Source organism: Achromobacter seleniivolatilans, assembly GCF_030864005.1.
GTDB lineage: Bacteria > Pseudomonadota > Gammaproteobacteria > Burkholderiales > Burkholderiaceae_B > Achromobacter > Achromobacter seleniivolatilans.
In genome coordinates this window covers 1833700-2295072 of sequence record NZ_CP132976.1, presented here as the reverse complement: position 1 = coordinate 2295072, position 461373 = coordinate 1833700, and the positions used below count along the sequence as shown (strand labels likewise).

414 protein-coding genes and 3 pseudogenes (1 of these 417 only partly in view) are annotated in these 461373 nt (G+C 61.6%); 235 read left to right on the top strand and 182 right to left on the bottom strand.

The genetic code is table 11. The annotated features are described in order from the left end of the window. Positions 1-96: 96 nt before the first annotated feature. The 7 genes from RAS12_RS10140 (at position 97) to lpdA (RAS12_RS10110) (ending at position 6811) form a co-directional block, all read left to right on the top strand. Complete coding sequence (locus tag RAS12_RS10140) at positions 97-342, top strand: hypothetical protein (RefSeq protein ID WP_306947891.1); 246 nt, start codon at positions 97-99, stop codon at positions 340-342. Between the two features lie 104 nt (positions 343-446). Continuing rightward, positions 447-881, top strand: coding sequence for a Cd(II)/Pb(II)-responsive transcriptional regulator (cadR, locus tag RAS12_RS10135; protein ID WP_306947889.1), 435 nt, complete (start codon positions 447-449; stop codon positions 879-881). Positions 882-993: 112 nt separating this feature from the next. Further along, complete coding sequence (locus RAS12_RS10130) at positions 994-1587, top strand: nitroreductase family protein (RefSeq protein WP_306947887.1); 594 nt, start codon at positions 994-996, stop codon at positions 1585-1587. Positions 1588-1772: 185 nt separating this feature from the next. Further along, positions 1773-3005, top strand: a complete 1233-nt coding sequence (locus RAS12_RS10125) for a 3-methyl-2-oxobutanoate dehydrogenase (2-methylpropanoyl-transferring) subunit alpha (RefSeq protein WP_306947885.1) — start codon at positions 1773-1775, stop codon at positions 3003-3005. Positions 3006-3007: 2 nt separating this feature from the next. Then, the gene (locus tag RAS12_RS10120; RefSeq protein WP_046804595.1) at positions 3008-4051 is read left to right on the top strand and encodes an alpha-ketoacid dehydrogenase subunit beta; all 1044 of its coding nucleotides are present in this window, start codon (positions 3008-3010) and stop codon (positions 4049-4051) included. 1 nt (position 4052) lies between these two features. Continuing rightward, positions 4053-5405 carry a dihydrolipoamide acetyltransferase family protein gene (locus RAS12_RS10115; RefSeq protein ID WP_306947880.1) on the top strand — a complete coding sequence of 451 codons (1353 nt, stop codon included), beginning with the start codon at positions 4053-4055 and terminating at the stop codon, positions 5403-5405. Positions 5406-5407: 2 nt separating this feature from the next. After that, on the top strand, positions 5408-6811 hold the full coding sequence (gene lpdA, locus RAS12_RS10110; RefSeq protein WP_306947878.1) for a dihydrolipoyl dehydrogenase: 1404 nt from the start codon (positions 5408-5410) through the stop codon (positions 6809-6811). A gap of 38 nt (positions 6812-6849) precedes the next feature. Here the strand turns inward: lpdA (RAS12_RS10110) and RAS12_RS10105 are convergent, their stop codons facing one another. The 4 genes from RAS12_RS10105 to RAS12_RS10090 all read right to left on the bottom strand — a co-directional run bounded on the left by RAS12_RS10105 (position 6850) and on the right by RAS12_RS10090 (position 13452). Next, positions 6850-8856, bottom strand: a complete 2007-nt coding sequence (locus RAS12_RS10105; protein ID WP_306947876.1) for a PEP/pyruvate-binding domain-containing protein — start codon at positions 8854-8856, stop codon at positions 6850-6852. Between the two features lie 368 nt (positions 8857-9224). Next, on the bottom strand, positions 9225-11738 hold the full coding sequence (locus RAS12_RS10100; RefSeq protein WP_306947874.1) for a TonB-dependent siderophore receptor: 2514 nt from the start codon (positions 11736-11738) through the stop codon (positions 9225-9227). 207 nt (positions 11739-11945) lie between these two features. Further along, on the bottom strand, positions 11946-12932 hold the full coding sequence (locus RAS12_RS10095) for a FecR family protein (RefSeq protein WP_306947872.1): 987 nt from the start codon (positions 12930-12932) through the stop codon (positions 11946-11948). A 13-nt stretch (positions 12933-12945) separates the two neighbouring features. Beyond that, positions 12946-13452: an RNA polymerase sigma factor gene (locus tag RAS12_RS10090; RefSeq protein WP_306947870.1), complete on the bottom strand. Its 507-nt coding sequence runs from the start codon at positions 13450-13452 to the stop codon at positions 12946-12948. A 302-nt stretch (positions 13453-13754) separates the two neighbouring features. Between RAS12_RS10090 and RAS12_RS10085 the strand changes: the two genes are divergently transcribed. The 4 genes from RAS12_RS10085 to RAS12_RS10070 are packed head-to-tail and all read left to right on the top strand — an operon-like array spanning position 13755 to position 18031. Next, on the top strand, positions 13755-15305 hold the full coding sequence (locus tag RAS12_RS10085) for an efflux transporter outer membrane subunit (RefSeq protein ID WP_306947868.1): 1551 nt from the start codon (positions 13755-13757) through the stop codon (positions 15303-15305). Continuing rightward, positions 15302-16459 carry an HlyD family secretion protein gene (locus RAS12_RS10080; protein WP_306947866.1) on the top strand — a complete coding sequence of 386 codons (1158 nt, stop codon included), beginning with the start codon at positions 15302-15304 and terminating at the stop codon, positions 16457-16459. Before RAS12_RS10085 ends, RAS12_RS10080 begins: the two co-directional genes overlap by 4 nt. Continuing rightward, complete coding sequence (locus RAS12_RS10075; RefSeq protein ID WP_306947864.1) at positions 16449-17537, top strand: DUF2955 domain-containing protein; 1089 nt, start codon at positions 16449-16451, stop codon at positions 17535-17537. The genes RAS12_RS10080 and RAS12_RS10075 overlap by 11 nt, the downstream gene beginning before the upstream one ends. Further along, on the top strand, positions 17534-18031 hold the full coding sequence (locus RAS12_RS10070) for a transporter suffix domain-containing protein (RefSeq protein WP_306947862.1): 498 nt from the start codon (positions 17534-17536) through the stop codon (positions 18029-18031). Before RAS12_RS10075 ends, RAS12_RS10070 begins: the two co-directional genes overlap by 4 nt. A 95-nt stretch (positions 18032-18126) precedes the next feature. Here the strand turns inward: RAS12_RS10070 and RAS12_RS10065 are convergent, their stop codons facing one another. From RAS12_RS10065 to argH, 3 genes are all read right to left on the bottom strand, one after another. After that, entirely contained in the window at positions 18127-18552 is a 426-nt protein-coding gene (locus RAS12_RS10065; protein WP_306947860.1) for a hypothetical protein, read from the bottom strand. Continuing rightward, positions 18540-19277 (bottom strand): lysozyme family protein, encoded by a 738-nt coding sequence (locus tag RAS12_RS10060; protein WP_306947858.1) that lies wholly within the window; start codon positions 19275-19277, stop codon positions 18540-18542. Before RAS12_RS10060 ends, RAS12_RS10065 begins: the two co-directional genes overlap by 13 nt. 235 nt (positions 19278-19512) lie before the next feature. Further along, positions 19513-20934, bottom strand: coding sequence for an argininosuccinate lyase (gene argH, locus RAS12_RS10055; RefSeq protein ID WP_306947856.1), 1422 nt, complete (start codon positions 20932-20934; stop codon positions 19513-19515). 168 nt (positions 20935-21102) lie between these two features. On the opposite strand from argH, the gene RAS12_RS10050 reads away from it, so the two are divergent. From RAS12_RS10050 to RAS12_RS10040, 3 genes are all read left to right on the top strand, one after another. After that, a complete protein-coding gene (locus RAS12_RS10050) occupies positions 21103-22467 on the top strand; it encodes a mechanosensitive ion channel family protein (RefSeq protein ID WP_306947854.1) in 1365 nt (454 codons plus the stop codon). Between the two features lie 75 nt (positions 22468-22542). Further along, on the top strand, positions 22543-24609 hold the full coding sequence (locus tag RAS12_RS10045; RefSeq protein ID WP_306951396.1) for an NAD(+) synthase: 2067 nt from the start codon (positions 22543-22545) through the stop codon (positions 24607-24609). A gap of 118 nt (positions 24610-24727) precedes the next feature. Beyond that, positions 24728-25066, top strand: coding sequence for a P-II family nitrogen regulator (locus RAS12_RS10040; protein WP_129242010.1), 339 nt, complete (start codon positions 24728-24730; stop codon positions 25064-25066). Between the two features lie 152 nt (positions 25067-25218). Here RAS12_RS10040 and gspF read toward each other — a convergent pair whose 3' ends face one another. After that, entirely contained in the window at positions 25219-26424 is a 1206-nt protein-coding gene (gene gspF / locus RAS12_RS10035; RefSeq protein WP_306947850.1) for a type II secretion system inner membrane protein GspF, read from the bottom strand. 176 nt (positions 26425-26600) lie between these two features. On the opposite strand from gspF, the gene gspD reads away from it, so the two are divergent. Beyond that, positions 26601-28976 carry a type II secretion system secretin GspD gene (gene gspD, locus RAS12_RS10030; RefSeq protein ID WP_306947848.1) on the top strand — a complete coding sequence of 792 codons (2376 nt, stop codon included), beginning with the start codon at positions 26601-26603 and terminating at the stop codon, positions 28974-28976. After that, a complete protein-coding gene (gspE, locus tag RAS12_RS10025) occupies positions 28973-30400 on the top strand; it encodes a type II secretion system ATPase GspE (protein WP_306947846.1) in 1428 nt (475 codons plus the stop codon). Before gspD ends, gspE begins: the two co-directional genes overlap by 4 nt. A gap of 7 nt (positions 30401-30407) precedes the next feature. Here gspE and gspN read toward each other — a convergent pair whose 3' ends face one another. From gspN to RAS12_RS09970, 11 genes are all read right to left on the bottom strand, one after another. After that, positions 30408-31166 carry a type II secretion system protein N gene (gene gspN / locus RAS12_RS10020; RefSeq protein WP_306947843.1) on the bottom strand — a complete coding sequence of 253 codons (759 nt, stop codon included), beginning with the start codon at positions 31164-31166 and terminating at the stop codon, positions 30408-30410. Beyond that, entirely contained in the window at positions 31166-31753 is a 588-nt protein-coding gene (locus RAS12_RS10015; RefSeq protein ID WP_306947842.1) for a type II secretion system protein M, read from the bottom strand. Before RAS12_RS10015 ends, gspN begins: the two co-directional genes overlap by 1 nt. Next, on the bottom strand, positions 31750-32757 hold the full coding sequence (gene gspL / locus RAS12_RS10010) for a type II secretion system protein GspL (RefSeq protein ID WP_306947840.1): 1008 nt from the start codon (positions 32755-32757) through the stop codon (positions 31750-31752). The genes RAS12_RS10015 and gspL overlap by 4 nt, the downstream gene beginning before the upstream one ends. Beyond that, positions 32754-33704 (bottom strand): type II secretion system minor pseudopilin GspK, encoded by a 951-nt coding sequence (gene gspK, locus RAS12_RS10005; RefSeq protein ID WP_306947837.1) that lies wholly within the window; start codon positions 33702-33704, stop codon positions 32754-32756. The genes gspL and gspK overlap by 4 nt, the downstream gene beginning before the upstream one ends. Next, positions 33701-34327: a PulJ/GspJ family protein gene (locus tag RAS12_RS10000; protein WP_306947835.1), complete on the bottom strand. Its 627-nt coding sequence runs from the start codon at positions 34325-34327 to the stop codon at positions 33701-33703. The genes gspK and RAS12_RS10000 overlap by 4 nt, the downstream gene beginning before the upstream one ends. A gap of 2 nt (positions 34328-34329) precedes the next feature. Next, positions 34330-34731 (bottom strand): type II secretion system minor pseudopilin GspI, encoded by a 402-nt coding sequence (gspI, locus tag RAS12_RS09995; RefSeq protein ID WP_306947834.1) that lies wholly within the window; start codon positions 34729-34731, stop codon positions 34330-34332. Next, positions 34718-35206: a type II secretion system minor pseudopilin GspH gene (gspH, locus tag RAS12_RS09990; RefSeq protein ID WP_306947833.1), complete on the bottom strand. Its 489-nt coding sequence runs from the start codon at positions 35204-35206 to the stop codon at positions 34718-34720. Before gspH ends, gspI begins: the two co-directional genes overlap by 14 nt. Next, complete coding sequence (gspG, locus tag RAS12_RS09985) at positions 35178-35606, bottom strand: type II secretion system major pseudopilin GspG (protein WP_306947832.1); 429 nt, start codon at positions 35604-35606, stop codon at positions 35178-35180. The genes gspH and gspG overlap by 29 nt, the downstream gene beginning before the upstream one ends. Before the next feature lie 67 nt (positions 35607-35673). Further along, a complete protein-coding gene (locus tag RAS12_RS09980) occupies positions 35674-35967 on the bottom strand; it encodes a hypothetical protein (protein ID WP_306951394.1) in 294 nt (97 codons plus the stop codon). Positions 35968-36026: 59 nt separating this feature from the next. After that, positions 36027-36698 (bottom strand): SOS response-associated peptidase, encoded by a 672-nt coding sequence (locus tag RAS12_RS09975; RefSeq protein ID WP_306947830.1) that lies wholly within the window; start codon positions 36696-36698, stop codon positions 36027-36029. A gap of 377 nt (positions 36699-37075) precedes the next feature. Next, positions 37076-37519, bottom strand: coding sequence for a hypothetical protein (locus RAS12_RS09970; RefSeq protein WP_306947829.1), 444 nt, complete (start codon positions 37517-37519; stop codon positions 37076-37078). 239 nt (positions 37520-37758) lie between these two features. Between RAS12_RS09970 and RAS12_RS09965 the strand changes: the two genes are divergently transcribed. The 3 genes from RAS12_RS09965 to RAS12_RS09955 are packed head-to-tail and all read left to right on the top strand — an operon-like array spanning position 37759 to position 42182. Further along, entirely contained in the window at positions 37759-39765 is a 2007-nt protein-coding gene (locus RAS12_RS09965) for an alkaline phosphatase family protein (protein WP_306947827.1), read from the top strand. Positions 39766-39786: 21 nt separating this feature from the next. Further along, on the top strand, positions 39787-39975 hold the full coding sequence (locus RAS12_RS09960; RefSeq protein WP_306947826.1) for a hypothetical protein: 189 nt from the start codon (positions 39787-39789) through the stop codon (positions 39973-39975). 35 nt (positions 39976-40010) lie between these two features. Next, positions 40011-42182, top strand: a complete 2172-nt coding sequence (locus tag RAS12_RS09955) for a phosphocholine-specific phospholipase C (RefSeq protein WP_306947825.1) — start codon at positions 40011-40013, stop codon at positions 42180-42182. 4 nt (positions 42183-42186) lie between these two features. Here the strand turns inward: RAS12_RS09955 and RAS12_RS09950 are convergent, their stop codons facing one another. Then, the gene (locus RAS12_RS09950) at positions 42187-43089 is read right to left on the bottom strand and encodes a LysR family transcriptional regulator (RefSeq protein ID WP_306947824.1); all 903 of its coding nucleotides are present in this window, start codon (positions 43087-43089) and stop codon (positions 42187-42189) included. Positions 43090-43182: 93 nt separating this feature from the next. Between RAS12_RS09950 and ggt the strand changes: the two genes are divergently transcribed. Both ggt and RAS12_RS09940 read left to right on the top strand, forming a co-directional pair. Then, the gene (gene ggt / locus RAS12_RS09945; RefSeq protein ID WP_306947823.1) at positions 43183-44811 is read left to right on the top strand and encodes a gamma-glutamyltransferase; all 1629 of its coding nucleotides are present in this window, start codon (positions 43183-43185) and stop codon (positions 44809-44811) included. 36 nt (positions 44812-44847) lie between these two features. Further along, positions 44848-46359 (top strand): ABC transporter substrate-binding protein, encoded by a 1512-nt coding sequence (locus tag RAS12_RS09940; protein WP_306947820.1) that lies wholly within the window; start codon positions 44848-44850, stop codon positions 46357-46359. Here RAS12_RS09940 and RAS12_RS09935 read toward each other — a convergent pair. Next, the gene (locus RAS12_RS09935) at positions 46308-46562 is read right to left on the bottom strand and encodes a hypothetical protein (protein WP_306951733.1); all 255 of its coding nucleotides are present in this window, start codon (positions 46560-46562) and stop codon (positions 46308-46310) included. The two genes, RAS12_RS09940 and RAS12_RS09935, sit on opposite strands and share 52 nt — an antisense overlap. On the opposite strand from RAS12_RS09935, the gene RAS12_RS09930 reads away from it, so the two are divergent. The 3 genes from RAS12_RS09930 to RAS12_RS09920 are packed head-to-tail and all read left to right on the top strand — an operon-like array spanning position 46489 to position 50191. Next, positions 46489-47433 carry an ABC transporter permease gene (locus RAS12_RS09930; RefSeq protein WP_306947819.1) on the top strand — a complete coding sequence of 315 codons (945 nt, stop codon included), beginning with the start codon at positions 46489-46491 and terminating at the stop codon, positions 47431-47433. The two genes, RAS12_RS09935 and RAS12_RS09930, sit on opposite strands and share 74 nt — an antisense overlap. Then, positions 47430-48308: a nickel transporter permease gene (gene nikC, locus RAS12_RS09925; protein ID WP_306947817.1), complete on the top strand. Its 879-nt coding sequence runs from the start codon at positions 47430-47432 to the stop codon at positions 48306-48308. Before RAS12_RS09930 ends, nikC begins: the two co-directional genes overlap by 4 nt. Positions 48309-48322: 14 nt before the next feature. Further along, positions 48323-50191 carry a dipeptide ABC transporter ATP-binding protein gene (locus RAS12_RS09920; RefSeq protein WP_306951392.1) on the top strand — a complete coding sequence of 623 codons (1869 nt, stop codon included), beginning with the start codon at positions 48323-48325 and terminating at the stop codon, positions 50189-50191. Here RAS12_RS09920 and RAS12_RS09915 read toward each other — a convergent pair. Next, the gene (locus RAS12_RS09915) at positions 50188-50865 is read right to left on the bottom strand and encodes a LysE family translocator (RefSeq protein ID WP_306947815.1); all 678 of its coding nucleotides are present in this window, start codon (positions 50863-50865) and stop codon (positions 50188-50190) included. The genes RAS12_RS09920 and RAS12_RS09915 overlap by 4 nt on opposite strands. Before the next feature lie 140 nt (positions 50866-51005). Here RAS12_RS09915 and RAS12_RS09910 point away from each other — a divergent pair, with 140 nt between their 5' ends. From RAS12_RS09910 to RAS12_RS09895, 4 genes are all read left to right on the top strand, one after another. Further along, positions 51006-51542, top strand: a complete 537-nt coding sequence (locus tag RAS12_RS09910; RefSeq protein WP_306951390.1) for a YaeQ family protein — start codon at positions 51006-51008, stop codon at positions 51540-51542. A 104-nt stretch (positions 51543-51646) separates the two neighbouring features. Then, on the top strand, positions 51647-52246 hold the full coding sequence (locus RAS12_RS09905; protein ID WP_306947814.1) for a TetR/AcrR family transcriptional regulator: 600 nt from the start codon (positions 51647-51649) through the stop codon (positions 52244-52246). A 106-nt stretch (positions 52247-52352) separates the two neighbouring features. Next, positions 52353-53057 carry an SDR family oxidoreductase gene (locus tag RAS12_RS09900; protein WP_306947813.1) on the top strand — a complete coding sequence of 235 codons (705 nt, stop codon included), beginning with the start codon at positions 52353-52355 and terminating at the stop codon, positions 53055-53057. A 7-nt stretch (positions 53058-53064) separates the two neighbouring features. After that, positions 53065-54525, top strand: coding sequence for an MFS transporter (locus RAS12_RS09895; protein WP_306947812.1), 1461 nt, complete (start codon positions 53065-53067; stop codon positions 54523-54525). Positions 54526-54577: 52 nt separating this feature from the next. Here the strand turns inward: RAS12_RS09895 and RAS12_RS09890 are convergent, their stop codons facing one another. Together RAS12_RS09890 and RAS12_RS09885 are read right to left on the bottom strand one after the other, a co-directional pair. Beyond that, entirely contained in the window at positions 54578-55708 is a 1131-nt protein-coding gene (locus RAS12_RS09890; RefSeq protein ID WP_306947810.1) for a hypothetical protein, read from the bottom strand. Further along, a complete protein-coding gene (locus tag RAS12_RS09885) occupies positions 55701-56342 on the bottom strand; it encodes a hypothetical protein (RefSeq protein ID WP_306947808.1) in 642 nt (213 codons plus the stop codon). The genes RAS12_RS09890 and RAS12_RS09885 overlap by 8 nt, the downstream gene beginning before the upstream one ends. Before the next feature lie 124 nt (positions 56343-56466). Between RAS12_RS09885 and RAS12_RS09880 the strand changes: the two genes are divergently transcribed. Then, complete coding sequence (locus tag RAS12_RS09880; RefSeq protein ID WP_306947807.1) at positions 56467-58170, top strand: sensor domain-containing diguanylate cyclase; 1704 nt, start codon at positions 56467-56469, stop codon at positions 58168-58170. A gap of 651 nt (positions 58171-58821) precedes the next feature. Then, positions 58822-59319 carry a hypothetical protein gene (locus tag RAS12_RS09875; protein ID WP_306947804.1) on the top strand — a complete coding sequence of 166 codons (498 nt, stop codon included), beginning with the start codon at positions 58822-58824 and terminating at the stop codon, positions 59317-59319. A 14-nt stretch (positions 59320-59333) separates the two neighbouring features. On the opposite strand, the gene RAS12_RS09870 is transcribed toward RAS12_RS09875, so the two are convergent. Continuing rightward, the gene (locus tag RAS12_RS09870) at positions 59334-59954 is read right to left on the bottom strand and encodes a chorismate--pyruvate lyase family protein (protein WP_306947802.1); all 621 of its coding nucleotides are present in this window, start codon (positions 59952-59954) and stop codon (positions 59334-59336) included. An 87-nt stretch (positions 59955-60041) separates the two neighbouring features. On the opposite strand from RAS12_RS09870, the gene RAS12_RS09865 reads away from it, so the two are divergent. Beyond that, complete coding sequence (locus RAS12_RS09865; RefSeq protein WP_306947801.1) at positions 60042-60773, top strand: pseudouridine synthase; 732 nt, start codon at positions 60042-60044, stop codon at positions 60771-60773. A gap of 88 nt (positions 60774-60861) precedes the next feature. Here RAS12_RS09865 and RAS12_RS09860 read toward each other — a convergent pair whose 3' ends face one another. Then, the gene (locus RAS12_RS09860; RefSeq protein ID WP_306951388.1) at positions 60862-61767 is read right to left on the bottom strand and encodes a LysR family transcriptional regulator; all 906 of its coding nucleotides are present in this window, start codon (positions 61765-61767) and stop codon (positions 60862-60864) included. Positions 61768-62025: 258 nt separating this feature from the next. Between RAS12_RS09860 and RAS12_RS09855 the strand changes: the two genes are divergently transcribed. From RAS12_RS09855 to adeC, 3 genes are read left to right on the top strand one after another with little or no spacing between them, the layout of a single operon-like run. Next, positions 62026-63231 (top strand): efflux RND transporter periplasmic adaptor subunit, encoded by a 1206-nt coding sequence (locus tag RAS12_RS09855; RefSeq protein WP_371321266.1) that lies wholly within the window; start codon positions 62026-62028, stop codon positions 63229-63231. 14 nt (positions 63232-63245) lie between these two features. Continuing rightward, positions 63246-66425 carry an efflux RND transporter permease subunit gene (locus RAS12_RS09850; protein WP_306947799.1) on the top strand — a complete coding sequence of 1060 codons (3180 nt, stop codon included), beginning with the start codon at positions 63246-63248 and terminating at the stop codon, positions 66423-66425. Then, positions 66425-67912, top strand: coding sequence for an AdeC/AdeK/OprM family multidrug efflux complex outer membrane factor (gene adeC, locus RAS12_RS09845; RefSeq protein ID WP_306947797.1), 1488 nt, complete (start codon positions 66425-66427; stop codon positions 67910-67912). Before RAS12_RS09850 ends, adeC begins: the two co-directional genes overlap by 1 nt. Positions 67913-68010: 98 nt before the next feature. Here the strand turns inward: adeC and RAS12_RS09840 are convergent, their stop codons facing one another. The 6 genes from RAS12_RS09840 to RAS12_RS09815 form a co-directional block, all read right to left on the bottom strand. Beyond that, positions 68011-68262, bottom strand: coding sequence for a GlsB/YeaQ/YmgE family stress response membrane protein (locus RAS12_RS09840; protein ID WP_306951385.1), 252 nt, complete (start codon positions 68260-68262; stop codon positions 68011-68013). Positions 68263-68401: 139 nt separating this feature from the next. After that, entirely contained in the window at positions 68402-69016 is a 615-nt protein-coding gene (locus tag RAS12_RS09835) for an SCO family protein (RefSeq protein WP_306947795.1), read from the bottom strand. A 256-nt stretch (positions 69017-69272) separates the two neighbouring features. Next, positions 69273-71339 (bottom strand): M3 family metallopeptidase, encoded by a 2067-nt coding sequence (locus RAS12_RS09830; protein ID WP_306947793.1) that lies wholly within the window; start codon positions 71337-71339, stop codon positions 69273-69275. 142 nt (positions 71340-71481) lie between these two features. After that, complete coding sequence (gene folD / locus RAS12_RS09825; protein WP_306947791.1) at positions 71482-72333, bottom strand: bifunctional methylenetetrahydrofolate dehydrogenase/methenyltetrahydrofolate cyclohydrolase FolD; 852 nt, start codon at positions 72331-72333, stop codon at positions 71482-71484. Continuing rightward, complete coding sequence (locus RAS12_RS09820) at positions 72330-72956, bottom strand: response regulator transcription factor (protein WP_306947789.1); 627 nt, start codon at positions 72954-72956, stop codon at positions 72330-72332. Before RAS12_RS09820 ends, folD begins: the two co-directional genes overlap by 4 nt. Further along, on the bottom strand, positions 72953-74707 hold the full coding sequence (locus RAS12_RS09815) for a PAS domain-containing sensor histidine kinase (protein WP_306947787.1): 1755 nt from the start codon (positions 74705-74707) through the stop codon (positions 72953-72955). Before RAS12_RS09815 ends, RAS12_RS09820 begins: the two co-directional genes overlap by 4 nt. Before the next feature lie 353 nt (positions 74708-75060). Here RAS12_RS09815 and aceE point away from each other — a divergent pair, with 353 nt between their 5' ends. The 3 genes from aceE to lpdA (RAS12_RS09800) are packed head-to-tail and all read left to right on the top strand — an operon-like array spanning position 75061 to position 81231. Next, positions 75061-77769, top strand: coding sequence for a pyruvate dehydrogenase (acetyl-transferring), homodimeric type (aceE, locus tag RAS12_RS09810; protein WP_306947785.1), 2709 nt, complete (start codon positions 75061-75063; stop codon positions 77767-77769). Between the two features lie 12 nt (positions 77770-77781). Then, positions 77782-79446, top strand: a complete 1665-nt coding sequence (gene aceF, locus RAS12_RS09805) for a dihydrolipoyllysine-residue acetyltransferase (protein ID WP_306947782.1) — start codon at positions 77782-77784, stop codon at positions 79444-79446. Positions 79447-79458: 12 nt separating this feature from the next. Next, positions 79459-81231, top strand: coding sequence for a dihydrolipoyl dehydrogenase (gene lpdA / locus RAS12_RS09800; protein WP_306947781.1), 1773 nt, complete (start codon positions 79459-79461; stop codon positions 81229-81231). A gap of 163 nt (positions 81232-81394) precedes the next feature. On the opposite strand, the gene RAS12_RS09795 is transcribed toward lpdA (RAS12_RS09800), so the two are convergent. The 5 genes from RAS12_RS09795 to RAS12_RS09775 form a co-directional block, all read right to left on the bottom strand. Then, positions 81395-81589 carry a putative motility protein gene (locus tag RAS12_RS09795; protein ID WP_306947778.1) on the bottom strand — a complete coding sequence of 65 codons (195 nt, stop codon included), beginning with the start codon at positions 81587-81589 and terminating at the stop codon, positions 81395-81397. Positions 81590-81779: 190 nt separating this feature from the next. Next, entirely contained in the window at positions 81780-82640 is an 861-nt protein-coding gene (locus RAS12_RS09790) for a hypothetical protein (protein ID WP_306947775.1), read from the bottom strand. A gap of 361 nt (positions 82641-83001) precedes the next feature. After that, positions 83002-84663, bottom strand: coding sequence for a flagellin N-terminal helical domain-containing protein (locus RAS12_RS09785; RefSeq protein ID WP_306947773.1), 1662 nt, complete (start codon positions 84661-84663; stop codon positions 83002-83004). Positions 84664-84907: 244 nt separating this feature from the next. Continuing rightward, a complete protein-coding gene (locus RAS12_RS09780) occupies positions 84908-86515 on the bottom strand; it encodes a methyltransferase regulatory domain-containing protein (protein ID WP_306947771.1) in 1608 nt (535 codons plus the stop codon). A gap of 118 nt (positions 86516-86633) precedes the next feature. Next, on the bottom strand, positions 86634-87389 hold the full coding sequence (locus tag RAS12_RS09775) for an RNA polymerase sigma factor FliA (RefSeq protein ID WP_306947768.1): 756 nt from the start codon (positions 87387-87389) through the stop codon (positions 86634-86636). A 431-nt stretch (positions 87390-87820) separates the two neighbouring features. Between RAS12_RS09775 and flhD the strand changes: the two genes are divergently transcribed. From flhD to flhF, 16 genes are all read left to right on the top strand, one after another. Beyond that, positions 87821-88144 (top strand): flagellar transcriptional regulator FlhD, encoded by a 324-nt coding sequence (gene flhD, locus RAS12_RS09770; RefSeq protein ID WP_006219025.1) that lies wholly within the window; start codon positions 87821-87823, stop codon positions 88142-88144. Between the two features lie 32 nt (positions 88145-88176). After that, a complete protein-coding gene (gene flhC, locus RAS12_RS09765; protein ID WP_306947696.1) occupies positions 88177-88758 on the top strand; it encodes a flagellar transcriptional regulator FlhC in 582 nt (193 codons plus the stop codon). 118 nt (positions 88759-88876) lie between these two features. After that, the gene (gene motA, locus RAS12_RS09760; protein ID WP_306947695.1) at positions 88877-89746 is read left to right on the top strand and encodes a flagellar motor stator protein MotA; all 870 of its coding nucleotides are present in this window, start codon (positions 88877-88879) and stop codon (positions 89744-89746) included. 11 nt (positions 89747-89757) lie between these two features. Then, a complete protein-coding gene (motB, locus tag RAS12_RS09755; RefSeq protein WP_306947692.1) occupies positions 89758-90747 on the top strand; it encodes a flagellar motor protein MotB in 990 nt (329 codons plus the stop codon). Positions 90748-90749: 2 nt separating this feature from the next. Continuing rightward, positions 90750-91130 carry a response regulator gene (locus tag RAS12_RS09750; protein ID WP_306947690.1) on the top strand — a complete coding sequence of 127 codons (381 nt, stop codon included), beginning with the start codon at positions 90750-90752 and terminating at the stop codon, positions 91128-91130. Between the two features lie 29 nt (positions 91131-91159). Next, entirely contained in the window at positions 91160-93262 is a 2103-nt protein-coding gene (gene cheA, locus RAS12_RS09745) for a chemotaxis protein CheA (RefSeq protein WP_306947688.1), read from the top strand. A 17-nt stretch (positions 93263-93279) separates the two neighbouring features. Beyond that, positions 93280-93780 (top strand): chemotaxis protein CheW, encoded by a 501-nt coding sequence (gene cheW, locus RAS12_RS09740; protein WP_042793268.1) that lies wholly within the window; start codon positions 93280-93282, stop codon positions 93778-93780. Between the two features lie 94 nt (positions 93781-93874). Beyond that, positions 93875-95578, top strand: coding sequence for a methyl-accepting chemotaxis protein (locus tag RAS12_RS09735; protein WP_306947673.1), 1704 nt, complete (start codon positions 93875-93877; stop codon positions 95576-95578). An 8-nt stretch (positions 95579-95586) separates the two neighbouring features. Next, positions 95587-96441, top strand: a complete 855-nt coding sequence (locus RAS12_RS09730) for a CheR family methyltransferase (RefSeq protein WP_306947671.1) — start codon at positions 95587-95589, stop codon at positions 96439-96441. 20 nt (positions 96442-96461) lie between these two features. Beyond that, positions 96462-97520 (top strand): protein-glutamate methylesterase/protein-glutamine glutaminase, encoded by a 1059-nt coding sequence (locus RAS12_RS09725; RefSeq protein WP_306947669.1) that lies wholly within the window; start codon positions 96462-96464, stop codon positions 97518-97520. Between the two features lie 50 nt (positions 97521-97570). Continuing rightward, positions 97571-97960 carry a chemotaxis response regulator CheY gene (cheY, locus tag RAS12_RS09720; RefSeq protein WP_306947666.1) on the top strand — a complete coding sequence of 130 codons (390 nt, stop codon included), beginning with the start codon at positions 97571-97573 and terminating at the stop codon, positions 97958-97960. An 8-nt stretch (positions 97961-97968) separates the two neighbouring features. Next, positions 97969-98601, top strand: coding sequence for a protein phosphatase CheZ (cheZ, locus tag RAS12_RS09715; protein ID WP_306947665.1), 633 nt, complete (start codon positions 97969-97971; stop codon positions 98599-98601). A gap of 287 nt (positions 98602-98888) precedes the next feature. Beyond that, the gene (locus RAS12_RS09710; RefSeq protein WP_306951384.1) at positions 98889-100406 is read left to right on the top strand and encodes a methyl-accepting chemotaxis protein; all 1518 of its coding nucleotides are present in this window, start codon (positions 98889-98891) and stop codon (positions 100404-100406) included. A gap of 185 nt (positions 100407-100591) precedes the next feature. Beyond that, entirely contained in the window at positions 100592-101746 is a 1155-nt protein-coding gene (gene flhB / locus RAS12_RS09705; protein WP_306947663.1) for a flagellar biosynthesis protein FlhB, read from the top strand. Between the two features lie 3 nt (positions 101747-101749). Further along, a complete protein-coding gene (gene flhA, locus RAS12_RS09700; protein ID WP_306947662.1) occupies positions 101750-103870 on the top strand; it encodes a flagellar biosynthesis protein FlhA in 2121 nt (706 codons plus the stop codon). Further along, positions 103867-106785 carry a flagellar biosynthesis GTPase FlhF gene (gene flhF / locus RAS12_RS09695; RefSeq protein ID WP_306947660.1) on the top strand — a complete coding sequence of 973 codons (2919 nt, stop codon included), beginning with the start codon at positions 103867-103869 and terminating at the stop codon, positions 106783-106785. Before flhA ends, flhF begins: the two co-directional genes overlap by 4 nt. Before the next feature lie 81 nt (positions 106786-106866). Here flhF and RAS12_RS09690 read toward each other — a convergent pair whose 3' ends face one another. From RAS12_RS09690 to flgA, 3 genes are all read right to left on the bottom strand, one after another. Next, on the bottom strand, positions 106867-107343 hold the full coding sequence (locus RAS12_RS09690) for a flagella synthesis protein FlgN (RefSeq protein WP_306947658.1): 477 nt from the start codon (positions 107341-107343) through the stop codon (positions 106867-106869). Positions 107344-107382: 39 nt separating this feature from the next. After that, positions 107383-107676: a flagellar biosynthesis anti-sigma factor FlgM gene (gene flgM, locus RAS12_RS09685; RefSeq protein ID WP_306947657.1), complete on the bottom strand. Its 294-nt coding sequence runs from the start codon at positions 107674-107676 to the stop codon at positions 107383-107385. 127 nt (positions 107677-107803) lie between these two features. Then, on the bottom strand, positions 107804-108517 hold the full coding sequence (gene flgA / locus RAS12_RS09680; protein WP_306947655.1) for a flagellar basal body P-ring formation chaperone FlgA: 714 nt from the start codon (positions 108515-108517) through the stop codon (positions 107804-107806). Between the two features lie 177 nt (positions 108518-108694). Here flgA and flgB point away from each other — a divergent pair, with 177 nt between their 5' ends. The 16 genes from flgB to RAS12_RS09600 all read left to right on the top strand — a co-directional run bounded on the left by flgB (position 108695) and on the right by RAS12_RS09600 (position 127592). Then, the gene (flgB, locus tag RAS12_RS09675; RefSeq protein ID WP_306947653.1) at positions 108695-109102 is read left to right on the top strand and encodes a flagellar basal body rod protein FlgB; all 408 of its coding nucleotides are present in this window, start codon (positions 108695-108697) and stop codon (positions 109100-109102) included. A 22-nt stretch (positions 109103-109124) separates the two neighbouring features. Further along, complete coding sequence (flgC, locus tag RAS12_RS09670; RefSeq protein WP_306947651.1) at positions 109125-109544, top strand: flagellar basal body rod protein FlgC; 420 nt, start codon at positions 109125-109127, stop codon at positions 109542-109544. 20 nt (positions 109545-109564) lie between these two features. After that, positions 109565-110263, top strand: a complete 699-nt coding sequence (locus tag RAS12_RS09665) for a flagellar hook capping FlgD N-terminal domain-containing protein (protein WP_306947649.1) — start codon at positions 109565-109567, stop codon at positions 110261-110263. A 70-nt stretch (positions 110264-110333) separates the two neighbouring features. After that, the gene (locus RAS12_RS09660; RefSeq protein ID WP_306947647.1) at positions 110334-111818 is read left to right on the top strand and encodes a flagellar hook-basal body complex protein; all 1485 of its coding nucleotides are present in this window, start codon (positions 110334-110336) and stop codon (positions 111816-111818) included. 38 nt (positions 111819-111856) lie between these two features. Next, entirely contained in the window at positions 111857-112618 is a 762-nt protein-coding gene (locus tag RAS12_RS09655) for a flagellar basal body rod protein FlgF (protein WP_306947645.1), read from the top strand. Positions 112619-112684: 66 nt separating this feature from the next. Next, on the top strand, positions 112685-113470 hold the full coding sequence (gene flgG / locus RAS12_RS09650) for a flagellar basal-body rod protein FlgG (RefSeq protein WP_306947643.1): 786 nt from the start codon (positions 112685-112687) through the stop codon (positions 113468-113470). Continuing rightward, entirely contained in the window at positions 113470-114159 is a 690-nt protein-coding gene (locus RAS12_RS09645) for a flagellar basal body L-ring protein FlgH (protein WP_306947642.1), read from the top strand. The genes flgG and RAS12_RS09645 overlap by 1 nt, the downstream gene beginning before the upstream one ends. A gap of 2 nt (positions 114160-114161) precedes the next feature. Beyond that, positions 114162-115298 (top strand): flagellar basal body P-ring protein FlgI, encoded by a 1137-nt coding sequence (locus RAS12_RS09640; protein WP_306947639.1) that lies wholly within the window; start codon positions 114162-114164, stop codon positions 115296-115298. 5 nt (positions 115299-115303) lie between these two features. Further along, positions 115304-116281: a flagellar assembly peptidoglycan hydrolase FlgJ gene (flgJ, locus tag RAS12_RS09635; RefSeq protein ID WP_306947637.1), complete on the top strand. Its 978-nt coding sequence runs from the start codon at positions 115304-115306 to the stop codon at positions 116279-116281. A gap of 73 nt (positions 116282-116354) precedes the next feature. Then, positions 116355-118028, top strand: coding sequence for a flagellar hook-associated protein FlgK (flgK, locus tag RAS12_RS09630; RefSeq protein WP_306947635.1), 1674 nt, complete (start codon positions 116355-116357; stop codon positions 118026-118028). A gap of 47 nt (positions 118029-118075) precedes the next feature. Further along, positions 118076-119335, top strand: coding sequence for a flagellar hook-associated protein FlgL (gene flgL, locus RAS12_RS09625; RefSeq protein WP_306947633.1), 1260 nt, complete (start codon positions 118076-118078; stop codon positions 119333-119335). 142 nt (positions 119336-119477) lie between these two features. Next, on the top strand, positions 119478-121388 hold the full coding sequence (locus RAS12_RS09620) for a methyl-accepting chemotaxis protein (protein ID WP_306947631.1): 1911 nt from the start codon (positions 119478-119480) through the stop codon (positions 121386-121388). Positions 121389-121494: 106 nt separating this feature from the next. Then, positions 121495-123333 carry a methyl-accepting chemotaxis protein gene (locus tag RAS12_RS09615; RefSeq protein ID WP_306947629.1) on the top strand — a complete coding sequence of 613 codons (1839 nt, stop codon included), beginning with the start codon at positions 121495-121497 and terminating at the stop codon, positions 123331-123333. A gap of 29 nt (positions 123334-123362) precedes the next feature. Beyond that, complete coding sequence (locus tag RAS12_RS09610; RefSeq protein ID WP_306947624.1) at positions 123363-123836, top strand: hypothetical protein; 474 nt, start codon at positions 123363-123365, stop codon at positions 123834-123836. A gap of 138 nt (positions 123837-123974) precedes the next feature. After that, positions 123975-125705 (top strand): methyl-accepting chemotaxis protein, encoded by a 1731-nt coding sequence (locus RAS12_RS09605; RefSeq protein ID WP_306947623.1) that lies wholly within the window; start codon positions 123975-123977, stop codon positions 125703-125705. A 291-nt stretch (positions 125706-125996) separates the two neighbouring features. Beyond that, complete coding sequence (locus tag RAS12_RS09600) at positions 125997-127592, top strand: methyl-accepting chemotaxis protein (RefSeq protein WP_306947621.1); 1596 nt, start codon at positions 125997-125999, stop codon at positions 127590-127592. Between the two features lie 80 nt (positions 127593-127672). Here the strand turns inward: RAS12_RS09600 and fliR are convergent, their stop codons facing one another. The 13 genes from fliR to fliF all read right to left on the bottom strand — a co-directional run bounded on the left by fliR (position 127673) and on the right by fliF (position 139085). Continuing rightward, positions 127673-128461 (bottom strand): flagellar biosynthetic protein FliR, encoded by a 789-nt coding sequence (gene fliR / locus RAS12_RS09595; RefSeq protein WP_306947619.1) that lies wholly within the window; start codon positions 128459-128461, stop codon positions 127673-127675. Positions 128462-128495: 34 nt separating this feature from the next. Then, positions 128496-128765, bottom strand: coding sequence for a flagellar biosynthesis protein FliQ (fliQ, locus tag RAS12_RS09590; protein WP_306947617.1), 270 nt, complete (start codon positions 128763-128765; stop codon positions 128496-128498). Between the two features lie 19 nt (positions 128766-128784). Next, positions 128785-129576 (bottom strand): flagellar type III secretion system pore protein FliP, encoded by a 792-nt coding sequence (fliP, locus tag RAS12_RS09585; RefSeq protein ID WP_306947615.1) that lies wholly within the window; start codon positions 129574-129576, stop codon positions 128785-128787. 27 nt (positions 129577-129603) lie between these two features. After that, a complete protein-coding gene (fliO, locus tag RAS12_RS09580; protein WP_306947613.1) occupies positions 129604-129927 on the bottom strand; it encodes a flagellar biosynthetic protein FliO in 324 nt (107 codons plus the stop codon). Positions 129928-129938: 11 nt separating this feature from the next. Next, positions 129939-130496, bottom strand: a complete 558-nt coding sequence (gene fliN, locus RAS12_RS09575) for a flagellar motor switch protein FliN (RefSeq protein WP_306947612.1) — start codon at positions 130494-130496, stop codon at positions 129939-129941. Continuing rightward, positions 130489-131496: a flagellar motor switch protein FliM gene (fliM, locus tag RAS12_RS09570; protein ID WP_306947611.1), complete on the bottom strand. Its 1008-nt coding sequence runs from the start codon at positions 131494-131496 to the stop codon at positions 130489-130491. The genes fliN and fliM overlap by 8 nt, the downstream gene beginning before the upstream one ends. Positions 131497-131498: 2 nt before the next feature. Further along, a complete protein-coding gene (gene fliL / locus RAS12_RS09565; protein WP_306947609.1) occupies positions 131499-132110 on the bottom strand; it encodes a flagellar basal body-associated protein FliL in 612 nt (203 codons plus the stop codon). A gap of 169 nt (positions 132111-132279) precedes the next feature. Beyond that, positions 132280-133668 (bottom strand): flagellar hook-length control protein FliK, encoded by a 1389-nt coding sequence (locus tag RAS12_RS09560; protein ID WP_306947607.1) that lies wholly within the window; start codon positions 133666-133668, stop codon positions 132280-132282. Between the two features lie 24 nt (positions 133669-133692). Next, positions 133693-134142, bottom strand: coding sequence for a flagellar export protein FliJ (fliJ, locus tag RAS12_RS09555; protein ID WP_306947605.1), 450 nt, complete (start codon positions 134140-134142; stop codon positions 133693-133695). Then, positions 134135-135637, bottom strand: coding sequence for a flagellar protein export ATPase FliI (gene fliI / locus RAS12_RS09550; RefSeq protein WP_306951381.1), 1503 nt, complete (start codon positions 135635-135637; stop codon positions 134135-134137). The genes fliJ and fliI overlap by 8 nt, the downstream gene beginning before the upstream one ends. A gap of 35 nt (positions 135638-135672) precedes the next feature. Further along, complete coding sequence (gene fliH, locus RAS12_RS09545) at positions 135673-136416, bottom strand: flagellar assembly protein FliH (RefSeq protein WP_306947603.1); 744 nt, start codon at positions 136414-136416, stop codon at positions 135673-135675. Next, positions 136409-137419 (bottom strand): flagellar motor switch protein FliG, encoded by a 1011-nt coding sequence (gene fliG, locus RAS12_RS09540; protein WP_306947602.1) that lies wholly within the window; start codon positions 137417-137419, stop codon positions 136409-136411. The genes fliH and fliG overlap by 8 nt, the downstream gene beginning before the upstream one ends. After that, positions 137409-139085: a flagellar basal-body MS-ring/collar protein FliF gene (gene fliF / locus RAS12_RS09535; protein ID WP_306947599.1), complete on the bottom strand. Its 1677-nt coding sequence runs from the start codon at positions 139083-139085 to the stop codon at positions 137409-137411. The genes fliG and fliF overlap by 11 nt, the downstream gene beginning before the upstream one ends. Positions 139086-139405: 320 nt before the next feature. Here fliF and fliE point away from each other — a divergent pair, with 320 nt between their 5' ends. Beyond that, entirely contained in the window at positions 139406-139738 is a 333-nt protein-coding gene (fliE, locus tag RAS12_RS09530) for a flagellar hook-basal body complex protein FliE (RefSeq protein ID WP_306951379.1), read from the top strand. A gap of 49 nt (positions 139739-139787) precedes the next feature. Here the strand turns inward: fliE and RAS12_RS09525 are convergent, their stop codons facing one another. The 7 genes from RAS12_RS09525 to RAS12_RS09495 form a co-directional block, all read right to left on the bottom strand. After that, a complete protein-coding gene (locus RAS12_RS09525) occupies positions 139788-140591 on the bottom strand; it encodes a flagellar brake protein (protein ID WP_306947597.1) in 804 nt (267 codons plus the stop codon). A gap of 11 nt (positions 140592-140602) precedes the next feature. After that, positions 140603-140929, bottom strand: coding sequence for an EscU/YscU/HrcU family type III secretion system export apparatus switch protein (locus RAS12_RS09520; RefSeq protein ID WP_306947594.1), 327 nt, complete (start codon positions 140927-140929; stop codon positions 140603-140605). Further along, positions 140929-142287, bottom strand: a complete 1359-nt coding sequence (fliK, locus tag RAS12_RS09515; protein ID WP_306947592.1) for a flagellar hook-length control protein FliK — start codon at positions 142285-142287, stop codon at positions 140929-140931. The genes RAS12_RS09520 and fliK overlap by 1 nt, the downstream gene beginning before the upstream one ends. After that, positions 142284-142637: a flagellar protein FliT gene (locus RAS12_RS09510; protein WP_306947591.1), complete on the bottom strand. Its 354-nt coding sequence runs from the start codon at positions 142635-142637 to the stop codon at positions 142284-142286. Before RAS12_RS09510 ends, fliK begins: the two co-directional genes overlap by 4 nt. A gap of 47 nt (positions 142638-142684) precedes the next feature. Continuing rightward, on the bottom strand, positions 142685-143113 hold the full coding sequence (gene fliS / locus RAS12_RS09505) for a flagellar export chaperone FliS (RefSeq protein ID WP_306947589.1): 429 nt from the start codon (positions 143111-143113) through the stop codon (positions 142685-142687). Between the two features lie 19 nt (positions 143114-143132). Beyond that, the gene (gene fliD / locus RAS12_RS09500) at positions 143133-144521 is read right to left on the bottom strand and encodes a flagellar filament capping protein FliD (RefSeq protein WP_306947587.1); all 1389 of its coding nucleotides are present in this window, start codon (positions 144519-144521) and stop codon (positions 143133-143135) included. A 144-nt stretch (positions 144522-144665) separates the two neighbouring features. Next, the gene (locus RAS12_RS09495) at positions 144666-145043 is read right to left on the bottom strand and encodes a flagellar protein FlaG (RefSeq protein WP_306947585.1); all 378 of its coding nucleotides are present in this window, start codon (positions 145041-145043) and stop codon (positions 144666-144668) included. A 142-nt stretch (positions 145044-145185) separates the two neighbouring features. Between RAS12_RS09495 and RAS12_RS09490 the strand changes: the two genes are divergently transcribed. Then, the gene (locus RAS12_RS09490) at positions 145186-145923 is read left to right on the top strand and encodes an IclR family transcriptional regulator (protein ID WP_306947583.1); all 738 of its coding nucleotides are present in this window, start codon (positions 145186-145188) and stop codon (positions 145921-145923) included. Positions 145924-145977: 54 nt separating this feature from the next. Here the strand turns inward: RAS12_RS09490 and RAS12_RS09485 are convergent, their stop codons facing one another. The 4 genes from RAS12_RS09485 to RAS12_RS09470 form a co-directional block, all read right to left on the bottom strand. Then, the gene (locus RAS12_RS09485; RefSeq protein WP_306947581.1) at positions 145978-147144 is read right to left on the bottom strand and encodes an acyl-CoA dehydrogenase family protein; all 1167 of its coding nucleotides are present in this window, start codon (positions 147142-147144) and stop codon (positions 145978-145980) included. Then, entirely contained in the window at positions 147144-148376 is a 1233-nt protein-coding gene (locus RAS12_RS09480) for a CaiB/BaiF CoA transferase family protein (protein ID WP_306947579.1), read from the bottom strand. Before RAS12_RS09480 ends, RAS12_RS09485 begins: the two co-directional genes overlap by 1 nt. Next, positions 148373-149344, bottom strand: a complete 972-nt coding sequence (locus tag RAS12_RS09475) for a Bug family tripartite tricarboxylate transporter substrate binding protein (RefSeq protein WP_306947577.1) — start codon at positions 149342-149344, stop codon at positions 148373-148375. The genes RAS12_RS09480 and RAS12_RS09475 overlap by 4 nt, the downstream gene beginning before the upstream one ends. 81 nt (positions 149345-149425) lie before the next feature. Further along, positions 149426-149842 (bottom strand): cupin domain-containing protein, encoded by a 417-nt coding sequence (locus RAS12_RS09470; protein WP_306947575.1) that lies wholly within the window; start codon positions 149840-149842, stop codon positions 149426-149428. Positions 149843-150005: 163 nt separating this feature from the next. On the opposite strand from RAS12_RS09470, the gene folC reads away from it, so the two are divergent. From folC to purF, 4 genes are all read left to right on the top strand, one after another. Beyond that, on the top strand, positions 150006-151316 hold the full coding sequence (gene folC, locus RAS12_RS09465; protein WP_306947573.1) for a bifunctional tetrahydrofolate synthase/dihydrofolate synthase: 1311 nt from the start codon (positions 150006-150008) through the stop codon (positions 151314-151316). Between the two features lie 63 nt (positions 151317-151379). After that, a complete protein-coding gene (locus RAS12_RS09460; RefSeq protein ID WP_306947571.1) occupies positions 151380-152189 on the top strand; it encodes an SPOR domain-containing protein in 810 nt (269 codons plus the stop codon). Then, positions 152189-152677, top strand: coding sequence for a CvpA family protein (locus RAS12_RS09455; RefSeq protein ID WP_306947569.1), 489 nt, complete (start codon positions 152189-152191; stop codon positions 152675-152677). Before RAS12_RS09460 ends, RAS12_RS09455 begins: the two co-directional genes overlap by 1 nt. A 30-nt stretch (positions 152678-152707) precedes the next feature. Next, positions 152708-154228, top strand: coding sequence for an amidophosphoribosyltransferase (gene purF / locus RAS12_RS09450; RefSeq protein WP_306947567.1), 1521 nt, complete (start codon positions 152708-152710; stop codon positions 154226-154228). A gap of 133 nt (positions 154229-154361) precedes the next feature. On the opposite strand, the gene RAS12_RS09445 is transcribed toward purF, so the two are convergent. From RAS12_RS09445 to map, 8 genes are all read right to left on the bottom strand, one after another. Beyond that, positions 154362-155864 carry a tripartite tricarboxylate transporter permease gene (locus RAS12_RS09445; RefSeq protein ID WP_306947566.1) on the bottom strand — a complete coding sequence of 501 codons (1503 nt, stop codon included), beginning with the start codon at positions 155862-155864 and terminating at the stop codon, positions 154362-154364. A 12-nt stretch (positions 155865-155876) separates the two neighbouring features. After that, complete coding sequence (locus RAS12_RS09440; protein WP_306951377.1) at positions 155877-156299, bottom strand: tripartite tricarboxylate transporter TctB family protein; 423 nt, start codon at positions 156297-156299, stop codon at positions 155877-155879. Between the two features lie 543 nt (positions 156300-156842). After that, positions 156843-157364, bottom strand: coding sequence for a YgjP-like metallopeptidase domain-containing protein (locus tag RAS12_RS09435; RefSeq protein WP_306947564.1), 522 nt, complete (start codon positions 157362-157364; stop codon positions 156843-156845). 2 nt (positions 157365-157366) lie between these two features. Continuing rightward, positions 157367-157966: a nucleotidyltransferase family protein gene (locus RAS12_RS09430; RefSeq protein WP_306947563.1), complete on the bottom strand. Its 600-nt coding sequence runs from the start codon at positions 157964-157966 to the stop codon at positions 157367-157369. A gap of 5 nt (positions 157967-157971) precedes the next feature. Then, on the bottom strand, positions 157972-158457 hold the full coding sequence (locus RAS12_RS09425; RefSeq protein ID WP_306947561.1) for a disulfide bond formation protein B: 486 nt from the start codon (positions 158455-158457) through the stop codon (positions 157972-157974). A gap of 35 nt (positions 158458-158492) precedes the next feature. Continuing rightward, a complete protein-coding gene (locus RAS12_RS09420) occupies positions 158493-159206 on the bottom strand; it encodes a MarC family protein (RefSeq protein WP_306947559.1) in 714 nt (237 codons plus the stop codon). Between the two features lie 79 nt (positions 159207-159285). After that, the gene (locus RAS12_RS09415) at positions 159286-161892 is read right to left on the bottom strand and encodes a [protein-PII] uridylyltransferase (protein ID WP_306947557.1); all 2607 of its coding nucleotides are present in this window, start codon (positions 161890-161892) and stop codon (positions 159286-159288) included. A gap of 19 nt (positions 161893-161911) precedes the next feature. Beyond that, positions 161912-162733, bottom strand: coding sequence for a type I methionyl aminopeptidase (gene map / locus RAS12_RS09410; protein ID WP_306947555.1), 822 nt, complete (start codon positions 162731-162733; stop codon positions 161912-161914). Positions 162734-163584: 851 nt separating this feature from the next. Between map and rpsB the strand changes: the two genes are divergently transcribed. The 19 genes from rpsB to RAS12_RS09315 all read left to right on the top strand — a co-directional run bounded on the left by rpsB (position 163585) and on the right by RAS12_RS09315 (position 180885). Beyond that, the gene (gene rpsB, locus RAS12_RS09405; RefSeq protein ID WP_306947553.1) at positions 163585-164334 is read left to right on the top strand and encodes a 30S ribosomal protein S2; all 750 of its coding nucleotides are present in this window, start codon (positions 163585-163587) and stop codon (positions 164332-164334) included. Positions 164335-164515: 181 nt separating this feature from the next. Then, positions 164516-165394: a translation elongation factor Ts gene (gene tsf / locus RAS12_RS09400; RefSeq protein WP_306947550.1), complete on the top strand. Its 879-nt coding sequence runs from the start codon at positions 164516-164518 to the stop codon at positions 165392-165394. Positions 165395-165580: 186 nt separating this feature from the next. Next, on the top strand, positions 165581-166297 hold the full coding sequence (gene pyrH, locus RAS12_RS09395; RefSeq protein WP_006223440.1) for a UMP kinase: 717 nt from the start codon (positions 165581-165583) through the stop codon (positions 166295-166297). A gap of 15 nt (positions 166298-166312) precedes the next feature. Beyond that, complete coding sequence (gene frr / locus RAS12_RS09390) at positions 166313-166873, top strand: ribosome recycling factor (RefSeq protein WP_306947544.1); 561 nt, start codon at positions 166313-166315, stop codon at positions 166871-166873. A gap of 178 nt (positions 166874-167051) precedes the next feature. Beyond that, positions 167052-167816 carry a polyprenyl diphosphate synthase gene (gene uppS / locus RAS12_RS09385; RefSeq protein WP_306947542.1) on the top strand — a complete coding sequence of 255 codons (765 nt, stop codon included), beginning with the start codon at positions 167052-167054 and terminating at the stop codon, positions 167814-167816. Positions 167817-167869: 53 nt separating this feature from the next. After that, entirely contained in the window at positions 167870-168727 is an 858-nt protein-coding gene (locus RAS12_RS09380; RefSeq protein WP_306947539.1) for a phosphatidate cytidylyltransferase, read from the top strand. Further along, positions 168724-169923 (top strand): 1-deoxy-D-xylulose-5-phosphate reductoisomerase, encoded by a 1200-nt coding sequence (locus tag RAS12_RS09375; RefSeq protein ID WP_306947537.1) that lies wholly within the window; start codon positions 168724-168726, stop codon positions 169921-169923. Before RAS12_RS09380 ends, RAS12_RS09375 begins: the two co-directional genes overlap by 4 nt. A gap of 48 nt (positions 169924-169971) precedes the next feature. Further along, complete coding sequence (gene rseP / locus RAS12_RS09370) at positions 169972-171303, top strand: RIP metalloprotease RseP (RefSeq protein ID WP_306947534.1); 1332 nt, start codon at positions 169972-169974, stop codon at positions 171301-171303. Positions 171304-171356: 53 nt separating this feature from the next. After that, entirely contained in the window at positions 171357-173684 is a 2328-nt protein-coding gene (gene bamA / locus RAS12_RS09365) for an outer membrane protein assembly factor BamA (RefSeq protein ID WP_306947532.1), read from the top strand. Between the two features lie 110 nt (positions 173685-173794). Next, the gene (locus RAS12_RS09360) at positions 173795-174355 is read left to right on the top strand and encodes an OmpH/Skp family outer membrane protein (RefSeq protein ID WP_306947530.1); all 561 of its coding nucleotides are present in this window, start codon (positions 173795-173797) and stop codon (positions 174353-174355) included. 18 nt (positions 174356-174373) lie between these two features. Beyond that, the gene (lpxD, locus tag RAS12_RS09355) at positions 174374-175471 is read left to right on the top strand and encodes a UDP-3-O-(3-hydroxymyristoyl)glucosamine N-acyltransferase (RefSeq protein WP_306947528.1); all 1098 of its coding nucleotides are present in this window, start codon (positions 174374-174376) and stop codon (positions 175469-175471) included. 67 nt (positions 175472-175538) lie between these two features. Continuing rightward, entirely contained in the window at positions 175539-175994 is a 456-nt protein-coding gene (gene fabZ / locus RAS12_RS09350; protein ID WP_306947525.1) for a 3-hydroxyacyl-ACP dehydratase FabZ, read from the top strand. Further along, the gene (gene lpxA / locus RAS12_RS09345) at positions 175995-176789 is read left to right on the top strand and encodes an acyl-ACP--UDP-N-acetylglucosamine O-acyltransferase (RefSeq protein ID WP_306947523.1); all 795 of its coding nucleotides are present in this window, start codon (positions 175995-175997) and stop codon (positions 176787-176789) included. It begins immediately after the preceding gene. Beyond that, positions 176786-177982, top strand: a complete 1197-nt coding sequence (lpxB, locus tag RAS12_RS09340; RefSeq protein ID WP_306947522.1) for a lipid-A-disaccharide synthase — start codon at positions 176786-176788, stop codon at positions 177980-177982. The genes lpxA and lpxB overlap by 4 nt, the downstream gene beginning before the upstream one ends. Further along, the gene (rnhB, locus tag RAS12_RS09335) at positions 177969-178577 is read left to right on the top strand and encodes a ribonuclease HII (RefSeq protein ID WP_371321265.1); all 609 of its coding nucleotides are present in this window, start codon (positions 177969-177971) and stop codon (positions 178575-178577) included. Before lpxB ends, rnhB begins: the two co-directional genes overlap by 14 nt. Further along, positions 178574-179362, top strand: coding sequence for a TrmH family RNA methyltransferase (locus tag RAS12_RS09330; RefSeq protein WP_306947520.1), 789 nt, complete (start codon positions 178574-178576; stop codon positions 179360-179362). Before rnhB ends, RAS12_RS09330 begins: the two co-directional genes overlap by 4 nt. Positions 179363-179581: 219 nt before the next feature. Beyond that, complete coding sequence (locus RAS12_RS09325; protein WP_306947518.1) at positions 179582-179914, top strand: hypothetical protein; 333 nt, start codon at positions 179582-179584, stop codon at positions 179912-179914. After that, entirely contained in the window at positions 179911-180381 is a 471-nt protein-coding gene (locus RAS12_RS09320; RefSeq protein ID WP_306947516.1) for a DUF2846 domain-containing protein, read from the top strand. Before RAS12_RS09325 ends, RAS12_RS09320 begins: the two co-directional genes overlap by 4 nt. A 24-nt stretch (positions 180382-180405) precedes the next feature. Beyond that, positions 180406-180885, top strand: a complete 480-nt coding sequence (locus RAS12_RS09315; protein ID WP_306947513.1) for a DUF2846 domain-containing protein — start codon at positions 180406-180408, stop codon at positions 180883-180885. A gap of 59 nt (positions 180886-180944) precedes the next feature. On the opposite strand, the gene ppsR is transcribed toward RAS12_RS09315, so the two are convergent. Beyond that, complete coding sequence (gene ppsR, locus RAS12_RS09310) at positions 180945-181772, bottom strand: posphoenolpyruvate synthetase regulatory kinase/phosphorylase PpsR (RefSeq protein ID WP_306947511.1); 828 nt, start codon at positions 181770-181772, stop codon at positions 180945-180947. Between the two features lie 203 nt (positions 181773-181975). Here ppsR and ppsA point away from each other — a divergent pair, with 203 nt between their 5' ends. After that, the gene (gene ppsA / locus RAS12_RS09305; RefSeq protein WP_306947509.1) at positions 181976-184342 is read left to right on the top strand and encodes a phosphoenolpyruvate synthase; all 2367 of its coding nucleotides are present in this window, start codon (positions 181976-181978) and stop codon (positions 184340-184342) included. Between the two features lie 84 nt (positions 184343-184426). Here ppsA and RAS12_RS09300 read toward each other — a convergent pair whose 3' ends face one another. Beyond that, complete coding sequence (locus RAS12_RS09300; RefSeq protein WP_306947507.1) at positions 184427-185278, bottom strand: bifunctional transcriptional activator/DNA repair enzyme AdaA; 852 nt, start codon at positions 185276-185278, stop codon at positions 184427-184429. Positions 185279-185378: 100 nt separating this feature from the next. After that, on the bottom strand, positions 185379-186116 hold the full coding sequence (locus RAS12_RS09295) for a glutamine amidotransferase (RefSeq protein WP_306947505.1): 738 nt from the start codon (positions 186114-186116) through the stop codon (positions 185379-185381). Positions 186117-186285: 169 nt separating this feature from the next. On the opposite strand from RAS12_RS09295, the gene RAS12_RS09290 reads away from it, so the two are divergent. The 3 genes from RAS12_RS09290 to RAS12_RS09280 all read left to right on the top strand — a co-directional run bounded on the left by RAS12_RS09290 (position 186286) and on the right by RAS12_RS09280 (position 188955). After that, positions 186286-186723 carry an NfeD family protein gene (locus tag RAS12_RS09290; protein WP_306947503.1) on the top strand — a complete coding sequence of 146 codons (438 nt, stop codon included), beginning with the start codon at positions 186286-186288 and terminating at the stop codon, positions 186721-186723. Between the two features lie 92 nt (positions 186724-186815). Continuing rightward, positions 186816-187742, top strand: a complete 927-nt coding sequence (locus tag RAS12_RS09285; RefSeq protein ID WP_306947501.1) for an SPFH domain-containing protein — start codon at positions 186816-186818, stop codon at positions 187740-187742. A 25-nt stretch (positions 187743-187767) separates the two neighbouring features. After that, the gene (locus RAS12_RS09280) at positions 187768-188955 is read left to right on the top strand and encodes a GGDEF domain-containing protein (protein ID WP_306947500.1); all 1188 of its coding nucleotides are present in this window, start codon (positions 187768-187770) and stop codon (positions 188953-188955) included. Between the two features lies 1 nt (position 188956). On the opposite strand, the gene smpB is transcribed toward RAS12_RS09280, so the two are convergent. Continuing rightward, positions 188957-189424 (bottom strand): SsrA-binding protein SmpB, encoded by a 468-nt coding sequence (gene smpB / locus RAS12_RS09275; protein WP_306947498.1) that lies wholly within the window; start codon positions 189422-189424, stop codon positions 188957-188959. A 135-nt stretch (positions 189425-189559) separates the two neighbouring features. On the opposite strand from smpB, the gene RAS12_RS09270 reads away from it, so the two are divergent. The 7 genes from RAS12_RS09270 (at position 189560) to RAS12_RS09240 (ending at position 195037) form a co-directional block, all read left to right on the top strand. Next, positions 189560-189994, top strand: a complete 435-nt coding sequence (locus RAS12_RS09270; protein ID WP_306947496.1) for a type II toxin-antitoxin system RatA family toxin — start codon at positions 189560-189562, stop codon at positions 189992-189994. Beyond that, positions 189984-190331, top strand: a complete 348-nt coding sequence (locus tag RAS12_RS09265; RefSeq protein ID WP_306947494.1) for an RnfH family protein — start codon at positions 189984-189986, stop codon at positions 190329-190331. Before RAS12_RS09270 ends, RAS12_RS09265 begins: the two co-directional genes overlap by 11 nt. A 190-nt stretch (positions 190332-190521) precedes the next feature. Then, positions 190522-191676, top strand: a complete 1155-nt coding sequence (locus RAS12_RS09260) for an acyl-CoA dehydrogenase family protein (RefSeq protein WP_306947492.1) — start codon at positions 190522-190524, stop codon at positions 191674-191676. After that, positions 191673-192848, top strand: a complete 1176-nt coding sequence (locus tag RAS12_RS09255; RefSeq protein ID WP_306947490.1) for an enoyl-CoA hydratase/isomerase family protein — start codon at positions 191673-191675, stop codon at positions 192846-192848. Before RAS12_RS09260 ends, RAS12_RS09255 begins: the two co-directional genes overlap by 4 nt. Positions 192849-192943: 95 nt before the next feature. Then, positions 192944-193834, top strand: coding sequence for a 3-hydroxyisobutyrate dehydrogenase (gene mmsB / locus RAS12_RS09250; protein ID WP_306947488.1), 891 nt, complete (start codon positions 192944-192946; stop codon positions 193832-193834). A gap of 1 nt (position 193835) precedes the next feature. Next, positions 193836-194273 (top strand): PaaI family thioesterase, encoded by a 438-nt coding sequence (locus RAS12_RS09245; protein ID WP_306947486.1) that lies wholly within the window; start codon positions 193836-193838, stop codon positions 194271-194273. A 74-nt stretch (positions 194274-194347) separates the two neighbouring features. Continuing rightward, a complete protein-coding gene (locus tag RAS12_RS09240; RefSeq protein WP_306947484.1) occupies positions 194348-195037 on the top strand; it encodes a VIT1/CCC1 transporter family protein in 690 nt (229 codons plus the stop codon). A gap of 22 nt (positions 195038-195059) precedes the next feature. Here RAS12_RS09240 and ygfZ read toward each other — a convergent pair whose 3' ends face one another. Beyond that, positions 195060-196058, bottom strand: a complete 999-nt coding sequence (ygfZ, locus tag RAS12_RS09235; protein ID WP_306947482.1) for a CAF17-like 4Fe-4S cluster assembly/insertion protein YgfZ — start codon at positions 196056-196058, stop codon at positions 195060-195062. Positions 196059-196211: 153 nt separating this feature from the next. Here ygfZ and mltG point away from each other — a divergent pair, with 153 nt between their 5' ends. The 13 genes from mltG (at position 196212) to RAS12_RS09170 (ending at position 208530) form a co-directional block, all read left to right on the top strand. After that, positions 196212-197375, top strand: coding sequence for an endolytic transglycosylase MltG (gene mltG, locus RAS12_RS09230; protein WP_306947481.1), 1164 nt, complete (start codon positions 196212-196214; stop codon positions 197373-197375). Beyond that, complete coding sequence (gene tmk, locus RAS12_RS09225) at positions 197372-197995, top strand: dTMP kinase (protein WP_306947479.1); 624 nt, start codon at positions 197372-197374, stop codon at positions 197993-197995. The genes mltG and tmk overlap by 4 nt, the downstream gene beginning before the upstream one ends. Further along, positions 197992-199041 carry a DNA polymerase III subunit delta' gene (gene holB, locus RAS12_RS09220; RefSeq protein WP_306947477.1) on the top strand — a complete coding sequence of 350 codons (1050 nt, stop codon included), beginning with the start codon at positions 197992-197994 and terminating at the stop codon, positions 199039-199041. Before tmk ends, holB begins: the two co-directional genes overlap by 4 nt. A gap of 72 nt (positions 199042-199113) precedes the next feature. Then, the gene (locus RAS12_RS09215; protein ID WP_306947475.1) at positions 199114-199884 is read left to right on the top strand and encodes a TatD family hydrolase; all 771 of its coding nucleotides are present in this window, start codon (positions 199114-199116) and stop codon (positions 199882-199884) included. Positions 199885-199922: 38 nt separating this feature from the next. After that, on the top strand, positions 199923-200813 hold the full coding sequence (locus RAS12_RS09210; protein WP_306947473.1) for an ankyrin repeat domain-containing protein: 891 nt from the start codon (positions 199923-199925) through the stop codon (positions 200811-200813). A gap of 182 nt (positions 200814-200995) precedes the next feature. After that, positions 200996-201736, top strand: coding sequence for an IclR family transcriptional regulator (locus RAS12_RS09205; RefSeq protein ID WP_306947471.1), 741 nt, complete (start codon positions 200996-200998; stop codon positions 201734-201736). 112 nt (positions 201737-201848) lie between these two features. Continuing rightward, positions 201849-202592, top strand: a complete 744-nt coding sequence (locus RAS12_RS09200; protein ID WP_306947469.1) for a transporter substrate-binding domain-containing protein — start codon at positions 201849-201851, stop codon at positions 202590-202592. Beyond that, positions 202589-203257, top strand: a complete 669-nt coding sequence (locus RAS12_RS09195; RefSeq protein WP_306947467.1) for an amino acid ABC transporter permease — start codon at positions 202589-202591, stop codon at positions 203255-203257. The genes RAS12_RS09200 and RAS12_RS09195 overlap by 4 nt, the downstream gene beginning before the upstream one ends. Continuing rightward, positions 203254-204042 carry an amino acid ABC transporter ATP-binding protein gene (locus RAS12_RS09190; protein WP_306947465.1) on the top strand — a complete coding sequence of 263 codons (789 nt, stop codon included), beginning with the start codon at positions 203254-203256 and terminating at the stop codon, positions 204040-204042. Before RAS12_RS09195 ends, RAS12_RS09190 begins: the two co-directional genes overlap by 4 nt. Continuing rightward, on the top strand, positions 204039-204986 hold the full coding sequence (gene hutG / locus RAS12_RS09185; protein WP_306947464.1) for a formimidoylglutamase: 948 nt from the start codon (positions 204039-204041) through the stop codon (positions 204984-204986). Before RAS12_RS09190 ends, hutG begins: the two co-directional genes overlap by 4 nt. A gap of 185 nt (positions 204987-205171) precedes the next feature. Continuing rightward, the gene (locus RAS12_RS09180; protein WP_306947463.1) at positions 205172-206461 is read left to right on the top strand and encodes a Glu/Leu/Phe/Val family dehydrogenase; all 1290 of its coding nucleotides are present in this window, start codon (positions 205172-205174) and stop codon (positions 206459-206461) included. 188 nt (positions 206462-206649) lie between these two features. Further along, positions 206650-207129 carry a thioesterase family protein gene (locus RAS12_RS09175; protein WP_306947462.1) on the top strand — a complete coding sequence of 160 codons (480 nt, stop codon included), beginning with the start codon at positions 206650-206652 and terminating at the stop codon, positions 207127-207129. 288 nt (positions 207130-207417) lie between these two features. Then, a complete protein-coding gene (locus RAS12_RS09170) occupies positions 207418-208530 on the top strand; it encodes a porin (RefSeq protein WP_306947461.1) in 1113 nt (370 codons plus the stop codon). A gap of 259 nt (positions 208531-208789) precedes the next feature. On the opposite strand, the gene RAS12_RS09165 is transcribed toward RAS12_RS09170, so the two are convergent. From RAS12_RS09165 to RAS12_RS09140, 6 genes are all read right to left on the bottom strand, one after another. After that, entirely contained in the window at positions 208790-209599 is an 810-nt protein-coding gene (locus RAS12_RS09165; RefSeq protein WP_306947459.1) for an RsiV family protein, read from the bottom strand. A gap of 32 nt (positions 209600-209631) precedes the next feature. Further along, a complete protein-coding gene (locus RAS12_RS09160) occupies positions 209632-210408 on the bottom strand; it encodes a lipoate--protein ligase family protein (RefSeq protein ID WP_306947457.1) in 777 nt (258 codons plus the stop codon). Continuing rightward, positions 210405-210680, bottom strand: coding sequence for a lipoate-protein ligase small subunit (gene lplB / locus RAS12_RS09155; RefSeq protein WP_306947455.1), 276 nt, complete (start codon positions 210678-210680; stop codon positions 210405-210407). The genes RAS12_RS09160 and lplB overlap by 4 nt, the downstream gene beginning before the upstream one ends. Positions 210681-210711: 31 nt before the next feature. Next, positions 210712-211176: a GNAT family N-acetyltransferase gene (locus RAS12_RS09150; protein WP_306947452.1), complete on the bottom strand. Its 465-nt coding sequence runs from the start codon at positions 211174-211176 to the stop codon at positions 210712-210714. Positions 211177-211186: 10 nt separating this feature from the next. Further along, positions 211187-211888 (bottom strand): glutathione S-transferase N-terminal domain-containing protein, encoded by a 702-nt coding sequence (locus RAS12_RS09145; protein ID WP_306951374.1) that lies wholly within the window; start codon positions 211886-211888, stop codon positions 211187-211189. A gap of 135 nt (positions 211889-212023) precedes the next feature. Continuing rightward, a complete protein-coding gene (locus RAS12_RS09140; RefSeq protein ID WP_306947451.1) occupies positions 212024-212935 on the bottom strand; it encodes a DMT family transporter in 912 nt (303 codons plus the stop codon). 125 nt (positions 212936-213060) lie between these two features. Between RAS12_RS09140 and RAS12_RS09135 the strand changes: the two genes are divergently transcribed. Continuing rightward, positions 213061-213528, top strand: a complete 468-nt coding sequence (locus tag RAS12_RS09135) for an Lrp/AsnC family transcriptional regulator (protein ID WP_306947449.1) — start codon at positions 213061-213063, stop codon at positions 213526-213528. Here RAS12_RS09135 and RAS12_RS09130 read toward each other — a convergent pair. After that, positions 213525-214016, bottom strand: a complete 492-nt coding sequence (locus RAS12_RS09130) for a glutathione peroxidase (RefSeq protein WP_306947443.1) — start codon at positions 214014-214016, stop codon at positions 213525-213527. The two genes, RAS12_RS09135 and RAS12_RS09130, sit on opposite strands and share 4 nt — an antisense overlap. A 181-nt stretch (positions 214017-214197) precedes the next feature. Between RAS12_RS09130 and RAS12_RS09125 the strand changes: the two genes are divergently transcribed. Further along, entirely contained in the window at positions 214198-214530 is a 333-nt protein-coding gene (locus tag RAS12_RS09125) for a hypothetical protein (RefSeq protein WP_306947441.1), read from the top strand. A gap of 2 nt (positions 214531-214532) precedes the next feature. Here the strand turns inward: RAS12_RS09125 and RAS12_RS09120 are convergent, their stop codons facing one another. From RAS12_RS09120 to phrB, 3 genes are all read right to left on the bottom strand, one after another. After that, positions 214533-215381, bottom strand: coding sequence for a hypothetical protein (locus tag RAS12_RS09120; RefSeq protein ID WP_306947439.1), 849 nt, complete (start codon positions 215379-215381; stop codon positions 214533-214535). Between the two features lie 49 nt (positions 215382-215430). Continuing rightward, positions 215431-217125, bottom strand: a complete 1695-nt coding sequence (locus RAS12_RS09115; RefSeq protein WP_306947437.1) for a methyl-accepting chemotaxis protein — start codon at positions 217123-217125, stop codon at positions 215431-215433. Positions 217126-217311: 186 nt separating this feature from the next. Next, positions 217312-218739, bottom strand: coding sequence for a deoxyribodipyrimidine photo-lyase (gene phrB, locus RAS12_RS09110; protein ID WP_306947435.1), 1428 nt, complete (start codon positions 218737-218739; stop codon positions 217312-217314). A 368-nt stretch (positions 218740-219107) separates the two neighbouring features. On the opposite strand from phrB, the gene RAS12_RS09105 reads away from it, so the two are divergent. Then, complete coding sequence (locus tag RAS12_RS09105; RefSeq protein ID WP_306947433.1) at positions 219108-220556, top strand: CoA transferase; 1449 nt, start codon at positions 219108-219110, stop codon at positions 220554-220556. 21 nt (positions 220557-220577) lie between these two features. On the opposite strand, the gene RAS12_RS09100 is transcribed toward RAS12_RS09105, so the two are convergent. The 5 genes from RAS12_RS09100 to dbpA all read right to left on the bottom strand — a co-directional run bounded on the left by RAS12_RS09100 (position 220578) and on the right by dbpA (position 225224). Next, positions 220578-221114: a peroxiredoxin gene (locus RAS12_RS09100; protein ID WP_306947431.1), complete on the bottom strand. Its 537-nt coding sequence runs from the start codon at positions 221112-221114 to the stop codon at positions 220578-220580. 80 nt (positions 221115-221194) lie between these two features. Continuing rightward, positions 221195-222778 carry an adenylate cyclase gene (locus RAS12_RS09095; RefSeq protein ID WP_306947429.1) on the bottom strand — a complete coding sequence of 528 codons (1584 nt, stop codon included), beginning with the start codon at positions 222776-222778 and terminating at the stop codon, positions 221195-221197. A gap of 30 nt (positions 222779-222808) precedes the next feature. Next, entirely contained in the window at positions 222809-222973 is a 165-nt protein-coding gene (locus RAS12_RS09090; RefSeq protein WP_306951731.1) for a hypothetical protein, read from the bottom strand. Positions 222974-223220: 247 nt separating this feature from the next. Next, complete coding sequence (locus RAS12_RS09085; RefSeq protein ID WP_306947427.1) at positions 223221-223628, bottom strand: DoxX family protein; 408 nt, start codon at positions 223626-223628, stop codon at positions 223221-223223. A 207-nt stretch (positions 223629-223835) separates the two neighbouring features. Further along, positions 223836-225224, bottom strand: coding sequence for an ATP-dependent RNA helicase DbpA (gene dbpA / locus RAS12_RS09080; RefSeq protein WP_306947425.1), 1389 nt, complete (start codon positions 225222-225224; stop codon positions 223836-223838). Between the two features lie 184 nt (positions 225225-225408). On the opposite strand from dbpA, the gene RAS12_RS09075 reads away from it, so the two are divergent. After that, positions 225409-225876 (top strand): hypothetical protein, encoded by a 468-nt coding sequence (locus tag RAS12_RS09075; protein WP_306947423.1) that lies wholly within the window; start codon positions 225409-225411, stop codon positions 225874-225876. 12 nt (positions 225877-225888) lie between these two features. Here the strand turns inward: RAS12_RS09075 and folE are convergent, their stop codons facing one another. The 3 genes from folE to RAS12_RS09060 form a co-directional block, all read right to left on the bottom strand. Next, the gene (gene folE / locus RAS12_RS09070) at positions 225889-226434 is read right to left on the bottom strand and encodes a GTP cyclohydrolase I FolE (protein ID WP_306947421.1); all 546 of its coding nucleotides are present in this window, start codon (positions 226432-226434) and stop codon (positions 225889-225891) included. A 96-nt stretch (positions 226435-226530) separates the two neighbouring features. Beyond that, positions 226531-227187 carry a response regulator gene (locus tag RAS12_RS09065; protein WP_306947418.1) on the bottom strand — a complete coding sequence of 219 codons (657 nt, stop codon included), beginning with the start codon at positions 227185-227187 and terminating at the stop codon, positions 226531-226533. Beyond that, complete coding sequence (locus RAS12_RS09060; protein WP_306947416.1) at positions 227184-228605, bottom strand: cache domain-containing protein; 1422 nt, start codon at positions 228603-228605, stop codon at positions 227184-227186. Before RAS12_RS09060 ends, RAS12_RS09065 begins: the two co-directional genes overlap by 4 nt. 312 nt (positions 228606-228917) lie before the next feature. Here RAS12_RS09060 and RAS12_RS09055 point away from each other — a divergent pair, with 312 nt between their 5' ends. Then, on the top strand, positions 228918-231005 hold the full coding sequence (locus RAS12_RS09055; RefSeq protein WP_306947414.1) for a carbon starvation CstA family protein: 2088 nt from the start codon (positions 228918-228920) through the stop codon (positions 231003-231005). A 21-nt stretch (positions 231006-231026) separates the two neighbouring features. After that, the gene (locus tag RAS12_RS09050) at positions 231027-231239 is read left to right on the top strand and encodes a YbdD/YjiX family protein (protein WP_371321264.1); all 213 of its coding nucleotides are present in this window, start codon (positions 231027-231029) and stop codon (positions 231237-231239) included. Positions 231240-231300: 61 nt separating this feature from the next. Here the strand turns inward: RAS12_RS09050 and RAS12_RS09045 are convergent, their stop codons facing one another. Continuing rightward, positions 231301-232479, bottom strand: a complete 1179-nt coding sequence (locus tag RAS12_RS09045; protein ID WP_306947411.1) for an MFS transporter — start codon at positions 232477-232479, stop codon at positions 231301-231303. A gap of 148 nt (positions 232480-232627) precedes the next feature. Then, complete coding sequence (locus tag RAS12_RS09040; RefSeq protein WP_306947409.1) at positions 232628-233422, bottom strand: hypothetical protein; 795 nt, start codon at positions 233420-233422, stop codon at positions 232628-232630. Between the two features lie 416 nt (positions 233423-233838). Here RAS12_RS09040 and RAS12_RS09035 point away from each other — a divergent pair, with 416 nt between their 5' ends. After that, the gene (locus RAS12_RS09035; RefSeq protein ID WP_306947407.1) at positions 233839-234207 is read left to right on the top strand and encodes a DUF805 domain-containing protein; all 369 of its coding nucleotides are present in this window, start codon (positions 233839-233841) and stop codon (positions 234205-234207) included. A gap of 90 nt (positions 234208-234297) precedes the next feature. On the opposite strand, the gene RAS12_RS09030 is transcribed toward RAS12_RS09035, so the two are convergent. Beyond that, positions 234298-235125: a 2OG-Fe(II) oxygenase gene (locus tag RAS12_RS09030; RefSeq protein WP_306947405.1), complete on the bottom strand. Its 828-nt coding sequence runs from the start codon at positions 235123-235125 to the stop codon at positions 234298-234300. A 343-nt stretch (positions 235126-235468) separates the two neighbouring features. Between RAS12_RS09030 and RAS12_RS09025 the strand changes: the two genes are divergently transcribed. After that, positions 235469-235999 (top strand): tetratricopeptide repeat protein, encoded by a 531-nt coding sequence (locus RAS12_RS09025; RefSeq protein WP_306947402.1) that lies wholly within the window; start codon positions 235469-235471, stop codon positions 235997-235999. 61 nt (positions 236000-236060) lie between these two features. Here RAS12_RS09025 and RAS12_RS09020 read toward each other — a convergent pair whose 3' ends face one another. Both RAS12_RS09020 and RAS12_RS09015 read right to left on the bottom strand, forming a co-directional pair. Next, positions 236061-236660, bottom strand: coding sequence for a response regulator transcription factor (locus RAS12_RS09020; protein WP_306951370.1), 600 nt, complete (start codon positions 236658-236660; stop codon positions 236061-236063). 70 nt (positions 236661-236730) lie between these two features. Next, positions 236731-238722, bottom strand: coding sequence for a sensor histidine kinase (locus RAS12_RS09015; protein WP_306947400.1), 1992 nt, complete (start codon positions 238720-238722; stop codon positions 236731-236733). Between the two features lie 115 nt (positions 238723-238837). Here RAS12_RS09015 and RAS12_RS09010 point away from each other — a divergent pair, with 115 nt between their 5' ends. The 8 genes from RAS12_RS09010 (at position 238838) to RAS12_RS08975 (ending at position 245710) form a co-directional block, all read left to right on the top strand. Beyond that, positions 238838-239833, top strand: coding sequence for a TRAP transporter substrate-binding protein (locus tag RAS12_RS09010; protein ID WP_306947398.1), 996 nt, complete (start codon positions 238838-238840; stop codon positions 239831-239833). Between the two features lie 95 nt (positions 239834-239928). Then, a complete protein-coding gene (locus RAS12_RS09005; protein WP_306947396.1) occupies positions 239929-240561 on the top strand; it encodes a TRAP transporter small permease in 633 nt (210 codons plus the stop codon). Next, positions 240558-241880 carry a TRAP transporter large permease gene (locus tag RAS12_RS09000; protein WP_306947393.1) on the top strand — a complete coding sequence of 441 codons (1323 nt, stop codon included), beginning with the start codon at positions 240558-240560 and terminating at the stop codon, positions 241878-241880. The genes RAS12_RS09005 and RAS12_RS09000 overlap by 4 nt, the downstream gene beginning before the upstream one ends. Positions 241881-242212: 332 nt before the next feature. Then, positions 242213-242773: a fibrobacter succinogenes major paralogous domain-containing protein gene (locus tag RAS12_RS08995; protein WP_306947391.1), complete on the top strand. Its 561-nt coding sequence runs from the start codon at positions 242213-242215 to the stop codon at positions 242771-242773. A 163-nt stretch (positions 242774-242936) separates the two neighbouring features. After that, entirely contained in the window at positions 242937-243488 is a 552-nt protein-coding gene (locus tag RAS12_RS08990; RefSeq protein ID WP_306947389.1) for a Dps family protein, read from the top strand. Positions 243489-243735: 247 nt separating this feature from the next. After that, positions 243736-244116 (top strand): hypothetical protein, encoded by a 381-nt coding sequence (locus RAS12_RS08985; RefSeq protein ID WP_306947387.1) that lies wholly within the window; start codon positions 243736-243738, stop codon positions 244114-244116. A 107-nt stretch (positions 244117-244223) separates the two neighbouring features. Next, positions 244224-244475, top strand: a complete 252-nt coding sequence (locus RAS12_RS08980; RefSeq protein ID WP_306947386.1) for a hypothetical protein — start codon at positions 244224-244226, stop codon at positions 244473-244475. Positions 244476-244771: 296 nt separating this feature from the next. Further along, complete coding sequence (locus RAS12_RS08975) at positions 244772-245710, top strand: hypothetical protein (protein WP_306951369.1); 939 nt, start codon at positions 244772-244774, stop codon at positions 245708-245710. Positions 245711-245742: 32 nt separating this feature from the next. Here RAS12_RS08975 and RAS12_RS08970 read toward each other — a convergent pair whose 3' ends face one another. Together RAS12_RS08970 and gltS are read right to left on the bottom strand one after the other, a co-directional pair. Beyond that, positions 245743-247239 (bottom strand): TAXI family TRAP transporter solute-binding subunit, encoded by a 1497-nt coding sequence (locus tag RAS12_RS08970; protein ID WP_306947384.1) that lies wholly within the window; start codon positions 247237-247239, stop codon positions 245743-245745. 2 nt (positions 247240-247241) lie between these two features. After that, positions 247242-248450 (bottom strand): sodium/glutamate symporter, encoded by a 1209-nt coding sequence (gene gltS, locus RAS12_RS08965; RefSeq protein WP_306947382.1) that lies wholly within the window; start codon positions 248448-248450, stop codon positions 247242-247244. A gap of 461 nt (positions 248451-248911) precedes the next feature. On the opposite strand from gltS, the gene RAS12_RS08960 reads away from it, so the two are divergent. The 3 genes from RAS12_RS08960 (at position 248912) to RAS12_RS08950 (ending at position 255150) form a co-directional block, all read left to right on the top strand. After that, positions 248912-250567, top strand: a complete 1656-nt coding sequence (locus RAS12_RS08960; RefSeq protein ID WP_306947380.1) for a bifunctional aspartate transaminase/aspartate 4-decarboxylase — start codon at positions 248912-248914, stop codon at positions 250565-250567. A 64-nt stretch (positions 250568-250631) separates the two neighbouring features. Next, complete coding sequence (aspT, locus tag RAS12_RS08955) at positions 250632-252320, top strand: aspartate-alanine antiporter (RefSeq protein WP_306947378.1); 1689 nt, start codon at positions 250632-250634, stop codon at positions 252318-252320. 79 nt (positions 252321-252399) lie between these two features. Continuing rightward, a complete protein-coding gene (locus RAS12_RS08950; protein WP_306947375.1) occupies positions 252400-255150 on the top strand; it encodes a decarboxylase in 2751 nt (916 codons plus the stop codon). Positions 255151-255167: 17 nt separating this feature from the next. On the opposite strand, the gene RAS12_RS08945 is transcribed toward RAS12_RS08950, so the two are convergent. Together RAS12_RS08945 and RAS12_RS08940 are read right to left on the bottom strand one after the other, a co-directional pair. Then, the gene (locus tag RAS12_RS08945; RefSeq protein ID WP_306947373.1) at positions 255168-256109 is read right to left on the bottom strand and encodes a sensor domain-containing diguanylate cyclase; all 942 of its coding nucleotides are present in this window, start codon (positions 256107-256109) and stop codon (positions 255168-255170) included. 161 nt (positions 256110-256270) lie between these two features. Further along, the gene (locus RAS12_RS08940) at positions 256271-256615 is read right to left on the bottom strand and encodes a c-type cytochrome (RefSeq protein WP_306947370.1); all 345 of its coding nucleotides are present in this window, start codon (positions 256613-256615) and stop codon (positions 256271-256273) included. A gap of 455 nt (positions 256616-257070) precedes the next feature. Between RAS12_RS08940 and RAS12_RS08935 the strand changes: the two genes are divergently transcribed. The 10 genes and pseudogenes from RAS12_RS08935 to RAS12_RS31030 all read left to right on the top strand — a co-directional run bounded on the left by RAS12_RS08935 (position 257071) and on the right by RAS12_RS31030 (position 272476). Then, positions 257071-257538, top strand: a complete 468-nt coding sequence (locus tag RAS12_RS08935) for a hypothetical protein (RefSeq protein WP_306947368.1) — start codon at positions 257071-257073, stop codon at positions 257536-257538. A 553-nt stretch (positions 257539-258091) separates the two neighbouring features. Continuing rightward, entirely contained in the window at positions 258092-258523 is a 432-nt protein-coding gene (locus tag RAS12_RS08930; protein WP_306947367.1) for a ShlB/FhaC/HecB family protein, read from the top strand. Between the two features lie 90 nt (positions 258524-258613). Next, positions 258614-269011 (top strand): hemagglutinin repeat-containing protein, encoded by a 10398-nt coding sequence (locus tag RAS12_RS08925; protein ID WP_306947365.1) that lies wholly within the window; start codon positions 258614-258616, stop codon positions 269009-269011. Position 269012: 1 nt separating this feature from the next. Further along, positions 269013-269549, top strand: coding sequence for a DUF2247 family protein (locus RAS12_RS08920; protein ID WP_306947363.1), 537 nt, complete (start codon positions 269013-269015; stop codon positions 269547-269549). Between the two features lie 55 nt (positions 269550-269604). After that, positions 269605-269811, top strand: a pseudogene (locus RAS12_RS08915) (transposase); the annotation flags it as partial. Between the two features lie 536 nt (positions 269812-270347). Beyond that, positions 270348-270638: a deaminase domain-containing protein gene (locus RAS12_RS31035; RefSeq protein ID WP_371321263.1), complete on the top strand. Its 291-nt coding sequence runs from the start codon at positions 270348-270350 to the stop codon at positions 270636-270638. A gap of 2 nt (positions 270639-270640) precedes the next feature. Further along, on the top strand, positions 270641-271006 hold the full coding sequence (locus tag RAS12_RS08910; RefSeq protein WP_306947361.1) for a hypothetical protein: 366 nt from the start codon (positions 270641-270643) through the stop codon (positions 271004-271006). Positions 271007-271641: 635 nt separating this feature from the next. Further along, positions 271642-271827, top strand: coding sequence for a hypothetical protein (locus RAS12_RS08905; RefSeq protein ID WP_306947358.1), 186 nt, complete (start codon positions 271642-271644; stop codon positions 271825-271827). Continuing rightward, entirely contained in the window at positions 271818-272117 is a 300-nt protein-coding gene (locus RAS12_RS08900; protein WP_306947356.1) for a hypothetical protein, read from the top strand. Before RAS12_RS08905 ends, RAS12_RS08900 begins: the two co-directional genes overlap by 10 nt. Before the next feature lie 11 nt (positions 272118-272128). Continuing rightward, a complete protein-coding gene (locus tag RAS12_RS31030; protein WP_371321262.1) occupies positions 272129-272476 on the top strand; it encodes an Imm8 family immunity protein in 348 nt (115 codons plus the stop codon). 873 nt (positions 272477-273349) lie between these two features. Here RAS12_RS31030 and RAS12_RS08895 read toward each other — a convergent pair. From RAS12_RS08895 to RAS12_RS08850, 10 genes are all read right to left on the bottom strand, one after another. Next, the gene (locus tag RAS12_RS08895) at positions 273350-274579 is read right to left on the bottom strand and encodes a PepSY-associated TM helix domain-containing protein (protein WP_306947354.1); all 1230 of its coding nucleotides are present in this window, start codon (positions 274577-274579) and stop codon (positions 273350-273352) included. Then, the gene (locus tag RAS12_RS08890; RefSeq protein WP_306947353.1) at positions 274579-277038 is read right to left on the bottom strand and encodes a TonB-dependent siderophore receptor; all 2460 of its coding nucleotides are present in this window, start codon (positions 277036-277038) and stop codon (positions 274579-274581) included. The genes RAS12_RS08895 and RAS12_RS08890 overlap by 1 nt, the downstream gene beginning before the upstream one ends. A gap of 123 nt (positions 277039-277161) precedes the next feature. Then, positions 277162-278214: a FecR domain-containing protein gene (locus RAS12_RS08885; protein ID WP_306947352.1), complete on the bottom strand. Its 1053-nt coding sequence runs from the start codon at positions 278212-278214 to the stop codon at positions 277162-277164. Next, positions 278211-278726 carry a sigma-70 family RNA polymerase sigma factor gene (locus RAS12_RS08880; protein ID WP_306947350.1) on the bottom strand — a complete coding sequence of 172 codons (516 nt, stop codon included), beginning with the start codon at positions 278724-278726 and terminating at the stop codon, positions 278211-278213. Before RAS12_RS08880 ends, RAS12_RS08885 begins: the two co-directional genes overlap by 4 nt. A 200-nt stretch (positions 278727-278926) precedes the next feature. Continuing rightward, entirely contained in the window at positions 278927-279370 is a 444-nt protein-coding gene (locus tag RAS12_RS08875) for a DUF695 domain-containing protein (protein WP_306947348.1), read from the bottom strand. Between the two features lie 238 nt (positions 279371-279608). After that, positions 279609-280313, bottom strand: a complete 705-nt coding sequence (msrA, locus tag RAS12_RS08870; protein ID WP_306947347.1) for a peptide-methionine (S)-S-oxide reductase MsrA — start codon at positions 280311-280313, stop codon at positions 279609-279611. Positions 280314-280344: 31 nt separating this feature from the next. Further along, a complete protein-coding gene (gene msrB / locus RAS12_RS08865; RefSeq protein WP_306947345.1) occupies positions 280345-280839 on the bottom strand; it encodes a peptide-methionine (R)-S-oxide reductase MsrB in 495 nt (164 codons plus the stop codon). 75 nt (positions 280840-280914) lie between these two features. Continuing rightward, positions 280915-281241, bottom strand: coding sequence for a pentapeptide MXKDX repeat protein (locus tag RAS12_RS08860; RefSeq protein ID WP_306947343.1), 327 nt, complete (start codon positions 281239-281241; stop codon positions 280915-280917). Between the two features lie 41 nt (positions 281242-281282). Further along, on the bottom strand, positions 281283-282074 hold the full coding sequence (locus tag RAS12_RS08855; RefSeq protein ID WP_306947341.1) for a molybdopterin-binding protein: 792 nt from the start codon (positions 282072-282074) through the stop codon (positions 281283-281285). Positions 282075-282085: 11 nt separating this feature from the next. Beyond that, complete coding sequence (locus tag RAS12_RS08850; protein ID WP_306947340.1) at positions 282086-282718, bottom strand: cytochrome b/b6 domain-containing protein; 633 nt, start codon at positions 282716-282718, stop codon at positions 282086-282088. 144 nt (positions 282719-282862) lie between these two features. Between RAS12_RS08850 and RAS12_RS08845 the strand changes: the two genes are divergently transcribed. Both RAS12_RS08845 and RAS12_RS08840 read left to right on the top strand, forming a co-directional pair. Further along, a complete protein-coding gene (locus tag RAS12_RS08845) occupies positions 282863-283591 on the top strand; it encodes a response regulator transcription factor (protein WP_306947338.1) in 729 nt (242 codons plus the stop codon). After that, on the top strand, positions 283588-285060 hold the full coding sequence (locus tag RAS12_RS08840) for a sensor histidine kinase (protein WP_306947335.1): 1473 nt from the start codon (positions 283588-283590) through the stop codon (positions 285058-285060). Before RAS12_RS08845 ends, RAS12_RS08840 begins: the two co-directional genes overlap by 4 nt. 39 nt (positions 285061-285099) lie before the next feature. Here the strand turns inward: RAS12_RS08840 and RAS12_RS08835 are convergent, their stop codons facing one another. From RAS12_RS08835 to RAS12_RS08810, 6 genes are all read right to left on the bottom strand, one after another. Continuing rightward, complete coding sequence (locus RAS12_RS08835) at positions 285100-286266, bottom strand: NAD(P)H-dependent flavin oxidoreductase (protein ID WP_306947334.1); 1167 nt, start codon at positions 286264-286266, stop codon at positions 285100-285102. Positions 286267-286502: 236 nt separating this feature from the next. Beyond that, positions 286503-287273, bottom strand: a complete 771-nt coding sequence (locus RAS12_RS08830) for an anaerobic ribonucleoside-triphosphate reductase activating protein (protein WP_306947332.1) — start codon at positions 287271-287273, stop codon at positions 286503-286505. Next, complete coding sequence (gene nrdD, locus RAS12_RS08825; protein WP_306947329.1) at positions 287242-287421, bottom strand: anaerobic ribonucleoside-triphosphate reductase; 180 nt, start codon at positions 287419-287421, stop codon at positions 287242-287244. The genes RAS12_RS08830 and nrdD overlap by 32 nt, the downstream gene beginning before the upstream one ends. Positions 287422-287470: 49 nt before the next feature. Continuing rightward, positions 287471-289465, bottom strand: a complete 1995-nt coding sequence (locus tag RAS12_RS08820; RefSeq protein ID WP_306947326.1) for a ribonucleoside triphosphate reductase — start codon at positions 289463-289465, stop codon at positions 287471-287473. 145 nt (positions 289466-289610) lie between these two features. After that, positions 289611-289961: a DUF3325 domain-containing protein gene (locus RAS12_RS08815; RefSeq protein WP_306947324.1), complete on the bottom strand. Its 351-nt coding sequence runs from the start codon at positions 289959-289961 to the stop codon at positions 289611-289613. Continuing rightward, on the bottom strand, positions 289958-291568 hold the full coding sequence (locus tag RAS12_RS08810; RefSeq protein ID WP_306947322.1) for a PepSY-associated TM helix domain-containing protein: 1611 nt from the start codon (positions 291566-291568) through the stop codon (positions 289958-289960). Before RAS12_RS08810 ends, RAS12_RS08815 begins: the two co-directional genes overlap by 4 nt. Before the next feature lie 303 nt (positions 291569-291871). On the opposite strand from RAS12_RS08810, the gene RAS12_RS08805 reads away from it, so the two are divergent. Both RAS12_RS08805 and RAS12_RS08800 read left to right on the top strand, forming a co-directional pair. Further along, positions 291872-292486 carry a hypothetical protein gene (locus RAS12_RS08805; RefSeq protein WP_306947320.1) on the top strand — a complete coding sequence of 205 codons (615 nt, stop codon included), beginning with the start codon at positions 291872-291874 and terminating at the stop codon, positions 292484-292486. A gap of 10 nt (positions 292487-292496) precedes the next feature. Then, on the top strand, positions 292497-294887 hold the full coding sequence (locus RAS12_RS08800) for a catalase (protein WP_306947317.1): 2391 nt from the start codon (positions 292497-292499) through the stop codon (positions 294885-294887). A gap of 54 nt (positions 294888-294941) precedes the next feature. On the opposite strand, the gene RAS12_RS08795 is transcribed toward RAS12_RS08800, so the two are convergent. Continuing rightward, a complete protein-coding gene (locus RAS12_RS08795; RefSeq protein WP_306947315.1) occupies positions 294942-295922 on the bottom strand; it encodes a Bug family tripartite tricarboxylate transporter substrate binding protein in 981 nt (326 codons plus the stop codon). A gap of 44 nt (positions 295923-295966) precedes the next feature. Continuing rightward, on the bottom strand, positions 295967-297385 hold the full coding sequence (locus RAS12_RS08790) for a M20 family metallopeptidase (RefSeq protein WP_306947313.1): 1419 nt from the start codon (positions 297383-297385) through the stop codon (positions 295967-295969). Positions 297386-297500: 115 nt separating this feature from the next. Between RAS12_RS08790 and RAS12_RS08785 the strand changes: the two genes are divergently transcribed. Beyond that, a complete protein-coding gene (locus RAS12_RS08785; RefSeq protein ID WP_306947311.1) occupies positions 297501-298409 on the top strand; it encodes a LysR family transcriptional regulator in 909 nt (302 codons plus the stop codon). A gap of 27 nt (positions 298410-298436) precedes the next feature. On the opposite strand, the gene RAS12_RS08780 is transcribed toward RAS12_RS08785, so the two are convergent. From RAS12_RS08780 to RAS12_RS08765, 4 genes are all read right to left on the bottom strand, one after another. Next, positions 298437-301580, bottom strand: coding sequence for a CheR family methyltransferase (locus tag RAS12_RS08780; protein ID WP_306947309.1), 3144 nt, complete (start codon positions 301578-301580; stop codon positions 298437-298439). 288 nt (positions 301581-301868) lie between these two features. Continuing rightward, entirely contained in the window at positions 301869-304943 is a 3075-nt protein-coding gene (locus RAS12_RS08775; RefSeq protein WP_306947307.1) for an efflux RND transporter permease subunit, read from the bottom strand. Then, entirely contained in the window at positions 304940-308023 is a 3084-nt protein-coding gene (locus RAS12_RS08770) for a multidrug efflux RND transporter permease subunit (protein WP_306947306.1), read from the bottom strand. Before RAS12_RS08770 ends, RAS12_RS08775 begins: the two co-directional genes overlap by 4 nt. 7 nt (positions 308024-308030) lie before the next feature. Beyond that, positions 308031-309200: an efflux RND transporter periplasmic adaptor subunit gene (locus tag RAS12_RS08765; RefSeq protein ID WP_306947304.1), complete on the bottom strand. Its 1170-nt coding sequence runs from the start codon at positions 309198-309200 to the stop codon at positions 308031-308033. A 149-nt stretch (positions 309201-309349) separates the two neighbouring features. Here RAS12_RS08765 and RAS12_RS08760 point away from each other — a divergent pair, with 149 nt between their 5' ends. After that, on the top strand, positions 309350-310297 hold the full coding sequence (locus RAS12_RS08760; protein WP_306947302.1) for a molecular chaperone DnaJ: 948 nt from the start codon (positions 309350-309352) through the stop codon (positions 310295-310297). Positions 310298-310320: 23 nt separating this feature from the next. On the opposite strand, the gene RAS12_RS08755 is transcribed toward RAS12_RS08760, so the two are convergent. Beyond that, positions 310321-311562, bottom strand: a complete 1242-nt coding sequence (locus RAS12_RS08755) for an NnrS family protein (RefSeq protein WP_306947300.1) — start codon at positions 311560-311562, stop codon at positions 310321-310323. Positions 311563-311809: 247 nt separating this feature from the next. Between RAS12_RS08755 and RAS12_RS08750 the strand changes: the two genes are divergently transcribed. The 24 genes from RAS12_RS08750 to RAS12_RS08635 all read left to right on the top strand — a co-directional run bounded on the left by RAS12_RS08750 (position 311810) and on the right by RAS12_RS08635 (position 341531). Continuing rightward, the gene (locus RAS12_RS08750; protein WP_306947298.1) at positions 311810-313072 is read left to right on the top strand and encodes an MFS transporter; all 1263 of its coding nucleotides are present in this window, start codon (positions 311810-311812) and stop codon (positions 313070-313072) included. A gap of 32 nt (positions 313073-313104) precedes the next feature. Next, entirely contained in the window at positions 313105-314490 is a 1386-nt protein-coding gene (locus tag RAS12_RS08745; RefSeq protein WP_306947297.1) for a NarK family nitrate/nitrite MFS transporter, read from the top strand. 155 nt (positions 314491-314645) lie between these two features. Then, positions 314646-318407: a nitrate reductase subunit alpha gene (locus RAS12_RS08740; RefSeq protein ID WP_306947295.1), complete on the top strand. Its 3762-nt coding sequence runs from the start codon at positions 314646-314648 to the stop codon at positions 318405-318407. Further along, positions 318404-319972: a nitrate reductase subunit beta gene (narH, locus tag RAS12_RS08735; RefSeq protein WP_306947292.1), complete on the top strand. Its 1569-nt coding sequence runs from the start codon at positions 318404-318406 to the stop codon at positions 319970-319972. Before RAS12_RS08740 ends, narH begins: the two co-directional genes overlap by 4 nt. Before the next feature lie 11 nt (positions 319973-319983). Next, positions 319984-320631 (top strand): nitrate reductase molybdenum cofactor assembly chaperone, encoded by a 648-nt coding sequence (gene narJ, locus RAS12_RS08730; protein ID WP_306947290.1) that lies wholly within the window; start codon positions 319984-319986, stop codon positions 320629-320631. Between the two features lie 18 nt (positions 320632-320649). Then, positions 320650-321333, top strand: a complete 684-nt coding sequence (gene narI, locus RAS12_RS08725; RefSeq protein WP_306947288.1) for a respiratory nitrate reductase subunit gamma — start codon at positions 320650-320652, stop codon at positions 321331-321333. Between the two features lie 24 nt (positions 321334-321357). Then, complete coding sequence (locus RAS12_RS08720) at positions 321358-322116, top strand: peptidylprolyl isomerase (RefSeq protein WP_306947286.1); 759 nt, start codon at positions 321358-321360, stop codon at positions 322114-322116. Then, a complete protein-coding gene (gene moaA, locus RAS12_RS08715; protein WP_306947284.1) occupies positions 322113-323111 on the top strand; it encodes a GTP 3',8-cyclase MoaA in 999 nt (332 codons plus the stop codon). The genes RAS12_RS08720 and moaA overlap by 4 nt, the downstream gene beginning before the upstream one ends. A 1-nt stretch (position 323112) precedes the next feature. Beyond that, positions 323113-323772, top strand: coding sequence for a carbonic anhydrase (locus RAS12_RS08710; protein WP_306947282.1), 660 nt, complete (start codon positions 323113-323115; stop codon positions 323770-323772). Then, positions 323769-324266: a molybdopterin-guanine dinucleotide biosynthesis protein B gene (gene mobB / locus RAS12_RS08705; RefSeq protein ID WP_306947280.1), complete on the top strand. Its 498-nt coding sequence runs from the start codon at positions 323769-323771 to the stop codon at positions 324264-324266. Before RAS12_RS08710 ends, mobB begins: the two co-directional genes overlap by 4 nt. Before the next feature lie 36 nt (positions 324267-324302). Continuing rightward, positions 324303-326240, top strand: a complete 1938-nt coding sequence (locus tag RAS12_RS08700) for a type IV pili methyl-accepting chemotaxis transducer N-terminal domain-containing protein (protein ID WP_306947278.1) — start codon at positions 324303-324305, stop codon at positions 326238-326240. A gap of 14 nt (positions 326241-326254) precedes the next feature. Next, positions 326255-326917, top strand: coding sequence for a response regulator (locus RAS12_RS08695; protein ID WP_306947276.1), 663 nt, complete (start codon positions 326255-326257; stop codon positions 326915-326917). A 117-nt stretch (positions 326918-327034) separates the two neighbouring features. Next, the gene (locus RAS12_RS08690; RefSeq protein ID WP_306947273.1) at positions 327035-328309 is read left to right on the top strand and encodes a PepSY-associated TM helix domain-containing protein; all 1275 of its coding nucleotides are present in this window, start codon (positions 327035-327037) and stop codon (positions 328307-328309) included. Positions 328310-328419: 110 nt separating this feature from the next. After that, entirely contained in the window at positions 328420-328929 is a 510-nt protein-coding gene (locus tag RAS12_RS08685; RefSeq protein ID WP_306947271.1) for a sigma-70 family RNA polymerase sigma factor, read from the top strand. Then, complete coding sequence (locus RAS12_RS08680; RefSeq protein ID WP_306947269.1) at positions 328926-329873, top strand: FecR domain-containing protein; 948 nt, start codon at positions 328926-328928, stop codon at positions 329871-329873. The genes RAS12_RS08685 and RAS12_RS08680 overlap by 4 nt, the downstream gene beginning before the upstream one ends. 169 nt (positions 329874-330042) lie before the next feature. Then, complete coding sequence (locus tag RAS12_RS08675; protein WP_306947267.1) at positions 330043-332433, top strand: TonB-dependent receptor; 2391 nt, start codon at positions 330043-330045, stop codon at positions 332431-332433. Between the two features lie 130 nt (positions 332434-332563). Further along, a complete protein-coding gene (gene ubiU, locus RAS12_RS08670; RefSeq protein ID WP_306947266.1) occupies positions 332564-333580 on the top strand; it encodes a ubiquinone anaerobic biosynthesis protein UbiU in 1017 nt (338 codons plus the stop codon). Further along, positions 333577-334470, top strand: a complete 894-nt coding sequence (locus tag RAS12_RS08665) for a U32 family peptidase (RefSeq protein ID WP_306951367.1) — start codon at positions 333577-333579, stop codon at positions 334468-334470. Before ubiU ends, RAS12_RS08665 begins: the two co-directional genes overlap by 4 nt. Next, positions 334467-334907, top strand: a complete 441-nt coding sequence (gene ubiT, locus RAS12_RS08660) for a ubiquinone anaerobic biosynthesis accessory factor UbiT (protein ID WP_306947265.1) — start codon at positions 334467-334469, stop codon at positions 334905-334907. Before RAS12_RS08665 ends, ubiT begins: the two co-directional genes overlap by 4 nt. Positions 334908-335081: 174 nt before the next feature. Beyond that, positions 335082-336101, top strand: coding sequence for a histone deacetylase family protein (locus tag RAS12_RS08655; protein WP_306947263.1), 1020 nt, complete (start codon positions 335082-335084; stop codon positions 336099-336101). 88 nt (positions 336102-336189) lie between these two features. Continuing rightward, positions 336190-337161 carry a LysR family transcriptional regulator gene (locus tag RAS12_RS08650; RefSeq protein WP_371321297.1) on the top strand — a complete coding sequence of 324 codons (972 nt, stop codon included), beginning with the start codon at positions 336190-336192 and terminating at the stop codon, positions 337159-337161. Between the two features lie 274 nt (positions 337162-337435). Then, positions 337436-337963: a sigma-70 family RNA polymerase sigma factor gene (locus RAS12_RS08645; RefSeq protein WP_306947261.1), complete on the top strand. Its 528-nt coding sequence runs from the start codon at positions 337436-337438 to the stop codon at positions 337961-337963. Next, positions 337960-338991 (top strand): FecR family protein, encoded by a 1032-nt coding sequence (locus RAS12_RS08640; protein WP_306947259.1) that lies wholly within the window; start codon positions 337960-337962, stop codon positions 338989-338991. The genes RAS12_RS08645 and RAS12_RS08640 overlap by 4 nt, the downstream gene beginning before the upstream one ends. 74 nt (positions 338992-339065) lie before the next feature. Next, the gene (locus RAS12_RS08635; RefSeq protein WP_306947257.1) at positions 339066-341531 is read left to right on the top strand and encodes a TonB-dependent siderophore receptor; all 2466 of its coding nucleotides are present in this window, start codon (positions 339066-339068) and stop codon (positions 341529-341531) included. Here RAS12_RS08635 and RAS12_RS08630 read toward each other — a convergent pair. Further along, positions 341528-343687 (bottom strand): ABC transporter permease subunit, encoded by a 2160-nt coding sequence (locus tag RAS12_RS08630; RefSeq protein WP_306947255.1) that lies wholly within the window; start codon positions 343685-343687, stop codon positions 341528-341530. The genes RAS12_RS08635 and RAS12_RS08630 overlap by 4 nt on opposite strands. A gap of 105 nt (positions 343688-343792) precedes the next feature. After that, positions 343793-344815, bottom strand: coding sequence for an amino acid ABC transporter substrate-binding protein (locus RAS12_RS08625; RefSeq protein WP_306947252.1), 1023 nt, complete (start codon positions 344813-344815; stop codon positions 343793-343795). 169 nt (positions 344816-344984) lie between these two features. On the opposite strand from RAS12_RS08625, the gene RAS12_RS08620 reads away from it, so the two are divergent. The 3 genes from RAS12_RS08620 to RAS12_RS08610 are packed head-to-tail and all read left to right on the top strand — an operon-like array spanning position 344985 to position 348280. Then, the gene (locus tag RAS12_RS08620; protein ID WP_306947251.1) at positions 344985-346124 is read left to right on the top strand and encodes an aminotransferase class V-fold PLP-dependent enzyme; all 1140 of its coding nucleotides are present in this window, start codon (positions 344985-344987) and stop codon (positions 346122-346124) included. A gap of 36 nt (positions 346125-346160) precedes the next feature. Continuing rightward, a complete protein-coding gene (locus tag RAS12_RS08615; RefSeq protein ID WP_306947249.1) occupies positions 346161-347456 on the top strand; it encodes an O-acetylhomoserine aminocarboxypropyltransferase/cysteine synthase family protein in 1296 nt (431 codons plus the stop codon). 11 nt (positions 347457-347467) lie between these two features. Further along, complete coding sequence (locus RAS12_RS08610) at positions 347468-348280, top strand: alpha/beta fold hydrolase (protein WP_306947247.1); 813 nt, start codon at positions 347468-347470, stop codon at positions 348278-348280. 4 nt (positions 348281-348284) lie between these two features. Here the strand turns inward: RAS12_RS08610 and RAS12_RS08605 are convergent, their stop codons facing one another. Then, positions 348285-349220 carry an AraC family transcriptional regulator gene (locus RAS12_RS08605; protein ID WP_306947246.1) on the bottom strand — a complete coding sequence of 312 codons (936 nt, stop codon included), beginning with the start codon at positions 349218-349220 and terminating at the stop codon, positions 348285-348287. Positions 349221-349372: 152 nt separating this feature from the next. Here RAS12_RS08605 and RAS12_RS08600 point away from each other — a divergent pair, with 152 nt between their 5' ends. The 5 genes from RAS12_RS08600 to RAS12_RS08580 all read left to right on the top strand — a co-directional run bounded on the left by RAS12_RS08600 (position 349373) and on the right by RAS12_RS08580 (position 353962). Then, a complete protein-coding gene (locus RAS12_RS08600; protein ID WP_306947245.1) occupies positions 349373-349927 on the top strand; it encodes a carboxymuconolactone decarboxylase family protein in 555 nt (184 codons plus the stop codon). Next, positions 349927-351072 (top strand): acyl-CoA dehydrogenase family protein, encoded by a 1146-nt coding sequence (locus RAS12_RS08595; protein WP_306947244.1) that lies wholly within the window; start codon positions 349927-349929, stop codon positions 351070-351072. The genes RAS12_RS08600 and RAS12_RS08595 overlap by 1 nt, the downstream gene beginning before the upstream one ends. Beyond that, complete coding sequence (locus RAS12_RS08590) at positions 351069-351866, top strand: ABC transporter ATP-binding protein (RefSeq protein ID WP_306947242.1); 798 nt, start codon at positions 351069-351071, stop codon at positions 351864-351866. The genes RAS12_RS08595 and RAS12_RS08590 overlap by 4 nt, the downstream gene beginning before the upstream one ends. A 69-nt stretch (positions 351867-351935) precedes the next feature. Continuing rightward, positions 351936-353126: an ABC transporter substrate-binding protein gene (locus RAS12_RS08585; RefSeq protein ID WP_306947240.1), complete on the top strand. Its 1191-nt coding sequence runs from the start codon at positions 351936-351938 to the stop codon at positions 353124-353126. Next, the gene (locus RAS12_RS08580; protein WP_371321261.1) at positions 353123-353962 is read left to right on the top strand and encodes an ABC transporter permease; all 840 of its coding nucleotides are present in this window, start codon (positions 353123-353125) and stop codon (positions 353960-353962) included. Before RAS12_RS08585 ends, RAS12_RS08580 begins: the two co-directional genes overlap by 4 nt. Here the strand turns inward: RAS12_RS08580 and RAS12_RS08575 are convergent. Beyond that, positions 353959-354540 carry a surface-adhesin E family protein gene (locus RAS12_RS08575; RefSeq protein WP_306947236.1) on the bottom strand — a complete coding sequence of 194 codons (582 nt, stop codon included), beginning with the start codon at positions 354538-354540 and terminating at the stop codon, positions 353959-353961. The genes RAS12_RS08580 and RAS12_RS08575 overlap by 4 nt on opposite strands. A 71-nt stretch (positions 354541-354611) precedes the next feature. Continuing rightward, positions 354612-354971, bottom strand: coding sequence for a hypothetical protein (locus tag RAS12_RS31025; RefSeq protein WP_371321260.1), 360 nt, complete (start codon positions 354969-354971; stop codon positions 354612-354614). On the opposite strand from RAS12_RS31025, the gene RAS12_RS08570 reads away from it, so the two are divergent. After that, complete coding sequence (locus RAS12_RS08570; protein ID WP_371321259.1) at positions 354945-356093, top strand: hypothetical protein; 1149 nt, start codon at positions 354945-354947, stop codon at positions 356091-356093. The two genes, RAS12_RS31025 and RAS12_RS08570, sit on opposite strands and share 27 nt — an antisense overlap. 13 nt (positions 356094-356106) lie before the next feature. Here the strand turns inward: RAS12_RS08570 and RAS12_RS08565 are convergent, their stop codons facing one another. Further along, positions 356107-356796 (bottom strand): GntR family transcriptional regulator, encoded by a 690-nt coding sequence (locus tag RAS12_RS08565; protein WP_306947231.1) that lies wholly within the window; start codon positions 356794-356796, stop codon positions 356107-356109. Between the two features lie 124 nt (positions 356797-356920). Between RAS12_RS08565 and araD the strand changes: the two genes are divergently transcribed. The 3 genes from araD to RAS12_RS08550 all read left to right on the top strand — a co-directional run bounded on the left by araD (position 356921) and on the right by RAS12_RS08550 (position 360485). Beyond that, complete coding sequence (gene araD, locus RAS12_RS08560) at positions 356921-358651, top strand: L-arabinonate dehydratase (RefSeq protein ID WP_306947229.1); 1731 nt, start codon at positions 356921-356923, stop codon at positions 358649-358651. A gap of 73 nt (positions 358652-358724) precedes the next feature. After that, complete coding sequence (locus RAS12_RS08555; RefSeq protein ID WP_306951364.1) at positions 358725-359435, top strand: ribonuclease activity regulator RraA; 711 nt, start codon at positions 358725-358727, stop codon at positions 359433-359435. A 60-nt stretch (positions 359436-359495) separates the two neighbouring features. Then, on the top strand, positions 359496-360485 hold the full coding sequence (locus RAS12_RS08550) for a Bug family tripartite tricarboxylate transporter substrate binding protein (protein WP_306947227.1): 990 nt from the start codon (positions 359496-359498) through the stop codon (positions 360483-360485). Positions 360486-360519: 34 nt separating this feature from the next. Here the strand turns inward: RAS12_RS08550 and ppk2 are convergent, their stop codons facing one another. Then, positions 360520-361341 carry a polyphosphate kinase 2 gene (gene ppk2 / locus RAS12_RS08545; RefSeq protein ID WP_306947225.1) on the bottom strand — a complete coding sequence of 274 codons (822 nt, stop codon included), beginning with the start codon at positions 361339-361341 and terminating at the stop codon, positions 360520-360522. A 256-nt stretch (positions 361342-361597) separates the two neighbouring features. Continuing rightward, positions 361598-362599 (bottom strand): quinone oxidoreductase family protein, encoded by a 1002-nt coding sequence (locus RAS12_RS08540; protein ID WP_306947223.1) that lies wholly within the window; start codon positions 362597-362599, stop codon positions 361598-361600. A gap of 148 nt (positions 362600-362747) precedes the next feature. Here RAS12_RS08540 and RAS12_RS08535 point away from each other — a divergent pair, with 148 nt between their 5' ends. After that, entirely contained in the window at positions 362748-363635 is an 888-nt protein-coding gene (locus tag RAS12_RS08535) for a LysR family transcriptional regulator (protein ID WP_306947222.1), read from the top strand. Positions 363636-363710: 75 nt separating this feature from the next. Here RAS12_RS08535 and RAS12_RS08530 read toward each other — a convergent pair whose 3' ends face one another. Further along, entirely contained in the window at positions 363711-364697 is a 987-nt protein-coding gene (locus RAS12_RS08530; RefSeq protein ID WP_306947220.1) for a tripartite tricarboxylate transporter substrate binding protein, read from the bottom strand. An 81-nt stretch (positions 364698-364778) separates the two neighbouring features. Beyond that, on the bottom strand, positions 364779-365903 hold the full coding sequence (locus tag RAS12_RS08525) for a muconate/chloromuconate family cycloisomerase (RefSeq protein WP_306947218.1): 1125 nt from the start codon (positions 365901-365903) through the stop codon (positions 364779-364781). A 106-nt stretch (positions 365904-366009) separates the two neighbouring features. Here RAS12_RS08525 and RAS12_RS08520 point away from each other — a divergent pair, with 106 nt between their 5' ends. Continuing rightward, on the top strand, positions 366010-366897 hold the full coding sequence (locus tag RAS12_RS08520) for a LysR family transcriptional regulator (RefSeq protein ID WP_306947216.1): 888 nt from the start codon (positions 366010-366012) through the stop codon (positions 366895-366897). A 5-nt stretch (positions 366898-366902) separates the two neighbouring features. On the opposite strand, the gene RAS12_RS08515 is transcribed toward RAS12_RS08520, so the two are convergent. From RAS12_RS08515 to RAS12_RS08505, 3 genes are all read right to left on the bottom strand, one after another. Next, complete coding sequence (locus RAS12_RS08515; RefSeq protein ID WP_306947214.1) at positions 366903-367625, bottom strand: glutamine amidotransferase; 723 nt, start codon at positions 367623-367625, stop codon at positions 366903-366905. 109 nt (positions 367626-367734) lie between these two features. After that, positions 367735-369501 carry a hypothetical protein gene (locus RAS12_RS08510; RefSeq protein WP_306947212.1) on the bottom strand — a complete coding sequence of 589 codons (1767 nt, stop codon included), beginning with the start codon at positions 369499-369501 and terminating at the stop codon, positions 367735-367737. Beyond that, positions 369501-369917, bottom strand: coding sequence for a hypothetical protein (locus RAS12_RS08505; protein ID WP_306947210.1), 417 nt, complete (start codon positions 369915-369917; stop codon positions 369501-369503). The genes RAS12_RS08510 and RAS12_RS08505 overlap by 1 nt, the downstream gene beginning before the upstream one ends. A 210-nt stretch (positions 369918-370127) precedes the next feature. On the opposite strand from RAS12_RS08505, the gene RAS12_RS08500 reads away from it, so the two are divergent. Next, positions 370128-371291, top strand: coding sequence for an FUSC family protein (locus RAS12_RS08500; protein WP_306947208.1), 1164 nt, complete (start codon positions 370128-370130; stop codon positions 371289-371291). Between the two features lie 114 nt (positions 371292-371405). Here the strand turns inward: RAS12_RS08500 and RAS12_RS08495 are convergent, their stop codons facing one another. The 4 genes from RAS12_RS08495 to RAS12_RS08480 all read right to left on the bottom strand — a co-directional run bounded on the left by RAS12_RS08495 (position 371406) and on the right by RAS12_RS08480 (position 376691). Continuing rightward, positions 371406-373808 (bottom strand): TonB-dependent siderophore receptor, encoded by a 2403-nt coding sequence (locus RAS12_RS08495; protein ID WP_306947207.1) that lies wholly within the window; start codon positions 373806-373808, stop codon positions 371406-371408. Between the two features lie 230 nt (positions 373809-374038). After that, positions 374039-374986, bottom strand: a complete 948-nt coding sequence (locus tag RAS12_RS08490; RefSeq protein WP_306947206.1) for a FecR family protein — start codon at positions 374984-374986, stop codon at positions 374039-374041. A 136-nt stretch (positions 374987-375122) separates the two neighbouring features. Then, positions 375123-375608, bottom strand: coding sequence for a sigma-70 family RNA polymerase sigma factor (locus tag RAS12_RS08485; RefSeq protein WP_306947204.1), 486 nt, complete (start codon positions 375606-375608; stop codon positions 375123-375125). Positions 375609-375764: 156 nt separating this feature from the next. Continuing rightward, positions 375765-376691, bottom strand: coding sequence for a hypothetical protein (locus tag RAS12_RS08480; RefSeq protein WP_306947202.1), 927 nt, complete (start codon positions 376689-376691; stop codon positions 375765-375767). Between the two features lie 328 nt (positions 376692-377019). On the opposite strand from RAS12_RS08480, the gene RAS12_RS08475 reads away from it, so the two are divergent. Then, a complete protein-coding gene (locus RAS12_RS08475) occupies positions 377020-378189 on the top strand; it encodes a GGDEF domain-containing protein (protein WP_306951361.1) in 1170 nt (389 codons plus the stop codon). 29 nt (positions 378190-378218) lie between these two features. On the opposite strand, the gene RAS12_RS08470 is transcribed toward RAS12_RS08475, so the two are convergent. Together RAS12_RS08470 and RAS12_RS08465 are read right to left on the bottom strand one after the other, a co-directional pair. After that, on the bottom strand, positions 378219-379400 hold the full coding sequence (locus RAS12_RS08470; protein WP_306947200.1) for a TGL-type protein-glutamine gamma-glutamyltransferase: 1182 nt from the start codon (positions 379398-379400) through the stop codon (positions 378219-378221). A gap of 324 nt (positions 379401-379724) precedes the next feature. Beyond that, on the bottom strand, positions 379725-380291 hold the full coding sequence (locus RAS12_RS08465) for a hypothetical protein (RefSeq protein WP_306947199.1): 567 nt from the start codon (positions 380289-380291) through the stop codon (positions 379725-379727). A 324-nt stretch (positions 380292-380615) separates the two neighbouring features. Here RAS12_RS08465 and RAS12_RS08460 point away from each other — a divergent pair, with 324 nt between their 5' ends. Beyond that, positions 380616-381449, top strand: coding sequence for a DUF4189 domain-containing protein (locus tag RAS12_RS08460; RefSeq protein ID WP_306947197.1), 834 nt, complete (start codon positions 380616-380618; stop codon positions 381447-381449). Positions 381450-381472: 23 nt separating this feature from the next. On the opposite strand, the gene RAS12_RS08455 is transcribed toward RAS12_RS08460, so the two are convergent. The 3 genes from RAS12_RS08455 to RAS12_RS08445 form a co-directional block, all read right to left on the bottom strand. Next, positions 381473-382471: a Bug family tripartite tricarboxylate transporter substrate binding protein gene (locus tag RAS12_RS08455; RefSeq protein WP_306947195.1), complete on the bottom strand. Its 999-nt coding sequence runs from the start codon at positions 382469-382471 to the stop codon at positions 381473-381475. A 71-nt stretch (positions 382472-382542) separates the two neighbouring features. After that, on the bottom strand, positions 382543-383580 hold the full coding sequence (locus RAS12_RS08450; protein WP_306947193.1) for a hydroxyacid dehydrogenase: 1038 nt from the start codon (positions 383578-383580) through the stop codon (positions 382543-382545). A 187-nt stretch (positions 383581-383767) separates the two neighbouring features. After that, positions 383768-384667 (bottom strand): LysR family transcriptional regulator, encoded by a 900-nt coding sequence (locus tag RAS12_RS08445; protein ID WP_306947191.1) that lies wholly within the window; start codon positions 384665-384667, stop codon positions 383768-383770. 154 nt (positions 384668-384821) lie between these two features. Between RAS12_RS08445 and RAS12_RS08440 the strand changes: the two genes are divergently transcribed. The 3 genes from RAS12_RS08440 to RAS12_RS08430 all read left to right on the top strand — a co-directional run bounded on the left by RAS12_RS08440 (position 384822) and on the right by RAS12_RS08430 (position 387612). Then, positions 384822-385985 carry an alpha-hydroxy acid oxidase gene (locus tag RAS12_RS08440; protein ID WP_306947189.1) on the top strand — a complete coding sequence of 388 codons (1164 nt, stop codon included), beginning with the start codon at positions 384822-384824 and terminating at the stop codon, positions 385983-385985. A 78-nt stretch (positions 385986-386063) separates the two neighbouring features. Further along, entirely contained in the window at positions 386064-386927 is an 864-nt protein-coding gene (locus RAS12_RS08435) for a hypothetical protein (protein WP_306947187.1), read from the top strand. A gap of 1 nt (position 386928) precedes the next feature. Further along, a complete protein-coding gene (locus RAS12_RS08430) occupies positions 386929-387612 on the top strand; it encodes a hypothetical protein (RefSeq protein WP_306947185.1) in 684 nt (227 codons plus the stop codon). A gap of 3 nt (positions 387613-387615) precedes the next feature. Here the strand turns inward: RAS12_RS08430 and RAS12_RS08425 are convergent, their stop codons facing one another. Beyond that, positions 387616-388542, bottom strand: a complete 927-nt coding sequence (locus tag RAS12_RS08425; RefSeq protein WP_306947183.1) for a LysR family transcriptional regulator — start codon at positions 388540-388542, stop codon at positions 387616-387618. A gap of 92 nt (positions 388543-388634) precedes the next feature. Here RAS12_RS08425 and pcp point away from each other — a divergent pair, with 92 nt between their 5' ends. From pcp to RAS12_RS08325, 20 genes are all read left to right on the top strand, one after another. Then, on the top strand, positions 388635-389282 hold the full coding sequence (gene pcp, locus RAS12_RS08420) for a pyroglutamyl-peptidase I (RefSeq protein ID WP_306947181.1): 648 nt from the start codon (positions 388635-388637) through the stop codon (positions 389280-389282). Positions 389283-389297: 15 nt separating this feature from the next. Next, positions 389298-390200 carry an alpha/beta fold hydrolase gene (locus tag RAS12_RS08415; RefSeq protein ID WP_306947179.1) on the top strand — a complete coding sequence of 301 codons (903 nt, stop codon included), beginning with the start codon at positions 389298-389300 and terminating at the stop codon, positions 390198-390200. A gap of 118 nt (positions 390201-390318) precedes the next feature. Continuing rightward, positions 390319-391248 (top strand): TauD/TfdA dioxygenase family protein, encoded by a 930-nt coding sequence (locus RAS12_RS08410; RefSeq protein ID WP_306947177.1) that lies wholly within the window; start codon positions 390319-390321, stop codon positions 391246-391248. Continuing rightward, the gene (locus tag RAS12_RS08405) at positions 391245-392267 is read left to right on the top strand and encodes a Bug family tripartite tricarboxylate transporter substrate binding protein (RefSeq protein WP_306947175.1); all 1023 of its coding nucleotides are present in this window, start codon (positions 391245-391247) and stop codon (positions 392265-392267) included. Before RAS12_RS08410 ends, RAS12_RS08405 begins: the two co-directional genes overlap by 4 nt. 240 nt (positions 392268-392507) lie before the next feature. Further along, positions 392508-393344: a transporter substrate-binding domain-containing protein gene (locus RAS12_RS08400; protein ID WP_371321258.1), complete on the top strand. Its 837-nt coding sequence runs from the start codon at positions 392508-392510 to the stop codon at positions 393342-393344. Between the two features lie 31 nt (positions 393345-393375). Then, on the top strand, positions 393376-394239 hold the full coding sequence (locus tag RAS12_RS08395) for a transporter substrate-binding domain-containing protein (protein WP_306947173.1): 864 nt from the start codon (positions 393376-393378) through the stop codon (positions 394237-394239). Further along, positions 394236-395660, top strand: coding sequence for an FAD-binding oxidoreductase (locus tag RAS12_RS08390; protein WP_306947172.1), 1425 nt, complete (start codon positions 394236-394238; stop codon positions 395658-395660). Before RAS12_RS08395 ends, RAS12_RS08390 begins: the two co-directional genes overlap by 4 nt. Then, complete coding sequence (locus RAS12_RS08385; RefSeq protein ID WP_306947170.1) at positions 395657-396904, top strand: aminotransferase class I/II-fold pyridoxal phosphate-dependent enzyme; 1248 nt, start codon at positions 395657-395659, stop codon at positions 396902-396904. Before RAS12_RS08390 ends, RAS12_RS08385 begins: the two co-directional genes overlap by 4 nt. Beyond that, a complete protein-coding gene (locus RAS12_RS08380) occupies positions 396901-397638 on the top strand; it encodes an amino acid ABC transporter permease (RefSeq protein WP_306947168.1) in 738 nt (245 codons plus the stop codon). Before RAS12_RS08385 ends, RAS12_RS08380 begins: the two co-directional genes overlap by 4 nt. Beyond that, positions 397628-398455 (top strand): amino acid ABC transporter permease, encoded by an 828-nt coding sequence (locus RAS12_RS08375; RefSeq protein ID WP_306947166.1) that lies wholly within the window; start codon positions 397628-397630, stop codon positions 398453-398455. Before RAS12_RS08380 ends, RAS12_RS08375 begins: the two co-directional genes overlap by 11 nt. Next, complete coding sequence (locus RAS12_RS08370) at positions 398442-399332, top strand: amino acid ABC transporter ATP-binding protein (protein WP_306947164.1); 891 nt, start codon at positions 398442-398444, stop codon at positions 399330-399332. Before RAS12_RS08375 ends, RAS12_RS08370 begins: the two co-directional genes overlap by 14 nt. A gap of 18 nt (positions 399333-399350) precedes the next feature. Further along, the gene (locus tag RAS12_RS08365) at positions 399351-399980 is read left to right on the top strand and encodes a cysteine dioxygenase family protein (protein WP_306947162.1); all 630 of its coding nucleotides are present in this window, start codon (positions 399351-399353) and stop codon (positions 399978-399980) included. Then, complete coding sequence (gene metC, locus RAS12_RS08360) at positions 399977-401191, top strand: cystathionine beta-lyase (RefSeq protein ID WP_306947160.1); 1215 nt, start codon at positions 399977-399979, stop codon at positions 401189-401191. The genes RAS12_RS08365 and metC overlap by 4 nt, the downstream gene beginning before the upstream one ends. Positions 401192-401313: 122 nt before the next feature. Next, entirely contained in the window at positions 401314-401664 is a 351-nt protein-coding gene (locus tag RAS12_RS08355; protein WP_306947158.1) for a VOC family protein, read from the top strand. A gap of 6 nt (positions 401665-401670) precedes the next feature. Further along, positions 401671-402600, top strand: a complete 930-nt coding sequence (locus tag RAS12_RS08350) for a CysB family HTH-type transcriptional regulator (protein ID WP_306947156.1) — start codon at positions 401671-401673, stop codon at positions 402598-402600. Positions 402601-402706: 106 nt separating this feature from the next. Further along, positions 402707-404914: a rhodanese-like domain-containing protein gene (locus RAS12_RS08345; RefSeq protein WP_306947154.1), complete on the top strand. Its 2208-nt coding sequence runs from the start codon at positions 402707-402709 to the stop codon at positions 404912-404914. A gap of 120 nt (positions 404915-405034) precedes the next feature. Further along, entirely contained in the window at positions 405035-405544 is a 510-nt protein-coding gene (locus RAS12_RS08340) for a sigma-70 family RNA polymerase sigma factor (RefSeq protein WP_306947151.1), read from the top strand. Continuing rightward, positions 405537-406577: a FecR domain-containing protein gene (locus tag RAS12_RS08335; RefSeq protein WP_306947148.1), complete on the top strand. Its 1041-nt coding sequence runs from the start codon at positions 405537-405539 to the stop codon at positions 406575-406577. Before RAS12_RS08340 ends, RAS12_RS08335 begins: the two co-directional genes overlap by 8 nt. Before the next feature lie 145 nt (positions 406578-406722). Then, positions 406723-409275: a TonB-dependent siderophore receptor gene (locus RAS12_RS08330; RefSeq protein WP_306947146.1), complete on the top strand. Its 2553-nt coding sequence runs from the start codon at positions 406723-406725 to the stop codon at positions 409273-409275. 161 nt (positions 409276-409436) lie between these two features. After that, positions 409437-410315, top strand: coding sequence for an aldo/keto reductase family oxidoreductase (locus tag RAS12_RS08325; RefSeq protein ID WP_306947144.1), 879 nt, complete (start codon positions 409437-409439; stop codon positions 410313-410315). 141 nt (positions 410316-410456) lie between these two features. Here RAS12_RS08325 and RAS12_RS08320 read toward each other — a convergent pair whose 3' ends face one another. After that, positions 410457-411008: a hypothetical protein gene (locus RAS12_RS08320; protein ID WP_306947142.1), complete on the bottom strand. Its 552-nt coding sequence runs from the start codon at positions 411006-411008 to the stop codon at positions 410457-410459. Further along, positions 410968-411549, bottom strand: a complete 582-nt coding sequence (locus tag RAS12_RS08315; protein ID WP_306947140.1) for a hypothetical protein — start codon at positions 411547-411549, stop codon at positions 410968-410970. The genes RAS12_RS08320 and RAS12_RS08315 overlap by 41 nt, the downstream gene beginning before the upstream one ends. Positions 411550-411984: 435 nt before the next feature. Between RAS12_RS08315 and ku the strand changes: the two genes are divergently transcribed. Together ku and ligD are read left to right on the top strand one after the other, a co-directional pair. Beyond that, positions 411985-412923: a non-homologous end joining protein Ku gene (ku, locus tag RAS12_RS08310; RefSeq protein ID WP_306947138.1), complete on the top strand. Its 939-nt coding sequence runs from the start codon at positions 411985-411987 to the stop codon at positions 412921-412923. Between the two features lie 2 nt (positions 412924-412925). Then, positions 412926-415499: a DNA ligase D gene (gene ligD / locus RAS12_RS08305; RefSeq protein ID WP_306947136.1), complete on the top strand. Its 2574-nt coding sequence runs from the start codon at positions 412926-412928 to the stop codon at positions 415497-415499. Here ligD and RAS12_RS08300 read toward each other — a convergent pair. Next, positions 415421-416833: a 3-deoxy-D-arabino-heptulosonate 7-phosphate synthase gene (locus RAS12_RS08300; RefSeq protein WP_306947134.1), complete on the bottom strand. Its 1413-nt coding sequence runs from the start codon at positions 416831-416833 to the stop codon at positions 415421-415423. The two genes, ligD and RAS12_RS08300, sit on opposite strands and share 79 nt — an antisense overlap. A 184-nt stretch (positions 416834-417017) precedes the next feature. Here RAS12_RS08300 and RAS12_RS08295 point away from each other — a divergent pair, with 184 nt between their 5' ends. Both RAS12_RS08295 and RAS12_RS08290 read left to right on the top strand, forming a co-directional pair. Beyond that, on the top strand, positions 417018-417944 hold the full coding sequence (locus RAS12_RS08295; RefSeq protein WP_306947132.1) for a sulfurtransferase: 927 nt from the start codon (positions 417018-417020) through the stop codon (positions 417942-417944). Continuing rightward, entirely contained in the window at positions 417945-419111 is a 1167-nt protein-coding gene (locus tag RAS12_RS08290; RefSeq protein WP_306947130.1) for a YeeE/YedE family protein, read from the top strand. It abuts the gene before it with no gap. Between the two features lie 7 nt (positions 419112-419118). Here RAS12_RS08290 and RAS12_RS08285 read toward each other — a convergent pair whose 3' ends face one another. From RAS12_RS08285 to RAS12_RS08265, 5 genes are all read right to left on the bottom strand, one after another. After that, the gene (locus RAS12_RS08285; RefSeq protein ID WP_306947127.1) at positions 419119-419607 is read right to left on the bottom strand and encodes a GlcG/HbpS family heme-binding protein; all 489 of its coding nucleotides are present in this window, start codon (positions 419605-419607) and stop codon (positions 419119-419121) included. Positions 419608-419744: 137 nt separating this feature from the next. Next, positions 419745-420374, bottom strand: coding sequence for a response regulator transcription factor (locus RAS12_RS08280; RefSeq protein ID WP_306947125.1), 630 nt, complete (start codon positions 420372-420374; stop codon positions 419745-419747). Beyond that, positions 420371-421807 carry a sensor histidine kinase gene (locus RAS12_RS08275; RefSeq protein ID WP_306947123.1) on the bottom strand — a complete coding sequence of 479 codons (1437 nt, stop codon included), beginning with the start codon at positions 421805-421807 and terminating at the stop codon, positions 420371-420373. The genes RAS12_RS08280 and RAS12_RS08275 overlap by 4 nt, the downstream gene beginning before the upstream one ends. A 67-nt stretch (positions 421808-421874) precedes the next feature. Next, positions 421875-423011, bottom strand: a complete 1137-nt coding sequence (locus RAS12_RS08270) for an HPP family protein (protein ID WP_306947121.1) — start codon at positions 423009-423011, stop codon at positions 421875-421877. Between the two features lie 102 nt (positions 423012-423113). Continuing rightward, positions 423114-423560: a MarR family winged helix-turn-helix transcriptional regulator gene (locus RAS12_RS08265; protein ID WP_306947119.1), complete on the bottom strand. Its 447-nt coding sequence runs from the start codon at positions 423558-423560 to the stop codon at positions 423114-423116. Between the two features lie 85 nt (positions 423561-423645). Between RAS12_RS08265 and RAS12_RS08260 the strand changes: the two genes are divergently transcribed. Next, positions 423646-425466, top strand: a complete 1821-nt coding sequence (locus RAS12_RS08260) for a chloride channel protein (RefSeq protein WP_371321257.1) — start codon at positions 423646-423648, stop codon at positions 425464-425466. A gap of 18 nt (positions 425467-425484) precedes the next feature. Here RAS12_RS08260 and RAS12_RS08255 read toward each other — a convergent pair whose 3' ends face one another. Beyond that, on the bottom strand, positions 425485-426396 hold the full coding sequence (locus RAS12_RS08255; RefSeq protein WP_306947117.1) for a LysR family transcriptional regulator: 912 nt from the start codon (positions 426394-426396) through the stop codon (positions 425485-425487). A gap of 130 nt (positions 426397-426526) precedes the next feature. Here RAS12_RS08255 and argC point away from each other — a divergent pair, with 130 nt between their 5' ends. Then, positions 426527-427459 carry an N-acetyl-gamma-glutamyl-phosphate reductase gene (gene argC / locus RAS12_RS08250; protein ID WP_306947114.1) on the top strand — a complete coding sequence of 311 codons (933 nt, stop codon included), beginning with the start codon at positions 426527-426529 and terminating at the stop codon, positions 427457-427459. A gap of 3 nt (positions 427460-427462) precedes the next feature. On the opposite strand, the gene RAS12_RS08245 is transcribed toward argC, so the two are convergent. The 3 genes from RAS12_RS08245 to RAS12_RS08235 all read right to left on the bottom strand — a co-directional run bounded on the left by RAS12_RS08245 (position 427463) and on the right by RAS12_RS08235 (position 431540). After that, positions 427463-429550 (bottom strand): TerD family protein, encoded by a 2088-nt coding sequence (locus RAS12_RS08245; protein ID WP_306947112.1) that lies wholly within the window; start codon positions 429548-429550, stop codon positions 427463-427465. A gap of 111 nt (positions 429551-429661) precedes the next feature. Next, positions 429662-430555, bottom strand: coding sequence for an MBL fold metallo-hydrolase (locus tag RAS12_RS08240; RefSeq protein ID WP_306947110.1), 894 nt, complete (start codon positions 430553-430555; stop codon positions 429662-429664). Positions 430556-430655: 100 nt separating this feature from the next. Then, positions 430656-431540 (bottom strand): LysR family transcriptional regulator, encoded by an 885-nt coding sequence (locus tag RAS12_RS08235; RefSeq protein WP_306951356.1) that lies wholly within the window; start codon positions 431538-431540, stop codon positions 430656-430658. 157 nt (positions 431541-431697) lie between these two features. On the opposite strand from RAS12_RS08235, the gene RAS12_RS08230 reads away from it, so the two are divergent. Genes RAS12_RS08230 through RAS12_RS08215 form a run of 4 tightly spaced genes read left to right on the top strand, consistent with a single transcriptional unit; the run spans position 431698 to position 436089 of the window. Continuing rightward, positions 431698-433281: an ATP-dependent acyl-CoA ligase gene (locus RAS12_RS08230; RefSeq protein WP_371321256.1), complete on the top strand. Its 1584-nt coding sequence runs from the start codon at positions 431698-431700 to the stop codon at positions 433279-433281. A gap of 38 nt (positions 433282-433319) precedes the next feature. Further along, entirely contained in the window at positions 433320-434633 is a 1314-nt protein-coding gene (locus RAS12_RS08225; protein ID WP_306947107.1) for an MFS transporter, read from the top strand. Beyond that, positions 434630-435775: a thiolase family protein gene (locus RAS12_RS08220; protein ID WP_306947105.1), complete on the top strand. Its 1146-nt coding sequence runs from the start codon at positions 434630-434632 to the stop codon at positions 435773-435775. The genes RAS12_RS08225 and RAS12_RS08220 overlap by 4 nt, the downstream gene beginning before the upstream one ends. Next, positions 435772-436089 (top strand): Zn-ribbon domain-containing OB-fold protein, encoded by a 318-nt coding sequence (locus RAS12_RS08215; RefSeq protein ID WP_306947103.1) that lies wholly within the window; start codon positions 435772-435774, stop codon positions 436087-436089. Before RAS12_RS08220 ends, RAS12_RS08215 begins: the two co-directional genes overlap by 4 nt. 149 nt (positions 436090-436238) lie before the next feature. Here the strand turns inward: RAS12_RS08215 and RAS12_RS31020 are convergent, their stop codons facing one another. The 3 genes from RAS12_RS31020 to RAS12_RS31015 form a co-directional block, all read right to left on the bottom strand. After that, a complete protein-coding gene (locus RAS12_RS31020; RefSeq protein WP_371321255.1) occupies positions 436239-436868 on the bottom strand; it encodes a class I SAM-dependent methyltransferase in 630 nt (209 codons plus the stop codon). Next, a complete protein-coding gene (locus RAS12_RS08210; RefSeq protein WP_306947101.1) occupies positions 436865-437827 on the bottom strand; it encodes a radical SAM/SPASM domain-containing protein in 963 nt (320 codons plus the stop codon). The genes RAS12_RS31020 and RAS12_RS08210 overlap by 4 nt, the downstream gene beginning before the upstream one ends. Positions 437828-438280: 453 nt before the next feature. After that, complete coding sequence (locus tag RAS12_RS31015) at positions 438281-438700, bottom strand: thermonuclease family protein (RefSeq protein WP_371321296.1); 420 nt, start codon at positions 438698-438700, stop codon at positions 438281-438283. An 848-nt stretch (positions 438701-439548) separates the two neighbouring features. Between RAS12_RS31015 and RAS12_RS08205 the strand changes: the two genes are divergently transcribed. After that, positions 439549-440475, top strand: a complete 927-nt coding sequence (locus RAS12_RS08205) for an alpha/beta fold hydrolase (RefSeq protein WP_306947098.1) — start codon at positions 439549-439551, stop codon at positions 440473-440475. Between the two features lie 237 nt (positions 440476-440712). On the opposite strand, the gene RAS12_RS08200 is transcribed toward RAS12_RS08205, so the two are convergent. From RAS12_RS08200 to RAS12_RS08190, 3 genes and pseudogenes are all read right to left on the bottom strand, one after another. After that, positions 440713-441609: an oxidoreductase gene (locus tag RAS12_RS08200; RefSeq protein ID WP_306947096.1), complete on the bottom strand. Its 897-nt coding sequence runs from the start codon at positions 441607-441609 to the stop codon at positions 440713-440715. A gap of 129 nt (positions 441610-441738) precedes the next feature. Further along, positions 441739-441870, bottom strand: a pseudogene (locus tag RAS12_RS08195) (transposase); the annotation flags it as partial. A gap of 64 nt (positions 441871-441934) precedes the next feature. Further along, positions 441935-442927, bottom strand: coding sequence for an AraC family transcriptional regulator (locus RAS12_RS08190; protein ID WP_306947094.1), 993 nt, complete (start codon positions 442925-442927; stop codon positions 441935-441937). Between the two features lie 57 nt (positions 442928-442984). Between RAS12_RS08190 and RAS12_RS08185 the strand changes: the two genes are divergently transcribed. Further along, the gene (locus RAS12_RS08185; RefSeq protein ID WP_306947092.1) at positions 442985-444232 is read left to right on the top strand and encodes an MFS transporter; all 1248 of its coding nucleotides are present in this window, start codon (positions 442985-442987) and stop codon (positions 444230-444232) included. 447 nt (positions 444233-444679) lie between these two features. Here RAS12_RS08185 and RAS12_RS08180 read toward each other — a convergent pair whose 3' ends face one another. The 4 genes and pseudogenes from RAS12_RS08180 to RAS12_RS08165 all read right to left on the bottom strand — a co-directional run bounded on the left by RAS12_RS08180 (position 444680) and on the right by RAS12_RS08165 (position 447188). Further along, positions 444680-445105, bottom strand: a complete 426-nt coding sequence (locus RAS12_RS08180; protein WP_306947091.1) for a hypothetical protein — start codon at positions 445103-445105, stop codon at positions 444680-444682. Positions 445106-445423: 318 nt separating this feature from the next. Then, a pseudogene (locus RAS12_RS08175) lies at positions 445424-445840 on the bottom strand (IS3 family transposase); the annotation flags it as partial. A 132-nt stretch (positions 445841-445972) separates the two neighbouring features. Next, on the bottom strand, positions 445973-446662 hold the full coding sequence (locus RAS12_RS08170; protein ID WP_306947089.1) for a lysozyme inhibitor LprI family protein: 690 nt from the start codon (positions 446660-446662) through the stop codon (positions 445973-445975). A 202-nt stretch (positions 446663-446864) separates the two neighbouring features. Further along, on the bottom strand, positions 446865-447188 hold the full coding sequence (locus RAS12_RS08165) for a hypothetical protein (RefSeq protein WP_306947087.1): 324 nt from the start codon (positions 447186-447188) through the stop codon (positions 446865-446867). Between the two features lie 959 nt (positions 447189-448147). Between RAS12_RS08165 and RAS12_RS08160 the strand changes: the two genes are divergently transcribed. Next, positions 448148-448483 (top strand): hypothetical protein, encoded by a 336-nt coding sequence (locus tag RAS12_RS08160; protein WP_306947085.1) that lies wholly within the window; start codon positions 448148-448150, stop codon positions 448481-448483. 320 nt (positions 448484-448803) lie between these two features. On the opposite strand, the gene RAS12_RS08155 is transcribed toward RAS12_RS08160, so the two are convergent. The 8 genes from RAS12_RS08155 to RAS12_RS08120 are packed head-to-tail and all read right to left on the bottom strand — an operon-like array spanning position 448804 to position 454386. Beyond that, the gene (locus RAS12_RS08155; protein ID WP_306947083.1) at positions 448804-449631 is read right to left on the bottom strand and encodes a TlpA disulfide reductase family protein; all 828 of its coding nucleotides are present in this window, start codon (positions 449629-449631) and stop codon (positions 448804-448806) included. Further along, positions 449631-449957 (bottom strand): hypothetical protein, encoded by a 327-nt coding sequence (locus RAS12_RS08150; protein WP_306947081.1) that lies wholly within the window; start codon positions 449955-449957, stop codon positions 449631-449633. Before RAS12_RS08150 ends, RAS12_RS08155 begins: the two co-directional genes overlap by 1 nt. A 48-nt stretch (positions 449958-450005) precedes the next feature. Next, complete coding sequence (locus RAS12_RS08145; protein WP_306947079.1) at positions 450006-450416, bottom strand: RidA family protein; 411 nt, start codon at positions 450414-450416, stop codon at positions 450006-450008. Positions 450417-450462: 46 nt separating this feature from the next. Then, a complete protein-coding gene (locus tag RAS12_RS08140; protein WP_306951353.1) occupies positions 450463-451188 on the bottom strand; it encodes an amino acid ABC transporter ATP-binding protein in 726 nt (241 codons plus the stop codon). A gap of 14 nt (positions 451189-451202) precedes the next feature. Beyond that, the gene (locus tag RAS12_RS08135) at positions 451203-452162 is read right to left on the bottom strand and encodes an agmatinase (protein ID WP_306947077.1); all 960 of its coding nucleotides are present in this window, start codon (positions 452160-452162) and stop codon (positions 451203-451205) included. 29 nt (positions 452163-452191) lie between these two features. After that, a complete protein-coding gene (locus RAS12_RS08130) occupies positions 452192-452854 on the bottom strand; it encodes an amino acid ABC transporter permease (RefSeq protein ID WP_306947076.1) in 663 nt (220 codons plus the stop codon). Continuing rightward, positions 452844-453524, bottom strand: coding sequence for an amino acid ABC transporter permease (locus tag RAS12_RS08125; protein ID WP_306947075.1), 681 nt, complete (start codon positions 453522-453524; stop codon positions 452844-452846). The genes RAS12_RS08130 and RAS12_RS08125 overlap by 11 nt, the downstream gene beginning before the upstream one ends. Before the next feature lie 10 nt (positions 453525-453534). Then, positions 453535-454386, bottom strand: a complete 852-nt coding sequence (locus RAS12_RS08120) for a transporter substrate-binding domain-containing protein (protein WP_306947074.1) — start codon at positions 454384-454386, stop codon at positions 453535-453537. A 148-nt stretch (positions 454387-454534) separates the two neighbouring features. Here RAS12_RS08120 and RAS12_RS08115 point away from each other — a divergent pair, with 148 nt between their 5' ends. The 5 genes from RAS12_RS08115 to gcvA all read left to right on the top strand — a co-directional run bounded on the left by RAS12_RS08115 (position 454535) and on the right by gcvA (position 459074). After that, positions 454535-455446, top strand: coding sequence for a LysR family transcriptional regulator (locus tag RAS12_RS08115; RefSeq protein ID WP_306947072.1), 912 nt, complete (start codon positions 454535-454537; stop codon positions 455444-455446). Positions 455447-455608: 162 nt separating this feature from the next. Continuing rightward, positions 455609-456400 (top strand): amino acid ABC transporter substrate-binding protein, encoded by a 792-nt coding sequence (locus RAS12_RS08110; RefSeq protein ID WP_306947070.1) that lies wholly within the window; start codon positions 455609-455611, stop codon positions 456398-456400. 131 nt (positions 456401-456531) lie between these two features. Next, a complete protein-coding gene (locus RAS12_RS08105) occupies positions 456532-457185 on the top strand; it encodes an amino acid ABC transporter permease (protein ID WP_306947069.1) in 654 nt (217 codons plus the stop codon). Between the two features lie 40 nt (positions 457186-457225). Continuing rightward, entirely contained in the window at positions 457226-457978 is a 753-nt protein-coding gene (locus RAS12_RS08100; protein ID WP_306951351.1) for an amino acid ABC transporter ATP-binding protein, read from the top strand. Between the two features lie 178 nt (positions 457979-458156). Next, positions 458157-459074, top strand: a complete 918-nt coding sequence (gcvA, locus tag RAS12_RS08095; RefSeq protein ID WP_306947067.1) for a transcriptional regulator GcvA — start codon at positions 458157-458159, stop codon at positions 459072-459074. Here gcvA and RAS12_RS08090 read toward each other — a convergent pair. Together RAS12_RS08090 and RAS12_RS08085 are read right to left on the bottom strand one after the other, a co-directional pair. After that, the gene (locus tag RAS12_RS08090) at positions 459019-460554 is read right to left on the bottom strand and encodes an efflux transporter outer membrane subunit (RefSeq protein ID WP_306947065.1); all 1536 of its coding nucleotides are present in this window, start codon (positions 460552-460554) and stop codon (positions 459019-459021) included. The genes gcvA and RAS12_RS08090 overlap by 56 nt on opposite strands. Before the next feature lies 1 nt (position 460555). Further along, on the bottom strand, positions 460556-461373 hold the final stretch of the coding sequence (locus tag RAS12_RS08085; RefSeq protein WP_306947064.1) for an efflux RND transporter permease subunit. 2269 nt of this gene lie beyond the right edge of the window; only the last 818 of its 3087 coding nucleotides appear in the window; the start codon falls outside the window, past its right edge — the gene reads right to left on this strand; the stop codon is at positions 460556-460558.

The window sequence follows — 461373 nt, the reverse complement described above, 5'->3', positions numbered from 1 at the left end:
TGTCAATGTGCTTGCGGCGGCAGCGCCGCCAGTAAAGGCGAAATTCTGCGTGTCGTGATTTTGGCCGCAGCAGCCGGCGTCCGGTGCCGCGTGGCTGTGAGTGTGATCGTCGCCGTTGGCGCTGACGTGATCGTGAGCGTGGTCATGGCCGTGATCGTGGCCAGCGTGGTCGTGGTCGGCGTGCTCATGTCCTTGACCGTGGTCAGTGTGATCATGTCCAGCGTGGTCATGTTTGACCATGGCCGCGTCGTTTCCCTTTTGGTCATGCGCGTGCCCGTCGCCGTTGCAGCAGGCAGTGCCATGCCCCGAAGGTTGAAGTTCGTGTGGTTTGACCGTAGGTAAAGACATTTCTATCGCCTCCCAATAAGCTATGACCGTATTCCACACCTTGGAGTTACTATAGGGTCAACCCCCTAAATCAATCGGATGCGATCCAGGAGGCAGCAATGCGTATTGGCGAATTGGCCACGGCGGCCGGTACCACGGTCGAAACCGTGAGGTACTACGAGAAAGAAGGGCTGTTGCCCGCCCCGGACCGGGGTTTGAACAATTACCGCAGTTATGGGCAATCCCATCTGGAACGTCTGCGGCTAATACGAAACTGCCGCGCGCTCGATATGACGCAGGACGAAATCCGCGCCATTCTTTCTCTTGCCGACAATCATCAATCTGGTTGCGGCCCCATTAATGAATTGTTCGACGAGCACATCTCACACGTGGATGAGCGCATCGCGGAATTGACGCAATTGAAGACCCAGTTGACCGAGCTGCGTCAGCGCTGCCTGTCTGCGCACCCCGACGCAGAAAACTGCGGCATCCTGCATGGCCTGAGCGAAATGCAGGTCGAAGAACGCCAGGAACGGCACACGCACCTGGGCTGAACAGCGTCAGACCAGGTATGGATGCCCTTGCTGCAGGGCGGGGGATACAGGCCCCGGCTGCGGCAATCGCTTAATATGAGAATCTGTTTCTTTCCCATTTGCGCCCGACTCAATGACCGTATCCACCACTGCTACCCCGTTGCACGCCCTGGCCACACGCCGCTCCGTCAAGTTTCTGCGCGCGCCCGCGCCCAAGCCCGACGAGCTTGAACAGATTCTGCAAGCCGCCATGTCGGCGCCTGATCATGGCGCCTTGCGACCCTGGCGGTTTGTTGTGATCCAGGGCGAGGCTATCGGAAAGCTGGCCGACGTGGCGCTGGAAGCCGTCAAGCGCAGCGGTGATCCGCGCATGACGCCCGAGAAAGAAAAGTCGGTGCGTGAATGGATGTCGGCGGTGCCTTTGTTCATCGGTCTGGCGCAGAAGATTGCGCATGACAACACGAAGATTCCTGAACAGGAACAACTGCTGGCGGCCGGCTGCGCCACGATGAACATCCTGAACGCCGTGCATATGCTGGGCTACGGCGCGTTCTGGAGCACGGGCATGGGCACCTACGTCGAAGACGTGCAAAATGCGCTGGGCCTGGATTCGCTGGACTACCGTTTCCTGGGCTTCCTGGCCGTGGGCACACCTGCTTGCGCGGTGCCGCCGGCCAACCGGCCCAACTTCTCCGACTTTGTGACGGAGTGGACTGGGCCGGTCTGAACAAGCCCGCACCCGAACCCTGATTTGCCTGTCTCCACGACCCGTCCCCTGTGCTAAATTCGTCAACGGCCACGCATATATATCCCTATGCGCGGGCCGACGATGGCAGCGCTTGAGGTCACACGCCTTTGGCAATGTCTTGGTAGGAAAAAAACGCGTGACACGATCAAGCGTGGAGACAAAATATGAGCCAATATGGGCCGTTGAAGTTGCACGTCCCCGAGCCCACAGGGCGTCCGGGTTGCAAGACCGACTTTTCCTATTTGCATCTGTCGCCGCCCGGCGAGGTGCCCAAACCCCCCATTGATGTTGCCGCGGTCGAGACCGGCGGACTGGCTTACAGCCTGGTCCGGGTGATCGACGACGACGGCCGCGCAGTCGGGCCTTGGGCGCCTGAGATCAGCAATGATCTGCTGCGCGCCGGCATGCGGAACATGCTGAAGACGCGCATCTTCGACGGGCGCATGTTGACCGCCCAGCGCAAGAAGAAGATCTCGTTCTACATGCAGAGCCTGGGCGAAGAAGCCATCGGCTCGGCACATGCGCTGGCGCTGGAGCAGGGGGATATGTGTTTCCCAACCTACCGCCAGCAAAGCATTCTGCTGTCGCGCGACGTGTCGCTGGTGACCATGATGTGCCAGCTGATGTCGAACGAACGCGACCCGCTCAAGGGCCGTCAGCTGCCGGTCATGTATTCCGACCGTGAAAACGGTTTCTTCACGATTTCCGGCAACCTGGCCACGCAATTCATTCAGGCCGTGGGCTGGGCGATGGCATCGGCGATCAAGGGCGATACGCGTATTGCGTCGGCCTGGATTGGCGACGGCGCCACGGCCGAGGCCGACTTTCATACGGCATTGACGTTTGCGCACGTGTACCGCGCGCCCGTCATCCTGAATGTGGTCAACAATCAGTGGGCCATCTCCACCTTCCAGGCGATAGCTGGCGGCGAAGGCGCGACCTTCGCGGGCCGCGGCGTGGGCTGCGGCATTGCGTCGCTGCGAGTGGATGGCAATGATTTCCTGGCGGTGTATTCCGCCTCGCGCTGGGCCGCCGAGCGCGCCCGCCGCAATCTGGGGCCGACCCTGATCGAATGGGTGACGTACCGCGCTGGTCCGCACTCGACTTCCGACGATCCCTCCAAGTACCGCCCTGGCGACGACTGGAGCCACTTCCCGTTGGGCGACCCGATCGAGCGCTTTAAAAAGCATTTGATCAGCCTTGGCATCTGGTCCGACGCCGAGCACGACGCTGTCCGCGCCGAGCTCGATGCCGAGATCGTTGCCGCCCAGAAGGAAGCGGAAAGCTACGGCACGCTGGTGGACGGTCACGTCCCCAGCGCCGCCAGCATCTTTGAGGACGTCTACAAAGACATGCCGGAGCATCTGCGCCGGCAGCGCCAGCAGCTCGGAGTCTGATCATGGCAATCGATAACAACGCTGGTCCGGCCTCTGCGCCGATGACCATGATCCAGGCATTGCGTTCGGCCATGGATGTGATGCTGGAACGTGACAACAACGTCGTGGTGTTCGGGCAAGACGTCGGATATTTTGGCGGCGTGTTCCGCTGCACCGAGGGCTTGCAGACAAAATACGGCAGCTCGCGCGTGTTCGACACGCCGATTTCCGAAGGCGGCATCGTGGGCGTCGCGGTAGGCATGGGCGCCTACGGCTTGCGGCCCGTGTGCGAGATCCAGTTTGCCGATTACTTCTATCCGGCCTCGGACCAGATCGTGTCTGAAGCCGCGCGCCTGCGCTACCGCTCGGTAGGCGAATTCATTGCGCCGATGACCATCCGCATGCCTTGCGGCGGCGGTATCTATGGCGGGCAGACGCACAGCCAGAGTCCCGAGGCGATGTTCACGCAGGTTTGCGGTTTGCGCACGGTGATGCCGTCCAATCCGTATGACGCCAAAGGCTTGTTGATCGCGTCCATCGAGAACGATGATCCGGTTATTTTCCTGGAACCCAAGCGGCTATATAACGGCCCGTTCGACGGCCACCATGACCGTCCGGTGACGCCATGGACGGGACGCCCCGGCAGTGTGGTGCCCACGGGGTATTACACCGTGCCGCTGGATACGGCCGCCATTGTGCGGCCGGGCAATGCGCTGACCGTGCTGACCTATGGCACCACCGTGTATGTCTCGTTGACCGCCGCCGAAGAAACCGGCATCGATGCCGAAGTCATAGACCTGCGCAGCCTGTGGCCGCTGGATCTGGAAACCATCGTGAACTCGGTGAAAAAGACCGGCCGCTGCGTGGTGGTGCACGAAGCCACACGTACCTGCGGTTATGGCGCCGAGCTGATTGCCCTGGTGCAAGAGCACTGCTTCCATCACCTGGAGGCGCCTGTTGAGCGCGTGACCGGTTGGGACACTCCCTATCCGCACGCGCAGGAATGGGCGTACTTCCCCGGCCCGCGCCGGGTTGGCGAAGCGTTCAAACGCGCGATGGAGGTTTGAGATGGGCATTCATGTCATCAAGATGCCGGACATCGGCGAAGGCATTGCAGAAGTTGAACTCGTAGGCTGGCACGTCAAGGTGGGCGACACCGTCGCCGAAGACCAGCCGCTGGCGGACGTCATGACCGACAAGGCTACGGTAGAAATTCCGTCGCCGGTCGTTGGCAAGGTAATTGCGCTGGGCGGCGATGTGGGCCAGGTCATGGCCGTGGGCGGTGAACTGATACGCCTGGAAGTGGAAGGCGAAGGCAATCTGAAGGCCGGGGCTGGCGCGGCGCCTGCCGCGGCACAGAAGCCCTCCGCCCCGGCGGCTTCCGAACCCGCCGTAGCGCCCAAAGCCGCCGCAGGCCAGTCTGCATCGGCCGGTGGCGTTGGCGGGCAAATTGCGGCATCCATGGCATCGCCGTCGCCTGCGCCCGCTAAAGCACCGGCTGCGCGCTCTGCGCCGTCAGCACCGGTCGTAGCGCGTCAACCGGGTGACAAGCCGCTCGCGTCTCCGGCCGTGCGCAAGCGCGCCTGGGATTTGGGCGTAGAGCTGCGTTATGTGCAGGGCAGCGGGCCAGCCGGCCGCGTCATGCATGAGGATCTGGACGCGTACTTGCAATCGCAGGGTTCGGGAAGCAGCGCGCGCGCCGCTTCGGCCTATGCCGAACGCAACGATGAAGAGGCGGTGCCTGTCATCGGTCTGCGCAGGAAGATCGCGCAGAAGATGGCGGAATCCAAGCGCCGCATTCCGCATTTCAGCTATGTCGAGGAAATCGATGTGACTGAATTGGAAGACCTGCGCGTGCAGTTGAACCTGAAATGGGGTGAGTCGCGCGGCAAGCTGACCTTGTTGCCGCTGTTGGCCCGTGCCATGGTGGTGGCGCTGCGAGACTTTCCGCAGATCAACGCTCGCTATGACGATGAAGCAGGTGTGGTGACGCGCTATGGCGCCGTTCATATCGGCATCGCCACGCAAAGCGATGGCGGTCTGATGGTGCCGGTGTTGCGCCACGCCGAAGCCCGCGACCTGTGGTCCATTGCCGCCGAAATCGGGCGGCTGGCGCAGGCCGTGCGTAGCGGCAGTGCGGGACGCGACGAGCTGTCTGGTTCCACCATCACCATCACCAGCCTGGGCCCCTTGGGCGGCATCGTCACCACTCCGGTGATCAACCACCCCGAAGTCGGCATTGTGGGCGTGAACCGCATTGTTGAACGGCCCGCCATCCGCAACGGCGCGGTGGTTGCACGCAAGCTGATGAATCTTTCCTCGTCTTTTGACCACCGCGTGGTGGACGGCATGGACGCGGCGCGATTCATTCAGGCGGTGCGTGCGTTGCTGGAACAACCCGCGCTGCTTTTCGTGGAGTAAGCATGAGCCAGATCACAAAAACGACGACTTTGCTGGTGATCGGCGGCGGCCCCGGCGGGTATGTGGCCGCCATCCGCGCTGGTCAACTGGGTGTGCCGACCATATTGGTTGAAGGCGCCCAATTGGGCGGCACCTGCTTGAACGTCGGCTGCATCCCGTCAAAGGCACTGATCCACGCAGCCGAAGAATTCGACAAGACGCGCCACTATGCAGGCAAATCAGCCCTGGGCATTTCGGTGTCCACGCCCGCCATCGACATTGCGCAGACGGTGGCCTGGAAGGACGGCATCGTCGGCAAGCTGACCGGTGGCGTGGGCGCTTTGTTGAAGAAGAATGGCGTAGAAGTGGTGCAGGGCTGGGCCAGCCTGCTGGACGGCAAGACGGTTGAAGTGGCTACGGCCGAAGGCGGCAGCCTTCGCATCCAGTGCGATCACCTGTTGCTGGCGGCCGGGTCCGAGCCCACGCCGCTGGTGTCGATGCCGTTTGGCGGCATGGTGGTGTCGTCCACCGAAGCGTTGTCGCCTACGTCCATCCCCAAGCAGCTTGTGGTGGTCGGCGGCGGATATATCGGCCTGGAATTGGGCACGGTGTATCGCAAGCTGGGTTCTGACGTGGCCGTTGTGGAAGCTCAAGACCGCATCCTGCCGACCTATGACGCCGAGCTCACCAAACCCGTTGCAGCGTCACTGGCCAAGCTGGGCGTGGAGCTGCATCTGGGCCGCAAAGTGTTGGGCTTGAATGGCGCGGGCAACGCGGTGCGCGTGCAGGATGCGTCGGGCGCCGAAACGCTGTTGCCAGCCGACCGCGTGCTGATCGCCGTGGGACGCCGTCCGCGCACGCAAGGCTGGGGGCTGGAAACCCTGCAACTGGATCGCAAGGGCAATGCGCTGCGCATTGACGATCAATGCCGCACTTCCATGCGCGACGTGTGGGCCATTGGTGATATTGCCGGTGAACCCATGCTGGCGCATCGGGCCATGGCGCAAGGCGAGATGGTGGCTGAACTGGTGGCCGGCAAGCGCCGCCATTTCCAGCCAGCTTCGATTCCTGCCGTGTGCTTTACCGACCCGGAAGTCGTGGTGGCGGGCCTTTCGCCTTCCGAGGCGGAAAGCGCGGGGCTGGATTGCCTGGCGGCGTCTTTCCCGTTTGCCGCGAATGGCCGCGCCATGACGCTGGAGTCCACTGACGGCTTTGTGCGCGTGGTGGCCCGGCGCGACAACCATTTGATCGTGGGATGGCAGGCGGTGGGGCGCGGCGTGTCGGAACTGTCGACAGCGTTTGGCCAGTCGCTGGAAATGGGCGCTACGCTGGAAGATGTAGCGGGCACCATTCATGCGCACCCGACATTGGGCGAAGCCGTGCAGGAAGCGGCGCTCAAGGCGTTGGGGCACGCGCTGCACATCTAGTAAAGCGCGTGCGGGTAAGTCCGGGGCGGCGTCTGCCGCTACCGGCTTCCGTCGACGTACGGCCGGGCCTGCAGGATCAGGATCTTGTCCCCCTGCACGGCCCATTCGATATCTTGATCGGCATTGCCCAGGCGCAGTTTGATCTGGCTGCCTACCGTTGCCAGCCGGGCAACCAGCGCATCATTCAATACCTGGCGCGAACCTTCAATGGGCACTTCGCGCACGCCGCCTGCGGCATCTGCCACAAGCTGGGTATCTTCGGCCGACCGGCTCAGCACCTGCACGGCTTTGGACCAGCTGGAATACATGATCTGTTCAGCCTGGCGCTTGCCTTCCACCACTTTGATGCCCAAACCGCGTTTGGCGGAAATGTAGGTGACATACCGGCGCGAGGCATCGAAAGGATCGCGCGTGATCATCACGCCCGAGCTGTCCGACGCGGCGGCTTGCTGCACCAGCACGGCCATCACCACGCCATCCTGGCCGATGCCCGCTGCGCGCCGCGCCTCGTAGGCTTCAAAGTTGTAGACCGACGCCCATACTGTTTTCACCGCTTGCGTAAGCGCGTCGGCCTGCGTCACGTTGGGCACCGTGGTGTAGAGGCCCGCGCCGCTGAAACCGGGCAGATCCTCGGAATTGGACGAGCTGCGTACGAAGACGCCACGGCCCTGCAATTGCTTCTGCCAGCTGTCGTGCCACGCGGCAGCAAGCGCCGGGTCGGGTTTGGCTTGAACGATGTCCTGGCGCAGCGCGGCAAGTTCGGCGCGGCGGACGGTGGCGTCGCTGGCGAAGTCCGGCCGCTGTTCCAGCGCGGCGATGCGTTCGGGCACGTGCAACTGCGCCATGAACGCCGCGTACTGCGCGAATGGGATGCAGAAGCCATCAGGCACGCTGGCCAACGGCGGCAGCGCGGACTTCAGCGCACCCAGGTTTGCCGCCTTGACGCCGCAATGGCGGCTGTCGCGCGTGGACATGCCGGTCAACGGCTTGATTGCCTTGACGCTCAGGTCGGGCTTGGGCAGCGGCAGGGCGGCTGTCTTCACGGGTGTCGCGGACACGTCGGGTTTGGCGATGCGCTGCACCTGGTAGCCGTTGCTGGTCACGGTCAATTCCACCCACTGGCCGTCATGCTCGCGCAGCGCTGCCACGGCGTCGCGCACATAAGCATTGGGGATGCGCCAGCCCTTGGCCAGCAAGTTTACGTGCGATAGCAGCGTGGACGGCCGTTGCGTGACCAGCCCCGCAACCGGCGGCAGGGCGACCGGCACTTCGTCCAGGACCACGATGTCGGTCGGCGCCAGATCGGGCGTGTCTTCCACGGACGCGACGATGCGCATCCGCCCTTGCGCGCGGCCTGTGTTCAGCGGCAAAAAGGTCTGCTCGCGCAACAAGGCTTCCTGCGTTACGTACTCCACACCCGCCCCTTGCGCTGTCTGCTCGTGCATCGTGGAGTTGGCCTTGAAGCGCAAGGGCTCATAGAACGTGGCGCGCAGCCGTTCACCCGTCAGGGCCAGCAATTCGGGGGTCAAGCGGTCGCCTTCCCAGAATTCATACGTGTAGCCGGGCAGGTCGCGCTGCCAACTCAGGGTGCCGAAGAGCAGGCGGCGGTTCGGGTCCTTGTATTGCGCAATCAGCGTGTCCTTGTCCTGGCCGGGCAATAGACGGCGTTCACGGGCAAAGTTCTCGTGCAGCGTGTAGCGCGGCGTATCGATGTAGTAAATGCGGTCGCCGCGTTGCCGGTCGATCACAAACAGCACATGAGGAATTTCCAGCGGCGTGCCGGCGTTATACACGCGGGCCAATTGCTGGAATTCGGCTTGGCTTGTGATCTGGCCAAGAAAGGCCGGACCGGCATGCTTGGCATTTTCTGCCTGCCGCGCTTCGCGCTCGTCAGGGCGCAGCGGCCGCTGATTTTCATAGGGCGAAGGTTTGCGGGCGGTTTGCGCCTGTGCCGCGGGGGCGATGCTGGCGGTCAATAGGCCGAGCGCGGTTAGGACGATCAGGCTAGGGCGGGTAAGACCGCGTGATGCAGGCAAAGGACGCATGAAAGGCTGGCCGGATGCAGAGAGTTGCGATGATATCGGAGCGCTCGGGCGTTGCCGTGGATGTGTGTGTCTGGATGTAGCAAGCTATATATCCAAATCGCTCAAAAAAATACCCAATTTCAGGGATACACAAAAGCCCGCAAATCCCGTGTAATTTGCGCTCGGCTATATGCCGCGCCGGCGATGCGATAGCGCGGCCTTCATGTGCGCATGGACGGCAACGATATTTCGTAGGGCCTTTGTGCAGGGGGAGCATCTGCTGCCTCTGCATTTTTTATTTCTGCCTACGAATGATGGGCCGATATGCGGCAGCGCATGCGGCCCAAGCTAGGGCAGGAGCGCGCAAACGCCCCTAGCCGCAGCTCTTGTCAGTACGTCCCGCGTAAAGTCAGCATGACATTGCGTGGCGCGCCGTACCAGTTGCCGCCGTTCGAGGCGCCGACGCGCTCGTAGTACACCTTGTCGAACAGGTTGTTCACGTTCACCGTCGCGGTCCATTGCGGCGCAAAACGGTATTGCGCCATCAAGTTGACCGTGGCGTAGCCCGCCTGCTGGAACTTGTATGGCGTGGATGTTCCCGAGTCCCGCGAATACGCCGTGCCGGTGACGTAGTTGGCGCTTTGCACCTGTGCGCTGCCGCCAATTCGCCAGCGCGACAGATCGCCCGGCAAGGTGTAGACGGTAGACAGCTTCAGCAGATGCCGCGGCGTGATGCTGCTGTAGACCGAGTCGTCCGTTTTGTCGCGAGTGTTGTTGAAGGTGTAGCCCAGTGCGACTTCCCAGCCCGGCGATACTTCGCCGCCGATCTCCATGTCCACTCCGCGGCTGACCACTTTGCCTTGCGCCAGATAGCAGCAGTTGCCGGCCCAGGCGTCGTAGTCTTCCGGGTAGCGGGGGTCCAGCACGCCGGTGCCGGTGCGCTCGACGTTGAACAGGCTGAAGGTAGCGTTCAGGCGCCCATCCAATAATTCACCCTTGAAGCCCATTTCATAACTCTTGCCTTTGATGGCGGGCAGCGACGAGCCGGGCAGGGGGCCGGACTTCAGCAGGCCTTGAGGTTTATGGATGGTGGCATAGCTGACATAGGCCGACCACGCGTCGCTCAGGTCATAAATGACGCCGCCGTAGGGCGTGGTGGCAGTGGGTTCGCGGTAGGCGGTTTTTGAATAGGGAACCCAGCCGCCATTGCTGGGTTCCGACACGGTCTGGAAGAACTTATAGGAGCTCAAGCGCGCGCCGGCGATCAAATGCAGGCGCTCGGTCGGGTTGATCCGCAATAGGCCGTAAACGCCTTTCTGCTCTTGTCCCCACGGGTCGTAGCGTTCGTTCTCGGGCAGGCTCAGATCGGGATTCCAGGCGTTGCGGTCAAAGACATTGACCGGCACTGTCCATTCATTCAAAGGCTTGGCGACGGACCACGTGCCTTCGCTGCGCTGCCAGTCGGCGCCCAGCAGCGCTTCATGCGTGCCGCCGAACAAATCGAAGCTGCCGGACAGGTTTACGTCCAGCAGGTTCTGGGTGTTGCTCATCGCATAGCGGCCGCCGCCCCAGGTCGCGCCCAGACCCGTGGCGCGATCTACGCCGCCGTTGGCAAACGCGGTGAGCGATTTGCTATCGGTTTCTTCGCGCGTGTAGTTGGCTTTGAAGCGCCAGGTGTCGCCCAGGCGTTGTTCCAGCTGGGCAAAGATCTGCTTGGTGTCGGAATGGACGTAGGCCCAGGGCTGGCTCAGGTTGGTCGAGCGCGACAGGCCGATGTCGCCGCCGTCGGTGTAGCGGGGCAGGCCGCTGCGGCTGCCTTGTTCGCGCAGCCGGCTGAAGCTGCCGCCCACGGTCAGCAATGTGCTGCGCGTAAGGTCTGCCTCAAGTACGCCATAGATCTGCGGGGTCTCGGTGCTGCTGTGCGACATGTACGAGCCCGCGTCGCCATATACGGCCACCGCGCGTCCGCGCAGCCTGCCATCGAATCCCAGTGGACCGGTCGCGTCGATCATGCTGCGGTAGTTGTCCCAACTGCCGGCAGAGGCTTCCACCGTCAGCTGGTTTTCCGCCAGCGGCTTTTTGCGCACCAGGTTGATAATGCCACCGGGGTCGCCCATCCCGCCCAGCAGGCCAGAAGCCCCGCGCATGATTTCGACGCGATCGTAAAACGCCATGTCTTGCGTTGTGCTGTAGGTGTAAGACCCCAGCGTCATCGGCGCGCCGCCATCCACCTGCATGCTCGTGATCTGGAACCCGCGCGAGTAGAAATCCGACGAATTGGAGTTCACGCGGCGTACCGTGATACCGGGCGCGCGGCTCATCGCGTCGGTCACGTTCACCAGATGCTGATCGTCGATCAGTTGGCGGGTCACGACCGAGACCGATTGCGGCACCTCACGAAAGGTCAGATCCGTTTTGGACGCCGTGCTGGTGACCTGGCTGGTGTAGGAACCCGTGCCTTCGGTCGTGCCGTCGGCCGCGCGGCGCGCGATGACGGTCACTGCCGCCATGGTCGTGGCATCCAGGTTGGAGGGTTCCGGTTCGATAACGACGGTATTGCCGCGGATGACGGCGATCAGGCCGCTGCCGGCCAGAATGCGATCCAGAGCTTGCTGCGGCGTGAGGCGGCCCGATACGGGCGGCGCCGTTTTTCCTGCAACGAGTTCCGGTGCGTAAAGCACTTCCAGAGCGGCTTGGCGGCTGATTTCCACCAGCGCGTCATGCAAGGGCTGCCGTGCGGTATTGACGAGAACGGCTGCGTCTTGAGCCTGGGCAGGGGGGGCTTGGGTCAGGCATAGCGCCAGCATCAGCGATAGCGTCAGCGGCAGCGTGCGAATCGCTGTGCGTGGTGCGCGCAGTCGCAACGGCAGGGCGGCGCCGTCGCGGGAAAGTCTACGGTTCACAAGAATAGTTCCAATAATGATTCTCAGCGGCAAATACCGCGCTACCCTTTGGCCAAAGGTCTCCTCGGGCCGGCGCGCTGCGCGGCCGCCCCTCATAGCTAAAGAGTGCGGATGGGGCGGAAACCCTGAAGAAATTCGGAGCCGGATATGAAACCAAATGCAACCAATGGCCGTGGTTGCTGGTTGCCCGGGGGCATCGCGGCGGCGTTAGCGCGGCCTGACTACGTAGCGGTGATCGCCTTCTGATTCGATGCGCACGGGGGCGATACGGGGTAGCAGTTCAAGGAAACTGGCTGGCTGATCAATACTGAGTGCGCCGGCGACTCGCACCTTTTCCAATCCCGCGCCGGACAGCCGGATCGAATAGGGCGCATATCGGTTCATTTCGGCGATCGCGGCTGATAACGGCGTGTTGTTGAAGACGATGCGCCCTTGGTGCCATGCGGTAAGCGTTGCGGTATCGACGGCCTGCGCGGCGCTCAACCCCGAAGCGGAGGCGCTCAGGCCCTGGCCGGGTACCAATTGCTCGCGTTGCCAGAACCTCCAGCCAGATGGCTTGACCTCTACCGAGCCGGACAGCACGGCGACTTCGGTTGCGCCGCTATTGCTGCGCACATTGAAGCGCGTGCCGGTTACCCGGACCTGAGCGTCGCCCGTCCTCACGATGAACGGGCGGTCTGCATCAGGTTTGACAGAAAAGGTGATCTCGCCGGACGCCAGATCTACCTCGCGTCGATCCGGGTAAAAACGCACGCTGGCCTTGGTATCCGTGTTCAGTTCAAGCACGGAATCATCGGACAGGGCGACTTGCCGGCGTTCGCCATGGCCGCTGGATAGTTCCGCGTTGTAGGAAGGGTCGGCGCTGTGCAGCAGCGGAATGGCAGCCAGACCGATCACCAGAGCAGCGCCTCCGGCCATCGCAATGGCCGGCCAGTTTGCAAGACGGCGTCTCGCCGGCGCGGCGGCCGGTTCACGCGCCAGGGCGCGCAGCCGCTCCGCTGGCACTGCCAACGTGTCGCGCCACACGTCATCCAGCAGCGCATATTCGCGGGCATGCAGCGGGGCCTGTTGCAACCAGACGGCAAACGCCTCGCGGTCTGCATCGCTCATCCTGCCCGAGCGTTCACGCGCATACCAGAACGCGGCCGCATCACGCGGGTCGTCAAAGGCCGGAACAGGGCCGGTATCGGTCATGGGGGCAGCGGGCTCAGTCGGGCGCATAGCGGTGCAGGACTTCACGCAAGTGGCGCATGGCGCGCATGATATAGCGTTCGACAGAATTCAGAGACACGCCGAGACGCGTGGCAACTTCCTGCTGAGAATAACCTTCCAGGCGGTGCCAGATATAGGCCTGGCGGCATTTGACCGGCAATTGCAAAAGCGCGGCTTCCACTGCGTCGGCCAACTGCGCGCTGCGAACGCCTGCGCTGCTGTCGGTGTCTTGCGGATGATCTTCTTCGTGGATTTCGTGCAAGGGCAGGGTGGGTAACCGCGCCTGTCTGCGCGCATTGGTGGCCAGACTGTTCACGCTTGCGCGATACAGGTAGGCCTGCGGTTCCAGGATATGGTTGCTGTCCGCCTTCAACAGCCCGACCGCGGCATCTTGCAGGGCATCTTCGGCCTCGTGCGTGTTGCCCACTTTGCGCACCCATCCGCGGATCATGTCTGCATAGCAGCCAAGCCAGCCTTTGTCTTGAGGGTCGCTGCGAGGCATGGACGGGTCGGGGAACTGGGTGGTGGCGAAAGGCGGTAGTGTAAATCATTCTTATTTGTGGTGCGGTGGCATGTTGTTTTCATGCAGCTTGTCTTTCTCAAGCCATCCTTAAGCCCTAGCGGCGCACGAGAGCGGCGTCTGCCATCTACGCATCTGTGCTGATGGCGGTAATGAACGAACCTTAATAGAATCAAGCAGCGATGCTGACATCGCCTGCATGACGGGCGTTCATGCAGCACGCTCTGTATTGCAGAGCGGCTGCGTGGATCGTAGTGGTTAGGCCCTTGCCGACCTGATACCCAATGCCGACGTTGACGTGTTCGAAATGGCTGTTGCTGTTCGGCGCCCTCTGCCTCGGCGGTTGCACGCGTCTGGGGCCGGACTTCGAGCCGCAGCGGGAAGCGTGGACCGCGCAATGGAACACGCCGGCGCTTGCCCTGGCCAGTGAAACCCGCCCGGAGCCGGATGCGCGGCAGTGGTGGCAGGTTTTCAATGACCCAGTGCTTGATGATCTGATTACCCAGGCAGACGCGCATAACGCGGGCGTGCAGATTGCCGGTTTGCAGATCATGGAGGCTCGCGCCCAACTGGGCATTGCCCGCAGCGGCCGATACCCCCAAAGCCAGGTTGCAGGCGCCGACGCGCTGTATCAGCGGCGTTCGTCGCGTTCGGCTGAAGGTAATCAACGGCCCAGCAGTTTCTGGCAATACAGCGCGGGTTTCGACATAGGCTGGGAGCTGGATTTTTGGGGACGTTTCAGCCGCGCCATTGAGTCTGCAGACGCGGCTTACTTTGCTGCCCAGGCCAATCGTGAAGATGTATTGGTGCTGCTGCACGCCCAACTGGCCGATAGCTATTACGCGTTGCGCACTGCCGAAGCGCGCCTGCGTATCGCGCGCGACAACGCGGGCATACAGAAACGCAGTTTCGAGATCACGGAACGCCTGTTCAAAAGCGGCGAAACCGATGAGCTTGATTTGCAGCAGGCAAAAACCCAGTATCTGGGCACCCTGGCCACCATTCCAGAATTCGAAAGCCAGATATTGCGGACCCGCAATGCCTTGGCCGTTCTGATCGGCCGTCCCCCCAATCCGATGCCGGAATTGCCGGACCTGTCGGCCAAAGAAGCAGTCATTCCGCTGATCGATCGTGCAGTGCTGCAAGACGTGCCCGCCAATCTGCTGCTGCGCCGCCCGGATATCCGAGCCGCGGAGTATCGGATTGCCGCGCAGTCGGCCCAGATCGGCGTGGCCGAAGCGGATCTTTACCCTTCTTTGAGATTGCTGGGCAGCATAGTCTGGACTGCGACGTCGCTGGCCGGAACGTCCGGCGCGGCGGCGTTGATCGGGGGGCCGAGCCTGAGCTGGAACATTTTCGATCATGGGCGCTTGAAGAACAATGTGCGCGTGCAAGATGCGCGGCTTCAACAGTTGATCGTGGCGTATCAGGACGATGTGCGCCAGGCGGCTCGCGAGGCCGACGATGCCGCCAGCGGGCTGATCAAAGCGCTGGAACGCGATGGGATTCTGCGGGATGCGGCGTTGGCCGCCAAGCGTTCCCTCACTTTGGCCAATGCCCTTTACCGCGAGGGGTATTCCGACTTTCAGCGCGTGCTGGACGCCCAGCGCGCGTTGGCCGCCCAGCAAGATGCCTATCTGGTGAATCGCGGCAATGCCGTGAGCGATCTGATCGCCTTGTATAAGGCGGTGGGTGGCGGTTGGCATAGCGGCCAGCCGGTGCTCGACCCGGCGACTCGTCAGCAGATGCAGCAGCGCACCGATTGGGGCGACCTGCTGTCCGATTCCGGCCGTCCGGCCACCGCTGCATCCATGCAAAAAGGTGAGATCCGATGAGTGACACCCCGTCTCCCCCGGCCGCTCCACCGCCTGCCACTCCGCCTGCCTCGTCGCCTTCGCCTGCGGCGCCGGCCGCGCCGGCTGACCCCGCCAAGAAAGGGGTCAAGTGGGTCGTGCTGCTGATCGTGGTGAGCCTGGTCTGGTACTTGCTGGCCGACCGCTACACGCCCTACACGCAGCAAGCGCGGGTGGAGGCTTTTATCGTGCCTGTGGCCGCGGAGGTGTCGGGACGCGTGACCAAGGTTTATGTGCGGAACAATCAAGACGTGCAGGCCGGCGCCGTCTTGTTTGATGTTGACCCGGATCATTACCGGATCGCCGTTGACCGGGCCCGCGCGGACCTGGAGTCCACCCGCCGGCAGATTGGCGCTAGTACCGCCGGCATTGATTCTGCGCAGGCGTCGCTGCGGGCCGCGCAAGCCAATGAGCTTAAGGCGCGTCAGGACAACAGCCGATTGGAACGGCTGTACCGCGAAGATTCGGGCACGATTTCCTTGCGCCGTTTGGAAATTGCCAGAGCCAATCTTGAACAAGCCATCAGCCAGGTGGCCGCGGGGCGGGCCGAGGTGCAGCGGGCCCGTGAGCAGGAGGGCGGAAGCGAGGAAGAGAACGCCAAGTTGCGCAGCGCCGCTACGGCCTTGGAAAAAGCCGAACTCGATCTGGCCAACACGCAGGTCCGTGCGCGGTCAGCCGGTTTGATCACGGACCTGCGCACCGATACGGGCCAGTTTGCCGCCGCGGGCAACCCGGTCATGACGCTGATCGCCATCCATGACGTGTGGATCAACGCCGAGATGACGGAGAACAATCTTGGCCATGTCGAAGCGGGCACGCCCGTGGGGATCATTCTGGACTCGCTGCCGGGGCAGATTTTTGAAGGCCGGGTACGCAGCGTGGGCTACGGCGTCAACGTCGGGCCAAGCACGCCGCCCGGCAGCTTGCCAACCGTGCAGAACAGCCGCGACTGGCTGCGTCCCGCCCAGCGCTTTCCGGTGATCGTGGAATTCAATCCGGGAGAGCTGGAGACCTTGCGCGGCGTGCGTGCGGGCGGTCAGGCGGAAGTGATGGCATTTCCCAGCCCGGGCAATCCGTTGAACGTGCTTGGCCGCGTGTATCTGCGTTTGATGAGCTGGCTTTCCTATGCCTACTGATCCGCTTTCGCCCGCACCGCCGGACCCTCGGGGCCAGCGGTCCTTGCGGCTTGGCGTGGGCACGGCGCTTTGCCTGGCCATCAGCTTCGGTTTTGCCTTGCCGATACCCATGATCGCGCCCGTGCTCGGCGCATTTCTGCTGACGTCGCTGAACCGCCCCTTGTCACTCAAGGCCGGGCTGGGATTGATCTTGATGGTGATGTTCACGACCGGCGTGGGGCTGATGCTGATTCCCTTGCTGCGTCACTACGCGTTCAGTGGGGTGCTGCTGATTGGACTGGGTTTGTTCCTGGCTTTTCGTTTTGGCCTGCGTGGCGGCAACGCGCTGGTGTCTCTATTCATGACTATCGGATTGACGATGATCTCTGCTGCGGGCACCGTCGATTTCGGGCTGGCCCTGCTGGTGATCAATGCGCTGGCCAAGGGGCTCCTCGTCGCCGTCCTCGTGTTGAATTTTTGCCATTGGCTGTTTCCCGAGCCGTCACATGCGCCCATGCCCGCTGCACCCCCCGTCGCGCCAGAGGACGTGGCCAGCCGCATGGCATTGCGCGCGGCCTTGATCGTGATGCCCGCCTTTCTGTTGACGCTGACAGATCCGCTGGGCTACCTGCCCATCATCATGAAGGCAGTCAGTCTGGGCCGCCAGACCTGCACGACGGCGGCGCGTGGCGCGGCGCGCGAATTGTTGGGGTCCACCTTGCTGGGCGGCGTGCTGGCCGTCTTGTTCTGGTGCTCGCTGAGTCTGTTTGTGAATCTGTGGATGTTCTTTCTATGGATGCTGCTGGCCGGTCTGCTGATTGGGCGCAAGCTGTACCGGCTGACGCCGTCGCGGCATCCGCCGAGCTTCTGGCTGAATACGCTGGCCACTCTCATCATCCTGCTTGGCCAGTCGGTGCAAGACAGCTATGCCGGCAAGGATGTGTACACGGCCTTTGCCATACGCATGGGGTTGTTCATCGCCGTCACGCTCTATGCCTGCTTGATGATGTATTTGCTTGAACCCCAGCGCCCGCGGCGGCGCAAACCCGGTTTTTTTGCCAACCACGTGTTTGGACGCCTAAAAAGGAGTCAATCATGACATTGCCAGACAATCCAACCCAGCCGGCCCCCGCACGCGGGTGGCGTTTCAAGTGCGGAATCGGGCTTTTCATCATTGCATTCGCGTTGTGGCTGTTGATTCCGATCGCAGCATCCATGGATGTGCCGGGCTCACGCATCGCAGCGCTGACAGGCTCGATATTCATCGCCAACAAAGTCCTGCTGCTGACTTGCATTGCCGTCATGGGCAAGGAAGGGTTTCAGCAGCTCAAGAGCATGGTGTTCGGACATGCCAAGCGCCTGGCTCCGGCAGAAAAAGTCGGTCCTGCCCGCCACGTCATTGGTCTGGTGATGTTCGTGCTGCCGCTGCTGTCGTCAATGCTGGAGCCCTATGTGGACGCATTCTGGCCGGGCCTGCGGCCGAATCTGTGGCAGGTTCAGCTCTTGGGCGACGTCATGCTGATCGCCAGCTTCTTCGTGCTTGGCGGCGACTTCTGGAGCAAGCTGCGCGCCTTGTTTGTGCGGACGGTCTGAGAGTGCGGCAAGGCCCCTTGCGGGCCTTGCCGATCAGCTATCGATGCCCGCCAGGATGACGCGGATGGGCGGATAGTTGGCTTAGTCAGACGCCCTTAATCCTGCTTGATCATCGGGCACGACAACGTCTGTCTTTCGGGCAAGGGGGAGTTGCTCCAGTCAGGCAAATCTTTCTTTTCGAAGCCTTCCAAAGACTGGTAGCCATTCACATTCCAGTTGTAGTCACTGTCATGCTCTACTTCGATCACGGGATAGCGGCACTGACTACCAGGTTTTTTCAAACGAAAAGCAAAGCGTTCGTGTTCGGTGTCGGTGTGGCTTTCGAGGACTTCATATGCCGTAGATTTGCACGTGCTATAGCTTGAATTCCATTCGATTGCGTTGGCGCGGACATGGAGTGCGCCAGAGCAGGCTCTGCCAGTTCCTTGGAAAACGCCTGCAAAAACGCCATCAGCAGCAACCGCTGAACCGGATAGACCTGCGATGGAAACACACACCGCCAAGACCATTAGCGCGCGCATATTGCGGCCTTTCCGTTTCGTATCAACGACAGCGCATAGTCAAGCTTCTTGGCGTAATTTGAATCGCCAACGTTATAGTATGTTGCAATACTTGATGTCGTGATGAGCTTCCAGCTCGTGATGCCCTTCGCAATCGTCGCTTTCCGATATTTCAGCACTTGGCCCGGTTTCAATACGCGCGCGGTGGGGTTGAGCTTTTGCATTATTTCGATGGTGCTGCCTTGTGCCGCGGCGATCTTCGCAATGTTGCCTCCTTTCTCCACAGTCACTTCATAAATCGTCTGGTCTGCGTCTGGAACGGTCTGGATCGCAAAGTTCGCCATGCGCATTAACAGGTAGCCGATGCCCGCGCGGATATTGTGAGCCGGGATAGTGACAGCGCTGCCCAGGGTCAATCGCTTCTTCCACTCCGGAGCAATAATCAGCTCTCCGCCTTCATTAGCCGACAAAAAAGAACGCAGTCCCGGATCGCCAGGATTGCCTATTTGCATCGGATTTGAACCCCACTTTTTGTTTGAGGCGCCTGTCTCGACCCAGGCTATGGCTTTGATAAGTTGCCAATCGAGTTGCCTGTATCCTGCCGAGCCAGAAAGATGGCGGTTGTACTCACTAACTGCCAACTGAATTTCACAATCCCAGGCGTTCCATCTGGCATCGCTTACGGCCTTGTTTATGCCGTCTTGCCATTTCTCGAAGTTTGTCTTTGTTGGTGCTTGAACTGCCATATCAGACCTTCTCGGTTGATTTTTCCATGTGGCCAGCACGCTGGCGAACCGTGGCCAGATGTGTGAGTCATTCTGGCAACCGTTTAATGTGATGAAAAATTCACCGAGAGTCGATCAGCTTTGTCTGATGTGAAGCGCCCAGGACGCGGGCATTCGTCTGTACCCATCAAAAAAATGCCAGTCAGTTAATAACTGACTGGCATTTCCCTTGCGTAGGGCCGGCCTTGCGTGGAAATCAGCTTTGCGCTGTTTCCGCCAGGACGCGGCGGGCTTCTTCAGCCACGCGCTCAGGCGCCGTGCCGCCCACGTGCTTGCGGGCAGCAACCGAGCCTTCCAGGGTCAGCACCTGGTGGACGTCGTCGCCGATCTGGGCGTGGTAGGCCTTCAGTTCGTCGGTGGACAGATCAGCCAGATCGCAGCCGCGCTGTTCGCAATCGCGCACGGCGTGGGCCACCACTTCATGGGCGTCGCGGAAGGGCACACCGCGCTTGACCAGGTAATCGGCCAGATCGGTGGCGGTAGCGAAGCCTTGCAGGGCGGCGGCGCGCATGTTGTCGGCCTTGACCTTGATGCCGCCAGCCATGTCGGCAAAGATGGTCAGCGTGTCGCGCACGGTGTCCACGGTGTCGAACAAGCCTTCCTTGTCTTCCTGGTTGTCCTTGTTGTAGGCCAGGGGCTGGCCTTTCATCAGGGTCAGCAGGGCGACCAGATTGCCGTTCACACGACCGGTCTTGCCACGGGCCAGCTCGGGCACGTCGGGGTTCTTCTTTTGCGGCATGATCGAGCTGCCGGTGCAGAAGCGGTCGGCCAGGTCAATGAAGCCCACGCGCGGACTCATCCAGAGCACCAGCTCTTCGGACAGGCGCGACACGTGCGTCATGATCAGCGCGCCAGCGGCGCAGAATTCGATAGCGAAGTCGCGATCGGACACAGCGTCCAGCGAATTGCGGCACACGCCATCAAAGCCCAGCGTCTTGGCCACGCGTTCGCGGTCGATGGGGAACGAGGTGCCGGCCAGGGCGGCAGCGCCTAGCGGCAGGCGGTTCACGCGGCGGCGGCAGTCGGCCAGGCGCTCGGCATCACGGCCGAACATTTCAGCGTAAGCCAGCAGATGGTGGCCGAAAGTGACGGGCTGGGCGACCTGCAAGTGCGTGAAGCCCGGCATGATGGTGCCGGCGTTGTCCAGGGCGACGGTGGCCAGCGCGAAACGCAACTGGCGCAGCAAGTCTTCGATGACGTCGATTTCATCGCGCAGCCACAGGCGGATGTCGGTGGCGACCTGATCGTTGCGCGAACGGCCGGTGTGCAGGCGCTTGCCCGCATCGCCCACCAATTCCACCAGACGCTTTTCGATATTCAGGTGGACGTCTTCAAGATCCAGCAGCCATTGGAAGCTGCCAGCATCGATTTCGGACAGGATTTGCGTCATGCCGCGCTGGATATCGGCCAGATCCTGGGCGCCGATGATGCCTTGGGCGGCCAGCATGTCCGCATGCGCGAGCGAGCCCTGGATGTCGTGACGCGCCAGGCGCTTGTCGAAATCCACGGACGCCGTATAGCGTTTGACGAGTTCAGAAACCGGTTCCGAGAACCGGGCGGACCAGGCCTGCGCCTTATTGGCGAACTGGTTTTGATCGGAGGAGGGAGTGTTTGCCATGATGGGCGGAATTATAGGGCCTTGCGCCGGCCCGGCCCATGCGGGCGGTTGTTGTCCCCCTGAGTGCCCCTGACCTGGCCCCGGTTTTTGAGCAAGGAACGTCGTCCCGGCGCGACTTGTCGGATAATCCCACGTTAGTTTCATGAACTTAGAGCGAGATCCAACCTTATGCCCCTGGAATGGGAAGAGCTGGTCACTCAACTTGACACCCACATGCCGCACGAACCCTGGGCCCAGACCCTGGTCGGCATTGGCGTCCTGGTCCTGACGGCGCTGTTCGTCCAGTGGGTGGTCGCCCGGATCGTGCTGATTCTGGCCCACCGCCTGCTGGTGGTCAGCGGCCGGGGCGACTGGGACAAGGCGCTGCTGCGCCGTCGCGCCTATCAGAACCTTTGGTATGCCGTGCCGTTTGCGGTGGTGTCGATGGGAATTGACTTGGTGCCGCACGTGGAGCGGGCGGCGGCCGTGGTGGGCAGGCTGGCCCACGCGGGCGCGTGGATTTGCGTGTTTGTGGCGTTTTCGGGGGTATTGAGCGCCTGGCAGGACACCTATTCCGCGACAACACGGGCGCAAACCCGCTCAATCAAGGGTTATGTCCAGATCAGCAAACTGGTCTTGATGGCGGTATGCACGGTTTTGGTGCTGTCGATTCTGATCGACCGGTCGCCCCTGTGGATGATCTCTGGCCTGGGCGCGTTGTCGGCGGTGCTGTTGCTGGTGTTCAAGGACACGCTGCTGTCGCTGGTGGCCAGCACGCAGCTGACCAGCAACGACATGCTGCGCATTGGCGACTGGATCGAAATGCCGCAGTCCAACGCCGATGGCTTCGTGAAAGATATCGCGCTGCATACGGTCAAGGTCCAGAACTGGGACAACACCGTCACCACGGTGCCCACGTACAAGCTGTTCTCGGAAAGCTATCGCAACTATCGCCATATGTTTGAATCCGGCGGCCGCCGGATCAAACGCACCCTGCGCATTGATGCGGCAAGCGTGCGTTTCCTGACGGATGACGAGGCCCAGCGCCTGATGCGCTTTCGTTTGTTGCACGACTATCTGCAAGCCAAGACGCTCGACATTGCCCAGGCCAACCAGACCATGGGCGAACTTGCCAGCGTGCCTGCCAACCGGCGCCGTCTGACCAATATCGGCACGCTGCGGGCCTACGCCGTGGCATTCCTGAAGCAGAATCCGGAAATTCGCCAGGACATGGCAATGATGGTCCGCATGATGGAACCCACGTCCGAAGGCATCCCGGTCGAGGTCTATTGCTTTACGGCAATCACCGCCTGGGTCGAGTACGAGCGTATTCAGGGTGATGTCTTTGACCACCTGCTGGCTATCTTGCCGGAACTGGGCCTGCGCCTGTATCAGCATCCGTCCGGGGCGGATATCGGCGCCATGGGCAGCCAACTGCGCGAAAGCGCCATCCAGACCGCGATGGCGGCAGAGCGTGACTGGCAGGGCGGCTTGCCAGGCGGGCAGGGCATGCCGCCCGAACTCGGCCTGACCGAAGGCAAGATGCCGCGCTAGACGGTGGCGGCACGGGGGCCGTGAGATAATCCAGCGGTTGGAACTCAGTCTTAAATGACCCAGGCGATCACCCCGATGTCGAACCCGTTCTTCAACTTGTATTCCCACGGCTTCGCCCGGGTGGCGGTCGGCGTGCCCGAATGCCGGGTGGCCGATCCGGCTTTCAATGCCGCGCAGACCATCGAACTTGCCCAGCAGGCCGCCCAAGGGGGCGCCGTGCTGGTGGCGTTCCCGGAGCTTGGCCTGTCGGCCTATACCTGCGACGATCTTTTCCACCAGAAGGCGTTGCTGGACGCCTGCGAGGCCGCGCTTGCCCAAGTGGTGGAAGCGACCGCAGAGCTGGACATTGCGGTAATCGTGGGCGCGCCGCTGCGCGTAGCCCACCAATTATTCAATTGCGCGATTGTGGCGGCGGGCGGGCGCGTGCTGGGCGTGGTGCCCAAGAGCTATCTGCCCAACTACGGCGAATTCTACGAAGCGCGCCAGTTCAGCGCCGCCGACTGCGCGGCCGCAACCGATATCCGCCTGCTGGGCCAGACCGTCCCGTTTGGGTCCGAGCTGCTGTTCCAGATCGACAATCTTCCGCTGTTCCAGTTCCACGTCGAAATCTGCGAAGACGTCTGGGTGCCGATTCCCCCGTCATCGTTCGCGGCGCTGGCGGGCGCGACGGTGCTGGTGAATCTGTCGGCGTCCAACATCGTGGTGGGCAAGTCCGAATACCGCCATCAACTGGTCGCGCAGCAATCGGCGCGGTGCCTGTCTGCGTATATGTACACATCGGCTGGCCGGGGCGAGTCGTCAACCGATATGGCCTGGGATGGCCAGGCGCTGATCTACGAAAATGGCGAGCTGCTGGCGGAGTCCGAGCGCTTCCTGGGCCATTCGCATTTGTTGTTCTCGGATGTAGACCTTGAACGCCTGTCGCGCGAGCGCATGCGCCAGACCACGTTTGGCCAGTCCGTCCGGCGCCACCAGGACGAGGTGCGCAAGTTCCGTCCGGTGGTGGTGCCCGTGAATGCGCCCCTGGATGATGCTGACTTGCCGCTTGAGCGGCGCGTGGCGCGCTTTCCCTATGTGCCGGCCGATCCGCAACGCCGCGATATACGCTGCAAAGAGGTCTACAACATCCAGGTGCAGGCGTTGGTCCAGCGCTTGTCGGCCAGCGGCATGTCCAAGGTCATCATCGGCATATCCGGCGGGCTGGACTCCACCCATGCGCTGCTGGTCTGCGCCAAGGCGATGGATACGCTGGGACATCCGCGGTCCAACATCCTGGCGGTCACGATGCCGGGATTCGCCACCAGTACCCGCACGCTGCAACAGGCACGCCAGTTGATGGCAGTGGTGGGCTGCACGGCATCTGAAATCGATATCCGGCCCAGCTGCCTGCAAATGCTGAAGGACCTGGGGCATCCCTATGCGGATGGCAAACCGGTCTACGACATCACGTTTGAAAACGTGCAGGCGGGTGAACGCACCAACCATCTGTTCCGCATTGCGAATTTCAACAATGGCATCGTGATCGGTACGGGTGACCTGAGCGAGCTTGCACTAGGATGGTGCACGTATGGCGTGGGCGATCACATGTCGCACTACAGCGTTAACGCCAGCGTGCCCAAGACACTGATCACGCATCTGGTGCGCTGGGTGGCCGAGTCGGGGCGCCTGGGAGAGGCCGGGGCGCAGGTGCTGCTGGACGTTCTGGGAACGGATGTCAGCCCCGAATTGGTGCCTGGCGGCGCGGACGATAAGCCGGTTCAGAAAAGCGAAGATTCCATCGGCCCGTATGAGTTGCAGGATTTCAACCTGTACTACACGCTGCGCTATGGCTTTGCGCCGACCAAAGTCGCCTTCCTGGCGCTGGCGGCCTGGCGTGACCGCGAGGCTGGCGCGTGGCCCGAAGGCGGCCACGTGGCTCGTAATCAATATGATCTGGCTGCCATCAAGCGCAATCTCAAGATCTTCCTGGACCGCTTTTTCCGGTTGAGTCAGTTCAAGCGCACCTGCGTGCCCAATGCGCCGAAGGTGGGGTCGGGTGGTTCGCTGTCGCCGCGCGGTGATTGGCGCGCGCCCAGCGACTCGGAATCCGTGGTGTGGATGCGTGACGCTGATCGCATTCCGGACGAGGCGCCAAGGGCCTGATACGGGTTCTCCCGCTTTTCCGGCCCTGTGCCGGTGGTATTCTCTTATCCATTGCGCTCTGCCAGCCGCGACGGCGTGGCAGGGCGCCGCAACAGATCAAACACCCAGGACGACCAACGTGAAACAAGTCACCGCCATTATCAAACCCTTCAAGCTAGACGAAGTCCGCGAAGCGCTGGCCGAAGTCGGCGTCAGCGGCTTGACCGTGACCGAGGTCAAGGGTTTTGGCCGTCAGAAAGGCCACACTGAACTCTATCGCGGCGCCGAATACGTGGTCGATTTTCTGCCCAAGATCCGCGTTGAAGTCGTGTTGCCCGACAACCAGGTTGAAGCCGCCATTGAAGCCGTGGTCAAAGCGGCCCGTACCGGCAAGATCGGCGACGGCAAAATTTTTGTCACCCCGGTTGAACAAGCCATCCGCATCCGCACTGGCGAAAGCGACGAAGAAGCCCTGTGATCGCTGCCTGTAGCCGGGTATAGCGTCATCGCCCGCTCAGGCGGGCGTATCGGACACATGCCGGTGGCGGCGCGCGCAGCTTTTGCCGGGCCGTGCCACCGGGGCGCCAAACAGTGGCGTTTGCGCGACCAGCGCCTGATCCGGGACGCGCATCAACGGATAAGCTGATTCATCTCCAGAATCGGCATCATCACCGCCAGCACGATCAGCAAGACAAATCCCCCCATCAGCAGAATCAGCAGAGGCTCCAGCAGCGCGGTCATGGCCATGGCGCGCCGCTCCAGATCGCGGGACAAATTCTGCGCGCCCCGGTCCAGCAGTTCGGGCAGACGGCCTGTCTTTTCGCCGCTGGCGATCAGGTGTATCAGTAGCGACGGAAAGACCTTCTGCGCGGCGAGCGACGAGGACAAGGCCGCGCCTTCACGCACGCGCGCGGCGGCTTCGTCCACTGCCAGGCGCAAGACGTCATTGCCCAAGGTGCGGCGGGCGGCTTCCAATGCGGTCAACAGCGCAACGCCGCTACCGCAAAGAATCGCCAGCGTGGAGGCAAAACGCGCGGCGTTCACGCCCAGCACAAAGCGTCCGGCCAACGGCAGACGCAGCACGCGTGCATGCCATGCCCGACGCGCCGCCGGCGCCCGCAGCGTATAGCGCCACAGCACAACGGCCAGCACCAGCGTCACACCCGTCACCGCGCCCCATTCACGTACGTAGTCGGACAAGGCCAGCATGATGCGGGTCAGCAATGGCAGCTGTTGTTTGGCGTGATTGAAAGCCGATACCACCTGCGGCACCACATACCCCAGCAGAAAGATCACGATGATCACCGAGACGCTGGCGACCACGGCGGGGTAGATGAACGCCGTCATGACTTTGCTGCGCAAGGTGTTGCGTTCTTCGATGTAGTCCGCCAGCTTTTCCATCACCTGTGCCAAGTCGCCGGATTCCTCGCCCGCACCGATCAGCGCGCGGTAAATCTCTGGAAAATCGCGCGGTCTGGCCGCCAATGCGGTGGACAGCCGGTGGCCGGCGCGCACATCGTCGCGCACGCTGCCCAAGGTGGCGGCGATATGTTTTTTTTCTGCCTGTTCCAAGGTGGCAGAAAGCGCGGCGTCCAGCGGCAAGCGCGCGGCCAGCAGGCTGGCCAATTGACGCGTCAGCCACGCCAGATCGGCGTCCGATAAGCGCGTGCGCAATGCTGCGCTCAGGCCTTCAGCGCGAGCGGCCAGCGATGTAGACAGCGGCAACAAGCCCCGGCCGCGCAACTGATTGCGGGCGCCGCGTTCGGAGTCTGCATCGATCGTGCCGCGCACGATTTTTCCTAGCGCGTCGGTGGCTTCGTAACGGAAAGAAGGCATGGTGGCGATGAGGGGCTGCGCGCGAAATGAAACGTGCCAAGCCCCGAATTTAAAGGGTTTCCAGCCCGTCACCTTGCCTTCCAATTATGACCGTAGTGTTGCACTGTCACCCCGTATACTCCGACGCGCTTTCACGTTTTTTCACACGATTTCACGTCTCAGGCATCTATCTCGTCATGCGTCACATCGCGCAATTCAGCCTTGCAATCCTGCTTGCGGCAAGCCAACTCGGACCCGCAGCCAGCACGGCTCATGCTCAACAGGCAGACTCTCGCGTCAGCCTGAATTTCGTCGACACCGATATCCCCGCCGTCTTGCGTGCGCTGTCTCTGTTCACGCAGCGCAACTTCTTGGTGGACCCTCGCGTCAAGGGCAAACTCACGCTGGTGTCGGACCGGCCGGTAGACGGCGGACAGGCGCTGGCCATGCTGACCGGCGCGCTGCGTTTGCAGGGCTTTGCAATCGTCGATGTCGATGGCGTGACGCGGGTGGTGCCTGAAGCCGATGCCAAGCTGCAAGGCAGCGCTGTGGTTGGCAGCTCGCGTGCTCCCGCCAGTACGGCGGTGGGCGGGGCGGCCCGCGGGCCGGTGCCCGTGTCGGCGTTTGCCAAGAGCGGCGGCAGCAGCGGTGAAATGCTGACTCGCGTATTTCCGCTCAAGTACGAGAACGCCGCGAACCTGGTGCCGGTGCTGCGCCCCATGGTGCCGCCGAACAATCCCATCAATGCCTACCCCGGCAACAACACGCTGGTGGTGACCGACTACGCCGATAACCTGGAACGGATTGCGCAAGTCATCGCCCGCATCGATGTGCCCAGCTCCATCGACACAGATGTGGTGCCGGTGCAATCAGGCATTGCCACCGACATCGCCATCCTGGCCTCGCAGTTGCTGGACACGCAAAGCAGCGACCCTACGCAGCGCATCGCTGTCGTGGCCGATCCGCGCAGCAACAGCGTGCTGGTGCGTTCCGGCAGCCCGGCGCGCACGCGGCTGGCGCGTGACCTGATTCAAAAGCTGGATGCGCAGCAGAACCGTGCGGGCAATCTGCACGTGGTGTACATGCGCAATGCGCAAGCCACGCGCATTGCGGAAGTGCTGGGCGGGTTGTTGTCGGGCCAGGCGAATTCCGCGCCGGGCACGAACGCGGGCGCGGGAGCCACCAGTGGCGGTACCTCGCAAAATGGCGGACGTGCGCAGAACTCGTCGGCGAATAATGGCGGCCAGACAGGGCAGGGCATGTCCAGCCAATTGGGCTCATCCAAGGGCGGCTTGTCGGGCGAGCAGGAACGCATTGCTCGTGAAGACAATAATTCGCAGGCCGTGTCGTATTCGGCGGGCGGCGCTACCGTGCAGGCCGATCCGGCGACCAACTCGCTGATTATTTCTGCGCCGGAACCCTTGTATCGAAGCCTGCGCGAAGTGATTGACCAGCTGGATCAGCGCCGTGCGCAGGTGCTGGTCGAAAGCCTGATCGTCGAAGTCAGCGAGGCGAAGGCTGCGGAATTCGGCATCCAGTGGATGACGGGCGCAGGCAATATCAACAGCGGCGGCACGAGCTTCATCGGCGGCACCAACCTTGGCGGCAGCGGCATTACCGGTAATGGGCCTACGTCCATTGATGCCTTGGGCGGCGGCTTGAGTCTGGGCGTGGTCAAGGGCACGGTCGATGTGCTGGGCAATAAGGTCATCAATCTGGGCGTGTTGGCCCGCGCCATGCAGAACACCGGCGAGGCCAATATTCTGTCCACGCCAAATCTGCTGACGCTGGACAACCAGTCAGCCAGCATTCTTGTTGGCAAGACCGTGCCCTTTGTGACGGGTCAGTATGTGACCTCTGGCAGCAACGGCAGCTCGAATCCGTTCCAGACGATTGAACGCGAGGACGTGGGTCTGAAACTGAACATACGTCCGCAGATCTCGGAAGGCGGAGCCGTAAAGCTGGACATCTATCAGGAAGTCAGCAGCATCGACGAAAGCCGCTCCACGCCCACGACGGGCATTGTGACGAACAAGCGTGCCATCGATACCAGTGTGCTGGTCGATGACGGCCAGATCATTGTGCTGGGCGGCTTGATTGAAGACAACGTATCGCTGACCTCCAATAGTGTGCCGGGCCTGGGTTCGCTGCCCGTGATTGGTTCACTGTTCCGTTACGACACGCGCAAACGCACCAAGACCAACCTGATGGTGTTCCTGCGCCCCTACGTTGTGCGTGATGCGCGGCGCAGCGCCAGCGTCACGATGGACCGCTACGACTACATGCGCCGGGCTCAAGGCGTTGCGCAGCCGGGCGAACACTGGGCGTTGCCCGATATGCAGGCGCCCATGCTGCCGCCGCCGGGCTCGGCGCCGTCCGTGTCCAACAATGCCTACGACATGCGGCCGGATCAGCTGGAGGCCACAATGCGCCGCCCGGCGCCCGTCACCGTCGAATCTTTCGCGGTGCGGCAGTATCCGGGCACGCAGCTTGGTCGCGATGTGTCGTCGCCGATACGGGTGAACCAGGCGCTGATGTCGAGCGTGGCGGTGGACCCCGAGTCGCTGCTATGAGCGCGCACCCCTTGCCCTACGCCTGGGCACGCACTCAACGCGCCGTCTTGTCGCTGCGTTCGGGGCAGGCGCAGTTGACGGTCAGCCCGCGCACGCCCGACTGGGCGGTGCGCGAGATCCGCCGCTGCCATGGCGATATTGCGATGGCGCATGTGGACGACGATGCGCTGGAAACGCTGCTGACCGCCGCCTACAGCCATTCCGAGGATGCGGCGTCGGTCATGGGGGTGGCGGAAAACGAGATCGATCTGGATCGTTTGCTGCAAGACATGCCCGAAGTGGCAGACTTGCTGGAAGCGCAGGACGGCGCACCGGTGATCCGCATGATCAATGCGTTGTTTTCGCAAGCGGCGCGTGACGGCGCCAGCGATATCCACATCGAGCCGTTCGAGACGCATTCCGTTGTGCGCTACCGCGTTGACGGCACGCTGCGCGATGTGGTGTCGCCGCGCAAGGCGTTGCACGCCGCGCTGATTTCCCGCATCAAGATCATGGCCCACCTGGACATCGCGGAAAAACGGCTGCCGCAAGACGGGCGTATCGCCTTGCGCGTGGGCGGGCGGCCGATTGACGTGCGGGTATCGACCCTGCCCACGGGGCATGGCGAACGCGCCGTATTGCGTTTGCTGGACAAAGAGGCGGGCCGCTTGCAGCTGGAACGTCTGGGGATGAGCGCTGGCGTGCTCACGCAGCTGGATCGCCTGATTCGTCAACCGCACGGCATCGTGCTGGTGACGGGACCGACCGGTAGCGGCAAGACTACGACGCTGTACGCGGCATTGAGCCGTCTGGATGCGTCCACCTGCAATATCCTGACCGTCGAAGACCCCATTGAATACGACCTGTCTGGCATCAGCCAGACGCAGGTCAACGCCAAGATCGACATGAGTTTTGCGCTGGCCTTGCGAGCGATTCTGCGGCAAGACCCTGACGTGATCATGATCGGCGAAATCCGGGATCTGGAGACCGCGCAGATCGCTGTGCAGGCGTCGCTGACGGGCCATCTGGTGCTGGCCACGCTGCACACCAATGATGCAGTGTCCGCCGTGACGCGTCTGACCGATATGGGCGTGGAGCCTTTCCTGCTGGCATCTTCCTTGCTGGGCGTGTTGGCTCAACGGCTGGTGCGCAAGCTGTGTCCGGAATGCAAGAAGCCGTCCATGCAGGACGGCGTGCGCGTCTTTCATCCTGTCGGTTGCGCCGCCTGCAATCACACCGGCTACAGCGGCCGCTCAGGTATCCACGAACTGTTTACCGTGGACGACGAAGCCCGCAGATTGATTCACGAAGGCCGTGACGAGCGCGAACTACGCCAGGCGGCCACCGCCAGCGGCATGCGGACCATGCGACAGGATGGCCAGCGCTGGGTCGAAGGCGGTCAGACCTCGCCCGAGGAAATCGTGCGGGTCACGCGCGACGCTTAGGCCCGTATTACTTGCCGGTGCCAAAGACCACGGTGTCGTCCGAGCGGCGGCCCAAGGTCGACAACAGTCCGTCCAGTGCCGCACGGTCGGCCACAGTGGCCGCTGGCGCGTAGGTAGCCTGTCCCTGGAAATTCATGCCGCGCGCATTGACGCTGCCTTGGCCCGTGACGGTCAACAAGCCGCTTTCGGTGCTGAGAGTGAGTGTCGCGCCCGGCTTGCCTGTGCCTTGCACCCGCAGCAGATAGGTCCCGATCGGCGCGACCGAAGACAACGCGGTGCTGGCATTGCGCCAGCGCAGATCGGCCACCGGACCAGCCGGAAGATCGCCGCCCAGACGTAACGCCTGCCAGCTGATTTCCAGCATGCCTTCGGGCGCGATCGTATTCCATGGCGCGCCCAGCGCAGGCAGGACCGTTGCAGGCACGCGCAGCGACTGCGCGGGAATCGACAGGCCACCCCATCCCACGCGGGCGCGCAACGGCCCTTGCAGCCAGGGGTGCGAGATATCAAGCGCCATGGCATCCCAGCGCCATTGCCATTGCACGGCTTGCGGCAATACGCGTTGCGCGCCGGGCGGACCCAGCGCGACCCACGCGCTGCCGTGCCAGAGGGTGCCGCTGGCATCCGCCAGCGTGACGGGAGACTTGCCGGGCAACATGACCAGCAGCCAACTTGCGGGCAGCACGCAAACGCCTGCGGCAATGGCACAGAAGACGCCCGCAGTCAGCAGCGCTGCGGATCGCTTGTTGATTCGGAACACAGACATCAGCGGTTTCCCGCCGTGTCCGGCAATGCCAGCGTGACATGACCATTGACCAGTCCGGGCAATGGCCGGCCATTGACGTTCGCGGCGCGCGTCAGTTCCACGCTGCGAATAACCAGTCCCCAGTCGCGGCCTGCTGCGTCCAGCCAGCGCAGCAGCGCGGATGATGCCGCTTGATTCAGCGTCAGTTCAACGCCCGCGCCAGTTTCAGGCTGGCCTAAGCTCCACTGAGCGGCGGGCAAGCCTGCGCGTTCCAGACTGGCGCTGAGTTCTGCGGTTGCGGGCAGCGTGGTGGCTGGGGCGGCAGACCGGTGGCGCATCGCTCGGGCTTGTGCCGTCAGGTCCGCCACGGTTGCGGCTTGGCCGCGCAGCGCCGGTAATTCAGCTTGTGCTTTGCGCATGGCATTCAAAGGCGGTTCGATCAGGCCGAGGAATACGATTGCAGCGCCCAGCAGCAGGGCGGCACCGGTCACCAGCCGGCGTTCGCGCGGGGCCAGGGCCAGGAAGCGCTGACGGGCGCGCGTGAGTGCGGGGTCCAGAGGTTTGCGGACGGAGTGCCAGGCGGCATGCAGACGTTGAAACGGGATCATGGTTGCTTGCGCAGGATGCGCCAGGTGTTATCGGTGTCGCCGCGCTCCAGCTTCAAGCCCAATGCGGCCGCTTGTTGGATCAGCGCGGGGGTTTCGGCGACGCGTTGCGAGTTTTCGCCAGCGTCGGCCAGCTGCAAGGTCAGTGCTTGATCGGCGTAAGTCAGGCGTGCCACCTTGTCGGCGGCAAAGGGCAGCGTCTGGGCAGCGGCGCGCGCCAAAGGCAGAAAATCAGCCGCGTTCGCCGCGCCGCGATTGGCTGCTAGCTCATCCAAGCCCTGTTGCGCCTGACGCACGGGGTCCAGCACCACGGGCAGGTCGGGAAACGCTGTCAACACCTGTTGGCGCATGCCGTTACGCAGCGCGTCGGCTTCGGCCCGCAGTTGCGAGGCATGAATATTCAAGCCCGCTATCCAGACAAGCGCCGCCGCCGTGCCCCAACGCCAGACCGGCCGCCAGCGCGACACGCGGGCGGGCGCAAGCTGGGGCATGGCCAGCGACCATGAAGGCGACGGCGCCTGCCAGCGCGGGTCGGCAGGATCGCGTAATGGGGTTGGTAGTGCTGAAGTGGAGGATTCAGCTGCCAGCGTTTGCGGCGCGATCAACGCATGCACGCGCAGGTTTTGCGCGCTTAACAAGCTCCAGGCGCGGCGCACGGGTTCACGGGGTGACCATGCCAGCGCGACCGAGCCGTCGGGGCGGCGTGGCCCGTGCCCGATGGCCAGCGTGCTCAGATCGCTCAATACCAGGGGTTCCAGCGCACTGTGTACTGCGGCGGCAAAGCGTGCGCGGGCTACGGCGGGAATCTGCACGGTCGTGGCAATGACGTCGGCAGGATGCAATACGGCTTCGCAAGCGGCTTGCGGATAGGCATTGCCCATGGCGCGTAGCGTTAGTTCGCCTTGCTGAGTGCAGCGGCCGCGCCGGTCGAACCAGGCATAGGCCAAGGGCGAATCGGTACTGAATTCGTCCAGCGCAGGAAGCGCGATGCGCAGGGTGTTTTTCAAGGGATTTCTCTAGTCCAGATTGTGTCGGGCGCCGCGGGCGGGGCGCTGCGCACCAGGGCTTGCATGGATACGCGTGCCCGTTCGTAGACGACGGTGCCGCTTGCCAGGAACCAGCCGCTGGCGGTGGTGACAGAGGGCGCGGGGCCTTCCACGCCGGTGCCCGCCAGCCGGTTGGCAAAGTCGCCCGCATTGTTGAACCAGTTGCCGCGGTCGCGTTCGCCCGTGATGGAACGCGCCTGGCTGATCGACAAGCCGGGCACCAGTGCAGCGATGACTTCAGCGGGCGCGGTATTGACGTTGACACTGGTGGCGGCAGGCAACACGGTCATCGTGCGTCGCAGCGCATTTCGCACGGGCGGTTCCAATGCCAGCAATGCAGCAATTTCGTCCACGCCGCGAGGCAGTGGCGCGCGCGCGTCGGGCGTGGCTGCGGGCTGCCCGTTGGGCGCCGCCGGGGCGTCGGCGGGCAGCGCGGGCGGCTGGGCCATGGCGATGATGTCCACGATGCGTATGGCCAGCGTATCTGGCAGTTGCAGCGTGTTCAGCAAACGGCGCAACACGCGCTCTTGTTCAGGTTGCGGCACGCCATTGCGTGCCAGATTGCTCAGGTTGTACTTGCCTTGTTCGTCTTCGACCCGGCCCGAGAACACGGCGACGCGGTCGTCGCCTGGCCGCTCGATACGGGTATCCAGCACCGGTGTGGCCCAGATTTGGTCGCCGCGTGTCGTGGTTTCACGCCGGCCGTGATCGCGCACCACCAGACGCGCCCAGTCGATACCGCCCGCCAGCATCACGCGGGCCTGCACCCGGGCCATTTCATTTTCCACGCGGCGGGTACTCGCGGTCTGACGCTGGAACAGGCTGGTCGTGAGCGCCGCGACGATGGCCACGATGATGAGCGCGCTGATGACCGCAGCGCCCCGTTCCTGATTGCGGGCTTGCGTCATGGCAACTCCAGCACGCGCACGTAGCGCTGCGGCGCGCTGGCAGCGCCGCGTTCCAAGGTGATTTCAATGCCGGTGGGCGTGGCGGCGAAGCTGCTGTTTGCATCTACCCAGCCAATGCCCGGCACCCAGGCGCGCAGCTTCAGTGATCGCACGCCTGCCAGCAGCAGCGCGCCGTCGACGGCGGCGGGCAAAGGGCTCTGCGCAGCCGCGGGTCCGGTGGCGCGCCATAAGCCATCCGCACGCACCTGCCAGTGCACACGCTGCCACAGTCCGTTGCCGTCGGGGTCCGGCCGCAACAGTTCCAATGTTTGGCCGCCGCTTGCCCGGCGCAATAGCCGCAGGCCGCTGGTAAAGGTCAGATCGTCCTTGCCCGCTGCATCAAAGCTGGGGCCGGTATATGACAGCTCCACATCTCGCGCCATCTGGCCCAGGGTGCGGACGATGGCGTCGGTGTCGTCGGCCTGCTGTTCAATCCAGTCGCGCGCGCTGGACACGCTGTCCAGGCCGCGCCAGGCCATCAGACTGACCAGCGCCATCAGCGCCAAGGCCACCAGCACCTCAATCAAGGTGAAGCCGGCTTGGGCACCGGCAGGTGTGGCGGTAGAAGTGGAGCGGCGGCGCATCGTTATCGCAAGGTGGCCAACAGGCCGTCCAGCTGCAACAACACCGCGTCAGGGCGTGCCGAGGCCGAGTCGTGGACGTTCACCGTAACCTGCCGGAAGCTGCGGTTCATTGAATTCGTAAAGACCAATTCGCATTGCAGCGCGCGGCCCCCTTGCGGGCAGGGCACGGTCTGCGTGCCCGCGCGCGGCAGGGTCTGTTCCAGCCGTAATTGCGTCAGCGCGTTTTGCGCAGCGAGCAGCGCCAGCGTCTTGTCTTCCAAAGCGCGGTTGTTGGCCGCCATGACGCCGGTGGCGCGCAGGGCAGCGGCCATCGCCACGGCGATGATGGCCAAGGCCACCAACACTTCGATCAGCGTGAAGCCGCGTTCGCGGTTGGCGGCGCGGGGCGGTTCAATGAAGGTCATAACGGCCCGCGGCATCGCGTTGCAAGGTGACGCTGGTGTCGCCCGCACGCAGGGTCAGCGTGATCGGGCTGGCCACCCATTCCGTGTTGAATATCAGCGGACGATCTGGGTCCAGCCTTAGTTGCACAGGCGCGGCGCGCCAGGCTTGCGGGCGCAATACCTCGTCGCGCTCCAAGCGGTCGGCGGGCACGGGCGCATCGTCTTGCGCGCTGATGCCCGGCAGACGGCCCGGCCGTTCAAACGACCAGCCCTGGTCATTGGCAAGCCAGCGGATGGGCCGCCCGTCGCTGCGTGCTTCGCTTTGCGCCACGGTGAAGGCATCCGCCAGACGTTGCGCGTCGCCGCGCAAACCGTTGTCGCGCTTGCCGATGGACAGGCTGACCATGCTGGCCGCGATAGCCACAATCACCAGCACCACCAGCACCTCAACCAGCGTGAAGCCGCGTTCAGAGTTCCCAGGAACCGATGTCGGCATCACCGTTTTCTCCCCCGGGCTTGTTGTCGGCGCCGAACGAGAACACATCGATATCGCCCTTGACGCCTGGGCTCAGGTATTGATACGGATGACCCCAGGGATCATTGGGCAGCTTGTCCAGATAGCCGCGCCAGTTGGCTGCGCCTTCGGGCTTTTCAGCCAGCGCGCGCAGTCCTTGCGAAGTCGTGGGGTAGCGGCCGTTGTCCAGCCGGTAGAGTTTGAGCGCCTGCATGATGCCCGCGATGTCCTGGCGCGCGGCGACTTGCCGGGCCTGGTCGGGGCGGTCTAGCACGCGGGGCACAATCAGGGCCGCCAGAATCCCCATGATCACAATCACCACCATGATCTCGATCAGGGTGAAACCTTGCTGGCGGGCAAGCCCACGCGGAAACTGACGCACTTTACAACTCCGGTCTTTCTGTAGAAGCCGGGAATTGTGGACATGAAATATGACAGTAATGCTGACGCTAGCGCGGAGCCATCCCCTTTCTGAGCTTGGCGGGGGACTCCATGAGTGCCGCCGTCATGTCATCGCGCTCCAGCACACAGGGTTCAAGACGCAGGCCTTTCATGAAGTCGTCATAGAGTTCCCCTGTGATGCCGGCCGGCCGTTTGAAGTCGCCCGACAACTGATAGGCGCGCAGCAGGACCGAGCGCAGGCGCTTGACCTCCCAGAGCAGGGCGATCACGTCGGGATTCCAGGGCTGGCGCTCGCGGATGATCCGCAGGTCGGCGTGGGTAAGAGGGGCTTTGAACGGCATAGTCGAAAACACTGGTTATGCATCCAGTATAATCGTCAGAAAAATGGGGGCGGCAAGTCTTAGCCGTTTTTTTTGAATGGCGTGGCCAGCAACTTATCTGCCGGGTAGGGCAGCAGAAAGTCGCGGGTGTCCCCGGCTGAAGCCGTCAGCCAGTCTCCATACGCCCCCTCCGGCAACATGACGACCATCCGTTTTTCGTGCCCTGCCTGGTGATATTGGCTAAATAGCGGGTCGTGGTCCGCATTGATGGTCAGCATCGTGAAACTTTCCTGAAGCTGGCCCGCTGCGTCGCGCCAGCGGTCCCACAGGCCAGCGATACCCAGCGGGGCGCCATCGCTTCGGGTAAAGCGCGTAGCAATCGCAACACCTGTCCGCCAGTCCGGTTCAAAGATGGCATCGGCAGCAATGATGCAGTGCTGCGCCCGCCGCCAGGCGTTGCCAAAGGTGAATGATTTGGCCGCCGTTTCGCTGCGAGCATTGAATGTCGATAGCTTGCCGGCCTTGTCCAGGCCGCTGGCTGGGGTCGTGGCGCTGATCAAGCCCCACCGGCCTGTCACGGCTTCGCGTGGGGGCACGGCCTCATCGCCCGCATCGTGCTCTACGGGCTGCCGGATGAAAACCCCCTGGTATCGCGGCCACATGTCGGTCTTGCCGGACAGGGATTGCGTGCGCACGCCAAACTTCTGCAACAGCAGCTCGGCATCTTTAAGCGTCTGGTAGTGGGAGCACATCGAAAGACCCCGGCGGAGTGTCCAGTTGCCCTTCCAGAGCCGTGTGTACGGACCCGTTGGCGGCCCGAATCGATCACAGACTGGAAGTGAGGAACCATTGCACGAATATACGGCTTCCGGCCAGCAAAACGCTGGCCTGCTACCATGGCCCATCTACAAGGAGTGGTAATGGCTACAAAAGAGAAGTCTTCGACTGGGTTGGCAGCGTTGGTGGAAAAGGCGCTTCAACAAAAGAAGTTGGCTGCCGCCACCCAGAAACCGGCAGGGTCGTCCCTGTCGAATTTGGCAGGCCGTAAGCAAATGGGCCGGCCAGCAGGACGCAAGCGCTGACCGGCGGGCGCTAGAAAAGGAGCGCCGCCAGACTCACCCGCACGTCTTCAAGGTACCTGTGTAATGCCCCCCGGCGCGTCCAACGCCGCGGGCGTTGCCAGCCGATTCAATCTTCCCCCCTGTTCCACCGTCACGGCGTCTGCGGCGATTTCGCGCAGCACGATGCCGGGTGCAACTTCACCGCCCGCGCGATACGCCAGGGGCGGGCCGCCGTCCACACTAAGCACGGCGGCGCCATCGGGACCGGCCGCAATCAGGCCCAGCACCGAAATCTGCGTGCGCATCACCTCATCCTTGCCAAACCACAATGCCACCGGCGTGTTGTCGGCTGCGCGCGGCGCGGCTGCTGAGACAGCAGGCGGCAGCGCGCCCGGACGCGGCGCCAGCAGCACCGAAGCCCACACGCCCAGTCCGGCCGCAAGCCCCAATACGGCAATAACGCGAAACACCGCAGGCGCGGCGGGCAGAGCAGGGCGGAAGGACAAGGGCATGGCGTCAATGGTTAAGGCAGATTGCAACGCGCCCGACTATAGAGGCGTTTCATGACAAGCCCGCGATCAGCGATCACGGCGCCTTAGCCGACGGCGATTTTCCCCTGCACGCCATACGCGACGCAAAAGAATCTTGATCTGTCGATCAACGTTTCTGTTCCTCGTTTCACGGGTCCTTCACGTTGGGCCTCCACTATGTGCGCAGCGTAAAAACCTGTTCATGAAACGAGAAGACAAACATGCAAGCATTGAGTTGGAGAAGATGGTGCGCCATGTTGCTGGCTACCAGCGCATTGGCGGGCTGTGGGGGAAGTGATGATGACGAGGCTGACACCCCGGCGCCGCCGCCGCAACCGCCCGTGACCCAGCCTGGCCAAGCCAGCGTCGACAAGGTGCTTTTCATTGGTGTCGACGGTTTGACCTACGACGCGTTGCGCCGTGGCATGGCCGACAAGAGTCTGGCCAACATCGGTCAACTGAACGTCACTCGCGCCTGGACGGGCGGGGTGACTGGCAACGTAACTCAGCAACCCACGCTTGAGGCGCCGGGCTGGGCCACCTTGTTGACGGGGCAGTGGGCCGATACGCATGGCGTGCGTTCCAACGCGCAAGGGCAGGCAGCAAAGTCGCCGACCTTGTTCCAGCGCGTCAAGACTGCGCATCCCGAGGCGCGCACCGCAGGCGCTTTCAATTCGCCGGTGCTGGCCAGCTTGGTCGGCAATGACCGTGATGCCGGTTACCTGCAAACCCTGACCGATTGCGCGGGCGTTGATGATTGTGTGGCGACGCAAGCGCGCGACCGCATTACGGAAGGCTACGACGTTGTCGTGGCGCAGTTTGGCGCGCCCGAACGCGCCGCGGCCGAAAGCGGCTTTGGCGCGAACTATCAAGCGGTCATTCACCAGACGGATGCCGCCGTGGGCGTCCTGGCCAAGCAGATTGCTGACCGCCGCGCGGATCATCCCAACGAGAACTGGCTGCTGGTGGTGGCTTCCAGCCATGGCCTGGGCAAGACCGGGGTGGGCGACGGGTTGCCCCTGTCGGCCAACAAGACCATCTGGCTGGCCAGCAATCAGCCGGCACAGTTGGGCGGCAGTGCGGATGACGCGTCGTTTGACGGCGTGTGGGACGCCAATTGGTATGCGCTGCCCAGCGCTGCTGATGTGACACCGACGCTGCTGTCGCACTTGCAAGCGCTGCCGGCAACGGGTCAATACGACATGGCCGGCACGTCGCTGGCCGAGCCCTTGGCGTTGCGCCGGCTGTCGGCCCGCACATCCATGGATAACAAGACCGTGACCTTGAACTGGGTGCGCGTGGGCGAACCGGATGGCGACATCGTGGTCAGCCGCGATGGCGCCGAAGTGGCGCGTGTGCCAGGCACAGCGGCGGAATACACGGACACCGGTTTCACGTTTGACGCGGAAGGCGTGCATGCCCTGAACTACAGCGTGTCCGCGGGCCACGCCACCAGCGCCACGCGCGCCACGGTGGTTTACGCCAAGCCCGTGCCGTTGCTGGCTTCGTTGCGCACGGGTCTGACGATGTTGTTCCCGTTTGAAGGCAACACCAACGATCTGGCTGCGGGCGGGGGCGTGATCACCCCGTATGACGGCGCGCAGGTTCCGGCTTACGCGAACGCGGGCGTGTTCGGCAAGATGTTCAAGAACGACCGCAGCGCGGACCCCATGGGCGCGTTCAAGCTGGATTACCCGGCGGGCCTGCTGGATTCCGTCCAGGCCTTCACCATCGGCTTCTGGTTCCAGTCGGACGGCACGGCCAATGACCGTTCCATCCTGGGCAACAAGGACTACAACTCGGGCGCAAATCCTGGCATCACCATCGCCCAGTGGGCCGGCCCCGAGCTGCGCTTCAACCTGGCGGGCGGCACGCGCGTCGATATCAATGGCGTGAAATTCACGCCCAACAAACCGGTCTACGTGGCCATGACCGTCAACAAGACGGCTAAGACCATGGCGGCCTATGTCTACGACCCCGAGTTGGGTTTTATCAGCCGCTCCGTTCCCACCGCCGCCGTCGATCTGACCAAGGTGGCCGGTCTGTTCGGGCCGCACCTGGGCTTGAACGAAGACGGCAAGGGCACCTACGGCGTCTGCTGCGCCGGCACCAAGGGCCCGTACACGATGTATTTCGATGACCTGGCCTTTTGGTCGCGGGCGTTGACCGAGGCGGAAGTGAAGTCCCTGGCCATGTCCGGCAAGTCCGTTTCCGACCTGTTTCCCTGAAGTTTCTAGGATAGATAAACCATGAGTAAGTCCATGATCTTGCGCGGTTTCCTGCGCCTGGGCGCGGTGTTGATGTTGAGCGTGACGCTGGCAGCCTGCGGCGGCGATGACGGCGATGACAGCCCGCCGCCGGATAACGGCGGTCAGCCGGAAACGCCGACCCCTGTGCCGCCCACGCCGGCCAAGCCCGAACTGCGTTGCGCGCCTTAAGCCGCGTTCCCTACAGAGTCATAGGAAAAAAATCCGTGAAGTCCGAAAAAGACCCGATCCACGCCGGCAAACGCCGCTTCCTGCGTAACGCGGCAGCCTCTACTGCTGGTCTGACCGCGCTGTCGATGTTCCCGCCGTCCATTCGCCGTGCGCTGGCCATTCCGGCCAATAACCGCACTGGCACGATCAACGACGTTGAACACGTGGTCATCCTGATGCAGGAAAACCGCTCGTTCGACATGTACTTCGGCACGTTTAAAGGCGTGCGCGGTTTTGGTGATCGCATCACCATTCCGTTGCTGCAAAACCGCTCGGTCTGGGAGCAGACCAACGGTACCCGCGTGGTGATGCCGTATCACTTGGACAGCACGCAAGGCAATGCGCAGCGTGTGTCCGGCACGCCGCATGACTACATGGATGCGCAGATGGCCTGGGACGGCGGCCGCATGTATCAGTGGCCGCGCTACAAGCAGAACCAGTCGATGGGTTACTACCGCAAGAAAGAGGTGGAGTTCCAGTTCGCGCTGGCTGAAGCCTTCACCCTGTGCGATGCCTACCACTGTTCCACCCACGGCGGCACCAACACCAACCGCCTGTTCCACTGGACCGGCACCAACGATCCGCTGGCGCAAGGCAACGGCCCGTCCACCCGCAACCAATGGGACAGCCTGGGCGCGTCGACTACCGGCTGGACCTGGAAGACCTATCCTGAACGCTTGCAGGAAAGTGGCGTGACCTGGAAGGTCTATCAAAACCTGCCCGAGAACTTTGGCGACAACCCGCTGGCGGGTTTCCAGCAGTACCGGCGCGCCAACGAGCAGGCGGGCAACACCGCCAGCGGTTCGCCGTACCCGGCCTGGACTCCCAGCGCGGACGCCGCCAATCCGCTGTACAAGGGCACGGCCAACACAATGCCTGATGGCGGTTTCCTGCAAGCGCTGCGCGACGACGTCAACAACGGAACCTTGCCGCAGGTGTCGTGGATTGTGGCGCCCGCCACTTACTCCGAGCATCCCGGACCGTCCAGCCCCGTCCAAGGCGCCTGGTATATCCAGGAAACGCTGGACGCGCTGACGTCCAATCCTGATGTGTGGAGCAAGACCGTCCTGTTGATCAATTTTGATGAAAACGACGGCTACTTCGACCACGTGCCACCGCCCGCCGCGCCGTCCTTGAATGCGGACAACTCGATGGCGGGCGCGTCCACGGTCAACACCGATCTGGAACGTCACACTCGCGCCTCGGCCCAGGACGTGGCCGATAACCGGGTTTACGGTCCGGGCCCGCGTGTGCCCATGTACGTGGTGTCGCCGTGGAGCCGTGGCGGCTGGGTCAACTCCCAGGCGTTCGATCACACATCTGTGCTGCGTTTTCTGGAAGCGCGATTCGGCGTGCCGGAAAAGAACATCAGCCCGTGGCGCCGCGCCGTGCTGGGCGATCTGACGTCCGCCTTCAACTTCGCAACGCCCAACAGCGAAAAACTGCCTGATCTGAATCTGCTCACGCGTACGGGTTCGGACCAGTTGCGCGCCGCGCAGGAAGCGCTGACCGCCGTGCCGCTGCCGGACACGACGACGCAGGCCAAGCCCGTGCAAGAAAAGGGCTATCGCTACTCGCGCGCCTTGCCGTACGAATTGCACACCAGCGGCCGCAGCCAGCCCAGCATGGGCAATATGTGGCTGCTGTTCTCCAACACGGGCAAGCAGGCAGCGGTGTTCCACGTCTACGACCGCCTGCATCTGGACCGTCTGCCGCGCCGTTATACGGTGGAGCCCGACAAGCAATTGGAAGGCAGCTGGGACACGGCGGCCGACGGCGGCAAGTACGACCTGTGGGTATTGGGTCCGAACGGCTATCACCGTCACTTTGCAGGCGATCTGGCTTTGGCCCGCACCTCGCAGATCGACGCCGAGATCCGCGTCTGCTACGACATCGCCAACGGCGACGTGTATGTCAGCTTCATCAACAGCGGCAAGGACGCCTGCACGTTCAACGTCACGCCGAACGCCTACTACACCAACAACGAGCGCTGGAGCTTCACGGTGCCCGCAGGCAGCAAGGTGGAACAGCACTGGGCCTTGGCCGGCAGCGGCAGCTGGTATGACTTCACGGTGCACCTGGCGGAAGATCCCGCCTACGTGCGCCGCTTTGCCGGCCGCGTCGAAACCGGCAAATCGTCGGTGACCGATCCGGCAATGGCCACGTAAGGCGTTAAGCGGCGGTTTGCGGTTCGCGCGTCCGGAAGGCCGTGGCGCACGCTTCGCAGATCGCCGCTGTAATGCTCTGGCGCGCATGCTCGCGCCGTTCCAGCATGCCAATGGCCCGCGAAAGCGGGCCTAAGTCTTCCGGCAGCATCAGAATCCGCAATTCCGGGCTGTGCTGCCAATTGGATCCATTGATGAGCGGCAGCAGGGTGACGCCCACTTCCTGACGCACCAGCTCCACCAGCGTTTCAATGGCGTTGAGTTCCAGGAACTCATTGAGCGGCACCGCCAGGCGCCGCAGCAGCCGGTCAATTTGCAATCCTGTGCGCTGGGTGCGGTCAAAACGCAGAAAGGGATTGCTGGCCAACACCTGACGCGCGTCCTTACCCGCGGCCGAGGCAGGCGCAATCACTACAAGCTGCTCTTCATATAGAGGGGTCCAGCGCGTGCTGGCCATTTTGCGGCCCGCTTCCACCAGGAAGGCTGCGTCCAGCTCGCCGTCCTCGACCTTGCCCGCCAACTCGCTGGCTTTGCCGGACAGAATGCGCACATCCAGCTTGGGATGGGCCTTTTTCAGCCCCGATACCACCTTGGATAGCGTGCCCATGCACGACACGATGCTGCCGACGGATACCGCGCCAGCCAATTCGCCGGGGATCGTGCGCGGCCGCCGCATTCGGTCGTATAAATCCAGTAAATGCTTGATTTCAGGTAGTAATTCGCGCCCGGCTGCGTTAAGAATGGCAAGACGGCCGCTACGGTCGAACAGCTCGCGGCCGAGCTCGGCTTCCAAGGAGCGCATCTGGAAGCTGACGGCAGCTTGGGTCAGGGCGACTTGCTCCGCAGCTTCGGAAAACGAGCCATGGTGAGCCACTGCCAGGAAAGTGCGTAAAAAACGGATCGTACTCATAAAATTTTCTTTTATGACGGAACAAAAAATCAAATTGATTTAATTAGACCACGGGAGTAACTTCGCCCGCTTAACCGTTATGAGACTAGCCACATGAAATCGTTTGACTGGGGCAACCCGTATCCTTCTGTTCGCATTCCGCTGTTTGCCCGCAACGTGGTGTCCACGTCGCATCCGCTGGCGGCTCAAGCAGGGCTGCGCATGATGCTCAAGGGCGGCAACGCCGTGGATGCCGCCATCGCGGCCGCCGCGACGATTGTCCTGGTCGAACCGGTGTCTTGCGGTCTGGGCGGCGACTGTTTCGCCATTGTCTGGGACGGCAAGGAATTGCATGGCCTGAATTCGTCCGGCGTGGCGCCCGCCGCGTGGAACACCGAATACTTCAAGCGCAAGTACGGCGTGGGCGCCGATGGCTTGGCCATTCAGCCCAAGCGCGGCTGGGACGCTGTGACGGTGCCGGGCGTGGTCGCTGGTTGGGCGGCGCTGCATGAAAAACTGGGCAAGCTGCCGTTTGAGCAATTGTTTGAACCCGCCATCGAAATCGCCGAGCGCGGTTATGCCGTGCCGCCGGTCGTGGCGCACAAGTGGAACGCTGCCGCAGAAGAGCTGAAGTCGCAGCCCGGCTATGCACAAGCCTTCATGCCCGAGGGCCGCGCGCCCAAGGTCGGCGAACACTTCCGTTTCCCGGACGCCGCCAACACGCTGCGCCGCATCGCAGCATCCAAGGGCCGCGACTTCTACGAAGGCGAACTGGCTGACCGTATCGCCGCCTTCAGCAAGGAATGCGGCGGCGCGATGACGCTGGAAGATCTGCGCAACTACCGTCCGGAATGGGTCAAGCCCATCTCCAAGTCGTACCGTGGGTACGAGCTGCACGAGATTCCGCCCAACGGCCAAGGCATTGCCGCGCTGATTGCGCTGGGTATCGTCGAACGCTTTGATATGTCCGATATTCCGGTCGACTCGGTGCAATCGCAGCACATTCAGATCGAAGCCATGAAACTGGCTTTTGCCGACCTGTACAAGTACGTGGCCGACCCGCGCGCGATGCAGGTGACGCCTGAGCAAATGTTGTCGGATGCCTATCTGGACAGCCGCGCCAAGCTGATTCGCCTGGATCAGGCCACGCATTTCGAAGCCGGCCGCCCGCACGCCGGCGGCACCATCTACCTGACCGCTGCCGACGAGAACGGCATGATGATCTCGTTCATCCAGTCCAACTACATGGGCTTTGGATCGGGCGTGGTTGTGCCGGGCACCGGCATCAGCATGCAGAACCGCGGCGTGGGTTTCTCGATGGACCCCAAGTCGGCCAACGTGGTCGAAGGCGGCAAGCGTCCGTTCCACACCATCATCCCGGGTTTCCTGACGCGCGGCGGCAAGCCGGTCATGAGCTTTGGCGTGATGGGCGGCGACATGCAGCCGCAAGGCCACATGCAGACCGTCGTCCGCATGATCGACTATCACCAGAACCCGCAGGCCGCATGCTGCGCGCCGCGCTGGAAGGTCAACCGCGACTTCACGCTGGACATCGAAACCAACATGAAGGCTTCCACCATTGCGGGTCTGAAAGACCTCGGGCATGCTTTGAAGTCCGTTGACGATCCCTATATGGACTTCGGCGCCGGCCAGTTCATCTGGCGCATGTCCGAGAACGACAACGAACTGGGTTATGTCGCCGCCAGCGACAGCCGCCGCGATGGCCAGGCGGTCGGCTTCTAATCGTTAAGCACGCAAGCAACAAGGGGAAACCACATAATGAAACGCTTGACCATGACCTTCGGCGCCAGCTTGCTGGCGCTGGCCGCGGGCGCGGCTACCGCCCAGAACATCCGGATCGGCCTGCAGGAAGATCCGGACGTGCTGGACCCGCATCGCGCCCGCACCTATGTTGGCCGGATTGTGTTCACGTCGCTGTGCGACAAGCTGGTGGACATTGATCCCAAGCTGCACTTTGTGCCGCAACTGGCCACTTCGTGGTCGTTCAGCCCCGACAACAAGGTGCTGACTTTCAAGCTGCGTGAAGACGCGTTGTTCCATGACGGCAGCAAGTTCGACGCCGCCGCGGCCAAGGCCAACCTGGAACGCGCCATGACTCTGCCGGACAGCCTGCGCAAGGGCGAACTGGCATCGGTTGAAAAGGTAGAAGCGCCGGACGCCACGACGCTGGTGCTGACCTTGAAAAAGCCGGACGCCACTTTGCTGGCCCAGCTGTCCGACCGCGCCGGCATGATGCTGTCGCCCAAGACCTTCACGGATGACGCCGCCGCCGTGGGCCGCAAGCCGGTCTGCTCCGGGCCGTACAAGTTCGTTGAACGAATCCAGAACGATCGCGTCGTGCTGGAAAAGTTTGATCAGTACTACGATGCCAAGGACTACGCCTTCAAGCGCGTGACGTTCCTGCCCATACCGGACACGACGGTGCGCCTGTCCAACCTGCGCGCTGGCGACCTGGACATGCTGGAACGCCTGAACCCGTCCGATGCGCCCCAAGTCAAGAACGACCCCAGCGTGACGTTCGCGCCGGTGGCCGGCCTGGGTTTCCAGCAGTTCATGTTCAACGTGGGCAACGGCAAACGCGCTGAAGACAACCCGTTCAAGAACAAGCTGGTGCGCCAGGCGTTCCAGTACGCCATCGACCGAAATGCCATCAATGAAGTGGCCGGCGGCGGCATTTTTGAACCGGCCCAACAGCCGTTCCCGCCTGCCAGCCCCTATCACAGCGACAAGTTTCCGGTCACCAAGCGTGACGTGGCCAAGTCCCGCGCTTTGCTGAAGGAAGCGGGCTTTGAGCGCGTGAAGGCAGAGCTGGTGTTCGGCAACAACACCACGACCTCGTCTGTGGCCGAGATCGTGCAGGCCATGGCGACCGAAGCCGGTTTCGACCTGTCTTTGCGCCCCACGGAATACGCGGCCCTGCAAAAAGAATCGTCGGGCGGTAATTTCCAGGTCGTGATGCTGGGCTGGTCCGGCCGGGTTGATCCCGACGGCAACATCCACTCCTTTGTCACCTGCAAGGGCGCGTTGAACGATGGCCACTACTGCAATCCGGAAGTGGACAAGCTGTTGAACGAAGCCCGCACCGTGCCGGACGAGGCCAAGCGCAAGGCCATCTATGACCAGGCGCAAGCCATCATCCAGGACGAATTGCCAGGGGTGTATAACTACTACCAGCCGTGGCCGTTCGCGCTGGCCAAGAAGGTCAAGGGCTTCACGCCTTACCCCGACGGCATGATCCGCCTGAAGGGTGTGACGTTCGCACAGAAGTGATCGTGGCGCGGCGGTTTTCCGCTGCGCTGGCCGGACGCGCTTTGCGCGTCCGGTTGTTCTTTGCGGCGGGCGCGCACCGCGCCAAGTCCGCCCGGCACCGTCCGTTGTTTTTGTTTTACGGTTTCCCACATGCTTAAACTTATCTTGCGCCGCGTGATCGTCGCGATACCGACACTGATACTGGTGTCGATGATCGTCTTCATGCTGCAAAAAATCCTGCCCGGCGACCCCGTGCTGACCCTGGCCGGAGAAGAGCGCGACCCGGCCGTCCTGGACTATCTGCGTGACAAATACCGCTTGAACGACCCGCTGCCGATGCAATATGCGGCCTGGGCCGGTCAGGTTCTGCAAGGCGATCTGGGCAAGTCCCTGCGCACCGACGTGCCCGTCACGACGCTGATTGCGCAAAAGTTGCCTGTGACGCTGCAACTGGCCGCCATGGCCATGTTCTTTGCGCTGCTGGTGGGTATCCCAATGGGTATCATCGCCGCGGTGCGCAAAGGCAAACCCATTGAGATGGGGGCGAACATCGCGGCGCTGTCCGGCATGTCGATTCCCAATTTCTGGCTGGGCATCATCCTGATCATGGTGGTGTCGGTGCAATGGAAGCTGCTGCCGGCTTCAGGTTATGTGTCGCCAGCGGAAGACTTCTGGCTGTCGATCAAGACCATGCTGATGCCGTCGCTGGTGCTGTCGACGGCAATCGCTGCCTATCTGATGCGCCACACGCGTTCGTCCATGCTGGAAGCGCTGTCCGCTGACTACGTGCGCACCGCGCGCGCCAAGGGCGTGTCGCCGCGCAAAGTGGTGTTGCGCCACGCCTTGCGCAACGCGCTGATGCCTATCGTCACGCTCGTGACCTTGCTGTTTGGTGAACTCCTGGCTGGCGCCGTGCTGACCGAGCAGGTCTTCACGATTCCCGGTTTTGGCAAGCTGGTGGTGGATGCGGTGTTCACGCGTGACTACGCGGTGGTGCAGGGCGTTGTGCTCTGCGTGGCGGTGGGCTTCATTTTGATGAACCTGCTGGCCGACATTCTTTACATCCTGGTCAATCCCCGCCTGAGGCACTCATGAGCGCACTTCCTGCAACGGCCGCAGCCGTCCCGCCGCCCCGCAGCCGCAATCGCGCCTGGGGGAAATTCAAACGCAACCACATTGCCATGCTCGGGCTTGGCATTGTGGCGTTCTTTGTTCTGCTGGCCATTCTGGCGCCGTTCATCGCCAACCATGATCCCTTGCAGACCAGCTTCACCACCATCCGCAAAGCGCCGTCGGCGTCGTACTGGCTGGGCACGGATGAACTTGGCCGCGATATTTTCAGCCGCATGGTCTATGGCGCCCGCGCCTCGTTGATGGCGGGCCTGGTATCAGTGCTGATCGCGCTGGTCGTCGGTGTGCCGTTTGGTCTGGCCGCCGGTTATTTCGGCGGCTGGACTGACAGCATCATCTCGCGCGCCACCGAAGCGCTGCTGGCGATTCCGTTCCTGATCCTGGCGATCGCGCTGGCTGCCTTTTTAGGACCCAGCCTGACCAATGCCATGATCGCCATCGGCGTGTCCGCCGCGCCAAAATTCGTGCGTCTGACGCGCGGGCAGGTGCTGGCGGTCAAGAACGAAGACTATGTGCAGAGCGCGCGCGCCCTGGGCGCGTCTGACCTGCGCATCATCGGCCGGCATGTGTTTCCCAACGTCATGCCGCCGTTGATCGTGCAAGCCACCATCACCATCGCCACGGCCATCATTGCCGAAGCCAGCCTGTCGTTCCTGGGTCTGGGTCTGCAACCGCCGACGCCGTCGTGGGGCTCGATGCTGAATACGGCCAAGAACTTCATGACCCAGGCGCCCTGGATGTCTATTTTCCCCGGATCGGCCATTTTCCTGGTGGTGCTGGGCTTCAATCTGCTGGGCGACGGGCTGCGCGATGCGCTCGATCCGCGTCAGGAAAAGTAATCACTATGGCAACTATGGACCCCAAACGCGTCGTTCAGGTCAATGACCTGACCGTGCGCTTCAAGACGCCTGACCGTACGGTGGAAGCCGTGCGCAATGTCTCGTTCCACGTCGATCGCGGCGAAACCCTGGCCATCGTGGGCGAGTCCGGTTCGGGCAAGTCCGTCACGTCGCTGGCGCTGATGCGCCTGGTGGAATACGGCGGCGGCAAGATCGTCAATGGCGGCATGCTGCTGCGCCGCCGCAGCGGCGATGTGCTGGATCTGGCCAATGCGTCGGACACCACGCTGCAACGCGTGCGCGGCGCTGACGTGGCGATGATCTTCCAAGAACCCATGACCTCGCTGAACCCCAGCTTCACGGCTGGCAATCAGATTGCCGAAGCGCTGCAACTGCATCAGGGCTTGGACGCGGCGGGTGCGCGCGCTGAAACCTTGCGCATGCTGGAACGTGTGCGCATTCCTGAAGCGCGCGCCATTCTGGACCGTTATCCGCACCAGTTGTCGGGCGGCATGCGTCAGCGCGTGATGATCGCCATGGCGCTGTCCTGCAAGCCTCAGCTGCTCATTGCGGACGAACCCACGACCGCGCTGGACGTCACCATCCAGGCCCAGATCCTGCAACTGATCCGTCAGCTGCAAGAAGAAATGGACATGGGCGTGATTTTCATCACGCACGATATGGGCGTGGTGGCGGAAGTGGCTGATCGCGTGCTGGTCATGTATCGCGGCGACAAGGTCGAAGAGGGCGGTTCGGACGAGATTTTCGCGGCCCCGAAGCACCCCTACACCCGCGCCTTGCTGTCTGCCGTGCCGCGTCTGGGCGCCATGCACGGCACGGACGAACCCGCGCCGTTCCCGCTCCTGAAGGTGGATGAAGCCGCCAGCGTGCCCAACCCGGCGCAGTTGGTGGATTCCCCTGTGGCCGCCCCGTCCACCGTGCGCCGTGAAAACGGTCCGGTGCTGAAGGTGCGCGACCTGACGACCAGCTTTGACATCACGGGCGGCATTCTTGGCAGGGTGCAAAAGCGCGTGCACGCAGTGGAAAAGGTCAGCTTTGATCTCTACCCCGGCGAAACGCTTTCGCTGGTGGGGGAATCCGGTTGCGGCAAGACTACGACGGGCCGTTCGCTGCTGCAACTGGTCAAGAGCAAGAGCGGCACGATCGAGTTCGACGGCCAGAACATCGGCGCCCTGCGCGGCAGCGCCATGCAGACGCTGCGCCAGCACATCCAGTTCATCTTCCAAGATCCTTTTGCGTCACTGGATCCGCGGATGACGGTGGGCTATTCCATCATGGAACCCTTGCTGATCCACAACGTGGCGCGCGGCAAGGCAGCGCAGGACCGCGTGCGCTGGCTGATGGACAAGTGCGGGCTGCTGCCCGAAATGATCGACCGCTATCCGCATGAATTTTCGGGCGGTCAACGCCAGCGCATCTGCATTGCGCGCGCGTTGGCGCTGAATCCCAAGGTGGTGATTGCGGATGAATCCGTGTCAGCGCTGGACGTGTCGATTCAGGCGCAGATCGTGAATCTGCTGCTGGACCTGCAACGTGAACTGGGCGTGTCGTTCCTGTTCATTTCGCACGATATGGCGGTGGTGGAACGGGTGAGCCACCGTGTGGCGGTGATGTACCTGGGCCAGATCGTCGAGATCGGGCCGCGCCGGGCAATCTTCGAAAACCCGCAGCATCCCTATACCAAGAAGCTGATGGCCGCTGTGCCAATTGCCGATCCGCAGCGCCGGCACCGCGAGCGGTCGTTGCTGGTGGACGAGATTCCGAGCCCGATGCGCAAGCTGGGAGACGATCCGCTGGTAGAACCCTTGGTTGCCGTGGGAGACGGGCATTTTGTCGCCCGGCACGCCATCGGGGTTTATTAACGCTTTTCCAGCGCCAGCCGCAATCCAAAAGCAATAAACACCGCCCCGGTCATACGGTCCAGACCCGTCATGACCGCTGGGCGGGATAACCATCTTGCCAATGGCCGGGTCGCGGCAACCAGTAAGGCAAACCAGGCCATTCCCACCATCGCGTGAACGGCAGACAGCAGCAAGCTGAAGCTCAACACGTCTGTGCCGGCGGGGATGAACTGGGGCAGGAAGGTGATGTAGAAGACGCCAACCTTGGGGTTCAACGCGTTGGTCAGGCAGCCGCGCAGAAACCAGCCGGTCGCGCTGGTGTTGCGCGGGGCGGCGTAGGACGCGGCAGGCGCTCGCCCCGCAGACATGCCGGCAGCCGCAACAACCCCGGCAGATTTACGCCCGGGCAGCGTGCGCCAAAGCAGCTTCGCCCCCAGATAGAACAGATAGATCGCCGCGCAGACACGCAGCACGTCGTAAGCCAAGGTGGAAACCGCCAGCAGGGACCCCAGGCCCAGCGCGGCGATGGCGCCCCAGAGCAGGCAGCCGGCGCTGATGCCCAGGCCAGCCATCAGTGCGCGCCGTCCGCCCTCGACGGCAGCAGTGCGTAACACCAAGGCATTGTCCAGGCCGGGCGTAATGGTAAGAATGGCGGCGGCTAGCGTGAAGGCGAGCAGGGCAGCAGTGGCGGTCATGGGTCGGCGCGACGGATCAAGACGATGAGCGGCGGGCAGTGCCGCAGGCGGAGTGTAGCGCCGTTGTGCGCGCCGGGCCGCTGCAAGGCGGTATCATGGCGGCCTTCACGCAATTCGCTTTATCTACCGGATTTTTCGCCATGGCCCTGCGCGCCACTATCTACAAGGCCGAACTCAACGTCGCCGATACCGACCGCCACTATTACGGCAGCCACTCGCTGACGGTCGCCCGCCACCCCTCGGAAACCGACGAACGCCTGATGGTGCGCCTGGTCGCCTTTGCGCTGCATGCGCAGGAAGATCTGGCGTTCACCAAAGGCTTGAGCGACACCGACGAGCCTGATCTGTGGGTCAAGGATCTGACGGGCGCGGTCAAACTGTGGATTGAAGTGGGCCAGCCCGAAGAACGCCGCATTCTGCGCGCCTGTGGCCGTGCCGACGAAGTCATCGTCTATTGCTACGGCGGGTCGGCAAGCAAGATCTGGTGGGACGGGGTGCGCAATAAGCTGGAACGCACCCGCAACCTGAAGATCATCAATCTGCCGTCGGATCAGACCCGCGCGCTGGCCAAGCTGGCCGAGCGCACGATGCAGCTCAATGCCAATATTTCGGACGGCATTGTGTACTTTTCGGCCGACAAGGGCGAAGTCAGCGTCGAACCGGAAGTGTGGCGCTGAAAACGCGCCTGAACTGACCGGTTACAACTCACCCAAAGATTTTTCTTGCACGTGGGTTTTTTCCAGGATTAATATGATCTTCATCATATTTAAGGCATCCGATCATGTGCCCCCCGTCAAACCGCAAAGAGCTGTCTCACGAACGCATCGTTGATGCGGCCGCGCGTGCGATTCGCCGCGAAGGGTACGCGGGGGTGGGCGTCGCAGACGTCATGAAAGAAGCGGGTCTGACCCACGGCGGGTTCTACGCCCATTTTCCATCGCGCGACGCGCTGCTGGCCGCCGCGATGGAACGCGCCGGCCGTGACGGCGCGGCCCGGATGTCCAAGAACATGGCGCAACGCCGTGCCGAAGGCGCAAGCCCGTTGCGTGCCTGGGTGGAAGCCTATCTGGGCGATAGCCATCTCGTGGGTTGCGAAGGCGGGTGCCCCGTGTCGGCCTTGGCCTCGGAGATTCCGCGCCAATCTGCCGAAGTGCGCGAAGTCTCTGCAACACGTGTTCAACGGCTGCTCGAAGCCGTTCAACAAGCGCTGCCCGCCACGGCGGATGAGCATGCCGGCGTGGCGGTCACCAGTACATTGGTGGGCGCCTTGCAACTGGCCCGGGCGTTTGGCGACAACCCGCAAGGACGCGCCGTGCTGGCGTCCGCCCGCAAAGCCATCCTGGATCAATACGACCACGAGGCCGTCAGCACGTCTCAATAAACCGCAATTCCCGAGGCCGCCTTGCGCGGTCTTTTTACCCCCACAAAATATGATGATCATCATATTTGTTTATTCGTAGCAGTCACTTTCATCAGGAATATCCGTCATGGATCTCAAGAATGCAGTCGTACTGATTACCGGCGCCAACCGTGGCCTGGGACTGGCGTTTGCCCGCGAAGCCTTGGCGCGCGGCGCACGCAAGGTCTATGCCGGCGCGCGCAACCCGTCCTCTATTACGTTGGAAGGCGTGGAGCCGATCAAGCTGGATGTGACCAGCCCCGAGGACGTGGCCGCCGCAGCCGCCTACGCCACGGATGTCACCCTGGTGATCAACAACGCGGGCATTGCCGATTTTGGCGGCTTCATGGCGCCCGGCAGCATCGAATCGGCGCAGCGTCACCTGGACACCAATCTGTTCGGTTCATTACGCGTCGCTCAGGCATTTGCGCCGGTGCTGGCCGCCAACGGCGGCGGGGCATTGCTGAACGTGCTGTCGATCGCCAGCTGGATCAATGGTCCGCTGCTGGGCGTCTACGCCATGAGCAAATCTGCCGCGTGGGCCATGACGAATGGCTTGCGCAATGAATTCCGCGCTCAAAAAACCCAGGTGCTGGGTTTGCATATGGGCTTTGTTGATACGGACCTGACGAAGGGTATTGACGGTCCCAAGTCCACGCCGCAAGCCATCGTGAGCCAGGCGTTTGACGGTCTGGAAGCGGGCGCCGAGGAAGTGCTGGCCGATGAGCTGACCCGCCAGGTAAAGCAGGGCTTGTCCGCCGAGCCGGCGGTGTATTTGAAGGCATTGGGATAAGACCATCATGCACGCCACCGCCCGATCCGCGCCAGCGCCGCTATCTGCAAATGCCGCCGCGAATGAGCCAGCGCTTGCGCCTGGCCAACCGCCAGCCCACGCGCCTGCCACGGCGTCTCCATGGCCCATATTCTGGGTGTCCAGCATCGCTGTCTTTCTGGTGTCGTTGGACAGCACCATGTTGTACGCCGCGTTCGGCGCGCTGCGCGCCGGATTTCCCGAGGCAACTGCCGCGGATATGTCCTGGGTGCTTAACGCCTATACCGTCGTCTTCGCGGCAATGCTGATCCCTTCAGGCGGCTTGGCTGACACCCACGGACGCAAGCGGATGTTCATGGTGGGGGTGGTGCTTTTTCTGGCGGCCTCAGCGGCCTGCGGTCTGGCAGGCAGCGTGGCCTGGCTGATCGCCGCTCGTGTGTTGCAGGCGATTGGCGCGGCCTTGTTGACGCCCGCGTCGCTATCGATCGTGCTGGCGGCATTTCCCGTGTCGCAGCGGGCCGTGGCGGTCAGTCTTTGGGGCGCCGTGGGCGGCCTGGCGGCCGCGGTTGGTCCCAGCCTGGGGGCTTTCGTGGTGGATACGGCCGGCTGGCCTTGGGCGTTCTACATCAATCTGCCTTTGGGAGCCTTGTCGCTTTGGTACGGCGCGAGCCTGCTTAAGGAATCCGTGAAGCCCGACGCCCGCCGGCGTGTGGATGGCGTAGGCATGGCGCTGCTGATGGTGGCCGTAGGCGCGATGGCGCTGGCGATCGTGCAGTCTGAATCGCCGTCCTGGAGCCGTCTGGAATTGGGCGTCGTGGCCACGATGGGCGTTGTCGCGCTGGCGGCCTTCGTGGCCTGGGCGCGCGCCACGCCGCATCCCCTGGTGGACTTGGCGTTGTTCAAGCACCGCACTTACCGGTATGTGAACCTGGCTACGTTGAGCTTCGGGATTGCGTTTGCCATGATGTTCTTTGCGTTCTTCTTTTACATGACGGGCGTGTGGCACTACAGCCTGCCGCGGGCCGGTCTGGCGGTAACGCCTGGGCCGCTGCTGGTGATGCCCACGGCTATCTTGACCGGGCGCTTGGCGGCGCGCATGGGGCACCGGCCCTTTCTGGTGGGCGGGTCGCTGATCTACGCGGCCAGCGGCCTGTGGTTTTTGCTGGTGCCGGGCGAACAGCCGGCCTATCTGACGCAATGGCTGCCGGGCTTGCTACTCAGCGGCATAGGCGTGGGCATGGTGTTGCCGTCTTTGTCGGGAGCTGCCGTCAGCCGATTGCCGGCGCAGCACTATGCCGTGGGCAGCGCCGTCAATCAGGCCACGCGCCAGATCGGAGGCGTGCTGGGAGTCGCGATTACGGTGCTGATGCTGGGCCATGGGGAAGCCAGCCATGCGGCGTTTTCACCGTTGTACATGGCGCACGTGGGCCTGGCCTTGCTGACTGCGGTGTTGTGCCTGGCGGTGGATACGCGGCCAAGCAAAAAGTGAAGGGCTCGTCCCGGCGCAAACCGGGGCGCGCAACACGTAGCCGGGCGCGCTTTCAGCCGCCGCAAGCATCCGGCGTCAGGTTCGCCGGATCGCCGCAAGCTTGCCAACGCGCCTGCGTCAGGGCTGGCAGCAGCACAACGCGTCCCATCGGATCGAAATAAAACAGTACCCGGCCCGGATGGGCGTGCATGGCCTGCCAAATCTGCTCTTGGGCCTGTGGCGTCAGCCGCGCCACCCCTTGGGGATCGGTCTCACCCTTGGCCAGCACGATTTGCAGATCGGGGTCCCAGGATGATTGATCTTCTCCGTCCATGGGGACATCGTCCGCAATGCGCACGATGCGCCATTGCATGCCAGGAATTTCGCCCGATAGCGCCGCCAAACTTTCTTTTTGCAGCGGATACGCGCGGTCTTGCTTGGACGGCGGGGCAGGGTAGCCGTAGGTTCCTTGGCCCACGGCTGGCGCTCCACGGGCGGAATGCTGCGTCAAATAACGCTGGCCCGGCTTGCCTTGCGGATCGAACGTCTGAACGGCCAGCGGCTGGCCCGGTGTCAGGGTGTCAATCACGCGAAGCAACTGACCCGCTTCATTGCGCACATAGTGCCGGCTGATGCCCGGCCCTTTGGGATCGCCGCAAAGGTCGTCGATATAAGCCGTCAGCGCGCCTTGCGCGTTGCGGACAAGGCAAGCGTTGCGTGTTGCCGTGTAAGACAGCTGGTCAGAGGTGCCGCCCGAGCCCATGTCGTACTCCGTGGCGTGGGTCAGCGCGCCAGAAGCGTCATACGCCAGCAGGTAGCCGCCAGTCAGCAACGGTTTGCCCCTGGCCTGTGTGTAGCGCTCCACGCGGCACAACCGGCCTTCTGGATCGAAATACAGCTTGGTTGGGGCCGGCCGGACCGACTTGTCCAAGACTTGATAGGCAGGCCAATCGACCTTGTCGGCCCACGTTTGCGGGGTCAGATCGCCAGTATCTTCGGTCCACACCAGTTTGCTGCGCGTCGGAACGCGTTCGCCATGCCGGCCAAGCAACACCCGTTCGTCGCTGAGGTTGACGGAGACAGACATGGCCGGCAATGCCGGCGCAACAGAGAAATCCGAATTCGCAGGGCCGCAGCTCGCCAGTGCGGGTGCGGCGTGTGCGGCGGCTGCCAGCGCGATGGCCATAGGCAGGCGCTTAAGCATATTGGAGCGTGTCCATGAACTTCACCAGATCCCAGAATTCCTTGGATATGCCGCCCAGCCGCAGTTTGCCCTGATGGTCTTCAAACAGCAGGAATGGGTAGGCATCGCGCGCGAACTCGCCTGGGTCTGGCAAGCGGTAGGGTTTGAAGATTTCAGGGTTGCTGAAATAACGTTCCAGCCGCCCGCCGCCGTCCACGTGCATGTAACGGACCCGCAGCGCGTCTTTCTTGTAGCCGGCATGGGTGTCGGGATAGATCCCGCCGTCACCCGCTACCACCGAGCTGGCCAGCGCGGCCATGAACACGCGTTGAATGCCCACGAAGCGGATTTGCCCCTGCGTGCTGCCGCGCGGAGCCTGTGCCAATTCCCTGACTGCCTGGGTAGCTCGTGAGCCGGGCACCAGGGTTTTGGCGAAGAGCGCGTCCACGTCGGCAGTTTTGGGATCGGGCGCCAGCAGCAATTGCTGGAAGTCCTGCTGGAAGTCATGCAGCCATTGCTGATAGCGCTGATTCTCGGCCTGACGGTCAAAGGATTGGGCGCTGCAAACCCCGGCGTACACGGTCACCAGACCCGCCAAGGCCAACAGAAAAAAGGGCCGCAGCCAGAGGGCTGCTGTGTAACGGTATGTACGCATAGGGGAGCGATGATATCTCCCAAAGTACTGCTATTTTGCGTGCGAAAGTGACAAAATGTCATCCGAAGCGGGTAGCATGTGCGCTTGGTTGGACTTATGAATTGCGTATTGATCAGGTCTGGAAATGCCCGCTTCAGGTGATGTTCCCTCTGCTCCTGCGCCAACGGATAGTCCGGATATTTCTTCTGACTGCCTGCTGGATCAGGACGGCCCCTTAGATAGGCTGGCGCGTCTGGCAAGACGTTATTTCGGCGTGGATATCGTGCGGGTCGCTTGCATTGATGCCGATGGCGTGTGGCAGGCTCAAGCGGGCGACCTGGCTATAGACACAGCCGTCACCGCATTTCCCTTTGTGGCCGAGTGTCCGTTGCGCGCCCGCGACGGCCGGCAATTAGGCGCTTTTCGTCTTCTGCACAGTCAAGAGCGGGGCTTTGATGATGGCGACAGGCGGGCGCTCCATGATTTCGCCGCCCTGGCCGCCACGGCCATCGAAAAGCGCCAGGCGATGGCCTTGGACCGGGCAGGCGAAGACGGTTGGCGTGACGAAGCGCGCAAATTGTCCCTGGCAATTGCCGGCAGCGGCACAGGCGTCTGGGACCGCAACGTGGTGACAGGCGAAATCCGCTACTCGCCCGGCTGGAAGGCGCTGCTGGGTTATAGCGAAGACGAACTGTCCACTCGCATCGAAGAAGCCTATTCGCGTTTGCATCCTGATGACGCCGCTTATGTGCGCGAATCAATGCAGGCCCATTTTGACGGCAAGACCGAGAGTTACGAGGTCGAGCACCGCATCCGCTGCAAGGACGGCAGCTACAAATGGATTTGCAGCCGGGGCAAGGTCGTCAGCCGCGATGAATCCGGCCGTGCCTTGCGCATGATGGGCACTACCACCGACATCAGCGCCCTGCGCGCCATGGCGCAACGCGTGCAACAGACGGCCGATCTGGTCGTGAACCTGACTGACGCCGTGCCCGGCCTGGTTTTCCAGTGCATTGCGCTTCCCGAGGGCGGAGCGCGCTTTTCCTACGTCAGCGCGGGCATCTGGGACATGTTCGAACTGACCGCGAACGATGTGCAAGCCAGCACCCTGGCGATTGAACACCGGGTTCACGCCGACGATTTGACGGCCTATCGCGAGTCATTGCGCGTTGCCACCCTGGAACAATCACCCTGGCAGCTGGAGTTTCGCGTCTGCCTGCCCCTGCAAGGCCTGCGCTGGCGCCGTGGCGACGCCAGCCCGCGCCGCGCCGCCGACGGCTCAGTGGTCTGGCATGGCTTTGTCACTGACATTACCGACCGCAAGCGCGCTGATTTCGAACTGCTGGAACTGGCCGTCACCGACGCCTTGACGATGCTGCCCAACCGCCGCCATTTCATGTCGCGCATCGCGGCCGAACTGGCCCGCTTAAAGCGCGAAGGCAATCGCCATTCGGCGGTGCTGATGTGCGATCTTGACCACTTCAAATCCATCAACGACACCTGGGGCCACGCGATAGGCGACGGCGTGCTTCAGCATTTTGCGAACACGCTGCGCGCGCAATTGCGCGAGATCGATCTGGTAGGGCGCATCGGGGGCGAAGAGTTCGCCATCGTGCTGCCGGATGCCGGCATTGAAGACGCCCATCAGTTTGCCCGCGGCGTTCAGCGGCGCATTGCGGATGCGCCATTTTCTGCGGCGGGGCGGCGTATTCCGCTGACCGTCAGCATAGGCATCGCTACGATGCACACGCTGGACGCGGATGCAGAACTGGCGTTGGGCCGCAGCGACCAGGCGCTTTATAACGCCAAGCAACTGGGCCGTAACCGGATCGAATGGCTGATGGCGTAGCTCGCCAGTTCCAGTCGTTTGCCTGCGCAGCAAAGCGCAAATTGTTGGGGGTGGGTGGATTTATTTTTTAATAAAAAGTGGGGGTTGGGTGGGGGGGGGGGGGTTTATAATAAATTTATTTGGGGGGTTGATTAAGGTGGTAGGGATGAAGGAAAGTGAGGATTAGTAAGTTTAGTTAAGTGGTTTGTGAGGGGGTGAATTGAGTTGTAGAGGTATGGGTTTAGGATTTGTGTGGTTGAGGAAGGAGGGGTTGGGGAGGAATAAGTGATTGAGGAATGAAGAGTTATATTGTTGGTCTATGAGAATAGGGTTTTTTATGAGAGTGTGTGGGTTGTAAGATGTTAATTATTGAGTGATAATGATGGACGGAGCGTTGATGAAGATGAAAGGGAGTAGGTGAATGGATTATGGTTTTAGATTAGAGTATGTGTTAGAGTGAAGTAGTATATTGTTGTTGTTTGATAGGAGTATGGAGTGGTGGTGGGAGATTAGGTTGAGGGGGAGGAAGGGGGGTGTGGAGGAAGGGGGTGGGAGGGTGATTTAGGAGGTGAAATTGGGGAATTGAAGGTTGAAGTATTGGTAGTGTATTGGGTAAGGGGTTATAGGATGGGGCTAGGTGGGGGAGTATAGGTTTGGATGGATGAGGTGTAGATGCTGGCGCCAGGATATGCCTTCAGATTGCCGGCGCAGGATGGCATTGGAGATTGCCTGAACTTCATCTTGCTGCCTGGGGATTGGTGGTCGCGGGCTGAGCGTACTTACGGCGTCGAGCGTGTCGCCGAATTTTTCGTGAAGTATGGCTCGCCTGTGGGTGCAGAGCCTGCTGCGGCCGCAACCACCACGGCCGCAACCACCGCGGCGGCAACTGCCACGGTGGCGGCTGAAGCAATTTACCTTCCGCGTGCCCCGCAAGCGGTAATGCCTGCGCCCAGATTGCGCCCAAATCCGTGGGGCGTCGTGCTCGCGGTTGGCCTGCTGGCCATGGTGCTGATGCGGTGCTATCACCACTACGAGGGCATCCAGCAGGAACGGGCCATGCAAACGGCCTGCGCCACAGGCGGGCCGATGTTCGAGGCAGCAACAAAGAAACTGTCTAGCGACGAAAAGGCGAGCTACCTGGTGACGTTCCGCAAGCAAATGGGGTGCTGACCGCAGCCCTGCGCTTAGCGCGCCGTGCGTTGATGCGGCACCAGCGGCGGCACGGGCTGGCCGTTGATCAAGTCCCAGAATCCGGGCAGAAAACACTCAGCTACCAATAGCGGCTGGCCCTGGCGCCAGAAAACCGAGCGGCGCGCCCAGATCCGGCTGCCGTCCTGATCCCTGCGTTCTGCCGGCAAGACACCGTGCGCCGATGCGTGAAACGGCACCGGTGATGCCAGGCGGCGGCACGCGAATGGCGAGCGGATGACGGTGCTGTCGTGATACAGCATGTCGGCCAGCGGCCGCGTCAAGAGGCGGCGCATGCCCTGCCAGGCGCCATGCGAGGCGCGCAACGGCGTCAGGCTACGCGCCGGCACGCTGTCCACGCCGTTCACCGACATCAGCACTTCACGTATCCAGACGGGCGATCCGGGCGCAATGCCCATGGCCTGGGCTTCGTCCAACGGCGCGCCATCGGCGTATTCGGCCAGCACGCGCAGGCGGACGTGGCCAAGCTGGCGCAGGCCAGCGGTCAGCGCGCCCGGCCGGAACAGCCAGTGGCGTTGGGCGGCGGGCAGGATGGCCGGGGCTTGCGCCAGCCAGCCCATGGCAAGGGGAGGGTGATGTGCTGCGGGTTTCATCATGGCTGCGTATTATGCCAAGCCCGGCTGACAGCCCCTATGCGGCGCAGTGCCGCAGGGGCAGCCCGGCATCCGCATACAATACCGCCCATGGAAAAAGTACGAATCTCCAAGCTCATGTCCGAGCGCGGACTCTGTTCGCGCCGCGAGGCCGACAGCTATATCGAACGCGGCTGGGTCCGCGTGGACGGGGTTGTGGTGTCCGAATTGGGCGCCCGGGCCTTTCCCGACCAGGTCATCACGCTTGAGCGCGCCGCGCAGGCGCGCCAGACTTCGCGTGTCACCATTCTGATCAATAAGCCCGTGGGTTATGTGTCCGGCCAGGCCGAAAAAGGCTATACGCCTGCCGTGGCGCTGATCGACGCGCGCTCGCGCTTTGCTGGCGATCGCCATCCTCAACGCTTTGACCGCGGGCATCTGGAAGGGCTGGCCGTGGCCGGCCGCCTGGATATTGATTCCCAAGGCTTGCTGGTGCTGACGCAGGACGGCCGCATAGCCAAGCACCTGATCGGTGAAGACTCAAGCGTCGACAAGGAATACCTGGTGCGCGTACAGGGCGACCTGTCCGACCAGGGGTTGGCGCTGTTGAATCATGGCCTGTCGCTGGACGGCAAGAAGCTCAAGCCCGCAATCGTGCGCTGGCAGAATCACGATCAGCTGCGTTTTGTGCTGCGCGAAGGCAAGAAGCGTCAGATTCGCCGCATGTGCGAACTGGTCGGGTTAAAGGTGGTGGGCTTGAAGCGCGTACGGATCGGCCGCGTATCGCTGGGCGATCTGCCGCTGGGGCAGTGGCGCTATCTGCGCGACGACGAAGCCTTTTGATGGCGATCGCTTGATCGCCAATTGATCGTACAGGCCGACAACTGATGTCGGCCGCCTTCAGATTTTTCAATCTGTTTCTATCCCCGCTTTATTTCATAAAAGCGGGAGTATCCTTCGCCTGCCCGTTGCTGCCCAGGCGCTCCATCAGAAATTCGATGAAGATCCGGGTCTTGGCGGGCAGGAGCCGCGTTTCGGTGACCGCGTAGACCGGAAATGGCCCCAACTGCCAGTCTGGCAGCACGCGCTTTAACTGGCGGGATTGTTGCTCGGCCGTCTGACCTCCCACCAGCACTGCGATGCCTGCGCCCAGCATGGCCAGGCGGCGCGCCATGGCGACTCCATTGACTGAAAACCGGTTACCCGGGGTGAACTCAATGTGCTGGTCACCGTTGCTGAGGGGCCAGCGTGTTACGCGGCCTGCGCCTTCGGCGCGGAACTCAATGCACTCATGGCGGGTCAAGTCGCTGGGGTGCCGGGGTTCGCCGTGTTTCTCCAAGTATTCGTGCGAGGCGTATAGATGGGCTGGCAGCATGCCCAGCAGTCTCGCAATCTGTGTCGAATCGGGCAGGTCGCCGATCTCGATGGAAATGTCGCAGGTCTGGAACACGCGCGAAGCATGGTCCGGGTTGGCCAGATCCAGGAAAAAGGTGACGTCGGGATAGCGGCGGGAGAACTCCATGAATGACTCAGCCAGAAAGTCGGTGCCGAAATCCGCGGGCATATTCACCCGTAGCGGCCCGGCAGGCGTGTCGACCAGCTTTTGCAGCTCTTCATGGGCAATCTGCGCTTCGGCCACGATGCGCTGGCAGCGTTCAAAGTACAGCCGGCCGGCATCGGTCAGTTCCACTTTGCGGGTGGTGCGGCTCAACAGGCGCAACCCCACAGATCGCTCCAATTCGGCCACCTGGCGAGACAAGGTGGATTTCGGGACGCCTAGTGTCGCCGCCGCGCGGCTAAAACTATGCGTTTTGGCGACCTCTACGAAGAGTTCCATGCCTTGTAAGCGTTTCATGGCGAGATTTTGTCACATTGGGCGTGAGAGGATTGTCCCATAAATGGAATGATGTTTTCTCAATGTGCCTCTTTGTTTCCTGGGCGGCATAACTCAAAATGCGAGTTCTGCAATGCAGCAATGCGACAAAGCCCAGCCTGCGTGTTCAACGCGAATCCACCCAGTCGATGCACACCTACCTTGCACTAGCAGGGCACAGGGCGGGCTTCTTTTTTTTGTTGGAAATCGGGAATGCTACTTATGAATAAGAAAAGCGCTATGTGGCGCAGCGCGGCAGTCGTCACGCTGACGGCATCGGCTCTCACCTTGGCCGCTTGCGGCAAGAAGCAAGACGCGCCCCAGGCGGGCAAGCCTCAAGTCACGGTTGTAACCCTGACTACGCAGCCCGTTTCCCTGACCACCGAATTGCCGGGCCGTACGTCGGCCTTCCGCGTGGCCGAGGTGCGTCCCCAGGTCAATGGCATCGTCCAGAAGCGCCTGTTCACCGAAGGCGGTGAGGTCAAGGCGGGCGAACAGCTCTATCAGATTGATCCCGCGCTCTATCAGGCCAGCTTGGACAGCCAGAAGGCAGCCCTGGCCCGCGCTCAGGCGCAACAGAAGACGGCCGCCTTGCTGGCCGAGCGATACAAGCCGCTGGTGTCCACGCGCGCTGTCAGCCAACAGACCTATGACAACGCCGTGGCATCGCGCGACCAGGCTGCCGCCGATGTGATGTCGGCCAAGGCAGCCATGGATACGGCTCGCATCAATCTGGTCTACACCAAGGTGCTGTCGCCGATCGACGGCATCATCGGCCGGTCGGCAGTGACGGAAGGCGCGCTGGTTACGGCCAACCAGACCTCGGCTTTAGCCGCAGTGCAGCAAATCGATCCGATCTATGTGGACGTTACACAGTCCAGCGTCCAACTGCTGCGTTTGCAAGATGCGCTGGCCAGCGGTCAGTTGAAGAAGGCCGACGGCGAACAAGCCGCGCTGGTCACGCTGACGCTGGAAGACGGTTCGCAATACAAGCAAAGCGGCAAGCTCCAGTTCTCGGAAGTCACGGTTGATCCGGGCACGGGTTCGATCACGTTGCGCGCGGTGTTCCCCAATCCGGACCGCCGCCTGTTGCCCGGCATGTTCGTGCGCGCTCGTCTGGCCGATGGCGTCGCCGCCGATGGCCTGCTTGTGCCGCAACGCGGCGTGACGCGCAACCAGCGCGGCGTGCCGACGGCGCTGGTCGTGAATGCGAAGAACCAGGTGGAATTGCGCGAACTGAAGACCGACCGCGCCATTGGCGACAAGTGGCTGGTCACCGACGGTCTGGCCGCAGGCGACAAGGTCATCGTGGAAGGTTTGCAAATGGTGCGTCCGGGCGCTGAGGTGGTTGCCACCGAAGCCGGCGCCAACGCGCAGCAGCCGCAGGCGGGGGCCGCAGCGGCCAATGCCGCCCCGGCCAAGCAGTAATCAGGGAGCCATGAATGGCAAAGTTTTTTATCGATAGGCCGGTTTTCGCCTGGGTGATCGCGATCGTGCTGATGATGGCCGGTGCGCTGTCCATCCTGAAGCTGCCGGTCTCCCAATACCCCAACATCGCGCCGCCCGCCATCGGCATCGCGGTGACCTACCCGGGCGCTTCCGCGCAGACCGTGCAGGACACCGTGGTGCAGGTGATCGAGCAGCAGATGAACGGTCTGGACGGTTTGCAGTACATCTCGTCGGAAAGCAATTCCGACGGCAGCATGTCCATCACGCTGACCTTCACGCAAGGCACCAACCCTGACACCGCGCAGGTCCAGGTGCAGAACAAGCTTGCGCTGGCGCAGCCCTTGTTGCCGCAGGAAGTGCAGCAACAGGGCATACGCGTTACCAAAGCGACCAAGAACTTCCTGATCGTGGCGGGTTTTGTGTCCACCGACGGCACGATGACCAAGGACGACTTGGCCGACTACGTTGCGTCATACGTTCAGGACCCGATCAGCCGGACGCAGGGCGTGGGCGACTTCCAGTTGTTCGGCTCGCAGTACGCGATGCGCATCTGGCTCAACCCAGCCAAGCTCGTCAACTACGGCTTGACCACGGTCGACGTGGTCGCGGCGATCAAAGAGCAGAACGTGCAGGTGTCGTCGGGTCAGCTGGGCGGCTTGCCGTCTGTGCGTGGCCAGCAATTGAACGCCACCATCATCGGACCGTCGCGCCTGGAAAAAGCCGAAGACTTCGGCCGCATTCTGCTCAAAGTGAATCCTGACGGCTCGCAAGTGCGTCTGGGCGATGTCTCCACCATTGAACTCGGCGGTCAGACCTACGCCATCGACAGCTTCTACAACGGCAAGCCCGCGTCTGGTCTTGCGGTCAAGCTGGCGCCGGGCGCCAATGCCCTGGACACGGCACAGGCGGTGCGCGACACCATCAACAACCTGAAGCCGTATTTCCCGCCGGGCATGGACGTCGTCTATCCGTATGACACGACGCCGTTCGTCAGCCTGTCGATTCACGAAGTGTTCAAGACGCTGGTCGAAGCCATCATCCTGGTCTTCCTGGTGATGTATCTGTTCCTGCAGAACTTCCGCGCCACCATCATCCCCACGCTTGCCGTGCCGGTAGTGCTGCTGGGCACCTTTGGCGTGTTGGCCGCGTTTGGTTATTCCATCAACACCTTGACCATGTTCGGCATGGTGCTGGCAATTGGCCTGCTGGTGGACGATGCGATCGTGGTGGTTGAAAACGTCGAGCGGGTCATGTCTGAAGAGGGCCTGACGCCCAAGCAAGCGACCCGCAAGTCCATGAGCCAGATCACCGGCGCGCTGATCGGCATCGCCATGGTGCTGGCCGCCGTGTTTATCCCCATGGCGTTCTTCGGCGGTTCCACGGGTGTGATCTATCGCCAGTTCTCGATCACCATCGTGTCCTCCATGGTGCTGTCGGTGATCGTGGCCATCGTGTTTACGCCGGCCTTGTGCGCAACCTTGCTCAAGCCTATTCCGAAGGGCCATCACGGCTCGAAGACGGGCTTTTTCGGCTGGTTCAACCGCATGTTTGAACGCAGCAGCAATGGTTACGCCAATAGCGTGGCGCGCGGCCTGAACCGCACCAAGCGCCTGATGGTGGTCTATCTGGCGCTGGTCATCGCCATGGCTTGGATGTTCACCCGCATCCCGACAGCGTTCTTGCCGAACGAGGACCAGGGCATTCTGTTCGCTCAGATTCAGACGCCGGCCGGCGCCACCGCCGAAAGCACCAAGGCGGTCATCGACGACGCCACCAAGTATCTGCTGACCGAAGAAAAAGATGCCGTGACCTCGGTGTTTGCGGTCAACGGTTTCAACTTCGGCGGCCGTGGCCAGAACGCGTCCATCCTGTTCATCAAGCTGCGCGATTGGGAAGAACGCGGCGACACCCGCCTGAAGGCTGGCGCCGTGGCCGGGCGCGCGAACGCTCACTTTGCCAAGACCGAGCGCCGTGCTCAGTTGTTCGTGGTGCCGCCGCCGTCCGTGATGGAACTGGGCAACGTCACCGGTTTCGACTTCCAGCTGATGGACCGCGCTGGCGTGGGCCACGAAAAGCTGCTTGCCGCGCGCAACCAGTTGCTGGGTGAAGCGGGCAAGAGTCCGGTCCTGGTGGGTGTGCGTCCGAACGGCATTGAAGACGCGCCGCAGTACCAGCTGGATATCGACCGCGAGAAGGCCCGCGCGCTGGGTGTTGCGATTTCGGACATCAACAGCACCTTGGCAACGGCTTGGGGTTCGTCGTACGTGAACGACTTCATTGACCGCGGCCGCGTCAAGAAGGTGTTTGCGCAAGGCGAAGCGTCTTCACGCATGCTGCCGGAAGACTTGAACAAATGGTATGTGCGCAACAGCGCGGGCGATATGGTGCCATTCTCGGCATTCTCCAAGGCAACCTGGAGCTTTGGTCCGCAAAAGCTGAACCGCTACAACGGTGTGCCGTCCTACAACATTCAGGGCCAGGCAGCACCGGGCTATAGCTCGGGCGCGGCAATGAAAGAAATGGAAAATCTGGCGGCCAAACTGCCAGTCGGCGTAGGCTTTGAATGGACCGGCCTGTCGTTCGAAGAGCGTCTGTCCGGCGCCCAGGCACCCGCGCTCTATGCCATTTCGCTGATTGTGGTGTTCCTGTGCTTGGCGGCGCTGTATGAAAGCTGGACGATTCCGTCCGCCGTCATGCTGGTGGTGCCTCTGGGCATTATCGGGGCCTTGCTGGCGACGTTGATGCGCGGCTTGTCCAATGACGTGTATTTCCAGGTGGGCTTGCTGACAACTATCGGGCTGGCGGCCAAAAACGCCATCCTGATCGTGGAGTTCGCCAAAGAGCATTACGAGTCGGGCGCGAGCCTGACGGAGTCGGCCATCCACGCGGCACGCCAGCGTCTGCGCCCCATTCTGATGACGTCCCTGGCGTTCATTCTGGGCGTGACGCCGCTGGCGATCTCGTCGGGCGCCGGTTCGGGCAGCCAGAACGCCATCGGTACTGGCGTGATCGGCGGCATGTTGACGGGCACTTTCCTGGCGATCTTCTTTGTCCCGGCCTTCTTCGTGATCATGCTGCGTGTGTTCAAGGTGAAACGCATGAGCGAAAACGTCGACAAGCACGACACTAGCGCGAAGGGTCCGCAGGACGTGTCTGCGGAAGGACAACCGTAATGAAACTTCAGATGAGAACCTTGCTGTCTGTTTCCCTGGCGGCAGCCCTGGCGGGCTGCTCGCTGGCCCCGACTTACGAACGGCCGGACGCGCCGGTCAGCGCCGCTTACCCCACGGGCGACGCCTACAAGACCGATGGAGCGCAAGCGCCCTTGGGTATGTCCACCGCCGACATCGGCTGGCGTGATTTCTTTGGCGACCCGCTGCTGCAACAGCTGATCGAGCAGTCGTTGGCGAACAACCGCGACTTGCGCGTGGCGGCATTGAACGTCGAAGCAGCGCGCGCGCAGTACCGCATCCAGCGCGCTGACCTGATGCCCAGCGTTGGTATTGCTGGCAAGGAAACGGCCCAGCGCTCGCCGGCGGATCTGTCAGCCAGCGGGCAGGCGACAACCAGTCACAGCTACCAGGTGGGCGCAGCCATGTCCGCCTGGGAATTGGATTTGTTTGGCCGCATCCGCAGCTTGAGCGATAAGGCGCTGGAGTCCTATCTGGCGCTGGACGAAACGCGCACGGCAACGCAGCTGACGCTGATTGCCGAAGTGGCCAACGCCTATTTGACCCTGCGTGCTGATCAGGAGCTCTTGAGCCTGACGCGCGACACGTTCAAGAGCCAGGACGATTCGTTCAAGCTCACGAAGCAAAGCTACGACCAGGGCCTGTCCACTGCGCTGGATTTGAGCCAGGCCGAAGTGTCGCTGCGCACCGCCCAGCGCAACCTGTCGCAGTACACGCGTCAGGCTGCGCAGGACCGCAACGCGCTGGTATTGCTGGTGGGTCAGCCGCTGTCGCCCGAAATAAGCGCAGCGTTGGACAATGCGGTCCGTCTGGACGACAGCATGTTGCCCACCACGCTGCCCGCTGGCCTGCCTTCGGACTTGCTGGCCCGGCGCCCGGATATCCGGGCGGCCGAGCATCAGTTAAAGGGCGCCAACGCCAACATCGGCGCGGCGCGCGCGGCATTCTTTCCGACCATCAGCCTGACAGGCCAGGCCGGCACGGCAAGCGCCAGCCTGGGTGGTTTGTTTGAAGGCGGTTCGGGTGCGTGGAGCTTCGTGCCGCAGATCACGGTGCCGATCTTTGCGGGCGGTTCGCTGCTTGCGGGTCTGGACTTGGCCAAGGTGCAGAAGAACATCCAGGTCGCTCAATACGAGAAATCGATTCAGGCGGGCTTTCGCGAAGTGGCCGACGCGCTGGCAGGCCGCGGCACCTTGGACGAGCAGATTGAGGCGCAGCGCTTGCTGGTGGCCGCCAATCAGCGCGCCTATGACGTGTCCGACCAGCGTTTCCGTCAAGGCATCGACGACTACCTGAGCGTGCTGGACTCGCAGCGTTCGCTGTACAGCGCGCAACAGACCTTGGTCGATACACGCCTGGCCCGCCTGTCCAACCTCGTGAATCTGTACAAGGTGCTGGGCGGCGGCTGGGCAGAGCGCACCACGACAGCGGCCCAGGCTGTTCCTGCTGGTTCGGGTTCTGGAACGTGATCGCAGATAGGTGATCGGCGGGAAATTCCGCTCGCCATCAACGCAAAACGGGCCGATCTTTCGATCGGCCCGTTTTTTATTGCTTGTTCAGAAAAACGTCAGGCGCGTTTCTTGGTGACCAGACCCACCACGAACAGCACGATGATGGCGCCCACGACCGACGCAATCCAGCCCGCCGGTTCGCCCTCCGCATACCAGCCCATTTTCTGGCCCAGGAAGCCAGCGACCACCGCACCGATGATGCCCAGAATGGTGGTCATGATGATCCCCATGTTCTGGTCTCCCGGCATGATGGCGCGGGCGATCAGGCCCACGATGAAACCGACGATGATCATGACGATGATGCTCAGCATGCGCGTACTCCTTACTTGGGTAAAAGGGGCAATGTGCTCCGATAATACTCACGCCCGGATCGGCCTCGCTGTAACAACTGGTATGTGGCGCAGCGCCGCAACATGCTGCGGCGCATTGTCGTAGCGGCAGCCCGGGTCAGGACGTAATGTCAATCAACTGGCGTACGTCTTTGGTCAGCGCTTCGATGCTGTCGGTGTCGGACGCCAGCAACCGCGCACGCCCGTCTTTGTCGAAAATGTACACGCCGCGGCTGTGGGTGACTTCGTACATATCGGCGTCGTCGCCCGGCCGAGGTTTTTCGATCTGATAGGCCACGCGATAGCGGCGGGCCAGATCGGCAATCTGCTTTTCATCGCCCGTCACGCCGATTGCGCTGTTATTGAACGCGTTCACGTAGGCTTGCAGGATATCGGGCGTATCGCGGTGCGGGTCCACACTGACGAACAGAATGCGCACGTTTTTGGCTTTGTCGCCCAGGTTTTGCAGCACGGCCGTCAACTGCGCCATCGTCGTGGGGCAGATGTCGGGGCAACTGGCATAGCCGAAGAACAGCAACACGGTCTTGCCCTTGAGGTCTTCGCTGCTGACCGTCTTGCCGCCCGCGCCGGGCAAGGAGAACTTCAGGTCGGGCAGGTGCCCCTTCACGTTGTACAGGGTCCAGTCGACGTTCCGGTCGCCGCACGCGGCAAGGAATACGCACAGGGCCAGCAGCAGACCGCGCCAGGCGCGGCCAGTAATCAGGTGTCGCATAAGTCCAGAAGGGCCGAAAGGGGTGGATAGAAAGGAAACCCGGGGACAAACCCGTTGATTCTACCTGCTGGCCTCGGGCGCCTGACGTTGCCCAAGAGCCAGGCAGGGTCGGGCGTGCAGGCTGTTTGTTCTGGCGCAAACATTTGGCGTTGCAAAACGCCTTCTGTTCGGGAAAGCGGGGGCATTGGCGCGGGGAGGGCGCGCAAAGGAAAACGGCCCGCTGCGAGGCGGGCCGTCTATGCCGGGGCAAGTGTGTTCAGTTGCCGCTCATGCCGCTGTGGCGCAGCAAGGCGTCGATACGCGGAGCGCGGCCCCGGAAGGCGGCAAACGACTCCGCCGCCGGACGCGAGCCGCCCACGGCCAGGACTTCGCGGCGAAAGCGCGCGCCCGTTTCCGGGTCCAGCGTGCCCAGCGCATTGCCGGGTTGCTTGGCCGCCGCTTCCTCGAAGGCTTCATAGGCGTCGGCAGACAACACTTCAGCCCACTTGTAGCTGTAATAACCCGCACCGTAGCCGCCCGCAAACAGATGCGAGAAGGCATGCGGCAAACGATGCCAAGCCGGCGGGAACAGCACGGCGACTTCCTGGCGCACCTCTTGCAACAGCGCCAGTACCTCGGTGATGGAGGCGCCCTTGGTCCGATCGTGCATCAGCATGTCGAACAGCGAGAATTCGATCTGGCGCACGGTTTGCATGCCGCTTTGGTAATTGCGGGCCGCAATCATGCGGTCATACAGCGCGCGGGGCAGGGGTTCGCCGGTTTCCACGTGTGCAGACAGCTTTTGCACGACGGCCCATTCCCAGCAGAAATTCTCCATGAACTGCGACGGCAGTTCGATGGCATCCCATTCCACGCTGGCGAATGCCGCGGCGCCCGGCTCGTCCACTTCGGACAGCAGGGCGTGGAGCGCGTGGCCGGTTTCATGGAACAGCGTGATCACGTCGTCGTGCGTAAGCACGGCGGCGCGGTCGCCGTTCGGGCGCGAGAAATTGCAGGTCAGGTAGACAACCGGCGTTTGCACGCGGCCAGCCACCACGCGGCGGGCGCGTTCGCTGTCTACCCAGGCGCCGCTTTGTTTGCCGGCGCGGGCGTACAGATCCAGGTACAGGTAGCCAATCAGATCACCGTTCGGGCTTTCCACGCGGACGCCGCGGGCATCGCTATGCCAGGTCGACACAGGCGTTTCCGACAGCCGGACGTCGAACAGATTTTCAATGACGTCGTACAGGCCGGCCAGCACGCGCGGTTCGGTGAAGTATTGCTTCACTTCGTCTTCGGAGTACGCGTAGCGCGATTCGCGCAGGCGTTCCGATGCGTAGGCCACGTCCCAGGGTTGCAGGCTGTCCAGGCCGAGTTCGCCGGTGGCGTACGCGGTCAGTTCAGCCAGGTCACGTTGGGCATAGGGCTTGGCGCGGGCGGCCAGATCGCGCAGAAAGACGGTGACTTCTTTCGCGTCGCGGGCCATACGGGTTTGCAGGCGCAGGGCGGCATAGGTGCCCAGGCCCAGCAGGCCGGATTCTTCGGCCCGCAGCGCAAGCATTTCTTCGATCAGCGGGGAATTGTCGAACTTGGCGTCGCCTTGTTCAGAGGCAACGGTGCCGTAGCCGCGGTACAGGGCTTCACGCAGCGAACGGTCTTGCGCGTACTGCATCACGGGCAGATAGCACGGCATCTTGAGCGTGAGCTTCCAGCCCGGCTTGCCGTCTTCTTCGGCGGCAGCGCGCGCTGCGGCCAGAACATCAGCCGGAATGCCTGCCAGGCGGGTTTCGTCTTCCACCACCAGCGACCAGGCGTCAATGGAGTCCAGCACGTTTTCCGAGAACTTCTGCGACGCTTGCGCCTCGCGGTCGGAGATGACGGCATAGCGTTCGCGGTCGGCGCCTTGCAGTTCGACGCCGCTCAAGCGGAAGTCACGCAGGGCCATCTCGACAATGCGGCGGCGCACCGGCGTCCACGATGCAAAATCAGGGGCGGCGGCCAGGCGTTGATATTGCTTGTACAGACCTTCGTGCAGGCCAACCCAGGTCGAGAATTCGGTAATCAGCGGCAGGGCGGCGTTATACGCTTCACGCAGTTCCGGCGTGTTGACCACGGCGTTCAAGTGGCCGGCAACAGACCAGGCGCGCCACAGGCGTTCGGAAGCGGTATCCAGCGGTTCCACCACGGCTTCCCAGGTGGGCGCCAGCGCGGTGTCAGCGGCATGGTCCACGGCCTTGCGCGCGATGCCAAGAAGTTCTTCGACGGCCGGGACAATATGCCCGGGCTTGACGGCCGCGTAGTCGACCAGGTCGGAGACGGGAGCGAGCAGAGGGTTCTGGGTCATGATGTTACCGGCGAAAGAGATAGGAATCAGGTAGGGGCGATACGGCCAAATGCAAGGGGCATCAGGGCATGACAGCGCCGCTACCTGCGCATGGTGCAGAAAATGCGCCCGTGCCGCCCGCAGGCGGTGGGCGCGTCTTCAATCAGCCTGCGGCGCGTTCCGCGGCTTCCACCGTGTTGACCAGCAGCATGGCAATGGTCATGGGGCCTACGCCGCCGGGGACGGGCGTGATGGCGCTGGCAACTTGGCTGGCGGACGCAAAGTCCACGTCGCCGCACAGCTTGCCGTCTTCGCCGCGGTTGATGCCCACGTCAATGACGACGGCGCCGGGCTTGATCATCGAACCGTCGATCATGCCGGGTTTGCCCGTGGCAACCACCAGCACGTCGGCACGGCGGGTCTGGGCCGCCAGGTCGCGCGTCTTGGAGTTGCAGATCGTGATGGTGGCGCCGGCCTGCAACAGCAGCATGGCCATCGGCTTGCCCACGATGTTGCTGGCGCCGACGATGACCGCTTCAGCGCCGCGCAAGGTTACGCCTTCCGATTCCAGCATCTTCATCACGCCATAGGGCGTGCAAGGGCGGAACAGCGGCTGGCCAGTCATGAGCAGACCGGCGTTGCTGATGTGGAAACCGTCCACGTCTTTCTCGGCCGCAATGGCTTCGATGACCTTGTGGGAATCCATGTGCTTGGGCAACGGCAGTTGCACCAGAATGCCGTGGATGGACGGGTCCTGGTTCAGCACGGCGATGCGGGCCAGCAGTTCGGCCTCGGTCATCTCAGCCGGATATTGCTCTTTAACGGAATGCAGGCCGGCCTTTTCGCAGGCAGCGACCTTATTGCGCACATACACCTGAGACGCGGGGTCCGCGCCCACCAGCACAACGGCCAGGCCGGGGCGGGTTCCCTTTGCAGCCAGAGCGGCTACGCGCTGGGCGACTTCTTCGCGAATGCGCAGCGACAGTGCTGCGCCATCGATCACTCTTGCGGTCATGCGTGTGCCTCGGGTTTGGCCAAAGCCACTTTCATCAAATCAGCAACGGTAGTCACTTCAAGTTTTTCCATAATGTTGGCGCGGTGCGCCTCGACGGTCTTGATGCTGATGCCCAGATCGTCGGCAATCTGCTTGTTCAAGCGGCCGGCGACAATGCGCTCCAGCACCTGCTGCTCGCGCGCGGTCAGGCGCGCCAGCATGGCTTCGTGATCCTTCTGGGCCTGGTGCTTGCTGACGCGTTGCGTCGCCTGCTCAAGCATGCGCGCAACGATTTCGCGCAAATCGGACTCGTTGAAGGGCTTTTCCAGGAAGTCGATCGCGCCTTTTTTCATGGTCGACACGGCCATGGGCACGTCGCCGTGGCCCGTGATGAACACGATGGGCAGCGGAGCATTGCGGACGATCAGTTGTTCTTGCAGTTCCAGGCCGCTCATGCCGGGCATGCGCACGTCGGCGATCAGGACGCCAATCTGGCTGGCGTCGTAATCTTCCAGGAAGGATTCGCCACTGGCATAGGCGCGAACGCGGTAGCCGTTGGCTTCCAATAGCCAGCGCAGCGAATCGCGGACCGCTTCGTCGTCGTCAACAATAAATACCGTGCTCGACAGGTGGGGCGTGTTCATGCGTGCAACTCCTCGGACTGATCATTCTGGGCCTGCGACTGGGGCGCAGCGCAGGGCAGGGTAAAGCGGAAGATAGTACCGCCGGCGGGGTTTGGGTCCGCCCACAGACGGCCGTGGTGCGATTCAATAATGGTACGGCAGATATTCAGTCCCATGCCCAGGCCCTGGGTCTTGGTGCTGAAGAACGGTTCAAACAGGCGTTCGGGCTCGGCCAGACCATGGCCGCGGTCCACAACCGCCACTTCAATTTGCTGTTCGTGCAGGATGACCGCGACCTTGAGCTCGTCGGACTCGCTGTTTTCCATGGCTTCCAGCCCGTTCTTCAACAGGTTGAGCAGCACTTGTTCGATCAGGATGGGGTCGGCCAGAACGTCCGGCGCGTTCGACGGCACAAAGCTGTCGATGCGGATGCGGCGCTTGCGGGCATCGATTTCGGCAAAGCCGATGGCATTGTCGACAATGCGGCCGATCGCCACGCGCTGGCGGCGCGGTTCGCTGCGCTTCACGAATTCCCGAATGCGGCTGATGATCTTGCCGGCGCGTTCAGCCTGCGCGGCGGCTTTTTCCAGCGCGGGCAGCAGCATGTTGGGGCTGGTGTGGCCAGCCTTGACCAGCGCAACCGCGCCCATGCTGTAGTTGGCGATGGCGGTCAGCGGCTGGTTCAGTTCGTGCGCCAGCGACGAGGCCATTTCGCCCATGGTGGTCAGGCGGCTGGTCAGCTGGATTTTTTCCTGCTGCACGCGAGATGCCTCTTCGTGGCCACGGCGCTCGGTGATGTCGCGCGCAACTTGCATACGCACGCGGCGGCCGTCGGTCCAGGCCAGCATGCGGTGGTGCACTTCAAACCAGCGCTGCACGGACGGCGCAAACACTTCCACCGATTCGTCGGTGAAGCGGCCACGGCGGCCGGCCAGCAGCTCGTCATGGCCGCCCGTCTGGGCGCCGAACACGCGGCGGTAGGTACGGTTGGCAAACAGCAGTTCCAGGCCATCGTGCGTGTCCGCCGTCACCGAGATGGCGTCGTCCAGGCCTTCCAGCACCGTCATGAAGCGTTCGTGCGCGGCGGTCAGCGCCTCGCGGATGCGCTTGGGTTCGGTGATGTCGGTCATGGAGGTCATCCAGCCGATCTGGTTGCCGTTCGGGTCCAGCAGGGGTGACACATACATCCGCGCCGTAAAGCGCGAGCCGTCGCGCCGCTGCGCTTCGACTTCCAGGCCGCTGCTGGGGGTCTTGCCCGACATCAGCACGTCCAGCGTGTGCTGGTGCTGTTCATGACGGCCGGGCACCCAATACGGGAAGGGCGGGCTGCGGCCGATCAGGTCGGCCTCGTTCCAGCCGATCATTCGGCAGAACGCCGGGTTTACATAGGCAATGCGGCCTTCCATATCCAGTACGCGCATGCCGGTGGACATGGAATTTTCCATGGCGCGGCGAAAACCGGTCTCGGCGATCAGTGCGGCTTCGGCGGTAGAGCGAAAGCGCGTGTAGCGCCACAGCATCAGTAAGCTGATGACAATCACGCAGGACAAAGCCAGCACCACCCATATCAGGCGTTGCTGGCGCATTTCCTGGTCGATCGTGACAAACATGACGCTATCGTCATGAATGCGTTGCAGCCAGAAGAACACCCCCATCACACAGATGTACAGAATCAGCACCATGGCAGGCGTGACCCAGTACACGCCGCGGCGGCGGGTGCGGGCATGATCGTGAAACGGCGTAGGTATATTGGACTTGGGCGCGCTGGACATGGAATTCGGGCCAGATAGACCGCGCATTTTAGTGCGTGTTGGCGGGGAATTGCCGGGAATCAAGCCCGGCTTTTGGAGTACAGCCTAAAAAGAGTGCATATAAGCCATTCAGCTGGTATTCAATATTTCATATTATGAAATGCCGTACCGCAACATGAAATTTTGCTTGCGAGCGGTTAATCTTCTTTCTTAGAATGCCGGCTGATAGGGAACCGACCCAAAGCAGGTCTCTAGAAAAAACACCCCGACCCATGCATGCCATGGTAGCCCGGATGATCCCGGCTACCATGCAGTGTCCGCGAGTAGAAAATCAAGCGGGTGTGGTCACGACGAACCCCAACAGGAGACACACGATGTCCTCTTTCGCCCAGGCTGGCGCCCCGCAGGCTGCCAACGACGAAGACACCCTTGAAACCCAGGAGTGGCTCGAAGCCCTGGCGGCAGTCCTTGATCGCGAAGGGCCGCAGCGCGCGCACTACCTGCTGGAACGCCTGATCGACGAAGCCCGTCGCTCTGGCGCCCACATCCCATTCTCGCCGAATACCGCATACGTCAACACGATTCCCCCCGGCCTGGAGCCGGCGCACCCGGGCAACCTGGAGCTGGAAACGCGTATTCGTTCGTACGTGCGCTGGAACGCCATGGCAATGGTCGTCAAGGCCAACAAGCACAACCCGCCGGACGGCGGCGACCTGGGCGGCCACATTGCGTCGTTCGCCTCGCTGGCCACCATGATCGGCTGCGGCCAGAACCACTTCTGGCACGCCGAAGCTGAAGGCCACGGCGGCGACCTGGTCTATTTCCAGGGCCACACGTCCCCCGGTATGTACGGCCGCGCCTATCTTGAAGGCCGCCTGACCGAAGAGCAGCTGAATCACTTCCGCCAGGAAGTGGACGGCAAGGGCCTGTCGTCCTACCCGCACCCGAAGCTGATGCCGGAATTCTGGCAGTTCCCGACGGTGTCGATGGGCCTGGGCCCGCTGATGGCCATCTATCAGGCCCGCTTCCTGAAGTATCTGCACGCCCGCGGCATCGCCGACACCAGCAACCGCAAGGTCTGGGTGTTCTGCGGCGACGGCGAAATGGACGAACCCGAATCGCTGGGCGCAATCGCCTTGGCGGCGCGCGAAAAGCTCGACAACCTGATCTTCGTGGTGAACTGCAACCTGCAGCGCCTGGACGGTCCGGTACGCGGCAACGGCAAGATCATCCAGGAACTGGAAGGCGACTTCCGTGGTTCGGGCTGGAACGTGATCAAGCTGATCTGGGGCGGTTACTGGGACCCGCTGTTGGCGCACGACAAGGAAGGCATCCTGCGCCAGATCATGGAAGACACCGTTGACGGCGAGTACCAAGCGTACAAGGCCAATGACGGCAAGTTCGTCCGTGAACATTTCTTTGGCAAGCACCCCAAGCTGCTGGAAGCCGTGTCGCGCATGAGCGACGAGGACATCTGGCGCCTGAACCGTGGCGGCCACGATCCCCACAAGGTGTACGCTGCGTTTGACGCCGCGACCAGCCACACTGGTCAACCCACCGTCATCCTGGCCAAGACCATCAAGGGTTACGGCATGGGCCACGTGGGTCAGGCCAAGAACCCGACCCACCAGCAAAAGAAGCTGGAACTGGAATCGATCCGCGAATTCCGTGATCGTTTCGGCATCCCGATTCCCGACGATCAACTGGAAGACCTGCCGTACTTCAAGCCGGCCGAAGATTCGCCGGAAATGAAGTACCTGCACGAGCGTCGCGCCGAGCTGGGCGGTTACCTGCCGCGCCGCCGCTCCAAGGCCGACGAAAAGCTGACGGCGCCCGCTTTGGACGCGTTCAAGGCCGTGTTGGAACCCACCGCCGAAGGCCGTGAAATCTCCACCACCCAAGCCTTTGTGCGCATCCTGAATCAAGTGCTGCGCGACAAGGACCTGGGTCCGCGCGTTGTGCCGATTCTGGCCGACGAATCGCGTACGTTCGGTATGGAAGGCCTGTTCCGCCAGATCGGTATCTATGCGCCGGAAGGCCAGAAATACACCCCGGTCGACAAGGACCAGGTGATGTACTACCGCGAAGCGGCCGACGGCCAGCTGCTGCAAGAAGGCATCAACGAAGCGGGCGCGATGAGCTCGTGGATTGCGGCGGCCACGTCGTACTCCTCGAACAACCGCATCATGATTCCGTTCTTCATCTACTACTCGATGTTCGGGTTCCAGCGCATTGGCGATCTGGCCTGGGCAGCGGGCGACATGCAAGCTCGCGGCTTCCTGCTGGGCGGCACTGCCGGCCGCACGACGCTCAACGGCGAAGGCCTGCAGCACGAAGACGGTCACAGCCACATCCTGGCGTCCACCATCCCGAACTGCGTGTCCTACGACCCGACGTTCGGCCATGAGTTGGCCGTCATCATCCAGCATGGCTTGAAGCGCATGGTGGAAGACCAGGAAAATGTCTATTACTACCTGACGGTGATGAACGAAAACTACCCGCAGCCCGGTCTGACCAAGGGCGACGAGGAAGGCATCATCAAGGGCATGTACAAGCTGAAGACGCACGGCAAGGGCAAGAACCGCGTGCAACTGATGGGCTCGGGCACGATCCTGCGCGAAGTCATGGCTGCGCAAGAACTGCTGGACGCCGATTGGGGCGTTGCATCGGATCTGTGGAGCGTCACCAGCTTCACCGAACTGCGCCGCAATGGTCTGGACGCCGAACGCCACAACATGCTGCACCCTGACGAAACCAAGCCGCAAGTCGCTTACGTCACGGAACAGCTGGCCAAGACGGAAGGCCCGATCATCGCGTCGACCGACTACATGAAGCTCTTTGCGGATCAAATCCGTCCGTTCGTGCCCAAGGGCCGCGAATACAAGGTGCTGGGCACCGACGGTTTCGGCCGCTCTGATTTCCGCTCGAAGCTGCGTGAGCACTTCGAAGTGGACCGTCACTTCGTCGTCGTTGCCGCGCTGCGCGCGCTGGCCGACGAGGGCAAGGTGCCGGTTGCCAAGGTGGCTGAAGCCATCAAGAAGTACGGCATCAATCCGAACAAAGCCAACCCGCAATACGCCTGAGGGTAAAGAGACATGAGCAACATCGTGCAAATCAAGGTTCCCGATATCGGCGACTTCAAAGAAGTGGAAGTCATTGAAGTGCTGGTAGCGGTGGGCGACACGATCAAGGCCGAACAGAGCCTGATTACCGTGGAATCCGACAAGGCTTCGATGGAAATCCCCGCGTCGCAAGGCGGCGTGGTGAAGGCCATCAGCGTGAAGGTCGGCGACAAGATCGCCGAAGGCACGGTTGTGTTGGAACTGGAAGCTGCTGCCGCCGCCGCGCCTGCGGCCAAGGAAGAAGCCCCCAAGGCCGCCGCCCAAGAAGCCCCGAAGCAAGCCGCCGCCGCAGCGCCCGCCGCCAAGGCTGAAGCTGCGGCTCCTGCCGCTGCCAGCGGCCCGGTGGACATCCAGGTGCCGGACATCGGCGACTTCAAGGAAGTGGAAGTCATCGAAGTCATGGTTGCCGTGGGCGACACCATCAAGGCCGAGCAGAGCCTGATCACCGTTGAGTCCGACAAGGCCTCGATGGAGATCCCGTCCTCGCAGGGCGGTGTGGTCAAGGAAGTGAAGGTCAAGGTTGGCGACAAGGTAGCCAAGGGCTCGGTCGTGGTTGTGGTGGAAGGCGCTGCGCCTGCCGCTGGCGCCGCACCTGCTGCCAAGACTGAAGCCGCCGCCGCGCCCGCTGCAAAGGCTGAAACCAAGACCCAAGCCGCTCCCGCTGAATCCGCATCCCGTCCGGCTCCCGCCGCCGCGCTGGAAGACGCGAACCTCAAGCCGGGTCAGTTGCCGCACGCATCGCCCTCGGTGCGCAAGTTCGCTCGCGAGCTGGGCGTCAACCTGAGCAAGGTCAAGGGTTCGGGCCCCAAGGAACGCATCACTGCCGAAGACGTGCGTGGTTTCGTCAAGCAGGCGCTGGCCGCTGGCCCCGTAGCTTCCGCCGGCGGTTCTGCCGATGGCGCCGCGCTGGGTCTGTTGCCGTGGCCCAAGATCGACTTCACCAAGTTCGGTCCGATCGAAGCCAAGCCGCTGTCGCGCATCAAGAAGATTTCCGGTGCAAACCTGCACCGCAACTGGGTCATGATCCCGCACGTCACCAACAATGACGAAGCGGACATCACCGACCTGGAAGCGCTGCGCGTCACGCTGAACAAGGAAAACGAGAAGTCCGGCGTCAAAGTCACGATGCTGGCCTTCCTGATCAAGGCCGTGGTTGCGGCCCTGAAGAAGTTCCCCGAGTTCAACGCGTCGCTCGATGGCGACAACCTGGTGCTCAAGCAGTACTACCACATCGGTTTCGCCGCCGATACGCCCAACGGGCTGGTGGTGCCGGTGATCCGTGATGCCGACAAGAAGGGCATCTTGCAGATCGCCCAGGAAATGACGGACCTGTCCAAGAAGGCGCGCGACGGCAAGATCTCGCCCGCCGACATGCAGGGCGGCTGCTTCTCGATCTCGTCCTTGGGCGGTATCGGCGGCACCTCGTTCACGCCGATCATCAACGCGCCTGAAGTGGCCATCCTGGGCGTGTCGCGTTCCGCGCACAAGCCCGTGTGGGACGGCAAGCAGTTCGTGCCGCGCCTGATCGTGCCGCTGTCGCTGTCGTACGACCACCGTGTCATCGACGGCGCCTCCGCTGCCCGCTTCAACGCCTATCTGGGCGCTTTGCTGGCCGACTTCCGCCGCATCGCGCTGTAAACGGGGAGCCCTATGAGCAATACCGTTCAAATCAAAGTGCCGGACATCGGTGACTTCAAGGAAGTGGAAGTCATTGAAGTGCTGGTCGCAGTCGGCGACACGATCAAGGCCGAACAAAGCCTGATCACCGTGGAATCCGATAAGGCATCGATGGAAATCCCCGCGTCGCAAGGCGGCGTGGTGAAGTCCATCGCGGTCAAGGTCGGTGACAAGGTCGCCGAAGGCGCGGTTGTGCTGGAAGTGGAAGCGTCCGCCGCTGCCGCCGCACCGGCCGCAAAGCCTGCTCCGGCAGCAGAAGCGCCCAAGCCAGCCGCAGCGGCGCCAGCCGCCAAGGCTGCCGCGCCTGCTGCGTCCAGCTTCAAGGGTTCCGCCGACGCAGAATGCGACGTGCTGGTTCTGGGCGCCGGCCCCGGCGGATACTCCGCCGCGTTCCGCGCAGCCGATCTGGGCCTGTCCGTGGTCCTGGTCGAACGCTACGAAACGCTGGGCGGCGTCTGCCTGAACGTAGGCTGCATTCCGTCCAAGGCGCTGCTGCACAACGCCGCGATCATCGATGAGGCCCGCGCGCTCGGTGCGCATGGCATCAGCTTTGGCGAGCCCAAGATCGATCTGGACAAGCTGCGTGGCTACAAGGACAGCGTGGTCGCCAAGCTGACCGGCGGCCTGGCTGGCATGGCCAAGGCTCGCAAGGTCACCGTGGTGCACGGCGTGGGCGAATTCGCCGATGCGAACCACCTGTCGGTGAAGGCCGCCGACGGCAAGACCCAGACCATCCGCTTCAAGCAAGCCATCATCGCCGCGGGCAGCCAATCGGTGAAGCTGCCGTTCATGCCCGCCGACGACCGCGTTGTGGACTCCACCGGCGCTTTGCTGCTGCGTGAAGTGCCCAAGAAGATGCTGATCATCGGCGGCGGCATCATCGGCCTGGAAATGGGCACGGTGTACTCGACGCTGGGCGCGCGCCTGGACGTCGTGGAAATGCTGGACGGCCTGATGCAGGGCGCTGACCGCGATCTGGTCAAGGTATGGCAGAAGAAAAACGCCTACCGCTTCGACAACATCATGTTGAAGACCAAGACGGTGGGCGCGGAAGCCAAGAAGGACGGCATCTACGTCACGTTCGAAGGCGAGGGCGCTCCCAAAGAGCCGCAACGCTACGATCTGGTGCTGCAAGCCGTGGGCCGCAGCCCGAATGGCAAGAAGATCGGCGCAGACAAGGCGGGCATCGCCGTGACCGACCGCGGTTTCATCGAGGTCGATCGCCAGATGCGCACCAACGTGCCGCACATCTACGCCATTGGCGACATCGTGGGCCAGCCCATGCTAGCGCACAAGGCCGTGCATGAAGGCCACGTTGCAGCTGAAGCCGCAGCCGGCCAGAAATCGTTCTTCGACGCGCGCGTCATCCCGTCGGTGGCCTACACCGATCCGGAAGTGGCGTGGGTCGGCCTGACTGAAGACGAAGCCAAGAAGCAAGGCATCAACATCCAGAAGGGCGTGTTCCCCTGGGCCGCTTCCGGCCGCGCCATCGCCAACGGCCGCGACGAAGGCTTCACCAAGCTGATTTTCGACGCAGAAACGCATCGCATCCTGGGCGGCAGCATCGTGGGCACCCACGCTGGCGACCTGATCAGCGAACTGGCCCTGGCCGTGGAAATGGGCGCAGACGTCGTGGACATCGCCAAGACCATCCACCCGCACCCGACCTTGGGTGAATCGGTGGGCATGGCGGCCGAAGTGGCCGAAGGCGTGTGCACTGACTTGCCGCCGATGAAGAAGAAGTAAGGCAATAGCGGCATGCCGCTACGTCTGAAAGACAAACGCCGGCTCCCCATCAGGAGCCGGCGTTTTTTTGCGCCACAAAGCATCACCGCATCAGCCCAAACTCGGCCCAAACAAAAAAACCGCCCTCAAAGGGCGGTTCTTCAACGCGTTAGCGCTGACGCGCTTACGCGTGCGTATTGACCCGCGAACCTAGCGTGCCATCAATCGCCAGCACGGGCAGCGATTGCATCAGCGTGGCCACTGCATCAGCTTGCGAATTCAAAGCCTTCTTCAGCACATGGGTCTGCACTTCTTGCGTGAGCTGTGCGTCCTGCATGGCCAAGGCGGTATTGACGGTATTGCTGACGGAGAGTTCCATGTGCGGGATGTCCTGGATAAATAATCGGGCTGTGCCCATCGCGGGTGTTAGCCACAACGCGGCGTGCTCAAAGTAGTCGCATTATTGCGCAGATTTTCGGTTTGATGCAAAGCATTCCATACCCATCATCCGCACCCGCGTATTGTCGCTTCGACTTATGGCGGATACGTGACACTGCGGGAGCGATGCCTTACTGTTCAGCCGGACATTCCTTGATGCTGCCCCAGCCATGATTCGGCGCGCAGAACTGCCTGCGGGCTTCCCAGGCGCAGTTGGGCCGGTCAAAAAATCCCAGTTCTGCGCATCGCGCCAGTTCTGTCTTGAGCGCATCGACCCAGGCCAGCGGATTCTGCGGCGGGATCTCAGTCATGCGCAGCGTCGAATGGGGCGTGGTACCGGAGGCAGGCGGTTCTTCCGCGGTAAGCGGCGGTTGCAGGCCGCTGGAAGGTGCTGGAGACGATGACGGCACTGCCGTGCTTGGCGATGCGTTCTGCGGAGCTTCTGGGGGCGGCGTGGCGGGTGCAGGAGCGGGTGTCACCTCTGTCTCGCCCGCGCCCTTGCCAGGCTCCTGAACGGGCTCCAGAGCGGGCGTACGCGCCGGTTCGGCATCGGGCGTCAGTGGCGGCGCGGGCAGCAACGGTACGCGAACAGGACTGGCCGCGGTAGAGCCCGACAACGTCGAGTTCGGCGAATTCCACGACACGACCAGCAGCACCAGCGCTCCATAGATCGCCAAGGTGTAGAGCACAGTCAACGTGGCAGACCCGACGCTGCGGCGCGTGAGGGGGTTGGACGCATCACGGCCAAGCAGGCTGCGCCAACCAACCAGCGCCGCGCCGGGAGCAGATATCAACCACCAAAATAATCGGCTTAACCAGCTGGGTTGTGGAGCGGAGTGTGTGGCATGCACCTGGGCTGCCAGCAAGTCGCGCAAAGCGCGGTTCTCTTCGCGCAGACGCAAAGTCTGCTCATCATCCACCGGCGCCTGTTGGTCTGGATCCGTGGTGCCGTCGTGCTGCTTAGCGAGTGGATCGGGGGGCGTGGCGGTCATGTCGTGAAAAATATAGATACAAAAGCGTGCGACGGCAATTATGAATGCATCGCTTTGGTATCAAAAATGAGAGAAGGCGGCAAAAAGCCGCCTTCTCTCATTTCTTGAGGCCATTGCGCACAGAACCGGCCGTAATGTCTTTCATGATCACCGCGCGGAGTGCAGGCCTTAGCAACTCCGGGTGGTGCAGATCATGCAGTTGGCCATGTTCGCGGTTTACCGCAGGCAGCAGCGCTGATGGACGCAAAAAAGCCGGCTTGCGCCGGCTTGCGTTGCGACCAGGTGCGAAGGACCCGGTGCGCTGGTGGAAGGTGCAGACCTTTTGGTCTGCGCCTTCCAACCATTATGTCTTGCTGTGTGATTAACGCAGCAGCGACAGAACGGTTTGCGGGACTTGGTTGGCTTGCGCCAGAACCGAGGTACCAGCCTGTTGCAGGATCTGAGCCTTGGACATGTTCGACACTTCCGTGGCGTAGTCAGCGTCTTGAATACGCGAACGAGCGTTGGACAGGTTGTTGACCACGTTGTTCAGGTTCGAGATCGTCGATTCCAGACGGTTCTGCACAGCACCCAGTTCGCCGGTCAGCTTGTCCAGCTTCGTGAAGGCTGCATCCAGCGTCTTCATCGGGTCCGAGGTCTTGTTGCCCTTGCTGGTCGTTTCGGTGGTCAGTTGACCCGACGAATTGACGTTAGCGGTGGCGCCAACCTTGGGAGCGTAGTCGCCCGTGCCCGTGCCGCTCTTGACAGTTGCCTTGCCCGTGTTGGGATCGACGTTGTACACGGTGGTGTACGAAGCGGTGCGGTTGAAGTTGCCGGAGCCGTCAACCCACGTGTCGGACGAGGTGCCGGTGGCGAACGTCAGTGCAGCTGCAGTGATGCCTTGGCCCAGGTTGACCGTACCAGCGGCAGCGGCCTTGAACGTGGCTTGCAGGGCGTCCTTGGACACCGTGTCGGTGTACGACAGTTCGCTGGCGGTGCCGGTGCTGTTGAAGGTCTTGCCGCCGATTGCAACGCTAGCGTCGCCTGCGGCTGCCTTGCTGGCTTCCGTCAGAACGCTGTCCAGCGTGGCTTGCGTAGCTGCGCCAGTCGAATCGTTGGTCGACAGTTCGCCGGTGGCCGACAGGTAAGCTGCCTTGCCGCCGATGGTGACCTTGCCGGTCGAATCAACGTCAAACGAAGCAGCGGCCGAACCCTTGTTCGAGTACGTGCCGGTGGCGGTGCCGGTGGACGGCGTCAGCGACGTGGCCAAGGCGGTAACAGCGGCGGCGTCAGCCGTCTTGTTTTGGAACGTGAAGTTCTTGTTGGTGGCGTCGTACGTGTAGGTCGTGCCGCCGGTGTCGACGGTGTTGCCGTTTTCCAGCTTAGCGAAAGCTTGTTCCGACGTCACGGCAGCGTGCTTCGTGGTGACGGTCCAGTCGTTGCCAGCAGCGACGCCGCCAGCAGCTTGCAGATCGCTCACGGTGGCGGTGCGGTTTTGCGTCACGCCCTTGCCGTTCACGTTGAAGCCATCCAGACCCAGCGTCTTGACGCTGATTTCCGACAGATTCAGGGTGATGGTTTCGCCGTCGTTGGCGCCAACTTGCAGCGTCAGGGGCTTGGCCGAATCCGACAGAACCTTCACGCCGTTGAAGTCGGTTTGTTCCGAGATACGGTCGATGTCCGACAGGCGTTGGTTGATTTCGTCTTGCATCGAATCCAGCTGCTCTTGCGAGTAGCTGCCGTTCGAAGCTTGCACCGACAATTCGCGAACGCGTTGCAGGTGGGTGTTGACTTCGGAGGCTGCGCCTTCCGTCGTCTGGGCCAGCGAGATGCCGTCGTTGGCGTTACGAGCGGCTTGGGTCAGGCCCTTGACGTTCGCGGTGAAACGGTTGGCAATGGCCATACCGGCTGCATCGTCCTTGGCGCTGTTGATGCGCAGGCCCGACGACAGACGCTCAATGGCGGTGCCCAGGGAAGATTGGGACTTGTTCAGGTTGTTCTGAGCAACGAGCGACAAGTAGTTGGTATTGATAACTGCAGCCATGTTTTAGCTCCCAAGGAGAGAAAGGCATCTTCAAACCGGGCAGCTTCGCCGCCCAACTGTGTAACGGGAAAAACCGGCTTTTTAGTCTTGCAAGTTCTTCCGTTGCCAGGATTACGGCATGGCTATATCAATCTTTAGGGCGATTTTGCGAATGTCACGATTCTTTTACGATTTTGGCCCCTTTCGGGGAAATCTCTGAGAATTTCCCGAAAGGAAAACGGCGGGCCCATCGTGCGACATCTGTCTACAGGATCAATCCTTGGACGCGCATGGCAATTAAGGCCCGGTTCAATAAGTCCTGGGCAGTTTGGTCCAGATTCCGTACTCCCTTGGTGGTCAAGCCGTCGGGGTGCTCAAGTTTCCCGGCAAATAGAGCATCCCGCAATTGGGTGCGCAACTCGGCTTGCCCCACTTCGCCCGTCAAGCGGCGAGCGACGAAATGGATGACGGCATCTTTGCCAGGGCGAACCAATTGGTGCCACAGGTTGTAGTGGCCGACCTGCAGGTCGCCGCTATCGGCAGCTTGTAGCAGTGCCATGGCGCCGGGGATCAATTTGGGGGAGCTGGACAGATTCTTTTCATAAGGCAGGGGCTCCAATCGATACCAGAGGGAACCAATATTCAGCAAGGAGACCAGGTGGATCATCACAGTGACGGCCAACGTGTCTTCTGGTTGCTGAGGGGCCAGGGCCTTGGCGTCTTGCATCAGGTCCGCAAATGCAACACTTGCTGGCCATGCTTGGCGCAGCCGCTCAACGATAGCAATGAAGATTGCGTCGCGCGATCCGATGCCGCGACCGTTGTTGGCGCGGTATTGTCGAACACCATGTTCCTTATTGCCGTCCGCCGAATCATCGGGCTTCACTTGAAGACCAAAGTGCATGTCGGCAAAGCAGCCTGCTTCGGGTTGCGCGAGGATGCCTGGCTGACGCGAGGCGTGTGTCAGCAGGCTTTGGCGGAACTGGCGGCCAATGGCGAAATCCAAAAACTGCTCACGCAATTCGCGCGGTGCGTCTTGAGTCAGCGCCCCTACCTGTGCGGCCACGTTGTCGCCGAAGTTGGACGGTATCGACGATTCCGGCTGTGCATCACCAACATAGGCAAGTCCCGCCTCTTGTGCCGTCGCGAGAAATTCCACGAAGTAGCATGGAGAGTTGACCGCCTCCAGGTATTCGTGAAGCAGATAGTGATCCGATTGTTGGCGCAGATACTTCGCCGCAACCTGAAGACCCAATCGCATTGCGTTATCGGATGCCAGCCCCTGTTCCATTAACGTCAGTACGGCTTTTGCACGGCCCAGCTTTTCAGCAGGCGATGGCGTACCGAAGCTATTGAGTTGCATGGCATCGCGCAGCACGTCCAGAGCCTTCCAGCCTGGGTAGGTGTTGTAACTGATGCAGGCCACGCCATTGGGCGACAGGTTTTCCCTGCATATGCGCAGTATTGCCGCTTTGACCTCTACCGGCACCCAGCTGAATACGCCATGGCAAATGATGTAGTCGAATTGCCCGAAAGAGGCGTCGATATCGGTAATGCTGATGGCTCGCAGATCCAGATTGCGCACGCCCATTTTTTCGATAAGAGCCTGGCCTTCCGCGATTTGAATCGGAGACAGGTCGATGCCTACTACGTGAGCTTGTGGATTGGAAATGGCAAATGGCAGAAGATTGCCGCCGGCCGCGCATCCCAGTTCCAGTACGCGCGCTGTTGAAGGCGCCGGTACCTCCAGGCCATACAGGCGGGCGACAGATTGAAGGTGCGCAGGGGCCGTGTGTGCGAACGGATACGACGTGTAAGGCGTCTCGTCGTAAGAATCCGAAATTGCCTGATTCAGGGAGTCGTGAGCGGTCATTGCGTTTCCGTTTCGTATCGGTGGGGGCGTTCGGGCGTGGCCGCGAACAGAGAGTGGGGGCCAGGGGCCAGGCTGCGCAAAACGATGTCCGCGCTAACGTGCGGTACTTGCCGCACGCCTAAATAATCTGCGCGATCTGCCCTTCTTGGGGCAGTGCATGCCAAGCCTGGTCCTTCAGCTTGGCCCGAATCCGTGCTGTCGCCTGCGAACGCAGCTGGCACACACGGGCTTCAGTCACATTCATGATCGCGCCAATTTCTTTCAGATTCAGCCCTTGCTCGTAACACAGCGACAACAGCAGCTTTTCGCGATCCGGAAGTGTGTCGATAGCGTGTATCAATGCAAGGCGGAAATCGCCGGCCAGCAGCGAGTCCAGCGGATTGCCGCCGGCGGAGCCGTGGTTCAGCGTGGCGGACCAGTCTGATTGGCCGGATGCCGAATCAGGCTCGGTCGTGAAATCTTCGTAATGGACGATCTGCACGCCTTGGGCGTCGTGCAGTAACGATTGGTATTCGTTTAGCGGTATTTCAAGTTGTTGCGCGATTTCCGCTTCTGTAGGCGCACGCATCAGACGTTGTTCTAACTGCTGAATCGCCTGGTCAATCTTACGAGCCTTGGTGCGAACGCTGCGCGGCAACCAATCCTGGCCGCGGAGTTCGTCCAGCATCGCGCCACGGATACGGGTCGTGGCGTAGGTTTCAAATTGGGCGTCGGCGGTTTCCTGATAGCGCCTTACGGCGTCCAGCAGACCGATCATGCCGGCCTGTATCAGGTCGTCAAGCTCAACGCTGGCGGGAAGCCGGGCGAGCAATTGCAGGGCCAGCTTCCGCACTAGCGGGGCATATTCGACCAAGCTGTCTTCTGCGTGGGGCATTGCGGGAATGTCAGGCGGTGTCCATCGTGACGCGTCGTCGATTGTTGTCAATTTGCGACATTGTCGACAAACGCGCGGCTGCGCTAAAGCTACCAAGATTACGTGATCGGCAAGGTGACATTGTCGGGACAAGCCAATATTTCATTCCGTTAAGCACGCATTGTTTTGAATGCCTATTTGGCAAATTGCCTTCGATTGGTCCAGCGGTTTATATGTCAAGGTGTGTCTGTTTTCGTAAGTTGCGCAATATCAACAAAGATTTGTCATATAAGTCATAGAAAATGACATCACCTGTGGTAAATTTTACTTAAATTGCGAACAAATGATACATTTCGCATTAAAACAGGATGCAGCGGGCAGTCTGGAAACATTAGTTACAGGCGCCTTTGGTTTTCAAGCCCCTTGGGTGGGATAGGGATAGGGAGTAGGGCGTGCAACAAGTCGAAAATTCATTGCTGGCAGATATCCGCGAGGTAAATCTGTCATACCTGTTACTTGCGCAACGAATGTTGCGTGATGACTACGCTGCATCGATGTTCCGTTTGGGGTTCAGCAACGAAGTTGCTGACATTTTGATGCGTTTGTCGCCAGCACAGCTGGTCAAGCTGGCTAGCTCCAGTTCGCTGCTTTGCCGGTTCCGCTTTGACGATTACAGCCTGCTGTCTGCGTTGACCCATGATGTATTGGGTGGTGCGCTGCAACAAGCGCACGCAACGATCCTGCTGGCCAAGCAACCTGTAGAAGAACTGGCCTGACGGCCGCTCGATCCCCCACTCGGACACGTGTAATGGCCACCAAGAGCGTATCGCAGGAAGCGGATGACATCCTGCTCGCCAGCTCCATGATTACATTAGGAGCGCGGCTGCAAGTGTTAGAGGCTGAAACCAGTCTCAGTCACGACCGGCTGGCACGCCTGTACCGCGAAATACGCGGTTGCTCGCCACCCAAGGGCATGCTGCCTTTTTCGGTTGACTGGTTCATGACCTGGCTGCCGAATATCCATTCCTCGTTGTTTTATAACGTGTACTCATTTCTGAATACGCGGACGAGTAGTAAGGGTATACGCGCAATTATCGACGCCTATCGCCTGTATTTAGAAAATGCTGGTTTGGATGGTGTGGAAAATACCGAGCCCGTCCTGAGTTTTACGCGGGCCTGGATGCTGGTGCGCTTCTTCGATAGCGGCATGCTGCAACTCTCTGCGTGCCGCCAGTGTGGCGGTCATTTCATCGCCCACGCCCACGATCCGCAATCGGACTTCGTGTGCGCGATTTGCCGGCCGCCACCCCGCGCCGGCAAGACCCGCGCTGCGGCTAAAGCACGCGCGGGCACCCGCCCTGCGCCTGCTATTGATGCTGCCCGGTCTTGACCGGCGGCGTTCAAATACATCAAAAGCCCTAAGAAACTCCCCGTAACCCGCCTTTTTGGGTTGTGGGGAATGAGGGATCATTGACGCCGGTTTTAGACTTCGTTGGCAGGGGCCTGATGTGTTGATTGTTATCGGTTTTCTCGTGGTGATCGTGTCGGTCGTCGGCAGCTTCATAGCGCTGGGCGGCCACTTGGGCGCGCTTTACCAACCCTTTGAGCTCACGCTGATCTTCGGCTCGGCTTTTGGGGCTTTTCTTGCGGGCAACAGCAAGAAGTCGCTGATGCTGGTCAAGAAGGCGCTGCCCGACGCGCTGAAAAGTTCTAACTATGGCAAGGATGTGTACATGGAGCTGATGGCGCTCCTGTATGTATTGCTGAACAAAGCGCGCCGAGAAGGCCTGATGGCCATCGAATCGCACATTGAGGACCCGGCATCCAGCCCGATCTTCAGCGAATATCCCCGTATCGCCAAAGACGCGAAGCTCATGGAGTTCATTACGGACTACCTGCGCATCATGATCAGCGGCAACATGAGCTCGTTCGAAATCGAAACGCTCATGGATGAGGAAATCGAGACCTACCGCCACGAGCGCGAAGTGCCGGCGCATGCCTTGCAACAGATGGCTGACGGTTTGCCCGCTTTCGGTATCGTGGCCGCGGTGCTGGGCGTGATCAAGGCCTTGGCAGCAGTGGATCAGCCCCCGGCAATTCTGGGCGACCTGATCTCCAAGGCCATGGTCGGCACGTTCCTGGGTATCTTGCTGGCGTACGGCTTTGTGGGGCCGCTGGCCTCGCGCGTCGAGCGCCGCAACGACGAAGCCATGAAAGTGCTGGAATGCATCAAGACCACGTTGCTGGCCAGCATGAACGGCTACCCGCCGCAACTGGCGGTGGAATTTGGCCGCAAGGTGCTGTTCTCGTCGGTGCGTCCGACCTTCGGTGAGCTGGAAGAGCACGTCCGGCAAACCAAGTCGACCGCTAAGGGCTGACGGAGCGGGCCATGAGCACGGTAAACAATCACCGTGTGGTGATCCGCCGCAAGAAGGTCAAGGGCGGCGGGCACCACGGCGGAAGCTGGAAAATCGCATACGCCGACTTCATCACGGCGATGATGGCGTTCTTCCTGGTCATGTGGCTGGTCAGCATCGTGCCGCGCGAAGAACTCAAGGGCATCGCGGAATACTTCCGTATGCCTTTGCGCGTGGCAATCACGGGCGGACCCAGCAGCTCGGCGGAAACCAGCGCGGTGCCTGGCGGCGGACGCGACCCCTTGCGCAGCGAGGGCGATGTGCGGCGCGGCCAGGGTAATCGTGTTGAATCCCAGCCTATGGGCGACGCCGAGCGGCGCGAACAGCACCGCCTGGAAAACCTGAAAAAACGCCTTGAAAACGTCATCGAAACCAGTCCTGTCCTGAAGAGTTTCAGGCCGCAGCTGCTGATCGATCTGACGACGGAAGGGCTGCGCATCCAGATCATCGACAACCAGAATCGCCCAATGTTCGCTACTGGCCGCGCGGAAGTGCAGCCGTATATGCGCGACATTCTGCGCGAACTGGGGCCGGTGTTGAACGAATTGCCCAACCGGGTCAGCATTTCTGGCCACACCGACGCGTCGCAGTACGCACGCGGCGAGCGGGCCTACAGTAATTGGGAGCTCTCGGCCGACCGTGCAAACGCGTCGCGTCAGGAGTTGGTGGCGGGCGGCATGACCGAAAGCAAGGTCATGCGCATCCAAGGTCTGTCTTCCAGCATGAGTCTGGTTAAAGATGATCCGTATGCCGCCGTTAATAGACGCATCAGCCTAGTGGTGCTCAACCAGAGCACCCAGCGGCGCATCGAAAGCGAGAACGCCGCTGCTGCGGACGTTAGCGCCAAGGATGCCCGTGAGGTGGGAACGGCCGTGGAGGCGGTGCAAGCCGCAACCCAGGCCGCGACGGCAACCAAACAAGGCGAAGCGGCCAATACGCCGCCCGCTGAAGGGGTTCGATAGCAATGGCGGCAACAATTCTGGTGGCGGACGACTCAGCGACGATGCGCATGATCGTGCAGGCGACGCTGACGGGCGCAGGATGGAAGGTATTGACGGCCGGCAATGGCCAGGAAGCGCTGGAGGTGGCCAAAAACCACACAGTGGACCTGGTCGTCAGCGACTGGAACATGCCGATCATGGGCGGGCTGGAATTGATTCAGGGCTTGCGCGAACAGGATCAATACCTGGATGTGCCAGTGCTGGTGCTGACCACGGAAGATGATGTGGATAGCAAGATGGCCGCTCGGGACCTGGGCGTTTGTGGCTGGCTGTCCAAGCCGGTCGACCCTGATGTGCTGGTGGAATTGGCGACCGAGCTGCTCGATGAGCAAGCCGGCGCGTAAGCAGGTTCATTTATGAAGGCGTACGGGTCATGAGTTCTGGTTTGGACCTCAGTCAGTTTTACGAGACCTTTTTCGACGAGGCAGATGAGCTGCTCGCGCAAATGGAGCAGCTGCTGCTGGAACTTGATGTGGGCGCGCCCGACATCGAGCAGCTGAACGCCATCTTCCGCGCAGCGCACTCGATCAAGGGCGGAGCCGCGACGTTCGGCTGTTTTACGCAGCTGGCGGGCACTACCCACCTGCTTGAAAACCTTCTTGACGCAATCCGTCGCGGCGAAATGGCGCTGCGTACGGACATGATTGATATTTTCTTGGAAACGAAAGACGTGCTCAAAAGCCAACTGGATGCCTATCGGGCCTCCGAAGAGCCCGATGATGCCGTGTTTGAGCGTATCTGCGCCGTATTGAGGCAGCTGGCGCTGGAGCAACAAGACCCCGCCGCGGCTGCCGCGCCGGCGCCTGCTCCGGCTCCCGCTCCGGCTCCGGTTGTAGCCGCGCCTGCTCCCGTGCCGCTCGCTCCCGCCGCTCCGGCAACTGATGCCGGCAACCTGCCGTTGAAGGTTCGGATCACCAAAGTGTCAGACAAGGACGCCGCGTCCTTGCTTGAAGAAATGGGTAATCTGGGCAACGTCCGCGCAAGCGAACGCGCCGATGGCGTGCTGACCGTCTGGGTGGACAGCACCTGCACGCCGGACGACATCGAAGCCGTGTGCTGCTTCATCGTTGACGGCGACCAACTGAACATCACCCGCGAAGCTGCTCCGGCTGCTGGCGCTGTGGCACCTGAGGCCCAGCCCGCAGTCGTGGCTGCGGAAGCTCCTGCGGCCGCCGCGCCTGTGGCGGCGCCCGTTGTTGCGGAAACCGCAGCAGCCGCCGAAGCGATCACGCAAGCGGCAGCCAAGGCTACCCGCCCAGCTGCGCCGGCGCATGCTGACAAGGAATCGACGTCGATACGCGTGGGTGTGGAAAAAGTTGACCAGGTGATCAACCTGGTGGGCGAACTGGTCATTACGCAAGCCATGCTGGCGCAAACGGCCTCCACGCTGGACCCGGTGCTGCATGATCGCCTGCTTAACGGCATGGAGCAGCTGGAACGCAACGCCCGCGATTTGCAAGAAGCGGTCATGTCGATCCGCATGATGCCGATGGACTACGTGTTCAGCCGCTTCCCGCGTCTGGTGCGTGATATTGCCGGCAAGATGGGCAAGCAGATCGAACTGCAAACATATGGCCGCGCGACCGAGCTGGACAAGAGCCTGATCGAACGCATCATCGACCCGTTGACCCACTTGGTGCGCAACAGTCTGGATCACGGTATCGAGACGCCTGAAAAGCGTGTCGCTTCCGGCAAAGATCCCGTGGGGCAACTGGTGTTGTCGGCGCAACACAATGGCGGAAACATCGTCATTGAAGTCAGCGACGACGGCGCCGGTCTGAACCGCGAGAAGATTCTGAAGAAGGCCATGGCCCAAGGCCTGCCCGTCAACGAAAACTCGCCTGACGACGAAATCTGGCAGCTGATTTTTGCGCCGGGTTTCTCCACGGCCGAAAAGGTCACGGACATTTCCGGCCGTGGCGTCGGCATGGACGTGGTGCGCCGAAACATTCAGGACATGGGCGGCCACGTGCAGCTGTCTTGCGAGCCGGGCAACGGCACCACGACGCGTATCGTGCTGCCGCTGACCTTGGCGATCCTGGACGGCATGTCGGTGCGCGTGGGTGAAGAAACCTTCATCTTGCCGCTGAACCATGTGACCGAGTCGCTGCAACCCACGAATGACCAGATCTATTCGGTGGCTGGCAACGAACGTGTGATGCATGTGCGTGGTGAATACCTGCCGCTGGTCGAGATGCACCGTGTGTTCTCCGTGGGCGAAGCCCAATCGGACCCCACGCAGGCCATCGCGGTCATCATGCAAGCTGAAGAACGCCGCTTTGCGCTGTTGGTGGATCACCTGATCGGCCAGCACCAGGTGGTGGTCAAGAATCTAGAGTCGAACTACCGCAAGGTTCCCGGCATCTCCGCCGCCACCATCCTGGGCGATGGCAGCGTAGCGCTGATTGTCGATGTATTTGCGCTTGCGCGCGCCAACCGTGAACGTTGGTCGCAGCCCGAAGCCATTTTGAATTGATGGAGCATTAAAAAATCATGGCAGCCAAACCGCAAGCGCAATCCGCGCGTAATGAAGATGTCGGCAGCGAGTTCCTGGTCTTCACGCTGGGCGATGAAGAGTACGGCATCGACATCCTGAAGGTGCAGGAAATCCGTGGCTACGACGCCGACACGGTTACCCGCATCGCAAACGTTCCGCCTTTCATCAAGGGCGTGACCAATCTGCGCGGGATCATCGTCCCGATCGTGGATCTGCGCATCAAGTTCAACCTGGGCCGCGTTGATTACAACGAGCAGACCGTTGTCATCATCCTCAACCTGGACCGCCGTGTTGTCGGCATCGTGGTTGATGGTGTGTCTGACGTGCTGATGCTCAATTCCGGCCAGATTCGTCCGGCTCCGGAGTTCGGCGCCACGCTGTCCACGGAATACCTGACGGGACTGGGCACGGTCGACGAGCGCATGTTGATCCTGGTTGACATCGAAAAGATGATGACCAGCGACGAAATGGCTTTGGTGGAGAAGGTCGCCTCCTGATCGGAGTTTGGCCTGAATTGCGGGGTAAGGGCGCCATATTGAATCCGATGTGGCGCTTTCCTTTAACGATTGCAGTCAAGGGGTGGTTCTTGTGATGCGCAAGTTTTTCGCGAACATGACGATACGCAGCAGCCTTTTGTGGGTGCTGGCGTTCTTCTCATTCATGTTGGTGATCGGAGCGGCGCTTGGCGTGCTGTCTCTGCGCATCAGTAATGGGACGTTGGCTGAAATCAAGCAATCACAAGAGCTGGACGATGCGGTCGGCCGCGTCGTGTCCAGCTACAAGGACACCCTGGGCGGCTTGAGCCGCGCAGCCTCGGCCAACTACGCAGACATCGTGGGCAGCGTGGGCCAGGCCACCTTGCTGACGCAAGGTCTGTCGTCGGAAGCCAGCGGGCTGCTGGACCGCGCCAAGGCTTCCTTGAACAAAGGCCAGGCAGAATTCGAGTATTACAAGACCCTGCCGCAGCCCGCGGAAGCGGTTGAATCGCTGAAAGAAATTGAAGCCGCCTATGGCGCGTTGCAGCAGCAGGGTTTGAACCCGCTGGTCGCCGCGCTGGAAAAGGCAGACATGCCGGCCTACCAGAAGCAGATCCAGACGGTGCAAGATGCGCTGGAAGGGCGCTTTGCCCGGGCTGTGGAGGGTTTTGATTTCTGGCGCGCCAGCAAGATGCTTGACGCGCATGAAGTGGCGCAGGTGCGCTATCAATTCGTTTTGATTGCTGTCAGCGCTGGCGGCGTGATCGCCGCGTTGCTCGTGTTTGCCACCTATGTCTTCCTGCGCCGCCGCGTGTTGCAGCCGCTGAAAGAGGCCGGCCATCATTTTGACCGTATCGCTGGCGGTGACCTGACCGCCCGAGTCGATGCGCGCAATACCAATGAAATCGGCCAGCTCTTCGCGGCGCTCAAGCGCATGCAGGAAAGCCTGACCCGAACGGTGGCGACGGTGCGCCGTGGCGTAGACGAAATCAATGTTGGCTCGCATGAAATCGCGGCCGGCAATACGGATCTGTCCAGCCGTACCGAACAGCAGGCCGCGTCGCTTGAAGAAACCGCGGCGTCGATGGAGCAACTGGCTTCTACCGTGAAGCAGAACGCTGACAATGCTCGCCAAGCCAATCAGCTTGCAGCAAGCGCGTCTGACGTAGCCGAGCGCGGCGGTTCCGCGGTGTCGGAAGTGGTCAATACCATGCACGACATTTCGGCCAGTTCGCGCAAGATTTCCGAAATCGTGTCGGTGATTGATGGCATTGCCTTCCAGACCAACATCCTGGCGTTGAACGCCGCCGTGGAAGCCGCAAGAGCGGGCGAGCAGGGCAAGGGCTTCGCAGTGGTGGCGGGCGAAGTGCGCTCGCTGGCGCAGCGCAGCGCGCAAGCGGCCAAGGAAATCAAGGGTCTGATCGAAGACTCGGTGACCAAGGTGGGCGCGGGTTCGCAGCAAGTGGAACGCGCCGGCGCGACCATGCAAGAGATCGTGGCCTCGGTCAAGCGCGTGACGAACATCATGGGCGAGATCTCGGCAGCATCCGAAGAGCAGTCCAGCGGTATTGATCAAGTCAATCGCGCGGTTTCGCAGATGGACGAAGTGACGCAACAGAATGCGGCGCTGGTGGAAGAAGCCGCCGCGGCGGCCGGCTCGTTGCAAGAGCAGGCGCAACGCCTGGCCGAAGCCGTTGCGGTGTTCAAAATCAATGCAGGCGAAGTCATTGAAGTGCCGGCACACCGCCTGTCTTCGATGCGTTCGTCCGATGACGACTCAAGATTGCAAGCGCCTGACGCGTTTGCGCTTGGGCACTGAGGACACTAGTGGCAACTGCAGCAACCTCGGCGCCGTCCGCTTCGGTGGAACGCCAATTCGATTTTCGCGACGCGGACTTTTCCCGCGTCCGCAAGATGATTCACGCTCGCGCCGGTATTTCACTGGGTACGCACAAGCGTGAAATGGTCTACAGCCGGCTGGCAAGGCGTTTGCGCGCTCTTGGCCGGCAGGACTTCGGCAGCTATCTGGATCAGCTGGAAGATGAGCCCGATGCGGCTGAGTGGGAAGACTTTGTCAACGCGCTCACGACGAACCTGACGGCATTCTTCCGCGAATCGCACCATTTCCCGATACTGGCCGACTTTGCCAAGAAGCGCGGCGGTCCGGTATCCGTGTGGTGCTGCGCGGCCTCCACGGGCGAAGAGCCGTATTCCATTGCGATCACGCTGGTTGAGGCGCTCGGTCCGCGTGGCGGCTCGTCCTCGGTGCTGGCCACCGATATCGACACCAATGTGTTGAATCGGGCCCGCGCGGCGGTCTATCCGGCCGAACGGGTCGCCAAGATGGAAGACGAGCGCTTGCGCCGCTTCTTCTTGAAAGGCCGTGGCGCGAACGAAGGGCAAGTGCGGGTGCGCCCGGAAATTGCGGACATGGTGCGGTACGAGACCTTGAACCTGTTGGCGCCTTCCTGGCCGATCAACGAAAAGTTCGACGTGATCTTTTGCCGCAACGTCATGATTTATTTCGACAAGCCTACGCAGGCGAAGATTCTGGAGCGGTTTGCGCCGTTGCTCAAGCCGGGTGGCTTGCTGTTTGCGGGCCACTCCGAGAACTTCACCTACATCAGCCGGGATTTTCGTCTGCGCGGGCAGACAGTCTACGAATGCGCGGGTAAGGCCTGAACGGCCCAAGGCAGCAAGCTATGAAAAAAATATCTGTTTTGTGTGTGGATGACTCGGCGCTGGTGCGGGGCTTGATGACGGAGATCATCAATAGCCAGCCGGATATGGAAGTGGTTGCGACCGCGCCGGACCCGCTGGTGGCGCGCGACCTGATCAAGCGTCACAACCCTGACGTGCTGACGTTGGACGTGGAAATGCCCCGCATGGACGGGCTGGATTTCCTGGAAAAACTGATGCGTCTGCGGCCGATGCCGGTGGTGATGGTGTCATCACTGACCGAGCGCGGCGGCGAAATCACCTTGCGCGCGCTGGAACTCGGCGCCATTGATTTCGTGACCAAGCCCAAACTGGGCATACGCGACGGCTTGCTTGAGTACACCGAAATCATCGCGGACAAGATTCGCGCAGCCGCACGCGCCAAGCTGCGCGCGCCGACGCCGCACGCGGCGCAAGCTGCACCCGCGCCGATGCTGCGCCGTCCGCTGGCCAGCTCGGAAAAGCTGGTGATTGTGGGCGCATCCACGGGCGGGACCGAAGCCATTCGCGAAGTTCTGCAACCGTTGCCGCCGGATAGCCCGGCCATCCTGATCACCCAGCACATGCCCGCCGGATTCACGCGTTCGTTCGCGCAGCGTCTGGACGCGCTGTGCGCAGTGACGGTGCGCGAAGCCGTGCATGGCGACCGGGTGCTGCCGGGTCACGTTTATTTGGCGCCGGGCGGCGACACTCACATGCGTTTGGGCCGCAGCGGCGCCAACTATGTGATTGAACTGGAAGCCAGCGAACCCGTTAACCGCCACCGTCCTTCCGTGGACGTATTGTTTAATTCTGCCGCTGTCGCTGCGGGCAAGAACGCCATTGGCGTTATCTTGACCGGCATGGGCAAGGATGGAGCCGCCGGCATGCTGGCCATGCACCGCGCGGGCGCGCACACGATTGCGCAGGACGAAGCCAGTTGCGTGGTCTTCGGCATGCCCCGCGAAGCCATCGCCATTGGCGCCGCGGATGAAGTGGTTGCGCTGTCGGCGATTAGCGAACGCATTCTGACTCGCCTGGGCGACCGTGGACACCGCGTTTGACGCGGATGATTCCACGATCGTTCTCAAGCAAATTTTTTCTGGAGTGAAAGATGGTAGATAAGGGCCTGAAGATTCTGGTGGTGGATGACTTCCCCACTATGCGACGGATCATCCGCAACCTGCTCAAAGAGCTGGGTTTCGAGAACGTCGATGAGGCCGAGGACGGCGCGATCGGTCTGGAAAAGCTGCGCAATGGCGGCTTCCAGTTCGTCGTCTCGGACTGGAACATGCCCAATCTCGACGGCTTGGAAATGCTTAAGCAGATCCGCGCCGATCCGTCGCTGGCGTCGTTGCCCGTGTTGATGGTGACGGCTGAGGCCAAGAAGGAAAACATCGTTGCGGCGGCTCAGGCCGGCGCTAACGGATATGTGGTCAAGCCTTTCACGGCGGCAACGCTGGAAGAAAAGCTGACCAAGATCTTCGAGAAAATTGCTGGCTGAGGTGTGCAATGAGCACAACGGAAAATCTTGAACCAGCGGAAAATCCTGATCTGATTCACCGGATCGCATCGCTCACGCGCATGTTGCGCGACAGCATGCGTGAACTGGGTCTGGACCAGGCAATCAAAGACGCAGCTAATGCCATCCCCGATGCCCGTGATCGTCTGCGCTATGTCGCGCAAATGACCGAGCAGGCGGCCAACCGCGTGCTGAATGCCACCGAGGCCGCAGGTCCCATCCAGGACAATATGTCGCGTTCGGCACAGGCGCTGGATACCCGCTGGCAACAGTGGTACGACCAGCCTCTGGAAATGCCGGAAGCGCGCGAACTGGTGAAGGATACGCGGGCCTTCCTAGAGGATGTGCCGAAGCAGACGCAACAGACACAGTCCAAGTTGATGGAAATCATCATGGCGCAGGATTTCCAGGACCTGACGGGCCAGGTCATCATGCGCATGATGGACGTGGTGGGCGCGATCGAGCGTGAATTGCTGCAAGTGCTGCTGGACAACGTGCCGCAAGAGCGCCGCGACGAGGCCAACAGCCTGCTTAACGGTCCGCAAATCAGCCCGCAGGGCAAGACGGATGTCGTGACCAGTCAGGATCAGGTCGACGACCTGCTAGCCAGCCTGGGCTTCTAAGCTTAAAACCATCCCACGCCGCCGGACATGACCTCCGGCGGCGTTTCTATTTGAGTGCGCGGTGCGCAGCAGCCGGTCCTGCTGAAGTGCCGGATGCCGTTCATGAACGTATTCCCTAAGAGCGCAAACGCCGCCTGATGGATAGACTTGCCGCCATAAGAAAAATCGGGGCCTAGCAGTCAGCGATACGGCGCGCCATGCGCGCCCGGCAACGGATGCCCATAGAAGGCGATCCGGGCCAGCACAAGGAGCTTATCTTGGCCAGATCCGTATTCCGCTTGGGCGGCATGTGGGGTTTGTTGCGCCGGCTTAATCGTGGCGACGCGATGTTGTCGGACCGCACCCTGTCCATCAGTCCGGCCGTCTGGCCGCTGCATCGGTTTCTAGCCCAGATCCGGCGGCGGATCATGACCGTCAGACAATCCAGTATCGAGATCGCCCTGAACGCGGCGCGTACGCAGTTTCAGGCGGGGCGCTGTTCCAGCCTGGCGCAAGAGCAGGCGCGCGCTGCTGGCGCGTTGGCCGCAAGCGGCGCGCAAATTGCGGCTTTGTCCACGTCCACATCCAGCCATGCGCGCGAGATCGCGGACGTTTCCGGCCAGAATCTGCGCTCGGCCGAGCAGGCGCTGGCCGAGCTATCTGACGTTCAAGCACGCGTTGAGCGCATGACGCGCGAGATGGCGGCATTTACTGACGTCGTCGGGCAGTTGACGACCCGTGCGCGTTCGGTGGGCGACATCAGCAAGCTGATCAAAGACATCGCGTTGCAGACCCAGTTGCTTGCGTTGAACGCGGGGGTCGAGGCGGCGCGGGCAGGGGATGCAGGCCGCGGTTTCGCGGTGGTGGCCAGTGAAGTCGGCCGCTTGGCCGAGCGCGTGAATGCCGCCACCAGTGACATTGGACGGCATACGGGCGAAATGCTGGACCTGGTGGACACGACCCAGCGCCAAACGGGCACATTGCGCGAGGACGTCAATGCGTCGGGCGTGGTGTTGGACCGGACCTGCTTGGATTTCGAGCGATTTGTGCGGGACTTCGGCAACATGAACCGCCAGGTGGGCGAGGTGGTGCAGGCAATTGGCGAGGTGGATGCCACCAATCACAGCATGAGCCAGGAAGTGGGCCGTATTGCCGCGTTAAGCGCCGACGTGCTCGAACGCGTGGGCAGCATGTCGGGCGAAATCGACCGTATCAGGCGGCAGACGGAGAGCGTGCAGGAGGTGCTGGCGGACATGCGCACCGGCAACACCGCGTTTGATCGGTTGTCGGACGTGGTGGAAGACTTTCGCGAGGCCGCAGCGGGCTTGCTGGAAGACGCCCGCAGGCGCGGCGTCGATGTATTTGACCGGCACTATGCGCGCATTCCGGGCAGCGAGCCGCCGCGTTATCACACGCTCTACGATCGGGCGATCGATGAGCCGCTGACCCGTCTGCTGGATAGCGTGCTGGACGCGGTGCCCGGCGGTATCTATACCATCCTCGTAGACAGCCGGGGCTACGCGCCAGCCCACAACAGCCGCTTTTCGCACGCGCCCTCGGGAGACTCCAAGCAGGATATTGCCCGGGTGCGCCACAAGCGCATCTTTGATGATCCGGTCGGCGCCCGATTGGCGGCCAACACGGGGGCCCTGTTGTTTCAGACGTATTCCCGGGATACCGGTGAAATCGTCAATGACATTTCCATTCCGCTTTATTTGGGGCCGGAACACTGGGGCGCGGTCAGGATCGGGCTGGATTACGTGCGTTTCCAGGCAGCGCTAGAGGGCGCGGCGCCCAGCCGCCGCCCGGTAGCAGAGGCAGGCTGAGGCTGCGTGGACGGAGCCGCGCCCGGGCTGCGGGGGCAGGGCGGGCGGTCCCGCCGGCAGCGCATCCGGGAATAGCGCCGCTTTCCCCCCGTTTCTTGGCTTATCGCCCGAGTCCCAGGCCTCCTAGAATCTCGGCGGGCAGCTCGTAATCCCAGAATCCGCGAGCAGCAACGACACCGCAGAGCATGGCCGAAGAAAGCGACCTCGAAAAATCCGAAGCCGCCTCTCCCAGGCGCCTGGAAAAGGCGCGCGAGGAGGGGCAGATTGCGCGTTCCCGCGAGTTGGGCACGTTCATGATGCTGGCCGCGGGTGTCGCGGCAATCTGGATGGGCGGCGGTTCGATCTATCAAGGCTTGAGCGGCGTGCTGCGCAACGGCTTGGCATTTGACCAGCGTGTCGTCATGGACCCGGGTGTCATGGTGGAACAGGCCGTCAATGGTTTTGGCCACGCACTGCTGGTGATTTTGCCGGTCTTCGGTGTATTGGCGGTTGTCGCGGTGTTGTCCAGCGTGCTTTTGGGGGGCATCGTCATATCCGGCAAGCCCCTGCAAGCGAATTTCTCCAAGCTCAGCCTGTTTGCGGGCTTGAAGCGGATGTTCTCGTCGCAGACAGTAGTGGAGCTGATCAAGGCGCTGGCCAAGGCTTTGCTGGTGGGCGGTGTGGCCATCTGGGTCATCTGGCGTTACCACGATGACATGATGGGCCTGATGCACGTGGCGCCGTCTGCCGCATTGATCAAGGCGCTGTCGCTTGTGGCGATGTGCTGCGCGTTCATTGTGGCGTCTTTGCTGGTCATCGTGATGCTGGACGTGCCCTGGCAGATTTGGAGCCACTTGAAGAAATTGCGGATGTCCAAAGAGGACGTGCGTCAGGAACATAAGGAAAGCGAAGGCGATCCGCATACCAAGGCGCGTATCCGCCAGCAGCAGCGGCAGGCCGCAAGGCGCCGCATGATGTCGGAAGTGCCGAAAGCGGATGTGGTGGTGACCAACCCCACGCATTACGCCGTGGCGCTCAAGTACGACGAAGAAAAGGGCGGAGCCCCGCGTGTGCTGGCCAAGGGCACAGGCCTGATTGCGGCAAAGATCCGCGAATTGGCAGCGGAACACCGCATCCCCACATTGGAAGCGCCGCCTCTGGCGCGCGCATTGCATCAACACGTCGAGCTGGGGCATGAAATCCCGGCCGAGCTATACACCGCGGTAGCGGAAGTGCTGGCGTGGGTCTTCCAGTTGCGTTCATGGCGCTCAGGTTGGGGGGCCGAACCGACGGCACCTACTAAACTGGTCGTGCCCGCCGCACTGGACCCGCAGACAAAAACCGCAGCACAAGGAGTTTAAGGAATGAGCGCTTTGCTCACCATGTTGAAGAATAGCGGGGCCGGCCACGCGCGGCTCCTGGCAGGTCCAGTCCTGATCGTGATGGTTCTGGGCATGATGGTGCTGCCCCTGCCCACCTTCCTGCTGGATTTGCTGTTCACCTTCAACATTGCGTTGTCCGTGATGATCCTGCTGGTGGCCATGTTCACGCGCAAGCCGCTGGACTTTGCCGCGTTCCCTGCTGTGCTGCTGTTTGCCACCTTGTTGCGTCTGTCGCTGAACGTGGCGTCCACCCGCGTGGTGCTGCTGCACGGCCATACCGGCCCTGACGCGGCGGGTAAGGTCATTGAAGCCTTCGGCCACTTCCTGGTGGGCGGCAACTTTGCCGTGGGGATCATCGTTTTCGTGATCCTGACCATCATCAACTTTATTGTGATTACCAAGGGTGCAGGGCGTATCGCCGAAGTGGGCGCGCGTTTCACACTGGACGCAATGCCCGGCAAGCAGATGGCGATCGACGCCGACTTGAATGCCGGCCTGATTGGCGAAGACGAGGCGCGCCGCCGCCGTGCAGAGGTCTCGCAGGAGTCGGACTTCTTCGGCTCGATGGACGGTGCCAGCAAGTTCGTGCGCGGCGATGCCATCGCCGGCCTGTTGATCATGGCGATCAACATCATCGGCGGCCTGATCGTGGGCGTTGCCCAGCACGATATGTCGATGAGCGATTCGGCGCGTGTCTACACGCTGCTGACCATCGGTGACGGCCTGGTTGCGCAGATCCCGGCGCTGGTGATCTCCACCGCTGCCGGTGTGGTGGTGTCGCGCGTGTCTACCGACCAGGACATCGGCCAGCAGATCATCAGCCAGCTGTTCTCGAACCCCGCCGTGCTGTTCTTGACGGCAGGCATTATTGGCATCATGGGTTTGATTCCCAATATGCCGCACATTGCTTTCCTGAGCCTGGCCGGCGCGCTGGGATGGGGCGGCTGGATGTTGACCAAACGGCAAAGGGCTGCGGCGGTAGCCGCGGAAGAGGTGCCGCCGCAGGCGATCACGCAAGCGCAGGCGGCCGCGGCCGAGGCCAGTTGGGACGATGTGTCTATGGTGGATCAGTTGGGCCTTGAAGTGGGTTACCGGCTGATTCCGCTGGTGGACCACGCCCAGAATGGCGAGCTCTTGCATCGCATCCGCAGCCTGCGCAAGAAATTTGCGCAAGACGTGGGCTTTTTGCCGCCAGTCGTTCATATTCGCGACAACCTGGAGCTCAAGCCCAACGACTACCGCATCTTGCTGTCGGGCGTTGAAGTGGGCCATGGTGTGGCGATGCCTGGCCAATGGCTGGCCATTGATCCGGGCGGCGTCACCGTGCAGATCAAGGGCACGCCCACCACCGATCCGGCCTTTGGTTTGCCGGCGTTGTGGATCGACGGCGGCCTGCGCGATCAGGCGCAAGTGGCGGGCTACACCGTGGTGGATGCCGGCACCGTTGTCGCGACCCACCTGAATCACCTGATGCACCGCCACGGTTCCAATCTGCTGGGCCGCCAGGAAGTGCAACAACTGCTGGACCGTATTGGCCGCGATGCGCCCAAGCTGGTCGAAGATCTGGTTCCGAAGACGCTGTCGTTGACCGCACTGCAAAAGGTGCTACAGGGTCTGCTCTCCGAAGAGGTGCCGATTCGCGACATGCGCACCATTATCGATACGCTGTCCGAGCACGGCCCGCGCCTGGCGGCGCAAGCGGCTGGCTCCGGCGGGCAGCCGGATATCAACGAACTGATCGCGTTGACTCGCCGTTCCTTGGGCCGCGCCATTACGCAGCAGTGGTTCCCGGGTGAAGGCGAATTGCGCGTCATCGGCCTGGACGTGAAGCTGGAGCGTGTGCTGTCGCAGGCCATGACGACCAGCGGCGGCCTGGAGCCGGGCTTGGCCGATACGCTGCTGCGCGAAACGCAGGCGGCGGTCGAGCGCCAGGAACAGCAGGGCAACGCGCCGGTGTTGATCGTATCGCCGGTCTTGCGCGCGCCGCTTTCGCGCTTCTTGCGGCACCACTTGCCGCAGTTGGGCGTCTTGTCGAATACTGAAATACCCGATGAGCGCATGGTCCGCGTGACCGCGCTGATTGGCGGGAGTAATGGGGCATGAAGATAAGCCGGTTTTTTGGGGCGAATAGCCGTGAAGTGATGCGCCAGGTGCGTCAGGTCTTGGGGCCTGACGCACTTATTGTGTCGAATCGCAGCATTGACGGCGGCGTGGAAGTGCTGGCTACGGTGGAGGGCGCGTTTGACGACGTTGCAGCACAGACGCCGCAACAAGCGCCAGCTTCGCAGCCGGCCGCTACACATTCAGCAGCTTCGCAGCCGGCAGCTTCTCAGCCCGGGACCCCAAATTCCGGCGCGTCATATTTTGCGGCGCCCGCCGCGCAACCTCGCCCGGCAGTGCCGGCCAGTTCGCCATTTGGTGCGGCAGGCCCTGCTGAACGTTCGTACGCGCCGTCACCAGCTGCTGTAGCGCAGCCTGGTTCCCACAGCGGGTACATTGCGCCGTCGCGTTCGATTGCCGCCTATCAATCCGCCTTCGCATCGTCGACAGGGCCGGAGGAAGAGGTTGCGCAAGAGCCTGTCAGCCGCGCAGCGCCTCAAACGATTTCCCCGCCGCCGCCCGTGCCGGTTGCGCCTGCGCCGGTGCGTGTTGAAATGCCCGCGTTGCCACCCGCCCGCCCGCCGATGGCAGTTCCGCCAGCTGCGCCCGCGACGCCCGCTGCGCCGACGCCTGCGCCCGCGGCCTACGCGACGCCGGCTATGCCCGCAGCGCCCGCGCCCGCCGCTCCCGTTCATGCTCCCCCTCCGGCCGTTTCCACGCCTCCCGCGCCGTCGATGGCCCGCACGCCGGATGCGCCCCTGCGGCACCCGACGCTGACGCCTCAGCCGGCGGCGCCCATCGATACCACTGCGGGTTTGCAGGATGCGATCAGCGCCTTGCGCGGTGCGATGGAAAGCCGCATGGACGGTCTGCTCTGGGGCGGACGCCAAGGCCAAGGCCGCGAGCCCGCCGCCGCCGCACTGTTCCGCAGCCTGCTGGATGCGGGGTTCAGCACGAAGCTGGTCCGCACGCTTGTCGAGCGTTTGCCGCAAGGCATGACGTCCGAAGCGGCGCTTGCCTGGGCCCGCAACGAGCTGGTGACCCATCTGCCCGTGGTCCGTTCCGAAGATGAATTCCTGGCTGGCGGCGTGTATGCCCTGGTCGGCCCCACTGGCGTGGGCAAGACCACAACGCTGGCCAAGCTGGCCGCTCGCTGCGTGGCTCGCGAAGGCCGGGATCAGGTGGCGATGCTCACCACCGACCTTTTCCGGATCGGCGCGCTGGAGCAATTGCAGATTTATGGCCGCCTGATGGGCGTGCCGGCGCATTCGGTGCGTGATGCTGGCGAATTGCGCCGCCTCCTGGCTGAATTGGGGAATCGCAAGATTGTCCTGATCGATACCACCGGCATCAGTCAGCGCGACCGTCTGGTCGCCGAGCAGGCTTCAATGTTGTGCAATGCAGGCAAGCCCGTGCGCCGGCTGCTTGTGCTGAACGCCGCCAGCCAGGGCGATACCCTGGACGAAGTGGCCCACGCATACCGCAATGGCGTGGGCGAGGACGTGGCAGGTTGCATCATCACCAAGCTGGATGAGGCCACCCGCCTGGGCGCTGCGCTGGATACGGCTATCCGCCATCGCTTGCCGATTCACTATATGTCGGTCGGGCAGAAAGTGCCCGAACACATGGAGCTGGCCCGCGCTGATGTATTGATTGACCGCGCATTCACAATGGTCGAGCGTGCGCGTGCGCTGTATACCCCGAGCGAGGCTGATCTGGCGTCCTTGGTGCCGCCTGCGCGCGACGCAGAAGCTGCCGATCCGGCACGGCGCCGCCAATTGCTGGCTTCGGCCATTTTGCGTCCTCAAGGCGGATCGGCGTCGATCACAGCTGCCCAAAACCTGGATGACACGATTGCCTGGCTGGATAGTGATCCGGCCTGCGTGCAGGCGCGCGCCTCTTGGCGCCAGTATGTTGGCGATAGCGCAGGCGCGAGCCTGGCCGCGTTGAACGAAGAACCCGTGGCCATGCTGCGGCGTGAATTCTCCGCGACCTGCAATCGGAACCTGCTGGTCGTTCACGGCAAGACCACGATGAAGGGCGAGGGCTTGCCGGGGGGCACCCTGATGAGCGCATTGCTGATGAGCGATCGCGGCGCCGCACTGGCCGCGCCAGCGCAACAATTGGCGCTGGCTCACGGCATGTTGTCGTCGTTCGCTCCGGCCGCGCCGTCCCAGCCAGATCCGGCCCTTGCGCTTACCGCGCGGGTTACCTGGCTGGCTGAACAACTGGCCCGCGTACCGGCAGTGCACATGCTTGAAGCGGGCATGTCTGCCTTGTGGCAACCGTTAAGCCAGCAGGGCGTGTCTTGGGTGGCCCGCAGTCCTGGCGGTTTGCGCGTGATTCAGGATGAATGCCCCACTAATTTGAACGCTGTGGGCAAAAGCGTTGGTTACCTGCCCGTGGGTCAACCTGGCGACATGCCCGGACTGATGAGCGAAAAGTCTGGCAAGGCCGTGCCGTTGGCGTTGTGGGCGTCGGGCACCGAAGTGGCTTTGGCAGGGCGGGGTGAAAGCGCGCCTATCCGGCTGGTTTGCGCACGCTTGATTGATACCGCCAACGGTGAAGTCGTGGGTCAATTATTCGGCCTGACCAACCTGCCTTCGTCACAAGCCGACGCGGCGACGGTGGCACGCTGGCTGGTGCTGCAAGAGGAAGCCCGGGCGGGATTCCGTTATATGGCCAATGCCTGGCAGGCCTTGCCGGCAGTTGACGGCGCCCATGCGCTTGCGCGCCAATCCCTGATGGCCGGCCAGTTGGGCGCAGCCTGCTGGCAGATGGCGCATTCGCCAGCCGCAGATGTGGTGCGCGGGCCGTTGTCGGGCATCATGGGGTCAGAGCGCAAATTGCCGGGACGACTGTTGCCGGTAGCGATCCTGAAGATGTTCGCCATGCTGGAAATGACGGGCGGAGCCTAAGCCGTTGCGGCAGGCGCAGGTAAAAAAATGGCGGCGCAATCAGCGCCGCCATTTTTTTGGCCTGCCAGGGCAGGGCGGCGATCAGCCAGCCACGATGGGCTTACGGCCAGGGGCGCTGCGGGCGCCGCGGCCTTGAGAGTCATACGTCGACGAGCCGCCGATGCCGCCAATATTACGCAGCGCATCGAGCGATTGCTGGGTATAGCGCAGATGCACATCAATCAATGCGCCATTGCGCATGTTGATTTCATTGGCCGACGCCGACTTGGTCAACAAGGCCTGCCAGATACCGGACAACTGCGGGTGCAGCACGGCAGCTTGTTCAGTGCCTGCATGGCCAATGGGCAGACCGATTTCGGTCAGCAAGCCATCCCGCGTTTCGCTCAAGTCAACCAATTGCTGGGCCACACGGCCCTTGCGTTCGGTGATGTCATGCAGCGCGCCAACATTCCCCGGGCCCACCAGCACTTCGGTCTCTTCTTCCAAAATGGCGGAGAACTCGGTGATCAGGGCGTCTTCCTGCCGCATGCAGGATTGCAGGGAATCGACGTGGCTCATTGTCATGCTTCGAACGCTCAAGAGTCGTTAAGGGTAGGGTTACTTCAACAGGTCGCGGGCGCTGGCGATCAGGCTGTCAGCGATACGGCCGGTGTCGATCTTCAATTGGCCGGAGGCAATCGCGGCGCGAATGGCAGCCACGCGCTCGACATTGATGTCGTTCGAGCCGTCTTGCAGGGCCAACATCTTGCGCGACGCGGAACTCAGCGCCACCTGCGAGCTGCTGGAGCCGCCGCCGCTCGTGCCGCCATAGGCCTGAGCAACGGCGGATTCAGCCCGTGTGCCAACGGCATCGGCCGAAATGGGCCGGTTAGTGGTCGAATTGATTTTCAAGGTTTTCTCCGCAGGGCGTCCTGGGTCGGTTTGCGACGGATCCGCCTACTTATGTCTCTGTAACGACAGGGCCAGTAGGAACTTTAGGGTAGCTTGCCCGATGGCGCCACGCGATATGTAACAGTATCTAGAGTTGTATTTCCACCAAGCCGGCGTTGCGCACGACGCCGCTGACCACCTGGCCGCCAGCGGTGCGCACCTGGACGGTAGCGCCCGGCGCTGCATTGTCCAGCGCTTGGCCTTCGCTGCTGACCACAAAACCGTTGCCGCGCGCATTGATTCGGACATTTGACCCGCGGACCACCGACTGCGCATTGCGCAACGACGAACCCCTGACCGGTTGTCCGGCATTGATCCGGTAGGCGGCCGTCATGCCGACGACCGTTTGCGGATCGGTGATGGCGCCCGGCGGAAGCGATACCAAGTCGCCGTCGCGAGGGGCAAGGTCATCTGGCGTCAGCGCCTGACCGGCGGCGATCATGCGTGAAGCGACGTAATAATAACCGGGGACGCTGACCGTGGCTTGCACATAGGTGGTCCACGGTTTGGGAGCGTTGCAGCGCACGCCGACGGTCATGCGGGAGCGCAGTTTCATGCCGGACGGCATAAATGGGGACATTGCGTCGCACGGAGCCAGGCGTTCGGCGCGCGGCGAGTCAATCGAGATACTTGGCTGGCCGGGCAGGGCGGCCAGTTGTTCCTGCAAATAATTGTGCGCTGCGCTGACGATTGCCTCGGCGGGCTGGCTCGCGTCCTGAGCCTGCGCCGCGCCCAAAGCGGCCAGCGCCAAAGTGGCCACGCAGGTAGCGCGCGCGAGGAGATGTCGTGCAGAGATTTTCATGATGGATGAATTGTAGGAGTCTGCGGCGCTGGGCAATAGGCGAATTGGATGAGAAATGGCAGGTTATTTGGCTGATTGTGTTCTGCCGCCGCCACCTATGATGCCGTCATCCAATGGGATAACGGTGTGTCCGAAATCCCGTGCTCTATCCGTATTGCAACGCAGGAAGGCGCCACGATGCTAGACAGGCTTAACGAAGATTTCCGGTTCTACCAGCAGTCCTTGGGGCTGCGCGCGCAGCGCCAGGAAGTGCTGTCGTCGAATATCGCCAACGCCGATACGCCTAACTACAAGGCTCGCGATTTTGACTTCAAGGCCGCGATGGAAACCGCCATGGAAGGGTCCAAGCGCCTGGCCGACACGTCGCTCACGCTGACGTCGGCGCGCCATATCCCCGCCAAGGCGGTATCGCAAGGCCCGACCGAATTGCTGTATCGCCTGCCGTACCAGCCCAGCATGGATGGCAACACGGTGGATATGGATATCGAGCGCGTGCAGTTCGCCGATAACACCTTGCACTACCAAAGCACCATGCAGATGGTGTCCGGCCGCATCCGGACCATGCTGTCCGCCATTCAGGATTGATCCATAAAGGGAGCGACAGGCAATGTCCTTGTTGAGCATTTTTGATATCGCCGGTTCGGCACTCAGCGCGCAATCGCAGCGCATGAACGTGGCCGCCAGCAACATGGCCAACGCCGACAGCGTCGTGGGTCCGGATGGCCAGCCTTATCGCGCCCGCCAAGTGGTGTTCCAGGTCAACCCGGCTGCTGGCCAGGCCTTGGGTCAGGAAATTGGCGGTGTGCGCGTGGCGGGTGTCATCCAGGATCAGTCGCCCCTCAAGCAGGTCTATGACCCCAAGCACCCGCTGGCGGATGCCCAGGGCTACATCAGCATGCCCAACGTCGATCCCGTCGCCGAAACAGTCAACATGATCGCCGCTTCCCGTTCTTATCAGGCGAACGTCGAAGTGCTGAACACCGCCAAGTCCTTGATGCAGAAGACGTTGACCATCGGTCAATCCTAATTTTTTGACAGAGTGAATCCATGACCACCGTCGACCAAAACACGAGCACCGCCGGCCTGGGCCTTGCCCAAACCGGGGCCAGCGGCAGCAGCACGGCGCAAGGCTTGCAGGATCAGTTCCTGAAGCTGCTGGTGACGCAACTGCAAAACCAGGACCCCCTGAACCCGATGCAGAACGCTGAGCTGACCTCGCAGTTGGCGCAGATTTCCACCGTGGAAGGCATCAACAATCTGAAGAACACCATGCTGGCCATCAGCGGCCAGATCGACGTGTCGCAGTCGATGAATGCCGTGTCCATGATCGGCAAGGGCGTGCTGATTCCTGGCGCCAAGGTCAAGGTGGGCGTGGATGGCGAGAATCCGGCCGAGCGCGTCGTGACGCCTTACGGTCTGGATCTGCAAGCCGATGCCCAAAAGGTTCAGATCCGTATTTCGGACTCGAACGGCGCGGTGATTCGCACGATCGAAATGGGTGAGCAAAAGACCGGTGTCTACACGCTGGCATGGGACGGCAAGAACGACAGCGGCGTGGCGATGGAAGCGGGCGCCTACACCGTGTCCGTCCTGGCGACCGACGCCGATAGCAAGAAGGTGAATGCGGAAGTGCTGAGCTACGGCCTGGTCAAGAGCGTGGCGTATTCCACTAACGGCCTGCGCCTGGATCTGGGCCTTGACGGCCAGACCAGCATGCTGGACGTGCGCAAGGTAATCGGCGCCTGAACCAGGCGTATTTGAATCGGTGCCGGCGCACAGCGGCGGCTTCACTAGATAAAGATTAGCGAGAAAAAATATGGGTTTCGGACAAGGATTGAGCGGCTTGAACGCCGCGGCGCAGAACCTGGATGTCATTGGCAATAACATCGCCAACTCCGGTACTGTCGGCTTCAAATCGTCGACCGCGTCGTTCGCGGACGTCTACGCCAGCTCGCGCGTCGGTCTGGGCGTCAAGGTCGCAGCAATCTCGCAGCGCTTCACGGTCGGTACCGTGAACGGCGGCGGCGGTGAATATGACATCGCCATCGACGGCGCCAAGGGCATGTTCCGCGTTACCGACCAAAGCGGCGCGGTGATGTACACCCGCAACGGCGAATTCCTGGTCGACAAGAACAACTTCATCGTGAACGCGCAGGGCTACCGCATGACGGGCTATCCCCCCGGCGCGGTTGGCGCGAACCCGGTGGAACTGCAACTGCCGACCGCGAACGTGGCCCCGCTGGCAACGTCCACGGGCACCACAGTTGCCAACCTTGACGCAAACGCCAAGGTTATCTACCTGACCGACACGATTACGTCGCCGGCCGTCAATGGCTCGGTCACGATGACCGGCACCACGCCGCCTTCGCCGGCCACTCAGTACAACTTCACGCGCGACCCGGCTGGCGCCATCGTCTGGGTAAACCAGCCGCCCGCTGGCACCTACGGCGCAGCCCCCAACCTGATCACTGTTGACGCCGCAGGCGCCGTGACCACGGGCGATGTCTCGCAGGTCCCCGGCTATGTGAATTACACCGCCGCCGTCACGGAAATCGCCAAGCCGTTCGATCCCAAGATCGCCGGCAGCTACACCAATGCGTCGCCCATGACGGTATTCGACTCCCTGGGCAACTCGCACCAGGTGATGCAGTACTTCGTGAAGCGTCCGGCCGATGCCACGGGCAGCGTCTATGACGTGTACTACACGATGGACGGCCAAGCCATGGCGCCGACGACGGAAGCCGGCGGCGTGTGGGGCAACCCGCAGAAGTTCACGTTCAACAACGCCGGCACGATGACCAGCCAGCCGACCGTGACGCTGAGCTTTGCGCAGCCTGGTGGCGCCACCACTCCGGCTGACCCGCTGAACATTGCGATCAACTACACCGGCACCACCCAGTACGGCAGCAACTACAAGCTGGTGGCCAAGCCCAACGGTTATACCTCGGGTGAATTCAGCGGCATCAACATCAGTGGCGACGGCAGCCTGGTTGCCAGCTACACCAACGGCGAAACGCAAGTTGTCGGCACCATCGTGCTGGCTGACTTTGCCAACCTGCAAGGCTTGCAGCCCGTGGGCAACAACGCCTGGAAGGAAACGTCCGCGTCCGGCCAGCCGATCCTGGGTCAGCCCGGCAGCAACGGCATGTCCCGCGTGGTGGGTCAGGCGACGGAAGCTTCCAACGTCGACATGAGCAAGGAACTGGTCAACATGATCATTGCCCAGCGTACGTATCAGGCCAACTCGCAAACCATCAAGACTCAGGACGAAATCATGCAAGTCCTGATGAACCTGAAGTAAAGCCAGACAGGCTAGCGACGACACCGACGGAATAGGCAATGGATAGAATCATCTACACCGCCATGAATGGCGCAGCGCGTATCACTGAGCATCAGGCCGCGCTCTCCAATAACATGGCCAACGTGAATACGACCGGGTTCCGCGAGCAGATCGCGTTGTACCGGTCTGTTCCGGTGACGGACGGGGTGAGTCTGCCAACGCGTGTTTCGACGGTGGCGTCTACGCCTGGCAACAGCTTTCAAATGGGCAATATGCAAACCACGGGCCGTGACCTGGACGTGGCGCTTTCCAGCGAGAATGGCTGGATTGCGGTGCAGACCCCCCAGGGCGAAGCGTATACGCGTGTTGGCAGCCTGCAAGTTGGCATCAACGGCTTGCTGCAAACGTCGCTGGGCCAGCCGGTGATGTCCGATCAGGGCGGCCCCATCGATGTGCCGGATCAGGCGTCGCTGACGATCACGTCAGACGGCACCATCACCGCCATCGGCGCGGGCGACGGCCCGAACAACATCTTGAACCTGGGCCGGATCAAACTGGCCAATCCGAACAACGCGCAACTGGTGCATGGCGACGACGGTGTGTTCCGCCTGGCGCCAGTCAACGGTCAGCCGGCGCCTCCGGCCCCCGCTGATCCCAGCCTGCGTGTGTTGTCCGGCGTGCTGGAAGGCAGCAACACCAATCCCATGAAGTCGATGGTCGGCATGATTGAAAACGCCCGTCGCTTCGAGCAGCAGATGCAGGTGATTCAGCAGGCCGACCGCAACGCCGAGCGTGCGAACGGCATTCTGTCCGTATCTTGATTGTTCGGCTGATCTAAATAAAATTTTCGCGCGCGGGGCACCCCGCGGCACCAGGAGTACTTCATCATGATGCGTTCGTTGTGGATTGCCAAAACGGGCCTGGAAGGTCAACAGACCTCCATGGACGTGATTTCCAACAACTTGGCCAACGTTTCCACCAACGGGTTCAAGCGCGGCCGCGCCGTGTTCCAGGACCTGATGTATCAGACCCTGCGCCAACCCGGCGCCCAGGTGGGCGACGCCACGCAACTGCCGTCCGGCCTGCAATTGGGTACGGGTGCGCGCGTGGCAGCAACCGAGCGTATCCACACGGAAGGCAACCTGAACAACACCGGCGGCGAGATGGATATCGCCATCCAGGGCCGCGGGTTTCTGCAAGTTGAATTGCCTGACGGCACCCAGGGTTACACCCGTGACGGCGCGCTGCAACGCGACCAGAACGGTCAGCTCACGACCGTCAGCGGCTACGTCATTCAGCCGCCCATGAATATTCCCGACAACGCGCTGTCGATTTCCATCGGCAAAGACGGCATCGTCTCGGTGACGCAGCCGGGCGCCGCTGGCGTGAACGTGCAAGTCGGTCAATTGCAGATCGCCACGTTCATCAACCCCACGGGCCTGCAAAGCATTGGCGAAAACCTGTATCTGGAAACGGATGCTTCCGGTCCCGCCAACCTGCTGCAACCGGGTGTGGATGGCGCGGGCGCCATCTTGCAGAACTACGTTGAAACCTCCAACGTGAACGTCGCCGAAGAGCTGGTCAACATGATCACCACGCAGCGCGCTTACGAAATGAACAGCAAGGCCGTCAAGACTTCCGACGAGATGCTGGCCCGCCTGACTCAACTGTGATGCCCATGTCTGTCCTGCGCCTGGTATTGAGTGCGGCCCTGGCAATGCTAGTGGCTGGTTGCGCCATGATTCCGCCCGAGCCCATCGTGACCGGGCCGACGACGGCGACGCCTCCGCCTCCGCCGATGCCCATGGCGCAGCCCTCGGGTTCGATTTATCAGCCCACGACCTACGGCAACTACCCGTTGTTCGAAGATCGCCGGCCGCGCAATGTGGGCGATATTGTTACGGTCGTGCTGAACGAGCGTACCAACGCATCCAAGAACGTCGCGACCAACACGAACCGTACCGGTTCAGCAAACTTGGGTATTGCCGCCGCGCCGTCCTTCATGGACAGCTGGGCAAATGCGAACCTGAACCTGGATGCCAAGGGCGGCAACGTCTCGCAGGGCAAGGGCGACAGCACGGCGAACAACGCGTTCACGGGCACCATCACCACGACCGTCGTGGGCGTGATGTCCAACGGCAACTTGCAAGTGGCCGGTGAGAAGCAGATTGCCATCAACCGCGGTAGCGAATATGTACGCTTTGCCGGTGTGGTGGACCCGCGTTCTATTACCGGCACGAACACCGTATCGTCCACCCAGGTGGCAGACGCCCGCATCGAGTATCGCAGCAAGGGCGTCATGGACGAGGTCCAGACCATGGGCTGGCTGCAACGCTTCTTCCTGATCGCTTCGCCGTTCTAAACATGAAACAACCGACTCCGATATCCGCCTTGCTGTCCCTGTTGGCGCGCGTCTGCGTAGCGGTCGGACTCGCGGCCGGCGCTGGCGCGGCGCAGGCCGAACGGCTCAAGGATATGGCTTCTATCCAGGGCGTGCGGGGCAATCAGCTGATCGGCTATGGCTTGGTCGTGGGCCTGGACGGCAGTGGCGACCAGGTGCGCCAGACTCCGTTTACCCAGCAAAGCCTGACCAATATGCTGTCGCAACTGGGCATCACGGTGCCCGCCGGCAGCAACATGCAGCTGAAGAACGTGGCGGCAGTCATGGTCACGACCACCTTGCCGGCATTTGCCCGGCCCGGCCAGACGCTGGACGTGGTGGTGTCTTCCATGGGTAACGCCAAGAGTCTGCGCGGCGGCACCTTGCTGATGACGCCGCTAAAAGGCGCCGACAGTCAGGTCTATGCCATTGCTCAAGGCAACATCCTGGTGGGTGGCGCAGGCGCTTCCGCCGGTGGCTCCAGCGTGCAGATCAACCAATTGAACGGCGGCCGCATCAGTGCGGGCGCCATCGTCGAGCGCGGCGTGCCCACCACGTTCTCGCGCGACGGCTACATCCATGTCGAGCTGAACAATACGGACTTCGGCACGGCGCAGAACGTGGCAACCGCACTGAACCGCAAGTTCGGCCAGGGCACCGCGACCGCGCTGGATGGCCGTGTGGTGCAGGTGCGCACCCCCATGGAGCAGTCTTCGCAGGCTCGATTCCTGTCGCAGGTTGAAGACCTGCAAGTGGCGCGCGCGCCCACGGTGGCCAAGGTCATCATCAATGCGCGGACCGGTTCGGTCGTGATGAACCGTACCGTCATGATCGAAGAGGCTGCGGTGGCGCACGGCAACTTGTCGGTCATCATCAATCGCCAGAATCAGGTGTCGCAGCCGGATACGCCTTTCACGGAAGGCCAGACGGTTGTGGTGCCCAATACCCAGATCGAAGTTCGCCAGGACAATGGTTCGCTGCAGCGCGTGAGCACCAGCGCCAATCTGGCAGATGTGGTCAAGGGTCTGAACGCCCTGGGCGCCACGCCGCAGGATTTGCTGGCCATTCTTCAGGCAATGAAGACCGCTGGCGCCTTGCGCGCTGAACTGGAAATCATCTGACGGCCATGGCATATACCAATGACGCGGCTCGCGGCGGCGCCCGCCAGGATTCTGTTTTTGACATGGGCCGCTTGTCGGACTTGAAGCGCGACGTCAAGAAGGACCCTGAAGGCACCGAGCAGCAAAAGCAGGTGGCCAAACAGTTCGAGGCCCTGTTCTTGCAGATGATGGTCAAGCGCATGCGCGAGGCGACGCCGAAAGAAGGGCTGTTCGACTCGCAGCAGACGCAGATGCTGCAATCCATGGCGGATGAGCAGCTTGCGCTGCACCTGGCCACGCCCGGTATCGGCTTGTCGCAGTCCATCCTGGCCCAAATGCAGCAGGGCAAGCCCGCTGACGTGTCGGACGACGCCGTCCGCGCAATCGGGCAGGGCGGCGACCTGGATTTTCGCACTGGCGGTTCGCGGGAAGTGTCCGCGTTGCTCAATGTCATGCGCAACAACCGTGCAAGCGACCGGGCATTGGCTGCTGCGGAAGGCGCGCCGGAGCACGTGGTCAGTTTCGTGTCGAAGATGTCGCGCGCAGCCAATCTGGCGTCGCAGCAAAGCGGCGTGCCTGCCCGTCTGATCATGGGTCAGGCGGCATTGGAATCGGGTTGGGGCCAGCGCGAAATCAAGCACGCCGACGGTAGCACCAGCTACAACCTGTTCGGTATCAAGGCGGGTTCCAGCTGGAAGGGCAAGGTCGTCAATGTGATGACTACCGAGTACGAAGATGGCGTCGCGAAAAAGGTGACGCAACCTTTCCGTGCCTATGCGTCCTACGAAGAATCGTTTGCAGACTACGCCCGCTTGATTGGGAACAGCCCTCGGTACGAGGCGGTTACGACGGCGCGCAATGAAGTCGACGCAGCACGCAAGATTCAGGATGCAGGTTATGCGACAGATCCGCGTTACGCCCAAAAACTGATCGGCATCATGGGTCAGCTGCGCGGCGCGGCATCCAACGTGGAAATTTCTCGCCAGATGTTGGAAGGACTCTAAATTTGGATGATCTCCTGCCGTTAAAGGAGTATCCAGAAATATCAGTTGCGGTTACATACGGGGCATTGTCAGCATGAATTTGTATAAAACAGCATTGGGCGGGCTGAACGCCGCTCAAGCAGGTTTGGCCACCACCAGCCACAACATCAACAATGCCACCACGGTGGGCTACAACCGCCAGCGCGTCATGACGTCCACCGCGGGCGCGCAAGCCACCAGCAACGGATACATCGGCCGCGGCGTGCAAGTCGACACCGTCGAGCGCAGTTACGACAGCTTTCTGTACAAGCAGCTGGTCGGCGCGCAAGGCAGTGGCGCCCAGTTGCAAGCACAGCTGGACCAGGTTTCCCAGATCAATAATCTGTTCGCCGACCGCACGGTGGGCATCGCTCCGGGCCTGACCAATTTCTTCACCAGCATGAACACGGTGGCAAGCAAGCCCGCCGACCCCGCTGCACGCCAGGATTTGCTGGGCAAGGCCAATAGCCTGGCCACCCAGATCCGTTCGGCCTACACGGAAATGCAAAACCAGCGTGAAGGTCTGAACACCCAGATCTCGACGACGGTGGATCAGGTCAACAGCTATCTGGGCCGGATCGACGATCTGAACCAACAGATTTCGCTGGCCACCGGCAAGGCCGGCGGCAGCCCCCCGAACGACCTGCTGGATCAACGCGACCAGGCCGTGATGGAACTGAACCAGCTCGTGGGCATTACGACCTACGAGCAGGGCGACAAGATCAATATCTCGCTGACCAAGGGCGGCCAATCGCTGCTGTCCGGCTCGACCATCTATCCGCTGCAAGCGGTGTCTTCGTCGTCGGACACGAGCCGCACGGTTCTGGCCTACACGCTGCCGGCAGGCTCCGGCAAGACGATCGCGGTCGAAATGAATGACGCGGACGTGACCGGCGGCAAGCTGGGCGGCCTGCTGCAATTCCGCGCGTCTTCGCTGGACACCATGCAGAATCAGCTCGGCCAAATGGCGGTCGGCCTGGCGATGTCGTTCAATGAACAGCACAAGCTGGGTTTGGATCAAAGCGGCGTTCCGGGCACGGATTTCTTCAGCGTCACCACGCCCCAAGGCGTGCCGAACGCACAGAACAAGAGCAACGCGCAGATTTCCGGTGAATTCACCACCTTGGCCAATATCAATGCCAAGGACTACGACATCACCTTTGACGGCACGAACTACCAAGTGGTTCGTATGCCCGAAGGCCAGCAGGTCTATAACGGCCCGGCAACCGGCACTCCGCCCAACGCGACGCTGAACATGGACGCGGAAATGGGCGTGACGCTGACGATCAACGCGCCGCCGCAAGCCGGCGACAAATGGTCGCTGTCACCCACCCGCAATGCTGCGCGTGACATCAATGTTCTGATTTCGGACCCGGCCAAGATTGCCGCCGCCGACGCTGACGGCGGCGACGCCAACGGCAAGAACGCATTGAAGCTTGCGCAACTGCAAAACGCCAAGGTGCTGGGTCACGGCACGATGAGCACCACGGACATGTTCGCGCAGGTCGTGAACACCGTGGGCGTACAGACGGCCCAGGTCAAATCGGCTGCCACCGCGCAGGTCAACCTGATCAAACAGACGGCGGCAGCCCAGCAGTCGGTGTCGGGCGTCAACCTGAACGAAGAATACGTAAGTCTGTCGCTGTACCAAGAACAGTACCAGGCCAGCGCCCGCATCATTGATGTGGCCAGCACCATCTTTGACACGCTGTTGGGCCTGCGCGGCTGATCAGACCGTTGAACTGTGATTACTAAAAAGAATTTCGGAGTTGCACCATGCGCCTGAGCACCACGATGATGTACTCGAACGGCCTGAGCGGCGTTCTCTCTCAGGAATCGGACATGAACCGCCTGGTCGAACAGGTCGGTAGCGGACGCAAGTTCCTGACGCCGGCTGATGACCCCTTGTCGGCTTCGTTGTCGATCGGCGTGGCGCAGACGCAGAGCATGAACTCCACGTACGGCTTGAACCGGAATACGGCCAAGACCAATCTGGGTCAGGAAAGCAACGTGCTGGATTCGATCACGACCGCGCTGCAAGACGTGCGCACCCGCGTCATTCAAGCGGGTAACGGCACGTTCGCGGATAGCGACCGCCAAGCCCTGTCGACCGCGCTCAAAAGCGCTCGCGACGCGCTGCTGGGTCTGGCCAACAGCACGGACGGCAACGGTCAATACCTGTTTTCGGGTTACCAGGGCGGTGTGGTGCCTTATTCCCAGGACACCACCGGCAAGATCGTCTACAGCGGTGCCACTGGTGAGCGCACCGTGCAGGTGGATCAGTCGCGTCAGCTGTCCACCAGCGACATCGGCAGCGACGTATTCGGCCGCGCCAACCCCGGCTCGCAAGCCTATGTCAGCACCGCTGCGTCGGCCAATAAGGGCACTGCCCAGTTCGGCACGGTCTCGGTGACTCCGGGCAGCCCGAACATCGGCAAGAATTTCAGCCTGCAATTCGAAACGGACACGGCGACCGGCAACATGGGTTACCGCGTGATCACGACGGAACCGAACGCGAATCCGCCGGTGCCACCCGTTATCAATCCCGCGCCGCCTGCCACGCCGACAGCCTATACGCCGGATGCAGCCATTGACTTCGGCGGTATCTCCGTCGTGGTCAAGGGCACGCCGCAGAACGGTGACGTGATCAACGTCGAGAACATCCAGACGGCCGATGTCGACATGTTCAACACGCTGGACAGCCTGATCAAGGTGCTGGATTCGCCGATCGCCGGCGACGAAGTTGCGATGGCCAAGCTGACCAATGAACTGGCCACGGCCAATAAGAAGCTGGCAAGCACCTACGACAACATCTTGACGGTGTCGGCATCGGTGGGCGCCCGCATGAATGAACTGGAAGCGCTGGACGCGACGGGTTCGCAGAAGGGGCTGTCGTACTCCAAGTCGTTGTCTGACCTGGAAGATCTGGATTACTACGCCGGCGCAAGCCAGCTCGCGCTGCGCCAAGTGGCGCTGCAAGCTGCGTCAGCAGCCTTCATGACCATTCAAGGATCCAGTCTGTTCAGCCGCAAGTAACGCGGAAGGACTGAAAGGGCGCGCCGGATAAGGCGCGTAGTTTTGCGAAATTGCGGACGCTGCTGGCTAATGGCCAGGGCGTCCGTGGTTGCGTGCAGGGTAGGAAATTGTCGATTCACGTTGCTTAACGCCCGGATATTTCATGCTTGTCAATTTGAAAGTTCGCACCTGTATCGTTCTGGTGCTGTTGCTCTTCACGGGCGCCATGTTCATTTCGAACGGTGTGGCCTGGATGGGGTTGAACTCCAGCAACAATAAACTGGAGCAGGTCAACGCCGCCTACTCCGATCAAGCAACAATATTGAACCGCGCCTACAACCTGATGTTGCGCGGGCGTTTGTTGTTGGCGACCTCGCTGATGGATATGCAGCAGGGCAAGACCGAACAAGCTACGGCGCAGGCCAAGCGTGCTGGCGAGTTGATGCAAGAGGGCGGCAAGGCGCTGGATGCTTTCCGCAAGACTCCGAAGCTGGAAGGCATGGAAGCGCTCAACGGCAAGCTGGAAGCCGCATACAAGCAATTCGACGATTTGGTAAAGCGTCAGTCTGCCGCACTGTCGAACATGGCGATTCAGGAATACCTGGATCTGAACGATGCCGGCAGCGCCGCCAACACGGCGTTCCGCGATTCCGTGGACGGCATTTTGGACTTTGTCGATAAGCGTACCGACGAGCTGGTCGTACAAGCGGAGACCGACCACCGCATTTCTCGTACGGTGACCATTGCCTTGCTGGCGATTGCTCTGCTGCTGGCCTTGGGGTGCTGGATTTTTATCAACCGCACGGTGCTGCGTCCGCTGCATCAGGCTGGTGACCATTTTGAAAAGATTTCGGCAGGGGACTTTACCGGCCGAATCGAGGTGCGCAGCACCAACGAAATCGGCCAATTGTTCGGCGCGATCAAGCGCATGCAGGAAAGCCTCACGCGCACGGTGGCGATGGTTCGCCGTGGCGTGGATGAGATCAATGTGGGCTCGCGTGAAATTTCCGCGGGCAACACGGACTTGTCCAGCCGCACCGAGCAACAGGCGGCTTCGCTTGAAGAAACCGCGGCATCGATGGAACAGCTGGCCTCGACCGTGAAGCAAAACGCGGACAACGCGCGCCAGGCCAATCAGTTGGCTGCCAGCGCGTCAGACGTCGCGGAACGCGGCGGCTCGGCGGTGTCGGAAGTGGTCAGCACGATGCAGGGCATTTCGGCCAGCTCGCGCAAGATTTCTGAAATCGTGTCGGTGATCGACGGCATCGCCTTCCAGACCAACATCCTGGCCTTGAACGCCGCCGTGGAAGCAGCGCGTGCAGGCGAGCAGGGCAAGGGTTTTGCAGTGGTGGCGGGTGAGGTGCGCTCGCTGGCACAGCGCAGCGCGCAAGCGGCCAAGGAAATCAAGGGTCTGATCGAAGACTCGGTGACCAAGGTGGGCGCAGGTTCGCAGCAAGTGGAACGCGCCGGCGCGACCATGCAAGAGATTGTGTCCTCGGTCAAGCGCGTCACTGACATCATGGGCGAGATTTCGGCAGCGTCCGAAGAGCAGTCCAGTGGCATTGATCAGGTGAACCGCGCCGTCTCACAGATGGACGAAGTGACGCAGCAGAATGCTGCGCTGGTGGAAGAAGCTGCAGCCGCTGCCGGCTCGTTGCAAGAGCAGGCGCAGCGTCTGGCTGAGGCTGTTGCAGTCTTCAAGATCAATGCAGGCGAAGTGATTGAAGTGCCGGCCCGCCAATTGGCGCAGCAGCGCACGGCCCCGCGCGTTTCGCCGCCTGCTGCTAGTCCTGCGCCGAAGGCCCCGGCCCACAAGGCGCAGATCGCTGCGTCGGCGTCCTCAGCGCCCGAAACGAAAACTGCCGAACCGGCGGGCCACGTAGAACCGGCCAAGCCAGCGCCTGCCCCGCGTGTAACGCAGGTAGCCCGGCCGAAACCCGCTGCCAGCGCGGCGTCGACGGTGCGCCCGTTGCGCCGTCCCGCCACCCGCGCGGACAGTGCAGCGGACACGGCGCCAGCAGCGTCAACGGCCAGCCGTCGCCCGCCCGCGGACGATGATTGGGAGTCTTTCTGACGGGTTATCCGTTAGCGCATTGAACAGGCAGTAGAAGACAGTACTTCCCCTTTACGATCCGGCGGCCACAGAATTCCGCCGGAGCGATTACCGGAAATCACGGAACATGTTTAGCAATCTGAAGGTGCGCACGGGCTTGATGCTCGCCCAGTTGGCAGTTGCCCTGGCCGCGCTGGTTGCCATTGGCTTGGGCTGGAACAGCATGCGTTCCAACACCGAGACGATCAACGCTTTGGATACCTTAAGCGTCCAACAGAGCAATTTGTTGAAAGATGCTTATACGCAGATGCTGCGCGCCACCGTGCGTGCAGACATCGCTGCGGCGCAGCGCGCTGCTGGCGATACGAATGGTGCGAGTGAGAATTCGCGCACAGTTCAGCAACTGATTAGCGATGCCAAGAAGAAGATGGACGCCTTCAAGCTGATTCCGAAGACGACCGAGATCGGTAAGACGGCCGAAGGCAATCTTGTCAGCGCGTTTGGCGGTTTTGCCGACGCCCTGCAATCCATGATGGGCGCGTTGGACAAGGGCGACTCGGCCGGCTACCTGACATTGAAGAACACCAAGGCTGGCGCCGCCAGTGGCGCGTTTGCCAAGCAATTGACGGAGTTTGCTGACAGCATCAATGCTTACAGTGAACAGAAGGTGCAGGAAGCGCGTGCACAGGCGTCGGTGATGGCCTATGTGTACCTGGCATTGGCCGTGCTGATTCTGGCGGTATCGCTGGGCGCCTTCATGTTCATGAATCGCGTCATTCTGCGTCCGTTGCGCGCTGTGAGCGAAAGCTTTGACAAGATCGCGGGTGGTGATCTGACCGTTCGCGTAGAGGCCAATTCGTCGAACGAAATCGGCATGTTGATGGCCGCCGTCAAGCGCATGCAGGAAAGCCTGGCGCGCACCGTGGCAACGGTGCGCCGTGGCGTGGACGAAATCAACGTGGGCTCGCGTGAAATCTCCGCGGGCAACACGGACCTGTCCAGCCGCACCGAGCAACAGGCGGCTTCGCTTGAAGAAACTGCGGCATCGATGGAACAGCTGGCCTCGACCGTGAAGCAAAACGCGGACAACGCGCGCCAAGCCAATCAATTGGCCGCCAGCGCCTCGGACGTCGCGGAACGCGGCGGCTCGGCCGTGTCGGAAGTGGTCAACACGATGCAAGGCATTTCGGCCAGCTCGCGCAAGATTTCTGAGATCGTGTCGGTGATTGATGGCATCGCCTTCCAGACCAACATCCTGGCGTTGAACGCCGCCGTGGAAGCGGCGCGTGCAGGCGAGCAGGGCAAGGGCTTTGCAGTGGTGGCGGGCGAAGTGCGCTCGCTGGCCCAGCGCAGCGCGCAAGCGGCCAAGGAAATCAAGGGCCTGATCGAAGACTCAGTGACCAAGGTGGGTGCAGGTTCGCAGCAAGTGGAACGCGCCGGCTCGACCATGCAAGAGATCGTGGCCTCGGTCAAGCGCGTGACCGACATCATGGGCGAAATCTCGGCGGCATCCGACGAGCAGTCCAGCGGTATCGATCAGGTGAACCGCGCGGTATCGCAGATGGACGAAGTGACGCAGCAAAACGCAGCGTTGGTGGAAGAAGCAGCAGCGGCCGCCGGTTCCTTGCAGGATCAGGCCGTGCGCTTGTCCGAAGCGGTAGCGGTGTTCAAGATTAATGCGGGTGAAGTGATCGAAGTGCCGGCCCGTCAATTGGCGCAGCAACGTCCCGCACCGCGTGTCGCGGCCCCAGTGGCGCCTGCTGCATCGGTCAAGGCGAAGCCCGCAGTGCGGCTGACGCATACGGCACGGCCCAAACCCGCACAGGCCGCAGCAGCGGAAGGCGCCACGGCAGCGCGTCCGGTGCGCCGCCCGGCAGCGCGCCCTGAAGCTGCCGCTGAAGTGAAGCCGGCGCCGGCCGCAAGCCGCCGCCAAGCGCCTTCGGACGACGATTGGGAATCTTTCTGATACCGGCATTGCCGGTGAATGGGTAGGGTATGCGAGGCTATATAAAACTTTTGGCGACGGCGGCAATTGCAGTGCTGCTTGCCGGTTGCTCGGCTACGGGTCATAACTTTGATCCGGGCAAGCTGTCGACCCTGACGCCGGGGCAGACAACGCTGGAAGAGGCCTCGCGAGCGCTGACCGCTCCGCCCGACAAGTTCTACAAACAGACCGATGGCACTTTTCTGGCTCTCTGGTCCTTCAAGATCACGTTTATCGCCGACGGCCTGTACAGCCGCAAAGAGGCACTGCTGCAGTTCGGACCAGACGGCCGGCTGATGCGCCTTGTCGATAGCACCAATATTCTGCTGGAACCTTGGGAACGCCAAAAGCTGCTCGGACCCGCGCCTGCTCCTGACCTGCGTCAGGACTGGCCGGCACCGGCGCCGGCGGCGGAACCCGAAGTGCAAACCATCTACATACCCGGGCCGGGCGAGCCGACCGGATTGGCGCCTAAGGGCAAATAAGCCCTGTAGTTCAGCGGAGAGCATTGCGGCGCAAGCCGCAATGTACGTCGCCCTGAGAATACCCCCTGTGTAACAGGGCGTGTCCGCAGGGTGGTTTTTCATTTGGTCAGAGCAGGTCCTGAAGGATGGGGAAATAATATGGAAGCGAGTCTCGAATCCGGCGCAAAGGCCGGCAAAGCCGGCAAGAAAAAAGCGGCCCGCGGACCCAAAGTGAAGCGAAAGTTGCGGCTGCGTGATGCGCGCGTCGGGACGATGCTGCTGTGGGTGATGGCGTTCTTTGCGATTTTGATTGCGGCAGTTGGCGGTTTGGCTGCGTACTTCTTGCAGAACAACTACGAGTCCATTCGCGAAGTCAACGCGTTGACGGAACGTGCCAAGCAAGTTGAAGTGATCAACAGCGACATGCTGCGCGCCCGCGTGAGCCTGATGGTGGCCGCGCGTCACCTCCAGGAATCCGGCTGGGGCAGCGGCGAGAACTCGGCCCGTGATGCGGCGGCTTCCTTGAAGGGGGCAACGGATCTGTTGACGGGCGTGCGCAGCCGCTTTGCCGACTTCCAGAAAAACATGCTTCAGGACGACACCGGCCGTCAGTTGTCCATGAACCTGGTGCGCCGCTATCGTTCCTATATTGACGATGGCGTGGATACCATGGTCGAAGCCCTGCGTAGCGAAGACTATTCGACGTTCTATATGGTGAACAACGAATACGGTACTCCGCGCAGCGCTGCCTTCATTGAGGCGCTCGGTGAGTTCGGCAAGTACATCAATGACCAGCAGCAGGCCACGATCGACCAGGCTGAAACGAACTTCAATCGCGCCATGGTCGCTGTGGGCATCGCCGTGGGTCTGGCGCTGTTGCTGATGATTTTCTGCCGCATTTTGTTTGGCCGTTTGGTTGTGCGCCCGCTGGTGGAAGCTGGCCAGCACTTCGACAAGATTGCGGGTGGCGACCTGACCAGCCGCGTTGAAGTGCGTTCGCACAATGAGATCGGCCAACTGTTCGCAGCGCTCAAGCGCATGCAGGAAAGCCTGACCCGCACCGTGTCGACCGTACGCCGTGGCGTGGACGAGATCACCGTGGGTTCGCGAGAGATCGCGGCCGGCAATACGGATCTGTCCAGCCGTACCGAAGAGCAGGCAGCGTCGCTTGAAGAAACCGCCGCATCGATGGAAGAGCTGGCGTCGACCGTGAAGCAAAACGCCGACAACGCACGCCAGGCTAATCAATTGGCCGCCAGCGCGTCGGACGTCGCGGAACGCGGCGGCTCGGCGGTGTCGGAAGTGGTCAGCACGATGCAGGGCATTTCGGCCAGCTCGCGCAAGATTTCTGAAATCGTGTCGGTGATTGATGGCATTGCCTTCCAGACCAACATCCTGGCCTTGAATGCTGCCGTGGAAGCGGCGCGTGCAGGCGAGCAGGGCAAGGGTTTTGCGGTGGTGGCGGGCGAAGTGCGTTCGCTGGCCCAGCGCAGCGCGCAAGCGGCCAAGGAAATCAAGGGTCTGATCGAAGACTCGGTGACCAAGGTGGGCGCAGGTTCGCAGCAAGTGGAACGCGCCGGCGCGACGATGCAAGAGATCGTGGCCTCGGTCAAGCGCGTCACGGACATCATGGGCGAGATCTCGGCGGCTTCCGAAGAGCAATCCAGCGGCATCGATCAGGTGAATCGCGCGGTGTCGCAGATGGACGAAGTGACCCAGCAAAACGCGGCGCTGGTGGAAGAAGCGGCGGCGGCGGCTGGATCTTTGCAGGATCAGGCGCATCGCCTGGCCGAAGCGGTAGCCGTGTTCAAGATCAATGCAGGCGAAGTAATTGAAGTGCCCGCGCATCAACTGGGCGGTTACTCGGCCCCGACATTGTCGCAGGGTTAAATCGCGGCGTTACGCTACTGGAAGTACAGGGACGGCCGCACTTACACGCGGCCGTTTGCTATTTTTTGGGCGATGGCTTTACCCATCGTAAGCACGTTAAGTTTTCGAAAATATTACCGTTAATCAAAATAACGCCTGAAAAGGGCGGTGAACAGTGTTTGAAGGTTATGAGCGCTCTCGCGGGGGCCGTGGCCACACAAACCAGGCGGAAACAGGTCGGTGCGGGACATCTTGTCCGGTTTGCTCACTGCTACTCATTCGCTGCTCAACTGATGTAACTGGAGACAAGCTGTGCGCGTGAACTTACCCGTCCATGATGTGGAAACCAAGCTGCGCGAAGATCAATATCTGATCTCGCGCACCGATACCAAGGGCCGCATCGTTTACGCGAATCCGGCTTTTATCGAAGTCAGCGGCTTTTCCCGCGAAGAACTTATCGGAAAGCCGCACAACATCGTGCGTCACCCGGATATGCCGCCCGAGGCCTACGAGGATCTCTGGGAAACGCTGCAGGCAGGCGAATCGTGGCTGGGGCTGGTCAAGAACCGGCGCAAGGACGGCGGCTACTACTGGGTGCTGGCAAATGCCACGCCCATTATCGAGAACGATGAAGTCGTGGCTTATTCATCGGTACGGGTGCGCCCGTCGGATGAGCAGGTCGAGATGGCCGAAGAACTGTACGCCCGTATCCGAGAAGGTAGCGCGCGGGGCGTACGCATCTTGCGCGGACGTCCGGTGCGAGCCGGCTGGCGCCGCAGCCTGGACGTGTTTGCGTATCCGTTCAAGCGCAGCGTGCGTGCCCGCATGCTGCGCCAAGCGTCGCTGTCCTCCGGCATCATGGTGGCCGCGGGTGCTTACGGTCTGCATGCCAATTGGTCGAGCCTGGACACGATGGGCGCAGGACTGGGATGCGGCCTGCTTGCATTGGGCGTGCTTGCCATCTTTGGTTCGGGATGGCGCTTGTCGCAGTCGCTGCTCGATCCGATGGTGGACGCCGCCAATATGGCGCGTCAGGTCGCAGCCGGAAATCTGACCACGCAGATCGTGGCGGACTCCGATGATGAAATCGGCAGCCTGAAGTTCTCGCTAGAAGTGATGCGCAAGAGCCTTATCGGTATTGCCCAGGACGTCTATCGCGGTATCGAGGGCACGACCCACGCTGCCGTCCATATTGCACGAGGCAACCAGGAACTGGCTGGCCGTACGGAAGGGCAGGCGTCATCCTTGCAGCAAACGGCAGCCAGCATGGAGCAACTGACCTCCACGGTCAGGCAAAACGCCGACAACGCCCGCCAGGCCAATCAATTGGCCGCCAGCAGTATGGATGTCGCGCGGCGAGGCGGCGTGGCGGTGGGCCAGGTGGTCAATACCATGCACGGCATTTCGGATAGCTCGCGCAAGATCGTGGAGATCGTCAGCATCATCGAAGGCATTGCCTTCCAGACGAACATTCTGGCGTTGAACGCGGCGGTGGAAGCTGCCCGCGCTGGCGAATCCGGCAAGGGGTTTGCCGTGGTGGCGGGTGAGGTCCGCAGTCTTGCGCAAAAGAGCGCGCAGGCTGCAAAAGAGATCAAGGGTTTGATCGAAGATTCGGTTGACCGCGTTACGGAAGGCTCGGCGCAAGCTGAACAGGCGGGTTCGACGATGGAAGAAATCGTGGCTGCCGTGCACCGCGTGACGGATATCATCGGTGAAATTTCGCAGGCATCGCAGGAGCAATCCAGCGGCATCGAACAAGTAGATAGCGCTGTATCGCAAATGGATGTGATGACAGTTCAGAACACGGCGCTGGTTCAGGAACTGGGCGGGGCGGTGTTGCAGTTGGGCAATCAGTCCGGGGCGTTGCGCGAGACGATTCGCGTGTTCCGCCTGACTGGACAGCCGTAGCCTGCAAGACATCACGCATGATGTAGACGACCGCTGACGCGGTCGTTTTTTTATCGCCTTCGGAAAAGAGAGGCTGCCGTCTAGCGTCCCGCTAGCGCATCCACGACACGGCTCATTGCGCCCAGCCCCGATTCGAACAGCATTTCAAGAAATGGGCCTGCGTGTGGAAGCACGACGGTCAGCACCGTGACGCCGACGATAAGCGTGACCGGAAAACCGACCGAGAACACGGACAACTGCTGTGCGGCGCGGTTCAGGATGCCCATGGCCAGGTTGATGGTCAGCAGGGCGCAAATCAGCGGCAGGGCGAGCAGCAAGCCGGAAACGAAAATGGTCTTGCCCCATTCAACCACGACGCCCCAACCGTTCTGGTGCAACTGGATCATGGAGACGGGCAGGGTGTCAAAGGACCGCACCAGCGCGGCCAGCACCAGTAAATGGCCGTCCAGCGCCAGGAAGGTCAGCATTGCAATCACGTTGAACAGGCGTGACAGCACGGCGGTGTTGGCGCCTGCGCCGGGGTCGAAGAACGACGCGAAGGACAAGCCCATTTGCAGGCCGACGAACTCACCGGCGGTCAGCACGGCGGCAAACGCAACCCGCATTGTGAAACCCATGGCGATGCCGATCAGCACCTGTTGCATCACCATCCACAGGCCCGCGAATGAACCCGGAGCGATCGGCGGCATGGGGTCCAGGGCGGGGCTGATGGCAACTGCCAGCACAAACGACAGGCCTATTTTGACCTTTACGGGGACGCTGGATTCAGAAAAGACGGGCGCGGTGCCTACCAGTGCCAGAATACGCACGAAAGGCCAGAGAAACTGGCCGATCCAGCCGTTGAGCTGTTCGAGCGTAAAGGCGATCATGGGGGAACGTCCGGGGTCCGGCGGCGCTGGCCGCTCAGGACACCAGCATCGGAATCTGACCGATCAGCTGCCGGATGTAATCGACCATCACGCCGATCAGCCAGGGGCCCAGCAGCACCAGCACTCCGCACATGGCCAACAGCTTCGGAATGAACGACAGCGTCATTTCGTTGATCTGCGTGGCGGCCTGGAAAATACTGATGACCAGACCGACGACCAGTACAACGAGCAACAAAGGACCCGCCAGCGCCAGAACGATTTTCATCGCCTGGTAGGCCATGGTCATGACGGTTTCGGCTGTCATGGCTATTCTCCTTCCGGCGCTATTGGTAGAAGCTCTGGGCGAGCGAGCCCATGAGCAGGTTCCAGCCATCGGCCAGTACGAACAGCATCAGCTTGAACGGCAGCGCCACGGTGACGGGCGGCACCATCATCATGCCCAAGGCCATCAGCACGCTGGCCACCACCAGGTCGATGATCAGGAAGGGGATGAAAATCGTGAAGCCGATCTGAAAGGCGGTTTTCAGTTCGCTCGTGATGAATGCGGGAACCAGAATACGCAGCGGGACTTGTGAGGGATCTTCCAGCGCGGGTTGCTTGGCCAGGTTGGCAAACAACGACAAATCGTTTTCACGGGTCTGGTGCAGCATGAACGTGCGCAGCGGCGCAGCGGCGCGCTCTACCGCGGTTTCAAACTGGATGGACCCTTCGGATAGCGGTTTGTAGGCGTCGGAGTAAATCTTGTCGAACACCGGCGACATCGTATAGAAGGTCAGGAACAGCGCCAGGCCAATCAGCACATGGTTGGGCGGCGACATTGCCGTGCCCATCGCGGTGCGCAACAAGCCCAATACGATGATGATCCGCGTGAAGCCCGTCATCATCAGCAAGGCGGCGGGCAGAAACGAGAGCGACGTCATCAGCAGCAGCGTTTGCATGCTGAGAGAGTACGTTTCTGAGCCGTTGGGGCCTGGTGTGGCGGTCAGGGCGGGCAGCGTGGCCTGGGCAACGACACCAGCCGGAAAGAAAGCCAGACCCAGTACAGCTGCTGCCGCCAGAAGGGGCAGCGCGCGCGGGGCAAGGCGGGTGGATGTCGTGCTGGTGAGCAAACTCATGGGTATCGCTTGGATCGCGCGGTGGCGCTAGCGGCGCTTGAGCGCCTGGCCCAGCTTGGCCGCGAATGCTGCGGCGGGCAAGGGCGAACCCTCTGGCAACTGGCCAGCGGGCAGGGTGTGCAGGGTAGTGAGCTGGTTCGGGCCGACGCCCACCACCAGCCAGGTGTTTTCGATCTCGACGACGATGATGCTCTGGCGTGCTCCGACAGGCAGGCTTGCGACCTGCTTGAGCACACTGCCGCCGCCACGCTGCGTCAGGCCGGCGCGCCGGGCCAGCCAGGCAGCTGCCAGGATAGCTGCCACCACCAGCACCAAGCCGATGATGACGCGCAACAAGCCGGACTCAGTCATGGCGCCAGGCGTCAGCGACGGTTGTTCAAGCGGTTGATCCGCTCGGACGGGGTGATGATGTCGGTCAAGCGAATGCCGTACTTGTCTTCGACCACGACGACTTCGCCCTGAGCGATCAGGTAGCCGTTGACGAAAATGTCCATCGGTTCACCAGCCAGCCCGTCAAGTTCCACAACAGAGCCTTGGCCCAGTTGAAGCAGGTTCTTGATGGTCAGGCGGGTGCGTCCCAGTTCGACCGTCAGTTGGACGGGCACGTCCATGATCAGGTCGATGTCGGTGCCGGCGCCGGTGGTGGTGCCAGCCAAAGGCTTGAACACCGACTGTGCAGCCGATTGCGCGGGCGGTGCAGCGGGCGCTGCGGCGGCGGGAGCCGGGGCGGGCGCAGGCGCAGGCGCGGCGGCAGCCGGCGGGGCAGCAGCGGTTTGTTCAGCCATCGCGGCCGCCCAGTCATCCTGCGGCTTCAGGCCGTCGGCTTGCGTGGGCGGGTTGGCGCGGGATTGTTCGGCGAGCGCGTCGGCCCAGTCGTCGGCCGGGGACGAGCCAGTGCCAGGCTCGTTCTTGTCAGTCATGGTCGGGGGCCTCGTGTGATTCGGTATCGTAGGTAAACATGTTTTGTACGCGGAGCGCGTACTGGCCATTGAAAACGCCGTATCCGCATTCCATCAGCGGTACGCCATCGACGTTGGCAATAATGGTTTCGGGCACATCCATGGGCAGAACGTCGCCCACTTTCAGGCTCATCAGCTCGCGGATCGAGGACGGAATGCGGGCGAACTCGGCGACGACGTCGATGTCGGCGCTGCGAACCTGGCGCGACAGCTGCTGCGACCAGCGCTGGTCCACTTCTTCAAGCGTCGTTTCCTGTAGCGGGCGCGTCAGCAGATCGCGCACCGGCTCGATCATGGAGTAGGGCAGGCAGATGTTCAGGTCGCCGCCGGTCGCGCCGAATTCGATATGGAACGAGGTGACAACCACCACTTCATTGTTGCCGGTGATGCTGGCAAACTTGGTGTGCATCTCCGAGCGCACGTACTCGAATTCGATCGGATAGACGGGGTCCCAGGACTTGCCGTAGCTTTCCAGGGTCAAATTGAGCAGGCGCCGGATGATGCGCTGTTCGGTAGTGGTGAAATCCCGGCCTTCAACGCGCGTATGGTAGCGGCCATCGCCGCCGAACAGGCTGTCGATGACCAGGAACACCAGGTTCGGGTCATACGTGAAGAGCGCCGTGCCGCGCAGCGGCTTCATCTGAATCATGTTCAGATTGCTGGGCACGGGCAGATTGCGTTCAAAGTCAGCGTACTTCTGGATCTTGATCGAACCAACCGTGATGTCCGCGCTGCGGCGCATGAAGTTCAGCAATACGTTGCGCATGTGGCGCGCAAAACGCTCGTTGATGAGCTCCAGCGTTTGCATGCGCCGGCGCACGACACGCTCGGGCGAGCTCAGGTCGTAGGCGCGGGCGCCTGCTTCCTGGCCAGACGTTTCTTTTTTACTATCGCTCTCGCCAGTAACGCCGGCTAGCAGCGCATCGACTTCGTCCTGCGAAAGAAATGCCTCGTAGGCCATGCTTATTGCACCACGAACGCCGTGAACAGTACGTCGGTGACATACTGGCCGTCCGGCAGGGGCGAGAAGGGGCGGTTGACCGCCTGCTTGATCGCGTTGGCCATGTCGGTCTTGCCTTGCTGCGTCTGCACACCGGTGGGCGATTGCGACGACAGCACCATCAAGATGCGGCTGCGGACTTCAGGCATGTACTTTTCAAGGCGCGTGCGGGTCTGCTCGTCGCTGACGCGCAGAGTCAGGCCTACGTGCATGATGCGTTCCGTGTCCGGATTCTGCAGCGTGACAGTAAAGGCTTCGATCGGCACGAAGATCGGCGCGGGCACGGCAACCGGGGCAGCGGGCGGCGCGACGAAGGTGGTCGGGGTGGCTTGCGGGCCTTGGACCGGTTGGCCGGGCGCGCCGGGCTGGCCAGCCTGAGCGCCGCCGGGCGCCACGCCCAGTTGCACAGGCGCGCCAGGAACGGGCTGCATGCGTTGAGTGAAGAACCACGTGGCGCCGGCGCTTGCGGCGGCGACGATGAGCAGGACCACTAAGGCTAGCAGCAGGCGAACAATGCCCAGGCCGCCGGATTTCTTCGCGCCTATGGGCGCGGATATGGGTTTGGTAGTCGCCATCTCGGTTTCGATGCGTGTTGTGCCGCTGGTGAAAACGGATTTTCAGTTGATGAAAGCATTCTGCCGCAAATCCCGCCTCGGCTTGGAGGCGAAAAACAGGGCGAAAGCCGCGTATCTCAAGCTATTGCTGCACTGCCCGCGCGCGTTGCCGCATGCGGGCTGCTGTTTATTACGCGAAGGTGTCGACCAAGGCGTTGACGTTGCGCGACACCGTCACTGTAGGTTGCGCCGTGTCGGCCGCGCCATCGGCTACGGCCGAACCGTTGCCAGACTGGCGTTGTGATCCATTGCCGTTTTGCTGCGCAAACTCTTGCTGTGCGGATTGCTCACCCACGCTGGTCTGGCCTAGCGAGATACCTGCCTGAGCCAAAGCTTGTTGCAGTTGCGGAATCGCGGCTTCGATGGCTTGGCGTACGGACGCATGGGCCGAAACGAACGAGGCGCTGGCCACGCCGTCCGACATATTCAGACTGACGCGCAGCGGGCCCAGATCAGGCGGATCCAAACGCAATTCGGCGGTCTGCATGCCTTGGCGCGCGTTGGTGCTCATCATGACCACCTGTTGGCCCAGTTCGGTACCCCAATGCGTGCCGCCCACCGGTGTGGCGACCTGCATTACCACCGGCACGACCGGCACGGATACCGCAGCCTGGTTCACGACGGGGGCTGCTTGACGCTGGGTAGCGGCGGCAAGCGCCTGTGCCAGATTGTCTTGGGCAGATGAACCGTGTTGCGCCGGAGCCTGCACCTGTTGCGTGGTGCTGTTCAGGGCGGCAGTCAATTCTTCTTCGGTATGGGCCGGCAGCGTGGCAGTGGTGTGCTCGGCGGCCGGACGCATGTCGCGGGCGACGCGCGGCAGAGAGACTTCCGGCGTCAAGCGCGGTGTAGCGGCTTGGGCGGCAGGCTTGGCATTCACGGGAGCTTCAACCGCAGCGGCGACGGCGCTGCCCGGCTTGACCGCGGCAGTCACGACCGGCAAGGCAGCCTGGGCATCACGCGTGGCGAGCGCAAGCGCGGCTTCGGCCTGTTCTGCGGTGGCCGCGACCGGCGCGCGCGCGGCATCTGCTGCCGGCGCTGCAGTGTTGGCGCTGTTCAGGGCGGCGGTCAGCACAGCGGCGCCACTGCTCATGGCGGTGGCGGCGGCTTGGGCGTTGCCACGGGCAAGTTGCACTTGTTCGGCAGCTTGCGCGGCAATTTCCAGCGCCTGCTGGGGCAGGACGACCGGCGTGACCGTCTGCTGCGCGGCGGCAACGGCCAGCGCGCCAGCCTCGGCTTGTGCGGCGGTCTGCACGGCGTCGTCAATGGCGCCTGCGGCGGCGCCTTCAGCCTTGCTGGCGGGGTCGTTGCTGGACTGGCTATTGCCTGATGTCTTGGCGCCGCTGTTGGCCGGACGCGAATCGGCGGCCTGGTTCGGGCGTTGAGCAGGACGTTGTTGAGCCAGCACGTCGGAAAAACTGGGGCCTTTCTTGTTCGCGGACGCGGACTTTGCGCCGAGCGAGTCGGCGATCGAAGTCGGCGCGACGGGCGCGATCGTGGGCAAGGGCAGGGGAGCGGTCATCTGGGGCTTCCTGAAAGGTATTGCTTAATGCATGCCGCTCTGGCGCTGGACCAGGCGGGCTGAATATTCGTCGTTTGCGCGTTGCTCGCGGCGGTTCTCGACAACGGCCTGCGCGCGCACCTGGCGCTGCGCCAGGGCGTCATAGGAATTGAGTTTGCGCTTTTCCTGCTGCCAATACAGACGGCCTTTTGCCAGGTTGTCATCTGCTTGCTGGAGCACGCCTTGCTGCTGGCCGATCGCGTCGTCCAGGGTACCAATGAAACGTTGATAGTTATGGCAGTCGCTGGCGGACATTCCTGTCGTCATGGCCTGCTGCAAACGTTCCAGATAGTCGTGCCGGTAGTCATTCAACATGCCAAGCTGGCGCTCGGCATTGGTGCGTTCGGCGCTGAGCCGGCCCAGCAGACGCGCGGCTTCATCCGTGCTTTCGCGGGCCAGATTGATCAGCATGTCCAAAGGCAATTGACTAGGCATAGGTGTCCCTTAACTCAAAACTGGCGCGCAACTGGCTGACGGCCTCGTCATAGCCGATGTTCTCGCCGATGTCTTGCTGCAAGAACGCTTCCAGGCGCGGGTAGCGGGCGATGGCATCGTCCAACTGTGGATCGTTGCCGGCGGCATAGGCGCCAACGGCGATGAGGTCGCGATTGCGCTGATAGCGCGACAAGCTTTGCTTGAAGCGGCGCACGATAGCGAACTGCTGCTGCGTGATCAGCGAGGTCATTGCGCGCGAAATTGACGCCTCGATGTCGATGGCGGGGTAGTGCCCGGCTTCGGCCAGATGGCGTGACAGAACCACGTGGCCGTCCAGAATGGCGCGCGCGGAGTCGGCGATCGGGTCCTGCTGGTCATCGCCTTCGGCCAGCACGGTATAGAAAGCGGTAATGGAACCGGCTTTGCCTGACGGACCCGGCGAGCCCATCCCCGCGCGTTCGACCAGCATCGGCAGTTTGGCAAACACCGACGGCGGATACCCTTTGGTGGCAGGCGGTTCGCCGATAGCCAGCGCGATTTCGCGTTGCGCCATTGCGTAGCGGGTCAGCGAATCCATAATCAGCAACACATCTTGGCCCTGGTCGCGGAAGTGTTCCGCCAGGCGCGTGGCGTACGCCGCGCCTTGCAGCCGCAGCAGGGCCGACACGTCGGCGGGCGCAGCCACGACGACCGAGCGCGCCAAGCCTTCCGGGCCGAGGTTGTGCTCAATGAATTCTTTGACTTCACGGCCCCGTTCGCCGATCAGCCCGACGACGATGACGTCGGCCTTCGTGTAGCGGGCCATCATGCCAAGCAGCACGCTTTTGCCGACGCCTGAGCCTGCGAACAGGCCCATGCGCTGGCCGCGGCCAACGGTCAGCAAACCATTGATCGCTCGCACGCCGGTGTCCAGCACGGTATCGATCGGTGCGCGTGACAAGGGGTTGATGGGTTGGGCGGACAAGGGCGCCAGTTCAGCGCCCGTCAGCGGGCCCAACCCGTCCAGCGGGCGGCCGGCGCCATCCAGTACGCGGCCCAGCAGCGCGTTACCGACGGGCAGGTGGCGGCCCAGCTGCGGCTTGGCGTTACCGTTCAGTTCGGCCTTGAGCGGCAGGGGAATCTTGCGTTGCAACGGCGGTTCACCGGGCACCACGCGGGCGCCGGGCGGCAGGCCGGAAATATCGGCTTGCGGCATCAAGTACAGCGTGTGCCCGTCAAAACCCACGACTTCGGCGTCGGCCCAATGGTTGTGGCCACGCGCGATTTCGATACGGGCGGCAGCGCCCACGGGCAGACGCAGCCCGGTCGCATGCAGCACCAGACCGGTCGCGCGTGTGATTTTGCCGCTGACCAGCCAAGGGTCGGTGGATGCGGCGCGAATCGAGCCGATCTGTAGCTGGGTCTGCCAGCGGTCAATCACCGGAACGACGGGTTTGGAAGCTGGCTGAGGCGTGACCGGCGCAGGCGCACCCGTGGCTGGCTGAGTGGCCGCCATCGGATCTTGCTGCGCGGAAGACGCCGGATGACCGTTCACGCCGGGTTCTCCCAGGTCGCGTCGCGGCCCAGCGAGGCTGCGACGCGGCGCCAGCGAGTTTGCAACGTAGCGTCGATGTCGCCAAAGGGCGTTTCGGCGCGGCAACCGCCGCGGGCGATGGACTCATCGGCCAACACCCGCCAATGGCCTTCTTTCAACTCATCGGCCAGGTGCAGACGGATCAGTTCGATGTCGTCCGGGTTGGCCCACAGGCGCATCTGGCCGCCTGCGGTGGGGTTGATATGCAGCACATCGCGCACGGCGCTGGCTACGGTATCGGGTTGTTCGGACAGCGTAGTGCGCACGACTTGCTGCGCAATGTCCAATGCCAGGGTCAGCAGGCCCTGGCCCATTTTTTCTTCCAGCGCGCCAAGCGATGCTGCGCAAGACTCGACCAGCGCGTGCAGGCGCTGCGCTTCGGCCGCGCCTTGTTCGCGAGCCTGCGCCAGACCCTCGGCGTAACCCGCTTCGCGGCCCGCAGCAAAACCGGCTTCGTGGCCTGCCTGCTGGCCGGCTTCGACGCCCGTTGCGTGGCCTTGCGCGTAGCCAGCTTCCTGGCCCTCGGCAATGGCTTGGGCGCGCAGTTGCGCCATGACCACTGCGGGGTCCGGGCCTGGATCGGGTTCGGGTTCGGGCTCGACTTCGACGGGCGCCGGCTCGTCGAACGACAGCATCTGCCAGCGCCGCCATGCGGCACTGCGCGAGATGAGCGTCGTCGTGCCGTTGTCCGCTTCAGACATATGCGTCGTCTCCGGAATTGCCCAGTACGATCTGGCCGCTTTCGGCCAAACGGCGGGCAATCTGCAGAATCTTCTTCTGTTCGCCCTCGACCTTCGACATGCGGATCGGGCCTTGCGCTTCCAAGTCTTCGCGCAGCATTTCCGCGGCACGGCTGGACATGTTGCGCAGGAACTTGGCACGCAGTTCTTCTTGGGCGCCCTTGAGTGCGACCATAAGCGTGTCGTTGTCGATTTCCTTGAGGATGAGCTGGATGGCGCGGTCTTCGACGTCGAGCAGGTTGTCGAAAACGAACATCTCGTCGATGATCTTTTGAGCCAGGTCGTTGTCGCGCTCGCGCAGGCTGGCAACGACCGTTTCCTCTTCGGCCGAATTCATCATGTTCAGGATCTCGGCCGCAGTGCGCACGCCACCCATCTTGCTGCGCTTGGCGCCCTGGCCAGCCAGCACGGAATTGAGCACTTCGGTCAATTCGGACAAGGCTGCCGGCTGTACGCCGCCAAAGGTGGCAATACGCAGCATCACGTCGTTGCGCAGGCGATCCGTCAACAATGCCAACACACCGGCCGCGCGGTCGCGCTCCAGGTGGACAAGGATGGTCGCAATGATTTGCGGGTGTTCGTCGCCGATCAATTCGGCCACGGTATTGGGATCGAGCCAGTTCAGCGCGTCGATGCCGCTGCCGCCGTCGCCAGCTTCCAGAATGTCTTCGATCAGGCCGGCCGCGCGGTCGCTGCCCAGAGCCTTGGTCAGCACGCTGCGGATGTAGTCGTCCGAGCCCAGCGTGACGGCCATGAACTGGTCGGCTTCCTGGCGGAATTCTTCCAGCACCACGGCAACGTCATTACGGGTGACTTGCTTCAAGCTCGCCATAGCGGCGCCAACCTGCTGTACTTCGCGGGCGCTGAGGAATTTAAAGACCTCGGCTGCGGCGTCCTCGCCCAACGACATCATCAGGACGGCGCTGCGCGTCATGCCGTCCATCGGAGTGGAATCATTTTTCATCTTTGCTCATCCAGGTACGCAGAACCATCGCGACGGCGCGCGGATCCTTGTTAGCCATCGTGCGGGCACGTTCCAGGTTGTCTTCGTAACGGTTGACTTCCTTGGTGCGGGCCACGTCCTGGGCTTCACGTGCGGCTTCAGCGCGCTCGGCTTCGGCCATTTCCGGATCAACCGGCGGGTACAGGTATTCGGAAACCGAACGGCGAACCTTGCGATACAGCCAAAACGCCACCACCAGACCCACCAGCCAAGCCAGAATGGTCTTGAACAGGGCGATCATTTCCGGGTCGCGCCACATCGGCACCGGCGGCGGGCCATCGTTGAACTGGCTGTTGACCAGGTTCAGCGAGTCACCGCGCGATTCGGAATAGCCCATGGCTTCGCGCACCAGATTCGTGAGCTTGTTCAGCTCTTCGGGCGGCAGGGCCTGCGGCTCGCCATCCTTGTCGCGGATGTAGTTCACCACCACGGCGACCGACAGACGCTTCAGGTTGCCCACCGGTTGCTTGATGTGGCTGATCGTGCGGTCCACTTCATAGTTGGTGGTCGCATCGCGGCGTTCGTTCAGGCTGCCGCCAGCGGCCGCAGCGCCGGTTTGTTGTTGTTGCTGTTGCTGCTGGGCATTGGCCGGCTGAGGCGGCTGGCCCGGGCGAGGCGGCTGTTGTGCGGGCGGGTTGGTGATCGGGGCCTGAGCATTCGTCGGCGCCTGATTCGACAGCGCGCCGGGCACGCCTTGGGCAGGATTGATGCCGCGCTGGGTGGAATCGCTGGTCTGCTGGCTGCGGACAGCCGATTGACCCGGTTCCTGATTGGGGCGATAGACTTCCGACGTTTCTTCGCGGCGGGCGAAATCCATGTCCGCGCTGGCTTGGGCGTGCACATTGCCCGGGCCAACCAGCGGATTCAGAATGGTCAGGATGCGTTCGACCGTGCGCTGTTCCATCTCGCGCACATAGCGCATCTGGTCCGCGTCCATGCCGCGGCCTTCGCCCAGCGGCGCCGACAGCAGGCGGCCATTCTGATCAACGATCGACACGCTTTCGGCGGTCAGTTCGGGCACGCTGGAAGCCACCAGCCAGGAAATCGCGGAAACCTGCGAATCGCTGAGGCTGCGGCCGGGATGCAAATTCAGCAGCACCGAGGCGGTAGGCGCCTGGCGCTCGCGCACGAACAGAGACTGGCGCGGCATGGCCAGGTGAACGCGGGCATGCTGCACCGTGTGCATGGCTTCGATCGAACGAGCCAGCTCGCCTTCCAGGCCACGCTGGTAATTGATCTGTTCGGCGAATTGGCTGGCGCCGAAGCGGGCATTGTCCATCAGCTCAAAGCCGACCGAACCGCCGCGCGGCAGACCTTGCGAAGCCAGTTGCAACCGGGCGTCGTAGACGCGGTCGGCCGGAACGAGCAGGGCGGTGCCCGTCTCGTTGTAACGGTAGGGCACGTTCATGGTGCCCAGCGCCGTCACAATGGCGCCGCCATCGCGATCGTCCAGATTCGAGAACAGCACCTTGTATTTAGGTTCGCTGCTCCACATCACCGCTGCAACAATCAGCGCGACGACGGCGGCAGCCGCGCCAAGCAGAATGGGCTTGGGCAGCGCGCGAATCTTTTCCAGCGCGGGGAACTTCGCCAGCAACGACGAACTCAGAGTGGCCTGCTGATTCATCGACGGCTCCCGCTGGCTACGCGGAGCTGGGAAAATGACTTCATGTCTGGGTAGGGCAGATTACACATGCAACGTGCTTCTGGTCTGGGGAGAGCGTGGATTATTGCCCTTGAGACGACAATCCCAATCGTCGAAAACAGCCGGTTTTTGGCGTTACTTGTCCCCTATGTCTATACGAAGTCCGGATGCGCGGCCTGCGAGCGGCTGCATTGCGCGAAATGTCGGGGTTTTTGGCGGCTTATGTCGGCTATGGACAAGCGTCTTCAGCGGTACGCTCTGTGCAACATTGGCGTAAAGCCCCACCAGCAAGGAATCAGGTAATGGCTGTAACAGGCTTGTCCGGCATCGAAAGCATGCTCCAGCAGATGCGCACGGTCGTGAGCAAAGCGGAAACCGGTAATCTCGCCGCAGGTGAGATGGCGGGTCAACCCGATGGCTTCGCGGCTGAATTGCAGCGTTCGATTCGCCGCGTAACGGCGGCGCAGAATGCCTCTTCCGCTCAGGCCAAGGCCTTTGAGATGGGCGCGCCCGATATTTCGCTTAACGACGTGATGATTGACATGCAGAAAGCCAGCATTGGCTTTCAGACGGCGGTGCAGGTTCGTAACAAGCTGGTCGCCGCCTACAAAGAAATTTCCTCGATGGCCGTTTAAGGCACATAAGGAATGCGGGGCCTTTCTGATGGAAAGGCCCCGTTTTCAATCAGTTGCGCTGCGCGCCTTTCTCCAGGCGCCACACTACTTGCTGCAGCCAGTTTTCCTGGCGCGCATCCAAATTCAGGAATACGGCGCCCAAGTGGCTCATCGGCGGTTCGCCGGTCAGGGACAGGTGCTTGGGCGCTGCGTCTTCAGGGCTGTTGGCCTGGATCATCGGCTGGCCCGAAATCGGATAGACGTTGCGCACTTCCAGATTGGCGCTCAGTTTGCCCAGCTCGCCAAAATCCAATTGCACGTCTTCCATCACCGCTCCGCGTTCCGGCAGCGACGGCACGGCAAGCTCTACGCGCAATCCCACGCCATCCACCGAAAGGTCGCGCACGCTGAACGTAAGCGGCTTTTCCTTGGGCTCGGCTTGCCACGTTGCCTGACAGCGGTTGGCGGCGCTGACCAGCGAGGCGCGGAACATCTTGCGCCGCTGAATGCGTGCCAAACGATCAGGGAACGGCGACATCAACGCGGCGCTGCCATCGTCGAAATGAATCACTTCGGGCCGCTGGACACGAAACCGTATCTGCACGCCGCCGTAGGCGGTGGCATTGAAATAGAAGGTGGCACCGCTTAACAGCCCCATGCTGTCGGACTGTTCAAAGTCCGCGCCGGCATAGTCGCGGGGCCGCCAGAAGAACTGGCGGGTTTGCTTGTCCGCGCCCAAAATGAGCACGGCCATCTCACGGTCCGCGGCATCGCGCACGAGGATGTGGCTGTCGGGGTGCGTCAGCTCAAACAAGGCAGAGCGCATGTCTTCCGGCCGGGTCAGCAGAAATTCCGGGTCGCTGGCATCCAACACGTTGGTAGTCCTTAGGTAGTGAGATCAGGCGGCGCGGCTATGGGAAGCTCGCGCGATTCCAGGCGGTAGAGCCAGGCCAGCAATTCTGCCACTGCAACGTAGAGTTGGGGTGGAATATGTGCGTCCAGGTCCACCTGCATCAGCAGGCCGACCAACTCGCGGGATTCGTGCACATACAGGCCGTTTTCTTCGGCGGCACGGACAATCGTGTCCGCCAACTGCCCGTAGCCCTTGGCGACGACGCGGGGGGCGCCATCCTTTTCGTCATAGGAAATGGCGACCGCGGCATTGCGGTTCGCATTGGGGCCATTGTCCTCGGAGTAGGGGATGATGCTCATTAGATATCGGTGGGCATGACGGGGCGCGGATCTACCACGCTGACCGCCAGGTTGCTCAGTGTCAGGCCAGCGGCCAGCAGGCGTGCGCGCAGTTGGTCCGACGAATCATTGATCTCGGCAGCGCTGTGCGGGGCGACCAGTTGCAGCACGATCTGGTCGCCGGCCAGATTCAAACGGGCGTCAACCAGACCCAGCCTGGGCAGGTCCAATTTGAGGCGAGTGGCCCAGGTAGGCACCGCCGAGTCGGGATCGCCGCCGTAGGGCTCGCGTTCCACTTCCCATTCCATGGGGGTGCCAGGCCAAGCTTCGCCTTGCCAAGTCAGGGCCTGATTGGCAAGCACGTCCAATTGTTGGCGGACCAGCACAGTCAGGTCTTGGTGAATACCCGCCACGGGCGTGCCCGGAGCTGGGGTCCCTGACGAACCCGAGCCGGACGGCGCGTCGGCGCCGCCTGCGCGGCTGGGCGCGGACGAGTCCGCCCGGCCACGCGAGGGCGCGGCATTCTGTTGTGCGGCGGCGTCTTTGCTGAGTTTGGCCTGTGGCTCGTTTTGCAGCATGGACGGATTGGTCCGGCCAAAGACCATGTCGGTCAGATGGGACTCATAGAACAAACCGCTGGTTTGCAGGGCTTGGCGCAGGGCTTGGCCCAGTGTGCGTGCGGCCGGGCCGCCAGCAGCAAGCGCAGCATGCGCGGTGGCCTCCGCGCCGCGAGCGGCGTTTGCGTCGGTTTGTCCGGCGGGGCGTGCCGGCTTGGCGCCTGCGGTCTGCGCATCGGTGCCGGCCGCGAGTGCGGCAGCAGCAGCCGTGGAAGCGGGCAGAGCGGCCGGTGTGGCGGGAGGTTGTCCGGCCGGGTTCTGCTGGCCGGCCGCTGCGGGCTGGCCGGGTTGGCCGGATGGCGCCTGTCCCGCCTGTCCGGCAGGTTGGCCGGGCGTTTGGCCGGTTGCGGCGTCGCCGCTCCAGAGCGGCGCGCGTCCTTGGACAGCGGGCGCGGCTTCGGGGTATTGGGCCAGCAGGGAAAGAATGGTTCGGGCAGTCGTACCCAGCGTGGTCGGCGCCGAGGCGGTCGTGTCGCTACTGGTGACCAGACCGCGCGCGGCAAGCGCCAAGGCGGCCGCCGTCTTGGCGTCCACCACGGTATTCTGGCGGTCGCCTCGGGCGCCGCCAGTTTGTATGCCTTGCCGGGGATCACGGGCTGAACCGTCGGATGCGCCGGGTTTTTCAGGGCTGCCGGGCTGGCTGACGGCGTCTGGCCGCGCCCCTGAAACGAGATTGGCGTTGGCGGCGGACATCGTCGTGCCAAGCACGGCGTCCAGCCGCTGCACCAGGACGTTGCCGAGTGCGGCGGGACCTACGCTCATTCTTCAGGCGCCTGATAACCGTAGGCCGACAGCAGCGTCTGCTGGCGCTTCATCCGCCCCAGCAGTTCGCCCAGGCGGGCCAGTTGCGGAATGGCCAGGTCGCGCGTCAGCGCATCGTTTTCCAGGATGCGGACGAGCAGGTCGTATTTCATTGCGCGGCCGGCTTCGTCCAGCGGAGTCTTCCGCTCTGTTTGGCGCAGGTTTTCAACGCGCTCACAATACTGCTGTCCATGAATCATGGCCGTGTCCCAGTCGCCCGCTTGGGCGGCCGTCAGCATTTCCCCGGTAATGGAAGCAATTTCCTGGTAGTGATCCAGGATGGAGGGGGGGTACTGAGTCAGGGACGTCATGGAAATCTCGGGCGTTCTCGGGCTGGCAAGGGGCATGTTCAGGGCCATTACGGCTCCACGCCGCCAGCCGGCCGGTCGATGGAAGTTTGCCACGCCTCGGCCAGATCGGTCAGCAGGCGATCGGCGATATCAAGCTGTTCGACATCCGTCTTGAGGTTCGCCGTCAGCAGCGTGCGAATGATGTAGTCGTAGAGCAGGGCGAGGTTTACGGCGATGTCGCCGCCAGCCTCCATATTTAGCCCGGTCTTCAAGCCTTCATCAACAATTTTGATCGCTTTCGAGATGGCCGCGCCGCGTTCAGCGATACGGCCTTCCTTCATATGAAGGCGCGCCTGCCCGATAGCTGCCCGGGCACCCATGTACAACAGGGTGATCAGCCGCTCCGGGCTTGCGCCAAGAACTTGCGTTTCCAGGCCGATATCGGCGTAGGAACGGACAGAGTGAGACCCTGTGGGTCTTCGGGCGGCATACGTCATTTAATACATCTTCTAGAGGTTATTTGGTCGACTTGTTCAGCGCCTCGAACTGCTGGGTCAGATAGTTGCCGGTGCTCTGCATCTTCATGTAGAACGTGTCCAGTGCCACAAAACGCGTGCGCATCTGTTCAAGTTCGGTATCGCTTGCAGATTTCACGCGGGCTTTCTGCGCATCAACAGCGGTCATCGACTTGGCCAGGCCATCCTGGCGGGTCTTCAGAGAGCCGCCTGTGCCCAGCACGTCTTTCAGTGCGGCATCGATATTCTTGGCCAGGCCGTTCTTGCCCGTCAGCAATTCTGCGACGTCGGCGGGGTTTTCGGTCAACGCCTTGGTCAGCTTGGTCGTATCCAGCTTCAGTTCGCGCGCCGTGGCATCGGTGGTGATGCCCATGTCAGCCAGCGAACGGATGGTGCCGCTGCCCAGCACGCTTTGCAGTGCGCCCGACAGTGATGATTGGATCGAACGCGTCGTGCCGTCGCCTGTCAGCGGCTGATTGGTCGACGCCTTGGCATCAAACGCCGTCAGATTCTTGATGGTCGTTTGCAGCGCTTTGTACTTCGCAACGAAATCCGTCACCGCCTTGGTGGCTACCGACGGATCGGATTCCAGCTTCAGGGTGATGGGCTTGCCGGCTTCGGTTTTTTCGGCCAGGTTCAGCGTGATGCCGTCGATGGCGGTCGAAATGTTGTTCGAGCCGCTTGTGACGGCGATGCCGTTGATGGTGATTTTGGCATCCACAGCCTTGTCGGCCTTCATGCCCGTGGTGGTGCCGTCAGCGGCCGTGCTGAAGCTCAACACGTCCTTGAGCGACTGGTCGCCGTTCACGGTGATGGACTTCACCGCGGCTTTTTCGCCCGTGTTGGAGGCCGTCAGCATCAGGTAGTTATTGCCGTTGCCGTCGTTGATGACGGTGGCGCGCACGCCGGCCTTGTCGTCGGCGTTGATCGCCTTGACGATGCCGTTGAGCGATGTGTCGTCCTTCAGGTCGATGGTGCGCTTGGTGCCGTCGGCCAATTCGATTTCAAACGTGCCGGTGGCACCGTTTTTGGCAGTGCGGTCGGCAACGGAGCCCGATTGCAGGCTTTGCGCCTTGGCTAGGTTATTCACTTCAATGGTGTACTGGCCCGCGACGGCGCCCTCGGCGGCCACAGTGGCCGTCAAGGCGGAACCGCCGGTGACGCTGCCCTTGATGGCAGCCATCGTCTCGGTTTTGCCCAGCAGCGCGGCGGCGCTTTGCATAGCCTCCAGGGCGCTGGTCAGCTGCGAATAGGCGTCGATCTGGGTCTTGTAGCTGGCTGAGCGAGCGGTAAATACCGACAGTTTTTTCTCTTCGGCAGCCGCCAAATCCGACAGGATTTTTTCCAGCGGCAAGCCGGAAACCGAGCCGAGATTAGTAATAGAAGCCATGTGAAATTCCTTCCTAGCGATACGATTCTGTCAAAAATATGGTGCCGGCGATTGGCCGGGTAAAGGCATAAGGCGGGCCTAATTCGGTGATTCGCTCACTGATTGGCGCCAAAACAGCATGTGGACCCCATTTTTTGGGTCACCTCAAGCTGTTGTTTTGATGCCATTGCCTTGCATGTTCACGATCATTTTGGCGATTTTGAGTACGGTTTCGCTGGGGATCGTGCGAATTACATCACCCGATTCCGCGTCGACGACCGACACCACTACCTGATGCACGTTGGGATCTATCTCAAACTGGAGCTGCGTGGACCAGGCTTTCATCTGGTCGTTGATTTCATCCAGTGCCTTGTCCAAAGGCAGCTTCTGCGAGTTGGATTGGTCCGACGTGGCACTGTCGGAGGCGCCGCTATTGGTTGCGGCCACCGTGGGCGTTACGGACACTGCCGGATCGGCAATGACCGGAGCAGCCGCAACCGGCGTTGGTGCGTACGAAGCAGGTACTAGTGGGGTTACGGCCATGAACACTCCTGCGGCGATGTGGGCGTCTTGGAGGAACGCGCTGTTTTCAGGGAATTCTCAGCTACCATAACGGCATATCCGCAGGGAACTTTAGCCTCCGGCGGGACAGATGTTTCACGTGCTAAATAGTTCGGATCGGGCAATGAGTGTCAAGACGGCGCTGCGAGTTATCGAAATCATCGAAACCTATGCTCGCGAAAAACGCGCGCTGCCTCTGTCGGAACTGGCCCGGTTGCTGGATGTGCCTGTTTCCAGCTGTCTGGCGCTGATCCGTACGCTGACCGGTCTGGGTTATCTGTATGAAACCGGGCGGCGGCAGGGGTATTACCCCACCGGCCGTCTGCTGGCCATGGCGCAGCGCATAGCGCGCGCCGATCCCGTACTGGATCGGGTTTATCCCAGCCTGGTTGAATTAAGGGACGCAACCCGCGAAACAATCGTGTTCGCCAAGCTAGCCCAAGACCGCCGGGTTGTCTACCTGGACGTCCTGGATTCGCCACATACGATCCGTTATGCGCCTGTTGCCGGCGAGTTCAAAGACGTACACGCAAATTCGCTCGGAAAGGCATTGATGTCGCTAATGAGCGACGCGGCGCGCGATGAGACGCTCGCGGGCATGACACTGACCCGCTACAACGAGCGCACCCTGATCACGCCACAGGCAGTACTCGCCGACATTGAGTTATCCCGCCAACGGGGATGGTTCATGAATAGCGGGGAATCCATCGCTGACGTGGGCGCTATCGCCTGGCCCGTCACGTTGTCGGGTGAGCACTACGCGATCTCGGTAGGGGGGCCGATCTACCGTATCGAACCCCAGCAGGAAACGTACGCGCGTATCCTGCGGGCGGCTTGCACCGCCCTGGAGCAACAGGCCTGAAGAGCACGCCTGAAAAGCCGGGCGGCGACCCGCAATGCCGGGTCCGCCCCTGATTTAGTAGGATTTCGGCAGGCCTAATACCTTTTCCGCGATAAAGCACATGATCAACTGCGGACTGACGGGTGCGATGCGCGGAATGAAGCTCTCGCGAAGCAGCCGTTCCACGTGGTATTCCTTCGCATAGCCCATGCCGCCCAAGGTCATGACCGCAGTCTGGCAGGCGTTGTAACCGGCCTCGGCCGCCAGGTATTTGGCGGTATTGGCGTAAGGGCCGCAAGGCTGGCCGGCGTCATACAGGCTCGCGGCTTTGAATACCATCAGATCGGCGGCTTCCAATTGCATCCAAGCCTGGGCCAGCGGGTGCTGAATTCCCTGGTTCTGACCGATAGGCCGGCCGAATACGGTGCGTTCGCCCGCGTACTTTACCGCCCGGTCCAGTGCCGCGCGGCCAATGCCAACGGCTTCTGCGGCAATCAGGATGCGCTCTGGATTTAAGCCATGCAGGATGTATTCAAAGCCTCGGCCTTCTTCGCCGATGCGGTCAGCCACAGGAATGCGAAGTCCGTCGATGAATAACATGTTCGAGTCCACGGACTTGCGGCCCATTTTCTCAATTTCCCGCACTTCGATCTTTTCGCGGTCAAGGTCGGTGTAGAACAGGGACAGGCCCTGCGTGGGTTTGTCGACCTCCGCCAGTGGGGTCGTGCGTGCCAGCAACAGCATTTTATTGGCGACCTGAGCCGTCGATATCCAGATCTTGCGGCCATGCACCACATACTCGTCGCCTTCGCGTATGGCTCGGGTGCTCAACTTTGTGGTGTCCAGCCCTGCATCCGGTTCGGTCACGGCGAAGCAGGCTTTTTCCCGGCCGGCGATCAATGGCTCCAGCCAGCGCGTCCGTTGCTCATCGTTGCCAAACACCACGACCGGGTTCAGGCCAAAGATATTCATATGGACGGCCGATGCGCCGGTAAACCCCGCGCCCGACGCCGAGATGGTTTGCATCATCAGTGCGGCTTCGGTCATGCCCAAGCCGGCGCCGCCGTATTCCTGCGGCATGGCGATGCCCAGCCAGCCGTCGCGTGCCAGGTCGGCGTGCAGCGATTCAGGAAACCCGCCTTCGCGGTCGCGTTCCAGCCAGTATTCGTCAGGATAGCGGTCGCAGATGCGGGACACGGCGTCGCGCAACGCCAATTGTTCGGGAGTGAAGGCAAAGTCCATTATTCGTTTCCATCTTGAGTAATGCCACGGGCGACCAGGGCGTCGATCCGGGTGGCGTCGTAGCCGGCTTCGGTCAATACCTCGCGGCTGTGCTCGCCCAGTCGGGGGGCTGGCCGGCGTATAGAAGTCGGTGTGCCTTGATAGCGCCCTAATGGGGCAGTGGTGCGCATTTGGCCTTCCGAGGGGTGCTCCATGTGGTGGATAAAGCCGGTGGCAGCCAGGTGTTTGTCTTGCAATAACCCATCCACCGTATAGAGCTGGGAGGCGGGAATGTCCGCACGCGTCAGATCTTCCAGCCACGCCTGGCTGGGCCGTGCGCTGATGACTTCCGCCACAAAGGCGTAGACCTCGCTAATGTGCGCGGCGCGCGCGCCATGCGTGCAAAAGCGCGGGTCCTGCGCAAGCTCGGGCTGGCCGATCAGGTCAAAGAAGTTGCGCCAGTGCTTGTCGTTGTAGATGAGCAGGCAGATATAGCCGTCAGCGGTGGCGTATGGGCGGCGATGCGGCGCCAAAAGGCGTGCGTATCCGGTCGGGCCCAGCGGCGGTTCGAAGGTGGCGCCGCCCAAGTGGTCGCCCAACACCAGATGGGCCATCCCTTCAAACATGGGGATTTCAACCTGCTGCCCGCGCCCGCTGGTCTTGGCGTGCAAGACGGCAGAAACCAGCGCAATTCCCACATGCAGGCCCACCGCGCGGTCGGCCAGGGTCAGGGGCGCATAGCGCGGCACGTCTCCGCTGTGCTGGGCGGACAACGCGGCAATTCCCGTCTGCCCTTGGATCAGATCGTCATAGGCCGGTCGGCCTGCATACGGGCCGGCTTCTCCAAAACCGTAGGCGCCCAGATAAACGATTCGTGGGTTGCGCTCGGCGACGGCTTCATACGACAGCCCCAGGCGAGCCATGGCTTGCGGCCGGATGTTATAGAGCAGGGCGTCGCAGCTTTCCGCCAGCTTCAGGCAGGCGGCTAGTCCTTCGGGCGTTTTCAGGTCCAGCACGATGGACCGCTTGTTGCGGTTCAGGTGCAGATACAAATGTCCCATGCCGGGATTGCGCATGGGACCCACGGCTCGCATGTTGTCGCCCGAGGGCGATTCGACTTTGATGACGTCCGCGCCCAGGTCCGCCAGAACCTGCGTGGCATAGGGGCCCATCACGACCGAACTCAGGTCCAGGATGCGCACGCCGCTCAGGGGGCCGGCGGCAGGGGCGTCGGGCAAAGGTTGTTCCGTCATTGCTGTTCGATTCCCGCGTCACGGATCAGCTTGCCCCACAGGTCGCGCTGTTCACTGACGAACTGAGCAAAAGCGTCAGGCGTGCTCGAAAATGCGTCAAAGCCCAGTCCGGCCAGGCGCGTCTTCACCTCGGGTTTAGCCACCACCTGATTGATCGCGGCATTCAGTTTGACAACGACCTCAGGCGGCAAGCCTGCGGGGCCGAAATAGCCATTCCAGGAATTCAGGTCAAAGTCCTTCACGCCCGATTCGGCCATGGACGGCAGATCCGGCACGATGGCGCTACGTTCGGCGGTGGAGACGGCCAGGGCGCGCAGTTGGCCCGACTGTACAAAGGCCAGGCCGGATGCCAGGTCGGTAAACATAAAGTCCACTTGTCCGCCGACCACGTCGGTCAGGCCTTGTGGCGTACCTTTATAGGGCACGTGAAGGATGTCGATTTTGGCGCGGTCCGCCAGGGTGGCGCCGGCGACGATGCCGGTGCTGTTGCCGCTGGCGTAAGTAATGCGGCCCGGATTCTTGCGGGCGTCGGCCACCAGGTCCCCCACGGTCTTCCACGGACGCTTGGGGTTCACGACCAGAATGAAGGGCAGATTGCCGCCACGCGCGATGGGGGTGAAGTCCTTGACGGGGTCGTATGACACGTTCTTCATCAACCACGGGGCCGCGGAATGCGAGGTGTTGGTGGTGACGAAAAGCGTATAGCCGTCAGGCTTGGCACGCGCGACGTAGCTGGCGGCAATGGTGGCGTTGGCGCCTGGCTTGTTTTCCACCACGATCTGCTGGCCCAGAATGGCCGACAGTTCCTGTCCGAAAATTCGGCCGACCGCATCGGTGCCGGAACCGGCTGGGAACGGCACGACCAGGGTGATGGGTTTATTGGGGTAGTCGGCAGCGAGTGCTGCGGGGGCGGCCATCAGGGCCGCACTGCCGACGATCGCTGCGCCTAGCAGGCGAAATGTTTGCATGGTTTGTCTCCAGATTTTTTGGGGTAAGGCGCGGCTTCTGTGGCCGCTGCCTGTTGTGTCGCTGCCTGTTGTGCCGCTGTGTTACGCGGCGGGGGGTGCCGCCGGGAAGTCGCGAATGACGCGGTCGGGGGATTCCTCATAGGGAGGCGTGTAGATCACCAGCAGGCGGGCGGGCTCGTCGCTGGTCACGGTGAACACATGGGGTATATCCGGCGGGAAATAGCAGCAGTCGCCCGGCCCCATGTCGGCCCATTCATCTTGCACCTGGGCTCGCGCAGTCCCCGAAAGCAGGTAGCAGACCTGCTCGATGCCGGGGTGCGCATGCGGCAGCGCGCCTTTGCCCTTGTCGATCACGCCCAGCAGCACCTCCACGCCGCGCGCGCCCACCGTATCGGGACTGATCAGGCGCCGGTTCAGCGTGCCGGTGTGATTGGCGGGGTGGTAGCCGGGTACGTCGGCTTCACGGACCAGCCAGCCGGGAGTTTTTGTCTGCGTCATGTTCATCCACTAAATTTGCATACGTAAATTTATTTTCACGTATGAAAAAAACATGGGCAAGTTATTTTTCGGAGCAGATACTGGGTCGCTCCCTAGGGGATTAGGGAAAACACCGTGCGCAGACTGCTAAAATCCAAGGCTGATCTCATTTAGCGACTTCGCCATGTCTTCTGTTCGACCGCCCGACGCGTCCGCCACCCTGTCCGATTGGCTCCAGTACCTGGAATCCATCCACGCCACCGCGATCGACATGGGGCTGGATCGGGTTCGTGAAGTCGCCACGCGCATGGGCCTTGAACTGTCGGGCGTGAAGTTCGTGGTTGGCGGCACCAATGGCAAGGGTTCCACCTGTGCCATGCTTGAAGCCATCTTGCTGGCCGCGGGCTACAAAGTCGGGCTGTATACGTCTCCGCACCTGATCGATTTCAACGAGCGCGCCCGCGTCAATGGGCAAATCGCATCGGACGAATCGCTGATCGCCCAGTTTCAGGCAGTCGAGGCCGCTCGCGGCGAGGTCTCACTGACCTACTTTGAATTCACGACGCTGGCCATCCTGCGCATGTTCTCGCAGACGCGTCTGGACGCCATCGTGCTGGAAGTCGGGTTGGGCGGCCGTCTGGACGCCGTCAATATTGTCGATGCCGACTGCTCCATCGTTACCAGCGTCGATCTGGACCATACCGACTGGCTGGGCGATACCCGCGAAAAGATCGGCTTCGAAAAAGCCCATATCTATCGCAGCGGCCGCCCGGCAATTTGCAGTGACCCGGTGCCCCCGCAATCTTTGCTGGATTACGTCGAAAAGATCGGCGCTGATCTGTGGCTGTTCGGCCGCGACTACAACTATTCGGGTGATCGCCAGCAGTGGGCGTTTGGCGGCCGCGAGCAGCGCCGCAGCGCGTTGGCCTACCCGGCGCTGCGAGGCGCCAATCAGTTGTTGAATGCGTCAGCTGCGTTGGCCGCGCTGGAATCCGTGCGCGACCGCTTGCCGGTGCAGCAGCAGGCCGTGCGCCTGGGGTTGTTGCAGGCCTCGTTGCCGGGCCGTTTCCAGATTCTGCCTGGGCAACCCTCAGTCATCCTGGATGTGGCCCACAATCCGCATGCAGCCGCTGTGCTGGCCCAGAATCTGGACAATATGGGTTTCCACCCTTACACCCATGTGGTGTTTGGCATGTTGAACGACAAGGATCTGGAGGGCGTCGTCGCCAAGCTGGGCACCCGTGCCGATCACTGGTATTGCGCGGGCCTGCCCGGTCCGCGTGGCACCACTGGCCAGGCGCTGGCGGACCGGGTGGCCGCTGCGTTGCCGCCGTCGCCTGCGGGGGCGGAAAGCCCCACCATTGCCGCTTACGCGAATCCTGCTCAAGCCTTCGCTGCAGCGCGCGAGCGGGCAGGGGAGAATGATAGAATCGTTGTGTTCGGGTCGTTTCTCACCGTGGCCTCGGTTTTGCAGGCACTGGGTCGCAAGGCGTAGGCAAATCGGGTCTTGGCGGCCCACCGCCTCATTGCCGCAAGGCGCCGCAAGGAATTCTCTTCCATGGGTTTTTTCAAACGCAAAGATCCTGCCGATCAGGCGCAGTCCTCCAAACGGGCGGCAGTGCCTAGCGAGGTTCAGGCTGCGGAGCTGCGCGGCCGCGCGCGGCGCAGGCTGGCTGGCGCCGTAGCACTCGTGCTGGCGGCGGTCATCATTCTGCCCATGGTGCTGGACTCGCAACCCGTGCCGGTTGCGGACATCCCCATCAGGGTGCCGGAACGCAATACGCCGTTCCAGCCGCAAGTCACCGAACCGCAGGCCGCCGCGCCGACGACGCCCGCTACCTCAGTACCAGGTGCAGCGCCGACCGATCCGTCAGCGATACCGACGCCGCCGCCCATGACGCCGTCCACGCCGCATGTGGCCGTAACGCCCACGACTCCGCCAGCCGTGCAGCCGGTCACGCCGCCGCCAGTCACGCCGCCCAAGCCTGAGGTCAAGCCCAAACCTGATCCCAAGCCGGCCACGCCGGCAAAGCCTGATACACGCTCGGATGACGGCGCCCGCGCGCTGGCCTTGCTGGAAGGCCGCTCGGCGCCCGCTGCTGCCGCGCCAGCGCCCAAGCCTGCCGCCGCCAAGGGTAATTTCGTGTTGCAGATCGCGGCCTACACCACGCAGGAAGACGCGCAGTCGCGCCGTACCAAGTTGCATCAGGCTGGTGTTACCAACGCATTTGTGGAACAAGCCTCCATCGGAGGCAAACAGCAGTACCGTTTGCGTGTGGGGCCATTCCCCTCGCGCGAAGCGGCGCAGGCGGCCCAGGCGCGGTTGCGCACCTTGGGTTATGACAATGGTTTTATTGCCGCCCAATAGTGACCGGTTTCGACTTCGTCGTGCTGGCCATCCTGGCGGTCTCGGGTGTGCTGGGCTTGGTTCGCGGCCTGCTCAAAGAGGTGCTGTCGCTGGTCGCCTATTTGCTGGCGTTTGTCGCCGCAATATGGTGGGGTCCCACGGTCTATACGTGGTTGGAGCCCTATATTGAAACGACGCTGCTGCGCATGGGAGTCTCATACGCCGTGGTGTTCATCATCGTGCTGCTCGGTGTGGGTTTGGTCAACATGACGCTAGCCGCCTTGATCCGCAGTACCGGACTCAGCCCCGCCGATCACGGCTTGGGCGGGATGTTCGGACTGGCCCGTGGTCTGTTGATCGTGCTGGCGCTGGTCGCCGCTGCCGGCTATACGCCGTTGCCCCAAGAGCCGTGGTGGAAGGACGCCATGTTTTCGCATTCGGCCATCGAGGCCATCAAACATATCAAAACGTGGCTGCCGCCGTCTTTGGCGACTTGGCTGCCGTATTGATTAGCTTCAAATCAACCAGGAAATCTCACCATGTGTGGAATCGTAGGGGTCATCGGGCGCGGGCCGGTCAACCAGCTGCTCTATGACAGCTTGCTGCTGTTGCAGCATCGCGGGCAGGACGCCGCGGGCATCGCGACGTCGCAAGGCAACCAATTCAATATGTACAAGGCTCACGGCCTGGTGCGCGACGTTTTCCGTACGCGCAACATGCGCTCGTTGCCGGGTACGTCTGGCGTCGGCCAGGTCCGCTATCCCACCGCGGGCTCGAGCGCCAGCGAGGAAGAGGCCCAGCCGTTCTACGTCAACGCGCCGTTTGGCATCATGTTTGCCCACAACGGCAACCTGACCAACTGGCGTGAACTGCGCGAATCGCTCTACCGGGTCGATCGCCGCCACATCAATACCAACTCTGACTCGGAAGTGCTGCTGAACGTGCTTGCGCACGAATTGCAGTCGTCGGCCAATGGCGTGTCGCTTGACGACGACGCCATCTTCCGCGCCGTGTCGGCGGTGCACAAGCGCGTGCGTGGCGCCTACGCCGTTGTGGCTCAGATTTCCGGCTACGGCCTGCTGGCGTTCCGTGACCCCAATGGTATCCGTCCGCTGTGTATCGGCCGCATGGAAACCGAAGAGGGCGTTGAATGGATGGTGGCCTCGGAATCCGTGGCGCTCGAAGGCAGCGGTTTTGTTTTCGTCCGTGACGTTGATCCGGGCGAAGCTGTGTTCGTTGACCTGGACGGCCGCTTCGTCAGCCGCCAGTGCGCTGACAATCCGCAATTGGTGCCCTGCATTTTCGAATACGTGTATTTTGCCCGTCCGGACTCGCTGATCGACGGCGTGTCGGTGTACGACGCGCGTCTGCGCATGGGTGAATATCTGGCCGACAAAGTGGCGCGCAATATGCGCTTGGGCGATATCGATGTTGTCATGCCGATTCCGGATTCCTCGCGTCCTGCTGCGATGCAATTGGCCGCGCGCTTGAATCTGGATTATCGCGAAGGGCTTATCAAGAACCGCTACGTGGGCCGCACCTTCATCATGCCCGGCCAGGCTGTCCGCCGTAAATCCGTGCGCCAAAAGCTCAATGCCATCGGTATGGAGTTCAAGGGCAAGAACGTGCTGCTGGTTGATGACTCCATCGTGCGCGGTACGACCAGCCGCGAGATCGTGGACATGGCGCGCGCTGCTGGCGCCAACAAGGTTTACTTCGCCTCGGCCGCGCCTCCGGTGCGTTTCCCGAACGTGTACGGCATCGACATGCCGACGCAATCGGAACTGATCGCCACCGGCCGCAACGACGAAGAAATCGCTCGCGCGATCGGCGCTGACTCCCTGATCTATCAGGACCTGCATGACATGCAGCAGTCGGTGCGCGACCTGAATCCCAAGATGTCGCGTTTCGAAGCGTCGTGCTTCGACGGTGAATACGTCACCGGCGACATTACCGCCGAATACCTGGCCCGCCTGGGCCAGTCGCGCGCGGAGCCGGGTCAGGACGAAGGCGCCAGCGGGCTGAAGTTCAATATGGGCTACGCTGCAAACGAAGCCTGATTGTTCTTCGCAGCTGCTTCATGAAAAATGCCGTCACGATGTGACGGCATTTTTTTCGCCTATGACCGGGGCAAACGCTGGCCCCCTCGGAAGAGGGGGCCACTGCGATGTGTACCGCGGCCTGGAAACGGCGTCAGGCTGCCGCGTTTGCCAATCTGGCTCGGCGGGTGTCGCGAACGAACACGACGAACTTCCAGACGAGAACCAAGCTGATCATCCCAAGCAAGGTGCCGCTGATCGGACGTGTCACAAACACGCTGAACGAGCCTCTGCTGAGCAGCATTGCGCGGCGGAAATTCTCTTCAAGCATCGGGCCCAGAATGAAGCCAAGCATCAGCGGCGCAGCCCCCATGCCCAATCGCAAGAAGGCATATCCGATCAAGCCAAACACTGCCGTGATGTAGATGTCATCCAGGCTGTTATTGATGCTGAATGTGCCGACAATGCAGAAGAACAAGATCGAGGGGAACAGCACGGTATAGGGAATCTTGAATACCGTAAGCCAGTAGCGCACGAGCGGCACATTCAGCAGCAGCAGGAAGCAGTTGCCGATCCACATGCTGGCGACCAGCCCCCAGAACAAATCAGGGTGGCTGCCAATCATGTTGGGGCCGGGCTGGATGCCTTTGATGACAAAGGCAGCCAGCATCAAAGCCATCACGGCGTTCTCAGGGATGCCGATGGCCATCAGCGGAATGAAGCTGGTGCGGGCGGCGGCTTCGTCAGCAGCAGCTTGTCCGGCCACGCCCTCAATCGCGCCATTGCCCATTTCGTGACGATACTTGCTAAAGCGCTTGTCAGCGGCATAGGCAGCGAACTGGGCAATCGTCGGACCGCCGCCAGGCAGAATGCCCAAGACAGAGCCAATCACGCTGCCTCGCAAGGCACTGGGGATGATCCGTTTGAACTCAGCCCAGGTCGGCATGAGTTTAATCTTGCCGTTAAAGGGGGTAAGCACGTTCCGGTTGTCCAGGTTCTTGACGATTTCTGCAATCCCAAAGCAACCCAGCGCAATACTGATCAGGCCAATTCCGTCCTGCAGGAAGGCGAAGTCCATCGTGAAGCGGGCAGTCCCGCTATTCACATCCGTGCCAATCGAGGCCAACAGCACGCCAACGACAGCCATCGCCAAACCCGTCAACATATTGCCGCTGCTGACAAAACTGACGCAAAAGAAGCCCATCAGCATAAGCGCGGCATAATCCGCCGGCCCAAACAGGAAGGCTGCTTCACCCAGTATGGGTGTCATCGTCGACAGCACCACGATAGCGACGGTTCCGCCAATAAAACTGGAAACGCCAGCAGTGAACAAGGCCAGACCTGTCTTGCCATTCAAGTTCATCTGATATCCGTCTATGCAAGCGACAATACTACTTGCGTGCGGAATCTTCATGGTAATGGCACTGACGCTATCTCCGTATTGGGCGCCATAATAAATACCGGCAAGCATGATCAGCGCGCCGCCGGTGGGAATGGAATACGTCAGCGGAAGCAGCAAGCTGATGGTGGACAGAGGCCCGAGTCCAGGCAGCAGGCCGACCAGCGTCCCAATGACGCAACCCGCCGCACAATAAAGAAGGTTTTGCCAGGTTAAAGCATGCTCGAATCCGAGCGCCAGATTATTTAGGATTTCCATCGCAGGCTCTGGTTAGAGTAAGGGCAGGTTAAGACCAAGCAACGTCTTGAAGCCGAAAGCCACGGCAATCAGTCCCACGCAGATCTTTACGTTGCGCAGCGTTGAATAGGACGTGGCAGCGAGCGAAGAGCAGAAAACCAGAAAGATAATGCCTGCGATCATATTGATAAGACCGGATATCACCGCGCATCCCACCAGGCTCAACATGATGATGGAAATGTTCTTGATGCTATGGCTCATCGGAATCGGCTTGATGAAAAACGCCGTTATTGTCGTGATGACGCCGATCACAAACAATACTGAGCTTGCCATTAAAGGGAATAACCCAGGTCCACCTCTTGAGAATGTGCCGACGGGGTAACGCAATGATGCCAGCCCAAACAAAAGGGCGAACGCCATGATGAAAACACCCTTAATAAAATTCTGGTTATTCATTTGGCTATGAATTCCCCCGCCACGCACATTGCCGCTCTGATTTGGCATTTGCTGCCCTCCCTGTTATTAGTGACGTCAACGAATTACGCCGCGTCAGCTTCCTTACAAAAGTCTGAGAAGTCTAATAAGCAGTTCTTTCAGTTCGCTTTCTCTTTTTGCTTCAGTTTTTACTTTTCCATAATCGCAAACCCTAGTTTTGTAAATGTTTGCACTGATGGGCAGCCGATATTCAGCATTAATTAAGAATGCAGTCAGCATGCGGTCAGCCATCATTCAGATGTTCGTCAGAAAATGGAAATGAGTCCGTCAGCGTTGCGGCGGAGTTGTCAGCTTTGTGTGGATTGTTTTCAGCCGTTTCGCGTCGGGCGGCTGCTATGCAAAAAACCAATAGGGATATTGGCCGAGGTATTGAGGGGAGTAGATAACCCCGATGGCGCAAACAGTATTTATTATTTATTGATCTGTTTGATTCGCGCATCGACATGTTTGCGCGAGGGGTTCGCGTTACATGGAATCTGGCAAGCCTTGCCGCGAACGGGCCTTTTACGCCTTGGGGCTCCACAACGCTTCGCGCGTCGCGTCTAAATGCGTCAGATAAAGACGCAGATCAAATTCGTATTGGTGATAGTGCGGCTCCATGCGCAGGCACATGTTGTAGAACGCCTTGTTGTGATCCTTTTCTTTCAGGTGCGCCAGTTCGTGCACCGTGATCATCTTCAGGAATTCGGCCGGCACGGTCTTGAACAATGTGGCCACGCGGATCTCGTGCTTGGCTCGCAGCTTGCCGCCTTGTACGCGGGAGATGTAGGTGTGCTGGCCCAACGCATGCTGGATCACATGAATCTTGCTGTCGTAGGCCACCTTGTTGATCAGATCGCCATTGCGCATGTAGCTGTTTTTTAAGTCAGTCACATACTGATAGAGCGCGCGGTCGGTGCGGACGTCGTGCACGCCCTCTGGGTATCGGGCAAGCAGCGCAGCGCCTAGCTTGCCTTGGTCGAGCAGCTTTTGCGTCTGCATCAGCAGGGATTCGGGGTAGCCGGTCAGATATTTCAGGGTAGACACGATCAGTTGGGGGCAGGTGAAGCAATGGTCAGGCGTGGCCAGATTTCGGCGAAGCGCTTGGAGGCTAACCGTTGGGCATAAGCCTGGATATCTGCGGCCGGGCTGGGGCGCAGCACCAGACCGAACAAATCGGCCAGGCCGTGCGGTGCAATGATGCGTAGCTGTTCATCTGGCATCAGCGCCACGCCTACGCAGGTTGCCGTTTCTGGCCAGCGGGCGATACCGGCGGCAAGCGAAAGCGCCGGGGGCGGGGCGCCTCCAAGGCTGTTCCGGTGCCAGAGGTGCACGCGAGCCTGATTCACCACTTCCCAGGGCGCATCCGGCGCGGCTGCGCGCAGACGCCGGGCAATGCCGGCCTCTTGCGTCGCGTTCAGGTCCGAAGAATCGAAATAAACATAGTCGACATCCGCTGGCGCATGGCTGCCAGCCGGATAGCCATGCAGGTGGTTCCACACCAGCGAGCGCACTGCACCCGCGCCGATGCATCCGCCGGCCGGCGCGTGGTCGCGCGCGGCCCGCAACCAGCGCATCAAGGGCGGGTGGGCCAGGACCAGCGCGCGCAATGCAGCGGCATGTGGGTCCTGGGTAACAGGACGCGCCACGTTATTTAGCGGGTTGCGCCGCGCCTGAAGACGACGGGCAGGGCCATGAAGAACAAGACCGCAAAGAGCGCCAGGCTCCACAAGGCGTACTCGACGCCCAGTACCGGCACCTTGGCATCCATGCAAGTGGCGAAGATGCCGAACAGCCACGGCACTGCGCCGTCCAGGCCGGCGCCAGTCATGAAGCGGTCGGCAAAGGTTTGGTCGCAGGAAAGCATGTTGGCGGCGACGCTGTATTGATACCAGGCGGCGGCAACGCCGACGAGTGATAACAACGCGGCCAGGGCGCCGCACGGGCGGGTCAGCGCACGGCCGCCGCCAAAACCGCCAATCAGGGCGACGATGCCGATCACCAGATAAATCAGGCGCTGCATGACGCACCAGGCGCAGGGCGGCATGTCGAAGACGTGTTGGGACAGCAGGGCGATGCCCACGGCGCCAAAGCAAAAAAGCGCAATCAGGCGGAGCAGGCGTTCAGAGCGGGTAGTCATTGTTGTTCTGAGTCGTGGAGTTGATAGGGCCACACTTAGGCCTTGGGAATCGGAATTGGTTGCATGACCTGGGTCAAAACACCCAGCAGCAATTCACGCGCGCCTTCCCAGAAAATCTGCACCCCCAGGCACAGCATGATGAAGGCGGACAGCCGCATGAACACGGCGGTGCCGTTGTCACCCAGGCGATGCAGCATCTGCGCGGCAAACCGCAGGCAGACATACAGCGTCAAAGACACCGCGATAATTCCCGGAATCGAGCCGCCCAGTCGCACCAGGCTCAGCACATGATTTTGATCTCTCAGCGACACGCCCACGGTGATCGCGGCGGCGATCGATCCCGGGCCGCAGCTGATGGGAAAAGTCAGCGGGTAGAAAGCACGCGCTTTAGCCATTTCGGTGGTGAAGGACTCGGCCATGCGCGCCACGCGCTCGGTGTCGGCATCGGGCGAATTCACCAGCCGCCAGGCGCTGGCGATCACCAGCATGCCGCCGCCCACTCGCACGATCGACAGCGAGATGCCAAAAAAGCTGAGAAGCACGTTGCCGGCCACCATGGCGACGATCAGCATCAGGCACACGTTGATGGCGACACGCTTGGCCAGCACCATACGCGTGGATGATGACGCGCCTTCGGTCAATGACAGGAAAATTGGCGCGATGGCAGGCGGGTTCAAAAACGGTAGCAGTGTGGCTAGCGCAAATAGAAAGCTGCCACCGAAAACACGCAGATAGTCATTGAGCAGCATGGTAGCGGGTGTCGCCTGACCGAAAACCCGGATTGTATTCGGTCCGGGTACGGTCTGGCGATGTCTTGCGAGGCCGGCGTCAGGCGACCCGTTGCAGGGCTTCTTCGCCTGCCAACGCGTCCAGAACGTCGCGTTCAAACTGCATTTGGCTGCGCGGGCGAGTCAGCGCCGTGCCGTCCACGATAAATACGTCTTCCACGCGGTCGCCCAGCGTCATGATCTTGGCCATCAGCAGATTGACTTCGTGGCGGGCAAAGACGCGCGCCAAGGCGTGCAGCAGGCCCGGGCGATCCGTGGCAGTGACAGAAAGACGCCAGGATGTGCTGCGTTCGTCGGGTTGCAGTTCGGCCTGCGGCATAACGGGAAAGACTCGCGACACGCGTGACTGCCGGCCACGGCCGAAATAGCTGCCGCGGCTGGTTTGCGCCTGGGCGGCTGCCTGCGGATCTTTCAGGCGTTCAGCCAGTTCGTGCTCTACCAGCGTGGCTTGCGCCCGCAGGTCGCTCGCCCCTTCGGGCAGCAGCACGATGAAACTGTCCAGCGCCCAGCCGTGGCGGGTCGTGTGGATGCGCGCATCCTGAATGGACAGCGACTTGGCGTCGAAGAAGCCGCAGATGGCAACGAACAGGTCGGGCGCGTCGCGCGTGTAGACCATGATCTGCAAACCTTCGCCTTGCTCGGTGGGGCGGGCTTTGACCACAGCCTGGGTGGGGGCGACCTGGTGGTACAGGTGGCGGGTGTGCCAGGCGATGTCGGAAGCGTCGTGACGCAGAAAATAGGCAACGTCCAGCTGATTCCAGAACGCTTCACGAGCGTCATCGCGCAGGCCTGCCAGCCGGGTTAGGCGGGCGGCTTCTTCCTTGCGTTCGGTCAGCACGGTGTGCGCATCGGCGTGGGCGCCGCCCAATGCCGCCAGCGTCAGTTTGTACAGATCTTCAAGCAGCTTGCCCTTCCAGGCGTTCCAGACCTTGGGGCTGGTGCCGCGGATGTCGGCCACTGTCAGCAGGTATAGCGCCGTCAAATGGCGCTCGTCTTTGACGGTAGCGGCGAATTCCTGGACGACGGCCGGGTCGGATAAATCACGTTTCTGCGCCACGGCGGACATCAGAAGGTGCTGGCGCACCAGGAATTCCACCAATTTGGTGTCTTCCGGCTCCATGCCGTGTTCCTGCGCGAACTTGCGCACTTCGCGGGCGCCAAGTTCGGAGTGATCGCCGCCGCGTCCCTTTGCGATGTCATGAAAAAGCGCAGCGACGTACAGCAGCCAGTGCCGGTCCAGGCCCGCAATCAACTGACTGGCCAGCGGATATTCCTGGGCGTGTTCGGGCATGGTGAAGCGGCGCAGGTTGCGCACCACGGCCAGCGTGTGCTGGTCCACCGTATAGGCATGGAATAGATCGTGCTGCATCTGGCCCACGATCCGGCGGAATACCGGCAGGTAGCGGGGCAGAATATTCAGCATGGTCATGCGCCGCAGCTCGTGCACAATGCCGCGGGGCTGTTGCAGGATTTGCAGGAACAGCTTGCGGTTGACCGGGTTGCGGCGGAACTGGGCATCGATGCGGTGCCGAGAATGCCAGATGGCGCGCAAAGTGCGTGCAGACATGCCGGTGAGTTCCGGGTGCTGCTGCATCAGAAGAAAGGCGCGCAGCAGCAGTGTGGGATTGCGCTCGAAACCGTCGTCGCGAATGATATCCAGACGGTCGCGCAGGTTGCGGAAATCGTCGTCGATGTCGCGTGCGTCGCTGTCGGGCCGCGGGAACAACCGTTCTTCGATGTTCTGAACCAGAATCCCGTTGAGCTGCGTGACGAGCCGCGCTGCCCAGTAATAACGCTGCATCAATAGTTCACTGCCACGGCGAGTGGCCGTGGCATGGATGCCGTAAACCTCGGCCAGCGCCGGTTGCAGGTCAAACAGAACGCGGTCTTCGCGGCGGTTTGACAGCAAATGCAATTCGATGCGCAGGCGCTTGAAGGCTTGCTCGGCCTTGCGCAGGTCGCGCGCTTCGGACGATGTCAAAAGGCCCGCTTGCGCCACCGAGCGCCAGCTGTCTCCGAATCCGGCGGCTCGCGCCATCCACATAATGACTTGCAGGTCGCGCAGTCCGCCGGGTGATTCCTTGCAGTTCGGTTCCAGCGCGTAGGGGGTATCGTGGTACCGCGCATGGCGCTGCTGCATTTCCACGCGTTTGGCGCGGAAGAAAGCGCGGGGGTCCAGGCGCGATTTGGTGGCGGCGTCGAATTTCTTCATCAGCGACCGGCTGCCCGCCAGCCAGCGGGATTCCAGCAACGCGGTTTCCACCGTGATGTCAGCGTCGGCCTCGCGCTCGCAGTCTTCAATGGTGCGCACGCTATGGCCGGGCTCCAGCCCCAGGTCCCACAGCGACGCCACCAGTTGCTCGATGGCGGTCTCGTCTTCGCGGCTGGGGACCTGCGGCAGCAGAATCAGCAGATCAACGTCGGAGTGCGGGTAGAGTTCGCCTCGGCCATAACCGCCAACTGCTGCGAGCGTGGCGCCGGCCGGAAGCGGGTAATGCTTGACCAGATCGCGCAGAGCGGCGTCGACGATACGGCGTAATTCAGACAGCAGGGTGTCCGGGCGTTCGTGCTCTCGGAACTGGGCCACCGCGGCCCGCCGGGATTGCTGAATGCGTTCGCGCAGGGAGCTGAGGTATTCGGCGGTCATGGTGGCGTGCGGCAGGGCCTCAGACGGCGGGGATGATGATGGGTTCGGTGATGAAAGCCGGCGGCGGGGGCATGCCGGGCGACAGGGTCAGCACTTCGTAACCGGTTTCGGTTACACAGACAGCATGCTCCCATTGCGCGGACAGGCTGTGGTCGCGCGTAACAACCGTCCAGCCATCGGACAATTGGCGGATTTCGCGGCGCCCGGCATTGATCATGGGTTCAATCGTGAACAGCATCCCTGTCACCAATTTCACGCCGGTGCCGGGCTTGCCATAATGCAGCACTTGCGGGTCTTCATGGAAGCGCTGGCCAATACCGTGCCCACAGAACTCGCGCACCACTGAAAAACCGTTGGATTCCGCGTGTTTCTGGATGGCGTTGCCGATGTCGCCCAACGTAGCGCCGTTCTTTACCTGCTGGATGCCTTTCCACATGCACTCAAAGGTGATGTCGGTCAGGCGGCGGGCCAAGATGGACTGTTCGCCCACGGCGTACATGCGGCTGGTGTCGCCAAACCAGCCATCCTTGATAATGGTGACGTCAATATTCAGTGAGTCACCGTTCTTCAGCACCTTGTCGCCCGGGATGCCGTGGCACACTTGATGATTCACGGACGTACAGATGGCGCCCGTGAAGGGCGGGTAGCCGGGCGGGGCGTAGCCCACGGTGGCCGACTTCACGTGCAGCACATCGGTCAGGTATTCCAGGCAGAGCCGATCCAGCTCTCCGGTGGTCACACCCGGCTTGACGTAGGGGGTAATGAAGTCGAGAACCTTGGCGGCATCCTGGCAGGCTGCGCGCATCTTGGCCAGGTCGGCCGGATTGGTAATTGTGCCCATGGAGTAACTTGACGATCTCTCGCTTGAATGTCTGCTTGAAAGAATAGTAGAATTATAGGCTTCCCTAAAAATTTGGGGAGCAATCGGGTTACGGCAAGAGCCGATTCCGGTGGCGGGTTGGGCTTTTGATCCCTTTCCTTCCTTGGTAAGTGTTTAGCGCCAATGGCCGCGCTCAAGATAGTGCCAACGATCCTTTCATGAGATCGGCAGCAAGCCCTGAAGTTTCACCGCAAGCGAAGGTTGTGGAGCGAAATCGGGCAGGTTGCCAGCGTCTGGTAGTAGGACTGTTGGGGCAAATTTGGGAGCAATTGTTGGGGCAACGCTCGCCAAAGTCAGGCAGGTGTCATGGGTCTTACTCAAAGCTGGGGCACGGCGTGCTTGTAAGCCCGGTCATGTTTTTGAGCGGCGATGCAGGTTCGGTATGGATGTCGGATTAAGTTCTTGAAAACACTTGTGTTTTCTTAAGAAATGCCCCGATTGTCTGATGCGCGCGGGGCTGTAAGGCCACTGCGCGAAGAGCTGGATTTCGCTGCCAACAAAACAGGTCCGGGTGCGCTTGGTGAGTCGCAGCATGGTTAACCGTGCTGCCAACTGCGGGGAAACCCGCCAGAAACTTCCAGGAAATTCCTGGAGTGTCTGACACTAAGCGCCGTGCAAGCGAGCAGTGCAGGGCTCTAGTCGTGGCGGCCGTCTGGGTTTATCGCAGCAGCATCATTGCGGCAGTGATCGGTCGGCCCGGTTAAAATTTTGTCCATCCCGCATGTTGCGGGAAATCGCGCGCAACACCACCCAGGGTGTCAGCCAGATGCTGATGCAGGTGCGGCGCAAGAAATCAACCCTTGGAGAATTACATGTCTTTGATGCGCGAAATGCTGGAAGCGGGTGTCCACTTTGGTCACCAAACCCGTTACTGGAACCCCAAGATGGCTCAGTACATCTTCGGTCACCGCAACAAGATTCACATCATCAACCTGGAAAAGACGGTTGATAAGTACCAGGAAGCCACCAAGTTCGTGAAGCAGCTGGCTGCTCGCGGCGGCAACATCCTGTTCGTTGGCACCAAGCGCGCTGCGCGTGATCTGGTTGCCTCCGAAGCCGCCCGTTGCGGCATGCCCTTCGTCGACGCCCGCTGGCTCGGCGGCATGCTGACCAACTTCAAGACGGTCAAGACCTCGGTCAAGCGCCTGAAAGACATGGAAGTCATCGTTGCCGAAGGCGGCGCTGAACGCATGATCAAGAAGGAAGGCCTGTTGTTCCAGCGCGAGCTGGACAAGCTGAACAAGGCCATCGGCGGCATCAAGGACATGAACGGTCTGCCCGACGCCATGTTCGTCATCGACGTCGGCTATCACAAGATTGCCATCGCCGAAGCCAAGACGCTGGGTATCCCCGTCGTCGCTGTGGTTGACACCAACCACTCGCCGGATGGCATCGACTACGTCATCCCGGGTAACGATGACTCGGCCAAGGCCATCGCGCTGTACGCCAAGGGCATCGCTGACGCCGTGCTGGAAGGCCGCGAACAGAACATGAATGGTCTGGTCGAAGAGCTGGGTGAAGGTCAGGAAGAGTTCGTCGAAGTGCAGGACAACCAGGCCTAAGCCTGCTGTCATGTCCGGCGGTGAGTAACAGGGAGCGGCTGGAATATCCGTCCGCTCCCGCCTCGCCGGCACTGCGAAGGTGGGCTCCCATCTTCCTGGCCCGCTAATTGCGGGCGTCCCATCGAATCAAATCACTGCCCCGGTCCGCCCGGGGCGTGTCTTAGCAAAAATTGGAGCAAACATGGCTGAAATTACCGCTGCCCTGGTCAAGGAACTGCGCGAAAAGACTGACGCGCCCATGATGGAGTGCAAGAAGGCCCTGACGGAAGCCGACGGCGATCTGGTCCGCGCCGAAGAAATCCTGCGCGTCAAGCTGGGCAACAAGGCCAGCAAGGCTGCTGCCCGCGTTACCGCTGAAGGCCTGGTTGGTCTGTTCATCTCCGCCGACGCCAAGCAAGGCGCCGTCATCGAAATCAACTGCGAAACCGACTTCGTCGCCAAGAACGACGACTTCGTCGGCTTCGTGAACAAGCTGGCTGAACTGGTTGCCACGCAGAACCCGGCCGATGTGGCCGCTCTGTCGGCACTGCCTTTCGGTGAAGGCACTGTTGAATCGACCCGTACCGCCCTGATCGGCAAGATCGGCGAAAACGTCTCGATCCGCCGTTTCGAGCGCATCGAAACGCCGAACGCGCTGGCCAGCTACGTGCACGGCGGCAAGATTGGCGTGCTGGTGGAATACACTGGCGCCGAAGAAGTGGGCAAGGATCTGGCAATGCACATTGCCGCCACCAAGCCCAAGGCACTGAACGCCGACGGCGTGAACCCCGCCGACATCGCCGCCGAACGCTCGGTCGCCGAACAGAAGGCTGCCGAATCGGGCAAGCCGGCTGAAATCGTCGCCAAGATGGTCGAAGGTTCGGTTGTCAAGTTCCTGAAGGAAGTGACGCTGATGTCGCAGCCGTTCGTCAAGAGCGACAAGCACACGGTCGAACAACACCTGAAGGAAAAGGGCGCTTCGGTCAGCAAGTTCGTGCTGTTCGTTGTCGGCGAAGGTATCGAGAAGAAGACCAGCGACTTCGCCGCTGAGGTTGCCGCAGCCGCCGCCGGCCGCGCCTAACCCCAGGGTATAGTGCCAAAAGGCCGGCGCTAGATTAAATTCTAGTCCGGCCTTTTCGCCGCAGGGCCAGCCCAAGGTGAACCCCCACTCTGGGCAGGCCTCTAACTCGCGTAGCGGGTGCGGCGATGGGGAGTTCCCCCATTCTTGTCTTACACTTTCGTCGGATTGTTCCTCGGGATATCACCTATGAGCAGCAGAGCATACAAACGGGTTCTTCTCAAACTTTCCGGCGAGGCGCTGATGGGCGATGATGCATTTGGCATCAATCGCGCCACCATCGTCCGCATGACTGATGAGATCGCCGAAGTCGCCGCCACAGGCGTCGAATTGGCCATTGTCATCGGCGGAGGCAACATCTTCCGTGGCGTCGCCCCGGGTGCGCAGGGCATGGACCGCGCAACCGCCGACTACATGGGCATGATGGCCACCATCATGAACGCGCTTGCCTTGCAAGACGCGCTCAAGCACAAGGGTATCGACACCCGCGTACAATCGGCCCTGAATATCGATCAGGTCGTCGAACCCTACATCCGCCCGAAGGCCCTGCGTTACCTCGAAGAGGGCAAGGTTGTGATCTTCGCCGCGGGTACTGGCAACCCCTTCTTCACGACCGATACCGCCGCCGCCCTGCGCGGCGCTGAAATCGGTGCGGAGATCGTGTTGAAAGCCACCAAGGTGGACGGCATCTATAGCGCGGACCCCAATAAGGACCCCACCGCTACGCGCTATGCGCGCATCAGCTTCGACGAAGCGATTGTCCGCCGTCTGGAAGTCATGGACGCCACCGCGTTCGCGCTGTGCCGTGACCAGAAACTGCCGATCAAAGTGTTTTCGATCAATAAGTCCGGCGCACTCAAGCGAGTCGTCAGTGGCGAAGACGAAGGCACGTTGGTACACGTCTAAAGAAAAGGAAATTTCATGAGCGCCGCAGAAATCCGCAAATCCGCCGAGGCCAGAATGGCCAAGTCGCTTGAAACGCTCAAGATCAACCTGGGCAAGATCCGTACGGGCCGTGCCCACACGGGTATCCTGGATCACGTTCAGGTCGACTACTACGGTTCGCCCGTGCCCGTTGGTCAAGTTGCCAACGTGAACCTCGTGGACGCTCGCACCATCAGCGTGCAACCCTACGAGAAGCAAATGGCCGGCCCCATCGAAAAGGCGATTCGCGAATCCGATCTGGGCTTGAATCCCATTTCGATGGGCGACACCATCCGCGTTCCGATGCCCGCTTTGACCGAAGAGCGCCGCCGCGATCTGACCAAAGTGGTCCGTAGCGAAGGCGAAGATGCCAAGGTGGCTGTGCGCAATCTGCGCCGTGAAGCCAACGAAGCATTGAAGAAGCTGGTCAAGGACAAGGAAATCTCCGAAGACGACGAGCGTCGTTCGCAGGATGACGTCCAGAAGCTGACGGATCGCAGCGTGGTTGACATCGATAAGATGGTCACCCAGAAAGAAGCGGAAATCATGACCGTATAATTTCCGGATGGGCTGGGGCGGGCGGCTGTGCCGCTACGCTCTGGTTTTCAGTCCATTCTTGCCTAAGCGCCGTCATATCCATTGCCTCGCAGCACCCCTACGTAGCGATGGAACGACGGCGCAGGTTTTTCTCCGTATTCCCGTTTTGCGCCGCGCAGCCGCGCACAGTCCCAAACACATGGCAACCAGTTCGACCCAGGCAGTACCCGACACTCGCGACATCCCCGAGCACGTCGCCATCATCATGGATGGCAACGGCAGGTGGGCGACGCGGCGGCTGCTGCCACGTACGGCTGGGCACGCCAAGGGCGTTCAGGCGGTAAGGCGCGTCGTCGAGGCCTGTGGCCGCGCCGGCGTTCGTTATCTGACCTTGTTCGCTTTCAGTTCCGAGAACTGGCGCCGTCCCGCCGAAGAGGTGTCGCTGTTGATGCGTCTGTTTGTGCAGGCGCTGGAACGCGAAATCGGCAAGCTGGACGAGCAGGGCGTCCGGCTGCACGTGATCGGCGACCTGAGCGCGTTTGAACCGCGCTTGCAGGAGCTGATTGTTGCCGCCCAGGAGCGCACCGCGCACAACGACCGTCTGCATCTGACTGTTGCCGCAAACTATGGCGGGCGCTGGGACATTCTTCAGGCCACCCGCGCCATGCTGGCGGCAGACCCCCTGATTGCAAGCCAGCCGCAGATGGTGAATGAAGAGCGCTTGGCCAAGCATCTGTCCATGTCTTGGGCTCCCGAGCCCGACCTGTTTATCCGCACGGGCGGGGAACAACGCATTTCCAATTTTTTGATCTGGCAAATGGCCTACGCGGAGTTCTACTTCACGGATCGCTACTGGCCGGATTTTGGCGCGGCAGAGCTGCAAGCTGCCTTTGACTGGTATCGCACGCGTGAGCGCCGCTTTGGCCGCACCAGCGCCCAAGTCAATGAAATCGGTGCGAAGTAAGTAGACGGCGACAAGCGCGTCTTTCCCATAGCAGCACCCGAGGAGACCGTCATATGTTGGGCCAGCGTATCGTTACCGCCGTCATTCTGTTGGCCATTCTGGCCGCAGCCATGATCAGCGCCAACCCCTGGTGGTTTGTTGCCCTGCTGGCGCTGGCCGCCGCTTGCGCCAACTGGGAGTGGCTCCGCCTGACATTGCCGCAACCGCCTTCCCCCCTAATTTCCGTTGGTATCGCCGCGCTGTTGTTTGGCGGGATGCTGGCGCTGACGTCCGCCTGGCTGACGGGTGATGGCACGGTTGTGGCCGATCCCGCCTGGGTGCTGTATTACGTTGTGCCTGCCGTTGCCGCCGTGTGGCTGTTTGGCGGCGTGACTGCCGTGGTCCGCGGGAATTCCAGCGCGGCGCCAGCCAGTCTGGGCTGGTCGCTCTTCTCCGTGCCCGCAGCGTTTGCGGCCTGGGCTGTATTGGCGCAGATGTTCATGGCGCGTGGGGCAGGGTTCGTAGTGTCGCTGCTGGCGCTGGTCTGGGTGGCAGATATTGCCGCGTACTTTGCCGGTCGCGCATTCGGCAAGCGTAAACTGGCCCCGAGGGTCAGCCCTGGAAAGACGATTGAAGGTGCGATTGCCGGCGTTCTGGGCGCCGTGGTGTGGATCGGCCTGTCCAGTTTGTGGGCGGGCTCGTTTGGCCATGCGCTGGTGGAGCGCTGGACGTTTTGGCTAGCCTTGCCTATCGCGGCGTTGCTGGGCGTGTTGTCCATTGTTGGAGATCTGTTCGAGTCGCTGCTCAAGCGCAGGGCGGGGCGCAAGGACTCCAGCACGCTGCTGCCCGGTCATGGCGGCGTTTATGACCGCATCGACGCAATCCTTCCGGTTGCGCCGTTTGCGCTACTTTTGTCTGGAGTGCTGTTTTGAGGGCTTTTCAACGCGTCGTCGTGCTGGGGTCGACCGGTTCGGTCGGTGAAAGCACTCTGGATGTGATTGCGCGACACCCTGAACGGTTGGCCGTATACGGGCTGTCCGCGTATAGCCGGATGGAGCGTTTGGCCGAGCAGGCCCTGGCCTGCCGAGCGGCTGTCGTGGTGGTGCCTGATGCGGCCGCCCGCAAGAAATTCATTGCCGCCTGGACGGGCGCCCAGCCTATGCCGGAGATCCGCGTCGGCGCGCAGGCGCTGGCCGATACCGCAGCAGACCCGCAGTGTGACTCTGTTATGGCGGCAATTGTGGGGGCTGCGGGCTTGCCCGCCGCGCTGGCAGCAGCCCGCAGCGGTAAGCGCGTGTTGTTGGCAAATAAGGAAGCCTTGGTCGCGGCTGGCTCCCTTTTCATGCAGGCAATTCGCGACAACGGCGCTGAACTTCTTCCAATTGATAGCGAACATAACGCCATTTTCCAGTGCATGCCGCACGGGGGCAAGGCCGGGGCGCCCGAGGCGCCCGCGCCAGGGGTACGCCGTCTGCTTCTGACAGCATCCGGCGGTCCGTTCCGTGGCCGGGACCTGAAAGACCTGCAAGACGTGACGCCTGCGCAGGCTTGCGCCCATCCAAACTGGAGCATGGGCCGCAAGATTTCCGTCGATTCCGCCACCATGCTCAACAAGGGCTTGGAAGTCATCGAGGCGCATTGGTTGTTTGCCATGCCAGCTGATCGCATCGAAGTGGTGGTGCATCCGCAAAGCGTGGTGCATTCGATGGTGGAATATGACGATGGATCGGTGCTGGCGCAGTTGGGGCAGCCCGATATGCGCACACCGATTGCCTACGGACTGGGTTTTCCAGACCGCCTGCAAAGCGGCGTGGGGCTGCTGGATCTGACGCGTGTGGGGCGGCTGGACTTTGAAAAGCCCGATCTGGCGCGCTTCCCCTGTCTGGACCTGTCTTTTGCAGCGTTGCGGGCAGGGCAGAGCGCCTGCGTGGCCTTGAATGCAGCCAATGAAGTTGCCGTCGATGCGTTTTTGAGCGGCCGTCTGGCGTATACCTGGATTCCGCGCGTCATTGAGGCATCCCTGGAGTGGCAGGGGCGGCAAGCTTCTGTTACGCTCAACAGTCTTGACGATGTGCTTGCGCTTGACGCGGAAGCCCGCATCTTTGCAGGTAACCTAGGGCTGGCCTGATTGGCCGGCCGCTATTGCTGCTGATTTTCCTAGATTCTTCCTATCCCGATGCTTTTCACCCTGCTGGCCTTTGCCGTCGCGCTTGGCTCCCTGATCATTTTTCATGAGCTGGGACACTATTGGGTAGCCCGACTTTGCGGCGTGAAGGTTTTGCGTTTCTCCGTGGGATTTGGCAAGGTCATCCTGCGCCGCACGGACCGCAATGGCACAGAATGGGCGGTTTCAGCCTTGCCCTTGGGCGGCTACGTCAAGATGCAGGACGATGCGCCTGCCGGTGCCACTGCCGCAGAAGCGGCAGGCGCCTTCAACAACAAATCCGTCGGCAAACGCATTGCCATCGTGGCTGCGGGGCCTATTTTCAACCTGATTCTTGCGGTCTTCCTGTATGCCGGCCTGAATATGGCCGGCACGGAAGAGCCGCAAGCGATCCTCGCGCAGCCTGCGGCGGAATCGCCTGCGGCGCGTGCCGGGCTGCTTTCCGGTGATCGCATTCTGGCCATAGACGGTGAAGAAGTCGGATCGTGGTCGGACGCGCGTTGGCGCCTGATGGACGTGATGGCCACTGGCGGCCGTGCCCAAATTGAAGTCAGCACCCCCGCAGGCGGTGTGCAGCAGCGAGAGCTGAACCTGCCGGCCAATACCATGGACCCGTCCAGCGGGGACCCCTTGGCTGCGGCGGGCATACGCCTGGCTCAACCTAAACCTGCCGTGCGCGCCGTGAACGATGGCGGAGAAGGGCAGGCTGCTGGTTTGCGTCAGGGCGACCTGATCGTGGCCGTCAATGGCCAGCCCACCCCGGACACGGGCGCGCTGGTCAAGCAGATTCAGGAAAGCGCGGGCAAGCCGCTGGCACTGACGTTGCTGCGCGATGGCGCCACCATATCTCTGAATGTCACGCCGCGGGCGGAAACGGTCAACGGCGTTGAAATCGGCCGCCTCGGCGTTCAGCTGGGCGGCGATATCCCGATGGTCACTGTGCGTTATGGCGTCTTTGACAGCCTGTGGCGCGGTGCTGTCCGCACTTGGGACACCGCTTGGTTCTCGCTGCGCATGATGGGCCGTATGGTGACTGGCGAGGTGTCTTGGCGTAATGTCAGCGGCCCTGTGACCATCGCGGACTACGCTGGCCAGACCGCCAGAATCGGGATTGTTGCGTATATCGCCTATATTGCGTTGATCAGTATCAGCCTGGGCGTATTAAATTTGCTGCCCATTCCTATGCTGGATGGTGGTCATCTGCTGTACTATCTCGTCGAAATTGTGCGGGGTAGCCCGCCGCCAGCGAGGTGGATCGATATCGGACAACGCGCCGGCATAGGTTTATTGGCAGGCCTTATGGGGCTTGCGCTGTTCAACGATTTCACGCGTTTATTCACTTAAACGCGATTTAGCATAAAATCCCCCGCCATTTGCACGACCGAGGATACTCAAGGATGTCTTTTCGCCGGATGTTTCATCACAAAAAGGGTGTACTGCCGGGTCTTATCGCCGCGTTGCTGTTACCGGCTATGGCCCAAGCCTTTGACCCTTTTGTCGTGCGGGATATCCGCGTAGAGGGTATTCAACGCACTGACGCTGGCACCGTCTTCGGATATCTCCCCGTCAAGGTGGGCGAGAAATTCACCGAAGAAGAAGCGACCGAAGCCATTCGCCGTCTTTACGGCACTGGCTTTTTCACCGACGTGCAGATCCAGACTGACAACAACGTTGTCGTCGTGGTCGTGCAGGAACGTCCGACGATCGCTTCCGTCAATTTCAACGGCATGCGCGAGTTCGACTCCAAGGCCATCACCACGTCCCTCGGGCAGGTGGGTTTTGCCGAGGGCCGCATTTTCGACCGCTCGATGCTTGAGCGCGCCGAGTACGAACTGAAGCAGCAGTACCTGTCCAAGGGCAAGTATGGCGTTGAGGTGACGTCCACCGTGACGCCGCTGCCGCGCAACCGCGTGGGCGTGAGCTTCGACGTGTTCGAAGGCGCCGTGGCCCGCATTCAGGAAATCCGCTTCGTCGGCAACAAGGCCTTTTCGGAAAGCGATCTGCTTGATGAATTCAAGCTGACGACGCCGGGCTGGCTGACCTGGTACACGGATACCGACAAGTACTCGCGCGAAAAGCTCGAAGGCGATCTGGAACGTCTGCGTTCGTTCTACCTGGACAAGGGTTACCTGGAGTTTTCGGTGGAACCCCCGCAGGTCACGATTTCTCCGGACCGCAAAGACATCCGCATCACGATCACCGTTCACGAAGGCGAGCCCTACAAGGTGCGCAGCGTGAAGCTGGCTGGCAACTTGCTCGGCCTGGACAAAGAGATCAATGCGCTGTTGCAAGTCAAGGCGGACGAGACCTTCTCGGCCGCCAAGGCTAACGATTCGGCCAAGGCGATTACCGACTATCTGGGCGAATTGGGCTACGCGTTTGCGAACGTCAACCCGAACCCGCAACTGGACCGCGCCAAACACGAAGCCGATCTGACGTTCTACGTTGATCCGAGCCGCCGTGTGTATGTGCGCCGCATCCAGATCGGTGGCAATACCCGTACCCGTGACGAAGTCGTGCGCCGCGAAATGCGCCAGCAGGAAGCAGCCTGGTACGACGCCAAAGATATCAAGACCTCGCGCGACCGTGTGGATCGCCTGGGCTATTTCAGCGACGTCAATGTGAAGACTGATCCGGTTCCGGGTTCGCCCGACCAGGTTGACGTCAACGTTGACGTGAAAGAAAAGCCCACGGGCATGATCAACCTGGGCGTGGGTTACGGCTCGTCTGAAAAGGCCATTCTGTCGGCCGGTATCAGTGAAGACAACGTCTTCGGCAGCGGCACCAACCTGACGCTGCAATTGAATACCAGCAAGACAAACCGCGCGGTCGTGTTGTCGCATACCGATCCGTACTGGACCAAGGACGGCATCAGCCGCACCACGTCTGCGTACTACCGCGTGACCGAGCCCTGGAATAACAACGACGGTGATTACCGCGTCAAGGCCATTGGCCTGGGCATGAACTTCGGCATTCCGATTTCGGAATACGACCGGATTTTCATGGGCGCCAATCTCGAGCATAACCAGATCGATTTGTTCGACAACTCGCCTGCTGCTTACGACAAGTTCGTTAAGGACTACGGCGATTCGACCAATTCGGTGATCTTCAATACCGGCTGGTCGAACGACACCCGCGATAGCGCTCTGGCGCCGACCAAGGGTTCGTACACGCGCTTGAAGGCTGACGTGTCGACGGTTGATCTGAAGTACACGCTGCTGACTGCGCAACAACAGTACTTTGTTCCGTTGGGCGGCTCTTACACGCTGGCGCTTAACGGCATGGCGGATTGGGGCAGAAGTTACGGTGGCAAGGACTACCCGGTCATCAAGAACGTCTATGCCGGCGGTATTGGTACCGTTCGCGGTTACGAAGGGTCGTCGTTGGGTCCGCGTGACACGAAGACGGGCGATTATCTGGGTGGCACGCGCCGTATTGTGGCCAATGCCCAGTTGTATCTGCCGTTCCCGGGTGCCTCGAAGGACCGGACCTTGCGTTGGTTTATCTTCAGCGATGCCGGTCAGGTTTCGTCCGATCTGGGTTGCGCGGCTGGCAAGCCGGGTTCCGAGGTGGAAGATCCTTGCGGCTGGCGTTTCTCGGCAGGTATCGGTCTGTCGTGGCAGTCGCCGATGGGTCCGCTGCAACTGTCTTACGCTCGCCCGCTTAATTCCAAGGCTGGCGACGACAAGCAAAGCTTCCAGTTCCAGATCGGGACCGGTTTCTAAGCAGCTGCGTTACGCTTGAAAACAAGGGAGGGGCCGTTTGGCCCGGCTCCCTTACTGTTTAGTGGCACAATACACACTTTGGCTTTGCCTTACTTGAAGGTGAGATTTTCATGATGTCTGATTTCGCACTTAAATCATCGAATACGCCGGGCGCCAAGCGCCGTGGCAAGCTGGGCGGCTCCATTGCCCTGGTGGGTGCGCTCATTCTCGGTTCGGCTGCTGCGCTTCCCGCACAAGCTCAAAACACCAAGATCGGTTTCGTTAATACCGAGCGGATTCTGCGTGAATCGGGTCCGGCCAAGACTGCGCAAAGCAAGATCGAAGCCGAATTCAAGAAGCGCGACGATGAGCTCCAACGCCTGAACAACAGCCTGCGTTCGCAAGCCGAAAAATTCGACAAGGATGCTCCCGTCCTGTCGGAATCGGATCGCGTCAAGCGTCAGCGCGACTTGTCCAATCTGGATACCGACCTGCAACGCAAGCGTCGTGAATTCCAGGAAGACTTCAACCGCCGCCGCAACGAAGAGTTCTCGGGCATTGTCACGAAGGCTAACGAAGCCATCAAGCGCATCGCCGAGCAAGAAAGCTACGACCTGATCATTCAGGACGCCGTGACGGTCAACCCGCGCATCGATATCACCGACAAGGTGATTCAGAGCCTGGGCAAGTAAGCCGTACCCGTCGAAGCTATGCCGGTTTTACTGGATCTTGCCCGCGCGCCGACACTTGAAGCACTGTTGAGCGCTGCCAACACCCAGGGAATGGACTGGCGTATCAGCGCGGTTCCGGGCGCGGACCCCTTGCGGGTCTGCGGCATCGGGACTCTGTCTTCGGCTGGGGGCCAGGAAATTGCTTTCCTGGCTAATCCCCGCTACCAGAGCCAACTTGGCGCCACGCAGGCTGGGGCGGTCATCGTCTCTCCCGATGTCGCCGAGGCCCTGGAAGCCGAGGGCTCGGCCCGCCCGCCTTTTGCGCTGGTCGTCTGCAAACATCCCTATCTGCTTTATGCGCGTGTTGCGCAGTGGTTCGACGCCGCGCGCCGGCCCGTGCTGCCTGCGTCCACGCATCCTTCCGCTGTGGTCGCGCCTGACGCGATCATTGAAGAAGGCGTGCGTATCGGCCCCAATTGTGTTGTCGAATCCGGTGCTCGCATCGGCCGCGATACGGTGTTGGGACCCGGTTGCGTGATCGGCGCCGGTTCGTCTGTTGGACCTGGCGGCCGCTTGTTTGCGCACGTGACCCTGTACGACGGCGTGAAGATCGGCGCCCGAGCCATCATCCATAGCGGTGTTGTGCTGGGCGCAGACGGTTTTGGCTTTGCGCCGGACCCGTCGCTGGGTAAGGGCGCTTGGGGCAAGATTCCGCAGCTGGGTGGCGTGTCCATCGGTAACGATGTCGAAATCGGCGCCAACACCACGGTGGACCGCGGCGCGCTGGAAGACACGCTGGTGTCGGATGGCGTCAAGCTGGACAACCAGATTATGGTGGCGCATAACGTGCGCATCGGCGCGCATACTGCGGTAGCGGCGTGCGTGGGCATTGCAGGGTCCACCACCATTGGTGAACGTTGCACGATCGGCGGCGCGGCCATGTTGTCAGGACACCTGACTTTGGTTGACGACGTCCACATTTCGGGCGGCACTGCGGTGACGTCCAATATTTCGAAGCCTGGCCGCTATACCGGAGTATTCCCGTATGCGGAACATGGTGAATGGCAGCGCAACGCGGCCGTGATACAGCAGTTGGCGCAACTGCGCCGCCGCGTGCGGACGCTGGAAAAAGACTAGGGCGTGCTGTCGCCGCCCTGGCGCGCACGCGCCAAGATTATTTCATTTCGCAGGAAAGAATAGAAAAATGGAACTCGACATCAAGGGGATCATGGAAAGGCTGCCGCATCGTTACCCGATGCTGCTGATTGATCGCGTCGTTGAAATGGTGCCCGGCAAATCCATTGTCGCTATCAAGAACGTCTCGATCAACGAACCGTTTTTCAACGGTCACTTTCCTCACCATCCGGTGATGCCGGGCGTGCTCATCGTGGAAGCCATGGCGCAAGCCTCGGCGTTGTTTTCGTTCACGGACGAGAACGGCGGCTTGAAATGCGAAGGTTCGAAAACGGCGTACTACCTGGTGGGTATCGATGACGCCCGTTTCCGCCGCCCGGTCGTGCCGGGTGACCAGCTGCGTATCGAAGTTGAAGCCCTGCGTTTGAGCCGCAGCATCTGTAAGTACCAAGCGCGCGCAACGGTGGACGGTCAGGAAGTGGCGTCGGCCAAGCTGATGTGCGCGATTCGCAGCCTGGAAGAGTAAATGGCAGGAAACATCCATCCTACCGCTGTCGTTGATCCGGCGGCCAACATTGATCCGACCGCCGTGATCGGACCGTTCGCGGTGGTTGGGCCGAATGTGACCATCGGTGCGGGCACGGAGATCGGTCCGTACTGCATGGTCGATGGCGTTACAACCATTGGGCGCGACAACCGCTTCTACCGCTACTGCTCCATCGGCGGCATGCCGCAGGATAAGAAGTACGCGGGCGAGCTCACGGGTCTGACGATTGGCGACCGCAACACCGTCCGTGAATTTGTCACGCTGAATACGGGCACGGTGCAGGATGGCGGCGTGACCACGCTGGGCGATGACAACTGGATCATGGCCTACGTTCACGTGGCGCATGACTGCCATATCGGAAGTAACACGATTCTGGCCAATTCGGTACAACTGGGCGGCCACGTCCACGTTGGCGACTGGGCCATTATTGGCGGTCTGACCGGGGTGCATCAGTTCTCGCGCGTCGGCGCGCACACCATGACGGGCGGCAACAGTTCGCTGATGCAAGACACGCCGCCGTTTGTGCTGGCGGCTGGCAACCCTTGTCGTCCGGTGGGCATTAACGTTGAAGGCCTGAAGCGTCGCGGATTTACGCCGGTGATGGTTTCGGCTCTGCGTGAAGCCTACAAAATCATTTACCGCCGCGGTTTGCCGCTGGATGCCGCGCGCGCCGAGTTGCGCGAGCGTCAACAGTCCATCCCCGAAGCGGCCGAGCACCTGCAAACGCTGCTCGATTTCCTGGACGTCGCTTCCCGCGGCATCATCCGTCCATGAGCACGCGGATCGGCATGGTGGCCGGCGAGCCTTCGGGCGATCTGCTGGCCGGCCGGATCATTGCCGGTCTGCAAGCGCGCGATTCAGGCATTCACTGCGAAGGTATCGGCGGGCCGCAAATGCAGGCCCGCGATTTCGACGTCTGGCATCCCATGCATGCCCTGACGGTCTTTGGTTATGTCGATGCGCTAAAGCGATTGCCCAGCTTGTTGGGCACTTATCGCGACGTCAAGCGCCGCTGGCTGGCCGAGCCGCCATCCGTGTTTGTGGGCATCGACGCACCCGATTTCAATCTGCGGCTGGAACACCAGTTGCGTCTGGCTGGCACGCCAACCGTGCATTTTGTCGGGCCCTCCATCTGGGCGTGGCGCTACGAGCGCATCCACAAAATCCGCGAGTCTGTGTCGCACATGCTGGTGCTGTTCCCGTTCGAGGAAGAGATCTACCGCAAGGAAGGCATTCCCGTTACCTACGTGGGGCATCCGCTGGCGGGTGCTATCCCAATGGAACCGGATCGCGCCGCCGCGCGCGAACGCCTTGGTATAGATCAGAACGCACGCGTGTTGGCCATCTTGCCGGGTAGCCGTTCATCTGAAATCCGGCTGTTGGCGCCACGATTTCTGCAAGCCGCGCAATTGCTGCTAAAGAAAGACCCGGCGTTGCAATGCGTTGTACCCATGGTCAACGATCAGCGGCGCGCGGAATTTCAGGCCATTCTGGCTCAGTACCCGGTGCCGGGCCTGCGTTGCATCACCGCTGATGACCTGCACGGGGCGGGCGGTGACCGCAAGGCGCCGGTGGCGTGGTCCGTTATGGAAGCCGCTACGGCGGTGTTGGTGGCCAGCGGTACAGCAACGCTTGAGACCGCGCTATACAAGCGACCGATGGTGATTTCGTACGTGCTGTCGCCATGGATGCGCCGCATCATGACGTGGAAGTCCGGACAACAGCGGCCCTATTTGCCGTGGGTTGGCCTGCCGAATGTGCTGTTGCGCGATTTTGCCGTGCCCGAGCTGCTGCAAGACGACGCCACGCCCGAAAAGCTGGCCGAGGCGACCTGGGCATCGCTGACCGATGACGCCCTGATCGCGCGTGTCGAGGCTCGCTTTACGGCCATGCACCAGGAGTTGCAGCGAGACACGCCAGCCCTGGCTGCCCAGGCCATCCTGGAGGTGGCGGGTGGAGCAGCCTGATCTGTTTGCGGCGCCCGTGCAGCCCGCCATGTTGACGGCAGGTGTTGACGAGGCCGGACGGGGTCCATTGGCGGGTGCTGTCTATGCCGCAGCCGTCATTCTTGACCCGGAACGCCCGATCGACGGGTTGGCCGATTCCAAGGTGTTAAAAGCGGCCAAGCGCGAAGCGCTGGCGCTCTTGATTCAAGAGCGCGCGCTAGCTTGGTGCATTGCCAGCGCCAGCGTGGATGAGATTGATACGATGAACATTCTGCGCGCCACCATGCTGGCGATGCAGCGGGCGGTGCAGGGCTTGTCTACCCCAGCCCAACTGGCATTGGTGGACGGTAATCAGGCGCCTAAGCTTGGCTGCACCGTGCAAACTGTCATTAAGGGCGACGCCCTGGTGCCCGCGATTTCTGCCGCATCGATTTTGGCGAAGACAGCGCGAGACGCGGATCTGCTTCGACTGCACGCGCTCTACCCGCAGTACGCATTCGACCAGCACAAAGGCTATGGCACGGCGCTGCACTTGCAGATGCTGCGCGAACACGGTCCCTGCGCCGAACACCGGCGCAGCTTTGCTCCCATCAAGGCCTTCGGCCTGTCGTCATGAAGCACATCAGTTCCCGCGATAATCCCGCGGTCAAAGCGTTGGCCAAGCTGGCGTGCACCGCAGGCAAGCGCGGCGCGCCGGTGCTGCTTGACGGCGTGCATCTGTGCCAAGCCTGGTTGCAGCACTACGGTGCGCCTGATCAGGCGATTTTCGACGTTGAACGGCTGTCTCAGCCGGATATTGCGGCCTTGGCGGCCGCAGTGCCAGAGGCGAGCAGTTTGGCGCTGGACGCCCGTTTGATGCAGTCGCTGGCCAGTGTGGAAAGCGGGCAGGGCGTTGCATTTCTGGTGACACCGCAGGTTTTGCCTGTGCCGCCGGTAGTCGATGAGAATTGCGTGTTGTTCGACCGCATTCAGGACCCGGGCAATGTTGGCACCCTGCTGCGCACCTGCGCGGCGGCGGGTATCAAGCGTGTGTTCCTGGCCACAGGCACAGCGGCGGCGTGGTCCCCCAAAGTATTGCGCAGCGGCCAAGGCGCGCACTTTGCGTTGGCCATTCACGAGCATGCCGATCTGACGGCCTTGCTGCCGCGATTGCAGGTACCGCTGGTAGCGACTTCGCTGGACGGTGCGCGGGATTTGTATGAAGGCCGTTTGCCAGAACGTTGTGCATGGGTTTTCGGCCACGAAGGTCAGGGCGTTGCGGCTGAGTTGTTGGCGGCCGCGAAGCTCAAAGTACTGATCCCGCACGACGCCGTTGCAGTGGAATCGCTGAATGTGGGCGCTGCGGCGGCCATATGCCTGTTTGAGCAACGCCGCCAGGCATTGCATGGCTCGAGGCGCTGAAGCGCATTATTCCTTCGTTAAATTCGGCAAAATAAATCCCGATTGGTAACGCCGCTGGCACGCGTTTTGTAAAATCCGGTCGCACTCATATACTTCACGTTTTGTTTCGTCGAGGTAGTTATGACGTTGTCGCGGGTTCATAAGCTTGAAGATCGTTCTGCGCGAGCGGTTAAAGCGTTGCTGCTGGCGGCTTTATGCGCATTTGCACTAGGCGGCTGCATGTCGATCAGCACGCAAAAAATCAGCATGGTGCCCGTGGCTCCTGCAGATCCTGTTTACACCATTCAATTGTCGCGAGCGGTTATTGCGGCGCTTCCCAACGACACTAGCGTGACCTTGCCGGCGGCATCGCAATGGCGGCGCGTCGGGGCATTGCCGCAAGGCGATGTGTATCGCTCGACGGGCGGTTTGTTCACCATCCAGACTCGCCGTCAGGGCGAAGCCTACATCGTGGCGTCGTCTGGAAAATTGCTTGGTTTTTACATGGTCGGCGAAAGCGCATACATGCCGCTTGTCCGTCCCGTTGCGCTGCCCGTGGAGATGCGTCAATGAATGCCTGGTTGAGAATCGTGGCAGCGGCTGCAATCGCCGTCATGCTGGCGGGTTGCGCCGGTCCCAAATATGAAACGCTGGATGGCAGAATCCCGCCAATTGCGCAGGGTAATGGCCGGATCTATTTCTACCAGCCTCAACCGACGAATATCTCGTCGGCGCAGCAGAAACTGCGTGTAAATAATGAAGTTGTTGGCCGCAATAAGCCGGGCAGTTTCTTCTTTGTGGATCGCCCGGCGGGCAGCTATGTCGTGACTAATCTGTATTGGACCGGTGATGGCGTGAGCTTCATGCTGGACCCCGGGCAGACGCGCTACGTGCGCATCATGGCGGAATCGCTGGGAAGTACGGGCACGGTAGGTAAATTGTCGATGCAATTGGTCGACCCGGCCGAATTGGCCGAGAACGAAATGCGCGCCTTGCGGTATTGGGGAGCAGCGACGCCGGAGCAGGTCCGGGGCATGTAGTCAGCACGACCAGGAAAATAAAAAATGAAAAGCAGTATTAAATGGATCGCGGGTGCCGCACTGGGCGCACTGTTATTGGCAGGTTGCGGCGGGCCTCGGTACAAGGAAGTGGCCGGCGTGATTCCGGTCATGGTGCCGGAGACGGGGCGTATTTACTTCTATCAGCCGCCTGCGCCTACCGGTGTGGTATCCAGTCAACCGTACTTGCGCATAAATGAGCGCAAGGTTGGCCGTTCCAAACCGGGCAGCTTTTTCTTTGTGAACCGGCCAGCCGGCAGCTATAAGGTGGACACGCTGCGGGACGATGAAGCCCTATCGTTCACGTTGGCGCCTGGGCAGACGCGTTACGTGCGTTTGAGCATTGATGGCGTTTCTGGCAATTCTTCCAGCATGGGACAGCAGACGATGCGTCTTGAAGAGTCCGAGGAAGTAGCGCAGCAGGAAATGTCTTCGCTGCGTTATTGGGGGGCGGGTTCGCGCGAGCGCGTGAAGCTGCGTCCCTAGGCAAGCCGCAGTTCCTGATAGTCCAACAAGGGCGCGCCGATGGCGCGCCCTTGTTGTATTCAGCCTCGATCCAGCCCTACTTCCTGCAGCACCGTGGTCGCGATCTCTTCGATCGATTTGGTGGTGCTGGACAGCCAGGAAATGCCTTCACGGCGCATCATGCGTTCGGCTTCGGCAACTTCGTAACGGCACTGTTCCAACTGCGCATAACGGCTGTTGGGGCGGCGTTCGTTGCGGACCTCGGCCAGGCGTTCGGGCTGAATGGACAGGCCGAACAGCTTGCCGCGATGCGGCGCGATGGTGGAGGGCAGGGTGCCGCGCTCGAAGTCATCGGGAGTCAGCGGGAAATTGGCCGCCTTGATGGCGTACTGCATTGCCAGGTAGAGGCTGGTCGGTGTTTTGCCGCAGCGGGAGACGCCCACCAGAATGACGTCCGCCTGATCCAGCTGGTTTACAAACTGGCCGTCGTCGTGCGCCAGGCTGAAGTTGATGGCGTCGATCCGGTTGCGGTATTTTTCCGAATTGGCCTGCATGTGCGAGCGGCCAATGGAGTGGCTGGACTTCAGGCCAAGCGCCTGCTCTATGTGGCTGACGAATGTGCCAAACAAATCCAGGAAAATTCCGTTCGCCTGTCGAACGCGAGCCAGGATTTCGGGGTTGACCAGGGTGCTGAAGACGATCGGCGGGACACCGGCGTCCAGCGCGCTGCGGTTAATGCGCATCGCGACTTCGGCCGCTTTCTCAAGTGTGTCGACAAAAGGCAGCCGGATGGGCTTGAAATCGACCTCTTCGAACTGAGAAAGCACTGACTGGCTGAAGGTCTCGGCAGTGATGCCGGTACTGTCGGAAACGATGTATACCGTGCGTACGATCGGGGTAGGTGTCATGTGTAAAAAATTCCAACCAGGCAGAGGGCCTAGCGTACTCCACCGAGTACAATCAGGCCCCTATAAGTCACCCCAAGGGCGGTCCAAGGCCAGTTTGGTCAGCGTCTGAATCAGCGGGGTTTCTGCCGGCGGCGCCGGTTGAAATCCGCCAGATTCATGCTTTGACCAAACTCGCTTTCATTCCATTGTAAAAGGTGACTTCAATGTCGTACGTTGTTTTGTTCGAGCAGCTCCGCATGACGGACGTGGACTCGGTAGGAGGCAAGAACGCATCACTAGGCGAAATGATCAGCCAGCTGTCTGGTGCGGGTGTCCGCGTTCCGGGCGGCTTTGCCACGACCGCTGATGCCTTCCGCGACTTTCTGAGCGCGTCTGGCCTGGATAAGCGCATTGCTGAACGCCTGACCACGCTGAACCCCGAAGACGTGCGCGAACTGGCCAACGCCGGTGCGCAGATCCGTCAATGGATCGTCGAGGCCCCGTTCTCGTCCGAATTCGAATCGAGTATCCGCGAAGCCTTTGCCAAGCTTGACGCTGACGGCAAGGGCTCGTTTGCCGTGCGCTCGTCCGCCACGGCGGAAGATCTGCCCGACGCTTCGTTCGCCGGCCAGCAGGAAACCTTCCTGAACGTCGTTGGCATCGATGACGTGCTGGACAAGATCCGCCACGTGTTCGCCTCGTTGTACAACGACCGCGCCATTTCCTATCGCGTCCACAAGGGTTATGCCCACGCCGATGTCGCCTTGTCGGCTGGCATCCAGCGCATGGTGCGTTCCGATAAGGGCAGCGCCGGCGTGATGTTCACCATCGACACCGAGTCGGGTTTTGAAGACGTCGTGTTCATCACGTCGTCTTATGGCCTGGGCGAAACGGTCGTCCAAGGCGCCGTCAACCCGGACGAGTTCTACGTTTTCAAGCCCACGCTGGCCCAAGGCAAATTCCCGATCGTTGGCCGCCGCATCGGCTCCAAGCTGATCAAGATGGAATTTGATCCCGAGCGTCCGGAAGGCCGTGCCGTGCGCACCGTCGACGTGCCGGTGTCGGAGCGCAATCGCTATTCGCTGACCGACGACGAGGTCAACGAGTTGGCCCGTTACGCCGTCATCATCGAAAAGCACTACCAGCGTCCGATGGACATTGAGTGGGGCCGCGATGGCGTCGATGGCAAGATTTACATCCTGCAAGCGCGTCCGGAAACCGTGAAGTCGCAGCAGGGCGCAAACGACGTTCAGCAACGCTATCGCCTGAAGGCCACCGGCCAGGTTCTGATTACCGGCCGCGCAATTGGCCAGAAGATCGGCGCCGGCCCCGTCCGTGTCGTGGGCGACATTTCTGACATGGACCAGGTCCAGCCGGGCGATGTGCTGGTGACCGACATGACGGACCCCAACTGGGAACCCGTGATGAAGCGCGCCTCGGCCATCGTGACCAATCGTGGCGGCCGTACCTGCCATGCGGCAATCATTGCGCGTGAACTGGGTATCCCGGCAGTGGTGGGTTGCGGCAACGCCACCGACCTGCTCAAGGATGGCCAGGCCGTGACCGTTTCTTGCGCGGAAGGCGACGAAGGCCGTATCTATGACGGCCTGATCGAAACCGAAGTGGAAGAAGTGCGCCGTGGCGACATGCCCGCCATCGATCTGAAGATCATGATGAACGTCGGCAACCCGCAACTGGCATTCGATTTTGCGCAGATTCCGAACTCGGGCGTGGGCTTGGCGCGTCTGGAATTCATCATCAACAACAACATCGGTATCCACCCCAAGGCGGTGTTGGACTATCCGAATGTGGATGGCGAACTGAAGAAGGCCGTGGAATCGGCTGCTCGCGGCCACGCCAGCCCGCGCGCGTTCTTCGTTGAGAAAATGGCTGAAGGCATGGCGACGATTGCCGCTGCTTTCTATCCGAAGCCCGTGATTGTGCGTATGTCCGACTTCAAGTCGAACGAGTACCGCAAGCTGGTTGGCGGTTCGCGCTACGAGCCCGAGGAAGAGAACCCCATGCTGGGCTTCCGCGGCGCATCGCGTTACATCGCCGAAGACTTCGCCGAGTGCTTCCGCATGGAATGCGAAGCGCTGAAGAAGGTGCGCGACGACATGGGTCTGACCAACGTCGAGATCATGGTGCCGTTCGTGCGTACCGTGAGCCAGGCGGAAAAGGTCGTCAACCTGCTGGCCAAGCATGGCTTGGCTCGCGGCGAAAATGGGCTGCGCCTGATCATGATGTGCGAAGTGCCGTCCAACGCCATTCTGGCCGATGAATTCCTGCAATTCTTCGACGGCTTCTCGATCGGTTCGAACGACATGACCCAGCTGACGCTGGGCCTGGATCGTGATTCGGGCATGGAACTGTTGGCCGCCGATTTCGACGAACGCGACGAAGCCGTGAAGTTCATGCTGCGCCGCGCGATCAAGGCTTGCCTTGCCGCCAACAAGTACGTGGGTATCTGCGGCCAAGGCCCCAGCGACCATCCGGACTTTGCGCAGTGGCTGAAGGATGAGGGCATTTTGTCGATGTCGCTCAACCCGGACACGGTGGTTGATACGTGGCAGCGTCTGGCCAAGAACTGATCGTTCTTGCGCAAGAAAAGAAAACCCGCACCGGTAGACGGTGCGGGTTTTTTTTGACGTTTTGGTGGCGGGTGAGGGGGCGTGCTACGGATGCTGGGCGGCGGCTTCGCGTTCCAGGAGTTCGCGCTTGCGGTCGATACCCCAGCGGTAGCCCGCCATCGAGCCGTCCGTGCGCACCACGCGGTGGCAGGGAATGGCCAGGGCGATATTGTTGGTGGCGCAGGCGCGGGCAACGGCCCGCACGGCGCGGGGGGAGCCGATGCGTTCGGCCACTTGCGTATAGGTGGCAGTGGTGCCCACGGGGATGTCGCGCAGCGCCTCCCAGACGCGCCGCTGGAACGCTGTGCCGCGCACATCCAGCGGCAGGTCCAATCCGCGTGACGGGTCTTCGACAAAGCCGACGACGGCTGCGACCCAGTCTTCAAAGCCGGCGTCGGCGCCGATCAGGCGGGCGGCCTTGAAGCGGTCTTGCAGGTTGCGCACCAGAGGCTCAGGGTCCGCGTCCAAAGCGATCTCGCAGATGCCGGTGTCGGTGGCGGCTACCAGCAACGCGCCCAGCGAACATTGAGCCACCGCGAAGCGGATATCCACGCCTTCCCCATTTTTGCGAAAGGCCGTGGGCGTCATGCCCAGGATTGCAGGCGCGGCCTCGTAGAAGCGGCCGCTGGAGTTGAAACCGGCGTCATACATGGCATCGGTCACGCTGGGGCTTTGCTTGAGCTGGTGCCTGGCACGGCTGGCGCGCAGCGCGTTGGCATAGGCCTTGGGGGTGATGCCCGTGGCCGCCTTGAAAATGCGATGGAAGTGGAAGCGGCTCATGCCGGCCTGTTCGGCTAGTGTGGACAAATCAGGCGGCTGTTCGGCCTCCAGCGCGCGGCAGGCGCGTTCGACTGCGGCGGCGTGCTGTTTGCTCAAGGTGGCTGCTGCGGGGCTCATTCGGGACTCCTTGTGCGTGTGGCTGATATCACGCTATGGGGTCATCGTCGCAAAAACCGCCCGGCGCCGCACTCCGCTTGTTGCGGGGCGGCCAGGATCGTCAGGCGGGGGCGTAGGCATCCAGAAAGCGGCGTATCAGTCCGCCGGCCACCGGCGTTGCACGCACGTTTGCGGTCAATCCGGGCACATCCAGGTTTTCGGCGGCGTACCGGCGACCAAAGCGTTCAAGGTGGGCGCGGACGAATTCCGGGCCGAATTCAGGATGGAATTGCGTCGAAAATATGTTGCGGCCGATGCGGATCATCTGGTGCTGGTCCAGGTCCGAGCGCGCCAGGATCGCCGCGCCGGATGGCGGTTGCAAGACAGTTTGCGCATGCAGCATCTGCGCCGGAAAGGTGGACGGCAGTCCAGCCATGAGTTTGTCGCCCGCAGCGGGCGGCAGCAGTTCGACGGTTTGGGTGCCGACTTCGCGGCCAGCCGGGTTGTAGCCGACCTTGCCGCCCAGCGCATGCGCGAGCAATTGGTGCCCGTAGCAGACGCCGAACATGGGAAGCTCTTGTGCGGCGGCCTCCCGCAGCCAGGCGGCGGTCTCTTCGCTCCAGGGCTCCAGGTCGGTCACCATGGCCGGCGACCCCGTTATGAGGGCGGCGCGGTAGTGCGACGGGGCTTTCGGGCGCTGGCCATCGTTCACGCGTACCAGCTCAAAATCGCCCGGGGCCAGACCTGCCGCTTGCGTCAGTTGTTCGGCATAACCGCCGAACTGGCTTTTCAGGACGTCGTCCGGATCGCCTGTGCGCAGGATCAGGACGGGAAGGGCAAAAGGAGTTGCAGCGGTCATGGAGGCTTGTGTTGTAAAGAGGCAGACGCAGGAACCTGGAGGGGATAACCCGCATCAAGCGCACATCATAATCCAGCGGTATGGTTACTGGAGAAGTGCCCTTAACCGCTCTGTCCCGGAAATACGTACAATCCGCTCAGGATTCATCCTTTCAGGCGAACTTAAGACTATGTGGATATGGCTGGGATTGGCCGCGCTGGCCCTTATCGGGGAAGTGACGACGGGAACCTTCTATTTGCTGCTGGTGGCGCTCGGGCTGGCAGCAGGTGGCGTCGCCGCCTGGTTCACAGCAGGACTTGAGTGGCAGTTGGTTGCGTGCGGCGTCGTGTTGCTGCTTGGGCTGCTGGTCTTGCGCAAGACGCGTGTGCTGAAAAAACGCGAGATCAATTCAGCACGCAACGCCGACGTCAACCTGGATATCGGCCAAACTGTGCAGGTCGAAGCCTGGTCCGAGCACGGTGCGACTCGCGTTTTTTATCGCGGCGCGCATTGGCAGGCTGAGCTGGCGGCAGGGCAGGCGCCCCGGTCTGGCGAACATATCATTACCGAATTGCGTGGCTCGACGCTGGTGCTGACCCCCAAGGGCGCATCGGTTCCGGCACGGTAGAACCGGCTAGCCCCACGGGCAGCCAGCGGCAGGCGCCCAAGCCGCTACGGCTAGGATTTGCCACCGCATTCACTTAAGAAGAGGCTCTAATCATGATCGACACTTCCACTATCGTCCTGCTCGTAGTTGTAGCGCTGGCGATCCTGATCGTCATCAGGGCGATTGCCATCGTTCCGCAGCAGCACGCCTGGGTGGTTGAGCGGTTGGGTAAATTCGACCGCGTGCTGTCGCCTGGCGCAGGATTTGTCATTCCTTTCATTGAACGCGTTGCCTACAAGCATTCGCTCAAGGAAATCCCCCTGGACGTGCCTAGCCAGGTTTGCATCACGCGTGACAACACGCAGTTGCAAGTCGACGGCGTGTTGTATTTCCAGGTGACGGACCCCATGCGCGCATCGTATGGTTCGTCGAACTACATTTCAGCCATCACGCAGTTGTCGCAGACCACATTGCGTTCCGTCATCGGCAAAATGGAACTGGACCGCACGTTCGAAGAGCGCGATTCGATCAACAGCAATATTGTGTCTTCGCTGGACGAAGCGGCGCTGAACTGGGGCGTGAAGGTATTGCGCTACGAAATCAAGGATTTGACGCCGCCTAACGAGATTCTGCGTTCGATGCAGGCGCAGATCACGGCAGAGCGCGAAAAGCGCGCCCTGATCGCCGCGTCCGAAGGCCGCCGCCAGGAACAGATCAACATCGCGACCGGCGAACGCGAAGCCGCTATCGCCCGTTCGGAAGGCGAAAAGCAAGCCCAGATCAACCAAGCCCAGGGCGAGGCCGCGGCGGTGCTGGCCATTGCCGAAGCGACAGCCAAGGCCATCACGCAGGTGGCCGACGCGGTGCGTCAACCGGGCGGCATGGAAGCCGTGAACTTGAAGGTCGCCGAGCGCTACGTCGAGGCCTTCAGCAACGTGGCCAAGGAAGGCAACACGCTGATCCTGCCGGCCAATTTGGCTGACGTAGGCGGCATGATTGCCTCGGCCATGACGATTGTGAAGTCCACACGCAACACCTGATATCGCGCCTTGCGGCGCGCCGGCCATGATCGCTCCCGTTAATTTGCTTTTGATAGCAGCACTGGCGGGAGTGCTTTCCCTTTGTGTGCTGGGATCGCTGGCGCGTAGCGGCATGGCGGGAATCAAAGAAACCATAGGCGCCAACCTGCTTACGCTGTTGGCGTTTTTTGCATTTGGGCTGCAAAACACGTCCGCGCCGCTGTGGTTGACGATACTGGTGCCCAATATGGCTATTGCGTTGGCCCTGTGTGCGTACTACGCCGGGGTGCGACGGCTGATGGGCCTGGGTGTGCCGCGGCATTTGATGATGATTGGATGCGGGGTGGCGCTGACGGTACTGGTGGTCTACACCTACGTGGACTGGCAGGTGGGGCCGCGCATTATCGCGATGTCTTTTTTGCAGATGGGCTTCATGATGGCCGTGGCGCACACCATTCAGCGCAACATGCCTGTGCACCGGTCGCGCTACAGCTACCGTTTCGTATGGGTGGTGGCCCTGATCTCAAGCGTGGTGTGCGTGGCGCGCGCAGGGATTTATCTGGCCGATATCGCCGTACCCGAAGGCATTCTGGAGCCGACGTTCTGGAACGTCGCGTTCCTGACGCTGGGCGTGCTGGTGATGCCTTGTCTGACGCTGGGCACGATCATGATCATTCACGACCGCATGCTGGCTGACCGTGAACAAGAGGCCAATACAGACTTCCTGACAGGGTTGATGTCGCGTAAAGCGTGGTGGATGCAGGCAGAGCGTTATTGCGCGCAGGCTTTGCGCACGAGGCGGCCTCTGACGCTGCTGCTTTTGGATATTGATTACTTCAAGCGCATCAACGACACGCATGGCCACATGGCGGGCGATGCGGTGCTGCGTCATTTCGGCTTGCTGGCTACCGCTACGCTGCGCACAGGGGATCACGTCGGCCGCGTGGGCGGCGAGGAATTCGGCGTGTTGTTTCCCGATATGCGCGGCGATGCGGTCATGGACGTGGCGGCCCGATTGCTGGACTCCGTGCGGCGCACGCCGTGTTCGCATGGCGGCAGCACGATTTCCTACACGTTCAGCGCGGGCGTTGCCGAGTGGGTGCCCGGAGAAAATCTGCAAGTGTTCTTCGAGCGGGCCGACCGGAAGCTGTATGCGGCCAAAGCGGCCGGGCGAAATCGCATCGTGGGGCCAGGGCTGGACGCCGAGCGCCCGCAATTGCCCGTGGCCGCCTGAATCAGCTTTCTTTGCGCGGGGCGCGCGTGTCGTGCTTCATGATGCGTTCTTTTTCGCGCGCCCAGTCTTTTTCGCGAGCCGTGTCGCGCTTGTCGAACAGCTTCTTGCCGCGGCCTAAAGCGAAGTCCAGCTTGATGCGGCCGTTCTTGTAGTGCAGGTTCAGCGGCACCAGCGTGTAGCCGCGCTGCTCGACCTTGCCGATCAGCTTGCTGATTTCTTCGGCCTTGAGCAGCAGCTTGCGCGTGCGCATGGCGTCGGGATGAATGTGGGTCGAGGCCGTAGGCAGCGGGCTGACGTGCATGCCCAGCAGGTACAGTTCGCCATCGCGCACAATGACGTAGCTTTCCTTGAGTTGCACGCGCCCATCGCGGATCGCCTTGACTTCCCAGCCTTGCAGGACAAGGCCGGCTTCATAGCGGTCTTCGATGAAATAGTCGTGCGAGGCCTTGCGATTGTCGATAATGCTCATAACGCCTTTTTTGCCTGGGTTTCGCTTGGGTTTTTCTGAGTTTTGCTGGGTTTTGCCCAGACGGTGCCCGGGGCCACGCGGTCAGGGGGTAAAGTGCCGGTAAAATCTTGCCATTCTAGCCATTTGCGATAGTCGATGCACAAAGTACAACGATCCGTCCTGGTGCCATACAGCGCCGCCCAGATGTTCGACCTGGTTGCCGACGTGGAGAAGTACCCGGAGTTTATGCCGTGGTGCGGCGGCGCCGAGGTGCAGACCCGTACTGAACACGGCATGCAGGCGTCTGTCCTGATCAGTTTCGCGGGGATGAAGCAGCGCTTCACCACGCGTAATACCCACGTCTATCCTGACCGGATCGACCTGGAGCTGGTGGACGGCCCTTTTTCCAGTCTGGTCGGACATTGGGAGTTTCAACCACTGGCCGAGGACGCTTGCAAAGTCTTGTTCACCATGGAGTACGCGTTTTCGAACCGGGCTCTGGAAATGGTGGTGGGGCCCGTGTTCAACCGTATCGCTACCAGCTTCATTGATTCCTTCACCAAGCGTGCGCAGGCCAAATATGGTGAATGAGCCGTCCGCGGCGCCGCAATTGAGCGTCTGTGTCTGCTATGCCTTGCCCGGCCATGTGTGGCTGCGCGAGGTGATGCTGCCCGTGGACGCTACGGTGGCCGATGCCTTGGCGGCCAGCGGCTTTGCCCAGGCGTTTCCCGTGGTCAAGCCTTGGGAGCGCGGTGTGGGTATCTTTGGCCGCGCCACCGAGCCGCAAGCGCGGCTGGCTGATGGCGACCGTGTCGAGATCTATCGCGGACTGAGTTTCGATCCCAAGGAATCGCGCCGCCGCCGCGCAGATCACCGCCGCTCCAAGACGGCCCGAAACGGCCGCGTGCGCCCAGCCGGACTGTTCTAGGGCCGAGCCAGACGGCGCCTGCGCCGTCACCACATTGTCGCTATCAAGACAAATTACGCCGACGCATCAGGCGTAACATAAACATAGTTTCGCACTTACGTTTACGTTAACGTCATGCCAAAATCAAGGCGCTGACGTTCACGAGACGGCAGTCATGCCAGCAGAAAATACTCAAAACAGGAGACAGGCTGTGGACTTGGAACTGACTGACGAGCAGCGCGCGTTTGCCGAGGCCGCGCGCGATTACGCCCAGGGAGAGCTGGCGCCTCATGCGGCGCGCTGGGATGCCGAAGGCATTTTCCCGCGCGAGGCGTTTGCCCGGGCGGGCGAGATGGGTTTTTGCGCCATCTACGCCAGCGAAGATATCGGTGGCCTGGGTCTGCCGCGTCTGGACGCCACCTTGGTATTCGAGGAAATGGCAGCCGTGGACCCGTCGACCACGGCGTTCCTGACGATCCACAATATGGCGACGTGGATGGTGGGGAAGTGGGGGCAGCCGGGCCTGCGCGAGGCTTGGGGCCCGTTGTTGGCAAGCGGCGAAAAACTGGCATCTTATTGTTTGACTGAACCCGGTGCGGGGTCCGACGCGGCCTCCTTGGCTACGCGAGCGCAGCGCGAGGGTGACGATTACATACTGAATGGCGCCAAGGCCTTCATTTCCGGGGGGGGCGATACCGACCTGCTGGTCGTGATGGCGCGCACCGGCGGCGAGGGCGCGGGCGGCATCAGCGCGTTTGCGGTGCCCGCCGACAGTGCTGGCATCAGCTACGGCCGCAAAGAAGAGAAGATGGGCTGGAACAGCCAGTCCACCCGCCCGATCACATTCGAGAACGTGCGCGTGCCGGCCGCGAATCGTCTGGGAGAAGAGGGCGAGGGATTCAAGATCGCCATGAAAGGGCTGGATGGCGGCCGGATCAATATCGGCACCTGCTCGGTGGGGGCGGCCCAGGGCGCCCTGGATGCCGCCCGGCGTTACATGGACGAGCGCCGGCAGTTTGGCCGCAGGCTGGCCGAATTCCAGGCCCTGCAATTCAAGCTGGCCGACATGGCCACGCACCTGGTGGCGGCGCGTCAAATGGTGCGTCTGGCGGCTTGCAAGCTGGACTCTGGTTCACCGGATGCGGCCACCTATTGCGCAATGGCCAAGCGCTTTGCCACCGATATGGGTTTTCAGATTTGCCTGGATGCCCAACAGATACATGGCGGTTACGGTTACCTGCGGGACTATCCCTTGGAGCGTCTGGTGCGCGATACTCGCGTTCATCAGATTCTGGAGGGCACCAACGAGATCATGCGCGTGATCATTGCCCGCCAATTGTTGGAAAAAGGAGCCGACGTAAGATGAATGCCCCGGTGTTGTTCGAAGAAAGAACCGCTGCCAATGGAATGCGATTTGGTATTGCGACGCTGAATGCGCCGCAAACGCTCAATGGTTTGTCGCTGGAAATGGTGGACCTGCTGGCGGCGCAGCTGGATGTGTGGGCGCGCGACGCAGGCGTGGCGCTGGTGGTCTTGCAAGGCGCTGGCGAAAAGGCGTTCTGCGCGGGTGGGGATTTGCACGGCTTGTACCGCAGCATGGGTGAAAACCAAGGCAAGAGCGGTTGGACCAACGCTTATGCGCGCCGGTTCTTCGAGCACGAGTACCGCTTGGATTACCGCATTCACACGTATCCAAAGCCCGTGCTTTGCTGGGGCCACGGGATTGTCATGGGCGGCGGAATTGGCCTGATGATGGGCGCAAGCCACCGTGTGGTCAGCGAGAGTTCACGCCTGGCGATGCCCGAGGTGTCGATCGGTCTGTTCCCGGATGTGGGCGGCAGTTGGCTGCTAAACCGCATGCCGGGCCGGATCGGCCTGTTCCTGGCCCTGACGGGCGCGCATATGAATACGGCGGACGCGTTTTTTGCTGGCTTGGCGGATTTCCGCCTGAACCACGCAGACTGGCCCAAGCTGCTCGCGTCGCTGGAAGAACAACCGTGGGCTGGCCAGGCTCAGGGTGGCTCAAGCGAGGCCATCGCTCCGCGTTCTCTCAATGACGGGCTGTTGCGCCGTGCGCTGACTGCCCTGGAACCGCAGGCGCCGCTGGAAGGCGGCAATCTGCGTCAGCATTCCTTCTTGATCAACAACCTGTGCACGGGCAACCGTCTGGACGAGATCTATGAAGAGCTGTCGTTTTTGAAAAACCACGATGATCCCTGGCTGGCGCGCGCGGCAGCCACGATGCTGGCGGGTTCGCCAGGGTCGGTGCGTCTGGCGTTTGCCTTGCAGCAACGCACGCGGCTGCGCTCGCTGGATGATGTGTTCCGCACGGAGTACATCGCAGCGCTTGCGTGTACTGCGCACGGAGATTTCGCCGAAGGCATACGCGCCTTGCTGATCGACAAAGACAAAAATCCGCGCTGGAACCCCGCTGTTCTGGATGTGGCGACCGACGCCTGGGTGCAAAAGTTCTTTGACGAACCCTGGCCCGAAGGCGAACCGCATCCGCTGGACGACCTGGGCAAGGAAGGGCGCTAGTCCGTCAGCCCGCTGGCCCGGTTGGGCCAGCCGCCCCGCATTACGCATCTCGATGATTCCATACCTACAGCAATAGCAAGAGGAGACAAAACATCATGAGCAGTATCGCGTTTATCGGTTTGGGCAACATGGGCGCGCCCATGGCATTGAATCTGGTCAAGGCCGGGCACACGCTGACGGTCTTTGACCTGATGCCGGCCGCCGTCAAAGGGCTGACTGACGCCGGGGCTCGCGCCGCAGCGTCGGCGTCAGAGGCGGTCAAGGGCGCGGACGTCGTTATTTCGATGCTGCCGGCCAGCAAGCATGTGGAAGGGCTGTACCTGGGTGAAGATCTGTTGGGCAAGATCCCGTCCAGCGCGCTGGTGATCGAGTGCAGCACCATTGCGCCCGATTCGGCGCGCAAGGTCGCGCAGGCAGCCGAGGTGCGTGGCATCACGATGATTGATGCGCCGGTCTCGGGCGGCACCGGGGGCGCGGCTGCGGGCACGCTGACCTTCATCGTGGGCGGCCAGGCTGCGGCGCTGGAACGCGCGCGTCCCGTGCTGGAAAAGATGGGCAAGAACATCTTCCACGCCGGACCCGCCGGCGCCGGCCAGGTAGCCAAGATCTGCAACAACATGCTGTTGGGCATTTTGATGGCAGGCACGTCAGAAGCGTTGGCGTTGGGCGTGGCCAATGGTCTGGACCCGAAGGTGCTGTCCGACATCATCGCCAAGAGTTCGGGCCGCAACTGGGCAACCGAACTCTACAACCCATGGCCGGGCGTGATGGAGCATGCGCCGGCATCAAAAGGCTATGCGGGCGGTTTCGGCGTCGACCTGATGTTGAAGGACTTGGGTCTGGCGGCGGAGTCGGCCTTGTCGGCACGCGCCTCCATTCCGCTGGGAGAACTGGCGCGCAATCTGTATTCGCTGCATAGCTCTGGCGGGTCAGGCAAGCTGGACTTCTCCAGCATCGTCAACCTGGTCAAGCGCGAGCAAGACTGACATGGCCGAGCATTCGTCGTCTTCCGATCCTGCTGCCCGGGTCAAGGCCAGCTTTGACCAGCAGAGCATCATGAAGCTGCTGGGTGCGAAGCTGGACGTGGTGGAGCCGGGCAGGGTGGACATCGTGCTGCCTTACCGCGCCGACCTGTGCCAGCAGAACGGTTTTCTGCATGCGGGTATTTCCACGACGATCGCCGACAGCGCGGGCGGCTATGCGGCCTTTACGCTGTTTGGGCCGGGCGAGGACGTTCTGACGTCGGAGTTCAAGATGAACTTCCTGGCGCCCGCCAAGGGCGACCGCTTCGTGGGCAGCGGCCGGGTTGTCAAACCCGGCAAGCGTTTGTCGATCTGTCAGGTTGAACTCCATGCGTACGAGGGCGAACAGGCCACGCTGTGCGTGATAGGCTTGCTCACCGCGGTGCGCGTGACGCCGCGCTGAATCCTGCTCGTAGCGCGCCTGTCCTGTTGGGACAGCGTGCTGCGCGCTTGTCGCGCATCGCATGGGTCTAGGCAATGCCTGCAAAAGAACATCATCGAATTTTTCGCAGCAACTGGCTGCGCGCCGCTGTGTTGGGCGCAAATGACGGCATCGTGTCCACGGCCAGCCTGATTACGGGCGTGGCGGCAGCCCAGGCCTCGCACGGCGCGATTCTTACATCCGGTCTGGCGGGCCTGGTGGCGGGCGCCTTGTCGATGGCGGCAGGGGAATACGTGTCGGTACGGTCGCAAGCCGATACCGAGGCTGCCGATCTGCGCATGGAGCAACGTTCACTGACGGGCAATTCTGCGGAAGAACTGACCGAGCTGATCGACATTTATGTAGCGCGCGGGTTGACTCGCGACTTGGCGGCGCAGGTGGCGCGTGCACTGACTCGCCATGATGCGCTGGATGCGCATGCCCGCGACGAGCTAGGCATATCTCTGCATAATCGGGCGCGGCCCGTGCAAGCCGCAGTGGCATCCGCCGCATCGTTTGCGGGCGGGGCGGCTTTGCCGCTGGTCGTGGCCATTACCGCGCCCTTGCCCAGCCTGATCCCTTGGGTGATCGGGGCATCGGTGGTCTGTCTGGCTGCTTTGGGGGCGTTGGCTGCCGGGGCAGGCGGGGCGCCCAAAGGGCCTGCGGCGCTGCGCGTGACCGTATTGGGCGCGTTGGCGATGGCGGCGACAGCCGCTGTGGGTGCGCTGTTCGGCGTGGCGGTCTAGAACCGCCGCCGCCGTCACGGGGTCAGGGGTTGATCGAATAGGGCAGCGGCGTTGCCTTGATGCTGGGGCCATCCACCGCGCCCAGCCGCAGATCGCCTTCTGGCAGGGCAGCCAGCGTGGTTTCGAACAGCACCGAAGCAATGCCTGCATCGCGGGCAGCGTCTACCACGCGGCCTATCGGTTCGCCTGGCTGCGTGGCGTCGAAAACATCCACGCCAGCCAGTGCGGCGTTGTCCAGGCTGGCATCTTCGAGCGTGCCAAATGCCATGCGCCGTTTGACCGTACCCCGGTAGTGACTGCGAGCCACGACTTCCTGGCCGGGGTAGCAGCCCTTGGTGAAGCTCACGCCCTGAATCAGATCCAGGTTGACCGTCTGCGGGATGAACACGTCTTGGGTGGCCGTGGCGATCCAGGGGATGCCAGCGGCCAGATCGCCGGCTGTCCAGTGCGCCGCAGGCGCCAGACTCAGGATGGCGACGAGCGCAGCCGAATGTTCCAATTGTTCGTCGGAGGCAATCCACCACCAGCGCAGCCGTTCGTTGGCGGAGGGGGCGGCGATCCAGGTGCCGGACGGCAGATCCACGCGTTGCCACGCGGCACGGGGCAGCGCGCCAGTGGCGGCTTCCAGCGCGGCAGCTTGTTCCGGGGTGGCTTGCACGCCAGCCACGTTCAGCGCCGTTGCGGCCAGCTTGACCTTGGCCCGCAGCACGAACATCGACAAGCGTTTGAGCAGCGCTTGAGACAGATCCTGGCGGACCAAACCATACAACTGCGGCTCATCGTCTGCTCCCGTGGCGGCGCGCCACATGACGAGCGTGGCCAACAGGCGGCCCTTGGCGGTGCAGTAGCCCGCCAGGCGGGCAGCGTCCGTGGGCAGGCCGGTAACGTCTTGGGTCAGTTGCCCGTGCAGAAAGGTGAGGGCGTCAGCGCCGGCCGCACTGAAGACCAGAAAATCTTCCAGGGGCGCGCACGACGCGCAACCTTCTGCGCGGACAGGAATCGAAGAATAGAAAGCGTGCATGGCGGCAGTGTTATTGCGTCATCAAAGTGCAGATGATAGCCGCGTTCCCCTGTGCGCAGGGCCATGCCCCCGACGGGCAAAGGGCCGTGTTGAGCACTCTGGCCCCTCTTTTGCTGCGTCAGGTCCGCCTGATCAATTAAACTTCTGGGACTTATGAAGAAGCGACTCCGTTTTTACGTCTTGTGGTCTTTCCTGCTTATTGTGCTGGCCGCCGCCGCAGCAGTGGGCGCTGCCTGGAGCTGGATGCACCGGCCCATGCATTTGCCGGCCGACAGGATCGATTTTGTAGTGGACCCGGGCAGCAGCCCGCGCACCGTTGCGCGCGCGCTGAACGCCGTGGGCGTTCCCGTATGGGAACCGGGTTTTGTCTGGATGGCGCGCCTGACAGAGCAAGACAAGCTGATCAAGGCTGGCGGGTATCAGGCGATCAATGGCGACACGCCTTGGCTCCTGCTGGAGCGTATGGCGCGAGGCGACATGACGCAGCGCCAGGTCACTTTCCTGGAAGGCTGGACCTACCGGCAAATTCGCCAGGTGCTGCGCGAGAACCCGGACGTCAAGCAGACGCTGGGCGAAGTCACCGACGAAGAATTGATGGAACGGCTGGGTTCGGACATCAAGCATCCCGAAGGGCTGTTTTTCCCGGACACCTATATCTTTACGCCAGGCAGCACGGACTACGATCTGCTGCGCCGCGCCTATCAGGAAGGCCAACGCATCTTGCAGGACACCTGGGCCAAGCGCCAGCCGGACCTGCCGGTGGCAACTCCCTATGAAGCCTTGGTGCTGGCATCCATCATTGAAAAGGAAACCGGCCACGGTCCGGAACGGCGGCGTGTGGCGGGCGTATTTACCAATCGCTTGAAGATCGGCATGTTGCTGCAGACCGATCCCACCGTGATCTACGGCATGGGAGATGCGTATCAAGGCCGCATCCGCAAGCGCGACCTGCAGACCGACACGCCCTGGAATACGTATACGCGTCCCGGCCTGCCGCCTACACCGATTGCGGCGCCTGGCCGTGCGGCGTTGCTGGCGGCTGTGCAGCCCGAGCAGCACAAATTCCTGTTTTTTGTCTCTCGCGGCAACGGAACCAGTGAGTTTTCGGTCAATCTGTCCGAGCACAACCGCAACGTTTCCCGCTACATCCTGGGGCAGGGGCAGAGAACTGCCCCGAGCCCGGCGCCGGCTTCCGCTGGCCCATCGACGGCCGTCACCGCCCCGGCGGCGGCGCCTGATGGTCCAGCCGCCGGCGGGGCAACTCCCTCCACGGCCCAGACCCCGGACCCCGAATCAGCACAAGGACAAGATCAATGACCTCACGCGGACGCTTCATTACGCTGGAGGGCGTGGACGGCGCGGGCAAGAGCACGCACACCGTCTGGATTGCCGACTACCTGCGCGCGCAAGGGCTTGAGGTCGTGTCAACGCGCGAACCGGGCGGCACGCCGCTGGGTGAAAAACTGCGCGCCCTGGTCTTGACCGATCAGATGGGCTTGGATACAGAGACCTTGCTGATGTTTGCCGCACGCTGCGAACATGCGCGGCAAGTCATTGAACCCGCGCTAGAGCGCGGCGCCTGGGTCGTCTGCGACCGCTACACCGACGCGACCTACGCCTATCAAGGCGGCGGCCGTGGGCTGGGCGCAGAGCGGATCGCCGTGCTTGAGCAATGGATGCGGGCAGGGCAGCCTGACCGCACGTGGCTGTTTGACGTGCCGCTGGACGTGGCCCGTGCGCGCTTGGCCGATGCGCGGGAGCCTGACCGCTTTGAGCGTGAAGGCGCCGCGTTCTTCGAACGCACGCGCGAGGCCTATCATGCTCGTGCGGCCGCGGACCCGGGCCGCATCCGCATTATTGATTCGACGCGGTCCATCGCCCAGATCCGCACGGATCTGGAAGCGGGCTTGCGTGATTTGATTGCCCAGCCGGCATGAGCGCACCCCAATTCCTGCCATGGCAGATGGAGACGGCCCGGTCCTGGCTGGGCAACCGTGACCGCTTTGCCCACGCGTGGCTGGTTCATGGATTGGCTGGGATCGGCAAGCTGGACTTTGCGATTGCCGCCGCGGCCAGCCTGTTGTGCGAAACCCCCGAAAATGGCCTGGCCTGCGGTCATTGCGCGGCCTGTGCCTGGTTTGCCAGCGGGAATCACCCTGACCTGCGCCGCATTCGTCCCGAGGCGGTAGCTGTGGAAGAGGGGGCTGATGCCGCCGAACCCGCGGAAGACGCGGAGCCTGCCGCCGGTACGGCCAAGCGCGCTCCGTCCAAGGAGATTCGCATCGACCAGATTCGGTCGCTGGAATCATGGTTCAACACGGCGACGCACCGGGGCGGTTGGCGTGTGGCCTTGCTGTATCCCGCGCATGCCTTGAATGTGGTGTCTTCCAACGCCTTGCTTAAAGTGCTGGAAGAGCCGCCGCCCCACACGGTGTTTCTGTTGGTGGCTGACGCGCCGGATCGCCTGCTGCCGACCCTGGTGTCCCGGTGCCGGCGCTTGCCGCTGCCGGCCCCAGACCCGGACACCGCGCTGCAATGGCTGCGCGACCAGAACGTGGAACCCGCGCGCGAATGGTTGGCCGCCGCAGGGGGGGCGCCATTGGCTGCGCTGCGTTTGGCGCAGGCAGGCGACACCGCTTGCCCGCCCTGGCTCGCGCAACTGATTGGTCCGCTGTCCAAGGGGCAGGCGCCCGATGTCGGCACCCTGGCCGAGAGCCTGGAAAAGGTGCCGGCCATCGAGTGGATCGATGCGCTGCAACGGATTTACACGGACCTGATGCTGGCCAGCGCTGGCGCGCCGGTCCGGTATTTTCCGGCTCTGGCCACGGGTGTTGCCCAGGTTGCTGCTCGCATGAACACCGCTCGCGTTGCCGAAGCCGCGCGCTGGTTGACCCGGCAGCGCGGCCTGGCCACGCACCCGCTTAACGCCAAGCTTTTTGCTCACGCCACGCTGCAACGCGTGGTGCTATCCTGCCAGGCGTAAGTCATTGTTCCCGCAGCATTTTCCCGAAGATCGGGGCGCTGCGGAACGGCTCGCTTTACTTTCAGACTGAATATGTACGTTGATTCCCACTGTCATTTGAATTTTCCGGAGCTGGCGGCTGATCTGCCGGGCATTCTTGACCGGATGGCCGCCAATCAGGTGACCCACGCGCTGGTGGTCAGCGTCAACATGCCCGAATGGCCCGGCCTGATGTCGCTGGTTGAACCGCAGCCGAACTTGTGGGCGTCGGTCGGGGTGCATCCCGACTACGAAGACACGCCCGACCCGGCTCCCGAAGAACTGGTCCGGCTGTCCGCGCATCCCAAGGTGGTGGCCATTGGCGAGACCGGCTTGGACTACTACCGCCTGTCTGAGCCCTTGGATTGGCAACGTGAGCGGTTTCGCCGCCATATTCGTGCCGCGCGCGATACGGGCCTGCCGCTGATTGTGCATACGCGATCCTCAGCTGAAGACACGGTGCGCATGTTGCGGGAAGAAGGGGCGGCCGAAGTCGGCGGCGTGATGCACTGTTTTACCGAGAATTGGGAAGTGGCGCAGGCGGCGCTGGACCAGAATTTCTACATCTCGTTGTCGGGTATTGTCACGTTCAAGAATGCCCAGGTGGTGCACGAAGTGGCCGCCAAGGTGCCGCTGGATCGTCTGCTGATTGAAACGGATTCTCCGTATCTGGCTCCGGTGCCATACCGGGGCAAGGTCAATGACCCGTCCAAGGTCATTCACGTTGCTGAGAAAATTGCTGAGCTAAGGGGCATTACCGTTGCTGAAGTGGCACGGGCATCAACCGATAATTTCTTTAATCTTTTCAGTAAGATAAAGAAGTAATTTAATCTAATTTATTTAAAGTAAATTATAGGATAGCCATGGCTACGAGTCGCTTGACCTCGAATAACGTCCTGTTATCACGTTGCCGTGGCGCGCTGCTCGCGCTGGCCATCGGTCTGGCGGCGCCTATGGCGCATGCCGCAGCAAACCCGGGCGACTGGTGGGTTTATGTGGCCAATGACTATCCCGATGATGTCAAAGATCTGCTGGTTCATGGAGCAGATCCCAACGTGCGCTACAAGAATGGCCAGCCGGCGCTGATGCGGGCCGTGGTCGATGGCGCATGGAAGGTGTTTGACGTGATCGCCGCGGATAAACGGACGGACGTGAATGCCGAGAACCCCGCAGGCGAAACCCCGCTGATGTATTTGGCGATCGCGGGGCAAACCGAGCGCGCAAAAAAGCTGATTGCACGCGGCGCGCAGGTCAACCGCCTGGGCTGGACGCCATTGCACTATGCGGCGTCCAAGGGGCAGATGGAAATGGCGCGGATGCTGCTCGGCAAGAAGGCCATGGTCAACGCGCCGGCGCCCGGGGGCGAGACGCCCTTGATGATGGCCGCGCTGGGCGGCAACAAAGACATGGTGGATTTGCTGCTGAAGTCTGGCGCCGACCTGACGACTCGTGACCTGAAAGGGCAGAGCGCGGCGGATTGGGCGGCCAATGGCAAGTCGTCTTCACTAGCGGAAGAATTGAAGGTCATGGTGGCCCGGCAAGACGACGCCAAGCGCGCACGCCGCGCGGCAAGCCCAGTTCCAGCGGAGGCAGGCGTGGCGCCAGTGCAAGACGCGGCTGCGCCGGCCGTGACGACGGCGCCTTCAACACCGGCGCCAGCCGCAGGCAAAACCGCTGCGCCGGCAGGCTCCTCCAGTGTGGGTGGGGTATCGGGTGTGCAATTAAACAATTACGACAAACCGTCCCCGCCCTGATAGTTGCGACCTGACATCCGAGCCCCATTTTTTTGGGGCCAAATCAAAAAAACCGCGCCTGCGGTTTTTTTTACGTCCGTACTTCGGGGTTTTCCCGGGTAATTCTCAATATTCGGGAATAACTTAATGGAATATCACCGTAAGTTGATAATCTCAGTCCCATTGGATTGGAGTTGAATGTCATGTCGGATACCTCGGTTGGGGCAGGCGCGGATCGCGTCTTATACGTGTTGGCCACGCTGGCCAGGCACGACGGCCCGATCAGCATTGCCGCGCTGGCCGAACAAACCGGCCTGGCGCAAAGCACGCTTTACCGCCAGGTGGCGTTGCTCAAGCGTTGGGGATTCGTTGCCGAACACGATGGCGAATATGGACCGGGACCGCTATGCGTGCAACTGGCCTGGGGCTTTGACCAATCGTCATTCCTGATCCACGAAGCGCAACCCGACATGGCCGCTTTGGCCGCAGCGTCCGGCGAAACCATCGGCCTGTTGGTGGCCGTTAAAGATCAGGCCGTCTGTTTGGATATGGTTGAAAGCCAGCACCCGCTGCGCTGCTCCTTCACCAAGGGGCGCGGCTTGCCGTTGGCGCGCGGCGCTTCGGCCAAATCCTTGCTGGCCTTTATGCCTATCGCGCGGTTACAGGCCGCCCTGACGTACCTCGCTTCCGAAGCAGGCGTGGACGCGGCCCGCTTGGCCGGCGAACTGGAAGTGATCCGCGACCAGGGCTTTGCCGTTACGGACAGCGAAGTCGATGCCGGGGTCTGGGGCGTGAGCGTGCCAATCTTTCAGCGTCCCAATCAGGCCGTCGCCTCGATCACCTTGATGGCGCCATCCACTCGCGCCGCACAACGCCCCGACGCGTTGATCGCGATGACCATCGCCGCGGCCCGCAAAATTTCTGAACGCTTGAAGGTCATCTGACGGGCCACGCCGTTGGCCCGCCCGCCTGTTATCTGAATTCCACGCTGCACCGTATTCCCTGCCGCACCTAACCGCCGTATTTACTGATCGCCCCTTTCCCATAGGACTGACCATGACCACTCGCCGCACCCTGCTGACCGCCGCTTTGACCTTGGGCCTGGCCTGGAGCGCAGGCTCCGCGCATGCCCAGGAAACCATCCGCGCTGTCACCGACGCTACCTTCCCGCCCATGGAGTTTGTCAAAGACGGCAAGCGCACTGGCTTTGACATCGAGCTGGTTGAAGCTCTGGCAGGCGCCATGGGCAAAAAGGTTGAATGGATTGATATCGACTTCAAAGGCCTGATTCCTGCCTTGCAGGCAGGCCGAGCGGACATCGCCGTGTCCGCCATTTACATCACGCCGGAACGCAGCAAGGTCGTGGACTTTACCGATCCGTACTACACGGGCGGTCTGGTGGTGCTGACCAAGACTGACGGCCCTATCAAGACGCTGAAAGATCTGGACGGCCGCAAGGTGTCGGTGCAAGTGGGCACGAAGTCGGTCAATTATCTGAAGGACCACTTCCCGGCCGTGCAGCGCGTGGAAGTCGAGAAGAACCAGGAGATGTTCAACCTGGTGCAAATCGGCCGTGCTGATGCCGCGGTGACAGGCAAGCCTGCCGCCAAGCTGTTTGCGCAGAGCACCACGGGTCTGACCGTGCTGAATGAGCAAGTGACGACCGAGGAATACGGCATTGCCGTGCCCAAGAACAAGCCCGAGCTGACCCGCGAGATGAATGCGGCGCTGCAGAAGCTGAAGGCCGATGGCAGCTACCAAGCCATCGTGGCAAAGTGGTTTGAGGCGCCCGCGAAATGAACTTGGATTTTGCTCCCGTCTTTGCCGATTACGACGCACTGCTGCGCGGCGCTTTGGTTACCGTCGAGGTAACCGCTGGCTCCTTGCTGCTGGGCTGCGTGATCGGCCTGCTGGTCGGCGTTGGCCGGCTGAATCCGCAACGCCGCGTCATTTATCACTTGTGCAGCACGTATCTGCTGTTCTTTCGCGGCACGCCTTTGCTGGTGCAGTTGTTCATCTGGTTCTTCGGGCTGCCGCAATTCGGCATAACGCTGCCGGCGTTTGCCTGCGGAGTGCTGGGTCTGGGGATGTACTCGGGCGCCTACGTGTCGGAAATCGTCCGCGGCGCGATTCAGTCTGTGGATCGCGGCCAGTCAGAGGCGGCGCGTTCGCTGGGTATGTCGTCCGGCCAGGCCATGCGCGTCATCATCCTGCCGCAGGCGGTGGTGCGCATGATTCCGCCGCTGGGTAACGAGTTTATTGCCCTGATCAAGAACTCGGCCCTGGTGTCGCTGCTGACGATTCATGACCTGATGCACGAAGGGCAGAAGATCATCAGCGTGTCGTACCGATCGCTGGAAACGTACCTGGTGGTGGCATTTATTTATCTGGTGCTGACCACGGTCGCCATGGTGATTTTGCGCAAAGTGGAACAACACTTGCGCGCCGGAGGGATGGTGCAATGAGCCAGTTCAACAATCAGCAGGAAATGATCCGCATCCGCGGTCTGCACAAGTCTTATGGCGAGCACGCCGTTCTGCGCGGCATCGATTTTGATGTGCTGCCGTCTCAGGTGGTGGTGGTGATCGGGCCCAGCGGTTCGGGCAAGAGCACCTTGCTGCGTTGCTGCAATGGCCTGGAGGTGGCCCAGGCCGGCACCGTGGATATCTGCGGCAAGACCTTGCAGGCCAACGGCGCGTTGTTGCCGGAAGCCGCATTGAACCAGCTGCGCATGCAGGTGGGCATGGTGTTCCAGAGCTTTAACCTGTTTCCACACCTGTCGGTGCTGGAAAACGTGACCGTGGGTCCGCGCAAGCTGCGCGGCATGGGCCGCGACGAAGCGAATGCCTTGGCCGAAGACCTGCTGAAAAAGGTCGGGTTGTCGCAAAAGACTGCGGCGATGCCGGCCAGTTTGTCGGGCGGCCAAAAGCAGCGCGTGGCGATTGCCCGCGCACTCGCCATGCAACCCAAGGTCATGCTGTTTGACGAGCCGACATCGGCGCTGGACCCGGAGCTGGTGGGCGAAGTGCTGCAAGTCATGAAGCTGCTGGCCCGGGAAGGCATGACGATGATGGTCGTGACCCATGAAATGGGTTTTGCTCGTGATGTGGCCGATGTGGTGGCAGTGATGGACGGTGGCGTGATCCTGGAGTCCGGCTCGCCGGAGGTGATCTTCAGCCAGCCGCGTGAGCCTCGTACCCGTGAATTCCTGCAAGCAGTTTTGAATGCGGGGCAGGGGGCAGCGGCATGAGCGCGGCGCAAATAGACAAAAGCCTGTGGAAAGCGCGTGACGATAGCGCTGAAATCGGGGATACGCGCCGGCTGGCGCATATCGTCGAGCCGGAGGCCGGGCAGATGGAGCCCGGTGAACCTGTGCTGCTGGGTTTTGCCTGCGACGCTGGCGTTGCGCGGAATCAGGGCCGCACCGGCGCCGCTGAAGGCCCTGCCGGCATTCGCAAGTTCATGGCGGGCCTGCCCGCGCATGGTCTGACCCGTCTGTTGGATGCGGGGGATGTGACCTGCGTGGGGGATCAGCTGGAAGACGCTCAGGAGCGTCTGGGCCTGCGCGTGGCGGAATTGCTGGAGCAGGGCGCGCGGCCGCTGGTGCTGGGCGGCGGGCATGAAATCGCCTGGGGCAGTTTTCAGGGTTTGGCCCGGTGGCTGGAAGCGCGGGATGATTCCGGCCCCGTGCTGGTGCTGAATCTGGACGCGCACTTTGACCTGCGCACGGGGCGTCCGGGCAGTTCGGGCACGCCGTTCGACCAGATTGCCCGCTACTGCGAAGAGCGCGGGCAAGCGCTGCAATACGCCTGCCTGGGCGTGTCGCGCTTGGGCAATACCCCTGCGCTGTATGCCCGCGCCGCGGAAGTGGGCGCCGTCTGGGTGGAAGACCGCGATATGCAGGAACGCCACCTTGAGGCCCGGCTGGCCAACGTGGATGCCTTGCTGGCGCGGGTTCGCCATGTGTATCTGACGATCGATCTGGACGTGCTGCCCGCAGCAGTCATGCCCGGGGTTTCGGCTCCGGCCCCGTATGGCGTGCCGATGTCCGTGGTCGAGGAAATCGTGCTGCGGGTTAAGGCCAGCGGCAAGCTCAGGCTGGCTGATATGGCGGAGTTCAGTCCACGTTTCGATGTGGACGGACATGGCGCTCGCGCAGCTGCCCGGCTGGCGTGGCATTTGATGACTATGTAACTGCCGGCTGGCAGGGTGGACGCTTCCAGTCCGGCGGCTTAGGATAGGGCAGTTTCAGAGCCGGGCTTGTGACCCGTACGATATCCGCTACAGTTATACGCCCCCATTTAAAATATTTTATATTTAAATGGGGACGCTATTACTTCCGTGGATAAAATGGCGCAACTTTGTCTGGAGATCAGCTCATGTCTCAAACGCCTAAGCATGTCTTGCCGTCTTATCTGAATGCCGAAGACCTCGGCCCCTGGGGTAATTACCTGCAACAAGTCGATCGGGTCACTCCGTATCTGGGCACTTTGGGGCGATGGGTCGAAACCCTGAAACGTCCGAAGCGCTCGCTGATCGTCGATGTGCCGATCGAGCTGGACAACGGCACGATCGCCCACTTCGAAGGCTATCGTGTGCAGCACAACGTATCGCGCGGTCCCGGTAAGGGCGGCGTGCGTTTCCACCAAGACGTGACGCTGTCCGAAGTGATGGCTCTGGCCGCGTGGATGTCGGTCAAGAACGCGGCAGTGAACCTGCCTTACGGTGGCGCCAAGGGCGGCATCCGTGTTGATCCGCGCACGCTGTCGGCTTCCGAACTCGAGCGCATGACGCGCCGTTACACGACGGAAATCGGCCTCATCATCGGACCGTCCAAGGACATCCCCGCGCCTGACGTGGGCACCAACGCCCAGACCATGGCCTGGATGATGGACACGTACTCCATGAATGAAGGCGCCACCGCGACTGGCGTCGTGACCGGCAAGCCGATTGCGCTGGGCGGCAGCCTGGGCCGCGTTGAGGCGACTGGCCGCGGCGTGTTCGTGGTTGCGTGCGAAGCCGCGCGCGACCTCAACATCGATATCTCGAAGTCCCGCGTTGTGGTGCAGGGCTTTGGCAACGTGGGTGGCACGGCCGCCCGTCTGTTCCATGAAGCCGGCGCCAAGGTCATTGCCGCGCAAGACCATACCGGCACCGTGCACAACGCCGAAGGTCTGGACGTACACAAGTTGCTGTCGCACGTGTCGCAACACGGCGGCGTGGGTGGCTTCTCGGGCGGTCAGGCTCTGGACAAGGACGAGTTCTGGACGCTGGAAACCGAATTCCTGATCCCTGCGGCTCTGGAAAGCCAGATCACCGCGAAAAACGCCGCCAAGGTGCGCGCGAAGATTGTGGTGGAAGGCGCCAACGGCCCGACCACGCCGGAAGCGGACGATATCCTGGCCGAACACGGTATCTACGTGGTGCCGGACGTGCTGGCCAACGCTGGCGGCGTGACGGTGTCCTATTTTGAATGGGTGCAGGACTTCTCCAGCTTCTTCTGGAGCGAAGACGAGATCAACCAACGCCTGGAACGCATCATGCGCGAAGCCTACGGTTCGGTGTCGCAAGTGGCCAAGGAACACAAGGTTACGTTGCGCACCGCAGCGTTCATCGTGGCTTGCACCCGGATCTTGCAAGCGCGTCAAGTGCGCGGCCTGTATCCGTAAAGACTGAATCATCGGTGCGGCTCAGGCCGCGCCGATGAGGAGGCAGAGGAAGACAAAACAGAAATCGCCCCGAAAGGGGCGATTTCTATTGGGCGTCGCCCTCGCGCGGGCGACGGAACCTTTATAGAATGGTCCGGCGATTGCGGCGGGCGTCCCATGGCCTGCCGGCGCTTTCTCTAGAGGAAATCATGCCGCAGCTGCTTCCGTCCACAACACTGACCGTGGACCCCGCTTGGATCGACGCGTACGGGCACTTGAATGCCGCTCACTATGTGGGCATCTTCGACCGTGTCGGGTTTGAGTTGTTGGCCCAGGTTGGGGTTGGCCTGGACTATACGAAGGCGACGCGCTGCGGCATCTATACGATGAACGTCCACGTCGCCTATCTGCGCGAAGTGTTGGCGGATGATCCGCTGATGTTGCGCGTCCGGGTCCTTGAAGCCGACGACAAGCGGCTGTTGTGCCTGATGGAGCTGACGCAGACCCGCGACGGGTATCTGGCGGCGACGATGGAGCAGTTGTCTTTGCACGTGGATCTGGAAACCCGGCGCGCCAAGCCCTTTCCGCCGGACCTGGCTCGGCGTTTGGCGGATACGGCCGCCGAGCATGCCGCCAAGCCCATGCCGGTGGGGTATCGGCGCCTGCTGCCGCTAAAAGGGCCGCGCTGATTGGTGTTGTATGAATGCAGCGCGTGTTCTTGCCGTGTTGATTGCTCCGCGCTACGCTAGTTGACACCGCACGCGCCATCTATCACACCAGCTTTACAAGCGTGCGTGCTGGTTTTACACAGTACGGATATGTGGGCCAGCCCCAACATTCGGCAGTTTTTTTGAAATCGCAGCCCAGGGTTTACGCGTATTTCGAAAACTGAAATATTGCGTCCCTAGAATTTGTTCCTGCCATGCGCCGCGCGCCAAGCACGCTGCGCATGTATGTTCAATCAATGGGAATATGCAATGAAAAAGACTCTGCTCGTCAGCGCGCTCTTCGCCGCTTTGTCCGGCGTGGCTCACGCTGAAACGTCGGTGACGCTGTACGGCTTGATCGATACTGGTATCGGCTTCCAGCAAATCAAGGGTAATAACGACTACAAAGAATCGAAGTTCGGCATGGTCAACGGCGTGTCGAGCGGTTCGCGTTGGGGCCTGCGTGGCGCCGAAGATCTGGGTGATGGCCTGAGCGCCGTGTTCACGCTGGAAAGCGGCTTTAACTCCGCCAACGGCTCGTCGGGCCAAAACAGCCGTCTGTTCGGCCGCCAAGCCACCGTCGGTCTGAAGAGCGATTCGTGGGGCCTGCTGGAATTCGGCCGTCAAACCAACATCGCGTCCAAGTACCTGGCTGCGATCGATCCGTTTGCCGGCAGCTACGGCCAAGCCAACGTTGGCGTGGCGTTCAGCGCCGCCAACACGGTCCGCTACGACAACATGGTGCAGTACTCGACCCCGTCGTTCAGCGGTTTCCAATTTGGCGTGGGCTACTCGTTCAACGCGTCTGACACGACCGCCGCTCAAACCGGCTTCAAGACTGCCGACAACACGCGCGCCATCACGACCGGCCTGCGCTATGTCAATGGCCCCGTCAACGTTGCACTGACCTATGACCAGCTGAACCCGGCCAGCCAGTTGAACAACGACGCGACGCCCAAGTCCTGGACGATTGGCGGTGCGTATGACTTTGAAGTGGTCAAGCTCGCGCTGGCTTTTGGTCAGACGCGTGATGGCTGGTTCACTGGCCAAAGCATTAACTCGTTCGGTAGCGGCAGCCCGTCGGCCAGCAGCTTTGGCTCGAACGTCGCCGTCTCCGGCTTCAAGGCCAACTCGTACCTGGTCGGTGTGACCGTGCCCTTGGGCGCCAGCAGCATCCTGGCCTCGTGGCAGCGTGCTGACCCCAACGGCAACCCGCTGACGGCCGGCAACGACTCGACGATGAACGTCTACAGCATCGGCTACACGTACAACCTGTCCAAGCGCACCAATCTGTACGCGCTGGGTTCGTACGCCACCGACTTCGCGTTTGTTGACGGCGTGAAGAGCACTGTGGGTATCGTGGGTGTCCGTCACCGCTTCTAAGCGCGTGATGTGAGCTAGCGGCGCGTGCGCAGTGCGCGCGCCGCTGGCCCCTTCATGCCGCGGTTGTATTGAGCGGACTGGGCGTCTTACCCGGCCACAGACGCGAAAAAAGCGGCCACCTCCCTAGCTCCACCCTCAGTCCGCTCACCCGAACCCCGGTCTCGAAGAGACCTCGCGCGCCATGGCGCGTGTAAACGCCGGCAACAGACTTCAAGTCCGATGCCGGCGTTTGCGTTTGCGGGGGGAAAGCCGATACCGGTCAGGACTTCGGCAATAGTTCCGGTTTGAGAATGCCGCGCAGATCCGTGTAAGGGATGCTCAACTCTGGCTCGCCATGAGAGTAGGGCGCGATTGAGTACGCGTCGAATTTGACGACGATGCCGTCCTTCGTCAACGCATAGTTCTCGCTTTCCTGGAACGGCCACATCTTGTTGTAGGACGCCGGGTCGCGCTTGGCGTCAGGATTGCTGGTCAACCATTTGGCATGTGCGCGTTGCAGCGCGGCGATGTACTCCGCGCGCCTGCCAGGGATCAGCGCGTCGTCCAGGCTCATGACGCGGGCGCGGCTGCGCTCCCAATTCAGGTACTGGGTCGCTGGGATGCCGTGCGCCGCGCCGGTCAGGAACTGTTCGGTGTGCAGTTCAATCGACACGACGTCGCCCACAGTGTCCTTCACGCGTGCCTTGAAGTAGGTGGAATCGCGCGGTCTTGCAGTGGACCAGAAGTACTTCGTGTATTCGGACAGTGTGTTGTACGGTCCGCGGCGGTTGGCGTCAGTGCCGGTCATGTAGGCCAGCACATGGTCAACCAATTCCGTCAGTTTCGGAATGCCCGGAAACGCCACGCTGTCGATCTCGATATGGGGGCAATCGCCCTCGCATCCAGGCTTGTTCGACGACCACTTGATGCGTTCGGTGGACAGGTCGCCCACCTTCTCGGGCGTGGAGCTGGTAGGCACCGCCAAAGTGATGTTGGCAGGCGGCGAACTGCCGCAGCCAGCCAGCGCCAAAAGGATGGCGCTTAGGAAGAGACCGCGTTTCGCGCCTTGCGGCGAGAATGTGCGACGCATTGAACTACCTCCGCAAAATCAAGGCTGTGCCGTCACGGCACCACGCCCGTCCACTCGGGGGTGGAAAACTTTTCTTCGGCCTGAGCCTGGGCACGGGCCAGCGTGTCGCTGCCGATCTGCCCGGGAGTCAGACGATGCAGCCCGGCAAAGGTTTCCACCATGCGGTCGATGATGACTTCTCGCGCCAGCCCCGTTTGGGTACGCAGCGGGTCGACGCGCTTCTTGGCGCTGGTGGTGCCTTTGTCCGACAGTTTTTCGCGGCCGATACGCAGCACTTCGACCATTTTATCGGCGTCGATGTCATAGGACATGGTGACGTGATGCAGCACGGCGCCAGCGCGGCGGGCTTGAGCTGCGCCGCCGATCTTGCCGATGTCCGAAGCAATGTCGTTTAGCGGCTGATACCAGGCCTTGATGCCCAGGCCCTGCAGCGCGGTCAGCACCCAGGCGTCCAGGAATTCATAGGATTCTTGAAAGCTCATGCCATGCACCAGAGCTTGCGGCGCGCTGAGCGAGTAGGTGATGGAGTTGCCGGGTTCGATGAACATGGCGCCGCCGCCGCTGACGCGGCGCACGACTTCGATGCCGTGACGCTGGGCGCCTTCGGGATCGACTTCGTTCTTCAAGGATTGGAAACGGCCGATTACGACGGCGGGGGCAGCCCACTCCCAGATGCGCAGCGTGGGCGGACGTACGCCTGCGCCAACTTCATCCGTAATGACAGCATCCAGCGCCATATGCAGCGCTGGAGCCTGCGGGCCTTCATGAATCAATTGCCAGTCGTAGTCGTTCCAGTCAGTGCGCGTCATGCAAGCGCCCTCCGCAACACCACGGCGACGGCTTCAGCTGAAAAGCCGAACATCTCGGCGTCGGCCGGCAGGGCCGATTGCACGGCAACCGCCAGTTCAAGTTCGCCAGAGTCTGCGGGCATGCCATTCAAACCGCTGTTGATGGCCTCCAGAGCCTCGGGCGGTTCAAGAAAAAAGTCACCGCTGATGCGCACGTCGGCCAGACGGCCGTCGCGCACTTCCAGATCCGCGACGACCAGTTTGCCGCCGGGGACTTTGTATTCGCCGTGCATGGGCGCTCCTTGCAAAATCAATCACTAAAAACTAAAGGCTGAGTTTCATACCATCGTGGCTGGCCTTGAAACCCAGGCTTTCATAGAACCGCCTTGCGTCGGGACGGGCGCGATCGGTGGTCAGTTGAACCAAACCGCATCCTTGGATGCGGCATTGCTCGATTGCCCACTCGAACATCGTGCGCCCCAGGCCCTGGCCGCGGCACGAGGAAGCGATGCGCACGCTCTCGATCTGGCCACGCCATTGCCCCAAGCGCGACAGGCCGGGTATGAACGATAACTGTAAACAGCCCACCACGTGTGAATCCTGCTCAACCACCGCAAAGAATTGATTGGAATCTTGCTCAATGGCGGCAAAGGCGGCGGTATAGCGCGGGTTGGGGGGCGAGGAAGGGTCTTCGCGGGTGGCGCCAAGCGAGTCGTCGGCCAGCAGGGCGATGATCTGCGGCAAATCCGCCGCACGTGCGCGGCGGAAAACCAATAGCGGTTCGGACATGCGAGTTCCTTTAGCGGATGGTGTTTTGCGCGGTTTGGCCGAACAGGATGCGGCGCGATTCGTCGTCGCTGATGGAAGGGGTAGTGTTGATGGTGTCGGCCAAGGCGTAGGCGCGCTGCGTTGCAGGGCGCGCGGCGATGGCGTTGAACCAGCGCAACAAGTGCGGGAACTCGTTCAAGTCCTGGCCTTGCTTGGCGTGGGGCACGATCCAGGGATAGGCCGCCATATCGGCGATGGAGTAGTCGCCCGCCACGAACTCGCGGTCGGCCAGCCGCTTGTTGAGCACGCCGTACAGGCGGTTGGTTTCGCGGACGTAACGGTCGATAGCGTAAGCGATGCGTTCTTGCGCATACCCGGAAAAGTGGTGGTTCTGGCCAGCCATGGGGCCCAGTCCGCCCATCTGCCAGAACAGCCATTGCGACACTTCGGCGCGGCCGCGGACGTCGGCAGGCAGGAATTTCCCGGTTTTTTCCGCCAGATAGAGCAGGATGGCGCCGGATTCGAACAGCGAAATGGGGGCGCCGTTGTCGGCCGGGGCCTGGTCCACAATTGCCGGAATGCGGTTGTTGGGCGCAATGCTCAGGAATTCAGGTTTGAACTGATCGCCGCGGCCAATATTCACCGGGTGGATCTTATAGGGCAGGCCGGTTTCTTCAAGGAACAGCGTGATCTTGTGGCCGTTGGGCGTGGTCCAGTAATAGAGATCGATCATGAGTGCATCCAGGGAATCATGGCGGCGCCGGCGGGTGCCGACGGAGGGAAGGGCCATGATAGCGGCGCGGCCTTTACGGCTGCCCGAATAACCGGGGCGAGGGTGCGGTTTTGCGCCCCGGCGGGCTGCCTGCGGTCAGACGGCGCCCGCGCCGGGATGCGGCCGGCCCGGCAGGCGCCACGTCCAGTTCAGGCTGACACCGGCTGCGGCCAGGAAGATCAAGGCTACCCCAACGATTTGCAGGGCTTCCATGCGGTGTCCGTAAACCACGAAATCCAGCAGAATTGCCACGGCCGGATAGATGAAACTGAGCGCGGCGGTAGACGTGGTGGGCAGTTTCTGAATAGCCGAGTACATCAGGATGTACATCAGGCAGGTGTGGATCAAACCCAGCGCGACCAGATACCCCCATTGCAAGGGAGCAGCCGGCAGTGCATTGAAATCCGCCATGGGTAGCAGCATGATGGCGCCAAGCGTCACTTGCACCAGCGCCAACACCTGCGGGGGAATGGCCTTGAGCCGCTTGACGATGATGGCGGTGACGCCGTAGAGCGCCGCGGCGGATAGTCCCAGCGCCAAGCCCATCAGATAGTCGCTGTTGCCCGTGCCGCCAGTATCGGAGAGCCGCAGCACCAGCAGCAATCCGGCAAAGGCTACGACCGACCAGGCGAGCTTGCCCCGTGACGGGCGTTCGCCCAGAAAGAGCACACCCAACCCGATCAGGAAGAAAGGCTGTACGTTGTAGACGGCCGTGGCCAGCGAGATGGACGCCAGGCGGTAGGCCGAAAATAGCAGCACCCAGTTCAGCACCAGCGCAGCGCCCGCGGCGAGCGCCAGCGCGAGGGTTCTGGGCGTGAACAGGCCGGGTTTGAGCAGGCCGCGGGCCCAGCAATAGAGAAATAGCGATAGGGCGCCGAAGACGCAGCGGAAGAAGACCACGTTCCACGCGCTTTGACCGGACTCCAGAACAAACACGCCCAACGTGCCGGACAACATCATCGCAGCGGCCATTTGCGCCAGGCCCAGGCGTTCAGATGAAGGGTTCATGATGAGTTCTCCGATGGGCCAAGCGGCCGCGATGTGCAATGGAGAAATTATCCCAGGCAGAACCCGGCGGTTATATGATGTTCATGTGGTGGTTCAAGTGAATGGCCTTCATTTAGGTGAAATTTATGCACAATGACCTAAAGAATGAAAACCCCGTGTTGGATGGCATTGATCGGCGCCTGGTCGAGACCCTGACCGCCAATGCCCGCACCACGACGGCGGATCTGGCGCGGCAGGTTGGCATGTCGGCGCCTAGCGTGGCCGACCGCTTGCGGCGGCTGGAAGAATCGGGCGTCATTCGCGCCTACACGCTCGACGTTGATCCTGTGGCGCTGGGCTACACGCTGGAAGCGATCGTGCGCATCCGGCCTCTGCCCGGGCAATTGCGGCACGTCGAGGGGCTGATTCAGGAAATTCCGGAATTCGTGGAATGCGACAAGGTGACGGGCGACGATTGCTTCATCGCCCGAGTGGTGCTGCGATCAATCTCGCATCTGGACGGCATCCTGGAGCGCGTGACCGAATACGCCGAAACCAATACGGCCATCGTCAAGGCGCATACCGTCCGCAGGCGTTTGCCGCCACTACGTTAAACCGGCGCGGACAACGCCTTTTCGATATCGTCTTTCAAGCCCGCCGGCGTGTCGGTGGGCGCATAGCGCTTGATGACCTGGCCATCGCGGCCCACCAGGAACTTGGTGAAATTCCACTTGATGCCTTCCGTGCCGAAGACGCCGGGCTTTTCGCCCTTGAGCCAACGGTACAGCGGATGCGCGTCATCGCCATTGACGTGGATCTTGGCGTAGAGCGGAAAGGTAATGTCGTATTGCGTCGAGCAGAAATTCTGGATGGCTGCTTCGTCGCCGGGTTCCTGATGGCCGAACTGATCACACGGAAAACCCAGCACGGTCAGACCGTCGCTGTGCAGCGAGCGGTAGAGTTCTTCCAGGCCGGAATACTGCGGCGTGAAGCCGCACTTGGACGCCACGTTCACCACCAGCAGCACGCGGCCGCGGTAGGTGGCAAGGGACTGTTCCGCGCCGTTGATGTCGCGGGCAGAGAAATCATAGATGGTGCTCATGCGGGCTCCTGATTCCAGCGCCTGGACGCGAGGGCGCCAGCGCGGCGGATTACCTATGGAGTGTAGCGCCTGCGATGCGGGAAATTCCTGGCACGCGGCGGGGCCATTGGTATTGGCGCGGCGTGCGCGTCCTATCATGAGCGCTTGAACGTATTGGTTACCGCCGGACAGGAGCCTGGGCATGGAAGGAATGATAGAACGCCTGGAGGCCATGCTGGCCAAGGGCACCGACAACATGCTGTTGCGGTTTTCCTTGGGCAAGGCCTACGCCGAACAGGACTGCTTCCAGGAAGCCTGCGAGCATCTGCGCGCAGCACTGGTATTTGATCCAGCCTATTCCGTCGCGTGGAAATGGCTGGGCAAGGCCTGCCTGGGCCTTGGCGACAAGGACGGCGCGCGCGAAGCCTGGAACAGCGGCCTGCAAGCCGCGCAGGCGCGTGGCGACAAGCAGGTGGAAAAGGAATTGCAGGTGTTCATCAAGCGGCTGGACAAGCAGGCTGCGGCCGGCGCCTGAGATCAGCCCTGCGCCAGATATGGACTGAAATAGCGCGCGGCAGTTGTCGCGCAGTAACCATCTTCACCGCGCCAGTCGTTGACGAAGTTCCAATCGCTTTTGCCATGAGCAGGGCGGTTATGCGATAGCGGCCGCATGACGCCTATGCACGCCAGAATTTCGATCAGCGTGCGGCGTTCATCTTTGGAAGACGCAAGCAGCGGTTTGAGCTTGGGCTCTAACGTGCTGGCGCGGTCTCCGGCCTGGCTGGCCGCGATGGTAGACAGAATGGCGTTCAAGATAGCGATGTCCTCGGCCGTCGGTTCGGGGATTTCCTCGCCTGACAACTGCCGAAGATCAAACCAGGTGTAGTCCAGCCTGCCATGCCGCACGCCGCCCCATTTCAGCCTTTCGAAACTCAGTACGTTCAGATCCACGTCCTGGTAATTGGCGCTGCCGATGTTGCCGTCTTTCGCGTCGCGGCAAACGCTGCAGGTATAGCCCACACGGGTGACTTGGCCGCCGGGGCCATAGCTGCGGCTGCTTTCAACGGGTGTGTAGGGGTGCGCGGCCAGCGATTGCGCCACGGCGTAGGATGCCAGTCCTGAACGCCAGTCCAGCCGCCGGGAAGACAGGCTGCTGACGAAGGCGCGGCCAGCTTGTAGCGCAGACAGGCTGTCGCGCATCGCCAGAATTTCCGCCAGGCACTGGTCGTGCGAGAAACTTACCGGGTCGAACATCAGCCCCTGGGCTTTCGCGTAGGCGTAGTCGTCAGGCGGCGTGTGCTGGACGCGGGGGTCTATCCAGCCTGCTGCGCTCCAAAAGGTTTTGAAGAGAATGTTCTTGGCTTTTTTGTCGATGGGATGGGGCATGGGTGCGGCTCCTAGCCCGGCATCCTACGACAATTGCCAGCCTGGCGTGTCACCGTGGTGACGGCAGGCGTTCTAGCCGGGGCCCCGCGCCGGACCCGCCGATCAGCGCCGCTGGCACGGGCGCGGCTGCGAGTTTGGGCAGTACGGTCTGACCGCCCGCCACCCGGAACACCTCGATAGCGTGACGCAACTGAGCGCCGCGTGTGCGCAGGTTGTCCACCGCCATCGCCGCTTGTTCGACCCGCGCCGCGTTGAGCTGCGCGGCGGTGTCGGTCTCTGAAATGGTGCGGCTGACGTTGTCGATGCCAGCATGTTGTTCGGTAGACGTGGCAGCGATTTCGTTCATGATCTGCGTCACTTGCTGCACGGAATCCACGATGTCCAGCATGGCTTCGCCCGCGCGTTCGACGTGGCGCACGCCATCATTGACCCGTTCGTTGGAGGCTTCGATCAATGCCTTGATCTCACGGGCAGCGGTAGCGCTCTTTTGCGCCAGGCTGCGCACTTCGGTCGCGACGACCGCAAAGCCTCTTCCGGACTCACCGGCGCGCGCGGCTTCGACGGCGGCATTTAACGCCAGGATGTTGGTCTGGAACGCGATGCCGTCGATGATGCCGACGACTTCCGAAATGCGTGAAGAGCTTTGCACGATGCCGTGCATGGCGGCGACGGCTTCACTGACGACCTGGCCGCCACGCTTGGCCACGTCTGAGGCCTGATTGGCCATCTGGTCGGCGCCGTGGGCATTCGACGCGTTTTGCTTAACCGTCGATGCCAGCTGTTCCATGCTGGCCGCAGCCTCTTCCAGCGAGGCGGCCTGACGTTGCGTATGCGCGGACAGATCTTCGTTGCCGTCGGCGATTTCAGTAGCGGAATGCAGCGCGCTTTCAATGCCGTCATGCACATCGCGCGTGATGCTCACCAGGCTCTTGCGCATCACTTCCAGCGAGAACTTCAGCGCGCCGATTTCGTCGCGAAAGCTAGCGGGCGGCAGGGGCGTGCTGAGGTTGCCCGCGGCGATCTGCCGTGTGAAGTCAGTGGCCGTCACGAGCAGCCCCGAGATCGACCGCGCAAAAGCCCAGCCCGATGCAAAGATCAGGATGACGCCGCCAGCCAGAACCCCAGCCGCGATAGCCAGCTCTTCGGTGTGCATGCGGTCGAGCATGCCGTATAGAGCTACGCCTGCCGCCCCTAGAAATAGCGTGGATGCCAGCATGGCCCACGCCAGCATGCGCGAGCGCACACCGGTCAGGCGCCACAGCTTCAAGCACGCCAGCAGACCGCGCACGCCGGTGCGCCGGACTTGGCCGCGATCAAGGCGGAGGGCGCGTGCCGTGCCATTGCGCAGACGCGTATAGACGTCATCAGCGGCGTCGATTTGCGCTTGCGTGGGCTTGACGCGCACCGACGCATAACAGACCGTCTCGCCGCGTTCGATGATGGGCGTGACGTTGGCCAGCACCCAGTAGTGGCCGCCGTCTTTGCGGCGATTCTTGACCACGCCTGTCCACGACTCGCCGCGCTCAATGGTGCGCCATAGATCTTCAAATGCCTCTTCGGGCATGTCCGGGTGGCGCACGATGTTGTGGGCGGCGCCCACCAGTTCTTCCCGCGAAAATCCGCTGACTTCTACAAACGCGGGATTGGCATAGATGATCCGGCCACGCGCATCGGTGCGCGAGATCAGGTATTGCTCATCTTGAAGCGTGTATTCCTTGTCGTACACCGGCTGATTGTTGCGCATGCGTCTGTCGTCCTGTGATGGGCGTGGCGTGGGGCAAGCCGGGGATCATCGGGGAGGGACGGGTGCGCAGCGTTGATCTACATCAAGATATTCGAATGTTATGCAAAACGTAAATCTGTGCGAAACAGCCTGAACGTGTTGTGATCATTGGCTTTGGGCGCGATCTGCAGAACGCGCGCTAATGAATTATTCAGCGGTTAAGGCGGGCAGATTGCCAAAGGCTTCCAGTGCACGCAGTCGGCTTTGAGCCAGGTCGACAATCGGCATTGGATAACCCGCCGCCGCGCGCTCCATGGGGCTGGGGTCGTGGATTGCCTTGTCATCCAGATGCGCCAGTTCCGGCAGCCATTCGCGCAAGAACACACCGCGCTCGTCAAAGCGGCGCGATTGCGACAAGGGATTGAACACACGGAAGTAGGGCACGGCATCGGCGCCGGTGGACGCGCTCCATTGCCAGCCGCCGTTATTGGCCGCCAAGTCGCCATCCACCAGTTGCGCCATGAACCAGGCTTCGCCAAGCCGCCAATCGATCAGCAGGTTCTTGGACAGGAACATGGCGGCCACCATACGCAGGCGGTTGTGCATCCATCCCAACGCGAGCAGTTGGCGCATGGCGGCGTCCACGATCGGAATCCCGGTCTGGCCCTGCTGCCAGGCTTGCAGGTCGTCAGGGGCATCGCGCCATGGCACGGCGGCGGTTTCAGGCTTCATTGGCTGGTGCATCGATAAAGATGGGTAAGCGGCCAGCAAATGTTGGTAGAACTCGCGCCACAGCAATTCGTTGATCCAGGTCGCGGCGCCCGCTTTGCCGCTGTCCAGCTCACCATGATTGGCGGTCAGCGCTGCCCGCAACGCTTGGCCCGGCGACAGCACGCCTGCCGCCAGATAAGGCGACAGGCAGCTCGTGGCGGGAAGCGATGGGAAATCGCGCTCGTCTTTGTAGGCGTCGATGACGCCGTCGGCAAAGGATGCCAGCCGGTCACTGGCCGCGGACTCGCCTGCGGGCCACAGGGCGCGCACGGCCTCGCTGGGTGTGTCAAAGCCATCGAAGGCGTCGGGCAGCGGGTCTGGGCCCCAAGCGGGAGCAGCCTGGGCGCGTGGTGCGGGCACGGCGCGGATTGGTGCGGTGCGCAAGCGCTCGCGGCAGGTGCGCGCATAGGGCGTATAGACCCGATAGCACTCGCCTTTTCCTGTCAGTACCGAACCGGGCAGCAGCAGGGAAGCGCCGTGGTGCAGCGTCCAATTCACGCCGATATCTTGCACGGCTTCTGCTACCGCTGCATCGCGGCGGCGCTCATTGATCGCCCATTCGGTATTGGCATGCACGCTGGTAATGGCGTGCATTTTGCAAAAGCGGGCAATGGCGTCAGGGGCGTGGCTCCAGTCCGGCACGGTCAGCAGTTTTAGCGGAATGCCGAGCTGGGCCAGGTCTTGCGAGAGCTCACGCAGGTTGCGCAACCAGAAGTCCACTTTTGCCGGTGCGTCGCCGTGCTGCCGCCATTGTCCGGGCGACGCGAGAAACAGCGCGGTGACGGTGCCGGCCTCGGCGGCAGCGGCCAAAGCGGGGTTGTCGTGCAGGCGCAGATCAGTGCGTAGCCAGAGCAGCGTATTCATGGCGGCGGTCCAGGGCAGGGGATCGGCCGAGGAAGCTGGCCGGAAACGTGGGGCAGGAGTGCCCGTTGCATAAGGATGGGATTCTATCGTGCCGCCAGGGCTTGGAAGACGATGTAAAAACTACGAGTAGATGTGTCCAGGCCTTGGCGGCTGAAGGGGGTTGCGGGCACGTCTTGGCGCGCTGCGGCCAGTGTGCAAGCCTGCCCGCAGACCGGGGTGGGCAACATGTCCAGCCAGCGGACGCAAAGCCTGATTCGCTGGGCGCAGGGCCAGTCAAACCATGAAACACGCTGTGGCTTCGTACGTATTGACGCGCCTGGGGTCGCAGCCATGTAATCGAGTACACGACTAGAGCAAAGTTGAACGCTATGGGAAATCTGATGGATTTACGCCCGTCCTTTCTAAGGGCACGCACACCGGCCGGCAAGACGTCCCGTGACGCCTTGCGAAAACTCTGGGGTTCAGTGGATCTGCCTGATGAGTCGCTGGAGCATGTGTTGCTGACCGGCGCGGATGCAGTGCTTCCTTCTTCGTTTGCGGTCGGTGCGGCAGCGCAGACCAGTATGGCGGCTGCGGCGTTAGCGGCCGCCGAGCTTTGGCACTTGCGCGGAGGCGCCCGGCAACAGGTCAGCGTTGACATGCAGCATGCCGCGCAAGAGTGCCGCAGTCATTTCATGATCAATGGCACGACACCCAACCCGTGGGACCCCGTCAGCGGCGTCTATCGATGCGGTGATGGCGGCTGGGTGCGCATCCATGCCAATTTTGCGCATCACCGAGATGGCGCGCTGGCGTTGCTGGGTTGTCCCACGGGCGAAGGCACTACGCGAGAAACAGTCGAGCGGGCACTGAGCCGGTGGAATGCCACGGATTTCGAGCAGGTCGCTGCCGACGCAGGCATGGTGGTGTCAGCCATGCGCAGTTTTGAGGAATGGGACCGTCACGCGCAAGGCCAGGCGATTGCTGCGCAGCCTTTGCTGACGATTGAACGGATTGGCGAAGCCGACCCGCGCCCCTTGCCCAAGTATGGGCACGACGCCCGGCCGCTCAAGGATATTCGCGTTTTGGATCTGACGCGCATCATTGCAGGTCCGGTTTGCGGCAGGGCGCTGGCCGCTTATGGCGCCGATGTAATGCTGGTGAATTCGCCGCAGCTGCCCAATATAGACAACATTATCGATACCAGCCGCGGCAAGCTGTCCGTGCTGGCAGACCTGGATACCGCCGACGGCCGCATAGCTCTGGGTAATCTGTTGCGCAGCGCCCATGTGTTCGTCCAGGGATACCGGCCCGGCGGCTTGGCCGCCTTGGGTTTTGGTCCGCAAGATGCCGCTCGCATCCGCCCGGGAATCGTGTATGTGTCGCTCTCCGCGTACGGAACCTCGGGCCCCTGGGCGAATCGCCGTGGATTTGATTCGCTGGTGCAGACGGCCACGGGGTTTAACCATGCCGAAGCCTTGGCCGCTGGCCAAGAAGCCCCCAAGGCGCTGCCGATGCAGATTCTGGATCATGCGTCAGGCTATTTGATGGCGTTTGGCGCGCAAGTGGCGCTGGCGCGGCAGGCAACCGAAGGCGGCAGCTGGCATGTGCGCGTGTCGCTGGCGCAGACCGCGCATTGGCTGCGCGGTTTGGGCAGGGTGGACGGCGGCCTTAGCTGTCAGATGCCGGGCTTTGATGGCTTGTTGGAGACCGAACCGTCGGGCTTTGGCGAGCTGACGGCCGTGCGCCACGCCGCCCGGTTCTCTGACACGCCTGCGCGGTGGGCGCGTCCGTCCAGCCCGCCCGGCACGCATCCCCCCGTCTGGCCGTTCAACTAGGCCAGCGCGCCTGCCGGCGCTTTACTGTTTGGCCTTCCAGTCGCGCAACGCCTTCATGGTGTTGGCGACATGCGCGTCGGGGTTCATATCCGTGAATTCATACAGGATTTTGCCCTGCGGCGAGATCACGTAAGACACGCGCTGCGCGAACTCGGGACGCTTGTCGTGGACGGCGTCATAGGCCTTCATGATGTTGCCGTCGCCATCGGCCGCCACGGCAAATTTGCTGCGGCATTCGCTGACGGAGAATTTGTTCAGGGTGTCGATATTGTCTGTCGACACGCCAATGACGGTCGCGCCAAGCGTTTTATATTCATCGGTGGCTTCGGCAAAGTTGTGCGCTTCGATCGTGCAGCCTTTAGAGAACGCCGCCGGGAAAAAATACAGCACCACCGGCCCTTGCTTGAGGGCCTCGGTCAGCTTGAAGGAAAAGACATTGCCGCCCAACGAGGCTTGCGTGCTGAAGTCGGGGGCAGGCGCGCCCACGTTCAACGCAGCTTGGGCCGAGGTCCCGGCCAACAAACCGCATAGCATTAAGCAGGAGACAAGACGCTTCATGGAGACTCCAAAAATAAGGTGCTTGGCGGCAGGTCCGCAGCAGTCGCCTACTGTAGTCCTGCCGCTCGCCCGGGTCTAGTTCAGTCGCGGTTTTGGCCGCCCTTGCCGTCGCCGCGAGCTTGATCGCCCCGGCCCCGGCCTTCACCGCCACCTTGCTGCTGCGGGCGGCTGGTTTGCTGCTGCGCTTGCGGCGCTTGCTGCCGTTGTTGCTGATGCTGTTCACGGGCCTGTTGTTGTTGAGCGTCCCGGTTCTGCTGCTGACGTGCTTGCTGCTGTTGCTGCTGCTGATCGCGCGCCTGGTTTTGACGAGCCTGCTGCTGTTGCTCACGGGCTTGCTGCTGCTGTTGCTGCTGCTGCTGCTGCTGCTGCTGCTGCTGCTGCTGCTGGCGTTGCTGCTGTTCGCGGGCCTGTTGTTGCTGTTGCTGTTGCTGCTGTTGGTCCCGAGCTTGTTGTTGCTCCCGGTTCTGCCGGGTCTGCTGATCTCTGGCCTGTTGGTCTCTGGCTTGTTGCTGACGCGATTGTTGATCGCGCGTTTGCTGGTCGCGGGCCTGCTGCTGTTGCGCCTGCTGTTGCGCTTGTTGCTGCGCCTGCTGGTCCCGTCCGGGTTGCACTTGAGGCGCAGGGCGCGCCGTGCTGGTGACGGTCTGCCCTGGATTCTGTTGCGGTCCGCGTGGCGGAGCGTTGTCCGCCGGGCGTGCACCTGGGCCGGGCCGGACATTCGGGTTGCCATTCTGAACGGGGTTCGGCGCGCCAGTGAGGTTTGATCCGGGGGCCGCATTGCCCGGACCCGGGCGGCTACCCGGGCCGCCATCGCGTCCATTATCCGGTCGGCCATTGCCCCCGGGGCGAGCCCCATCGCCCGGGCGTCCATTACCAGGATGGTCCACATAGGCTTGCGGCGGCCGTCCTTTGTTCTGGTCATAGAACTGGGCGCGGTTGCTTCCGGCATCGCGCACGAAGTTGCGCTGCATGTCCGTGGGCGGTGCATGGCGGTCATTGCGCGCGGCGATTTCGCGCGGGTCTGCCTGACGGCTGATGCCCGATGGCCCGCCGTGGTAGCTGACACGCCGGTTGTCGCTGTTGTTAATAATGACCGTGCGGTTGTAGACGTTCGTCACCCGTGTCACGTTGACGTTGGTGACTGACCGGTTGTAGTAGAAGCGGTCGCGATTCCAGTAGCCGCCGACATAACCCAGACCGGCGTAACCAAAGCCATAGTTGATGCCTCCGTAGAAACCGACGTGTGGCCCCCAGTAACCGGCATTCCAGATATAAAGCCCGTTGACGAAACCCCAGTACCCGGGAGTCCAAAGCGCACCGGTGTAGGGCGCCAGCACCCAGGCTCCCGGTACCCAGAAGAAGCCGTAGATGTTGCGGCTCCAGTATCCCGGCACCCACATATACCCGTTAGCCGGCGCCGGTGGTTGCACGTAGATGGGCAGGGCGGGAGGGGGCTCGGGACTGCGGTCTACCAGCGCCAGGTTCGCGTTGGCGGGGTCGCCCGCGTCATAGGCCGGGGCAGCAGGCGGGGGCGGTGCTGCATAGACGGGAGCGGCGGGCGGGGGCGGCGGCGCATAGGTTTGGGCTGCCGCGCCTGTGCAAGCGGCTAGCAGCGCCAGCATTACCAGAGGCCGTAGACGAGACAACTGGACGGAATGTGTCATGGAAGTTCCAGTTCGCATCGGGTGCGAGGATCAATAGCCACGGTAGTAATAGTGCGGAGCCGGGTAGGCGGGGTAATAGTAGTGCGGTGTGTAATAGACCGGCGCGGGCCGATAATACGCCGGCCGGGCGGGCACAACGACGCATCCCGTCAACGAACTAGCCACTACCAGCATCAACAGCAGACTCTTTTTCATTTCGGTGACTCCCAACCAGCGCCTTGCGTGACTCACGCGTTTGGTGCGCTTGTAGGGATTAGGCCATACCCATGGGCCGGAGTTCGTGGCTGTAATCGTTCCGAAACAGCTTTCAGGTGACGGATGTTTGCACCCGCGTGACCGGCTATGTCGTTCGTATCAATTGGGCCGAAATAGCAACGGGGTCGCCTGAGCGACCCCGTGGTCTTGCTTTACGCGGCGTTACGGCCGATGGCCGTGGCGCGCGTTAGTTCCAGCGGCCGCCGTTGCCAGCCAGGCTGAAACGGCCCGCGCCCATGAAGGCGATGGCCAGCGCGGTAAACAGGAACATGCCTTGCAGTTCCAGAGCCCAGCCGCCGTTGTTGGTCACGCTGCCGAGTTGGCCGGTGTGGGCCAGCAAGATGGCCACAACCATGTTGATGGCGATCAGCAGGCCGCCCAGGCGCGAGTAGACGCCAATGATGAGCAGCACCGGGGCGATGATCTCGCCGACGTAGGCGCCATAGGCCAGAAAGCCGGGCAGCCCATGCGAGGACAACATGCCGCTGATGCCGGTGACGCCGCCACCCATCAGTTTGGACAAGCCGTGGAGCAAAATCAGAATGCCGAGGGTCAGGCGCAGGATCAGCTTGCCGGTGTCGTCGGATTTGATCATGGTGAGTTTCTCTTTTTGATGATTAAGAAGGGGTCAGTGGGATCGTTGGAGCGCACTGCGTATCATTGGTTCCGCGCCCGGACGACCACGTAGTAGCGTGGCGGCCGGGTCAAGCGGGGCCATTATGGCAAAACCCAAGCAAAATCATCAAGCTATCGTCGCTGACTTGCGACGGCTTGTTCAAAAAAATCCTGACCAGCCTGCCGGTCAGAACTCTTCAAGAAAGCGCATGCGGAAGCGGCGGCCCTTGATATTGCTGTTGGACACGCGCGAAAACACCTGTTTGGCGATCTGGCGGTCCAGCGCCACGTAGGAATTGAATTCAGTGATGTTGATCTTGCCGACCTGCTCGAAGGTCAGCCCGCCGTCGCCCGTCAAGGCGCCCAGCAGATCGCCCGGCCGCAGCTTGTCCTTTTTGCCGCCCTGGATGCACAGCGTGACCATGGGTGCGCGCAGCGGGCGGTCGGCCTTGGGCTTCAAGGACTTGATGTCGCCCCACTTCAGCGGCGAACCCTGATACTGCTCGACCAGATTGGCCCAGCGCATTTCGTCAGGCGAGCACAGGCTGAGCGCCAGGCCTTTCTGGTCTCCACGCCCGCTGCGGCCGATACGGTGTACGTGGACTTCGGTGTCTTTCGTCACATCCACGTTGATCACGGCGCCCAGGTTCTGGATGTCAAGGCCGCGGGCGGCGACGTCGGTGGCGACCAGCACGGCGCAGCTTTGGTTGGCAAACTGGATCAGGATTTCGTCGCGTTCGCGTTGTTCCAAGTCGCCGTTAAGCGCCTGGGCGCTGATGCCTTCGGCTTGCAGACGCTCGACCAGATCGTGGCTGCGGACCTTGGTGTTGCAGAAAGCCAGCGTGGAAACCGGGCGGTAGTGCGCCAGCAGGCGAGCCACCGAGTCCAGGCGGTCTTTGCCATCGATCTCGAAGAAGATCTGTTCGATACGGCTGGAATCGTGCTGCGCTTCGACTTTGACTTCAGCGGGGTTGCGCAGAAAGCGGGCGCTGAGCTTGCGGATGTTGTCGGGGTAGGTAGCCGAAAACAACAGCGTCTGGCGCTTGGCAGGGCAATGCGAGGCGATGGCGACGATATCGTCGTAGAAACCCATGTCCACCATGCGGTCGGCTTCGTCCAGCACCAGCGTGGTCAGACCGGACAGATCCAGGCTGCCGCGTTCCAGATGGTCCTGAATGCGGCCCGGCGTGCCTACCACCAAGTGGGCGCCACGGGCGAGCGATTCCGCTTGCGGACGGGCAGCTGCGCCGCCGCACAAGGTCAGAATCTTGACGTTGGGAATCAGGCGGGCCAGACGGCGCAGTTCTTGCGCGACCTGATCGGCCAGTTCGCGGGTCGGGCAGACCAGCAGCGCTTGCGGCATCAACTGGTTGATATCGAGCTTTTGCAGCACGCCCAGGCCGAACGCCGCGGTCTTGCCGCTACCCGTCTTGGCTTGCGCAATGATGTCGCGGCCTTCCAGAATGAGTGGCAGGCTTTGCGCCTGGATAGGCGTCATTTGCTCGAACCCCAGGCTTTGCAGGTTGTCGAGCAGGGCGGGCAAGAGGGGCAGGGTGGAGAAGGGCGTGTTGGTCACAATAGGGGGAATCGCAAAAAATGCGGTAAACGGAGTCGACCGACAGTGTAAGCCCTGGCATCGTTTCGACGCGGCCAAGGGATGAATGGGCGTTGTTCTTGCTCCAGGGCGGGGAAACCTGGCGGCCGTAAAATGGGGACGCGGCTATCTCGCCGCTGCCTCGCCTGAACTGGAACCTGCCTGAATGAACGATTCCGCAAGCAAATCAGACCGCCGCGCCGCCTTGACCGCCGCCATGCAGGCCGCGGGTTGCACAGCCCCCAAAGACTGGGTCAATAGCGAACTGCGTGAAGATATTCCGCAGTTCGCCCGGTTCCTGATGCTTCAGGAGGTTCACCAACTGGCTGATGCGGTGGAAGATAGCTTAGCGGAAGCGCTGTTTGATCGGCCGGATCTTGAGCAAACACTGGATGCCGTGCGTGCAGCGGTGGAGCCGGCCGCTCTTCATGACTTGTTTCGCGCCTATGCCAAGGCGTTGGGCAATGGTTTTGTCATGGCGCTGGACGAGGGGCCGTCAACTGCCAGCGGTGACACGCCTGGCTGGCAGTTGATGGAGACGGATGCGGAAGGTGAACCGACTGGCCGGCTTGTGCAGGGTTTGCACGAAGACTACCTGGACTTCGACGAGTCCTACCTGCGGAATCCTGCGTAGCGCGCCAAGCCGCTACCGGATAAGGCTAAGGAATTCAGCGCGAGTCGACGGGTTGTCATGGAATTCGCCCAGCATCACCGACGTGACCATGGACGAATTCTGCTTTTCCACGCCGCGCATCATCATGCACATGTGCTGGGCTTCGATGACAACGGCCACGCCGGCGGCGCCGGTGACGGACTGGACGGCCTCGGCCACCTGGCGGCTCAGGTTTTCCTGGATCTGCAGGCGGCGTGCGTACATTTCGACGATGCGGGCAACCTTCGACAGCCCCAGCACGCGGCCGGCGGGCAGATAGGCCACATGCGCCTTCCCGATAAACGGCAGCATATGGTGCTCGCACAGCGAATACAGTTCGATATTCTTTACCAGCACGATTTCGCGCGTCTCGGACGTAAACAAGGCGCCATTGACGATTTCGTCCAGGTTCTGTTCATAGCCGCGGCAGAGGTGGCGCATCGCCTTGGCCGCGCGCGCTGGCGTATCGGCCAAACCTTCGCGGGACGGATCTTCCCCTAGTGCTTTGAGAATTTCGGTGTAGTTTTTTTCCAATGACATGGGGAACTCCTGGGGCTGCACGCTCGTGGTGGCGTTTCGTTGTGTCGCCGTTGTGTCGCGTTTGGAAGGCAAGTCTACCGCAGCGCGGGCGGTAGTTCAGACACCCCGGTTTTCCACGGCGTACTTAATGAGTTCCGCCTGGCCATCGATGCCCAGCTTGCGCTTGATGTTCAGACGATGGGTTTCGACGGTGCGCACCGACAAGCCCAGCGCGTGCGCGATCTGCTTGTTGGCATGGCCGCTGGCGATGTGGCGCAGCACGTCGCGCTCTCGCTGCGTCAGCAGCGTGGCGGGCGCGCTGGCTTGCGACAAGCGCAATGCGGCCGCTGCGCTGAAATAGTTGCGGCCCGTCATGACGGCGCGGATTGCCGTCACGATCTCTTCGGCCGGCTCGTCTTTCAGCAGGTAGCCGCGCGCGCCTGCTTTCACCGCTTGCACCATGTATTCAGGGTTGTCGTGCATGGACAGCACCAGCACCGCGATTTGCGGATAGTGTTCATGCAGCTGCGCCGTCAGCGCCAACCCGCCTACGCCAGGCATGTTCAGATCCATCAGCACCAGATGCGGCAGCGTGCCGCCTTGGGGATCTTGGGCCAGGCATGCGCTTAGAAAGGCCAGGGCGGCTGCGGCATTGCCGGCTTCGCCGATCACACGCAATTGCGGCACGGTTTCCAGGCGCAGGCGCAAGCCGTCTCGCACCAAAGGATGGTCATCGATCAGCAGGAGTCTGGTGGTATGGGGCATGTCCGTCATGCAGGGTAAGCAGGGGCAGGAACGCTCGCGGCTGGCAAAGGCAGCCAAGCCTGCACCGAGGTGCCTTGGGCGTTGGTGTGAAAGCTCAGATTACCGGATAGTGCGTTCATGCGTTCGCGCATGTTGCGCAGTCCGATGCCGCGGCGCGGATCTTGCTGGACGGCCGCGTAGTCGAAACCGTGGCCGTCGTCCGTGATGGTCAGGCGCAGGTCATGCGCGGTGTACGCCAGTGTCAGGTCCGCCCGGGTGGCGCCAGCATGGCGGATGACGTTGGTCAGGGCTTCCTGCGTTACGCGAAACAGCGCTGTGGCGTAGGCGTCTGGCAACGTTACCGGACGGCCTGTGGTGTGCAGTTGGACGGCAAGCGGCGGTTCGCCGTCTACGCTCGGAATGGCGAATTCACGACCCAGATGCTCCAGCGCGGCAGGCAGGCCCAAGTCGTCCAGCAGGGTGGGGCGCAGGTTGTGTGAAATACGCCGCACTTCGCCCACGGCCGTGTTCAGACGGTCCAGCGCGCCGCCCAGCGGCTTGTCGATATGTGCCAGGGCGGGCGGATCGCCCGCCAGTGCTTGCCGCACTCGCTCGCGCGCGGCCTCTACCGCTAGTTTGCTGGACACCAGCACCTGACTGATGCCGTCATGCAGTTCACGCGATAAACGGGCGCGCTCGTCTTCCTGCGAGCGCACCAGTTGCTGGGCCATCAGTCGCAACTTGGCGTCGGACTGCCGGTGGTCGCTGATATTCAAGGCCAGGCCGCAGGCCGCCACGCCCAGAATGGACACGGCGGCAATGCCCGCCACCCAGGCAAACATGCTGCGAATATTGGCTTGCGCGGCAGCATCTATACGCACCAGCGCCTGCGCCACGTCATCCAGATAGATGCCCGTGCCCAGCATCCAGCCCCAGCGTTCCAGCACCACCACATATCCCAGTTTTTCCACGGTCTGGTGGCTGGATGGTTTTTCCCACAGGTAGTGCACCACCTCGCCTTGCTGGCCCCCGCGGCGGGCGGCTGTCAGCAGGTTCTGAATGACTGTCTGACCCTTGTTGTCCCGCAGATTCCAAAGGTCTTGCCCGACCAGTTCGGGCTGGCGCGGGTGCATCAGGTTCTTGCCATTCAGGTCATAGACGAAGAAATAGCCGTCATGTCCAAACTCCATCTGCGCCAGTAATTCCAGCGCGCGCTGGCGGGTGGCGTCGTCATCGCCCGCTGCTTGTAAGGGCGCGATGGCGCTGTAGGCCAGGTTGACGTAGTGGCGCAGTTCGCCTTCCTTACTCGTCAGCCAGGCGCTTTCTACGACCTGCTTTTCGCGCTGGGCCAGTTGCATTCCCTGGACGTAAACGGCCACGGTGATGGCGGCCACCGCCACCAGCAAGGGCACCGCCGCAAGCAGCAGGATTTTCAGGCGCAGCTTCATAAGGTTGTATCAAGGCAAGGCTATGAATGGTGCGATGCCGCATTTTGAAAATGCGAGAGAGTTCGGTGAGTTTTGCAGCAGATTCTACGACTTTCGCTGAATTATGTTGCGGCGCATTCCGTAGTAACACGTACGCGCCTTGCGTAGTTCCGCGCTTGTTGCCGCAGGGTCAAAACGAAATACTAACGCCCGCGTCAACCAGGCGCCGAGCGGATGCGTCTGCGTTCGCCACCCTACAACAAAGAGACTGCCTTTCGCGAGACCAAAAAGCGTTTCACGCCACAAGCATGGCGAGAGGCAAGAGGAGCACTTATGCAATCCAGCAGTAAGGGACTGGGTCAACACCTGGTCTGGCTAGCGGTTGCGGTACTGGGCGCGTTTGCGCTGGGCACCGTGGCGCTGGCCAGAGGGGAAACCATTAATGCGCTATGGGTGGTGATCGCCGCCGTGTGCATTTATTTGATCGCGTACCGGTATTACAGCCGGTTCATCGCCAAGAACGTGTTCCAGCTGGATGCCTCGCGCATGACGCCGGCCTGGAAGCACAATGACGGCCTGGACTACGTGCCTACCAATAAGCACGTGCTGTTTGGCCACCACTTTGCCGCGATTGCCGGCGCCGGCCCGCTAGTCGGCCCTGTGCTGGCCGCGCAGATGGGATATCTGCCTGGCATGTTGTGGATTCTGGCTGGCGTGGTGTTTGCCGGCGCCGTGCAGGACTTCACGATTCTGTTCATCTCCACGCGCCGCGACGGCCGTTCGCTGGGTGATCTGGTCAAGTCTGAACTGGGCAAGATCCCAGGCGTGATTGCGCTGTTCGGCGCGTTCATGATCATGGTGATCATTCTGGCCGTGCTGGCGCTGATCGTGGTGAAGGCTCTGACTCATTCGCCGTGGGGCACGTTCACCGTGGCGGCCACCATTCCTATCGCGCTGTTCATGGGCGTGTACCTGCGCTACATCCGCCCGGGCAAGATTGGCGAGGTCTCCATCATCGGATTTGTCGGTCTGATGGCGGCTATCACCTTCGGCCAGGACGTTGCGGCGCATCCGGTGCTGGGCCCGATGTTCGACTTCGATGGCAAGGGCCTGACCTGGATTCTGATCATCTACGGTTTCATTGCCGCCGTGTTGCCTGTGTGGCTGCTGCTGGCCCCGCGCGACTATCTGTCCACCTTCCTGAAGATCGGCACGATTCTTGGCCTGGCCATCGGTATCGTGGTGGTGGCGCCTGAACTGAAGATGCCTGCGCTGACCCAGTTTGTCGATGGCTCGGGCCCTGTCTGGTCGGGCAATTTGTTCCCGTTCCTGTTTATCACCATCGCCTGCGGCGCGGTGTCGGGTTTCCATGCGCTGATTGCGTCGGGCACCACGCCCAAGTTGATCGAAAACGAAACCCAGGCCCGCTATATCGGTTACGGCGGCATGTTGATGGAATCGTTCGTGGCCATCATGGCGCTGGTGGCGGCTTGCGTGATCGAGCCGGGCATCTACTACGCCATGAATAGCCCGGCTGCCGTCATTGGCACGACGCCTGATCAGGTTGCCCAAGTGGTCTCCAGCTGGGGCTTTGTGGTGACGCCGCAGGACCTGATTCAGACCGCCAAGGACGTGGGTGAAAGCACGATTATTTCGCGTGCAGGCGGCGCGCCAACGCTGGCCGTCGGCATGGCGCACATTCTGCATCAGGCCATCGGCGGCCCGGGCATGATGGCGTTCTGGTACCACTTCGCCATTCTGTTTGAAGCGCTGTTCATCCTGACTGCCGTGGACGCAGGCACGCGTGCCGGCCGCTTCATGTTGCAAGACTTGCTGGGCACTTTCGCGCCGTCGCTCAAACGCACGGATTCGCTGCCTGCCAACTTGATCGCCACCGGTTTGTGTGTGGCGGCTTGGGGTTACTTCCTCTATCAAGGCGTGGTGGACCCGTTGGGTGGCATCAACACCTTGTGGCCGCTGTTTGGCATTGCGAACCAGATGCTGGCCGCGATTGCGCTGACCTTGGGTACGGTGGTGCTGTTCAAGATGAAGCGTGACCGCTATGCGTGGGTCACGATTCTGCCGACGCTGTGGTTGCTGGCTTGCACATTGACTGCGGGATGGCAGAAGCTGTTTCATTCCGACCCCCGTGTCAGCTTCCTGGCGCATGCCGACAAGTACAACGCCGCCATCGCTGAAGGCAAGGTGCTGGCTCCGGCCAAGTCGCTGGGCGAGATGTCGCGCGTGGTGTTGAATGACTACATCAACGCGGGTCTGTGCGCCATCTTCATGTTTGTGGTGGTCAGCATCGTGGTGTTCGGCGTCAAGTCAATCAAGCGCGCCCGGGATGAGAACAAGCCCACATCGCGTGAGACGCCGTACGAAGTGCTGCCGGTGACGGCTGCGGCTGGTGCGGACTGAACGCCGTGAAGGAGGTGCCGAATGTTGTTCAGTAATATGAGTTCGGCGGCCGGCGCCGCCGGCCGTTACCTGGGGCAGACGCTCCGGCTAATGGTAGGTGTGCCGGATTACGAGACGTATGTGGAACACATGCGGCGCACTCACCCCGATCAGGAACCGATGACCTACGAGGTCTTTTTCCGTGAACGCCAGGATGCGCGGTACGGTGGAAAGAAGCGTATCGGTTGCTGCTGAAATGAAAAGCCCCTCACGGGGCTTTTTTGTTGATGGAGCGGTTAGGTTTCCCGCTCTTGACTCAACCGCGCTCACGCCGCCGCAGCTTCTCGGAATAGATCACCAGCGGGATCGCGCAGATGGCGCACAGCGCCATTACCAGGAACCCGCCGGGCGCGTAACTGCGGTACAACGCGCCGCCCAACTGAATGCTCGCAAACATGAACACGCCGCCCGACAGCAAGGCATAGAGCGCAATCGCTGACGTCTTGCACGCGGCGGGAACATGGCGGGTGATGTACCACATGATGGCGGCGTTGTTGCCCGCCAGCGTGAAGCATTGCAGCAGCTGCAACGCGGCGATCAAAGCAGGGTCCGTGGTGGCGGACAGGCCCGCCCAGCGGATCGCAGTCATCACTGCCGATGCCAGGATCAGCCACTGCGCGCCCGTGCGGGCCAGGATCTTCGGCGCCAGGAAAAAGAACAGTACCTCGCTGCTGACGCCCACCACCCACAACATCGAGATAAGCGCGGTAGACAGGCCGTTGGCGGTCCAATAAAGCGTGGAGTAAGAATACAGAAAACCGTTGCTGGCCTGAACCAGCGAGGCTGCCGCAATGCACATCAGCAACGGGCGGTCGCGCAGCACTTCGCGCATGGGCAGCCGCACGCGTTCCACTGGCGCCTCGTCAGCAGCCGGCCGCGCGGCTTGCGGCAGCAAGCGTACGCAGGCCAGGCAAGCAATGATCAGCAGGATCGACAACCACATCACCCAATTGGTGTCGAAAGTCTTGATCAGATAACCGCCAGCTACCGTGACCACGGCAAAACCCAGCGAGCCGCACGCACGCATGACGGTGTATGAATTTCCCTGCCCACGCCCGCTTGCGATTGCCATGCGGTCCATCATCGGCAGCACGGCTGGAAAGACGGCGTTCAGCAGCAGAGTGATGGCCAGCAGCCAGCCGGGCGTCTGAAAAAACGGATAGCACACGAACAACAGCAACGATGCCGCTAGCGCGGAAGCAATCAGCGCATGCGCCCGGCCCGTCTGGTCAGCCAGATGCGCGACGACGGGCGTGGAGAGAATCTTTGGCAGAAAAGAGGTGGCGACGATCAGCCCGATGACGGCGGGGTCCAGGCCGCGGCTGGCAAACCACAAGGGCAGGAAGGGGATGCTGACGCCCTGCAAACCGTAATACAGGAAGTAGAACCCGTGCAACGCGATGGCGCCTTGTCTGGCGTCGGGATTGCCGCGCATAGCGATGTTTGAATCTGGCTGATTTGACGCGGCGTAGCATACACCTTCCAAGACTGGCCGCTGCACGCTCAGGCGTCACATAAAAAAACCCCTCGGTCTGTAGACGCGAGGGGGCAAGCACTTCCAGCGGCAAATATCTACGCGGCTATCACGCGCCTGCGAGCTGTTGCAGGGCGTCGCGTTCTTCCGCAGTCAGGTCCAACCGGGTCAAAGACCGGTCCAGCAAGATGGGCGCTGACCCCGTTGACGTAAGGACGGCAAGCGCGGCGTCTTCCTGCCGGCCCAGATAGAAGGGCGTTTCACCCTTCTTGAACGAGCTGATGAAACTCTGGGCTTTGCCATTCAGGTCGTAAGTGAAATTGATCACTGTCTTGCCGAACACAATGCTCTCTTTCGTGATCTTGGCCTTTACGCCGATGAACTCTGCCGTGTTTCCCGTCAGGGATTTCGTGCGGCCATTCTTCCTGCCTACCAAAAGCAGAGCCCAGGCGGCGCCCAGCATCAATGCGACCAGCACAAACAGCACTGCAATCCGGTTCCACAACATGTCTATCCCGACATCGAGCGTGACAAGTTCGGGACGCGATTTGGATCTGACAATGTCGACGTTCCAATCACCAGAATGAATCGTCAGGAAGCTCATCTCGACCTTGGATTGGAAGTTTTTACGATCCACGCTGTAGGAAATATCAGCGCTGCAATCGTGGAAGATTCCCTTGCGCACTTTGCACACAGCCTTGCGCAGCGTGGCGTCTTCCACTACGACCGGGTCGCGCTGAATCTGTATGTCTCTCCAGATGCCGGGGCCTTGCATCCAAATGAAGAACACCGCAATGAATGCGAGTAGCAGAGCAAATAGATAGCTTCCAAAGCTTGCTGCCGCACCGGCATCAAGCACCTTAATGGGACGTTTGGGAAATTGTATGGACTGGTTGTCGGTCATCGCGTGTGTACGCGCAAGTGCCGGCCCTTCTAGGCAAGTACTAGCGTTGGTAGATTAGGTATGAAACTGGTTTTCCGAATCGGTAAAAATCCCCTGCGAGTCCGCCAGTGGCAGGGAAGCAGGAGAACCAAGATGCTTGTATGGGCATCGTCCGCCAGTGTCACGCCTGAGCGGGGGTAAGGCTATAAGACCAGTCAGAAATAATTGAAAAAGGAGACGGTCAAATGCAGGAATGAAGGTAATCGACGCGATTTCGAACCAGTCCTAAATACATAATCAGCATGGCTGCCTAAGCTGCCGCGTGCCATCCCATTTGCTTGGGGTGTCGTCAGGCGGCTTTCTGTTGTGTTGATCTTAGGGTTGAAAAGTACAAACCAGCAGAGCCAATCGATTCATCAGATAGATTAGAAGATTATATGTTTGATAAGGCGGTTAATTCGTGGTTGGACGGCTATCGTAAGATATTTGATTATCAGGGCAGGGCGACTCGCCGAGAGTTTGGCTCATTCCTGGTAATTCAGTTTGTCCTGTTTTTTGTTGTAGCGATTATTTCCAGCAGGCTATTCGGCGGGTCATCATTCATGTCAACAATTATTGCTACCGTAGTTGTCGTGGCGTCGCTTGCGACCATGCTCCCCTACAACGTCAGGCGCCTGCATGACGCAGGGCAAAGTGGTTGGGCGTGCTTGGCATATATCGGCTTTGCGCCTGTAATAATCGGCGTATCGTTGGCAATGGTAACTAAGGAAAAAAATAACAAGTACGTGGTTGATACGCAAGCCTGATTTCGAATAGCTAAATCCCCCTGACGGGGGATCTGATTGCGCTTCCAAGCAAAGGCGTCAACGCGGCCTTTGTTTATTTGGACTCGTCTTTCATGGCGTAAAGTAAGGGCGTTCGCGTAGCCATTTGGTGCATATCCATTTTTCCCCTTCAATAACGGGATGGCCGGAATGGAAGCTTCGATCGTCCAGATCACCTTGCTCATTCATGTAAGAAAAGAAGAGCCCGTTGCCTTTTTTGGGGGCAACGCTGATGCCGAGCTTTGGGAAGGTGGTTTGACCGCCAGCTTCAACATCACTTAGATAGATGATGAATGTTCCCGTCCTCTGGCCCGCCGTCTTGCAATGAAGTTCTATTGATTTAGGTGATGTGAAGTAATCATAGTGAGCTTTGTATTCTTGTCCGGACCGATAGTTCAGAACTTGCAATCCTTCTCCGTTTTCTACGGGAATATTGACCAGCTGGCTGATTCTTTCTTCAATCGCTGTATGAAGAGAGGTGGCCCCTCGTTGATAAGAACAGCTTTCACTGGTCCTGGAGTAGTGCAAGGTCGGGTTCCCCGTATCTGCCCCTACAACAAGAGATCGAATGACCTTTTGTTTGGAAAGCTCTATCAAACTATCGCATTCTTCATCTGAGAGGACGTTGCCAAATACGATTATTTCAGGGTCAATGCTTTGGAAAATAACATTGACTTCTCTATCCGACAGCTGGATCTTGTTTGATTGAATATTGCTCCAAACCTTGTTCTTTGGTCTTGGCTTCTGCTCTCCGTACGTCAGCGCAAAAGCGGTGTCCGGATTTATCCCGCCTCCCTTAATTGCCCGGGTAAATACTTCGGTTTTGTCGCAACCCTTTTTCAAGCAGGTGTCTATCCAGTTGCGCCAATCTGGGTCTATCGAATATTTTTCCGTGATCATGTCATCTGCTTCGGTTTACTAGTCGGAGGATCATCTATATCCAAGTGTGCGGTGAATAGTTTATGTTTCGACCTTGCAGGGATCTATGTGACTAGTCCGAAAATAGCGCTTGCCGTATCCATCGTGAGGCAGGGTGCCTGCTTGGCCTCGCGCGTCGTGATTGCTTCAGAAAGCCATTTCCGCAACATGAAATTCGTACCGGTCCAGTTGTACGTCAGACCGCTAATCTCTAGAATCCTGCCGGTCGTGAGAAAAACTCATGCGCGCTATTGTTGCGACTTAACGTAAACAAGAAGTGGCACAGTTGGACCTCAAATTTCTATCGTCTTCACAGCATAGGTTCATGCAAATTTCAATCAAACACGGTATTGCCGCCTCGTTGGCAGCGTTCTTCCTGTCCCAAACTCCGGCCATTGCCGAAGAAGCCCGCACGCTGCCGCAGCTGCAAGCAGAAGCCGAAGCCGGTTCCGCGCAGGCTCAATTCGACTACGCCTTGAAATTGTTCAAGATCAAAGAGCGTCAGCAGGAAGGGGTGGAGTGGATCAAAAAATCTGCGGCTCAGGGCGACGCCAAAGCGCAGTACCTGCTTGGAGATATTTATCTCGAAGGCCGCTTCGGGGTAAAAGCCGATATGGAGAAGACCCGCGAGTGGGCCGAAAAATCGGCGGGTCAGGGGTTTGACCATGGCCAGCGATTGATGGGCATCTATATGTGGAACAAGAAGCCCGAAGACATTCCCGAGGGCTGCGCCTGGTTTACGCTAGCCGGCGACGAAGACAATATTGCGCAGTGCCAGCAATACCTGACGCCCGCTCAGAAGACCGCCTTGCCGGCACGAGTGGCCGCGATCAAGAAACAGTACTCGTTGAAGTAAGAGGAGGGGCGGGCCGCTGGCGTCCCTGACGATCAGCATCCCGCCATTCTGTGCATGGCGTCTATGAATTCTGGAAATCGTGTCCGAACAGTCTCGCTAGTTCGACGACGTTTCTCAGTCCCATTTTTTCCAGGACTCGCGCACGATGCACTTCCACCATGCGCATCGAAACTCCCAACATGTCAGCGATCTGCTTGTTGAGCATGCCTTGAAGCACGCAGCGTAGAACGTCGCGTTCGCGCACGGAAAGCGTCTTCAATAGCGTCTCGCGCTGCTCGGCCAATTGTGCCGCCTGACGCTTCTTGGCAGCTGCCACGCCTGCGGCCAGCACGCGGTCGACGACATCGTTATCGTTGAAGGGTTTTTCAATAAAATCCGCCGCGCCACGCTTGAGCGCTTCGACCGCCGAGGCAAGATCTCCGTGGCCGCTAAGAAAAACGACCGCTTGAGACGCGTGCCGCTCCAGCAGCGCATCGAAGACTTCCAGTCCGGACATGCCGGGCATGCGGATATCGAGCAAGATGCAGCCCGGCATCGCGGGTTCCCACGCGGACAGGAACGCCTCGCCGCTGTCCCATTGATAGGCATGCACATTGCGCGTTTGGAACAGCCAAGCCAGCGCGTCGCGCATGGCTGCGTCGTCATCCACGATGTGGACGATTTCTTGCCCGTCGCTAACAGGGGCTACAGACGGGGACAGGCGGCCCGCAGACGGGCGCGCTTCAGTAGTGCTACTCATGGGGCAACGCTTCGCATTTTTCGATAGGTAGGGAAAACTGAAATGTCGTGCCTGCCGTGTGGCCGGCAGACAGGCTGAGTTGTCCTTGGTGGCTTTCCAGAATGGAGCGGCATATCGCCAAGCCCATTCCCATGCCATTGCGCTTTGTTGTTTCGAAGGGAAGAAAGACCTTCGGAATCCAGTCGGGGTCGATGCCGGGTCCGGTATCGCTGACGCTGACGTGGGCCGTGGTGGCGGTGGCCGACACTTTAACAGTGACCAGCCGTGCGGCCGTCGTCGTTTGCAGCGCCTCCACCGCATTGCGTATCAGGTTCAGCGCGACCTGTTCAATCTGAATCCGGTCTGCCCGCACCATGACCGCGTGCAAAGGAGTATCGAGTTCGATGCTGACGCTGTGCCTGAGCGCGTCGGCCCGCGCAAAAGAGACAGTCTCGCAGACGATCTCTGACAGATTACAGACCTCTCGCACAGGCTCCCGCTTTCGAACAAAATCATGGATGCGCCGGATGATTTCACCTGCCCGGCAGGCTTGCCGCCGCAAATTGTCCAGCGCAACCAGCACTGCCTCTTGATCCGTTGCCGGGGCACTGAGCATATTGGTGCAGCCCGCTGCGTAGCTGGTGATCGCGCCCAGTGGCTGGTTCAGTTCGTGGGCCATGGTGGATGCCATTTCGCCCATCAATATCAGCCTGCCGGTCTGTTGGAGTTTGTCGGCCTGCCGGCTAGCCTCGGCCTCTGCGCGTTTGCGGTCAGAGACATCAACCATTGAGCCGATCCACCCCACATGTTTTCCGCGGGCGTCACGCAAGGGCGCTTCGTAAACCAGTACGTCAATTTCGATGCCACTGCGATGTCGAAAGCGCGTCTCGAATGACTGCGGCTGGGGATTGATGGTCTGCTCGCGGTGCCGTTCAAGCGTTCTGGACACCAGCCTCGGGTCCCACCACGGCATGGGTGTTCCGCTGGCAAGAATCTCTTCCCGGGTCCAGCCAACCATGCGGCAGTAGGCGGCGTTGACGTACAAGGTCTTGCCCTCCAGATCTCGCGCACGCAGTCCGATCGTGACGGCGTCTTCCATGGCTTTACGAAATGCCTGCTCTTCGCGTAGCGCGTTTTCCGCTTGAGTGCGACGGCGCGCATACCGGGATTGCAGCCATAGATTGACGATGGTGAGGCTTGCCAAGCCAACCATGATGAGGACAAGCGCCAGTTCAAGAAAATTGATGTCGTCGCCATGCGCGGACACGGTGAGCAGGGCGCCGTTGGCTGGCGGCGAAAAGCTCATCGTATGTTCGATGCCGCTTGATTTGTCAGCGGAGCTAACGGACTTTGAGGCCAGCACGTCGCCGCCCAAAGATTGCAATTGCACGCTATAGCGTTCGGCGAGCCACCACGGCACATGAGTGCCCAGCAACGAATCCAGCTGTACGGTGACTTCCAGCGAGCGATTCGCGGAACCGCGTTCGCCAACCACCGGCGTGGCAAACGAAATGGTAATGCCGTTGATGGCGCGTTCGCTTTCCGACCACACCGAGTTGCCGCGGCGGGCTTGAACAAGAGTGCGTGCCAATTCGGGCCGTTGAGACAGCGGTTCGCCAGAACCGGGGTAGGCGCGCAGGACTGCGCCCCTGTCATCGCGCAACACGATACGAACGATCTCTGGGTTGTTGCGCACGAGTTGTTTGGCGCGCTTGAAGATATCGTCTAGACCAGCCTCTTGCGTTTCACCCAGATCTGCCGCCAGGCGTTGAAGGTTGTCTTCGTGACTGGAAAGCTGAAATTGCAAGGTTTGCGCGACCCACAGTGTGTCACGCAGAGCCTTCTCGCTGAGGAGGTTGCGACGTTCAGTGGTGATGACGTTCAACAGCAAACCCAACAGCAGCACGATCAGCACGATGGCCGCGATCGGCGCCAAGGCGGCTATGCCCGGATACCGCGCCGATACAGGGGCCAATGCTTTCAATCGGCTCTCAAAAGTGGTCATGACGTTCGGATATCCACAGTAGCTAGCCTCAATTATCGATCCTACACTTCGCGGCAGTAAAGCGTGATCAAGAGTTGCCCCGATAGTTGGGCAAACGAAAATAGTGGAGAAGACAATGAGATTTTTCGCGTCCATAGGACTCGCTGCGTCAATGCTCTGTGCAGGGGCCGCGTACGCGCAACAACCCATCACGATCAAATTCAGCCACGTGGTGGCGCCGGACACTCCCAAGGGCAGGGCAGCCGAGAAATTCAAGGCGCTGGCCGAGCAATACACGGCAGGCCGCGTGAAGGTCGAGATCTATCCCAACTCGCAGCTCTACAAAGACAAGGAAGAGCTGGAAGCCCTGCAATTAGGCGCTGTGCAGATGCTTGCGCCTTCATTGGCAAAATTCGGACCGCTGGGCGTGCGCGAGTTCGAAGTATTTGATTTGCCCTACCTGTTCAATGACACCAGCGAGCTGCGCAAGGTCACTAATGGCGAAGTCGGCAAAGCGCTTTTTACCAAGCTGGAGCCCAAGGGTATTGTGGGTCTGGCGTATTGGGACAGCGGCTTCAAGATCATGACGGCCAATAGCCCCATGCACAGCATCGACGATTTCCTGGGCTTGAAAATGCGCATTCAGTCGTCCAAGGTGCTTGAGTCTCAATTCAAGGCATTGGAAGCCATTCCGCAAGTCATGGCGTTCTCCGAGGTCTATCAAGCGATGCAGACGGGCGTGGTGGATGGCTCCGAGAATACGCCGTCCAACATCTATACGCAGAAGGTCCACGAGGTGCAAAAGCACGCCACCGTGTCCAACCATGGCTACATCGGCTATGCCGTCATCGTGAATAAAAAGTTCTGGGATGGATTGCCGGCGGACGTGCGCACAGGTCTTGACCGGGCCATGGCTGAATCCACGGCCTATGCCAACGAGATCGCCCAGAAAGACAATGAAGACGCCATGCAAGCCATGCGCGATTCCAAGCGCATCACGTTCCATGAGTTCACGCCACAAGAGCGCGGAGAGTGGATGAAAGCGCTAGCCAAGGTTCACAAACAAATGGCGCCACGCATCGGCCAGGACACCCTGGACGCCGTCTATCGGGACTTGGGCCGAAACCAGTAATCGCGGCCAGCCAGGCCAGCCAATCTGTGGACGGATGCTCACCCTGATTCGGGGTGCCAGCATCCGTCCCTGCCGTCCTTTCCTAAGGGTCATCCATGTTGTCACGAGTCTTAAATCGTCTCGAAGAAGATCTGATTTCGCTGTTAATGAGCGTTGCAGTAGCCATTATTTTCGTGACGGTATTGCAGCGGTATTCCGTCGGCCTTCTGGCAGACCTGGTGGCGTGGTCACGGCGCAATGACTATCCCGGTTTGGGTGGCGCGGCTCGCTCCACGTACAGGACGCTGGTTGGCGTCAATCTGCTGTGGGCGCAGGAGCTCTGCATCTATCTGTTTGTCTGGATGGCGAAGTTCGGCGCCGCATACGGCGTGCGCCTGGGCATACACGTGGGCGTGGACGTGCTGGTCAACGCTGTCTCGCCAGCCAACCGCAGGCGTCTCGTGATTGTGTCGTTGCTGTCTGGCGCAATCTTTACCGGCATCGTGGCGTGGATTGGGGCCGATTTCACCTATCACATCTACCTGACCGGCCAGGTTTCAGCAGATCTGGAAATAAAAATGTGGATCGTTTATCTGGCGGTTCCCGTGGGGTCGTCGCTGATGTGCTTTCGGTTCCTTCAAGTGCTGAAGAATTTTCTGCAGGGCAAGGACCTTCCGCATCACACGCACGGCAGTGCCGCCAGTGACCAAATCAACAGCAGCCTGGCCAGCACAGGAGACAAAGCATGAGCGCGTTCGTGATTTTTGCATTGCTGATTGTGCTGCTGCTGACGGGCATGCCTGTGTCCATCGCTTTGGGTCTGACGGTGATGAGTTTTCTCTTCACCATGACATCCGTGCCTATGGACAGTATTGCGTTGAAGCTGTTCACGGGTATTGAGAAGTTCGAGATCATGGCGATTCCGTTCTTCATCCTGGCCGGCAGCTTCTTGACCCATGGCGGCGTCGCGCAGCGAATGATCCATTTCGCCTCGCTGATGGTGGGCCATCTTCCTGGCGGCCTGGGATTGGCGGCCGTCTTGGCGTGCGCATTATTCGCGTCGATTTCGGGTTCGTCTCCCGCGACGGTCGCGGCAATTGGCTCGATCATCATGCCTGCCATGGTCAAGCAAGGATTTCCATCCAAGTTTGGAACCGGCATTGTCGCAACCGCGGGCGGCCTTGGCATTCTGTTGCCGCCGTCGATCGTGATGGTGATGTACGCGGTGGCAACCAGCGGGATGCTGGTGGAAGGGCCTGACGGGGCAAGAGTCGGGTCGGCATCGATCGGCCAGTTGTTCATTGCAGGCGTGGTGCCGGGGCTGATTCTTGCGGTGATGCTGGGATTGACGACCATGTACCGTGCCTGGCGGTTGGATTATCCGAGGTTGCCGCGCGCAACGTGGAAACAGCGCTGGCATGCCTTTTTAGACTCTGTGTGGGGGTTCATGCTGGTTGTGATCGTGATGGGAGGCATCTACTCCGGGATCTTCACGCCAACCGAGGCTGCGGCCGTCAGCGCGGTGTACGCCTTTTTCATTGCGGTCTTTGTCTACAAAGATATCAAGCTGCGAGATGTGCGTCGGATCTTGCTTGAATCGGCGGCAATGAGCGCCATGCTGCTGTACATCATCACGAATGCGGTCATGTTCGCCTTCATTCTGACGTCGGAACAGATACCGCAGAGTATTGCGGAATGGATGGTGGGGCAGGGCATGGGCGTGGTGGCGTTCCTGCTTTTTGTGAACGTCATGCTGTTGGTGATCGGCATGGTGATGGAGCCGTCTGGCCTGGTGCTGATCATGGCGCCGATCCTGTTTCCCGTTGCTGCAAAGCTGGGCATCGATCCGGTGCATTTCGGGATCATGATGGTGGTGAACATGGAGATCGGCCTGTGCACGCCGCCGGTGGGCCTCAACCTGTACGTTGCTTCAAGTATCTCGAAACTGGGCTTGACGGACGTCACCAAGGCGACGTTCCCTTGGCTGGTCACCGGACTGGCGTTTCTGATGTTGATTACCTTTGTGCCCGAAGTGACGCTTTGGCTGCCGCGCATGCTGGGTTGGTGACGAGCCTGCTTGTCCGCAGGCGATCTTGACGAAAGTTTCGGACGTGTCCCATTCATCTGTAGCACGAAATTTGGAACAATCTTCCCCGCCACCCGCGTCAAGAGCGTCTGGGCTATCCGGGTAGCACGAAGAGCCACCGCGGCCGTAATTCCGGCCGCGGTGGCATTTCCAGATTTCAGCAACTACCGTTCCGCGCTTCTTGTCGCGGGCCGAGGCACTCTATGAATGGATTCAGGTTCTTGCGCGCGGCAATTTTTTTGTTTGTGGCGCCTATAGCCTCAGCGCTTGCAAACATTCCCACCATAAAAAGTCCTGAAACAGGAAGGGTGTGGATGGACAGAAATCTGGGGGCTGAACGCGTCGCGAAACACATCACGGACGACCCCTCGTTTGGCAACATCTACCGATGGAACAGCGCCACGGCATATCCTGGAAATTCCATCGACACGCCTGAGCCCTGGGATACTTCGGTGTGGGGTGACGATGCGATCAACCTCAAGCCTGGCGTTCTCGACAAAAAAGAAGTGAAGTGGAGCGATGACGGCTGGGAAGCTAAAAATAGTCCTTGCCCGGCCGGTTTCAGTATCCCCACGAAAGCCGAGTGGGAAGCAGAGAAAATTCTTAATGCCGCCGATGCGTTCAGCAAGCTGCGGCTGCCGATGGCCATGTTCCGCTACAGGGAAGGTTACGAAGCGGGACGAGGTTGGACCCAACGGTCAGACGGATCGTATGCGCCCGAAGTGGGTTACTACTGGAGTAGAACCACATTCGGAGATGTCGCTTTCTACGATCTGAACTTCACGGAAAAAAGAGCCGATTTGGGTTTTGTCACCACTGCTTATGGGCTCTCCATGCGTTGCATCAAGAATCGCTGGTCCCTGTTCGGTTTTTAGCGCAGCGGCAGGCTCTGGCGACACGCGGCGCTAGCGGCGGTTTATCGCGTACTCGGTCCTGACAGTGTCTGGATGCCAGGAATTTGATTACATCTGGAAATCAGCAAGCCGGCAGGATGGTTGGAGTAGTATGTGAAGTTCTCTGAACTTCTACTGGATCGCCATGGCCAAGAAACTTAACGAGAAGACCACCAAGACGCTGAAAGAGCGGCGCAAGCTGCCGTTGGCTACCCCCACCGACTTGGCCGCTGAGGCCACGCGCGACATCTCCGCGGCGCTGAACCAACTGTTGGCCGACGTCTTCGCGCTGTATCTGAAGACCAAGAATTTCCACTGGCACGTCAGCGGCCCGCATTTTCGCGATTACCACTTGCTGCTTGATGAGCAGGGCGATCAGCTCTTCGCCATGACGGACCCCATTGCGGAACGCATCCGCAAGATCGGCGGCACCACGCTGCGCTCGATCGGGCATATCTCGCGCACCCAGCGCATCTCGGACAATGACGCTGATTACGTGCAGCCGTTGGACATGCTGGCGGAACTGCGTGAAGACAACAAGGTGCTGGCCGCCTCGTTGCGAGAGGCACACAACGTCACGGACGAACATCGCGATATCGCCAGTTCCAGTTTGATTGAAAACTGGATCGACGAAACCGAACGCCGTACGTGGTTCCTGTTTGAAGCCAGCCGCCAAGGCGACTCGACAGGGCATTAAGCACAAGATCAGCAGGATGGGTGTAGGGCCAAGCGGCTGCGTTCAAGAACGCAATCGCTGAACGCGCTTAACCCATCTTGCAGCCTCCGCACATTGGCTGCCAGCTCCTCTATTATTTCCCCCGCTATCCAACCGCCCGCGCATGTCAAGCGAACCGGCATGTTCACGATTGCCGCCGCTATTTCGGCGTGGCGTTCGCCGCCGTCTGCCGTGCGCACCAGCTATTTCTAATGCAATGGAGACCGAATTGCCTGTACTCAAGCACAAATGCGCCATCGTTGTACGCAACCCAAACGCTGTCCTCTTGGCCGCCGCGCTGATCTTTAGCAGCGGTGCTGCCTTTGCACAGCAGGCCGTGCCTGGCCAGATGCCGAACATGGCCGCGCTGAGTGGTCAGATGCATGCCGCCGCTGAGTACTGCAATGCCTACACCACCGCGCAGCTTGAGCAGATGAAGCAACAGCAAAAGACTGCGGCGAGCGCCCATGGCATGGACACCAAGGACTTCGACGCCACGTTCGCGCAGTCGTACACCAAGACCAAGGGTCAACTGGGTACGTTGAGCGCGGCCGACAAGGAAAAGACCTGCTCGCAGTTGAAGGCCATGTCGGCGATGCGTCCGCAATAGCGGGGTGTGCGACGCTGACGAGGGCCGCGTATTGCGTAGTAAGGTACGAAGCAGAGGCCTTGATTTCGCGGCACTTCGGCCTGTGCCGCCAGCGGGAACCAGAACACATGAAGACCCTTCGTTTAGCACTGCGGCCGGCGCTTGCCGCTGTCGCGTGCGCATCGATCACCGCCTGCGCGGATAAGCCGCCCCGGCAAACCGATATGGACTACAAGAGCCGTCCCTCTGCCACCACGCAGGGGGCGAAAAGCACTCCAGGCACCTCGGACCCGCGTTTGACCATACAGTCCGGCGAGGGGGAACGGTTGAACCTTCCGTGGTTCATCCGGGATACCCAGGAGTGGATCAATAGCAACTGACCCCGATCGGGGTTTGGCAAGGCGCCACGATTTCAACGATAGGTTCAGGCGCGCATCTGGCGGCCAAGTGCTGATCACCGTGGCGGTGGCGCGACGCGGAAATTGAATCCGCGTAGATGTTCCGTGTATTCTCATCAAGCGTGCGACGACGTTGTCCGCAGGCTCGCAGCGTCCGTTTGGCTTTTCTGGCGTCCCTGACCAATGATGCTTGGATACGCGGTGGTCCTATGAACTACTCCTTCCTGCTTGCGGGCATGGTTGCCGTGTTGCCACGGTCGATCACAGTCAAGTACTGGATGAGCGGGGCGCTGGGGGCTTGCCTGGGGGTCGGACTGGCCTCTGCGCCGCTGGCCCAAGGCCTGCGCCTGACGAAAGACGATTTACAAAAGCGTGCCAACGGCGTGCTGGCCTTGATGTCGTTTTCCATCGTTCCCGACATCACCACCAGCTCGTTGAGCATAGGCTCCGGCGGCGGCTCAACTACCAGCTCCACCGACTTTTACATGACGCAATTGGGTGGCGGGGATACGGTCTCGAAAACCGTGCCTATCTATCTGGAAGGCGTGCTGGCGGGCAGCCGCTACGACCCCACGTTCGTCGCGACTCAGGGCGCCGAACAGCGGCCCATCCCCACCAAGTGGAACAGCGTATCCGCTACCGGCGGTATCGGATGGGACTTCAAGCTGACGGATGAATTGAAGCTGCGTCCGATCTTCAACTTTGCCTTGGGCAATGTCACGAGCGACCTGCGGGCCGCCAGTTGGTACGTGGGCCAGCAGACGGGTAGAGACATTGATTTCCTGGACAAGGGATCGCTCAACGCCTATGGCCTGGGCGGCTCGCTGATGCTGGATTACGAACACTACCGCCCCGGCTACGAGGTGGACGTGGAGCTGCGGTATTCCGATATGCGGCTAAAGAGCTTTGACAGTTCGGCGGCGGTGCAAGGGCGCGCCACTGCGCAGTCGGCGAACCTCTGGGCGCGCTACCGTGCGCCAACAGGGGCCATGCTGCTGCAACGTCCCCTGCGGTACGTGCTGGAGCTGACGCATTCGGAATTTCTGGGCGACCAGCGCGGCATCCTGGGTTTTGACCGGCTGACGTCGGTGGGCGTGGGTCTGGAGTTGGACTCCAGCGCCTATGACATGATCATCACGCGTACCCGTCTGGTAGGCCGCTATGTGTTTGGCACGAACGTATCGGGATTCTCGGTGGGATTGGCAGTGAGTTTCTGATCCTGAAAGCGTCGTTGCATGCGCAATCGGCCTTAGCGCGGTTTGGCGTGTTCCAGTCCGGCAATGCCTTCTTCCGCGCCGTCATGCAGTGGAACGGTCAGGCCCCGTCTTGCTGTGGCTACCGACACTTGGGAGCCCTGGGCCGATCCGGCGGCCAGCAGGTCCTGGCCAGTCTGGTACACAGCGCGCACGACCAATAGCGCCTCGTCGCGAGTCAGGTCGGTAGTGGTGAGCATCAGCGCGGCCATGCCGACGGTGGGAACCCGCTCCGGCTGGTTGGGATAGGTGCCTGCGGCGATGTCCAACGGCATCAGCGCGCTATTCTCCGTGGTCAACGTTTTGATTACGGCGGCGTCCAACGGCAGAAGCTTTAATTGCGCTGGAATGAGCGCGTCGCGCAGGGGCGTGGCAGGCACCCCGATTACCTGAGCGGCAGCGTCCACGCCGCCGGACTGCAGCGCTGGCAATGCTGCCGCGAACGGCGTGTCTGCCACCTTGTAGTCGCGCCCGGCTTGCAGGCCATGCGCTGCCAGCACCATTTCCAGCGTGGCGCGCGCCGCCGATCCTTCAGGGCCCAGTGCGATTGTCTTGCCCTTCAAGTCTTGCACCCGCGTCAGCGCGGGATCGTCGCGCACGACGATATGGACCATTTCCGGGTACAGGCTGCCCAGCGAGCGCAAGCTGGCAAACGGGCCTTGGCCCGCGAACGGACCCTTGCCCTCGTAGGCCATCCGCGCGGTATCGGCTTGCGCCAAGCCGACCACGGCGTCGCCGCTGCGTAGCAGCGCAATGTTGTCAGCGCCGCCACCAGTAATCAGAGGCGACACCCGGATTTGCCGCGCACGCGCCACGTCGCTCAGCGCGCGGGCAAAGGCCAGATATTCGCCCCGATCAGGGCCGCCGGCCAGCGGATAGCCCTGCTGCAATCGGGACAGCCGACCGTTGATGCGGGCCACCGAGCGCTCAAGTTCCTGTTGCACCACCTGCTGGGCGGTGCTGGATGCGCTGTAGGAAACGGAGTGAGTGATCTGGTCCAGCGTGTTCAGCAGTTGGCGAGTCACGGTGGGTGGGGCTCCGGTGTCCAGCGACGGCGCAGCGATGGCCGTGAAGCCGGCGGGAGTCACGAGCTTCCAGGCGTTGTCTTCTTTTCGATAGATGGCGCTGGCGTGCGCGACGATACGGTCACCGGCCTGGTTGCCGCCGGATTTGACGCCGATGATGCTGCGCGGGCCTGCCCCCAGCAACGTCACCAGCGACGCCGCGCCGGGTTGGTCCCAGGCGCCCAGCGCAATGTCGCGGACCAGCTCCAATTCCACGTCGTAATAAACCACGCGCCGAGTTTCGCCGGCTGGGGCGGTGTTGTCCGCAGCCGAGCCCATGCGGGTGAGTTCAGCCACGCGGAACAGTTCCTTGCCATAGGTTGAGGTCAGGCTGCGCTCGACGTCGTTGCGCAGGACATCGGTGTCCGGTGCACGACCGCAGGCCGCCAGCATGAGGCAAAGCAGAAGAAAAATCAGTCGTTTGAACATGCCTACATCCCTCCCACGAACGGCAAGGAAATCAGCGAGGTCAGGACAATCACGTTAAGGATATCGACCAGGAAAGCACCAGTGACGGGAACCACGATGAAGGCTTCCGGCGCCGGACCGTGGCGGCGCGTGAGCGCTTGCATGTTGGCGATAGCGGTGGCCGTTGCACCCAGCGCAAAACCGCAGAAAGCTGCCGACATGATGGCCGCTTCGTAGTCGCGCTTGAGCATCCGGAACACCACCCAGGCGGCGTAGAGCGCGCAAAATACTGTCTGCACCGCGAGCATCAGGGCAAGCGGTCCGGCCAGACGCGCCACGCTGGACAAGTCCAGCGTCATCATCGTCATACCCAGAAAGAGCGACAAGGAGATCGTGCCGATGATGTCTGTGGCGCGATCGTCCAGCACTATGCCCACGTACGGTCCGGCGTTGCGGATAAGCACGCCGGTGGCAAGGCACCACAAGAAGTTGGGCAGGCTGATCGGAGCGCCTTCGACTAGCGCCGCGAGAACGCCACCCACCACCAAGCAGACAAAGGCCGCAGTCATGGACTTGATGAACGAGCCTGCGTTAGGAGGCTCTTTGCTTTCACTGAGTTCAGGGGCGGGATGGCCAGCTTTGGCGGCGATGTCCAGGCTGCCCGACAGCTTGTGCCGCTTTATGATCCATTCCGCCACCGGACCGCCCACGACGCCTCCCAACACCAAGCCCAGCGTAGCCGCCGTCATGGCCAATGCCATCACATCCTGGATATTGTTGATGTCCGCAAAGCGCGTCGCGTAGGCCGCGCCGGTTCCATGGCCGCCCACCAGCGTGATTGTGCCGCCCAGCAAACCCATAAGTGGATGCATGTCCAGCAGCCAGGCCATGCCCAGCCCAACCACATTTTGCAGAACCAGGAACGGAATCAGCGCCAGCAGGAAGGCAATGAGCCGGGGGCCGCCCTTGGCCAGCAGTTTCAGGTTTGCGGTCAGGCCGATACAACCGAAAAACAACAGCAGGAAGGTGGGTTTGATGCTGGTCTCTAGGGAGACGGACACGCCGCCCCAGGTCGACAGCAGGTACATAAGCACGGCGAACAGCAGGCCGCCCACGATGGGGTCAGGGATGCTGTAACGGGCCAATATTCCGACTCGGGTGGTCAGTATGCGGCCGATAACGAGCACCAGGCAGCAAGCGAGTAGGGATTGAACGGGCGTGAGGGAAATCATAAGAACCTTCGCGCCCCGCTGGGACGCCGCAAATTCAAGATATCCGAACCATTACCGCCACCGCATCCGCGGGCCGCAGCTTGCGCTGCGAACCTATCTTACGGCTAGCTGATGCTTGCTGTACACAGGTCGCTTACAGGCGCAAGCGTTACAGCCACCGGCGGAACCTGATGCAAGAACGCGTTAATCCGGTCTGGGGGCGGCCATATGGATTAGGGCGAAAGATGTATAGGCGTAGTTATTCCGGCCACTGGAAACCTTTCTGATTCGGGAGTTAGATTTCTCACCTAGAAGTCCGCGTTTAGCACTCTCAGCGTCCTGCCCAAGCCTAGCTTTTCCAGCCGGGACAAGGGCAAAAGGCTGCGTTACCCATTCTTTTCTGCGTAATGGCCGGGCACCTGCGTGTCTGGCTAATAGGGGCGGCATCGCTCCTTTGTTTACCTGATCATTGGAGACGCGCTATGAACGTTCGCAACACGGATCACTTGGCCAATCTGTCCCCCTTTGAACTCAAGGACGAACTGATCAAGCTCGCTGGCAGTACCAGCAATCGGCTCATGCTGAATGCCGGACGGGGAAATCCCAATTTCCTGGCAACAGTGCCGCGCCACGGTTTTTGGCAATTGGGCCTATATGCGATGACCGAGTCTGAGCGGTCATTTTCCTATTTGGCAGAAGGGGTGGGCGGCTTTCCCAGACGGGATGGCATCGAAGAACGGTTCAATCTATTCGCCCGCAGCCACCACGATGTGCCTGGCGTAAAGTTTCTTTCCAGCGCCGTGTCGTTTGTTCGCGACCAATTGGGGCTTGACGCTGGCGACTTCCTCTACGAGATGTGCCAGGGCATTCTGGCTTGCAGTTATCCCGTCCCCGATCGCATGCTCAGCCTGAGCGAAAAGATCGTCAAGCAATACATCCGCAGGGAAATGATCGGGGCTCATCCGTTTTCCGGAGATTTCGATCTCTATGCCGTGGAAGGCGGAACCGCCGCCATGACGTATCTCTTTAACTCAATGAAGATCAACCATTTGCTCAAGGCAGGCGACGTCATCGCACTGGGCAAACCGATCTTCACGCCCTATATCGAAATCCCCGAACTGTCAGAGTTCGGCTTGGTCGAGTTGTCGATTGATGCCGATCCGGCTAGTGGCTGGCAGTATACGAACGCCGAACTTGATAAGCTGCGGGACCCCAAGGTCAAGGCGTTTTTTCTGGTCAACCCCAGCAATCCGCCGTCCGTGAAGGTCAGCGATGAAAGCCTTCAGTATCTGGCAAGCATCGTCAAGGAGCGTCCCGACCTCATCATCCTGACCGACGACGTCTACGGCACGTTTGCCGACAACTTCGTCTCGCTTTTCGCACTGTGTCCGCACAACACGCTCCTGGTCTATTCCTACTCCAAGTACTTTGGCGCGACGGGCTGGCGCCTGGGCGTGATTGCCGCGCACAAATCCAACCTTTTCGATGAAAAGATCGCGCAACTTGGGAAGGCGCAAAAAGACGAATTGAATACCCGCTATTCATCGATTACGACCACCCCTGAGCAACTGCCGTTCATCGACCGGATCGTCGCCGACAGCCGCACGGTGGCGCTCAACCACACGGCCGGGCTATCGACTCCCCAACAAGTGCAGATGGTGCTGTTCTCGCTTTTTTCGCTGATGGATACGGCGGAAAACTACAAAGCCGCCATGAAGCGGTTGATCCGTGGCCGCAAGGCCGCGCTGTATCGCGGCATGGGCGCCGCGCCAGAGGCGGCGGACGAGAACGTTGTCGATTACTACACCCTGCTCGATGTGGAGCAGATGAGCCGCGAGGTCGGTCCGGAATTCGTCAAATGGCTGCTGGCCACAATCAAGCCTCACGAACTGTTGTTCAGGCTGGCTGAAGACGCGGGCGTGGTGTTGCTCCCCGGCAAGGGCTTCGGGACCGTGCATCCTTCAGGTCGCGTGTCGTTGGCCAATCTGAACGAACAGGATTACGTGAAGATCGGCCAGTGCGTGCGCACGCTGCGAGATGAGTATCTGGAACGCTATCGCGCGCTGGACAACAAGGGCAACAAGAGCGGCAAGGGCAAAGGCAGCAGCGACACCGGTACGAGTACCAAAGCACGCTAGAAGCACCTTCGCGCGCACATCGCTGCGCGCTCCCGAATGCATGGTTCCTAACAAGGAGTCGGCCATGACTTGGTTCGTTGCTACGCTAAAAGCCTATCCCGAAATTGCCATCTTTCTGGCGCTGGGCATCGGCTACTGGGTTGGCGGAAAGAGCTTTAAGGGATTCAGTCTGGGCGCCGTGACCGCCACCTTGTTGGTCGCCATCGGCATCGGCATTCTGGGCGTCAAGATATCGCCGAACGTGAAGTCAGTGTTTTTCCTGATGTTCCTGTTTGCCGTCGGGTACGGCGTTGGGCCGCAATTTGTTCGCGGCATTGCCAAGGACGGGTTGCCACAGGCGCTTTTTGCCGTCGTTATGGCGTTGTTGTCATTAGGTGCGGCAGTGGTAGCTGCGATGCTCGCCGGGTACGACGTGGGGTCCGCGGCAGGGCTTTTCGCCGGATCGCAGACCATTTCGGCCTCGATGGGCTTGGCAACCGACGCCATCAATCGCCTGGGACGCACGCCCGAAGAAACCCAGGCGCTGTTGGACGCCATGCCCATCGCCTATGCCGTGACCTATATCTTCGGCACAGTGGGGTCGGCCATTATTCTGGCGCAGATCGGTCCGAAGCTGCTGGGCATCGATCTGGTCGGGGCCTGCAAGGAATACGAAGCGATGCTGGGCGCAGGCCGGGGCGGTGAGGGCGCAACCGAATGGCATGAGTTCGAGGTTCGGGCTTATTCCGTGGCGCCGGAAAGTCCCTTCATTGGCAAGTCCATCGGAGAAATCGAGGCCGGCACGCATGATGGTGTGCGCGCCTTCGTCGAACGCATACGCCGGGGCGGCGCCATCATCGAGGTGGATCGCACCACCCAGATCGAACCCGGCGACATCGTCGCCATCGGCGGAAAGCGCGATCAGCTGATTGGCCGGCTGGGTCCGAGCGGCCGCGAAGTTGAAGATGCCGAGCTGCTCAACATTCAGACCGAAGGCGTCGATATCTATGTTTCCAACAAGAAAGTGGACGGCAAAACGCTTGAAGAGCTTTCGCGCTGGCCCGGTGCGCGAGGCGTGTTCCTGAAACGCATACGGCGCGGACCCACCGAAACGCTCATTCCTGTGCTGCCAAAATCCAAGCTGTATCGCGGCGATGTAATCACGGTGGTCGGACGCACCCAGGACATCAACGCGACGGCCAAGGAAGTGGGGTACGTAGACCGGCCCACCAACGTCACCGACGTTGCGTTCGTTTCACTTGCCATCACTGCCGGTGCGTTGATCGGCGCCATTGTCATCAACATCAGTGGCATTCCGTTGACGCTGTCGACCGCAGGCGGCTCGCTGATCGCCGGTATCGTGTTCGGCTGGTTCCGCGGCATACGCCCGACCTTCGGCCGGATACCTGAACCCACGTTGTGGTTCATGAACTCCGTCGGGTTGAACGTATTCATTGCCGTGGTGGGAATATCCGCCGGACCCGGATTCGTCGCGGGCTTGCAGAAACTCGGCATCAGTCTGTTCCTGTGGGGCATCTTCGCCACCGCCGTCCCGCTGATCATTGGCATGCTGCTCGCCAAGTTCGTCTTCCGTTTTCATCCGGCGCTCATCCTCGGCATATGCGCCGGCGCGCGCACCACCACGGCAGCGCTAGGCATGGTGTGCGAAGCAGCCAAGAGCCAGGTTCCTGGCCTTGGGTACACAGTCACCTACGCGGTGGGCAATACCTTGCTCACCATCTGGGGAATGGTCGTCATCATGCTGCTCGCTTGAAGGATCTTGAAGCCCCAGACATCGCTATTCAATTCATTGCGTGCATGGCAGACATGGCCTGCACCAACAGGGGAACACCATGAGTCGTGACATGAACGGCAGTCATCTGGACCACCTGTTTTCGAACTCAGCCGCGCGGCTGGACCGGTGGCGGGACCTGAATGCGAAAGCGCAGCGATGGGCGGCCGAGGCTCGGGCGGGCAAAAGCCAGGAAGGATCTGCGCCCGTACAGGGCGCCTTGGCTGATCTGCGCGCCATGGAACCCTATTTCGCCTACCCTGGCGCGCAACTGCTGCGCGCAGTGGATGACCGTCTTGCGGACGGTGATGCACTAGGCACCGCGCGCCTCGTGCTTCGCATGAGCAATGCCCTGTTGTCGGGTAGCTACCGCTATGACGAAAGTGAGTGGGATGCCGCCGACGATACGTCGGCTGAGGCCCCGGACCGGTTGCCGCCGGGTCTGGGCGCTGGCGTGCGGCGGCCTTATTTTGAAACTTTGTTCGTTTCGCCGATGTCAGCTACGCGCGCTGCATCCGTCTGCCAGGAGATCCGCCAATTGCGCAGGCCCGACGATGGCTTGGTCTACGAGCCGGTGCTGGTGGGCAGCTTCGAGGACGCGGTGTTGGCCACGATACTGAACGGCAAGATCGAGGCGGTCGTCATCTATGACGGTATTCCGTTTGCGTCCAAGCACGATGCGAATTTGTTGAGGGACTTTCTGGCGGCGTACGCGCACATGGATACCTACACGGGTGTCTCGCCGTCCGAGATTGGTATCAAGCTGGCGCGCTTCATTGCCAACATACGGCCGGAACTGGATATCTACCTGCTGACGGATCGCAAGGTTGAGCAGCTTGCGGGTGATTCTGCTGCGTCCGACATCCGCCGGGTGTTCTACGAGGCAGAGGAACCCATGGAGGTGCACCTCAATATTCTTGAAGGGGTGCGGGACCGTCAGGCGACACCCCATTTCGACAATCTCAAGCAATATGCCATGCGGCCCATCAGCACCTTTCATGCGCTGCCCATCGCGCGCGGCAAGTCCATCATCAAATCTAACTGGATACGTGATTTTGGTGAGTTCTACGGCCTGAATCTGTTCTTGGCCGAAACGTCCGCCACCACCGGGGGCCTGGACAGCATGCTTGAACCCACAGGCACCATCAAGGTTGCGCAAGAAAAGTTCGCGCGCGCCGTGGGCGCGGATCATGTCTTTTTCGTCACCAACGGCACCTCGACGTCCAACAAAATGGTCTATCAGGCTGTCACCAAACCCGGCGACATCGTCATTGTGGACCGCAACTGCCACAAGTCACATCACTATGGAATGGTGCTATCCGGGGCGCAGCCGCTATATGTAGAAGCCTTTCCGATGACCGAGTATTCGATGTATGGGGCCGTGCCCTTGCGCACCATCAAGCAGGCGCTGTTGGACCTGCAAGCAGAGGGAAGGCTGGACAAGGTGGCCATGGTCACGCTGACCAACTGCACGTTTGATGGACACATCTACAACACGCGTCAGGTGATGGCAGAGTGCCTGGCCATCAAGCCTGACCTGATCTTTTTATGGGACGAGGCGTGGTTTGGCTTTGCACGCTGGTCACCCTTTTTACGGCCGCGCACGGCCATGGGCGCGGCTGCAGCGCTGGAACGGTGGCGCGATGATCCCGCCGCGCAGCAAGCGTGGGATGCCCAGGTTCAGGAGCTGGGCGCGCAATGGGACCCTAAGGACCCGCGCCTGCTGGAGCGTCAGTTGGTGCCCAATCCCAAGGCCATGCGCATACGCGTCTACGAGACGGACTCCGTACACAAATCCATGTCTAGCCTGCGGCAGGGTTCGATCGTGGCCGTGCGGGACGAAGACTATGACCATCACGTCTCCGCTTTCCACGAAGCCGTGTTCATCCATGCGTCAACATCACCGAACGCACAGATCATCGCGTCCTTGGATATCGCGCGCCGCCAAATGGAACTGGAGGGCTACGAACTGGTGATGCGCGCGATTGAAGTCGCGTTGGCGATCCGGCGCGAAATTGCCCAGCATCCGCTGATCTCCAAGTATTTCAGCGTGCTGGGCGCCGACAAGATGATCCCGCCAGAATTCCGTCCCTCGGGATTTTCAGACTACCTTGCCGCTGAAACCAACTGGCTGACCGCTGTTAAGGCCTTGAAGGACGATGAGTTCTGCCTGGACCCGACACGGCTGACGCTGGTGTGCGGCACGGCCGGTTTCGACGGCACTGCTTTCAAGAACCTGCTGGCGTCCAAGTACAACATCCAGCTGAACAAGACGTCTCGCAACAGCGTGCTTCTGCAAAGCAATATCAACAACACGCGCAGCGATGTGGCTGCGCTGATCAAGGTGCTGCTTGATATCTCCGAAGGCATCGAGGCCAGGCTTCGAGCGGAAGGCGAAGCGGGCAGGGCGGCATTCGCCGCCAAGGTGGCCAGCTTGATGGAGGACGTGCCCAACCTGCCCAATTTCAGCCGCTTTCACGACGGGTATCGCGACAACCCGGCAAGCGCCACTACCGAAGGCAATATGCGGACCGCATTTTTTGCCGCCTATGACGAGGACGAATGCGAATATCTGCCGTTGATGAACCCGGCATTGGACGACAGGCTTAAAAATGGCCCCGAGCTGGTGTCCGCAAATTTCGTCATCCCATATCCGCCGGGGTTTCCCATCATGGTTCCCGGCCAGGTGATCGACGCCGATACGATCGAATTCATGCGCAAGCTTGATGTGAAGGAAATACACGGCTACAACGCCGCGCGCGGCATCAAGCTGATTCAACCTTCAACCATATCCGGAAAATCCAAGGGATGAGACGGAAAAACTTGGGCCTACAACTGCACATGCTCCGTGCGGTTGCGCCCGTTGTTCTTGGCCAGATACAGCTGCTGATCCGCGGCCTTGATGAAGCCAGCACGGTCCGCCCGTCCATCAGGCGTCACCGTGCCCGCTCCTATGCTGACAGTGACGCGCCTGCCATGGGGTGACAGTGCATGCAAAACAGACTTTTTGTGGAGTAATCGCTGGCAGCGTTCAGCAACTTTTTGGGCCATCTCTGAATCGGCTCCAGGCAGCAGCGCAACAAACTCTTCGCCGCCGTAGCGCGCCACAAGATCGCGAGGGCCATCCAGTGCCAGACTCAGCGTCTGGGCGATATCCACCAAGCATTTGTCACCTTGCGTGTGACCATACAAATCGTTGTATTGCTTGAAAAAATCGACGTCGAACAACAATATGGACAGGGGTTGGCGTTCATTGTGCGCACGCTCCCACTCCAGTTCGAAACTGCTATCAAAGCGGCGGCGGTTGGCAATATTGGTCAAGCCATCCTTGAAGGACAGGGCTTCCAACTCTTTTTGCAGGTTCAGCAGCTTTTCTTCGGTCTTCTTGCGTTCGGTGATGTCGAACATGAAACCGATCAGCGCTTCGGGTTCGCCTTTGTCATTGCGCACGACGTGCACCACGTCGCGAATCCACACATAGCCGTTGTCCTTGGTCAGTGCCCGGTAGTCTGCCTCATGGTCGACGCCAGCCTGCGATTGCGTGACGCAGAAATTCACCACATATTCGCGATCCTCGGGATGCATGCGCATGGCCCAGTCTTCCACGCTTACCCAGCTCTCAGCGCTCCAGCCCAGCAACGCCTCAATCTGGGGGCCGATGTAGGCGAATTTCATCGTGGCCCAATCGAGTTTCCAAGGAATCGCCTTGGTTGATTCCAGCAAGGTTCTGTATACGGCGTTGTCATCAAAAAGCGGGCTTGCGTCGGACATACACAATCCTTCATTGATCCAAATGGTCGAGCAACTTTAGCCTGAAGCTGGCGGGCACGGAAATATATTGAATGACCGTTGCTGCCGCCAGTTGGCTTTGGTCACGAGCTGATCTCGACTGCGCGTTCAAGCGGCCGGCCTACGAACGTCTTGCCTGACAATCACCGGCTTTTTGCGATCACATCACTCATGTATTTATTGAGATCGCGAAAATCCTGAACGGTCCAGGCGTGCGGCGCAATCCGTACACCGTTTTCTCGTAGAGTTCTTGGAATCAAGTCTCCATTTGGTCGAAGAATTACCGATGAAACGATAACGCCCGGATAGTCATTGAGCCGCTTCTTGAACGCAGCGGTCGTCAGATCAGGGGTAGGAGGATTGCTTTTCTTCGCTAGTGGACCAGTCCCTTTGATGTCGGCTCCATGGCATACGGCACATCTCTGTGTGTAGAGATTTTTTCCATTGATGTTTTGCGCGAAGGGGAGTGATGCGTGGGTGAGCATCATGACGCCTAGCGACGCGATGCTTAATGCTCTTACTGTCATTTGGTGTTGTTTTATCAATCAGATAAGAATCTAGAGCGGACTCCGGAGAGCCCGGCACGGCCGGCAGGCCATGGCTTTTTTCCGGCTGCCATGCGGGTCGAATTATTGCAGACCGCAAGTCCGAGCACGATTGCCGCATCGACAAAAAAGTTCGGTACTGCGCAAGCTTATTGCCTTGATGGCGCGTACCAAGCGGGCATTTCAGCAAGCTTGTCGTCTTTGGAATCACCGAGGTATTGCGTCGTATGTGCTCGTCTACAATTGCCCGCGCCAGACATACGCTTGGTTTTGTTCACCACAACGCAATCACTTTGATTTCGAAAGTGAATGGCTTGTGAGCCACTGCAGAAAACGAAAAACCGTTCGGTCATGCTATGCCATGCCGCGGAGCATGTATTTTCCCAGGAGTCTTTACCTTGCCTTCACTCAAGCTCAGTTGTTTAGCCATCACGGTTTTGGCCATCAGCGCCTGCACCACCCCAGCCACCGCACCCAATGACGTCGAAGTGGCAGCGCAAAAGCTTGTCGGCCAACCGGCCCAGAACGCATTCAAGTTGTTTGGCAGGCCCGATCAGGGCATGGGGCCGTCGTCCTATGGCAGCGGTGGTTTCTACGCGTGGAACCGGGTGCAGACCCACACCACGGACGAGAAGGTTTTCGTACAGACTGGCGTCGAGTACGTCGGCCAGAGACAGACCATGGTGGGAATCGGCGGCGGTGGCGTCGGCGGCATGATGCCGGTGAGTAGTGAACCGATCTATCGCAAGACTGGCCATGAGGAAAACCGAACCGTGATCGATTACTTCTGCAGCATCACCCTGTATACCGACAGCAAGAACATCATCACCGAAGCCAGCGTGATTGATTGCAATAAGAAGAAGTGATGGCAAGGCGTCTGGATGCGCGTTCCGTAGGCGCCATTTTTCGCAGCGACGCCTGAAAGGATTGAAACTGCATCCAGGCGCTAACAGCATGGGGCAGAAGCGACGCCTCGTTTAAGCACATGAACGCCAGCATCAAGTCAAACCTGGACTTGGTGCAGATGGCGTAGCAGCTGGCCGCCGGATCGATCATCGAGGCTGGCGTGCGTGGCGGCGAATTCGTGGCCAACCTGGCCAGTGCCGTAGGCCAGATCGAGGCCCGTCTCCACAATCAACTTGAAGCAGATGTCCGCCGGCTTCTTGCCGCCGCTGCGATCGTTAAAAAGCTGTCCTGACTATGCCGTTTTGTTACGGTCCAGGTAATTCTGTCGTGCGAAATATCAACAAAACTCGCTAAGGCGATGCGTATATCCGACAAGATCAGTTAAATAGTCTGATATTGAAATTGATACATCGGATATATATTGAAATAATGAGTTTCTTGTAGCAAAATCGTCGGCCGAACAAGATCTACAGGGGACGACGCCTCAGCGGGTATCCGTGGGCGTCCAGTCGTATGAGCAAATTCCGGCAGTTGCGGTTGGGGGCGATGTTTTGTGCGGCCGAGGTTGGCGCGCCGGCGATGGCGCAAGTGATGCCGGACGGTACCTTGCGCGCGACCGAAAGACACGGCTGCCAGGAACAGGAAGCCGACGCGCAGCGCGCCCGTGCGGCAGAGGGTCCGGATGTGCTGTCTTCCCGGACGGCGGAAAGCACGCGCGGAATTGGCCGTTCCACCGAAACTCCTAGCTTCCTCCTGCGCGCGTTGCAGGAATACCTGATCGGCCTGCTGATCGATAACGGACAGGTCACCGCGCGAGTTGTCGTGCCCGAGCAGTCCCTTGCAGGCGGCACACCGATGCTGCGCTACGCGCCAGTGCGCATCTCGGCCGGCTCTCCCTGCCTTACGTCAATGCCAGCTACGACTTGTCGGCCGGCTGACCGCTGAACAAACCCGAATCTCTCAAAACTGCGTCCACCGTCTTCGCGATGGCCGTGATGTTCGAGTTCTAAATCAGATGTTGCTCATCAGGTATGCATGATGTCCAAGCTTAGTTCGTTGATTGTCTGGTCCATCGTCTTCACGCAAGTCTGGACTCCGGTGCTGGCGCAGACCTTGCCAATCTCGGTCGACAAGAGTGTGTCCGGGCAGAAGCCGACGGTGAGCGTGACGAACGGCGTGCCCGTCGTCAACATCGCGCCGCCCTCGGCCGGAGGCGTCTCCAACAACCGCTACACCCAGTTCAACGTGGGGCCATCTGGCGTGGTGTTGAACAACAGCGGCGGTGCCAGCCAGACGCAGCTTGCGGGGCAGGTGGCCGGCAACGTCATGCTGGGCAATCAGCGCGCTGCCACCATTCTGAATCAGGTCACTGCACCGAACCCGTCGCAACTCTTGGGGACTCTGGAAGTCGGTGGTAACCGGGCCAACGTCATCGTCGCCAACCCGGCGGGCATCACCTGCAATGGCTGCGGCTTCCTGAACGCCGACCGCGCTACCTTGACGACAGGACGGCCCCAGGTTGGTCCCGATGGCAACATCGCGCTGGACGTGGCTGCGGGCAAGATCCGCGTCGAGGGCGAGGGCCTGAACGGCACCGGCGCCAGCCAAGTCGACTTGATCGCCCGGTCACTGGAAATCAACGCTGGCGTTTGGGCCGATCGGCTCAACGTGACTGCGGGTGCCGCACGTGTAGATTACGCGACGGGCGCTTTGTCGGCCCGGGCTGGCGAAGGCCCGGCGCCTGAGGTGGCGCTGGACACCGCCGCACTGGGCGGCATGTACGCAAATAGCATCCGGCTGATCGGAACCGAGGCCGGCGTTGGCGTCAACGTGGGCGGCAACCTGGTGGCCCTGACGGGCGACCTGCAGGTCAGTGCGTCGGGAGACGTGCGCATCGCGCCCAGCGCCGCCGTGCAGGCGGCGCGCGATTTGCGCTTGGCGGCCGGGCGCGACCTGGCGGTGGACGGCGCGGTGCAGGCCGCGGGCGGCGTCGCGCTAGCGGCGGGACGCAACGCTGAGATCAAAGGCGCGGTCGGCGCCGGCGGATCGGTGGACGTAAATGCCGCAGGCGACGTAAACGTCACCGCGCAAGGCGCAGTGCAGGCTCAGGGTGCGCTACGCGTCGCGGCTGGGCAGGACCTGACGTTGGGCGGCTCCCTGCTGATGGGCGGCCAAGACGTGCGCGCAGAGTCTGGCCGAAATGTGCGGATTGGCGGGAATGCGTCCACTCCTGGCGTGACACCGCCGGCTTCCGGAGGCACAGGCACGGGGGGCTCTGCTGGTGGCGGAACCTCGTCGGGCGGCACAGGGGCGGGCGCTGGTGCTGGCACGGGCGGCGCGGGATCGGGCGCACCCGGTAGCGCGGCGCAGGCCGGCGTCAATTCCAGCGGGCTGGTGACAGCCAGGAGCGGCATCGCCCTGATGGCCGGTCGGGACATGACGCTGCCCGCGCAGGTCACCGCCGCGGGCGCGCTGCATGCGCAGGCCGGCGCGGACCTGACCACGGGCACAACCGCCCAGATCCAGTCGGGCGGACCCGCGACGATACGCGCCGGCGCGGACCTGCGCGTGGGCGGCCAGGTCGGCGCGCGCGGCGATGTGTCGCTGATGGCGGGGCGCGACGCCGCGCTGTCCGGCAAGGGCGCTGCCACGGGCCGTCTCGCCCTGGACGCGGGACGCGACCTGCGCGTGGACGCATCCGCGCAATGGGACGCCGAAGGCGCCGTGGCCGCCAAGACGGGCGGCGACCTGGCGCTGGCCGGGGCGCTGCGCGCCAACGGCGACACCGCCATGGCGGCCGGCGGAAAACTGGCCATCGATGGCGCCGTCTCGGCCGCGTCCGGGGGCATGAATATCTCCGCGGGCGGCGACCTTTCCGTGGGCGCGCAGGCGCAAGTGGCCGCAGCCGGCCCCGTCGGCCTGAGTGCCGGCGGCGACCTGCAAAGCATCGGCAAGATCACGTCCCTGAAAGACCTGTCGCTGCAGGCCGTGCGCGACTTGTCGCTGGACGGCCAGACGCTCGCCACCGGTAACTTGCGCCTGCAGGCCGGTCAGGGGCTGACGACATCTTCCGCATCGCGCGCGCAGGCCGACGGCTCGGTCATGGCCGACGCAGGCAGCGCATCGCTGGCCGGCATGCTCATCGCGGGCCAATCCGCCCAGGTCAGCGCACGGGATGCCCTGCGCGTGGACGGCACGCTGCTGGCCGACGCCGGCACGCTCAAGGCCGCCAGCGGCGGCGATATGACGCTGGGCAGCGCCAGCGTGCTGCAGGCGGGACGGCAACTGACCGCGCAGGCCGGCGGCAAGCTGCTTGCGGACGGCACCCTCTCCGGTGAAACCGACATCCTCCTGTCCGCGGGGGCAAGCGCCGACCTGAACGGTAAGACGGTCGCCAACGGCGCCCTGCGCGCCGAAGCAGGTACGGACCTGACCATCGGGCAGGGTGCGCTGGCGCAAGGCAGCGGCAAGCTGTTCCTGAGCGCGGACCAGGACCTGCGCGTGGCGGGCACGGCCGGCACCGCCGACATGGCGCAGGGCGCCGACGGCATCCTGCAGGCCCAGGCGGGCCGGGACCTGTTCGTGACCGGCATCGTCACCGCGGGCACCCCCGCCAGCCTGTCCGCAACGCGCAACCTTGGCATCGACGGCACGGTGGCGGCGCTGGCAGGCAGCCTGACGGCCGACGCCGGCGGGCAGTTGCGCGTCGGCGCAGCCGGCCGCATGCAGGCCGCGCAGAACCTGACCGCCCAATCGGGCGGCGACCTGGAATCCGACGGCGTCATCGTCGCGGGCGGCGGCCTTACGTTGATGGCAACGGGCGATGCGCGCCTGGGCGGCACGGCGGCCGCGCTGGGCGCCGCCGCCGCCGGCAACCTGCTTGTGGGCGGACGCGACGTGACCGTCAAGCAGGGCGGGCAGGTGCAGGCTGCAGGTACGCTCACGGCGCAAGCTCGGCGCGACCTCGTCGCCGCCGGCGCGCTGGCCTCGGTGCAGGACATGATGCTGTCCGCCGCGCGCGATGCGCGCGTGGACGGCACTGCGGCCAGCGACGCGAACCTGACGCTGGTGGGCCGCAACGTGGCCGTGGGCGCCGCAGGGCTAGCGCAAGCCGCCGGCACGCTCACCGGCACGGCGCAAGGAACGCTGATCGCCGCAGGCAGCATGCTGGCGGGCATCACGCAAACGCTCCAAGCTGGCGACGGCATGAGCGTAGACGGCACAGTCGCCGCCTTGCAGGGCGACCTGACGCTGGACACGCAGCGGGGCAACCTGGTCCTGGGCGCCGCGTCGAACCAGCAGGCGGGCAGGACGCTCGCCGCCACCGCCGGCGGCGCGCTGCACGCCCTGGGATCGGCCGCCGCCGGACTAGGCATGACCTTGCGCGCGGGCACCGACGCCACGCTGGGTGGCGTCGCCGCCACGCAGGCGGGCAATGTCGCCATCAACGCCAACGGCAACCTGACCACGACCGCCAGCGGCCGCATCCAGGCCGCCGACGCCATCGACCTCCAGGCAGGCGGTGCGCTGCAGAACGCGGGCATCCTGTCGGCCGCAGGCGGGGCCACCCTGCTGGCGGGCACGACCCTCAACAACACCGGCTCCGTGTTGGCGGGCGGCGATATCAACGCCACCGCCGTTGGCGCGCTGGGCAACACCGGCCGCTTCATCGCAGGCGTCGGCGAAGACGGCACGCTCAGCCTGCCGGGCAGCGTCAAACTGACCGCAGCCTTCATCACCCATCCGGGCATCAGCGCGGCCGGCAAGGACATGACTCTTGCTGCGGGCGGCATGGACCTGTCCGGCGGCAACCTGTCCGCCATCGGCAAACTCGCGCTCGCCTCGCCCGGCGACATCGCCACGCGCAACGCCATCCTGCACGGCGGCAGCCTCGACATCGGCGCCGCCAACCTGCGCAACCAGGGAGGCAAACTCACGTCCGCCGGCGACGCCACGCTGAAACTAAGCGGCGAACTGGACAACACCTCGGGCCTGATCGCCGCCGCCGGCGACGTGCAGATCGAAGCGTCGCGCGTCGGCAACGCTGGCGGCACGCTGGCAGGCGGGGACCTGACCCTTGCCACGCCGGGGGCCGTCGACAACCGGGGCGGCCTGATCCAGGCCGACGAAACCCTGACCCTGAACGCCGCCAGCTTGGACAACAGCGCCACGCTGACCGCCGCTTCCGCGCCGCCCAAGGGCGTGCTAGGCAAGCTGGTCTCCATCGTCGCCGACCGCGTCAACAACCAGGGCGGCTCCATCAGCGCCGGCCAGGACCTTACGATCATCACCGGAGAACTGGACAACGCCGGCGGCGAAGTCGCCGCCCAGCGCTACGCGACCGTCGACGCCGCGCTCCTGAAAAACAACCAGGGCAAGGTGATGGCGGGCGAACGGCTCACCGTCATGATCCAAACCCTGCAAGGCCTGGGCGCCCTGCAATCCGCGCAGGACCTGTCCTTCACCTACACGGGCTCGCTTAACCAGACCGGCAACATCGCCGCCGGCCGCGACCTGAGCATGTCCGTTGGCGGCGCCATGGACAACAGCGCCACGGTCAGCGCCGGACGCGACCTGACGATCTCCGCCGCGTCACTCAACAACCAGACTAGCGGCGAACTGCTGGCCGGGCGCAACAACACCATAAACGTTACCAACGGCCTGACTAACTCGGGCCTCATTGATGGCGGCTCGACCAGCATCACCGCCGGCCGAGTCGACAACTTTGGCCGCATCTACGGCAACACCATTTCCATCCGCGCCGGAGAACTCGTCAACGGCGCGGGTCCGGGCGGCGGCGCCGTCATCGCTTCGCGCGGCGACCTGGACCTGGGCGTCGGATCATTGGTGAACCGCGAGCACGCACTGATCTACGCGGGCGCCGACCTGCGCATCGGTGGGGCGCTGGACGCGAACCGCAAAGCCATCGGCCAGACTGTGGCGCTGCTGAATGCTTCGGCCACCATCGAGGCGGCTGGTAACGCGGCTATCTCGGCTGCGTCGCTGCAGAACGTCAACACCAACTTCGTCAGCCAGACGCTGCCGGTGCTGACGGTCCCCAAGTTGTACGTGACCCCCGCGGGCACGACCGACATGTACGACATGGAGACCAACTGGTTCTGCGACCAGGTCACGCCGATGTGCGGCAAGGTTCCTGCGTGGCTGGACGACGATCCTGAACGCCGTTTCCTGCGGCCATCGGACAGGTATCCGGCATCGCGATATGGGCCACCGTTTGATTATGTGCCGAACAAGAAGGGCCGCGCTGGCGAAACCGCGCCGATACCGATCACCTTTACGCCCGAAACCGTTGCGTGTTCGGGCGGGGACAACGGCGGCGATTGCTGGCCCGTTCCCGAGTCATTCTTCTACAGCAACGATGCCCCGATCTGGGCCGTCTTCGGCGTCGCACCGCCGTCCGGAGCCATGCCAGTCTGGGTACCGCCGATGCGTGATTGTTTTGGCCCGGCCGAATGCGCTGCTGAAGCGGCCCGCCGCCAAGCATACGAAGATGCATACGCGGCGTATAGAACCCCGCATATCGAGCTGGACCAGCGTATCCGAGAATTCAACGCCGATTTCGACAGCCGTCTCGTAGGCACCTTCACCTACTACCAGGTGGACGAAACCGTCACCGAAACCCGCACCGTCTCATCGGACCCCGCCAAGATCTTGTCGGGCGGGTCCATGACGCTCACCGGCACGGTCACCAACGATAAGAGCCAGATCGCCGCGGGCGGCGCCCTGTCAGTCACTGGCCCCGCGATCAACAACATCGGCGCTGGCGGCCAGCGCGTGGTCACGCGTGCCGGCACCGCCACCGTCACCCAGGCCCGCGACCGCGACCGCAAGGAATACTCTAGCGACTACCAGCAGACCCTGGCAGCGGAATCTATCGAACTGCCCGTCGGCACTTCCGGCGGTTATGTCCCGATCTCACTCACTGGCGGCGCGCCCGGCGCCACCGGCGCCAGCGCGCCTGGCCCCGTCTTGATCGCCAGCATTGGCCTGCCGGGTGGCAGCGTTGTGCGTAGCGTATCCAACCCGGCCACCATCCCGGACAGCCAGCTCTTTGCCGTCAATGGCCGGCCCGACGCGCCTTACGTGGTCGCCACCGATCCGCGTTTCGTCGGCAATCGCCCGACCGTATCCAGCGACTACCTGTTTGACCTGCTGCAGCAGCCTGGCGCACCCGTCGGCAACAGTGGCGCCTCTGGAACCGTCAATGCTGGCCTGGGCAACCGTCCCGGCGGCCTGAATGCCCTGATTCCGTCCGGCGCAAAATTCCTCACCCCGTCTGGCCAGCCTCGTCGTCTGGGCGACGGTTTCTATGAACAGAAGCTCGTCGCCGACCAGATCCTGGCCACAACCGGTCAGCGCTTCCTGGAAGGCTTCGGCGACAATGACAGCCAGTACAAGCAACTGCTAGCCAACGGCGCGCAGTTCGCTCTGGACAATGGCATCACACTCGGCGCAGCGCTCACCGAAGCGCAGCAGCGCCAGCTCAACACCGACCTCGTCTGGCTGGTCGAACAGACTGTGACGCTGCCCGACGGCACCACCGAAACTGTGCTGGTCCCGCAGGTCTACCTGCTGGTGCGCGAAGGTGACTTGAAGGGCGACGGCACCCTCATGGCCGGCCGCGACGTCAAGCTTGCGGCCGACGGCGATATCAATAACAGCGGCACCATCGGCTCGCGCGACGCTACCGTTATGACCGCCGCCAATATCGTCAATCAGGCAGGCGGCCTGATCCAGGGCGCCGTTGTCGATCTGGCAGCGCGCGAGGACCTGGCCAACCTGGTGTCCTTGATCAAGGGCGACAATGTTGCCCTGTCTGCGGGCCGCGACATCGCGTTGACATCTACGTCGGCGTCCGAGAATCACGGCGCGACCTGGGGCTCGTACATCTCAGGCGTATCGCGTGTGGACGCCGGCAACCTCAGCATGCAGGCCGGGCGCGATCTGACTTTGACGGCCGCGCAAGTCACCGCCAAGGACGACGTGCGCATCCAGGCGGGCCGGGACATAACCCTGGCCACGCTGGAGGAAAGCCACGGCGAATCGCAGGTGGGCAACAAGAAGAACCGGCATGACCTGAGTACCAGTAGCGAGATTGGTTCGACCATCGCTGCCGACGGTAACGTTACGCTGATCGCGGGCCAGGACGTCAATGCGCGCGCAGCCGACGTCACCGCCGGACAACAGCTCGCCGTGGGTGCAGGCCGGGACATCAACCTGACCGCTGGCGTGCAGACCGGCTCGGCCTACGGCGAAACCCATTACAAGACCAGTGGCTTCATGTCGTCGAAGACCACGCACACCAAGACGTCCAGCGATTGGACCCTAGCCAAGGGTTCCAACTTCATGGGCGATACGGTGGCGCTCATGGCAGGGCGTGACTTGACCGTGCAAGGGTCGAACGTCATCGGCGACAACGACGTATTGCTGATGGCCAATCGGGATATCACCATCGCGGCTGCGACGGAATCGTATAAGGACTATCAATACGAGAAAGTCACGAAATCGGGATTGGGCGGGGGCGGTGGTTTCAACATCGGCTACAGCAAGCAAGCGCGAACCGATTGGATGAAGGGCGAGAGCGGCGGCTATTCCAGCAGCACCGTGGGTAGCGTCGGCGGCAACGTGACCATCGATGCGGGGCGCGATGTCGGCGTGTTTGCCAGCGAGGTGCTGGCGCAGGACGGTGATATCTCGATCGCCGGCCGCAACGTCGCAATCGTTGCCGGTGTGGGCGAAGCCCGCCAGCACGAGTATCACGAGTTCAAGCAATCCGGTATCACGATAGGCGTCGCCGGGGGCATGCTGGGCGCAGCGCAACAGATTCATGGCACGCTCAGCCAAGCCGGCGAAGCCAAGAGCAGCCGGTTGGCGGCCGTCAAGGTTGGGCAGGCTGCATATCAGGCGGTGCAGGCCAATCGCGCGATGGACGCGGCCAATGGTGAAAAGGCAACGGCGGCGGACAAAGAAGCCGCAAGCGCCCAGATCCAGATCAGCCTGAGCTCCAACAAATCCGTCAGCGAGACCAAGCGCACGCAAGATACCGCGTTTGGGTCGTCGATCATGGCGGGCGGCAACGTATCCATTGTGGCGCTAGGCGAGAAGGGAGTTGCCGGTTCCGGCAATCTGTCGATTATCGGTAGCGACGTCACTGGCAAGAACGTGCTGCTGGCGGCAACCAATGACCTCTATCTTCTGAGCCAGGCGCAGACCTCCACGGAAACTTCGACCAACAAGAACAGCGGCTGGAAGGTGGGCGTGGGCATCGGCGTGTCCGATAGCGGCAGCGGCGGCGGCATCAACATCTTCGCCAGCGGCTACGCGGGCAAAGGCAACGCCAACGGTAACGGCACGACCTACCAGGAAACCCAGGTCAGCGCTCGCGACAATCTGACGCTGATCTCGGGCCGCGACACCGTGATGATCGGCGCACAAGCGCGCGCCGACAGCATCCGTGCCGACATCGGCCGCAACCTGACCATCGCCAGCCAGCAGGACACCGACCGCTACAACGCCAAGCAAAGCCAGGTTAACGCGGGCGGCAGCTTCAGCTTTGGCTCCATGACCGGCAGCGCCTACATCGGCGCCAGCATCGGCAAGACCAAGTCGAACTACGACAGCGTCATCGAACAGTCGGGCCTGTATGCAGGGACTGGGGGCTTCGACATCTACGTCGGCAAGCACACGCAATTGGACGGCGCGGTAATCGCCAGCGACGCAAACGCAGCCAAGAACAAGCTGTCGACGGAGACGTTCGGTTTCACTGACTTGGAGAACAAGGCCGCATATAAGTCCACGACCGTCGGCGTGAACCTGGGTATGTCGGGTGCGTTCGACGTTGCCAGCAAAGGCGGGGCAAATGGACTCGGTCCTTCGGGACTGACCTTTGGCCATACCAGCGGCAGCGATTCCGGCACAACGTACGCCGCGATTGCGCCGGGCACGATCGAGGTGCGCTCGGACAAGGGCACAGGCCGCGACAGCACGGCCGGCCTGAGCCGGGACACCGCCGGCGCGAATGGCAGCATCGGGCAGATCTTCGACAAAGACAAGGTCCGCGAGCAACTGGAGTTCCAGCAGGCGTTTGGTCAGCTGGGGATGCAGATTGCGGGGGATGTGCTGAAGGATTTGAAGAAGGATGATCCTGATCTCTGGGGAGAGGGCAAAGCAGGGGCGATTGCCATGCATGCCGCGATTGCGGGCATTGGTGCGGCATTGGGGGGCGGGAACGTTGCTGGTGCAATTGCGGGGACCATTGCTGGAGATTTGGCCACCAATCTGGTGCGAGATCAGGTCGAACTTGCGGTTGCGGGCTTATCTGGGGACATGCGTGATCAAGTCACGAAAGTGATATTGAACGTCGTTGCGAGCGCTGCCGGGGGTGCGGTTGGTGGCGTTAGCGGGGCGGGAGGTGCGGCTGTTGCGGATATGTACAACCGGCAGTTGCATCCGGACGAACGGAAATGGGCGAAGGAAAACGCAGAAGGGATGCAGAAATACGTTGCGGAGGCCACCGGACAAAGCATTTCACTTGAAGAAGCATATCAGCGCCTTCTGTCTGCAGGTTATGGGATTGTTGATGAGCGGGCCGACCAAGCCGGCAGCGCTAACAGTGATGAGTTTGCACGACAGTACATCGCGGAGAACAAGTCGGCGGGCTTGTTTTTGGCCAGTCCCGAGGAAAGGCGGAACTATCTGCTAAATGGCAACGTAGATGGCACGTGGACGCCCGAGCAGCAAGCACGTTTTGGCATCAAAACGCCTGGAGAAAACGCTAGTAGAAAAGTTACAGTCGCGGAAACTTATCTAGGCAAACCGTGCGGTGCTGATTGTGTCTCGAAGTTTTCGAGTATCAATGATGCAATTCTCTCTCTTGAAGTGGCGAAGAAGTTCTATCAGGATGATCCTTCAAGTGTAGATCTGATAAATCGCCAGATTATTCAATTGCGCGATGGAATTACTGATGACGAAATTGTTAGAGGTGCGGCAAGTTATCTGGCAAGCATAGATAAGGAAGTTGCGTACTCGATGCTAGGTACGCCGAGGCTGGTTGAAATATTTCAGAGGTTCAATGCCAAAATCGTTGGCGAAGCCGTCGTCGCGAATGATATAAACAGCATTGCAGATAGAATATTGTCCGCTAATCGTGTTGGCAGCGGTTTAAAAGCTGATACGTCGCATATTGCAGCTAGTTTTCTTACCAAGGAACAGCTTGCGTTGGGTGAGATTTTTACAATCAAAGGTGGGGATGGGGTGGATAGAATATTACTGCAAACAGTTGGTGGTCTTAATGGAAAACCAGGTATATATGAATACATCCTTGATCCGTCGAGTAAAGTGACTCATCAGAGATTTATCGAGAATGGGTTGATAAATGGAATCCCGAATCAACGCGCGCCTAGGGTGAAGTGATATGTATTTTCCTGTGATTCCTAACTCATTTATTTGCAATTACTTGGATTTATGTTGGCGAGATGTTGTTTGGGGTTATGAGCGAAAGCTCGTGGATTGGAGTTTCATTGTAGATTTGGCAGCATTTTATGTGTCTCGGGGTTCGGTCAATCCGTTAGAGGTGGACCTAATTTGCTTGGGTGAATTGGATGTTGTGGAAATTGAGGGGAAGCTGTGCGCCCTTGCGGATCACGAAGGCGAGCGGGATGATTTGAACTCGCAAAAAAAATGGCTTTTCATTGCTCTCAAATGGTTATTTGAAAATAAAGACGATATCGCTGACCCGCTGGAGATCGTTGAATTGATTTATGAAGACTTTGATTTTCCTGAGGAAGTGGAAAATTTCGTTCGCTATATGCCCCCGCAAGATGGGTATAGGCCTGGGGAACACTCTGCAAAAGAGAATATGGAGCGGCTTTTTTCTAATTGGAATAGTTATTTGGAAGGCGCTGCCGATTATTTAAGATCAGAAAATAAGGGTGGGGCAGGAACGAAATAAGGTGATGGGGGAAATTTTTAGAACGACTGGTGAGGCGCCTGGGAATATGTCGTTATTTTTCGTATTTCTGCCTGCGATTCGTCGTGTGATCTACACCACAAATGCGATAGAAAGCGTCAACCCGCGACTGCGCAAGATCATCAAAATGCACGGCCACTTTTCCCGCGATGATGCGGCCATTTTGCTGGTGTGGTTTGCGTTGCAAAACATCGCCGCCAAATGGGGATCGGCCACGCATCATTGGACCGACGCGATGCACTAGTTCGCTGTCCCCTATGAATACCGAATTATCCCGAATCCGTATCGATTCGCAGCTGGCCCTTTCGCGAGGGATGCAATTTAAGAGCAATGCCTAAAACACAAAAATTCTGACACTCCCGAAGCAGCACAGGACTACATGCTTGCCCGCATTATCAGCGACAAGCTACCAAACATATCGTTCATGCAGAGCGGTGGCGTGCGGGATTTGGCAGTACCTGACTTGGCAGCAAAGGGAGGCGCTCAAGCCGAACGCACTAAGGGGATTCCGTCGTATGCCGTGAGGAACGCTTCTTTGCTTGCGGCCAATGGGACAGAAATCCTAGGGCAGAATCCGCCGACAGAGCTGTTGATAGTTGACTGAGTTTATCCGCTAGGTGGGGGGCAGAGCTTCTTGTTCCACAAGTGCAAAATCACGGGCAATGTGTTTTTCGGTAGTGAGCCAATGGTGGAAGTCGCAAGCCTTCTTGTGTACGAGGAATCTCTTGGTTTTCTGCGTATTGGTATATCTATCCAAGAAATCGCTCGGTGCAAAAAAATATGGCGACCGATATCTTAAGGACCCGCAGGGCGGGGCTGCGAAGCGAGAAGACTGAAGGGGGAGGAGGGATGTGCCGGCTCTCGGGAGGAACTCGGAGAAAAGCCGGGATAATAATACAGATTAGTTGGGCGGTAACGCAATGGCGAAGGCAGGTGAATATATTTACTGAAAAGCCGGTATGCAAGAGTTGTTTGATCGTGGTGGACCAACTTATTTATAAATATCCCAATATAACGGCGAATATTATGGATAATAATGAAGGTTGGTGCGTCCTCTCAAAAAAGGAATAGTGATGGATGGCATAGTCGGGTACCGAGAAATACGTGAGCAGTTCTTAGGCTGCTACTACAGTTATTGTCGGGAGAAACTCCAGCATCATAGCCCCTGGGTTGCGGGGGAGAGCGAGGTCGGCTATGCGTACGAGGAGCTGGAAGGCACGTTTGATCGGCCTATTGAAAATTTGATGCTAGAAGTTATTGCTCTGATGCTGCGCGCGGGTCGGGGGGGCAATGCGATGGAATATCATTTAAGCGCTATTGATCGGATTCTAAAGGCTAACGATATTAATAATATGGCGTGTGACTTGTCAGATGAAGATAAGGGGGATTTTTTTGCAGATCTTCAAATTCTTGGGCTGATTGATCGCTACCAGCGCTAACGTGTATCCGTGTTGGATGATGTTCCGCACTGCATTCTTACCGAATGATGGGATATTTGCGATGTAAATTATGAACGAAAATCCTCCTTCATGGTTTTCGATTTCTGGTCGATTGCTAATTGTCTAATCTGTTTATATTTGAAGTTGTTGCCGGTTGACATCCTAAGGCTTCAACATCAAATTTCGATTCGCACGAATCTTATCTGCACATCCGCTGCGATTTTTAAAAAATAAAACCTACGGTATTAGGACGCTTTGCGCGAGAACCGCGTGTCCTGCTTCTGATGCAGCCGAAGCGGTGTGCAAAGTGCTGAATAGCGAACTCCCGAATGCGAAGGACGCGGTGGGAGTCAAAGCAACTATCAAAGCCCGCCCAGTCGATGCTAAGACCGCCAAGCCGCTACCGTTGCACTGAGAAGTGCCCTTTTATCAATGCAAGAAGTTTGGCGTGCTTCGCTTTGCTGAGCCGAGCTATGCGTACGGCAAGTGATGCGAGAGCACAGAGGCAGGCGCTTGCGGTCGAATTGCTGCCGCACCCTCCGTTGGGCGTTTAGAAGTGATGTGATTCGGGCGGTAGCCGGCGGTCTGTGAGCTAACTGGCTTGGAAGACTTCGCTCGCGACGACGGCGGCCACCTTGCTGCCCGCAAATGCGACCTTGACCGTGGCCCAACTCCTGGGCTACGGCTTCTATGAACAGAAACTCGTCGCCGACCAGATCCTGGCCACCGCAGGCCAGCGATTCCTGGAAGGCTTCGGCGACAACGACAGCCAGTACAAGCAACTGCACGCCCAGCACAACGGACCCACCTGGTGTCGCTGATCAAGGGCGACAATGTCGCGCTGTCGGTGGGCCGCGACATTACGCTGACGTCCACATCCTCTTTGGAGAACCACGGTGCGACCTTGGGTTCGTACATTTCTGGCGTATCGCGCGTGGACGCCGACAACCTCAGCATGCTGGCCGGGCGCAAGCTCCACCAAGGAAGGAAAACGCGGAGCTGTATGACCTGGCGTGGAAGAGAGTTCAGGATTCGATCAACCTATGTAATTGATCAGAGCCAAGGAAAAAGGGTGGAGGTCGGGAACGTTCACCTTAATGTTACGAAATAAGGGAAGCGAAATTGCGAGCTCAATTGAGAGAAATATCAAGCGATGAAGTTGACGTTAGAGATTATTCTGCGAATTTGCCTGATGCATTTTGCATAACGCTCAGGTTGCGAATTGGCGTCGAGGATGCGATTGGTGCGGACAACTTTGAGGTGTGCGTTTGTAATTTTAAATGGTTGGAGAGCCACGCGCATACTCCATTTTCCGGAGCAGGATTTCTTATTGTTAGGGATTATGACTTTGAGGAAATCGAGTTAACTGTTCTCGAGTTGATTTCCAAATGTGGCGGGACTGATTGGAATTCTATCGGAAATAAATTATCAAGGTACTTTTTGTGGGAGTTCGTTGAATATAAGCCGTAGATAGGTGAGTTTTTTTGACTGGATTTTTTCTTAAGCGACTCTGGCAAGTGGGCATTGGTGGATAGATAATCGGAACGAGCCGCGACATCTTACGTGCCCCTACGTCAACGTCCAAGAACGGCAGAGGTTTCGAGTTGAGCTGACACCGGCCCTGTGCCGGTTCTGCTATATCTGCTTACTGCAACACCTTTCTCCCTCTCTCTATAGACCATGACGTTGTCACAAATATGATAAATAAATAGGGATGATGTGTAATGTTGATAAAAAATGGGAATTTTATCCGTCCGATTCGTATATTATTTTCTGTTGTTGGTATAGTGCTCTGTGCTATTGCCTTGAGATTTGATATATATATCTTGGCGCTCGTTGGTATGGTTGTTGGAGCGATTGGTATGTATTCTTCTAAGGCCTCCACCGTAGGGGTAAAACCATTTGAAGGAAAAAAGTAAAGCCCACGGACAGTGGGCCATTGCTTTAGTATTGTTATGACCAGATCGTCCGCTGTTGCTGGATCGTGCTTCACACCTTCGATATCGCAGTCTTCGATGAAGACAACGCCAAAAAACGGCTACGCGCCGATAAAAACGATCGAGGGAATATCCCGCTCGGCGTATTTACTTAAACAAAAATAGGCTAGTATGGTTTAGCTTTTTCCCCCGCGATGATAAATACTTGGGAAATAGTTAAGCACTTGACGCCAAAGTAGCTAAGTGAATACGCGGAATCTTGGACCTGTAAGCCGTAATCCCGAGGGCATTCGACATTCTTACCGCTGGAAGAAGCGGTGCGAGAGGTTAAGCGACAGCATCTAGTGCCCAGCACCTCTTTTGTTTTTGCTTGTAGCAGTGCAAACCGGCACCGCCAATATCACCATCACCACCAGCGTACGTGCCGGTGAGCGGCAACAGCACCACGGCTCCGCAGGCGGCCCTTCTGTTTTCTTCTCCAAATCATCACACCGGTGACGCTCAAAATAGCCACCATCAAACCCACTACGCAGATGAAAAGCTTGAAGGGCCATCCCCACATGGTCGCCATGTGCAGGCTGGCGAGCCAGGAGCGCAGGGTGTCTCCGGCGGCAGCTCCCGTCGGGATCCAGGCGCTCAGGCGGGCACCCGTGTTTGCGTCGAACATCACCATGGTCAGGCCATTGCGCTCGCGCACGTCCAGGGTGCTGCGCACGGTGTAGGTGTAGACGGTCCGCCACGGGTCATATTGCAGCCCGGTTTCTTCGATCGTGTGAAAGCCATGGACCCGGGCCTCGTCCGCCATCAGGCGCCGGCCGGTCGCGCGTGCCGCCTGCCAGTCAATGGCGGGATTCGGATTGGACGTGCCGGGCGGGGGCAGCGCGCTTTCGCCCGGCTGGTGCGTGAACAGCGTCTTCATCACGGGCTCGTAGACACTGGGCAGGTTGAACGAGACGCCGCTCCACGCAATCACGAACAGCATGAACCACAGCCACAATCCTCCGGCGCGGTGCAGGTCGAAAGTTTGCTTGTAGCCTCCCGCGCTCCAACGCAGCTTCCATGCGGGCGTCCAACGCGCAAGCCACGATCTGCGGCGCCCGGGCGTAGGAGAGCCTGCGGGCGGCGGCAGGGTCAACCAGGCGCCGACAAAGCAGTCCAACGTCCAAAGCAGCGCAATGATGCCGAAGAAGTAGGTGCCGGCGTCGCCCAAGGCCAGCGAGTAATGCAGGCGTTCGATGAACGGCATCAGGTTCTTGACGCCTTGGCTGATATCGCCCCATTTGCGCGCGCCCAGAATGACGCCAGTGTAGGGGTCGACGAACACCTGATCGTTGGCCAGCGATGCGCCGGCGGCGGCCTGCAGATAGAAGACATAGGCGTCGCCAGGGGCGGCGGTCAACGGCGCATACAGCACCTGCGTGTCTGGAAATGCCCGCGCCACCAGCTCCCGCAGATGCAGCGGGTCCAGCGGCGCGGCGTTCGGTGCGGGCGCGCGGGCATGGAACAACGATGGGCTGAGGCGCGCGTCCAGTGTGTCGTTCCAGGCGAGCAGGGCGCCTGTCAAGCCGGCCAGGAACAGAAAGCCGGCAAGCGCCAGCCCTGCATAGCGGTGTGCCAGTATCAGCGCCGCGCGCATCAGAACCGGTAGGAGGCGCTGAGGTTGGCGGTGCGTTCGGCGCTGCGGTAGCAGACGCCCTCCAGATAACCGCAATCAAACAAGGCCTGCTTGTTGAAGAGGTTGTTGACGTTCACCGAGACGCGCCAGGGACCGCGCTCCAGCCCCACGGCGGCGTCCCACAGGGTCAGGCTGGGGTTGGTGATGTTTTCATTGTTGCCATCCGAGTTGGAACGCATCTTGCCAAGGTAGCGCACGCCCAGCGCGGTGTAGGCCTGCACGGAATCGCCGACCGGGAAGGTGTACTTGCTCCATACCGACGCGCTGTGTTTGGGCGCGCCCTTTTGCGGCAGGCCCTGGTCGCCGTTATTGCTCTTCTTGATATCGGTATCCAGGTAGGTGTATTGCGCGATCACGCTCAGGCGAGCGGTCAGTTCCGTACGCGCTTCCAGCTCGAAGCCGCGTGCAGAAATCTCACCCGTCTGGTTCACCTTGCCGGGGTTGCCGATGACTGCCGACGTCACGTTCTTGCGCGTGATGTCGAACACCGAGGCCGTGTACATGCTGCGCTGGTTGGCCGGCTGATAGCGCACGCCGGCTTCCACCTGCCGGCCGCGCGACGGAATCAGCGGCGCGCCGGACACGGAGTTGCCAAGCTCGGGCGAGAACGATGTGGCGTAACTGATATAAGGCGCCCAGCCGGAATCGAACAGATAGACCAAGCCTGCCCGGCCCGTAGTGGCGTTGGGCGACTGGTCGTATCCGGTCGTCTTGACGCCGGAATTCAGGTCGGTTGTGGCGCTGGATTGCTGGACGCGGTCATGCCGCACGCCAGCCGTCAACACCCAGTTGTCCCACTTCAATTGATCTTGCGCGTACAAGCCAAGTTGCTTGGACGGCGAACGCTCGCGGGTCGGATCGGCAGCTGGCACGAGCGGCAGGCGCGAATAGACGGGGTTGTAGAGATCCAGCGGCTCGACAAAGCCGATTTCATAAGGGTAGCTGTCGGTGTTGCGGATCTTGGTGTAGTCCATGCCGAGCAGCACCGTGTGGGCCAGTGGGCCGGTGCGGAAGTTGGCCTGCACCTGCGAGTCAGAGAAGAAACTCTCGGACTCGGTGTTCACCGGCCAGAAGTAGCGTTCGATGATCGAGCCGTCGACCAGCGCGGCAGGGAACAGATCGGTGCGCTCGTTCTTCAGGCGGTTGTAGCGCAGGTTCTGGCGGAAGGACCAGGTATCGTTGAAGCGATGCTCGAAGTCCAGCCCGACCATTTTGTTGTCGCGCTTGAACCGGTTGTCGTAGCCGGTGACATTGACCGAGGGATCGACCTGGCCTTGCGGGCCAGGGTTCTCCAACTGATTCGGAAATGCGTATTGCTGGTTGTCTTTCTGGTAGCGCGCCAGCAGCGTCAGCCGCGTATTGGCGCTGGGCTGCCAGGTGAGCGCGGGCGCAATGTACAGGCGATTGTCGCTGTCATGGTCCAGGCGCGTGTCGGACTCGCGCCCCAGCATGGTCAGGCGGTAGCTCCATTCGCCGCTTTCGTCGATGGGGCCGCCGAAGTCGGCCTTGATGGTGCGCCGGTCGTAGGTGCCGTACTCGACGCCGATTTCGCGTATGGGTTCGGTTGTGGGCCGCTTGCTGACGGCATTGACCATGCCACCGGGCGGCACTTGCCCGTACAGCACAGAGGAGGGGCCGCGCAGTACTTCTACGCGTTCTAGCCCATAGGGCTCAATGGAGGAGGAAAAAGTACGTCCGGAATTGCGCAGGCCGTCCAGGAAAATGCCGGTGGTTTCTATAGTGAAGCCGCGCAGCATCGATGAATCATCGCTGCCGAGCGGGCGCTGATTCGGCGTGACGCCTGCGGTGTAGCGCAAGGCTTCGTCCAGCGATTCCGCCTTGCGGTCGCCGAGTTCGTCGGCGGTGATGACCGAGATGGATTGCGGGACTTCGATCAGGGGCGTGTCGGTCTTGGTGCCCGTGAGGCTGCGTTTTGCGACGTACCCCGGCACTGGGCCCAAGGCGTCGTCCAGGGTGCCGCTGCCGCGCACGGTGACCGAGGGCAGGGTCGCCACGCCGCCGCTTGCGGCCGCGCCCGAGGGACGGCGGATGACATAGCTACCATTGGCTTGGCGTGTGGCTTCCAAGCCGCTGCCCGCCAGCAACGCCGCCAGGCCGTCCTGGACGGAATAGCTGCCCGACAGGCCCGGGCTTCTCAAGCCCGCCGTGCTGCTGGTGCTGAACGACAGCAGCGCGCCGGATTCGCTTCCCAGCCGGTTCAGGGCGTCTTCAAGCGTACCCGCAGGAATGTTGTAGCTGCGGATCTGGGAGGACGGGGCCTGTGCCAGGACGGGCCCCGCCGTGGCGGCCAGCGTTACGGCAAGCGCACCGCCCAGGGCCACCCGAACAATGACTTGCGACATGGCGCCGCGAGCGCGGCGTTGACTGGACTGGCGTCTGGACGCCTTCTGTTTACCCATTTTCGACCTTCCGGGGATGTTGAAGATGTTTGCTCTCATCTTGTATGTCCCGCGAAATTCAAAAACGGACCACATTCTGGAAAAATAATTAGCGGCAGCTTTCTGGGGATCTTACGCCCCGGTTCAGCTGACTCTGTTCGTTCCTGACTGAGTCCGCGTCAGGCGCAGCGATTTCTCGCCCCAGAACCGCGTGACGTGCTGGACCTCCAGCGAGAATAGGGTGGCGAGGGTGTCCAGCACCTTGCCGATATCGGCAAGCGGATAGGACCCTGAAACGCGCAGATCGGCGGCCCCTGGGTCGCAACTGATGGGTAGACGGCTGTAACGCCCGAGCTCGGCCAGAAAATCCGCAAGCCGCAGGCCCCGGGCGATGATCATGCCGCTCGCCCATGCCGGATTGCTTTCTTCCGTGTTCCAGGGGGAGGTGATCTCCGTGGCGGTAAATTGCGATTGCTGACCGGCCAGCAAGACAAGATGGCGTTCCCCGGCGCGCCGAGGATGAATGTCCACGGCCGCTTCATAAACGCTGACCAGTGTGGCGTCGGCCAGTTGCCGTACGGCGTAGCGCGTGCCGAGCGCTCGGGCCTCGCCCTGCGCGGTTTCAATCAGAAAAGGGCGTGCCGTAGCCTGCGGACCCCGAGCGGTGGTGATCAGGATTTCTCCAGCCACCAGCCGAATCCGGCGTTCTGAAGCTGTGAAAGCCACGTCGATAGCGCTGTCGGTGTTCATGACGAGCTGGCTGCCGTCATCCAGCAGCAGCGTGTTGCGCTCGCCGATGCGGGTGCGATGTTGCGCGGTCCATTGACGCCACGGCACCAGTTCTTGCGCGGTCCAAGCGCCCGCGCTCACGAACACTAGCGCTGCAAGCGTCTTCACGGCATGTCGGCGTTGCGCAGAGTGCTTGGGTGTGAGCGTAGCTTGCGCCAGGGCAGACTTAAGCGGCGATGGCAGACCGCGCATGCTGCCGTTGACGGACTCGATGCGTTGCCACGCGCGTTCGTTGTCTGGGTGCAAGCTGCGCCAGCGTAGCCATTGCTCCCGCATGCGGGGAGACGGTTCGCCAGCTTGCAGTTCGATCAGCCATTGCACGGCCTGGTCGGCGACGTTCGCGGGGACGGGCGCGGTGGTTTGCGATGCTGGACCGGAACGCCGGCCTGGATGGGAGGCAGCGCTCATGCCTTAACCGGCAAAGCGTCCGGGAAGTAGCACTGCCGTGCGGCGCGGGCGATATGACGCTTGACGGTGGTGACGGAAATGCCCAGTTCTTCGGCAACCTGAGCGTGGTTCAGGCCGTCAAGCTGGGTCAGCAGGAAGGCGCGCTTGACCAGCACAGGCAGGCCGTCGAGCAGGCCGGCGATCTCCACCAGCGTTTCCAGCAGGATGGCGCGGTCTTCGGGAGACAGCGCGAGGGCTTGCGGGTCCTGGGCAATCGCTTCCAGATATGCTTGCTCCAGCTTTTCCCTGCGCCAGTGGTTGGCCACGACACGCTGGGCGATGGTGGTCAGATAGGCGCGAGGCTCTTGAATGGCTACGTGCTCGTCCCGAGACAGTAGCCGCACGAAGGTGTCGTGCGCCAGGTCGGCTGCCTGGTGGGCGTCGCCTAACCGCCTGCGCAGCCAACCGCGCAACCAGCCGTGATGGTCGTTATATAGGGTTTCGACGCAAAGCGAGGGGTTTGGGACGGGCACGGTGCAATCCACAGTGGCCCGCGGACTCGAGGTAGGGGGAAACTCTAAATGAGAACGACATTCATTTTGTGAATATTATCAGAGGCTGGAAATTTCCGCTGGCTTCTTCAGCGAACTGCTTTTGGCGGTTTCGAATGCACCGGATCTGGCCTCATACCTTCCTACCCTATGCGTGACGCGCAGACGTTGCTGAACGTCTTTCAGTGAATCTGTCCTGAACCTTCGGGCTGCAATTCCGATAAGGCTTTCCAATCGGGATCCTGGAACATGCGCAGGTTGATGGGGTAAACAGGGTGCTCCGCCAAGCAGGCATTGAACGCGTCCAGGAAGGCCTCGACGTCATGGGTGTAGTAACGCCATTCCTTCAAATGATTGCCCGTCAGGCAAGCCACCTGCACTCCGATGCTGGAGTTTTCGAAGCCATTTTCGATGGCTTCCTCGAAGCTATTGGTGTTCTTCTTGTCTTCGTCATTGGGCATGCCGGACGCGATGCCGATATAGGGCCAGGAAATAATGATCAGGTTCTCATTGAGCTCGCGATCAGCCGCCGATGGCAGCTCGGTACGAAAACGAACGATGACCGACAAATCGTTGACGCGTGTTTCACCCACCGCCCACAGATCACCTGGAAAAATGCTGCTCATTGAATAAATTCCTGTGTAGAAGCCGAACTGACTGGTTCAGAGGTTGATCCTGAGGGCACCTTCTGCGCACGTTCTGATGACGGGAATCTCGAAAACCGTTCGGGGCATGGATGAAGGTCGTGTTCAGGAACAAGCCCGGGAGTCTATCGCAAGCCATCGGTCCTGGTTGCGAGCGGACGCGACTCCGCACAAGCGCGCCCGCTGGGTGCTTGGCGAGGCGCGATTCCGCTCGACCCTTCTACCCCTTGTCTCCAACCAGCACCGGCTTGTCCCGATATCTGTCAGGGAAGGTCTTGGCCAGGTTTTCAACCTTGGGGATGTCGTTCACCATGATGTACATGCTGTACGGATGGCGGACGAGATAATCCTGGTGGTAGCTCTCGGCCGGGTAGAAGCCTTGCAGCGGTTCGACGGTGGTTGCCAGCGCCTTCGAGTACACGCCGGCCTTGTTCAGTTGGGCGATGTAAGCCTCGGCCACTTTGCGCTGGCTGTCGCTTTCTGGAAATACCGTCGACCGGTATTGCGTGCCGCTGTCCGGCCCCTGACGATTCAGTTGGGTCGGGTCATGCGCTACCGAAAAGTAGATCTGTAGCAGTTGGCCGTAGCTGACCTGCTTGGGGTCATAGCTGATTTCGACGGCTTCGGCGTGGCCGCTGCGGCCGCCGCTGACGGTGTCGTAGTTGGCGGTGTCTGCTTTGCCGCCGGCATATCCAGACACGGCGCTGGTGACGCCCTTGACGTGCTGGAAGACCGCTTGCACGCCCCAGAAGCAGCCACCGGCGATCACGGCTTTTTCTGTGGCGGCGGCGGTGGTGGTCTGATCCATCGCGGGCGGTGGAATGATGAAGGCGGTTTCGGCGGCTTGCGCGGCGCCCGCGCCCAGCAGACCGCAGGCGGCGGCCAGTAGCGCGAGCAGGGGGCGGGGCTTGTGGGTGGGGGTCATGGCGTGAAGTCCTGTGTGTCGCGTATGTGGGTCAAGCTTGCGGGGCGAAGGTCATGGCTACGCCATTCATGCAGTAGCGCAGGCCGGTGGGCCGTGGGCCGTCGTCAAAGACGTGGCCTAGGTGGCCGCCGCAGTTTGCGCAGTAGACGGCTGTGCGGACCATGCCGAAGCTGCTGTCGCGTGTTTCGCCTACAGCCTTGGGCAATGGTTGCCAAAAGCTGGGCCAGCCGGTGCCGCTGTCGAACTTGGTTTCCGAAGAAAAGACTTTTTGCTGGCAGCCTGCGCACGAGAACGTGCCTTTGCGGTGTTCGTCATTGAGCGGGCTGGAGTAGGGCCGTTCGGTGCCTTCGTGACGCAATACGTCGTATTGCACGGGTGTGAGCCGTTCGCGCCATTGCGCGTCGGTCAACACGTAGGGGAAGGTGGCGGCGGGGGTGGCGGCGCGCGCGGCTAACAACGGGGCCAGGCCGGCCGTGAGGGCCGCGGCCCCGCCCAGGCTCAGGAAATGTCTGCGATTCAATGTCATGGCGTGGCTCTATCTAAAGGGGCAGGGATTGCGGGTTCGTTGAACGAGACCCGCAGGCAGCCGGTTGCGCTGGAATTACTTCTTCATGTCGTCCTTGGACATTCCGTCCTTCGACATGCTGTTTTTTGACATGCCATCCTTGGACATTCCATCTTTCGACATCCCGTCCTTGGACATGCTGTTTTTCGACATTCCGTCTTTGGACATGCTGTCTTTGGACATTCCATCCTTGGCCATGCCATCTTTGGTCATGCCGCTTTTGGACATGCCATCCTTGGACATGCTGTCTTTTGCCATGTTGTCTTTGCTCATGCTGTCCTTGCCCATGGTGTCGGCGGCATGAGCCGTCACGGCGCCAAAGGCCAGGCACAGGGAAAAAGCGGCGGTGGTGAGTTTCTTCATGATGCGTTCCTTTGATGGATAGGGGTAAGACAGGATTTCACCTAGCTGCCGCCGAACCAGTTGTAGCCCTGGTCCTCCCAGTAACCGCCTGGGTAGGTGTTGGTGACGAAAATTGCCCGTATGTGCTTGGGATTTTTGTAGCCAAGCTTGGTAGGCATGCGCAGCTTCATGGGGAAGCCGTATTCGGGTGGTAGCGGTTGGCCGTCGTAGGTCAGCGCCAGAATGGTTTGCGGGTGCAGCGCCGTGGGCATGTCGATGCTGGTGTAGTAGTCGTCCGAGCACTTGAAACCGACGTATTTCGCGGTCAGATCCGCACCTACGCGCTTCAGGAATGTGGAGAAGGGCACGCCGCCCCACTTGCCGATGGCGCTCCAGCCTTCGACGCAGATATGGCGCGTGACCTGGTCGATCTGCGCCATGGCGCGCAGTTCTTCAAGCCGCCATTGACGCTTGTCGGCAACCAGGCCGGTCACTTCCAGGCGGAAGGATTCCTCGTCGACATGGCGTACCTCGTCAATGCCGTAATAGGCGTTGAACGGAAACGGCCGGGTGATCATGGCGTCCGGGTAGGTCGGAGCAAGCTTGTTGGGGTCGAACAGCCAGCCCTGCACGCGGTCGTTGAACCGCGATACGGCGCCAAGCGCTTTTTCGACGTTTTCATCGTCGGACAAGGAGCAGCCCGACAGCATGGCCAGCCCGCCCAAGGTCAGGCTGTTGCGCAGGAATGCCCGGCGCGAGGGTTGTTCCACCCGGCGGACCAGCAGGTTTTTGGCTTCTTTCAAGATGGCCGGGCCATCCAGGCCGAGCAGCGACAGGCATCTTTTCTGGCTCACGTCGGGCTCCTTTATTTGCCGCGGATCATTGCAATCAGGCTGCGGGGCACCAGCGCCACCATCACCAGATGGACGGCTACAAAGGCCACCAGCAGCGCCATGGCGACGAAATGAATGCGGCGCGCGAATTCATAGCCGCCCAACAGCTCGCGCAGCAGGTCGAATTGCACGGATTTCCACAACACCAGCCCGGACAGCACCAGCACGACGATGTCGGCCATGACAAACAGGTAGGCCACCCGTTGAACCTGGTTGTAGTGGCGCAGATCAGCGTGCGACAGCTTGCCCCGCAGTGCGGCGCCCAAGTCAGAGGCCACGCCGCGCGGGCTGACGGGCAGGAATTTGCGCCAGAGGCGGCCGGTGGCGATGTTTAACGCCAGATACAACAGGCCATTGGCAAACAGCAGCCACATGCCGGCAAAATGCCATTGCAAGGCGCCGCCCAGCCAGCCGCCCAGCGTCAGGTTGTTGGGAAAGGCAAAGTCAAAGATCGGCGACGCGTTGTAGACGCGCCAGCCGCTGGTCACCATGATCAGCACGGCCAGAGCGTTGACCCAGTGCATGATGCGCAGCCAGCCGGGGTGGATCTTGCCGGAAGGCGGCAATGGGGCCGTGGGGTCGAGACTTACGGGAGGGGCCAGCATGGGATGTCTCCGGGGGCTTTTTGTCGTTGGAGCCATTCTTTCCCGGGGCCGATATCCAAGTCCTCACGCAAACTTAAAATAAATGTGATAACTCGCCGGAGCGGATTGGCGACAATGGCGGTATTGACCTGGCCCGAGCCCCCTATGGATACGCCCCGACGCGTGCTGATTGTTGAAGACGACGCCCACATTGCCGAATTGCTGCGCTTGCACTTGCGCGATGAAGGCTATGCGGTGGAACACGCTGCCGACGGGAACGACGGCATGCGGCGGCTGGAAGAGGGCAATTGGGATGCGCTGGTTCTGGATCTGATGCTGCCCGGTATCGATGGCCTGGAAATCTGCAAGCGGGCGCGCGCGATGACGCGTTACACGCCCATCATCATCACCAGCGCCCGATCCAGCGAGGTGCATCGCATCCTGGGGCTGGAATTGGGCGCAGACGACTACCTGGCCAAACCCTTTTCGATGCTGGAACTGGTGGCGCGGGTTCGGGCGCTGCTGCGCCGTACCGAGGCGTTGGAACGCAATGCCCGCATCGACGCCGGCAGCCTGACGCTACACGGCGTATCGATTGATCCCGTGGCCCGAACCGCGCAGGTTGATGACCGGCGGCTGGATCTGACCCCGCGTGAATTTGATCTGCTGCATTTCTTTGCGCGGCACCCGGACAAGGTTTTCTCGCGCATGGATCTGCTGAATCAGGTTTGGGGTTATCAGCACGAAGGTTACGAGCACACCGTCAATACGCACATCAACCGGCTGCGCACCAAGATCGAGACCGATCCGTCCAACCCGCAGCGCATTCTGACGGTGTGGGGCCGGGGCTATAAATTTGCGACGGCGCCTGAAACCGCAGGAGGCACGTCATGAAGCGCCTGACATTGGCACAGCGTCTGTCCGCCGTCTTCGCCTTGCTGTTGCTGGCTTGCTGCGGAGCGTCCGCTTGGTTGCAGGTGGCAGCCAACACGCGCTACGAGCAAGAGGTCGTGCAGCGGCTGTCCACCGGACTGGCGCAGCACATCGCGGGCACCAATGAATTGATGGACGCCAATGGGTGGAAGCCCGCCTCGGTGCGCTCGCTGTTTGACATGCTGATGGCGGTCAATCCGGCGGTGGAGGTTTATTTGCTGGCGAGCGACGGCCGCATTGTGGGCGACGCGGCGCCTGCCGGCCAGATCAAACTGGATCGCGTGAATCTGGAGCCGGTCCAACGGCTGCTGGCGGGCGGAATGCTGCCCATTGTTGGCGACGACCCGCGCAATGCGGGCGTGAAAAAAGTCTTCAGCGCTGCACCGGTCAAGGTCGCGGGGCAAGAACAAGGCTACGTTTACGTGGTGCTGCAAGGGCAGGCCCACGACGCGCTGGCTATGTCTGTGTCGGCCAGTTCGGTGTTGCGCACAACCCTGTGGTCGATCGCGCTGGTGGCGTTGCTGGGGCTGGTGGCAGGGTTGGTGGCGTTTGGCCTGACTACCCGGCCGCTTCGTGATCTGACGCGTGCGGTACGCGATTTTGAAGGTGATGACGGCAAAGGGCTGGCTGCGCTGGAGCGGCCGGGCGATGCATCGGACAAGAACGCCGATGAGATCGTCGTGCTGCGCCGCAGCTTCGTGCAGATGGGGCGGCGTATTTCCGAGCAATGGCGCGAACTGACGCGGCAGGATCAGCAGCGGCGTGATCTCGTGGCCAATATCTCGCACGATTTGCGTACGCCGCTGACCTCGTTGCATGGCTACCTGGAAACGCTACGCTTGAAAGACGAAACGCTGGACGCCGCCGAGCGCCGCCGCTATCTGGACATTGCGCTGGCGCAAAGCCGCAAGGTGGGCCGTTTGGCGCAGGAATTGTTTGAACTCGCTCGCTTGGAATCTGGGCTGGTGCGGTTGGAGCCAGAGACTTTTTCCTTGCCCGATCTGGTGCAGGATGTGATCCAGAAGTTTGAACTGGCCGCTGAAGCGCGGCGCCAGCAATTGACAACCGACATTCCCCGCGAACTGCCGCCCGTGCGCGCCGACGTGGGCTTGATCGAACGCGTGCTGACAAACCTGCTGGACAACGCCATCCGTCACAGCCCGCCGGGCGGGCACATCGAGTTGCGGCTGGGATATGCGCAGAATTCGGTGCAGGTTCAGGTTAGTGATTCCGGCGCAGGCATCCCTGATGAATTGCGCGCGGGGCTGTTTACCAGAGCGTCTGCGCTGAACAGCGGGCCGCGAGATAGCGGCGGTTTGGGGCTGGTGATTGTGCAGCGCATTCTGCAGCTGCATCACAGTGAAATCCGGCTGGTCGACCGCGCCGAACCCGGCGCGGTATTCCAGTTTGATCTGGCGGCTGCCCGTTAAATAAGTAACTTAGCGGACCGCTGCCACCTTGCGGCGGTGTCAGGCGGCAGGCGCAGCGGCCGGCATCTGTCCGTGCAGCAGATAGTCCATCAGCTCGCGCACCGAACGCATCGCGCCGCCAAAGGGCAGTTTGGACGCGCCACGGAAGAACAGGCCGCGGCTGACTTCACCACGCATGGCGGCGGCAAGCTTTAAGTCGATGCAGAATTGGCCGAAGCGCGCCATGCCGTCACGCAGGCCGCATTGCGTCAGGCAGTCCATGCGTTGGCTGCAACGGCGCGGGTCATTGCGCGTGCTGGCTTGCAGCGTTTTTTCCTGACGGAGATAGCGCGTGAGCCACGGTGTTGGGACGGCGCGTGCAGGCAGACCGGCGACGCTCGTGAATTCCGCGAGGTTGTCGGGGTCTGCATCCATCAGAACACGCTTGAAATTCTCGTGCGCGTCGCCTTCTTCGGTGACGGCAAAGGCGGTGCCGACTTGCACGCCGTCGGCGCCATGGGTCAGCCAATGGCGCACCTGTTCATGGCTGCCCACGCCGCCTGCGACAATCAGGCGGGGCGCGTCACGGCCGAGTTGCAGTTCATTGAACAGGGCGTGGCATTCGGCCAGCACACGTTTGAAATCGAAGCGCTCGTCGTGAATATCGTCCAGCTTGGCTGCGCCCAGGTGGCCGCCTGCGTGTCCCGGATGTTCGATCACAACGGCGTCGGCCATGCGGCCTTTCTTCATCCATTTTTTCAGCACCACGGCTACACCGCGCGCTTCGGACAAAATTGGCACCAGCGCTACCTTGGGAAAATCTGCCGTCATGTCGGGCAGATCCAGCGGCAAGCCTGCGCCCATCACGATGGCTTGCGCGCCGCTTTCGCACGCCTGGCGCACCAGGGCAGGGTGGTCGCGCACGGCTTTCATGACGTTGACAGCGATCAGGCCCCGGTTTTGCGCCGTTTCAAGCGCGGCTCGGACCTCGCGGTGCAGCGCCTCGCGGTTGGCGCTGTCGATCATGTCGCGGTCATTGCATTTGTCGGTCTTTTCGACCAGATCGGGGTGGTGATGGCGCAAATCGACGCTGGCGATGGTGCCCATCGCGTTCTGACTGGCAACCGCGCCAGCCAGGCGATGTGCAGATACGCCGACGCCCATGCCGCCCTGAACGATGGGTAGCAATTCGCGTCCGGCGAGGTTGAGTGATTTGAACCACGTCATGTTGAAGTCTTTCCTCTGGTCAAGTGGACAGAGGCTAGAGCAAGGGGGGTGGCGTTGCCTTGCGCAGGATCAAGCCAGACTGCAATGACGGGCAGAGCGGGGCGGGCGTAACCCGCCCCATCCGTCACGCTTTATGCAATCAGCGTGAACGCAGGGGCTGTGTGATGGGAAGTGATGGCTGTTACGGACGCCATCTGGTCAGGCTGCCGCACCGCGGCATTGAAAGCGCGCCTGGCCTAGCGGTAGGCGAACTCAGTGAAGCGTTGCGCCATTTGGGCCTGAGCCGGCGCGCTTAACGCGCGGGCGGCTGGGGTGCCTGGCGCGCTGCGCGCAGCTTGCACGGCAAATCGCTGTACTCCCCGCCGCGCCAGTTCGCTGGCCAATGCCAATAGCCTCGGTTCGTCCAGCCAATCGGGGTGCCAGGTGATTCGGCATTCAAAGTCGGTCCCGGCGGATAACAGCTGCGTCAGGCAGGCCAGGGCGGGGCGTTGGGAATCGCGGCGTCCCGTGATGTCGTCGTAGCCTTGCGCATCTGCTTTGATATCCAGTCCGACCCAATCCAGGTGGCGTAATACATCGGCCAGCCTTAGCGGATAAATGCCAGCCGTGTGCAGTCCCACGCGATACCCCATGCGGCGCACGTCACGAATCAAGGACGGCAGACGGGGCTCACTCAAGGGTTCGCCGCCTGAAAAAACCACGGCATCCAGCAGACCCTGGCGGGTTTCCAGAAAGGCGCGGGTCTCGCGCCAGTCATAACGGGCGGCGCGGGTTTGCAGTTCTGTGTTGTGGCAGTAATGGCAGCGCCACGGGCAGCCAGAGATAAAGACCACAGCGGCCAGTTGCCCCGGCCAGTCTACGGTCGAAAAAGGCACCAGTCCGCCAATCGCGGGCGAGTGCCGCGGCAGCGGCTGGGCCACGGGCTGCGGCGGCGCGGCATAGGCTGGCCTTACGGCCAGCCTGCGTGCAGCCGATTCAGCGTTGTTCGACGAAGAAGCGGCGTTCATTGAATTCGCCTTGTTTGCCGGTGTTAAAGGAAGAGACAGGGCGGTGATAGCCCATCACGCGGGTCCAGATTTCGCAGCGAACGCGCTGACTGTCGTCCAGCTGGATGGCAGGGGCGGCGGTGGCGGCGGGGGCGATCAAGGTTTGCATGGTGACTCCTTGGGGTATGTGCCGGGCAAGCCCGGCGGGGTATTGCGTGCTAGACAGGCGCGCAGCACGCGGATTGCTTGGCCATCAGTTCGGCGTCGCATTTGGGGCAGAACTCGTGGTGTCCGGCCAGATAGCCGTGATTCGGGCAGATCGAGAACGTGGGCGTGACCGTGATGTAGGGCAGCCGGAAATTGGACAGCGCGCGGCGTACCAGCTGTTTGCAGGCGTCGGCGGACGACACCGCCTCGTTCATGTACAGGTGCAGCACCGTGCCGCCCGTGTATTTGCTTTGCAGCGTTTCCTGTAATTGCAGCGCGTAGAACGGATCGTCGGTATGGCCGACAGGCAACTGGCTGGAGTTCGTGTAGTACGGTTGCGCTTCGGTGCCTGCTTGCAGAATGTCGGGGTAGCGTTTCTTGTCTTCGCGGGCAAAGCGGTAGGTCGTGCCTTCGGCGGGAGTGGCTTCCAGGTTGTAGAGGTGGCCAGTCTGTTCCTGGAACTCAGTCATGCGCTCGCGGACGCGGTCCAGCAAACGCACGGCGAGCGCGTGGCCAGCGCCGGTCGTGACATCGTCTTCGTCGTTCGTGAAGTTGCGGATCATCTCGTTGATGCCGTTCACGCCCAGCGTGCTGAAGTGATTGCGCAAGGTGCCCAGATAGCGGCGGGTATAGGGATAGAGGCCCTGGTCGATGTAGCGCTGCACAACCTTGCGCTTGGTCTCGAGCACGTCGCGGCCCAGGCCCAGCAGGTAGTCCAGACGTTCCATCAGTTGCGCCTCGTTGCCGCGGCAGGTATGGCCCAGCCGCGCGCAGTTGACGGTCACGACACCCACCGACCCGGTCTGCTCGGCAGAACCGAACAATCCGTTGCCGCGTTTCAGGAGCTCACGCAGGTCCAGTTGCAGGCGGCAGCACATGGAGCGGACCATGTGCGGTTCCAGATCCGAATTCAGGAAGTTCTGGAAGTAGGGCAGCCCGTAACGCGCCGTCATTTCGAACAAGCGGTCGGTGTTGGGATGGTCCCAGTCAAAGTCGGGCGTGATGTTGTAGGTGGGAATGGGGAATGTGAATACCCGCCCTTTGGCGTCGCCCGCCATCATGACTTCGATGTAGGCGCGGTTGATCATGTCCATTTCGACCTGCAAATCACCGTAGGCAAACGGCATTTCTTCGCCGCCCACATACGGAATCTGTTCTTTCAGATCTGCCGGGCAGGTCCAGTCGAAGGTCAGATTGGTGAATGGCGTTTGTGTGCCCCAGCGGCTGGGCACGTTCAGGTTGAAGATCAGTTCCTGAATGGACTGCTTTACCTCGGCGTAGGTCATCGCGTCGCGGCGGATGAAGGGCGCCATATAGGTGTCAAAGGAGCTGAATGCCTGCGCGCCTGCCCATTCGTTTTGCAGGGTGCCCAGGAAATTCACGATCTGACCAATTGCGGCGGACATGTGCTTGGGCGGGGTGGACTCCACTTTGCCGGGAATGCCGTTGAACCCTTCGGTCAGCAGTTGGCGCAAGGACCAGCCAGCGCAGTAGCCGCTAAGCATGTCCAGGTCATGAATATGGATGTCGCCTTCGCGGTGGGCGCGGCCGGCCTCGGGGGTGAAAACATTGGACAGCCAATAGTTGGCAGTGACCTTGCCCGCCACGTTCAGGATCAGACCGCCCAGGCTGTAGCCTTGGTTGGCGTTGGCATTGACGCGCCAGTCGCGCTGTTCAAGGTATTCCTCCATGGCGCTTTCCACGTCCACCAGAGTGTGGCGCATGGAACGCAGGCGGGCATGCTGTTCGCGGTAGACGATGTAAGCGCGCGCGGTGCGCCAGTGGCCCGCGCGGACAAGCGCGTCTTCGACACGATTCTGGATGGTTTCCACGCCAGGGCAGGGTTGGTCTGCCAACGCGGCGATGACACTGTCCGTCAGCGCTTGCGCGCCCGCCAGATCCAATTCCCCGGTGCTGTTGCCCGCGGCCGCCATGGCGTGCGCGATCTTGTCGCGATCAAAGGCCACGACGCGGCCATCGCGCTTGAGGATGTGTTGGATAGGCATTGTTGGCACCATATGTAGTAGGGTGTAAAGACTCTACCACTACATATGGTGCTGCTGACGCGCTGCGTCGACGCGATGTCAGCTTGGTTTGATGCGGGTCAAACGCCGAGGAACGGTGCGAAAAAACCGCAAAACCCCGGCCGGGTCAGAATCCGATGCCCACGCCAGCCAGGGAAATCGCTACCGCCAAGGCGGCGGTGCCGGCGGCTGGGCGGGGGGCCCAAGAGAGCATCCCGACCCACAGCAACGCGCCAGCGGACAGCCAGCCCAGCCACGCCACTACGCCCACGGTGTTGCCCCACAGGCCCACGCAAGGCAGCAGAGCCAACGCCAGCAGCAACGTCCCTGCGCCGCGCAGTACGCGGGTATGGCCGGTAGACGGATCTTGCCCCCACACCTGATCGTAGTGGCGCGGCATGGCCAGGCTCAGGCAAGCCATGCCGGAATAGGTCAGCAGCAATGCCATCACAATGGCGAATACGTCGTTCATGTTCATGCCGCTGCCTCTTGGTTCGCGCGGGGTTTGCGCTGGGCGGGCGCGGACTGAGGCTTCTTCCACATACGGATGGCCGCCCAGGCGGATAGTACGCCAAAGGCAATGGCGGTCAGTTCGACCCCTGCGCTTTCCCAGTCACCGCGTCCGATCTGCGCGTAGGGATGGTCTCCAAGCGTCACGAACGACACCACGGGAAGCAGCAGGCACAACGCAGCCAGCAGCCCCAGCTGCGTGATCCAGGCGGTGCGCGGGCGGCACAACCAGGCGTGCGCCAGCATCAACGCCCACAGGCCGAAGAAGCAGCGCAGTTCCCAAAGCGGGCGGTTTTCCAATGCCACCGGCAATAGGCGGTTGGCCCAGAAGAAGCCGATGCACGCCACGGCCAGCCCGGCCAGCGCGGCAACGTTCAGGCCTTCGAACAGACGGTACATGCGAGCCGTGGCCGCACCGAATTCGTTCCCCATTTTTACCCGCCGCTTCACCATGAACAGCACGGCGCCCGTGCCCATCATGGCCGCGCCGGCCAGGCCGCAAATAAAGTACAGCCACTTGAGGCCCAATCCGCCGAACTGCCCCATGTGCAGGTCAGACATCACCTGACGCACCAGCGACGGCGTGCCGCCGTTCACATCACCCGGAAGCCGCACGCGAAGCACTTCGCCAGTGGCGGCCGAGAACTCGGCCATGCCGGTGGTGGCGCTGATGCTGCGGAAGGTGTCGTTTTCTTCGTTCCAGCCGTATACGCCGATGCGCATGGAACCGTCTTCGGGGTTATTGATGACGATGGCGCGCGCGGTCTGGCCGATCAGCTTTTCCGCCTGCGCCACAAGGGGTTCAAGCTTGGGCACGGCCAGGGTGCCGCCCGTGCGTGCGGGCCTGTCTTCGCCCGACATCTCGGCCAGATACTGGCGGGCGGCGGCCATGCCGGTGCCGTAGTGCGCGGCAACCGGTGCGGGCATCAGTTCCGCGCTGGAGATCATGATGCCGGTGTAGGCAATCATGAACTGGAAGGGCAGGGTCAGCACCGCCACGGCGTTGTGCGCATCCAACCAGGACCGCTGGCCCTTTTTGGCGCGAAACGTGAAGAAGTCTTTGAAGATGCGCTTGTGCGTGACCACCCCGGAGATCAGCGCGACCAGCATTGCCATGGTGGCGAACGCCACGATCCACAAGCCGTAGCGGCTTTCATGCAGCATGTAGTGGAAGTTGACGAAGTGCGTGCCGCCCATCGTGGCGCGGCCTTCTTCATCGTGATGGTCATCCAGCTCTGCGCCGGTTGCCGGGTCCAGCTCGGCGTCGGCATACATCCCGTTCTTGTCGAACCAATACACGGACAGGCCGTTGTCGTGCCCGCGGTTGATGGGCCAGATTTCCCACATGCCCGCCCCGGAATGGTTGCGCGTCATGTAGTCCACGGCCAGATCAAAACGGCGGGCGCGGTCCACGGGCGCGCTTTCCTGCTGCGCGGCCTGGGCTTCGGCGGCGTGGTGCTCGGGCGTCATCCAATGCGTGATGGGCTCGGCAAAGATGGCCAAGGAGCCTGTGAGGAACACCGTGTACAGCAGCCAGGAAAACCACAGGCCGACCCAGGTGTGCAACCAGGCCATCGATAGGCGGAAACCGGATTTCAGAACGAGCCTCTTGTTGTTAATGCCGCCGCGAGCCGGACGGTTGAGTTTGTATTGAGAATGGTTCCAATTCTAAGCGAATTGGGGCCGGAGTTGCCATGGTAAGTATTGTTGTAGTTTCTGCGCTTTCCTGAAAGCGAAGCGGCATTTAGGCGGCGCGCACGTCTACAGCCGGGCGGAAATCACTGGGCATGGGGATTGCTGGATACGCGATTCGATCCCGCAAGGCTGTCCGCACCAGGGCGGTCCCGTCGTCGAGGTCACCGAACTAGGAGCACCCTGATGAAACGCAAATCCGGTAATGACGCACAAATCACAGAACTGCTGTACCAGGCACTGGAAACCGAGATCGGCGGTTTGTCCGTCTACGAGACTGCGGTGTCTTGTGCCGTCAATGAGGACCTGAAGAAGGAGTGGCGCGAGTATCTGGAAGAAACCCGCACGCACCAGCGCGTGCTGCTGACGGTGTTTGAACAACTGGGGCTGGACCCCGAGGCCAAGTCGCCGGGCCGCGATGTGGTGCGGCATCTGGGTGAGTCGCTGGTCAAGGCCATGAAGATGGCGGTCAGCGCAGGCGACGCGAATGCCGCGCAATTGGTGGCTACCGAGTGCGTGGTGCTGGCTGAGACGAAAGATCATGCCAACTGGTCGCTGATCGGCTTCATTGCCGAGCATCACACCGGCCGCGAGGCCAAGATCCTGAAGCAAGCCCATGAGGCGGTTGCGACCGACGAGGAGCATCACCTGTATCACACGCAAGGCTGGTCGCGGGAGCTCTGGATTGAGTCCCTGGGATTCCCCGCCGTGTTGCCGCCGCCCGAAGAGGTCAAGAAGGTGGAGTCCGCTATCGGCGCATCGCGAGCCGAGCAGGCGCGCGACAAGATGCTCAACAGCTAGGAGACCCGACATGGCAAGTAAGAAACCAGCAGGCAAACCGGGCCCCGGCGCCGCGCTAGATACCGCCTACATGAATACCGACAGCGGCCCGGCCTCCGGGCCTTCCGGCAAACCCAGCCATCCCGCGTTGAAGCGGGCTGCCGCTGTGGGTGCGACCGTGGGTGCCATTGCGCACAATGCGGGCAAGCCCGAAGAGTATGGCGACAAGGCCGCGCGCTGTCCTTACACGGGGGCTCATGTGCCCTTGGCCGATCCGTCAGTGGGCGCAAGTTCCTTGTCGGAAAGCGAGGTCTCAGATAAGACGGTGGATGCGGCCCAGCCCGGCGCCAATGAGGCCGACGGGCGGCTGTCGCGCGTGCGCTCTGACGCCACGGGGCAGATGCTGACAACGAATCAAGGTGTGCCCGTCAGCGATAACCAGCATTCACTCAAAGCGGGCCTGCGCGGGCCCGCCTTGCTGAAGGACTTTATTCTGCGCGAGAAGATCACGCATTTTGATCATGAGCGCATCCCCGAACGCATCGTGCATGCCAGGGGCTCTGCTGCCCACGGCTATTTCGAATGCTACAAACCGCTGACCGACCTGACGGCAGCGTCCTTGTTTGCGGAAAAAGGCAAACGCACGCCGGTATTCGTGCGGTTTTCAACGGTGGCGGGCGAACGCGGATCGAAGGACACCGCGCGCGATGTGCGCGGTTTTGCCGTGAAGTTCTACACGGACGAAGGCAACTGGGATTTGGTGGGCAACAACATTCCCGTTTTCTTCATCCAGGATGCGATGAAGTTTCCGGACCTGGTGCACGCGGTCAAAGCAGAGCCGCACCATGGCATGCCGCAAGCGGCGTCCGCGCACGATACCTTCTGGGACTTTGTGTCGCTGATGCCGGAATCCACGCACATGCTGATGTGGGTCATGTCGGATCGCGGCATTCCTCGCAGCTACCGGATGATGCAGGGCTTTGGCGTGCATACGTTCCGCTTCGTGAACGCCCAGGGTGAATCCCGGCTGGTGAAATTTCATTGGAACCCCGTACTGGGCACCCATTCGCAGGTTTGGGACGAAGCCGTCAAGGTGTCGGGCGCTGATCCCGACTTTCACCGGCGGGATTTGTGGGAAGCCATTGACGGCGGCAACGGGCCGCAATGGGAGCTGGGCGTGCAGGTGTTCACGGAAGAAGATGCGGAACGCTTTAGTTTCGATGTGCTGGACGCCACGAAGCTCGTGCCCGAAGAGCTGGTGCCCGTTGTGCCGATCGGCCGCATGGTGCTGGATCGCAATCCCGACAATTTCTTTGCCGAGACTGAGCAGGTCGCCTTCTGTACCGCGCACATTGTTCCCGGGCTGGATTTCACCAATGATCCCTTGTTGGCCGGCCGTATCCATTCTTATGTGGATACCCAGATTTCACGCCTGGGCGGCCCGAATTTTCACGAGATCCCGATCAACGCGCCGCTCGCGCCGGTGCACAACAATCAGCGCGATGGCATGCACCGGCAAGCAATCCATCGCGGACGCGTGGCCTACGAGCCGAACTCGTTGGCGGGCGGCTGTCCATTTCAGGCCGGCATGGCAGGTTTTGTGTCGTTTCCCGAACCGGATACGGGCGACGAGCTGCGCGGGCATCCCGAGAAGTTCGCAGAGCACTACAACCAGGCCACGCTTTTCTTCAACAGCCAGACGGATTGGGAACAAGCGCACATCATCAATGCGTTTGCCTTTGAACTGAGCAAACTGACGGTACCGGCGATCCGCGTGCGCATGGTTGCGTCGCTGCGCAATGTGTCGGATGAACTGGCCCAGGCTGTGGCGGATAAATTGGGTATGGCTTTGCCCGAGCCGTTGCCGCGCGCCATCGCCCAACCGCCCAAGGCTGAGGTGGACGTGTCGCCTGCGCTGTCCTTGACAGCACGGCCGGGCGACGGCGGCGTCGCTACACGCAAGGTCGCGATCCTGGTGGCCGAGGGTGTCGATGGCGGCGCGGTATCGGCCGTGGCGGACGCCTTGATCAAGGCGGGTGTGGTTGTGCGGCTGGTGGGTCAGCGGATCGGGCCGTTGCATGCAGAGGGCGGCGCAGCGCTGGACGCGGATGCGTCGTTGGACAACCATCCATCGGGCGTATTTGATGGCGCGGTGGTGCCGGGCGGCGAAGCCGCGGTGACACGCTTGCAAGCGGACGGCCGCGCGCTGGAGTTCCTGCGCGATGCGTTCCGTCATGGCAAAACGCTGTTGGCGTTGGGGCGTGGCGCGCAGCTGTTCGGGTCCGCGGGCATTGCGCCCAATGATGCTGATGGTGGTTTGCTGATGGGGGGCGGCGCGCCAGCGAAAAGCGCGGCGGCTTTCATAGAAGCGCTGGCCAAGCACCGCCATCCTGAGCGGGAAACGCAGCCGCCTGCCGTGTAGACGTTGACGGGATACCGTCTTGAAGCGGCCGGGTCCATGGCCCGGCCGTTTCATTCAGTCCAAAGTGATATTCGCTCGCTTCGCAACCGCCGTGAAGGTGCTGAGTTCCTTCGCGATCTTGTCCTGGAAGGGCTGTGCGGGCATGTAGACGGGGTCCAGCGCCAAGTCCGCGACGGACTTGCGTACCTGCGGATCTTCCATGATTTCAGCTACCGCACGGTTCAGCGTTTGCAGCACCGGGGCCGGCGTGCGGGCGGGGGCGACCAAGCCGTACCAGCCTACAAAAGACACTTCCGGCAGGCCCGCTTCGGCAAAGGTGGGCACATCGGGCAATTGCGGCATGCGGCGTTCGCCCGTCACGGCCAGCGCGCGCACCTTGCCTGCGCGTACCTGCGGCGCCGCGGACGATACCGTGTCCACGCCCAACGCGACTTCGCCGCCGATCATGGCAGTGATCAGTTGGGCGCTGCCTTTATACGGCACAGGCAACATCTTCGCGCCCACGGCTTCGGCGAACATTTCGCCCGCCAGATGCGGCGCCGAGCCGGGGCCGAACGTGCCGTACATCAACCCGCCCTTATTGCTTTGCTGCTTGGCCAGCGCACCTGCCTCCTGCACGGTGGTGGCCGCCAGACCGTTCTGTGCCAACAGCACGACAGGCGCCATGGCGACGATAGCGATATGTTCAAAGCTGCGCACGGGGTCGTAGGGCAGCGAGGCCTTCAAGGCCGGCAACACGGTGTAGGTCGTGCTGCCCGACAGCATCAGCGTGTAGCCGTCGGGCTGTGCGCGGGCCACAACGTCCGCGCCGATCACGGTCGATGCGCCCGGCCGGTTTTCCACAATCACCGACTGTCCCAATTTGGTGGAAAGCCGATTGGCCAGCAAGCGGGCCACGGCGTCAGTGGCGCCGCCCGGCGTGAAGGGCACAACGATCTTGATCGCCTGCTCGGGATAGGCGGCGTGGGCCTCGCCTGCGTACGCGGCGACAGCAAGGTTGAAGGCCATCACGGCGGCACAAAATCTAGCGGACATTGCGGGGCTCTCGATCAGTCAGTTGGGACAAAAAAGCAAGAAAATCAGGCTTGGTGCGTAGATACAGAGGCCATCTGGCGCAGTGATTCGCCTTGTTCGCCCAAATCCCAGAACAGGCCGGCCATGATAGCCAGCCCTTCACGCGCAACGCTGCCAAGCATATGTTCGTTCGGCGCGTGTTGCGCACATGCGGGATAGGAGTGGGGTACCCACAACGTCGGCAGGCCCAACTGGTCGGCAAAGATGTCGTTGGGCAATGAGCCGCCCAAGTTGGGCAGCAGCGCCGGCCGCTTGCCAGTGGTGCGTTCCAGCGATGCGGCTGCCCAGCGCACCCAAGCGTTGTCGGGCGACAGGCGCGTGGCGCCTGCCTGCATGCCTACGCGAATTTGCACGTCTTCAAAGCCGCCCTGGCGTAGATGTTCGCGCACATGGGTTTCCAGGGCCCGCCAATCGGTGCCGACGACAAAGCGCAATTGGCACCAGGCAACGGCTTCTGCGGGAATCGCGTTGACGGGTTTGGCTGGATCGCCCGAGCCAAAAGTCAGCACGTCCAGGCTGTTCCATCCGAAAACCTGTTCGGCAGCGGAGAGGCCGGGCTCGCCCCATCCCGTGTTGATCTCGGGGTCGTCCGGGCCGCCGCCTACTTCCAGGTCAGCCAGCGCTGCCACGACCGGGGCAGGGATGGGCGGTGGGCGCAGGCCGGGGACGGTGATTCTGCCTTTGGCATCCACCAGCGTGCCAATGGCGTGCATCAGTACGATCGCGGGGTTGGACAGCAGACCGCCCCAATTGCCCGAGTGATAGCCGCGTTCACGCGGGCGCAGTTTCAGTTCAAAGTTCACCGCGCCACGCGAGCCCATGAAAAGCGTCGGGCGTTCGGCGCTGAGACGGGGGCCGTCGCTGGCAATGAAAACGTCGGCGGCCAAGCTTTCGCGTTGGGCTTCGCAAAAGGCGGCCAGACCGGGCGAGCCAGCCTCTTCGCCAGTTTCGATCAGCCACGTTGTGTTGAAGCCGAGCTTGCCGCCACGCGTGCTGATCACTTGCCGCAAGGCTTCCAGATTGATCGAGTGCTGACCCTTGTTGTCGGCGGTGCCGCGGCCATACCAGCGGTCGCCCTCGACCTGAAGGCGCCATGGGTCGCGGCCGGTTTCCCATTTGGCGGCGTTGCCGCGCACGACATCGCCGTGGCCGTACATCAGCACCGTCGGCAGGTTTGCCTGTTCAACACGGCGTGCCACCAGAATAGGCAGGTCCACACCCGCGGGGTTGGCGTGCACGACACAGGAAAACCCCAGTTCTTCAAGCAGCGGGATCAGATCCTCATTCAGATAAGCGTGTTGCGCGGGGGCTTGGTCCGGCACCTCGCTTTCCGTGGCGTAGGCGACGCGGCGCGCAAGCGCCGCTTGAAGTGCGCCACTGTCATAGGCTTCTAGGGCGTGGAGGATGGCTTGTTCGCGAATCACAACGGCTCTCTGCTGCTCAGGGGAGGCGTCAAAGTTATTACGCTTTGACTACATGCCACAATTAGATAATTAGCATCTTTGCCATGCCTATAAGGCATGGGTTATGGAGCCAACCATGATTTCGCTGGGATTGAGATATTTTCTGGAGGTGGCGCGCTGCGGCTCTATCGCGGGCGCGGCGTCTGCGCAGCACGTGGCCGCATCCGCAGTCAGCCGCCAAATCTCCAAGCTGGAAGACGGCTTGGGCATCGTCTTGTTTGAACGGCAAGCGCGTGGCATGGAACTGAGCGAGGCTGGGCGCCAGCTTGCTGCCTATGCCAATGCGGCCGCGCTGGAGGCCGAGCGCGTAACGACCGAAATCCGCCAGCGCAGCCATCTGGGCGACGTGACCATACGCCTGGCTTGCACAGAAGGCTTTGCGCATCGATTTCTGCCGATGTGCATGGCCGAATTCAAGCGGGCGCATCCGCAAGCGCGTTTCCATCTGCACGTGGAGCGTCCTGAAGAGGTCAGCCGCCAGGTGCTGGAAGGTTTGTCGCAAATTGCGTTGCGGTACACCACGGCGCAGGATGACCGGTTGAAGACCGAACTGCTGACCCGCGCCCCGGTCTATGCCGTCATGTGCCGTCACCACGCGCTGGCGGGCAGGCGCAGCGTGTCGATGCGTGATCTGGCGCAGGTGCCGCTATCGGTCGGCGACCTGGGCACGACGGTGCGACAGTTGTTTGATGCCGCCTGCGCGAATGCGGGGCTGCATATTGAACCTGCTTATGTGTCGAACCATTCCGCGGCGTTTTTACCGATGTTGCCGGGCAGCGATATTGTGGCGCTGTCGGGGTATCTGACACTGCTGGGGCAATTGGGCAGTGATGGCTTGGTGGCAGTGCCATTTTCCAACCCAGAGATGCGGCAGCGTAGCATTCAGGTGTTGACGTTGCAGGGCAGAACGCTGCCTACCTTGGCGCGAGAGTTTCTGGAGTTTGTGGCTGAGAGGTTGACGGCAACGCCCCGGTCGCCGGAGTAGAGGGTGCCGTAGCGTGACCGGGAATGATCAGCCGGCTGGCGGCGTCGCGGACTCGTCCTCGCAGGCTTCGATCGGCATGTCGATACGGCAGACGATGCCATCTTGTTTAAACGTCAGGGTGGCCTTTGCCCCCAGGTTGAACGCCAAGGATTGCTCGATCAAGTCTCGCCCGTAGCCCCGGCGCGTCGCATCGGGCGCCACAGGCACGCCGGATTCCGTCCAATCCAGGATCAGGTGTTCACGCTCATTCGCTTGGAGTTCGGTATGCCACGACACGTTGAGCCGGCCCGACTCATAGCGCAGCGCGCCATACTTGACCGCGTTGGTGGCCAGTTCGTGCACAGCCAGCGCCAAGGTTTGAATACGTTCCGGGCTGATATGCACTTCGGGCCCCCGGGCTGCTATCTGCCGCTCGCTGCCCACGGCGTCCAGTTCACGGCGTACGACTCCGCCGAACTCGATCTTGTCCCCGTTGGTCTCGGTTAATAAGCCTTGCACTCGGCCCAAGGCCGCCAGGCGCGTGTCCAGGCGTTCAAACGGCTCACCTTCGCCCAGCGTCCGGCGGGCCACGCTCTGCACCAACGCCAACAGATTGCGCGTGCGGTGTTGCAATTCGGTGATCAGCGTGCGGTGGCGTCGTTCGGCACGCGTGATAAGCGTGACGTCGATGAAGGTCACGACCACGCCATCGACCTGGCTGTCGCTGCTGCGGTAGGGCACCAGACGCAGCAAATAGTGTTTGCCGTCCAGCGTGCCTGCGATGCGGCGTTCGATCGGCTGGTAGTGCGTGTAGACCTGGGCAATGTCGGATGCAAAGGACGGCAGGTCGAAGCGGCTGGCAAGGTCGGTGATGGGGCGGCCACAGTCGCTGGGCAGGATATTAAATACGTCGCCCACCGCAGGCGTGAAGCTGCGGATGATCAGATTGCGATCCAGGAACAGGGTGGCGATGGCCGTGCTTTCAAACAGGTTGTTCAGGTCGCTGTTGCTGCGGTCCAGTTCGTCTACTTTGCCGTGGAGTTCAGCGTTGACGGTATGCAGCTCTTCGTTCAGCGAGACCAGTTCTTCCTTGGAGGCTTCCAGCTCTTCGTTGGTGGACTGAAACTCTTCATTGACCGACACCAGTTCTTCGTTCGAGGATTTCAATTCCTCAAGCGCAGTCTCGTATTCTTCGATCATGGACTGAAGGCGTTCGCGCGTATCGCGCAGCTCTAGTTCGATCTGCTGCGCCGCGCCTTGCTGGGCGACGTTCACGCGCGCGTAGGCTTCCTCGCGGCTTAACATTGGGCCTTGATCGGTAAACAGGATCAAGAACAGGGGTTCGCCTTCCTTGTGCTCGGCCAGCGGTTCCACCGTTAGCGACACCATCTGCACGCGGCCTTCTTCGCTGTCCATCGCGACGTTTTCACGAGTCGCGGTGTGGCCGGTTTCGGCGGCATCGTGCAGCAAGGTGCGCAAGTCCAGCCGCAGGCCTTTGCGCGCCAGTGTCAGTACCTGGCGAGTCGGCACGCCGGCCGCGGCCTCCAGGTACTTGCCCGTGCGGCTTGAGTAATACACGATGTCGCCGTCGCGGTTGACCAGCACATGCGGCGGCGCATGCTGCGTCAGCACCTGGCTATCAACGGATTGACGTAATGCCGTGACGCCAGTCTGCGTGCGGCGGTGACCGGAATGAGGCAGATCCGATTTGTGCATGGAAGGCAGGGTAAGCGAAGGGCGTGGCTGGGCGCCGATGTCCGTGCGGCGCAGGAAGATGCGGTGCTTTTTGTCGACCGGGCTGAACAAGTCGCCGAATTGGCTGACGTTTTCCGACATGCCCAGGAACAGGTAGCCGCCGGCGCGCAGCGAATAATGAAACGTGGGAATGACCTGCTTCTGGATACCGCCGCCGAAATAGATCAGCAGATTGCGGCAGGACACCAGGTCGATCCGGGAAAATGGAGGGTCGCGCAGCACGCTGTGCGGTGAAAAAATGCACAGGTCGCGCACCTGCTTGCTGACAACATAGCTGTCGCCATCAGCCACGAAATACCGGTCTCGCCGTTCGGGCGATACCCCGTCCAGCAATGCAGCCGGATAGCGGGCGGCGCGGGCAACGGCCAGTGCGCGGTCATCGATGTCCGTGGCAAATATCTGTACCCGGGGCACGACGGCGAGCGTGCTCATACATTCGCGCAAAAGAATGGCCAGCGAATAGACCTCTTCGCCGGTTGCGCAGCCAGGCACCCAGATACGCACGGTCTCGGTGGCGCCGCGGTCTTTCAACAGTTGCGGAATCACCAGATCTTTCAGTGAGTCAAACGCGTCCGCGTCGCGGAAGAAGTTGGTGACGCTGATCAGCAAATCGCGGAACAGCGCGCCGGCTTCTTGAGGCTGTTGCTTCAGGAAGTCGATGTACTCTTGAATGGTGGTCAGCTGGTTGACTTGCAAGCGCCGTTGGACGCGGCGCATGAAGGTCTTGCTTTTATAGCCGCTGAAATCGTGGCCGATGCGGCTGCGCAGTACGTCGTAGATCTCGCGTTTGGCGGCTTCCAGTTGGGCGCGTTCGGCGCCCAGCGCCACCGCATCGTCAAAATCATCCAGGTGTTGCAGTCCGTTGGCGTAGTCGGCCAGCTTGATGCCCATTTGATCGGCGGGCACGATGAAGTCGACCATGCCTGTGGCAATCGCACTGCCGGGCATTTCCGGGCTGCTTGGCCCGAAGCCGTCCGCGGATTGAGCCAGCGTCAGCCCGCCTTGCTCTTTGATTATTTTGACGCCCAGTGTGCCGTCCGAATCGCCGCCCGAGAGAATTACGCCTGCGGCGAATTCTCCGCAGTCCAGCGCCAGTGCAGACAAAAATGTATCGATCGGGCGTTGCCCGCGTTGCTCTGGCGTCCGTTTACGCAGGCGCAGCCGTCGGTCTTGGATCGACATGATTGCGTCAGCTGGCAGCACGTAAACGTTATTGACTTCCACCTGCATAGCTTCGGTGGCCGTCTGCACTTTGAGAGGGGTGTAGTGCTGGATGACCTCTGGCAGATGGCTCTCGCGAACGGGGCTCAGATGGGTTACCACCACAAATGCCAAGCCTGGGTCCGCGGGCAGACCGCGAAAAAAACCTTCAAGCGCTTCGACGCCACCCGCAGAGGCGCCGATACCCACGATGGGAAATTCCGTTTGGAGAATCATGATCTCTTCGGCCAGAGTGGCCATGCAAACAGCGTATGAAACATCATGGAATAAAAAGCAAAGGAATAAACGGCCGTCCGAGGACAACTAAGACTTAGTATTGTCGACGCCGGCGTATGAATATTCCTTTTAATCGCGTTGTTATCAGAATATACGCAGGGACATTACCATGGACACTTGAGGATTGAAACGATTACACGCGCAGGCATTCATGCCCGGTTTGCGCCGGACAGTTTTCAGGCAGTTTTTACGCCGTGCTCATGCCGTAGTCCGAATGGAGTGTAAGCCTCAGACGTTGGCCGGGCGTCGCGCCGCACGCCACTTTAAGCGTAGTTTTTCCAATGCCAGATACACGATGGGAGTCGTGTATAGCGTCAAGAATTGGCTGATCATCAAGCCGCCGACAATGGCAATACCCAGCGGCCGGCGCAACTCCGATCCTTCTCCCATGCCCAACACCAAGGGCAGGGCGCCCAGCAAACCCGCCAGATTGGTCATGACGATGGGCCGCAGCCGAAGCATGGCGGCGCGGTGTATAGCCTGTTCCGGTGACAGTCCTTCGCGCCGTTCCAGACTGATTGCAAAGTCAATCATCAAGATGGCGTTCTTCATGACGATGCCAACCAGCAGAAATAATCCCAACAGCGCAATCAGGGTGAACTCGATGTTGGCAAGCCGCAACGCCAGTAATGCACCGACGCCGGCTGAGGGCAGTGTCGACAAAATGGTCAGCGGATGCAGCGGGCTTTCATACAAGATACCCAGCACCAGATAAATCGCGATCAGGACGGCCAGGATCAGCCAGGGCTGATCTTGCAGGCTCTGCTGGAAGTTGCGGGCGTCGCCGCCCAGCCGGGTCTGAATCGAGGACGGCACCATCAGTTTTGCCATGGTGGCGTCGATGGCTGCCAGCCCTTGTTCCAGCGACACGCCTTCAGCCAGGGAAAAACCGACGCCGACCGCCGCAAACAGGCCGTCATGGAAGACGCGGTCGTTGACCAGCCCGTGCTCGTAGGTGGCGAAAGCGGTCAACGGAACACGCGTGCCATCAGCGGCCACGACGTGGACTTGTTCCAGCACTTCCGGGTCTTCGGTGTAGCGCGGGTCCAGCTCCAGCACCACGCGGTATTGGTTCATGGCGTCATACAGCGTGGCGACCTGGCGCTGGCTGAACGAATTACTGAGCACGCTGCTGATGGTGTTCATGTCCACCCCCAGGCGTTGGGCGGCGCTGCGGTCGATATTGATGACGACCTGCTGCGTGGCACCATCGCCTTCGGCGTCTACGTCGCGCAGCTCAGGGATCTCTTGCATGGCTTTGGAGATCTTGCGCGACCACTGCCGCAGTGCCGGGACGTCGCTGGCCATGATGGCAAGCTCGTGATCGCCCGAATTACCGAACCCGCCGGGCATGCGCAGATCCTGATCCACATTCAGGAAGAACATGCCGCCTGGCACCGGCGGCGAATTCGTGCGCAGCCAGTTGATGACTTCGGTCGAGGACTCGCGGCGCTCGGACACGGGCTTCAAGCGGATCAGGAACAGAGAATTGCTGATGCCCAAGCCGCCGCCGTTGTAGCCGATGACGTCCTGCACGGCAGGGTGTTTCAGCACCAGTTGACGATACTGATCGATCTTGGGCTGCATGACCTGGAACGAGAATCCGTCGTCGCCGCGCACAAAGCCGACCAGCTGGCCGGTGTCTTGCACCGGCAAAAACCCTTTCGGAGCCTGCACATACAGGTAAACGTTCAAGCCGACCACGCCCGCCAATAACAGCAGCGTAAGGCGGGCATGCCCCAGCACGCGCGACAGCGAGACGCCATACCAATGATGGATGCGGGCGAACACGGCTTGCATGCGGGATGGGCGGGGCGCCGCGTGCAAGACAGCGGGCTTGAGCCAGCGGGCGCACAAGGCCGGAATGATGGCAACTGACACGACCAGCGAGATCACCGTAGCCGCGACGAGCGTGATGGAGAATTCGCGGAACAGCCGTTCCACCAGGCCGCCCATGAACAGGATCGACACAAAGACCACACTGAGCGCCAAGGTCATGGCAACCAGCGTGAAACCCACTTCGCGCACGCCGCGCAGCGCCGCTTTTTTGGGCGGCAGGCCGCGTTCAATATGGCGCGAAATGTTCTCCAGCACCACGATGGCATCGTCCACGACCAGGCCGGCAGCCACGATCAGCGCCATCAGGGACAGGTTATTCAGCGAAAAGCCCCATAGATACATGACGGCAAAGGTGGCGATCAGGCACACCGGTATTGCCACGCTGGGAATGGCTGCGGCGCGCGCGTTGCCCAGAAATAGCCATACCACCAGGATCACCAGCGCCGTGGCCAGCGCCAGCGTAATGTGGGCTTCGCGCAGCGTGGCGTTGATCCCGGGCGAGCGGTCCAGCGCCACGGTCAGGTCTACATCAGCGGGCATCAGCGCGCGCAGGCCGGGTAACGCCTGGTTGATGGCCTGGATGGTTTCAATAATGTTGGAGCCGGGTTGGCGGCTGATGGTCAGCACCACGGCCGGATTGTGGTTGTGAAACCCGCTGCTGTAGCGGTTTTCCACCGAATCGCTGATCTTGGCAACCTGCGCCAGCCGGATGACAGCGCCGTCCTTGTGGCGCACGATAAGACTGTTGTATTCGTTGGCGGTGCGCGGTTGCTCAGGCGTTCCGACTTCCCAGCGCTGGCCGGCGGAATCCAGCTGGCCTTGTGGCCCCATGGGCGCCGCATTCGCAATTGCCAGGCGCACTTCGTCCAGAGCTACGCCGTAGTGCGCCAGCGCGTTGGGGTTGACTTGCACGCGGACGGCCGGCAGCGAACTGCCGCCCATCGTGACTTCACCCACGCCATTGATTTGCGAGATTTTCTGCGCCAGCACCGTCGATCCCAGGTCATAGAGATCACCGGCGGGCCGTGTCGCGGAACTGAGCGCCAGCGCCATGATGGGCGCTTGCGACGGGTTGATCTTGCGATAGCTGGGGTTGCCCGGCATGCCCGAAGGCAGCTCGGCGCGGGCGGCGTTGATGGCGGCCTGCACGTCGCGGGCGGCCTCATTGATGTCGCGATCCAGATCGAATTGCAGTTGCACCCGGGTGGCGCCCTGATTGCTGGACGATGTCATCGAACTGACGCCCGCAATGCTGCCCAAGGCGCGCTCCAGCGGCGCGGCGACCGTGCTGGCCATGCTTTCAGGGCTGGCGCCCGGCAGGTCGGCGCGGACTTCGATGGTGGGAAAGTCCACTTGCGGCAGCGGCGCAACCGGCAGCAGCCGCCACGCCACCGCACCCAGCAGGGTCAGCGCCAGCGCCAGGAAGATGCAAGCAATGGGGCGATGCAGTAACGCGCGGATCATGCCGCCGGCCCGTCAGTCCTTGCCGGTTTGGCAGCAGCGGCGCCGCGCCGCTGGCCCAGGCGGTGAAAGAACAGATAGACAGCAGGCGTGGTGAACAGGGTCAGCACCTGGCTGACCAGCAGCCCGCCCACCATGACCCAACCGAGCGGCTGGCGCAGCTCGGCGCCCGAGCCGGTCGCCAGCATCAGCGGCAGCGCGCCGAACAGCGCGGCAAGCGTTGTCATCAGAATCGGGCGCAGGCGCAGCAGCGCGGCTTCGCGGATGGCTGCCTGTGGGGCCAGACCGCGCGTTCTTTCGGCTTCCAGCGCAAAGTCCACCATCATGATGCCGTTCTTCTTTACCAGCCCGATCAGCAAAATAATGCCAATGACGGCAATCAGGTCCAGCGGCCGCCCGGTGATCAAAAGCGCCAGCAGCGCACCCACGGTGGCCGATGGCAACGTGGACAGAATCGTGATGGGGTGGATGGCGCTTTCATACAGCATGCCCAGCACCAGATACATGGTGACTACCGCTGCCAGCATCAGCCATAACGTGTTGGACAGTGACGCCTGGAACGCCGATGCCGCGCCTTGCAGACGCAGTTCGACGCTGGCCGGCATGCCAATTTCTTGTTTGGCCGCTTCGATCGCGGCAATGGCTTCGCCCAGAGAGCCGCCCGGCGGAAGGTTGAATGACAAGTTGACCGCAGGAAATTGCGACAGGTGGTTGACGGCCAGCGGCACGGCGCGCTCGCTGATGGTGGCGAGCGCCGACAGCGGAATGGCTTGCCCGTCTGCGGTTTGCAGATGGATGCGTTCCAGCGCGTCCGGGCTCATTGCCAGCTTGCGGTCCACTTCCAGAACCACGCGATATTGGTTGGATTGGGTGAACAGGGTTGCAACCTGACGCTGGCCAAAGGCGTTGTACAAGGTCTGCACCACATCGTCCATGGTCACGCCCAGGCGGGCGGCTGTGTCGCGAGACACCTGCAACCACGCCTGGCGGCCGTCGCCCTGCAGGTCGGACGATATTTCGGCCAGCGCGGGCGACTGCGCCAGACGCTGCGTCAGCGCGTTGCTCCACTGGGTAAGCAATGCGCTATCAGGGGAGGTGAGCGTGAACTGATACTGGCCACGGCTGACGCGGTCTTCAATATTCAGTTCTTGCACGGGCTGCAAAAAGAGTGAAATGCCCTGGACGTCGCGGGCACGCGCATCCAGCCGCGCCATGATGTCGGCAAGCGACGCGCTGCGTTCGCTCCAAGGCTTCAGATTGATCAGCAAGCGCCCGGTGTTCAGCGTGGTGTTCATGCCGTCGATACCGATGAAAGACGACAGGCTTTCAACATCCGGGTCGGCGAGCAGGCTTTGCGCTACCGCTTGTTGCCGCCGTGACATGGCATCAAACGAGGTGCTTTGCGTCGATTGCGTCACGCCTTGCAGCACGCCGCCGTCCTGTACCGGAAAGAATCCCTTGGGCACGGCCAGGTAGAGCAGGCCAGTCAATACCACCGTGGCCAGCATCACCATCAAGGTCAGGCGCTGGTGGCGCAGCGTCACATCCAGCCAGCCGGCGTAGCGGGCCTGGATGCGGTCCAGCAGGCCGGGGCGGGTTTCCACATGCGCGGGCAGCAGGCGGGCGCACATCATGGGCGTCAGCGTGAGCGATACCGCGAGCGATATCAGGATGGCCACGGCCAGGGTAATGGCGAACTCGCGGAACAGCCGGCCCACCACGTCTTCCATGAACAGCAGGGGAATCAGCACGGCGATCAGCGATAGCGTCAGGGACACCAGCGTGAAGCCGATCTGCCCGGCGCCTTTCAGCGCGGCGGACATGGGGCTGTGGCCCTGCTCCCGGTAGCGCGCAATGTTCTCAAGCATGACGATGGCGTCGTCCACCACGAAACCCGCGCCGATGGTCAGCGCCATCAATGTCAGGTTGTTGGTGGAAAAGCCCGCAAGATGCATGAACCCGAAGGTGCCGATCAGGGACAGCGGCACGGCAAGGCTGGGGATCAAGGTGGCGGGCAGGTTGCGCAGAAACAGGAACGTCACCAGCACCACCAGGCCCACGGCAAATATCAATTCCATCTGCACGCCGCGCACGGATGCGCGGATGCTCTCGGTACGGTCGGTCAGGATGCGGACCTGCGCCGCAGCGGGCAGGCTGGCCGTCAGCTGGGGCAGCAATGCTTTGACCTGATCGGCCACGGCGATCACGTTGGCGCCGGGTTGACGTTGGATGTTGACCAATACCGCAGGCTGTTTGTCGACCCACGCGGCAAGGTATCGGTCTTCGGCGCCTTCTTCCACAGTGGCGATCTGGCCCAAGCGGACTGGCGCGCCATTCTTCCAGGCGACGATCAACTCGCGGTATTCCTCGGCGCTTTGCAGCTGGTCGTTGGCGTCCATGATGACCGAGCGCACGGGGCCATCGAAGCTGCCCTTGGGCTGATTCGAATTGGCCTTGCTGATGGCTTCTTGCACGTCTGACAGTTGCAGGCCGCGCGCGGCCAGCGCCATGGGGTTGACTTGCACGCGCACGGCGGGCCGCTGGCCGCCCGCCAGGCTGACCATGCCCACGCCCGACAATTGCGACAGGCGTTGCGTCATGCGCGTGTCCACCAGGTCGTAGACCTTGGGCAGCGGCAGCGAATCCGACGTGATGGCAAGCGTCAGGATGGGGACGTCGGCGGGATTGACCTTGCGATAGACCGGGGGAGTCGGCAGATCATCGGGCAAGAGAGAGCCGCTGGCGCTGATGGCTGCCTGCACTTCCTGCTCGGCCACGCCCAGCGATACGTCCAGCGCGAATTGCAGCGTAATCACCGAGATGCCGCTGCCGCTGGTGGACGACATTTGCTTTAGGCCCGGTATTTGCCCGAAGCGGCGTTCCAGCGGCGCAGTGACGGCGCGCGCCGTCACGTTTGGACTGGCCCCGGGGTACTGCGTCATGACCTGAATGATGGGATAGTCCACCTGCGGCAGCGCCGCTACCGGCAACATCCGCCAGGCCAGAATGCCTGACAGCAGCAGAGCAATCATCAGGAAGGATGTGGCAACCGGGCGCAGGATGAAGGGGCGTGACAGGCTCATGCGGGGTTTAGCTTTGTTGTTCGACGATGTGCACGTCGCGACCGTCGTGCAAGCGGTCCACGCCTTCGACCACGACGTGTTCGGCGACGCTCAGGCCGCTTTCAACAACGACGCGGCCGGCGTTGGCCTGGCCCAGTTGCAGGACACGCCGCGTGGCGCGCTTGTCTTGTCCGATCACGAAAACGAACGAGCCTTCAGAGCCGTACTGTACGGCTGCGGAGGGAATGGAAATGACGCTGTCCTGCTGCACGACAGCCAGCCGGATGTTGACGAATTGGTTCGGAAACAGGGATTCGTCGGCATTGTCGAAACGCGCGCGCAGGCGCACGGTGCCGCTGGCGGTCTGGATCTGGTTGTCCAGCGCTTCCAGTGTTCCTTCGGCCAGGACGCGGCGGTCGTCGGCATCCCAGGCTTGCACGCGCAGCACGGCCGTCTTGGCCTGCGCCTTGCGCAAGATGTCCAGCCGCGTCTCCGAAATGCTGAAGATGGCCGAGATGGGCATGGTCTGCACCAGCGTGGTCAGCCCCGTGGCGTCATCGGCGCGCACATGGTTGCCAGCGTCGATGCGGCGCAATCCGATCCGGCCGTCCTGCGGGGCAACGATACGGGTATGGCTCAACAGCCGTTCGGCGTCCGCCACTTGCGCCCGGTTCAATTGGCGTTGCGCGGTAAAGCCGCGCACCTGCGCTTCGGCGGTGTCCAGTTGCTGGCCGGCCACGGATTCCTGCCGAGCCAGCTTGCGGTAGCGTTGCAAATCGGCTTGGGCGTTGTCCAGCAACGCCTGGGTGCGGGCCAGTTCGCCCTCGGCGGCGGCCAGAGCGGTCAGATAGGGCCGCGGGTCGATTTCGGCCAGCAACTGGCCTTGCACCACGGCTTGGCCTTCGGTGAAATGCAGCTTGGTCAATTCGCCGTCCACACGGCTGCGCAAGGTAACTTGCGCCAGCGGCGTGATGGTGCCCAACGCATGCAAATCACGTTGCAGGGGGCCGATGCGTGCGGCGGCAACGCTGACCGCAACGGGAATTTGCCCGTATTCGGGCGGGCGAGGGGCGGCGGGGCCATTATTTCCCTTTAACCACAACCAGAGTCCGATCACTAAGGCCAGCAACAGGGCGGCGGCAATCAGAATCAGGCGTTTGCGTGCAGGGGAGTGGCCCGCGATGAGGGGCAGAGACATCTGGGCTGCCATGCTAGGGTGTTGCGGACAGCCGTGATTCTATATTAATAATAATGATTAGCGTTATTGATGGTGTTTTTCAAGAGGGGTTTGCACGAATCGTTTAGAGTGGCGGCTGAATTCAATTTGGCTTAGCAAGGAGCAGGTCCATGGGTGAACATTCCCTAGAAAGTCCGCGTCAATTGTTCGAGCGCCTGCAGGCAAGGTTGGACACCGAACGCGCCCGCTTGCAGCAATGGCAGGCAGTCGAGGCGGATTATCAGCGCAAGTATTCCGAAGAACTCGCCCCGCTGGAAGAAAAACTGCACGCGTTGCGCATGAAGCTTGTGCTGTGTTTTGACCACGCGCACAAGAATATGGGCTTGTCCAAGGCAGAGCGGGAATTCGTCGCTGAACTGGTCACGGAGTTTTCGGAAGAACTGCTGCTGCTGGCTTCCAAAGGCGAGCTGCCTGAAGGCTGCGACGCCGGACGGCTTAAGACCCTCTATAAGAAGCACGCCGGATCTGAATACGATGCGGACGTTGCAGAAGACATCGAAGACGCCAAGGCTGCGCTGATCGAGGCCCTGGAACTGGACGCGGATGAAGATGTGGCGGCCTTTACGCCCACGCAGCTGCTGTCGCTGATTCAGGATAAGTACGAGGATGAAGAGGCGGAAGAGCTGCTGGCGCAGGCCCGCCTGGCTACCCGCACGTCCACCCCGAATGCCGTGGCCTGGCAGGCGCTGCAAGACGCCGAACGCGAGCGGCTGAGCCAAGCCGTCCAACAGACGGGCGAGGCCACGCCGTCAGATGTGGCCGATGACCAGCTGCCGCAGGCCAATGCCGCTCTGCAAGCTCAGTTGGATGAAGTTTTGTGCCAGGCCAGCTTTGCCGAAGAAGGCTTCAAGCTGCGTTATGACCTGGACCCGTTCGCGTCGTTCGATCCGGAAACGGTCATTGAAGACCTGGACGCCGATATCGTGGACATCCAGGAATATATTCGTGAACTGGAACACGAGATGATGCAGTTCCAGGACCAGTCCTTGCTAAAGGCCTGGCTCAAAGCGATGAAGCGCGAAATCGAAGCGATCAACCGCCGCGAAGGCCGCGGTTAAGTTCGCAGCTGCGTCTGCCGCGGCTACGTCCTCTTCACGGACATCACGCGCATGACGGGCGCCGCCGGTTTGGCGGCGTCCGCGCGCGGACGAATCATCATCGGGAAAAAGCGCCAAAGGTACAGCGCCAGCGCCAGAACCCAGGCCGTGGCCGACGCATGCAGCAAGCCCATCGTGGCGGCGGTAGGGAGCAGGGCGGCCAGGCGCAACACGGCCGCCAGAATCATCAACGCATAGCTCAAGACCATACTGCGGTCGGTTTTCAGCGGCCGGCCCAGGTGGCCCAGTGCCGTGCGGGTCACCATTCCCAAAATCAGGACGGAAAACCCGGCGACGCCGATCACATGCGCGGGCCATGCTGGCCTGATGATATAGCCGCCCAGTTGGGCCGCGCCCACCAGCAAGCCGACGCCCAGACTCCCATACCCTGCGTACAAAATCCATAACAAGGGCACGCGCCGTACGGCCCAGGGTTTCCATGCCACCCATTGCGTCAGCGCAATGACGCCGGTCGCAGCCAGCGCCAGCGCGGCGATGCGCGGCTGGCCTGCCAGCAGGCAGGCGATGGCGATGACGCCCGCGCCCAGTTGCCAGTGGCCGCTGCGCGTGTGCGGCGGAATCTCCAGGCCGGGTACGCCGCGCTTGGCAAAGAAGGGGATGACGCGCCGCGCGATCAGCAAGGTCAGCACCGCCATGCACAACAGGCCAGCGTTGAAGTAGCGCATCAGGGCCAGATAGTCCCCCTGATACACCGCCCACAGATACAGACCATTGGTGGCGCCCAGCCCCAGCATCAGGAAAGGCACGCCGTAGTTGCGCTGATTGCGCGTGATCCACACCGCGCGGCCCAGCGCGGCAGCGCCCCACAGGAAGAAACCCAGATCGGCCGCAACGGCCACCAGGAATGCAGGACGCCCCGGCGTGAGGTAAGCCGCGCGCGCCACGATCCACAACAGGCAAAGAACCGCCAGCGCATTGCCGCGCAACGGGTTTTTTCCGGTCCAGTTGGCCCCTGCCGTCAGTAAGAAGCCCACGGCAATGGTGGCGACAAAACCCCACAGCATTTCGTGCGCGTGCCAGAACATGCCGCCCAGCACACCGGTGATGCGCGCTGGGGCATGGACCCATAGCCATACCGAAATCAGCGCCCAGAAGCAGCCTGCAAGGTAGAGCGGCCGGAATCCCATTTCTGTGAAGGCGCGCCATTGCGGGCGCGGGCGGGCGGGGGGCGGGGCGGGTTCGTCGATGGTCAGGAGGGGAGGCATAAGGGCTGCGGCTTTAAAGGTGCATTTGAAATACATATTAATGCCGTCTGCAAGACGCCGCCAGCGCGTTTGTTTGACCGATCGCAACTCGCCCCGGGAACTCAGGGGTGACTAGGCACATTGGCAGGGCGCAGATGGTCGGCTGGCGAATGGTGGCAGATGCGTTCCGTCCCTAGGCTAGCCACATGTCTTCGTGAGCAAAGCGAGAGTAACCATGACAGCAGCAAAATCCCCGTCCGGAAGGCCGATGCGGGTCCTGATTTCCAGCACATTCGCCTTCACCATCTGTTTCGCGGTGTGGATGATCTTCGCCGTGCTGGGTATTCCTATCAAGGCGCAGTTGGGCCTGTCCGAAACGCAGTTCGGCCTGTTGGCCGCCATGCCGGTACTGACCGGTTCGCTGGTGCGCGTGCCGTTGGGCATCTGGACGGACCGTTATGGCGGCCGGCCTGTGTTCTTTATTTTGATGTTGCTGGCAGTGGTGCCGATCTGGCTGCTGTCGTACGCCACCGAGTACTGGCAGTTCCTGGTGCTGGCGCTGTTTGTCGGCCTGACGGGCGGCTCGTTTTCGGTGGGCACGCCTTATGTGGCGCGCTGGTTTCCCCGCAATAAGCAAGGCCTGGCGATGGGCGTGTTTGGCGCGGGCAACTCCGGTTCGGCCATTACGAAGTTTGTGGCGCCGGCGCTCATTGCGGCAGCGGGCGGCGCCTGGGTCATCGTGCCCCAGGTGTACGCCGTGGCGCTGCTGGTGACGGCCGTGCTGTTCTGGATGTTCTCGGCGTCTGACCCGTCGCACCGGGTGACGCAGCGCGCCACCTTGTCTGAGCAGTTGGCGATGCTGAAAGATCCGCGGGTACTGCGTTATTGCCAGTACTACTCGGTGGTGTTCGGCGGCTACGTGGCGCTGGCTCTGTGGATGACCAAGTACTACATCGGCGAATACGGCTTCGACATGAAGCTGGCCGCGCTGCTGGCTGCGTGTTTTTCTTTGCCCGGCGGCGTGCTGCGCGCCATGGGCGGTTGGATCTCGGATCGCTACGGCGCCTACAAGACCACATGGTGGGTGATGTGGGTGTGCTGGGTGGCGTTCTTCCTGCTCAGCTATCCGCAAACGGAATTCACCGTCGTAACAACGGATGGCCCGCGTAACTTCAACATCGCCTTGGGCCCCACCACCTTCACGATCCTGCTGTTCGTCGTCGGTATTGCCATGGCGATCGGCAAGGCCTCGGTCTTCAAATTCATCTCGGATGAATTCAGCGAAAACATCGGCGCCGTGTCCGGCATTGTCGGGCTGGCAGGCGGCATGGGCGGCTTTGTGCTGCCGATTCTGTTCGGCGTGCTGCTGGACCTGACCGGCGTGCGTTCCAGCGCCTTCATGCTGCTGTACGGCACCGTTTGCGTGTCGCTGATCTTCATGCACTTTAGTTTCCGGCCGAAAGCGGCGGCGCACGGCGCGGCTGGTTCTGCGGTTGGCGCGGCGCCCAAAGCCGGGCAGCAAGCCGCCTGATCCTTCCCCCACACATTCCCAAAGAGAACTCCATGTCTACTCAAGTCCTGTCACGCTGGGAACCCGATAATCCCGGCTTCTGGAAACAGACCGGCGCGCGCGTCGCCAATCGCAATCTCTGGATTTCGATCCCTGCTCTGATGCTGGCGTTCAGCATCTGGATGCTGTGGAGCGTGGTGGTGGTCAATCTGGACCGAGCCGGTTTCATGCTGTCCAAGAACCAGATGTTCTGGCTGACGGCGCTGCCCGCGCTGTCGGGCGCCACACTGCGGATCTTCTATTCCTTTCTGGTGCCTGTATTCGGCGGCCGCAAATGGACGGCGATATCTACGGCTTCGCTGCTGATCCCGGCGCTGGGCATGGGATTTGCCTTGCGTGACCCGACCACGTCGTTTCCAACCTTGCTGATTCTGGCGCTGCTGTGCGGCCTGGGCGGCGGCAACTTCAGTTCCAGCATGGCCAACATCAGCTTCTTCTTTCCCAAAGAGAAGAAGGGGCTGGCGACGGGGCTGAACGCCGGTATCGGCAACCTGGGCGTGTCGCTCGTGCAGTTTGTCGTCCCCGTTGTGATCTCGGTGGGCGTCTTTGGCGTGGCCGGCGGCGCGCCCCAGGAAATCACCGTTCACGGCGCGCAGCAGAACCTGTGGCTGCAAAACGCGGGATTCATCTGGGTGATTCCCATTGCGCTGGCGTCGATTGCCGCGTGGTTCGGCATGAACGATATCGCAGATGCGCGTGCCTCTTTTGCTGATCAGGCCGTGATTTTCAAGCGTAAGCACAACTGGCTGATGTGCTGGCTCTACGTGGGCACGTTTGGTTCCTTCATTGGGTTTTCGGCGGGTTTTGCAATGCTGACCAAGACCTTGTTCCCGCAGGTCGATCCCATGACCTACGCGTTCCTGGGGCCGTTGGTGGGTTCCCTGACGCGTCCGGTGGGCGGCTGGGTGTCGGACAAGTTGGGCGGCGCGCGGGTCACGCTGTTTACGTTCGCGGCCATGATTGCCGCGGTGTTTGGCGTGGTCATGTTCTTGCCCGTGGCCGGCGTCGGCGGTGATTTCAATGGTTTTCTGGCCATGTTCATCGTGTTGTTCGCGCTGACTGGCCTGGGCAATGGATCAACGTTCCGGATGATTCCCGTGATCTTCCTGCGTGAACGCACCCAGGCCGCACGCGGCAAGGGGCCGGCCGGCGAGAAGCAGGCCATGAGCGAGGCTGCCAAGGAGTCCGCCGCTGTGCTGGGATTTTCCGGCGCCATCGGGGCGTACGGCGGCTTCTTCATTCCCCGCAGTTTCGGCACGTCTCTTGAGATGACGGGCGGCGTGCAGGCGGCGCTGTACTGCTTCATCGGCTTCTACGCGACTTGCATGCTGGTCACCTGGTGGTACTACGCCCGCCGCAACGCGCCGGTGCCTTGCTGATACGTGGATAACGCGCGGCAAGAGTGACTAGTCATTCTGCCGCGACCGGCCTGTGCCTCTGGCGAATGGCCGGGGGACGGATCGGAGCCTAAAGTGGTTTCACGCGCATTGATTGCAGTACACGCCGGGCAGACCGGCGGATTTGGAGAAACACGATGAGTCATTTTCTGGACCGGTTGAAGTTCATGTCGAGGGTGAAATCCACCTTCGCAGACGGCCACGGTGAAACGGTCAACGAAGACCGCAAGTGGGAAAACGCCTATCGCTCCCGCTGGCAGCATGACAAAGTGGTGCGTTCCACCCACGGGGTGAACTGCACTGGCTCGTGCTCCTGGAAGGTCTATGTCAAGAATGGCCTGATCACCTGGGAAACGCAGCAGACGGACTATCCGCGCACGCGGCCTGACCTGCCCAACCATGAACCGCGCGGCTGTCCGCGGGGAGCCTCCTACAGCTGGTACGTGTATTCGGCACAGCGGGTGAAGTACCCGATGATTCGCGGCCGTCTGATGGAAATGTGGCGCGATGCCCGCAAGACCATGGACCCGATTGCCGCCTGGGAATACATCAGCCAAGACCCGGTGCGGGCCAAGCGCTACAAGTCCATTCGCGGCTTGGGCGGCTTTGTGCGTGCCGATTGGGACACCGCCACCGAAATCATTGCCGCTGCCAACGCGCTGACGATCAAGAAATTTGGCCCCGACCGCGTGATCGGTTTTTCGCCGATTCCCGCCATGTCCATGGTCAGCTACGCCGCTGGCGCGCGCTACCTGAGCCTGCTGGGCGGTGTTTGTCTGAGCTTCTATGACTGGTATTGCGATCTGCCGCCCGCCAGCCCGCAAGTCTGGGGCGAACAAACCGACGTGCCGGAATCGGCCGATTGGTACAACTCGACCTATCTGATGGTGTGGGGCTCGAACGTGCCCCAGACCCGTACGCCTGACGCCCACTTCTATACCGAAGTCCGCTACAAGGGCACGAAGACCGTGGCCGTCTCCAGCGACTTCGGTGAAATGGTGAAGTTTGGCGATATCTGGCTGGCGCCCAAGCAGGGCACCGACGCCGCGTTGGCGATGGCCATGGGCCACGTCATCCTGAAGGAATTCCACCTTTCGGAAAACGCCTCGCCGTACTTCCAGAACTATGTGCGCCGCTACACCGACATGCCGATGCTGGTGCTGTTGAAAGAGCGGGATGGCTTCTACGCACCTGATCACTTCCTGCGCGCATCGCATCTGGACGGCGCCTTGGGTGAACAGAACAATCCCGATTGGAAGACGCTGGTGCTGGACGCGAACAGCGGCGACCTGGTGGCTCCCAACGGCAGCATCGGTTTTCGCTGGGGCGAGGGTGCAGTCAACGGCGGGGAAAAAGTCGGCCGTTGGAATCTGGAATCCAAGAACGGCGGCAATGGCCGTGAGATCGAACCCACCCTGAGCCTGTTGGGCCAGACGAGTGAAGTCGTAGGCGTGGGTTTCCCGTACTTCGGCAGCGAACACGACGAACTGCTGGTGCGCAACGTGCCGGCCCGCCGTATCCGCCTGGCTGATGGCACTGAAGCGCTGGTGGCCACCGTTTATGACCTGCAAATGGCCAACTACGGCCTGGATCGCGGTCTGGGCGGCGGCAACGTCGCAACGTCGTATGACGACGATGTGCCGTACACCCCGGCCTGGCAAGAAAAGCACACCACGGTGCCGCGCGCACAGGTGATTCAGGTTGCGCGAGAATTCGCGCAGAACGCCCACGACACCGAAGGCAAGTCGATGGTGATTGTTGGCGCCGGCCTGAACCACTGGTACCACATGGACATGATTTACCGCGGCATCATCAACATGCTGATGATGTGCGGCTGCGTGGGCAAGAGCGGCGGCGGCTGGGCGCACTACGTGGGCCAGGAAAAGCTGCGTCCGCAGTTTGGCTGGGCGCCGCTGGCCTTTGGTTCGGACTGGGCTCGCCCGCCGCGCCAGATGAACGGCACGTCCTTCTTCTATGCGCACACCAGCCAATGGCGTCATGAAAAGCTGAACGTTCAGGAAGTGCTCGGCCCCACCGCCGACCGCGCGAAGTACGGCGAATTGAGCATGATCGACTTGAACGCCCGCGCCGAGCGCATGGGCTGGTTGCCGTCGGCTCCGCAACTGCGCACCAATCCTTTGGACCTGGTGGCGCAAGCGGAAAGCCTGGGCAAGGACCCGGTCGCTCACACCGTTGAACAGTTGAAGTCAGGAGAGTTGCGCATGTCGTGCGAAGACCCGGATGATCCGGCCAACTTCCCGCGCAACATGTTTGTGTGGCGCTCCAACATCCTGGGTTCCAGCGGCAAGGGTCACGAGTATTTCCTGAAATACCTGCTGGGCGCGCAGAACGCGGTCTTTGGCGACGAAGGCGACGCGATCAAGCCCACTGAAGTCACCTATGAAGAGGACGCGGCCGAAGGCAAGCTGGACCTGTTGACCGTGCTGGATTTCCGCATGAGCACCACGTGCCTGTATGGCGACATCGTGCTGCCGACGGCCACCTGGTACGAAAAGGACGACTTGAATACGTCCGACATGCACCCCTTCATCCACCCCTTGAGCGAGGCCGTTCAACCGCTGTGGGAAAGCAAGACCGACTGGGAAATCTACAAGCTGCTGGCCAAGAAGTTCAGCGATATCGGCGGCCCCTACCTGGGCAAGCGCCGCGATCTGGTGCTGACTCCGCTCATGCACGACACCCCGGGAGAGCTGGGCCAGGCGTTTGAACCCAAGGACTGGAAGCTGGGCGAATGCGATCTGGTGCCCGGCAAGACCGCGCCGTCGATGACGGTGGTGGAACGAGACTACAACGATATCTACCGCAAGTTCACGTCGGTGGGTCCGCTGCTGGACAAGCTGGGTAATGGCGGCAAGGGCATCAACTGGAATACCGAGCACGAAGTGCATGAGCTGGCCGGTATCAACGAGAGCGTGACGGAAGCCGGCGTCAGCCAGGGCCGTCCGCGTCTGGATACGGCTATTGATGCGGCCGAAATGGTGCTGACCTTTGCGCCCGAGACCAATGGCCACGTATCGGTAAAGGCGTGGGAAGCGCTGGGCAAGATCACCGGGCGTGATCACACCCATCTGGCTCGCGGCCGCGAACACGACAAGATTCGCTTCCGCGATATTCAGGCGCAACCGCGCAAGATCATCTCGGCGCCTACGTGGTCGGGTCTGGAAAGTGAAGAGGTCAGCTACAACGCCGGCTATACCAACGTCCACGAACTGATCCCGTGGCGCACGCTGACGGGCCGCCAGCAGTTCTATCAGGATCACCGCTGGATGCTGGATTTTGGTGAGGGTCTGTGCGTGTACAAGCCCGCCATCGACACCAAGACCGTGGCGCCCATGCTGGGCCGCTACCCGAATGGCGAGAAGGAACTGGTGCTGAACTGGCTTACGCCCCACCAGAAGTGGGGCATCCACAGCACGTATTCGGACAACCTGCGCATGCTGACTTTGAGCCGCGGCGGTCCCCACGTGTGGGTGTCGGAAGCCGAGGCCAAGCAAGCCGGGCTGGTCGATAACGACTGGGTTGAAGTCTTTAACGTGAACGGCACCTTGACCGCCCGCGTGGTGGTCAGCCAGCGCGTGCCGGTGGGCATGTGCCTGATGTACCACGCACAGGAAAAGATTGTGAACGTGCCGGGCGCGGAAACCAGCGGCAAGCGCGGCGGTATCCATAACTCGGTCACGCGCACGGTGTTGAAGCCCACGCACATGATCGGCGGGTATGCCCAACAGGCCTACGGCTTCAACTACTACGGGACGGTCGGCGCCAACCGCGATGAATTCGTGGTGCTGCGCAAGATGAAGAAGGTGGACTGGCTGGAAGGCCCGTTGGTGGAAGACCCCGCCTTGGAAGCAACGCAACAAGAAGAGAAGCAATCATGAGGATACGCGCCCAAATCGGCATGGTGCTGAACCTGGACAAGTGCATCGGCTGCCACACTTGTTCGGTCACCTGCAAAAACGTCTGGACCAGCCGCGACGGCGTCGAATACGCTTGGTTCAACAACGTTGAAACCAAGCCCGGCATCGGCTATCCCAAAGAATGGGAGAACCAGGAAAAGTGGAAGGGCGGTTGGAAGCGCACTTCCGCGGGCAAGCTGGAACCGCGCCAAGGCGGCAAGCTGCGCATCCTGGCCAACCTGTTCGCCAACCCGAACCTGCCGCAGATCGACGATTACTACGAGCCGTTCACCTTCGACTACGAGCATCTGCAAAATGCGCCGTTATCGCAAACGCCGCCCACCGCGCGCCCGGTGTCGGTGTTGACCGGCAAGAAGATGGACAAGATCCATTGGGGTCCGAACTGGGAAGACGATTTGGGCGGCGAGTTCAGCTCGCGCAGCCGCGATGCGCTCTTCGAAGGCGTGCAGAAAGAGATGTACTCGACGTTCGAGAACACCTTCATGATGTATCTGCCGCGCTTGTGCGAACACTGCCTGAATCCGGCCTGTGTTGCCAGCTGCCCGTCGGGCTCGATCTACAAGCGTGAAGACGATGGCATTGTGCTGGTGGACCAGGACAAGTGCCGCGGCTGGCGCATGTGCATCTCGGGTTGCCCGTACAAGAAGATTTACTACAACTGGAGCAGCGGCAAGGCCGAGAAGTGCACGTTCTGCTATCCGCGCATTGAAGCGGGCCAGCCCACGGTGTGCTCGGAAACCTGCGTGGGCCGCATTCGTTATCTGGGCGTGATGCTGTATGACGCCGACCAGATCGAAAGCGCCGCGTCCACCGCTAACGAGCAGGACCTGTACGAATCCCAGATGGATCTGTTCCTGGACCCGCATTCGCCCGAGGTGATTGCCGCTGCGCGTGAACAGGGCATTCCGGAATCGTGGCTGGAAGCCGCCCGCAAGTCGCCCGTCTACAAGATGGCCGTTGAGTGGCGCGTGGCCTTCCCGCTGCACCCGGAATACCGCACCTTGCCCATGGTCTGGTACATCCCGCCGTTGTCGCCCATCCAGTCTGCTGCCGAAGCGGGCCAGATGCCGCAACGCACCGTGGGCAAGAGCGCGATGATTCCCGATGTGTCCAGCCTGCGCATTCCTGTGCGCTACCTGGCCAACCTGCTGACAGCGGGCAAGGAAGCGCCGGTGCTGCAAGCGCTGGAACGCATGCTGGCCATGCGCGCCTACAAGCGGTCCGAGACCGTCCACGGCGAACGCGATCTGGCCTTGCTGGAACAGGTTGGGTTGACCGAGGCGACCGTACAGGACATGTACAAAATCATGGCCATCGCCGACTACGAGGACCGCTTTGTGGTGCCCAGCAGTCACAAGGAAGTCGTGGAAGACAGCTTTAACGAGAAGGGCAGCTGCGGTTTCACCTTTGGCAATGGCTGCTCGGGCGGGGTGTCGGAAGGCACGTTGTTCGGCCGCAAGCCCCAGGGCAGCGAGATCTTCATCGAGATGCCGAAATCCCGCAAGAAGGCCGTCGAGGCCCGCTAGGAGAGAACACCATGAATCTGTACCGTTTGCTTTCCGCCTTGTTGAGTTATCCGGAGCCGGAGCTGCTGGCCGCCTTGAGCGAAGTTGAAGCCGCGCTGGATGGCCATCCCGATGCCGAAGAAACCCTGCAACCGCTGATCAGCTATCTGGCCGCCAACGACCTGATCGCCGTCCAGGAAAACTACGTTGCCACCTTTGACCGCAACCGCTCGCATTCGCTGCACCTGTTCGAACATGTGCATGGCGAAAGCCGAGACCGCGGTCAGGCCATGGTCGACCTGCTGGACACCTACCGCCAACACGGTTTTGAACCCGTGGTCTCTGAACTGCCGGACCACGTGCCGCTGTTCCTGGAGTTTCTAGGGGTGATAGAGCCGGAGCAGGCGCAGGAGCTGTTGGACGAAGCCATCCACGTGCTGGCCGCTATTGGCTCGCGGCTGGCCAAGGGCGAAAGCCCCTATGCCAGCATCTTCGCCGTGCTGCGCGCCCAGTCCCGCGTGATTCCGCGTGAGCAGACCGAAGCGCCCGTGCGGGACATGGACGAGGCCATGGAGACCTTTGGCGTCAGCGCCGATGGCGTGGAACCGCTATTGCGGCCTTTTTCGGGCGATGGCGCGCAAGCGGTGCGCTTCTATCCCCGCGCGCCTGCCAACCATTAATGCTCAGGACGATGCATCATGAACTCCCTGAATCAGTTTCTTTTTGGCGTTTATCCCTATATTGCGCTGACGGTCTTCTTGCTGGGCAGTCTGGTCCGGTTCGAGCGCGAGCAATACACCTGGAAGACCGATAGCTCGCAACTGCTGCATCGCGGCCAGTTGCGGCTGGGCAATATCCTGTTCCATATCGGCATCCTGGGCCTGTTCTTCGGCCATTTGGCCGGGCTGCTGACCCCGGTTGTGGTGTGGGACACGCTGGGCGTATCGCACACGCTCAAGCAGACGGTTGCCATGGTGGCCGGCGGCGTCATGGGCGGGCTGTGCCTGATCGGCTTGCTGATCCTGATCCACCGCCGTTTGAGCGACCCGCGCATCCGCCGCACGACGCGTCCCGGCGACAAGCTGCTGTTGCTGTGGATTCTGGTCACCTTGCTGTTGGGCTTGTCCACGATTGTGCTGTCGGCCGGTCACATGGACGGTGAAATGATGGTGCGTCTGATGACTTGGGCGCAGCACATTGTGACCTTCCAGGGCGATGCCGCCAGCTATATCGCCGGGGTGCCGATGTTGTTCAAGGCGCACTTGTTCATGGGCCTGACTTTGTTCGTCATCTTCCCGTTTACGCGTCTGGTTCACGTCTGGAGCGGCTTTGCCTCGCTGGGCTATCTGGGCCGCGCCTGGCAACTGGTCCGCCCGCGCTGATCCCCGTAACTCAAGGAGCCGAACATGCCTGTCATCGTCAATGGCGTCGAACTCAACGACGCGGATCTGGAACGCGAACTGCCGCTGCACGCAGATGCCCGCAACCCGATGCGGCACGCCATCACCGCATTGGTGTTGCGCCGGGTGTTGCTGGATGAAGCGGCCCGGCAGGGCCTGGACGCGGCGGACGAGGAAACCGCCATCGGCGCCTTGCTCGCCGCCCAGGCGCCGGCGCCGCAGGCCGACGAGGCCGCCTGCCGCCGTTTCTACCAGATGCATCCGCAGCGCTTCATGGTGGGTGAATTGGTCGAAGCCGACCACATTCTGTTCCAGGTCACGCCCGACGTGAATCTGGACATGCTGCGGGGCCACGCCAATGTGGTGTTGGCGGAATTGCTGGAAGACCCGTCGCGCTTTGCCGAGGTGGCGCGCGAGCAGTCCAATTGCCCATCGGCTGCCGTGGGTGGCAGCCTGGGCCAGCTGGGCCGGGGCGACACCGTGCCGGAATTTGAACGCGCGGTGTTTGCGCTGCCTTCGGGCGGTCTGCTGCCGCAACTGCTGCAAACCCGCCATGGGCTGCATATCGTTCGAGTCACCCGGCATATTGAAGGCAAGATGCTGCCGTTTGAACACGTGGAGCAGCAGATTGCCATGGCGCTGTCGTCCATGAGCCGCGATACCGCCTGGCGGCAATACACCAAGCTGCTGGTCGGGCGCGCGGACGTGCAGGGCATTGATTTGGAAGATGCCGAGCCCGAGCGCGTATTCGGCGGGAGCGCATGATGGACGGGCCTGCTGCTGGACCACTGAAGGATGGGTTCGGACGCCGTATCGATTATTTGCGGGTCTCTGTTACCGACCGCTGCGATCTGCGTTGCAGCTACTGTCTGCCCAAGGACTTCAAAGGCTTCGAAACGCCTGCCAACTGGTTGAGCCACGATGAAATGGCCCGGTTGGTTGGGCTGTTCGTGGCGCTGGGCGTCAGCAAGGTCAGGCTGACCGGCGGCGAGCCGCTGCTGCGCCGCGGCGTAGCAGGCCTGGCGCGCACCATTGCCGGCATGCCGGGTTTGCAAGACCTGTCGGTCTCCACCAATGGCACGCAACTGGTCCGCCATGCGGAAAGCCTGCGTGCGGCGGGGGTGAACCGGCTGAACATCAGCCTGGACACCCTGGATGCGGCCGAGTTCAGCAAGATCACGGGGCGCGATTGCCTGGATTCCGTGCTGGCAGGCCTGGCTGCCGCCAGGCAAGCAGGCTTTGCGCCGATCAAACTCAATAGTGTGGTGCACGCTGCAACGCCCGAATCGGACGTGAGCCGCCTGCTGGACTACGCCATTACCCAAGGTTTTGTGCTGCGCCTGATTGAACCCATGCCCATGGGGGAATGCGGGCGCGGTTTCGCGCACACGGACCTGAATGCCATGGGCGCGCGTCTGGCCGTGCAAGCGGGGCTGATCCCCGCCATGAGCGGGTCGGCGACGGGCCCGGCGCGCTACTGGACTTCGGGGCAGGGCGCGCCGGTGCTGGGCGTCATCACCCCCATGTCCCGGCATTTCTGCGCCAGCTGCAACCGCGTCCGCCTGGGCGTGGACGGCACCTTGTACCTGTGCCTGGGTCAGGAAGATCAAGTGCCGCTGGGCCGCCTGCTGCGCGCGGGCGCCAGTGACGCAGACCTCACGCAAGCCATTCTGGCGGGTATTGCCGCCAAGCCCGAACGGCATGAGTTCGTCAGCCGCCCCGATCAGATCGTTCGCTTCATGGCGCAGACGGGGGGGTGATATGCGCGATATCGAACGTCTTATCGATGGCTTCCAGCGCTTTCAACAGCAGTACTACGAAGACGCGCCGGCTCTTTACCGCAACCTGCGCGACGGCCAGCACCCCAGCACCATGCTGGTGGGCTGCTGCGATTCCCGCGTGGACCCGGCCATGCTGCTGGGCTGCGACCCGGGCGATATCTTCACCGTACGCAATGTAGCCAACCTGGTGCCGCCCACCAGCGCTGACCGCGGCCTGCAAGGCGTGCTTGCCGCCATACAGTTTGCCGTTGAGCAGTTGCAGGTCAGCCGCATCATCGTGCTGGGACACGCCCAGTGCGGCGGTATCCGGACATTGATGGAGGGGCGCATTCGCAGCGACGGCGAGACCGACTACCTGGAACGCTGGATGGACATTGCCGAACCGGCGCGCGAACGCGTGCTGCGGCAAATGCCTTTGGCGTCCGACGCCGACCGCCGCCGCGCGTGCGAGCAGGCGTCCATCTTGATCTCGTTGCGCAATCTGGAAGAGCTGCCGTTTGTGCGCCGGGGCGTGCAGGCGGGCAGCCTGACGCTGCACGGCTGGTATTTTGATCTGGTGGCTGGGGCTTTGCTGGCATACTCGCCTCGGGCGGACTCCTTTTTACCTATAGTCTGTCCCCTGTTTACGGAGCACGCATGACCCCAGTTTTCGGCATTGCCGGCCGGTCCGGCAGCGGCAAGACCACCCTGATCGAGGCGATGCTGCCTTTGCTAGCCGCGCGCGGCCTGCGGGTGAACGTCATCAAGCACAGCCACCATGATTTTGAGATGGAGCCGCCGGGCAAGGACAGTGCGCGTTTCCGGCTGGCGGGCGCCCAGGAAGTGATGGTGGCGTCTCCGTACCGTTACGCCATCGTGCATGAACTGCGGGGCACGCCCGAGCCATCACTGCAAGAGCAGTTGGCGCGGCTTTCGCCCGCAGACCTGGTGCTGGTGGAGGGTTTCAAGCAAGCCGCGATTCCCCGGATCGAGGTCTACCGCCCGGCGCTGGGCAAGCCGCCGTTGCATGAGACTGACCGCGAGTTTCTGGCCGTGGTAACCGACGCCCCTCTTGGCACGGACTTACCCTGTTTGCCGCTGAATGATCCCGGCCAGGTCGCGGACTTTCTGTGCCGCGCCTTGGGGCTGGCCTGAACTACACTGGAAGCCGCCCCGCAAGTACAGATAGTCATGACGCCCTCCGATCCCAACGCCGACGCCGCTGGTCTGCCATCGCCCCGGCATCGCCTGTCCACGCGCATTATTGCGAGTTCACTGGTGGCCTTGATCGTGGTGCTGTCCATGGTCAGCTGGACGCTTTGGCTATCCTGGCAGTTGGAAGGCGCGGGCGCCGCCATTAACGACACCGGCAGTTTGCGTATGCGCGCCAACCGCGTGGCCGTCGAATTGATGCGGCCGCAAGCCGGCCGGGCTGTGCGCACCACGGAACAGATTTCGATGATGGACGAGACCATCTCGCGTCTGGCGCGCGGCAACCCTGCGCGCCCGCTGTTCATCCCCAACGACGACACCATACGCGCCCAGTGGCGCAACGTGTCCAGCTATTGGCAAGACATCATGAAACCCGCCGCCATGCGGGCGCTGGCGCAGCCGGACGCGGCGACCTATCTTGAGACGCTACCGGAGTTCGTGTCGCGGGCAGACACGCTGGTGCGCATGATTGAACAGGACAACGCAGGCAAGACCACATCGCTGCGCTTGTCCCAAGGTGTGCTTGCCGCGATTGCCAGCGCGGGCACATTAGCGATGATCTACCTGCTGTACTTGTGGATCATTGCGCCGGTGCTGCGTCTGCGTGACGGCCTGCAGCGCATGGCCGACCGCGAGTTCAGCACGCGGCTGCCGGTGGAAAGCCAGGATGAATTTGGCGTGCTGGCGCGGGGCTACAACCGCATGGCCGACGAGCTGCAAGACCTGTACACCGGCCTGGAACAGCGGGTTGAGCTCAAGACCGCGCAATTGGCGGCCCAAAACCGGGACATAGGCGCGCTGTACGACATGGCCGCCTTCCTGAATCAGCCGAATGAAATCGAGGCCATGTGCGATGGCTTCCTGCGCCGCGTGATGTTGCAGTTCGATGCCGAAGGCGGCAGCATCCGCGCGCTGGACCCCACCAACGAAAAACTCAATCTGGTCGTGTCGGTGGGGCTGTCCGACGAATTGGTGGAATCCGAACACTGCATGAAGGTGGACGATTGCTATTGCGGCGTCGCCACGCGCCAGGCAGGCGTCATCGTTATTCAGGACTTCCGGCAGTCTCCACCCGAAATGGATCTGAACTGCCAGCGCGACGGCTTTGCCAGCGTGGCGGTATTCCGTATCGTGACCCGCGATGAAGTGCTGGGTTCGTATTCGCTGCATTTCCGCCAGCAGCGCCCGCTGGCGCGATCCGACTCGCAATTGCTGGAAACGCTGGGCCAGCATCTGGGCGTTGCGCTGGACAACCGGCGCCTGAGCGCCCAGGCGCGGCAACTTGCCGTGGTGCAGGAACGCGGGCTGGTCGCCCAAGGCTTGCATGACAGTCTGGCGCAGGGGCTGAACTTCCTGAACCTGCAATTGCAGATGCTGGACGCAGCGGTCAAGCGCGGCGACAACGCCGAGGTCACCGAAATCTTGCCCTTGCTGCGCACCGGGGTGGACGAAAGCTATCAGGACGTGCGAGAACTGTTGACCAATTTCCGCAGCAAGCTGGGGCAGGGTGATCTGCAGGCTGCCGTAGAAGGCACCGTGGAACGGTTCCGGCGTCAGACGGGCATTCAAACTGAATTGCGCTTTGGGCATGGTGAAGGCGCCCCTCTGCCGCCTGAGCAGCAATTGCAAGCGCTGTTCATTCTGCAAGAGGCGCTGTCCAACGTGCGCAAGCACTCCGAAGCCGACCGTGTTCAGGTGGTGGTGGGCAACGACCGCGATTTCACCTTGCTGATCAGCGACAACGGCCAGGGTTATGACGCGGCCGACGTGGCCGCGCGCGGCGATTCCCACTTGGGGCTGCACATCATGCGCGAACGCGCCGCCCGCATGCGCGCCGTAATAAATATTGAATCCCAGCCCGGCGCCGGTACCCGCGTCGCGCTGACTTTGCCGGGCGCCGAGCGCCAGGCTGCCTGAGACATTCCCTGATTATGCCGATCCGTATTCTGCTTGTTGATGATCACACCCTGTTTCGATCCGGGGTGCGCCTGCTGTTGCAGCGCCAACCTGATTTTGAAGTGGTGGCGGAAGCGGGCGACGGTGTTGAAGCCGTAAAACGGGCAAAGGAACTCAAGCCTGACGTCATCCTGCTGGATTTGAACCTGCCCGGCCTGTCGGGTCTTGAAACGCTGCAACTGCTGACGCAGGATCTGCCGTCTTGCGCGGTCATCATTCTGACGGTGTCGGAAGAAGCCGACGAGTTGGGTCAAGCGCTGCGCGACGGCGCTCGCGGTTATCTGGTCAAGAACATTGACGCCGATGTGCTGACCGCCGCCATCCGCCGCGCAGCGGCCGGTGAATCGGTCATTGCCGAAAGCATGACCGCCAAGCTGGTGGAACAGTTTCGCGGGCAGGCCAGTCTGGCAGCGCAGGCTCCCGGTCACGCAGAGCGTCACCGCCTGACAGCGCGCGAAACGCAGATCGTGCAATGCCTGGCTCGCGGGGCTAGCAACAAGGTGATTGCGCGGGAGCTGGACGTGAGCGAAAGCACCGTCAAGATCCATGTGCAGAACGTACTGAAAAAGCTGAACCTGACCAGCCGCGTGCAGGTTGCGGTGTACGCCGTGGAGCACGGTCTGCATATCGAGGAGTAGTGCCCAAGGCCGCTGCGCCGACGCGTGGCGGATTGGCATCTTTTTTGGCGCTGTACGGTGTACTTGATATAGGCCCGCCTCATTGGTCCGGCGGGTCATCCCATATCGAGTGCAAGCATGAATGCCGCTTCAAACGCCGCCTGTCAGGAACCGCGCACGAAAGCAGCCGGCGCATCCAAGCGGAAATGGTGGTTTTCAATACACAGCTGGGCAGGTCTGAAACTCAGCCTGTTGATGGCGTTTATCTGTCTGACCGGTACGTTGGCGGTCATCGCTACGGAACTGGACTGGCTGGTCCAGCCTGCGATGCGGGTGGAACCGGCGGCGCACCGCGCCAGCTGGGGCGAGATGGCCGCTGCTGCGCAGGCGGCACATCCAGACTGGACGCTGCAATCGGTCACCGCTCCGCATGCGTCTCGCTTTGCCGCACAGGCATTGATGCGCACGCCTCAAGGCGAGTTGCGGTTCGTCTGGATCGACCCCTATCGCGCCACGGTGACCGGAGACACCTCTTGGTTCAGCATTCAACGCTGGCTGCGCAATACGCATCGGCACTTGTTTCTGCCTACAAACTACGGCGTGCCCCTGGTGTCGGCACTGTCCATTCCGCTTACCCTGTTGATCGCCACCGGCTTCGTGGTCTACAAGCGATGGTGGCGCGGTTTTCTGGCGTGGCCGCGCTGGGGGAAACGCCGCTTGACCTGGGGTGATACCCATCGGCTGTTAGCTGTCTGGAGCTTGTGGTTCGCCATTCTTATTGCCTTATCCGGGCTGTGGTATCTGATTGAATCGCTGGGGGGCCATGCGCCCGCGCTGCCTGCCATCACGGCCAAAAGAGCGCCGCCGGCGGCCGCGCCCATCAGTGCGGAAAAGCTGGATGCGGCGATTACGCGGGTTCGCCAACTATGGCCGGACCTTGAAATCAGGGTCTTGCGTCTGGACGCCGGCGGACAGGGTGGACAGGTCGAAGGCCAGACAGACGCGTGGCTCGTCCGAGACCGGGCCAACGCAATCCGGCTCCCCATGCAGGACGGCGATTTCGCCCGCCGCCGTAGCGCGGCCGACCTGACCGTGCATCAGCGCCTATCGGAGTTGGCCGACCCGATCCACTTTGGATCTTTCGGCCCGTGGCCGGTGCGGGCGATTTGGTTTGGCTTCGGGGCGGCGCTGACCGCGCTGTGCCTGACGGGCGTTTATCTTTATGGGCTGCGCATCGCTGGCAGCAGCGCCGTCGTCAGAAAAAGGGCGGGCCATACCGGCACGGCCGCCACGCCGCTGCGCGAAAGCTGGGCGGGTATGCGCCCGTGGCGATGGCTGTGGCTGGGGTTGCTCTTGATGTCGCAGGCCCTGTTTGTCGGCGAGGCGATGGGCTGGCTCCACCTTTTTCAGTGACTAAGGCCGCGGAACATCATCGGGAATTCCTGGGGAATAGGGCGGGTTTCCAGTATTATTAACGGAACTCATTATCACTTACGGCAACGTTCTCGCTGCCCGCGCTCCCCATGTCCCATTCCACCGCGCCTCGTCATCTGGCTCTGTCCGGGCTGTATACCGACCATCACAAGTGGCTTTACAGCTGGTTGCGCAAACGCCTGGGCAACGCTTGGGATGCCGCGGATCTTGCACACGATACGTTTCTGCGCGTCTATTCCAGCAATCGTGCGCTGGAAATGCCGGAGCCGCGCGCCTTCCTGACTCACGTGGCAAAAGGGCTGGTCGTCGATTTCTGGCGCCACCGCAGCGTAGAGCAAGCCTATGCCGAATCGGTCGCTGCGCTGCCGGTCGAAACGCTTCCGTCGCCTGAAAAACGGGCACTGATTCTAGAGGCGCTTTATTGCATCGACCGCATGCTGGGCGCCATGCCTGAACGCGTGCGCAGCGTCTTCCTGATGGCCCAGCTGGACGGGCTGACCTATGCCCAGATCGCCGCTGATACCGGCCTGTCGGTGCGGACCGTCAACCGTCATATGCAGCAAGCGTATCTGGCCTGCCTGACCGCTATCGATTCATGAACGCTGCGCCTGCCCCCGACAAACTGCTGGCTGAAGCTGCCGGCTGGATGGCCAGGTTGCACGACGCGCCGCAAGACGAGGCCAGCTTGCAGGCCTTGTCCAGCTGGATCGCGTGCAGCCCTGCACATGCTCAGGCGTGGGCTCGCGCTGAACGCGTGCTGGGCGCATTCGGACAAGTGCCGGAACCGATGCGGGTCCAGGCGCTGCAAGGCTTGGCCAAGCCGGACCGGCGGCGCTTGGCCGCCCGGCTGTTGTGTTTGACAGCCGCGGCGCCCGTTATCTACCTGGCGTGGCGCGCCAATCAGGCAGACGTAGAAAGCGGCGTGGGGCAGACTCGGCAGACCACGCTGGCGGACGGCAGCGCGCTGACGTTGGATACCGGCACCCGGGTCGATATTCGGTACACCGACACGCAGCGCTTGCTGTTACTTCGTGCCGGGCGGATATTCGTCGCGACCGCCGCGGATTCCAGCATGCCCGGCCGGCCATTCCTGATTCAGACGCCGGTGGGCACGGTACAGGCCATAGGCACGCAATTTACCGTCAGCCTGGAAGAGGGCGCAGCTCAGGTCAATGTCTACGAAGGCGCGGTGGCCGTGCGTCCGAACGATGGAAGCAGCAGTCAGATCATACGCACCGGCCGCCAGGCCCGCTTTGATGCTGCAACCGTTAGCCCGGACACCGCGTTGCATGAACTTGCGCCGGCGTGGAAAGCGGGAGTGCTGACCGCCGACAACCTGCGCCTGTCGGAATGGACACGAGCGTTGGCGCGCTACCGCCCGGGCATCATGCGCTGCGCCAGCGACGTGGCGGATCTACGCGTATACGGGTCGTTTTCGTTGCGGGACACGGATGCCAGCCTGGCGCTGTTGGCGCGTACCTTGCCGGTGCGCGTTGCCTTGCGCACGCGGTATTGGGTGGAGATCCAGGGGCGGGACGCATAGCCGGGCGGCGGGCGCCGCGCCTGCTTGCACGCGTCGCACGGCAGGCGCGATGGCATCTTTTTCAGCGTCGCCCGGTGTACTGGATAGAGGCCTTGAAACCGTGATGGGATCAGGCCGCGCTGCGACCCGTATCGGGTCCCCGAAAACTCCTATCTCGCGGTACGTCTTCATGTCCCATTCCAGTTCTTCTCCGGTCCGAGCGGCCGCGGTGCTTTGCTTTTCGGTTTTGCTGCCCGTCGGCACAGCGGCGCAGGCTCAAGAACCCGCCGCTCAGTCCGTGGCGCGCGACTATCGCATTGGGGCGGGCCAGTTGGGCTCGGCGCTGGCGCAGTTCGCCACTCAGGCCGACGTGCGGCTGTCGTTTCCGGGGGCCATGGTGCAGGGGATGCAGTCGCCTGGCTTGAACGGCAGCTACACGGTGGCGGCCGGCTTTGCCGCGTTGCTGGCGGGATCAGGCCTGAGTGCAGTGCGCGCGGGCAGCAACGAATACACCCTGTCCGCTTCATCCTCCGCACCCGTCGCACAGCTGGAAGCCGTGACGGTCACTGCCGCCTATTCGGGCGGGCTGATGCCCGCGTTTGCCGGCAATCAAGTGGCCAGCGGCGCAAGCATAGGCATGCTGGGCGAAAAAAGCATCATGGACACTCCGTTTTCCGTCACGTCCTTCACCAGCGCGCTGATGCAGCAGCAACAAGCGCAAAGTGTGGCCGACGTGGTGTCCAACGACGCGTCGGTGCAGAACACCAATCCCAAGACCAGCCGGTTTGACCAATTTTCCATTCGGGGCTTTCCCGTCCTGAACAGCGATATCGCGCTCAATGGCTTGTACAGCGTGTTGCCGACCTATGCGCTGGCCGTGGAAAGCCTGGAACGGGTCGAAGTGCTGAAAGGCCCGAACGCATTGCTTAACGGCATGGCGCCCTCCGGCGGGGTGGGCGGCGCGATCAATGTCGTGCCCAAGCGGGCAGGGGACACCCCCACGCGGCAGGTCACGGCCAGTTATGGCACCCATGACGTAGCGGGAGCCCATGTCGACCTGGGCCAGCGCTTTGGAGACAAAGGCGAACTGGGCATCCGTATCAACGGCGCGTACAAGGGCGGCGACACGGGGGCGGGATCGCAGCACCTGAATCGCGGCTTGATGACGTTGGGCATGGATTACCGGGGCGAGCGCACGCGGTTGTCTGCCGATATTGGCTATCAGGACCGTAAGGTCGACGCGCCGCAGGAACGTGTGGGTGTCGCAGCGGGCGTGCCGGTGCCGGACGCCGCCCGCGTGGACCGGGGATATGCGCCCGACTGGACGTATGCCAATTCCCGCGACAGCTACATCGCATTGCGCGCCGAGCACGACATAACCGACCGCACGATGGTCTACGGCGCGTTCGGCGCACGGCAGGGCGATTACAAGTTCTTGCGCCTGAATGTCACGGCGCGCGACGCCGCGGGCAATTTCTCGGGCAGTCCCAGCTATTTTCTGCGCGATGAAGAAGTCCGAACAGGCGAAATCGGCGCGCGGACCCGCTTTTCAACGGGTGCGGTTTCGCATGCGGTGTCGTTGAGCGCCACGCAGTTCGAGAAGACGTTTGGCAATCTGATCTATGACTTTGCGCCAGTCCGGTCCAACATTTATTCCCCGCTCAACACGTCCGCGCCATCGTTGGCGGGCCTGAGCTCCGACATTCCCAAGTCCGGCGAATCGCGCTTGACCAGTATCGCGCTTGCGGACACGTTGTCCGCGTGGGACGAGCGGGTGCAACTGACCGTGGGCGGCCGGTCGCAGCGCGTCATCACCGACCAATATGACGAAGACGGCAATCGCACCAGCCGCTACGACAAACGCAAGGTCACGCCGGCAATTGCGCTGTTGGTCAAGCCGTCGCAGCATGTGTCGGTGTACGCCAACTACATCGAAGGCTTGAGCGAAGGGCCGACTGCGCCGCTTACCGCAGTCAACGCCAATGAGGTGTTTGCGCCGGTAAAGTCTGAGCAGGTTGAAGTGGGCGTGAAGGTTGAATACGGCGACGTGGGGGCGACGTTGAGCGCGTTCCAGATCCGCCGTCCCAGCGGGTTGACGGACCCGGCCACCGGTATTTATGCCGTTGATGGCCTGCAGCGAAATCGGGGTCTGGAGTTCAATGTGTTCGGAGAACCCGTCACCAATCTGCGCGTGCTGGCAGGCGTGATGTATCTGGACGGCCGGCTGACCAAAACAGGCAATGCGCTGACCGAAGGCAACGTCGCGCCCGGCACGCCGCGGTACAGCATGAACGTGGGTGTGGAATGGGACACCCCATTTCTGGCGGGCCTGACGGTGTCGGCGCGAGCGCTACGCACTACCTCGCAATATCTGGATGGCGCGAACCGGCAGGAAATCCCCAGCTGGACTCGCGTCGACCTGGGCGCGCGTTATGCGTTTCGCGCAGGCAATACGCCGGTCACGTTGCGCGCCACGGTGGAAAATGTCTTCAACAAGGCCTATTGGGCTTCCGCGTCATCCAATGGCCTGACCATCGGCGCTCCGCGTTCGGTGCTGCTGTCGGCGACCGTGGATTTCTGATCACGGTAAGGGCGGCCCTGCCACACAACAACATGATTGTGTGGCAGGGCCGCTTCTTCTGCAGCAGATGCGCTACCCCGTTTGATCTGCGACAAAGCTCAGACACCTGCCGGCCCCTAGACTGGCCGGCATGGATACTCGAACCACTCCCATGGAGCTCGTGGCCCCGGCCGGCAGTCTGGCCGCGTTGAAAGCCGCGATCGAGGCGGGCGCTGATACCGTCTACCTCGGCCTCAAGAACGCCACCAACGCCCGCAACTTCGCCGGGCTCAATTTCACCGAAAGCGATATCCGCGCAGGCGTGGAACTGGCGCACCGGCGCAAGCGTCAGGTGCTGTTCGCGATCAACACGTTTGTGCAGGCGGGCAGGGCAGAGGAATGGCACGCCGCGGTGGACGCCGCGCATGATCTGGGCGCCGACGCCGTGATCATGGCCGACCCCGGCCTCTTGGCCTACGCCAGCGACCGCTATCCCGATCTGCGTCTGCATCTGTCGGTGCAAGGGTCAGCCACCCACGCCGACGCCATCGAACTGATGAAGGAGCAGTTCGGCATTCGCCGCGTGGTGCTGCCGCGCGTGCTGACGCTGGCCGAGATCGCGCGCATCTGTGCGAATGTGAGCGTAGAGGTTGAAGTCTTCGGCTTTGGCAGCCTGTGCGTCATGGCCGAAGGGCGTTGTCTGTTGTCGTCGTACGCCACGGGCGATTCTCCCAACAACAAGGGCGTCTGTTCGCCCGCCCACGCGGTGCGTTGGGTGGAAGAGAACGGCCGCATGGATGCGCGCCTGTCCGGCATTTTGATTGACCGCTACGAACCCGGCGAGCCCGCGGCGTATCCCACGCTGTGCAAAGGCCGCTTCGAGGTCGATGGGCAGGCCGACCACGCCCTGGAAGAACCCACCAGTCTGAACGCCATCGGGCTGTTGCCGCAACTGGCGGCGATGGGTGTGTCCGCCATCAAGATCGAAGGCCGCCAGCGCAGCCCGGCCTATGTCACGCAAGTGGTGTCCACCTTGCGCGCCGCGCTGGACAGCGCGCACGCGGACGCCTCCCGGTTTTCTCCCCGCCCCGAGTGGAATGCCTTGCTGGCGCGCCATTCCGAAGGGTCCCAAGTCACGCAAGGCGCATTCGAACGTCCATGGAAATGAAACCGCAGTCATTCCAGATTTCCGTCGGCCCGCTGCTGTATTACTGGCCTCGTCAACACACCATTGATTTCTATGCCGAATTGGCGGAAAGCGCAGCCGACATTATCTACGTGGGCGAGACGGTCTGTAGCCGCCGGCATGAATTGCGCGCGGACGATTGGCTGGATCTTGCCCGCGATCTGCGCGCCGCAGGCAAGACCGTGGTGCTATCCGGACGCACCTTGATTGAAACCGGCGCCGAGGCGCACGCGTTGAAAAAGTTGTGCGCTCAGGACGACTTCATGGTGGAAGCCGGTGAGCTGGGCGCCGTCCGTCACCTTGGGGGTCGCGCCTTTGTGGCCGGCCCGCACATCAATGCCTATCACGGCGGCACGCTGCAATGGCTGGCCAGCCGCGGCGCAACGCGATTTGTCGCGCCGCTGGAAATGGACGGCAAGACGCTGGGACGCCTGCTGGCGGAACGCCCGCCAGGTTTGCAGGCAGAAGTCATGGTGTGGGGCAGGATGGCGCTGGCGTTTTCGGCGCGTTGCTTTACCGCCCGGCACTTCCGGTTGAAGAAGGACGATTGCGGCTTTCGCTGCATCGAGCATCCAGATGGTCTGGACATGCGCACCCGGGAATCCCGCGAGTTTCTCGGCATCAATGGCATTCAGGTGCAATCGGCCGCCTGTCTGGATCTGCTGGCTCAGGCGCCGGAGCTGGCCCGGCTGGGGGCCGATGTGTTGCGCGTCAGCCCGCAGTCTGCTGGCACGCTGGAAGCCATTGCCGCGCTTGCGGTGGCGCGCGTTGGCGGCAAGCCCGCAGCCGTGGCGCCGCCCGTTGGCATCGGCCGTTGCAATGGCTACTACTACGGCCAGTCAGGTATCGAACTGCTTGAGGCCGTGGCATGAGCGTCAGCCTGAATCTGAACCCGCCGGCGTTGCTCGCAAAGCTGGGCCGGCGTCTGCCCACGCCGTTTGTGTCCCTGCACTTTGTGGCTGGCCTGGAGGTTGCGCGCCGCTTGAAGTGGTTGTCGCCGCCGCCAGAACTCGACGGCCGCAGCTTCGCCATCACGATCGAAGACCTGGGGCTGCGCAGCAGCTTCGCGGTGCGCGATGGCGCGTTCCGGCCTGCGTGGAACAGCGCGCCTTCCGAGCTGGAACTGGGCGCAAAATTGTCGGACTTCCTGGCGTTGATGCGGGCCGAGACAGACGCAGACACCTTGTTCTTTCAACGTCGCTTGCGGATATCGGGGGATACCGAACTGGGCTTGATTGTGAAGAACTGGCTGGACGCCGCGCCGCGTCCTGCGTGGTTGCAGCGCATGAGTGGGCAAGTGCAGGGATGACTACGAACGGTCTTATGTCCTTTAAGTTCAAGGGTTTTCACTCATAAGTAGAAGTAATCTGGAAGATAAGCATTAAGAATTTTTCTTTTGGCGGGGCCAGGGCTATAACTGCTGGCAGACAGACATCAATGCTGACCAGCGCGCTGCGCGCTTCCCACCGAAGGATCAATAAGCATGAAGGCCTTTTTCCACGACGATCAGAAGCTGCATCATCCGCAGACCTATTTTTCGCGGGGCAAGATGCGCACGCCGCAAGAGGTGCCGGCGCGCCTGGATGGTCTGGTGCAAGCCGCTCGCAAGCTGGGATTCGATGTGCAGGCGCCTGCCGATCATGGCGCAGCCCCGCTGTCGGCGGTGCATACGCTGGACTACCTGCGTTTTCTGCAAAGCGCCCATGAAGACTGGATGAAGCTGCCGGGCGATTGGGGCGGCGAAGTCGTCTCGAACGTGTTCGTGCGCGAGCCCAACGCGCTGCGCGGCGTGCTGGCCAAAGCCGGGCGCTACCTGGCTGATGGCAGTTGCCCAGTGGGCCCGCAGACTTGGCAGGCCGCATATTGGTCCGCGCAGTGCGCCATCGCTGGCGCCGAATCGCTATTGGCGGGCGAGCACAACGCCTATGCCATCTGCCGGCCGCCTGGCCACCACGCGCGCCGCGACGCGGCGGGCGGGTTCTGTTATCTGAACAATGCGGCAATTGCCGCGCAGCATCTGACGTCGAAATTTCCGCGCGTGGCTGTGCTGGATACGGATATGCATCACGGGCAGGGTATCCAGGATATTTTCTATGAGCGCAGCGACGTGCTCTACGTGTCTATCCACGGAGACCCTGAGAACTTCTACCCGGTGGTAGCGGGCTTTGAAGACGAGCGCGGCGTGGGCGAGGGTTATGGCTACAACATCAACCTGCCCATGCCCCATGGTTCGCCCGAATCCGTGTTCTTTGAACGGTTGGCGCAGGCGCGCCGCGCCATTGAACTGTTCCAACCGGACGCCATCGTGTTGTCGCTGGGCTTCGACATCTTTGAAAAAGACCCGCAAGCCATGGTCAGCGTCACGGAGGACGGCTTTGAACGTCTGGGCCGCGAGGTAGCCGGCTTGCGCGCGCCAACCTTGATCGTCCAAGAGGGCGGCTACTATATCGAAGGTTTGGAATCCAACGCATCTCGCTTTTTCACGGGGCTGGCCAACGTCTGACCTCTCGGGCAGGGCGGTGGCGGCGGAGTCCAAATCAGACTTGATCTGGACCCCGCAACGATCCCGTATGGACCACGTCCGCCCCGCCATGCCCCAGCCGCCTGCCCGAACGCCGACTTCACTGACGCTTGCCCCCGAGCGCATGGATTGGAACCTGCTGCGCACGTTCATGTTCGTGGTGCAGGAACGCGGCGTGGGCCGGGCCGCGCAAGCGCTGCATCTGAGCCAACCCGCCGTCAGTCAGGCCTTGAAACGCTTGGAGGAGTCGGTGGGCGGCATGGTGCTGCACCGGCGCAATGGCGAGTTCAGGCTGACTGGCTTGGGCGACGAGATCTACGCCATTGCGCGCGACATGTACGGCACGATGGCGCGCATCGAAAACGCCGCCATTCAGGACAAGGCCGAGATCGCGGGCACCCTGCGGCTGATGGTGATGAGCAAGGTGCAAAGCCCGCCCTACGACGATTTTCTGGCGCAGTTTCATCGGCGTTATCCCAAGATCGAATTCCATATCGACGTGCTGCCAAGCGCCGCCATTCTGGACGCTTTGTCCAAACGGGTTCCTGCGCTGGGCATCTGCCTGTGCCGCAAATCCGTTGCAGCGCTAGAGCGCCGGCTGTTTCTGCGCCACCACTACGCGGTGGTCTGCGGACGCCACCATCCGCTGTTTTTGAAGCAGCGCGTCAGCATCGAAGACCTGATGGACCAGAACTTTGTCTGCTTCGCCAGTGACCAGATAGGCGACACGCTGTCCCCGTTGACCATCTTTCGGGACCAGCAGGGGTTCACCGGAAGGATCGTGGGCACCTCGCCCAACATCGAAGAAGTCCGGCGGATGGTGGTGGCGGGCATCGGCCTGAGTTTCCTGCCGGAACACCTGATACGTCAGGATGTCGCGAACGGTGAGTTGCGGCGCTTGCCGCCTGCCGAGTCAGTTGCCGAGATCGATGTGTTCCTGACCTGGCACAAGCAACGCAAACTGAGTACGGTGGAAGTGGCGTACCTGGAGGCCTTTGAACGCTTTCTGGCCAGGACGCCGCTGGACTCAAGAGCAGGTTGAATGCAGGTACCCATCTCGGATTGACAAGCGAGGGGCGCAGTCATGACGGCAACACGCGGCGCGCCATCGATATCCACAAAGTCGGCACCGTGGACGCCAAGGCCGTTAAGGCCGTTAAGGCCTTCAATCCCTTGGTCCGGGCGGCAAGGGCGTTTAACTCACCGTGAGCTGAGGAAGGCGAGCGGCGGGTGCATTGGCGATATGGGAAACCTGGTGTTTATAATAATAATGTTTCTCAATATCAATTGATGCGTGCTTACGCCGCGCCCGGGCCATGCCGTCCTCCGAGCACTTCAGTTTTTTCCAACGTCTCTATGCCGCCCAGCACCCTTGGCTGCGGACGTGGCTACAACGCAAGTTGCGTTGCCGCTTCAACGCCGAAGACATCGCGCAAGAGACGTTTCTGCGGCTGTTGCGGCGCGGCGGATTGGATCAGATTCTGGAGCCTCGCGCCTTACTGACTACTACCGCAACCCGGCTGATCATCGACGACAGCCGGCGGCGTGAGATCGAACAGGCCTACGTGGAGATTTACGCGGCGCAGCACGGCGGCGGGACCGCGCCTTCGGCGGAGTCCGTGGCAGCGGCCGTGCAGACTGTGCGGCATCTGGCCGAGGTCATCGAGCGTTTGCCCGCCAAGGCGGGGCAGGCGTTTTTGATGAGTACTTTCGACGGGATGACGCATCCGGAGATCGCTGCGGTGCTACGCGTGTCGGACAGCGCTATCAAACAATATATTGCTCGGGCGCTGCTGGTGTGCCATGACGTGCTGACGGAATCTGCCGGGGAGCGCACGGCATGAACAAGCAGGCGGCCTCGGCCGGTGCAATGCCCAACCGCGCGGTACTTGAACGCGCCGCGCATTGGTTGAGCCTGATGTCGTCCGGCGCCACCGTAGCCGCCGACATCGAAGCCTGTCGCCGCTGGCGCGACGCTGCACCGGAGCACGAGCAGGCGTGGAAACACCTGCAAAGCCTTTGGGGCGAGCTTGCCGAGCCGGCCGGGGGCCTTACCGGTGGCCAGGCGCGCACGCTGGTCAACCGTGCCGTTGCCGCAGGCGTGAAGGCGGCAGGGCCGTTGAGCAGGCGCCGCAGTCCAGTATTCAAGGCGATCTGGGCGGCGCTGGTATTGATGCCGCTGTTGTGGGCGGCGTGGCGTGTTGCGCCGCCAGCCTGGCTGTTGGCGGACTACGCCACGCGCGTGGGCCAGCAGCGGGTGGTGGTTCTGGACGACGACAGCCGGATAGTGCTGAACACCGACAGCGCCATCGACGTCCATTATTCCGACACCGAACGCCGCGTCACTCTGCGCCAGGGGGAAATCCTGGTCGTGGTGGCCAAGGATGGTGCGAGCCGGCCCTTTGTGGTGGCCACGCGAGACGGCACGGCGTCGGCCAAGGGCACGCGCTATACCGTCAGACTGATGCAAGACGGCACCCGCGTGAACGTGACTGAATCCGAGGTGGCTGTTTGTCCGCGTGACGAACTCGCCGCGCAGTGCCGGGACGTGCGTGCGGGCGGGTCGGCCTATCTGACCCGGGTAGCGGCCGTGCCTGGCCCGGCCATCGATCCTGCGGCGGCCGAAGCATGGAGCCGTCAACGCTTGAACGTGCGCGATATGCCTTTGCCGCTCGTGCTCGACGAGCTGGCCCGCTACCGCCGAGAGATGCTGTGGTTTGACGAGGCAGCCTTGGCCGACCTGCGCATTTCAGGGGTGTTCCCCCTGACGGGCGACGACGCGCTGGCGTCCTTGGCGGACAGTCTGCCGATCGAGGTGAAACAAGGCATCCCTGGCGTGGTGCGGATCGAGCGCCGAGTGCCGCCGAAATGAATGTGTAACAGGAACTGCCCTTATCGCGTGTTCGCCCGTCATGCACGGGTACACACAACGTAGGGGTAGGGAACATGAGCAATACGCGACGGTGGCAGGGCTGCAAACTTGCCGTGATTCATCTGGCTTTGGCGGCAACGCCGTGGCAGACGCAGGCGCAAGGCGCACCCGCTGCCGTGACGGCATACGCTATTGCGGCAGGGCCACTGGAGTCGGTGCTGAACCAATATGCAGAGCAGGCGGGTCTGGCTCTGTCCTACGACCCCGCGTTTACGCGGGACCTGCGCAGCCCCGGGTTGAACGGCACGGCGTCGGTGGACGCCGCGTTCGGGCAGATTTTGTCTGGCACCGGGTTGTCGGCCGTGCGTACTGCGGAGCGGCGCTACACCTTGCAGCGCAACGCCGCTCAGGCGGGGCCGGTGCAACTGGAAGCCGTCACGGTGACCGGGTCTGGCGTCCCCCAGCCGTCTGAGGGCACCGATTCCTACACAACCGCAGCAACCAACACGGCCACGCGCCTGAACCTGTCGCTGCGGGAAACGCCACAATCGATCAGCATCATCACGCGTCAGCGCATTGACGACCAGTCGCTCAACAGCATCAATGCCGTGCTGGCGCAGACGCCCGGAATATCAGTGCAGAACATGGGCAGCGAACGGTTCAATGTGCTGTCGCGCGGGTATGCCATCGACAGCTACCAAATCGATGGCGTGCCAACGATTGTCGAAGTGGGCACGCAGGACGTGTCGCCCAGCCTGGCTGACATGGCGATCTATGACCGCGTGGAAGTGCTGCGCGGCGCGGCTGGGCTGATGAGCGGCGCGGGCGAGCCTTCGGGCACGCTGAACATGATCCGCAAACGGCCCACGCGAGAGTTCCAGGGGCATGTGACGGCCGGAGCCGGGTCCTGGGACCTCTATCGCGCAGAGGCGGATCTTAGCGGGCCGTTGAACGCCTCGGGCAGTGTGCGTGGCCGCGCTGTGGCGGCTTATCAGCAGAATCGCAGCTTTATCGATTACTACCAGCAGAAGCGCCAGGTGTTCTACGGCATTGTGGAAGCCGACCTGACAGACAGTACGCTGCTGACAGCAGGCGTGGACCATCAGCGCAACCAGCCGCGCGGCAGCATGGGCGGCCTGGGCGTACCTTTGTTTTTCAGCAATGGCAAACAAATGGACCTGGACCGGTCCACCAACGTGGCCAGCCGCAATAACTTCTTCGACGTGGACGCCACGAATGTCTTCATGTCGGTCGACCAGAAATTGGCGAATGACTGGTCAGTGAAATTTTCGGCCAATCGCCTGGAAAGCCAACGGGATTTCCAGACGGTCATGGCCAGCGTGTCTTCGGGATTCGCGAACGAACAGACGGGTTTTGGCATGCCGCTGTGGATCCAGGGTGGCGATAGCCGGCAGGTGCAGAATGGTCTGGACCTGCATATCGAAGGCCCGTACACCTTGTGGGGGCGCCGCCATGATTTCGTCATGGGCTTGTCGTTCACGGAATCGCAGACTTTGTCGGACGTGTATCGCGACACCAGCGGCTACGCTGCCCGCAATCCCTTCAATCTGTACACGTGGGGCAATCAGGCGGTGTCGCCGAATCTGGTCAAGAACTACGACAACGACACCTATACGCGAGAAAGCGGCGGATACGTAGCGACACGCTTGCGCCCGACCGATGCGTTGTCGCTGATCGCCGGGGCGCGGATCAGCAGCTACAAATGGGACTACCGGCAGGCGTTTGCCGATCCGGCCAGCGCTATTTACGACCAGGCGCTGCTGGCCAAAAAAGACAATGTGATCACGCCCTATGCGGGCATTGTGTATGACATCGATGCCGTGCACTCCGTCTACGCGAGCTACACCAGCATCTACAAACCGCAGTACTACCGCGACCGCACCGGCGCTGCGCTGGCGCCACGGGATGGCGTGAACTATGAGGCGGGGCTGAAGAGCGAATGGTTTGCCGGCGCGCTCAACAGCAGCCTGTCCATATTCCAGGTGCGTCAGAACAACCTGGCGGTGGCCGACGACGGCTATACCGTGCCGGGCACGGATAATGTGGCGGCGTACCGGGCGGTGCCAGGCGCCCGGACCAATGGCGTCGATATGGAGCTGATCGGCGAAGTGTTGCCGGGTTGGAATGTGGCGGCGTCCTACACCTATAGCCGAACAGAGGACAGCACGGGCGCGCGCATCAAGACCGTAATGCCTGAACATATCGCCAAGCTTTGGACGACTTACCGGCTGCCGGACGCCTGGAACCGCCTGACGGTGGGCGGCGGGGTGAACTGGCAGAGCGCCATGCATTATTCGGTCACGCCGTGGCAACTGAAAAAGACAGTGACTGCCCGCCAGGACGCTTATGCGGTCGTCAATCTGATGGCGCGCTACGATTTCAGCCGGCAGGTTTCCGCCACACTCAACGTCAACAACCTCTTTGATAAAAAATACTTGAACTCATTGGACACGACGTTCAACACGGGCTATTACGGCGCGCCGCGCAATGCCATGTTGAACGTGCGCTACGCGTTCTAGCCGCCGCGCGTCTCCATCCGCCGCGCAACTCGTGTCAGTGCGAGGCTCGCAGCAAAGTACAGCAACGCCACGGCCAGATAGACTTCGACGTGATAGGGCCGCCAGTCGGTGCCGGCCACTACCGCCTTGGCGGCGCCCAACACGTCAAAGACCCCAATGATGCTGACCAGCGATGTGTCTTTGACCGCGCCCACGAAGACGCCTAGTGCGGCCGGGGCTGCGATGCGGCGGGCCTGCGGCCAGATCACTGACGCATAGGCAGTCACCGGGCGCATGCCCAACGCCCGGGCAGCCATCATCTGGCCGGGCGGTATGGCCTGTAGCGCGCCGCGCAGCACTTCGGCCAGCAGACACGCGGTGTGCAGGCTTAGAGCCGCCAGCGCCATGCTGAATTTAGACACGCCGCCGCCCAGCAGCATGGGCAGCACGAAGGACGCAAACAGCAGCTGCGTCACTAGCGGCACTCCGCGCACGGCTTCAATCAGGCCTGCCGCTGCCAAGGAACCGGCGCGGCTGCCGGACCGGCGCAGCAGGGCCAGCGCAAAGGCCAGGGGCACGGCGGCGGCAAGGGCCGCGATGGCCAGTATCAGTGTCACCAGCAGTCCGCCCCAGCGTTGCGGCCCGATGATGCTGCCGCCCCAAGGCCAGCCGGACAGGGCAATAACCACCGTTCCCAGCAAGGCGATCAATAGTGCAGCGCGAATTTTTGCCGGGACGCGCCGCGCGCCGAGTGTCAGCGTTATGCCCGCCAGCAACGCTACGCACGCGATCAGGGCCGGCCCACGATCAGCTTCGGTCATGGTGCCAAAGAAAAGCAGCGGCAGGTTTTCTCCCACGGCGGCCCAGCAGGCGCCCGCAGCATTCGTGCAGGCAGCTGGGTCTCCTTGCCACACGGCACGCAATACGGCCCAGTCCAGCAGGCCCCAGGCAATGACCGCGAGAAGCACGGTCAAGATGGCCGATAGCATCCGGCCGCGCCATGGGCTGACGTCGCTGCCCGTTGCATTCCATAAGGGGCGATCGCCCAAGCGCGCGCCGTGCGTGTCGCCGGGGCCGTGCCGGGTATTGCGGGCGTTCCACGCCGACAAGCCGCCGCCCAGCGCCAGGGCCAGCGTCAGGTACACGGCTACTGCCAGCGTGATGCCTTCCAAGGCGAGCCCGGTCTGGGTGATGGCGGTGTTGATGACGGCCATCAATTCCTGATAGCCGATGGCAATGGCCAGCGTGCTGTTCTTGACCAGCGCCAGGCACTGGTTGGCATAGGGCGGCAGCGCAACGCGAGTGGCGTAGGGCGCTATGACCAGGCGCAATACGCCAAAGGGCGTCAGGCCCATTGCCTGGCCCGCTTCTACCAAGCCCACGGGCACGGCGCGCACGGCGGCACGCACAATGTCTGCAATGTAGGCGGCGTGGAAGATCACCAGTCCGATCGTCAGCGCCGCGAATTCAATGCTGGGTTGCCAGCCGCCTTGCAACCCTAAGCCGCGTTTGACGGGCAGGTCGATCTGTATGGCGGGCAGCAGCGCCCAGGCCAGCAATGCGGCAGCGAGCGCGGTGTATAGGGCGGGGCGGCCAAAACGCGCCCGGGCGCGCCAGCCCAGCGTTAATGCCGCCAGCGCCACGGCGGCGTAAGGCAGCCAGCCATGCAGGGCGGGCAGAGCCAGTCCGCGATTCGATAGCAGCACAGACGGCAGCGGCGACCAGGCTTGGCGCAGGTCTGGCAGACGCAGCAGCAATCCATACCAGACAAACAATTGCAGCAGCACGGGCGTGTTGCGCAAAGGCGCGATGATGAACGCCGCGAAGCGCGAGGCCACAGGATGCGACGAGAGCCGCATCAAGCCCAGACCCACGCCCAGCGCGGTCGCAAGAGGGATTGCTACGAAAGCCACCGTCAGCGTATTGACCAGACCCGCCGCCATCGACATCCAATACGGATCGTCGGGGGTGACGGTAAGCAGGCTTTCTGAAATGCGGAAGCCTGCCGGCTGGAACAAAAAGCCGAATCCGCCCTGGATGCCGCGCGCGGTCTGCACGGCTTCGATGTGCAGCAGCAGGATGGCGGCCATGCCGCCCAGCGCCAGCGTCCACGCTAGCGTGGGCAGCCAGCGGCGCAACAGACCGGGGGTGGGAAAGGGGATCGTCGTAGCAATCATGGTGGGCCGGACCGGCGGGTCCGCGTGTAGAGGCGGGTGCTAAGGGCTGATGCAAATAAGAAAGGCGGGCCGATAGGCCCGCCCGCCATGCTCAAGCAATCAGAATCATTGGAACGGGGGCGAATACAACAGACCGCCCTTGTTCCACTGCGCGTTCAGACCACGATCCAGTTTCAACGGGGTCGCGGCGCCCAGATTGCGATCCCACACTTCGCCGTAATTGCCAACGGCCTTGATGGCATTCTTGGCCCAGCTTTCATCCAGGCCGAAGCTCTTGCCTATGCCCGGGTCCACACCCAGCAGGCGGCGCACTTGCGCGTCGGTGCTTTGCGCCTGACTGTCCGCGTTCTTCGATGTGATGCCCAGCTCTTCGGCAGAGACCAGCGCATTCACGGTCCAGCGCACAATGGCCGTCCAGTTGGGGTCGTCCTGACGCACGAACGGGCCCAGCGGCGACTTGTTGATGCGCTCAGGCAGAATCACAAAGTCATCCGGCTTGCTGGCGCGGGCGGCGCGGCTGGCGGCGAGCGTGGACGCATCGGACAGATAGACGTCGCAACGGCCGGCATAGAACGCTTGTTCCAGTTCCACCAGGTTTTCGATCACGACCGGACGGTAGGTCAGCTTGTTCTTCTTGAAGTAGTCGACCAGGTTCTGCTCATTGACCGTGCCCGGCTGCACGCAGACCTGCGCGCCGTCCAGTTCGGTGGCGCTCTTCACACCGAGCTTGCGCGGCACCAGGAAACCCTGGCCGTCATAGAACACGATGCCAGCCGACACGATGCCCAGGCCAGCGTCGCGGCCGGACGTGATGGTGGTGTTGCGGTTCAGCACGTCGATCTCGCCGGACTGCAAGGCGGGAAAGCGCTGTTGCGAACTCAGCGGAACGAAGCGGGTCTTCTCAGGGTCACCCAGCACGGCGGCGGCCAGCGCGCGGCACAGGTCCGCGTCCAGTCCGGTCCAGCGGCCTTGCTTGTCGGCAATCGACAGGCCCGCCGAGCCTTGGCTGACGCCGCACACCAGTTCGCCGCGCTTCTTGATGGTGTCCACCGTTCCTGCGTGGGATGCGCCAGCAATCGCCAGCGCTGCTGCCACGCCCGCAGCCTTGAGTAGATGAGTCACACGCATGCCGTTCCCGTATTAGTTGTATGCAATAAAGGCATGAATTCTAGGGGCGAGCGGCGGATTTTCGAGCGACTATATAGTCATATCAATATAAGAACTAAGCCTTATCCAAACTCACGTCATATACCTAGAATTCCGTCATACCAAAGTGGTCTAACGAACAAGGTTGCGCATGAGCTGGCAGGACGAATTCAGGCAGTTGTTTCCCATCACGCAAGACAAGGCCTACGCAAACATTGCCTATACCAGCCCGCTATCGCCCAAGGTGGCGGGGGCGGTGGCGGGTTTCTTCGACAGCATTACGTACGCCCGCAGCGACAAGCCGCAATGGCTGCGCGATGCCGACGCGCTGAGGGTGCGGGTTGCGCGCCTGATCGGCGGCAACGCCCGCCGCGTGGCCTTTACGAAGAACACGACCGAAGGCTTAAACACCGTGGCGCATGGCCTGGCATGGCAGGACGGCGACAACCTGATCGTGGACGATCAGGAGCATCCCACCAATGCCTTGCCCTGGTTGAACTTGCGCCGCCGCGGCGTTGAGGTGCGCGTGGCGAAAGCGCAATCGCATCGCTACACGGTGGATGACCTGTGGCAGCAGGTTGATGCGCGCACCCGATTGATCGCGGTGTCCTGGGTGCAGTACGGCACCGGCCTGCGTACAGACATCGCCGAGCTGGGCCGCCGTTGCGCGGAACGCGGCATCTGGCTGATCGTCGATGGCATCCAGGGAGCCGGCCTGTTGCGAGCGCAGGTGGATGCATGGCAGGTGGATGCCTTTGCCTGCGGCGGGCACAAAGGTCTGCTGGGCCCCTTGGGCGTGGGTTTTCTGCATGTTTCTGCCAAATTATTGGACGCGCTGGACCCGATCTACATCGGCCCGTCGGGCGTGACCACGCTGGACAAGGCCGGGGCGCAATGGCAAGTGGGCGTGTCTGACGCCACCGATGCGCGCCGCCTTGAAACAGGCAACCTGAACTACCCCGGCATTGCCGGCCTTGCTGGCGCGCTGGACTTGATCGAATGGGCGCAGCCCGAGCGGATCGAGCCGTGGGTATTGGAACTATCGCAGGCGCTTAGCGAGGGTCTGCGCGCACAAGGCGTGCACGTGGTGTCGCCCGCCGACCCCGAACTGCGCAGCACGACGACCGCATTACGAGTCAGTGATCCCGCTGCCGCTCTGGACCATCTGACACGTGAAGGTGTCGTAGCCAGCGTAGTGGAGTATGGTTACGTGCGCTTGTCTGTCGGCGCCTATAACAACCATGAAGACATCGAACGCATCCTGCGCGCATCGCGCGCGCTTGCAGCCTGATCTGAATCATCAATAACGCATCTCCCGGAGAGACACATGACTGAACCGAAGAAGCCCAACTGGCGCCTGGAAACCGTGGCCGTGCATGGCGGCTACCGCCCCGATCCCACGACCCGCGCCGTGGCCGTGCCTATCTACCAGACCGTTGCCTATGCGTTTGACGATACGCAGCACGGCGCCGATCTGTTCGACCTCAAGGTGCCGGGCAATATCTACACCCGCATCATGAACCCGACGACCGACGTGCTGGAACAGCGCGTGGCAGCCCTGGAAGGCGGCATCGCCGCGCTGGCGCTGGCCTCGGGCCAGTCGGCCGTGACCTACGCGATCCTGACAATCGCTGAAGCCGGCGACAACATCATCTCGTCCAGCACGCTATACGGCGGCACCTACAACCTGTTTGCGCACACATTGCCGCAATACGGCATCACCACGCGCTTTGCCAACCCCAGCGATCTGGCTGCCTTTGAAGCACAGATCGATGACCGCACCAAGGCCATCTTCGCGGAATCGGTCGGCAACCCGTTGGGCAACATCACTGACATCGCCGCGCTGGCCGAAGTGGCCCACCGCCACGGCCTGCCGCTGATTGTCGACAACACCGTGCCGTCGCCGTATCTGCTGCGTCCTATCGAACACGGCGCCGACATCGTCGTGCAGTCGCTGACCAAGTATTTGGGCGGCCACGGCACCAGCCTGGGCGGCGCGATTATCGATTCTGGCAAGTTCCCGTGGGCCGAACACAAGGCCCGCTTCAAGCGCCTGAACGAGCCGGACGTCAGCTACCACGGCGTGGTCTACACCGAAGCCTTCGGTCCGGCTGCGTATATTGGCCGCGCCCGCGTGGTGCCGCTGCGCAATACTGGCGCCGCGATTTCGCCGTTCAACTCGTTCCAGATTCTGCAAGGCATCGAGACGCTGGCGTTGCGCGTGGACCGCATCGTTGAAAATACCGTCAAGATCGTCAAGTTCCTGAGCGAGCATCCCAAGGTTGAGTGGGTCAACTACGCGGGCCTGCCGGATCACCCGGACCACGCCTTGGCGCAGAAGTACCTGCGCGGCAAGGTTCCGGGCCTGTTCACGTTCGGCGTGAAGGGCGGCCGCGACGCTGGCGCGCGCTTCCAGGACGCACTGCAATTGTTCACGCGCCTGGTCAACATCGGCGACTCCAAGTCGCTGGCGACGCACCCGGCATCCACCACGCACCGCCAACTGAATCCGGAAGAACTGCAAAAGGCTGGCGTGCGCGAAGAAACCGTGCGCCTGTCTATTGGTATTGAACACATCGACGATCTGATCGCCGATCTGGATCAGGCTCTGGCACAGGTATAAGCAGCATGTCGATGATTCACCGCAGAAACCTGTTGAAACTGGCCGCGGGCTTGCCCGCTCTGGCTGCGGGGGCTTCGGCCCTGGCGGCCGCGCCATCCAAGAAGGCCAAGACCTATGTGTTGGCTCATGGTTCGTGGCATGGCGGCTGGTGCTGGCGGCCGGTGGCTGACCGCCTGCAAGCGGCCGGCCATCGCGTCTACGCGCCCAGCTACACCGGCATGGGCGACCGTGCCCACTTGCTGAACAAGAACATCACCATCGACACTTTCGTTGAAGACCTGGTGCAGGTCATTCAAACGCAAGAGTTGAACGATGTGATTCTGGTGGGCCACAGCTTTGGCGGCATCCCGATCACGGGTGTCGCGGATCGTATTCCGGAGCGCATCGCGCATCTCGTGTATTTCGATTCGATCGTGCTGGAAAGCGGCCAGAATGCGTTTTCCGTGTATCCGAAAGCGGATGCCGATGCGCGTATTGCCGCAGCCTCCAAGGCCACCGGCGGTCTGGCTGTGCCGATTCCCGCTCCGCTTCCCGCCGCCTGGGGCTTCACCCCCGGTAGTGCGGATTACGAATGGGTGACACGCCGGTTGACGGCGCATCCACTGGCCAGCTATACGTCGCCGCTGACACTCAAGAATCCGATCGGCAACGGCCGTCCGCGCACCTATATCCATTGCACGCAGCCGGAATTGGCGGTGTTGGAAGAATCGCGCAAGCTGGTGAAGTCGCAACAGGGCTGGAAGTGGGTGGACATCGCCGCGCCGCACGAAGCGCACATCACGCATCCCGGCCTGCTGGCCGATCTGCTGCTGGGTGTGGCTTAACGCGTCAGACCTTGGCCGTTGATGAGTGGCGCTTGCGCCAAGCGGATGGCGCCACTCCTTCTGTGCGTTGAAATACGCGGCTGAACGCAGCTTGGGATTGATACCCGACACGTTCGGCCGCGTCCTGAATACTGCTGCCTTGGCTTAGGTAACGCCTTGCCATGCGCATACGCAGCAGTTGCAGCAACTGTGCGGGCGTTGTGCCACTTTGCAGCGTGAATCGCCGGTGAAACGTGGCCTTGGACATGTGCAGGCGGTCGGCCATGTCCTGCATGCTCCACGCCGCAGCAGGTTCGGCCAGGATGGCCTGGAGCAAACCGGCCATGGCGGGGTCGCGCGCCAGCACAAACAATCCATACGCTTGTCGGTCATGAATAGCCAGATGGCGCAGCATGAAAAAAATCAGCAGGTCCGTCAGCTTTTCCAGCACGACCGGCGACGCGCCAGGTTCTCTTGCTGTCTCCCCAAGAATCAATTCGAAGACGCCGCGAGCGGTGCGAAAGCGTTCGTCGTCGGCGCGCAGCACCAGATAATCGGGCAGGGTGTCGGCTAGCAGGTCCGCCAGCCCGGGTCTGAATTGAAAGAATCCGCAGGCCAGGCCCGTGCTGTCCGGCTGCCGGGGCAGCAGCGGTTCCATGGCCTTGCACAGGGCGGCTCCTGCAGTTGGCGAATCTAACGGCGTCAACGCATGGGGAATGTCGCGCAAAAAGAAGATGCCGTCACCCGCTGCCAGCGTAAGCGCGTCGTGGCCCTCGCTCAATTCAACGCGGCAGCAGCCATGCAAGATCAGGTGAAAGCTGGCGCGGGCGCGCCCGCTGGTGCTGGCCGACCAGTTGCCGCAGTACTGACCCAGGTGATACAAGCTGGATTGCACCTCCAGACTGGATAGCAGCAAGGCGTCGACGGCGGCTTGGTCGGTATGTGCGGCATGAAACGGCAAGATGATCGGCCTGGCGAATGGGTGGGACGGTTATAAGCGCATAGCTGAAAGTCGATAAGATCTAGCATCAAGTTGCGATCTACGTGCATTGTCGCTTGAGGTCCGGCGCACGCACAATAAGGTCTTGAACGTTAGCTCACCAGGAGACCCACATGGCCCGTTTGCCCGTCCATACCGCGCAAAGCGCTCCGGAACCCACCCGCGCGGCACTTGCTGCCGCCGAGAAAGGCGCCGGATACCTGTCCAATCTTCTGGGCGTGCTGGCCAATGCGCCGATTGCGTTGGAAGCCTATCAAACGCTGTCGCAGATCAATGCTCGCGCCGGGCTGACTTTGCAGGAACGCGAAGTCGTGCAACTGGTGGCGGGCACACGTCATGGTTGCACGTTTTGCGTGGCCGGCCATACGGCGCTGGCTCGCCACAAAGCCAAGTTGTCACCTGAAGTCGTCGAAGCGCTGCGGGCGCAGGGTGTACTGCCCGACGAACGCTTGCAGGCGCTGGCCGCCTTCACTGAAGCGGTTATCCAAACGCGCGGCCGTGTCAGTGACGACGCCTTGCAAGACTTGCGCGGCGCGGGCTACACCGACGGCAATGCGCTGGAAGTGATCGTGGGCGTGGGACTGGCCACCATCTGCAATTTCGGCAACAACCTGGCTCAGACGCCGCTTAATGAACAACTGCGCGACTACGCGTGGAGCGGTTCGTGATGGCGCCGCAATCCGCATCTGCCGTGCCGCGTGATCTGGCGCCCGCAGCAAGCGTCGCGTTGCCGCCTGATCTGAGTGTCTGGCTGGAACAGCACGCGGACGCCCTGGACGAAGGCAGCCTGGATGCGGCCACGGTGCTGCCGCGTTTGGCCGCCGCAAATCTGTTTCGATATGGCGTGCCCGAGGCCCAGGGCGGTCTGCCCGGCACCGATATCGGTGACGCTATCGAGGCCGTGTCGCAGGTGGCAGAGCAGTCCGTGGCCAGCGCCTTCGTAGCGTGGGGCCAGCGCGTTTTCATCGAGTACCTGCTGCGCAGCCCGAACACCGCATTGACCGCCGCCTGGCTTGCGCCGCTCTTGGCAGGCGAACAGGCGGGCGCCACCGCGCTGTCCAATGCGATGAAATTCTTGAGCGGCATCGAGTCGCTACAGATCGGCGCGCGGGAAGAGGGCGGCCACTGGGTGTTGGATGGCCGCATGCCCTGGGTGACCAATCTGCGGGTGCAAGGGTTTCTGGTGGCGGCCGCAGTCACCGCGCCTGACGGCACGCCGGCCGTGGTTGCGCTGCCGCATGATATTGCGGGGCTGGTTCGAAGTCAGGATCTGTCCTTGCTGGCGCTGCAAAGCAGCAATACGGCGGCGTTGGAGGTACAGGGAGTTCGTATCGGTCCGGAGTGGCTGATTCATTCGGATGCCCGGCAATACCTGCCGCGCGCACGCCCGGCGTTTGCGGGTCTGCAATGCGGCCTGTCCATCGGGCTTGCGCGCCGTGCCTTGCGCGCTGCGAACGAGGCGGGAAAGGGCCAGGCCTCGCGCGGGATTCTTGCCAAGCCGCTGGAAGCCTTGCGCACTCAGGTGGATGAGCTGAATGCCAGCCTGATCGCCGGCGTGCGCAGCGACCGGTTCGTGGTTGAACCCTGGGCCCTGTTTGAGATTCGAATTGCGCTGGCGGAGGCCGCCAATCAGGCCGTGCAACTGGAGTTGCAAGCCAGCGGCGGCGCGGCCTACCTGAAGCCCGCAGGCGCAGGGTTTGCGCGGCGCTGGCGCGAGGCCGCATTCCTGCCCATCGTCACGCCCAGCCTGGTGCAATTGAAAACTGAATTGGCCAAGCGCGAAGCCCGGCTGGCAGCCGAGGCTGCTGCATGACAGGCGCCACGCAGCCGGTTTTGCAGGCGCACGGGCTGACGCTGCGTTATCCCGGCGCGCCGGCCCCGGTGTTCCAGGATGTGGACCTGAGTCTTGAGCGCGGCGAAGTAGTGGCCGTGCTGGGTGCAAGCGGCGCGGGCAAGTCCAGCTTGCTGCGCGTGCTGGCGGGCTTGCAACCTGCCAGCGCCGGATCGTTGCTGATGGAAGGCGCGCCGCTGACTGGCGTGCATCCGCGTGTAGCCGTGGCATTCCAGGACCCGAGCTTGCTGCCCTGGCTGACGCTGGAACGCAATGTGGCGTTCGGGCTGGACTTCAAGCATCAGCCCGTGCTGACCGAAGGTGAGCGCCGCGCGCGTATCGACCAGGCCATTGCCGAGGTGGATTTGTCGCATGCGCGGCAACTGCGCCCCGCGCAGTTATCGGGCGGCATGGCGCAACGGACGGCGCTGGCCCGATGTCTGGCGCGTCAACCGTCGGTGCTGCTGCTGGACGAACCCTTTGGCGCGTTGGACGAGGTCACGCGCACCGATATGCAGGGTTTGCTGCGCCGCGTGGTGGCTGACTTCCAGACCGCTGCCGTCCTGATCACGCACGACATCGACGAGGCGCTGGTGCTGGCCGACCGCATCGTGTTGCTGGGCTCGGCCCCTGGTCGCATCCTGGGCGTGTGGCAGGTGGATTTGCCGCAGCCTCGCGCCGACCTTCTGCCGGAAATGGCCGCGCTGCGATTGGAAATTCTGACCCGGCTGCGCGCCGCGCTCAGGGCTACGCAGGGTGAACCCGCTCTGTTATGACGTGCAGGCACTCGTTGTTGTCTTGAACGCCTGAACCTGAATCTGGATTCTTACGCTAGGAGCTCTTTGATGTGCCTTGAACACATGTCGCGTCGCGACTGGTTGAAACTCTCGGCCCTGCTGACGGCAGGCGGCGCAAGCACGTTATTGTCGGCGTTCAACGCTCGTGCGCAGAGTGAACCGGATGCGCCTGTGCGCATCGGCTACCTGCCCATTACCGATGCCGCGCCGCTGCTGGTGGCGCATAACAATGGGCTGTTCGACAAGGCGGGCGTCAAGGCCGAAAAACCCACACTGCTGCGTAGCTGGGCGCAGGTCATCGAGGCCTTTATCTCGGGCCAGGTCAACGTAGTGCACCTGCTATCGCCGATGACAGTGTGGGCGCGTTTTGGCAGCCAGGTGCCGGCCAAGGTCGTGGCCTGGAATCACGTGGGCGGTTCCGGACTCACTGTGGCGCCCGCTATCAACAGCGTGAAGGAATTGGGCGGCAAGACGGTCGCCATTCCGTTCTGGTACTCAATACACAACGTCATGCTGCAATATCTGCTGCGCGAAAACGGCCTGAAATCCGTTTCGCGCAAGGACGGTTCGGTGGGGGCTGACGAGGTCAACCTGATCGTCATGGCGCCTTCGGACATGCCGCCTGCGCTGGCGCAGAACCGCATCGCGGGTTATATCGTGGCCGAGCCGTTCAATGCCGTGGCGGAGACGCTGGGCGTGGGCAAGGTGCTGCGCTTTACCGGCGACGTGTGGCGCAACCACGCGTGCTGCGTGGTGTTCATGCACGAGCGGGATCTGGAACAGCGGCCCGAATGGTCGCAAAAGGTGGTGAGCGCCATTGTGCAGGCCCAATTGTGGATACGGGAAAACCGGGCCGAGACCGCGCAGCTGTTGTCCAAGGAAGGCATCAACCGCTATACGCCGCACGGCTTGCCTGCGCTGACCAAGGTGCTGGCGCCGCCGCCATCCGACCGCGAACAATATCTGGCCAGCGGCGCGATCCGCCATGCGGATTGGGACGAACGCCGCATCGATTTTCAACCGTATCCGTTTCCCAGCTACACCGAGGAACTGGTGCGCCGCTTGCGCGATACGCTGATCGAAGCAGACCGCGGCTTTTTGGCGGATTTGGACCCGGCACGCGCCGCGCGCGAGCTGGTTGATGACCGGTATGTCAAACGCGCTATCGAATCCGTAGGCGGTTTGAACCGATTTGGCTTTCCGGATGCGTACAGCCGGACCGAATTGGTGCAGGCGTGACAGCACGCGACTCACTTGTCTCCGCGCCTGCTGCGCAGCGGGCCAGTCCCGCCGCACGAAGCTCGGAGCATCAAAGGCCGAGCGGCTTGAGCCTGGGCAGGCGCTGCGCGCTGGGCCTGGCAGGGCTGGCCGTGCTGCTGGGGCTGTGGTGGCTGGGCACGGACGTCCTGTCTCAGGCCGGCGGCATGGCGCGGCGCTTTTCACCCGGCGCCACCTTTGTCAGCCTGGGGCAATTGCTGACCGGGTCCGATCTGCCGATGCACATCCTGGTCAGTCTGCGGCGCATTGCGGTGGGCCTGGGTTTCGCCTTGGCCATTGGGGTGCCCCTGGGGCTGGCGATTGGCAGTTGGCGGCGACTGGAGGCAACGGTGTCGCCCGCGATGCAGTTTCTGCGCATGATCTCGCCGCTGTCATGGATGCCGATTGCCGTAATGGTGTTCGGGGTAGGGGACGATCCGGTTTATTTCCTGCTGACCTTTGCGGCCGTCTGGCCCATTGTGCTGAACACCGCGGCGGGTGTGCAGCAGTTGGATACGCGCTGGCTGCAACTGGCGCAAAGCGTCGCGGCTACGCGTTGGGAAACGCTGCGTCACGTAATCCTGCCCGGGGTGCTGGGGCATATTCTGACGGGCGTGCGCCTGGCCATCGGCATTCTGTGGATTGTGCTGGTGCCGTGCGAAATGCTGGGCGTGTCGGCCGGAATGGGGTATTTCATTCTGGATACGCGTGACCGGCTGGCCTATTCAGAATTGATGGCGATGGTGCTGATGATAGGCGTGCTGGGCTTTCTGCTGGATGCGGCGGCCCGGGCGCTGTATCGCTATTGGCGCGGCTAGGGTGCGCGCTTGTTGCGCACGCTCTTGCTTGGCACGGCGCAGACCATCGCGTGCAACTTGCGCTGGACCGGATCACGCGCCACGGGCGCATTCCGGATGCCCGCCACGGGGATCGACTCAACCAAAGCGCCGGTCGCGTTGTCGCCAGCGTAGTGCTGGGTTTCGCTGACGGTGTAGGTATTGGCGCTGCAATTCACCGTGACCGGCTGGCTCACTGAACCATACTGTTGGCCTGTGGTTTCCGATACGCGGGGTTGGGCATAAAACCATGCCACCGTTACGCCCATGATGGTCGGCCGTTCTGATACCGGCACGATCGATGTGCTGTCGTAGAACACGCCCGGCATGGCCTGCGGGTCCAGCGGCGTCCATTCGGGCGTACCGCCAAAAGTGATGCCCGGCACGTCCACGCCCCGCGGTACGATATTGACAGCGCAGGCGTCGGCGGGTATTGGATCTCCTTCGTGCACGGTAATCGCTACACATACCTCGGGCGGCGCGGCGTGGGCTGGCAACGCCCATGCGGCTGCACCTAGCAAGGTCAAGGCCAGGGTCAGGGTTGCGTGCCTTGCGATCATATTGGGTTCCGTGGATGGCCAGTGCGGCGTAAGAGTATGTCACGTCAGTATAGAGAACCCAGCGCCTCGCGCTATAGTCTTGTCCGTTCCTTCACCGTCGCCGGCCAAAATGGCTGGTTTTCCCGCATCCAGGATGCTATGCAGCCATGAACATCAGATTGCTTGCCGGCGGTGTCGCGATTGCAGTCGCTGGGGTGATTGGTTATGGCATCTATCAGATGGTACCGATGGGCAAGCCGCTCAAGCGCAGCGAGGTGATCGGCGAATTGAACGGCCCGCCTTTGGCACTGTATTCGCGTGTGACCTTGCAGCGCTACGGTGAACGCCAATTGTTGATCGGGCAGCGTCTGGTCAGCAGCAAGGACATCGCCGAACTGGAAAAAGCGCCGGTGCTGGACAGGCAGGTGCCTGTTCTGGAAGAACGCCTGCAAAAGCAGCGGTCCAGATTGGCCGAGGCGGGCGCCGCCACTGCGCTTGCCAGCGGCAATACGGATCTTGCGCTACTAATGTTGCAGGACGGGCGCTCCACCACCGACACGCGCAACCTGATCTATGGCGGGCAGGGCACGGGCGCATTCGATCTGCTGGGTTCGATCAGCGGCGACAAGGGCGTCGGCCTGATTGGCACACCCGAAGGCCGCACTCTCTACTTGGTGACTTCCACAATCCGCAGTTCGGGCGACGGTGAACAGCCGACGGCTTGGGACACCCTGCGGTCGGATGACCTGGGCAAGACCTGGACATATGACGCGGATGTGACGCTAGGCTTCCCGCAGCAGCACACCGTTTTCCTGACGCAAGATCGCGCCATTGCGCTTGAGCGGCATGAGGCAGGGCATCGTTTGCTGGTCAGTAGCGATGGCGCGCGAAGTTGGTCGGCCACCTTGCTGGATGATCAGGTCTGGCCGGACGCGCAATCCTATGACCGCGCCTTCTATGAAAAAACTGCCAAGGCGGGCGGAGCATCCGGCGAGGATCAACTCGCTTATGACTGGTCGCTGTATCCGCTGGACGAAAAGCGCGCCGTGGGGTGGAGCTGGCGCACGCGCATCAGCCTGACGGCATCGCAAAAAAACGAGGTGCTGGAAACGCGGCGCTTTGAAGTGGAATTTCAGGACGGGGCATCGCCGGCCTTCCGCATTACGCCGGCGCAACCGCCCGCGCCGCCGCAGTCCGCCGATGTCCAAGTCACTCGGGATCAACCTGTATTCGAGACCTCGGGCAGCGCGGTTTATGAACTGGATAAGGCAGAACGAACCTGGCATCGCCGTTCGGATGCGCCCGCAGTGCGCGGCAATCCCAGTTGGATCGGGGATGCCTGGTTTGGGCGCAAAGCTTGGGTGATCAAAACCTACGCGGACCACCTGCTGTCGTTCAACGAATACACCAAGACCTATTTCTACACGCGCGATCAAGGCAAGACCTGGCAGCCATTCCAGATTCCGCAGGATGTGGAGACGGGGCTGCTGGGCCTGGATCAGTCCGGTGACGCGTTGTTGTCGCTCGGCGAACGTGACGGCAAAACGGTGATCCGGCGTTATCCGCTGGATTGAGCCAGGGTGGACCTTATTCGGCCAGCACGTACTCGGGATAGCGTTTGCAGATCTCGGCCACCTGGCTGAGCGTGCCGGAAAGATGCTCGCGCAGCACCTGCTGCGCACGTTCGGGCGTCTGCGCCACGATGGCATCCAGCAAGCGCTGATGATCATCCATGATACGTTCGGCCTTGCCGGCTTCCGGCAGGTGCAGGCGGCGCAGACGATCCAGGTGCCCGCTGTAGCGCTGCTCCAATTCCCAAAGGCTTAGAACCCCGGCAGCGATATGCATGTCGCGGTGAAACGCCTGGTCGGCGTCAATGAACTGCTGGTATTCGCCGCTGGCGTGGCTGACGCGTTGCAGATCGATGCTGGCTTGCAGCCGCTTGTGCAGAATGGGGTCGGGCCGCTGTGCCAGCGTATGCACGATTTCAAGCTCCAGCGACTGGCGCAGAAAGTGCGCTTGCCGCGCCGCCGGAATGTCGATGCGGCTGACTACGGTCGTGTGCTGCGGATAGATCTCTACCAGGGCTTCTTCCGACAGTTTCATCAAGGCGTCGCGGATAGGCGTCTGGCTCAGGCCATAGCTTTCGGCCAGCATGACGCGCGACAGCGCCGTACCGGGCGCCAGGGCAAGCGATACGATCTGTTGGCGGAGATGTTCAAAGACCTGGGGCGCCGCGTGGCGCGAGCGATCCAGTCTGAGCTTTGGGTTTTGCATCAGGCGGTGTAACGGAAGTGCGGCTGGGAAAGATCGCAGTGTAGCGGGTTTATCCCTAACTGACGCACTAATGTATTAGTGTTTAAATGGCTTTACCGTCACCACGCTTCCCCCTACATTCCCTATGAAACGCTCTTACGAAAGCCTGCGCAGCGCCGCCTGGATGGCCAAGGACGACCTGCGTTCGTTTGGTCACCGCTCCCGCATGATGCAAATGGGCTACGGTCCCGATGATTGGGTTGGCCGGCCCATTATCGCCATCATCAACACCTGGTCAGACCTGAACCCCTGTCACAGCCATTTCAAGCAGCGCGTCGAAGACGTCAAGCGTGGCGTGTTCCAGGCGGGCGGCTTCCCAGTGGAACTGCCCGCGATTTCCGTGTCGGAATCGTTCGTCAAGCCGACCACCATGCTGTATCGCAACTTCCTGGCAATGGAAACGGAAGAATTGCTGCGCAGCCATCCGGTCGATGGCGCCGTGCTGATGGGCGGCTGCGACAAGACCACGCCGGGCCTGATCATGGGCGCGATCAGCGCCGGACTGCCTTGCGTCTATGTGCCTGCGGGCCCGATGCTGCGGGGCAACTGGAAAGGCAAGATCCTGGGTTCGGGTTCTGACGCCTGGAAGCTCTGGGACGAACGGCGCGCGGGCAAGATCACGCAAGAGCAATGGACCGAGGTCGAAGGCGGCATCGCCCGCAGCTACGGCACCTGCATGACGATGGGCACGGCCAGCACCATGACCGCCATCGCCGAAGCCATAGGCATGACCTTGCCGGGCGCATCCTCCATTCCGGCCGCTGACGTCAACCACATGCGCATGTCGGCCGAGTGCGGCCGCCGCGTGGTGGAAATGGTTTGGGAAGACCTGAACCCGCAACGCATCCTGAGCCTGGCGTCTTTCAAGAACGCCATCAACGTGGCGATGGCCATGGGCTGCTCCACCAACGCCATCGTGCATCTGGTCGCCATGTCGCGCCGTGCCGGCTGTGCCGTCGGCCTGGATGACTTTGACGCCGCCAGCCGCAAGGTGCCCGTCATCGCGAACATCCGGCCCAGCGGCGACACCTATCTGATGGAAGACTTCTTCTACGCGGGCGGACTGCCGGCGCTGATGTCGCGCCTGCACGACCACCTGGACCTGACGGCCATGACCGTCACGGGCAAGACGCTGGGCGAGAACATCGCTGGCGCCGAGGTCTATAACGACGATGTAATCCGCAAGCTGGACACCGCCATTTACGACGAAGGGGCGCTTGCTGTGCTGCGCGGCAATATTGCGCCCGACGGCTGCGTGATCAAGCCCAGCGCCTGCGCGCCGCAATTTCTTCAACACACCGGCCCGGCGCTTGTGTTCGACGACTACCCCAGCATGAAGGCCGCGGTGGACGACGAAGACCTGGACGTCACGCCCGAACACATCATGATTCTGCGCAACGCTGGCCCTCAAGGCGGCCCGGGCATGCCGGAATGGGGCATGCTGCCGATCCCGACCAAGCTGGTCAAGCAAGGCGTGCGAGACATGCTGCGCCTGTCGGATGCCCGCATGAGCGGCACCAGCTACGGCGCCTGCATCCTGCACGCAGCTCCTGAGTCCTACATTGGCGGCCCGCTCGCGTTTGTGAAAACAGGCGATCTGATCACGGTGGACGTACCCGCACGTTCCATACACCTGAACATTAGCGACGAAGAACTCGCTGCGCGCCGCGCCGCCTGGACTCCGCCGCCCAAGCGCTACGAGCGCGGCTACGGCTGGATGTATTCCAAGCACATCCTGCAAGCCAACGACGGTTGCGATTTTGATTTCCTGGAAACCGGGTTTGGCGCGCCCGTGCCCGAACCCGAAATCTTCTAAACGCGGAGGCGGGCAGGGCCCGCGTCCCGTTTCACATTCTTTGTCTTATGACCCCGGAGTCATCGTGTCTCAATTGAATCCTGAAACCCGCGCCCGCCTGGCTGGCATCAGTACCGCCACGCTGTGCACCGCGCTGTTCAAGCGCGGCCTGCGCAACCAGTTCATCCAGGACGTGCGTCCGCTGAACGCCAACCTGCCCAATATGGTCGGCCCCGCCTTCACGCTGCGCTACATTCCCGCCCGAGAAGACCTCAACACCATCAAAGTGTTTGAAGACCGTTCGCATCCGCAACGCGTCGCCGTGGAAACGTGCCCGGAAGGCGCCGTGCTGGTCATGGACAGCCGCAAGGACGCGCGCGCCGCGTCTGCCGGGTCCATTCTGATCACGCGCCTGATGAAGCGCGGCGTGGCAGGTGTGGTTACTGACGGCGGTTTCCGCGATTCGCCTGAGATTGCTGAGCTGGGTTTTGCCGCTTATCACCATCGTCCTTCGGCGCCGACCAATTTGACCTTGCATCAGGCGCTGGATATCAACGCGCCGATCGGCTGCGGCGATGTCGCCGTATGGCCTGGCGACATCGTCGTGGGCGACCGTGAAGGCGTGGTGGTGATCCCGGCCCATCTGGCCGACGAGATCTCCATCGAGGCAGTGGAAATGACCGCTTTCGAAGATTTTGTGACCAGCCAGGTGCAGCAGGGCGCGTCCATCCTGGGCCTGTACCCGCCGACCGATCCGGGCACCAAAGACAAATTCGCCCTCTGGCGCAAAGAACAGGGCCGTTGAGCCTTGCTGCCGGCCGCCCGGCCGGCGCCCATACCTATAAATCAAGGCAGGAGACAAACCATGAATACCCAACGACGCGGCGCGTTAGGCGCGCTGCTGGCTGCGGCCGTCCTCGGCACGCTGGCCGCACCCGCCAGCGCCGCTGACTGGCCCGCGCAAAAACCCATTTCCTATGTGGTGCCGTTTACCGTCGGCGGCTCGACAGACGTGGTCGGCCGTGTGCTGGCCCAGAAGCTGGGCGACCGGCTGCACCAGAACGTCATCGTCGAAAACAAACCTGGCGCGGCCGGCGGCATAGGCGCTACCTATGTGGCCAAAGCGCCGCCAGACGGCTACACCTTGTTTGGCGGCACGATCAGCACGCATGCCATCAATGCCAGCCTGTACAAAAACCTCAAGTACGACCCCGTCAAAGACTTTGAACCGGTGTCGCTGATCGCCTACCTGCCCAATGTGCTGCTGGTAGATCCCAACCTGGGCGTGAATTCGGTGGCCGATCTGATCGCGCTGCTTAAACGCGACCCTAACAAACGCACCTTCGCCTCGTCGGGTGCGGGCACGTCCACCCACCTTGCCGGTGAACTCTTTTCCAGCATGATCGGTGTGCCGTTGACGCACGTGCCGTACAAGGGCACGCCGCCCGCGATGGTGGATGTGTCTTCGGGCGCAGTGACCTTCATGTTCGACCAGATGACGGCTGCGCTGCCGCTCCTGCAAACCGGCAAGTTGAAGCTGCTGGCCGTCACGACCAAGGACCGCATCTCGCTCGCGCCCGAAGTTCCCACCATGCAGGAAGCCGGTGTGCCGGGCTTTCAGATGGCGTCCTGGCAGGCGGTGTACGCGCCCAAGGGCACGCCCAAGCCGATCCTGGACCGGCTGGCGAAAGAGATTGCGCTGATCCTGAAGGAACCCGATGTGCAGGAAAAGTTGGGTAAAACCATGGGCATGGAACTGGTGGGCAGCACGCCTGATCAGTTGCGCGACCTGATGGCCACTGAAATTCCGCGCTGGGCGGAAGTGGTCAAGAAATCGGGCGCAACAGTGGAGTAGGGCGCAGACTCAACCCGCGAATCTGCTTCAAGAATCAGAATTTTGCGGGGATGAATCTGAAGGCGTGTCCGGAATCGCGATAACCCCCGGCCTTCTGCCGTTTTGGCAGTTTGACTTTGGCCCGGGGGACGCGCTTGTACGGAATCGCTGCTAGCAGGTGGCTGATGATGTTCAGACGGACGCGCTTCTTTTCATTGGACTGCGCCACAAACCAGGGGGCGACTTCGGTATCCGTGGCGGCAAACATGTCGTCGCGGGCCCGGGAATAGTCGTACCAGCGGCTATATGAGTCCAGGTCCATCTTCGACAGCTTCCAGACTTTCCTGCCGTCGTTGATGCGCGACTCAAGCCGGCGGGTCTGTTCTTCTTCGCTGACTTCCAGCCAGTACTTCAGCAGGATGACGCCGGAATCGATGATCACGCGCTCAAGCATCGGAGCGCCTTTCAAGAAGGTTCTGACTTCTGCCTTGGTGCAAAATCCCATGACGCGTTCGACTCCCGCGCGGTTGTACCAGCTGCGGTCAAATATCACGACCTCGCCCGCGGCAGGCAGGTGCGGCAGGTAGCGCTGTATGTACATCTGAGTCTTTTCCCGCTCAGTGGGAGCGGGCAGGGCAATGACTCGAAACACCCGGGGACTCACGCGCTCGGTAATGGCTTTGATCGTGCCGCCTTTGCCTGCGCCATCGCGGCCTTCAAAAAGAATGCAGACCTTGGCCCCGGTGTGGACGACCCACTCTTGAAGCTTGACCAGCTCGACATGAAGTCGAGCCAGTTCTTCGTTGTATTTTTTGGTGGATAGCTTGCCAGGCGCCTGGGGTTTGCCGTCTTCCACGCTGGTCTTCGGATCAGTCATGATTTCACTCCAGAATGCTTTCGGGCCCATCGTTGACTGGGAGTAACGTTGCCTCAATGCTGGAGCGTCTTGGTGATCCACGCTCGTTTTGATTCTCGATCCGGGCGTTCTTGCTTGTCAAGAATGGCAATGGGCAGGGCCCGCACCGGCCGGGCTGCTGCCTAAACGCCATACGCTGCCGAGAGACTGGTAGTCGGATACCACTCGCTCGTGTTGGGAGTAAGCGCCACGATGGACCAGAGGTCCGCCGCAAGGTTTACAGCGTGCGATCGATCCACAACACGGACTTTCCGACTTGAAGGCGGTTTTCGATCCGGTTATGGACCTGCTGAACCTGCTCCAATTCGTAGCGGCCTTCGATATCAATGGTCAGGGCGCCTTCCTGTATTGCCGCGAACACCGCGTCGGCGCGCCTTTGCACGGTGGGGCCGTCGGCCATGTGGTCTGCAAGCCTTGGGCGGGTCAGGAACAATGATCCGGCTTCTCCCAATTCGATGGGATCAAGGTCGGTCACTGAACCGGACACATTGCCGTAGTTGATGACAAGGCCACGGGTTCGGCAGGCTCTGAAGCTGTCGCGCAGTGTGGCTTTTCCGACCGAATCGAACACCACATCCACGCCCGCTCCGCCGGTGGCGTCGCGCACGCGGTCTGCAAACCGGCCGTCGTCGTATTCCATTGCGTGGTGGGCGCCTCGAGCACGAGCGACCGCGAGCTTGTCCGCCGTGCTGCTGGTAGCGAATATTTCCGCGCCTATGCGTTTAGCCATCTGCACCAGTATCTGCCCGATGCTGCCAGACGCCGCGTGAATAAGACAGGTGCTGCCCGGACCCAGGCGGGCGATATCTTCGACCAGATAATGCGCCGTGGAACCTTGAAATATCGATGCAGCGGCCACGTCATAGGGGATTGCGTCAGGAATACGCGCCAGCCGCGCAGCCGGGATGCTGGCGTATTCGGCATAGGCGCCCCAGGCAATGCACCACGCCACCCGGTCGCCGGGGGAAAAGTTCGTCACGCCTGCGCCGACTTCCTCCACAACGCCGGCGCCCTCCATCCCCAGCGTGCAAGGCAGGCGTACGGGATAGGTCACGGATTTGGCGTATTTGCCCTGGCGGGTATGCACGTCCATGAAGTTGATACCCGCTGAGGCAACCCTGACCAGCACATGGCCGGGCGTGGCCTGTGGACGCGGCATGTCCGTGCGCAGTTGCAGCACGCCGGCATCGCCATAGCTGTCGATCATGATGGCTTTCATCTCATATCCTCGTCTTGATCCGCGCCGGCCTCCTCTTGCTGGCGGCCGGAAGCAGGGTCGTTGGTCCTGTAGTCAGCCGGATGGTAAAACAAGGAATTCGGTAAGAATATTCCCCAATTATTCCCAGTATCTGTTCGGAAATTGACCGATGTTCGATTGGCAGGATTTATATTTCTTTACGGTTTTGGCCCGAACGCAGTCGCTGTCGGCGGCCGCGCGCGAGTTGGGCGTTGAGCATGCAACCGTGGGCCGGCGAATTGATGCCCTGGAGAAGGCGTTGGGTTTGAGGCTGGTCGATCGCCTGCCCAGAAGCCGTCCATTGACCCACGACGGCCGGACGCTGGCTGCCTTGGCCGAGCGCATGGGCAATCTGGCTATGGATGTTGAGCGGCTGTCGCGCAAGGTCTCCATCGCCTTGGCAGGGACGGTAAAAGTGAGTGCGCCGCCCTCAATCGCGACGCACTGCATCATGCCTGGCATTGCGCGTCTTAGAACTTTGCATCCCGGATTGAACATCGTGCTGCTGCCGTCCACAACGCTTGCAGCGCTGGACAAGGGCGAGGCGGACATTGCTATCCGGACCGTGCGGCCAGAAGAGAACGCTCTGGTGCGTAGAAAAATTGGTTTGGTGCGGTTCGGACTCTATGGCGCGCCATCGCTACGCGCCTTGCCGCCTGATCAGTGGACGTTCATTGCCTATGACCAATCGCGTGATCACTTGCCGCAACAAGCGTGGCTGCATCAATTGCGGGGTAGCCGTCCCGTGGTATTCGCCGCCACTGACCTGGCCTCTCAACAAATGGCGGCGCGGCTGAATGTCGGCGCGGTGGTGTTGCCCACCATGATCGGCGACCACGATGCGTCGCTGGTCAGATTGCCTGCCGATTCAGCGGGGCCAACGCGGGAAATCTGGATGGCTGTGTATCCCGATCTGCGCAGTTCGCCGCCGGTGAAAGCCGTGATGGATTTTTTGGTGGAATGTATTCAGACAGAGCCGCTGCTGGCCGGCGGGCAAACACTGCCCGATAGTGAGTAACGCGGCCGAACAGGTTCTAGCGGCAGCATGCAGCCAGGCCAAGCGAACGCCTGCCTGGCTGGCTGGCGCCATTGATCAGTTGATTTTGATGTTGCGCTCTTTGACCAGCGTCTTCCACTGGGCCGTTTCCTTGGCCAGATGGTCGCGCAACGCGTCCGAAGAACTGCCTATGGATTCTGCGCCGATCGATTCCAGCGTGGCGCGGACCTTGGGGTCAGCCAGCGCCTGGCGCATGGCGTCATTCAGTTTGGCCACTGCCTCCGGGGGCGTGCCTGCGGGCGCAAACGCTGCGAACCAGGGCATCAGTTCATAGCCCGGCACGCCAGCCTCTTGCATTGTCGGCACATCCGGTAGCGCGGCGGAGCGCTTGGTCGTGGTGACGGCCAGCGCGCGCAGCTTGCCGGTGGCAATGTGCGGCTTGGCCGACGTGATGCTGTCGAACATGTAGTCGACCTGGCCGCCCAGCAGATCAGCCACGGCGGGGCCGCTGCCCTTGTAAGGCACGTGCAGCATGTCCACGCCCGTCATCGATACAAACAGCTCGCCCGCCAGATGAATGGACGTTCCCACGCCAGCAGAGGCGTAGGTGTAGTGATTGGGCTGCGCGCGGGCTTTGGTGATGACATCTTGCACGCTGGTAGCACCCGTGCGTGCCGGGTTCGTGACCAGCACGTTGGGCACCACGGCCAGCAAGGAGATCGGCGCAAAGTCCTTGATCGGGTCGTAATTCAGGTCCGCGTACAGGGCCGGATTCACGGCCATGCCGTTGGCCACGATCAGGATCGTGTAGCCGTCCGGCTTGGATCGCGCCACGGCGGCCGCGCCGATGTTGCCGCCCGCGCCTGCGCGGTTTTCCACGATGAACGACGTGTTCAGCTGCTTGCCCATGGACTCGCCCAGGGTGCGGGCAATGCTGTCCATGGCGCCGCCGGGCGGGAAGGGCACAATCCATTTGACCGGACGGTCGGGGTAGGTGTCGGCCAGCGCAGAGGACGCGCTGGCTAACAGCGACACCGCCAGAAAGGCGCGGGCAAGGGGCTTGAATACATGACGCATGCGCATGGTTGTCTCCGTAGTGCTTGAATTATTGTGGGTGCGCCCTTTGAGGCGGGCGCGGCCGTGTTTGGATTGAGGCGGCGCGCGTCAGCGGTCCCGCCGGTAGAAATTCAGCTTGTCTTCGTCCAACGTCAGCCCCAGGCCGGGGCCATCCGGGATTTCCATTTCAAAGTCTGCATAGCGCGGCGGATTGGCGACGATGTCGTCCTTTAGCAGCAGCGGGCCGAACAGCTCGGTTCCCCAAGACAGGCGCGGCAGGCAGGCAAAGCCGTGGGCCGACGCGATCGACCCGACCGAGCCTTCCAGCATCGTGCCGCCATACAACGACAAGCCGGCCGCGTCGCCCACGGCGGCGGTGCGCAGCATTTCGTAAATGCCGCCCGATTTGGCGATTTTCAATGCCAGTACATCGGCTGCGCCTTGGCGGGCAATGTCCAGCGCGTCTTCGGGGCCGTTCAAGGCTTCGTCCGCCATGATCGGCACGACGAATCTTGCGGCAAGGCGCGCCATGCCCGCCAGATTGGCGCGCGGAATTGGTTGTTCGATCAGGTCCACGCCAGCCGCTTCCAGCCGCGCAATCGCGCCTGCGGCATCGGCTTCGTTCCAGGCCTGATTCACGTCTACGGTCACGCGGGCACGGTCGCCCAGCGCCTGCTTGATGCGCGACACGTGCGCCACATCCTCAGATACGGCGCGGCGGCCCACTTTCAGTTTGAAGGTGTTGTGACGGCGGCTTTGCAGCAAGGACTCGGCTTCTTCGATATCGCGGGCTGTATCGCCGCTGGCCAGCGTCCACAACACCGGCAAGCGGGTGCGCACGGCGCCGCCCAGCAGCGTGGACACGGACACATTCAACCGCTTGCCCTGCGCATCCAGCAACGCGGATTCCAGCGCCGACTTGGCGAAACGATTGCCGCGCGCCACCTTTTCCAGACGCTGCATGGCCGCATGAATATTTGTCGCATCCAGGCCAGCCAGCGCGGGCGCCAGATAGGTGTCGATCGACAGCTTGATCCCTTCGGGACTTTCTTCGCCGTAAGACAGGCCGCCAATCGTCGTGGCCTCGCCTATGCCTTCAATGCCATCGCTGCACTTCAAGCGCACGATCACCAGCGTCTGCCGCTGCATGACGGCCATGGCCAATTGATGGGCGCGGATGGTGGGCAGATCCACCAAAATGGCTTCGACCGAAAGAATATTCACTGGATTCATACTTTTACAGCCAGGGATTGAGCGATGTTTGCAGTATGGCTTGCACTTTCCCTCGCCGTCCAAGACTATATAGGTCCTCATTGATACCTATCGGGTCTAAATAGCCATGCAACTCAGACATCTGCGCTACTTCCAGGCAGTGGCGGAAGAAGGCAGTTTTACTCGCGCCGCCGCCCGTCTACACATGGCGCAGCCGCCCCTGAGCCGCCAGATCCGCCAGTTCGAGGAAGAGCTGGGTGTGGTGCTGTTTGAACGCACAACGCGGGCGCTGCGCCTGACCGAAGCGGGCCGCTTTCTGCTGGAACAATCGCGGCTGCTGACCGCGTGGCTGGAAGAGGTGCTGGAAGGCACGCGCCGTTTGGGCCAGACCCAGCGCCGCTGGTTCGGCATTGGCTTTGTGCCGTCCACGCTGTATGGATTCGTACCTGAATTGATCCGCCAACTGCGCAGCGCCGATCCCCAGGTGGAAGTGGGTTTGACCGAAATGACGACCTTGCCGCAGCTGGAAGCGTTGAAGGCGGGGCGCATTGATTTAGGTATCGGCAGAATTCTGCTGGATGACCCGGCCATAGAGCGGCGGGTGTTGATGACGGAGCCGCTGATGGTGGCGGTGCCGCTGCATCATCCGCTGGCCGGGATGAGCAGCGTGTCCGTGGAGCGTCTGGCAGAGGAGCCTTTTGTGCTGTATCCGGCCAGGCCTCGGCCGAATTTTGCTGATCATGTGCTTGGGTTGTTCCGCGCGGCGGGCTATTCGCTGCAAGTGGTGCAGGAAGCCAATGAACTCCAGACGGCGATTGGCCTGGTGGCGGCGGGTTTAGGGGTGACGGTGGTGCCTGCTTCCGTGCAGCGCCTTCAACGGCAGGACGTGGCGCACGTGCGGATCGAAGGCGATGGGTTTGTGTCGCCCGTCATCGTCAGTTATCGGAAGGATGACGGGTCGGAGTTTCTGGCGCGGGCGTTGCAATTGGCTCAGGAACTGGCGGGCAAGGGTTGAAGTGACTACGCCAGCTGGCCGGCAAAGTCCCTGAGCAGTTGCCGTGCGTGTTCCGTCGGTGCAAGTGCGCTCAACATCCCATCCACGTCAAAACCTTCCGCCGAGAATACGTCTGTACGCCTTGCCAGGCAGGCAGCCATCAAAGGCACGGTGAATTCCGGATGAAACTGAACGGACAAGGCATGCGGCCCATATCGCAGGATCTGGTGCGGATCATGCTCGGACCGTGCCAGCACCACGGCATTCTTCGGCGGAATCAGCACGCTCTGCTCGTGCGTCAGATTGGCGTGAAAACGCGGTGGCAACGCTTTCAGCAAACCGTCGTGCTCTGCCTGAGGTAAAAGCTCGATGTTGTGCTGGCCAATTTCACGGCCTTTCGGATGGAAGTCCACGACACCGCCGAACGCATGCGCCATCAGTTGATGCCCATAGCAGATACCCAGAAGCGGCAGGCCCGCCTGCAAGGCAGCGCGCAACCACTCGGCCGTGCGTTCACTCCAGTCTTCGCGATCGGTCACCATCGACCACGATCCCGTCAATACCGCGCCCGCGATCGTCGACGGGTCGGGTAAAGGCTCGTCCCGGTACGGGTTGACGACGCTTAACGGACGGGCGGAGCCGGCCAGTGCCGCCTTGACCCAATCGGGCTGCTCGCCTTGGGAATGCCGTATGTCTTCGGGCGGGTGGCCCATTTGAATGATAGCGAGGGGTTTTTGACTGACTTCCATGGGGATGCAATGCCTTTGCGGCGGATTTTTTGGTGTCTACCGGATTGGTTTGCACGATTTTAGTGCGGATGGCATCCGCCTCTGGCCGTCCAGGGCTAGCGAGGAGCCGTCAGATGAAGACCGTGTACGCGGTTTCGTGGATCAGGGGCAGACCGCGTGTGGCCTGAACCCGCCTGAACAGCGCGATCATCTTGTCTATGTCCATGCCTTGATGAAGCAACATCTGGCGGGCCACGTCTTCATTCGACGTCCAGGATTGAACCAAACCCAGGCAGGCATACGCGTTGATGTTCTGACCGTCTTCTTCCAGGAACTGCCACAGCCCGTTGGTGCGCAAGGCGTGGTGGCAGGCATCCAAATGGTCGTCGCCTACAAACGCCAGCGCGCGGTCCAGGTAAAAGCTCTCTATCCTGGCTGCGAACCTGGCTCGGGATGCGGGCGGTTCGTCTTCCAGATCGGCCTGCATGCGCAGCCACTCGGATAAGGTGTCGCGGCGTTGCTGACCCAGAATGGTTGACCGCATCACCGCCGTCAGCATGGTTTGCCGCTCGGCGGGCACGCTGTGGCCAAAATGGGCAAACAGGGTGCCTTCTTTGTCTACGCATATCAGCGCCAGTTCTCTTTCCTCGGGCAGGTAATAAAGCGCCAACGAGGCAGAGCCGCAACTGCCAGCGGGGCGGCCAGCCAGCGCTTCGATAGAAACACTGTGCACACCGGCGACGTAAATTTCGCACATGCCGTTGGCGTCAATCTTGAAGTCTATGGCGTCTACACGCAGGCGCACCAGCGGGCGGTGCGCGAGCAGTCCACAAATCCGGCCCATGCGCTGCAACTGGGCGGGATCTGCCTCGTCGAACCCCAGGGCAGCAGGATCAAACGTCTGTCCATACGCAAATATGGCTTCGCGGCGGGCCTCGCGAGTCATGTTCGTTGTGTTGATCGAGCCCACGTCTTTTAGGGTGGGAAGCAGGGATAGCAAGCGTTGCCGCAGCCGCTCGTTGACCCCGTCGACCTGGGGCTTGTCCAGATAGATGCAGTCCCAGTTGTCTTCCAGATCGTTCCTTTGCAAAAGGGCTTCTTCCATCTCGGCGACCCTGGCGTCCAGATCATCGGCTGCCAGCAGTTTCAGGCGCGCATTCACGTGACGGACCAGCTCGTCGGCCGCCTGCGGCGAAAGATCGTCAGTTGCGGCGGTGTTGAGCAATCGTTCAACAAAGCTGGCATCGTCAAAGATCAGGTTGCGCAGGTATAGCAGGAACAAATCACCGTCACGCAGCCGGGGCGATACCTTGCGCGCGCGGTGCCACAGGCTCTTCACAGCCAGGTAGCCGATAAAGTACCCGCCATTCTGGCAATTCAGCGGACGAGCGAGCATGCCGCTCTTTTGTCGCCATGCGTCATTCGAACAGCGATAGTCGATCAAGCGCCGGCGCAAGGCATCCACGAGATCCACCGGATCGGCGCTGCCCTGGGGGGCGAATAAGCGCGCAATCATCTCCATGGCGCCAGACAGAACGGGTGACGGACCGGGATAAACGTCGAACTGCGCGAACATGGCCATGCCTTCCAGCAGCGGTTCAAGCAAGGCGTTCACTTGCTGGACCGTATCCCATTGCGTTTGCACGAAGTCGTCGACAAACACAGGGAAATAGGGCGCCTTTGCCCAGTCTTCCTGCGCTTCCAGTGCTAGCTGCGCCAACGCGCGCCCCACACTGCCCGACATGCACCAATGATGCGTGGCCTCGTGCAAGACGGTGGGGAACAGGGCCAGCGGCAACGTGCCGTGCAGCGCCCATTCCACATACTCCTGCACGGGGCTGTCAGAGACATAAAGCGCGTTGGACTCCAGGTCGGTGTGACCCGGCGCGGGCGCCACTATTCGTCCTTGTCAGCCGAAGCGGGCGGCTTGGGCGGGCTGGGCGTCTGCGCAGTCCCTGGAAACGCCGAGTGAAGAAACTTGATGACTTCCGGCTGAAGTTCATCGTGCGAACTGCCTTTAATATTCAGCGTGCGCTTGTAGCTTCCTTGCTCGGTCACAACCTCGACCTGATCATGGATCGAGCCTTGCCTGCCGCCTCGGGAAAGCCAGATGGCAAGCGCAAAGCCAGCGGTGTTGATGGTGGCAAGCGTGATGGTGACGATGGCCGTGATGGTATCGAGTTCGCCCAGGCGGCCATCGGGCGGCCGCTGCTGCTCGAACCGCACGCTACCGGGAGCCAGTACTTTGATAAGCTCCAGCTTGTCTAAATCCGTCAGGTGTTCAATCCGTAGATGGATTTCGTCTGGTGCCATGGAACCTCCTGCACAAAGGCGGATGCGCGTTGGTTTTTTGGCGGATAAAGACTAGCGCACCGCTTTTGGTTTTATCTGTTTTCCTGAGTTGCCGGAAGGCGCTAAAAGGGGGATGCGGACGGCATATTGCTGGAATTGGATGGTATCCATAACCTTTCCTGGAAAACAGCGCATGATGCTTGCCTATGAACTCCACCCGCCGAGGCGCGAATGAGGCTGGCAGACATCGTGATGCAGACTTGCCGAGCGGCAACATTTGCGCTTGGGCGGGAACTGGCGGCGTGGAAACCGTCCCGGGAACGCGCCACGTTCGGTATCGAGGCAGTCCTTTCCGTCGCGTTGTCTGTCGCGCTGGCCAACGCCTTGAACTTGTCCTACACCTGGTGGGCTGCGATCAGCGGTTTTGCCGTCATGCAGACGAGCTTTTCCGCTTCCGTACAGCGGGCGGGGCACCGGGTCATCGGCACGCTGATTGGCGCCGTGCTCGGTACGTTGGCAGGGCCGTTGATCGGCGACAGGCCTTGGTTGTTCGTGCCTGCGTTAGGCGTGATCGGCGGCGTGGCGGCGTTCTACGCCAATGGATCCAAGGCGCCCTATGCCTGGATGCTGGGTGGCGTGACCGCGCTGATGGTGACTTACGAGGCGCATATTCTGATGTCGGTAGAGGCCACGGCATCTTTTGCGGCGATGCGTGCCGTTGAAGTCATCATCGGCACGCTGGCGTGCTTGCTGGTGGCCAGCCTGTTTCATTTCGGGCCGCAGTGGTATCCGCGCCACCGGCCGCCCGCCGCTTCGGCAACGCCATTGGCAATCGGCGAAGGGGCCGCGCATCCCAATCCCGCGCAGCCGCCATCCGCTGAGTCCTTGCGCCGCAATCGCATGCTGCTGGGCGTGCAGGGCGGAATAGCGATTGTGTTGCTTGCCGCCGCTACCTATTTTCTGGATATGCCGGGTTTTGCGCAGGCGCTGGTGACGGCGATCGCCGTGCTGATTCTTCCGGTCGGCGCGCTTGAAGACCGGTCTCGCAAGCCAATTATCGAAAAAATGGTGCAGCGCGTGGCGGGCTGCCTGCTGGCGGGCGGCGTGGGCGTGGTGCTGCTGCCGTTGATGCAGGGCCACGCCGTGCTGTGCATGCTGGCGCTATCCGCCGGCGTATGGGTGGGGTGCCATGTGCAGTCCGGGGCTGAAGGCGCGAGCTATGTGGGCCGGCAATTCACCATCGCGTTCATCATGGTGTTTGTGCAGGATCATCAATGGTCCGCAGACCCTGTGCCCGCGTTGATGCGGTTGTCGGGGATACTGATCGGCATTGTGGTGCTGGCGGCAGTGATGCTGGCGACTCGCAAGCTGAATTTTCCGGCGGGTGGGGCTTGATCCGGATAGGGCATCACGGTGCTCGCGGCGTCGAGCATCAACATAAGCCCTGGCAGCCCGGAACGTCCTTTTGGCGGTTCCGGGCTGCCAGGCGGGGCAGGCAAGCGCTACGGGTCAGAATGCGTATTTGACCGTCAGCATCGTCTTGGTGGGCGAGCCATAGAACCCCTGGCCGTCTCCCGTGAGGTTGAAGTACTTCTTGTCAAGCAGATTGCTGACGTTGAGCTGCGCCGACAGGTTCGGCGTGAAGCGGTAGTTGGCCATCAGGTTGGCCACCATTACCGAGCCTTGCTCCCGGCGTGCTTTGACGCCGCGTGAGGTGGTCTGGTCGATGTAGACGGCGCTGCGCCATTGCATGCCGCCGCCTACGGTCAGCTTTCCCGATGTGCCGGGCACGCGGTATGTCGTGAACAGATGCGCCAGATTCTGCGGGCGGTAGGGCGTGTACCGGCTGCCGTCAGGATTGCGGACCAGGGCACGTGACAGGCCCGCCGACAGTTGCCAGCCCGCGGTCAGTTCGCCCGATGCTTGCAACTCGAACCCTTCGCTGGTCAGGCCTTTGGTGCCGCGATAGGCGAATTCAGACGTGCCAGGAACGAAGTTCTCGCCGTCTCTCTCCCCCACGTTGTCCTGCTTGATACGGAATACCGAGAACGAGGTGGTCAGTTTTCCTTCGAAGTAATCCGCCTTGATGCCGGTTTCGTAGCTCTTGCCGACAACCGGGTCCAAAAAGCCGCCGCTGGCATCGCGGTATGACTGAGGCTGGAAGATATCCGTGTAGCTGACGTAACCCGAATAGACCTCATTGAAGTCGTAGACCAGTCCCGCATAAGGTGTGAATACGTTGTGCTTCATGCTGTCCGCGCCGTTCTCGCGCGTCCAGCGGTTTTGCCTGCCGCCAACGATCAGCTTGAGCGAATTGCTCAAGGCGAAGCGGGCAGCGCCGTAGACAGCGGTTTGCTGCGTCACCTCCGTGGGCACGCTACCGAAGTCGCCCCACGTCGGCTCGGCATAAGAGCCATCCCACGCAAAAATATTGCCGATCGGTCCCGTCGACAGCACAGGATAATATCCGGCCCGATAGTGGGAGTTGCTACCCATCAGTCCGATTACGGCTTCGTGTTGACGGCCGAAGAGTTCGAAAGGTCCAGACGCCTGGATAGAGCCGCTGTTCTGATCGAATTCTTGCTTGGAGCGGTTCGCAAACGCGCCTAGCCCCTCGCCTGTGACGCGGTCGGGCTGGCCCAGCAAGTAGAGCAGTTTGGAGTTGTATTTGCTGTCGAGCCGGCTGGCATTGGCGGTGAGCGTCCAGCCATTGGAAAATTGGTGGTCCAGGGATGCGTAAACCGTGTCGCTGGTGGTGTTCCAGGTGGTCCAGTCCGCGCCAATGCTGAAATGCCGCGACCAGCTGGCAGCCGATCCATCGCTGTAAAGCATGGGCAGGCCGCCCCACGTCACTTCGGTGGGCCGCTTGGCCTGATGCTCGTATCCGATTCTGAGCGTCGTGTTGGCCGTCAGGTCTGCTTCCACCGTGGCCAGCATGGCTCTGTTGCGCGTGTGGTAGCGGTCCAGGTAGGAATCGCGTTCTTCCATCATGCCCGACACTCTGCCGCGCACGGAACCCTCTGCATTAAGAGGCGTCGACAAATCCACCGTGGCGCGATGGTGATCCCAGGAGCCGATGCCCGCGCCCAATGCGCCCGTGAACACTTTGCTGGAAGCGCGCTTGCGCACCAGGTTGACCGATGCGCCGGGATTGCCCGCGCCTGTCATGAGCCCCGTGGCGCCGCGAACGACTTCGATGCGGTCGTATAGAACAGGGTCAAAATTAGACGTGCCAAAAAAGTCGTTCTTGGTCGATACCGGTACGCCGTCATATTGGTAGGTATCGACGAAGAATCCGCGCGAATGAATATCGGTGCGGTCTACATCAGACGTAGACGTCACGATGCCGGTCACGTTCTTGAACGATTCGCCCAACGTCGTGAGATTGAGATCTTCGATTTCCTGGCGGGTGACGACGCTAACGGACTGAGGGGTCTCGCGCGGAGATAACTTCAGCCCGGTCGCGGCAGCTGTTTCTCGCACGGTATAGGAGCCGGTTCCTTCGGTGGTTGCGCCATATATACCGTCCACGGTTACCGGCGCCAACACGGTTGCGCCCGTGGCGGCTGGCCGGGACAGCGTCACGTTATTATCCTGCCGCGAATACTCAATCCCCGTGCCCGAAAGAAGCTGTTGCAGCGCTTGTTCTGGCGTCAAGCTGCCGGAGACCGCTGGTGCGCTCAGACCCTGCACCAGTTCTTGAGCATAAAAAATCTGTAGAGACGTCTGCCTTCCCAATTGCAGCAGCGCTTTTCCTAGCGGCTGCGCGGGAATGGCGACTTGGACGGCAGTGTTTTGCGCGTTGGCTTGCGGCGGCGCGATGCCCAGCGCAAGCGCGAGTGAGATCGATAATGCGCCAACGGCCAAAGGTGCGCGCGAAACGCGGGCGTTGCGTAGTACTTCGGTTTTCACGGTATTCCGTTTCCAGATCAGATAACGATCGACGCAGATGCGCCATAACCCTTGGCCAAGGTTTCTCCCGAGGCACTATCCGCCATGCAGAGAATGCCCCCTCATACAGAAAGACGGATGGGCCACGGAAACACCCCAATGAAAACGAGAACTATTTTGTAACTACGCAAAGCAAATGGCGGCCATGGCGCCAGCTAGCGCTTGAAGGGAAGGGCGGGGGCGTGCCGCGTTTAGCGCGGCAGGATCTGGACGCGGCCGTCGGGCTGGTGTTGCAGCCGGACTGGGGCGATGGCGGGCAACGCGGCCAGCATGGATTCCGGATCGTTGATGCTGAAAACGCCTGCCACGCGGTAGTCACGCAAGCGAGGCGCATCCAGTTTTGCGGGATGCTGCAAATAGCGGTTTATCTCCGACACGGCATATTCCAGCGGCGCATTGTCGAAGACGATTTTTCCCTCGCGCCAAGCCGTGACATTCGCGATGTTGGCGGTCGCGACGCTGCTGACCTCGCCGTCTGCGCCAACGTTCACGGATTGGCCGGCAGTCAGGTTGCGATTGGCTTTATTCCACCAGCGGCCCGCCGACACCGACACGGAGCCGGACTCTACGGCGACCTTTACTTGGCTGTCGTCGCGCCGGACGTTGAACCGGGTGCCCGTCACGGTGACGACGGTTCCGCCCGCCTTGACAATGAAAGGGCGCGCCGGATCGGGTTGGACGGACAAGAAGACCTCGCCCGATGTCAGTTCGACGACGCGCTGCTGGTCGTAAAGTGCCACATTCAGTTGGGTGCCTACGTTCAGGTTCAGGGATGAACCATCCGGCAATACGGTCTTCCGGCTGCCCAGGTCGCGCGAATTGACCGACGCTTCGTATTGGGGCGCCGCGGTAAATATCACCGGCAGGACCACGACGGCAGCGGTAGCGGCGACGCAGGCGCCCGCCACCCCAAAGCCGAACCGTCGCCGGGATAGGTGCAGCGGCGCTGATTGCGCAGCTACGCCCTGCGCCAGAATTGTCCGCAGCTTTTTTTCGGGCAGTTGTCGGGACGCTTCCCAGAAGAATTCCACGCTGCGGTATAGCCGGTCGTGCTCGGGATCGGCGCGTCGCCAAGCGGCGCACGCGTCAACCTCTTCGTGCGTCGCGTCACCCGACTGTATCCGGGTGAGCCAATGCACGGCACACCGGCGCAAATCGTCAGAGGAATTCGGATCTTCAAGGGTCATTGGCAAATGACAGGCAGCACATCAGGAAATACATGGATTTTCGCACCCTCTCATCTATGAAGACGAATGAGCGCGGTGATCACCGCAGTCAATACGGCGAGTACTTTTGTAACCTCTCATGAATGTGGAACAGCGCGCGGTTCATGTGTTTTTCCACCATGCTGCGCGACACGCCGAGATCCAGCGCGATTTCGGCGTGAGTCCAGCCTTCCAGGCGGTGGCGGATATAAACCTGCTGGCAAACTAGCGGAAGCTCTTGCAAGGCCGCCATCAGCGCGTCCAGCAACTCTGCCGTATAGATTGATGTTTGGCCGTCTTGCACGCAGGGATGCTCGTCCTCAGCCAATTCGTCCAACGGACGAAAATCCAGCACGCAACGGCGGCGGTGACGGTCTATCAGACCGTTGGCTGTGCTGCGGGACAAATACGCGCGAGGGTCATCAACGCCGCGCAGGCCGTTTTCCAGCATATTGACCACGGCATCCTGAATCGCGTCTTCGCCATCTTGCGAGTGCTTGCGCCGCCATGATCCGAACAACTCGCGATAGTGAGCGAGCCAGCCTTTCTTTGGCATGGGCGGACGAGACATAGCGGGCGGGATACGGAGCAGGGCTGACCTAACTCGCGATAATAGCAATTATTCTCATTATTGGGCAAGTGACGGCAGGCAAGCAAAATGCTGCGCGATTAAGGTCTGACGTCCCCGCGCAGACATCAGACCAAATAAAGTTCAACGGCTGACGTAAGCCTTGCTTTTGGAATCGTAGACGTAGGTCTGCGTGTCGGCGGGGCCGAATTTGCGGGTTTTGTCCGGGCCTGCAGACGTGGTGCCGCTCATTTTGACGGTGGCTTGCGGCATGTCATCTTTGCCCTGCGTGAAAGTCAGTTCACCCGAGTTCCCGATGCAGGGCATGACGGCGCCGTTATCGCAGGCGGCCGCGTTGTCTTCGCCGGTGATGATATTGCCGACGTAATTCCAGACGTTGTCGTTGCTTTCGACTTCCAGGCGCGTCGGGTTGAACATCAGCAACTCGTAGCCTTCAATGCTGGAACCCGTTGCAAAGGTGATGGTCGGCACCGCGAGCACGAGCTTTCCGGAAGGGGCGCGATATTCAATCGCCTTGCGATTCGTGTCGACTTCAGGCCCCTTTTCATACGCGCCGAACATGCCGATGGTGTGCTCCATGCCGCGGAACTTCCAAGGTTTTTCAGCCGATTCGTTTGCCAGGATGAAGGTGACTTCGGCTATGTTGGCTTGGGTGTCGGGGCCGACGTTGTCTTCGCCGGGTTTGCCATAACGGTCGGCGGTATCCCAGGAAAACCCCGTGTAATACTGTTTGCCTCCGTGTTCAAAGGCATGCCCATACCAATATGTGGCGACGCTGCCATTTGTCACTTCATAAGTCGTGGCGCCCTTGCCATCGATGTCATAGGTGAAATACATAACGGTGGCGGGGTCGGGCGGCGTCACCTTGGTTTTCGCGCCGAGGGCGCCCGAGCTATTGACGGTATTCTGTTTTGGCGCGTTGGCTTCGGATACTGGCTGCGCCATCGCTGGAACCCATAGCGCGGCCGCAGCGCAGACCAGCATGCCCGTGATTGCTTTGTGAACGCCACGGCGTTGGAAAACGGGGCTAGCCTTCAGAATAGTCGTCATAAGTCGAGCACCTTCCTGTCGATTTTCTTTTTAATAAATGTGCGTGTTTGCTCTGCATATAACGGGATTTGCAGCGGCGGACGGGAGTATACGGCGCGATTATGTGGCCCATGCTTCACGATATTTCAGCCATTGCTGTGCCGTTACATATCGGATTTTTGACATGAGACAGGTCGCTTGCATAGGTCGGCAATGGCGAGGCCTGCCGCCCGGAAACCGGCCAGGCATGGCGTACAGCAGGTGGATGAAAGCTGCGCTAGCCCCCCGGTTTTCAACGTAAAATCCGGCGGCTGCCGCGATGGATCGGCCCGCTACCTTTACATCCTTGATGTACGTCGACCTTCTTACCCTTTACTTCATTGCAATCGGAACACTTCTCGCCAGTGCCGGGATGACGTTCTGGGAGCATCGGACCAATCCCACCCGCAGCAAAGCACTGCGGATTCTGGCGGCCGGATTCGCGACGCTGGCGATGGGTTGCGCCGCGATTCTGCTTCGCCGCCACATGCCCGTTGCGCTGGCGTCCCCGATCAGCAATCTTGTCATTCTTAGCGGCTATCTGTTGATCCTTAACGGAATTGCCGCGTTGAGCAATCGCCAGTACCGCACAGCGTCCACAGGTTTGCTGTTGCTGATGGCGGTAGTGTGGGCTGTCGCCGGCGTGCGATGGCAGGAAGTTGTGTGGAACTACATCAGCTCGATCCCTATCGCGCTTATCAGCGCCGTGACGGCCTGGGAGATGTTGCGCTGCGACGCGATGAAACCGCTGAAGGCGCGGTACATCGTTGTGGCCGTGGCGGGCATCCATGCGCTGCTCTACACCGGTCGCGCATTCCTGCTGCCGTGGCTCGTGTCGGAGTACGGTCTGGCGATACAGTCTATTGCCAGCAAGCTCACCGTCTACGAAGGCGCTCTGTATTCCGTCATCTTGCCGATGACGCTGCTCAAGCTGGTGCGCGACGAAACTCATGGCCAACTTTTGTTGGAGTCGCAGACTGACTACCTGACCCGTCTGGGCAATCGCAGATGGTTCTTTGAGCAGGGCGCGCGAATTGTTGAGGCAGGGGGCGCGCCGGTGTCGGTGCTTGCCTTCGACCTGGATCAATTCAAAGCCGTGAACGATCAATACGGTCACCAGACCGGCGACAGCGTGTTGAAGTCATTCGCCGAAGTGGCCCGCAGTGTATTGGGGCCCGAGGCCATTCTTGCGCGTATTGGCGGGGAAGAGTTCGCCGCATTGCTGGAAGGCGAGAGCGCGCTTCACGCCCGATCACTGGGCCACGCGGTCCGCACGCGTTTCGCGGAAAACGTATCCCGCGGGACAAGCAGCCTAGGAATATCGGCCACGGTCAGCATTGGGCTTGCGCAATACCAGAACGATGTGCCGCCGCTTGCCGATGGGCTTGCTGCCGCGGACCGCGCCTTGTACCGGGCTAAGTCGCTGGGCGGGAATCGTCTGGAACAGGCGCAGACGGCGGCAGAACGACAGACCGGCTGAAAGCGCGGTCTTGTGCCGTCAGGTGCCGCTCAGGCCGCAATAGACCACATCGCGGCAGGTTGCGGATATTCAGGCAGCACGATGTCCGAGTGCTCGGCCTGCACCCAACGAACCCGCTCGCGCGTGGCGTCAATGCAACCGCCTTCTTCATACACACCCTGCGGATCGCGGATGCGCATCATGCGGTCCAGCACGGCGGCAGTGGCTTCGGGGTCGGCCAAAGTCCGGCGCACGTGTTCCTTGACGATTTGCTCGTCGATATAAGCATTGCCCGCCGCATCTGTGCAGAGGCCGTGACGCCAGTGGAAGATCTCCACGCACTTGGATGTCAGCGTGTAGGGGCTGCCGCGTTCCCAGAAATTATTGAATTGACCGTTGCCCAGGTAAAAAACCCAGGAGCCCTCGTACCCTTCGACATCGGAAGATGCGGAATCCGGATTGCGGAACCACAGCCTGTCGCCCGGTACATAAAAGCGCTGCGGCAAGGGTTCGGCCATGGAACCGTATTCATGCAAAAACGCGTCATGGAAACGCCCCGACATGACGGCGCGCGTTTCCCACTGGCGCTGCAAGCGGCCGGCCAGTTCAGGGTTGGCATGCTGGAGTTCTTGCGCAATACCCAGCACCGTCACGTATTCCGTCGCCCGGTAGCATGAGAACGCGTACAACTGGCCGGAGGCCTCGGGCTGAGTGGCTTTGCGCAGCCCATCGATCAGCGAGCGGCCGGGCAGCACGGTGAAGCCGCGCGTTTCGTCATAGGTCCAATAGTCTTCGGGGCGCTCGGCATGGATGGTGTCGAAGGCCAGGGCCGTCTTGCGGGCGGCCTGGACGATGTAGCGGCGGATGCGTACCGCCGACTCCAATTCCGGAATATTGGGAAAGGTAAAGGCGACAGGGCTGGCCAGCATCGCCAGCACGATCTCGCGGTCCAGGTCTGCATCGCTTGTATAGGTGTGCAGTTGCAGGACCCGCGCCACCCCGGTGGTGTCATGCCCGGGTAGCGCTGCGCCCGCAAAGGCCGCCTTCAGCCAGGCATGAGCCCCTGGCGAGACGCCTGCAAGGCCGGAACAACTTACCGCATTCCGTAGCGCCAATCCTGACAGAAAGCGCTCCAGCCCTTGCAGCGCGTAGGCCGCCTGACGAGACTCGGGCGGCTTAATACGAATACCGCCCAGACCGGCGTGATTCGGGTAATGCTGACGATACGGCATGAAATACGAACCGGAAAAGCGTTGAAGACTACGGTGAATCGGCGGGTGCGGGCGGGGTCCCGATTCAATGAAACGACGATCGGAAAATCGTCGTTTCGGGCCTTCGTCCGGCACTGCAGAAATTGTAGTCACGCCGGCTTAATAACAGCTTTAAGCGTCAGGCGCGCAACGCTTGCTCCGGGGAGCGAAACGGGCTGGCGTCACACTTGAAACAGCATGTACTGTTGGACGTACCAACGGCTTTTTGGGCTGCGGCGTGGGCTCAACCACGGCAAAAACTGGCCTGCAAGAACGGCCGCAATCAGGCCGTGGCGCCGAACGGGATCACTTCACAACGTAATTACGCGCTTCATTTTCGCCCGCCCATTTACGCAATGCCCCGATGAATTCCGGGCACACGTTGCCTTCAACGCTGGAGCTGATGATGACGCTGTCTTGCATACGCATCAGCACCGTGCATTCGTAGGTCCGGGACCGGTTCTGGTAGTGGCCAGTGGTGTTGGTCTGGAAGACGGGCGTGGCTGCCGTGGTGTTGGTGGCGGCAATCATGCCCACCACTTGCTGGCTGCTGCCTGTCGTCACCCATTCGGTGTAGGGAGCCGTTTGGTAGTCAGACCATTCAAGTTCCATCGTGTTGCCGATGGGGCGTTTCTTTGACGGCTCGCCAAGCGCGGCGATGGCGTCGTTGATGGAGCGGCCTTCCATGTTCTTGGCGACGTTCACGCTAGGCGAAAACGACAAGCCGTTCTTGAACACGTTCAGCGACGGCAATGACGAGCTCCCGCCGGTCGGCATCGGCGCGCAGCCGCTCAGGCTGGCGGCGGCGGCAACTACACATGCCGTCATCAGGCGCGGCTTGAGGGTGCCGGGATGGTTCTTCTGTGTCTTCATGGTCAGCTATCCATGCTCCGTGACTGGCCGGGCAATCGCGTTGACTCGCGGGAGCAGGTCGCGAGCCGGAGGTGCGTTTGTTTCTGTTCGTGACAACCGACAGGGCGGGCCGTGGCGCGTGCTGGGTTAATCCAGTCGCCGAGAGCTTACGGCCTGCTTAAGAAAAGTCCGACATTTTTACCGGAAAACGGGGCCAGTATCCCCTTTGGGAAGTGTGAAATTTGTTACGTAATATGCCTGTCGAGCACATGTTGAGGGGGACGGAGCAGGGGGGCTCTTTGCTAAGATCGTCCCGCCAAATCCACCAGACTCCGACCTCCGACGATGATGCCTGCCCGATTCCTACCTTTGATCCGCGCTGCATTTGCCGCTCTTGCTTTGATGGCGGGCCTGGCGTCTCCGGCCGGCGCCGCCGAAAAACTGTATGGCGGCATTGCCACCGACGGCAATCACGATAAGACGTACTGGGCCTTGCCCGAGACGTCGCAGAAAGAGGCGGAGGCAGCGGCGTTGGCCGAATGCCGCCGTCAGGGCGGCAAGGAATGCAAAAGCCTGAACTGGTTCTCGGATAGTTGCCTGGCGTATGCGCGCAACAGCCGCCACGATCTGTTTCCGGGCAATAGCGTGTCGCCCGAGCTGTCCGCGAAAAAAGCCATGCGCCGTTGCACGGCAGGCAGCCCTGACGGCAAATGCCGCTTGGTGACGATGCCGCTGTGCGTAGGCCCGGGGTATAGCGAAGCTGACATGCAGGCGCCCAAACGTGCCAAACCGGCCGATCTGGAAGCCTTGTCCGCCAAGCTGAACGACCGCGCCTATTGGGGCGCAGTTGCTGAAAACGCCGACGGCGGCCTGGTCTATTCGGACGGTTACCCCGCTGAATCCGAGGCGATCAACACGTTGTTGAAGTGGGAAGACTGCAAGGACTGCCGCAAGGTTCTGACCTATCAAGAAACCTGCGTTGGCCTGGCTTGGGTGAAGGGCAGTGAGGGCCGGGGCACGCGTTTCACGGCGCTCAACACCGACCCGACCGCCGCACTTGAAGCATCGCGCGCCACCTGCACCACGAAGACCGGCGCGCCGGCCTGCGTGGCGATGGTGCGTTGCTCGGGCCGCGCCTACATCGACGGTTATGCCGGCGAAGACGTCAAGCCCAAGTAATCACTTGCCCGCTGCGCCCAGGCTTATTTGTCCAGCCAGGGCGCGGCTTTCCACAATTGCTGGAACTCTGCTTCACCTGCCGCCAGCTCCTTGGCATATTCAGCGGGCGGCAGATAGCGCAGCGGAGCGAACATTTCCTTGGCCTTGGCCTGGAACTCCGGATCGTCCACAGTGCGTTTCAACGCGCTGACAAGCTTGCCGCGCACCTCTTCTGGCAACCCCTTGGGCGCGGCCAGTCCGCGCAACGACGCGAGTTCAAAGTCATAACCCTGTTCTTTGAACGTGGGTACATCCGGCAGCGCTGCCGAGCGCGTTTTGCCCATCTGGCCTAGAAAGCGCAGCGGGGTGCCGCCTTTCTGATACTGCAATGCCTCGCCGACGTTGATGGCGCCGATGGTGATTTCGCCGCCAGCCAGGGCGCCGCGCACTTCGCCCGCGCCCTTGTAGGGGATATGGCTGAGTTGCGTGTTGGATGAACGCTCAAACCGCAGCATGGCCAGATGATCGTCCGAACCCGTGCCGGTGGTGCCCACGGTGACCTTGCCCGGATTTTTCTTGGCGTAATCGGACAGGTCTGCGAGCGTCTTCAACGGATTGTCGTTACGCACCGTGAAGGCGCCCGGATCATCGATCAGGTTGCCCAGCAGGTCATAGCTTTGCCAAGAGAAGGCGGATTTGCGTTCAATCGGGATGGTCAGCAGATTGGGGGTATTGATGAAGCCGATGGTATAGCCGTCGGCTTGCGCACGGGCCAGCTCGGTAAATCCGATTGCCCCGCCCGCGCCCGGGCGGTTCAGCACCACGATGCGGGCGTCGTTACCCAGGTACTTTTGCAGGAACGGCGCCAGCATGCGCGCCACCAGGTCCGTGCCGCCGCCCGGACCGTAAGACACGATCAGGTTGATGGGGCGTTCGGGGTAACCGGCGGCTTGGGCGGCACCGTTCAAGAACGTGGCGCCTGTCAGCAGCGCAGCGCTTATGGCCAAGACGCGCAGCGTGCGGCGCTTGTGGGGGTGTTGCATGGTTGTCTCCTCGCGGGATGGGTCGGCGGCTTTGTGCCGCGCTGTTTTGTGTCGGGGGTACGACTTAGTGCCTACTTCAGTTTTGCGATGCGCTCCGCGGCCACTGGCCAGACCTCGGGGTTGATCAGTTGCGGCGGGCGTTCGCCTCGCAGCATGGCGGCAAGTTGGGCCGCAGAAGACTGCGCCACATTGCGCCGCGCCTCGTGGGTAACGCCCGCCGTGTGAAAGGTGGCGACGACGTTGGGCAAGCCCAGCAGCGGCGCGTTAGCGGGCGGCGGTTCCTGTTGCCAGACGTCCAGGCCGGCGCCGCGCAGGTGGCCGCCGCGCAGTGCGTCATAAAGCGCGTCTTCGTCGTGGATGCCGCCGCGTGCGGTCGACAGGAACACGGCGCCGGGTTTCATTGCAGCAAAGGCGGCCGCGTTGAACAGGCCGCGTGTGGACGCGTCCAGCGGGCAGTGCAAAGACACCACATCGGATTGGGCCAGCAGGTCGGCCAGACTGACCGGTTCGGCTCCCCGTTGGCGGATGGTCTCTGCATCCAGCAGGGGGTCATGCGCGATCACGCGCAGGCCAAAGCCTTGAGCGATGCGGGCGACGCGTGTGCCAATCTGTCCCAGGCCGACCAGCCCGATGACGGTGCCATTGATTTCATGGCCCATCAGGTCTTCACGTGAAAAACCCGAGTCGTGGCGCAGGCGGTTGTGCGATTCGACCACGCGGCGTTGCACGGCCAACAACAAGGCGTAGGTGTGTTCCGCGACCGACGCGGCATTGCCGCCGGCCTGGTTTACGACGGCGATGCCGGCTGCCGTGCAGGCAGGCACATCAACCGTGTCATAGCCAGCGCCGCCAGAAGATACGCAAACAAGATCAGGGCATTGCGCGATCAGTTCTGCACTGACGAACCACTGCCGGGGCAGTTCGTCTTTCGCGGCGGACACGTGATAGGCGTGAGCGGTTTTCAAGCCAGCCAGTGTGCGGGCATCGTCGCCTCTTGCGGGCAGCACCGACAGCGCGATGCCGGGTTCAGCGCTGATGATCTGGTCGAACACCGGGTTCAGCCACAGATCCAGCCGGCAGAGTCTTTTGTTTTGCAGGGGATTTGTCACAGCGCGCCCCTGGCGTGGACGGCAAACCTGTTGGGGCTCAGGGGCAGGGGAGCAGAAAATACCGGCATTGCGCGTTGTCTCCAGGTAGGGCGGGTCAGCTTATGCAGCGACTCTACCTGCGCAGAATATGGAGATAAAGCGAATAATTTTCTATCAAATGAAATACTTTTCCGACACAGTGGGGGCTTTACACCATTCCGGCGGGCGCGCTGAATTCCAATGTGTCTTGCGCCAGCACGCGCAGAGTGTGCAGCATGGGGCGAGTGTCGTCCCGGCGCCACTCAAAGGTGTATGGCAACGGCCGCAGAGGCGGGAAACCTGGAAGGCGACGCAGGTCGCCGCGTTGAATCAGGATATGCGCCCAGGCGGTCGGCAGAAAACCCAGGCCCAAGCCCTGGCGCAGCATGCCCGCAATGGCGCCCCAGCTGTTGCAACACTGATTGCGGCCTGGCGACACGCCTTGTTCGGTCAGCCAGTCGTCCAGCATGCGGATCGCGCCTGAGCTTTGCGGCTGGGTGATCAGAGTCAGCCCGGGCAAGTCCGCGGGCGTCAGGGCGGCGGGATTCGGTACTGCGCGCGGCGATGCGACCCATTCGAATTCGGCGCTGCCGATCAGGTGAGAAGCGATCGACGCGCGTGTAGACGGCCCGGCGATCACCGCGAAATCCAGATCGCCTTCTTCCAGGCCCTGTTCCACCAGTTCGCCCACGCCTACAAACGGCTCCACGAGCAGATTGGGGTGCGCGCGCTGGATCGCTTCAATCAATCGCGGCATCCAGGTCAGCGAGGTGAGCTCGCCCGCCCCGAAACGGCAGCGCCCGGAGTACGCCAGATTGTTATTGGCCTGCTGCATGAACTGGTCTGCATTGCGCAGCAGATCCTTGGCGTGCTGCACCAGTTGTTCACCCAGCGCTGTCAACGTGGCGCTGCGCGCGCTGCGGTTGAACAGATCGGCGCCAATGGATGCCTCAAGCTCGCCAATTCGCTTGGACAGCGACGACACCGAGATATTCAGCCGATTGGCGGCAATGGCAAAGTTCTTGCACGTGGCGGCCCAGTAAAAGGCTTCGAGTTGCTTGAGCGTCATGGGGGCGGGTGGAGGTGAGGGTGAATAAAAGCGTAATAAGCGTAGTCAATAAAGTCACTTTATTCAAACAGGGTGCGCGCCTATAGTCATCCGCCATCATCGTTGTCATCTTGCGGCTGCCACCCATTTGCCAGCCGCCGCCAGGAGCCCCAGCATGTCCGACCCCTTGCGCCACTTGCTCAGTCTGCATGATTTCCAGGCTGCGGCCAGGAAGCGTCTGCCCAAACCCATTTATGCCTATGTGTCGGGCGCCGTGGAAGACGGGCAGTCTGAACGCGGTAACCGATCCGCCTTTGCGCAATATGGCTTCCGGCCAAAAGTGCTGGTCGATGTGTCGGCGCGCAGCACGCGCGCCACGGTGCTGGGCCGTGAATACAACGCGCCGGTGGGCGTCGCGCCGATGGGTATTTCTGCCTTGTCCAGCTATCGCGGAGACATTGTGCTGGCCCGCGCGGCAGCAGAGGCCGGTGTGCCGTGCATCATGAGCGGGTCCTCTCTGATCCGTCTGGAAGACGTGATGCAAGCCGCGCCTGGAACCTGGTTCCAAGCCTATCTGCCCGGCGATGATGCGCAGATTTCCGCGCTGATCGATCGCGTTGCGGCGGCGGGCGTGTCTACCCTGGTGTTGACGGTAGATACGCCTGTTGCTGCAAATCGCGAGAACAATGTGCGCGCGGGTTTCTCCACGCCATTGCGTCCCAGTGTGGGACTTGCCTGGCAAGGCATAACGCATCCGCGATGGCTGTTCGGCACGTTTCTGCGCACACTGTTGCGCCATGGCATGCCGCACTTTGAAAACAACTATGCGACGCGTGGCGCGCCGATCCTGTCAGCCAATGTGCTGCGCGATTTCTCGGATCGCGGTCATTTGAACTGGCAGCATGTGGCGGCAATCCGCCGGCGCTGGAAGGGCCAGATGGTGATCAAAGGCATTCTGCATCCGGACGATGCGCGTGCGGCACGTGCGCAAGGTATGGATGGAATCATCGTGTCGAATCATGGCGGCAGGCAGTTGGACGGCAGCATTTCGCCATTGAAAGCCTTGCCCGCCATTGTCGAGGCAGCGGGCGGCATCGACGTGATGCTTGATAGCGGCGTGCGGCGCGGCTCGGATGTGTTGAAGGCGATGGCTCTGGGGGCGCGTTGCGTTTTCGTGGGGCGGCCGTTCAACTATGCGGCGGCGGTAGGGGGCCAGCACGGCGTGGCGCATGCGATTGCGCTGATCGTTGAAGAAGTTCGGCGCAATATGGGGCTGCTGGGCGTGGTGGACTTGAACGCGGTAAACGCGGACTGCGTAGTGCAACTGACCAGCGCGTAACGGCGCGGCCATCGGTTCCTGGCATCTGGCCTAGAATGCGGGCTCTCTGTTTATGTGCGCCTGCCCGCCAAGGAAGCCGTGCCCTCTTTGATTCAGACCGTTGCCGTCCGCAGATTTGCCGCCTGCGCGCATATTGCGCTGGTGTTGACCCTTTTGATGCCGCTTGCCGCGCAGGCTCAGACCACTGCGCCTGCGCCCGCTCCCGGGTACGGCAAGGTCAGCGAGTCGCTAGGCGATTTTCAGCTGGTAGGAAACCAAGGCTCCCGGCTGCGCCAGATTCAATACCGTGGACGCGCCTATCGGCCCTTGAACGCCTATGAATTCATTTCGGTGAAGCCACTGGGCCCGATGATCGGCGGTCAGCCCGTGTTGCTGGCCGTGTCGAACGACTTCATGGGCGTGGGCACAATACTGATCGCGGTGCAAAACGATACGCCGCTTGCGCGCGTGCTGAGTCCCACTGTGGACGTGCGCGACCCGGATATGGGGCTGGCGCAACCGGGCAGGCAGGACGTGCTGCTGTTCACGGCGGGCTCGCGCGCGTTGGTGACGTCTACGGCCCAAGTGTTGTGGTTTGAACATTTGCGGCCCAAGGAATACCTGCAATCTGTGCCCGGGCTGGTGTCCGTGTCGCCAGACAATGGCAGCGGCGCGTTGCTGCTGGACAATGAAATCCGCCTGAGCGCGGCCGGCCAAGGGCCATACGCCAGCGTGCCATTCACGCGCGCCTTGCAAAGCAAGGCATTCAAAGCCGCGTGGGATGAAAGCTCCGCCATCGCCAAGAAGGCGTTGGACGAAGGCAAGCGCATCGATCAGCGCCGTCTTTACGACAACTTGAAAGCGGAATGGATCAACCGGAATTTCCGATGGCAGCAAAGCAAAGACGGCTGGCAACTCATTGGGCAGGGATTGCTTTCCGCCCCGATCAAACAGGAGCGGTGACATGATGCTGAATGCTCTGCGTATGATCCGGCGCGCGCAACTGTTGCCGCTGGCGCTGGCCGTGCTGCTTGCCGGGTGTGTAAGCCGGGGCGGTATCTTCGAGAAGCACGTGCGCGCCGAAGACGCCAATCCGGCAGACGTTGTGCTGACCGTAGACGTGACTTTTGCGCAGACGCCGGACTATGAGCCCAAGATGAATTCCTACGAAGGGGGCGAGCCGCGCGTTGAATATTCCGGCTATCCCAGCATCGACGTTCCGTTCTATCAGAAGGGAGTGGGGTTTGATCTGGGAGTGCTGGGGGACCCGCGGGCGCTGCTGGCCTTGCCATATCCGTCACCAAAGGTAGATTCGACCACCGCCAAACTGAAAATTTTTGGCCAGCGCCTGGACGAAAAGCGTTATCGATTTCTGGTGCTTCCGCGCGAAGGTTGGCGCAGCCTGGACAGTTTCCAGGTGGCATTCACAGTCAATGGCCGTCGTGAAGGCATGACGTTCACATACACCACCAAACAAGTGTGCGAAACGAGTTTCGACGTCACAACGCCCACGTATGGTTTCGGGATGTCGGTTGCGGCCAGCTTTCCTGGCGGCAAGCCGGGCTGCCTGAAGGCCTGCGACGCGCGGCCCGGTTATCCGGGCCACTGCGCGTTCTTCTCGGGCTTTGACACGGTGCCCGGGCTGTAGCCGTCAGGCGCCCAGATCCTTGACCGCATTGCTGATCAGGTCCTGCAACCATGCCAGGGCGGCGTCTGCCGGCGCGCGCCGGCTGCTGACCATGTCGATGCCAAAGGGACCGGGGTCAATCTCGGGCGGAAGCGGCCGCAGCGTAATTTGGCTGCCCGCCAGCCGCAGCGCCGCCCGCCGCGCCAGGGTGGCGATCAAATCGGTGCCGGCGACGGCGTGGGGCAGGGCGACAATATGCGCAAAGGTGCAGGCCACACGGCGCTTGCGCCCCAGTTTTGCCAGACTGGCATCCACCACGCCGCGCGCTGAACCGTCGTCACTCGGCGCAAACAAGGCGTGCGGCAACGCCACATAGCGGTCCAGGTTCAGCTTGCGGCCGCGCAGGCCCGGGTGCTGTTTGTCGGCAATGCACACGAAGCGCTCTTCGTACAAGGGTGTGACGCGCATGCGCTTGGGCGGCGTCAGGTGCCCGCCAATGGCGATGTCGACGGTGCCGTTGTCCAACTGTTCGTAAATCAGACTGCGGTCCAGCCGCGCCACGCGCAAATCGGCGGTAGGCGCTTCGCGCCGTAATCGGGCCACGATATGGGGAACGATGACCACATCGGCGTAGTCACTGGCGGCCAGGGTGAAGCGTCTGCCATGCGCGGCAGTTGGGTCAAAGCCTGCGCCTTGTTCCAGCGCCCGGCGAATCTGGTCCAGCGCGCTGCTGATGGCGGGCATCAGCGCGGTGGCATGTGCCGTGGGCTGCATGCCGTCGGCCGTACGCAGGAATAGTTCGTCATTGAAAACGCGGCGCAAACGGTTCAGCGCGCTGCTGACCGAGGGCTGGGCGCGATGAATGCGCTGGCCAGCCAGCGTGACATTGCGCGTTTCGTACAGCGCTTCGAACGCGACGAGCAAGTTGAGGTCCACAGCAGATAAATTCATGTGATCAATATTACGAATAACAATTATCGATTTCAACAATTCATTGCGTGGCTTCTACCATGTTCGGCATGGATACAAAAAAGGAACCTGCAATGCCCATCGTACTCATCACCGGAATCGAACCATTTGATGGCGAAACGCTGAATCCGTCCTGGGAGGCCGCGCGCCTTCTGGACGGGCAGACCGTGAATGGCGCCCGCCTGGTGGCGCGCCAGCTGCCTTGCGTCATCGGCAAGGTGGTCGGTGTGTTGCGGCAGGCGATCGTAGAGGTGCAGCCCGATCTGGTTATTTGCTTGGGGCAGGCGGGCGGGCGCAGCGATATCTCGGTGGAGCGGGTAGCGATCAATGTAGTGGATGCGCGCATACCCGATAACGAAGGCCATCAGCCCGTAGATGAACCTATCGTTCAGGGGGGGCCGGCCGCGTACTTCTCAACGCTGCCCATCAAGGCGATCGTGCGCGATTTGCATGCGGGGGGCGTGCCTGCATCGGTGTCGTCGACAGCGGGCACCTACAACTGCAACACCATCTTTTACGGGCTGGCGCACTACATCGCGACCGAACGGCCTTCGTTGCGCGGCGGCTTTGTACACGTGCCTTATCTGCCCGAAATGGCGACGCGCCACCCCGGCCAACCGAGCTTGGCGTTAGACGTGCTGGTGCGCGGCGTGCAGATCATGGTGGCGACGGCGCTATCGGTGGAAAACGACATCAAAGCGGTCGGCGGCGCGCTGCATTGATTGGGGCAATAGACGATGAACACATTGATCAATGCAGATGCCTTTACGCTGGACGGCGTGACGTTCCAACACCGCAGGGTGCGGGTGGATGGCTTGGGCTATCACGTGGTGGTGGGGGGCTCCGGCCCGCCACTAATCCTGCTGGCGGGTTTTCCGCAGAGCTGGTATGCCTGGCGCCGCGTGATGCCTCTGCTGGCGCCATACTTCCGCGTTTTCGCGGTGGACCTGCCCGGTCAGGGTGACTCGGACAAACCGCTGGACGGCTACGATACGCGCACAACGGGCGAGAGGCTGCGCGCCCTGTTCCACACATTGGGCCTTACGCGTTATGCGTTGGCGGGCCACGATATTGGCGCTTGGGTCGGCTATCCCTATGCGGCGCGTTATCCCGGCGAGGTCGAGCGCCTGGTGCTGCTGGATGCGAACATTCCTGGCGTGACGTTGAAGCCATCGATTGAATTGGGGCCTGACAACTGGAAGAGCTGGCACTTTTTGTTCAACAGCGTGCCCGATCTGCCCGAAGCATTGCTGGCCGGTCGCGAACGCATCCTGATCGAATGGTTTTTTTCACGCAAAACCGCGAACAAGCCCGGCGTATTCAGCCGCGCCGACATTGATGAATACGAACGTGTCTATCAAACGTTGGGCGGCTTGCGCGGCATGCTGGGCTACTACCGCGCCGCCAATGAAGACGCGGCCCAGAACCGCGAACTGCGCGACAAACCGCTGACTTTGCCCGTGCTGGCGCTGGGCGGTGATCAGGGCAGTGCGCCGGATTTGCATCAGGCACTGAAGCCGCTTGCGCTAAATCTTCAAGGCGGGGTGTTGCAAGACTGCGGCCATTATTTGCCCGAGGAACAGCCACGCGAATTGGCGCGGCGCATGCTGGCGTTTCTGACGGAAAAGCACCCGGCATAGGTTGGAGCCTCGTCCGGTACGCGGCAGCATCAGGCTATTTTCACATTGCGTATCGGTATTTGTTGAGGCTGTGCGACGCACCTATTCTGTTTTTAAGGTACACAGACAGGGGTAGCACATGACCACTTTAGAACGCACGCGGCTGGACGTCCGGCCGCTTTCCGTCTTCACTGGCGCGGAGATCCACGGGGTGGATTTGACGCAGCCCTTGACGGATGACGAGGTTGATCAGATCAAGGCCGCGCTATTGCGCTGGAAGGTGGTGTTCTTCCGCGATCAGCACATCGACCACGCGCAGCATCTGGCTTTTGCACAGTACTTCGGCCGGCCAACGTCCGCGCACCCCTACGATGCGAATCCGCCTGAAGGCTATCCGCAAATCCGCACCATTTCATCCAAGTCCACGACCGGCCGCCGCGGTGAACGCTGGCATACCGACGTGACGGGCGTGGTCAACCCGCCGGCGGGGTCCATTCTCCGTGCGGGTCTGCAAGTGCCCGCCTATGGCGGCGACACGATATTCACCAATCTGGTGGCAGCCTACGAACACTTGTCGCCGGCGTTGCGCGCGCTGGCGGACGGCCTGTGGGCGCGACACCAGTTCGGGGGCTACAACGGCGACTTTGAAAACCAGACCGTCTATGCGCAGCGCGTTCAGGCAAGCCCCTTGGTGTCCGAGCATCCCGTCGTGCGCGTTTTGCCTGAAACGGGTGAGCGCGCGTTGTTCGTCAACCCGGGTTTCACGCGCCGCATCAAAGATGTGAACGAGGAAGAAAGCCGTCATCTGCTGAATTTGTTCTTCGAAGAAATTACCCGGCCCGAATACACCGTGCGCTTCCGCTGGCAGCCGGGCAGCATAGCGTTCTGGGATAACCGTGCAACCGCGCACCAGGGGCCGGGCGATTTTGCCTATCTGGATACTGAACGCGTGCTGTATCGCATCACGCTTGAAGGCGATGTGCCGGTGGGTGTTGAAGGCAGGCATTCCAACGCGGTGCTCGGCAAGCCGTTCAGCGCCTTTGGCGTGGATACCGGAGCCGCGGCATGAGCATCAAGCGTAAATCCGCCATCAGGGCGGCGCTGGGACTGATTGTGGGCGTAGTGCTGGGAGCAGGGCTTCTGAGCAACTTTGCAGGCTCTGCTCCGGTGCCCGGTGTAGATGCCAACCGCTATCCGAATCGGCCGGTCAAGATCATCGTCCCGGTTTCGGCGGGCGGCAGCGCCGACAAGCTGGCGCGTACCGTGGCGCAGAAATTGGGTGAGAAGTGGCATCAAAGCGTGGTGGTTGAAAACCAGCCAGGCGCCAGCAGCGCCATTGGCAATGCCGCGGTCGCCCATGCGCGCGGTGACGGCTACACCTTGTTGTTGGGAGGCGATGCGTTATCGCTCAACGCCCTGCAACCGGGCAAGTTGCCTTACGACCCGGTCAAAGACCTGCAAGGCGTGACCAAGGCCGTCGTCAACCCGCAATTGCTGGTGGTGCGGCCGGGCCTGGGCATCAAGACCTTCCAGGAGTTCGTGGCGCTTGTCAGGCAGCGTCCTGGCGAGATCTCGCTGGCATTGCCAGGCGGCACAGGCAGTTTGCAGCATCTGGCGGTGGAGCTGCTGAACGAGCGCATTGGCGCGAAAACCAATCAGATTCCATACCCTGGCGGCGGCCCGGCCACGCTGGACGTCTTGGGCGGCCACGTGGACGCCATGCTGATCACGCTGGCCGCAGCGACCGAAAACGTGCGCAACGGCAAGCTGGTGGCGCTGGCGGTCACCACGCCGTATCGCTCCAAGGCACTGCCTGATGTGCCAACGATTCAGGAATCCGGGCTGGCTGACTATGTGGTCGAAAGCTGGCAGGGCTTTTCGGTGCCCGCGTCGACGCCGCGCGTGATCGTCGACCGGATCAATCGGGATGTGGTGGCCGTGCTGCGCGAACCCGAGACCGCTGCGCTGCTGGAGAACCTGGGATTCACGATCGCCGCTACGGCGCCTGAAGCCGTGGACCAGACGGTGCGCGACGATATTGCGACCTATCGGCGCGTGATTGCATCGGCAGATGTGAAGCTGAAGTAGGGCGGTAGAAAAACCACAGAATAGGCGCGGAGCAGACCGCGCCTTTTTCTATTTCAGCCGCCTGTTTTCAGCCGAATCACGGCAGCGAAACCCCTTCTGCGTCATATGGTTATGTGCGCATCGACGGTTTCCCCAGGGAGCGCCGCGCCCCGCATATTCATATCTGAAAGTCTTCTTTGTCATGCGAGCTTGCGGCACGCAGCATGGACCTCCGTTCAATGCACTCGACTCGATAACAACATGGCAACTCGCAAGACTCTGGGCGCGGCCCGTACCGCAATGACGCTGGCGCTGGCGTTCGCAGGCGGCATGGCGCATGCCGATGCCACGCTGGACAAAATCAAGGAACGCGGCACCGTCACCATTGGCGTGTTGGCCAACGGCGGCGTGTTCGGTTCGCTGGACCCTGCCACGCAGCAACTGGTGGGCTGGAACCCCGAACTGGCCAGGGAACTGGCCAAGGGCCTGGGTGTAAAGGCGGAGCTGGTGCAGGTGCAAACCGCCACGCGCACGCAATTCCTGATCTCCGGCAAGGTGGATCTGCTGATCGCATCCATGGAACTGAATCCTGAACGCGCCGAAATCCTGGGTTATGCGCCCACGCCGTTCTTCCGGGTGGGCGGCGCGGCTGCCACCTTGAAAACCAGCGGCATCACCAAATGGGAAGACCTGCGCGGCAAGCCCGTGTGCGTATCGCAGGGCAGCAGCTTTGCGCGGCCGTTGTCGGCTGATTATGGCGCCGTGGTCAAGGGCTACAAGAGCTCGTCGGACTCGCTGTTGGCGCTGCGCGGCGGCCAATGCGTGGCGGCAGTGCACGACTCCACTTTGATCCACCCCTTGCTGCGCACCAATCCGGAATGGGCTGACTACCACGCGCCTATAGCGACCGAAGTGCTGCCCGCCAATTCCGTCGTCTGGACGCGCAAGGGCGAGGCCGACACGATTGCCGCCGTAGACAAGGTGGTGCAGGACTGGCACCGCAAGGGCTGGCTGATCGCAACGGAAAAGCGCTTGGGTATCGAGCCGCCGCAGCCGCTGTTGCAGGAATTGAACGCGAAATACAAGCAGGGCAGCTGAGCATCAGCCCGGAACAGAACGGATATTCAAGATGAAAGTATCAAAGATGAAAATCGCTGCTGCCGTCGCGCTGGCAAGCCTGGCTTGCGGCGTGGCGCAGGCAGATGCGACGCTGGACAAGATCAAGCAACGCGGAAAAATCGCCATTGGCGTGGACGGGGCCAGCCCGCCGTTTGGCCTGCTGGACCCGGCCACCGGCAAGGTGGGCGGCTTTCAGACCGAGTTGGGTGAGGACATAGCGCGACGCCTGGGCGTGACACTGGAAACGGTGCCGGTCACGGCGTCCACGCGTGTGCAGTTCCTGCAGGCCGGCAAGGTGGACCTGCTGATCGCCAATATTCAATGGACGCAAGAACGCAGTGAGATTCTCAGCTACGCGCCTACCCCGTACAACCTGGTGGGCGGAGCTGCCATGGTGTCCAAGAAAAGCGGGATCAAGCGCTGGGAAGATCTGAAGGGCAAGGTGGCGTGCGTGTCGCAAGGCAGCAACTTCGCCAAGCCCTTGCAGGACACCTATGGCGCGGTCGTCAAGGGCCTGCGCAACATTCCCGAATCGCTGCTGGCGCTAAAGGGCGGTAGCTGCGATGCGTCGGTCCATATTCAACCGGCGCTGTACGAAACGCTGCATGGCCCCAATGGTCAGCAATGGGCAGACTTTGAACTGGCAACCTCAGCCCAGCTGATTCCGTCGCCCACGGTGATCTGGACGCGCCGCAATGAAGCCGACACGCGCGCTTTTGTCGACGGCGTGATCCGTGACTGGCACAAGTCGGGCTTGCTGGTGAAGCAGGCAGAACGTTTTGGCGTGCCGGCCGACTACCTGAAAGAAGCCAGTGCCAACGCTCAGACCGGCAAGTTTGAGAGCGCGCCGCCCGAGGCGCAGGCCAAGCCATGACGACGGCCACCGCAGACGCGTTGTTGGGCGCCTTGCGCGCCAGACTGGGGCAGGACTGGGTCTGGACGGGCGCGGATGCCGCGCCGTATCTGACCGATCACCGCCACCGCCTGCACGGACAAGCGATTGCGGTGGTCCGGCCCGCCGACGCCCAGGAAGTGGCCGCCGTGCTGCGGCTGTGCCATGCGGCCGGCGTGCCAGTGGTGCCGCAGGGCGGAAATACCGGGCTGATGGGCGGCGCGACGCCGGACCAGAGCGGCCATGCCGTCCTGCTGTCGTTGGGCCGCTTGAACCGGGTGCTGGAACTGGACACCGACAACGACACGATTACGGTGCAGGCGGGCTGTGTGCTGGCCACTGTGCAGGACGCTGCGCGGCAGGCCAACCGTTTGTTTCCGCTCAGCCTGGGTTCAGAAGGCAGTTGCACCATCGGCGGCAATCTGTCGACCAATGCGGGCGGCACGCAGGTGCTGCGCTATGGCAACACGCGTGAACTGACCTTGGGCCTGGAAGTGGTGACGGCCGAAGGCGAGGTCTGGAATGGCTTGCGCGGCTTGCGCAAGGACAACACCGGATATTCGCTGCGGGATCTGTATATCGGCAGTGAGGGCACGCTGGGCATTATCACTGCCGCCACACTCAAGCTCTATCCCTTGCCCGCGGGACAGGGCAGCGCGTTTGTCGGTTTTCCGTCTATCGATGCGGCGTTGGCGTTTCTGTCTTTGGCCCGCCAGCGCCTGGGCGCTGCGTTGACAGGCTTCGAACTGATCGGCCAGCCGGTGCTGGAACTGGTTGCCCGGCATGTGCCGGAACAAGCACAGCCGCTGCCCGGCTTGGCGCAGCCCTGGTACGCGCTGCTGGAAGCGTCGTCCGAAGCGCCTGACGGCGCAGGCGCGGCACTGCTGCGCCTGGCGGAACAAGCATTGGAATCAGGCTTGTTGGCAGACGCGGTGATCGCGCACAACCTGCAACAGTCCGGCGCGTTCTGGCGCCTGCGCGATGAAGCCATCGGCGTGGCGCAAGCCCGGGACGGCGGCAACGTCAAACACGACATCTCCGTGCCGATTTCGCGGGTGCCAGCGTTTCTGCGCCGCACAGCAGACGCCTTGCAAGCGCTGGACCCCGGGCTGCGGCCGATGGCGTTCGGCCATCTGGGCGACGGCAATCTTCACTACAACGTGTCGCACGACCCGGCTCGTGCGGTGCGCCATCTGTTTGCGCTCGAAGACCGCATCCATGACGTGGTGCATGCCCAGGCGCATGCGCAGGGCGGCTCGATCAGCGCCGAACACGGCATCGGGCAAGTCAAGCGCGATGCCTTGCCCCATTTCAAGAGCCCGTTGGAGCTGGCGCTGATGCGCCGCATCAAGCAGGCGCTAGACCCTTTGAACCTGATGAATCCCGGAAAGGTATTGTCATGACTGACTCTTTGTTCCCTGGCGTGCTGTCACGACGCGCGCGTAGCGCCGAGCTGTCGCCCATTGCCGCCGCTGGCGCGCGCGCGGCCAAGCTGGCAGCAGCAGGCCGTTCCATTATTGTGCTGACGTCCGGCGAACCGGATTTCGATACCCCGGCGTCTATCAAGGCTGCTGCGATTTCGGCGCTGGACCAGGGCAAGACCAAATATACGCCCACTGCCGGCACGGCCGCGCTGCGTAGCGCAGTGGCTGATGGCTACCGCGAACGCCATGGGCTGGACGTGGATGGCGCGAACGTCATTATTTCCAATGGCGGCAAGCAGGTCATTTACCTGGCGTTGAATGCAACCCTGGATGAGGGAGACGAGGTCATCGTGCCCGCGCCGTACTGGCCCACCTTTCCTGATGCTGTGCGCATCAATGGCGGCGTGCCCGTCATAGCGCACACGCGGGCCGAAGACGGTTTCAAGCTCACGCCGCAGGGTTTGCGCGATGCCATCACGCCGCGCACCAAGTGGCTGATCCTGAATTCGCCGGGCAATCCAACCGGCGCGGTCTATACGGCGCAAGAGCTTGCGGCTTTGGCGCAGGTGCTGCGCGACGCGCCGCAGGTGCTGGTGCTGTGGGACGAAATGTATGAAGAAATCTGGTTTGGCCAGCCGCCCGCGCATCTGCTGCGCGTGGCGCCAGACCTGATCGATCGCACGTTGATCGTCAATGGGGTATCCAAAGCCTATGCGATGACCGGGTGGCGCGTCGGCTGGGGTACCGGGCCCAAACCCTTGATTCACGTGCTGGAAGCCGTGCAGTCACAGGTCTCGTCGGGTCCAAGTTCCTTGGGCCAGGCGGCCGCGCTGGCCGCCCTGCAGGGCGTGGCGGACGGGTTCGTCGAGACCGCCCGCCAAGCGTATGCGCGACGCGCGCAACGCGTGGAGGACGGGCTGGGCAGCGTGCCGGGTTTGCAGGTGCACGCGCCGCAAGGTTCGTTCTTTGCGTGGATCGGAGTTGGCGGATTGATTGGCGCCTTGCGCCCCGATGGCAGGCCCATTGAACATGATGGCGATGTGGCCGACTGGTTGTTGGAGTCCGAGGGCGTCGCAATCGTGCGTGGCGCGGCCTATGGTTTGTCGCCGTATCTGCGGCTGTCTTTTGCGGCGTCCGATACGAACATCGACGCGGCCATTGAACGCATCCATCGCGCCGTGGCGGCGCTATCCGCGGTCACGGCGCTGGAGGCCGCCGCATGATGGATTCGGTTCTGCAGGCCTGGGTAGCGTTCTTCAAACCCCTGGGCCTTAACTACAGCTTTGTCATGGACCCGGGCGAATTGTCCGCGTTCGGACACGGCCTGCTGGTGACGTTGCAGCTGTGCGCGTGGACGATTCCGGTCAGCCTGGTGTTCGGCGTGCTGATCGCCGCTGCGCTCACCAGCGGCCGCCCGTGGCTGGCGCGGCCGCTGCAAGCCTTTGTGGAAGTCACCCGCAATACGCCGACGCTGGTGCAGCTGTACTGCGCATTTCTGGTGTTGAACATGCTGATCACGCAAAAGCTGGGCGGCGGCAATCCGATCACGCCCTTTGCGTGGGTGGTGATCGTGGTGGCGCTGCACAAAGGCGTGTTTCATGCCGAGGCCCTGCGCGCTGGCATCGAGGCCGTGCCAACGGTCACGATGGAAGCCGCCCGTTCGCTGGCATTTTCGCGGCGGCAGATTCTGACGCAGGTGCAACTGCCGTTGGCCGTGCGCTTTGCTTTACCCGCGCTGGTCAACAACCTGGTGGATCTGGTGAAGATGACGGCGATCGCCTCGGCCATTGCCGTCGGTGATGTCACTTATGAATCCATCATGATCTGGTCGCATCGCGACAACGTGCTGGAACTGCTGCTGTTGATCCTGCTGTATTTCGGCCTGCTGACCTGGCTGGTCAGCGTGGGCGGTCGGTGGCTGGAAGAACGTTTGAGGATGCCCGGCTATGGCCAATGATCTGGTCTTGAACGCCGGCCGAGCCCGGCCGCAGGCGACGCTGCCCGCATTGCTGTCCGCCGTGCTGCGTGATCCCTGGTTTGTGCTGCTGCTGGCATTGGTGGCGCTGGGCGTGGGGTGGGCGGTTACCGGCACCACGCCGGCTGCCGTCCAGGCGTTGTGGCACTGGTCGCCGGCTTTGTTGCGCGGGCTGGGGGTGAACATCCAGATCAGTGTGTTGGCGATGGCGCTGGGCACGATTGCGGGGCTGGTGGTGGGAGCGCTGTCGCTGTCGCCGTCACGTGTATTGCGCCGCCTGACGCGCGCCTACGTGCTGCTGTTTCGCAATGCGCCCATTCTGGTGCTGGTCTATTTCACAACGTATGTCTTCCCCTTTGAATTGAATCTGGGCGGTTGGAATCTTCCGTTTCCGGATTGGATCAAAGTGGTGATCGGTCTGGGGCTGCCCGCCAGCGCCAACGTGGCCGAGATCTTTCGCGGGGCGATCCAGTCGATACCCAGCGCGCAATGGGAAGCCGCGCAGTCGCTCGCTTTCAGGCGCACGCAGATCTTTCGCATGATCGTGCTGCCGCAGTGTGTGCGCCGCATGTTGCCGTCGTGGATGAATCTGTACGCCAGCATCACGATGAGCACGTCGCTGGCATCGCTGGTGGGCGTGCACGATCTGGTGGATACCGCCACCGTGGCCAGTAACACTGTCGCCCGCAGCGACTTCACCATTCTTGTCTATTTCACGCTATTGGCGCTGTTTTTCGCCTATTGCTATCCCATCGCGCGTTGGACGCGGTATCTGGAACGACGCCATGAGCATCATTGATTTCGAGGCGCGCGCCGCCTCATTCCAAGCAAGCGCGCAGGCCTCGGCTGCGGCTTCCGATAGTTCGCCGCTGGTCAGCTTGCGCGACGTCCACCTGGCGTTTGGCCAGACCGAGGTGCTAAAGGGCATCGACGTCGAGGTCAAACAGGGCCAGGCGGTATCCATCATCGGCCCTTCGGGTTCTGGCAAATCCACCATCCTGCGCTGCATCACGGGCCTGTTGCGGCCGCAGCGCGGCACGATTGAAGTCAGCGGGGTGCAGGTAGACGGATTGAAGACGGAGGCGGACTTCATTGCGCTGCGCAAGCGCGTGGGGTTCGTATTCCAGCAATACAACCTTTTTCCGCATTTGAGCGTGCTTGAAAACCTGGTGATCTCGCCCGTGAAAGTGGGTGGGCAGCCGCGTGCCAAGGCCGAAGCGCGGGCGCGTGAACTGTTGGCCAAGGTGCGCATGGAGCACAAGGAAGGCGCATACCCCGGCGAATTGTCGGGCGGGCAGCAGCAGCGCGTGGCGATTGCGCGCGCGCTTGCCATGCAGCCGGAACTGATTCTGTTTGATGAAGTGACTTCCGCGCTGGACCCCGAGATGGTGGGAGAGGTCCTGACCGTGATCCGGGACCTGGTGCAGGACGGCCTGACCTGCATGCTGGTTACGCATGAAATGCGCTTTGCCGAAGAGGTCAGTGACACCGTGTACTTCACGGAAGCCGGTCACATTGTTGAATCCGGTCCGCCTGCGCGAATTTTTGGATCGCCTGACAGTGAACGGACCCGGGCCTTTCTGCAACGTTCATCCGGCGCATCGGCGGCGCGCAAGACGGCGCCTGATCCCATAGAAACCTATCTGACTTTCGATCCGCTGCGCCTGGCAGTGTGAATCCCTTTGGAGTTATCCATGAGCACTGAATCCGCGATTACCGCCGAACGCCGCCAGCATGTGCAGGCGGCCCTGTCCGATATCCAACGCTTGCTGAAGGCAGCAGAACCCGTGACGCGCGAGCAGCTTGCCGCAGTCACGACCCGCCTGGAACAGCTGGCGCAGCGGCAGGAACTGTTTCCCGTGACGGAATTTCCGCCGCCCGAGGCCGGGCAAGGCGTGGGCGCATCCACGCGCTACCGTCTCAATCCCGAGGCAGCGCCTGGCGTCCCCGCGCTTTATCTGAATTCCATCAACCCGGGCAAGACCACGCTGCCGCACAACCACACGACATGGGCCTGCATCGTGGCGCTGTCCGGCCAAGAATTGAATCGCGTCTACCGGCGCAGCGACGATGGCTCACAAGCCGGTCGCGCAACGCTTGAACAGGTGCGAGAAGTCGTTGTGCAACCTGGGCAGTCGGTATCGTTTCTGCCCGACGACATCCACAGCATTCACGTGACGGGCGACACGCCGACCTTGCACTTTCACCTTTACGGCCAGCCTCTGGAAACGCTGTCGGGCCGCATAGGCATTGACTTGGAGACGGGACAGATCCTGAACTACAACACCACGCAAATGAAGCCCGGCCAAGAGGTGCGCGCATGAGCCTCGACCTCGCCCGTGTTCAAACCCGGCTGGTGCATGCCGGATCACCCGAGCTGAAAGACGGGTCCGGCCCCGTCAACGTGCCTGTCGTGCGTACCAGCACGGTGCGCTTTGCCGATACGGCGGCTCACGCCGCGCTGAATCAGCAGCGTGCGGCCGGGGGCAGGGTGGCGACGTATGGCCGTCATGGCCTGGATACGCATCAGGCGTTGGAAGAAACCGTGGCATCGCTGGAAGGCGGCTATCGCACAGTGCTGGCGCCGTCGGGCCTGTCGGCGATTGTGCTGGTGCTGCTGGCCACCTTGGCGCCGGGCGAGCACGCGCTGGTGGCAGACAGCGTGTATTCCCCGGTGCGCCGGGTGGATCAGGCGCTGCTACAGCGCTACGGCATCGAGGTTGAATACTTTTCAGCCACGAAAGACGATCTGGAACCGTTGATCCGCCCGAACACGCGGCTGCTCTATCTGGAATCGCCCAGCTCCTTGCTGTACGAAGTGCTGGACCTGCCCGCGCTTGCTGCAGTCGCGCGCCGCCACGGCGTGCTGGTGGCGGCTGACAACACCTGGAGCGGCGGCCTGTATTACCAGCCGTTGGCGCTGGGCGCGCATATTTCGATCCAGGCCGCGACCAAGTATCTGGCGGGGCACTCCGACGTGATGATGGGCGTCGTCACCGTGGACAGCGCTGAATTGGCGAAGAAGATTGGCGTCACGTACGACGCGCTAGGCTTGTCGGTCGGCGCGGATGATGCCTATCTCACGCTGCGCGGGCTGCGCACGCTGGACGTGCGCTTGGCGCGTCATCAAGAAAATGCGTTGGCCGTGGCGCAGTATTTGTCGCGGCATGACGATGTGGCGCGTGTCTTTTACCCGGCGCTGGAACAAGATCCCGGCCATGCGTTGTGGCAGCGCGACTTCAGCGGCGCAAGCGGCCTGGTGTCTTTTGCGTTCCAGCATCCTGACGCTGCCGCCGCCGCGCGCTTCATCGATGCGCTGCGCTACTTCTCGATAGGCGCATCGTGGGGCGGCTATGAAAGCCTGGCGCTGGAAGCCGCGCCCGCGCGGCTGGCCGAGCACAGCCATTGGCAAGATGGCACAAACAAACAGTCCGTCGTGCGGCTGCATATCGGGTTGGAAAGCCCCCTGGATTTGATCGATGACCTGGAACGCGCCTTCACCGCGACACGCGACGCATTGCGCCGCAGCGCTTGAGGTATATGCAAATAAGCCAATTTCTTTAGGGTTTCTGGCTATGTAGAAGCAATTACAACCTCTTTGTCCGGTTGTACCTTCGGGTACTAGAATTTGTCCTGTTTCACGGCTGGAAGCAGGACATGTCTTCTATTCTCTCGATTGACTCGGTACAGCTTCCCTTCTTGTCGCGCCGGCTCGATGCCGTCCGCGAGTTCTATCAGCGCGTCATCGGTCTGGACGAAATGGACAGCGCCGATGACCAGCGCCTGCTTTATGCGCTGGGTGGCGCCACCTTGTCGCTGTCGCCCGTGACCGAAGTCAGCCGGGCCGTCAAACCCGATTATCTGGCCATCAAAACCCACGCTTATGACGAGATCCTGGCGCGCTTGCGTCTGGCCGGCCATCACCCGGTCTGTTCCTTACCCGACGCCGTACCGCGCGTTATGTATGTGAAAGATCCCTCTGGCAATCAATTGGCCATACTGGGCTGAGGCGCGATGAACTTCCAACAACTCAGATCCGTGCGTGAAGCCGTGCGCCAGGATTTCAACCTGACCGATGTGTCCGAAAGCCTGCACACGTCGCAGCCCGGCGTCAGCCGCCAGATCCGCGAACTTGAAGAAGAGGTTGGGGTAGATATATTCGTGCGCTCGGGCAAACGCCTGATCGGCCTGACGCCGCCGGGCGAACTGATTCTGCCCTTGGTTGAACAGATTCTGCAATGCGCCGACAACATTCGTCATGCGGGCGCGGAATACGCCGATAGCCGCAGCGGAGTGCTGTCGATTGCGGCCACGCACTCGCAAGCGCGCTACGCGCTGCCGCCCGTCATCAAGGAGTTTCGTCAGCGCTATCCCGATGTGGTGTTGCATCTGCACCAAGGTTCGCCCAAGCAGGTATCGGAAATGCTGCTGGAAGGCGAGGCCGATATCGGCGTTGCGACCGAAGCCGTGGCGGACTACCCGGGCCTGGTGAATCTGCCGTGCTACCGCTGGAGCCACAGCATCATCGTGCCTCGCGGTCATCCTCTTGAACGTCAGCATGACGGCGTCAGCCTGTCGCAGTTGTCGCGCTACCCCATCATTACGTATGGGCACGGCTACACAGGGCGGGCGCACATCGACGAAGCCTTCGCACGTGCCGGCATTACGCCCGATATCGTCATGACCGCCATGGATGCGGACGTGATCAAGACCTATGTGGAATTGGAATTGGGCGTGGGTATTGTGGCGGCGGTGGCCTGGGATGCAGAGCGCGATACGCGCCTGTGCGCCATTGATGCGCGCCATCTTTTCGAGATCAACCTGACGCGGTTGGCCATCCGGCGCGGCGCGTGGCTGCGAGGCTACGCTTTCCATTTTGTCGAGATGTTTGTGCCGACCCTGACGCGTGAAGTCGTAGAACGCGAGCTCAAGGGCGAAGCCTAGCGTTTGGTAGGCGCCGCATATCCATAGTCACATTTCTACGTTGTCCGGTTGGGGCAGGCGGACGTAGGCTGACCTTCTCTTCATCCTAGGAAGTCCGGGTCATCTTATGAGCACATCTACCCAGCCGGCCGCTACGGCCCGCTCTACACACACCGAACGCGCTGAAGCGGTCAGCGCTTTCATTGCACAGGCCCGTCAGCTGGCGCCTGACGCCGCGCACGCCACCCTGGAACAATTGCAACAGGTGGCACAACTGCTGGAGGGGTTGGGCCAGCGCCGCGAGCTTTTTCCCGCAGACGCCTTTTCCGTGGTGCCGGGCCGTCCCACTTCCATCTACCGGCTGGCCGAAGACATCGATGGCGGTTATGCGCTGTATCTGTCCTTGGGCGAACCGGGCAAGGCGCAACCGCCGCATGACCACACCACCTGGGCCATCATTGCGGGTGTGGCGGGTGACGAACGCAACGAAGTCTATACGCGCGCATCCAGCGCCGATCCGCTGCGCGATGTACTGACCCACGTTCGCCGCGTGGACGTGGGGCCGGGCAACTCAATTGTGTTAGGCCCGGGCGACGTCCACACCATCGAGCTGGTGGGCGATCAGCCTGGCGCGCATCTGCACTTTTATGGTTTGGCGCTGGACCGTCTGCATGGCCGCGTGGTGTTTGAAAGCACGGCAGGCGGCACGTACCGCACGTTTTCTCCGCCTGCCGCGATCTATCATGCGCGCTTGACCGCGCAGCAATTGCAGGACGAGTTGCGTGGTGATGCAGAGGTCGCCGTGCTGGATGTGCGCGAGGCCGGCCGCTATGCCCGCCGTCATTTGTTGAACGCGGTGCCCGCGCCGCTGTGGCGGCTGGAACTGCTGGCGGACCGCCTGGTGCCACGCCGCAACACCCGTATTGTGCTGGTGGACGACGACGAAACTCAGGCGCATCAGGCTGCCGCCAAGCTGACGCGTCTGGGCTGGACGGATATCTCGGTGCTGGCGGGCGGCACCGATGGCTGGGAACGAGAGGGCCGCGAGCTGTTCTCCGGCACCAATGTGCCCAGCAAAGCGTTTGGCGAAGTCATCGAGCACGAAAAACACACGCCCTGGATCGATGTGGATGAACTGCACGAGCGCGTCGCTCGCGGCGACGACATCGTGGTGGTGGACAGCCGCACGCCAGAGGAATTCCACAATTTCACTCTGCCTTTTTCGCACAGCCTGCCCGGTGCGGAACTGGTCTATCGCATCCGCGAACTGGCGCCCGATCCCAAGACCTTTGTGGTGGTGAACTGTGCCGGCCGCACGCGCAGCATTGTCGGCGCGCAGACACTGATTGATGCCGGTATCCCAAACCGCGTCGCCTCGCTGCGTAACGGCACCATGGAATGGTTGCTGTCGGGCCGTGAGTTGGCCTATGGCCGCCATGCCGCGTTGCCTGAACCCGGCGCGGCCTCGCTTTCCGCCGCGCGCGAGCAGGCCCGCGATGTTGCGCAGCGCGCGGGTATTGGCTATATCGACGCGGCGACGCTTCAGTCGTTTGAGGCAGAGCAGGGCACGCGCACGCTCTACAAGTTTGATGTGCGCACGCGTGAAGAATATGAAACCGGCCACCTTGAAGGCTGGCGTTGGGCGCCCGGCGGCCAGCTGGTGCAAGCCACGGATGAATACCTGGCGACGCGCCGCGCTCGCGTGGTGCTGGCCGATTGGGATGGGGTGCGGGCGCTGACAACCGGGGCGTGGCTCGCGCAGTTGGGCGCGGTTGAAGTCTATCTTTATCAGCCGCCCGCGCTTGCCGCGTTGCAAAGTGGCGCTGAACCGCGCCGTGTGCTGCGCCATCGCCCGGATGCGGCGGGGGTGCACGCGCAGGCATTGCGCGCCGTGCTGGATGGAGGCGAAGCCATCGTGTTTGACGTGGAATCCCGTATTGCCTATGAGCGCGGTCACGTGCCCGGCGCGCGCTTTTCGGCGCCCGACCGTCTGGCCGAGTTCTTGTCGCCAGACGATCACCGCGCCATTGTGCTGACGTCGTCCGATGGCGTGCTGGCCAGCGTGGTGGCGGCAGAGTTGGCGTGGCGCGGCAAGCGCGCGGTTCAATACCTGCTGGGCGGCACTCGCGCCTGGAAGACGCAGGGCCTGGACCTGGCCACGGGTTCGGCCGGCGTGCTGACGGGCGATGACGATCAAAGCATCAGCCCATATCTGTTTGACGATCTGTCGGCACGCGATCAGGGTTTCAGGGAATATCTGGATTGGGAGCTGGGCCTGGTCGAACAGCTGCAACGTGATGGCAGTGCAGATATCAGGCTGATCGCGGCGGGCTAGGGGTGGTGGCGCGGGCGCGACAAGACGCTTGGGCGGCGGGCTTATTGTTGATAACAATTCCCATTAGCAGTAAGATGCCGCCGTCTGTTTCCCTCGTCGCGCCGCCGCCCGAAACCCATCATGATTGTTCCCGAAGAGAGCCGTCCGCAAAGCGTGGCGACGTTGTACGCCGACCATCATGGTTGGCTGCAAACGTGGTTGAGCCGCAAACTGGGCGACTCTTTCGAGGCCGCGGATCTGGCGCATGACACCTTTTTGCGTGTGCTGCGCCGCGGCTTGAGCGAGGGGCTGCAATCGCCACGGGCCTACTTGACGGTGATTGCAGGCGGCCTGGTCAATGACCACTGGCGCCGCCGCGCACTGGAAAAAGCCTGGCTTGAAGTCCTGGCAAACCGGCCGGAACTGGTGGAGCCTTCGCTGGAAGAGCGAGCCATCATTCTGGAAACCCTGGAGCAAATCGCTCGCCTGCTGGACGGGCTGCCGGCGATGGTCCGCGAGTGCTTTCTGCTGTCGCAACTGGATGGCCTGAGCTATCCGAAAATTTCTGAACAGTTGGGTGTCAGTGTCAATCGCGTCCAGAAAGCGATGACGCTGGCCGTGACGCATTGCTATAAGGCGCTGTATGTCTGAAGGCGTCGCGTCTGGCCGTGCGGCAGCCGATGGCGCGGTGGCCGAAGCGATCGTCGAACAGGCCGTTGGCTGGTACGTGCGGCTGGCCTCTGGTGTACATACCGCTGCAGACGAGGCGGCCTGTGCGCGCTGGCGGCAGGCGCATCCTGATCACGACCGCGCCTGGCAGCGGCTGCAATCCTTGAATGCAACGGTCAGCCGCGGCGCCGCCCGCATCGACTCCTTGGCGGCCCGAAGCACGCTGGCCCGGGCCAGCAGCCTGTCGCATCGTCGCCGCGCATTGAAGGCGCTGGTCTGGGCGGGCGCGGGCGGCCTTGGCTGGTACGGCGTGCAAGAGCAGGCCATGTTGCGCACGCAATTCGGCACGCTCACCGCTGACTTGAGTACGTCGTCAGGCGAGTTGCGCGACGTGACGCTGGCCGACGGTACGCGTTTGCAGCTGAACACCGCTACTGCGGTGAACGTCCAGTACTCGGGTGGCGAGCGGCGCATCGTGCTGCTGCAAGGCGAGGTCATGGTGACGACCGCGCCTGACAGGGCGGGGCGGCCGTTCGTGGTGGGTACACGCGAGGGAACCTTGCAGCCCATCGGCACCCGCTATGCAGTCTGGCGCGGCCCGTCCGCGGGCGGCGACTATGACGTGACCAGCGTGGCGGTCCACGAAGGTCAGGTTCAGGTGCGCAATGCGGATGCGGCGGCGGGCGCCATGATGGTCTTGCGTGCAGGCGAGCAGACGCGCTTTAGCCGTTTGCGTATCGAACCCGTGGTGGCGTTGGATGAAAACCGTCAATCCTGGGCGGGCGGCAGCCTGACCGCCGCCGGCATGCGCCTGGCGGATTTTGTCGAGAACCTGGCGCGTTACCGGCCAGGGCGGCTGCGCTGCGCGCCCGAAGTCGGCAATCTGATCATTACGGGCGCGTGGCCGTTGAATGGTCCGGACCCCACGGACCGCATTCTGGAATCCCTGGAGCGGCGTTTGCCGCTGCGCGTGCATCGGTACACGCGCTATTGGGTCACGATCGCCGCGCGTTGATGGCGTACGGCGTGCTGTTACAAAATACTTGGCAGTTTTCTCAAACTTGTCCGGCTTAGGAGTCGAAGCAAGTCGAGACAAACATGATGTGGGTCCCGTGCTGGGCTTCGCTCCAACCACAAGCTACAGCAAAGGAATCCTATCCATGGCGCCTGCCTCCCCGCAGACATCTCACACTTCATCCAAGCGCCGCCCGGCGCCGCGCCTTGCCCGTCTGACGCCGCTGGCCTATGCCTTGTTGCTGCCAGCGGTGGGCCTGGCAGCGTGGGGACCCGACGTGCGCGCCCAAGCCGCCACCGTCGCCAACGGGATGATCCGGTATGACATTCCGGCCAGCAGTCTGGATCAGGCGCTAAGCCGCTACGGCGCGCAGTCCGGCGTGCAGATCGCGGTCAATGGCGAATTGACCGCAGGGCTGCGCAGCGCGGGTCTCAAGGGTGAATACGGCGCCAGCGCAGCGTTATCGGCGCTGCTGGCGGGAACGGGCCTGGAAGCCATACGCGATACCAGCGGCGAATACAGCCTGCGCCGCGCGGCGCGTGAACAGGGGGGCGTGACACAACTGGCTCCCGTGACCGTGTCGGGATATGGCGATTCGTCCACGGAAGGGTCGGGATCGTACGCTGCCAGCCGTGTGTCGCTGGCCAAGGGGCAGGAGTTGCGCGAAGTCCCGCACTCGGTCACGGTGATCACGCGGCAGCGCATTGAAGACCAAAACCTGACGACGCTGTCCGACGTGCTGGACAAAACGACTGGATTAACGCTGCAACGTGCTGGCAACAGCGCAGGTTCTTCGCTGGGCAACGACACCAACTTCTATTCGCGCGGTTTCGCTGTCAGCAATGTGCAGATCGATGGCGGTGCGCCGATGGAGTCCGCGATGAACGGGTTCGGCTCCATCAGCCAGATCGACATGGCGCAGTACGACCATGTTGAATTCTTGCGCGGCGTGGATGGTTTGTTTTCCAGCACTGGCGACCCAGGCGGCACGGTCAATCTGGTGCGCAAACGTGCCAAGGCCGAGACGCAAGGCAGTTTTTCAAGTTCCATCGGCAGTTGGAACAATTACCGCGTCGAAGGCGACATCACTGGCGCGCTCAATGCCAGCGCTACGCTGCGCGGCCGCGCGGGCGTGGCCTATCAGGACCGCGACTATTTCTACGACACGGCCAAGATGCGCACGCGCCTGGTCTATGGATCGTTGGAGTTCGACCTGACGCCGCAGACCTTGTTGACGCTGGGCGCCAGTTATCAGGATGGTGACGGCATTCCCGATTTCGCAGGGTTGCCGCGCTACAGCAACGGCGCCGACCTGGGCCTGTCGCGCAAGACCGCGCTGATTCCGCCCTGGGCCTATACGCATGACAGTACCCGCGAGGTCTACGCCAAACTGGAACACCGCTTCAATGACAAGTGGTCAGTCAACGCCAATGCCTTGTATTCCACCATGCGCCGTGACCACTCTGGCGCCTACGGCTATGGCGGCGTCGATCCCATCTCGGGGCAGGGCAACTATCTGTACACCTTCCCCGAAGTCAACGACATGAACCGGCTGGCGTTGGATGTGAACGTGAAAGGCGCAGTGGATGCGTTTGGCTTGCGGCATACGTTCATGCTTGGCGCGGATTACCAGCGCGGCAAGGCGGATTCATCGCAGTACTACGGCTATCAAGGCGAGCCGGTCAATGTCTTCAATCCCGTGTGGCCGGCGGCCGACCTTGAGGCGACGCCGCTTAAAGACAGCTACTACACCACTGAAAAGCGAGCCTTCTACGGCATGGCCCGGTTCAGTCTGACGGAAGCTACCCACCTGATTGCTGGCGGCCGCTACTCCAACTACTCGTACAAAAGCGATTCCTGGGAAACCAACGGCAGCGGCTACCGCTCTGGTCTGCGGCATCTTAAAGAGTCGGACGTCTTTACCCCGTATGTTGGCCTGACTTACGACGTGCTGGAAGACTGGACCGTCTACGCCAGCTACGCCGAGACCTTCAAGCCGCAGTACATGCAGCGCAAGGGGCCGGAACCCGGCACGCCGTTGGATGCGGTAAAAGCCAAGAACTATGAGCTGGGCTTGAAGGGCGAGGTGTTTGGCGGGCGCGCCAATGCCACCTTTGCCGTTTACCGCATCGAACAAACGGGCGCCGCAGCGGAAGACCCGCGCTATCCGCGTTCGTGGGGCGCGTTCAACTGCTGCTACATCAACCAGGGCAAGATCGTCAGCGAAGGCTTCGAGGCCGAACTGGCGGGCGAGGTGGCGCCAGGGTGGCAACTGTCGGCGGGTTACACGTACAACCACAATGCCGATAAGCAGGCCAAGGAGTCGTTCAGCACCATTACGCCCAGGCACATGATCAAGCTGTGGAGTACGTATCGGCTGCCCGACGGCTTGAACGCGTGGTCGCTGGGCGGCGGCGTGACGGCGCAAAGCGCGACGTTTGTCCGCGGAACGGCAACAGCCTACAACGCAGCGACCGGGCAGTGGGATGGCGAAGACGTGCCCTTCAAGTTCTCGCAGGCCGGTTACGCCGTATGGGGCGCCCGCGTGGACTACCGCATCAACCCGCAGTGGTCGGTGGCATTGAACGTCAATAACCTGTTCGACAAGCACTATTACTCCGGCGTGGGCACCAGCGCCAGCGGAAACTTTTATGGTGAACCGCGAAGCTACTACCTGACGCTGCGCGGCACGTTCTAGTTCGCCGTATGGCCCGCTAAACGGGTGCGGCGCAAATAAGGCTCATGCTCTTGCGCATGGGCCTGCTTCGTTGACGCCCGGCATTGAACCCGGTGATGTTTTGCCCGATTATCCAGGGCTCGGGAAAAGACTAAGCTTGCGGATCACTCTGGAGATTTCCTATGCAGCCGATTCAGCAAGCAGGTACCTACGCACTTGGGAGCAAGCAGGTCACGCGCCTGGGTTATGGCGCAATGCAACTGGCGGGTCCGGGCGTCTTTGGGCCGCCGCGCAACCGAGACGCGGCATTGACCGTGTTGCGCGAGGCGGTCGCCAGTGGTGTCAACCATATCGACACCAGCGATTTCTACGGCCCGCACGTCACCAACCAGATCATCCGCGAGGCGCTGGCGCCTTACCCGGACGATCTGGTGCTGGTCACCAAGATTGGCGCGCGGCGCGGCGAAGACGCGTCATGGATACGCGCCGACAGCGGCGCTGAGTTGGAACGCGCGGTGGAAGATAACCTGCGCAATCTGGGGCTGGAGACGCTGGATGTCGTCAACCTGCGCCTGATGTACGGTGTGCATGGGCCGGAAGAAGGTTCGATAGCAGAACCGCTATCCGCGCTGATCGGTCTGCAACAACGCGGCCTGGTGCGTCACATTGGACTCAGCAATGTGACGGCCACGCAGATCCAGGAAGGGCGCAGTCTGTGCGATATCGTTTGCGTGCAGAATCAGTACAACCTGGCGCACCGCGAAGACGACGCCTTGATCGATGCTTTGGCGCAAGATGGTATTGCCTACGTGCCCTATTTTCCGCTGGGCGGTTTTACGCCCTTGCAGTCCGAAACCCTGACGCAGGTTGCGCAGCGCTTGAGCGCGACGCCGATGCAGGTGGCGATTGCGTGGTTGTTGCAGCGCGCGCCCAACATCCTGGTGATTCCGGGCACGTCTTCGGTGGCACATCTGAGAGAGAACCTGACTGCTGCCAATCTGCATCTGCCTGAAGACGAAGTTCGCGAGCTGAACGGCATAGCGGGCGTGGGCGCCGTTTGAGTCGGGCGGCCTCGCGATAGACGTCACGCGGTTCGTACATGAAAGGCCAATGCGGTATCAGTCTGCCGCAGAAGCCTGTCTTCATGACCTAATTCGGGTGGGCGCCAAAAATAGCAGATGCGGCGACAAGTTCGTTTCAAATCAGGGTGCTAATCCATAATACTTTAATGGCTGGCACTCACGAGATGCTCGCCGTGTCTTCAAATAATCCGTCAAGCATTCTATGTTTTCCTTTATCTGAATTTTTTCAGCTTCAGATAAAGCGTTGAGCGTTTTATCTGCTGCCATGACGGAGCGGTACTGCATGATGGCATAGTTAATATCGGCTTCGACTCCAAGCTGTGTGTTTCCTTTTTGAGTTCGGATTTCCCCCAGCATGTAAAGATTAGCCATTGCGTATTCAGTCAATACTTGCGGACTTGGATAGCGAATGGCGCTTTCCCCAAACGATTTGGCGGCGGCGGACCAATACTTCCTGCGTTTGTATTTCAAACCCTCGTCAAAGGAAAATGCAGCGCCTTTTTTGTCGACGCCTTCCGGATTGTCCTGTAGCCATTTGGTAATTACTTCAGGCTTAGTCAGCTGCTTCTGCGTTAAAAACTCTCCTGATAAGGAGTCACTGTAAACAGGCCCCGCCCATACCAAGAATGCGCTAAGCCACAACCGTGACAGTGCCGACCGTTTTTCCATCATTCCCTCTGCAAAGAATTAGATGACGATAAAGATCCGTCCATTTGTTTGCATCAACTGTAATGCAACCCGCGCTGACTGCGCCTGGATGTAGATATCGGTCATTGTTATAGGCGACTGCATTTCCTATTCCAAGATAAAACCAACTTTTTGCATAATCTGACCGGCTTGTGTAATTCGAGCCTCCAGGGTGTGGGAAGTCTGGAATTTGAATGGGGTACGTTCCGACAGGTATGGAGTTAGTCTCTGAGGTAATCGCTTTTATCCTGCCGCCGGGATATGTAAGCAGTTCACCATTCAAACTGAAGGATAAGCGAGCCGCTGGCTTGTATCCAGGATTGCCGATTTTGAGATAGCCAGTGATGACCGAACATTTTTTCCCGGCATGCACTCCCTCTTGCACAACGAAAGTGTCTCGCCCGCCCGACGAACCCTCGTATTTTACTTTTAGATACTCCGGCAATGATATTTCTTTGCCGGATGGCTGTAGTTTCACTCTTAGCCACCCAGAAGTTCCATTGGCCGTATATCGTTGCTCAGACATTCCATGCCTCTAATTATTTAGTGATCGGACGCGCTCAGTACTTCTGTATCTGTTTCAGCCGACGTTGATTCGACTCGTTCTTTCTTGATCGTCACGCTTGTCGAAGATATCCACCTGTTGAAAGAAAAACCATAGGCCTTGTCCTAGATAGGGTTTTGCACAAAATGAGGAAATCTGCTGGTAGCAGATTCATTCGTTTCTGTGTTGAAAGCTGATTCGCAGATAGCAGAGTCCCTCCCTTCTGATTGCATGGCCAGTCACTTGCAAGTTTTCGAATCTGTGGCGGGTGAGGGCGGGGCAGCGCCGACCTTGGAGATCGCCGCAATGCACCGCAATGCAGGCATGAAACTTGCTGATTGACCGCGGCAGCCTGAGAGCACTCGGGCGTCCTGCAAAGGCGGCGCATGCGCCGTCCTTTGCGTCAGGGAGGCAATCATGGCAACAAGAACCATCTGGAAGGGGGCTATTTCCTTTGGTTTGGTCCACATTCCTGTCGGTTTACACACCGCTACGACCGAATCGGGCGTGGATTTTGACTGGCTGGATAAGCGGTCGATGGACCCTGTCGGGTACAAGCGCATCAATAAGCGTACCGGCAAGGAAATCGACAAAGACAACATCGTGAAGGGCGTGGAGTATGAAGACGGTCAGTACGTCATCATTTGCCCTGATGAGATCGCCGAAGCGTATCCACGCACCACGCAAACCATTGAAATCCAGCAGTTTGTGGACGCGGCCGACGTGTCCTTTGTTTATTTGGAGCGCCCGTATTACGTGGCGCCCGTCAACAAAGGGCAGAAAGTCTATGCCTTGCTGCGCGACACCCTGACCAAAACGGGCAAGATCGGTATCGCAAAAGTCGTTATCCAGACCAAGCAACATCTGGCGGCGCTGATTCCGCTGGGAGACGCGCTGGTGCTGAATCTGATGCGATGGGGCGACGACGTCAAATCCGTGGACGAACTGGATCTGCCCAAGGCGGGCGCCAAGAACATGACCCCTAGCGCCAGCGAATTGAAGATGGCCAAGATGCTGGTGGAAGACATGTCCGGTCACTGGGACCCTGATGAATTCAAAGATGAATTCAAGGCGGCAGTAATGGGTCTGGTGGAAAAGAAGGTGAAGGCAGGCAAAACCGAAACGGTGGTCGAGCCTCAGGAAGAAGCGCCCGCTTATGCAGACAATGTGATTGATCTGACGGAGTTGCTGCAACGCAGCTTGAAGGGGGCGGCAGGCGGCAAGAAGGCAGCGAAGTCCAGCGCAGAGCCCGCTAAAAAGGCGACGCCCAAAAAGGCGGCGGTGAAAAAAACGGCCGCAAAGAAAACGCCAGCGAAAGCATCCAAGGCACCCAGCAAAGCGCGTAAGGCGGCGTGACCATGACCGACAGCCTTAAAAAGTACCGCGAAAAGCGCAATTTCGCGGTGACCTCGGAGCCAGCCGACGGTGGCGAGGCCAACGAGGAAGCGAGGGCGTTTGTCATTCAGAAGCATTGGGCCAGCCACTTGCACTACGACTTTCGGCTGGAGCTGGACGGCGCCATGAAGAGCTGGGCGGTACCCAAGGGCCCCAGCTACGATCCGTCGGTCAAGCGCATGGCCGTGCAGGTTGAGGATCATCCCATCGCCTACAACGAGTTCGAAGGCCAGATCCCAAAGGGCGAATACGGCGCGGGCAAGGTGATCATCTGGGACGAGGGCAGTTGGACGCCGGTTGGCGACGCCCTCGAGGGTTATCGGGCAGGGCATCTGAAATTTGATCTGCATGGCGTAAAAATGCAGGGACGCTGGGCGCTTGTGCGCATGAAAGGCAAAGAAACCGATAAGCAGCCGGCCTGGTTGCTGATCAAGGACAGGGACGGCCATGCCCGGGCTGAACGCGAGTTCAGTGTCGTGGATGAGATGCCGGATAGCGTCGTTCCGCTGCGTAAGCGGGTGTCCAAGACCAAAGCCAAGACCACAGCCGACTCCAATTCCAACTCCCGCGCCAACGCCAAAGCGTCCAAACGCAAACAAGCGCCAACGTCCGATGACGAGCCGCTGCCCGGCCAGGCTGCTGACCTTCCTGATTCAATGAAACCCCAGCTTGCGACGTTGGCCGACGGCGTGCCTGGCGGCGCGGCGGATTGGCTCTACGAAGTGAAGTTCGACGGCTACCGCTTGATGGCCCGCCTGGATGCGTCCGGGGTCAAGCTCTACACGCGCAATGGCCACGATTGGAGCGAGAAGATGCCGCATCTGCTCGGCGCGTTCCGCAAATTGCCGTCGCAATGCGCCTGGGTCGATGGCGAAGTGGTGGTGCTGAACGATAGCGGCGTGCCCAGCTTTCAGGCGCTGCAAAATGCCTTCGATAGCGAGCGCACCAGAGACATCATTTTTTATGCCTTCGACCTGCCGTTTATCGGCGGGCGCGACTTGAGGCAGGAACCGCTGACAGTGCGCCGGGGATTGCTGGCGCAACTGATGGCCGCTGGCGATGCTGAGTGCCTGCGATTCAGTGAGGACTTTGATGTGGCGCCCGACCAGCTCGTCGCGTCCGCCTGCAAAATGGGGCTTGAGGGCATTATGGCCAAGCGCCGGTCTTCCCCCTATGTGTCACGCCGCACGGATAGCTGGATCAAGGTCAAGTGCGCGCAGCGTCAGGAATTCGTGATCGTGGGCTACACCGCGCCCAAGGGCGGACGAGTCGGGCTGGGCGCGCTGCTGCTGGCGGTACACGAGGCGGATGGCGCGCTGCGCTACGCGGGCAAGGTAGGGACGGGCTTTGATGACCAGGGCTTGCGGCATCTGCAAGAACAACTGGCCAGGATCAAGACTGACGCAAAGCCCGTGGCGGTAGCGGCAGCAGAAGGCAAAGGCGTGCAGTGGGTGCGGCCCGAAGTGGTTGCCGAGGTCTCGTTTGGAGATTGGACCGATGGCGGGCACATACGCCATGCTGTCTTTCGCGGGTTGCGGCAGGACAAGCCGGCGCGCAACATCACCCGAGAGAAGACGGTCCACGCGAAAGACGTGAAAGCGCCGGCGGGCAACGCAAGCGCCGTGCCTGCCGCCGGCCGTTTGAAGCCGGGCAAGCTGACGCATCCGGATCGGATCATCGACGCATCAACGGGCGGCACCAAACTTGATCTGGCTCGCTATTACGGCTTGGTGGCGCCTTTGCTGCTGCATCATCTCAAAGCCCGTCCCGTGTCATTTCTGCGGGCGCCGTCCGGCATTGACGGGCAGTTGTTTTTTCAAAAGCACCTTGAATCCGACATGCCCGGCGTCCTGACGCTGCCCGTGCATCTGGACCCTGGCCACGCGCCGCTGTTGGAAGTTGCCACGCTGGAAGCTGTCATGTCTGCCGTGCAGATGAATGTGGTGGAGTTCCATACCTGGAACGCCACGAAAGACGCCATAGCAAAACCCGACCGGATGACATTCGACCTGGACCCAGGTGCAGGGGTGGCCTGGACCTCTATGCGGCAAGCGGCCAAGCTGGTGAGGATAATGCTGGAAGAGCTGGGCTTGCGCGCATGGTTGAAAACCAGTGGCGGAAAGGGCTTGCACGTTGTCGTTCCGTTGCGCAGGCAATACGACTGGGACACCGTGAAGGCATTTTCGCAAGCGATTGTGCGTCATCTGGCCCAAACGCTGCCGCAGCTATTCGTGGCGAAAAGCGGCCCTTCCAATCGCGTCGGGAAAATCTTTGCCGATTATCTGCGCAATGGTTTTGGGGCGACGACCGTGGCGGCATGGTCTGCACGCGCGCGTCCCGGCTTGGGGGTTTCCGTTCCGGTCGCATGGGACGAACTGGAAAAAATCAGCGGCGGCGCGCATTGGAACATCAGCAATATCCATACGCGATTGGACGTGGCTAACGCGCCGTGGGATGACTACACACCGCAGGCTTTGGGCGGCGCCATGTCGGCGATGGGGTTCAAAGCGACCGCCGCCAGCAAATCGTCCGTATGAACCATCAGCTCACGAACCTGCCGCAGCATGAGGTATTGGTTCAACACTGACGCCCATTTTGGCGATTCCAGTAGCGCGTCCCATATCGGCAGAAGCTGTAGAGAATCGGCGGATCGCTGCTCCGCCACCGCGCATCCGAATTCCACGCTGGCGGGTGCAGCTAGCAGTTGCATCCGGCTTGACGTAGTGAGCAGGCGCGGCCAGGCGTCGGCCGGTGCGTTGCAACAGTACAGAACGGTTCGGGCCAGGGCCGGTTCGTCGGTAGTCAGCGCGCGTAGCGATGCGCCGCGCAAAGGAACGAGCCCTTGCTTGCTTTGAAAGGAATAAACCGCATTTTCTTCGGCGTGCGCCAGCAGATGCAATCCGCGCAACAGGCGGGGCAGGTCTGTCGTTGCCGCGTCAACGGACGCCTTCGCTTCCGCAAGCAGGCACACGTCCCAGACCGGTTCGGCGTTCTCGTTCTGTGCCAGTCGCAGCAAGACGGCGTCCCACTCGCTCTTGGCATGGTCAGCGCTGCCGGGAATAGACGCTGGCACGCGCATCGAGGTAACGACGCGATAGCGTCCCGGCGTGTGTTCGCTGTCATCCAGCCGCCGCGCCAGCGCTTCGAGCGCCTGGGACGTCAGGGCTTCAACGGCCGCGCCGCGCTGCTGCGCGGCATTCCCTACCGATAGGGCTTCAGGGCTGCCCGGACGATGGGAAAAGCGGTTCCATAGCGTCTGGTACGTTCGGACCTGTTCATCAGCCGACAACTCATCCAGCCGTTGCAGGCGCGCAAGCGCCGCGCCTTGGATCAGCCGCGTCAAACCCTGCTGGACCCGTGCCGTGTTCCTGACGTCAGGCATAGCGCGAATCCGCGTTGCGATCTCTGACAGTGCGGGCCAGGATGCCGAGGACGCGGCTTCCTGCAATTGTGCCAAGGCATCACGCAGCGGGCCTGCCGGCATGCGCAGCAGTTTGGCCGGATGGGCAAGATTGTTAGCGCTTGCCTGGATGTCGCGTCGGTCCTGATCCGCGTGCGCGGCCAGCGATGCGTATTCCTGCACCTGCGCCGACCGCTTGCGCAGCACCATGGCCTGAAAGGCCGGGTCGCCGCGATCCGGGGCCATCGCTTCATGAATCATGCGCGCCAGCGCATCGATGAACTGGTGCTTTAGAGCGGCCTCCGGAGGTGTGCCAAAAGCCACGGCCTTGCGGGCCTCTTCGATCACTATGCCCAGCGCCGCAGCGGGATGGATGGTGGGCGTTGCCGCAGGCATCGCAGGCACGCGATAGCGGCGGGCGACCGCTATCAGGGTGGCATCAAGCAATGGAGGGACTGGCTGCAAGGTCATTGTTCAAGGCAGTGCTGGGGCAAGGCAATAGTAAGCCGAGGGGCATTGTGTTCGGGCTGCGGTTGCTGACAACTACCTGAATCAGTAATCAGAATATAAAAACAAAGTCGTTCGTGCGGCGCGGGCAGACCGATATCGTCCGGGTTTCAAAGGCTCAACAGTAGCCGTACTCAGGAGAAGTCTCATGTCCGCACGCAAACTGCTGCTCGGCGTCTTTGCCGCGCTGGCAACCGTCGTTTCCTTTCCGGCGACGGCGCAGCACGCCAAATATCTGGTCACGACCGAGTGGCTGGAAAAAAACCTGAACGACCCGAAGGTGAGGGTAGTGGAGGTCAGCGTCAACCCTGGCCTGTTTGAACGCGGCCACATTCCCGGCGCCGCCAATGTCAGCTGGCATACCGATCTGGTCGATACGGTGAATCGCGATATTGCTCCGCCCAAACAATTCCAGGCGCTGCTGGCGCGTTCGGGAATCAACGCCGATACCACCACGATTCTGTACGGCGACAACAACAACTGGTTCGCGGCTTGGGGCGCGTGGATTTTTGATATCTATGGCATCGACAATGTGAAGATCCTGGATGGCGGGCGCAAGAAGTGGGAAGCCGAAGGGCGGCCGCTATCGAACAGCGCCAAGATCCAAACGGCGGGCACCGCCCAGATCAAACAGCCGAATCCGGCCTTGCGCGCCCACTTGCAAGACGTGCTGGCCGTGGCGCGCAACGACAAGCAGGGCGTGCTGGTGGACATCCGTTCGGCCGATGAATACAACGGCAAGATTTTTGCGCCCAATGGCGTGCCGGAACTGGCTGTGCGGGCTGGACACGTGCCGGGTGCCGTCAACGTGACGTGGAGCAAGCTGGTAGCTGAAGACGGCACGTTCAAGTCGGCAGCCGAGCTGAAGGCGATCTATCAGGCCGCTGGCGTGGATGGCAGCAAGCCCATCATCACGTATTGCCGCATTGGCGAGCGCTCCAGCCATTCGTGGTTCGCGCTGCGCAAGCTGCTGGGTTATGACGTGCGCAACTACGACGGCTCCTGGACCGAATACGGCAATAGCGTCGGATCGCCCATCAGTAATCCGTCGGGCACCGTGTGGGGCAAGACCTGAGTGAGCACCCTGCGCTATGTTTCGGCCGCCACGGTGCTGGCGGCCGTTTTTGTTGCAGCCTGGCTGCTGGCGTCCCTGCCTGAGGCCGGACGCAGCCTGTCGCTATCCGTGCTGCTGGGCGCGGCGTTCGGCATTGTGCTGCAACGCTCGCGCTTCTGCTTTTACTGCATTGCCCGCGACTTTATCGACCGCAAGGAGACGGCCGGCATGTACGCGGTGCTGATCGCGCTGGGCGCGGGCACCTTGGGTTACCACGCGGTGTTCGGCGCGTTTCTGCCGGTGCCATCGCCGGACCGTTTGCCGCCCGGCGCGCACATCGGTCCGGTGAGCCTGGCGTTGGTTGCCGGGGCGTTTGTGTTTGGTGTGGGCATGCGGGTGTCGGGATCATGCATCAGCGCGCATTTCTACCGGCTGGGCGAAGGGGCGCTGGCATCGCCGTTTGCGTTGCTGGGGGCGGGCCTGGGTTTTGTGCTGGGGTTCGCAACCTGGAACACGCTCTACCTGGCATGGATCCAGGAAGCGCCGGTGGTGTGGCTGCCGCAACAACTCGGTTATGGCGGCACGGTGCTGCTGCAAGGCGTAGTGCTGGCGGCGCTGGCTTGGGCGGTCAGCCGGCGGGGCGGTGCGAAACCCGTTGCGGCCCAAGCCGCTACGTCGCCTTGGCTCGCGGTGTTGCGGGATCGCTGGCCACCGGCTGTGGGCGGTATCTTGGTAGGGTTTATCGGCGTGATCGCCTATTTGCGCATTGCCCCGCTGGGCGTCACGGCGGAACTGGGCAGCGTGGCAAGAACCGTGGCGTCGTCTACCGGATGGCTGCCTGGCCGCCTTGAAGGGCTGGACACCTTTGCCGGCTGCGCTACGGTGGTCAAAAGCGTGCTGTTGTCGAACAACGGCGCGTTTGTGCTGGCGCTGGTGGCGGGGGCGTGGTCGGCGGCTCTTGCGGCGGGCGCTTTCCGGCCCAAGCTGCCATCGTTGAAAGACATCGCCCGCAATTTTGGGGGCGGCGTGCTGATGGGCTGGGGCGGGATGACGGCACTGGGATGCACCGTGGGCACTTTGCTGTCGGGGGTGATGGCAGGCGCGCTGTCGGGATGGATCTTCGGCGCCGCCTGCTTCGCAGGTGTCTGGGCGGGCTTGCGCGCGGTGCGCGCGCCAGCAGCCGCCTGACCGCGATTTACTTGAACAGCGCGGCGTTTTCTTCCAGCACGGAGTCTGCGCACTGGGCGTCCAGGTTGCCGCCCGGCGCGCCAGCAACACCGATGGCGCCGATGACATTGGCGCCAGCCTTGATCGGCACGCCGCCGCCCAGCAGCAGGAAGCCCGGGATGTCGGTCAGGTTGGCCGCGCCGGGGTTTTTCTGCGCGTTTTCCATCATGGCCAGCGTCGGCGTCTTGGCGGACACGGCGGTGAAGGCTTTGGCGCGGCTGGCTTCAATGGTGTGGGGGCCGGCGTTGTCGGCGCGTGCAAATGCCTTGAGCAAGCCGGCGCGGTCCACGACCGAAGCGCTGACGTTATAACCCTTGGCCTGGCAGGCGGCCACGGTGGCGGTGGCCAGTTTTTGCGCGTCGGCCATCGACAGATTGCTTTCGCTCAACACGGCGGCATTGGCGGCGCCAGCAAAAGCCAAGGTGGACATCAGGGTGGCAAGCGTGATCCGGTTCATGGTCTGCATCCTTATTTTGGAGACGTTTTTAAACGTGCGGTAGGAGCAGTCAGTGTGGCCAAAAGACGCGCGGAGCGGTATACGCCCGATTACGCTTGCGCCTCCGTAGCGTTACGGAGGCGGGCGGAATTCCGGGATCAGTCCAGCAAGGTGGCGTACTGGCGGATCAGTTGCGCCAGTGAATCGGCTTCCAGTTTGGTGAAGACATTGGCGCGATACGTTTCCACCGTACGCGGCGACAGATCGAATTCGCGCGCGATTTCCTTGTTGCTCATGCCTTGCACGATGCGTTCCAGCACCTCGTGTTCGCGCCCCGACAAGCGCGCCAGCCGCTCGCTGGCGGCTTGGGTCACAGCCAGCCGTTCGCGGCTGGCGATGTGGGTGCGAACGGCAGTTTGCACGGCGTCCAGAAAAATATCGTCGTCCACCGGTTTTTGCAGGAATTCCATGGCGCCGCCCTTGAAGGCGCGGCGGCACAGGTCCACGTTGGCGTGGCCCGTCAGCATGACTACGGGCAGGTCCGATTGTTCTGCCAACTGGCTCAATACGTCCAGCCCGCTGATGCCCGGCATGCGGATGTCCAGCACCACGCAGCCGATGGCCTGCGCTGTCAGTTGCGCCAGGAAAGCGGCCGGGTCGCCAAAACCAGCGCTGCGCAGGCCCACACTGCGCAAGAGCAGCCCCAGCCCGTCGCGCACGGCGTCGTCGTCGTCCACCAGATACACCAGCGGAGATTGATCGCGCGAGGTTTTTTCGGTGGCATTCATGCAGTGGCTCCAGAGCGCGGCAGGCTGACCGTGAAACACGCGCCGGCCGGACTGAGATTGCGGGCGGCGATGCGGCCGTCCATGGAGCCAGCCAGCGTCTCGCACAAGGCCAGGCCCAAACCCATGCCTTGCGCCCGCGTGGTGTAGAAGGGCGCGAATAGCTGGGGCAGGGCGTCAGCAGCGATGCCGGGACCGGTGTCGCTGACGCTGAATACATAATTGTCGCCAACGCTACGGCCTTCCAGAGCAATCCGGCGCGGCCCGTCGGCAGTAGCAAGCGCGTCGGCGGCATTCTGCACCAGATTGTGCAGAATCTGTTCCAGCGCCACGCGGTCGCCCAGCGGCCGCGCGCCGGGGCTGGCGTTGTGCCAGCTCAGGCGTATGCCCTGACGGGTCAGGTCGGGTTCACGCAGAAAACGCAGCGATGCCACCAGCGCGTCGGGGTCCAGGGCTTCGCGGCGGGCCGGGGAACTGGGCTGCACCAGCGCGCGCATGCGGCTGATGATGTCGGCAGCGCGCTTGGCCTGTTCCGCGCTGGCCAGCAGCGCGTGGCGCACGGCGGGGCGTTCGTCTTCGTCATCCAGCAGCCGTTCTGCGGCGCGGGTGTGCGCCAGGATGGCGGTCAACGGCTGGTTCAGTTCGTGGGCGATACCCGCAGCCATTTCCCCCAAGGTGCTCAACCGCGCCATGGCGGCCAGGCGCACCTGTTCCTGCTGTCTGCGAGCCTCGGCGCGTGACCGCTGCCAAGCTGCGGCGCCCGCCACCAGCAAGGCGCTGGCAATCGCCCAGGCCAGCCAGGCCGTCCATGGCCAATAGGCGGGCGTGAGCGTGCGCGTGCTGCGCATCTGAAACGGCTGACTGGCCGCACCCAACGGTTTTTGCAGCGCCATGGTCAAGCCGAAAGCGTCGGACGGCTGCTTGTCCAGCAGCGTCAGCGGCGTTTGATTGACCATCAACGTCAAATTTGCCAGCCCGGGCGGGAAGTCGGCGGCCGGCACCAATTGGCGGGCGTCCAGCAGCAAGCTCCAGCTGGACGGCGCCACCAGCCAGTAGCGCGCGGCGTCCAATGGCAAGGTTACGGCCCGGCCCAATTGGCGCGCCCGTTCCAGCGCGGCAGGCAATCCGGGCGGTTCGGCCAGGCTGCCCGTCCAGGCGCCGTCGGGCAGATAACCCAGGCCCAGCAATTGCGGCATGGCGGGTTGCAGACTGGGGTACAGGCGTTCAGGCGTGGGGGGATGCGACAAGGCAGCCAGCGTTGCCAGCACGGCTTCGTGCTGCACCGTTTTCTGGCTCAACATGCGCTGGGCGACGCTGGTGCTTTGGAAGAAGCGGTCGTACAGATCTACGTATTCTTGCCGGGCAATCCAGACGGCGCCCAGGAAAAACAGGACCAGCCAACAGAAGAGGGCGCGTGCGCGCGATAGGGGATTCACGCCTGAAATTATGCCTTGCGGGCAGTGCGGACAGGAATCCGTATGGCTACGGAGGGCGGCACGCGGGTCAGGCCGCCTGCCGGTGATCGGGCGCGGTTCCCTGCGAACTGGCCGACACCGCGATCTGATACAGGGCCGCGACCAAGTCTGATTGCGTGATCAGCCCATGCAGATTGCGCGCGGCATCCAGCACCGGCACGCAATGCAGGCTGTCGGACATAGGGCGTGCCAGCTCGATTACGGGCAGGTCAGGCGTGGCGAAGGGGACTTCGCTGCGCATGCAGTCGGCCACCAGCAGGTCGGGCGCATCCGCTTGAATGGACGTAAGCCGGCTTTTGCGGGCAAGCACGTCGCCTTGCGCCAGCATGCCCGCGTAACGGCCTGCGGAGTCCAGAACCGGCAGCGCCTGCACCCGGTGTTTTTCGAAGAGTCGAATGGCGTAATCCAGCGGGTCTTGTTCTTGCACCGTCACCACATCGCGCGACATCACGTCGGCGCACGAGATATCGCCAAAGCGGCGCAGGCTGGCGCGCAGCTCGGCTTCCAGCACGATGGCTTCCAGGTCTTCTTTGCTGATGTCCAGCAGTTCGCCGCGCTGGCGTAGCGCGTCGTCCAGATCGGCTCGGCTAAAGCCCAGGCGTGCGCTGGGAGCCGCGTCGCGCGTATTGTGGCCAGCGGCGGGATCGGCATGGCGGCGCGGATAGTTGCGCTTGAGCACGCCGTTAAACGCCACGGCAATGCACAGCAGGATCAGGGAATTCAAGGCCACTGGCCACAGCACAAAGCCATAACCCAGGCTGGCCACTGCCGGACCGCCCAAGACTGCCGTCAACGCAACTGCTCCGCTGGGAGGATGCAGGCAACGCAGGCTGAACATGGCGCCAATGGCCAGCGCTACGGCGGCGGCGGCTGCGATGCCCGGCATGGGAATCATCTGCGCGCAGAACACGCCAATCACGGCCGACACCAGATTGCCTGCCATCAGGGACCAGGGCTGGGCCAAGGGGCTGGCGGGGGCGGCGAACAGCAGCACGGCGGACGCGCCCATCGGCGCAATAAACCAGGGGTTGGCGCTGCCCAGCGCGTGGTGGCCCACCCATTCCGTGCAAAACAATCCGACCAGCGCGCCCAACGCGCCATAGAGCTTTTCGCGCCCATTCACGCCCACTGGCGCTGGGGCAAACGAGCCCAACCAGCGCTTCATTGCCAAACCCAAAACGATCTCCTCGCGTGTTGTAAATATGTCGCGGGACGACAATTTATCACGCACCGGCTGACTGCCAGCTATGAGCTTATTCCGTTTGGATCAGAGGGCGCCACCGCCGATGCGGGTCAATAAGCGGGTCAACAAGGGGCGCATTGCGCGCAGTTCTTCCAGGTGCGAGGCCGACAATTCTTCCAGCATGCGTTCGGCTTTCGGCGTCAGCACGACCTCAACCCGCCGCCCATCCTCGGGGTCGGCTTCGCGGCTGATCAGATCCAGGCGCGCCAGACGACTGACCAATTCGGCTGCGGTGTGCGGACGGATCAGCAGGCGATCGGCGATTTCTCCCACGTATAGGCCGCGGCGGTCAGGCGCGCTCTTGCGCGTGCCCTTGATGGCCAGCAGGGTCTGATGTTGTTGCGGGGTCAGGGCCAGTTCGGCGGCAGCGCCTTCGCTGAAGGCGGCAAAGGTGCGCAGCGCGTAGCGGAAGTCGGCCAGCAGCTCGTAGTCGGCCGGCGTCAGGGCGGTAGGGGGGGAGGATGCGTTCACCCGGTCGATTCTAATATATGTCGTGATACGATATAAATGACAAAACGCAAATCCCTGCTCATTAATCCTTCTCAACGCACCCGCTATGCCTTCTGTACTGCATCCCGCGCCAGCTGATGGAAAGCCGGCAACCCGCTCTTCTTCATCCCCCCATCCCGCCGCCAGCCGGCTGGGCGACTTCACCACCGACCGCCGCGTCGTGCTCTTGATGGGGCTGGCGATTCCCGTGGGCTTGGCCAGCGTGGCGGCAGCGTGGGCGTTGTTGCGACTGATCGCCTTATGTACCAATCTGGCCTATCACGGCCAGTTCTCGTTTGCGGACATGCCCATCACGGACGGGCAATTGGGTTGGGCGTCGGTTGCCATACCGGTTGCGGGCTGCCTGATCATCGGCCTGATGGCGCGCTACGGTTCTGAAAAGATTCGCGGCCACGGCATCCCTGAAGCCATGGAGGCCATTCTGATCGGCAAAAGCCGCATTCAGCCCAAGGTGGCAATCCTGAAGCCGGTGTCGTCCGCCGTGTCTATCGGCACGGGCGGTCCGTTCGGCGCGGAAGGCCCCATCATCATGACCGGCGGCGCGATTGGTTCGCTGCTGGCCCAAACCATTCACCTGGATGATGCCGAGCGCAAGACCTTGCTGGTGGCCGGGGCAGCAGCGGGCATGACCGCCATTTTTGCGACGCCGCTGGCGGCGGTGCTGCTGGCCGTGGAATTGCTGCTGTTCGAATGGAAGCCGCGCAGTTTTCTGCCCGTGGCAATGGCGGCGCTGGTGGCGGGAGCGGCGCGCGCCTACCTGCTGGATGCCGGACCGATCTTTGCCTATTCGGGGGCGCTGACGTTCACGCCGTGGCACCTGTTGGCCTGCGCAGCGGTCGGCGTGCTGTCGGGCCTGGGCTCCGGCGTATTGACGTCGCTGGTCTACACGGCCGAGGACCTGTTTGAAAAGCTGCCACTGCATTGGATGTGGTGGCCGGCGATCGGCGGCCTGGCTATTGGTATCGGCGGCCTGATTGATCCCGCCGCGCTGGGCGTCGGGTATGACAACATCCGCCATCTTCTGGCGGGCGACCTGGCGTTTCAGGCGGTGCTGGTTTTGCTGGTGGTCAAGGTATTGATCTGGTCAATCGCGCTGGGTTCCGGCACATCAGGCGGGGTGCTGGCGCCTTTGCTGATCTTTGGCGGTGCGATGGGCGCGTTGGCAACCCCTTGGCTGCCGCAGGCGGAACCGGGTTTCTGGGCGCTGCTGGGCATGGCCGCGATGATGGGCGGCACCATGCGCGCGCCGCTGACGGCAACGCTATTTGCGGTGGAACTGACTGGCAATATGGGGGCGCTGCTGCCTGTGCTATCGGCCTGCGTATTTGCCTATGGCGTGACGGTGCTGCTGCTGAAGCGTTCGATTCTGACCGAGAAGATCGCCCGTCGCGGCCACCACATCAGCCGTGAATACCACGTGGACCCTTTCGAGTTGCAGCGTGTGGCAGACCTGATGACGCAGCCGGTGCAAACGCTGGCCGGCACGCAGACGGTAGAACAGGCCATTGCGCATTTCACGACGCTGCACCCGGTACACACCAGCTATCCGGTGGTGAATGCCGAAAACGTGGTGGTGGGCGAGGTGACGCGCGCCGATTCGCTGGCGTGGGCGTTGGAGGCTGGTGGTCATGAGCGTAGTCTGGCCGGCGCATTGCAAGGCCGCGAACTGGTCGTGGGGTATCCAGACGAACTGGCTAGCCGTATCGCGGATCGCATGGCGCTTACCGGCGTGGGCCGCGTGCCTATTGTGGATCGCGCCAGCGGCCGGCTGTTGGGCATTGTGGGCCGCAAAGATCTGTTCCGCTCGCGTGCCCGCAGGTTGCGCGAAGAGAGCCAGCGCACCGCGTATTTCCGCCGCGCTTCCTGAACCTGTGGGCGGGCAGCGTTATTGATCTGCCGCGGTCCGCGCGCTGCTTGCCGCCCGCAATTCCCACAACACGTCCAGTACGTGTTGAGTGGCGCGCTCCACTTTTTCGGCCCGATGTGCAATGCCTAGCGGACGCCACAGCGCGGGCCGCAGCGGCCGCGTGATGATGCGCGGATCGGGCTGCGGCGCAGTCGATTCCTGGGGCAGCAGCGTAGCGCCGTAACCGGCCGCCACCAAGCTTTTGATCGCATCGTTGTAGTTCAGCTGAATGCGGGCGCGCGGGTTCAGGCCAGCAGCGGCGAACCACTCGGCCGTCAGGCGAGACAGCCGCGTGCTGGCGTCATTCAGGATCAGCGGCCGCTCGGCCAGCCATGCCGGCGTGATGCGGGCAGGCGCAAGCCAGCCGGCCGGCAAGAACGCCATGACCGGATCACGGCGCCAGGGTTTGATCACCAAGCCCTCGATGGGCGGTTGTGGCAAAGCGACCAGCCCCACATCCAGGCTCCCGTCATTCAGGCGCAGCAGGGTTTCCTGCGAGGTCAGCACCGCCACCTGCACGTCGATCCCGGGATGATGGCGGCCCAGCGTTTCCAGCGCTTGCGGCAGCAAGTGCGCAATCGCGCCTGTAGACGCCCCCAGCCGCACGCGGCCTGCCAAGCCTTGCACCTGGCGCTGCACATCATCCAACGCCTGATCCGCCTCGGCCAGCAGACGGCGCGCCCGTTCCAGCAGCGTGTCGCCGATGGACGTGGGCCGCACTTGTCCGCGCTTGCGGGTCAGCAAAGGCGCGCCGACCCGCGCTTCCAGGTCAGCAACGTGCAGGCTGACGGTGGGCGGGGCCAGATGCAGTGCGCGGGCAGCATCCGCAAACGAACCCAGATCGGCAATGGCGACCAGCGTGCGCAGGCGGTCCAGACTGATTTCACGCATAGGATTTATCGTTCAGAAAAGCTGAATTGAACAGTCATAATATTCGACTTTTCTTATCTTGGCTGCGGATCGATGATGGATGCCTACCCACTCACCACCCCCTGTATCCCAGATTGGGACGGAGCGCGTCATGACTCATCCTTTGGTTTTTATCGATGGCGACCAAGGCACTACCGGCCTGCAAATTCACGAGCGCCTGAACGGTCGCACGGACTTGCAGCTGTTGACGCTGCCCGACGCCGAACGCAAAGATCCGCAACGCCGTGCGGACGCGATCAACGCTTGCGACATCGCGATTCTGTGTTTGCCGGATGAACCCGCGCGCCAGGCCGCGGCATCCATCGTCAACCCCAAGGTACGCGTCATCGACGCCAGCTCGGCCCATCGCACCGACGCGGGCTGGGTGTATGGATTTCCGGAAATGGATGCGGGACAGGCCAAGCTGATCGCCAACGCCTTGCGTGTCAGCAACCCGGGCTGCTATCCCACGGGAGCAATCGCCTTGCTGCGCCCCTTGGTGCAAGCGGGTCTGGTGCCAGCGGATTATCCGGCCGTGGTGCATGCGGTTTCGGGTTATTCGGGCGGCGGCCGCGCCAGCGTGGAGGCGTACGAAGGTTCAGGCAGCGTGCAGGGTCCGGCGTTTCAGCTCTACGGGCTGGGGCTGGCGCACAAGCACACGCCGGAAATCGAACGCCACGCGGGTCTTACTCAACGTCCCGTGTTCGTGCCGGCATATGGCGCTTTCCGTCAAGGCATCGTGCTGACCATTCCGCTGCAATTGCGCTTGTTGCCTGCGGGCGTGAGCAGCCAGAAACTGCATGACTGCCTGCAACAGCACTACGCTGGCACGACGCACGTGCAAGTGGTGCCGCGCCAGGAAGCGGCGGCGCATACGAACCTGGACCCGCAGGCGCTCAATGGCACCAATGATCTGCGGCTGGCGGTCTACGGCAACGAGCAGCACGGTCAGGTGTTGCTGACCGCTGTGTTCGACAACCTGGGCAAAGGCGCGTCCGGGGCGGCGGTGCAAAACCTGGATCTGATGCTGGCAGCTATCGGCTAGCTACTAGAGGAAGTCCGCGCGTATCCGGTCCGTGTCGAATGGCGTAATGCCGGCCGACACGGAAAATACCGTCTGGGCGGCCTCCACATCCTCAATAATGCGTCCGCGCGCCTGGGCATGCAGCGTGAACAGCGTGTGCAGGTCAGGCTGCGGCCGGGTCAACAGCGCGCGCAGCATCAGGGATACGCCGCTCAGGTTGTTCTTGACGTTGTTCATGCGCGGCTGCGCACGCAAGGCCACGTCCATCCAGCGCACGCAGCGGTCTTGCAGGTCCAGCACCAAGGGCAGGCTGATCTGCGTGTTGGACGCCAGATCGATGCGGTCCATGACGGTGCGCGGCTCGAACGGTTCGCCGGAATTGGTGTCCTGCCGCGACATCCAGCCGGCAAAACACTCGGCCAGATCGCAATAGGGCTGCAAGGTGTAGCTGTTCAGCACCATCACCACGAAACGCACGCCGCGTCCGCGCAGGCGTTCAAGATTCAGATCGATGAATTCTGCCGCGCCATCGGGGGCATCGACGATGTCGCCGCTGTGGTAGCCGCCATAGCTTTGCAGCTGGTAATAGGTCAGGGCATCGATGAAGTTGAAATCGGGCCCAAACATCGCGGCCGACAGATCAACGTCGGCACGGCCGGCCGAGCCGTTCTTCCACCACAGGAACAAACGTACAAAGTCAGCGTCCGGCAGGGGCAGGCTGCTGCCGCGGCCCAATGTGCGCAAGCTGCGCGAGGCGGATCGCTGGGCAAGCGGCGCCGTATGCTCGCGCAGTGCAGGATCGACATAGCATTCGCCCAGCGGCGGCAATGCCGCAAAGCGCGTCAGCAGAGCGCTCTTGCACAGGGCTGCGAGCGCATCGGCGCAACCCTCGGGCAGGGGCGCGCGGGCGTCGGCAATGGCGTAGACCTTCGCCACGTCTCCTTTGGGATAGAAGGTGCGCAGTGGCGTAGGCCCGCCGCGGTGCGCGGCATGTGTATAAAGCTGTAGCAGCACCGGCGTTGACACCTGATCCGCCACGCGGGCAAAACCCGCCAGCACGGTAGCCGGGTCGGCAGCCGTGCGCAGCAAGTGGTCCATGCGGCGCGCCAATTCACCAGGGCGGCTTTCCAGCCGCGTGACGGCGTTGTGGATTTGTCCGTCAGCCAGCAAACCTTCGACGGCACTGTTGAATGTGGGGGCGGGTTTGCCGCTGCGCAACAGGCCAAACGCTGCGTAGGTGCGAGGGTAACGTTCCGCGAACTCTCCGGGGTGCAGGTATTCGCCCAGGCGCTTCCAGCGTTCGCCCCAGCGCCGCATGTCTTCGGCGGCGTTGGGATGGCGCTCGATCAGGCTCAACAGCAGTTTGCGGCGCGAACGCGGCATCGATTTGAATCGCGCGGGCGCGGCCAGCGAAGCATCGCCGCCTGCCATCGCCACCGCCAGCCGCAGCACGTCGGTGGCGGTATCGATGCGCTGGCGCAGGAATTCGTCGGTGGCAGGCCCAGGCACATGCCGCAGCAGGTTTGCCGCCAGATGCGCCAGGTTTTCCTTGAAAGGAATCTGTTCGGGAATCAGCCGGAAAATGTCTGCGCGGTACTGCTTCACATACCAGCTCAGATCATCGCGGTCTTCGTCAGATAGCGATGTGGCTGATGCCGCCAGCTGCGTGAAGATGGCGTCGCAATCGGCCGCGTCGCCCAACTCGATGATGCGCGGGCTGCGGCCATGGAGCAGCGGCGGCCGGGTGGAGCCGTCGCCGGGCATGCGGCGCAGCGTCAGGTAATGATGGATGGCGTCCAGATAACGCTGAGCATCGTCCAGACCTTGCACCTGACGCGGAAAGTCCGGGTACAGCGGCCGGTGCGGACGGTGCGCGCCCGTCATCTGGCGCAGGGTCTTCAGCAAGAGCCTGCCCATTTGCGTGACGGCGGGCAGGGGCCATCCGCCAAGCCGTTCAACGACCGCATCCGACAACACATACCCGAGTTCTTCGGCCTGCGCCTGAATCGCCGCCAGTTCGACGGCCGTCACCACGGCGCCGGCTTCATCAGGCGCGGGCGGGGTCTTGTCCAAAAGCAGGCGGCTACGGCGCCGCAGATAGATAGGATTCATGGTGCCGGCAGAATGGAAAACGCCTGCCGATGGCAGGCGCGGTGCGGAAAGCGGGAACCCTAGGTTATCTAGGGTAGAAGGAAGGATTCCCATAGCCACGGGCAGAGCTTATCACCATTTCATTTCGCCCTTGGCGACCTTGGCGCTGATCTCCAGCGACGCTGCGGCGCCGGCATTCGGGTACTGCTTTTTCATGGCGGCGATCAGCGCGGCGCTGTCGGCTGCCTTGGCGGTTTGCGCGTCAAAGGCGCGGATATAGCCCTGCGTATATTGCACGGACTCGACGGTCAGCGGCGCACCGGGGGCATAGTGTCCAGGGATTACGGTCGTGGGCTTCAAGCCTTCAATGCGCGACAGCGTGGCCAGCCAGTCCTGATGCGATTGGGGCGTTTGCGTGTCGGCCATCCACACATGCAGATTGCCAAACACCACCACGCCGCCAACCACGGCCTTCAACGACGGAATCCAGACAAAGCTGCGGTCGGGCTGCGGGCCGTCCAGGCCGGTGATTTCCAGCTTCTGGCCATCCAGCGTCAGCGTATGGCCTTGCAGCACTTGCGGGATGACAGCTTTGCCCGGCGCGTCCGCGCCCAGCTTGGGACCCCAGAACGCCAGCTTGCCGTCCACGGTCTCCTTGATGTGCCGCACCGTCGGTTCGGTAGCGACAACGCGGGCGTCGGGGAAGGCTGCAAGCACCGTGTCCAGCCCGAAGTAAAAGTCCGGATCACCATGGCTGATATAGATAGTGGTCAGCTTCTTGCCGCTTGCGCGAACCATGGCCACCACCTTTTCCGCCTGCGATTTGCCGAATTGCGCGTCGATCAGAATGGCTTCTTTCTGGCCGCTGACCAGCACGGAAGACACTTGAAAAATAGCGTCGTTGCCCGGGTTGAAGTGGGTCAGCGTCAGATCGGTTCCGGCGGCGTGGGACGCGCCCGACAAGAGGGGGGCGGCGATCGTGGCAGCTATCAGCAGACGGCGTAGGGAGAAGGAAGACAAGGACATGACGGGCTCCGGGTGAAGTAGGAATGGAGCCAGTCTAGTTTCAGATATTGATCAGATAAACGGGTGATAGTGGCAGAGTCTGTTGCATAAATCGATCGAATCAAGAGGGCTTGGCGTCAGCCAGCGTGTCAACGACCAGCCTGCGCAACCACATCGTGCCCGGGTCGCTTTCAAAGCGCGCATGCCAGTGCACCGTCACGCTCAACGGCGGCAGCAGGATAGGCAGGGGGCGGATGTCAAAGGCCTTGTCGCGGTTGAACCAGATGGCCGCCCGGTGCGGCAGCGTTACGGTCAGATCGGTGCGGCGCACGATCTCGGCCGCGGCCGAAAAATGCGGCAGCGTCAGGTAGGGCTGCCGATGCAATCCGGCTTCGCCCAGCACATCGTCCAGCAGCCGGTGCGCGCTGGCGCGCGACGCCACCAGAATGTGATCCAGCCGTTTGAACTGGCCGCGTGTCAATCCCGCCGACAGCACGGGATGACCGCGCCGGCCCATGCAGGCGTAGCGCTCGGTAAACAGATCAGCGTGACAGGTGTGACGGCCCAGGCCGGCCAGATTGCCAATCGCCAGGTCCACTTCACCGTCCTTGAGGGCGTGGGGTAACTGTTCCAGCGCAATCTCCACCACTTCGACCTGCAAGCGTGGCGCCAGCGCGTGTACGCGCTCCATCAATAGCGGCAGAAACACCATTTCGCCGATGTCGGACATCGATAGCCGGAACCGGCGCGTACTGGTGGCCGGGTCGAATTGCTGGCGCAGGCTGACCGCCTCGGCAAAGCTGTTCATGCCGCGCTCGATAGGGTCAGCCAGGGCAAACGCTACCGGCGTGGGCTGCATGCCGGTGGCGGTGCGCACGAACAACGGATCGTCAAACTGCGCACGCAGCCGGCCTAGCGCGTAGCTGACTGCGGGCTGGGTCAGGTTCAACCGCTGCGCTGCGCGAGTCACGCTGCGTTCATGCAGCACGGTCAGGAAAACCCGCATGAGATTCAAGTCGAAGTCCACGCATGCCCTTGATATGAGTCTGATTTATAAGATAAATAATACCTATAAATTTGACACATAAATAGTTGATTCCTAGACTAATTCCATAGAGCCGCGCCGAGCCGGGCAGCGGCCGCACAACAGGGGAAGCATTGCTATGCATGCGTTGACCTTACCGTCTTTGCTGGTGGAGCAGGGCGCCCGATGGGGCGAGCGGCTGTGGGTGCAGGCGCCGGGCGGCGCGTTGCGCTTTGGTGATGCCGCAGTGCATGCCGCAAGCTGGGCAGCGCGCCTGGCGGCAGCGGGCGTGGCACGGGGCGATCGCGTCGCGCTGATGGCTGGCAACCGGCATGAATTCCTATCGGTGGTGCTGGGCTGTGGCTGGCTGGGCGCGGTAGTGGTGCCCATCAATACCGCGTCGCGCGGCATGCAGTTGCAGCACATTCTGAGTAACAGCGGCTGCGTGCTGCTGGTGGCAGACGCGGCGTCCTGTCCCGCCTTGTCGGCATTCAAGCACGTTGCAGGGGCAGGCACGCTGGCCTTGCGGCAGATCTGGCTGCTGGACGACGCGGCCGACGTAGCCGGTTTGCCCGCACCGGCCTGTGCGCCGCCGCCATTGCCTGATGCGCCTTTGCCGCCCGCCGCAGATGTGCGGCCAGGCGATACGCTGGCTATCCTGTATACGTCCGGCACGTCTGGCTTGTCCAAGGGCGTTTGCTGCCCGCACGCGCAGTTCTACTGGTGGGGCAAGATTGCCGCGCGTAATTTGGAAATCACCGACGCGGACGTGCTCTATACCAGCCTGCCGCTCTTTCACACCAATGCGTTAAACGCTTGCTTTCAGGCGCTGGTGACGGGCGCGTCCATCATCTGCGATGAACGCTTTTCAGCCAGCCGGTATTTCGACCGGTTGGAGACCACGGGCGCGACCGTCACGTATCTGTTGGGCGCCATGGTGCCGATGCTGCTGGCTCACGAACCCGCCGCCTCCGAACGCCGGCACCGCACGCGCATTGCGCTGGCCCCAGGTGTGCCCGAACGTTTCCACGGGGCATTTGCAGAGCGCACGGGTATCGCGCTGCTGGAGGGTTATGGCTCCACGGAAACCAATTTTGCGCTGGGCGGCGTGCTGGCCGAACAACGTGTGGGCACGATGGGCCGTGTGGCGCCGGAGTTCGACGCCATCGTTGCCGACGAGAACGACGCGCCTGTGCCGGATGGCGAAGCGGGCGAACTGTTGCTGCGCGCAACCCCGCCGTTTGCGGTGGCCACCGGCTATTTCGGCATGGCCGACAAAACCGTGGAAGCGTGGCGCAATCTGTGGTTTCACACGGGCGACCGCGTTGTGCGCGACGCCGACGGCTACTTCCGCTTTCTGGACCGCATGAAAGACGCGATCCGCCGCCGTGGCGAGAACATCTCGTCCTACGAGGTGGAACAAGTGCTGCTGGCGCATCCCGCTGTGGCCACTGCGGCGGTCTACGCCGTGCGTTCTGAATTGGCCGAAGACGAAGTCATGGCGGCACTGGTCTACAAGACCGGCCAGGCCATTACGCCGCAGGCCCTGCTTGATTTCTGCCAACCTCGCATGCCGTACTTCGCCGTGCCGCGCTTTCTGCGCGTGCTGGACGATCTGCCGCGTACCGAGAACGGCAAAGTCCGCAAGTTCCGCTTGCGGGATGAAGGTATCACCGGCGACACCTGGGATCGGGACGCCGCCGGCTATCGCGTAGCGCGTTAACGCGCTATGGATTCATTCAAACAGACAAGGGGCGGAAAATGACGTTGGCATACAAGGGGGCGGCCTTGACTGCCGCCGAAGAAGAGAAGCGAAAGCGCACGCGCCGGGTCGTGACGGCATCCGTCGCGGGCAACGCGATGGAATGGTACGACTTCTTTATCTACGGCACGGCTGCGGCGCTGGTGTTTGGCGAGCTGTTCTTTCCCAAAGGCACAGACCCGCTGCTGGGTACCATGGGCGCCTTCGCCGGATTCGCGGTGGGCTTTCTGGCGCGGCCCCTGGGTGGGGTGATCTTCGGTCACATCGGCGACCGCTACGGCCGCAAGCTGGCGCTGGAATGGACGCTGGGAATCATGGGTGTGGCCACTTTCTTGATCGGCCTTTTGCCCACCTATGAACAGATCGGCGTATGGGCGCCAGTCGCCATGGTGGTGCTGCGCATTCTGCAAGGCGCGGCGGCCGGCGGAGAATGGGGCGGCGGCGTATTGCTGATCAGCGAAGCCGTGGGCGGCAAGCGGCGCGGCTACTTCTCGTCTTTCAGCCAGTTGGGCGTGGCAGGCGGCTTCGTACTGTCTTCCGGCGTCTTCATGCTGGCCCAGCAATTGCCGCAGGAAGCCTTCATGAGCTGGGGCTGGCGTCTGCCATTCCTGTTGAGCGTGCTGATCTTTGGGGTGGGTTTGTACATCCGCAAGCACATCCCCGAAAGCGATGAATTCGTTCAAGCCAAGAAAACCGCCAAGCGTGGCATGCCCGCAGTGGAAGTGCTGCGCCGCTATCCGCGCCAGGTGCTGACCGCGATGGGCCTGCGCGTAGCCGAGAACGGGGGGTCGTACATCTTCCTGGCGTTCGCGCTGGCCTATGGCAAATTCCTGGGCATACCCAACGACGTCATGCTGGGCGGGGTGCTGGTGTCCATGCTGATTGAACTGGGCACGCTGGTGTGGTTCGGGCATCTGTCCGACCGCATCGGGCGGCGCACGGTCTACTTGATTGGATCGGTCGGCCTCGTGCTGGTCGCGTTCCCATTCTTTTGGCTCGTGCAAACAAAAGAACCCGTATGGATCTTCCTGGCATTTTTCCTGGGCAATACCGTCTGCCACGCTGCCATGATCGGCACGCAGCCCGCATACTTTGCCGAGTTGTTCCCGCCCGAAGTCCGCTACACCGGACTGGCGCTCGGACACGAACTCGCATCGGTATTCGCTGGCGGTTTGTCGCCGCTGATCGCCATGGCGCTGCTGCGCAAATATGAATCCGCCACGCCCGTTGCGTGGTTCCTGGTCGGCATGGCCGCGGTCACAGTGGTGACCTTGCTGCTGACGCGAGAACCGCCGCGGCAGGATACGGAATGACGCGGCGCGGCCCCGGCATTGTCGGCGTAGGCGAAACGCCCGCGCTGCGCCATCCCGACGCCAGTTGCACGACAGCAGGGCTACTGGCTCAGGCGGTGGGCAGCGCATTGCGCAGCGCGAATCTATCGCCCTCGCAGGTGGATGGGCTGGGCGTGGCATCGTTCACGCTGCGCCCGGACCGGGCCATTGACCTGGCCTGGCAACTCGGACTGCGCCTGAACTGGTGCATGCAAGACGAGATGGGCGGCGCCAGCGCCATCAATATGCTGCGCCACGCGTGGCTGGCATTGGAAGCCGGCCACGCAGAAACCATCGTGCTAGTGGCAGGCGACCATTTCACCGGCGCGGACTTCGCCGGTTTGGTACGCGGCTACAACCGCAGCGCGCAGGAATACCTGAGCCCGCTCGGGTGCGAAGGCCCCAATCCGCTCTTCGCCATGCTGACGCAGCGTCAGATGGCGCAAACAGGGTTACGCCGCGAAGACTACGGAGCGCTGTGCGTGGCGCAACGGCAATGGGCATCCGCCAACCCCAACGCCGCCTACCGCCAGCCCCTGACGCTTGCCGACTATCTCGCCGCGCCCATCGTCGCGCCGCCCTTGGGCAGGCTCGACTGCGTCCCAGTAGTCAGCGGCGCCAGCGCCCTGGTGCTGCGAGCGCGGCCGCAAGGCATCAGCGTGCGACTGATCGCCAGCGAGGCCCGCTACAACAACGATCAGCAGGAAGGCGACGGCCTGCAAACCGGCATCGCCGCCTTCGCGCCAGCGCTCTGGCGCAAGGCGGGCCTGGGACCCGAGGACATGGATGTGGTCAGCGTATACGACGACTACCCCGCGATGGCGCTGGCACAACTATGCGACCTAGGTTTCACCAGCGCGGGCGATCTGCCGGGTTTCATCGCAAGGCGTCTGACGACGCGCGATCTGCTGGTCAACACGGCAGGCGGACAATTGTCGGCAGGGCAGGCGGGCACGGCGGGCGGCATGCACGGTCTGGTGGAAGTGTCCCGACAACTGCTGGGCATGGCGGCAGACCGCCAATTGCACGGCGTGCGCCATGGGGTAGTGACCGGCTACGGCATGGTGCAACTGCGCTACGGCATGTGCGCCAATGCCGCAGTGCTGACACAGGAAGGCGCATGAGCGTAAACGTCCACCAGTGCCGCGCCTGCGGCCATTGCGTTTATCCCGCGCGGCTGTGGTGCCCGGTGTGTGGGCACGATAAGAATCAGCCGGCTAGCGTGGATTATGCGGAGCTTGTTGCTTGGACCGTGATGCCGCAGAAGGAGGGCGATATGGCGCCGGTGGTTATTGCTACGGTGCGAGGGGTGCCTGATGGGCCGGTGATGGTGGTTCGGCTGGAGGAAATGCCTGCGCGTGTGGGGCAGCGGCTGCGCTTGTTTGAGCGGGAGATGCAGGGGCGAAAGTTGCCTTGGGCTTGGACGGTGGCGGAGTGAGGGCAACAGGACAGGGAAGCGGTCTTTCGTTCTGTCGGGTCGATCATCAGGGCGAGTACAGGGTGAGGAAGTTCAAGAGGTGTCGCGAACACCTGTTGTCCGAAATTCAGACCGCCTCGGGGAAAATTCAAGTCGGTATTGATGCCCTGTCACACCGCGCGAGCAAGAATGGCGACTCGGCCTCTATCGCCATGCTCGGATGGCATATCCAAGTACTCTGACGCCTCAATCTTAAAACCGGCATCGAGAATGTCTGCATGCGTACGGTGGAGGGGCAGGGAGTCGAAGAAGAACAGTTCATTATGCATTGACGCAGTGAATGGACCTCCCGCTGTACCCCCAACTGTCAGCAAGAACGAGGCGCCAGTAGCTAGCCAGGTTCGCACCTTCTGAAAGATCTGAGCGTGATGCTCTCGTGGAATATGGAATATTGAGTCCCAAACCACCACTGCTGCTACTTCAGACGTTAGTACAAACTCTTCGATAGGGGCCAGTACCCATTCACAGCCAGGTAGTCGGCGGCGAGCTAATGCGAGCATAGCGGGCGAATTATCCACGCCTATGAGATGTAGCTTTCGCTGAATAACAAGATCTGCAACTGGCCGGCCTGTCCCGCAGCCGAGATCAAGGACTCGGCTATGAATGGCTACCGGCCGCAGTGCCAGATCGAATAATCTCGCCTCGTCTTTGGTCAATCCGCCGCGACTGTTGTCCCAATCAACGGCGATTGCTTCATATGCAGATCGATTCAGGGAGCGTACAGCGTTCGCCGCAGTCACACTGCACGCTCAATATTGAAGGATCTGTATCTGGCAGGAATTGCCTGTAGAGAGGTGGTAGGTCCGCATAGGTTCGCGTGGGTCGCTCGCTTACGCAACGAATCAGCAACTCGCGACGTCCAAATTTCTTTGAGAGACTTGTTTACGCAAGACCCAAGTTTGTTGTGGTCGTTTGCAGCGTAATAGCAAGGAAAAACATCCAAGCTGCTGTCTATGTAAAGCCTCGTTTGTGCACATATGCACCGCTGGCCCATATCGGCCTCGGGTGCAAGATCGTACCTTGCGGAATTTCCCATTGGTGTCAACAGTTCCACGCCTGGATAGCGGGTCGCCAATCTACCCAAGGATTCATAGAAGGACTTCACTGCTTCTGCGTATGAATTGCCGTTGCGCTGGGCGTCCGCGCAACTCCTTAGCACACGGGGAAAAAAGCGGTACTTCTTCACTGAGGGGAAGAATCGATCAACAAGCCCAGTTGCCGATCCGACCGTAGCTTCGGTGAGCACAGCAGATATGCACACCACTATTCCCTCTCTTAGACAGTTCTCAATGGCTTGAACTGCATGCTCTCCGCCGAAGCCGCGACTTACATCGTTGGATTCAAGGTTCGGTGAATCCAGGCTAATCGCGACGATTGCAGCAGGTGCTGCGGTACGAAGTTCTGCCGCCGCCGCACTCTTGGCCAGCCGGAGCCCATTCGTATTAATAAGGAGGCTCGGAATTGCATCGGAAGCGGCCGCCGCAATCTTCAAGAAATCACGGTGGACCGTTGGTTCTCCGCCAGAGAGAAGGAGCGAGAACACGCCTATATCTCGCATCTCCTTCAGAATTTCGATTGCCCTCGCCACCGGCACATCGGGCTGGCCAAGAGGCATCGCCGAGCAGTAGTCGCAGCGCAACTGACACCGACCGGTGATTGCGAAGTCGATATGTAATGGTGCAGAGATACGTTGGTCCATCGCTGGGCTTGATTTGCTTTCTATGACGAGAGATTGAATTTTTTGATCAATCTCTCGAACTCGTCGACTTGCGGCGCTGGCAGGCCATTAGGGTTTGCCTTGATCTGTACGACGCTTTCTCCCGCGGCTAATCGCTCCAAAGGAGCTACTGCTTCGACGTCCGTCCAGTAAACGGTTTGAGTGGGCATAAAAACGAAAACCGACCCCCATGGCTCCTTTCGGATAGATATCCTGGGGTACTTTGATGCGTCGTTCCCACGCCCTGTTCCGGACGATGGACCGTGTCTCCATCCGAAGAATGCTGCCTTCGCTGGGTCGCGCGAAACTTGGTCTTGGGTCACGCTGGTTAGCAGCAATTCGATGCGCATATGAACTCCAACGCGTTTAGACGACGACTGGCTTAGCGCCTAGTTGGAGTGAGCAATGCTAAGCAAGTGCCCATAACGCTTTGAGCTAGTTCTCAGCTCCGTCGCACAGCCCTTTCCCCCAACACTCCTTACGCCAATCCGCAGGGGACTTCGGACTAGCATCCTGCCAAACGCCAATGCGCTGAGCCTTGGCCGCCTTCTGCGCTGGCTCGCTCAAAGGGTCCCGTATCCATTCCGCCCTATCCGGAGTCATTGCCCATCCACGCCGCAACTGCTCAAGGTTCAGGTTCAATGAACCGGCGAAGACGTGGCAGACTGATCGACTGTACTGGTCCATTTCATAGCACTCGGCTCGGACGCGCTGACCTGTCGTAATCATTTGTTTGAGGGAATGAGTGGCGGCTTTTCCGTGCCGTTGGCCTGGGCGATCTGGGAGAACTTTACGTGGATCGCTCGGATCTTTGCCGCCCTTGTGAAACACCTCCGGTGTGTCAATGTCTGACATCCGGATAATGAATGTGGAGCCTGCCCCAGCTCGTAGAGTAATGGTGTCGCCGTCTTCGATATGCGTCACCTCGGCGTCGGCAATTACGAATGCGACCTTGGATTCGCGTCCTGCCGTTTCTTGAGGCTTTGTTCCAATGGCCGAAGCGGTAGTCGATGGAGGAGATGTGGTGCTGCATGCAGCCAGCAAGCAGTTGATTCCGACCGATATACAAAGTGCGGTTCGCCTTGCGTTCATAGCCCCCCCCTTTTCCGGGATATGCACGAGCTCGCAGGGCTGGCGTCCGCTTCGCTAGCTTTGCGGCCACCAATGTGGCCCACCTGAGTGGCGCCACAGGGTCCGAAGTGGGGATTCGCGAAAGTGCTGTTCCGCCCTCAACTCTATTGAGGTGAACGTTATCAATATGCCCGCGGTTTGGCATCCGCCAAATTGGGTATAGGCGTTAACTTATTTTGCGTAATCCGCTATGTGATTAGCTAGTTCCGTTCAGTCGTTACGCTGACCCAAGTGTTTCTTTACGGTCTGGGATGCGCAGTCATCGTGGTGTTGGTCAGCTGGGCGATTAAATCTGGCTGAAAACCGTGCAGCCAGATTTGAACGTGCCGCGCGCCCACGACACATAGAAGTCACCTCAGATCCACCACAAAGAGTGGGACGCCTGCACTCAGTTGAAGACGAAATCTCTCCCGACCCCAGCGGCGCAAATCAGCGGCACGATTTATCCACTCATCCCACAGCCAAATTTCAGTCTGGCACCAATTTCCAGCGCCAAATATCTGCAACGCTTCCCCCAACAAAGCCTCACAATACCTCGGGCGGATCTGGTCCCTAAATATTGGAGCTCCGATATGAAAAGTCGCTTTGCGCTGGTAATAGCGTTGTTGACTGGGTTGTTGTGCATCTCCAAAGCCACAGCACAGCCAACCTTCCCAAGCAGCTTCAAGAACCAGACCGTCACGATGGCGGATGGGGCAAAGATTTTTGTCCGATCCGGTGGCGCCGGCCCCGCTGTGGTGCTCATCCACGGGTTCGGCGACACAGGCGACATGTGGGCTCCCCTCGCGCAAGAACTCGCGAAGACGCACACGGTGATCGTGCCGGACCTACGCGGCATGGGAAAATCTTCAAAGCCCGCCGGTGGCTACGACAAGAAATCACAGGCTGTCGACATACGCACGGTTGTCACGGCGCTGAAGCAAGACAAGACCGCTGTGGTCGGCCATGACATAGGCACGATGGTTGCCTATGCGTATGCGGCAAGCTTCCCAGACAAAGTCGACAAACTGGTCGTGATGGACGCGCCCGTGCCCGGCATCGCGCCTTGGGACCAAATCATCCTGTGGCCCGCGCTGTGGCACTTCAACGCGGGCGGTCCAGACTTTGAGCGGCTGGTCGCGGGCCGCGAGCGCATCTATCTGGACCGGTTCTGGAACGAGTTTGCCGGCACGCCCTCGAAGATCGACGAGGCAACGCGCCGTCACTACACCAAGCTGTATTCCCAGCCGGGCGCGATGCGCGCCGCCTTCGCGCAGTTCAATACCATCGCCAAGAATGACGTCGCCGACAACATCGCATTCTCCAAAACCAAGCTCCCCATGCCAGTGCTCGCCATCGGCGGAGAAAAGTCCTTCGGCGACAACATGGCGATCGTCATGCGCAACGCGGCGACCAATGTGCGCGGAGAAGTTGTGCCTGGGGCAGGGCACTGGTTGATGGAGGAGAGTACGGGCGCTACGGTCGGGTTGATTGGCGGATTTTTGGCTGGGTCGAAGTAGCCCGTCGGCGCATGTCGGCTGCTAGTGGAGGGCTTCTTGGAAGCCAGGGGTCGCACCTGGAAAGAAGGGGACGTTCAATGACGTCGCTCTTCCAATCTCGCCTTGTGTCCGCCCACCGCATTTGGAGCTTGGAACAGGTTGACCTGTCTTAGGCCTGCACACAAAAATCCGGACACTCCCACCCGCAGGTTTAGACAGCAGATCACTAATGCGGATTCTCGTCGTATAGACCGCGAATCAGCCCGGCCCGTCGCTCGCGGCGGCCAGCAGGGGCACGACGACGTCGCTGATCGGCGTCGGTATGCCGTGAACCCGAGCGCGACGCGATACAACGCCGTTCCGAATATCCCATTCAAGCGGCCGACCGGCTTCGCGGTCTGTCAGGATGGACGTGCTCAAGTCGGAAGAAGACGCTTGAAACCTGGCGAGAATTTCTTGCGGCACGTCGTCGTCCAGATTGGCTCCCTCGGCACGTGCCACGGCCAGGCATTCTCGCAAATACGCCAGCGAGAGCTTGGCGATGTCGGGCCGGACAAACATGCCTGCACGGCGATGTGTGAGCGCCATGAGGCCAGCCGCCGCATTCTGAAGCAACTTGCGCCAAGCCACGGACAGAAAATCGGCGGTGATATCTACACTGCACTGAGTACCCAGAAGCCCGTCCGCCACTACGCGTGATGCCGGCGTGTCCGGCAGGCTCAGACGCGCGTCGCCCCGCAATCGTACCGAACCGTCGGCTTGAGCCTGCGCAGGGAACCACACGACCGCCGGGACGATCCTCGCACGCGGAGCGTGCAGCGCGACCCTTTCCAACTGCTCGACGCCATTCTGTAGCACGCACACGACGGTATCTGGGCGGCACAACGCCGCGAGCCATCCTGCGGCAGTCTCGGTCTGCGTCGCCTTGACCGCGAGAAAAACGAGATCCGTCTTGCGATCGATTTGATCCGGATCGGTCTGCACGGGCCCCGGAACGACGACGCGGCGCTCGCCATCCTGCAACGTCAGCTGGTCGCGGGGCGTGCGGCCGCACAACAGGTGCGGGCGGCCAATCTGGTGCAGCGCGGCGGCGATCGTGGTGCCGATGGCGCCCGGGCCCACGATGGCAATGGAGATATCTGTTGCGGTACTCATGGATTGGTTCCTTATTGGCGCGCGCGGGAAGGAACAAAAAAGAGCCTTCGCGAAATCAGTCGCGGCGTCGCGCCAAATACCTTACAGCAACGGAGCGCGAGATTGTTCGGCTCGGGCCGCGCCGATATTGAAGTCTGGCGCCAGACGGCCGATCAGCCACATCAGTTCGACATTGCGTTGGCACTCTCGCTCCAGTCGACGACTGGACTGGACCCGATTTAAGTGGCCGTAGATGTAGATCTTCAGCAGCACGGCCGGGTGAATGCTACCTGTTGCCGGTCCTGACCTTCGATGAAGCGGGGCATGTCGACTCCCGGGAGGAAGTTCAACGCGCATTTCGGCTAGAGCCTGGGGGAAGACCGGTAACACGCTTGAACGCACGGCTGAATGCTGCCTGCGACGTATAGCCCAAGCGTTCAGCTACCGTGTCGATCGGCAACCTGTCGTGCGTCAGCCATTGCCTGGCAAGACGCATCTTCAACTCGTTGGCGTAGCGCAAAGGTGGCGTTCCCACCGTGGCATGAAATCGCTCGGCAAAAACAGAGCGAGAAATATGGCACTCGCCCGCCAACTCAGCCAATTTCCAATCTCGGGCTGGTTGGCGGTGCAAGGCGAGAATGGCGCGAGCAAGCCTTGGATCGCGCAGCGCTGCGGCCAGGCCGGAGGCATTGTCGCAACCGCACTCGATCCATCCCCGAACAATCATCGCGGCGACCACTTCGGCTAATCGGGCCAGAATGTCTGCAAACCCCACGCGTCGGGAACAGATTTCGCCTTTCATCGCGGACAGAATTGGGACCATGCCCGGAAAGCGGTCGCTGTCGGCATTCACGCACATGACATCCGGCATCAGTTGTCCCAGAGCCTGCATGCCGCCAAGGTCGAACTCCATGCAACCGTAAAAGAAGATTGCGCTGGGTACGATGCTGGTACTTGGACAGGTATCCACGTCGGTCACGGAATTGCCGATCAAGGCGGCTTCAAGCGTCTCGATATCTTGTAAATCGGCGTCCTCGGCGGAAAGCCAATGATGAGCCTGCCCATGAGGCAGAAACACCGCATTGCCGGCACTCAATTTGTGCAAGCCGCCGTCCACGGTACGTAGTACGGCCGAGCCTACAGCCAAGTAGTAGAAAAAACCGTGACCAGCCTTCGCTTCAACGCTCAGTCCAAAACTAGGCCCGGTCTGCACACGCCGGTACTGCACCCCGCGCAGACGCATTCCGGTAAGCAACTCACTGATCAAGTGCGGAGGCAGAGCGTAATCGTGTGACAACAGCATCGGATTTTCTATCAAAAATTCAGTACGGAACATCATAGATCATCCCGATCACAAGTCCTAGACTGCACTCTCTGATTTTCTTGGATGAGTGCAATGCGTAGTTTTGTTGATCTTTCCAACCCCGAAGGTTCAGCCAGCCCGGTGGACATTGAGCCGGTGTCAGCCGCATGGACAGCAGTGTTCTCGCTGGCGATGGGTGTATTCGGCCTTTTGACTGCGGAGTACTTGCCGGCAAGCCTCCTGACGCCCATGGCAGAAGCTCTACGCGTATCAGAAGCAATGGCGGGGCAGGCAGTGACGGTTACTGCGGTAGTGGCGCTTTTCGCTGGCTTGCTCGTGCCCGGTCTTACCCGCAGCCTCGATCGGCGTACTGTTCTGCTGGGCTTTTCTACTTTAATGATTGTGTCCAACCTGCTGGTCGCGGCGTCGTCGGACATGTGGGTGCTGCTCTTGATGCGCGTCTTACTCGGGATCGCCTTAGGAGGGTTCTGGAGCATGGCGGCAGCTGTCGCCATGCGATTGGTACCGGCGGCGCTCCTGCCACGCGCGTTATCCATCATCTTTAGCGGCATTGCCGTGGGGACAGTGGTCGCCGTACCGTTGGGGAGCTATCTTGGCGGCCAGTTTGGATGGCGCAGCGCCTTTGTCGCAGCTGCGGCAGTGGGTGTATTGACCCTGGCGTTCCAATGGTTCACGTTACCCCGCATGGCGCCGCGCCGGCCCGCCCGGCTCAGAACAATTTTGGATGTTCTCTTGCGGCCCGGAATTGCCCTTGGAATGTTTGGCTGCATTCTGGCGCATACAGGCCATTTCGCTCTCTTTACCTATATCCGGCCGTTCCTGGAAAGCACTGCCGGCGTTGGAACGAACGGCCTGGCGCTGATGCTGCTTGGCTTCGGCATTGCGAACTTCGTAGGCACCATGCTCGCAGGTTGGCTGATGCAGCGTAGCTTATATGTCACCTTGGCTCTAATGCCGGCCCTTGTCGGTGGGAGTGCTTTGGCGATGGCGCTTTTTCCTGCCTCCATACCGGGTCAGGCAACGCTGATTGCAGCGTGGGGCCTCGCGTTCGGAGGCGTTCCCGTTGCATGGTCAAACTGGGTCGCGCGCGCCGTGCCGGATCAAGCCGAAAGTGCGGGCGGGATGGTCGTAGCGGCGGTGCAGTCCTCAATCGCCATAGGCGCCGCTGCAGGCGGCGCAATGTTCAGCCTGAGGGGCATTGAAGGCGTTTTCGTTGCAGGAGGGTGTCTCATGCTGCTTGCCGGCCTCTTCATCTGGATGCGCGTAAAAGTACCCACGCCTTCGATCGATGCAGCCGCACCGCCCGCAATTCATCTGTGACCCTGTTGCCAGAAAAGGCCACGCTCTTTGCCCAATGCACGTTGTGTCATTTTCGAATGACGTCGATGGCTGTGAGCCAAACGCGGTTGGCGAACGATCGGCCTCGGCCTAGCCGTCGCCCCTGGTGGGCTGGTACCACGCTACTCGCACCATCGTCGCGCGGCAGCAACGACGCGGTAGTAAGAGCCCGTAAAGCCTGGTGCACAGAGATCCTAGTGCAGTTGCAATAGCGAGCGCCGTGCCCGCTGACCTGGCGCAAGCCGGACTCATGGGCAGGCAGTCTGTCCAGATATACAACGCGGAGTGACCGCAGCAGTCCCCACAATGCAACACACCCAATGATGTTCATTGGGTGGTGGGGCCGTAGCTTGCTACCGATGCCGTCCCGTAGGTGTCAACCTACGTTAGGCGGGCCACTCTTTTAAAATCAATTTAACTCGTTCCAATCTATGCCGTAATTGAAAGCCGAGATTGCGAAGAGGCAGAAGAAGATGGCTTTAAATCCAAAATCTCCCCGCTCACAGCCTGCGCGATTATTGCTGCACGAATCGATCCCAAATTACTAGAGGCGTCGCTAGGAAGATTCAAGCCTTTCAGTTGTTCGGCGTATTGATTGGTAATCTCTACGACGCCAGACTTATAAATTGTCGCAACACGGTGATCGCCCTTCATAACAACCTTAACTGCATTTTCGGGGGAATTATCGGCATCAAGGCGACCAATGCCTCGTTCTACTGCTTCCGCTTTGCGCAGAGCTTCAGCCGAGGCCTCTAAATTATGAGCAAAGTTGGCGGTCGGCTTCACTAGTGGAAGATTCAAGTCTGCAATGCTGCGCGACCTTGTCGTTAAAGGTATGCCTTTGGAAATGTCCATAAAATAAATCTCCCTCTATTAAATATTTCCAACCACCGAAAAGCAGTCCGACTATTGAGACAGCCTGATCCGTCAATCGATTCTACGAACCCCTGAACAACCTTAATGCACGAAATAACGCCCACCTTTATGGCTATTTTTGCCATTGCCCCTGCGTTCTGAACAACGCGCTACCGCACAGATTGGACGAGCAGCCAATGAGCGCCGTCAAATCGCCGGCAGTATGTCGGGCGGTGAGCAGCAGATGTGTGTCATGGTCACATCCACTGTGTAGCGACGCGCTGGGCGCTATCTGAATCGTCCCAGTGGTATCGCCGCACTCAGATATTCCGGACCGATATCGCAACGAATGGCTGAAAGCTTTCCTCGCCAGTCAAGGATCTGCTTGTGCGTACGAATCACGCGCTCCGAGGGCAGTGAGAAGTCGACCTCAATGCCCAGTGCCTCGCGATTGAGATCGTCGCTCACATTGAACACTTGGAGGCTGCACCGATCAGCAAGTTGGTCATGCTTCAAGTCCACCGAACATGCCTGGTTCATATTGGTCGGCACCGTCAGTAGCTCAGGCTTTCGATTCAGCCCTTTGCGCGGCTTGATTCGCAGGGTCAGTTCGAGTTCATGGTAGATCCGGCACACACGCTTGTGATTCGTCCCGAAGCCTCAAACCCTGCGCTGATTCTGGAAGCAAAGACCAAAGCCCCAGTTGCGGTGGTTGGCTGTCGTCGAACTCAAGAAAAACTACAGGACCACAAGAGGTCGCGAGGTCGATCATCAGACGATCGGAGTGGAAACCGATCGCTTCTGGCGAGGGCGTTCAGGATGCTCGTGACTTAGGCCCAATCGTTAGTCGACAATTTCGGCTATCGATCAGCGTATCGGGAAGAACGTGCCGCCCAAGGTTCCGTTCATGTCGCAATAGGGCGGACCAGATGAACCTGCGCCGGGCGGCTGTTCCTGGACGACCAGCCCATCACCTTGGCGTTGCAGGTTCAGTACCCAGCCCTTGGTATCGACGCTCTTGACCCGCAGGCGCTCGTCCTTGGCACGGCCGGAGGCCTCGACGTTGCATGACCAGCGCCCGGTGTGCGGCTCTGCGGCCGAGCCTTCGTACAGGATGTCGCCATCGGGCTTCTTCCAGAGCGTGATCTCGCCGGAAAGGTTGCGCCATCTGCCGGTAAAGCCCTTGCGCTCGGCCAAGTCCAGCGAGGCGAGAAACGCGTCTCTGTATTTCAGGCGGGTCGCAAGTTCCTCGATCGGTTTGTCTTTGTCGAACGGTTTCTCGAAGGCGTCGTCGCGCACCTTGGTGAAATAGCGCTGGTCGCGCAACAACGCTTCGGCCGTGATGGAGTCCAGGGATTTGCGCGCTTCGTCGTAGCGCTTGGCGATGCTCGCATCGAGGGCTGCGAGTTGCGGGTTTGCGCAGATGGCTTTTTCTGCTCCCGTGCGCGCCTTGGCGCAGTCGAACGAAGGCAAGGCCTCCGGCGCCGCAGTGGCGGTCAGGGAAAATATGCACAGCGCGGCGGCGCAGGCGGCAGGGAGTATCTTTTTGATCATCATCGTGTCGCGGATGATAGCGAGAATTCGCGCAACGCAGGGGGGAAATCAAGTTCGGCAGCAGCCGAAAATACCCGTCTATCGCCTTCTCTCTGACGGAGTGCAGGAGGCCGTCGAAGTCAAGAAAGACCACGGGAGCGCAAGAGGTCGCGGGGGCGATCATCCGACGATCAGAGCGGAGACCGATCGCCCCGGGCGAGGTCGTTCAGGCGCTCAGGAAGCGCATGACTTCGGCCCAATCGTTAGTCGACAGGGCGACGTCCTCGAAGTCACCAGCTTCCTCGTCGTAGCGCGAAACGCAGAAGCGCTGGCTCCTGCCGGATTGGCGGTCGGCATAGTTGGCGTAGTCGACAAACACTTTCAAACTGCGCTCCTCGTTCTCGAACGAAGGAGCTGCATCGATGTAGCTCGACGCGTCGAAATACCCATCGGGTATGGGGGGCAGGGTTGTGATGTCGTAGTCGGGAAATTCGCGGCGCAGTCGTTCAAGGTTCATAAGGGAAGCATGTAGAGGCTGGAAGCCGGTCATTTTACGTTGCTCTGTGCCAGACGCCACGATGTCCCCCGAAATTGAGTTTGGGGTTGGCATCGCGCGACTTTGCGCAGTGTCATGCAAAGAGACTCGCACGTTGCGAAAACGTATGGCGGGAGCACCAAAGATCCATGGGCAGGCGTTGGTTTTGACTAAATAGGGTCAATGCTTTCCCGGCGAAGACCGGACATGCGCTCCGCGCCTCGACGAAAGAGCGCTTAGGCGTGGCCGCGGCCGCCATCAGCGATACCTCCGAACCAGAAATCAAGCGCCTGGTGAACCTATCTACCGCGACTGGCTAATTGGATTCAGGCGACTCAATCCAGATGATTTGGCCGGGATGGTGTTCTTCCATTGTGCTGATGGCGTCATTGAGCCGATGCCGGTCTCCATGCTTATAGATGAACCGACTTAGGTTTGGGTGCTTCAGCGCGGCGTACTTCGCTTCGGTGATCGTATCGCTGCCGCACCATACGGCGTCAGCAGGCGTCGCCGCCTTCTAAGGCAGCTTTTTTTGCTTAATCACCAGTCCCACATATTTGTGCAACAAAGTCAGTCCAATCCTATATCAGCCGTCTCTTTGGGAAGATAGCCTCGGCGGTTAACAATAACCCTGCCCGTATCCAGCGGCGTTGCATTTAAAGGTGTAATAGATGGCGAATCCGGTTCCCAGAAGCCTTGATCCTGTCGTTGAAGAGATTGTCGAAATCTACGGCCAATCGAAATCGAGCCGTTCGATTGTGGATTTAGCGAAAAAATACTCTTTTCCTGTTAGCAGGTTACGGCGCCGCCTGTCGGGCAATTATTGAAGGAGAACGCTGTTTTGCCGGTATCAACAACGCTTTAAAACTTGATTTCCGCTATAACGCCGCTTGGTGCGATGAAATTCCCGCAGACGCCGCCATGCAAGTTGCCGAGATTCGCGATTTTCTAGAAGGCATCAGGAAGTTCATACCATGAGTTTTTTTGAGTTCATGAACCAGCGCTGTCCATCATGCCGCCAGCGCTTCAAGGAGAGCGATATGCCCAGCGTTGAAAACGCGAGCAAAAATGCTCCCTTTTCTTGTCCTGTCTGCGGCGCGAAAATTGGCCCGTGGTTGTTGGGAAATCCATTTTTCCGCGTTTTCAGTGGATTCGTAGGCAATATCATTTTGTATTTATTTTCTATTGTTCTGCTGGTCTTACTTCTCGGCTGGACATGGTGGAAGTCCTTAATCCTGGTTGCCGTACTGATACTTGCCGTCACCGCATTCTGGCGCCTTTGGCCGCTAGTTCAGTACAAGGATAAATAGTTCGCGCCAACAATTGTGTGACGCAGGCAAACCCCGCTTTGCAAAGGTCGGGGCTTCGAACCGGATTGATGGAGTACGCGGAAGCACGGGCGGTAGCCGGTGGGGCCACGGAAATAGCCTTGGACACAGCCGAACCGGCCATGCATCTGCAAGAGTGGTACGCCGCTTGCGGCTAAAGGCCGATCGAGTTCGCGCAGTGGAAACACACCAATTACCGAAGCATCATTATGAGCAAGCCTTTGGGTGAGTCTAACTAGGCTCGTCACATGCACCACACGCGATGACCGCGTTGATGTACCAACCAACGGTCGGCCCCCCAACTAATCCCCCCCATCCTCATCCCGAATCGCTTCCAACCGTTGCGCCAGCGACGCCGTCGAAAGCTCCCCCACCCGCAAGTCCACCAGCCGGCCTTGCGCATCCAGGAACAACGTGGCGGGTAGCCCGCGATTGCTCATTTGGCGTGATGCGTCGCCAGCAGGATCAAGCAACACGTTTTGCAACGTCGGCGCATGCTGAGTCAGAAATTCCGTGACCGGACCCGGCGCTTCCGCCTGATTCAGAAAGACAAAATTCACGTCGGGGTTCGCGGCCTGTGCGGCCGCGAATGCTGGCATTTCACGGCGGCAAGGCGGGCACCAGCTGGCCCAAAGGTTGATGACCGTGGGTTTGCCGTGGAAGGCGTTAAGCGCCGCGGGCGAGCCATCGACCTGCTGTACAGCCAGGGCGGTCAGGGCGGAAGGCGCCTCTGGCGCAGACGCAAGCCAACGTCCGCCGCCGAACCAGACCACGCTTGCCAACGCCAGCGCGCCCACGAGCGCGGGACGCGGCGAATGGCGCCGGACGACGGCATACAGTGTGTAGAGCCAAGCGGCGCCCAGACCGATCAGGCCCGTCCAGCCGCCGTCGCGCAGATCCAGAATCTGGATCGGGTCCGGCAGATAGTGTTCACGGTATTGCCAGACAAAGGCCAACCGCGCCGCCACCAGGCCGATGACTAGCGCCCGCCACAAGTCGGTGCTCAGGTTGGCCGTGCGGTCGCGCTGCCGGTTGAGCAGGTGCGCCGCCAGCAAACCGGCTATGGCGGCGGCCATCAATATGGCCAGATCAGTGGGAAATACCAGCGGTCCGATTCGAATGGCGGGCATTACGTGGCCGCCTTGCCGACAGCAGGGTCTTGCACCTTGAAGCTGATGCCGCCGCTCATGATTTGCAGATCTTCAACCGGTGCGCTGGTGGGTAGCGGCAAGGGGCCGGTGGCGGTGAAGGCGTGGCCGGTTATGTCTTGTGTCAGCCGGTCGGCGTCTTTTAGCAACTGGCCGTTGGCCGCTTGTTCCAATTCTTGAAATAGCGCGGCGTACCGGGCAAAGCCCGGCGCGGGCGTAAAGCTGCCGCACATTACCGCGCCGGGGGACGTTTGTACGTCTGCCACGCCAATAAGATTGCCCGCGCTGTCCTTGATATTGAATTGCATGCCGCCGCCTTTTTGGATCAAGGGGAAAGCCTAGCATGCAATGCTTTGCTAGCCGGGGATGACGGCGGTCACGTCTATTTCAACCAGCCACTCGGGGCGGGCCAGGGCGGAAACGATGATGCCGGTGGACACGGGGAACACGCCTTTGAGCCAGCGGCCCATGACGTTGTAGACGGCTTCGCGATAGCGGACGTCGACCAGATACACGGTTAGTTTGCAGATGTGCGAGAGCTCGCTGCCGCATTCATCCAGCAGCATGGCGACGTTTGCCATGGCTTTTTCGGCTTGGGCGGTAACGTCGCCCACGCCGACGGATTCCCGGGTGTCCAGGTCTTGGCCGATTTGACCGCGCAGGAATACGAGATTGCCGGCGACAACCGCCTGGCACAGATCGTTGTCCAGTTGCTGCTCGGGGTAGGTTTCACGCGTGTTGAATTTGCGGATGCGGGTGTGCGCCATGGTGTGGGTCTTTAGAAAGGGCCGGCGCGCGGGCGCCGGACAGGGGTCAGTGAGGAAGAATCTTCGAAAGAAAACGCTGCGCCTGCGGGCTGGCAGCGTCTTGGAAGAAACGGTCTGTGGGGCTGTCTTCGATGATGGCGCCGTCTTCCATGAAGACCACGCGGTTGGCCACGCGCCGGGCAAAGCCCATTTCGTGCGTGACCACCATCATCGTCATGCCTTCTTCGGCCAGCTCCACCATGACGTCCAGCACCTCGTTGACCATTTCGGGGTCCAGCGCGGACGTGGGTTCGTCAAACAGCATGGCCATGGGGTCCATGGACAACGCGCGGGCAATCGCCACGCGTTGCTGTTGCCCGCCCGACAGTTGGCCCGGATGCTTGTGCGCGTGGGCAGATAAGCCGACGCGTTCGAGCAGGGCGGCGGCTTTGGCGCTGGCCGTGGCGATGTCGCGCCCCAGCACGATCTGCTGGGCAAGCGTCAGGTTGCGCGTGATATCCAGATGGGGAAACAGCTCAAAGTGCTGGAACACCATGCCGACCTTGGTGCGCAGCTTGGGCAGGTCCGTGGTGCTGGTGACCGAGTCGCCGTCAATCAGGATGTCGCCCTTTTGTATGGGTTCCAGCGCGTTGACGGTCTTGATCAAGGTGGATTTGCCCGAGCCGGACGGCCCGCAGACCACCACGATCTCGCCCTTGCTCACCTGGGTGGAGCACTGCTTGAGCACGTGGTGGCTGCCGTAGTACTTGTCCACCCCGCGGATTTCGATGATGGGCGTGGAGGCGTTCATTTGTCGTAGTGCCCTGCGCGGATGGAAGCGCCGATCAGGTTCAGGATCAGACGCCCGGCTGTAATGCACGAGATCTGGTTCAGGTCTTTCTCCGGCTGGATTTCCACGATGTCCATGCCAACAACGCGGCCCTTGCGCACCAGGCCATGGATCAGCTTGCGCGCCTGTACGAACGTCACGCCGCCAGGGGCGGGGCCTGCGACGGCGGGCATCGTGGCCGGGTCCATGCCGTCGGCGTCGATGGTCAGGTAGTAATTGCCGCCGTCCGGAATGCGTTCCAGCACGGCGTCCATGCCCACGTCGTGCAGTTCATAAGCGGTGACCAGTTCGGCGCCATAGGCGCGCGCCGCGATCAGTTCTTCGGGCCGGCCGCTGCCTTGGGCGCGCAGGCCAATCTGGATGATGCGGTCGACGTGCGCCATTTCAGAGGCGCGGCGGATCGGGCTGGACAAGCCGTCGCGCACGCCGTTGACGTCTTCGCGCCAGTCCAGATGGGCGTCGATATGTACTAGCGTGATCGGCCCTTTCTGATCCAGGCCGCGCAGGATGGGCGTGGTGATGCCGTGGTCGCCGCCCAGCACGATAGGCACGGCGCCAGCTGCGGCGATGCGGCGCACGGCGGCTTCGGCGCGTTCGTAGTGTTCGCCGCGGGGTTTGGACAGGTCTGGAATGATGTCGCCGCAATCTACGAAGCGGATGTCTTCGCGGCCTTGCAGCAGGGGGCCGTCGATATCGAAGTCGTAGTGGCCGGGACGGCGCACGACGCGGTCCGTGGCCTGACGGATGGCGGTGGGCGCGTTCGTCTGGTCATTGCTGAAGTCGGCGGCCGAATAGGGCGAGCCGTAGGGCATGCCCAGCACGGCGATATCGGCTTGCAGATTGTCCAGGTCCAGCGCCAGTTCCGAATACAACAGGGTAGGGTGGCCGGTGCGGGGGGGGACGGTATAGGTGCTCATGTTTGGATGTCCTTTTGTAGGAATAGGGATCAGGTCTGGTGCGTGCTGCGGCGCGCTGCGGTTTCCAGGCGGCGCCCGATGCTGGCCATCAGCACGCTGCACAGCCAATAGATCAGCGCAGTCGTGCCCAGCACCTCTAGGTAAGCGAAGGTGTTGGCGGTGAGCAGATTGCTCTGGTAGGTCATCTCGGGCAGGCTCATCACCGAGAAGATCGCCGTGTCTTTGAACATCATGATGATCAGGCTGGTGGCGGGCGGGATCAGGAAGCCAAAGAGTTGCGGCACGACGATGTGGCGCTGCGTCTGCCAGTACGTCATGCCCAGCGACAGGGCCGCGCTGCTTTGTCCGCGCGGAACGCTTTGCAGCGCGGCACGCAAGATTTCGCAGAAGTAGCCGCCCGTGTAAAACGCCGTGCAGCCAATGGCGACTGTCATGGCGGAAGCGGGCACTCCGATCTTGGGCAGTCCGAAGAACGACAGGTAGACCAGGATCAAAAAGGGGATGTTGCGCACCAGCTCCACATAGCCGAGCGCAATGGGGCGCAACGGTGTGCGCGATTGCGCCGCATAGGCGGCCAGCGTGCCGATCAGCATGCCCAGCGGAATGCCGATCAGGCTGACCAGCGCCGTGATCCGCAGGCCCTTTAGCAGCACGGGAATGGATTCCCCGACGATGGAAAGATCAATGGGCATTGGGCAGCATCCTGGATACGCGGCGTTCGCACAGCCGCGAGACGGCCGAGATGCAGAACAAAATGATGAAATACACGGCAGCGGTCACCGTGAATACCTGCAAGGGCAGATCGCTTTGCAGTGTGGCGTTGCGCGCCACGGTGGCCAGTTCCGGTACCGCAATAATCGACATCAGCGACGACGCCTTGAGCAAGATGGTGAGTTCGCTCGTCAACGGCGGGATCGCCCGGTAGAACACCTGCGGCAGCAGCACATATCGCCAGATCTGCCGGCGCCTCATGCCCAGCGCGCGGGCTGCGGCGACCTGACCGCCGGACAGCGTGCCGAGGGCGCCCCGCAAGATTTCCACGATGTAAGCGCTGGTATTACAGGCCAGCGCGCCGATGCCTGCTGCAATGGGCGACACCGAAATGCCCAGCAGGGCCGGCACCACGTAGTAGGCGATCAGCATGTGGATCAGCGCGGGCGTGCCGCGAATGGCGCTGACCCAGAGCATGACCGCACCGCGTACCGGCGAATAGGGCGACAGGCGCGCCAGCAGCAGCACGACCCCCAGCACGATGCCGATGGCGAACGCCGCCACCGACGCCGCAATGGTGATTGCTGTGCCTTCGACGACGCCGTGCAGAAATGGCGCCAGCGCGCCATTTTGATTCAACCAATCCAGCATGGCGGCGCGCTCAGATGGCGCCGTCAGGCAGGTAGTTGGAGCGCGGCGTGTCCATGGCGGCTCCGAACCATTTCTTCTGCAGTTCCAGCAGCTGGTTCGATGCCCGCAATTCGTCGAAGGTGTCGTTGATGAACTGGCGGATTTCCAGGTCTTTCGGGTTGGCCACCCATGCCAGCAGCTTGGCCTGGCCGATTTCGCCGGCGATGCGGAAGGCGCCCGGCTGCTTGCGCATTTGGACGGCGGCGATGTTGGACGGCATCAGCGCCACGTCCACAGTCTTGTTGGCCAGTGCGTTGGAGACGTCGGGATAGGCCTGGAACAGCTTGGTATCCGCATAACCCTTGCCGGATTGCTCTTTCAGGCGCTTTTCGAATTCTTCGGCCACCGGCTGGGAAGACGATCCCATCTGGGTGCCGATGATCTTGCCGGCGATATCTTTGTCTTGTTTGATGGACGCGTCGTCTACCCGCACCATCAGCACCGATCTGACCACGCCCACGGGTTGGGTGAACGCAAAGCGCTTTGCGCGTTCCGGCGTGATCCCCACGCTGGTGGCCACAAAGTCGAATTTGCGGGACATCAGGCCTGGCAACAGGCCTTGGAAGGGCAGGTTCATTTGCTCCAACTCGACGCCCAGCTTTGCGGCCATCAGTTGCAGCACGTCGTGGCCATAACCCACCACCTTGCCGTTTTCGACAAATTCGAAGGGTTCGTAGGCGGCCTCGGTGCCCACTGTCAGCTTGCCGCGCTTCTTGATGTCGGCAAGCGAGCCGCCTTCTGCGAATGACAGCGACGGCAGGGCCAGCACGGCCCCCGCAGCGAGGGTGGTCGTGACAAAGCGCCTTCTGGACAGGTTCAGCATGATTTTTTCCCTTGTTGTGTGATGTATTTCGCCGCCAGGCCGTTGGTCCCTTGCGGGACCCGCTGCGGAGTCTTTGCCCCGTTGGCGCTAGCAGTTCAGGAAACTGTATCCCTGTGAATGGGTCATGAAAAATGATTTTTTTAGTGGTATGGTTTCAAAATTCAATACCTTTCAAAACGGAACGACCTTGGCCCGTCCCGAGTTCACCGAACGCGATTTGCGCTCATTGCGAATCTTCTGCGCTGTCGCCCAAGCCAATGGCTTCGCGGCGGCGGAAAAGCAGCTGAATATGTCCAAGGCGTCCATCAGCCGTCACGTGCGCGAGGTCGAGGAAACGCTGGGAGTGCGGCTGTGCGATCGCGGCCCATCGGGTTTTGAACTGACGCAGGCAGGCAAGGTGGCGCTGGAGCTGGCGCGCGATGCGCTGAAATCCCTGGAACGCATCCGGCCCGAGATCGACGCGGTGCGTGGCGTGCTGTCGGGCACACTGTCCATCGGTATGGTCGAACACGTCATCACCGATGCCGACTGCCAGATTCCCCGGGCGTTGGCCGCCATGCGCGAAGAGGCGCCTGATGTGAAGGTGGAACTGACCGTCATGACCTTCAACGATCTGGATCAGGCCCTGCGCGAGCGGCGGGTTCAGATCGCCGTGCGCGGCATGTACCGCAGGGAAGGCGGGTTCAATTACCAGCGGCTTTTTGTCGAGCGGCACCGGGTGTTCGTGGCGCGGGGCAGTCTGGCCCATGCCCGCGAGCTGCCGCTGGTGTACCGGTCGCATCCCTTTGTGCACGACGCGCTGGGCGCTGGCGGATTTCCGCGCGGCCCCGAGGCCACGGGACTGGAGGCCATTGCGATGCTGGTGTCGTCGGGGCACTATGTGGGTCTGCTGCCGCAGCACTATGCTGATTCGGTTTCGCGGCGCCATACCCTGACGCCGCTTCCCGATGGGCCGGTGTACGAGAACACCATCAGTGCGATCACCGAGGTGTCCCGGCCCGGCACAAGGGCCGTGGAATTGTTCCTGCGGCTGCTGGATCGCTTTCATCCTGCGCCTTAGTTGGCCCTTGGTCGGCCTGCAGTGCGCTGAATCGGACCACATTACCGGCCCGCCAGCCCGGCGCGGCAGCCACATCTGCCAGTGACGCTAAAATGGCGGCTCTTGGCTGCTAGTCCAGCCCATCCGGCAATCTTCATTCTTGCGCCTGGCGCACCCATAACTATGAAAAAACTGACTGCTGTTCTTCTCGTGTCCGCAACCACGATGCTGACCGCTTGCGGCCCCAGCGACAACGCGTCGACCGCGGGCGCACAGGCGCCGGCCGCCGTCAAAAAGGTTGTCGTGGGTCTGGATGACAACTTCCCGCCCATGGGTTTTCGGGATTCGAGCAATCAGATCGTTGGTTTTGACGTAGACATGGCCAAGGAAGCCAGCAAGCGCCTGGGTCTGGAAGTTGAATTCAAGCCTATCGACTGGAGCGCCAAGGAAGCCGAACTGAACGGCAAGCGCGTGGACGTCCTGTGGAACGGCCTGACCATCACCGAAGAGCGCAAGAAGAACATCAGCTTCACCGCGCCCTACATGGCCAACCACCAGATCATCATCGTCGGCACCGCGTCGCCCGTGAAACTGAAGAGCGACCTGGCCGGCAAGGTCATCGGCGCGCAAGACGGCAGCAGCGCTACCGACGCGATTGCCAAGGACCCCGTGGCCGCGCAGATCAAAGAAGTCAAGAAGTTCGGCGATAACGTCACCGCATTGATGGACCTGGCGGCCGGCCGTCTGGACGCCATCGTCGTGGACGAAGTGGTGGGCCGTTACCTGATCAGCAAGCGCGCGGGTGAATACCGCGTTCTGGACGAGAACTTCGGCACCGAAGACTACGGTGTTGGCGTGCGCAAGGACGACACCGAACTGTTGGGCAAGCTGGATAAGACGCTGGATTCGATGAAGCAGGATGGCACCGCCAGCCGCATCGCCACCCAGTGGTTCGGCGCCAACATCATCAAATAAGCGGCGTGCGGCGCCCCTGGCCTGTCAGGCGGGGCGCTGACTCATTGCTTGTCCCACAGCCCGCTGCCGCGCCCTGGCGCCAAGCGGGCTTGCTCATGAAGACTCTTGCCGCAAGCGGCGCGACCCACTGAATGGACTACGTACTCTCCCTGTTGGGGCCTATGGCGGAAGGCGCGAAAGTGACCTTGACGCTGTTTTTCATCACCCTGGCCCTGGCCGTGCCCTTGGGGCTGGTGCTGGCGCTTGCGCGCATTTCGAAATGGCCGCTGTTGAGCCGCCTGGTCAATGGCTATATCTGGCTGATGCGCGGCACGCCGCTGATGCTGCAAATGCTGTTCATCTACTTCGCGCTGCCATTCGTGCCCGTGATCGGGGTGCGGCTGCCTGACTTTCCCGCTGCGGTGGTTGCGTTTGCGCTGAACTACGCGGCGTACTTTGCCGAGATTTTCCGCGCAGGCATTCAGTCGGTGGACCGTGGCCAGTATGAAGGCAGCAAGGTGCTGGGCATGACCTATCTGCAAACGCTGCGCCGTATTGTGCTGCCGCAGATGGTGCAACGCGTGCTGCCGCCCATGAGCAACGAAACCATCACGCTGGTGAAGGACACGTCGCTGATCTACGTGCTGGCGCTCAACGACATTCTGCGCACCGCGCGCGGTATCGTGCAGCGTGACTTCACGACGACGCCGTTCCTGGTTGCCGCCGCCTTCTATCTCCTCATGACGCTGGTTCTGACGTGGTTCTTCCAGCACATGGAAAAGCGCTATGCCAAATATGACCAGTAATCCGACGTTCGCCGCACAGGTGCAATTCGGCCGCCCCGTCATGATCGAGGCGCGCGACATCGTCAAGTCGTTCGGCGCCAATCGCGTGCTGGATCGCGTGTCGCTGACGCTGAACCAAGGCGAAGTCGTGGCCGTAATCGGCCCGTCCGGCTCGGGCAAGAGCACGTTTCTGCGTTGCCTGAACCACTTGGAGACCATCGACGAAGGCAATATCGATGTCGAAGGCGAGACCCTGGCGCGCGCCGTGCCGGGCGGCCACAGCCGCTACGCGAGCGATGCAGATGTGCGCCGCATCTGCCGCAAGATGGGCATGGTGTTCCAGTCGTTCAACCTGTTTCCCCACATGACGGTGTTGCAGAACATCATCGAAGCGCCTTTGACCGTCAAGGGCATGACCCGCGCGCAAATCATTCCCAAAGCGGAAGAACTGCTGCGCAAGGTCGGTTTGCTGAACAAGCGCGACAACTATCCGACGCGGCTGTCCGGCGGCCAAAAGCAGCGCGTGGCCATTGCGCGTGCGCTGGCGATGGAACCCGACATCATGCTGTTTGACGAACCCACGTCGGCCCTGGACCCGGAACTGACAGGCGAAGTGCTGCGCACCATGAAGCAACTGGCCGACGAGCGCATGACCATGCTGGTCGTTACCCACGAAATGGGTTTTGCCCGGGAAGTGGCGCACCGCGTCATCTTCATGGACGAAGGCCGCATCGTAGAAGAAGCGCCGTCCGCCGAATTTTTCCGCGCGCCGCAGCAGGAGCGCACCCGGGAATTTCTGGCGCATATGCTCTGATTTCCCATTCCGTTCGGCTTGGTGTTGATCAAAACAGCCCGCTTGGTAAGCGGGCTGTTTTGTTTTTAGTTTTACTATTTCTTCGGTATGCGGAATATCCACAAATATCAGCTAAATAATGCATATTCCATGGTATTTTGACGCATTCAAGAAAATAGAATTTCTAAAGGAATGCGTCATGGGTGCCGTCCTGCCTTTGCTTGCTTTGCGAGCCTTTACCGAGACCGCTCGTCTGGGCAGCCTGAAGGCTGCGGCCGAGGCATTGGGCGTGACGCCCGGGGCGGTCAGCCAGCAGATACGCTTGCTGGAAGATCGGCTGGGTCTGGCGCTGTTCGTGCGCGAACGTCACGGCGTGCGCCTCACGCCAGCCGGCGCCAGCGCCTATCCGGGGTTGTTGCGCGCCTTCGACCAGATTGAAAAGTCTTTATCTCTGCTGGAATCCTATTCCGCCCAACGCACATTAACCATCAGCACGGTGCCGTCGTTCGCTTCGTCCTGGCTGGTGCCGCGCATCGGCCGGTTCTCTGCATTGCACCCCGATGTCGAAGTTCGGGTTGAGGCATCGTCCAAGCTCGTCGACTTCAAGCGTGACCGTATCGACGTCGCGTTGCGCCACGGCCTGGGGCATTACCCGGGGTTGGCAACCTTCCGGTTGATGACGCCCGTGCTGCTGCCCGTGGCAAGTCCCGCGCTGCTGGCAAATGGGCCGGCCATTACGTCGCCCGAGGATTGCCTGAAATACCCCTTGCTTCAGGATTCAGATCGCGCCGATTGGGCGTTGTGGTTGCAAGCGCATGGGGTGGAGGCGGGCGCTGGCGCCGAGCGAGGCCCCAGCTTTGAAGACGACCTGCTGTTGCTGCGCGCCGCAGGCACGGGGCAGGGTATAGCCCTTGTTCAAGACACCCATGCGCGGGAAGATCTGGAATCCGGCCGGCTCGTCATCGCGCTGGACCGGCCTTGGCCCGCGCGCTTTGCGTATTACATCGTCAGCCGGCCGGATGCCGTGACCCGGCCGGAAGTGCAGGCGTTCATCGATTGGGTCAAGGCCGAAGCAGCAGAGTCGGCGCAGGTGCCGTCGATGCTTGCGGCGCACTGACTCGTGCAGTAGCCGCCGCACCGGGCACGGGGGCGTCCCAGCCTCCGCCCAAGGCGCGGATCAGTTGCACCGTGGCGCGCGCCCGTTCCCCGTCCAGCCGTGCCGTGGCCAGTTGCTGCTGCAACAGGGTCCGGTCGGCGTCGATGACATCCAGCTGCGTGTGAGTGCCGGTCTGGTACTGCAGGCGGGACAACTCGGCAGACCGTTCCGCTGCCTTCCGAGCGTTGTCTTGCGCCGCTTGCTGGGGAGCGAGCAGGCGCAGGGTGGCCAAGTTGTCTTCCACTTCCCTGAAGGCATTCAGCAGCGTCTCGCGGTAGCGCGCCACCTCTTCTTCAAAAATTGCCTGGGCCCGGTCGGCATTGGCCTGACGTTTGCCGCCGTCAAAGATGGGCAGGTTCAGCGCGGTGCCCAGAAACGGACCCAACAGGAAGGTGCGGCTGGACCAATTGAACAGCTGGCTCAGTTCGGTGGATTCAAACCCGGCCTCACCTGTCAGCTCCAGCCTGGGGAAGAAAGCGGCTTGAGCAGCGCCAATGCGGGCATAGGCTGCCGCCATGGCGCGTTCAGCGGCGGCAATGTCAGGCCGGCGCTCTAGCAATGCCGACGGCAAGCCGGCTGGAACGGCAACGGTGATGCGGGTCAAGGGTTGGGGCGGCAGGTTGAACTCGGCGGGCGCTTTGCCCGCCAGGATAGCCAAGGCGTGTTCGGCGTTGGCGCGCTGCCGTTCAGCGCCCAAGGCGTCGGCACGGGCACTTTCCCATTCTTGCCGGGCGCGCTCAAGATCCCGCTCGGCCGCGTCGCCGCCTTCAAACCGGACGCGGGTTAACTGATAACTGCGTTCCCGCAATTCCAGCGTGCGCTGGTAGATGTGCTGCTCGGCGTCCAACTCCCGAATCAGAAAGTAGGCGTTGGCCAGATCGGCTTGCAGCGTCAGCAACGTCAGACGGTACAGCGCGCTTGTGCGGTCCATGTCGGCGGACGCCGCGCTGACCGTCGATGCGACCCGGCCAAACAGATCAGCCTCGTAGGCCACGGAGCCTTCGGCTCGCCATAGCGTCGAATGCGCCGCAGCGCCGCGATCGCCGTCGCCCGATGACGCGGGAGACTGACGTTGGCGCGTCGGGCCGAAGCCCACGCCGATTTGCGGAAATAACGACGCCCGCGCCTCCCGTTGCTGGGCGCGCGACTGCTGCAATCTTGCATAGGCGGCTTGCAGCGTTGGATTGACGTCCTGCAAGTTGGCTTGCAGGGCATTCAGCACGGAATCGTCAAACAGCGTCCACCATGCGCCACGCAGAACGTCGTCAGCAGGCGTTGCGGGTTTCCAGGCTCCGTCGGTATCGGCCGGCGCGTGCTTGTAGTGAGGCGGGATCATGCCGGTGTCGGGCGCATAGGCAGACGGGGACGCGCAACCAGCCAGCGCCAGGGTCAGCGCCGCCACGGTCAGGCGAGCGGGGGAACGAGTGAATACGGAATGCATATCAAGGGTTTCCGGGCAAAGCGGGAATCTGGTTGGCGGCGTGGTCAGGCCTGCCCGCAGCAGGCGCGCTGGCAAGGTCTCGGCCGAAGCGCGCGTAAACGGCGGGCAACACAAACAGCGTGAACAGCGTGCCCACCAGCAGTCCGGCGACCAGTACGGTGGCGATCGCCCGCTGGCTGCCTGCGCCAGCGCCATTCGCGAACAGCAGCGGCATCAAGCCGCCCACCATTGCCGCGGTGGTCATCAAGATGGGGCGGATGCGGGTGGCGGCTGCGGCGCGCACGGCTTGCACGCGGTCCAGGCCCTTGGTTCTTTGCTCGATATTGGCGAATTCGACGATCAGAATGCCGTGTTTGGTGATCAGGCCAATCAGAGTGACGAGTCCAATCTGCGTGTAGATATTCAACGTGCCGAGTCCGAAGAACATGGCTGCCAATGCGCCGCACGCTGCCAACGGGACGGTGGTCAGAATCAGCACCGGATCGCGTGCACTTTCAAATTGCGCGGCCAGCACCAGGAAGATAAAGACCAGCGCAAAGGCGAAGGTCAGGGCGAAGCCGCCTTGCTCTTGCAGGTATTGGCGTGATTCCCCCAGGAAGCTGGTCTGGAACCCGGCGGGCAAACTGGCGGCTTCGTTTTGCAGGAACTCAACCGCTTGGCCCAAGGGCACGCCCGGCGCGGGAATGGCGACCAGTGTGGCGCTGTTCAGCTGGTTGAATTGGGTCAGCGCATTGGCCTCTACGCCTTGTTCCAGCGATACGACCGTAGAGAGCGGCACCTGGCCACCGGTGGCCGTGCGGACGTGGAACAGGTCCAGCG

Bases quoted from the DNA above. Each gene is read 5' to 3' on its own strand.
- cadR (WP_306947889.1), top strand. From the start codon at position 447: ATGCGTATTGGCGAATTGGCCACGGCGGCCGGTACCACGGTCGAAACC.
- RAS12_RS10130 (WP_306947887.1), top strand. From the start codon at position 994: ATGACCGTATCCACCACTGCTACCCCGTTGCACGCCCTGGCCACACGC.
- RAS12_RS10125 (WP_306947885.1), top strand. From the start codon at position 1,773: ATGAGCCAATATGGGCCGTTGAAGTTGCACGTCCCCGAGCCCACAGGG.
- RAS12_RS10120 (WP_046804595.1), top strand. From the start codon at position 3,008: ATGGCAATCGATAACAACGCTGGTCCGGCCTCTGCGCCGATGACCATG.
- RAS12_RS10115 (WP_306947880.1), top strand. From the start codon at position 4,053: ATGGGCATTCATGTCATCAAGATGCCGGACATCGGCGAAGGCATTGCA.
- lpdA (WP_306947878.1), top strand. From the start codon at position 5,408: ATGAGCCAGATCACAAAAACGACGACTTTGCTGGTGATCGGCGGCGGC.
- RAS12_RS10105 (WP_306947876.1), bottom strand. From the start codon at position 8,856: ATGCGTCCTTTGCCTGCATCACGCGGTCTTACCCGCCCTAGCCTGATC.
- RAS12_RS10095 (WP_306947872.1), bottom strand. From the start codon at position 12,932: ATGACCGATACCGGCCCTGTTCCGGCCTTTGACGACCCGCGTGATGCG.
- RAS12_RS10090 (WP_306947870.1), bottom strand. From the start codon at position 13,452: ATGCCTCGCAGCGACCCTCAAGACAAAGGCTGGCTTGGCTGCTATGCA.
- RAS12_RS10085 (WP_306947868.1), top strand. From the start codon at position 13,755: ATGCCGACGTTGACGTGTTCGAAATGGCTGTTGCTGTTCGGCGCCCTC.
- RAS12_RS10080 (WP_306947866.1), top strand. From the start codon at position 15,302: ATGAGTGACACCCCGTCTCCCCCGGCCGCTCCACCGCCTGCCACTCCG.
- RAS12_RS10075 (WP_306947864.1), top strand. From the start codon at position 16,449: ATGCCTACTGATCCGCTTTCGCCCGCACCGCCGGACCCTCGGGGCCAG.
- RAS12_RS10070 (WP_306947862.1), top strand. From the start codon at position 17,534: ATGACATTGCCAGACAATCCAACCCAGCCGGCCCCCGCACGCGGGTGG.
- RAS12_RS10065 (WP_306947860.1), bottom strand. From the start codon at position 18,552: ATGCGCGCGCTAATGGTCTTGGCGGTGTGTGTTTCCATCGCAGGTCTA.
- RAS12_RS10060 (WP_306947858.1), bottom strand. From the start codon at position 19,277: ATGGCAGTTCAAGCACCAACAAAGACAAACTTCGAGAAATGGCAAGAC.
- argH (WP_306947856.1), bottom strand. From the start codon at position 20,934: ATGGCAAACACTCCCTCCTCCGATCAAAACCAGTTCGCCAATAAGGCG.
- RAS12_RS10050 (WP_306947854.1), top strand. From the start codon at position 21,103: ATGCCCCTGGAATGGGAAGAGCTGGTCACTCAACTTGACACCCACATG.
- RAS12_RS10045 (WP_306951396.1), top strand. From the start codon at position 22,543: ATGTCGAACCCGTTCTTCAACTTGTATTCCCACGGCTTCGCCCGGGTG.
- gspF (WP_306947850.1), bottom strand. From the start codon at position 26,424: ATGCCTTCTTTCCGTTACGAAGCCACCGACGCGCTAGGAAAAATCGTG.
- gspD (WP_306947848.1), top strand. From the start codon at position 26,601: ATGCGTCACATCGCGCAATTCAGCCTTGCAATCCTGCTTGCGGCAAGC.
- gspE (WP_306947846.1), top strand. From the start codon at position 28,973: ATGAGCGCGCACCCCTTGCCCTACGCCTGGGCACGCACTCAACGCGCC.
- gspN (WP_306947843.1), bottom strand. From the start codon at position 31,166: ATGTCTGTGTTCCGAATCAACAAGCGATCCGCAGCGCTGCTGACTGCG.
- RAS12_RS10015 (WP_306947842.1), bottom strand. From the start codon at position 31,753: ATGATCCCGTTTCAACGTCTGCATGCCGCCTGGCACTCCGTCCGCAAA.
- gspK (WP_306947837.1), bottom strand. From the start codon at position 33,704: ATGACGCAAGCCCGCAATCAGGAACGGGGCGCTGCGGTCATCAGCGCG.
- RAS12_RS10000 (WP_306947835.1), bottom strand. From the start codon at position 34,327: ATGCGCCGCCGCTCCACTTCTACCGCCACACCTGCCGGTGCCCAAGCC.
- gspI (WP_306947834.1), bottom strand. From the start codon at position 34,731: ATGACCTTCATTGAACCGCCCCGCGCCGCCAACCGCGAACGCGGCTTC.
- gspH (WP_306947833.1), bottom strand. From the start codon at position 35,206: ATGCCGACATCGGTTCCTGGGAACTCTGAACGCGGCTTCACGCTGGTT.
- RAS12_RS09980 (WP_306951394.1), bottom strand. From the start codon at position 35,967: ATGCCGTTCAAAGCCCCTCTTACCCACGCCGACCTGCGGATCATCCGC.
- RAS12_RS09975 (WP_306947830.1), bottom strand. From the start codon at position 36,698: ATGTGCTCCCACTACCAGACGCTTAAAGATGCCGAGCTGCTGTTGCAG.
- RAS12_RS09970 (WP_306947829.1), bottom strand. From the start codon at position 37,519: ATGCCCTTGTCCTTCCGCCCTGCTCTGCCCGCCGCGCCTGCGGTGTTT.
- RAS12_RS09965 (WP_306947827.1), top strand. From the start codon at position 37,759: ATGCAAGCATTGAGTTGGAGAAGATGGTGCGCCATGTTGCTGGCTACC.
- RAS12_RS09960 (WP_306947826.1), top strand. From the start codon at position 39,787: ATGAGTAAGTCCATGATCTTGCGCGGTTTCCTGCGCCTGGGCGCGGTG.
- RAS12_RS09950 (WP_306947824.1), bottom strand. From the start codon at position 43,089: ATGAGTACGATCCGTTTTTTACGCACTTTCCTGGCAGTGGCTCACCAT.
- ggt (WP_306947823.1), top strand. From the start codon at position 43,183: ATGAAATCGTTTGACTGGGGCAACCCGTATCCTTCTGTTCGCATTCCG.
- RAS12_RS09940 (WP_306947820.1), top strand. From the start codon at position 44,848: ATGAAACGCTTGACCATGACCTTCGGCGCCAGCTTGCTGGCGCTGGCC.
- RAS12_RS09930 (WP_306947819.1), top strand. From the start codon at position 46,489: ATGCTTAAACTTATCTTGCGCCGCGTGATCGTCGCGATACCGACACTG.
- RAS12_RS09935 (WP_306951733.1), bottom strand. From the start codon at position 46,562: ATGAAGACGATCATCGACACCAGTATCAGTGTCGGTATCGCGACGATC.
- nikC (WP_306947817.1), top strand. From the start codon at position 47,430: ATGAGCGCACTTCCTGCAACGGCCGCAGCCGTCCCGCCGCCCCGCAGC.
- RAS12_RS09920 (WP_306951392.1), top strand. From the start codon at position 48,323: ATGGACCCCAAACGCGTCGTTCAGGTCAATGACCTGACCGTGCGCTTC.
- RAS12_RS09915 (WP_306947815.1), bottom strand. From the start codon at position 50,865: ATGACCGCCACTGCTGCCCTGCTCGCCTTCACGCTAGCCGCCGCCATT.
- RAS12_RS09910 (WP_306951390.1), top strand. From the start codon at position 51,006: ATGGCCCTGCGCGCCACTATCTACAAGGCCGAACTCAACGTCGCCGAT.
- RAS12_RS09905 (WP_306947814.1), top strand. From the start codon at position 51,647: ATGTGCCCCCCGTCAAACCGCAAAGAGCTGTCTCACGAACGCATCGTT.
- RAS12_RS09900 (WP_306947813.1), top strand. From the start codon at position 52,353: ATGGATCTCAAGAATGCAGTCGTACTGATTACCGGCGCCAACCGTGGC.
- RAS12_RS09895 (WP_306947812.1), top strand. From the start codon at position 53,065: ATGCACGCCACCGCCCGATCCGCGCCAGCGCCGCTATCTGCAAATGCC.
- RAS12_RS09890 (WP_306947810.1), bottom strand. From the start codon at position 55,708: ATGCTTAAGCGCCTGCCTATGGCCATCGCGCTGGCAGCCGCCGCACAC.
- RAS12_RS09885 (WP_306947808.1), bottom strand. From the start codon at position 56,342: ATGCGTACATACCGTTACACAGCAGCCCTCTGGCTGCGGCCCTTTTTT.
- RAS12_RS09880 (WP_306947807.1), top strand. From the start codon at position 56,467: ATGCCCGCTTCAGGTGATGTTCCCTCTGCTCCTGCGCCAACGGATAGT.
- RAS12_RS09875 (WP_306947804.1), top strand. From the start codon at position 58,822: ATGCTGGCGCCAGGATATGCCTTCAGATTGCCGGCGCAGGATGGCATT.
- RAS12_RS09870 (WP_306947802.1), bottom strand. From the start codon at position 59,954: ATGATGAAACCCGCAGCACATCACCCTCCCCTTGCCATGGGCTGGCTG.
- RAS12_RS09865 (WP_306947801.1), top strand. From the start codon at position 60,042: ATGGAAAAAGTACGAATCTCCAAGCTCATGTCCGAGCGCGGACTCTGT.
- RAS12_RS09860 (WP_306951388.1), bottom strand. From the start codon at position 61,767: ATGGAACTCTTCGTAGAGGTCGCCAAAACGCATAGTTTTAGCCGCGCG.
- RAS12_RS09855 (WP_371321266.1), top strand. From the start codon at position 62,026: ATGAATAAGAAAAGCGCTATGTGGCGCAGCGCGGCAGTCGTCACGCTG.
- RAS12_RS09850 (WP_306947799.1), top strand. From the start codon at position 63,246: ATGGCAAAGTTTTTTATCGATAGGCCGGTTTTCGCCTGGGTGATCGCG.
- adeC (WP_306947797.1), top strand. From the start codon at position 66,425: ATGAAACTTCAGATGAGAACCTTGCTGTCTGTTTCCCTGGCGGCAGCC.
- RAS12_RS09835 (WP_306947795.1), bottom strand. From the start codon at position 69,016: ATGCGACACCTGATTACTGGCCGCGCCTGGCGCGGTCTGCTGCTGGCC.
- RAS12_RS09830 (WP_306947793.1), bottom strand. From the start codon at position 71,339: ATGACCCAGAACCCTCTGCTCGCTCCCGTCTCCGACCTGGTCGACTAC.
- folD (WP_306947791.1), bottom strand. From the start codon at position 72,333: ATGACCGCAAGAGTGATCGATGGCGCAGCACTGTCGCTGCGCATTCGC.
- RAS12_RS09820 (WP_306947789.1), bottom strand. From the start codon at position 72,956: ATGAACACGCCCCACCTGTCGAGCACGGTATTTATTGTTGACGACGAC.
- RAS12_RS09815 (WP_306947787.1), bottom strand. From the start codon at position 74,707: ATGTCCAGCGCGCCCAAGTCCAATATACCTACGCCGTTTCACGATCAT.
- aceE (WP_306947785.1), top strand. From the start codon at position 75,061: ATGTCCTCTTTCGCCCAGGCTGGCGCCCCGCAGGCTGCCAACGACGAA.
- aceF (WP_306947782.1), top strand. From the start codon at position 77,782: ATGAGCAACATCGTGCAAATCAAGGTTCCCGATATCGGCGACTTCAAA.
- lpdA (WP_306947781.1), top strand. From the start codon at position 79,459: ATGAGCAATACCGTTCAAATCAAAGTGCCGGACATCGGTGACTTCAAG.
- RAS12_RS09795 (WP_306947778.1), bottom strand. From the start codon at position 81,589: ATGGAACTCTCCGTCAGCAATACCGTCAATACCGCCTTGGCCATGCAG.
- RAS12_RS09790 (WP_306947775.1), bottom strand. From the start codon at position 82,640: ATGACCGCCACGCCCCCCGATCCACTCGCTAAGCAGCACGACGGCACC.
- RAS12_RS09785 (WP_306947773.1), bottom strand. From the start codon at position 84,663: ATGGCTGCAGTTATCAATACCAACTACTTGTCGCTCGTTGCTCAGAAC.
- RAS12_RS09780 (WP_306947771.1), bottom strand. From the start codon at position 86,515: ATGACCGCTCACGACTCCCTGAATCAGGCAATTTCGGATTCTTACGAC.
- RAS12_RS09775 (WP_306947768.1), bottom strand. From the start codon at position 87,389: ATGCCCCACGCAGAAGACAGCTTGGTCGAATATGCCCCGCTAGTGCGG.
- flhC (WP_306947696.1), top strand. From the start codon at position 88,177: ATGGCCACCAAGAGCGTATCGCAGGAAGCGGATGACATCCTGCTCGCC.
- motB (WP_306947692.1), top strand. From the start codon at position 89,758: ATGAGCACGGTAAACAATCACCGTGTGGTGATCCGCCGCAAGAAGGTC.
- RAS12_RS09750 (WP_306947690.1), top strand. From the start codon at position 90,750: ATGGCGGCAACAATTCTGGTGGCGGACGACTCAGCGACGATGCGCATG.
- cheA (WP_306947688.1), top strand. From the start codon at position 91,160: ATGAGTTCTGGTTTGGACCTCAGTCAGTTTTACGAGACCTTTTTCGAC.
- cheW (WP_042793268.1), top strand. From the start codon at position 93,280: ATGGCAGCCAAACCGCAAGCGCAATCCGCGCGTAATGAAGATGTCGGC.
- RAS12_RS09735 (WP_306947673.1), top strand. From the start codon at position 93,875: ATGCGCAAGTTTTTCGCGAACATGACGATACGCAGCAGCCTTTTGTGG.
- RAS12_RS09725 (WP_306947669.1), top strand. From the start codon at position 96,462: ATGAAAAAAATATCTGTTTTGTGTGTGGATGACTCGGCGCTGGTGCGG.
- cheY (WP_306947666.1), top strand. From the start codon at position 97,571: ATGGTAGATAAGGGCCTGAAGATTCTGGTGGTGGATGACTTCCCCACT.
- cheZ (WP_306947665.1), top strand. From the start codon at position 97,969: ATGAGCACAACGGAAAATCTTGAACCAGCGGAAAATCCTGATCTGATT.
- RAS12_RS09710 (WP_306951384.1), top strand. From the start codon at position 98,889: ATGTGGGGTTTGTTGCGCCGGCTTAATCGTGGCGACGCGATGTTGTCG.
- flhB (WP_306947663.1), top strand. From the start codon at position 100,592: ATGGCCGAAGAAAGCGACCTCGAAAAATCCGAAGCCGCCTCTCCCAGG.
- flhA (WP_306947662.1), top strand. From the start codon at position 101,750: ATGAGCGCTTTGCTCACCATGTTGAAGAATAGCGGGGCCGGCCACGCG.
- flhF (WP_306947660.1), top strand. From the start codon at position 103,867: ATGAAGATAAGCCGGTTTTTTGGGGCGAATAGCCGTGAAGTGATGCGC.
- RAS12_RS09690 (WP_306947658.1), bottom strand. From the start codon at position 107,343: ATGAGCCACGTCGATTCCCTGCAATCCTGCATGCGGCAGGAAGACGCC.
- flgA (WP_306947655.1), bottom strand. From the start codon at position 108,517: ATGAAAATCTCTGCACGACATCTCCTCGCGCGCGCTACCTGCGTGGCC.
- flgB (WP_306947653.1), top strand. From the start codon at position 108,695: ATGCTAGACAGGCTTAACGAAGATTTCCGGTTCTACCAGCAGTCCTTG.
- flgC (WP_306947651.1), top strand. From the start codon at position 109,125: ATGTCCTTGTTGAGCATTTTTGATATCGCCGGTTCGGCACTCAGCGCG.
- RAS12_RS09665 (WP_306947649.1), top strand. From the start codon at position 109,565: ATGACCACCGTCGACCAAAACACGAGCACCGCCGGCCTGGGCCTTGCC.
- RAS12_RS09660 (WP_306947647.1), top strand. From the start codon at position 110,334: ATGGGTTTCGGACAAGGATTGAGCGGCTTGAACGCCGCGGCGCAGAAC.
- RAS12_RS09655 (WP_306947645.1), top strand. From the start codon at position 111,857: ATGGATAGAATCATCTACACCGCCATGAATGGCGCAGCGCGTATCACT.
- flgG (WP_306947643.1), top strand. From the start codon at position 112,685: ATGATGCGTTCGTTGTGGATTGCCAAAACGGGCCTGGAAGGTCAACAG.
- RAS12_RS09645 (WP_306947642.1), top strand. From the start codon at position 113,470: ATGCCCATGTCTGTCCTGCGCCTGGTATTGAGTGCGGCCCTGGCAATG.
- RAS12_RS09640 (WP_306947639.1), top strand. From the start codon at position 114,162: ATGAAACAACCGACTCCGATATCCGCCTTGCTGTCCCTGTTGGCGCGC.
- flgJ (WP_306947637.1), top strand. From the start codon at position 115,304: ATGGCATATACCAATGACGCGGCTCGCGGCGGCGCCCGCCAGGATTCT.
- flgK (WP_306947635.1), top strand. From the start codon at position 116,355: ATGAATTTGTATAAAACAGCATTGGGCGGGCTGAACGCCGCTCAAGCA.
- flgL (WP_306947633.1), top strand. From the start codon at position 118,076: ATGCGCCTGAGCACCACGATGATGTACTCGAACGGCCTGAGCGGCGTT.
- RAS12_RS09620 (WP_306947631.1), top strand. From the start codon at position 119,478: ATGCTTGTCAATTTGAAAGTTCGCACCTGTATCGTTCTGGTGCTGTTG.
- RAS12_RS09615 (WP_306947629.1), top strand. From the start codon at position 121,495: ATGTTTAGCAATCTGAAGGTGCGCACGGGCTTGATGCTCGCCCAGTTG.
- RAS12_RS09610 (WP_306947624.1), top strand. From the start codon at position 123,363: ATGCGAGGCTATATAAAACTTTTGGCGACGGCGGCAATTGCAGTGCTG.
- RAS12_RS09605 (WP_306947623.1), top strand. From the start codon at position 123,975: ATGGAAGCGAGTCTCGAATCCGGCGCAAAGGCCGGCAAAGCCGGCAAG.
- fliR (WP_306947619.1), bottom strand. From the start codon at position 128,461: ATGATCGCCTTTACGCTCGAACAGCTCAACGGCTGGATCGGCCAGTTT.
- fliQ (WP_306947617.1), bottom strand. From the start codon at position 128,765: ATGACAGCCGAAACCGTCATGACCATGGCCTACCAGGCGATGAAAATC.
- fliP (WP_306947615.1), bottom strand. From the start codon at position 129,576: ATGAGTTTGCTCACCAGCACGACATCCACCCGCCTTGCCCCGCGCGCG.
- fliO (WP_306947613.1), bottom strand. From the start codon at position 129,927: ATGACTGAGTCCGGCTTGTTGCGCGTCATCATCGGCTTGGTGCTGGTG.
- fliN (WP_306947612.1), bottom strand. From the start codon at position 130,496: ATGACTGACAAGAACGAGCCTGGCACTGGCTCGTCCCCGGCCGACGAC.
- fliM (WP_306947611.1), bottom strand. From the start codon at position 131,496: ATGGCCTACGAGGCATTTCTTTCGCAGGACGAAGTCGATGCGCTGCTA.
- fliL (WP_306947609.1), bottom strand. From the start codon at position 132,110: ATGGCGACTACCAAACCCATATCCGCGCCCATAGGCGCGAAGAAATCC.
- RAS12_RS09560 (WP_306947607.1), bottom strand. From the start codon at position 133,668: ATGACCGCTCCCCTGCCCTTGCCCACGATCGCGCCCGTCGCGCCGACT.
- fliJ (WP_306947605.1), bottom strand. From the start codon at position 134,142: ATGCCTAGTCAATTGCCTTTGGACATGCTGATCAATCTGGCCCGCGAA.
- fliI (WP_306951381.1), bottom strand. From the start codon at position 135,637: ATGGCGGCCACTCAGCCAGCCACGGGTGCGCCTGCGCCGGTCACGCCT.
- fliH (WP_306947603.1), bottom strand. From the start codon at position 136,416: ATGTCTGAAGCGGACAACGGCACGACGACGCTCATCTCGCGCAGTGCC.
- fliG (WP_306947602.1), bottom strand. From the start codon at position 137,419: ATGAAAAATGATTCCACTCCGATGGACGGCATGACGCGCAGCGCCGTC.
- fliF (WP_306947599.1), bottom strand. From the start codon at position 139,085: ATGAATCAGCAGGCCACTCTGAGTTCGTCGTTGCTGGCGAAGTTCCCC.
- fliE (WP_306951379.1), top strand. From the start codon at position 139,406: ATGGCTGTAACAGGCTTGTCCGGCATCGAAAGCATGCTCCAGCAGATG.
- RAS12_RS09520 (WP_306947594.1), bottom strand. From the start codon at position 140,929: ATGAGCATCATCCCCTACTCCGAGGACAATGGCCCCAATGCGAACCGC.
- fliK (WP_306947592.1), bottom strand. From the start codon at position 142,287: ATGAGCGTAGGTCCCGCCGCACTCGGCAACGTCCTGGTGCAGCGGCTG.
- RAS12_RS09510 (WP_306947591.1), bottom strand. From the start codon at position 142,637: ATGACGTCCCTGACTCAGTACCCCCCCTCCATCCTGGATCACTACCAG.
- fliS (WP_306947589.1), bottom strand. From the start codon at position 143,113: ATGACGTATGCCGCCCGAAGACCCACAGGGTCTCACTCTGTCCGTTCC.
- fliD (WP_306947587.1), bottom strand. From the start codon at position 144,521: ATGGCTTCTATTACTAATCTCGGCTCGGTTTCCGGCTTGCCGCTGGAA.
- RAS12_RS09495 (WP_306947585.1), bottom strand. From the start codon at position 145,043: ATGGCCGTAACCCCACTAGTACCTGCTTCGTACGCACCAACGCCGGTT.
- RAS12_RS09490 (WP_306947583.1), top strand. From the start codon at position 145,186: ATGAGTGTCAAGACGGCGCTGCGAGTTATCGAAATCATCGAAACCTAT.
- RAS12_RS09485 (WP_306947581.1), bottom strand. From the start codon at position 147,144: ATGGACTTTGCCTTCACTCCCGAACAATTGGCGTTGCGCGACGCCGTG.
- RAS12_RS09480 (WP_306947579.1), bottom strand. From the start codon at position 148,376: ATGACGGAACAACCTTTGCCCGACGCCCCTGCCGCCGGCCCCCTGAGC.
- RAS12_RS09475 (WP_306947577.1), bottom strand. From the start codon at position 149,344: ATGCAAACATTTCGCCTGCTAGGCGCAGCGATCGTCGGCAGTGCGGCC.
- RAS12_RS09470 (WP_306947575.1), bottom strand. From the start codon at position 149,842: ATGACGCAGACAAAAACTCCCGGCTGGCTGGTCCGTGAAGCCGACGTA.
- folC (WP_306947573.1), top strand. From the start codon at position 150,006: ATGTCTTCTGTTCGACCGCCCGACGCGTCCGCCACCCTGTCCGATTGG.
- RAS12_RS09460 (WP_306947571.1), top strand. From the start codon at position 151,380: ATGGGTTTTTTCAAACGCAAAGATCCTGCCGATCAGGCGCAGTCCTCC.
- purF (WP_306947567.1), top strand. From the start codon at position 152,708: ATGTGTGGAATCGTAGGGGTCATCGGGCGCGGGCCGGTCAACCAGCTG.
- RAS12_RS09445 (WP_306947566.1), bottom strand. From the start codon at position 155,864: ATGGAAATCCTAAATAATCTGGCGCTCGGATTCGAGCATGCTTTAACC.
- RAS12_RS09440 (WP_306951377.1), bottom strand. From the start codon at position 156,299: ATGAATAACCAGAATTTTATTAAGGGTGTTTTCATCATGGCGTTCGCC.
- RAS12_RS09425 (WP_306947561.1), bottom strand. From the start codon at position 158,457: ATGACTACCCGCTCTGAACGCCTGCTCCGCCTGATTGCGCTTTTTTGC.
- RAS12_RS09420 (WP_306947559.1), bottom strand. From the start codon at position 159,206: ATGCTGCTCAATGACTATCTGCGTGTTTTCGGTGGCAGCTTTCTATTT.
- RAS12_RS09415 (WP_306947557.1), bottom strand. From the start codon at position 161,892: ATGACCGCCGAATACCTCAGCTCCCTGCGCGAACGCATTCAGCAATCC.
- map (WP_306947555.1), bottom strand. From the start codon at position 162,733: ATGGGCACAATTACCAATCCGGCCGACCTGGCCAAGATGCGCGCAGCC.
- rpsB (WP_306947553.1), top strand. From the start codon at position 163,585: ATGTCTTTGATGCGCGAAATGCTGGAAGCGGGTGTCCACTTTGGTCAC.
- tsf (WP_306947550.1), top strand. From the start codon at position 164,516: ATGGCTGAAATTACCGCTGCCCTGGTCAAGGAACTGCGCGAAAAGACT.
- pyrH (WP_006223440.1), top strand. From the start codon at position 165,581: ATGAGCAGCAGAGCATACAAACGGGTTCTTCTCAAACTTTCCGGCGAG.
- frr (WP_306947544.1), top strand. From the start codon at position 166,313: ATGAGCGCCGCAGAAATCCGCAAATCCGCCGAGGCCAGAATGGCCAAG.
- uppS (WP_306947542.1), top strand. From the start codon at position 167,052: ATGGCAACCAGTTCGACCCAGGCAGTACCCGACACTCGCGACATCCCC.
- RAS12_RS09380 (WP_306947539.1), top strand. From the start codon at position 167,870: ATGTTGGGCCAGCGTATCGTTACCGCCGTCATTCTGTTGGCCATTCTG.
- rseP (WP_306947534.1), top strand. From the start codon at position 169,972: ATGCTTTTCACCCTGCTGGCCTTTGCCGTCGCGCTTGGCTCCCTGATC.
- bamA (WP_306947532.1), top strand. From the start codon at position 171,357: ATGTCTTTTCGCCGGATGTTTCATCACAAAAAGGGTGTACTGCCGGGT.
- RAS12_RS09360 (WP_306947530.1), top strand. From the start codon at position 173,795: ATGATGTCTGATTTCGCACTTAAATCATCGAATACGCCGGGCGCCAAG.
- lpxD (WP_306947528.1), top strand. From the start codon at position 174,374: ATGCCGGTTTTACTGGATCTTGCCCGCGCGCCGACACTTGAAGCACTG.
- fabZ (WP_306947525.1), top strand. From the start codon at position 175,539: ATGGAACTCGACATCAAGGGGATCATGGAAAGGCTGCCGCATCGTTAC.
- lpxA (WP_306947523.1), top strand. From the start codon at position 175,995: ATGGCAGGAAACATCCATCCTACCGCTGTCGTTGATCCGGCGGCCAAC.
- lpxB (WP_306947522.1), top strand. From the start codon at position 176,786: ATGAGCACGCGGATCGGCATGGTGGCCGGCGAGCCTTCGGGCGATCTG.
- RAS12_RS09330 (WP_306947520.1), top strand. From the start codon at position 178,574: ATGAAGCACATCAGTTCCCGCGATAATCCCGCGGTCAAAGCGTTGGCC.
- RAS12_RS09325 (WP_306947518.1), top strand. From the start codon at position 179,582: ATGTCGATCAGCACGCAAAAAATCAGCATGGTGCCCGTGGCTCCTGCA.
- RAS12_RS09320 (WP_306947516.1), top strand. From the start codon at position 179,911: ATGAATGCCTGGTTGAGAATCGTGGCAGCGGCTGCAATCGCCGTCATG.
- RAS12_RS09315 (WP_306947513.1), top strand. From the start codon at position 180,406: ATGAAAAGCAGTATTAAATGGATCGCGGGTGCCGCACTGGGCGCACTG.
- ppsR (WP_306947511.1), bottom strand. From the start codon at position 181,772: ATGACACCTACCCCGATCGTACGCACGGTATACATCGTTTCCGACAGT.
- ppsA (WP_306947509.1), top strand. From the start codon at position 181,976: ATGTCGTACGTTGTTTTGTTCGAGCAGCTCCGCATGACGGACGTGGAC.
- RAS12_RS09300 (WP_306947507.1), bottom strand. From the start codon at position 185,278: ATGAGCCCCGCAGCAGCCACCTTGAGCAAACAGCACGCCGCCGCAGTC.
- RAS12_RS09295 (WP_306947505.1), bottom strand. From the start codon at position 186,116: ATGACCGCTGCAACTCCTTTTGCCCTTCCCGTCCTGATCCTGCGCACA.
- RAS12_RS09290 (WP_306947503.1), top strand. From the start codon at position 186,286: ATGTGGATATGGCTGGGATTGGCCGCGCTGGCCCTTATCGGGGAAGTG.
- RAS12_RS09285 (WP_306947501.1), top strand. From the start codon at position 186,816: ATGATCGACACTTCCACTATCGTCCTGCTCGTAGTTGTAGCGCTGGCG.
- RAS12_RS09280 (WP_306947500.1), top strand. From the start codon at position 187,768: ATGATCGCTCCCGTTAATTTGCTTTTGATAGCAGCACTGGCGGGAGTG.
- smpB (WP_306947498.1), bottom strand. From the start codon at position 189,424: ATGAGCATTATCGACAATCGCAAGGCCTCGCACGACTATTTCATCGAA.
- RAS12_RS09270 (WP_306947496.1), top strand. From the start codon at position 189,560: ATGCACAAAGTACAACGATCCGTCCTGGTGCCATACAGCGCCGCCCAG.
- RAS12_RS09265 (WP_306947494.1), top strand. From the start codon at position 189,984: ATGGTGAATGAGCCGTCCGCGGCGCCGCAATTGAGCGTCTGTGTCTGC.
- RAS12_RS09255 (WP_306947490.1), top strand. From the start codon at position 191,673: ATGAATGCCCCGGTGTTGTTCGAAGAAAGAACCGCTGCCAATGGAATG.
- mmsB (WP_306947488.1), top strand. From the start codon at position 192,944: ATGAGCAGTATCGCGTTTATCGGTTTGGGCAACATGGGCGCGCCCATG.
- RAS12_RS09245 (WP_306947486.1), top strand. From the start codon at position 193,836: ATGGCCGAGCATTCGTCGTCTTCCGATCCTGCTGCCCGGGTCAAGGCC.
- RAS12_RS09240 (WP_306947484.1), top strand. From the start codon at position 194,348: ATGCCTGCAAAAGAACATCATCGAATTTTTCGCAGCAACTGGCTGCGC.
- ygfZ (WP_306947482.1), bottom strand. From the start codon at position 196,058: ATGCACGCTTTCTATTCTTCGATTCCTGTCCGCGCAGAAGGTTGCGCG.
- mltG (WP_306947481.1), top strand. From the start codon at position 196,212: ATGAAGAAGCGACTCCGTTTTTACGTCTTGTGGTCTTTCCTGCTTATT.
- tmk (WP_306947479.1), top strand. From the start codon at position 197,372: ATGACCTCACGCGGACGCTTCATTACGCTGGAGGGCGTGGACGGCGCG.
- holB (WP_306947477.1), top strand. From the start codon at position 197,992: ATGAGCGCACCCCAATTCCTGCCATGGCAGATGGAGACGGCCCGGTCC.
- RAS12_RS09215 (WP_306947475.1), top strand. From the start codon at position 199,114: ATGTACGTTGATTCCCACTGTCATTTGAATTTTCCGGAGCTGGCGGCT.
- RAS12_RS09210 (WP_306947473.1), top strand. From the start codon at position 199,923: ATGGCTACGAGTCGCTTGACCTCGAATAACGTCCTGTTATCACGTTGC.
- RAS12_RS09205 (WP_306947471.1), top strand. From the start codon at position 200,996: ATGTCGGATACCTCGGTTGGGGCAGGCGCGGATCGCGTCTTATACGTG.
- RAS12_RS09200 (WP_306947469.1), top strand. From the start codon at position 201,849: ATGACCACTCGCCGCACCCTGCTGACCGCCGCTTTGACCTTGGGCCTG.
- RAS12_RS09195 (WP_306947467.1), top strand. From the start codon at position 202,589: ATGAACTTGGATTTTGCTCCCGTCTTTGCCGATTACGACGCACTGCTG.
- RAS12_RS09190 (WP_306947465.1), top strand. From the start codon at position 203,254: ATGAGCCAGTTCAACAATCAGCAGGAAATGATCCGCATCCGCGGTCTG.
- hutG (WP_306947464.1), top strand. From the start codon at position 204,039: ATGAGCGCGGCGCAAATAGACAAAAGCCTGTGGAAAGCGCGTGACGAT.
- RAS12_RS09180 (WP_306947463.1), top strand. From the start codon at position 205,172: ATGTCTCAAACGCCTAAGCATGTCTTGCCGTCTTATCTGAATGCCGAA.
- RAS12_RS09175 (WP_306947462.1), top strand. From the start codon at position 206,650: ATGCCGCAGCTGCTTCCGTCCACAACACTGACCGTGGACCCCGCTTGG.
- RAS12_RS09170 (WP_306947461.1), top strand. From the start codon at position 207,418: ATGAAAAAGACTCTGCTCGTCAGCGCGCTCTTCGCCGCTTTGTCCGGC.
- RAS12_RS09165 (WP_306947459.1), bottom strand. From the start codon at position 209,599: ATGCGTCGCACATTCTCGCCGCAAGGCGCGAAACGCGGTCTCTTCCTA.
- RAS12_RS09160 (WP_306947457.1), bottom strand. From the start codon at position 210,408: ATGACGCGCACTGACTGGAACGACTACGACTGGCAATTGATTCATGAA.
- lplB (WP_306947455.1), bottom strand. From the start codon at position 210,680: ATGCACGGCGAATACAAAGTCCCCGGCGGCAAACTGGTCGTCGCGGAT.
- RAS12_RS09150 (WP_306947452.1), bottom strand. From the start codon at position 211,176: ATGTCCGAACCGCTATTGGTTTTCCGCCGCGCACGTGCGGCGGATTTG.
- RAS12_RS09145 (WP_306951374.1), bottom strand. From the start codon at position 211,888: ATGATCGATCTCTATTACTGGACCACGCCCAACGGCCACAAGATCACG.
- RAS12_RS09140 (WP_306947451.1), bottom strand. From the start codon at position 212,935: ATGAACCCTTCATCTGAACGCCTGGGCCTGGCGCAAATGGCCGCTGCG.
- RAS12_RS09135 (WP_306947449.1), top strand. From the start codon at position 213,061: ATGCACAATGACCTAAAGAATGAAAACCCCGTGTTGGATGGCATTGAT.
- RAS12_RS09130 (WP_306947443.1), bottom strand. From the start codon at position 214,016: ATGAGCACCATCTATGATTTCTCTGCCCGCGACATCAACGGCGCGGAA.
- RAS12_RS09125 (WP_306947441.1), top strand. From the start codon at position 214,198: ATGGAAGGAATGATAGAACGCCTGGAGGCCATGCTGGCCAAGGGCACC.
- RAS12_RS09120 (WP_306947439.1), bottom strand. From the start codon at position 215,381: ATGCCCCATCCCATCGACAAAAAAGCCAAGAACATTCTCTTCAAAACC.
- RAS12_RS09115 (WP_306947437.1), bottom strand. From the start codon at position 217,125: ATGCGCAACAATCAGCCGGTGTACGACAAGGAATACACGCTTCAAGAT.
- phrB (WP_306947435.1), bottom strand. From the start codon at position 218,739: ATGAATACGCTGCTCTGGCTACGCACTGATCTGCGCCTGCACGACAAC.
- RAS12_RS09105 (WP_306947433.1), top strand. From the start codon at position 219,108: ATGGGAAATCTGATGGATTTACGCCCGTCCTTTCTAAGGGCACGCACA.
- RAS12_RS09100 (WP_306947431.1), bottom strand. From the start codon at position 221,114: ATGAAGCGTCTTGTCTCCTGCTTAATGCTATGCGGTTTGTTGGCCGGG.
- RAS12_RS09095 (WP_306947429.1), bottom strand. From the start codon at position 222,778: ATGACACATTCCGTCCAGTTGTCTCGTCTACGGCCTCTGGTAATGCTG.
- RAS12_RS09090 (WP_306951731.1), bottom strand. From the start codon at position 222,973: ATGAAAAAGAGTCTGCTGTTGATGCTGGTAGTGGCTAGTTCGTTGACG.
- RAS12_RS09085 (WP_306947427.1), bottom strand. From the start codon at position 223,628: ATGATCAAATCCGACGACACCGGCAAGCTGATCCTGCGCCTGACCCTC.
- RAS12_RS09075 (WP_306947423.1), top strand. From the start codon at position 225,409: ATGAACGATTCCGCAAGCAAATCAGACCGCCGCGCCGCCTTGACCGCC.
- folE (WP_306947421.1), bottom strand. From the start codon at position 226,434: ATGTCATTGGAAAAAAACTACACCGAAATTCTCAAAGCACTAGGGGAA.
- RAS12_RS09065 (WP_306947418.1), bottom strand. From the start codon at position 227,187: ATGACGGACATGCCCCATACCACCAGACTCCTGCTGATCGATGACCAT.
- RAS12_RS09060 (WP_306947416.1), bottom strand. From the start codon at position 228,605: ATGAAGCTGCGCCTGAAAATCCTGCTGCTTGCGGCGGTGCCCTTGCTG.
- RAS12_RS09055 (WP_306947414.1), top strand. From the start codon at position 228,918: ATGCAATCCAGCAGTAAGGGACTGGGTCAACACCTGGTCTGGCTAGCG.
- RAS12_RS09050 (WP_371321264.1), top strand. From the start codon at position 231,027: ATGTTGTTCAGTAATATGAGTTCGGCGGCCGGCGCCGCCGGCCGTTAC.
- RAS12_RS09045 (WP_306947411.1), bottom strand. From the start codon at position 232,479: ATGCGCGGCAATCCCGACGCCAGACAAGGCGCCATCGCGTTGCACGGG.
- RAS12_RS09040 (WP_306947409.1), bottom strand. From the start codon at position 233,422: ATGACCGACAACCAGTCCATACAATTTCCCAAACGTCCCATTAAGGTG.
- RAS12_RS09035 (WP_306947407.1), top strand. From the start codon at position 233,839: ATGTTTGATAAGGCGGTTAATTCGTGGTTGGACGGCTATCGTAAGATA.
- RAS12_RS09030 (WP_306947405.1), bottom strand. From the start codon at position 235,125: ATGATCACGGAAAAATATTCGATAGACCCAGATTGGCGCAACTGGATA.
- RAS12_RS09025 (WP_306947402.1), top strand. From the start codon at position 235,469: ATGCAAATTTCAATCAAACACGGTATTGCCGCCTCGTTGGCAGCGTTC.
- RAS12_RS09015 (WP_306947400.1), bottom strand. From the start codon at position 238,722: ATGACCACTTTTGAGAGCCGATTGAAAGCATTGGCCCCTGTATCGGCG.
- RAS12_RS09010 (WP_306947398.1), top strand. From the start codon at position 238,838: ATGAGATTTTTCGCGTCCATAGGACTCGCTGCGTCAATGCTCTGTGCA.
- RAS12_RS09005 (WP_306947396.1), top strand. From the start codon at position 239,929: ATGTTGTCACGAGTCTTAAATCGTCTCGAAGAAGATCTGATTTCGCTG.
- RAS12_RS09000 (WP_306947393.1), top strand. From the start codon at position 240,558: ATGAGCGCGTTCGTGATTTTTGCATTGCTGATTGTGCTGCTGCTGACG.
- RAS12_RS08995 (WP_306947391.1), top strand. From the start codon at position 242,213: ATGGACAGAAATCTGGGGGCTGAACGCGTCGCGAAACACATCACGGAC.
- RAS12_RS08990 (WP_306947389.1), top strand. From the start codon at position 242,937: ATGGCCAAGAAACTTAACGAGAAGACCACCAAGACGCTGAAAGAGCGG.
- RAS12_RS08980 (WP_306947386.1), top strand. From the start codon at position 244,224: ATGAAGACCCTTCGTTTAGCACTGCGGCCGGCGCTTGCCGCTGTCGCG.
- RAS12_RS08975 (WP_306951369.1), top strand. From the start codon at position 244,772: ATGAGCGGGGCGCTGGGGGCTTGCCTGGGGGTCGGACTGGCCTCTGCG.
- RAS12_RS08970 (WP_306947384.1), bottom strand. From the start codon at position 247,239: ATGTTCAAACGACTGATTTTTCTTCTGCTTTGCCTCATGCTGGCGGCC.
- gltS (WP_306947382.1), bottom strand. From the start codon at position 248,450: ATGATTTCCCTCACGCCCGTTCAATCCCTACTCGCTTGCTGCCTGGTG.
- RAS12_RS08960 (WP_306947380.1), top strand. From the start codon at position 248,912: ATGAACGTTCGCAACACGGATCACTTGGCCAATCTGTCCCCCTTTGAA.
- aspT (WP_306947378.1), top strand. From the start codon at position 250,632: ATGACTTGGTTCGTTGCTACGCTAAAAGCCTATCCCGAAATTGCCATC.
- RAS12_RS08950 (WP_306947375.1), top strand. From the start codon at position 252,400: ATGAGTCGTGACATGAACGGCAGTCATCTGGACCACCTGTTTTCGAAC.
- RAS12_RS08945 (WP_306947373.1), bottom strand. From the start codon at position 256,109: ATGTCCGACGCAAGCCCGCTTTTTGATGACAACGCCGTATACAGAACC.
- RAS12_RS08940 (WP_306947370.1), bottom strand. From the start codon at position 256,615: ATGATGCTCACCCACGCATCACTCCCCTTCGCGCAAAACATCAATGGA.
- RAS12_RS08930 (WP_306947367.1), top strand. From the start codon at position 258,092: ATGAGCAAATTCCGGCAGTTGCGGTTGGGGGCGATGTTTTGTGCGGCC.
- RAS12_RS08925 (WP_306947365.1), top strand. From the start codon at position 258,614: ATGATGTCCAAGCTTAGTTCGTTGATTGTCTGGTCCATCGTCTTCACG.
- RAS12_RS08920 (WP_306947363.1), top strand. From the start codon at position 269,013: ATGTATTTTCCTGTGATTCCTAACTCATTTATTTGCAATTACTTGGAT.
- RAS12_RS31035 (WP_371321263.1), top strand. From the start codon at position 270,348: ATGGCGACCGATATCTTAAGGACCCGCAGGGCGGGGCTGCGAAGCGAG.
- RAS12_RS08910 (WP_306947361.1), top strand. From the start codon at position 270,641: ATGGATGGCATAGTCGGGTACCGAGAAATACGTGAGCAGTTCTTAGGC.
- RAS12_RS08895 (WP_306947354.1), bottom strand. From the start codon at position 274,579: ATGCGCGCGGCGCTGATACTGGCACACCGCTATGCAGGGCTGGCGCTT.
- RAS12_RS08890 (WP_306947353.1), bottom strand. From the start codon at position 277,038: ATGGGTAAACAGAAGGCGTCCAGACGCCAGTCCAGTCAACGCCGCGCT.
- RAS12_RS08885 (WP_306947352.1), bottom strand. From the start codon at position 278,214: ATGAGCGCTGCCTCCCATCCAGGCCGGCGTTCCGGTCCAGCATCGCAA.
- RAS12_RS08875 (WP_306947348.1), bottom strand. From the start codon at position 279,370: ATGAGCAGCATTTTTCCAGGTGATCTGTGGGCGGTGGGTGAAACACGC.
- msrA (WP_306947347.1), bottom strand. From the start codon at position 280,313: ATGACCCCCACCCACAAGCCCCGCCCCCTGCTCGCGCTACTGGCCGCC.
- msrB (WP_306947345.1), bottom strand. From the start codon at position 280,839: ATGACATTGAATCGCAGACATTTCCTGAGCCTGGGCGGGGCCGCGGCC.
- RAS12_RS08860 (WP_306947343.1), bottom strand. From the start codon at position 281,241: ATGAAGAAACTCACCACCGCCGCTTTTTCCCTGTGCCTGGCCTTTGGC.
- RAS12_RS08850 (WP_306947340.1), bottom strand. From the start codon at position 282,718: ATGCTGGCCCCTCCCGTAAGTCTCGACCCCACGGCCCCATTGCCGCCT.
- RAS12_RS08845 (WP_306947338.1), top strand. From the start codon at position 282,863: ATGGATACGCCCCGACGCGTGCTGATTGTTGAAGACGACGCCCACATT.
- RAS12_RS08840 (WP_306947335.1), top strand. From the start codon at position 283,588: ATGAAGCGCCTGACATTGGCACAGCGTCTGTCCGCCGTCTTCGCCTTG.
- RAS12_RS08835 (WP_306947334.1), bottom strand. From the start codon at position 286,266: ATGACGTGGTTCAAATCACTCAACCTCGCCGGACGCGAATTGCTACCC.
- RAS12_RS08830 (WP_306947332.1), bottom strand. From the start codon at position 287,273: ATGAACGCCGCTTCTTCGTCGAACAACGCTGAATCGGCTGCACGCAGG.
- nrdD (WP_306947329.1), bottom strand. From the start codon at position 287,421: ATGCAAACCTTGATCGCCCCCGCCGCCACCGCCGCCCCTGCCATCCAG.
- RAS12_RS08820 (WP_306947326.1), bottom strand. From the start codon at position 289,465: ATGCCTATCCAACACATCCTCAAGCGCGATGGCCGCGTCGTGGCCTTT.
- RAS12_RS08815 (WP_306947324.1), bottom strand. From the start codon at position 289,961: ATGAACATGAACGACGTATTCGCCATTGTGATGGCATTGCTGCTGACC.
- RAS12_RS08810 (WP_306947322.1), bottom strand. From the start codon at position 291,568: ATGGCCTGGTTGCACACCTGGGTCGGCCTGTGGTTTTCCTGGCTGCTG.
- RAS12_RS08805 (WP_306947320.1), top strand. From the start codon at position 291,872: ATGAAACGCAAATCCGGTAATGACGCACAAATCACAGAACTGCTGTAC.
- RAS12_RS08800 (WP_306947317.1), top strand. From the start codon at position 292,497: ATGGCAAGTAAGAAACCAGCAGGCAAACCGGGCCCCGGCGCCGCGCTA.
- RAS12_RS08795 (WP_306947315.1), bottom strand. From the start codon at position 295,922: ATGTCCGCTAGATTTTGTGCCGCCGTGATGGCCTTCAACCTTGCTGTC.
- RAS12_RS08785 (WP_306947311.1), top strand. From the start codon at position 297,501: ATGATTTCGCTGGGATTGAGATATTTTCTGGAGGTGGCGCGCTGCGGC.
- RAS12_RS08780 (WP_306947309.1), bottom strand. From the start codon at position 301,580: ATGATTCTCCAAACGGAATTTCCCATCGTGGGTATCGGCGCCTCTGCG.
- RAS12_RS08775 (WP_306947307.1), bottom strand. From the start codon at position 304,943: ATGATCCGCGCGTTACTGCATCGCCCCATTGCTTGCATCTTCCTGGCG.
- RAS12_RS08770 (WP_306947306.1), bottom strand. From the start codon at position 308,023: ATGAGCCTGTCACGCCCCTTCATCCTGCGCCCGGTTGCCACATCCTTC.
- RAS12_RS08765 (WP_306947304.1), bottom strand. From the start codon at position 309,200: ATGTCTCTGCCCCTCATCGCGGGCCACTCCCCTGCACGCAAACGCCTG.
- RAS12_RS08760 (WP_306947302.1), top strand. From the start codon at position 309,350: ATGGGTGAACATTCCCTAGAAAGTCCGCGTCAATTGTTCGAGCGCCTG.
- RAS12_RS08755 (WP_306947300.1), bottom strand. From the start codon at position 311,562: ATGCCTCCCCTCCTGACCATCGACGAACCCGCCCCGCCCCCCGCCCGC.
- RAS12_RS08750 (WP_306947298.1), top strand. From the start codon at position 311,810: ATGCGGGTCCTGATTTCCAGCACATTCGCCTTCACCATCTGTTTCGCG.
- RAS12_RS08745 (WP_306947297.1), top strand. From the start codon at position 313,105: ATGTCTACTCAAGTCCTGTCACGCTGGGAACCCGATAATCCCGGCTTC.
- RAS12_RS08740 (WP_306947295.1), top strand. From the start codon at position 314,646: ATGAGTCATTTTCTGGACCGGTTGAAGTTCATGTCGAGGGTGAAATCC.
- narH (WP_306947292.1), top strand. From the start codon at position 318,404: ATGAGGATACGCGCCCAAATCGGCATGGTGCTGAACCTGGACAAGTGC.
- narJ (WP_306947290.1), top strand. From the start codon at position 319,984: ATGAATCTGTACCGTTTGCTTTCCGCCTTGTTGAGTTATCCGGAGCCG.
- narI (WP_306947288.1), top strand. From the start codon at position 320,650: ATGAACTCCCTGAATCAGTTTCTTTTTGGCGTTTATCCCTATATTGCG.
- RAS12_RS08720 (WP_306947286.1), top strand. From the start codon at position 321,358: ATGCCTGTCATCGTCAATGGCGTCGAACTCAACGACGCGGATCTGGAA.
- moaA (WP_306947284.1), top strand. From the start codon at position 322,113: ATGATGGACGGGCCTGCTGCTGGACCACTGAAGGATGGGTTCGGACGC.
- RAS12_RS08710 (WP_306947282.1), top strand. From the start codon at position 323,113: ATGCGCGATATCGAACGTCTTATCGATGGCTTCCAGCGCTTTCAACAG.
- mobB (WP_306947280.1), top strand. From the start codon at position 323,769: ATGACCCCAGTTTTCGGCATTGCCGGCCGGTCCGGCAGCGGCAAGACC.
- RAS12_RS08700 (WP_306947278.1), top strand. From the start codon at position 324,303: ATGACGCCCTCCGATCCCAACGCCGACGCCGCTGGTCTGCCATCGCCC.
- RAS12_RS08695 (WP_306947276.1), top strand. From the start codon at position 326,255: ATGCCGATCCGTATTCTGCTTGTTGATGATCACACCCTGTTTCGATCC.
- RAS12_RS08690 (WP_306947273.1), top strand. From the start codon at position 327,035: ATGAATGCCGCTTCAAACGCCGCCTGTCAGGAACCGCGCACGAAAGCA.
- RAS12_RS08685 (WP_306947271.1), top strand. From the start codon at position 328,420: ATGTCCCATTCCACCGCGCCTCGTCATCTGGCTCTGTCCGGGCTGTAT.
- RAS12_RS08680 (WP_306947269.1), top strand. From the start codon at position 328,926: ATGAACGCTGCGCCTGCCCCCGACAAACTGCTGGCTGAAGCTGCCGGC.
- RAS12_RS08675 (WP_306947267.1), top strand. From the start codon at position 330,043: ATGTCCCATTCCAGTTCTTCTCCGGTCCGAGCGGCCGCGGTGCTTTGC.
- ubiU (WP_306947266.1), top strand. From the start codon at position 332,564: ATGGATACTCGAACCACTCCCATGGAGCTCGTGGCCCCGGCCGGCAGT.
- RAS12_RS08665 (WP_306951367.1), top strand. From the start codon at position 333,577: ATGAAACCGCAGTCATTCCAGATTTCCGTCGGCCCGCTGCTGTATTAC.
- ubiT (WP_306947265.1), top strand. From the start codon at position 334,467: ATGAGCGTCAGCCTGAATCTGAACCCGCCGGCGTTGCTCGCAAAGCTG.
- RAS12_RS08655 (WP_306947263.1), top strand. From the start codon at position 335,082: ATGAAGGCCTTTTTCCACGACGATCAGAAGCTGCATCATCCGCAGACC.
- RAS12_RS08650 (WP_371321297.1), top strand. From the start codon at position 336,190: ATGCCCCAGCCGCCTGCCCGAACGCCGACTTCACTGACGCTTGCCCCC.
- RAS12_RS08645 (WP_306947261.1), top strand. From the start codon at position 337,436: ATGCCGTCCTCCGAGCACTTCAGTTTTTTCCAACGTCTCTATGCCGCC.
- RAS12_RS08640 (WP_306947259.1), top strand. From the start codon at position 337,960: ATGAACAAGCAGGCGGCCTCGGCCGGTGCAATGCCCAACCGCGCGGTA.
- RAS12_RS08635 (WP_306947257.1), top strand. From the start codon at position 339,066: ATGAGCAATACGCGACGGTGGCAGGGCTGCAAACTTGCCGTGATTCAT.
- RAS12_RS08630 (WP_306947255.1), bottom strand. From the start codon at position 343,687: ATGATTGCTACGACGATCCCCTTTCCCACCCCCGGTCTGTTGCGCCGC.
- RAS12_RS08625 (WP_306947252.1), bottom strand. From the start codon at position 344,815: ATGCGTGTGACTCATCTACTCAAGGCTGCGGGCGTGGCAGCAGCGCTG.
- RAS12_RS08620 (WP_306947251.1), top strand. From the start codon at position 344,985: ATGAGCTGGCAGGACGAATTCAGGCAGTTGTTTCCCATCACGCAAGAC.
- RAS12_RS08615 (WP_306947249.1), top strand. From the start codon at position 346,161: ATGACTGAACCGAAGAAGCCCAACTGGCGCCTGGAAACCGTGGCCGTG.
- RAS12_RS08610 (WP_306947247.1), top strand. From the start codon at position 347,468: ATGATTCACCGCAGAAACCTGTTGAAACTGGCCGCGGGCTTGCCCGCT.
- RAS12_RS08600 (WP_306947245.1), top strand. From the start codon at position 349,373: ATGGCCCGTTTGCCCGTCCATACCGCGCAAAGCGCTCCGGAACCCACC.
- RAS12_RS08595 (WP_306947244.1), top strand. From the start codon at position 349,927: ATGGCGCCGCAATCCGCATCTGCCGTGCCGCGTGATCTGGCGCCCGCA.
- RAS12_RS08590 (WP_306947242.1), top strand. From the start codon at position 351,069: ATGACAGGCGCCACGCAGCCGGTTTTGCAGGCGCACGGGCTGACGCTG.
- RAS12_RS08585 (WP_306947240.1), top strand. From the start codon at position 351,936: ATGTGCCTTGAACACATGTCGCGTCGCGACTGGTTGAAACTCTCGGCC.
- RAS12_RS08575 (WP_306947236.1), bottom strand. From the start codon at position 354,540: ATGATCGCAAGGCACGCAACCCTGACCCTGGCCTTGACCTTGCTAGGT.
- RAS12_RS08565 (WP_306947231.1), bottom strand. From the start codon at position 356,796: ATGCAAAACCCAAAGCTCAGACTGGATCGCTCGCGCCACGCGGCGCCC.
- araD (WP_306947229.1), top strand. From the start codon at position 356,921: ATGAAACGCTCTTACGAAAGCCTGCGCAGCGCCGCCTGGATGGCCAAG.
- RAS12_RS08550 (WP_306947227.1), top strand. From the start codon at position 359,496: ATGAATACCCAACGACGCGGCGCGTTAGGCGCGCTGCTGGCTGCGGCC.
- ppk2 (WP_306947225.1), bottom strand. From the start codon at position 361,341: ATGACTGATCCGAAGACCAGCGTGGAAGACGGCAAACCCCAGGCGCCT.
- RAS12_RS08540 (WP_306947223.1), bottom strand. From the start codon at position 362,599: ATGAAAGCCATCATGATCGACAGCTATGGCGATGCCGGCGTGCTGCAA.
- RAS12_RS08535 (WP_306947222.1), top strand. From the start codon at position 362,748: ATGTTCGATTGGCAGGATTTATATTTCTTTACGGTTTTGGCCCGAACG.
- RAS12_RS08530 (WP_306947220.1), bottom strand. From the start codon at position 364,697: ATGCGCATGCGTCATGTATTCAAGCCCCTTGCCCGCGCCTTTCTGGCG.
- RAS12_RS08525 (WP_306947218.1), bottom strand. From the start codon at position 365,903: ATGAATCCAGTGAATATTCTTTCGGTCGAAGCCATTTTGGTGGATCTG.
- RAS12_RS08520 (WP_306947216.1), top strand. From the start codon at position 366,010: ATGCAACTCAGACATCTGCGCTACTTCCAGGCAGTGGCGGAAGAAGGC.
- RAS12_RS08515 (WP_306947214.1), bottom strand. From the start codon at position 367,625: ATGGAAGTCAGTCAAAAACCCCTCGCTATCATTCAAATGGGCCACCCG.
- RAS12_RS08505 (WP_306947210.1), bottom strand. From the start codon at position 369,917: ATGGCACCAGACGAAATCCATCTACGGATTGAACACCTGACGGATTTA.
- RAS12_RS08500 (WP_306947208.1), top strand. From the start codon at position 370,128: ATGAGGCTGGCAGACATCGTGATGCAGACTTGCCGAGCGGCAACATTT.
- RAS12_RS08485 (WP_306947204.1), bottom strand. From the start codon at position 375,608: ATGCCAAAGAAAGGCTGGCTCGCTCACTATCGCGAGTTGTTCGGATCA.
- RAS12_RS08480 (WP_306947202.1), bottom strand. From the start codon at position 376,691: ATGACGACTATTCTGAAGGCTAGCCCCGTTTTCCAACGCCGTGGCGTT.
- RAS12_RS08475 (WP_306951361.1), top strand. From the start codon at position 377,020: ATGTACGTCGACCTTCTTACCCTTTACTTCATTGCAATCGGAACACTT.
- RAS12_RS08470 (WP_306947200.1), bottom strand. From the start codon at position 379,400: ATGCCGTATCGTCAGCATTACCCGAATCACGCCGGTCTGGGCGGTATT.
- RAS12_RS08465 (WP_306947199.1), bottom strand. From the start codon at position 380,291: ATGAAGACACAGAAGAACCATCCCGGCACCCTCAAGCCGCGCCTGATG.
- RAS12_RS08460 (WP_306947197.1), top strand. From the start codon at position 380,616: ATGATGCCTGCCCGATTCCTACCTTTGATCCGCGCTGCATTTGCCGCT.
- RAS12_RS08455 (WP_306947195.1), bottom strand. From the start codon at position 382,471: ATGCAACACCCCCACAAGCGCCGCACGCTGCGCGTCTTGGCCATAAGC.
- RAS12_RS08445 (WP_306947191.1), bottom strand. From the start codon at position 384,667: ATGACGCTCAAGCAACTCGAAGCCTTTTACTGGGCCGCCACGTGCAAG.
- RAS12_RS08440 (WP_306947189.1), top strand. From the start codon at position 384,822: ATGTCCGACCCCTTGCGCCACTTGCTCAGTCTGCATGATTTCCAGGCT.
- RAS12_RS08430 (WP_306947185.1), top strand. From the start codon at position 386,929: ATGATGCTGAATGCTCTGCGTATGATCCGGCGCGCGCAACTGTTGCCG.
- RAS12_RS08425 (WP_306947183.1), bottom strand. From the start codon at position 388,542: ATGAATTTATCTGCTGTGGACCTCAACTTGCTCGTCGCGTTCGAAGCG.
- pcp (WP_306947181.1), top strand. From the start codon at position 388,635: ATGCCCATCGTACTCATCACCGGAATCGAACCATTTGATGGCGAAACG.
- RAS12_RS08415 (WP_306947179.1), top strand. From the start codon at position 389,298: ATGAACACATTGATCAATGCAGATGCCTTTACGCTGGACGGCGTGACG.
- RAS12_RS08410 (WP_306947177.1), top strand. From the start codon at position 390,319: ATGACCACTTTAGAACGCACGCGGCTGGACGTCCGGCCGCTTTCCGTC.
- RAS12_RS08405 (WP_306947175.1), top strand. From the start codon at position 391,245: ATGAGCATCAAGCGTAAATCCGCCATCAGGGCGGCGCTGGGACTGATT.
- RAS12_RS08400 (WP_371321258.1), top strand. From the start codon at position 392,508: ATGGCAACTCGCAAGACTCTGGGCGCGGCCCGTACCGCAATGACGCTG.
- RAS12_RS08395 (WP_306947173.1), top strand. From the start codon at position 393,376: ATGAAAGTATCAAAGATGAAAATCGCTGCTGCCGTCGCGCTGGCAAGC.
- RAS12_RS08390 (WP_306947172.1), top strand. From the start codon at position 394,236: ATGACGACGGCCACCGCAGACGCGTTGTTGGGCGCCTTGCGCGCCAGA.
- RAS12_RS08385 (WP_306947170.1), top strand. From the start codon at position 395,657: ATGACTGACTCTTTGTTCCCTGGCGTGCTGTCACGACGCGCGCGTAGC.
- RAS12_RS08380 (WP_306947168.1), top strand. From the start codon at position 396,901: ATGATGGATTCGGTTCTGCAGGCCTGGGTAGCGTTCTTCAAACCCCTG.
- RAS12_RS08375 (WP_306947166.1), top strand. From the start codon at position 397,628: ATGGCCAATGATCTGGTCTTGAACGCCGGCCGAGCCCGGCCGCAGGCG.
- RAS12_RS08370 (WP_306947164.1), top strand. From the start codon at position 398,442: ATGAGCATCATTGATTTCGAGGCGCGCGCCGCCTCATTCCAAGCAAGC.
- RAS12_RS08365 (WP_306947162.1), top strand. From the start codon at position 399,351: ATGAGCACTGAATCCGCGATTACCGCCGAACGCCGCCAGCATGTGCAG.
- metC (WP_306947160.1), top strand. From the start codon at position 399,977: ATGAGCCTCGACCTCGCCCGTGTTCAAACCCGGCTGGTGCATGCCGGA.
- RAS12_RS08355 (WP_306947158.1), top strand. From the start codon at position 401,314: ATGTCTTCTATTCTCTCGATTGACTCGGTACAGCTTCCCTTCTTGTCG.
- RAS12_RS08350 (WP_306947156.1), top strand. From the start codon at position 401,671: ATGAACTTCCAACAACTCAGATCCGTGCGTGAAGCCGTGCGCCAGGAT.
- RAS12_RS08345 (WP_306947154.1), top strand. From the start codon at position 402,707: ATGAGCACATCTACCCAGCCGGCCGCTACGGCCCGCTCTACACACACC.
- RAS12_RS08340 (WP_306947151.1), top strand. From the start codon at position 405,035: ATGATTGTTCCCGAAGAGAGCCGTCCGCAAAGCGTGGCGACGTTGTAC.
- RAS12_RS08335 (WP_306947148.1), top strand. From the start codon at position 405,537: ATGTCTGAAGGCGTCGCGTCTGGCCGTGCGGCAGCCGATGGCGCGGTG.
- RAS12_RS08330 (WP_306947146.1), top strand. From the start codon at position 406,723: ATGGCGCCTGCCTCCCCGCAGACATCTCACACTTCATCCAAGCGCCGC.
- RAS12_RS08325 (WP_306947144.1), top strand. From the start codon at position 409,437: ATGCAGCCGATTCAGCAAGCAGGTACCTACGCACTTGGGAGCAAGCAG.
- RAS12_RS08320 (WP_306947142.1), bottom strand. From the start codon at position 411,008: ATGATGGAAAAACGGTCGGCACTGTCACGGTTGTGGCTTAGCGCATTC.
- RAS12_RS08315 (WP_306947140.1), bottom strand. From the start codon at position 411,549: ATGTCTGAGCAACGATATACGGCCAATGGAACTTCTGGGTGGCTAAGA.
- ku (WP_306947138.1), top strand. From the start codon at position 411,985: ATGGCAACAAGAACCATCTGGAAGGGGGCTATTTCCTTTGGTTTGGTC.
- ligD (WP_306947136.1), top strand. From the start codon at position 412,926: ATGACCGACAGCCTTAAAAAGTACCGCGAAAAGCGCAATTTCGCGGTG.
- RAS12_RS08300 (WP_306947134.1), bottom strand. From the start codon at position 416,833: ATGACCTTGCAGCCAGTCCCTCCATTGCTTGATGCCACCCTGATAGCG.
- RAS12_RS08295 (WP_306947132.1), top strand. From the start codon at position 417,018: ATGTCCGCACGCAAACTGCTGCTCGGCGTCTTTGCCGCGCTGGCAACC.
- RAS12_RS08285 (WP_306947127.1), bottom strand. From the start codon at position 419,607: ATGAACCGGATCACGCTTGCCACCCTGATGTCCACCTTGGCTTTTGCT.
- RAS12_RS08280 (WP_306947125.1), bottom strand. From the start codon at position 420,374: ATGAATGCCACCGAAAAAACCTCGCGCGATCAATCTCCGCTGGTGTAT.
- RAS12_RS08270 (WP_306947121.1), bottom strand. From the start codon at position 423,011: ATGAAGCGCTGGTTGGGCTCGTTTGCCCCAGCGCCAGTGGGCGTGAAT.
- RAS12_RS08260 (WP_371321257.1), top strand. From the start codon at position 423,646: ATGCCTTCTGTACTGCATCCCGCGCCAGCTGATGGAAAGCCGGCAACC.
- RAS12_RS08255 (WP_306947117.1), bottom strand. From the start codon at position 426,396: ATGCGTGAAATCAGTCTGGACCGCCTGCGCACGCTGGTCGCCATTGCC.
- argC (WP_306947114.1), top strand. From the start codon at position 426,527: ATGACTCATCCTTTGGTTTTTATCGATGGCGACCAAGGCACTACCGGC.
- RAS12_RS08245 (WP_306947112.1), bottom strand. From the start codon at position 429,550: ATGAATCCTATCTATCTGCGGCGCCGTAGCCGCCTGCTTTTGGACAAG.
- RAS12_RS08240 (WP_306947110.1), bottom strand. From the start codon at position 430,555: ATGTCCTTGTCTTCCTTCTCCCTACGCCGTCTGCTGATAGCTGCCACG.
- RAS12_RS08235 (WP_306951356.1), bottom strand. From the start codon at position 431,540: ATGCGGGTTTTCCTGACCGTGCTGCATGAACGCAGCGTGACTCGCGCA.
- RAS12_RS08230 (WP_371321256.1), top strand. From the start codon at position 431,698: ATGCATGCGTTGACCTTACCGTCTTTGCTGGTGGAGCAGGGCGCCCGA.
- RAS12_RS08225 (WP_306947107.1), top strand. From the start codon at position 433,320: ATGACGTTGGCATACAAGGGGGCGGCCTTGACTGCCGCCGAAGAAGAG.
- RAS12_RS08220 (WP_306947105.1), top strand. From the start codon at position 434,630: ATGACGCGGCGCGGCCCCGGCATTGTCGGCGTAGGCGAAACGCCCGCG.
- RAS12_RS08215 (WP_306947103.1), top strand. From the start codon at position 435,772: ATGAGCGTAAACGTCCACCAGTGCCGCGCCTGCGGCCATTGCGTTTAT.
- RAS12_RS08210 (WP_306947101.1), bottom strand. From the start codon at position 437,827: ATGGACCAACGTATCTCTGCACCATTACATATCGACTTCGCAATCACC.
- RAS12_RS31015 (WP_371321296.1), bottom strand. From the start codon at position 438,700: ATGTCAGACATTGACACACCGGAGGTGTTTCACAAGGGCGGCAAAGAT.
- RAS12_RS08205 (WP_306947098.1), top strand. From the start codon at position 439,549: ATGAAAAGTCGCTTTGCGCTGGTAATAGCGTTGTTGACTGGGTTGTTG.
- RAS12_RS08200 (WP_306947096.1), bottom strand. From the start codon at position 441,609: ATGAGTACCGCAACAGATATCTCCATTGCCATCGTGGGCCCGGGCGCC.
- RAS12_RS08190 (WP_306947094.1), bottom strand. From the start codon at position 442,927: ATGATGTTCCGTACTGAATTTTTGATAGAAAATCCGATGCTGTTGTCA.
- RAS12_RS08185 (WP_306947092.1), top strand. From the start codon at position 442,985: ATGCGTAGTTTTGTTGATCTTTCCAACCCCGAAGGTTCAGCCAGCCCG.
- RAS12_RS08180 (WP_306947091.1), bottom strand. From the start codon at position 445,105: ATGGACATTTCCAAAGGCATACCTTTAACGACAAGGTCGCGCAGCATT.
- RAS12_RS08170 (WP_306947089.1), bottom strand. From the start codon at position 446,662: ATGATGATCAAAAAGATACTCCCTGCCGCCTGCGCCGCCGCGCTGTGC.
- RAS12_RS08165 (WP_306947087.1), bottom strand. From the start codon at position 447,188: ATGACCGGCTTCCAGCCTCTACATGCTTCCCTTATGAACCTTGAACGA.
- RAS12_RS08160 (WP_306947085.1), top strand. From the start codon at position 448,148: ATGAGTTTTTTTGAGTTCATGAACCAGCGCTGTCCATCATGCCGCCAG.
- RAS12_RS08155 (WP_306947083.1), bottom strand. From the start codon at position 449,631: ATGCCCGCCATTCGAATCGGACCGCTGGTATTTCCCACTGATCTGGCC.
- RAS12_RS08150 (WP_306947081.1), bottom strand. From the start codon at position 449,957: ATGCAATTCAATATCAAGGACAGCGCGGGCAATCTTATTGGCGTGGCA.
- RAS12_RS08145 (WP_306947079.1), bottom strand. From the start codon at position 450,416: ATGGCGCACACCCGCATCCGCAAATTCAACACGCGTGAAACCTACCCC.
- RAS12_RS08135 (WP_306947077.1), bottom strand. From the start codon at position 452,162: ATGAGCACCTATACCGTCCCCCCCCGCACCGGCCACCCTACCCTGTTG.
- RAS12_RS08130 (WP_306947076.1), bottom strand. From the start codon at position 452,854: ATGCCCATTGATCTTTCCATCGTCGGGGAATCCATTCCCGTGCTGCTA.
- RAS12_RS08125 (WP_306947075.1), bottom strand. From the start codon at position 453,524: ATGCTGGATTGGTTGAATCAAAATGGCGCGCTGGCGCCATTTCTGCAC.
- RAS12_RS08120 (WP_306947074.1), bottom strand. From the start codon at position 454,386: ATGCTGAACCTGTCCAGAAGGCGCTTTGTCACGACCACCCTCGCTGCG.
- RAS12_RS08115 (WP_306947072.1), top strand. From the start codon at position 454,535: ATGGTTTCAAAATTCAATACCTTTCAAAACGGAACGACCTTGGCCCGT.
- RAS12_RS08110 (WP_306947070.1), top strand. From the start codon at position 455,609: ATGAAAAAACTGACTGCTGTTCTTCTCGTGTCCGCAACCACGATGCTG.
- RAS12_RS08105 (WP_306947069.1), top strand. From the start codon at position 456,532: ATGGACTACGTACTCTCCCTGTTGGGGCCTATGGCGGAAGGCGCGAAA.
- RAS12_RS08100 (WP_306951351.1), top strand. From the start codon at position 457,226: ATGATCGAGGCGCGCGACATCGTCAAGTCGTTCGGCGCCAATCGCGTG.
- gcvA (WP_306947067.1), top strand. From the start codon at position 458,157: ATGGGTGCCGTCCTGCCTTTGCTTGCTTTGCGAGCCTTTACCGAGACC.
- RAS12_RS08090 (WP_306947065.1), bottom strand. From the start codon at position 460,554: ATGCATTCCGTATTCACTCGTTCCCCCGCTCGCCTGACCGTGGCGGCG.